The sequence below is a fragment of the Streptococcus mutans genome (genome assembly GCF_006739205.1).
Taxonomy (GTDB): Bacteria; Bacillota; Bacilli; order Lactobacillales; family Streptococcaceae; genus Streptococcus; species Streptococcus mutans.
In genome coordinates this window covers 1,038,087-1,499,459 of sequence record NZ_AP019720.1, presented here as the reverse complement: position 1 = coordinate 1,499,459, position 461,373 = coordinate 1,038,087, and the positions used below count along the sequence as shown (strand labels likewise).

Annotated in this window: 419 protein-coding genes, 11 pseudogenes, 2 riboswitches and 3 other annotated features (2 of these 435 running past the window's edge); of the genes and pseudogenes, 327 read left to right on the top strand and 103 right to left on the bottom strand. The window is 36.6% G+C overall.

What is annotated here, in order from left to right; translation table 11 throughout:
• Together FNL60_RS07585 and FNL60_RS07580 are read left to right on the top strand one after the other, a co-directional pair.
• Nucleotides 1-242 carry the 3' portion of a YpmS family protein gene (locus FNL60_RS07585; protein ID WP_002262100.1) on the top strand. Its footprint begins 358 nt before the window's first position, so only the last 242 of its 600 coding nucleotides appear in the window; the start codon falls outside the window, past its left edge; it ends in the stop codon at nucleotides 240-242.
• Between the two features lie 96 nt (nucleotides 243-338).
• Nucleotides 339-614 carry an HU family DNA-binding protein gene (locus FNL60_RS07580; protein ID WP_002262099.1) on the top strand — a complete coding sequence of 92 codons (276 nt, stop codon included), beginning with the start codon at nucleotides 339-341 and terminating at the stop codon, nucleotides 612-614.
• A gap of 91 nt (nucleotides 615-705) precedes the next feature.
• On the opposite strand, the pseudogene FNL60_RS07575 reads toward FNL60_RS07580, so the two are convergent.
• The 3 genes and pseudogenes from FNL60_RS07575 to FNL60_RS07565 all read right to left on the bottom strand — a co-directional run.
• Nucleotides 706-843 (bottom strand): annotated as a pseudogene (locus FNL60_RS07575) (IS3 family transposase); the annotation flags it as partial.
• Between the two features lie 190 nt (nucleotides 844-1,033).
• Nucleotides 1,034-2,152, bottom strand: a complete 1,119-nt coding sequence (locus FNL60_RS07570; protein ID WP_002280164.1) for an Acg family FMN-binding oxidoreductase — start codon at nucleotides 2,150-2,152, stop codon at nucleotides 1,034-1,036.
• A 6-nt stretch (nucleotides 2,153-2,158) separates the two neighbouring features.
• Complete coding sequence (locus FNL60_RS07565) at nucleotides 2,159-2,800, bottom strand: TetR/AcrR family transcriptional regulator (protein ID WP_002263256.1); 642 nt, start codon at nucleotides 2,798-2,800, stop codon at nucleotides 2,159-2,161.
• Nucleotides 2,801-3,062: 262 nt separating this feature from the next.
• Between FNL60_RS07565 and FNL60_RS07560 the strand changes: the two genes are divergently transcribed.
• Together FNL60_RS07560 and FNL60_RS07555 are read left to right on the top strand one after the other, a co-directional pair.
• Nucleotides 3,063-3,539, top strand: coding sequence for a Fur family transcriptional regulator (locus FNL60_RS07560; protein WP_002263255.1), 477 nt, complete (start codon nucleotides 3,063-3,065; stop codon nucleotides 3,537-3,539).
• 62 nt (nucleotides 3,540-3,601) lie between these two features.
• The gene (locus FNL60_RS07555; RefSeq protein WP_002263254.1) at nucleotides 3,602-3,757 is read left to right on the top strand and encodes a hypothetical protein; all 156 of its coding nucleotides are present in this window, start codon (nucleotides 3,602-3,604) and stop codon (nucleotides 3,755-3,757) included.
• Nucleotides 3,758-3,819: 62 nt separating this feature from the next.
• Here FNL60_RS07555 and FNL60_RS07550 read toward each other — a convergent pair whose 3' ends face one another.
• Nucleotides 3,820-4,755, bottom strand: a complete 936-nt coding sequence (locus FNL60_RS07550) for a dihydroorotate oxidase (protein ID WP_002263253.1) — start codon at nucleotides 4,753-4,755, stop codon at nucleotides 3,820-3,822.
• A 217-nt stretch (nucleotides 4,756-4,972) separates the two neighbouring features.
• Here FNL60_RS07550 and FNL60_RS07545 point away from each other — a divergent pair, with 217 nt between their 5' ends.
• The 4 genes from FNL60_RS07545 (at nucleotide 4,973) to FNL60_RS07530 (ending at nucleotide 9,861) form a co-directional block, all read left to right on the top strand.
• Nucleotides 4,973-5,665, top strand: a complete 693-nt coding sequence (locus FNL60_RS07545; RefSeq protein WP_002263252.1) for a phosphoglycerate mutase — start codon at nucleotides 4,973-4,975, stop codon at nucleotides 5,663-5,665.
• Between the two features lie 246 nt (nucleotides 5,666-5,911).
• Complete coding sequence (gene pbp2b / locus FNL60_RS07540) at nucleotides 5,912-7,990, top strand: penicillin-binding protein PBP2B (protein ID WP_002269004.1); 2,079 nt, start codon at nucleotides 5,912-5,914, stop codon at nucleotides 7,988-7,990.
• 10 nt (nucleotides 7,991-8,000) lie between these two features.
• Nucleotides 8,001-8,600, top strand: a complete 600-nt coding sequence (gene recR, locus FNL60_RS07535) for a recombination mediator RecR (RefSeq protein ID WP_002264648.1) — start codon at nucleotides 8,001-8,003, stop codon at nucleotides 8,598-8,600.
• A 211-nt stretch (nucleotides 8,601-8,811) separates the two neighbouring features.
• Complete coding sequence (locus FNL60_RS07530) at nucleotides 8,812-9,861, top strand: D-alanine--D-alanine ligase (RefSeq protein ID WP_002280163.1); 1,050 nt, start codon at nucleotides 8,812-8,814, stop codon at nucleotides 9,859-9,861.
• A gap of 171 nt (nucleotides 9,862-10,032) precedes the next feature.
• Here FNL60_RS07530 and FNL60_RS07525 read toward each other — a convergent pair whose 3' ends face one another.
• Nucleotides 10,033-10,593, bottom strand: coding sequence for a folate family ECF transporter S component (locus FNL60_RS07525; protein ID WP_002263248.1), 561 nt, complete (start codon nucleotides 10,591-10,593; stop codon nucleotides 10,033-10,035).
• Nucleotides 10,594-10,647: 54 nt separating this feature from the next.
• A riboswitch (THF riboswitch) is annotated at nucleotides 10,648-10,738 on the bottom strand.
• Nucleotides 10,739-10,945: 207 nt separating this feature from the next.
• On the opposite strand from FNL60_RS07525, the gene FNL60_RS07520 reads away from it, so the two are divergent.
• From FNL60_RS07520 to FNL60_RS07450, 13 genes and pseudogenes are all read left to right on the top strand, one after another.
• The gene (locus FNL60_RS07520) at nucleotides 10,946-11,896 is read left to right on the top strand and encodes a bile acid:sodium symporter family protein (protein ID WP_002264646.1); all 951 of its coding nucleotides are present in this window, start codon (nucleotides 10,946-10,948) and stop codon (nucleotides 11,894-11,896) included.
• Nucleotides 11,897-11,972: 76 nt separating this feature from the next.
• The gene (locus FNL60_RS07515) at nucleotides 11,973-13,331 is read left to right on the top strand and encodes a UDP-N-acetylmuramoyl-tripeptide--D-alanyl-D-alanine ligase (RefSeq protein WP_002269002.1); all 1,359 of its coding nucleotides are present in this window, start codon (nucleotides 11,973-11,975) and stop codon (nucleotides 13,329-13,331) included.
• A gap of 106 nt (nucleotides 13,332-13,437) precedes the next feature.
• Entirely contained in the window at nucleotides 13,438-14,274 is an 837-nt protein-coding gene (locus FNL60_RS07510) for a toll/interleukin-1 receptor domain-containing protein (protein WP_002263245.1), read from the top strand.
• Nucleotides 14,275-14,286: 12 nt separating this feature from the next.
• The gene (locus FNL60_RS07505) at nucleotides 14,287-15,534 is read left to right on the top strand and encodes a tetratricopeptide repeat-containing protein (protein ID WP_002280162.1); all 1,248 of its coding nucleotides are present in this window, start codon (nucleotides 14,287-14,289) and stop codon (nucleotides 15,532-15,534) included.
• A gap of 55 nt (nucleotides 15,535-15,589) precedes the next feature.
• Entirely contained in the window at nucleotides 15,590-16,273 is a 684-nt protein-coding gene (locus FNL60_RS07500) for a YwaF family protein (protein ID WP_002263243.1), read from the top strand.
• 183 nt (nucleotides 16,274-16,456) lie between these two features.
• Entirely contained in the window at nucleotides 16,457-18,001 is a 1,545-nt protein-coding gene (locus FNL60_RS07495) for a peptide chain release factor 3 (protein WP_002263242.1), read from the top strand.
• A gap of 252 nt (nucleotides 18,002-18,253) precedes the next feature.
• A complete protein-coding gene (locus FNL60_RS07490; RefSeq protein ID WP_002311892.1) occupies nucleotides 18,254-20,089 on the top strand; it encodes an SH3 domain-containing protein in 1,836 nt (611 codons plus the stop codon).
• Between the two features lie 236 nt (nucleotides 20,090-20,325).
• Complete coding sequence (spaP, locus tag FNL60_RS07485; RefSeq protein ID WP_002311893.1) at nucleotides 20,326-25,014, top strand: cell surface antigen I/II; 4,689 nt, start codon at nucleotides 20,326-20,328, stop codon at nucleotides 25,012-25,014.
• Between the two features lie 289 nt (nucleotides 25,015-25,303).
• Complete coding sequence (locus FNL60_RS07480; protein WP_002265231.1) at nucleotides 25,304-26,857, top strand: DEAD/DEAH box helicase; 1,554 nt, start codon at nucleotides 25,304-25,306, stop codon at nucleotides 26,855-26,857.
• A 512-nt stretch (nucleotides 26,858-27,369) separates the two neighbouring features.
• Complete coding sequence (locus FNL60_RS07475) at nucleotides 27,370-27,624, top strand: hypothetical protein (RefSeq protein ID WP_002272244.1); 255 nt, start codon at nucleotides 27,370-27,372, stop codon at nucleotides 27,622-27,624.
• Between the two features lie 185 nt (nucleotides 27,625-27,809).
• A pseudogene (locus tag FNL60_RS07465) lies at nucleotides 27,810-28,104 on the top strand (hypothetical protein).
• Between the two features lie 840 nt (nucleotides 28,105-28,944).
• Nucleotides 28,945-29,193 carry a hypothetical protein gene (locus FNL60_RS07455; protein WP_002263747.1) on the top strand — a complete coding sequence of 83 codons (249 nt, stop codon included), beginning with the start codon at nucleotides 28,945-28,947 and terminating at the stop codon, nucleotides 29,191-29,193.
• A gap of 43 nt (nucleotides 29,194-29,236) precedes the next feature.
• Entirely contained in the window at nucleotides 29,237-29,596 is a 360-nt protein-coding gene (locus FNL60_RS07450) for a hypothetical protein (RefSeq protein WP_002263746.1), read from the top strand.
• A gap of 1,014 nt (nucleotides 29,597-30,610) precedes the next feature.
• Here the strand turns inward: FNL60_RS07450 and FNL60_RS07440 are convergent.
• The 3 genes from FNL60_RS07440 to FNL60_RS07430 form a co-directional block, all read right to left on the bottom strand.
• Nucleotides 30,611-31,630, bottom strand: a complete 1,020-nt coding sequence (locus tag FNL60_RS07440) for a GIY-YIG nuclease family protein (protein ID WP_002267101.1) — start codon at nucleotides 31,628-31,630, stop codon at nucleotides 30,611-30,613.
• Nucleotides 31,631-31,675: 45 nt separating this feature from the next.
• A complete protein-coding gene (locus FNL60_RS07435) occupies nucleotides 31,676-32,188 on the bottom strand; it encodes an HXXEE domain-containing protein (protein ID WP_002280245.1) in 513 nt (170 codons plus the stop codon).
• A gap of 84 nt (nucleotides 32,189-32,272) precedes the next feature.
• Nucleotides 32,273-33,208: a polysaccharide deacetylase family protein gene (locus FNL60_RS07430; RefSeq protein WP_002267102.1), complete on the bottom strand. Its 936-nt coding sequence runs from the start codon at nucleotides 33,206-33,208 to the stop codon at nucleotides 32,273-32,275.
• Nucleotides 33,209-33,346: 138 nt separating this feature from the next.
• Here FNL60_RS07430 and FNL60_RS07425 point away from each other — a divergent pair, with 138 nt between their 5' ends.
• The 10 genes from FNL60_RS07425 to FNL60_RS07380 all read left to right on the top strand — a co-directional run bounded on the left by FNL60_RS07425 (nucleotide 33,347) and on the right by FNL60_RS07380 (nucleotide 44,270).
• Nucleotides 33,347-34,099, top strand: coding sequence for a lysophospholipid acyltransferase family protein (locus FNL60_RS07425; RefSeq protein WP_002267103.1), 753 nt, complete (start codon nucleotides 33,347-33,349; stop codon nucleotides 34,097-34,099).
• Nucleotides 34,100-34,238: 139 nt separating this feature from the next.
• Nucleotides 34,239-34,919 carry a helix-hairpin-helix domain-containing protein gene (locus FNL60_RS07420; protein ID WP_002267104.1) on the top strand — a complete coding sequence of 227 codons (681 nt, stop codon included), beginning with the start codon at nucleotides 34,239-34,241 and terminating at the stop codon, nucleotides 34,917-34,919.
• Nucleotides 34,909-37,143 (top strand): DNA internalization-related competence protein ComEC/Rec2, encoded by a 2,235-nt coding sequence (locus FNL60_RS07415; protein WP_002267862.1) that lies wholly within the window; start codon nucleotides 34,909-34,911, stop codon nucleotides 37,141-37,143. Before FNL60_RS07420 ends, FNL60_RS07415 begins: the two co-directional genes overlap by 11 nt.
• Nucleotides 37,144-37,328: 185 nt before the next feature.
• Nucleotides 37,329-37,955, top strand: coding sequence for a DUF805 domain-containing protein (locus FNL60_RS07410; protein WP_002264731.1), 627 nt, complete (start codon nucleotides 37,329-37,331; stop codon nucleotides 37,953-37,955).
• A gap of 167 nt (nucleotides 37,956-38,122) precedes the next feature.
• Entirely contained in the window at nucleotides 38,123-39,163 is a 1,041-nt protein-coding gene (holA, locus tag FNL60_RS07405; protein ID WP_002280246.1) for a DNA polymerase III subunit delta, read from the top strand.
• Nucleotides 39,164-39,309: 146 nt separating this feature from the next.
• The gene (gene sodA, locus FNL60_RS07400) at nucleotides 39,310-39,921 is read left to right on the top strand and encodes a superoxide dismutase SodA (RefSeq protein WP_002280247.1); all 612 of its coding nucleotides are present in this window, start codon (nucleotides 39,310-39,312) and stop codon (nucleotides 39,919-39,921) included.
• 552 nt (nucleotides 39,922-40,473) lie between these two features.
• Entirely contained in the window at nucleotides 40,474-41,538 is a 1,065-nt protein-coding gene (locus FNL60_RS07395; RefSeq protein WP_018110162.1) for a serine hydrolase, read from the top strand.
• 164 nt (nucleotides 41,539-41,702) lie between these two features.
• Entirely contained in the window at nucleotides 41,703-42,461 is a 759-nt protein-coding gene (locus tag FNL60_RS07390) for a YhfC family intramembrane metalloprotease (RefSeq protein ID WP_002261910.1), read from the top strand.
• A gap of 68 nt (nucleotides 42,462-42,529) precedes the next feature.
• On the top strand, nucleotides 42,530-42,994 hold the full coding sequence (locus FNL60_RS07385) for a MarR family transcriptional regulator (RefSeq protein ID WP_002261909.1): 465 nt from the start codon (nucleotides 42,530-42,532) through the stop codon (nucleotides 42,992-42,994).
• A gap of 46 nt (nucleotides 42,995-43,040) precedes the next feature.
• Nucleotides 43,041-44,270: an acyl-CoA thioesterase/bile acid-CoA:amino acid N-acyltransferase family protein gene (locus tag FNL60_RS07380; protein ID WP_002267863.1), complete on the top strand. Its 1,230-nt coding sequence runs from the start codon at nucleotides 43,041-43,043 to the stop codon at nucleotides 44,268-44,270.
• A 186-nt stretch (nucleotides 44,271-44,456) separates the two neighbouring features.
• On the opposite strand, the gene queA is transcribed toward FNL60_RS07380, so the two are convergent.
• Nucleotides 44,457-45,485, bottom strand: a complete 1,029-nt coding sequence (gene queA / locus FNL60_RS07375) for a tRNA preQ1(34) S-adenosylmethionine ribosyltransferase-isomerase QueA (RefSeq protein ID WP_002264726.1) — start codon at nucleotides 45,483-45,485, stop codon at nucleotides 44,457-44,459.
• A 137-nt stretch (nucleotides 45,486-45,622) separates the two neighbouring features.
• Here queA and FNL60_RS07370 point away from each other — a divergent pair, with 137 nt between their 5' ends.
• Together FNL60_RS07370 and nagB are read left to right on the top strand one after the other, a co-directional pair.
• Nucleotides 45,623-46,342, top strand: a complete 720-nt coding sequence (locus FNL60_RS07370; RefSeq protein ID WP_002261906.1) for a VIT1/CCC1 transporter family protein — start codon at nucleotides 45,623-45,625, stop codon at nucleotides 46,340-46,342.
• A 129-nt stretch (nucleotides 46,343-46,471) separates the two neighbouring features.
• On the top strand, nucleotides 46,472-47,173 hold the full coding sequence (gene nagB, locus FNL60_RS07365; protein WP_002261905.1) for a glucosamine-6-phosphate deaminase NagB: 702 nt from the start codon (nucleotides 46,472-46,474) through the stop codon (nucleotides 47,171-47,173).
• Nucleotides 47,174-47,403: 230 nt separating this feature from the next.
• On the opposite strand, the pseudogene FNL60_RS10630 reads toward nagB, so the two are convergent.
• A pseudogene (locus FNL60_RS10630) lies at nucleotides 47,404-48,039 on the bottom strand (glutathione binding-like protein); the annotation flags it as partial.
• Between the two features lie 145 nt (nucleotides 48,040-48,184).
• Here FNL60_RS10630 and FNL60_RS07355 point away from each other — a divergent pair.
• The gene (locus FNL60_RS07355; RefSeq protein WP_002280248.1) at nucleotides 48,185-48,901 is read left to right on the top strand and encodes a pseudouridine synthase; all 717 of its coding nucleotides are present in this window, start codon (nucleotides 48,185-48,187) and stop codon (nucleotides 48,899-48,901) included.
• A gap of 14 nt (nucleotides 48,902-48,915) precedes the next feature.
• Nucleotides 48,916-49,416: a GNAT family N-acetyltransferase gene (locus FNL60_RS07350; RefSeq protein WP_002261902.1), complete on the top strand. Its 501-nt coding sequence runs from the start codon at nucleotides 48,916-48,918 to the stop codon at nucleotides 49,414-49,416.
• A gap of 89 nt (nucleotides 49,417-49,505) precedes the next feature.
• On the opposite strand, the gene FNL60_RS07345 is transcribed toward FNL60_RS07350, so the two are convergent.
• Entirely contained in the window at nucleotides 49,506-50,879 is a 1,374-nt protein-coding gene (locus tag FNL60_RS07345) for an aminotransferase-like domain-containing protein (protein ID WP_002261901.1), read from the bottom strand.
• Nucleotides 50,880-51,006: 127 nt separating this feature from the next.
• Between FNL60_RS07345 and FNL60_RS07340 the strand changes: the two genes are divergently transcribed.
• On the top strand, nucleotides 51,007-51,975 hold the full coding sequence (locus FNL60_RS07340; protein WP_002261900.1) for an alcohol dehydrogenase catalytic domain-containing protein: 969 nt from the start codon (nucleotides 51,007-51,009) through the stop codon (nucleotides 51,973-51,975).
• Nucleotides 51,976-52,007: 32 nt separating this feature from the next.
• On the opposite strand, the pseudogene FNL60_RS07335 reads toward FNL60_RS07340, so the two are convergent.
• A pseudogene (locus FNL60_RS07335) lies at nucleotides 52,008-52,135 on the bottom strand (ArsR/SmtB family transcription factor); the annotation flags it as partial.
• 84 nt (nucleotides 52,136-52,219) lie between these two features.
• Here FNL60_RS07335 and FNL60_RS07330 point away from each other — a divergent pair.
• The 9 genes from FNL60_RS07330 to alaS all read left to right on the top strand — a co-directional run bounded on the left by FNL60_RS07330 (nucleotide 52,220) and on the right by alaS (nucleotide 62,789).
• A complete protein-coding gene (locus FNL60_RS07330) occupies nucleotides 52,220-52,501 on the top strand; it encodes a hypothetical protein (RefSeq protein ID WP_002269717.1) in 282 nt (93 codons plus the stop codon).
• A 105-nt stretch (nucleotides 52,502-52,606) separates the two neighbouring features.
• Nucleotides 52,607-53,500 (top strand): alpha/beta hydrolase, encoded by an 894-nt coding sequence (locus tag FNL60_RS07325; RefSeq protein WP_002261898.1) that lies wholly within the window; start codon nucleotides 52,607-52,609, stop codon nucleotides 53,498-53,500.
• A gap of 307 nt (nucleotides 53,501-53,807) precedes the next feature.
• Complete coding sequence (locus FNL60_RS07320) at nucleotides 53,808-54,746, top strand: competence protein CoiA (protein ID WP_002261897.1); 939 nt, start codon at nucleotides 53,808-53,810, stop codon at nucleotides 54,744-54,746.
• A gap of 21 nt (nucleotides 54,747-54,767) precedes the next feature.
• Nucleotides 54,768-56,567: an oligoendopeptidase F gene (pepF, locus tag FNL60_RS07315; protein WP_002261896.1), complete on the top strand. Its 1,800-nt coding sequence runs from the start codon at nucleotides 54,768-54,770 to the stop codon at nucleotides 56,565-56,567.
• A 212-nt stretch (nucleotides 56,568-56,779) separates the two neighbouring features.
• Nucleotides 56,780-57,397: an HAD-IA family hydrolase gene (locus tag FNL60_RS07305; protein ID WP_002261895.1), complete on the top strand. Its 618-nt coding sequence runs from the start codon at nucleotides 56,780-56,782 to the stop codon at nucleotides 57,395-57,397.
• Between the two features lie 49 nt (nucleotides 57,398-57,446).
• Entirely contained in the window at nucleotides 57,447-58,154 is a 708-nt protein-coding gene (locus tag FNL60_RS07300; protein ID WP_002280249.1) for an O-methyltransferase, read from the top strand.
• A 61-nt stretch (nucleotides 58,155-58,215) separates the two neighbouring features.
• On the top strand, nucleotides 58,216-59,217 hold the full coding sequence (gene prsA, locus FNL60_RS07295; RefSeq protein WP_002261893.1) for a peptidylprolyl isomerase PrsA: 1,002 nt from the start codon (nucleotides 58,216-58,218) through the stop codon (nucleotides 59,215-59,217).
• A gap of 238 nt (nucleotides 59,218-59,455) precedes the next feature.
• Entirely contained in the window at nucleotides 59,456-59,956 is a 501-nt protein-coding gene (locus FNL60_RS07290) for an LURP-one-related/scramblase family protein (RefSeq protein ID WP_002265403.1), read from the top strand.
• A 214-nt stretch (nucleotides 59,957-60,170) separates the two neighbouring features.
• On the top strand, nucleotides 60,171-62,789 hold the full coding sequence (gene alaS, locus FNL60_RS07285; protein ID WP_002280250.1) for an alanine--tRNA ligase: 2,619 nt from the start codon (nucleotides 60,171-60,173) through the stop codon (nucleotides 62,787-62,789).
• Nucleotides 62,790-63,000: 211 nt separating this feature from the next.
• On the opposite strand, the gene FNL60_RS07280 is transcribed toward alaS, so the two are convergent.
• Genes FNL60_RS07280 through FNL60_RS07270 form a run of 3 tightly spaced genes read right to left on the bottom strand, consistent with a single transcriptional unit; the run spans nucleotide 63,001 to nucleotide 65,778 of the window.
• Nucleotides 63,001-64,029, bottom strand: coding sequence for an ABC transporter substrate-binding protein (locus tag FNL60_RS07280; RefSeq protein WP_002280251.1), 1,029 nt, complete (start codon nucleotides 64,027-64,029; stop codon nucleotides 63,001-63,003).
• A gap of 19 nt (nucleotides 64,030-64,048) precedes the next feature.
• Nucleotides 64,049-64,798, bottom strand: a complete 750-nt coding sequence (locus FNL60_RS07275; RefSeq protein WP_002264195.1) for an ABC transporter ATP-binding protein — start codon at nucleotides 64,796-64,798, stop codon at nucleotides 64,049-64,051.
• Entirely contained in the window at nucleotides 64,792-65,778 is a 987-nt protein-coding gene (locus tag FNL60_RS07270; protein WP_002264196.1) for an ABC transporter permease, read from the bottom strand. Before FNL60_RS07270 ends, FNL60_RS07275 begins: the two co-directional genes overlap by 7 nt.
• Before the next feature lie 147 nt (nucleotides 65,779-65,925).
• Between FNL60_RS07270 and FNL60_RS07265 the strand changes: the two genes are divergently transcribed.
• The 12 genes from FNL60_RS07265 to FNL60_RS07210 all read left to right on the top strand — a co-directional run bounded on the left by FNL60_RS07265 (nucleotide 65,926) and on the right by FNL60_RS07210 (nucleotide 77,358).
• Nucleotides 65,926-66,627 carry a lantibiotic protection ABC transporter ATP-binding protein gene (locus FNL60_RS07265; RefSeq protein WP_002267872.1) on the top strand — a complete coding sequence of 234 codons (702 nt, stop codon included), beginning with the start codon at nucleotides 65,926-65,928 and terminating at the stop codon, nucleotides 66,625-66,627.
• Nucleotide 66,628: 1 nt separating this feature from the next.
• Nucleotides 66,629-67,378 carry a lantibiotic immunity ABC transporter MutE/EpiE family permease subunit gene (locus FNL60_RS07260; protein ID WP_002280252.1) on the top strand — a complete coding sequence of 250 codons (750 nt, stop codon included), beginning with the start codon at nucleotides 66,629-66,631 and terminating at the stop codon, nucleotides 67,376-67,378.
• Nucleotides 67,378-68,124, top strand: a complete 747-nt coding sequence (locus FNL60_RS07255; RefSeq protein WP_002280253.1) for a lantibiotic immunity ABC transporter MutG family permease subunit — start codon at nucleotides 67,378-67,380, stop codon at nucleotides 68,122-68,124. The genes FNL60_RS07260 and FNL60_RS07255 overlap by 1 nt, the downstream gene beginning before the upstream one ends.
• A 375-nt stretch (nucleotides 68,125-68,499) precedes the next feature.
• Complete coding sequence (locus FNL60_RS07250; protein WP_002264198.1) at nucleotides 68,500-69,339, top strand: TraX family protein; 840 nt, start codon at nucleotides 68,500-68,502, stop codon at nucleotides 69,337-69,339.
• A gap of 51 nt (nucleotides 69,340-69,390) precedes the next feature.
• The gene (locus FNL60_RS07245; RefSeq protein ID WP_002280254.1) at nucleotides 69,391-70,050 is read left to right on the top strand and encodes a response regulator transcription factor; all 660 of its coding nucleotides are present in this window, start codon (nucleotides 69,391-69,393) and stop codon (nucleotides 70,048-70,050) included.
• Nucleotides 70,041-71,423, top strand: a complete 1,383-nt coding sequence (locus FNL60_RS07240; protein ID WP_002268816.1) for a sensor histidine kinase — start codon at nucleotides 70,041-70,043, stop codon at nucleotides 71,421-71,423. The genes FNL60_RS07245 and FNL60_RS07240 overlap by 10 nt, the downstream gene beginning before the upstream one ends.
• Before the next feature lie 305 nt (nucleotides 71,424-71,728).
• Entirely contained in the window at nucleotides 71,729-71,974 is a 246-nt protein-coding gene (locus FNL60_RS07235) for a helix-turn-helix transcriptional regulator (RefSeq protein WP_002268817.1), read from the top strand.
• 144 nt (nucleotides 71,975-72,118) lie between these two features.
• On the top strand, nucleotides 72,119-72,808 hold the full coding sequence (locus FNL60_RS07230) for a CPBP family intramembrane glutamic endopeptidase (RefSeq protein ID WP_002268818.1): 690 nt from the start codon (nucleotides 72,119-72,121) through the stop codon (nucleotides 72,806-72,808).
• A gap of 134 nt (nucleotides 72,809-72,942) precedes the next feature.
• On the top strand, nucleotides 72,943-73,965 hold the full coding sequence (gene argC / locus FNL60_RS07225; RefSeq protein ID WP_002268819.1) for an N-acetyl-gamma-glutamyl-phosphate reductase: 1,023 nt from the start codon (nucleotides 72,943-72,945) through the stop codon (nucleotides 73,963-73,965).
• Between the two features lie 158 nt (nucleotides 73,966-74,123).
• Nucleotides 74,124-75,317 (top strand): bifunctional ornithine acetyltransferase/N-acetylglutamate synthase, encoded by a 1,194-nt coding sequence (gene argJ, locus FNL60_RS07220; protein WP_002280255.1) that lies wholly within the window; start codon nucleotides 74,124-74,126, stop codon nucleotides 75,315-75,317.
• 28 nt (nucleotides 75,318-75,345) lie between these two features.
• Nucleotides 75,346-76,083, top strand: coding sequence for an acetylglutamate kinase (gene argB, locus FNL60_RS07215; protein ID WP_002280256.1), 738 nt, complete (start codon nucleotides 75,346-75,348; stop codon nucleotides 76,081-76,083).
• Between the two features lie 135 nt (nucleotides 76,084-76,218).
• Nucleotides 76,219-77,358, top strand: coding sequence for an acetylornithine transaminase (locus tag FNL60_RS07210; protein ID WP_002273051.1), 1,140 nt, complete (start codon nucleotides 76,219-76,221; stop codon nucleotides 77,356-77,358).
• Nucleotides 77,359-77,481: 123 nt separating this feature from the next.
• Here FNL60_RS07210 and nrdF read toward each other — a convergent pair whose 3' ends face one another.
• The 3 genes from nrdF to FNL60_RS07195 form a co-directional block, all read right to left on the bottom strand.
• Entirely contained in the window at nucleotides 77,482-78,441 is a 960-nt protein-coding gene (nrdF, locus tag FNL60_RS07205) for a class 1b ribonucleoside-diphosphate reductase subunit beta (RefSeq protein WP_002274297.1), read from the bottom strand.
• Nucleotides 78,442-78,994: 553 nt separating this feature from the next.
• Complete coding sequence (gene nrdE, locus FNL60_RS07200; protein WP_002280257.1) at nucleotides 78,995-81,154, bottom strand: class 1b ribonucleoside-diphosphate reductase subunit alpha; 2,160 nt, start codon at nucleotides 81,152-81,154, stop codon at nucleotides 78,995-78,997.
• Nucleotides 81,155-81,353: 199 nt separating this feature from the next.
• Nucleotides 81,354-81,578, bottom strand: a complete 225-nt coding sequence (locus FNL60_RS07195; protein ID WP_002261872.1) for a redoxin NrdH — start codon at nucleotides 81,576-81,578, stop codon at nucleotides 81,354-81,356.
• A gap of 255 nt (nucleotides 81,579-81,833) precedes the next feature.
• Here FNL60_RS07195 and acnA point away from each other — a divergent pair, with 255 nt between their 5' ends.
• The 21 genes and pseudogenes from acnA (at nucleotide 81,834) to FNL60_RS07085 (ending at nucleotide 109,955) form a co-directional block, all read left to right on the top strand.
• Complete coding sequence (gene acnA, locus FNL60_RS07190; RefSeq protein WP_002280258.1) at nucleotides 81,834-84,500, top strand: aconitate hydratase AcnA; 2,667 nt, start codon at nucleotides 81,834-81,836, stop codon at nucleotides 84,498-84,500.
• 4 nt (nucleotides 84,501-84,504) lie between these two features.
• A pseudogene (locus tag FNL60_RS07185) lies at nucleotides 84,505-85,624 on the top strand (citrate synthase).
• Between the two features lies 1 nt (nucleotide 85,625).
• On the top strand, nucleotides 85,626-86,807 hold the full coding sequence (icd, locus tag FNL60_RS07180) for an NADP-dependent isocitrate dehydrogenase (RefSeq protein WP_002280259.1): 1,182 nt from the start codon (nucleotides 85,626-85,628) through the stop codon (nucleotides 86,805-86,807).
• 667 nt (nucleotides 86,808-87,474) lie between these two features.
• A complete protein-coding gene (locus tag FNL60_RS07175; RefSeq protein ID WP_002262983.1) occupies nucleotides 87,475-88,272 on the top strand; it encodes a putative ABC transporter permease in 798 nt (265 codons plus the stop codon).
• 164 nt (nucleotides 88,273-88,436) lie between these two features.
• Entirely contained in the window at nucleotides 88,437-88,700 is a 264-nt protein-coding gene (locus FNL60_RS07170) for a phosphocarrier protein HPr (RefSeq protein ID WP_002262984.1), read from the top strand.
• Nucleotides 88,701-88,704: 4 nt separating this feature from the next.
• Nucleotides 88,705-90,438, top strand: a complete 1,734-nt coding sequence (gene ptsP / locus FNL60_RS07165; RefSeq protein ID WP_002311895.1) for a phosphoenolpyruvate--protein phosphotransferase — start codon at nucleotides 88,705-88,707, stop codon at nucleotides 90,436-90,438.
• 229 nt (nucleotides 90,439-90,667) lie between these two features.
• Nucleotides 90,668-92,095, top strand: a complete 1,428-nt coding sequence (gapN, locus tag FNL60_RS07160; RefSeq protein WP_002262986.1) for an NADP-dependent glyceraldehyde-3-phosphate dehydrogenase — start codon at nucleotides 90,668-90,670, stop codon at nucleotides 92,093-92,095.
• Between the two features lie 669 nt (nucleotides 92,096-92,764).
• On the top strand, nucleotides 92,765-93,157 hold the full coding sequence (gene nmlR / locus FNL60_RS07155) for a stress response transcriptional regulator NmlR (protein WP_002263345.1): 393 nt from the start codon (nucleotides 92,765-92,767) through the stop codon (nucleotides 93,155-93,157).
• Nucleotides 93,157-93,999, top strand: a complete 843-nt coding sequence (locus FNL60_RS07150) for an aldo/keto reductase (RefSeq protein ID WP_002264601.1) — start codon at nucleotides 93,157-93,159, stop codon at nucleotides 93,997-93,999. Before nmlR ends, FNL60_RS07150 begins: the two co-directional genes overlap by 1 nt.
• Nucleotides 94,000-94,008: 9 nt before the next feature.
• Nucleotides 94,009-94,875 carry an aldo/keto reductase gene (locus FNL60_RS07145; protein WP_002280119.1) on the top strand — a complete coding sequence of 289 codons (867 nt, stop codon included), beginning with the start codon at nucleotides 94,009-94,011 and terminating at the stop codon, nucleotides 94,873-94,875.
• Between the two features lie 41 nt (nucleotides 94,876-94,916).
• Complete coding sequence (locus tag FNL60_RS07140) at nucleotides 94,917-95,255, top strand: carboxymuconolactone decarboxylase family protein (RefSeq protein ID WP_002280120.1); 339 nt, start codon at nucleotides 94,917-94,919, stop codon at nucleotides 95,253-95,255.
• Between the two features lie 410 nt (nucleotides 95,256-95,665).
• Entirely contained in the window at nucleotides 95,666-95,851 is a 186-nt protein-coding gene (locus FNL60_RS07135; RefSeq protein ID WP_002263341.1) for a macro domain-containing protein, read from the top strand.
• Nucleotides 95,852-96,158: 307 nt separating this feature from the next.
• Nucleotides 96,159-98,714: pseudogene (locus FNL60_RS10625) on the top strand (dynamin family protein).
• 15 nt (nucleotides 98,715-98,729) lie between these two features.
• Nucleotides 98,730-102,044, top strand: coding sequence for an ATP-binding protein (locus tag FNL60_RS07125; protein ID WP_002280121.1), 3,315 nt, complete (start codon nucleotides 98,730-98,732; stop codon nucleotides 102,042-102,044).
• 3 nt (nucleotides 102,045-102,047) lie between these two features.
• Nucleotides 102,048-102,737 carry an HNH/ENDO VII family nuclease gene (locus FNL60_RS07120; RefSeq protein ID WP_002280122.1) on the top strand — a complete coding sequence of 230 codons (690 nt, stop codon included), beginning with the start codon at nucleotides 102,048-102,050 and terminating at the stop codon, nucleotides 102,735-102,737.
• Nucleotides 102,734-103,135, top strand: coding sequence for an SMI1/KNR4 family protein (locus FNL60_RS07115; RefSeq protein ID WP_002263338.1), 402 nt, complete (start codon nucleotides 102,734-102,736; stop codon nucleotides 103,133-103,135). The genes FNL60_RS07120 and FNL60_RS07115 overlap by 4 nt, the downstream gene beginning before the upstream one ends.
• Nucleotides 103,136-103,809: 674 nt before the next feature.
• Nucleotides 103,810-104,307 (top strand): YkgJ family cysteine cluster protein, encoded by a 498-nt coding sequence (locus tag FNL60_RS07105; protein WP_002275033.1) that lies wholly within the window; start codon nucleotides 103,810-103,812, stop codon nucleotides 104,305-104,307.
• 246 nt (nucleotides 104,308-104,553) lie between these two features.
• The gene (atlA, locus tag FNL60_RS07100) at nucleotides 104,554-107,493 is read left to right on the top strand and encodes an autolysin AtlA (RefSeq protein ID WP_002280123.1); all 2,940 of its coding nucleotides are present in this window, start codon (nucleotides 104,554-104,556) and stop codon (nucleotides 107,491-107,493) included.
• A 20-nt stretch (nucleotides 107,494-107,513) separates the two neighbouring features.
• Complete coding sequence (locus FNL60_RS07095; protein WP_002264595.1) at nucleotides 107,514-108,101, top strand: DUF6287 domain-containing protein; 588 nt, start codon at nucleotides 107,514-107,516, stop codon at nucleotides 108,099-108,101.
• Nucleotides 108,102-108,193: 92 nt separating this feature from the next.
• Complete coding sequence (gene pepT, locus FNL60_RS07090) at nucleotides 108,194-109,414, top strand: peptidase T (protein ID WP_002280124.1); 1,221 nt, start codon at nucleotides 108,194-108,196, stop codon at nucleotides 109,412-109,414.
• A 55-nt stretch (nucleotides 109,415-109,469) separates the two neighbouring features.
• Nucleotides 109,470-109,955 (top strand): EbsA family protein, encoded by a 486-nt coding sequence (locus tag FNL60_RS07085; RefSeq protein ID WP_002263332.1) that lies wholly within the window; start codon nucleotides 109,470-109,472, stop codon nucleotides 109,953-109,955.
• Here FNL60_RS07085 and FNL60_RS07080 read toward each other — a convergent pair.
• Nucleotides 109,947-110,141 (bottom strand): ferredoxin, encoded by a 195-nt coding sequence (locus FNL60_RS07080; protein WP_002263331.1) that lies wholly within the window; start codon nucleotides 110,139-110,141, stop codon nucleotides 109,947-109,949. The two genes, FNL60_RS07085 and FNL60_RS07080, sit on opposite strands and share 9 nt — an antisense overlap.
• A gap of 45 nt (nucleotides 110,142-110,186) precedes the next feature.
• Here FNL60_RS07080 and FNL60_RS07075 point away from each other — a divergent pair, with 45 nt between their 5' ends.
• The 5 genes from FNL60_RS07075 to rplT all read left to right on the top strand — a co-directional run bounded on the left by FNL60_RS07075 (nucleotide 110,187) and on the right by rplT (nucleotide 112,699).
• Nucleotides 110,187-110,669, top strand: a complete 483-nt coding sequence (locus FNL60_RS07075) for an SAG1386/EF1546 family surface-associated protein (protein ID WP_002263330.1) — start codon at nucleotides 110,187-110,189, stop codon at nucleotides 110,667-110,669.
• A 10-nt stretch (nucleotides 110,670-110,679) separates the two neighbouring features.
• Complete coding sequence (gene cmk, locus FNL60_RS07070; protein ID WP_011074539.1) at nucleotides 110,680-111,363, top strand: (d)CMP kinase; 684 nt, start codon at nucleotides 110,680-110,682, stop codon at nucleotides 111,361-111,363.
• A 23-nt stretch (nucleotides 111,364-111,386) separates the two neighbouring features.
• Nucleotides 111,387-111,513, top strand: a sequence feature (ribosomal protein L20 leader region).
• A 16-nt stretch (nucleotides 111,514-111,529) separates the two neighbouring features.
• Nucleotides 111,530-112,060 carry a translation initiation factor IF-3 gene (infC, locus tag FNL60_RS07065; protein WP_002263328.1) on the top strand — a complete coding sequence of 177 codons (531 nt, stop codon included), beginning with the start codon at nucleotides 111,530-111,532 and terminating at the stop codon, nucleotides 112,058-112,060.
• Between the two features lie 34 nt (nucleotides 112,061-112,094).
• Nucleotides 112,095-112,295, top strand: coding sequence for a 50S ribosomal protein L35 (rpmI, locus tag FNL60_RS07060; RefSeq protein WP_002280125.1), 201 nt, complete (start codon nucleotides 112,095-112,097; stop codon nucleotides 112,293-112,295).
• Between the two features lie 44 nt (nucleotides 112,296-112,339).
• A complete protein-coding gene (gene rplT, locus FNL60_RS07055; protein WP_002263326.1) occupies nucleotides 112,340-112,699 on the top strand; it encodes a 50S ribosomal protein L20 in 360 nt (119 codons plus the stop codon).
• Between the two features lie 206 nt (nucleotides 112,700-112,905).
• Here rplT and FNL60_RS07050 read toward each other — a convergent pair whose 3' ends face one another.
• The 7 genes from FNL60_RS07050 to FNL60_RS07020 form a co-directional block, all read right to left on the bottom strand.
• Nucleotides 112,906-113,532, bottom strand: coding sequence for a histidine phosphatase family protein (locus FNL60_RS07050; RefSeq protein ID WP_002263325.1), 627 nt, complete (start codon nucleotides 113,530-113,532; stop codon nucleotides 112,906-112,908).
• A 7-nt stretch (nucleotides 113,533-113,539) separates the two neighbouring features.
• Nucleotides 113,540-113,908, bottom strand: a complete 369-nt coding sequence (locus tag FNL60_RS07045) for a YccF domain-containing protein (RefSeq protein WP_002263324.1) — start codon at nucleotides 113,906-113,908, stop codon at nucleotides 113,540-113,542.
• A gap of 4 nt (nucleotides 113,909-113,912) precedes the next feature.
• Nucleotides 113,913-114,386: an aminoacyl-tRNA deacylase gene (locus tag FNL60_RS07040; RefSeq protein WP_002263323.1), complete on the bottom strand. Its 474-nt coding sequence runs from the start codon at nucleotides 114,384-114,386 to the stop codon at nucleotides 113,913-113,915.
• Nucleotides 114,383-115,225: a DUF368 domain-containing protein gene (locus tag FNL60_RS07035; protein ID WP_002266082.1), complete on the bottom strand. Its 843-nt coding sequence runs from the start codon at nucleotides 115,223-115,225 to the stop codon at nucleotides 114,383-114,385. The genes FNL60_RS07040 and FNL60_RS07035 overlap by 4 nt, the downstream gene beginning before the upstream one ends.
• A 43-nt stretch (nucleotides 115,226-115,268) precedes the next feature.
• Nucleotides 115,269-116,252 carry a peptidoglycan recognition protein family protein gene (locus FNL60_RS07030; protein ID WP_018110157.1) on the bottom strand — a complete coding sequence of 328 codons (984 nt, stop codon included), beginning with the start codon at nucleotides 116,250-116,252 and terminating at the stop codon, nucleotides 115,269-115,271.
• Between the two features lie 89 nt (nucleotides 116,253-116,341).
• Nucleotides 116,342-116,911 carry an energy-coupled thiamine transporter ThiT gene (gene thiT / locus FNL60_RS07025; protein ID WP_002263320.1) on the bottom strand — a complete coding sequence of 190 codons (570 nt, stop codon included), beginning with the start codon at nucleotides 116,909-116,911 and terminating at the stop codon, nucleotides 116,342-116,344.
• Between the two features lie 54 nt (nucleotides 116,912-116,965).
• A riboswitch (TPP riboswitch) is annotated at nucleotides 116,966-117,066 on the bottom strand.
• A gap of 46 nt (nucleotides 117,067-117,112) precedes the next feature.
• Nucleotides 117,113-117,961 (bottom strand): glycoside hydrolase family 25 protein, encoded by an 849-nt coding sequence (locus FNL60_RS07020; RefSeq protein WP_002266079.1) that lies wholly within the window; start codon nucleotides 117,959-117,961, stop codon nucleotides 117,113-117,115.
• A gap of 273 nt (nucleotides 117,962-118,234) precedes the next feature.
• On the opposite strand from FNL60_RS07020, the gene FNL60_RS07015 reads away from it, so the two are divergent.
• The 6 genes from FNL60_RS07015 (at nucleotide 118,235) to tpiA (ending at nucleotide 126,012) form a co-directional block, all read left to right on the top strand.
• Nucleotides 118,235-118,759, top strand: a complete 525-nt coding sequence (locus FNL60_RS07015; protein WP_002266684.1) for an ECF transporter S component — start codon at nucleotides 118,235-118,237, stop codon at nucleotides 118,757-118,759.
• Complete coding sequence (locus tag FNL60_RS07010; RefSeq protein WP_002266683.1) at nucleotides 118,743-119,132, top strand: DUF4430 domain-containing protein; 390 nt, start codon at nucleotides 118,743-118,745, stop codon at nucleotides 119,130-119,132. The genes FNL60_RS07015 and FNL60_RS07010 overlap by 17 nt, the downstream gene beginning before the upstream one ends.
• A gap of 117 nt (nucleotides 119,133-119,249) precedes the next feature.
• A complete protein-coding gene (ppc, locus tag FNL60_RS07005; protein ID WP_002266077.1) occupies nucleotides 119,250-121,973 on the top strand; it encodes a phosphoenolpyruvate carboxylase in 2,724 nt (907 codons plus the stop codon).
• A gap of 292 nt (nucleotides 121,974-122,265) precedes the next feature.
• Nucleotides 122,266-123,543: a cell division peptidoglycan polymerase FtsW gene (gene ftsW, locus FNL60_RS06995; RefSeq protein WP_002263315.1), complete on the top strand. Its 1,278-nt coding sequence runs from the start codon at nucleotides 122,266-122,268 to the stop codon at nucleotides 123,541-123,543.
• A gap of 218 nt (nucleotides 123,544-123,761) precedes the next feature.
• The gene (tuf, locus tag FNL60_RS06990; RefSeq protein WP_002263314.1) at nucleotides 123,762-124,958 is read left to right on the top strand and encodes an elongation factor Tu; all 1,197 of its coding nucleotides are present in this window, start codon (nucleotides 123,762-123,764) and stop codon (nucleotides 124,956-124,958) included.
• A gap of 295 nt (nucleotides 124,959-125,253) precedes the next feature.
• Nucleotides 125,254-126,012, top strand: coding sequence for a triose-phosphate isomerase (tpiA, locus tag FNL60_RS06985; protein WP_002263313.1), 759 nt, complete (start codon nucleotides 125,254-125,256; stop codon nucleotides 126,010-126,012).
• 209 nt (nucleotides 126,013-126,221) lie between these two features.
• Here the strand turns inward: tpiA and FNL60_RS06980 are convergent, their stop codons facing one another.
• The 4 genes from FNL60_RS06980 to FNL60_RS06965 all read right to left on the bottom strand — a co-directional run bounded on the left by FNL60_RS06980 (nucleotide 126,222) and on the right by FNL60_RS06965 (nucleotide 131,032).
• On the bottom strand, nucleotides 126,222-127,454 hold the full coding sequence (locus tag FNL60_RS06980) for an aminoacyltransferase (RefSeq protein ID WP_002280127.1): 1,233 nt from the start codon (nucleotides 127,452-127,454) through the stop codon (nucleotides 126,222-126,224).
• Nucleotides 127,455-127,456: 2 nt separating this feature from the next.
• The gene (locus FNL60_RS06975; protein WP_002266680.1) at nucleotides 127,457-128,671 is read right to left on the bottom strand and encodes an aminoacyltransferase; all 1,215 of its coding nucleotides are present in this window, start codon (nucleotides 128,669-128,671) and stop codon (nucleotides 127,457-127,459) included.
• Nucleotides 128,671-129,480, bottom strand: a complete 810-nt coding sequence (gene yidA, locus FNL60_RS06970) for a sugar-phosphatase (protein ID WP_002264581.1) — start codon at nucleotides 129,478-129,480, stop codon at nucleotides 128,671-128,673. Before yidA ends, FNL60_RS06975 begins: the two co-directional genes overlap by 1 nt.
• A 247-nt stretch (nucleotides 129,481-129,727) precedes the next feature.
• The gene (locus FNL60_RS06965; RefSeq protein WP_002264580.1) at nucleotides 129,728-131,032 is read right to left on the bottom strand and encodes an HD domain-containing protein; all 1,305 of its coding nucleotides are present in this window, start codon (nucleotides 131,030-131,032) and stop codon (nucleotides 129,728-129,730) included.
• A 111-nt stretch (nucleotides 131,033-131,143) separates the two neighbouring features.
• Here FNL60_RS06965 and FNL60_RS06960 point away from each other — a divergent pair, with 111 nt between their 5' ends.
• The 4 genes from FNL60_RS06960 (at nucleotide 131,144) to FNL60_RS06940 (ending at nucleotide 136,409) form a co-directional block, all read left to right on the top strand.
• Nucleotides 131,144-132,022, top strand: coding sequence for a TSUP family transporter (locus FNL60_RS06960; protein ID WP_002264579.1), 879 nt, complete (start codon nucleotides 131,144-131,146; stop codon nucleotides 132,020-132,022).
• Nucleotides 132,023-132,083: 61 nt separating this feature from the next.
• A complete protein-coding gene (locus FNL60_RS06955) occupies nucleotides 132,084-132,476 on the top strand; it encodes a YwiB family protein (protein WP_002264578.1) in 393 nt (130 codons plus the stop codon).
• Between the two features lie 398 nt (nucleotides 132,477-132,874).
• Complete coding sequence (locus FNL60_RS06945; RefSeq protein WP_002280128.1) at nucleotides 132,875-135,556, top strand: cation-translocating P-type ATPase; 2,682 nt, start codon at nucleotides 132,875-132,877, stop codon at nucleotides 135,554-135,556.
• A gap of 112 nt (nucleotides 135,557-135,668) precedes the next feature.
• Nucleotides 135,669-136,409 (top strand): glycerophosphodiester phosphodiesterase, encoded by a 741-nt coding sequence (locus tag FNL60_RS06940; protein WP_002270056.1) that lies wholly within the window; start codon nucleotides 135,669-135,671, stop codon nucleotides 136,407-136,409.
• Between the two features lie 304 nt (nucleotides 136,410-136,713).
• Here FNL60_RS06940 and FNL60_RS06935 read toward each other — a convergent pair whose 3' ends face one another.
• Complete coding sequence (locus tag FNL60_RS06935) at nucleotides 136,714-137,571, bottom strand: metallophosphoesterase (protein ID WP_002271753.1); 858 nt, start codon at nucleotides 137,569-137,571, stop codon at nucleotides 136,714-136,716.
• A gap of 240 nt (nucleotides 137,572-137,811) precedes the next feature.
• Between FNL60_RS06935 and FNL60_RS06930 the strand changes: the two genes are divergently transcribed.
• The 10 genes and pseudogenes from FNL60_RS06930 to FNL60_RS10375 all read left to right on the top strand — a co-directional run.
• A complete protein-coding gene (locus FNL60_RS06930) occupies nucleotides 137,812-138,195 on the top strand; it encodes a MerR family transcriptional regulator (protein ID WP_002275049.1) in 384 nt (127 codons plus the stop codon).
• On the top strand, nucleotides 138,182-139,066 hold the full coding sequence (locus tag FNL60_RS06925) for an NADP-dependent oxidoreductase (protein ID WP_002280129.1): 885 nt from the start codon (nucleotides 138,182-138,184) through the stop codon (nucleotides 139,064-139,066). Before FNL60_RS06930 ends, FNL60_RS06925 begins: the two co-directional genes overlap by 14 nt.
• 267 nt (nucleotides 139,067-139,333) lie before the next feature.
• The gene (locus tag FNL60_RS06920; protein ID WP_002263301.1) at nucleotides 139,334-139,546 is read left to right on the top strand and encodes an AbrB/MazE/SpoVT family DNA-binding domain-containing protein; all 213 of its coding nucleotides are present in this window, start codon (nucleotides 139,334-139,336) and stop codon (nucleotides 139,544-139,546) included.
• A 1-nt stretch (nucleotide 139,547) separates the two neighbouring features.
• On the top strand, nucleotides 139,548-140,282 hold the full coding sequence (locus FNL60_RS06915) for an ABC transporter ATP-binding protein (protein WP_002264573.1): 735 nt from the start codon (nucleotides 139,548-139,550) through the stop codon (nucleotides 140,280-140,282).
• Complete coding sequence (locus FNL60_RS06910; RefSeq protein WP_002263299.1) at nucleotides 140,282-140,932, top strand: ABC-2 transporter permease; 651 nt, start codon at nucleotides 140,282-140,284, stop codon at nucleotides 140,930-140,932. Before FNL60_RS06915 ends, FNL60_RS06910 begins: the two co-directional genes overlap by 1 nt.
• Before the next feature lie 28 nt (nucleotides 140,933-140,960).
• Complete coding sequence (locus FNL60_RS06905; protein ID WP_025985693.1) at nucleotides 140,961-141,149, top strand: AbrB/MazE/SpoVT family DNA-binding domain-containing protein; 189 nt, start codon at nucleotides 140,961-140,963, stop codon at nucleotides 141,147-141,149.
• The gene (locus tag FNL60_RS10380) at nucleotides 141,146-141,571 is read left to right on the top strand and encodes a hypothetical protein (protein ID WP_018110155.1); all 426 of its coding nucleotides are present in this window, start codon (nucleotides 141,146-141,148) and stop codon (nucleotides 141,569-141,571) included. Before FNL60_RS06905 ends, FNL60_RS10380 begins: the two co-directional genes overlap by 4 nt.
• 185 nt (nucleotides 141,572-141,756) lie before the next feature.
• Nucleotides 141,757-142,206 carry a helix-turn-helix domain-containing protein gene (locus FNL60_RS06895; RefSeq protein WP_018110154.1) on the top strand — a complete coding sequence of 150 codons (450 nt, stop codon included), beginning with the start codon at nucleotides 141,757-141,759 and terminating at the stop codon, nucleotides 142,204-142,206.
• A 65-nt stretch (nucleotides 142,207-142,271) separates the two neighbouring features.
• The gene (locus tag FNL60_RS06890; RefSeq protein WP_002280204.1) at nucleotides 142,272-143,480 is read left to right on the top strand and encodes an alpha/beta hydrolase family protein; all 1,209 of its coding nucleotides are present in this window, start codon (nucleotides 142,272-142,274) and stop codon (nucleotides 143,478-143,480) included.
• 147 nt (nucleotides 143,481-143,627) lie between these two features.
• Nucleotides 143,628-143,935: pseudogene (locus tag FNL60_RS10375) on the top strand (hypothetical protein); the annotation flags it as partial.
• 143 nt (nucleotides 143,936-144,078) lie between these two features.
• On the opposite strand, the gene FNL60_RS06875 reads toward FNL60_RS10375, so the two are convergent.
• Entirely contained in the window at nucleotides 144,079-145,635 is a 1,557-nt protein-coding gene (locus FNL60_RS06875) for an autotransporter outer membrane beta-barrel domain-containing protein (protein WP_002280193.1), read from the bottom strand.
• A gap of 309 nt (nucleotides 145,636-145,944) precedes the next feature.
• Here FNL60_RS06875 and FNL60_RS06870 point away from each other — a divergent pair, with 309 nt between their 5' ends.
• The 4 genes from FNL60_RS06870 to ftsY all read left to right on the top strand — a co-directional run bounded on the left by FNL60_RS06870 (nucleotide 145,945) and on the right by ftsY (nucleotide 150,213).
• Entirely contained in the window at nucleotides 145,945-147,003 is a 1,059-nt protein-coding gene (locus FNL60_RS06870) for a DUF3114 domain-containing protein (protein ID WP_002280192.1), read from the top strand.
• An 84-nt stretch (nucleotides 147,004-147,087) separates the two neighbouring features.
• Nucleotides 147,088-147,897 (top strand): Cof-type HAD-IIB family hydrolase, encoded by an 810-nt coding sequence (locus FNL60_RS06865; protein WP_282184655.1) that lies wholly within the window; start codon nucleotides 147,088-147,090, stop codon nucleotides 147,895-147,897.
• Entirely contained in the window at nucleotides 147,894-148,715 is an 822-nt protein-coding gene (locus FNL60_RS06860) for a Cof-type HAD-IIB family hydrolase (protein WP_002269327.1), read from the top strand. The genes FNL60_RS06865 and FNL60_RS06860 overlap by 4 nt, the downstream gene beginning before the upstream one ends.
• A 1-nt stretch (nucleotide 148,716) precedes the next feature.
• On the top strand, nucleotides 148,717-150,213 hold the full coding sequence (gene ftsY, locus FNL60_RS06855; RefSeq protein WP_002280191.1) for a signal recognition particle-docking protein FtsY: 1,497 nt from the start codon (nucleotides 148,717-148,719) through the stop codon (nucleotides 150,211-150,213).
• Between the two features lie 75 nt (nucleotides 150,214-150,288).
• Here the strand turns inward: ftsY and FNL60_RS06850 are convergent, their stop codons facing one another.
• The 4 genes from FNL60_RS06850 to FNL60_RS10575 all read right to left on the bottom strand — a co-directional run bounded on the left by FNL60_RS06850 (nucleotide 150,289) and on the right by FNL60_RS10575 (nucleotide 153,620).
• Complete coding sequence (locus FNL60_RS06850; protein WP_002280190.1) at nucleotides 150,289-151,653, bottom strand: DHA2 family efflux MFS transporter permease subunit; 1,365 nt, start codon at nucleotides 151,651-151,653, stop codon at nucleotides 150,289-150,291.
• A 109-nt stretch (nucleotides 151,654-151,762) separates the two neighbouring features.
• Entirely contained in the window at nucleotides 151,763-152,578 is an 816-nt protein-coding gene (locus FNL60_RS06845; RefSeq protein WP_002263632.1) for a TIGR03943 family putative permease subunit, read from the bottom strand.
• Nucleotides 152,575-153,480, bottom strand: a complete 906-nt coding sequence (locus tag FNL60_RS06840; RefSeq protein ID WP_002266058.1) for a permease — start codon at nucleotides 153,478-153,480, stop codon at nucleotides 152,575-152,577. The genes FNL60_RS06845 and FNL60_RS06840 overlap by 4 nt, the downstream gene beginning before the upstream one ends.
• Before the next feature lie 5 nt (nucleotides 153,481-153,485).
• Nucleotides 153,486-153,620: an SPJ_0845 family protein gene (locus tag FNL60_RS10575; protein ID WP_002280189.1), complete on the bottom strand. Its 135-nt coding sequence runs from the start codon at nucleotides 153,618-153,620 to the stop codon at nucleotides 153,486-153,488.
• A gap of 1,219 nt (nucleotides 153,621-154,839) precedes the next feature.
• Here FNL60_RS10575 and FNL60_RS06825 point away from each other — a divergent pair.
• The 7 genes from FNL60_RS06825 (at nucleotide 154,840) to FNL60_RS06795 (ending at nucleotide 160,561) form a co-directional block, all read left to right on the top strand.
• Nucleotides 154,840-156,966 carry a Tex family protein gene (locus tag FNL60_RS06825; RefSeq protein WP_002280188.1) on the top strand — a complete coding sequence of 709 codons (2,127 nt, stop codon included), beginning with the start codon at nucleotides 154,840-154,842 and terminating at the stop codon, nucleotides 156,964-156,966.
• Complete coding sequence (locus FNL60_RS06820; RefSeq protein WP_002263629.1) at nucleotides 156,953-157,390, top strand: SprT family protein; 438 nt, start codon at nucleotides 156,953-156,955, stop codon at nucleotides 157,388-157,390. The genes FNL60_RS06825 and FNL60_RS06820 overlap by 14 nt, the downstream gene beginning before the upstream one ends.
• Before the next feature lie 87 nt (nucleotides 157,391-157,477).
• Nucleotides 157,478-157,777: a PspC domain-containing protein gene (locus FNL60_RS06815; protein WP_002263628.1), complete on the top strand. Its 300-nt coding sequence runs from the start codon at nucleotides 157,478-157,480 to the stop codon at nucleotides 157,775-157,777.
• Between the two features lie 197 nt (nucleotides 157,778-157,974).
• A complete protein-coding gene (gene hprK / locus FNL60_RS06810) occupies nucleotides 157,975-158,910 on the top strand; it encodes an HPr(Ser) kinase/phosphatase (protein WP_002263627.1) in 936 nt (311 codons plus the stop codon).
• On the top strand, nucleotides 158,903-159,682 hold the full coding sequence (lgt, locus tag FNL60_RS06805; RefSeq protein WP_002267662.1) for a prolipoprotein diacylglyceryl transferase: 780 nt from the start codon (nucleotides 158,903-158,905) through the stop codon (nucleotides 159,680-159,682). The genes hprK and lgt overlap by 8 nt, the downstream gene beginning before the upstream one ends.
• Nucleotides 159,683-159,710: 28 nt before the next feature.
• A complete protein-coding gene (locus tag FNL60_RS06800) occupies nucleotides 159,711-160,106 on the top strand; it encodes a DUF948 domain-containing protein (protein ID WP_002263625.1) in 396 nt (131 codons plus the stop codon).
• Nucleotides 160,106-160,561: a YtxH domain-containing protein gene (locus FNL60_RS06795; RefSeq protein WP_002263624.1), complete on the top strand. Its 456-nt coding sequence runs from the start codon at nucleotides 160,106-160,108 to the stop codon at nucleotides 160,559-160,561. The genes FNL60_RS06800 and FNL60_RS06795 overlap by 1 nt, the downstream gene beginning before the upstream one ends.
• A 97-nt stretch (nucleotides 160,562-160,658) precedes the next feature.
• On the opposite strand, the gene FNL60_RS06790 is transcribed toward FNL60_RS06795, so the two are convergent.
• Nucleotides 160,659-160,946 (bottom strand): DUF3270 domain-containing protein, encoded by a 288-nt coding sequence (locus tag FNL60_RS06790; RefSeq protein ID WP_002263623.1) that lies wholly within the window; start codon nucleotides 160,944-160,946, stop codon nucleotides 160,659-160,661.
• Between the two features lie 239 nt (nucleotides 160,947-161,185).
• On the opposite strand from FNL60_RS06790, the gene FNL60_RS06785 reads away from it, so the two are divergent.
• The 4 genes from FNL60_RS06785 (at nucleotide 161,186) to ahpF (ending at nucleotide 165,902) form a co-directional block, all read left to right on the top strand.
• A complete protein-coding gene (locus FNL60_RS06785; RefSeq protein WP_002267661.1) occupies nucleotides 161,186-162,112 on the top strand; it encodes a peptidase U32 family protein in 927 nt (308 codons plus the stop codon).
• 271 nt (nucleotides 162,113-162,383) lie between these two features.
• A complete protein-coding gene (locus FNL60_RS06780; protein ID WP_002263621.1) occupies nucleotides 162,384-163,670 on the top strand; it encodes a peptidase U32 family protein in 1,287 nt (428 codons plus the stop codon).
• A 129-nt stretch (nucleotides 163,671-163,799) separates the two neighbouring features.
• Nucleotides 163,800-164,360: an alkyl hydroperoxide reductase subunit C gene (ahpC, locus tag FNL60_RS06775; RefSeq protein ID WP_002263620.1), complete on the top strand. Its 561-nt coding sequence runs from the start codon at nucleotides 163,800-163,802 to the stop codon at nucleotides 164,358-164,360.
• A 9-nt stretch (nucleotides 164,361-164,369) separates the two neighbouring features.
• Nucleotides 164,370-165,902, top strand: coding sequence for an alkyl hydroperoxide reductase subunit F (gene ahpF / locus FNL60_RS06770; RefSeq protein WP_002266050.1), 1,533 nt, complete (start codon nucleotides 164,370-164,372; stop codon nucleotides 165,900-165,902).
• Between the two features lie 26 nt (nucleotides 165,903-165,928).
• On the opposite strand, the gene FNL60_RS06765 is transcribed toward ahpF, so the two are convergent.
• Nucleotides 165,929-166,246, bottom strand: a complete 318-nt coding sequence (locus FNL60_RS06765; protein ID WP_002261922.1) for a hypothetical protein — start codon at nucleotides 166,244-166,246, stop codon at nucleotides 165,929-165,931.
• Between the two features lie 133 nt (nucleotides 166,247-166,379).
• On the opposite strand from FNL60_RS06765, the gene FNL60_RS06760 reads away from it, so the two are divergent.
• Nucleotides 166,380-166,592 (top strand): YdbC family protein, encoded by a 213-nt coding sequence (locus FNL60_RS06760; RefSeq protein ID WP_002261923.1) that lies wholly within the window; start codon nucleotides 166,380-166,382, stop codon nucleotides 166,590-166,592.
• Between the two features lie 189 nt (nucleotides 166,593-166,781).
• On the opposite strand, the gene FNL60_RS06755 is transcribed toward FNL60_RS06760, so the two are convergent.
• Together FNL60_RS06755 and FNL60_RS10570 are read right to left on the bottom strand one after the other, a co-directional pair.
• Entirely contained in the window at nucleotides 166,782-168,122 is a 1,341-nt protein-coding gene (locus FNL60_RS06755) for an Nramp family divalent metal transporter (protein ID WP_002261924.1), read from the bottom strand.
• 539 nt (nucleotides 168,123-168,661) lie between these two features.
• On the bottom strand, nucleotides 168,662-168,796 hold the full coding sequence (locus FNL60_RS10570; RefSeq protein WP_002261925.1) for a hypothetical protein: 135 nt from the start codon (nucleotides 168,794-168,796) through the stop codon (nucleotides 168,662-168,664).
• A 440-nt stretch (nucleotides 168,797-169,236) separates the two neighbouring features.
• Here FNL60_RS10570 and FNL60_RS06745 point away from each other — a divergent pair, with 440 nt between their 5' ends.
• The gene (locus FNL60_RS06745) at nucleotides 169,237-171,417 is read left to right on the top strand and encodes a YSIRK-type signal peptide-containing protein (RefSeq protein ID WP_002280187.1); all 2,181 of its coding nucleotides are present in this window, start codon (nucleotides 169,237-169,239) and stop codon (nucleotides 171,415-171,417) included.
• A 384-nt stretch (nucleotides 171,418-171,801) separates the two neighbouring features.
• Here FNL60_RS06745 and lysS read toward each other — a convergent pair whose 3' ends face one another.
• A complete protein-coding gene (gene lysS, locus FNL60_RS06740) occupies nucleotides 171,802-173,292 on the bottom strand; it encodes a lysine--tRNA ligase (protein ID WP_002280186.1) in 1,491 nt (496 codons plus the stop codon).
• A gap of 503 nt (nucleotides 173,293-173,795) precedes the next feature.
• Between lysS and FNL60_RS06735 the strand changes: the two genes are divergently transcribed.
• The 3 genes from FNL60_RS06735 to FNL60_RS06725 all read left to right on the top strand — a co-directional run bounded on the left by FNL60_RS06735 (nucleotide 173,796) and on the right by FNL60_RS06725 (nucleotide 176,589).
• Nucleotides 173,796-174,980: a LysM peptidoglycan-binding domain-containing protein gene (locus FNL60_RS06735; protein WP_002276102.1), complete on the top strand. Its 1,185-nt coding sequence runs from the start codon at nucleotides 173,796-173,798 to the stop codon at nucleotides 174,978-174,980.
• 16 nt (nucleotides 174,981-174,996) lie between these two features.
• Nucleotides 174,997-175,479 carry a hypothetical protein gene (locus FNL60_RS06730; RefSeq protein WP_002267401.1) on the top strand — a complete coding sequence of 161 codons (483 nt, stop codon included), beginning with the start codon at nucleotides 174,997-174,999 and terminating at the stop codon, nucleotides 175,477-175,479.
• A 207-nt stretch (nucleotides 175,480-175,686) separates the two neighbouring features.
• Nucleotides 175,687-176,589 (top strand): HAD family hydrolase, encoded by a 903-nt coding sequence (locus FNL60_RS06725; RefSeq protein WP_002264801.1) that lies wholly within the window; start codon nucleotides 175,687-175,689, stop codon nucleotides 176,587-176,589.
• A 304-nt stretch (nucleotides 176,590-176,893) separates the two neighbouring features.
• On the opposite strand, the gene FNL60_RS06720 is transcribed toward FNL60_RS06725, so the two are convergent.
• Nucleotides 176,894-179,047, bottom strand: a complete 2,154-nt coding sequence (locus FNL60_RS06720; protein WP_002267402.1) for an LTA synthase family protein — start codon at nucleotides 179,045-179,047, stop codon at nucleotides 176,894-176,896.
• Between the two features lie 132 nt (nucleotides 179,048-179,179).
• On the opposite strand from FNL60_RS06720, the gene FNL60_RS06715 reads away from it, so the two are divergent.
• The 21 genes from FNL60_RS06715 (at nucleotide 179,180) to FNL60_RS06615 (ending at nucleotide 196,486) form a co-directional block, all read left to right on the top strand.
• Complete coding sequence (locus FNL60_RS06715; protein ID WP_002263895.1) at nucleotides 179,180-180,337, top strand: class I SAM-dependent rRNA methyltransferase; 1,158 nt, start codon at nucleotides 179,180-179,182, stop codon at nucleotides 180,335-180,337.
• Nucleotides 180,338-180,343: 6 nt separating this feature from the next.
• Complete coding sequence (aroD, locus tag FNL60_RS06710) at nucleotides 180,344-181,021, top strand: type I 3-dehydroquinate dehydratase (RefSeq protein WP_002261931.1); 678 nt, start codon at nucleotides 180,344-180,346, stop codon at nucleotides 181,019-181,021.
• Nucleotides 181,011-181,880, top strand: a complete 870-nt coding sequence (locus FNL60_RS06705; protein WP_002267656.1) for a shikimate dehydrogenase — start codon at nucleotides 181,011-181,013, stop codon at nucleotides 181,878-181,880. The genes aroD and FNL60_RS06705 overlap by 11 nt, the downstream gene beginning before the upstream one ends.
• Nucleotides 181,881-181,893: 13 nt before the next feature.
• Complete coding sequence (aroB, locus tag FNL60_RS06700; RefSeq protein WP_002267405.1) at nucleotides 181,894-182,961, top strand: 3-dehydroquinate synthase; 1,068 nt, start codon at nucleotides 181,894-181,896, stop codon at nucleotides 182,959-182,961.
• 1 nt (nucleotide 182,962) lies between these two features.
• Complete coding sequence (gene aroC, locus FNL60_RS06695; protein ID WP_002267654.1) at nucleotides 182,963-184,129, top strand: chorismate synthase; 1,167 nt, start codon at nucleotides 182,963-182,965, stop codon at nucleotides 184,127-184,129.
• A 63-nt stretch (nucleotides 184,130-184,192) separates the two neighbouring features.
• Nucleotides 184,193-185,299, top strand: coding sequence for a prephenate dehydrogenase (locus FNL60_RS06690; protein WP_002267653.1), 1,107 nt, complete (start codon nucleotides 184,193-184,195; stop codon nucleotides 185,297-185,299).
• Between the two features lie 10 nt (nucleotides 185,300-185,309).
• Nucleotides 185,310-185,651 carry a YlbF/YmcA family competence regulator gene (locus tag FNL60_RS06685; RefSeq protein WP_002280185.1) on the top strand — a complete coding sequence of 114 codons (342 nt, stop codon included), beginning with the start codon at nucleotides 185,310-185,312 and terminating at the stop codon, nucleotides 185,649-185,651.
• Between the two features lie 162 nt (nucleotides 185,652-185,813).
• Nucleotides 185,814-187,097 (top strand): 3-phosphoshikimate 1-carboxyvinyltransferase, encoded by a 1,284-nt coding sequence (gene aroA / locus FNL60_RS06680; protein WP_002267407.1) that lies wholly within the window; start codon nucleotides 185,814-185,816, stop codon nucleotides 187,095-187,097.
• A complete protein-coding gene (locus tag FNL60_RS06675; protein WP_002264792.1) occupies nucleotides 187,090-187,566 on the top strand; it encodes a shikimate kinase in 477 nt (158 codons plus the stop codon). The genes aroA and FNL60_RS06675 overlap by 8 nt, the downstream gene beginning before the upstream one ends.
• A complete protein-coding gene (gene pheA / locus FNL60_RS06670; protein ID WP_002264791.1) occupies nucleotides 187,563-188,387 on the top strand; it encodes a prephenate dehydratase in 825 nt (274 codons plus the stop codon). The genes FNL60_RS06675 and pheA overlap by 4 nt, the downstream gene beginning before the upstream one ends.
• 44 nt (nucleotides 188,388-188,431) lie before the next feature.
• Nucleotides 188,432-189,820 (top strand): LCP family protein, encoded by a 1,389-nt coding sequence (locus FNL60_RS06665; protein WP_002280184.1) that lies wholly within the window; start codon nucleotides 188,432-188,434, stop codon nucleotides 189,818-189,820.
• A 171-nt stretch (nucleotides 189,821-189,991) separates the two neighbouring features.
• Nucleotides 189,992-191,356 carry a 23S rRNA (uracil(1939)-C(5))-methyltransferase RlmD gene (gene rlmD, locus FNL60_RS06660; protein ID WP_002280183.1) on the top strand — a complete coding sequence of 455 codons (1,365 nt, stop codon included), beginning with the start codon at nucleotides 189,992-189,994 and terminating at the stop codon, nucleotides 191,354-191,356.
• 763 nt (nucleotides 191,357-192,119) lie between these two features.
• A complete protein-coding gene (locus tag FNL60_RS06655; RefSeq protein WP_002264789.1) occupies nucleotides 192,120-192,755 on the top strand; it encodes a CPBP family intramembrane glutamic endopeptidase in 636 nt (211 codons plus the stop codon).
• Between the two features lie 212 nt (nucleotides 192,756-192,967).
• Nucleotides 192,968-193,201, top strand: a complete 234-nt coding sequence (locus FNL60_RS06650; RefSeq protein WP_002267648.1) for a hypothetical protein — start codon at nucleotides 192,968-192,970, stop codon at nucleotides 193,199-193,201.
• Nucleotides 193,202-193,388: 187 nt separating this feature from the next.
• On the top strand, nucleotides 193,389-193,574 hold the full coding sequence (locus FNL60_RS06645; protein WP_002267647.1) for a helix-turn-helix domain-containing protein: 186 nt from the start codon (nucleotides 193,389-193,391) through the stop codon (nucleotides 193,572-193,574).
• A gap of 41 nt (nucleotides 193,575-193,615) precedes the next feature.
• Nucleotides 193,616-193,744 (top strand): hypothetical protein, encoded by a 129-nt coding sequence (locus FNL60_RS10565; protein WP_002264785.1) that lies wholly within the window; start codon nucleotides 193,616-193,618, stop codon nucleotides 193,742-193,744.
• 271 nt (nucleotides 193,745-194,015) lie between these two features.
• A complete protein-coding gene (locus tag FNL60_RS06635; RefSeq protein WP_002261947.1) occupies nucleotides 194,016-194,405 on the top strand; it encodes a PaaI family thioesterase in 390 nt (129 codons plus the stop codon).
• Nucleotides 194,406-194,491: 86 nt separating this feature from the next.
• A complete protein-coding gene (locus FNL60_RS06630; protein WP_002261948.1) occupies nucleotides 194,492-194,869 on the top strand; it encodes a hypothetical protein in 378 nt (125 codons plus the stop codon).
• A 33-nt stretch (nucleotides 194,870-194,902) separates the two neighbouring features.
• On the top strand, nucleotides 194,903-195,310 hold the full coding sequence (locus tag FNL60_RS06625; RefSeq protein ID WP_002267646.1) for an acyl-CoA thioesterase: 408 nt from the start codon (nucleotides 194,903-194,905) through the stop codon (nucleotides 195,308-195,310).
• An 89-nt stretch (nucleotides 195,311-195,399) separates the two neighbouring features.
• Nucleotides 195,400-196,233, top strand: a complete 834-nt coding sequence (locus FNL60_RS06620; RefSeq protein WP_002267645.1) for an SDR family oxidoreductase — start codon at nucleotides 195,400-195,402, stop codon at nucleotides 196,231-196,233.
• A 34-nt stretch (nucleotides 196,234-196,267) separates the two neighbouring features.
• Nucleotides 196,268-196,486, top strand: a complete 219-nt coding sequence (locus FNL60_RS06615) for a DUF4649 family protein (protein ID WP_002261951.1) — start codon at nucleotides 196,268-196,270, stop codon at nucleotides 196,484-196,486.
• A gap of 463 nt (nucleotides 196,487-196,949) precedes the next feature.
• Here the strand turns inward: FNL60_RS06615 and FNL60_RS06605 are convergent, their stop codons facing one another.
• Entirely contained in the window at nucleotides 196,950-197,312 is a 363-nt protein-coding gene (locus tag FNL60_RS06605) for a thioesterase family protein (protein ID WP_002261952.1), read from the bottom strand.
• Between the two features lie 324 nt (nucleotides 197,313-197,636).
• Between FNL60_RS06605 and FNL60_RS10370 the strand changes: the two genes are divergently transcribed.
• The 3 genes from FNL60_RS10370 (at nucleotide 197,637) to FNL60_RS06590 (ending at nucleotide 199,612) form a co-directional block, all read left to right on the top strand.
• Nucleotides 197,637-197,765 (top strand): DUF4044 domain-containing protein, encoded by a 129-nt coding sequence (locus FNL60_RS10370; protein ID WP_002261953.1) that lies wholly within the window; start codon nucleotides 197,637-197,639, stop codon nucleotides 197,763-197,765.
• Between the two features lie 53 nt (nucleotides 197,766-197,818).
• A complete protein-coding gene (obgE, locus tag FNL60_RS06595; RefSeq protein ID WP_002280058.1) occupies nucleotides 197,819-199,129 on the top strand; it encodes a GTPase ObgE in 1,311 nt (436 codons plus the stop codon).
• 300 nt (nucleotides 199,130-199,429) lie between these two features.
• Nucleotides 199,430-199,612 (top strand): hypothetical protein, encoded by a 183-nt coding sequence (locus FNL60_RS06590; protein ID WP_002265560.1) that lies wholly within the window; start codon nucleotides 199,430-199,432, stop codon nucleotides 199,610-199,612.
• A 36-nt stretch (nucleotides 199,613-199,648) separates the two neighbouring features.
• Here the strand turns inward: FNL60_RS06590 and FNL60_RS06585 are convergent, their stop codons facing one another.
• From FNL60_RS06585 to FNL60_RS06575, 3 genes are all read right to left on the bottom strand, one after another.
• The gene (locus FNL60_RS06585; protein WP_002280057.1) at nucleotides 199,649-201,154 is read right to left on the bottom strand and encodes an ATP-binding cassette domain-containing protein; all 1,506 of its coding nucleotides are present in this window, start codon (nucleotides 201,152-201,154) and stop codon (nucleotides 199,649-199,651) included.
• A 656-nt stretch (nucleotides 201,155-201,810) separates the two neighbouring features.
• Nucleotides 201,811-202,551 carry an amino acid ABC transporter ATP-binding protein gene (locus FNL60_RS06580; RefSeq protein ID WP_002264169.1) on the bottom strand — a complete coding sequence of 247 codons (741 nt, stop codon included), beginning with the start codon at nucleotides 202,549-202,551 and terminating at the stop codon, nucleotides 201,811-201,813.
• Complete coding sequence (locus FNL60_RS06575; RefSeq protein WP_002280056.1) at nucleotides 202,551-204,737, bottom strand: ABC transporter substrate-binding protein/permease; 2,187 nt, start codon at nucleotides 204,735-204,737, stop codon at nucleotides 202,551-202,553. The genes FNL60_RS06580 and FNL60_RS06575 overlap by 1 nt, the downstream gene beginning before the upstream one ends.
• Nucleotides 204,738-204,927: 190 nt before the next feature.
• Here FNL60_RS06575 and FNL60_RS06570 point away from each other — a divergent pair, with 190 nt between their 5' ends.
• From FNL60_RS06570 to rpsU, 10 genes are all read left to right on the top strand, one after another.
• Nucleotides 204,928-205,845, top strand: coding sequence for a CPBP family intramembrane glutamic endopeptidase (locus FNL60_RS06570; RefSeq protein WP_002280055.1), 918 nt, complete (start codon nucleotides 204,928-204,930; stop codon nucleotides 205,843-205,845).
• 206 nt (nucleotides 205,846-206,051) lie between these two features.
• A complete protein-coding gene (gene uvrB, locus FNL60_RS06565; protein WP_002267621.1) occupies nucleotides 206,052-208,043 on the top strand; it encodes an excinuclease ABC subunit UvrB in 1,992 nt (663 codons plus the stop codon).
• 328 nt (nucleotides 208,044-208,371) lie between these two features.
• Nucleotides 208,372-208,704, top strand: a complete 333-nt coding sequence (locus FNL60_RS06560) for a hypothetical protein (RefSeq protein WP_002261962.1) — start codon at nucleotides 208,372-208,374, stop codon at nucleotides 208,702-208,704.
• A complete protein-coding gene (locus tag FNL60_RS10620; RefSeq protein WP_002264165.1) occupies nucleotides 208,704-208,817 on the top strand; it encodes a hypothetical protein in 114 nt (37 codons plus the stop codon). Before FNL60_RS06560 ends, FNL60_RS10620 begins: the two co-directional genes overlap by 1 nt.
• Nucleotides 208,818-209,007: 190 nt before the next feature.
• Nucleotides 209,008-209,898, top strand: a complete 891-nt coding sequence (locus FNL60_RS06550) for a helix-turn-helix transcriptional regulator (protein WP_002267623.1) — start codon at nucleotides 209,008-209,010, stop codon at nucleotides 209,896-209,898.
• 57 nt (nucleotides 209,899-209,955) lie between these two features.
• A complete protein-coding gene (locus FNL60_RS06545; RefSeq protein ID WP_002261965.1) occupies nucleotides 209,956-210,420 on the top strand; it encodes an 8-oxo-dGTP diphosphatase in 465 nt (154 codons plus the stop codon).
• A 107-nt stretch (nucleotides 210,421-210,527) separates the two neighbouring features.
• On the top strand, nucleotides 210,528-211,343 hold the full coding sequence (locus FNL60_RS06540) for a transporter substrate-binding domain-containing protein (RefSeq protein ID WP_002261966.1): 816 nt from the start codon (nucleotides 210,528-210,530) through the stop codon (nucleotides 211,341-211,343).
• Between the two features lie 215 nt (nucleotides 211,344-211,558).
• Nucleotides 211,559-212,695 (top strand): aminotransferase, encoded by a 1,137-nt coding sequence (locus FNL60_RS06535; RefSeq protein WP_002261967.1) that lies wholly within the window; start codon nucleotides 211,559-211,561, stop codon nucleotides 212,693-212,695.
• 32 nt (nucleotides 212,696-212,727) lie between these two features.
• Nucleotides 212,728-213,543, top strand: a complete 816-nt coding sequence (locus FNL60_RS06530) for a transporter substrate-binding domain-containing protein (RefSeq protein ID WP_002280054.1) — start codon at nucleotides 212,728-212,730, stop codon at nucleotides 213,541-213,543.
• Between the two features lie 235 nt (nucleotides 213,544-213,778).
• Nucleotides 213,779-213,955 carry a 30S ribosomal protein S21 gene (rpsU, locus tag FNL60_RS06525; RefSeq protein ID WP_000048058.1) on the top strand — a complete coding sequence of 59 codons (177 nt, stop codon included), beginning with the start codon at nucleotides 213,779-213,781 and terminating at the stop codon, nucleotides 213,953-213,955.
• A gap of 157 nt (nucleotides 213,956-214,112) precedes the next feature.
• On the opposite strand, the gene mscL is transcribed toward rpsU, so the two are convergent.
• A complete protein-coding gene (gene mscL, locus FNL60_RS06520) occupies nucleotides 214,113-214,496 on the bottom strand; it encodes a large conductance mechanosensitive channel protein MscL (RefSeq protein ID WP_002261969.1) in 384 nt (127 codons plus the stop codon).
• Nucleotides 214,497-214,655: 159 nt separating this feature from the next.
• Here mscL and FNL60_RS06515 point away from each other — a divergent pair, with 159 nt between their 5' ends.
• The 19 genes from FNL60_RS06515 (at nucleotide 214,656) to gorA (ending at nucleotide 240,263) form a co-directional block, all read left to right on the top strand.
• Nucleotides 214,656-216,176, top strand: a complete 1,521-nt coding sequence (locus tag FNL60_RS06515; RefSeq protein WP_002261970.1) for a hypothetical protein — start codon at nucleotides 214,656-214,658, stop codon at nucleotides 216,174-216,176.
• Between the two features lie 152 nt (nucleotides 216,177-216,328).
• Nucleotides 216,329-218,107: a DNA primase gene (gene dnaG, locus FNL60_RS06510; protein ID WP_025985883.1), complete on the top strand. Its 1,779-nt coding sequence runs from the start codon at nucleotides 216,329-216,331 to the stop codon at nucleotides 218,105-218,107.
• 7 nt (nucleotides 218,108-218,114) lie between these two features.
• Nucleotides 218,115-219,230 (top strand): RNA polymerase sigma factor RpoD, encoded by a 1,116-nt coding sequence (gene rpoD / locus FNL60_RS06505; RefSeq protein ID WP_002261972.1) that lies wholly within the window; start codon nucleotides 218,115-218,117, stop codon nucleotides 219,228-219,230.
• A 12-nt stretch (nucleotides 219,231-219,242) separates the two neighbouring features.
• Nucleotides 219,243-219,578, top strand: coding sequence for a metal-sulfur cluster assembly factor (locus FNL60_RS06500; protein WP_002261973.1), 336 nt, complete (start codon nucleotides 219,243-219,245; stop codon nucleotides 219,576-219,578).
• A gap of 313 nt (nucleotides 219,579-219,891) precedes the next feature.
• Nucleotides 219,892-220,749, top strand: coding sequence for a dTDP-4-dehydrorhamnose reductase (gene rfbD / locus FNL60_RS06495; RefSeq protein ID WP_257638951.1), 858 nt, complete (start codon nucleotides 219,892-219,894; stop codon nucleotides 220,747-220,749).
• A gap of 106 nt (nucleotides 220,750-220,855) precedes the next feature.
• Complete coding sequence (gene cps2T / locus FNL60_RS06490) at nucleotides 220,856-222,010, top strand: beta 1-4 rhamnosyltransferase Cps2T (protein WP_002264159.1); 1,155 nt, start codon at nucleotides 220,856-220,858, stop codon at nucleotides 222,008-222,010.
• Nucleotides 222,000-222,935, top strand: a complete 936-nt coding sequence (locus FNL60_RS06485) for a glycosyltransferase family 2 protein (protein WP_002280052.1) — start codon at nucleotides 222,000-222,002, stop codon at nucleotides 222,933-222,935. Before cps2T ends, FNL60_RS06485 begins: the two co-directional genes overlap by 11 nt.
• Nucleotides 222,935-223,744: an ABC transporter permease gene (locus FNL60_RS06480; protein ID WP_002261977.1), complete on the top strand. Its 810-nt coding sequence runs from the start codon at nucleotides 222,935-222,937 to the stop codon at nucleotides 223,742-223,744. Before FNL60_RS06485 ends, FNL60_RS06480 begins: the two co-directional genes overlap by 1 nt.
• A complete protein-coding gene (locus tag FNL60_RS06475) occupies nucleotides 223,744-224,961 on the top strand; it encodes an ABC transporter ATP-binding protein (RefSeq protein ID WP_002261978.1) in 1,218 nt (405 codons plus the stop codon). The genes FNL60_RS06480 and FNL60_RS06475 overlap by 1 nt, the downstream gene beginning before the upstream one ends.
• A 22-nt stretch (nucleotides 224,962-224,983) precedes the next feature.
• Nucleotides 224,984-226,381 carry a glycosyltransferase family 2 protein gene (locus tag FNL60_RS06470; protein ID WP_002267248.1) on the top strand — a complete coding sequence of 466 codons (1,398 nt, stop codon included), beginning with the start codon at nucleotides 224,984-224,986 and terminating at the stop codon, nucleotides 226,379-226,381.
• On the top strand, nucleotides 226,378-228,129 hold the full coding sequence (gene rgpF, locus FNL60_RS06465; protein WP_002280051.1) for a rhamnose-glucose polysaccharide assembly protein RgpF: 1,752 nt from the start codon (nucleotides 226,378-226,380) through the stop codon (nucleotides 228,127-228,129). The genes FNL60_RS06470 and rgpF overlap by 4 nt, the downstream gene beginning before the upstream one ends.
• Entirely contained in the window at nucleotides 228,126-230,666 is a 2,541-nt protein-coding gene (locus tag FNL60_RS06460) for an LTA synthase family protein (RefSeq protein ID WP_002267629.1), read from the top strand. The genes rgpF and FNL60_RS06460 overlap by 4 nt, the downstream gene beginning before the upstream one ends.
• A 36-nt stretch (nucleotides 230,667-230,702) precedes the next feature.
• Complete coding sequence (locus tag FNL60_RS06455; RefSeq protein ID WP_011074554.1) at nucleotides 230,703-232,019, top strand: hypothetical protein; 1,317 nt, start codon at nucleotides 230,703-230,705, stop codon at nucleotides 232,017-232,019.
• A gap of 16 nt (nucleotides 232,020-232,035) precedes the next feature.
• On the top strand, nucleotides 232,036-232,962 hold the full coding sequence (locus tag FNL60_RS06450; protein ID WP_002261983.1) for a glycosyltransferase family 2 protein: 927 nt from the start codon (nucleotides 232,036-232,038) through the stop codon (nucleotides 232,960-232,962).
• Between the two features lie 131 nt (nucleotides 232,963-233,093).
• Complete coding sequence (locus tag FNL60_RS06445; RefSeq protein ID WP_002261984.1) at nucleotides 233,094-234,032, top strand: glycosyltransferase family 2 protein; 939 nt, start codon at nucleotides 233,094-233,096, stop codon at nucleotides 234,030-234,032.
• A gap of 133 nt (nucleotides 234,033-234,165) precedes the next feature.
• Entirely contained in the window at nucleotides 234,166-235,977 is a 1,812-nt protein-coding gene (locus FNL60_RS06440; RefSeq protein ID WP_002278810.1) for a hypothetical protein, read from the top strand.
• Nucleotides 235,978-236,182: 205 nt separating this feature from the next.
• Nucleotides 236,183-237,817, top strand: a complete 1,635-nt coding sequence (locus tag FNL60_RS06435; protein ID WP_002280049.1) for a GBS Bsp-like repeat-containing protein — start codon at nucleotides 236,183-236,185, stop codon at nucleotides 237,815-237,817.
• A 118-nt stretch (nucleotides 237,818-237,935) separates the two neighbouring features.
• Nucleotides 237,936-238,778, top strand: a complete 843-nt coding sequence (locus tag FNL60_RS06430; protein ID WP_002264152.1) for an aldo/keto reductase — start codon at nucleotides 237,936-237,938, stop codon at nucleotides 238,776-238,778.
• Nucleotides 238,779-238,910: 132 nt separating this feature from the next.
• Nucleotides 238,911-240,263, top strand: a complete 1,353-nt coding sequence (gene gorA, locus FNL60_RS06425; protein ID WP_002261988.1) for a glutathione-disulfide reductase — start codon at nucleotides 238,911-238,913, stop codon at nucleotides 240,261-240,263.
• A 19-nt stretch (nucleotides 240,264-240,282) separates the two neighbouring features.
• Here gorA and FNL60_RS06420 read toward each other — a convergent pair whose 3' ends face one another.
• Both FNL60_RS06420 and FNL60_RS06415 read right to left on the bottom strand, forming a co-directional pair.
• Complete coding sequence (locus FNL60_RS06420; protein ID WP_002280048.1) at nucleotides 240,283-241,539, bottom strand: bifunctional folylpolyglutamate synthase/dihydrofolate synthase; 1,257 nt, start codon at nucleotides 241,537-241,539, stop codon at nucleotides 240,283-240,285.
• 339 nt (nucleotides 241,540-241,878) lie between these two features.
• Nucleotides 241,879-242,325 carry a DUF6556 family protein gene (locus tag FNL60_RS06415; protein ID WP_002261990.1) on the bottom strand — a complete coding sequence of 149 codons (447 nt, stop codon included), beginning with the start codon at nucleotides 242,323-242,325 and terminating at the stop codon, nucleotides 241,879-241,881.
• A 123-nt stretch (nucleotides 242,326-242,448) separates the two neighbouring features.
• On the opposite strand from FNL60_RS06415, the gene FNL60_RS06410 reads away from it, so the two are divergent.
• The 32 genes and pseudogenes from FNL60_RS06410 (at nucleotide 242,449) to FNL60_RS06255 (ending at nucleotide 276,603) form a co-directional block, all read left to right on the top strand.
• Nucleotides 242,449-243,591, top strand: coding sequence for a cysteine desulfurase family protein (locus FNL60_RS06410; protein ID WP_002278203.1), 1,143 nt, complete (start codon nucleotides 242,449-242,451; stop codon nucleotides 243,589-243,591).
• Between the two features lie 114 nt (nucleotides 243,592-243,705).
• A complete protein-coding gene (gene thiI / locus FNL60_RS06405; protein WP_002280047.1) occupies nucleotides 243,706-244,923 on the top strand; it encodes a tRNA uracil 4-sulfurtransferase ThiI in 1,218 nt (405 codons plus the stop codon).
• Nucleotides 244,924-245,060: 137 nt separating this feature from the next.
• Entirely contained in the window at nucleotides 245,061-246,242 is a 1,182-nt protein-coding gene (locus FNL60_RS06400) for a CapA family protein (protein ID WP_018110151.1), read from the top strand.
• A gap of 30 nt (nucleotides 246,243-246,272) precedes the next feature.
• Nucleotides 246,273-246,813: pseudogene (locus FNL60_RS06395) on the top strand (GNAT family N-acetyltransferase).
• Between the two features lie 24 nt (nucleotides 246,814-246,837).
• Nucleotides 246,838-247,425, top strand: coding sequence for a TMEM175 family protein (locus FNL60_RS06390; RefSeq protein ID WP_002264144.1), 588 nt, complete (start codon nucleotides 246,838-246,840; stop codon nucleotides 247,423-247,425).
• 63 nt (nucleotides 247,426-247,488) lie between these two features.
• Nucleotides 247,489-247,564: a sequence feature (ribosomal protein L21 leader region), on the top strand.
• Nucleotides 247,565-247,598: 34 nt separating this feature from the next.
• Nucleotides 247,599-247,913: a 50S ribosomal protein L21 gene (rplU, locus tag FNL60_RS06385; protein ID WP_002261996.1), complete on the top strand. Its 315-nt coding sequence runs from the start codon at nucleotides 247,599-247,601 to the stop codon at nucleotides 247,911-247,913.
• Nucleotides 247,914-247,924: 11 nt separating this feature from the next.
• Nucleotides 247,925-248,260: a ribosomal-processing cysteine protease Prp gene (locus tag FNL60_RS06380; protein ID WP_002261997.1), complete on the top strand. Its 336-nt coding sequence runs from the start codon at nucleotides 247,925-247,927 to the stop codon at nucleotides 248,258-248,260.
• A gap of 21 nt (nucleotides 248,261-248,281) precedes the next feature.
• A complete protein-coding gene (rpmA, locus tag FNL60_RS06375; protein WP_002261998.1) occupies nucleotides 248,282-248,575 on the top strand; it encodes a 50S ribosomal protein L27 in 294 nt (97 codons plus the stop codon).
• Nucleotides 248,576-248,888: 313 nt separating this feature from the next.
• Nucleotides 248,889-249,584, top strand: coding sequence for a GNAT family N-acetyltransferase (locus FNL60_RS06370; RefSeq protein WP_002261999.1), 696 nt, complete (start codon nucleotides 248,889-248,891; stop codon nucleotides 249,582-249,584).
• Nucleotides 249,585-250,076: an NAD(+) diphosphatase gene (locus FNL60_RS06365; RefSeq protein WP_002262000.1), complete on the top strand. Its 492-nt coding sequence runs from the start codon at nucleotides 249,585-249,587 to the stop codon at nucleotides 250,074-250,076.
• Between the two features lie 882 nt (nucleotides 250,077-250,958).
• Nucleotides 250,959-251,864 (top strand): LysR family transcriptional regulator, encoded by a 906-nt coding sequence (locus FNL60_RS06360; RefSeq protein ID WP_002270273.1) that lies wholly within the window; start codon nucleotides 250,959-250,961, stop codon nucleotides 251,862-251,864.
• A gap of 8 nt (nucleotides 251,865-251,872) precedes the next feature.
• The gene (gene lspA / locus FNL60_RS06355; RefSeq protein ID WP_002262002.1) at nucleotides 251,873-252,334 is read left to right on the top strand and encodes a signal peptidase II; all 462 of its coding nucleotides are present in this window, start codon (nucleotides 251,873-251,875) and stop codon (nucleotides 252,332-252,334) included.
• Nucleotides 252,324-253,214, top strand: a complete 891-nt coding sequence (locus FNL60_RS06350; protein ID WP_002279952.1) for an RluA family pseudouridine synthase — start codon at nucleotides 252,324-252,326, stop codon at nucleotides 253,212-253,214. Before lspA ends, FNL60_RS06350 begins: the two co-directional genes overlap by 11 nt.
• Before the next feature lie 199 nt (nucleotides 253,215-253,413).
• Nucleotides 253,414-253,986: a TVP38/TMEM64 family protein gene (locus FNL60_RS06345; RefSeq protein WP_002267637.1), complete on the top strand. Its 573-nt coding sequence runs from the start codon at nucleotides 253,414-253,416 to the stop codon at nucleotides 253,984-253,986.
• A 222-nt stretch (nucleotides 253,987-254,208) separates the two neighbouring features.
• Complete coding sequence (gene pyrR, locus FNL60_RS06340) at nucleotides 254,209-254,739, top strand: bifunctional pyr operon transcriptional regulator/uracil phosphoribosyltransferase PyrR (RefSeq protein WP_002262005.1); 531 nt, start codon at nucleotides 254,209-254,211, stop codon at nucleotides 254,737-254,739.
• Complete coding sequence (locus tag FNL60_RS06335; protein WP_002266247.1) at nucleotides 254,736-256,001, top strand: uracil-xanthine permease family protein; 1,266 nt, start codon at nucleotides 254,736-254,738, stop codon at nucleotides 255,999-256,001. Before pyrR ends, FNL60_RS06335 begins: the two co-directional genes overlap by 4 nt.
• A gap of 4 nt (nucleotides 256,002-256,005) precedes the next feature.
• Complete coding sequence (locus FNL60_RS06330) at nucleotides 256,006-256,932, top strand: aspartate carbamoyltransferase catalytic subunit (protein ID WP_002267638.1); 927 nt, start codon at nucleotides 256,006-256,008, stop codon at nucleotides 256,930-256,932.
• A gap of 128 nt (nucleotides 256,933-257,060) precedes the next feature.
• Entirely contained in the window at nucleotides 257,061-258,149 is a 1,089-nt protein-coding gene (locus tag FNL60_RS06325) for a carbamoyl phosphate synthase small subunit (RefSeq protein WP_002262008.1), read from the top strand.
• A gap of 179 nt (nucleotides 258,150-258,328) precedes the next feature.
• The gene (gene carB, locus FNL60_RS06320; protein ID WP_002279953.1) at nucleotides 258,329-261,508 is read left to right on the top strand and encodes a carbamoyl-phosphate synthase large subunit; all 3,180 of its coding nucleotides are present in this window, start codon (nucleotides 258,329-258,331) and stop codon (nucleotides 261,506-261,508) included.
• Nucleotides 261,509-261,807: 299 nt separating this feature from the next.
• A complete protein-coding gene (locus FNL60_RS06315) occupies nucleotides 261,808-263,109 on the top strand; it encodes an efflux RND transporter periplasmic adaptor subunit (RefSeq protein ID WP_002262010.1) in 1,302 nt (433 codons plus the stop codon).
• A gap of 5 nt (nucleotides 263,110-263,114) precedes the next feature.
• Nucleotides 263,115-263,822: an ABC transporter ATP-binding protein gene (locus tag FNL60_RS06310; RefSeq protein ID WP_002262011.1), complete on the top strand. Its 708-nt coding sequence runs from the start codon at nucleotides 263,115-263,117 to the stop codon at nucleotides 263,820-263,822.
• 9 nt (nucleotides 263,823-263,831) lie between these two features.
• On the top strand, nucleotides 263,832-265,076 hold the full coding sequence (locus tag FNL60_RS06305) for an ABC transporter permease (RefSeq protein ID WP_002267231.1): 1,245 nt from the start codon (nucleotides 263,832-263,834) through the stop codon (nucleotides 265,074-265,076).
• Between the two features lie 404 nt (nucleotides 265,077-265,480).
• A complete protein-coding gene (gene rpsP, locus FNL60_RS06300) occupies nucleotides 265,481-265,756 on the top strand; it encodes a 30S ribosomal protein S16 (protein ID WP_002262013.1) in 276 nt (91 codons plus the stop codon).
• Between the two features lie 10 nt (nucleotides 265,757-265,766).
• Complete coding sequence (locus tag FNL60_RS06295) at nucleotides 265,767-266,006, top strand: KH domain-containing protein (protein ID WP_002262014.1); 240 nt, start codon at nucleotides 265,767-265,769, stop codon at nucleotides 266,004-266,006.
• 88 nt (nucleotides 266,007-266,094) lie between these two features.
• Nucleotides 266,095-266,613 carry a ribosome maturation factor RimM gene (rimM, locus tag FNL60_RS06290; RefSeq protein ID WP_002267640.1) on the top strand — a complete coding sequence of 173 codons (519 nt, stop codon included), beginning with the start codon at nucleotides 266,095-266,097 and terminating at the stop codon, nucleotides 266,611-266,613.
• Nucleotides 266,603-267,325: a tRNA (guanosine(37)-N1)-methyltransferase TrmD gene (gene trmD / locus FNL60_RS06285; protein WP_002270301.1), complete on the top strand. Its 723-nt coding sequence runs from the start codon at nucleotides 266,603-266,605 to the stop codon at nucleotides 267,323-267,325. The genes rimM and trmD overlap by 11 nt, the downstream gene beginning before the upstream one ends.
• Nucleotides 267,326-267,408: 83 nt before the next feature.
• Nucleotides 267,409-268,422, top strand: coding sequence for an NAD(P)/FAD-dependent oxidoreductase (locus FNL60_RS06280; protein WP_002279954.1), 1,014 nt, complete (start codon nucleotides 267,409-267,411; stop codon nucleotides 268,420-268,422).
• Between the two features lie 122 nt (nucleotides 268,423-268,544).
• The gene (locus tag FNL60_RS06275) at nucleotides 268,545-269,288 is read left to right on the top strand and encodes a DeoR/GlpR family DNA-binding transcription regulator (protein WP_282705012.1); all 744 of its coding nucleotides are present in this window, start codon (nucleotides 268,545-268,547) and stop codon (nucleotides 269,286-269,288) included.
• The gene (pfkB, locus tag FNL60_RS06270; RefSeq protein ID WP_002262019.1) at nucleotides 269,285-270,196 is read left to right on the top strand and encodes a 1-phosphofructokinase; all 912 of its coding nucleotides are present in this window, start codon (nucleotides 269,285-269,287) and stop codon (nucleotides 270,194-270,196) included. Before FNL60_RS06275 ends, pfkB begins: the two co-directional genes overlap by 4 nt.
• The gene (locus FNL60_RS06265) at nucleotides 270,193-272,160 is read left to right on the top strand and encodes a PTS fructose transporter subunit IIABC (RefSeq protein ID WP_002279956.1); all 1,968 of its coding nucleotides are present in this window, start codon (nucleotides 270,193-270,195) and stop codon (nucleotides 272,158-272,160) included. Before pfkB ends, FNL60_RS06265 begins: the two co-directional genes overlap by 4 nt.
• A gap of 331 nt (nucleotides 272,161-272,491) precedes the next feature.
• Nucleotides 272,492-274,729, top strand: a complete 2,238-nt coding sequence (gene metE, locus FNL60_RS06260; RefSeq protein ID WP_002279957.1) for a 5-methyltetrahydropteroyltriglutamate--homocysteine S-methyltransferase — start codon at nucleotides 272,492-272,494, stop codon at nucleotides 274,727-274,729.
• Nucleotides 274,730-274,746: 17 nt separating this feature from the next.
• Complete coding sequence (locus FNL60_RS06255; RefSeq protein WP_002279958.1) at nucleotides 274,747-276,603, top strand: bifunctional homocysteine S-methyltransferase/methylenetetrahydrofolate reductase; 1,857 nt, start codon at nucleotides 274,747-274,749, stop codon at nucleotides 276,601-276,603.
• A 39-nt stretch (nucleotides 276,604-276,642) separates the two neighbouring features.
• Here FNL60_RS06255 and FNL60_RS06250 read toward each other — a convergent pair whose 3' ends face one another.
• The 3 genes from FNL60_RS06250 to FNL60_RS06240 all read right to left on the bottom strand — a co-directional run bounded on the left by FNL60_RS06250 (nucleotide 276,643) and on the right by FNL60_RS06240 (nucleotide 279,025).
• Nucleotides 276,643-277,434, bottom strand: a complete 792-nt coding sequence (locus FNL60_RS06250) for an IS3 family transposase (RefSeq protein WP_161602999.1) — start codon at nucleotides 277,432-277,434, stop codon at nucleotides 276,643-276,645.
• 72 nt (nucleotides 277,435-277,506) lie between these two features.
• Nucleotides 277,507-277,827, bottom strand: coding sequence for a transposase (locus FNL60_RS06245; protein WP_111694389.1), 321 nt, complete (start codon nucleotides 277,825-277,827; stop codon nucleotides 277,507-277,509).
• Between the two features lie 361 nt (nucleotides 277,828-278,188).
• Nucleotides 278,189-279,025 carry an AraC family transcriptional regulator gene (locus FNL60_RS06240; RefSeq protein WP_002262870.1) on the bottom strand — a complete coding sequence of 279 codons (837 nt, stop codon included), beginning with the start codon at nucleotides 279,023-279,025 and terminating at the stop codon, nucleotides 278,189-278,191.
• Between the two features lie 107 nt (nucleotides 279,026-279,132).
• Here FNL60_RS06240 and FNL60_RS06235 point away from each other — a divergent pair, with 107 nt between their 5' ends.
• The 7 genes from FNL60_RS06235 to dexB all read left to right on the top strand — a co-directional run bounded on the left by FNL60_RS06235 (nucleotide 279,133) and on the right by dexB (nucleotide 288,792).
• Nucleotides 279,133-281,295 carry an alpha-galactosidase gene (locus FNL60_RS06235; protein WP_002280356.1) on the top strand — a complete coding sequence of 721 codons (2,163 nt, stop codon included), beginning with the start codon at nucleotides 279,133-279,135 and terminating at the stop codon, nucleotides 281,293-281,295.
• A 12-nt stretch (nucleotides 281,296-281,307) separates the two neighbouring features.
• Nucleotides 281,308-282,570 (top strand): sugar-binding protein MsmE, encoded by a 1,263-nt coding sequence (msmE, locus tag FNL60_RS06230; protein WP_002262872.1) that lies wholly within the window; start codon nucleotides 281,308-281,310, stop codon nucleotides 282,568-282,570.
• 12 nt (nucleotides 282,571-282,582) lie between these two features.
• A complete protein-coding gene (locus FNL60_RS06225) occupies nucleotides 282,583-283,455 on the top strand; it encodes a carbohydrate ABC transporter permease (RefSeq protein WP_002262873.1) in 873 nt (290 codons plus the stop codon).
• Nucleotides 283,456-283,469: 14 nt separating this feature from the next.
• The gene (locus tag FNL60_RS06220) at nucleotides 283,470-284,303 is read left to right on the top strand and encodes a carbohydrate ABC transporter permease (protein ID WP_002262874.1); all 834 of its coding nucleotides are present in this window, start codon (nucleotides 283,470-283,472) and stop codon (nucleotides 284,301-284,303) included.
• A gap of 194 nt (nucleotides 284,304-284,497) precedes the next feature.
• A complete protein-coding gene (gene gtfA, locus FNL60_RS06215) occupies nucleotides 284,498-285,943 on the top strand; it encodes a sucrose phosphorylase (RefSeq protein ID WP_002280357.1) in 1,446 nt (481 codons plus the stop codon).
• Nucleotides 285,944-285,957: 14 nt separating this feature from the next.
• Entirely contained in the window at nucleotides 285,958-287,091 is a 1,134-nt protein-coding gene (locus FNL60_RS06210; protein ID WP_002280358.1) for an ABC transporter ATP-binding protein, read from the top strand.
• Nucleotides 287,092-287,181: 90 nt separating this feature from the next.
• Entirely contained in the window at nucleotides 287,182-288,792 is a 1,611-nt protein-coding gene (dexB, locus tag FNL60_RS06205; RefSeq protein WP_002280359.1) for a glucan 1,6-alpha-glucosidase DexB, read from the top strand.
• A 160-nt stretch (nucleotides 288,793-288,952) separates the two neighbouring features.
• Here the strand turns inward: dexB and FNL60_RS06200 are convergent, their stop codons facing one another.
• Nucleotides 288,953-289,951: a LacI family DNA-binding transcriptional regulator gene (locus tag FNL60_RS06200; protein ID WP_002280360.1), complete on the bottom strand. Its 999-nt coding sequence runs from the start codon at nucleotides 289,949-289,951 to the stop codon at nucleotides 288,953-288,955.
• 142 nt (nucleotides 289,952-290,093) lie between these two features.
• Here FNL60_RS06200 and FNL60_RS06195 point away from each other — a divergent pair, with 142 nt between their 5' ends.
• From FNL60_RS06195 to gtfD, 17 genes are all read left to right on the top strand, one after another.
• Nucleotides 290,094-291,266, top strand: a complete 1,173-nt coding sequence (locus tag FNL60_RS06195; RefSeq protein WP_002280361.1) for a galactokinase — start codon at nucleotides 290,094-290,096, stop codon at nucleotides 291,264-291,266.
• 4 nt (nucleotides 291,267-291,270) lie between these two features.
• Complete coding sequence (gene galT / locus FNL60_RS06190) at nucleotides 291,271-292,746, top strand: UDP-glucose--hexose-1-phosphate uridylyltransferase (RefSeq protein WP_002280362.1); 1,476 nt, start codon at nucleotides 291,271-291,273, stop codon at nucleotides 292,744-292,746.
• 148 nt (nucleotides 292,747-292,894) lie between these two features.
• Nucleotides 292,895-293,896: a UDP-glucose 4-epimerase GalE gene (galE, locus tag FNL60_RS06185; protein WP_002269393.1), complete on the top strand. Its 1,002-nt coding sequence runs from the start codon at nucleotides 292,895-292,897 to the stop codon at nucleotides 293,894-293,896.
• Nucleotides 293,897-294,161: 265 nt separating this feature from the next.
• A complete protein-coding gene (locus FNL60_RS06180; RefSeq protein WP_002262882.1) occupies nucleotides 294,162-295,241 on the top strand; it encodes a serine hydrolase domain-containing protein in 1,080 nt (359 codons plus the stop codon).
• A gap of 240 nt (nucleotides 295,242-295,481) precedes the next feature.
• Entirely contained in the window at nucleotides 295,482-295,985 is a 504-nt protein-coding gene (locus FNL60_RS06175; RefSeq protein WP_002280363.1) for a phosphatase PAP2 family protein, read from the top strand.
• Nucleotides 295,986-296,147: 162 nt separating this feature from the next.
• On the top strand, nucleotides 296,148-296,753 hold the full coding sequence (locus FNL60_RS06170; protein ID WP_002280364.1) for a TetR/AcrR family transcriptional regulator: 606 nt from the start codon (nucleotides 296,148-296,150) through the stop codon (nucleotides 296,751-296,753).
• 74 nt (nucleotides 296,754-296,827) lie between these two features.
• Nucleotides 296,828-297,544, top strand: a complete 717-nt coding sequence (locus FNL60_RS06165; RefSeq protein WP_002265102.1) for an ABC transporter ATP-binding protein — start codon at nucleotides 296,828-296,830, stop codon at nucleotides 297,542-297,544.
• The gene (locus FNL60_RS06160; RefSeq protein WP_002280365.1) at nucleotides 297,531-299,072 is read left to right on the top strand and encodes a hypothetical protein; all 1,542 of its coding nucleotides are present in this window, start codon (nucleotides 297,531-297,533) and stop codon (nucleotides 299,070-299,072) included. Before FNL60_RS06165 ends, FNL60_RS06160 begins: the two co-directional genes overlap by 14 nt.
• 108 nt (nucleotides 299,073-299,180) lie before the next feature.
• Nucleotides 299,181-299,555 (top strand): DUF1149 family protein, encoded by a 375-nt coding sequence (locus tag FNL60_RS06155; RefSeq protein ID WP_002262891.1) that lies wholly within the window; start codon nucleotides 299,181-299,183, stop codon nucleotides 299,553-299,555.
• 5 nt (nucleotides 299,556-299,560) lie between these two features.
• On the top strand, nucleotides 299,561-300,406 hold the full coding sequence (locus tag FNL60_RS06150) for a DegV family protein (RefSeq protein ID WP_002266545.1): 846 nt from the start codon (nucleotides 299,561-299,563) through the stop codon (nucleotides 300,404-300,406).
• Between the two features lie 11 nt (nucleotides 300,407-300,417).
• Nucleotides 300,418-301,185, top strand: coding sequence for a 4-hydroxy-tetrahydrodipicolinate reductase (gene dapB / locus FNL60_RS06145; protein WP_002262893.1), 768 nt, complete (start codon nucleotides 300,418-300,420; stop codon nucleotides 301,183-301,185).
• The gene (locus tag FNL60_RS06140) at nucleotides 301,182-302,387 is read left to right on the top strand and encodes a CCA tRNA nucleotidyltransferase (RefSeq protein ID WP_002266717.1); all 1,206 of its coding nucleotides are present in this window, start codon (nucleotides 301,182-301,184) and stop codon (nucleotides 302,385-302,387) included. The genes dapB and FNL60_RS06140 overlap by 4 nt, the downstream gene beginning before the upstream one ends.
• Before the next feature lie 2 nt (nucleotides 302,388-302,389).
• Complete coding sequence (locus FNL60_RS06135) at nucleotides 302,390-304,258, top strand: ABC-F family ATP-binding cassette domain-containing protein (RefSeq protein ID WP_002280366.1); 1,869 nt, start codon at nucleotides 302,390-302,392, stop codon at nucleotides 304,256-304,258.
• 456 nt (nucleotides 304,259-304,714) lie between these two features.
• Nucleotides 304,715-306,451, top strand: a complete 1,737-nt coding sequence (locus FNL60_RS06130; protein WP_002280367.1) for an ABC transporter ATP-binding protein — start codon at nucleotides 304,715-304,717, stop codon at nucleotides 306,449-306,451.
• Between the two features lie 10 nt (nucleotides 306,452-306,461).
• A complete protein-coding gene (locus tag FNL60_RS06125) occupies nucleotides 306,462-308,234 on the top strand; it encodes an ABC transporter ATP-binding protein (protein ID WP_002280368.1) in 1,773 nt (590 codons plus the stop codon).
• A 115-nt stretch (nucleotides 308,235-308,349) separates the two neighbouring features.
• A complete protein-coding gene (locus FNL60_RS06120; RefSeq protein WP_002280369.1) occupies nucleotides 308,350-309,270 on the top strand; it encodes an AEC family transporter in 921 nt (306 codons plus the stop codon).
• 220 nt (nucleotides 309,271-309,490) lie between these two features.
• Complete coding sequence (gene gtfD / locus FNL60_RS06115; protein ID WP_002280370.1) at nucleotides 309,491-313,879, top strand: glucosyltransferase-S; 4,389 nt, start codon at nucleotides 309,491-309,493, stop codon at nucleotides 313,877-313,879.
• Between the two features lie 171 nt (nucleotides 313,880-314,050).
• On the opposite strand, the gene FNL60_RS06110 is transcribed toward gtfD, so the two are convergent.
• Nucleotides 314,051-314,560 (bottom strand): DUF308 domain-containing protein, encoded by a 510-nt coding sequence (locus tag FNL60_RS06110; RefSeq protein WP_002262901.1) that lies wholly within the window; start codon nucleotides 314,558-314,560, stop codon nucleotides 314,051-314,053.
• A gap of 646 nt (nucleotides 314,561-315,206) precedes the next feature.
• Between FNL60_RS06110 and gdhA the strand changes: the two genes are divergently transcribed.
• The gene (gene gdhA, locus FNL60_RS06105) at nucleotides 315,207-316,556 is read left to right on the top strand and encodes an NADP-specific glutamate dehydrogenase (RefSeq protein WP_002280033.1); all 1,350 of its coding nucleotides are present in this window, start codon (nucleotides 315,207-315,209) and stop codon (nucleotides 316,554-316,556) included.
• A 111-nt stretch (nucleotides 316,557-316,667) separates the two neighbouring features.
• Here gdhA and FNL60_RS06100 read toward each other — a convergent pair whose 3' ends face one another.
• The 5 genes from FNL60_RS06100 to queC form a co-directional block, all read right to left on the bottom strand.
• The gene (locus FNL60_RS06100; protein WP_002265142.1) at nucleotides 316,668-317,051 is read right to left on the bottom strand and encodes a DUF3021 family protein; all 384 of its coding nucleotides are present in this window, start codon (nucleotides 317,049-317,051) and stop codon (nucleotides 316,668-316,670) included.
• 108 nt (nucleotides 317,052-317,159) lie between these two features.
• Nucleotides 317,160-317,648 (bottom strand): preQ(1) synthase, encoded by a 489-nt coding sequence (queF, locus tag FNL60_RS06095; protein ID WP_002280032.1) that lies wholly within the window; start codon nucleotides 317,646-317,648, stop codon nucleotides 317,160-317,162.
• A gap of 12 nt (nucleotides 317,649-317,660) precedes the next feature.
• The gene (queE, locus tag FNL60_RS06090) at nucleotides 317,661-318,377 is read right to left on the bottom strand and encodes a 7-carboxy-7-deazaguanine synthase QueE (protein WP_002263289.1); all 717 of its coding nucleotides are present in this window, start codon (nucleotides 318,375-318,377) and stop codon (nucleotides 317,661-317,663) included.
• Nucleotides 318,374-318,820 carry a 6-carboxytetrahydropterin synthase QueD gene (queD, locus tag FNL60_RS06085; protein ID WP_002263290.1) on the bottom strand — a complete coding sequence of 149 codons (447 nt, stop codon included), beginning with the start codon at nucleotides 318,818-318,820 and terminating at the stop codon, nucleotides 318,374-318,376. Before queD ends, queE begins: the two co-directional genes overlap by 4 nt.
• Nucleotides 318,820-319,473 (bottom strand): 7-cyano-7-deazaguanine synthase QueC, encoded by a 654-nt coding sequence (gene queC, locus FNL60_RS06080; protein WP_002263291.1) that lies wholly within the window; start codon nucleotides 319,471-319,473, stop codon nucleotides 318,820-318,822. Before queC ends, queD begins: the two co-directional genes overlap by 1 nt.
• A gap of 551 nt (nucleotides 319,474-320,024) precedes the next feature.
• Between queC and FNL60_RS06075 the strand changes: the two genes are divergently transcribed.
• The 8 genes from FNL60_RS06075 (at nucleotide 320,025) to FNL60_RS06040 (ending at nucleotide 328,081) form a co-directional block, all read left to right on the top strand.
• Nucleotides 320,025-320,459, top strand: a complete 435-nt coding sequence (locus FNL60_RS06075) for a MarR family winged helix-turn-helix transcriptional regulator (RefSeq protein WP_002263292.1) — start codon at nucleotides 320,025-320,027, stop codon at nucleotides 320,457-320,459.
• 3 nt (nucleotides 320,460-320,462) lie between these two features.
• On the top strand, nucleotides 320,463-322,265 hold the full coding sequence (locus FNL60_RS06070) for an ABC transporter ATP-binding protein (RefSeq protein ID WP_002280031.1): 1,803 nt from the start codon (nucleotides 320,463-320,465) through the stop codon (nucleotides 322,263-322,265).
• On the top strand, nucleotides 322,255-324,009 hold the full coding sequence (locus FNL60_RS06065) for an ABC transporter ATP-binding protein (RefSeq protein WP_002280030.1): 1,755 nt from the start codon (nucleotides 322,255-322,257) through the stop codon (nucleotides 324,007-324,009). The genes FNL60_RS06070 and FNL60_RS06065 overlap by 11 nt, the downstream gene beginning before the upstream one ends.
• A 196-nt stretch (nucleotides 324,010-324,205) precedes the next feature.
• Nucleotides 324,206-324,691: a thiol peroxidase gene (gene tpx / locus FNL60_RS06060; protein WP_002263295.1), complete on the top strand. Its 486-nt coding sequence runs from the start codon at nucleotides 324,206-324,208 to the stop codon at nucleotides 324,689-324,691.
• 165 nt (nucleotides 324,692-324,856) lie between these two features.
• Entirely contained in the window at nucleotides 324,857-325,303 is a 447-nt protein-coding gene (locus FNL60_RS06055; RefSeq protein WP_025985889.1) for a hypothetical protein, read from the top strand.
• A 229-nt stretch (nucleotides 325,304-325,532) separates the two neighbouring features.
• Entirely contained in the window at nucleotides 325,533-326,156 is a 624-nt protein-coding gene (locus tag FNL60_RS06050) for a GTP pyrophosphokinase (protein ID WP_002264331.1), read from the top strand.
• Entirely contained in the window at nucleotides 326,157-326,843 is a 687-nt protein-coding gene (locus FNL60_RS06045; protein ID WP_002263646.1) for a response regulator transcription factor, read from the top strand.
• A 5-nt stretch (nucleotides 326,844-326,848) separates the two neighbouring features.
• Nucleotides 326,849-328,081 carry a sensor histidine kinase gene (locus tag FNL60_RS06040; protein ID WP_002280028.1) on the top strand — a complete coding sequence of 411 codons (1,233 nt, stop codon included), beginning with the start codon at nucleotides 326,849-326,851 and terminating at the stop codon, nucleotides 328,079-328,081.
• A gap of 56 nt (nucleotides 328,082-328,137) precedes the next feature.
• Here the strand turns inward: FNL60_RS06040 and FNL60_RS06035 are convergent, their stop codons facing one another.
• Nucleotides 328,138-328,488, bottom strand: a complete 351-nt coding sequence (locus tag FNL60_RS06035) for a DUF1304 domain-containing protein (RefSeq protein WP_002263648.1) — start codon at nucleotides 328,486-328,488, stop codon at nucleotides 328,138-328,140.
• A gap of 146 nt (nucleotides 328,489-328,634) precedes the next feature.
• A complete protein-coding gene (locus tag FNL60_RS06030; RefSeq protein WP_002263650.1) occupies nucleotides 328,635-329,546 on the bottom strand; it encodes a LysR family transcriptional regulator in 912 nt (303 codons plus the stop codon).
• Between the two features lie 257 nt (nucleotides 329,547-329,803).
• Between FNL60_RS06030 and FNL60_RS06025 the strand changes: the two genes are divergently transcribed.
• The 8 genes from FNL60_RS06025 (at nucleotide 329,804) to fni (ending at nucleotide 336,992) form a co-directional block, all read left to right on the top strand.
• A complete protein-coding gene (locus FNL60_RS06025) occupies nucleotides 329,804-330,811 on the top strand; it encodes a uroporphyrinogen decarboxylase family protein (protein WP_002266918.1) in 1,008 nt (335 codons plus the stop codon).
• A gap of 23 nt (nucleotides 330,812-330,834) precedes the next feature.
• Nucleotides 330,835-331,689: an amino acid ABC transporter substrate-binding protein gene (locus FNL60_RS06020; RefSeq protein WP_002269554.1), complete on the top strand. Its 855-nt coding sequence runs from the start codon at nucleotides 330,835-330,837 to the stop codon at nucleotides 331,687-331,689.
• A 9-nt stretch (nucleotides 331,690-331,698) separates the two neighbouring features.
• Nucleotides 331,699-332,391: an amino acid ABC transporter permease gene (locus tag FNL60_RS06015; RefSeq protein ID WP_002267993.1), complete on the top strand. Its 693-nt coding sequence runs from the start codon at nucleotides 331,699-331,701 to the stop codon at nucleotides 332,389-332,391.
• Nucleotides 332,392-332,399: 8 nt separating this feature from the next.
• Nucleotides 332,400-333,074 carry an amino acid ABC transporter permease gene (locus FNL60_RS06010; protein WP_002263654.1) on the top strand — a complete coding sequence of 225 codons (675 nt, stop codon included), beginning with the start codon at nucleotides 332,400-332,402 and terminating at the stop codon, nucleotides 333,072-333,074.
• 9 nt (nucleotides 333,075-333,083) lie between these two features.
• Nucleotides 333,084-333,848 carry an amino acid ABC transporter ATP-binding protein gene (locus FNL60_RS06005; protein WP_002263655.1) on the top strand — a complete coding sequence of 255 codons (765 nt, stop codon included), beginning with the start codon at nucleotides 333,084-333,086 and terminating at the stop codon, nucleotides 333,846-333,848.
• Nucleotides 333,849-334,054: 206 nt separating this feature from the next.
• Nucleotides 334,055-334,987 carry a diphosphomevalonate decarboxylase gene (gene mvaD / locus FNL60_RS06000; protein WP_002280027.1) on the top strand — a complete coding sequence of 311 codons (933 nt, stop codon included), beginning with the start codon at nucleotides 334,055-334,057 and terminating at the stop codon, nucleotides 334,985-334,987.
• Nucleotide 334,988: 1 nt separating this feature from the next.
• Complete coding sequence (locus tag FNL60_RS05995; protein WP_002280026.1) at nucleotides 334,989-335,987, top strand: phosphomevalonate kinase; 999 nt, start codon at nucleotides 334,989-334,991, stop codon at nucleotides 335,985-335,987.
• Between the two features lie 9 nt (nucleotides 335,988-335,996).
• Nucleotides 335,997-336,992, top strand: coding sequence for a type 2 isopentenyl-diphosphate Delta-isomerase (gene fni / locus FNL60_RS05990; RefSeq protein ID WP_002280025.1), 996 nt, complete (start codon nucleotides 335,997-335,999; stop codon nucleotides 336,990-336,992).
• Between the two features lie 82 nt (nucleotides 336,993-337,074).
• On the opposite strand, the gene trhA is transcribed toward fni, so the two are convergent.
• The 4 genes from trhA to FNL60_RS05970 form a co-directional block, all read right to left on the bottom strand.
• The gene (gene trhA, locus FNL60_RS05985) at nucleotides 337,075-337,731 is read right to left on the bottom strand and encodes a PAQR family membrane homeostasis protein TrhA (protein WP_002266924.1); all 657 of its coding nucleotides are present in this window, start codon (nucleotides 337,729-337,731) and stop codon (nucleotides 337,075-337,077) included.
• Entirely contained in the window at nucleotides 337,700-338,170 is a 471-nt protein-coding gene (locus tag FNL60_RS05980) for a DUF1836 domain-containing protein (RefSeq protein WP_002264322.1), read from the bottom strand. The genes trhA and FNL60_RS05980 overlap by 32 nt, the downstream gene beginning before the upstream one ends.
• Nucleotides 338,171-338,312: 142 nt before the next feature.
• Nucleotides 338,313-339,596, bottom strand: coding sequence for a hydroxymethylglutaryl-CoA reductase, degradative (locus tag FNL60_RS05975; protein WP_018110225.1), 1,284 nt, complete (start codon nucleotides 339,594-339,596; stop codon nucleotides 338,313-338,315).
• Entirely contained in the window at nucleotides 339,574-340,749 is a 1,176-nt protein-coding gene (locus tag FNL60_RS05970) for a hydroxymethylglutaryl-CoA synthase (protein ID WP_002267988.1), read from the bottom strand. The genes FNL60_RS05975 and FNL60_RS05970 overlap by 23 nt, the downstream gene beginning before the upstream one ends.
• Nucleotides 340,750-340,956: 207 nt before the next feature.
• On the opposite strand from FNL60_RS05970, the gene FNL60_RS05965 reads away from it, so the two are divergent.
• The 8 genes and pseudogenes from FNL60_RS05965 to mmuM all read left to right on the top strand — a co-directional run bounded on the left by FNL60_RS05965 (nucleotide 340,957) and on the right by mmuM (nucleotide 348,009).
• Nucleotides 340,957-341,796, top strand: a complete 840-nt coding sequence (locus FNL60_RS05965; protein ID WP_002264319.1) for a thymidylate synthase — start codon at nucleotides 340,957-340,959, stop codon at nucleotides 341,794-341,796.
• 116 nt (nucleotides 341,797-341,912) lie between these two features.
• A complete protein-coding gene (gene pnuC, locus FNL60_RS05960) occupies nucleotides 341,913-342,692 on the top strand; it encodes a nicotinamide riboside transporter PnuC (protein WP_002266473.1) in 780 nt (259 codons plus the stop codon).
• A gap of 84 nt (nucleotides 342,693-342,776) precedes the next feature.
• Nucleotides 342,777-343,289: a dihydrofolate reductase gene (locus FNL60_RS05955; RefSeq protein ID WP_002262814.1), complete on the top strand. Its 513-nt coding sequence runs from the start codon at nucleotides 342,777-342,779 to the stop codon at nucleotides 343,287-343,289.
• 17 nt (nucleotides 343,290-343,306) lie between these two features.
• Nucleotides 343,307-343,477, top strand: coding sequence for a hypothetical protein (locus FNL60_RS05950; protein WP_002262815.1), 171 nt, complete (start codon nucleotides 343,307-343,309; stop codon nucleotides 343,475-343,477).
• Nucleotides 343,478-343,501: 24 nt separating this feature from the next.
• Nucleotides 343,502-344,734, top strand: a complete 1,233-nt coding sequence (clpX, locus tag FNL60_RS05945) for an ATP-dependent Clp protease ATP-binding subunit ClpX (RefSeq protein WP_002262816.1) — start codon at nucleotides 343,502-343,504, stop codon at nucleotides 344,732-344,734.
• Nucleotides 344,735-344,749: 15 nt separating this feature from the next.
• Complete coding sequence (gene yihA / locus FNL60_RS05940) at nucleotides 344,750-345,343, top strand: ribosome biogenesis GTP-binding protein YihA/YsxC (RefSeq protein ID WP_002262817.1); 594 nt, start codon at nucleotides 344,750-344,752, stop codon at nucleotides 345,341-345,343.
• A gap of 328 nt (nucleotides 345,344-345,671) precedes the next feature.
• Nucleotides 345,672-347,049 (top strand): annotated as a pseudogene (locus FNL60_RS05935) (amino acid permease).
• A gap of 9 nt (nucleotides 347,050-347,058) precedes the next feature.
• Nucleotides 347,059-348,009, top strand: a complete 951-nt coding sequence (gene mmuM, locus FNL60_RS05930) for a homocysteine S-methyltransferase (RefSeq protein WP_002264316.1) — start codon at nucleotides 347,059-347,061, stop codon at nucleotides 348,007-348,009.
• Nucleotides 348,010-348,142: 133 nt separating this feature from the next.
• On the opposite strand, the gene FNL60_RS05925 is transcribed toward mmuM, so the two are convergent.
• Nucleotides 348,143-349,405 carry an aminotransferase-like domain-containing protein gene (locus FNL60_RS05925; RefSeq protein WP_002280024.1) on the bottom strand — a complete coding sequence of 421 codons (1,263 nt, stop codon included), beginning with the start codon at nucleotides 349,403-349,405 and terminating at the stop codon, nucleotides 348,143-348,145.
• A 97-nt stretch (nucleotides 349,406-349,502) separates the two neighbouring features.
• On the opposite strand from FNL60_RS05925, the gene FNL60_RS05920 reads away from it, so the two are divergent.
• Nucleotides 349,503-350,354, top strand: a complete 852-nt coding sequence (locus FNL60_RS05920; RefSeq protein WP_002268767.1) for a pyridoxamine kinase — start codon at nucleotides 349,503-349,505, stop codon at nucleotides 350,352-350,354.
• On the top strand, nucleotides 350,351-350,884 hold the full coding sequence (locus tag FNL60_RS05915) for an ECF transporter S component (RefSeq protein WP_002262822.1): 534 nt from the start codon (nucleotides 350,351-350,353) through the stop codon (nucleotides 350,882-350,884). The genes FNL60_RS05920 and FNL60_RS05915 overlap by 4 nt, the downstream gene beginning before the upstream one ends.
• A 53-nt stretch (nucleotides 350,885-350,937) precedes the next feature.
• On the opposite strand, the gene FNL60_RS05910 is transcribed toward FNL60_RS05915, so the two are convergent.
• On the bottom strand, nucleotides 350,938-353,043 hold the full coding sequence (locus FNL60_RS05910) for an AAA family ATPase (protein WP_002262823.1): 2,106 nt from the start codon (nucleotides 353,041-353,043) through the stop codon (nucleotides 350,938-350,940).
• Nucleotides 353,044-353,274: 231 nt separating this feature from the next.
• Nucleotides 353,275-353,406 (top strand) — a sequence feature (ribosomal protein L10 leader region).
• A gap of 31 nt (nucleotides 353,407-353,437) precedes the next feature.
• Between FNL60_RS05910 and rplJ the strand changes: the two genes are divergently transcribed.
• From rplJ to FNL60_RS05885, 4 genes are all read left to right on the top strand, one after another.
• On the top strand, nucleotides 353,438-353,941 hold the full coding sequence (gene rplJ, locus FNL60_RS05900) for a 50S ribosomal protein L10 (RefSeq protein WP_002262824.1): 504 nt from the start codon (nucleotides 353,438-353,440) through the stop codon (nucleotides 353,939-353,941).
• A gap of 65 nt (nucleotides 353,942-354,006) precedes the next feature.
• Nucleotides 354,007-354,375: a 50S ribosomal protein L7/L12 gene (rplL, locus tag FNL60_RS05895; protein WP_002262825.1), complete on the top strand. Its 369-nt coding sequence runs from the start codon at nucleotides 354,007-354,009 to the stop codon at nucleotides 354,373-354,375.
• Between the two features lie 266 nt (nucleotides 354,376-354,641).
• A complete protein-coding gene (locus tag FNL60_RS05890; protein WP_002262826.1) occupies nucleotides 354,642-355,193 on the top strand; it encodes a carboxymuconolactone decarboxylase family protein in 552 nt (183 codons plus the stop codon).
• 20 nt (nucleotides 355,194-355,213) lie between these two features.
• Entirely contained in the window at nucleotides 355,214-356,281 is a 1,068-nt protein-coding gene (locus FNL60_RS05885) for an acyl-CoA dehydrogenase family protein (RefSeq protein WP_002262827.1), read from the top strand.
• Between the two features lie 362 nt (nucleotides 356,282-356,643).
• Here FNL60_RS05885 and FNL60_RS05880 read toward each other — a convergent pair whose 3' ends face one another.
• Nucleotides 356,644-357,543 (bottom strand): polysaccharide deacetylase family protein, encoded by a 900-nt coding sequence (locus tag FNL60_RS05880; protein WP_002266478.1) that lies wholly within the window; start codon nucleotides 357,541-357,543, stop codon nucleotides 356,644-356,646.
• Between the two features lie 105 nt (nucleotides 357,544-357,648).
• Here FNL60_RS05880 and FNL60_RS05875 point away from each other — a divergent pair, with 105 nt between their 5' ends.
• The 15 genes from FNL60_RS05875 (at nucleotide 357,649) to FNL60_RS05805 (ending at nucleotide 373,242) form a co-directional block, all read left to right on the top strand.
• Nucleotides 357,649-358,935 (top strand): homoserine dehydrogenase, encoded by a 1,287-nt coding sequence (locus tag FNL60_RS05875; protein WP_002269948.1) that lies wholly within the window; start codon nucleotides 357,649-357,651, stop codon nucleotides 358,933-358,935.
• 1 nt (nucleotide 358,936) lies between these two features.
• The gene (gene thrB / locus FNL60_RS05870) at nucleotides 358,937-359,803 is read left to right on the top strand and encodes a homoserine kinase (protein WP_002264309.1); all 867 of its coding nucleotides are present in this window, start codon (nucleotides 358,937-358,939) and stop codon (nucleotides 359,801-359,803) included.
• Between the two features lie 168 nt (nucleotides 359,804-359,971).
• Nucleotides 359,972-361,249: a bifunctional folylpolyglutamate synthase/dihydrofolate synthase gene (locus FNL60_RS05865; RefSeq protein WP_002262831.1), complete on the top strand. Its 1,278-nt coding sequence runs from the start codon at nucleotides 359,972-359,974 to the stop codon at nucleotides 361,247-361,249.
• Nucleotides 361,250-361,269: 20 nt separating this feature from the next.
• A complete protein-coding gene (folE, locus tag FNL60_RS05860) occupies nucleotides 361,270-361,833 on the top strand; it encodes a GTP cyclohydrolase I FolE (RefSeq protein WP_002262832.1) in 564 nt (187 codons plus the stop codon).
• Nucleotides 361,834-361,842: 9 nt separating this feature from the next.
• On the top strand, nucleotides 361,843-362,643 hold the full coding sequence (gene folP / locus FNL60_RS05855; protein WP_002262833.1) for a dihydropteroate synthase: 801 nt from the start codon (nucleotides 361,843-361,845) through the stop codon (nucleotides 362,641-362,643).
• Nucleotides 362,644-362,650: 7 nt separating this feature from the next.
• Nucleotides 362,651-363,013 carry a dihydroneopterin aldolase gene (gene folB, locus FNL60_RS05850; protein WP_002262834.1) on the top strand — a complete coding sequence of 121 codons (363 nt, stop codon included), beginning with the start codon at nucleotides 362,651-362,653 and terminating at the stop codon, nucleotides 363,011-363,013.
• Nucleotides 363,010-363,489 (top strand): 2-amino-4-hydroxy-6-hydroxymethyldihydropteridine diphosphokinase, encoded by a 480-nt coding sequence (folK, locus tag FNL60_RS05845; protein ID WP_002267978.1) that lies wholly within the window; start codon nucleotides 363,010-363,012, stop codon nucleotides 363,487-363,489. The genes folB and folK overlap by 4 nt, the downstream gene beginning before the upstream one ends.
• Nucleotides 363,490-363,623: 134 nt before the next feature.
• Entirely contained in the window at nucleotides 363,624-364,544 is a 921-nt protein-coding gene (gene murB / locus FNL60_RS05840; RefSeq protein WP_002262836.1) for a UDP-N-acetylmuramate dehydrogenase, read from the top strand.
• A gap of 3 nt (nucleotides 364,545-364,547) precedes the next feature.
• Nucleotides 364,548-365,702: an ABC transporter ATP-binding protein gene (locus FNL60_RS05835; RefSeq protein ID WP_002262837.1), complete on the top strand. Its 1,155-nt coding sequence runs from the start codon at nucleotides 364,548-364,550 to the stop codon at nucleotides 365,700-365,702.
• Nucleotides 365,686-366,480, top strand: coding sequence for an ABC transporter permease (locus FNL60_RS05830; RefSeq protein WP_002262838.1), 795 nt, complete (start codon nucleotides 365,686-365,688; stop codon nucleotides 366,478-366,480). The genes FNL60_RS05835 and FNL60_RS05830 overlap by 17 nt, the downstream gene beginning before the upstream one ends.
• Nucleotides 366,477-367,253 (top strand): ABC transporter permease, encoded by a 777-nt coding sequence (locus FNL60_RS05825; RefSeq protein WP_002264305.1) that lies wholly within the window; start codon nucleotides 366,477-366,479, stop codon nucleotides 367,251-367,253. The genes FNL60_RS05830 and FNL60_RS05825 overlap by 4 nt, the downstream gene beginning before the upstream one ends.
• A complete protein-coding gene (locus tag FNL60_RS05820) occupies nucleotides 367,246-368,319 on the top strand; it encodes an ABC transporter substrate-binding protein (RefSeq protein WP_002264304.1) in 1,074 nt (357 codons plus the stop codon). The genes FNL60_RS05825 and FNL60_RS05820 overlap by 8 nt, the downstream gene beginning before the upstream one ends.
• Before the next feature lie 79 nt (nucleotides 368,320-368,398).
• Entirely contained in the window at nucleotides 368,399-369,241 is an 843-nt protein-coding gene (gene licT / locus FNL60_RS05815; protein WP_002264303.1) for a BglG family transcription antiterminator LicT, read from the top strand.
• Between the two features lie 400 nt (nucleotides 369,242-369,641).
• Complete coding sequence (locus FNL60_RS05810; protein ID WP_002267974.1) at nucleotides 369,642-371,576, top strand: beta-glucoside-specific PTS transporter subunit IIABC; 1,935 nt, start codon at nucleotides 369,642-369,644, stop codon at nucleotides 371,574-371,576.
• A gap of 154 nt (nucleotides 371,577-371,730) precedes the next feature.
• Entirely contained in the window at nucleotides 371,731-373,242 is a 1,512-nt protein-coding gene (locus FNL60_RS05805) for a prolyl oligopeptidase family serine peptidase (protein ID WP_002280023.1), read from the top strand.
• Nucleotides 373,243-373,474: 232 nt separating this feature from the next.
• Here FNL60_RS05805 and FNL60_RS05800 read toward each other — a convergent pair whose 3' ends face one another.
• Nucleotides 373,475-374,380 (bottom strand): AraC family transcriptional regulator, encoded by a 906-nt coding sequence (locus FNL60_RS05800; RefSeq protein ID WP_018110224.1) that lies wholly within the window; start codon nucleotides 374,378-374,380, stop codon nucleotides 373,475-373,477.
• A 184-nt stretch (nucleotides 374,381-374,564) separates the two neighbouring features.
• On the opposite strand from FNL60_RS05800, the gene FNL60_RS05795 reads away from it, so the two are divergent.
• Nucleotides 374,565-375,065 (top strand): CHAP domain-containing protein, encoded by a 501-nt coding sequence (locus tag FNL60_RS05795; protein WP_002273859.1) that lies wholly within the window; start codon nucleotides 374,565-374,567, stop codon nucleotides 375,063-375,065.
• 133 nt (nucleotides 375,066-375,198) lie between these two features.
• Nucleotides 375,199-376,635 carry a glycoside hydrolase family 1 protein gene (locus FNL60_RS05790; RefSeq protein ID WP_002262848.1) on the top strand — a complete coding sequence of 479 codons (1,437 nt, stop codon included), beginning with the start codon at nucleotides 375,199-375,201 and terminating at the stop codon, nucleotides 376,633-376,635.
• A gap of 87 nt (nucleotides 376,636-376,722) precedes the next feature.
• On the opposite strand, the gene FNL60_RS05785 is transcribed toward FNL60_RS05790, so the two are convergent.
• Nucleotides 376,723-377,238, bottom strand: a complete 516-nt coding sequence (locus tag FNL60_RS05785) for a helix-turn-helix transcriptional regulator (RefSeq protein WP_002262849.1) — start codon at nucleotides 377,236-377,238, stop codon at nucleotides 376,723-376,725.
• Between the two features lie 348 nt (nucleotides 377,239-377,586).
• Between FNL60_RS05785 and wapA the strand changes: the two genes are divergently transcribed.
• From wapA to FNL60_RS05665, 23 genes and pseudogenes are all read left to right on the top strand, one after another.
• Entirely contained in the window at nucleotides 377,587-378,948 is a 1,362-nt protein-coding gene (gene wapA / locus FNL60_RS05780; protein ID WP_002280022.1) for a wall-associated protein WapA, read from the top strand.
• A 163-nt stretch (nucleotides 378,949-379,111) separates the two neighbouring features.
• Nucleotides 379,112-380,650 carry a cardiolipin synthase gene (cls, locus tag FNL60_RS05775; protein WP_002264296.1) on the top strand — a complete coding sequence of 513 codons (1,539 nt, stop codon included), beginning with the start codon at nucleotides 379,112-379,114 and terminating at the stop codon, nucleotides 380,648-380,650.
• Nucleotides 380,651-380,754: 104 nt separating this feature from the next.
• Nucleotides 380,755-380,883: an aspartate-semialdehyde dehydrogenase leader peptide gene (locus FNL60_RS05770; protein WP_002262852.1), complete on the top strand. Its 129-nt coding sequence runs from the start codon at nucleotides 380,755-380,757 to the stop codon at nucleotides 380,881-380,883.
• 51 nt (nucleotides 380,884-380,934) lie between these two features.
• Entirely contained in the window at nucleotides 380,935-382,011 is a 1,077-nt protein-coding gene (locus FNL60_RS05765; protein ID WP_002263802.1) for an aspartate-semialdehyde dehydrogenase, read from the top strand.
• Between the two features lie 40 nt (nucleotides 382,012-382,051).
• Nucleotides 382,052-382,933, top strand: coding sequence for a 4-hydroxy-tetrahydrodipicolinate synthase (gene dapA, locus FNL60_RS05760; RefSeq protein ID WP_002262854.1), 882 nt, complete (start codon nucleotides 382,052-382,054; stop codon nucleotides 382,931-382,933).
• Between the two features lie 307 nt (nucleotides 382,934-383,240).
• On the top strand, nucleotides 383,241-383,579 hold the full coding sequence (locus tag FNL60_RS05755) for an ATP cone domain-containing protein (protein WP_002262855.1): 339 nt from the start codon (nucleotides 383,241-383,243) through the stop codon (nucleotides 383,577-383,579).
• 284 nt (nucleotides 383,580-383,863) lie between these two features.
• Nucleotides 383,864-384,829, top strand: coding sequence for a hypothetical protein (locus FNL60_RS05750; protein ID WP_002262856.1), 966 nt, complete (start codon nucleotides 383,864-383,866; stop codon nucleotides 384,827-384,829).
• Nucleotides 384,830-385,025: 196 nt separating this feature from the next.
• On the top strand, nucleotides 385,026-385,877 hold the full coding sequence (ylqF, locus tag FNL60_RS05745) for a ribosome biogenesis GTPase YlqF (RefSeq protein ID WP_002262857.1): 852 nt from the start codon (nucleotides 385,026-385,028) through the stop codon (nucleotides 385,875-385,877).
• A complete protein-coding gene (locus FNL60_RS05740; protein ID WP_002262858.1) occupies nucleotides 385,864-386,646 on the top strand; it encodes a ribonuclease HII in 783 nt (260 codons plus the stop codon). The genes ylqF and FNL60_RS05740 overlap by 14 nt, the downstream gene beginning before the upstream one ends.
• 173 nt (nucleotides 386,647-386,819) lie before the next feature.
• A complete protein-coding gene (locus tag FNL60_RS05735; protein WP_002262859.1) occupies nucleotides 386,820-387,782 on the top strand; it encodes an ABC transporter permease in 963 nt (320 codons plus the stop codon).
• Entirely contained in the window at nucleotides 387,779-388,750 is a 972-nt protein-coding gene (locus FNL60_RS05730; RefSeq protein WP_002262860.1) for an iron chelate uptake ABC transporter family permease subunit, read from the top strand. The genes FNL60_RS05735 and FNL60_RS05730 overlap by 4 nt, the downstream gene beginning before the upstream one ends.
• Nucleotides 388,747-389,553: an iron ABC transporter ATP-binding protein gene (locus tag FNL60_RS05725; protein WP_002262861.1), complete on the top strand. Its 807-nt coding sequence runs from the start codon at nucleotides 388,747-388,749 to the stop codon at nucleotides 389,551-389,553. The genes FNL60_RS05730 and FNL60_RS05725 overlap by 4 nt, the downstream gene beginning before the upstream one ends.
• Before the next feature lie 47 nt (nucleotides 389,554-389,600).
• The gene (locus FNL60_RS05720) at nucleotides 389,601-390,617 is read left to right on the top strand and encodes a siderophore ABC transporter substrate-binding protein (protein ID WP_002262862.1); all 1,017 of its coding nucleotides are present in this window, start codon (nucleotides 389,601-389,603) and stop codon (nucleotides 390,615-390,617) included.
• Between the two features lie 71 nt (nucleotides 390,618-390,688).
• Entirely contained in the window at nucleotides 390,689-390,970 is a 282-nt protein-coding gene (locus FNL60_RS05715) for a hypothetical protein (RefSeq protein ID WP_002262863.1), read from the top strand.
• Between the two features lie 166 nt (nucleotides 390,971-391,136).
• Nucleotides 391,137-391,979 carry a DNA-processing protein DprA gene (gene dprA, locus FNL60_RS05705; RefSeq protein WP_002262865.1) on the top strand — a complete coding sequence of 281 codons (843 nt, stop codon included), beginning with the start codon at nucleotides 391,137-391,139 and terminating at the stop codon, nucleotides 391,977-391,979.
• 94 nt (nucleotides 391,980-392,073) lie between these two features.
• Entirely contained in the window at nucleotides 392,074-394,191 is a 2,118-nt protein-coding gene (gene topA, locus FNL60_RS05700) for a type I DNA topoisomerase (RefSeq protein ID WP_002262866.1), read from the top strand.
• A gap of 365 nt (nucleotides 394,192-394,556) precedes the next feature.
• Nucleotides 394,557-395,891: a methylenetetrahydrofolate--tRNA-(uracil(54)-C(5))-methyltransferase (FADH(2)-oxidizing) TrmFO gene (gene trmFO / locus FNL60_RS05695; protein ID WP_002262867.1), complete on the top strand. Its 1,335-nt coding sequence runs from the start codon at nucleotides 394,557-394,559 to the stop codon at nucleotides 395,889-395,891.
• 445 nt (nucleotides 395,892-396,336) lie between these two features.
• Nucleotides 396,337-400,368 (top strand): annotated as a pseudogene (gtfB, locus tag FNL60_RS05690) (glucosyltransferase GtfB); the annotation flags it as partial.
• A gap of 204 nt (nucleotides 400,369-400,572) precedes the next feature.
• A complete protein-coding gene (gtfC, locus tag FNL60_RS05685; RefSeq protein ID WP_002311922.1) occupies nucleotides 400,573-404,940 on the top strand; it encodes a glucosyltransferase GtfC in 4,368 nt (1,455 codons plus the stop codon).
• A 264-nt stretch (nucleotides 404,941-405,204) separates the two neighbouring features.
• A complete protein-coding gene (locus FNL60_RS05680; RefSeq protein ID WP_002263239.1) occupies nucleotides 405,205-405,957 on the top strand; it encodes an ABC transporter ATP-binding protein in 753 nt (250 codons plus the stop codon).
• 1 nt (nucleotide 405,958) lies between these two features.
• Nucleotides 405,959-407,962 carry an ABC transporter permease gene (locus FNL60_RS05675; protein ID WP_002280279.1) on the top strand — a complete coding sequence of 668 codons (2,004 nt, stop codon included), beginning with the start codon at nucleotides 405,959-405,961 and terminating at the stop codon, nucleotides 407,960-407,962.
• Between the two features lie 41 nt (nucleotides 407,963-408,003).
• Nucleotides 408,004-408,675 (top strand): DNA-binding response regulator, encoded by a 672-nt coding sequence (locus tag FNL60_RS05670; RefSeq protein ID WP_002263237.1) that lies wholly within the window; start codon nucleotides 408,004-408,006, stop codon nucleotides 408,673-408,675.
• On the top strand, nucleotides 408,672-409,625 hold the full coding sequence (locus FNL60_RS05665) for a sensor histidine kinase (protein WP_002280280.1): 954 nt from the start codon (nucleotides 408,672-408,674) through the stop codon (nucleotides 409,623-409,625). Before FNL60_RS05670 ends, FNL60_RS05665 begins: the two co-directional genes overlap by 4 nt.
• A gap of 150 nt (nucleotides 409,626-409,775) precedes the next feature.
• Here the strand turns inward: FNL60_RS05665 and citC are convergent, their stop codons facing one another.
• From citC to FNL60_RS05645, 4 genes are all read right to left on the bottom strand, one after another.
• The gene (gene citC / locus FNL60_RS05660; protein ID WP_002280281.1) at nucleotides 409,776-410,825 is read right to left on the bottom strand and encodes a [citrate (pro-3S)-lyase] ligase; all 1,050 of its coding nucleotides are present in this window, start codon (nucleotides 410,823-410,825) and stop codon (nucleotides 409,776-409,778) included.
• 175 nt (nucleotides 410,826-411,000) lie between these two features.
• A complete protein-coding gene (citG, locus tag FNL60_RS05655; protein WP_002265082.1) occupies nucleotides 411,001-411,891 on the bottom strand; it encodes a triphosphoribosyl-dephospho-CoA synthase CitG in 891 nt (296 codons plus the stop codon).
• A 5-nt stretch (nucleotides 411,892-411,896) separates the two neighbouring features.
• Nucleotides 411,897-412,586, bottom strand: a complete 690-nt coding sequence (locus FNL60_RS05650) for a GntR family transcriptional regulator (protein ID WP_002269136.1) — start codon at nucleotides 412,584-412,586, stop codon at nucleotides 411,897-411,899.
• A gap of 229 nt (nucleotides 412,587-412,815) precedes the next feature.
• Entirely contained in the window at nucleotides 412,816-414,219 is a 1,404-nt protein-coding gene (locus FNL60_RS05645) for a CitMHS family transporter (RefSeq protein ID WP_002263232.1), read from the bottom strand.
• A gap of 293 nt (nucleotides 414,220-414,512) precedes the next feature.
• Between FNL60_RS05645 and FNL60_RS05640 the strand changes: the two genes are divergently transcribed.
• The 9 genes from FNL60_RS05640 (at nucleotide 414,513) to FNL60_RS05605 (ending at nucleotide 421,299) form a co-directional block, all read left to right on the top strand.
• On the top strand, nucleotides 414,513-414,842 hold the full coding sequence (locus tag FNL60_RS05640; protein ID WP_002263231.1) for a hypothetical protein: 330 nt from the start codon (nucleotides 414,513-414,515) through the stop codon (nucleotides 414,840-414,842).
• Nucleotides 414,843-414,860: 18 nt separating this feature from the next.
• A complete protein-coding gene (locus tag FNL60_RS05635) occupies nucleotides 414,861-415,253 on the top strand; it encodes an acetyl-CoA carboxylase biotin carboxyl carrier protein subunit (RefSeq protein WP_002265080.1) in 393 nt (130 codons plus the stop codon).
• Nucleotides 415,254-415,275: 22 nt separating this feature from the next.
• Entirely contained in the window at nucleotides 415,276-416,397 is a 1,122-nt protein-coding gene (locus tag FNL60_RS05630; protein WP_002267374.1) for a sodium ion-translocating decarboxylase subunit beta, read from the top strand.
• Nucleotides 416,398-416,431: 34 nt separating this feature from the next.
• On the top strand, nucleotides 416,432-416,560 hold the full coding sequence (locus FNL60_RS10560; protein WP_002263228.1) for an OadG-related small transporter subunit: 129 nt from the start codon (nucleotides 416,432-416,434) through the stop codon (nucleotides 416,558-416,560).
• Nucleotides 416,561-416,645: 85 nt separating this feature from the next.
• On the top strand, nucleotides 416,646-416,954 hold the full coding sequence (gene citD / locus FNL60_RS05625) for a citrate lyase acyl carrier protein (protein WP_002263227.1): 309 nt from the start codon (nucleotides 416,646-416,648) through the stop codon (nucleotides 416,952-416,954).
• On the top strand, nucleotides 416,942-417,844 hold the full coding sequence (gene citE / locus FNL60_RS05620) for a citrate (pro-3S)-lyase subunit beta (RefSeq protein ID WP_002280282.1): 903 nt from the start codon (nucleotides 416,942-416,944) through the stop codon (nucleotides 417,842-417,844). The genes citD and citE overlap by 13 nt, the downstream gene beginning before the upstream one ends.
• The gene (citF, locus tag FNL60_RS05615) at nucleotides 417,831-419,366 is read left to right on the top strand and encodes a citrate lyase subunit alpha (RefSeq protein ID WP_002280283.1); all 1,536 of its coding nucleotides are present in this window, start codon (nucleotides 417,831-417,833) and stop codon (nucleotides 419,364-419,366) included. Before citE ends, citF begins: the two co-directional genes overlap by 14 nt.
• Nucleotides 419,359-419,895, top strand: coding sequence for a citrate lyase holo-[acyl-carrier protein] synthase (gene citX, locus FNL60_RS05610; RefSeq protein WP_002270837.1), 537 nt, complete (start codon nucleotides 419,359-419,361; stop codon nucleotides 419,893-419,895). The genes citF and citX overlap by 8 nt, the downstream gene beginning before the upstream one ends.
• Before the next feature lie 12 nt (nucleotides 419,896-419,907).
• Nucleotides 419,908-421,299, top strand: a complete 1,392-nt coding sequence (locus FNL60_RS05605; RefSeq protein ID WP_002280284.1) for an oxaloacetate decarboxylase subunit alpha — start codon at nucleotides 419,908-419,910, stop codon at nucleotides 421,297-421,299.
• Between the two features lie 67 nt (nucleotides 421,300-421,366).
• Here FNL60_RS05605 and FNL60_RS05600 read toward each other — a convergent pair.
• Nucleotides 421,367-421,503: pseudogene (locus FNL60_RS05600) on the bottom strand (IS3 family transposase); the annotation flags it as partial.
• 291 nt (nucleotides 421,504-421,794) lie between these two features.
• Nucleotides 421,795-422,865 (bottom strand): tyrosine recombinase XerS, encoded by a 1,071-nt coding sequence (gene xerS / locus FNL60_RS05595; protein WP_002279939.1) that lies wholly within the window; start codon nucleotides 422,863-422,865, stop codon nucleotides 421,795-421,797.
• A 224-nt stretch (nucleotides 422,866-423,089) separates the two neighbouring features.
• Here xerS and FNL60_RS05590 point away from each other — a divergent pair, with 224 nt between their 5' ends.
• Nucleotides 423,090-423,998, top strand: coding sequence for an ABC transporter ATP-binding protein (locus FNL60_RS05590; RefSeq protein ID WP_002265017.1), 909 nt, complete (start codon nucleotides 423,090-423,092; stop codon nucleotides 423,996-423,998).
• A 20-nt stretch (nucleotides 423,999-424,018) separates the two neighbouring features.
• Nucleotides 424,019-424,762: an ABC transporter permease gene (locus tag FNL60_RS05585; protein WP_002279940.1), complete on the top strand. Its 744-nt coding sequence runs from the start codon at nucleotides 424,019-424,021 to the stop codon at nucleotides 424,760-424,762.
• 47 nt (nucleotides 424,763-424,809) lie between these two features.
• Here FNL60_RS05585 and FNL60_RS05580 read toward each other — a convergent pair whose 3' ends face one another.
• The 4 genes from FNL60_RS05580 to FNL60_RS05565 all read right to left on the bottom strand — a co-directional run bounded on the left by FNL60_RS05580 (nucleotide 424,810) and on the right by FNL60_RS05565 (nucleotide 428,117).
• Nucleotides 424,810-425,688, bottom strand: a complete 879-nt coding sequence (locus FNL60_RS05580; protein ID WP_002265019.1) for a sensor histidine kinase — start codon at nucleotides 425,686-425,688, stop codon at nucleotides 424,810-424,812.
• On the bottom strand, nucleotides 425,688-426,380 hold the full coding sequence (locus FNL60_RS05575) for a response regulator transcription factor (RefSeq protein ID WP_002262300.1): 693 nt from the start codon (nucleotides 426,378-426,380) through the stop codon (nucleotides 425,688-425,690). Before FNL60_RS05575 ends, FNL60_RS05580 begins: the two co-directional genes overlap by 1 nt.
• Before the next feature lie 132 nt (nucleotides 426,381-426,512).
• A complete protein-coding gene (locus FNL60_RS05570) occupies nucleotides 426,513-427,346 on the bottom strand; it encodes a glycosyltransferase family 8 protein (RefSeq protein WP_002279941.1) in 834 nt (277 codons plus the stop codon).
• Between the two features lie 15 nt (nucleotides 427,347-427,361).
• Nucleotides 427,362-428,117, bottom strand: coding sequence for an SDR family oxidoreductase (locus FNL60_RS05565; protein WP_002262298.1), 756 nt, complete (start codon nucleotides 428,115-428,117; stop codon nucleotides 427,362-427,364).
• Nucleotides 428,118-428,277: 160 nt separating this feature from the next.
• Between FNL60_RS05565 and FNL60_RS05560 the strand changes: the two genes are divergently transcribed.
• Nucleotides 428,278-429,024: an ABC transporter ATP-binding protein gene (locus tag FNL60_RS05560; RefSeq protein ID WP_002262297.1), complete on the top strand. Its 747-nt coding sequence runs from the start codon at nucleotides 428,278-428,280 to the stop codon at nucleotides 429,022-429,024.
• On the top strand, nucleotides 429,021-430,628 hold the full coding sequence (locus tag FNL60_RS05555; RefSeq protein ID WP_002262296.1) for a hypothetical protein: 1,608 nt from the start codon (nucleotides 429,021-429,023) through the stop codon (nucleotides 430,626-430,628). The genes FNL60_RS05560 and FNL60_RS05555 overlap by 4 nt, the downstream gene beginning before the upstream one ends.
• A 100-nt stretch (nucleotides 430,629-430,728) precedes the next feature.
• Here FNL60_RS05555 and pta read toward each other — a convergent pair whose 3' ends face one another.
• The 5 genes from pta to FNL60_RS05530 all read right to left on the bottom strand — a co-directional run bounded on the left by pta (nucleotide 430,729) and on the right by FNL60_RS05530 (nucleotide 434,367).
• Nucleotides 430,729-431,724, bottom strand: a complete 996-nt coding sequence (gene pta / locus FNL60_RS05550; protein ID WP_002267685.1) for a phosphate acetyltransferase — start codon at nucleotides 431,722-431,724, stop codon at nucleotides 430,729-430,731.
• 16 nt (nucleotides 431,725-431,740) lie between these two features.
• A complete protein-coding gene (locus tag FNL60_RS05545) occupies nucleotides 431,741-432,631 on the bottom strand; it encodes an RluA family pseudouridine synthase (protein WP_002262294.1) in 891 nt (296 codons plus the stop codon).
• On the bottom strand, nucleotides 432,628-433,461 hold the full coding sequence (locus tag FNL60_RS05540; RefSeq protein ID WP_002262293.1) for an NAD kinase: 834 nt from the start codon (nucleotides 433,459-433,461) through the stop codon (nucleotides 432,628-432,630). Before FNL60_RS05540 ends, FNL60_RS05545 begins: the two co-directional genes overlap by 4 nt.
• The gene (locus FNL60_RS05535) at nucleotides 433,436-434,101 is read right to left on the bottom strand and encodes a GTP pyrophosphokinase (protein ID WP_002262292.1); all 666 of its coding nucleotides are present in this window, start codon (nucleotides 434,099-434,101) and stop codon (nucleotides 433,436-433,438) included. The genes FNL60_RS05540 and FNL60_RS05535 overlap by 26 nt, the downstream gene beginning before the upstream one ends.
• Nucleotides 434,102-434,187: 86 nt before the next feature.
• Complete coding sequence (locus FNL60_RS05530; protein ID WP_002262291.1) at nucleotides 434,188-434,367, bottom strand: hypothetical protein; 180 nt, start codon at nucleotides 434,365-434,367, stop codon at nucleotides 434,188-434,190.
• A gap of 233 nt (nucleotides 434,368-434,600) precedes the next feature.
• Here FNL60_RS05530 and FNL60_RS05520 point away from each other — a divergent pair, with 233 nt between their 5' ends.
• The 6 genes from FNL60_RS05520 (at nucleotide 434,601) to FNL60_RS05495 (ending at nucleotide 439,377) form a co-directional block, all read left to right on the top strand.
• Nucleotides 434,601-435,167 carry a CYTH domain-containing protein gene (locus FNL60_RS05520; RefSeq protein ID WP_002265026.1) on the top strand — a complete coding sequence of 189 codons (567 nt, stop codon included), beginning with the start codon at nucleotides 434,601-434,603 and terminating at the stop codon, nucleotides 435,165-435,167.
• A gap of 102 nt (nucleotides 435,168-435,269) precedes the next feature.
• The gene (locus FNL60_RS05515; RefSeq protein WP_002263830.1) at nucleotides 435,270-436,250 is read left to right on the top strand and encodes a ribose-phosphate diphosphokinase; all 981 of its coding nucleotides are present in this window, start codon (nucleotides 435,270-435,272) and stop codon (nucleotides 436,248-436,250) included.
• A gap of 3 nt (nucleotides 436,251-436,253) precedes the next feature.
• Entirely contained in the window at nucleotides 436,254-437,372 is a 1,119-nt protein-coding gene (locus FNL60_RS05510; protein WP_002262288.1) for a cysteine desulfurase family protein, read from the top strand.
• Between the two features lies 1 nt (nucleotide 437,373).
• On the top strand, nucleotides 437,374-437,721 hold the full coding sequence (locus FNL60_RS05505; protein ID WP_002262287.1) for a DUF1831 domain-containing protein: 348 nt from the start codon (nucleotides 437,374-437,376) through the stop codon (nucleotides 437,719-437,721).
• A gap of 295 nt (nucleotides 437,722-438,016) precedes the next feature.
• Nucleotides 438,017-438,658, top strand: a complete 642-nt coding sequence (locus FNL60_RS05500; protein WP_002262286.1) for a redox-sensing transcriptional repressor Rex — start codon at nucleotides 438,017-438,019, stop codon at nucleotides 438,656-438,658.
• 23 nt (nucleotides 438,659-438,681) lie between these two features.
• A complete protein-coding gene (locus tag FNL60_RS05495) occupies nucleotides 438,682-439,377 on the top strand; it encodes a gamma-glutamyl-gamma-aminobutyrate hydrolase family protein (protein WP_002262285.1) in 696 nt (231 codons plus the stop codon).
• On the opposite strand, the gene radC is transcribed toward FNL60_RS05495, so the two are convergent.
• The 10 genes from radC to FNL60_RS05440 all read right to left on the bottom strand — a co-directional run bounded on the left by radC (nucleotide 439,374) and on the right by FNL60_RS05440 (nucleotide 448,814).
• Nucleotides 439,374-440,054, bottom strand: coding sequence for a RadC family protein (radC, locus tag FNL60_RS05490; RefSeq protein ID WP_002262284.1), 681 nt, complete (start codon nucleotides 440,052-440,054; stop codon nucleotides 439,374-439,376). The genes FNL60_RS05495 and radC overlap by 4 nt on opposite strands.
• A 97-nt stretch (nucleotides 440,055-440,151) precedes the next feature.
• The gene (locus FNL60_RS05480) at nucleotides 440,152-440,889 is read right to left on the bottom strand and encodes a DUF3307 domain-containing protein (protein WP_002262283.1); all 738 of its coding nucleotides are present in this window, start codon (nucleotides 440,887-440,889) and stop codon (nucleotides 440,152-440,154) included.
• Nucleotides 440,886-441,554, bottom strand: a complete 669-nt coding sequence (locus FNL60_RS05475; RefSeq protein WP_002266743.1) for a SatD family protein — start codon at nucleotides 441,552-441,554, stop codon at nucleotides 440,886-440,888. Before FNL60_RS05475 ends, FNL60_RS05480 begins: the two co-directional genes overlap by 4 nt.
• Nucleotides 441,555-441,650: 96 nt before the next feature.
• Entirely contained in the window at nucleotides 441,651-441,875 is a 225-nt protein-coding gene (locus FNL60_RS05470; RefSeq protein ID WP_002281653.1) for a hypothetical protein, read from the bottom strand.
• Nucleotides 441,876-442,155: 280 nt separating this feature from the next.
• Nucleotides 442,156-443,706 (bottom strand): signal recognition particle protein, encoded by a 1,551-nt coding sequence (gene ffh, locus FNL60_RS05465; protein ID WP_002266745.1) that lies wholly within the window; start codon nucleotides 443,704-443,706, stop codon nucleotides 442,156-442,158.
• Between the two features lie 112 nt (nucleotides 443,707-443,818).
• On the bottom strand, nucleotides 443,819-444,151 hold the full coding sequence (locus FNL60_RS05460; RefSeq protein ID WP_002262279.1) for a putative DNA-binding protein: 333 nt from the start codon (nucleotides 444,149-444,151) through the stop codon (nucleotides 443,819-443,821).
• Nucleotides 444,152-444,265: 114 nt separating this feature from the next.
• Nucleotides 444,266-445,996 (bottom strand): ABC transporter permease/substrate binding protein, encoded by a 1,731-nt coding sequence (locus FNL60_RS05455; protein WP_002262278.1) that lies wholly within the window; start codon nucleotides 445,994-445,996, stop codon nucleotides 444,266-444,268.
• A 2-nt stretch (nucleotides 445,997-445,998) separates the two neighbouring features.
• Nucleotides 445,999-447,207, bottom strand: coding sequence for a quaternary amine ABC transporter ATP-binding protein (locus FNL60_RS05450; RefSeq protein ID WP_002264259.1), 1,209 nt, complete (start codon nucleotides 447,205-447,207; stop codon nucleotides 445,999-446,001).
• 272 nt (nucleotides 447,208-447,479) lie between these two features.
• Nucleotides 447,480-448,112 carry a GntR family transcriptional regulator gene (locus FNL60_RS05445; RefSeq protein ID WP_002262276.1) on the bottom strand — a complete coding sequence of 211 codons (633 nt, stop codon included), beginning with the start codon at nucleotides 448,110-448,112 and terminating at the stop codon, nucleotides 447,480-447,482.
• Between the two features lie 3 nt (nucleotides 448,113-448,115).
• On the bottom strand, nucleotides 448,116-448,814 hold the full coding sequence (locus FNL60_RS05440) for a GntR family transcriptional regulator (protein WP_002262275.1): 699 nt from the start codon (nucleotides 448,812-448,814) through the stop codon (nucleotides 448,116-448,118).
• 203 nt (nucleotides 448,815-449,017) lie between these two features.
• Here FNL60_RS05440 and guaA point away from each other — a divergent pair, with 203 nt between their 5' ends.
• Nucleotides 449,018-450,571, top strand: coding sequence for a glutamine-hydrolyzing GMP synthase (guaA, locus tag FNL60_RS05435; RefSeq protein WP_002279942.1), 1,554 nt, complete (start codon nucleotides 449,018-449,020; stop codon nucleotides 450,569-450,571).
• Between the two features lie 125 nt (nucleotides 450,572-450,696).
• On the opposite strand, the gene FNL60_RS05430 is transcribed toward guaA, so the two are convergent.
• The 7 genes from FNL60_RS05430 to FNL60_RS05400 all read right to left on the bottom strand — a co-directional run bounded on the left by FNL60_RS05430 (nucleotide 450,697) and on the right by FNL60_RS05400 (nucleotide 456,588).
• The gene (locus FNL60_RS05430) at nucleotides 450,697-451,485 is read right to left on the bottom strand and encodes an ABC transporter permease (RefSeq protein ID WP_002262273.1); all 789 of its coding nucleotides are present in this window, start codon (nucleotides 451,483-451,485) and stop codon (nucleotides 450,697-450,699) included.
• Nucleotides 451,466-452,326, bottom strand: coding sequence for an ABC transporter ATP-binding protein (locus FNL60_RS05425; RefSeq protein ID WP_002262272.1), 861 nt, complete (start codon nucleotides 452,324-452,326; stop codon nucleotides 451,466-451,468). The genes FNL60_RS05430 and FNL60_RS05425 overlap by 20 nt, the downstream gene beginning before the upstream one ends.
• Before the next feature lie 9 nt (nucleotides 452,327-452,335).
• Entirely contained in the window at nucleotides 452,336-452,782 is a 447-nt protein-coding gene (locus tag FNL60_RS05420) for a DUF3021 family protein (RefSeq protein ID WP_002262271.1), read from the bottom strand.
• Nucleotides 452,772-453,299 (bottom strand): LytTR family DNA-binding domain-containing protein, encoded by a 528-nt coding sequence (locus tag FNL60_RS05415; RefSeq protein ID WP_002262270.1) that lies wholly within the window; start codon nucleotides 453,297-453,299, stop codon nucleotides 452,772-452,774. Before FNL60_RS05415 ends, FNL60_RS05420 begins: the two co-directional genes overlap by 11 nt.
• 163 nt (nucleotides 453,300-453,462) lie before the next feature.
• Nucleotides 453,463-454,314 carry an alpha/beta hydrolase gene (locus FNL60_RS05410; protein ID WP_002279943.1) on the bottom strand — a complete coding sequence of 284 codons (852 nt, stop codon included), beginning with the start codon at nucleotides 454,312-454,314 and terminating at the stop codon, nucleotides 453,463-453,465.
• Nucleotides 454,315-454,362: 48 nt separating this feature from the next.
• The gene (locus FNL60_RS05405) at nucleotides 454,363-454,854 is read right to left on the bottom strand and encodes a GNAT family N-acetyltransferase (RefSeq protein WP_002262268.1); all 492 of its coding nucleotides are present in this window, start codon (nucleotides 454,852-454,854) and stop codon (nucleotides 454,363-454,365) included.
• 63 nt (nucleotides 454,855-454,917) lie between these two features.
• Nucleotides 454,918-456,588, bottom strand: a complete 1,671-nt coding sequence (locus FNL60_RS05400; protein ID WP_002267678.1) for a formate--tetrahydrofolate ligase — start codon at nucleotides 456,586-456,588, stop codon at nucleotides 454,918-454,920.
• A gap of 166 nt (nucleotides 456,589-456,754) precedes the next feature.
• Between FNL60_RS05400 and FNL60_RS05395 the strand changes: the two genes are divergently transcribed.
• From FNL60_RS05395 to FNL60_RS05380, 4 genes are all read left to right on the top strand, one after another.
• Nucleotides 456,755-457,441, top strand: a complete 687-nt coding sequence (locus FNL60_RS05395) for a phosphopantothenate--cysteine ligase (RefSeq protein ID WP_002267677.1) — start codon at nucleotides 456,755-456,757, stop codon at nucleotides 457,439-457,441.
• Nucleotides 457,434-457,973 carry a phosphopantothenoylcysteine decarboxylase gene (gene coaC / locus FNL60_RS05390; protein WP_002262265.1) on the top strand — a complete coding sequence of 180 codons (540 nt, stop codon included), beginning with the start codon at nucleotides 457,434-457,436 and terminating at the stop codon, nucleotides 457,971-457,973. Before FNL60_RS05395 ends, coaC begins: the two co-directional genes overlap by 8 nt.
• 74 nt (nucleotides 457,974-458,047) lie before the next feature.
• Nucleotides 458,048-458,620 carry an ECF transporter S component gene (locus FNL60_RS05385; RefSeq protein WP_002262264.1) on the top strand — a complete coding sequence of 191 codons (573 nt, stop codon included), beginning with the start codon at nucleotides 458,048-458,050 and terminating at the stop codon, nucleotides 458,618-458,620.
• 94 nt (nucleotides 458,621-458,714) lie between these two features.
• The gene (locus tag FNL60_RS05380; protein ID WP_002264266.1) at nucleotides 458,715-460,430 is read left to right on the top strand and encodes a phospho-sugar mutase; all 1,716 of its coding nucleotides are present in this window, start codon (nucleotides 458,715-458,717) and stop codon (nucleotides 460,428-460,430) included.
• Nucleotides 460,431-460,560: 130 nt separating this feature from the next.
• On the opposite strand, the gene FNL60_RS05375 is transcribed toward FNL60_RS05380, so the two are convergent.
• Nucleotides 460,561-461,373: the 3' end of an ABC transporter ATP-binding protein gene (locus FNL60_RS05375; protein WP_002279944.1), read on the bottom strand. It continues 933 nt past the right edge of the window; 813 of the gene's 1,746 nt are visible here — the last part of the coding sequence; its start codon lies beyond the right edge, outside the window; its stop codon occupies nucleotides 460,561-460,563.

Below are 461,373 nucleotides of genomic sequence, written 5' to 3'. Positions count from 1 at the left end.
CTGTCCAGCTTAAAGTGACTTCCTTTTCAGTAGGCAATCTTCCTCTGCCAGCATCAGAGGTTCTTAGTTATATTAAATCAAGTTACAAACTGCCAAATTTTGTTGATGTTATTCCAGAGAAGTCTGTTGTTAATATCAATTTGCAAAAGATAGACAATGATGCAGGTATTTATTTAAAGTCAACAGCTATAAATTTGGTTAGTGATGAAATAAACTTTGATATTTTAAAGAAAAAACGTTAAAATGGCATTAAATACTTGACCTATCTAAGTTTTTTAGGTAAGATAGAACCTGTTAAAGCCTATAAAGGCTTATAAAAATATTGGAGGATTTGTTAAATGGCTAACAAACAAGATTTGATTGCAAAAGTAGCAGAAGCTACTGAATTGACTAAGAAAGATTCAGCTGCAGCAGTAGACGCTGTCTTCTCAGCAGTATCATCTTACCTTGCAAAGGGTGAAAAAGTACAACTTATTGGTTTTGGTAACTTTGAAGTTCGCGAACGTGCAGCACGCAAAGGTCGCAACCCTCAAACAGGTGAAGAAATCAAAATCAAAGCTTCTAAAGTTCCAGCATTCAAAGCTGGTAAAGCTCTTAAAGACGCTGTAAAATAAGATTTTGGCAAATGTACTTTTCTAAAATTTAATCTTTAGATTTTAGAGTGTACAAACGTTTCTGTACTGACCCAAAAAGTTGGACAAGAAATTATTGAAGGGATTTAGTCCTGTATTGCACAGGGCTGAGTCCTTTTAGTTTTGTCTTGATTCGTTTCTTGTTGTAGTCAAAAATGTAGTTAGTGATGGCTTTTTCAAGTTTGTCGAGCGATTTGAAAGACTTTTCATATACGTTAATTTCATCAAAAAACACCCCAATTGTTAGATTTTCTGCCCAACTTTTAGGGTGCAGGTCAGTTTGCTATGGTCTTTTTAATGTTCTATTAGCATGTTTTCTTTTACAGTGAGTGCTACCATAATACTTGTTTGCTACTTCCCGTTCTAGCTGTGTCATATAGCTAAGTTATAATAATAGCAGATTATTTTTTCACAGTAATATAATCTTTTAAATTTCGACGAGGACCAACATTTTTACCATAACTGTTAACATAACCTACTCGTAAAATTAATTGAACAGGTTGTGATTTACCTAAATTCTGCTGCAACTTTTGATTATAGGAGGGAATTTCAATCATGGCACTAATCGGTTGAACTGCAATGTTATTTCTAACACAATCATACCAGAAAGCTTGCGATTTTTCACCAACAGCAATCCATTTAGAAATATTCTGTTCACCTGTAATTACAAAAAAACCTGCGCAGTTCTCTACTTGATTAATTAAAGTGTTCTTACTCTGTTTGACAAAATTATTACTCGTGGCATTCTTATGATTACTTGTTAGATAATAAAAGGTTTTAATTATAGGATTTAACCCTAACATATCACCAGAGATACCATCTTGTTTTTTCTTAGCTTCCTGATTAGAAAAACGCAACCATTTTCCCTGTTCTTTTAAAAAATCTTGACTTTTATACTGTTTAGCAGCCGCCGCGAGACTCCCTTTTTGTAGATATTTAAATGTTTTACTTCCCTTAGCATAGTAGTAAACATTATCATATTTTTTAATTAAACTTGAAACGACTGTTCTATTAATTGGTTTTTTCTGGAATTTTCTTTTATCAGTATGACGTTTTTGGATGATATCCAATTGTTTATTGTTAATTTTATTATTTTTTAGTTTTTGATAATTTATCAATACAACTTGATATTTGTTTTCTTTAGAAGGAGCAATATTAGAAATGCTAACATTATATCCATAAGCTTCGAATGATTTTTTTAGAGATTGAATATAACAACCAATTGAAATATAAAGTTCTCGATTATTTGGGTCAACGACATTTAAAGAACGCTTATTATTTAGAAAACCCCCTAATCTCTTTTGCTTAGGATCTAAATTAACTTTCCAACTCTGAGTATTATGGGAATTAGCTGCGAAAGAAGCATAGTATAACGCGTGTTCGATGTCTGAAGAAGTTCTTTCTAATTGAATATTAGTTTGGGTATTAGCGGTTTTTCCAATAGTAAAAATAATGGCTCCTACACTAAAAAGAATAAATAAAAAGGCTGCTATTGTTGTAATAATAACTTTTTTCTTCATGTTCCTTTATCCTTTCTTGTAACATGCTAATAAAGTTAGAAATTCTTCTTCTAAAAAGGTTTTGTTATCAAGACCAAGTAAGCGATAATATTCTTTTTTGTTTTCTGCCATACGAATGATACCCGATAGTGCACTCCAGAAAAAAAGAGTTGATTGGTTAAAATCTAATTCTGTCTGAAGATAGTTTAAGTGAACACCATCTTCAATAAGTGTGTTAATTAACTGATTTATATCTAACCCTAATTGGTAAATATCTCTATATACTTGAGGTGTTTCTTTAGAGGTCATATCAACATTGATATGACCAATCATTCCGTCAAAATATATTGGATAGGTTTCACATAGTTTTTGCAATGCAAAACAAATTTTTAAATAATTTTTCTGCCACTCTTCTTGAGTGCTTGGTTGAATCTGAATAATTTTTTCAATAGTCTCGTAAAGCCATTTGGCATGTTTATAAACTAATGAGAAAAAGATTTCTTCTTTATTTTCAAAATAAACATATAAAGTTGCTTTACTATATCCAGCTAATTTAGCAATATTATCCATTGTTGTATCAGTAATACCTTTACTGATAAAGAGTGTGTTAGCAGCATCTGAAATATTTTTACGATGAATACGAGCAGGTTCCTTTTTTCGTCTCGCCATAAGAGATCCTCTTATAATTAATTAAACTAGCGGTTTAATTAATTATAGTATATTTCTTTCTTTTGTCAATTTTAAACATCTTTGTATTAATTATCCTAGAGATTGTTTGAATGATTTTTAGAGATAAAATTGATAGACAGTTTTTTGCATATTTTTTATCATTTAGGAAAAGTAAAGGCTACTTGATGATGCTAGGCACTAATTTTTCTGTATCTTTAAAAATAGTGTATAATAGAAAAAAAGAATAACGAAGGAGTCAAAAATGGGACTGCATTCTCATAATAATGATCCGAATAAGGATGTTTATGATCATGTATTAACGCATTTAAAAGAAAAGCATATTCGTATTACTAAAACACGAGAAGCTGTTATTTCTTATATGATTAACTCCCGCCGTCATCCGAGTGCAGAACAAATTCATAAGGATCTTCTTCCTCAGTATCCAAGTATGAGTTTAGCAACGGTCTATAATAATTTGAAAGTCCTGATTGATGAAGGCTTTGTTGTTGAATTAAAGCTAAGCAATGATAATACAGCTTATTTTGATTTTATGGGGCATCAGCATTTGCATGTTGTTTGTGAGTCTTGTGGTAAGATTACTGATTTTGTAGACACTGATATTTCTCATATCAAGCAAGAAGCATATAAGCAGACAAATTATGTGATTACGAGAGCACAGCTTTTGATTTATGGTATTTGTCCAGACTGTCAAAGCAAGAAAACTAAAAAAGCCGATTAATTTGCTTATTGATTATCTAGAGAGAAAACTTATCATATGGGAAATAGGAGGTGAGTCATTAAATGAAATTTATTATCATTGTTTTAATAGTGTTTTCTATTGTTAAAATCATTAGTATTATTTGGGTAAGTAAAATAATGAAGCCAAAGCCGATGACTCCAAAAGAAATTGAGGAGTATGATCGCAAGGAAGATCAAAAAGATGGTTTTGATTTTTAAAAAGACCTGACTGAGGAGATTCTCAGTCAGGTCTTTTGGTATACAGAAATAAAAAGATTTCTTTAAGCCATAGCATTCAGCTTACCACGAAAGTCTTCCAAGGTTTCATAACCTTTTTCCGTCATGATGGCTTTTAACTCTTTAGTAATACGTTTGAAAATTTGAGGACCTTCTTGATGAAGAGCTGTCCCGATTTGAACCATGCTGGCGCCACAGAGAATATGTTCGAAAGCATCGCGACCTGTTTTGACACCGCCGGTTCCGATAATTTGGATGGAAGGGTTGAGGCGCTTGTAAAAAGCATGAACATTGGCTAGCGCTGTTGGTTTGACGTAATCGCCACCAATGCCTCCAAAGCCATTTTTTGGTTTAATGACGACCGTTTCATCTTCAATAACTAAGCCGTTTCCAATAGAATTAATACAATTAACAAATGTCAGAGGGTATTTATTGAAAATAGCAGCTGCTTGATCAAAGTGTACAATGTCAAAATAAGGTGGTAACTTGATACCTAGTGGTTTAGTGAAGTAAGTGAAAACTTCTGAAAGGATTTGGTCCGTTGTTTCAAAATCATAGGCGATTTGTGGTTTACCGGGAACATTTGGACAGGAAAGATTGAGTTCCACCAAACCTTGATATTTGCTGGCTTCAACCATCTTAAGAATGGTATGGGTTTCTTCTGGCGACATGCCAACTAGGGATAAAAAGTGATTTTTGCTATCGGGCTGTTTTTGCAATTCTGTGACATAGTCTAAATAATAGTTAATACCTAGATTAGGCAGGCCCATTGAATTAATAGAGCCTAATTTTGTGTCAGCATAGCGGGGTTGAGGGTTTCCTGCACGTTCTTCTAGCGTACCAGTCTTGGTAACAAAAGAACCTGCTTCCGAATGATCAATAGCTGCTAATTCTTCACGTGTCATGCAATAAACCCCTGCAGCATTCATGAGACAATTATCAAAGTCAAAAGAGCCAATTGTTGTATGAGTTGAAACCATGGAACCTCCAAAATAATGAATTTTTTCTATTGTAACACTAGATAAGGTCAACCGCAAGCTCAATTGCCTTTCCTTTTCTTGTTGATTTGAATGATTAACTCCTTTATCTAAGAGATTTCAATCTTTTTAGAAAATTTAGTAGATTTTTTCATGATATTTTTGTAAAATAAAACAGTAAACTATTTGACCTGTCGTCAAGAATAAAAGGAGAATTTTAATGGTAAAATTAGTATTTGCTCGTCATGGTGAATCAGAATGGAACAAGGCTAACCTTTTTACTGGCTGGGCTGATGTTGACCTTTCAGAAGAAGGAACGCAACAAGCAATTGATGCCGGCAAACTCATTAAAGAAGCAGACATCAAATTTGACCTTGCTTTCACATCAGTTTTGACACGTGCAATCAAGACAACTAATTTGGCGCTTGAATATTCTGATCAACTTTGGGTACCAGTTGAAAAGTCATGGCGTTTGAATGAACGTCACTATGGTGGCTTGACTGGTAAAAATAAAGCTGAAGCTGCTGAAAAATTTGGAGACGAACAAGTTCACATTTGGCGTCGCTCATATGATGTATTGCCGCCAGCTATGGCCAAAGACGATCCATACTCAGCACACACTGACCGTCGTTATGCAAATCTTGATGATACTGTTATTCCAGATGCAGAAAACTTAAAAGTCACCTTAGAACGTGCTCTTCCATACTGGGAAGATAAAATTGCTCCAGCTCTTAAAGATGGAAAAAATGTATTTGTTGGAGCACATGGTAACTCTATCCGTGCTCTTGTAAAACATATCAAACAATTGTCAGATGATGACATTATGGGTGTTGAAATTCCAAACTTCCCACCATTAGTTTTTGAATTTGACGAAAATTTAAATGTCACTGCTGAATACTATCTTGGTAAATAAGAGAATAATAATTGTTTAAAAGTCTTATTGTTTGATTATAGAAGAAATGGGGAAAATTAAAGATTAAGGGCTGATTTTCTTCTTTGATAATAGTGATTTGAGAGGTTAGGATTTTGTTATCCCGACCTCTTTTTTCTTGTTTTCATAACATTTTGTTAATTTTTGCACAGATTTAACGAAAATATCACAAGTTTTTGTTTAAATTGTGATAAAATAAAAGACGTAGTTTCATAAATAGGAGGAAAAATGGTATCCCAAAAAAATAAATCTAAAAAGGGTCAATCTAAAACGTTTACCTTAATTTCAAATAGAATTAATCTCCTATTTTTTTTGATTGTCGCTTTGTTTACTGTTTTGCTTTTGAGGTTAGCTCAGATGCAGCTTTATGATGCAAAGTTTTACAAATCTAAATTGACAGAGTCAACAACATATACTATAAAAACCTCCAGCCCTCGCGGACAAATTTATGACGCTAAAGGGGTGGCTTTAGTTGAAAACGAGGTTAAAGAGGTTGTTGCCTTTACAAGAAGCAATACCATGACTGCCAAGGATATTAAAGCAAATGCAAAAAAGTTAGCAGATATGGTGACTTTAACTGAATCTAAGGTAACCAAACGTCAGAAAAAAGATTACTATCTGGCAGATCCAAAAAATTATCAAAAAATCGTTAAAAAATTACCAAATAATAAAAAATATGATAACTTTGGAAATAACCTAACGGAATCGAAGATCTATGCAAATGCTGTTAAAGCAGTTCCAAACAGTGCTATTGATTATTCTGAAGATGAGAAAAAAATCATTCATATTTTCAGCCAGATGAATGCAACCTCTGTTTTTAATACAGCTTCGTTAACAACAGGAGATTTAACAGCTGAGCAAATTGCAGTATTGGCTACAAGCAAATCAGATTTAAAGGGAATCTCTGTTAAGACTGACTGGGAACGTAAAACAGATAAAAATTCCATTACTTCTATTATCGGTAAAGTTTCCAGTCAAAAAACCGGTCTGCCTGCTGAAGAAGCCAATAACTATGTTAAAAAAGGTTATTCTCTGAATGACCGCGTTGGAACATCTTATCTTGAAAAGCAATATGAAAACGATTTGCAAGGTAGTCGTACTGTTCAAGCAATCAAGGTTAACAAAGAAGGTAAAATTATCAGTGATAAGACCACTGCCAAAGGGACTAAAGGAAAAAATCTTAAGTTGACCCTTGATCTTGAATTTCAAAAGGGTGTTGAACAAATTCTTAACCAATATTTTAATTCTGAATTAGCATCTGGAAATACCAAGTATTCTGAAGGCGTTTATGCTGTTGTTCTTAACCCGAACACAGGTGCAGTTCTTTCTATGGCTGGTTTGGAACATGACCTTAAAACGGGCGAAGTATCTTCTAATGCTCTTGGAGCGGTTACTGAAGTCTTTACTCCGGGTTCCGTTGTTAAAGGAGCGACTTTGACAGCTGGTTGGGAAAACGGTGTCTTATCAGGCAATCAAGTACTCAATGACCAGCCTATTCAATTTGCGGGTTCAAGCCCTATTAACTCTTGGTTTACCAATGGTTTAACTCCTCTTACAGCAAGTCAATCCTTAGAGTATTCTTCTAATACTTATATGGTTCAATTGGCTTTAAAATTAATGGGACAAGATTATCATAGTGGTATGACCTTATCAACAGATGGCTATAAGGAAGCTATGGAGAAATTAAGAGCTACTTATGCTCAATATGGTTTGGGTGTCTCAACAGGAATTGACCTTCCGGGAGAGTCAAAGGGCTATACGCCAGAACATTATGATCCTTCTAATGTTTTAACAGAATCATTTGGGCAGTTTGATAACTATACGGCTATGCAGCTGGCACAATATGCTGCAGCTGTCGCAAATGGTGGCAAACGTATTGCTCCCCATTTGGTTGAAGGTATCTATGATAATAATAAAACAGGCGGTTTAGGAAATCTTGTTCAATCTATTGACACCAAGGTTTTAAATAATGTTTCTATCTCTAGCGATGACATGGGGATTATCAAGGAAGGTTTCTATAATGTTGTTAACGGTGGTAGTTATGCAACAGGGAAGACTCTTGCAAAAGGTGCAAGTGTTCCTATTTCGGCAAAAACAGGGACAGCCGAAGCTTACGTGACAGGAGATGATGGTAAATCTGTTTATACATCCAATTTAAACGTTGTTGCTTATGCACCAAGCAGCAATCCTCAAATTGCTGTAGCTGTTGTCTTGCCACATGAGACAGACCTTCATGGAACCACTAGTCATGCTATTACGAGAGATATTATCAATCTTTATCAAAAGATGTATCCAATGAATCAGTGAGGAAAAAAGAATGCTCTACCCAACGCCTATTGCCAAACTTATTGAGAGTTTCACAAAATTACCGGGTATTGGTATCAAAACAGCGACTCGCTTAGCTTTTTATACAATTGGTATGAGTGATGAAGACGTTAATAACTTTGCTAAAAATCTTCTAGCTGCTAAACGAGAATTGACCTACTGTTTTGTTTGTGGCAATCTGACAGATGATGATCCTTGCAATATTTGTACAGATGAAAGCAGAGACCGCTCAACTGTTTTAGTAGTTGAAGATAGTAAGGATGTTTCTGCAATGGAAAAAATTCAGGAATATCATGGTCTTTATCATGTTTTACACGGCCTGATTTCTCCTATGAATGGTATTGGTCCTGATGATATTAATTTGAAAAGTCTTCTGACACGCCTACGTGATAATAGTGATATTCATGAAGTCATTATCGCAACTAATGCCACAGCAGATGGAGAAGCAACGGCTATGTATATTTCCAGAGTTCTCAAACCTGCTGGTATTACAGTTACACGTTTAGCACGTGGGCTTGCTGTTGGTTCTGACATTGAGTATGCTGATGAAGTAACTCTGCTTCGAGCAATTGAAAACAGGACAGAGTTATAAAGGAGTGGCATTGCATACCTCTTCTTTTTGGTATTTCTTTTTCTATAAAAAACCAATTGGCCGATATTTCCAATTGGTTTTTTCGTTGAATTGGGAAAGCATGATATTTCTTGTAAACTCTAGTCTGCAGCATATCTTTCCAATATTTTTTGAAAATGCTTCCTATTTGTGATATGATTATTAAGAATTATTAGAATAGAAAAGGAATCTTATGTCTAAAGAAACGCTTGTTTTATTATATGGTGGCCGTTCTGCAGAACGCGATGTTTCTGTGCTCTCAGCTGAGAGTGTCATGCGAGCCATAAATTATGACAACTTTTTAGTCAAAACTTATTTCATTACGCAAGCGGGTGACTTTATTAAGACGCAAGAATTTGATAGTCAACCATCAGAAACTGATAAACTGATGACAAATGACACGATTATTGCTTCTCAAAAAATTAAGCCAAGTGATATTTATGAGGAAGAAGCAGTTGTTTTTCCTGTTCTTCATGGGCCTATGGGAGAGGATGGTTCTATTCAGGGCTTTCTTGAAGTTTTAAAAATGCCTTATGTGGGAACCAATATTCTGTCATCTAGTGTAGCTATGGATAAGATTACAACAAAGCAAGTTTTAGAAAGTGCGACTACTATTCCTCAAGTAGCTTATGTTGCTCTTATTGAAGGCGAGCCTTTAGAAAGCAAGTTGGCAGAAGTTGAAGAGAAATTGATTTATCCTGTATTTGTTAAGCCAGCTAATATGGGTTCTAGTGTTGGTATTTCTAAAGCAGAAAATCGCACTGACTTAAAACAAGCTATTGCACTTGCTTTGAAGTATGACAGTCGTGTTTTAATTGAACAAGGTGTGGATGCGCGTGAGATTGAGGTTGGTATTTTAGGAAATACTGATGTTAAAACAACTTTACCGGGAGAGATTGTCAAAGTTGTGGCTTTTTATGATTACGAAGCCAAGTATATTGATAATAAGATCACCATGGCTATTCCGGCAGAAATAGATCCTGTTATCGTTGAAAAAATGCGGGATTATGCTGCAACAGCTTTCCGAACTTTGGGCTGCTGTGGACTTTCTCGCTGTGATTTCTTCCTAACAGAGGATGGGAAAGTTTATTTGAATGAACTCAACACTATGCCCGGCTTTACTCAGTGGTCTATGTATCCTCTTCTTTGGGAAAATATGGGGCTGTCTTATTCAGTTTTGATTGAAGAATTAGTTAGTCTTGCTAAAGAAATGTTTGACAAACGCGAAAGCCATTTGGTTTAAAGATAATAAAGCTCTTGTTTCATGTCTTGTTCCTTAAGAAGAATAGATATGAGGCTAGGGTCTTTTTTCTTGCTTTTTGCAAAGCGTAAATTTGTCTATATTTGATTTTTATTGCCTGAAAATGTTGCTTATGGGCTACAAAAAATCAGAGAGGGATGTCTCTCTGATTAACTATTTAAAATTTGCAAGTTTTCGTAATTCTGGAATCCGCTGCAACTGAGGCATAATTGCCATAGTGACTAGGATCCGAATAGGGATTTCAAAGATTTTTAACCAACGCCCTGCTGCAAATTGTGCCCAAAATGGGACACCATAGTAAATCTGGACGAGCAAGGGAGTGAAGATAAAGCTTCCGATAAGCATAATGATTGCTGTAGCAATAGTAACGTGTAGCCAGTCTTTTTTATTTGTCCAGCTCAGCGATTTTTGATAAAAGAAAAGTCCATAAAATAATCCTTGAACGGCTTCTAGCAGTGTCCACCAGATAATAAAGTTACCTGCACCACTGGATAGGTTGTCCACTATATCCAAAATAGCCAAACTGATGAAGGCCCAGATTGGTCCACCAATCATACCAATCATCACATTAACAATGAAAGTTGGGCTGATAATCAGTTGTTGGGGAATAATGGGGATGGAAAGTTTTCCAATAGCAAAAGCTAAGGCAATCAACATGGCCAGAGTGACCAAGCGCTGCGGACTAAGCTTAGGTGATTTAAACATAGTATTCATTTTTGGCTCCTTAATGTAAAATGGAGCTGTTTAATCAAGCTGGTAGAGCTTGAGAACAGCGGATGCAATGATTCACCGCGCTTATGGCTTCGTTGTGTGACGACATCCCATTCACACACACTTAACGCGAATCATCTACTCTGTGCAAAGCAGGCTTTGCTCTTTTATTTTACCACAAATTTTAATGATTGCTAGAAAAGTTTTGAAAATTCAGGAAATAGTTTTTGAAAATATATTGAAAATTCAAAAATTAAGCGTATAATGAAGTTTAAAAGATGAAGATCTTATTTTCTCTCTTAGTCTTTTGACTTTGGTTAGTAGATATCTCTTTTTATTATTTTAGGAGGCAATGATGGAAAGTTTAACTCAATTTTCAAAAAAACTTAGTAAATGGTTTACACTTGTTGTCGTTATCTGGGCTGTTTTTAATTACTTTTTGCCCACAACTAGTAGCTGGGTTATTCCCAATACGTCTTACTTGTTAGGTATTATTTTGTTCGGAATGGGGCTGACTTTGACTACTGAAGATTTTGTAAGAATCTCCAAACGTCCAGTGCCCGTTGCTTTGGGGACAGTCGCTCACTATGTTATTATGCCGAGCTTGGCTTGGCTGCTCTGCTTGATTTTTCATTTGAAGGGTGCAACAGCAGCAGGAGTCATTTTAGTTGGTTCTTGTCCTAGTGGTACATCGTCTAGTGTTATGGCTTTTCTGTCTGGTGGTGATGTGGCTTTGGATGTATCTATTGAAATTTTATCAACCTTGTTGGCACCTGTAATGCTGCCTTTGCTCTTATCTGTTTTGGCTGGACAATATATTGCAGTGCCAGCGCTCAGCCTCTTTTTATCTACTTTACGAATTGTTGTTGTTCCCATTATTTTAGGGGTGCTGATTCATACCTTTTTTGGCAAGAAAATCGCTGCTGTCATTAAACTAATGCCCTTGATCTCACAGGTCGCTATTCTTTTGATTATTGGTGCTGTTGTTTCAGCTAATCACGCCAATATTTTCACAGCAGCTACAGCCTTAGTGATTCCGGTTGTTATGCTTCATAACCTGTGCGGCTATAGTCTGGGGTATGCTTTTGCCAAATTATTGCATTTAGAAGAACCACAGCAAAAAGCTATTACTTTTGAGGTTGGTATGCAAGACTCTAGTTTGGGGGCAACACTTGCCATGAAATATTTTGTTCCGCAAGCAGCTATTCCTTCAACTATTTTTTCTATTTGGCATAATATTTCTGGTTCCATTCTATCATCTTGGTGGAAAAATCATTCACAATCTCATTTAACAGAAAGAAAGTAAATCCGCTGAGAATCTCTAATTTGTTTATGTTATAATAAAAGAGCGAAAAGCTCTTTTATTTTTTAGGAGAAGCAAAATGAAGTTAACTTTACAAGAGATAGCCTCGGTTGTAGGTGCTCAAAATGATGTCAGTCTTTTTGAAGATCTTACCATCAATGCTATTGAATTTGACAGCCGCCAGATAAAGACAGGTGATTTATTTTTACCTCTGCAGGGTGCGCGTGATGGCCATGAGTTTATTGATACTGCTTTTGCCAATGGTGCTGTTGCTACTTTTTCCGAAAAAAACATAACCAGTGATTATCCCTATATTTTAGTTGTAGATTGCTTGAAAGCTTTTCAGGATTTGGCGCAATACTATTTGGAGAAAATGCGGGTTGATGTTATTGCTGTAACAGGCTCTAATGGAAAAACAACCACAAAGGACATGATAGCAACTATTTTAGCAACTACTTACAAAACTTACAAGACACAAGGTAATTATAATAATGAAATTGGTCTGCCTTATACAGTTTTACACATGCCTGATGATACTGAAAAAATTGTACTTGAAATGGGTCAGGACCATCTCGGTGATATTGCCCTTCTGTCTAATCTTACCCATCCTCACATAGCTGTTGTCACCTTGATTGGTGAAGCTCATTTAGAGTTCTTTGGCAGCCGTGAGAAAATTGCTGAAGGAAAAATGCAAATTACTCAAGGAATGGATGGTCATGGGATTCTTATTGCACCAGCGGATAAAATCATTAATTCATTTTTACCAGAAAAGCAAAAGGTTATTCGCTTTGGAGCTGATGAAGATATTTTTGTGACCGAATTAGAAGAGCATAAAAACTATTTGAACTTTAAAACGAATTTCCTAGATAATGAGATTAAATTGCCAGTAACTGGTAAATATAATGCTACCAATGCTATGATTGCTAGCTATGTTGGAAAACTGCTTAATATCTCTGAAGAAAAGATTATCTCTGCACTGGCTCAGCTCAATCTAACTCGTAATCGAACGGAATGGAAAAAAGCGGCTAACGGTGCAGATATCTTATCTGATGTTTATAATGCTAATCCAACAGCTATGAAACTGATTTTGGAGACTTTCTCCAGCATTCCAGCAAATAATGGTGGTAAAAAAATTGCGGTGCTGGCAGATATGAAAGAATTAGGAGACAGTGAATTAGCCTTACATGCAGCCATGATTGCTAGTCTAGATCCTGCAGTGATAGATCGTATTTTTCTTTTTGGACCACTAATGCAAGCTCTAGCAGATGAAGTCGCCCAAGTTTATTCAGTAGGGAAATGGTATTATTTTGCCCAAGCTGATCAGGTAGATGAGCTCACTGAGCAAATTCAAAAGGTATTAGGCCCTAATGACCAAATACTTCTAAAGGGATCAAATTCCATGAAATTGGCCCAAGTTGTGGAGTGTTTGGAAGGGTAAAATTTTATAGTTCTGAATTGAATGTTCAGAACTATTTTTTGAAAAAGTAGAAAAATTTTGAAAAATCTGATAACATTTATTTTAAATATTTAGTGGGGGACTAAAAATGAATAAGGTTTTTTGGAGTAAATTGTTTAATCACGAAGAAACTCTGCCATTAATTTTTATAAGTCATAATTCAAAAAATAGTAATTATGGTGACATTATAAAGGCATTGTTAATTGGTGTTGGTTTGCAGAACCATCAATTAATTTATACTTCAAGCTCTACAAATGGCATACCTGTTGGAAACAATATTTATGATTTTTTGCAAAAAGGACTTAGTTCAAAGCCAATTGTTTTATTTTTATTATCTCCAGAATATTTTTCGAGTGTTGTTTGTTTGAATGAGATGGGAGCAACTTGGGTGAAAAAGAATAATTATTTTATATTCTTTCTGCCAGGATTTAATCAAAGACAACAAGAATATTTGGATAGTTGTTTGGATAAAAATGTAAAGGGAATTTATCTGAATGGCGATAGTCGTTGTAAAAATGATTTGAAAAATTTTGTAAGAAAAATCATTAAAGAGTATATTGGAATTTGTGAAGAGGAGAGAATTGAGAGTGAAGTAGAAAGATGCTGTGATAAATTACATAAAATTTCTGTTATTGGTAAGCAATACACTGCTAAAATTACAAAAGTTAATAATAAAGTACATGATAATATTTTTTTAGAATTAGACACTTTGTTACCTACAGGTGAAGAATTTCATAAAGGTGAGAAACATTGGCTGCAACTGTATTTAAGAAATGAAAATTCTAATCTTCCAGATAAAATTGAAGAAGGGATGACAGTTACTTTTGTTCCTAAACAAATTACCTCTTTTGAGCGAAAAAAATACGGGAATCTTAATTTCAGAAATATCTATGCTGAATCTGGGACTGTTGAAATTTTTAGATAGGAGGAGCTAACAGTGAATGGTAAAAAGTATTGTTTTGTTGTTATGGGATTTGGGAAGAAGACAGATCCCTACACTGGAAGAAATATTAATTTAGATGAAACATATGAAAAAGTTATCCAGCCTTTATTTTATGAGGAATTTCCGAATTTTGAATTAATTCGAGCGGATGAGTTAGTTGGCTCTAATGTTATTGACAAAAATATGTACAATTTATTGTTAAAAGCCGAACTTGTTATTGCAGATATTACAACTGATAATGCCAATGCACTTTATGAGCTTGGAGTTCGTCATGCACTCCGACCTTTTTCAACAATTATTATGTGTCAAAAAAGAGAAAAGGAGTTTGGCTTTGATTTAAATCACACGAGAATTCTTACATACAATAATTTTGGTGAAAAATTGGAATCTGATGAAAGTTTTCCAATAAGAAATAAATTGAAGAAATATGTTGAGGAAGCATTGTTAAACAAGCCCGAAGAAGAAAAAATAGACAGTCCATTTTACACCTATCTTCCTAAGGTAACCCCACCTTCCTATGATCAGGAATATCAATATAATGCTGTGAAAGCTACAAAAAATACAAAAATCATTGGAAATTTAATTAAATCTGCAAAGCAAGCAATGCTAGATAATGATTTTAAGCAAGCCAAAAAATATTGGAAACAGTTATCTCAAAAATCTCCAGATGAGATTTATTTCGTTCAGCAATTGGCTTTGGCGACTTATAAGTCTAAAGAACCAACTCAGACAGATGCGTTAATGGAAGCTTTAGAAATCATTAACAAACTTCCACTAGATAAAACCCTAGAGGTTGAAAGTTTAAGTATTGCTGCAGCAATCTATAAAAATTTATATCGTGTTAATAAAAATCCAGATTATTTAAGAAGGGCGATCGCTTTTTCTAAAAAAGCATATATTGTGACAAATGACTACTATCCTGGGGAAAATTATATCAATTGTTTACTTTTGGAAGCTTTTAATTATTCAAAAGATGAAGAGAAAGTTTACTATGCTAAACTTGAAGCTCAGAAGACCTATAAAGAATTATTAAAAATTATTAAAAATAATGACGATGAGGATGATTATTGGAAGTATGCTACTCAAGCCGTTGCTTATAAATTTTTTAATAAAGAAAGTGACTATTTAACAAGTAAAAGCACATTCGAAAGTAAATGTCAAAGTGACTGGGAGAAACTGACTTTTAATAATACTATTTCTGAATTAGAAGAAATTAAGCGAGTTTTATTTTCAAATAATTAGTTTCTTAGTTCTGACCATTGCCATATCACTTATTTAACTATTCTGAAGGAGATTTATGACCGATTTTTTTACAACTGTTCAGACAAGCCCACCATCCATTTCAATACCGCTTTATTTGCTGATGTTTGTAGTTTTGCTAGGTCTCATTTGGTTATCTGTTACTTATTATCGGAAGCAGTGGTTGTGGTGTATTTATCATTTTTTACAGAGCTTTCAGTTACTTTCACTCTATATTTGGTATGGGGCGAAAATGATTCCAATTTCCAATAGTTTGCCGTTTTATCATTGTCGTCTTGCTATGTTTGCCCTTTTATTGCTACCGGATAAAACGAAATTGAAGCAGTATTTTGCACTTATGGGAGTTAGTGGTGCTATTTTTGCTATTGGTTACCCTATTATGGATGCTTATACTTTTCCACATATTACTGCTTTTTCATTTCTCATTGGACACTATGCTCTTTTGGTTGGAAGTATTATTTACCTTATGCGTTATTATAAGTCAAATTTTCTCAGTTGGAAAGCTATTATTCTCTACACGTTTGTTTTAAACCTCTTTTTGGTGATTATTAATTATTTGACCGGCGGCAATTATGGGATCTTGCGTTACACACCTTTTATTACCAATACGCCACTCCTAGTGCGCTATCTAGCTGTAACCTTTATTTTAACTGCCATGTTGCTGCTAATTGATTGGGTATTTATCAGGAGGGAATATGGAAAAGCAAGAGCAGAAAGATAAGGTGACATTTTAAAAAAGCCTAAAGGAAGCAATACGGGCTTTTTCCTTATTTGAATTCCCCCTTATTTTCTATTATAATAAAAGAGCTGTGTATGCAGTTCTTTTTGCATACCAAAAATGAATTTTAGTATGAATAACTTTAGAAGCTCTGCTATTAATCATAAAAAAAGAAAAGGAAATAAGATGAACTTACAAGAAGAAATTAAGAAACGTCGAACCTTTGCCATCATTTCCCACCCGGATGCTGGTAAGACGACGATTACGGAGCAGTTGCTCTATTTTGGAGGTGAAATCCGAGAGGCTGGTACTGTTAAAGGAAAGAAAACCGGTAATTTTGCCAAATCTGACTGGATGGATATTGAAAAACAGCGTGGGATTTCCGTAACTTCATCTGTCATGCAGTTTGACTATGCGGGTAAGCGGGTCAATATCCTTGATACACCTGGGCATGAGGACTTTTCTGAGGATACTTACCGAACACTAATGGCGGTAGATGCTGCTGTTATGGTCGTGGACTCTGCCAAGGGGATCGAAGCACAGACAAAAAAGCTTTTTGAAGTTGTCAAGCATCGTGGTATCCCTATCTTTACTTTTATCAATAAATTGGACCGTGATGGTCGCGAACCGCTGGATTTATTGGAAGAATTAGAAGAGGTATTGGGGATTGCTTCTTATCCTATGAATTGGCCTATTGGTATGGGAAGATCTTTTGAGGGTCTCTATGATTTGTACAATCAGCGTCTTGAACTCTACAAAGGTGATGAGCGTTTTGCTTCTATTGAAGATGGTGACAAGCTCTTTGCTAATAATCCCTTCTATGAACAAGCTAAAGAAGATATTGAACTTTTGACTGAAGCGGGAAATGAATTTTCAGAAGAAGCCATTTTAAAGGGTGAGCTGACGCCTGTCTTCTTTGGCTCAGCCCTAACCAACTTTGGTGTTCAAACTTTCTTGGATTCTTTCTTAGCATTTGCACCAGAACCACACGGTCACAAGACCACTGACGATAAGGTGATTGATCCTTTAGATAAAGACTTTTCAGGCTTTGTTTTTAAAATCCAAGCTAATATGGATCCTCGCCACCGAGATCGTATTGCCTTTGTGCGGATTGTCTCAGGTGAATTTGAACGCGGCATGTCTGTCAACCTTGCCCGCACTGGTAAGAGCGTTAAGCTGTCAAACGTCACTCAGTTTATGGCAGAATCTCGTGAGAATGTAGAAAATGCTGTCGCTGGTGATATTATCGGAGTTTACGATACAGGAACTTATCAGGTTGGTGATACCCTAACTGTTGGTAAAAATAAATTTGAATTTGAGCCACTGCCGACCTTTACACCAGAGCTCTTTATGAAAGTTTCTGCTAAAAATGTTATGAAGCAGAAGTCTTTTCATAAAGGCATTGAGCAATTGGTGCAAGAAGGTGCTATACAGCTTTATACCAACTATCAAACTGGTGAATATATGCTTGGAGCAGTCGGTCAGCTCCAGTTTGAAGTTTTCAAACACCGCATGGAAAATGAATACAATGCGGAGGTTATCATGACACCCATGGGTAAGAAAACGGTGCGTTGGATTAAGGAGGAAGATCTTGATGAACGTATGTCTTCCAGCCGTAATATATTGGCTAAAGACCGCTTTAACAAGCCCGTTTTCCTCTTTGAAAATGACTTTTCTCTTCATTGGTTTGCAGATAAATATCCAGATATAGTTTTGGAAGAGAAGATGTAACAATGATTTGTTTAAATCTTATAAATAAGCATCAACCATTTCTTGGTTTGGTGTTTTTTTATATAGGAAAAATTTTTCAAAAAAATATTACGTAAGTATTGCTAAATATTTCTTTTGTGTTACAATATAGGTGAAAAAAGAAAATGAAGGAAGATTATGAATCAAAAAATAGTCGCCATTTCGTCATTTTACATGTTAGGTGCTCATTGATTTTCAAAGGCAGTATATCATAATGATAGGAGTGTGAAACTTATGAAAAGAATTGATATTAATCATCAAGCACAACGTTTTTCTATTCGTAAATATGCATTTGGAGCTGCATCTGTTTTAATTGGCTGTGTCTTTTTTCTAGGTACCCAAAATGTTTCTGCACAAGAGCAGGGAACTCAATTGCCAGCAAGTGAAAACGCAGTTGTAAACGTGGCTGAAAATTCGGTTGCTATCAGCCAAGCAGTTGCAGATAAGGCAGCAGCTCAAACAACTCTAACAGAAACACCCCAAGTTGAAGTTGAGGAGAAAGAAAATAAGGTAAATGCTCCTGCTTTAAATGTCGATGACAAAGGTGCAAAATCCAAAGAAGATGTGAACCCTACTGTTTCAAAGACAGCAAGTGAAGTGGAAGCTTCTGCAGTAACTGCTACTGATACTAAAAATTCAAATCCACAAGTCAATGCTAAAACTGACTCAAGTGAAAAAGACGAAAATAAAATGGTCACCTCGGCTCCAGCTAAGGAGACTGAGGCAGAACAAAATGAGAAAGCGGTAGCAGAAAATCTTATACAAAGACAAGCTAAGGCTGTCTCAATTCCATCGCAAGGCAATTATGTTTTCCAAGAAACAACTCCTGTAAAAAATGCAGCCAGTATGTCCAGCCCAACCCAATTTAACTTTGATAAAGGAGATAAGGTTTTTTATGATAAGGTTTTAGAAGCGGATGGACATCAATGGATTAGCTATGTGTCTTACAGTGGTATTCGTCGCTATGCTCCTATTGCTGTGACAATTGAAGAATTGAAGCAAAAAGAAATTGTTCAGCAAAATTTACCGGCACAAGGAACTTATCACTTTACTAAACAAGCAGACGTTAAAAATGATGCTAAACTGTCTAGTCCGACCCAATTCTCGTTTTACAACGGAGATCACGTTTTTTATGATAAGGTTTTAGAAGCGGATGGACATCAATGGATTAGCTATGTGTCCTACAGTGGTATCCGTCGTTATGTTGTTATTGGAAAGCTTACGACACAACCCTCTCCAATTGAAACTAAAGTGTCAGGTACTATTGTCATCCAAAATAAAACGGCTCAACAATTCGATGTTATCATTTCTAATGTTTCCAGCACTCAAGGCATAAAAGAGGTATTAGTGCCAGTTTGGTCGGAGCAAAACGGGCAGGATGACATTGTCTGGTATCAAGCAACTAAACAAGGCGAAGGCGTTTATAAGGTGACCATTAAGGTCAGTGACCATAAAAATAATAGCGGTAACTATCATGTCCATCTTTATTATCTTTTGGATAATGGTGAACAAAGAGGAGTCGGGGCAACAATGACTGAGGTGGAAGCACCGAAGCCTGTAGAAACAACAGGTATCATTAGCATTGCCAATAAGAGCAGCCAAGGATTTGATGTTTTGATTACTAATGCTTCCAGCACTCAAGACATAAAAGAGGTTTTAGTGCCGGTTTGGTCAGAACAAAACGGACAGGATGACATTATTTGGTATCAAGCAACTAAACAAGGCGAAGGCGTTTATAAGGTGGCCGTTAAGGTCAGTGACCATAAAAATGACAGTGGTAACTATAACATTCACCTTTATTATCGCCTTTCAACTGGTGAATTAAGAGTTGTTGGAGGAAAGACAACGACAGTAGAAGCCCCTAATAGAGTCAATCTTCCAGCACAAGGAACTTATGTTTTCACTAATAAAGTTGAGGTTAAAAATGAGGCCAGAACATCTAGTCCAACTCAGTTTACCTTTAATAAAGGAGAAAGTATTTACTATGACAGTATCTTGAATGCTGATGGACATCAATGGATTAGCTATCGTTCCTACAGTGGTATTCGTCGTTATATTATCATTGATTGAAGTAAAAAAGGTTAGGATGACAAAATCCTGACTTTTTTTGTGCTTTAGAATTAATGTTGGATAAAGTGTGGAGTTTGTGCTCGAAAATAGCAGCGATTGAATGTGTTTATAATTTGATTCAGACATTAGTTTTTATTTCAAGCAAAAAATTTGACAAATCAAATCAATTATATTACAATTTTTTAACGTATATTACAAAAATATATTTGGAAGATTTATTCAGATTTGGAGGATTTATGAAAGTCAAAAAAACTTACGGTTTTCGTAAAAGTAAAATTAGTAAAACACTGTGTGGTGCTGTTCTAGGAACAGTAGCAGCAGTCTCTGTAGCAGGACAAAAGGTTTTTGCCGATGAAACGACCACTACTAGTGATGTAGATACTAAAGTAGTTGGAACACAAACTGGAAATCCAGCGACCAATTTGCCAGAGGCTCAAGGGAGTGCGAGTAAGGAAGCTGAACAAAGTCAAAACCAAGCTGGAGAGACAAATGGTTCAATACCAGTTGAAGTACCTAAAACTGATCTTGATCAAGCAGCAAAAGATGCTAAGTCTGCTGGTGTCAATGTTGTCCAAGATGCCGATGTTAATAAAGGAACTGTTAAAACAGCTGAAGAAGCAGTCCAAAAAGAAACTGAAATTAAAGAAGATTACACAAAACAAGCTGAGGATATTAAGAAGACAACAGATCAATATAAATCGGATGTAGCTGCTCATGAGGCAGAAGTTGCTAAAATCAAAGCTAAAAATCAGGCAACTAAAGAACAGTATGAAAAAGATATGGCAGCTCATAAAGCCGAGGTTGAACGCATTAATGCTGCAAATGCTGCCAGTAAAACAGCTTATGAAGCTAAATTGGCTCAATATCAAGCAGATTTAGCAGCCGTTCAAAAAACCAATGCTGCCAATCAAGCAGCCTATCAAAAAGCCCTTGCTGCTTATCAGGCTGAACTGAAACGTGTTCAGGAAGCTAATGCAGCCGCCAAAGCCGCTTATGATACTGCTGTAGCAGCAAATAATGCTAAAAATACAGAAATTGCCGCTGCCAATGAAGAAATTAGAAAACGCAATGCAACGGCCAAAGCTGAATATGAGACTAAGTTAGCTCAATATCAAGCTGAACTAAAGCGTGTTCAGGAAGCTAATGCAGCAAACGAAGCAGACTATCAAGCTAAATTGACTGCTTATCAAACAGAGCTCGCTCGCGTTCAAAAGGCCAATGCGGATGCTAAAGCGGCCTATGAAGCAGCTGTAGCAGCAAATAATGCCAAAAATGCGGCACTCACAGCTGAAAATACTGCAATTAAGCAACGCAATGAGAATGCTAAGGCGACTTATGAAGCTGCACTCAAGCAATATGAGGCCGATTTGGCAGCGGTGAAAAAAGCTAATGCCGCAAACGAAGCAGACTATCAAGCTAAATTGACCGCCTATCAAACAGAGCTCGCTCGCGTTCAAAAAGCCAATGCGGATGCTAAAGCGGCCTATGAAGCAGCTGTAGCAGCAAATAATGCCGCAAATGCAGCGCTCACAGCTGAAAATACTGCAATTAAAAAGCGCAATGCGGATGCTAAAGCTGATTACGAAGCAAAACTTGCTAAGTATCAAGCAGATCTTGCCAAATATCAAAAAGATTTAGCAGACTATCCAGTTAAGTTAAAGGCATACGAAGATGAACAAGCTTCTATTAAAGCTGCACTGGCAGAACTTGAAAAACATAAAAATGAAGACGGAAACTTAACAGAACCATCTGCTCAAAATTTGGTCTATGATCTTGAGCCAAATGCGAACTTATCTTTGACAACAGATGGGAAGTTCCTTAAGGCTTCTGCTGTGGATGATGCTTTTAGCAAAAGCACTTCAAAAGCAAAATATGACCAAAAAATTCTTCAATTAGATGATCTAGATATCACTAACTTAGAACAATCTAATGATGTTGCTTCTTCTATGGAGCTTTATGGGAATTTTGGTGATAAAGCTGGCTGGTCAACGACAGTAAGCAATAACTCACAGGTTAAATGGGGATCGGTACTTTTAGAGCGCGGTCAAAGCGCAACAGCTACATACACTAACCTGCAGAATTCTTATTACAATGGTAAAAAGATTTCTAAAATTGTCTACAAGTATACAGTGGACCCTAAGTCCAAGTTTCAAGGTCAAAAGGTTTGGTTAGGTATTTTTACCGATCCAACTTTAGGTGTTTTTGCTTCCGCTTATACAGGTCAAGTTGAAAAAAACACTTCTATTTTTATTAAAAATGAATTTACTTTCTATGACGAAGATGGAAAACCAATTAATTTTGATAATGCCCTTCTCTCAGTAGCTTCTCTTAACCGTGAAAATAATTCTATTGAGATGGCCAAAGATTATACGGGTAAATTTGTCAAAATCTCTGGATCATCTATCGGTGAAAAGAATGGCATGATTTATGCTACAGATACTCTCAACTTTAGGCAGGGTCAAGGTGGTGCTCGTTGGACCATGTATACCAGAGCTAGCGAACCGGGATCTGGCTGGGATAGTTCAGATGCGCCTAACTCTTGGTATGGTGCTGGTGCTATCCGCATGTCTGGTCCTAATAACAGTGTGACTTTGGGTGCTATCTCATCAACACTTGTTGTGCCTGCTGATCCTACAATGGCAATTGAAACCGGCAAAAAACCAAATATTTGGTATTCTTTAAATGGTAAAATCCGTGCGGTTAATGTTCCTAAAGTTACTAAGGAAAAACCCACACCTCCGGTTAAACCAACAGCTCCAACTAAACCAACTTATGAAACAGAAAAGCCATTAAAACCGGCACCAGTAGCTCCAAATTATGAAAAGGAGCCAACACCGCCGACAAGAACACCGAATCAAGCAGAGCCAAACAAACCCACACCGCCGACCTATGAAACAGAAAAGCCGTTGGAGCCAGCACCTGTTGAGCCAAGCTATGAAGCAGAGCCAACACCGCCGACAAGGACACCGGATCAGGCAGAGCCAAATAAACCCACACCGCCGACCTATGAAACAGAAAAGCCGTTGGAGCCAGCACCTGTTGAGCCAAGCTATGAAGCAGAGCCAACGCCACCGACACCAACACCAGATCAACCAGAACCAAACAAACCTGTTGAGCCAACTTATGAGGTTATTCCAACACCGCCGACTGATCCTGTTTATCAAGATCTTCCAACACCTCCATCTGTACCAACTGTTCATTTCCATTACTTTAAACTAGCTGTTCAGCCGCAGGTTAACAAAGAAATTAGAAACAATAACGATGTTAATATTGACAGAACTTTGGTGGCTAAACAATCTGTTGTTAAGTTCCAGCTGAAGACAGCAGATCTCCCTGCTGGACGTGATGAAACAACTTCCTTTGTCTTGGTAGATCCCCTGCCATCTGGTTATCAATTTAATCCTGAAGCTACAAAAGCTGCCAGCCCTGGCTTTGATGTCGCTTATGATAATGCAACTAATACAGTCACCTTCAAGGCAACTGCAGCAACTTTGGCTATGTTTAATGCTGATTTGACTAAGTCAGTGGCAACGATTTATCCAACAGTGGTCGGACAAGTTCTTAACGATGGCGCAACTTATAAGAATAATTTCACACTCACAGTCAATGATGCTTATGGCATTAAATCCAATGTTGTTCGGGTGACAACTCCTGGTAAACCAAATGATCCAGATAACCCAAATAATAATTATATTAAACCAACTAAGATTAATAAAAACGAAAATGGCGTTGTTATTGATGGTAAAACAGTTCTTGCCGGTTCAACGAATTATTATGAGCTAACTTGGGATTTGGATCAATATAAAAACGACCGCTCTTCAGCAGATACCATTCAAAAAGGATTTTACTATGTAGATGATTATCCAGAAGAAGCGCTTGAATTGCGTCAGGATTTAGTGAAGATTACAGATGCTAATGGTAATGAAGTTACTGGTGTTAGTGTGGATAATTATACTAGTCTTGAAGCAGCCCCTCAAGAAATTAGAGATGTTCTTTCTAAGGCAGGAATTAGACCTAAAGGTGCTTTCCAAATTTTCCGTGCTGATAATCCAAGAGAATTTTATGATACTTATGTCAAAACTGGAATTGATTTGAAGATTGTATCACCAATGGTTGTTAAAAAACAAATGGGACAAACAGGCGGCAGTTATGAAAATCAAGCTTACCAAATTGACTTTGGTAATGGTTATGCATCAAATATCGTTATCAATAATGTTCCTAAGATTAACCCTAAGAAAGATGTGACCTTAACACTTGATCCGGCTGATACAAATAATGTTGATGGTCAGACTATTCCACTTAATACAGTCTTTAATTACCGTTTGATTGGTGGCATTATCCCTGCAGATCACTCAGAAGAACTCTTTGAATACAATTTTTATGATGATTATGATCAAACAGGAGATCACTATACTGGTCAGTATAAAGTTTTTGCTAAGGTTGATATCACTTTTAAAGACGGTTCTATTATCAAGTCAGGTGCTGAGTTAACTCAGTATACGACAGCGGAAGTTGATACCGCTAAAGGTGCTATCACAATTAAGTTCAAGGAAGCCTTTCTGCGTTCTGTTTCAATTGATTCAGCCTTCCAAGCTGAAAGTTATATCCAAATGAAACGTATTGCGGTTGGTACTTTTGAAAATACTTATATTAATACTGTCAATGGGGTAACTTACAGTTCAAATACAGTGAAAACAACTACTCCTGAGGATCCTACAGACCCTACTGATCCGCAAGATCCATCATCACCGCGGACTTCAACTGTAATTAACTACAAACCTCAATCAACTGCTTATCAACCAAGCTCTGTTCAAGAAACATTACCAAATACGGGAGTAACAAACAATGCTTATATGCCTTTACTTGGTATTATTGGCTTAGTTACTAGTTTTAGTTTGCTTGGCTTAAAGGCTAAGAAAGATTGACAGCATAGATATTACATTAGAATTAAAAAGTGAGATAGAAGCGATAAATCACAGATTGAGCTTTTATCTCATTTTTTGATTAATTAAAAGAGAAATAACTAGCCTATCTTTGTTCTATTAAAAAAACAGTTATGCTTAAATAGGAATATCATTAACCAATTTTTGAAAACGATCATTTATTGTGAGTTTTTAACTATCTTTCTTAAAGAAAAAATGCTATAATATTTTAGTTGCACATTACTAACGTTTGATAAGGTAGCTTCGCACTGCCTTTTAGAAAGAGAAAACATTGAAATTTACAGAATTACATTTGGCGGAAGACATTCTTTCTGCTGTTGCAAAAGTCGGCTTTGTTGAGCCATCACCTATCCAAGAATTGACTATTCCTCTTGCCCTTGAAGGAAAAGATGTTATTGGTCAAGCACAAACTGGGACAGGAAAAACAGCAGCCTTTGGTCTGCCAACCCTGAATAAGATTGACGTGACCAATAACGTTGTTCAAGCCCTTGTTATTGCGCCAACGCGAGAATTGGCTGTTCAAAGTCAAGAGGAGCTCTTTCGTTTTGGGCGTGAAAAGAAAGTTAAAGTTCGTTCGGTTTATGGTGGTTCAAGCATTGAAAAACAAATTAAGGCTCTTAAATCAGGAGCCCATATTGTTGTTGGGACACCGGGACGTCTGCTTGATTTGATTAAACGCAAGGCGCTTAAATTAAATCATGTGGAAACCCTTATTTTGGATGAAGCAGATGAAATGCTCAACATGGGCTTTTTAGAAGATATTGAAGCCATTATTTCACGTGTACCAGAAACACGCCAAACCTTGCTCTTTTCAGCAACCATGCCAGATGCCATCAAACGTATTGGCGTAAAGTTCATGAAAGAACCAGAACATGTTAAGATTGCTGCCAAAGAATTAACAACAGATTTGGTGGATCAATATTATATCCGTGTCAAGGAAAATGAAAAATTTGATACGATGACCCGTCTTATGGATGTGGAACAGCCAGAACTTTCTATCGTTTTTGGCCGTACTAAGCGCCGTGTTGATGAGTTAACAAGAGGATTAAAACTGCGTGGCTATCGTGCGGAAGGGATCCATGGGGATCTCGATCAAGGGAAACGTCTGCGTGTTCTTCGGGATTTTAAAAATGATAACCTTGACATTTTGGTCGCGACAGATGTGGCGGCTCGTGGTCTCGATATTTCGGGCGTCACTCATGTTTATAACTATGATATTCCGCAAGACCCTGAAAGTTATGTTCATCGCATTGGTCGTACAGGTCGTGCTGGTAAGCACGGTCAGTCAATCACTTTTGTGGCTCCCAATGAAATGGGCTATCTTCAAATTATTGAAAAGCTCACTAAAAAACGCATGAAAGGCATGAAACCCGCTACAGCGCAAGAAGCCTTTCAAGCAAGCAAAAAAGTGGCCCTCAAAAAGATTGAGCGTGACTTTGCTGATGAAAAGATTCGTTCTAATTTTGATAAGTTTACCAAAGATGCTGAAAAATTAGCTGCTGAATTTTCACCAGAAGAATTAGCACAATATATCTTGACTCTAACTGTTCAAGATCCAGAAATGCTGCCTAAGGTTGAAATTGCTCGCGAAAAACCCTTGCCATTTAAATTTGCTGGCAAAGGAAAGGGCGGCAATCGTCGTCGTGAGGATCGTCGGGGAGGTCGCGACAGTCGCCGTAATTATCGTGACGGTGGCCGTCGTGAATTTAAACGGACTTCTAACAAAAATCGCAAAGATTTTGAAAATAAGAGCAATAAACGTCCTCACCGTACTTCCAGCGAAAAGAAAAGCGGCTTTACCATTCGCAATAAAGGTGACAGATAACCATTCAAATTCTCTTGAAACATATGTTTCAAGAGAATTTTTTGAAAAGTTTGAAGAAAAAGCTTATTTTAAGACTTTCCCTTCAACTTTAAAGTGTCCTTTAGACTGTTTGAGTCGTCGCCAATAGATGATTTCAGAAATTTAGGGATCCTATCTTCTTTCGTGTAGCAGAAATATTGAAGTTTCAGATGTATCACAACGGTGAGAAGTCTTAATTAAAGCTCGTTTCGCTCGCAATAAGGAAAATAATTCTGAATTTACAGAGCTAAAAAAGATTTGTCTATAAGCAAGTTAATATTCCAAAAGTATTCAGAAAATTTTCTGATTTTTTACTATTAAATATCTTTTTTATTAAATGAACCAAATTCCTTTGAATAAGAAAAAGTTAAGGATTAAAATGTACTTGTCGTTTTCACAAGGAGGCTTTTAAAAATATTTCATGTTTTATTAGAAAACTTGTAAGCTTATTGTGAATTTTAAGAGGATTTTATGAACACAGTAACATTGATTCAATGGCCTTTGATAGTTTTGAAGTGGCGGACACAGATTGTTTAGCTGCTGTAGAAGGTGAGGGTTTTGTCTCGGCTGTTGCTGAAGGATTTGTGGGAGCTTGTACAGGGGCTACCGCTGCTTATAGACCTGCTACGTGGCTATGGAATATTCCGGCAGTAGGACCCTACTTAGCCTTAGGGACTGAAGCAATCGGTATCGTTTCAGGTGCCTATGCTGGTGCTAAAAATGGTTGGGGAGACGGTGGCTTCTGGTGATATATCGTTTTTTGATTAACTTCGCTCCGCCTTATTGTAATGGTTATACTATTTTATTAAATAAAGCAGACTTAGAAAAGGAAGGATAATGTTATGGAAAGATTTTCTGGATTTCTATTAATGCTGGTGCTCTGTGCTCTAGCAGTTATTTCTTACCGCAGTAAACACATTATTGTCTCATTTATTTGCTTTTTTCTTTTTGTCGGCCTTTGTATTTACGGCATTTTACATTAGAAAAAGCAAAAGCAACAGGTGTTATTAACGGTGGCATTATTAGCGGTATTTATCTACTTACATGTGATACTGCAGAAGGAGCTTGGACAGGTGCAGTAGGTGGTGGTATTGCAGGAGCAGTCGGAGGAGATGTGGTATTGCCCATTTTAGGAACAGTACCTGCCCATTTTAGGAACAGTACCTGGTTATGTAGGTGGCGCAATTTTAGGCGGTATTGGCGCGTTGCAAACGGAAGTTGGTATTTAATAACGGGAGGCGATTGAGATTAATTATGAAGTATATTGTGCTTATAGTCATCGGTGCTATATCAGCAATTGTAGGACGAATTATTTTGAATAAAATAAATAATAAATAAAAACATGGTAACAAAGTGATGAAGTCTTCTCCTATCAGAGGTTTTGTCACTACTTTCTTGATGATTTTGTGGCAGTGGATATCACTTATCTTTCTGAATCAGAAGGAGGCGGTTTGATACTTGGTATTACGAGTGCTATCGTAGCGGTGTAATTTGTGATGTGCTTGCTGGCAGATTTGCAGGACTTGCAATCACAGCCCCTATTTTTGGACTATAATTTTCTGTAAAGAATACTGAGATTAAATAGTATTACTTAAGTATTTGTTGTTCTTGCTTCACTGTTTATAATAAAAGTGACAGATAATCATTCAAACTCTCTTGAAACATATGTTTCAAGAGAGTTTTTTGAAAAGTTTGGAAAAAAGCCTCAAATCTTCCGAGCAGCAGAAGCCTCAACGCTTCTGGTATTTTATCACAGCGAAAATTCTCGTTTAAAGCTCACTTCGCTCGCAATAAGGAAAATAATTCTGAATTTGCAGAGCTAAAAAAGATTTGTCTATAAGCAAGTTAATATTCTAAAAGTATTCAGAAAGATTTCTGAATTTTTACTATTAAATATCTTTTTTATTAAATGAACCAAATTTCCTTGAATAAGAAAAAATTAAGGATTAAAATGTACTTGTAGTTTTCGCAAGGGAGCTTTTAAAATTATTTCATGTTTTATTAGAAAACTTGTGAAAGTAAAAAAACTTGTAAGCTAATAAGCTTATCGTGAATTTTAGGAGGATTTTATGAACACAGTAACATTAGACTCAATGGCCTTTGACAATTTTGAAGTTGCAGATAGTCAACTGCTTTCTACCATGGAAGCTGGAGATGGTGTGGACTCTATCCTTGGCGGTGTCGCTACCTATGGTGCTGCAACAATGGGGCTTTGTGCAGTATCTGGTCCAATTGGATGGGGACTTGGAGGTGCTTATTTACTTACATGTGCCGCTGCAGGAGGGATGATAGGTTATGGTGCAGCAACATTAGATTAAAATGATTTGATTATAATATTTTCAATCATTTGAGGTATTGATAATGACAAAAAAATGGTCGTTTATTTTTTGTTCATCTCTAAATGTTATAGCTAATTTATTAATGATTTGGCCTTTCAATAATGGGGAAGGAGTATTTTCTAATCTATTTTTGATTATTATTACGTTAATGTTACTTCCAGGTTTTTTACGAACCGTTGATAATCAAATGACTTCCCTGATTAGAATTGAATCCTCGTTGTTGATCATACTTACAGTCCTTTCATTTATGCGACTGTTATATAGAGTTGATGCTATATCTGGGACAGTTGCCAGTACAGCAGCACTTATCGCTTGCGGTTTAATAACAGTATTGCTGGTTGCTGGTATTGTCAGGTGGATAAAGACAGATAAAAATCATTGATTGCTAGCTTCTTTTTCTTTACTTCCGAAAAGTAAAACGGCTTCACTGTTCGCAATAAAGGTGACAGAAATCATTCAAACTCTCCTGAAACACATATTTCGGGAGAGTTTTTTTAAAAGTTTGAAGAAAAGTCTTCTTTTGAGATCGAGATCGTCCTTTAACTTCAATAGTCTCCCAGACTGTTTTAGCTTAATACCTTAAATATTCCGAAAAGAAATAATCTTGAATATTATAGAAAATAAAAGAAAAGTTGATGATAGAACAAACAGTTTGTATTGCTTTATTAGTTGTAGAATTTAATGGTCTTACTTGAAGTCATTAAGCGTTTGACTAGAGGTGGAGCTATTGAATATTTAGTATCATGTTGGTAAGGAATAAGTGATGAAGTATTTTTTTATAGGTGTCATCTCATTTATCATTTTGGCGATAATTTTGTACATATTTGGTTTTATTAAATTTAAAAAATAAACATTTTTAAAGATGGGAATGTAGAAAAAGTCTTCTTTTGAGACTTTTATCACGTGGCGGAAAATCTCGTTTAGAGCTCGCTTCGCTTGCAATTAAGGAAAATTAAAATTGAAATTTGCAGAGCTTAAAAATTTTTTACGTTGGGAAATAGGTTTGTCTTCAGTCTGTTTTAAAGATATCTCTGTCTTCCTGTCTCCGTTTAGAGGTCAGGAAGTTTTATTTTGTGGGAAAGCCAAGCACTCTCTTATTTATGTTATCGGCACTTGAACATTACTAGCATATCAATATTATTAAAATCTAGTAAAGATTTGTGAGGATAAGACTTTATGATTTGTGCTAAAGTAATGTCAAAGTAGTGCAGAAGTTTATCTGACCCTACATTTTTAGTGCCAGTAAGTTAATAGCAGCTGTCTAAAGAAATGTTGTAAAGAGACTTTGACACTCTTTAAGAAAAATAAAAGAACAGCCCTATTAATACTGGTTCTTCAGTTGGAATTTTTTTGTCCAACTTGAAGAAAGTAGTAACATTATTTTAAGGCCGTTCCTTTAAAATTGTGAGACTAAATTGATATGCTGGTGTTCTTCAATATAGTGCAATTTTTGAGCGCGTGTCTTTTGTTTCAATTTACCTTCTGCACTCATAGCAGCGTTTTTATGGTTAAACTGTTCAACATAGATTAATTCGACAGGCAGTCTTGCTCTTGTGTACTTAGCGCCCTTACCAGCATTGTGAGTAGCTAAGCGCTTTTTAATATCCGTTGTGTAGCCTGTGTAAAGACTATCATCAGCACATTTCAATACATACATATAGGCTTGATGACCTTTACCAAAATAGATTTCGTGGATGTTATCTGTGTAATCCCCATTGTCCTTATGTACGATTAAAGGTGGTAAAATTTTCATCCCATTAGGCGAGCCATCCTTAATTGCTTCGATGAGCAACATATTAGCATCTTTTCCCAGCTTTGGATAAACAAACTGAAGGCGTTTGGGAGCCAGTTTGTATTTTTTAAAAGTATCAATGATTTCAAGGAAGCGGTCAGGACGATGAACCATAGCCAAACGACCATTGGTTTTTAGCACTTGTTGGCTGATTTTGCAGATTTCCTCCAAATTAGTTGCTATCTCATGGCGAGCAAGCAGATAATGTTCAGAAAGGTTTTTCTTTGAAGTCTCTGCCGCTTTGAAATAAGGAGGATTGCAAAGGATAAGGTCAACTTTTGAACGCGGAACATGGTCCAACAAATTTTTTAAATCGTCCCTAATCATCGAAACTTGATTGGTAAGGTCATTGAGCTGAATGGAACGCTGCGCCATGTCTGCCAGTCGTTCCTGCAATTCAACTTCAATAATTTTAGCTTTCGTTCTGGTTGCAGCAAAAAGACCAACGGCTCCATTACCAGAGCAAAGGTCAACAATCAGACCTCTGCTAGGAATCTTGGGAAAACGAGAAAGTAAAACGCTGTCAATGGAGTAGGAAAAAACTTCCTTATTTTGAATAATTTTGACATCAGTTGAAAAAAGCTGATCGACACGTTCTTTCTTTTTTAAAATTGGTTTTGTCATAGTCTTTATTATAGCAAAAAAGTAAGACTGATGATAGTTGGGAAATTAGCTGTTCAACCATTTAGAAAATTGCTTACCCAGCCTGAGAGCAAGCAAGAGATTGAAGATAACAATTAATAATCCAATCAAACCAAAACAGAATAATTCTATCACATTGACATGAAGAAAATGACAACTATTTAGGATAATGACAGAGCTGATTGGCAGACATAAAAGAGCCGTTCCCACAGCTGGGATATACTGTCTTAGCATAAAGGCTTGTATGATATGAAACAGCAAATGTAAACTAAAGGCTATTAGTCCGCCTAACCAAATCAGATAAAGAAATCGGCTTTGACTGCAAAAAGCTGCTAGGGAGATAAGGAGAATCAAGCAGAATTCCTCAAAAACAGCCAGAGCGAAGCCCTCTGTTGTCAAATCCTTATGCGTCTTTAAAAGAAGAGGGGCTTTTTCCTTAAGAAGATCACTTTTTTTCTCTATCCAAGGTATGAAGCCAATGATTTCTTCTAAGCCATGAAAGATAAAAAGTAAAGGAAATAACCAAACATAAGTAGTCATTAATCAGCTCCTATCGATTAGAATAACAGAAAAATTTTTTCTGCTAATTGAAAAAAAGTGATAAAAAAGCAAAAAGTTACCTTTTTATTTTAAAACAGCAAATGTATAACCGCGATCTTTATAATAACGAATAATTTGCGGTAAACTTGCGAGAGTAACAGTTTTTTCAGAAATATCATGCATGAGAACAACCTGTACGTTAGGGTTGGTAGCAATCTTAGCACTGCCATCAAGAAAAGCTAACATGCTTGCTACTGTTGTAGGTCTTGTAGCCAGAGGTTCAGCATCACCAACAGCAGCATTCCAATCCATCCACTGAATACCTTGAGCTGCTAATTGTTTGTCAGCTGCTTCTAAGCCTGTCCAAGATAAATGTCCGCCGGGGTAACGCCAAACACCTGTCTTAAAATTTTGCCCCAATTGATCCTTGAGAGCATTTTGCGTACGAGTCACTTCGCTGACTATTTGCTGTGTATTACCCACTCGATTAGGATATAAAAGTGAATAGACATGTGAAAAGCTATGGATACCAAGAGCATGCCCTTCTGTAATTTGTCTTTGTAAAATGGGTTTTACTTTATCAGTGATATTACAGCCGACAAGAAAAAAAGTGGCATGAACGTGTTGTTGCGCAAGGACATCTAAAATTTTAGGTGTCATATTAGGGTCAACGCCGTCATCAAAGGTAAGAAAAACTAATTTTTGTTTAGCAGAAGCTTGCTTGTTGTTCATCATTTGTCTGACTGCTTCCGCAGAATAAGCATATCCTTCGGCCTGATTGTTATGGTTGCTGCCTATTTTTAGGGTATTAGGGTTAATATTAGGTTTAGGAGTTGTTTTTTTCTTAGAAATCCTACTAGATCTGATGTGATTTTTATGTTGCTTTTGCATAGATTTTGCTTGTACAAGAACGACTCCAAGAACTAGTCCGATAATTAAAAGACTAAATAATAGATTGGGTCTATTTTTTGCAGAGAAAATTTTTGCCTGCCATTTTTTCCAATGTTGTTGAACTGTCATTTTAACTCCTAAATAAATATCTTCCTTTTATTATATACTATTATACATTAATTATTATCTTTAGCATTGCTTCTATCAAAAATTTTAAATTTTTAGTATAATAAGGTGGTTATATTGTAATTAAAAGGAGATTTTACAGTGTTTTATACCTACCTGCGCTCTTTGTTAGTTTTTTTAATTTGGGCTGCTAATGGTAATATTCATTACCATCATCGAGATACATTGTTGCCTGAAGATGACAATTATATTTTAGTTGCACCTCACCGTACACTATGGGATCCTATCTTTTTAGCTTTTGCAGCTCGGCCTAAGCAATTTATCTTTATGGCTAAGAAGGAATTATTTGGCAATCGTGCTTTCGGCTGGTGGATTCGCATGTGTGGAGCTTTTCCGATTGATCGTGAAAACCCAGGGGCTGAGGCTGTCCGTTATCCTGTTAAAATGCTTAGGAAAAGCGATCGTTCTTTGATTATGTTTCCAAGTGGAAGTCGTCATTCTTCTGATGTTAAAGGTGGCGTTGCAGTTATTGCCAAAACAGCAAAAGTTAAAATTATGCCTGCAGCCTATGCGGGGCCAAGATCCATCAAAGGCTTGCTTAAACATGATCGTATTGATGTTACTTTTGGCAATCCCATTGATATTTCAGATATTAAGCGCATGAATGACGATGGCATTGAAGAAGTGGCTCATCGTATTGAAAAAGAATTTGACCAAATGGATACAGAAGTTGCAACTTTCAAAGATAATGAGCGACCAAGCTGGTGGAGCTTGATTTATCGTTTGCCAGCTATGGTTTTGGTGGCTATTGTTCTTGCTTTCACTTACCTCTTTTCTTGGTTCGCTAGTTTTGTCTGGAACCCAGAAAAGCATCGTGATAAAAAAATAAAATAACAACAGGGAATTGTACAAAGGTAAAGAATATTAAAGTCGTTTTATCCAATTGTCTTGCAAGTTTTTATACCTAAAAAGGAAGTTTAGGATTTTTACTAAACTTCTTTTTTTTTACGAATAAAGAAGTAAGGAGGTTAAAATGGTTGACGAATTTTTAGATAAACTCAAGGAAAAGAAAAATGTTTTTGCCCTAGTTGGTGGTCTTGTAGTCTTACTGGGTCTGGGTGTTTATTTCTTTTTTCCTTCTTCCAATAAGCAGGAAGATAGTCTGGCTCGTTTAAAGGAACAATCCCTTCAGGTAACCACAAAGACTGGCAAAGAAAGTCAAAAGAAGACGCAGGTGACGACTGCCAAATCAACAATAACTGTTGATATTAAAGGAGCTGTTAAGCATGAGGGCGTCTATACTTTACCGATTGACAGTCGTATTAATGATGTAATAGAAAAAGCGGGAGGTTTTTCTGAAAAGGCTGATCGCAAATCTGTTAATCTGGCTCAAAAATTACAAGACGAAGCAGTTATTTATGTGGCAGCTATTGGTGAGAATATTAGTGTCATTAGGGATTCTCAAGAAGGTAAAACCAGTCAGGCAGATAAGGCAAATACTAAAGAAACTTCGGTAAAAGGTAAGGTTAATCTTAATACTGCCACTTTGGCTGATTTACAGACTATTTCTGGAATCGGTGAGAAGAAAGCTCAGGATATTCTTGATTACCGTGAAGCCAATGGAGGTTTTAAGTCAGTGGATGATTTGAAAAATATTTCAGGGATTGGCGATAAAACATTTGAGAAGTTAAAGGATTTAGTCAGTGTTGATTAGGTTTTTTCCTCTCAAACCAATCTATTTAGCCTTTTTAACTGTTTTGCTTTATTTTTGTATTCACTGCTTTTCTTTTTTGCCAGTTGGCTTATTTATTTTAGCTTTAGTCTTTCTTGTTTTTCAATATGATAGGCAAATCTGTATCAAAACACTTTTGTTTTTATTGCCTTTTGCCGCTTTCTTTTTCTATTTTCACCAAAAAAGGCAAAGCGAGTATCAAATAGTACCCAGACAGGTTCAAAAGTTAATTATCATTCCAGATACGCTTAGTGTCAATGGAGATAACTTAAGTTTTCGAGCAAAATCAGGTCATTGGACTTATCAGGTCTTTTATAAATTAAAATCTGAAACAGAGAAACATTATTTTGAACAATTATGGCAGACAGCAGAAATTCAAGTGACAGCGGATGTTGTAGAAGCAGAAGAGCAGCGTAATTTCAAGGGATTCGATTATAGAAACTATTTAAAGATGCAGGGAATTTACCGAATTGTTAATGTTACAGACATTAAAACAATTAAACTGAGTTCTAAACGCTTCTGGTTTGCTCGTTTGCATGAATGGCGACGAAGAGCTTTGGTATCTATTCAGTCAAAATTTCCAGACCCCATGAAACACTATATGACTGGTCTGCTTTTTGGCTATTTAGATAAATCCTTTGATGAAATGAATGCTATTTATTCTAGCTTAGGTATTATTCACCTTTTTGCTTTGTCAGGTATGCAGGTTAGTTTTTTCATTGGGAAATTTCGTTATTTGGGCTTGCGTTTAGGTATTAGACAGGAATACATGAATGCTATTCAGCTGCCCTTTTCTTTGCTTTATGCTGGTTTGACTGGCTTTGCAGTATCCGTTGTGCGTAGTTTGATTCAAAGTAATCTTACTCATTTTGGTTTTAAAAAGCAGGATAACTTTGCTCTAACCTTATTTGTTATGTTTTTCCTGATACCCAATTTCTTATTAACAACAGGAGGTGTGCTTAGTTTTGCCTATGCTTTTATTCTAATCATGATTGATTTTGAGACTTTGTCACTCTTAAAGCGGATTCTATTTCAAACCTTTTCTCTTTCTTTAGGGATTTTACCGTTATTGATGTGGTATTTTAGCAGTTTTCAGCCCTTGTCTATCCTATTAACTATCCTCTTTTCTTTTATTTTTGATAACTTGATGTTGCCTTTTTTGACACTTGCTTATTTTCTGTCACCTTTTGTATCACTTGCCTGCTTCAATCCAGCTTTTAGATTATTAGAAAGAATAATTGTTCAAATTCACCTAATCTTTAGTCGTCCTTTTATTTTGGGCAGTCCGACTTTGCCTATTCTCTTACTTTTATTGTGCCTTTTAGCTTTACTCTATGATTTTCGTCAGAAAAAAAGGGTAGTGTTAGTACTTAGTAGCATTCTCGCCCTGTTATTTTTCATCAGTAAAAATCCTTTGACTAATGAAGTGACTATTGTTGATATTGGTCAGGGGGATAGTATTCTTCTTCGGGATATCAGCAGTAAGACTATTTTAATTGATGTAGGAGGAAAAGTAACCTTTGGACAGACTGATAAATGGCGGCGGCGTATCAGTGATACTAATGCTGAAAAGACTTTGATTCCCTATCTCAAAAGCAGAGGCATTGATAAGATTGACCAATTGGTTTTGACTCATACTGACACGGATCATATGGGAGATATGGAAGTGGTGGCAAAGGCCTTTCATGTTGGGGAAGTTTTAGTTAGTCCAGGCAGTTTAACTAAGGCAAATTTTGTCAGTAAATTGAGAAGAATGAAAGTTAAGGTACACATCACTAAGCCAGGGGAGACATTATCCATTATGGGGAGTCATTTACAGGTACTCTATCCGTTGAAAATAGGTGATGGTGGTAATAATGACTCTATCGTTCTTTATGGACGTTTGCTAGGCTTAAATTTTCTCTTTACAGGAGATTTGGAAAAAGAAGGAGAAGCAGAATTGCTAAAGACTTATCCCAATTTAAAAGTTGATGTCTTAAAAGCTGGACATCATGGTTCAAAAGGTTCTTCTTCACCTGAATTATTAGCTCAAATAGAGCCTAAAATTGCTCTTATCTCGGCAGGAAAGAACAATCGTTATAAACATCCCCATCAGGAGACACTGGACAGATTTGCGCAAATAAAAAGTCGGATTTATCGGACGGATCAAGAGGGTGCCATTCGTTTTAAGGGTCTTAAGCATTGGCAGATTGAGACTGTGCGATAAATGCTTTATTTTTTCTTTCATCGTGTCAAATTTTTTGAGTGATTATGATGTTAACTATTGATTTTTAAGTTTCTCAAATGATAATTTTTCTGTCCGAAATAACCTAGTAAGCCTTTTGGCAAACTTGTTTTCCCTTCAAAATTATGTTATTCTTGTAGAGAAAAAATTATTAGGGAGTTTCTTTTATGTTTACAGCTTATAAAAAATTCTGGACAAACTATGTTAATTTTACAGGTCGTTCAAGTCGTTCAGATTATTGGTGGGCAATCTTGTGCAATTCTTTAATTATGTTGCCATTTGTTTTTACGGCTACCTCAATTTTCTATTCCAATTTAATTGAATTTATTAGGGGTTCTGCTATTTCTACTTTTTCTGGTGAAGAGTCAGTTTTGTCTGTTTACTCAATAGATGTTATTATTCTCTTTGTTATTATTGTCCTTTTTTCATTGGCTATTTTATTACCTAATTTAGCTATTTCTATTCGTCGTTTACGCGATGCCGGTTTTCATTGGTCCTTAATTTTTGTTCCGATAGGAGCAGTTTTATTTTCATTCTTAGGACTGATTCCATTTTTACGTGCAATTGTATCTATCATAGTTTGGTTTGCATTGATCTTTTATTACATCCTGCTTTGCCAACCAAGTAAACCTTATCAGGCGCCTGTACAACCAATTGCTCCTCAGCAGCCTCAGCAAATGGCTCCACAAGGACAGCCAGTTCAGGCTCAGGTACAACCACAGTCACAGACAACTCCTCAACAGCCGCAAACTCCACCAGTGCAACAACCACAAGCACCTACTAATCAACAATAAGATAACTCTATTTATCAAGGGAGTCAGAGATAAACGAATCTCAGGCTCCTTTTTTATATGGTCATTAATAGAAGAAGCGCATAGACTCATAAAAATGAAAAAAGAGTATTGGAGATTTTTCTAACCTTAATATTCATGCTCTTTTTAATTTTTGCTATAATAAAAACATGATTGCTATAGAAATGATTGAAAAGTTAAAAAAAGAGGAACTTGCATCCATTACTGTTTTAAGTGGAGAAGATTTTGGCCAATATGGGCAAATGAAAAAACTCTTTTTTAATAAAATTGGCTTTGAACCGAGTGATTTGAATTTTTCTTATTTTGATATGTCTGAAACGTCTTATCAGGATGCAGAAATGGATTTAGAAAGTTTACCTTTTTTTGCTGATGAGAAGATTGTTATTTTTGATAATTTTGCAGACATCACAACGGATAAAAAAACTTTTTTAAATAATAACGAATTGAAGCGTTTTGAGGCCTATTTAGGAAATCCTCTTTTCAGTACAAAATTAGTTATTTGTGCTTCTGGGAAATTAGATGGTAAACGTCGTTTAGTTAAATTGTTAAAACGAGATGCTCAGCTTTTCGAAGCGAAAGTGCTCAAAGAAACAGAGCTTCGTACTTATTTTCAAAAGCGGGCACACAAGGATGGTCTTGTTTTTGAATCAGGTGTATTTGAAAGTTTGTTGATAAAGTCTAACTTTGATTTTAGTGAAGTTGCTAAAAATCTTACTTTCCTGACTTCCTATAAAAAGGATGGACATATTAGGGCTCAAGACATCAGTGAGGCTATTCCCAAGACTTTACAGGATAATATTTTTGATTTAACACAATTTATTTTGACAGGACAGATTGATGCAGCGCGTGATTTAATCCGTGATTTGCGTCTTCAGGGAGAAGATGAGATTAAGTTAATTGCAGTCATGTTGGGGCAATTCCGCATGTTCACTCAGGTAAAAATTTTAAGTGGCCAAAATAAATCTGAGACTCAAATAGTGACAGCTTTATCAGACTATTTAGGGCGAAAAGTTAATCCCTATCAGGTTAAATTTGCTTTACGTGATTCAAGAACACTCACTTTACCTTTTTTGAAAAAGGCTGTGACGTTGTTAATTGAAACAGATTATGCTATTAAGAGCGGGACTTACGATAAGGACTATCTTTTTGATGTAGCTTTGCTTAAATTAGCTCATGAAAATCGGGGATGATTTCTGTCAAAGCAAGAATGTATATTTAGAATTATTTTACTAAGACCTCTTTGCATGCCGTGTAAAATAAGTAAGCAGAATAGTTGTAAGCTTTGTTTTTTTACGATATGATGAAGATGTATCAAAAAAAGAAAAGAGGAAATGATATGGCTATTCTTTTACCAGATCTTCCATATACTTATGACGCACTTGAACCATATATTGATGCTGAAACGATGACCCTTCATCATGATAAGCATCATGCAACTTATGTCGCAAACGCTAATGCGGCTCTTGAAAAACATCCAGAAATCGGAGAAAATTTGGAAGTGCTTTTGGCTGATGTGGAACAAATTCCAGCGGATATTCGTCAGTCTTTGATTAATAATGGTGGCGGTCATCTTAATCACGCTCTTTTCTGGGAACTCTTGTCACCAGAAAAGACAAAAGTTACTGCGGAAGTAGCCGCAGCAATTAATGAAGCTTTTGGCTCATTTGATGATTTTAAAGCAGCTTTTACAGCTGCCGCAACGACGCGTTTTGGCTCAGGTTGGGCTTGGTTAGTAGTTGATAAAGAAGGAAAACTTGAAGTGACCTCAACAGCTAATCAAGATACTCCAATTTCACAGGGCTTGAAACCAATTCTAGCACTTGATGTCTGGGAACACGCTTATTATCTCAATTATCGTAATGTTCGTCCAAACTATATCAAAGCCTTCTTTGAAGTTATCAATTGGAACACTGTTGCTCGTCTTTATGCCGAAGCTCTCACTAAATAAACCTTAAAACCTGTATTTACAGAAACCTTTTTGGTTATGAGATAAGTGCTACTTAGTAAAAGCAACCGTAAGGTCGCTATACGCTATAAAGGAACAATTTCCGCCGTAGTGCAAAAAATACTGACCATCAGAGGCAAAATTTGAGAAGATTTTCGAGACCTTCAGTTTGATGTTTAAAAGGAAACTGAGGACAATTTCTGCGTTTTGCTTTCTCTTGCGACCTAAGAAAACTGTTAAAAAGGTTATGAATATGAGTTCTAAAAAAGGAGAAACTAGCGTTCTCCCTTTTTAGTTAGTTCTCTGGGAAAGTTTCATCGAATTTTTCGTATGATATCAATGCCTAGCCGATGGAATTGAGGATCGAAGTAAATCTGTATGCGGCTGTGTCATAAAATGATTATTTTCCTCTGTTATTAAGAATGGAATAGCTCATTACAATTATGAGGTTATTCCTTTTTTTGTTTCAAAAAAGTTTCTATTTTACAAAATTTTTCTAATTCTCTTGTTATTCTGCTAAGGGTCCTTTATAATGATAAGGCTAGGAGAAAATTTGTGAATAAAAAACAGTCAGTTATATCAGTTATATTAAGTGTTTGCATTGTTTTAGCTATCATATGTTTAGCATTTGTTTTACAATCGAAACACATTATGAAGCAGTCATTTTTTAATAATCACACAATAGGTCAGAGAAAGAAAAACAGCAGTGCTAAGACTCCCGAATCAAGTGAACCAGCTCCTCAAGTTATTGAAAAAACAGCAGAAGAGAAACAGTCTATCGTAGATGCTGATGCAGCAAGAATGGATGCTCTTGGCTTACATTATGATTATGCCAATCTCACACTTCCGCAAGTTGTTCAAAGTTATATGGATGAAATGGGGATTGATCATGCAAATATCGCTTTCTCTTATAAAAATACAAAGACCAATGAGGTCATTGCGATGAATGAAACACAGCCTATGACAGCAGGTTCAACTTATAAATTACCTTTAAATATGTTAGCCGTTGATGCCGTTGAAAAAGGAAAACTATCAATGGATACTCCCTATGATATTACAGATCTTGATTATGAATATGCTGGGGAATATCAGGCCTATCGTAATCAATTTGGTAATGATATGACAATTTCTGAGATGCAGGAATATTCTTTGGTTTACTCTGAGAATACACCTGCTTATGCTATGGCCAAGGCGCTTGGTGGTTTTGATAAGGTTTATCCAATGTTTAAACGTTATGGCCAATCCAAGGGTGATATCAAAACAATTGACCAAAATGGTAATAAGACAACGACAGATTATTATATCCAAGTACTTGATTATCTTTGGAAACACCAAGATAAATATGCTGATATTCTTAATTATCTTAGTCAATCTTTTCCAAATTTGTATTATAAGACGTATCTGCCAGATATTGATATTCGTCAGAAGCCTGGTTATGTCAGAGAGGCCTTAAATATTGATGCTATTGTTTATGAGCAGACACCATATTTAATTGCAATTTATACAGCTGGCTTAGGGGGTGTGACATCTGATAATGATGAGGTTAATGGTCTCGGTTATTCACAGTTGTGTCAGCTTACCTATGTTATCAATGAATGGCATCGTGTTAATCGAAATTAATCATAAGAGAGGTTAGTCATGTTAATGTAATAAACATGGACAGTTGACTATCTCTTCTTTATTTTTGAAACTATTTAGAAAAGAATCGAAATACTTATTGACAATTTTTTGGAAAAGTAGTACAGTCTATTTAGAAAATAGTCTAAATAAAAAAGGAGTCAAAAATGTTAATTCTTCTGAGCTCTGCCTTGTTTGTTTTACTTGTTGCTTTTCTTGTCGTTTTTATTTTTCTGAAAAGAAAATATCAGTTTCATTTTGCTCTTGTTGGTCTTGGAGCTCTGGGCTTTTTTGTCTCATCACAGCTTTTGGAGAGAATGCTCCATCTGATGATTTTGCATCCTCAGATGGATGGTAGTAACTGGCTGATGACTTCTCATCCCTATCTTTATGCTCTTTATGGCATTTTGACTGCTGGTCTCTTTGAAGAAACTGCCCGTTTTCTGATTTTTAAGTACTTATCAGCTAGGCAAACCTTACAAAATAGAGATGCTATTGGTTATGGTTTGGGTCATGGTGGGATTGAGTTATTACTGTTAGGTGTGTTACAATTACTTAATTTCCTGCTTATCTCACAGATGATAGCGTCGGGTCAAACAGAAGGATTTTCTCAAATAGTCATCAAACAAACGGAGAGTTTGACACCTTTATCAATTTTTTTGCCTGTATTTGAGCGTCTTATAGCCTTAGCTGTACAAATTTTGTTGAGTATTTGGGTCTATTTGGCTGTCAAGAAAAAGCAAGTGAATCTCTATGTTATGGCCATTATTTGGCATGCTCTCATTGATTTACCAGCAATGCTTTATCAAGAAAAGATTTTGTCAAACATGCTTTTGACTGAGTTGATTCTACTAGGGGCTAGTTTTTTGCTTTTGTTCTTAACAAAGAGGCTGATAAAAATGGAGGGAGAAAAGGGACTTATCTGAGATTTTCATCTTCATTCTCTTGACATTCATCTGCTTTATGTTAAGATACTTAACAAAGAGGTTTTTTTATGGATAAACAATTACTCATTGCTTTTAATCAGAAATTTCAAGATTTTCTTGCGACCTATGCTCAATTAGAAAAAAATCAGCATGTGATAAAAGGTGCTATCCCTCTCAATACAGCAGAAGTGCATACCCTTGTTAGTATTGCTCAAAATCAACCTATCAATTTGGTCGGCCTGTCAAAAGTGCGAGGAATCTCTCGTAGTGCTGTGACTCAAATGGTTTCAAGATTAGAAAGCAAAGGGCTTTTAATTAAAGTTCCTAATGAAAGTAATCGTCAGGAAATGTTATTGTCTTTAACAAGGGCTGGCCAGAAAATTTATCAGGTTCATCAAAAGCAGCACGCTTATCTTGAAAAGAAAGTGATGGCTGTTTTACAAGCCTATCCTCAAGATTTCTTAGCCAATTTGGAAGCGATGATGGCTGATCTGGAAAAAATTTGGAAAGGATTGCCTTGGTTATCAAGGTAATTTTAAAAATCATTTTGTTAAGCAGCTTAACATATAAGGAGATAACATGCTGACATTTAAACTAAAAAGTCAAAATAATCATTTAGCAGATAGTCCTTTTGAGCTTATCATTGAACGTTTGCCCCCTTGCTGTCAAGTAAAAGTGAGACTAGATCTTGATCATTATTATAATATTAATGCTCCAATGAATCTATCTTCTCAGGCTCCTTGGCAGGCAGAAGCTTTGTTTTATTCAGATGATAAGGGAATATTAGATTTATCGGAATCTAATCCTTATCATAACTTGTCCATTATGGAGCTCTTTTTTAAAAGTCAACCGATAGTTTGTAAAAAGGCAAAATTAAGTCAGCAGTTAGAAAGCATTCCCTTAAATCCTTTTTATGATTTGAAAATTAGTATTTTTAAAGGTCACTCTTTATTGGGGGAGACAAGCGTTAGGCGTTATTATCAGCTGCCAAGCATCAGTTGTTTAGATTTGAACTTTTCAAGAGCCAAAGGACGGTTTTTTTATGATAAAACGTCTTCTCAACAACCAGCAATCATCGTGTTAAGCGGTAGTGATGGCAGAATTGAAAAGGCACAAAACATTGCGCAGTTATTAGCCAGTCATGGTTTTACCACATTAGCTCTTGCTTATTTTGGTTTGGAAGGTCTTGCCTCTCATTTAGAGAAAATTCCGCTTGAAATTATCCAAGAAGCCATTGATTATTTGAAAAAGTCACCCTATGCGGATAGTATCCGTCTTGGACTTTATGGGCGTTCAAAAGGAGCAGAATTTGCTCTTTTGGCGGCTAGTCATTATGATGATTTTAAGTGTCTAGTGCTTAATGCTCCTTCTTATCTTTGTTTGGAAGGTCTTAAGCAATGGCGCAATTCTAAGACCTCTTCGTGGACTTATCAAGGACAAGAACTCCCTTATCATCCTTTTTTGTGGAAAGACTTTTTCCAACGTCTTATTTTTAAAAAAGATTTAAAGAATATTAATCATCAGGCTGTTATTCCTGTTGAGAAAATTAATGGTTCTTTATTACTCTTAGTTTCCAAGAAGGATGAAGTTTGGGACGCTTACGGTTCTGCTATAACTATTGTTAACCGACTACAGCAGAAAAGATTTAAATATCCCTATCAAGTAGAAAGTTATGAAAATTGCGGTCATATGATGACGGTAGCCTATCAGCCCAATCACCGTTATAAAAAGGTTGCCCTTGAAAAAATTATGGCTGATACGAATGATTCTTGGCAAAAGACACTTGCATTTTTTAGAAATCGTTTATAGCAGGGACTGGGCAGTTTGTAAAACGATATAAGACAGAGAATATCAAAATTTCTGATTTTAAAATAAATGATTATAAAATTTTTATGGACGGAATAAAAAGAAAAATTCCTCCAAGATGATTTGCCTTGCCAAGGTTAGCGATTTGTCCTAACTTTTGGTGAGCTGTTCATTTTGAGGAATTCTTTTTTATTTTACAAACATAGCATCGCCAAAGCTAAAGAAGCGATAATGTTTATCAACCGCATGCTTATAAGCATCAAGGATAAAATCACGTCCTGCAAAAGCTGAGACTAGCATGACTAGAGTTGATTTTGGAAGATGAAAATTAGTTGAAAAAGCATCAACAATTTTAAATTGATAGCCCGGTTTAATAAAAATGTTGGTCCAACCAGAATCTGCTTCAATTTGCCCAGCAAATTTATTACCGATAGTTTCTAAAGTACGAATTGACGTTGTCCCAACTGCCACAATACGACCGCCATTTGCTTTGACATCTTTTAGCGTTTGGGCAGCCTCTGGTGATAGGCTGTAGAATTCGGAATGCATTTGGTGCTCTTCCACATTGTCAACTGAGACTGGACGAAAAGTTCCTAGTCCTACATGCAGAGTCAAATAGACTAGTTTAACGCCTTTGGCTTCGATTTTACTTAAGAGCTCTTCTGTAAAATGGAGGCCAGCTGTTGGGGCAGCAGCAGAGCCATTTTCCTTAGCATAAACGGTCTGATAACGGTCACGGTCTTCTAATTTTTCATGAATATAAGGTGGCAAGGGCATCTCTCCAAGGCTTTCTAAGACTTCCAGAAAAATACCCTCGTAAGAAAATTCCACAATGCGTCCGCCATGATCCAATTCTTCTTTGATGATAGCTTTTAAGCGGCCATCTCCAAAGGAAATGTGACTGCCGATCTTAAGACGTTTAGCCGGTTTTGCTAAAACTTCCCATTGATCTCCCTGAATATTTTTTAGAAGCAGCAATTCTACATGACCGTGTGTCACTGTTTTCTCACCATGAAGACGGGCAGGCAGGACACGTGTATCATTCATAACTAAAGCATCACCTGAATTGAGCTCGTCAATAATATGATCAAAATGGGTATCTTTCATTGTTTTCTTCTGATGATCAACGACTAAAAGTTTGGAACTGTCGCGCTTTTTAAGGGGAGTTTGGGCAATTAATGCTTCAGGCAGGTTAAAATCAAAGTCACTTGTATTCAAGAGATTCTCCTTTATCAGATATATGGCTTATCTATTATAACATGAGAGCCTTAATAAGGCTAAGAAATGTTGCTATTTGTTTTAAAGATAGGTTATTTATTTGTAATCATTCTAAATAAGATGTATAATAATATTATATGACAAAAGGAATTGAAACTATGGGGGAAGAAAAAATAGTACAAAAAGATGATAATTTTTCAGGACGTCTCAATATTTTAAGAGCAGGTGTCTTAGGAGCTAATGATGGTATTATTTCGGTCGCAGGAGTCGTCATTGGGGTTGCCAGTGCAACAACAAATATTTGGTTTATCTTCCTGTCAGGGCTCTCGGCTATTCTTGCAGGGGCTTTTTCTATGGCAGGTGGAGAATATGTCAGTGTTAGTACGCAAAAGGATACTGAAGAGGCCGCTGTTAAGCGAGAAAAGGCTCTTTTATTGACTGATAGTGAAAAGGCAAGACGCTCCCTTCATAATGCCTACCTTAAAAATGGTGAATGTGAAACTTCCGCTGAACTTTTAACCAGAAAGGCTTTTTTAAAATCACCTGTAAAGGCTATGGTTGAAGAAAAATATGGGATTGAGTACGAAGAGTTTGTTAATCCTTGGCATGCTGCTGTTTCAAGCTTTTTTGCTTTTACAATCGGTTCTATATTTCCTGTAATAGCCATTTTGCTGTTTCCAGTTACGATTCGCATTCCGGCAACAGTCATTGTTGTTGGGTTAGCGCTTCTCATGACCGGCTATGTCAGTGCTAGACTTGGCGGTGCGCCAACTAGACCAGCTATGAGACGTAATTTGATAGTGGGACTATTAACCATGCTAGTTACTTATTTAGTGGGACAACTTTTTTCAGTTTAAGTTTTTGAAGAAGTTAGATCAGACAGTCGGGATTATACCATAATCCTGATAGTCTGTTTTTTTATCTAAAGCTTGACAAAAATTGGTCTATACCTTATACTATTTGTATAGACCGATTAGGAGGGCGTTATGAAAACTATTAAAGTAAAAAATAAAACAGAAGGTAGTAAAGTTGCTTTTAGAATGTTAGAAGAAGAAATAACATTCGGTGCTAAGACTCTGGGGCTAGCGACTGGTAGCACCCCTTTAGAGCTCTATAAAGAAATAAGAGAATCTCATTTAGACTTTTCAGATATGGTATCTATTAATCTTGATGAATATGTTGGTTTGTCAGCCGATGATAAGCAGTCTTATGCTTATTTTATGAAGCAAAATCTTTTTGCTGCTAAACCTTTTAAAAAGTCTTATTTGCCAAACGGACTGGCAGCAGATTTAGCAAAAGAGACAGAGTATTATGATCAAATTCTTGCCCAATATCCTATTGATTTACAGATTTTAGGGATTGGCCGCAATGCTCACATTGGTTTTAATGAGCCAGGGACAGCATTTTCAAGTCAAACGCATCTAGTTGATTTAACACCGTCTACAATTGCAGCTAATAGCCGTTTTTTTGAAAAAGCAGAAGATGTTCCAAAACAAGCTATTTCTATGGGACTGGCCTCTATTATGTCTGCCAAGATGATTTTACTAATGGCTTTTGGTGAAGAAAAAGCAGAAGCTGTTGCTGCAATGGTAAAAGGCCCTGTAACAGAAGAAATACCAGCTAGTATACTGCAAACACATCCTAAGGTTATTTTGATTGTTGATGAAAAAGCAGGAGCAGGAATTTAAATCAATAGTCGCAGCACACTGTGAATAAATAAGTAAAATCAGATGGAAGAAAAGGGTCATTTTGATCCTTTTTCTTTTTGATTGGTAACATAAAATTCTTAAAAGAACTGATATAACAGGGTTACTAAGAGTTTATAACTATTATTGTTTTTAGTTTCAAATCCTTTTTAAAGTAGAATAGGATGTGTTTGTCTATGTTTTGAACTTTTCAGTGTCTCTTTTTAAAGATGTCAATACAAATCTGGTCCGACAGAAACGATACTTGTAAGATTGATGGTCTTGTGGCTGCCGTAGTAATGTTTTTAATATGCTTAAAGTTAACCGTAGCAGCAATGCTAGAGATATTGTAAATGCGCTTGGTGTGATTCCAGTGATTGAGATAGTCAACGAGGCAGCGGAGATTGCATTTGAAATGTCTATATGTCTATAATAAACAGAGTCAAAACGCACAAGTGCAGATATCCACTTCGGTGAAACGATTGCCCACCAGCCAATCATTCTGACTAGGGAGATTTTCAAGATTATCCAGCGCAGCAAAGAGAGTTTGCGCCTCTTCTTCATAAACTTCCTGAGAAGTAGCAAAGCCTGCCTTGTAATCCCCATGATATTAGGATAAATAAAATCATTCATGACATCAATGTTAGCCTGTAGTCCGGTTGGGGGAGTAATCCTCAGTATTGTCTGTGATGTCATTAAAGGCAATGTTAAGTATACGCATGATTTCGGTAGATTTCATTGTTGATAATGGTCTTAGTCTGTTTATCCCAAAGGACTGGCACCATTACCTATCCGGAATAATCAGGATACGCAGCCAAGTAGATTTGGTAAAGGTAATCGCTATGCAGTTCAGAGTCAGCAATGACACCGTCCGCTTATTCAAAGATCTCCCCACTTTCCATTCTGTAAAAGTCCCATGAAATCTCCTTCAATTTGATGATTACTAATTAATGATAGTTTGACTTTTATCCTTAAAATATGCAAAAATTTGGTCTGACATGATACAATAAATTTATGCGTTTAGATAAATTACTCGGTCAGGCTGGTTTTGGCTCACGAGGTCAGGTAAAAAAGTTCATTCGCAGCCAACAAGTGCGCGTGGATGACGAACTTGCAAGAACAGGCAATCAAAATGTGGATCCTAGCTTACAGACCATCACCGTGTCAGGTAAGCAGCTGAGCTATTCTCCTCATGTCTATTATATTCTTAATAAGCCTGCTGGTTTGGTATCGGTGGTGCGAGACCAGCACTATCAGACGGTGATTGATCTTATTGCTGTGGTTGATCGTAGAGAAGGACTCTACCCTGTCGGGCGTCTGGATCGCGACACCGAAGGGTTGGTTCTTATCACCAACAACGGTCCGCTGGGTTTTCGCTTGCTCCACCCCAAATACCATGTGGACAAGACCTATTATGTTGAGGTCAATGGTGATCTCGGTATTGATGCGATTGCTTTTTTTGACAATGGCATAGCTTTTTTAGATGGTACCGTTTGTAAGCCAGCTAAGTTACAGATTATCAGTTCTAGTTCAGAAGTCAGTCGTGCCTATATTACGATTACCGAAGGGAAATTTCATCAAGTCAAAAAAATGTTTCTGGCCTATGGTGTTAAAGTTACCTACCTCAAACGTATCTCTTTTGGACCTTTTGAATTGGGTGATTTGCCAGTTGGAGAGTATCGGGAGCTGACGGCCGAAGAGAAGAACAGCCTTAGAAATTATTTGAATTAAGCAAAGGATCCCCTATGACTACCACTATCCGTCAAATGATAGCAGAAGAATATTCACTTTTGGAGGAATTTCTTTATCAAGCCATTTTTGTACCTCAAGGATTATCAGCACCTGATAGAAGTATTATCCAGCTGCCGGAGCTGCAGCTTTATGTGAAGGATTTTGGGCAATCTCTACATGATCAAGCCATGGTGGCAGAAAGAGACGGGCAAATTGTTGGTACTGCTTGGTGTCGTATCATGGATGATTACGGTCATATTGATGAGAAGACACCTTCTCTAGCCATATCTCTGCTGCCTGCTTATCGCGGACAAGGAATTGGTACCGAATTGCTCAAGACTTTCTTAGAACATCTCAGGAAGAAAGGCTATCACAAGGTTTCTTTATCTGTCCAAAAGGAAAATGATGCTGTTAACATGTATCAAAAGGCTGGTTTTCAGACCATTATTGAAAATGAGACAGATTTTATCATGGTTTGTGATTTACAGACAGAGGGAATAGATTATTTTTCCTAAGCGGAATAATATTATGTTTAGTTGATTCTACTTTCTCTGAGTAATGCGTCACTCATTTTAGTTTAATCTTTTCTTAGTGATGACTTGAGTTATTTCTCTAATATAGATTTTAAAATATGGAGTCCTTTGTCAAGCTCATCTAGTGTATTTGGTGAGCAAGTTGCAATGCGCAAAGCAGACTGTGCTGTCAGTCCACCGACAAGAAAGCGTTCCGCGCATAAAACTTCAACACCCTTTTCTTTGGCCAAGGATTCAAATTGATAGCCGCTTCTATTTTTAGGTAATGGTAACCATTGAAATAAATTGTAGGGATTGGAAGAAGTGGATTCTGGGAAATAATGATCATAGAGAGCATTTCGTTCCTGAGATAAATGATTTTTTTGCGCTATTGTACTATCTGCTTGACCGTTTGAAATGAGATCGCTCACAATCTTAGTATTTAATAGAGGTGGACGGGCATTGATAGCATCAGCAGTGAGATTAATCTCTTGAATAAGATAATCAGGCACCACCATATAAGCCATTCGCAGACCAGCAAACAAGGCTTTTGATAAGCCATGAATATAAATCGCTTGTTTAGGAATCATGGTTGTCAACGCGGGTAATTTTTCATAGTTTGTAAAAGCATAAGTGTCATCTTCTATTAGGAGAAGGTGGTTTTTACTTATCAACGAAACAAGTTGTTGTCTTCTTTCTAATGTCATGGTCATCCCAGTTGGATTATTAGACGTTGGAACCAAGTAAATCCCCTTGATCATTTGCTGGCGACATTTCTTTTCCAAGTCTTCTGGAATGATTCCTTTATGATCAGATATTATTGGGACAAGTTCAATCTTGAATTGCTGAGCTAAGGCAATGAAATTGGTGTAAGTAAATGTATCAGTCGCTATTTTATCGCCTGCTTTAAACACTGTTAAAAATAACAAAACTAAGGCATTTTGTGTGCCATAAGTTAGAAAGATATTCTCTTTGAGAGTGTTAATTTGAAACTTTTTCAACCATTGTTGAGCTACAGCTTTATGCTCTTGCGTATTGTTTTTCGTGTCAAATTCAAAAAGCCTATCAACAGATTGACTCTGTAAGATTCGTCTGGAAATATCAGATACAACATAATTAAGTTGGTAATAAGGATGCAAATTGCCAAGAGGAATAAGTGTCTCATTTTTTGGTAAAGTAGCTAAAGGTTTCGCCCTATTAGGTGAAATAAAGGTTCCTTTGCCGATAATAGCGTAAATAAGACCTTTTTGTTCACAGAGTTTAAAAGCTCTTGTCACTGTACTTAGATTGAGATCCAAAAAATCAGCTAATTCACGTTGGGGTGGCAATTTTGTTTCAGCAGTCAAACGTCCTTCTATAATATCTTTCTCTAAGAGTTTAGCTAGGCTGGTATATAGAGGAGCTTTTAACAATTGTTTATCTGGTTTCCAAGTCATAGGATAATTGTCAAATGAATTAACAGGCATGTCTTTCTCCTTAAAATTGTCTTGCCTACAATTTTGGGCATATAAAGTAAACTTTTTCTTTTATAATGAATACATGGATTATTGCTATCATTGTAACATGTTTTAGAAAAAGGAGGGGAGGTAGAATATGAAGGCAGTTTATATTCAAAAAACGGGGGGACCCGCAACGATTATTGTTGGCTCATTACCTGTTCCCAAAGTTAGACCGAAATCTGTTTTAATAAAAGTTATAGCCGCTTCTATTAATTATGTTGATCTCTTTATTCGTTCAGGTATTTATCAGACAGATCTGCCGAATCCTTATATTTTGGGTCGAGATGCTATCGGCCAAGTTGTTGAGATTGGAAAAGATGTGATTCAGTTTAAAGTAGGCGATTGCGTTTGGACTAATAGTATGGGCTATGATGGAAGGCAAGGTATCACTAGCGAGTATGCATTAATTCCAGAAGAGCGCCTTTTTCTTACTCCCAAGAATGCTGACTCTCTAAAATTAATTGGTGCAGTGCACTCGGCAGCAACGGCAACTATCGTATTACAAGATATCATGGAATTGAAGCCAAAACAAAAACTCCTTATTGAAGGAGCAGCTGGCCATGTGGGAAGTAAGTTGGTTTATCTTGCTAATGAAATGGGGGCAGAGGTGGTAACAACCGCTAGTTTAAAGGATTTTTCAAGATTAAAACAATTGAGCGACGCTATCTGTTTTGATTATCGTGATAAGTCACTCTTTAAGAAACTAAAAAGCGCTTATCCTGATGGTTTCGACCACATTATTGACACTTCTGGGGAAATTCCCTTACAGTTTAATTGCGATTTACTTGCCCCAAAAGGTGTCATTAGTTTAATTACAGCACCGAAAGACAGTCAATTTGATAGCAGACAGTTTTATATGAACTGTCAGCAAATGAAAGGGTTTGTGATTAGTCACGCTAGTTTGAAGCAACTGAAAAAAGCAGGAAGAATTTTAAATGATGCTTTTAGGCAAGGACAATTACTGGAGGAAGACATGGTTATCAAAAAATTTGACAAAGCCGCAGAAGCGCATGATTTGATGGAAACTAAAAAAGAAAATAGAAAAATCATCTTAGTTCCTTAAAGCAATCGATTAACTGATTTTATAAATGGCGGTCAGCAAGCCTGAAATTTTTTATCTAACTCTGCTTGTCTAAGTGAGATAAAACGTTGTCTACCTTCTTTCTAACATGAATAATTCCGCTTTCTCTTAAGATTTTAAAGTGATGTGATAAGTTATTTTGTATTGACATTTTAACATGATTAGCGTTATAATTCGATTATTCGATATATATCGAACTATTTTTATTTTTGGAAGATGATGTCTAATGAATATACTTGATCGCTACTTTGTTTTATCTGATTTAGCAGGAAAGGATAAAAGAAAATTGACAGAACTTTGCAATTTATTTTCAGAGAATGCTATCATAGAAGCTAATGATGGTAACACTTATTCTGGTAGAGAAGAAATTAATCCGTTTTTTGAAAAGTTCTTCAACAAAAATTCAGAATTGAAACATTTATGGGATACTAAAGAAATAGCTGATGACTTGCGCAGGCAAATTGGGCGGTTATATGCCGCAGAAAAACTGGAAAGTACCTTGCTTTGACAGGTAGTGACTTAGTAAGGATAAATGGTGATAAGATTATTAATCTTAAAGTTAAAAGTGACTCTTAATACTTAAATATCCTATTTGTGAAAGGAGTTGTTAACAATGAAAATTAATACCTCTATGCTTTGGGAAGATAAAGCAAAATCAGAAGTGACCTATACGACTTACTTAATTGAAAAAACACCAGATATTAAAAATAAAAATCCTCGTCCAGCTGTCATTATTTGTGGCGGTGGTGGCTTTTTCAAGGTAACAGATAGGGAGAAAGAGCCTGTCGCACTTTATTTTCTGAACAAAGGTTTTCAGGCCATCACACTTGATTATACCGTTGGAAAAGGCAGTGGTTATCCTAAACCACTTTATGATTTGGCCAAAATGCTTTTGATCGTTAGAGAAAATGCACAAAATTGGAATATTGATACTGAAAAAGTCATTTTTATTGGTTTTTCAGCGGGAGCCACTCACAGTGCTTCTTTAGCAAATAGTTGGAACGAACCGTTTTTACAGAAATACTTTGATTATCCCGGAGAAACTTTAAAACCAAGTTTAGTTATCTTGTCTTATCCCTTGCTGGACTTTAATTATCAGTACGAGCAAGTATCAGTTGATCCAGATAATCAGATGCCAACAAAACTATCACCAATGCCTAAAATAGATTTTCTAACAGGTGCCTTGAAAACAGTCGTAGGTAAAGAATTAACAACAGAAAATTTAAAAGAATACAGTCCTATAGAGCACATTTCTACAGCCACTGTGCCAACTTTTATTTGGGGAATGCAAGATGATGATTGCATCTACAATAATGCTCTTTTAGAATATGCTAAACGCTTGAAAGATAATGGTATCTTATATGAACTTCATATGTTTGCGTTAGGAGAGCACGGTTTATCCGTGATTAATAGCAATACACAAGCGAAATTTTCGGATTACGAAGAGCTTGGTATTTGGAAAAAACTGTGCATACAATTTATTAATCGAGTTTTGCATTTAAAGTGAGGTTAGGTAAAAAATAATAATACTTTAAAATATAAATTTATTAGAAATTTTCGAGAGTTAGATTCCTTGTCATTCTTCCGCTGTTTAAAGTGCTGACTAATTTTTATTGATAACACTAAAAAATTAAAAAACTTTGAAAAAGACATCAATTTTTGTTGGGATTTACGAATAATATAAGTGAAATCTACTTTAGTCCTTTTTAAACTATTTGTTTGGAAATTTACTATCAGTCATAATTGAAGTTGTAGTTTTTAAAGCCTGCCTTTGCGCGGGTTTTTTTAACTATCTATTTAGAAAGGAATTTTTGATGTTAGTTGCAAGGGATAAAAATGGAAAGTTGATTAATCTTCTGAATGGTATTCCTGACAAAAGTGATTTTTATTGTCCTGCCTGCCAATCACCTGTACGTCTCAAAAACGGCAGGGTTATGCGTCCGCATTTTGCCCATGTTGCTTTGCAAGACTGCAAATTTTACAGTGAAAATGAGTCCGCTGAACACCTAAACTTGAAAGCAGAACTCTATCAGTCATTATCTCAGACGGAAAGTGTTGAGATCGAAAAAGTCATACCAGAACCTGAACAAATCGCAGACTTATTAGTTAATCATAACCTAGCATTAGAAGTTCAGTGTTCTCGCTTGTCCGAAGCTCGTCTGTGTGAGCGAACGCAGGCCTATCAGGCCAATGGTTATCAGGTACTGTGGCTGCTTGGGGAGAAACTCTGGTTGGATAGGCGTTTATCCAACTTGCACAAACAATTTCTTTACTTTTCACAAAATATGGGCTTTCATCTTTGGGAATTAGATATTAATAGGCGTGAGTTGCGACTTAAGTACTTGATTTATGAAGATATTTTTGGCAAAGTCTATTATCAAACGAGGTCTTGTTCTTTTGATGGTAATATCATGACCTTTTTACAATTGCCCTATGCTAAGCAAACCTTGACTTCTTATCCTGTTCACCAGCGCAGGCAGGTTGGTTTAGCCATTCAAAAACAACTGCTAGCACGCAATCCGCGTTGGCTGCGTCAGCAAGAACTTGCTTATTCACAGGGGCGTAATCTGATAGCACAATCAGATGCTGATTTTTTCCCGCAGGTAAGGTTACCGCAATGTTCAAGAGGCTTTTGTCAAATCAATCAGGATGTATCTCATTTTAGCGCAGCTTTTTTTCAATATTATCAAAAGCAAAAAGACAAAGAAATTCAAACACTGTATCCGCCAGCCTTTTATGATAAAATGAAATAAAAAGTTATAAAGGAGAAAGTGATGTCTGATAATCGCAGTCATATTGAAGAAAAATACCAATGGGATTTGACCAGCATTTTTCCAAACGATCAAACTTGGGAAAAAGAGGAGAAATCTTTAGCTAAGGATTTGGAAATAGCCGTTAAAAGAGCGGGTCATCTGCTTGACTCCAGTCAAAGTCTGCTGGAGATCACAGAACTTTATCTGGCTTTGAGCCGTCGTTTGGAAAAACTTTATGTTTATGCTTCTATGAAGAATGACCAAGACACCACGGTCAGTTACTATCAAGAATTACAAGCTAAGGCAACAGCCTTGATCGCTAAATTTAATCAGACTTTTGCCTTCTATGAGCCTGAATTTATGCTGTTATCAACAGAAAAATATCAGGATTTTTTGGCAGATTGTCCGGATTTATTGCCTTATCAACATTTTTTTGAAAAATTATTTAAACAAAAAAAGCATGTTCTTTCTCAAAAGGAAGAGGCACTTTTGGCTGAAGCCAGTGAAATTTTTGGTGCTGCTGGTGAAACCTTTGAAATTCTTGACAATGCCGATATTATCTTTCCTTGGGTAAAAGACGAGACAGGAGAAGAAGTTGAACTATCTCATGGTAATTTCATCAGTTTGATGGAATCCAAAAACCGCAAAGTTCGACAAGAAGCTTATAAGGCCATGTACAGCATTTATGAGCAGTATCAACACACCTATGCTAAAACGCTGCAAACCAATGTTAAAGTTAATAATTTTCAAGCGAAAATCAGAAACTATAAGAGTGCGCGTGAAGCTGCTCTGGCAGCTAATTTTATTCCCGAAACTGTTTATGACACTTTAGTAGAAGCGGTCCATAATCACTTACCTTTGTTACAGCGTTATGTGAAGCTAAGGCAAAACGTTTTAGGCCTTGATGATCTTAAGATGTATGATATTTACGTACCACTCTCAGAAATGGATATGACTTTTACTTATGAAGCAGCCTTGGACAAAGCAGAAGAAGTGTTAGCTATTTTTGGGCGAGACTATGCTGAGCGTGTGCATCGTGCATTTAGGGAGCGTTGGATTGATGTACGAGTCAATAAAGGCAAGCGTTCAGGCGCTTATTCAGGTGGTTCCTATGACACCAATGCTTTTATATTGCTTAACTGGCAGGATACTTTGGATAACCTCTTCACTCTTGTGCATGAAACAGGACATTCTTTGCATTCTACTTTTACACGTGAAAACCAACCCTATGTTTATGGTGATTATTCTATTTTTCTGGCAGAAATTGCTTCGACAACCAATGAAAATATTTTGACAGAGACACTGCTCAAGGAAGCAACAGATGAGAAACAGCGTTTTGCGATTTTGAATCATTATCTTGATGGTTTCAAAGGAACGGTTTTCCGCCAAACACAATTTGCAGAATTTGAAGACTTGATTTATAAGGCTGATCAAGCAGGTGACGTTTTGACCAGTGATTATTTGAATAATCTCTATGCGGATCTCAATGAAAAATACTATGGTTTAAGTAAGGAAAATAATCCGGAAATTCAGTATGAATGGGCTAGAATTCCGCATTTTTACTACAATTTTTATGTCTATCAGTACGCCACAGGCTTTGCTGCAGCTAGTTTTTTGGCTCACAAAATTGTTCATGGCAATCAAGAAGATAAGGACAAATATCTCAATTATCTTAAAGCTGGCAATTCAGACTATCCTCTCAATGTTATTGCTAAAGCAGGTCTTGATATGACTGAGTCGACCTATCTTGACCAAGCCTTCAAAGTCTTTGAAGAACGGTTAATAGAGTTGGAAGAGTTGGTCGAAAAAGGAATTGATTAATAAGATAGCTTAAAAGCTATCTTAGGATGAAAACACTTTTCCCAGTCGTTCTCTGCTTGAAAAAATCGGCGGTCAATTGGAAGGAATTGTTAGGGAAACTTATCGTGGGCAAGACATTCAATTAGCACGTTATTGGATAGATTTAGAATAAATCAAAGCTTATGTTGTTCATTATTTCTGATGGTGGGAAATTTTAATGAAATGGAGAAAATATGCCACAAACAGCTTTTATTTGGGATTTGGATGGAACACTGATTGATTCTTATGAGGCCATTATGGAGGCTCTTGCGGTCACTTATAGGACTTTTGGTTTTGATTTTCAAGCAGAGCCTATTCGACGTTATATTATCAAAGAATCGGTTGGGAAACTCTTAGACATACTGGCGAAACAGCACGGCCTTTCTTCTGAAGAATTAAAAACTTTCTTCATCCAAGAGCAAGTTAAGCGTGATGATAAGATTAAGTTGATGCCCTTTGCCAAAGAAGCGCTGCAGTGGGCCAAAGACAGAGGAATTAAGCAATTTATGTATACCCATAAAGGTGCCTCTACTGGAGCGGTGCTGGCAGAATTAGGAATTGTCTCTTATTTTACTGAAATATTGACAAGTGTGTCGGGATTTGAACGCAAACCACATCCACAGGGAATCTTTTATCTGCTGGAGAAATATCATTTGGATAGAGACAGAACTTACTATATTGGCGATAGACGTCTAGATGTAGAAGTTGCTGAAAATGCAGGCATCAAATCTATTAATCTAGCCCAGCCCCAGTCAGCTGCTAATCAGAAAATTGATAATCTACAAGTCTTGACTCAGCTGAAAGATTTCTAAAAATATCTTCCTTAACCTAAGTTAGGGAATTTTTGTTATAATAAAAATCATGGTTAAATCTTACAGTAAAAATGCAAATCACAACATGCGACGTCCTGTTATTAAGGAAGACATTCTTCACTACATGCGTCATGAGCAAAAGGAAAATATGGGCTTTTTAAAGGAACTGGAAATATTTGCTCATGAGGAGAATATTCCAATCATTCCCCAAGAAACTGTTGTGTATTTTCGTTTTCTCTTGCAGACTTTTCAGCCTAAGAATATCTTAGAAATTGGGACAGCTATTGGTTTTTCAGCACTTTTGATGGCTGAGAATGCTCCGCAAGCAAATATTACGACCATTGACCGTAATCCTGAAATGATTGCTATAGCCAAGGAAAACTTTGCAAAATATGATAGTCGAAAGCAGATTAACTTGCTAGAAGGAGATGCTGCCAATATTTTAACTAAACTGAATGGGAATTACGATTTCGTTTTTATGGATTCAGCAAAGTCAAAATATATTGTTTTTTTACCAACTATTCTAGAGTGTTTAGAGATTGGCGGTATCGTTGTTTTAGATGATGTTTTTCAAGGCGGTGATATTGCTAAGCCAATTGAAGAAGTTCATCGCGGCCAGCGTTCCATTTATCGTGGTTTGCAAAAGCTATTTGACGCAACACTGAAACATCCTGATTTGACTGCCAGTTTGCTGCCGCTTGGTGATGGTCTGCTGCTGATTCGTAAAAACCGCAAAGAGATTGGTTTGATTGATTAAGTCATTTTTAAGAAATTATGATATAATAAAAGGGTTAATGACAAAAAGGAGTTTATCAAGAATGAAAAAACGTACGATTGCTACAGGACTTGTGACTTTGCTTTCTATTGTGACTTTAGCGGCTTGTTCAAAAACAAACCAAAACAGTAAAATTGCTACAATGAAGGGTGATACTATTACTGTTGCAGATTTTTATAATGAAGTAAAGAATTCAACAGCTTCTAAGCAGGCTGTATTATCTCTCTTAGTTTCAAAAGTTTTTGAAAAACAATACGGCGATAAGGTTTCTGATAAGGAAGTGACAAAAGCTTATAATGAAGCTGCTAAGTACTATGGTGATTCTTTCTCAAGTGCTTTGGCTTCACGCGGCTACACAAAAGAAGATTATAAGAAACAAATTCGTTCTGAAAAATTAATAGAATATGCTGTTAAGGAAGAAGCTAAGAAAGAAATAACAGACGCTAGTTATAAGTCAGCTTATAAGGATTATAAACCGGAAGTAACAGCTCAAGTGATTCAATTGGATAGTGAAGATAAGGCAAAATCTGTTTTAGAAGAAGCTAAGGCAGATGGTGCAGACTTTGCTAAAATTGCTAAAGATAATACCAAAGGAGATAAGACCGAATATAGCTTTGATTCAGGCTCAACTAATCTTCCTAGTCAAGTTTTATCGGCTGCTTTGAATCTTGATAAGGATGGCGTTTCAGATGTCATTAAGGCGTCTGATTCAACGACTTATAAGCCTGTTTACTATATTGTCAAAATCACGAAAAAGACTGACAAAAACGCCGATTGGAAAGCTTATAAGAAACGTCTGAAAGAAATTATCGTTTCTCAAAAATTAAATGACAGTAATTTCCGTAATGCTGTTATTGGAAAAGCCTTTAAGAAAGCTAATGTCAAAATTAAAGATAAGGCCTTTAGTGAGATCTTATCACAATATGCGGCAGCAAGCGGAAGTGGCTCTTCAGGGTCAACGACGACTACAACAGCCGCTTCAAGCGCTGCAACAACGGCCGCTGATGATCAAACAACAGCAGCAGAGACAACAGCAGCAGAATAAAGGACTTGTAAAGATTGACGAATGTTGAAAAAGACAGTATAATTGTCCTGTCAAGAATAATTTTTCTCTCATTTGCTTCAGAAAAATAGCGGTTGATGTGAGCTATGCAAATAGAAAAATTTGGCTGCTTGATTGATAAACAGAATAACATAATAAGAATGACAAGTTCATTGAATGAAGGTGGTACCGCGGTTTCTTCGCCCTTCTTACAGTGAACTTGTTTTTTGGAGAAAAAGCTATGAAGAGTTTTCAAATCAAACAAAAAATGTGGTCGCCAGGCGGTAAATTTACCATTACAGATGAGCTAGGAATCCCAACTTATCAAGTAGAGGGCTCCATCTTTAAAATTCCAAAGACATTTATCATTTCGGATATGCAGGGTAAACAGATCAGTCGTATCCAAAGGAAAACTTGGACCTTCCTTCCTAAGTTTTATGTCAATTTACACGATGGTTCTACATTTTTCCTGAAAAGAGATCTGTCATTTTTTAAACCTCACTATACAATTAAAGATTTAGACATGGAAATTCAAGGTGATTTTTGGGATATGAATTTTCGGCTCCTCCAAAATGATCAGGAAGTTGCTAGTATTTCTCAGGAATGGCTGCGCCTGACCTCGACTTATAATATTGAAGTATATGATGATCAATATGCAGACTTAGTGATATCACTGGTCATTGCTATTGACTATGTCAAGGCGATTGAAAAAAGCTCTGCAAGATCATCGGCATCACATTAACTGTAGACTATCTGTGATCTTTAAAGAAAAAACTGAATTCATCCTATTAACAGGTGCTTTTTCTGTTTGTCTCGTTCAATTATTTTTAATGAAAAGAAAGGAAAGGGAATTCGTCCTGTGATTGTCGAAAAATAGATAGTCTGCCTAAGATACAAGTATCTGTCGTCAGATTCCTAATTTTCTGTTCAATTACAGTCGGACTCTATATCTAAATATGAAACAATTAACATCAGCTCAAGTCCGCCAAATGTGGTTAGATTTTTGGAAATCAAAGAATCATGCTATCGAACCGTCGGCTAATCTCGTCCCTGTTAATGATCCCACACTACTGTGGATTAATTCAGGTGTCGCAACGCTGAAAAAATATTTTGATGGTTCTGTTATTCCTGAAAACCCACGCATTACCAATGCGCAAAAGGCCATCCGCACTAATGATATTGAAAATGTTGGAAAAACAGCTCGCCATCATACTATGTTTGAGATGCTGGGGAATTTTTCCGTTGGAGATTACTTCCGTGATGATGCTATCAAATGGGGCTTTGAACTTTTGACTAGTCCTGAATGGTTTGACTTGCCAAAAGACAAGCTCTATATGACCTACTATCCAGATGATAAGGATTCTTACAATCGCTGGATTGAATGCGGTGTTGAGCCAAGTCACCTGATTCCTATTGAAGATAACTTCTGGGAAATTGGTGCTGGGCCTTCAGGACCAGACACAGAGATTTTCTTTGATCGTGGAGAAGATTTTGATCCAGACCATATTGGTGTGCGCCTCTTGGCCGAGGATATTGAAAACGATCGCTACATTGAAATTTGGAATATCGTGCTTTCGCAATTCAATGCTGATCCAGCCGTTCCTCGTTCTGAATACAAGGAATTGCCTCATAAAAACATTGATACGGGTGCTGGCTTAGAGCGCTTGGTTGCGGTTATGCAAGGGGCAAAAACTAATTTTGAAACGGATCTTTTCATGCCAATCATCCGTGAGATTGAAAAATTATCTGGTAAAACGTATGACCAAGATGGCGACAATATGAGCTTCAAGGTCATTGCAGACCATATTCGTTCTCTCTCATTTGCTATTGGTGATGGTGCCTTTCCGGGAAATGAAGGCCGTGGTTATGTCCTTCGCCGTCTCCTTCGTCGTGCAGTTATGCATGGCCGTCGTTTAGGCATCAATGAACCCTTCTTGTATAAATTGGTTCCAACTGTTGGTAAGATTATGGAATCCTACTATCCAGAAGTGCTTGAAAAACAAGATTTTATTGAAAAAATTGTCAAACGTGAAGAAGAGACCTTTGCACGGACCATTGATGCGGGCTCAAACATGTTAGATCAACTTTTGGCTGATTTGAAGGCTGCTAATAAAGATATGCTTGAAGGAAAAGATATTTTCAGACTTTATGACACTTATGGCTTCCCAGTAGAATTGACCGAAGAATTGGCAGAGGATGCAGGCTTCAAGATAGATCATCAAGGCTTCCAAGCTGCTATGAAAGAACAACAAGAACGTGCGCGTGCCAATGTTGTCAAAGGCGGCTCCATGGGTATGCAAAATGAAACTCTGTCAAACATTACCGAAAAATCTACTTTCAATTATGAAAAAGAAGCACTTGACAGCAGTCTTTCTGTTATCATTGCTGACAATGAGCGTATAGAAGCAGTATCAGAAGGCCAAGTTCTGCTTGTTTTTTCGGAGACACCATTCTATGCTGAAATGGGTGGACAAGTAGCTGACCATGGGCTTATCAAGAATGATAAGGGAGACACTGTTGCTCGTGTGACAGATGTGCAAAAAGCGCCAAATGGTCAAGCCCTTCATACAGTTGATGTTTTGGGCACCTTGTCAGTAGGGACAACTTATCATCTAGAAATTGATCATGAACGTCGCAACCGGGTCATGAAAAATCATACGGCTACTCATCTTCTTCATGCGGCGCTGCACAATGTCATTGGCAATCACGCCACTCAGGCAGGTTCTCTAAATGAAGTGGAATTCTTGCGCTTTGACTTCACCCATTTTGAAGCGGTAACGCCAGAAGAGCTCCGTCAAATTGAAGAAGAAGTCAACCAACAAATCTGGAAGGCTATTCCTGTGACAACCATTGAAACAGACCTTGATACCGCCAAGGAAATGGGTGCCATGGCTCTCTTTGGTGAAAAATACGGTAAAAATGTGCGTGTGGTTTCTATCGGTGACTATTCTGTTGAACTTTGTGGTGGGACCCATCTTAAAAATACTTCTGAAATTGGCATCTTCAAGATTGTCAAAGAAGAAGGTATTGGTTCAGGAACTCGCCGTATCCTAGCTGTGACCAGTAAGGAAGCCTTTGAAGCCTACCGCCAAGAAGAAGACATACTTAAAGAAATTGCCACAACGCTTAAAGCGCCTCAAATGAATCAGGTAGCCAACAAGGTAGCTTCGCTGCAAGACCAATTGCATAAATTGCAAAAGGAGAATGCCGAGCTGAAAGAAAAAGCAGCCGCAGTAGCCGCAGGCGATATCTTCAAAGATGTTAAAGAAGTGAATGGTCTTCGCTATATTGCGAGCCAAGTAGAAGTTGCCGATGCGGGTGCCCTTCGCACCTTTGCTGATAAATGGAAACAAAAAGATTACTCCGACGTTCTTGTTTTAGTTGCCAGCATTGGTAAAAAGGTCAATGTTCTTGTTGCTAGCAAGTCTAAGGATATCCATGCTGGTAATCTCATCAAGACTTTGGCACCAATCGTTTCAGGTCGTGGTGGTGGTAAACCAGACATGGCCATGGCTGGTGGCTCAGATGCCTCAGCCATCAAAGATTTGATTGCCGCAGTAGCAGAGAATTTGTAAAACTTATCTTTGCAAAAGAACTATTTTATAACTAATCAAAAGGTTTTGGGATATACCCAAAACCTTTTTTGTAATGGTATAATTTTAGACCGTTTCCTGACTCGTGTGAAACAAACCACATACCATTAAACTGCCCCTCAATTGTTAGGTTTTGTATTTATCTTTTTAGAGGGTGATATATTGACAGGCAGTCCTGATTTTTATAAGTGCTTTATTTAACATTTTTCACTTTTAAGAAGGAATTGATTCTTAAAGCTTTCAGGTCAACATCATTAGATAAAATACCAATTTTTCGCAGGTCGCTGGCTACAGTATCGAAGCTATCATAAGCACCTGAATAGCTAGGTTTAAAAGTATAGCTGTTTAGGCTGGTAAGATTGCTGTCTTTACTGCCAGCAACATAGTTTTGATTTAACTGAATATCAACCGTTTCTTCTTTGTGCTTTTGCACCCAATTGGCTGCTTTTTGCATGGCAAGAGTATATTTAGCAGCAACAGCTGGATGTTTCTTGACTATATCGTTTGATACATAAGCGACACAGCAATATTCGTTTTTAAAACCTTTGTCAGTTGATGAATTAGCTAATGTTTTAAAGCCGTATTGTTTTTTCAGAACTTCAGTATCTGGATCACCGAGGGCAATGGCATCAACTTCGCCTTTGTCTAGAACCTGCCCTAACTGATCACATTGGTAAGTAACAAAACTGACATCACCTTTCTCATCAGAGACTTTTAAACCAGATTTTGCCAGAACACGTTTAGCAAAGATAGCGGGACTGCCCGCAACAGCAGTTACCCCGATCTTCTTCCCTTTTAGTTCGGCAGCAGACTTGATTTTGCCATCTTTTGTTAATATCTGCAGACAGCCAGTATGCAGGCCGGTAGTGATTTTTAGCTTAGCACCATTAGCTAGAGGCTGAATAATACTTGCCATCAAAGAGTTAGAGGCATCAATCTTGCCAGCATTTAAAGCATCAAGATTAGAAGTATCCTGTCCGATTTTAACAACCTTGTATTTCAAGCCAACATCATCAAAAAAGCCTTTTTCAATAGCTATTTGTTGGGGGGCACCGCAAAGATCAGAGTTTTCAGAAATTTTTAGGATATAAGAATCTTTTTCAGAAGCATTATAGTTTTTAGATGTCGAAATAGAGGACTTTGAACAGGCTACCAAGCTCACTGATATGATGAATAAAATAAGTCCAAGTCCGAGACATTTAGGGGTTGAATATTTTGTCATTAGTGCTTTCCTCTTTTCTTTAGAAGTTCAATATGTGTAAGATCTTTTCCTTAATAGCAATAAAGTTCTGAGAGTCTCTTTCTCTTGGCCTTTTCAAGTCAACTGCAATACTTTCCTTAATAACAGCTGGTCTTGGTGTCATGGCAAACACGCGGTCAGAGAGAAAAACAGCTTCTTCGACATCATGAGTTACCATGATCATGGTAATTTGGCGTTTTTGCCAAATATCAATAAGCTCAGCCTGCATCTTGCTTCTGGTAAAGGCGTCTAAGGCGCCAAATGGTTCATCAAGCAGTAGGACATCGGGATTATTAATCAATGCTCTAGCAATATTGACCCGTTGCTGCATACCACCAGATAGATTATGAGGATAGGCTTTTTCAAAACCACTCAGTCCAACTAAATTGATATAATCTTTAACTTCTGCCAGACGTTCTTTTTCTTTATTCAACTTTAGGCCTAGGGCGATATTATCATAAACAGTCAGCCAAGGATAAAGGGTTGCTTCTTGAAAGACAAAGCCGAGCTTTCGCGAGGGCTGGCTAATTATCTGATCATCCAGCCAAACCTCACCTTGACTGGCTTTCTCCAGACCTGCAATGATGCGCAGAAGAGTTGTTTTTCCGCTCCCTGAAGGGCCGACAAGCGAAATAAATTCTCCGGGTTCAATATCTGTATTAATCTGATGCAGAGCCTCAATCTCTGTATGCGCATCATCAGTTGCTTTAAAGATCTTTTGAACGTGATTAATCCTGAGAAATCCTACCATTTAATAAATCCTTTCTGCCATGAGAGCAATCTATCACGAACCTTGAAAAGAAGTGTAATAATCAAGCTAAAAGTAACAGCGATAGTAATCAAACCAGCATAGACATTAGCATAGCCTAAGACTTCCCTCTGCCAGTTGATATACCAGCCAATACCGTATTTAACACCCAGCATTTCTGCTGTCATCAAGGTGATAAAACTGGTACAGGCGCCATTGAAAATACCGACAAAAACATTGGGCAGGCTAGCTGGAAGGGCAACATGAGCAATCTTTTGAAAAGTTGTAGCTCCAAGAGTATCTGCGACTTCAAAATAAGTTTTTTTGACATTTTGAATGCCGGAGTTGGTTAAAATCGTCACAGGAAACCAGACAGAAAGACTGATCAGAAAAATACTGGCTGCAAAGCTTGTAGGAAAAGCTGTCAAGGCCAGAGGGACAAAAGCTGTGGACGGAATCGGTCCCAGAATTTTGACAATCGGATCTAACCAGTAATTAAAGGAGGTAAACCAACCAACTAGAATACCTGTCAGTAAGCCTAAAGCAATTCCGATAGCCCACGAAATAGCTAGTAACCGCAGTGAAAAGAGATCGCATTTTAGAATGAAAGGACCATTTTTGACAAAGACCGCCAGAATTTTATTGGGACTGGGAAAGAAAATCTCAGGTAGTAAGCTCAACTTTTCAGTGACAAAATTATAAACGGCCAATGCCAAGTAGCTGGTACCAATAAAATAGCTTTTGTGATAAAATTTTCCTTTTTTGTGGCGTACAATACTAAAAAAGGCCGCTGCAAGCGAAAGAGCAAAAGAAATCCAGAGAAAATATAAATACCAAGATTGGATTTTAGTAAAACTAACGGCAGATTTAGGAATGAGAAGCTGTGCTAAAATCGTCAACAAAATAGCAGAACTAGCGAAAAATAAACGATAGTAGTCTTTTGCAGTCTCCAAAAAATCATCACCTTTCTTTGTTTTCCTCATTATACTATTAGTCAAATCATTTGCATAATTAATAAAAATTAGACTGGGGCATAAAAAATTTTTATAGAGTTTAAATAAAAAATAACTTTCCTGATAAAGTCCTTAAATTTGTTTTTTATACTAAAAGCAGAAAAGGAGGATATCATAATGGATTATATGCTAGAGACGAAAAATTTAACTAAACAGTTTGGTAAGCAAACAGCGGTTAACCAATTGAATTTGAAAGTTGAACGTCGTTCAATTTATGGTTTGCTGGGGCCTAATGGTTCCGGCAAATCGACAACACTTAAAATGATTACTGGAATGCTAAGAAAGACATCTGGTCACATTCTTATAGACGGACACGATTGGAGCCGCAAGGATTTGGAAAATATCGGGGCTCTGATTGAATCACCGCCACTTTATGAAAACCTGACTGCGCGTGAAAATTTAAAGGTAAGAACCTTGATGCTGGGTTTACCTGATAGTCGCATTGATGAGGTTTTAAAAATAGTGGATCTAACCAATACGGGTAAAAAAAGAGCAGGGCAATTTTCTATGGGCATGAAGCAGCGTCTGGGTATTGCTATCGCACTTTTGAACTCACCTCAACTTTTGATTCTGGATGAACCGACTAATGGACTTGATCCTATTGGTATTCAGGAGTTGCGTAATCTTATTCGTTCCTTCCCTACACAAGGAATTACAGTTATTATTTCCAGTCATATCTTATCTGAGATTCAGATGACAGCGGATCATATTGGTATCATTGCTAATGGCGTACTGGGTTATCAGGATAGAATTCACCAAGATGAAGACTTGGAAAAACTTTTTACTGATGTGGTTATGAGATACCGAGGAGGTGAGTGATATGCTGGGCATGTTTCAGGCAGAAAGATTAAAACTGAAGCGTACGATGGCAAAGAAATTATTATTTCTTGGTCCACTATTGGTAGTAATACATGGTTTTATGGTACCTCAGTATTTGATTACGGATGCCTATAATTGGTGGTATATCATGATTTTTCCAGGACTACTGACCTTATTTGCTGCTTTAATAAATACTTACGAAGAAAAAAAGCTGCATTATCGAGCAATCTTTCCTTTGCCCATTTCTTTAAGAAAATTTTGGATAAATAAAGTGCTGACTTTGGTTTATTATTTGACTCTGAGCAGCTTCTTGCATTGTTTTATTTTAGTCTTGTTGAAATATTTTATTTTTCCACATTATGGAGAAACTTACCTTATTAGTCAAATGCTTCTTGCTTCTATGGTCTTATTGCTCAGTGTACTTTGGCAGCTTCCATTTTGTTTATGGCTAGCAAAGAAATTGGGCCTAGTTATCACCGTGTTAGTCGATTTCACAGCTAATGTTATTTTGGGAATTGCTTTTTCAACGACTGCTTATTGGTTGCTGTGTCCTTATGCTTGGAGCATACGATTGATGATACCTCTTATGAAAATATATCCCAATGGTCTGAAAGCTGGATCAGAAGCCGCAGCACCGCTATTAGCAACCAGCAATTGGTCCATTATGCTCAGTTTAACTTTGGCGCTTATCCTTTTTGCAGGACTGACCTGGCTGACGGCTCTTTGGTTTGAAAAACAGGAGGTCAAGTAATGGTTAAATTGATTTGGGCAGAGTTTTTAAAATATAACCGTACCTTTTTGCCTTGGATACATGTTATTTTACCAGTTGGCATCGCTGTTTTAACGGCTGTCTTTGGTCTGGTGACACCTGCTTATTCTTGGGGGAGTATTACAAGTGGTTATTTACAAGTGCTGGGGATTGCTTTTCCGTTAGTCATTGCTATTGTTTGCAGCAAAGCTGTTGAATTAGAGGCGGAAGCTGGTCATTTTCAAACTGTCCTAGCAAATAGTCAACGAAAAGTTCTTTATTTTATAAAGCTTGTCAATCTTATGCTGATGGAAATTATCGCTGTTTGCCTAGCTCTGTCTGTCTTTGGTCTATTGTATCGTTCAAAAATAGATGTCCCCTATCTTGCCTTTTACGGTTATGCGGGATTACTTTTGATAGTATCAACAGTTATTTTATATTTACTGCATCTGGTTATTGCTTTTTTATTTGATAGCGGGGCAACGATTGGTCTAGGTATTTTTGAAGTTCTGGTTTCGGCCTTGCTTTTAACAGGCTTAGGTGATAGTATCTGGCAATTTGTGCCTGCTGCTTGGCCAGCACGGTTGATGGGAACCTTGTTTGAAATGTTGCAGTATCCTGATCAAAATCCTATTTTTGCCCAGCAGATTCTCCTCTGGCTGGAAGTCGCAGTCCCACTAACTTTAATGGCTTTAATCCTTAGTATAATTTGGTTCGACAGATGGCAAGGACGTAGCAATGAGGAATAGAATTTAGAACTGCATTCACAGCAAATATTCTATCTTATGAAATAGTGTTGGCATAGCAAGAGCGACTATAAGGTAGAAGTAAAAGAACAGTTTCCGCTGTGCTAAAAAGGATATTGACGTCAGGGCAATATTCGAGAGGAGTTTCGAGACTGAGGCTTCGAAAATAAGCAATGGAACTCCTTGAGGAAGTCACTTACATCCTACTATACAAGGAAACGGTTAAAAAAATTATGAGTACAAGATCTTAGGAAAGAATTGGTATAATCTTTTCCAATTAGATGGTGATTTTATTTCATTTGTACACTTTATGATATGTGAGGGTCTGTATGCTTAACATTGAAAACTTATTTTATGAAAAGAAAAGGAGATTGATTTATGACAAATAGAAAAACACTAACGGGATTTCAGCTCAAATACATTGCTTTAGGAGCTATGTTATTGGACCATATTCATTATTTTTTTGAGTACACAGGTAAGGTTCCCCTATGGTTTACTCAAGTGGGGAGAATAGCCGCTCCATTATTTTTATTTGCTATTATTGAGGGTTTTATTCATACTCATGACCGAAAAAAATATTTCCTGAAGATTTACGGCTTAGCTGTTATAATGGGACTTATTCAGTTTGGCTTTTATAATGTGCTTCACCCTTTGGTGCGGGGAGATGGTTTTTTTCCAAAGAATATGATGCTGTCTTCATTTGCTATCTTACTGGTTGCTTTACAAGGTATTGCTTGGATCGAGGAGAAAAAGTATCTTAGAGGGATACCGACACTCCTTTTTCCGATTATTCTTCCCTTTCTCTTTATGCCTTTTTATCGTCTTTTCATGGCTTCAGACAATGATTTAGGTATGTTTGTGGTTAATCTGCTGAATTTCACTGTTCTGCCATTACATTTTTCCATTATGGATGGTGGAACAGCGACTTTGATTGTAGGAATAGCAATGTATCTTTGTCGAAAAACTATAAAAAGGGAAGTTATAGCTTTTGTGATCATTTCTTTAATCATTGATTTAGGCCGTGTATGGTTATCAGGTGTTCCGTTAACATTTCATGGTCTCTTCTTTTCTTATTTTGAGTGGTTAGAAATTTTTGCAGCTCCTCTGATGTTAATGTACAACGGCAAACGAGGTAAAGGCAATAAATATCTCTTTTATGCTTTCTATCCTCTGCATATTTACTTGCTTTATACCTTGTCAGTATTACTTTATAGATGATATGATTATAACAGTATAACAAATAGAAATAGAAATGGAAATGGAAGTAACATGACCCGTATTTTGGTAATTGATGATGATGCAGATATTTTGGCTCTGATAAAAAATACCTTGCAACTGCAAAACTATCTGGTGGAGACTTTTGTCAGTGCCAATCAGGTTGACTGCTCAAAATTAGCAGACTATGATTTGATTTTACTGGACATTATGATGCCTGATGTGGACGGGCTCAGTTTTTGTCGGGACATTCGGAATTTGGTGGACTGTCCCATTCTTTTTTTGACAGCAAAGTCACAGGAAGCAGATGTTGTCACGGGGCTTAGTTATGGAGCAGATGATTATATTTGTAAGCCTTTTGGTGTGCAGGAATTGCTGGCGCGTGTTGATGCCCATCTGCGTCGAGAAAGGCGTGAGCACCATGCTAGTCTGGTTCTTGAGCCTATCCGTTTTGATCTTTCTGCTAAGCGGGTTACTGCTAAGGGAAAGAAACTTGATTTGACCAAGTCTGAGTATGAAATCTGTGAACTGTTAGCCAAGCGTCGCGGTCAAGTTTTTTCTAAAGATCAGCTTTATGATTATTTGTATGCTTATGAAGAACGGGGAACACCTGCGGCTATAGCAGAGCATATCAAAAATATTCGGGCTAAGTTTAGAACTATTGGGCTTGAGCCCATTGAAACGGTCTGGGGGATAGGCTATAAATGGAAATGAAAAAATCAGGTCGTTCTTTAAAAATGATTTTTACCCAGTATTTTGCGACAGTTAGTTTGGCTTTCATTGCTTTACTATGCCTAATTTGGGCTGTTTTTGTCATAAGTCTCAATACCAAGCTTATCATTCCTGCCAATCAGACAGAACAAGAACTCTATCGCTTAGAAGATAAAATTGAAAAAGCTGATACTTTTCAAGCCAAACGTTTGCCCAAAGACACAACTTATCTTTTAATGACCAAAGATGGTAAGATCAAAGCAAGCAATATGCCTAAAAAGCTGCAGAAACAAGCTCTGGTCAGTTATTCTGGACAAACTGTCAATTCTGCTGAATATGGTTATTTTATGACTTTGAAGCCTAAAAATGAAGTTTATATTATTAATTATCGACTGGAAGCTCATTATTCAGTTGCCTGGATGAATAAGTATCTTCCTAATGTGAGTCTATTAGGACTTATTTTGACAGGGCTTGGAGTATTGCTTGTGTTTACTTTAGTGACGATACTCTTTGCCCGCAGGCTTCAGCGACAATTGTCTCCGATTATTGCTGCTACGCAGAAAATAGCCAAGCAGAATTTGGATTTCACAGTACAATCATCTGATATTAAGGAATTTAATCAAGTTTTAAATAGCTTAGATACCATGCGAGCAGTCTTGAGGGATTCCTTGATGCACAGCTGGCAAGTGGAGCAGGAGAAGCAAAATCAAATAGCTGCCTTAACACATGATATTAAAACGCCGCTGACAGTCATTAAAGGGAATACGGAACTGCTTAAGCAAACGGAGCTATCAGAGACTCAGGAGGCATTTGTTGGCTACAGTTTAAAAAATATTGGACAGGTAGAGACCTATCTTCAGCAATTGTCCTATCTAGCTAAAAACAGCCAATTACAAGATTTTCACCCTGAAAAGATAAAGGTCGCAGCCTTTTTGGAAGAATTATCCCAAAACAGCCAAGCCCTTGCTGCAACGAAAGATATAAAGATTCAATTTGTCAATAATTTGTCTGATGCTCAGCTCACTGCTTATTGGGATAAAGGATTGTTGGCGCGTGCACTGATGAACATTATTTCCAATGCAGTAGAGCATAGTCCCCAAGGCAGTCAGCTGCAGTTAGTCTGTCATCTGGAAAATGAGCTTTTTCAATTGACTTGTCTAGATAGCGGTCAGGGCTTTTCAAGAGAGGCTTTAGATAAAGCAAAGATGCAATTTTTCCAAGATGATACCAGCCGTCATGACCGCAAGCATAGCGGTCTTGGTCTAACTATTGCAGACAATATTATTCGTTTGCATGGAGGAAACTTGAGCTTATCCAATGATGCTAAAACAGCCAGCGGCAGAGTTGATGTCGCCTTACCACTGGCTAAAATGTAAACTTTATTTTATTAATATCTTTTATAAACAAAAAACGGAAATAAGATGATTTCCGTTTTTTGCATATTATTTTAGATTTGACTATGATATTTGTCAAATCTAAAAAGAGGTGATACACTGTAATTGTGAAAACCCAAATTGGGGTGAAAAAGTGAGAATAGAAGAAACCGCTGTTATTTTACAATTTTACTTTGTTTTGTTTTTCTGCCAAGAAGTAAGTCATTTTGGTTTAATAAATGTTATGCTTAGCTGTTATTCCTAGACTTTTATCATTATCAGCATGATGAGAAATGAGGATATATTTGATGCCAATACTTAAAAATCAACTTAAAGAACTACGTGCTAGAGATGGCATTAATCAGACCCAACTTGCTAAATTAGCAGGCATTTCCCGACAGACAGTCAGTTTAATAGAGCGTAATGAATACACACCTTCTGTTGTCATCGCCTTTAAGATTGCTAAATCTTTTGGTGAACCTGTGGAGAATGTTTTTAGTTTAATGGAGGAAGAAAACGAAAAAGTTAAGCGAAGCTGTAGTAAGAAGAGTTAAGCCGTTGTTTATCGCTACTGCTGGAGGCAGCTCTGGTTTCTCATTACTCAAAGCGTGACTGTTGCTACTGTCATTCATCCTTGTATTTTAGTTATAAACTTTAAATGATCAGAGAATATTATAAATAAATCAGAGGAGATTAAAATGAAAATTGTTTTAAATAGTATTAAAGTTATTGGATTGATTTTATTATCACTTGTTTGTAATATTATTCCTATGTATCTCTTGCAGTATCAAAACAAACTGTCTTTGCCTGCTAAGTGGGGTCTGGGATTGGTTTATATTGTCTTAATTATTTTGGTCATTTATTTCTTGTGGCAGGCTCACAAAAAGCATGACTCAGCAGAAGTGGCAACTCAAAAAATGACAGCTAAAGACATTGGTATTGCTCTGCTATTTTTCTTAGTCGCTAGGGTAGTTGCGATTACAGGGACTTTAATTAATCAAATACTGTCTGGACAAAGTACAATGACCAATGATGCAGCTTTGCAAAGTTTAACGGCTTTCTTCAAAAACGGCTTCTTTCTCTATACACTTTTGTATGTGATTTTAGTTGGCATAGTCGGACCTATTATTGAAGAGATGGCTTATCGTGCCTTTCCTAATCACCTTTGGTTTAAAAATAGTCACAAGGTTTTAGCAGGTATCATCACAACACTTCTTTTTGCCTTTCCGCACGCAACAACACTTTTTGAATTTGTCCTTTATGCTTGTATCGGAGCTATTTTATATCTAGCCTATGCACGTAGAGGAAATATTAAGGACTCCATGCTTGTTCATATTTTAAATAATTTGCCTACGGCGCTTTATTTCTTATTTATAGCTTTAAAATGAAATAATTTTGTTATCATGAGTTAAAGTATCTAGTTATAAACTAGGTACTTTTTACATTTTATTCATTTTTAGCTTGACTTATGAATAAATATACGATAAAATAAACAACATCTTTATAAAGGAAGTGAATAAGTATGAAAGTTTCGATTGTCGGTATTACGGGATATAGTGGATTAGAATTAGTCCGAATCTTAAATGGCCATCAGAAAGTTGAGCTTGTATCTGTCCATGCTACTAAGGAGATTGGAACAAAATTATCTGATATTTATTCATATTTAAAAGGAATTTGTGATTTAGAAATTCAATCTTTTGATAGTCAAAAAATAATGGCGACAGCTGATTTGGTCTTTTTTGCTACCCCCAGCGGTGTCGCTAAAGAATTAGCTAAAGACTTCATTGCAGCCGATTTTCCAGTCATTGATATCTCTGGAGATCATCGTCTGCCTGCTGCTATTTATGAAAAATGGTATAAGAAAGCAGCAGCTGAACAAGCATCTTTGGATAAATTCACATACGCTCTGGCCGAATTGACAGATGTTAAGGGAAAGAAATTCATTGCTAATCCGGGCTGTTATGCGACAGCAACTGAATTGGCTTTGCTTCCTTTGGTTAAGGAGAAACTTATTGATGTGAACAGTATCATCGTGGACGCTAAGTCTGGACTAACAGGAGCAGGCAAGGTCTTGTCAGAGTCCAGTCATTTTGTCAATGTCCATGATAATTACGTTACTTACAAGTTAAATCGCCATCAACATATTCCTGAAATTGTCCAAGAGTTGAAACGATTTGATAACAACTTGGAACATATCCAATTTTCAACCTCGCTTTTGCCTGTTAATCGTGGCATTATGGCAACCTGTTATGTGACTTTAAAAAAGCCTTTAAGCAATGAAGCCATTAGCAAAATTTATCAGGATCTTTATGCAGATAAGCCTTTTGTCCGCTTACAGCAAGACTTGCCAGAATTGCATAATGTCATTGGTTCAAATTTTTGTGATATTGGCTTTGCCTATAATCCAGTAACCAATGTCCTAACAGTCATTTCGGTTATTGATAATCTGGTTAAAGGAGCAGCTGGTCAGGCTGTTCAAAATCTCAATTTGATGATGGGATGGGATGAGACAGAAGGCTTCCCGATGACACCTAGTTATTTATAAAAATGATAAGAAAGGAATAGGACCTCAGCTCATCAACTGTTAAAAGTGATGAGCAATGAAAACAATTGAGTGCGCTTGTTTTGGTTTTAAAAGAGAGTCATTCTTTTAAGATATTACTTTGCAAGAGTGCTGTTGTTAGAAGGTTGAAAGTTTACGATATGAAAATAATTGATGGAAATATTGCCAGTCCGCTAGGTTTCTCAGCGGATGGCTTACATGCTGGTTTTAAAAAGAGAAAAAAAGATTTTGGCTGGATTGTGTCAGAAGTTCCAGCAAGTGTGGCAGGTGTTTATACAACCAATAAAGTCATTGCCGCACCGCTGATTGTTACCAGAGAGTCTGTGAAAAAGGCTCAAAAAATGCAAGCTCTTGTTGTTAACTCAGGCGTTGCTAATTCATGTACCGGCCTTCAAGGAATGGAAGATGCTTATACCATGCAAAAATGGACAGCAACGAAGCTAAAGATTGCTCCTGAGTTGGTTGGTGTTGCTTCAACAGGCGTCATTGGTGACTTGATGCCCATGGATACTTTGCAAAAAGGTCTTTCTAAATTAGTGGTCAATGGGAATTCAGATGATTTTGCGCAAGCTATCTTGACGACAGACACAAAAGTTAAGACAGTGGCTGTAACAGAGCAATTTGGTCGTGATGAGGTTACTATGGCAGGTGTCGCCAAGGGTTCTGGTATGATTCACCCTAATATGGCAACCATGTTAGCCTTTATTACTTGTGATGCTGTCATTTCAAGCGAAACGCTGCAGTTGGCACTTAGTCAAAATGTTGAAACGACGTTTAATCAAATTACAGTAGATGGTGACACTTCAACTAATGACATAGTCCTTGTCCTCTCTAATGGCTGTACCTTAAATAAGGAAATACTGCCAGATACACCGGAGTTTGATAAGTTTTCAGCTATGCTTCATTTTGTCATGCAAGAGTTGGCTAAGAAAATTGCCAAGGATGGTGAAGGGGCGACTAAGCTCATTGAGGTTGAAGTGATCAATGCTCCTAATAGTTTAGATGCACGTATGATGGCTAAAAGTGTTGTTGGTTCTAGCCTTGTTAAAACGGCAATTTTTGGTGAAGATCCCAATTGGGGACGTATTTTGGCAGCAGTTGGCTATGCTGGTGTTGATGTTCCCGTGGATAATATTGATATTTATCTGGCAGACATTCCAGTCATGCTAGCTTCTAGTCCTGTTGATTTTGATGAGGAAGACATGCAGGATGTCATGCGAGCAGATACTATTAAGATTATTGTGGATTTGCATGCAGGGGACAGTGTTGGTAAGGCTTGGGGTTGTGATTTGTCCTATGATTATGTTAAAATCAATGCCCTCTATCGGACCTAGCAGCTGAGCCATTAGCAAAGGAAAGCAAATGAAAGATATTATTGTTATTAAAATTGGCGGAGTAGCAAGTCAACAGCTGAGTGGAGATTTTCTCAGTCAAATCAAGAACTGGCAGGATGCTGGCAAACAGCTTGTTATCGTCCATGGCGGTGGCTTTGCGATTAATAAGTTAATGGAAGAAAATCAGGTTCCAGTCAAAAAAATCAATGGCTTGCGAGTCACTAGCAAAGATGACATGGTTTTGGTAAGTCACGCTCTTCTTGATTTGGTTGGAAAGAATTTACAGGAAAAATTAAGGCAGGCAGGTGTCAGCTGTCAGCAGTTAAAATCGGACATTAAGCATGTAGTGGCTGCTGATTATCTAGATAAAGACACCTATGGCTATGTCGGCGATGTGACGCATATTAATAAAAGGGTCATTGAAGAATTCCTTGAGAACAGGCAGATTCCTATTCTTGCTTCTTTAGGTTATTCCAAAGAAGGGGACATGCTCAATATCAATGCGGATTATCTAGCGACAGCAATAGCGGTAGCACTTGCGGCTGATAAACTGATTTTGATGACCGACGTTAAAGGTGTTTTAGAAAATGGAGCTGTGCTGGAAAAGATAACAAGTCATCAAGTCCAAGAAAAGATTGATACAGCTGTTATTACTGCTGGTATGATTCCCAAAATTGAGAGCGCTGCTAAAACAGTAGCCGCAGGCGTCGGGCAGGTTTTAATTGGAGATAATTTATTGACAGGAACGCTTATCACAGCAGATTAATAGAAAGGAATTGGAGTCGAATAGAAGGACAGAGATTCATTAAAGCAAAGTGACGTCATAAAAGATGCTCTTTTAATTTTTATAGTATTGTGTTCTAAAAATGTCGTACTTTCTATTCGTTTTCACTATTTAGTTATGAGTAACTTATTTCAAAACTATACAAGAGCAGATCTTGAGTTTATCAAAGCAGAAGGTAATTATCTCTTTGATACACAAGGGAAAAAATACCTTGATTTTTCAACAGGCATTGGCGTGACTAATCTGGGTTTTCATCCGCAAGTTCAAGTTGCCTTGCAAAAACAGGCTGAGCAAATTTGGCACACACCCAATCTTTATCAAAATAGTTTGCAAGAAGAAGTCGCTGCTAAGTTGATGGCTGGTAAGGATTATTTAGCTTTCTTTTGTAATAGCGGTGCAGAGGCCAATGAAGCGGCTATTAAAATTGCCCGTAAAGCAACGGGCAAGCAAGAGATTATTACTTTTCAGAATTCCTTCCATGGCAGGACCTTTGGCTCCATGTCAGCGACAGGACAGGATAAAATCAAAGTCGGTTTTGGTGACGCTGTCCCGCATTTTCACTATGCCGTTTTCAATGACTTGAACAGTGTTAAAGCTTTGGTGACAGAAAACACAGCTGCTGTTATGCTGGAACTCGTTCAAGGAGAGTCTGGTGTGCTGCCTGCTGAGCAGGACTTCGTGACAGCCCTAGCTGATTACTGTCAGAAGAATGGTCTGTTGCTTATCATAGATGAGGTACAGACAGGTATGGGACGGACTGGCAAGCTCTATGCCTTCCAGCACTATGGCATTGAACCGGATATTTTTACATTGGCAAAAGGTCTAGCCAACGGAGTCCCTGTTGGTGCCATGTTGGCAAAAAAGCAGTTTGGCAGTGCCTTTGGTCCCGGTTCGCACGGTTCAACCTTTGGCGGCAATAAATTAGCCATGGCAGCCAGTTCGGCCGTTCTTGATATTATGACTAAGGCAGGTTTTTTAGAGCAGGCTTGGGAAAATGCTCATTATTTACAAGAGCAGCTCACGTCTGCCTTGCAGGTTGCTGATACGGTCACTCAAGTGCGCGGACTGGGTTATATGATAGGTATTGAAACGACGGCTGACCTTGGTCAAATGGTCAAGGCTACTCGCGACCGAGGTTTGATCGTCCTGACAGCAGGAACCAATGTTATCAGGCTCTTACCGCCGCTGACTCTGACCAAGGATGAGATCGATCAAGGCATAATGATTTTACAGGAAGTGTTTGAACAGCATAATTGATAAAAATAATTGCTAACATAATAGTGACCAATACAATTTAAAAGACTTATCAATATACCTAGCTCTAAAGCGAGACATTTGATAAGTGCTTCTTCTTTTTAACTTATTTGAATAATGATTGGCTTATTTTCCCATGAGATAATCGTCATCATGCATGGCTTCAACAGAACCAAGCAGGTAACCATTACCGACTTGTGAGAAGAAATCGTGGTTTGATGTTCCCGTTGAGATACCATTCATGACAATTGGATTGACATCATTGGCGGTATCTGGAAAAAGAGGATCCTGTCCCAAATTCATGAGTGCTTTATTGGCATTATAACGCAGGAAGGTCATGACTTCCTCAGTCCAGCCGACTGGATCATAGAGTGTTTGGGTATAAAGTTCCTCATTCTCATAGAGTTGATAGAGTAAATCATACATCCAATCACGAAATTCGCTTTGCTCTTCCTCAGTCAATTCATTAAAGCCAAGCTGGAATTTGTAGCCAATGTAGGTACCATGGACAGACTCATCACGAATAATGAGCTTAATGATTTCAGCCACATTGGCTAGTTTATTGTTACCGAGGTAGTAGAGTGGCGTAAAGAAACCTGAGTAGAAAAGAAAAGTTTCAAGAAAAGTAGAAGCAACTTTCTTTTGGAGAGCATTTCCATTTTCATAGATCTCATTAATAATCTTAGCCTTTTTTTGCAAGTATTCATTATTATTGGTCCATTCAAAAATCCCTTCAATCTCAGACTTAGTGTTAAGCGTTGAAAAGATTGATGAGTAAGATTTGGCGTGGACAGATTCCATAAATTGGATATTATTTAACACAGCTTCTTCGTGTGGTGTGCGAACATCGCCGCGGATAGCTTCTACACCTGATTGGGATTGCATGGTGTCTAATAATGTTAAACCGCCAAAAACTTTACCAACGAGGTCTTTTTCTGCGGCAGATAACTTACGCCAGTCATCCAAGTCATTTGACAGAGGAATACGGGTATCCAACCAAAATTGCTCGGTTAATTTTTCCCAAGTAGACTTGTCAATGACATCTTCAATTTCGTTCCAATTTATTGCTTCATAGTAAGTTGTCATGTGTTTCTCCTGATTAAGTATGAGCTATTTTTTGTTTATTCTTGATAGTTGCCTAAGGGTTGTAAATGCAAGCGACCGACTACGTGTTTTGTTGCTTATTCTCGAGACCTCAGGCTCGAGAATTTCCCAGATAATTGACTTTTAGATTAATTATCTTCTTATCACAGCAGCAAGTATTTATTTGGGAGACTTCATCATTTTTTTAGAAATTCTATTTTTGGCGCTTGTTTACCAAATATTTACATGCTTTGCATTAGTAGAAATGGCGAATAGCGTGATCCCAAATTCGATACTTTTCGTTGTGGTGTTAAGAGCGGTGTAACCGCTCGAGGAAGTTCAAAGCCTAAAGGCTTTGAACTTAGTCATGGAACGACGTAGTCGATCGCTGATGATCCCACCACTTAAGAAAAGTATCAAAAAGAAATATTTACGACACGTAGAAAATGAAGTCGATGATACTTCATTTTCGAAGTTAGTAAGTGAACTAGGCAATTCGCCATTAGCGATTGCCGTGTAAGGATTAGGAGCTTTAGCTCCAATCCTTACTGTTCAGTTAAATCACACAGCTTTCACATTCATTAGCACCAACTTCATCACCATCATCAGTGAAGGTGCGGATATAGTAGATGGATTTGATACCCTTGTTGAAGGCGTAATTGCGCAGAATAGACAAGTCACGTGTGGTTTGTTTGCTCTCTGTTTTCCATTCATAAATGCCTTGTGGAATATCACTGCGCATAAAGAGTGTCAGTGACATGCCTTGGTCAACGTGTTGTGTAGCTGCGGCATAGACGTCAATCACTTTACGCATATCCATGTCATAAGCAGAAGTATAGTAAGGAATGGTATCTGTTGACAGTCCAGCTGCTGGATAATAGATTTTCCCGATTTTCTTTTCTTGACGCTCTTCAATTCGACGGGTAATAGGGTGAATGGATGCAGAAACATCATTAATGTAAGAAATAGAACCATTTGGGGCAACGGCAAGGCGATTTTGATGATAAAGGCCATCTTTCATAACTGCTTGACGAAGGGCTTCCCAATCTTCAGCTTGTGGAATGAAATGATTTTTGAAAAGTTCTTTAACTTTATCAGATTTTGGTATAAACTGACCAGTTACATATTTATCAAAATAAGAACCATCAGCGTATTTTGATTTTTCAAAACCGACAAACGTTTCTTGGCGTTCGCGGGCGATATTATTGGATTCGACTAGAGTCCAGTAATTCATGAGCATAAAGTAAATATCAGTAAACTCGATGGATTCAGGGCTGCCATATTCAATATGATTTTGTGCCAAATAAGAATGCAGTCCCATAGCACCAAGTCCAAAAGTATGTGCCTGCTTATTGCCGTTTTTGATAGAAGGGACAGCATCAATATGTGATGAATCTGTAACGAAAGTCAGAGCACGTGTCATGGCTTTGATAGAACGACCAAAATCAGGTGAAGTCATCATATTGACAACATTTGTGGAACCAAGATTACATGAAATATCGGTTCCCATTTTAACAAATTCTTGCGCATCGTTAATAAGGCTAGGATTTTGAACCTGAAGAATTTCAGAACACAAGTTGGACATAATAATTTTGCCATCAATTGGATTGGCACGGTTAGCTGTATCAATATTGACAACGTAAGGATAACCAGATTCCTGCTGTAATTTAGAAATTTCAGTTTCCAAATCGCGAGCCTTAATCTTTGTTTTGATAATCTTAGGGTTGGCGACCAATTCATCATACTTTTCAGTAATATCAAGATAGTTATAAGGAACACCATATTCACGTTCAATAGAATAGGGACTAAAGAGGTACATGTCTTCGTTCCTGCGAGCCAATTCATAAAACTTATCAGGAATGGTAACACCCAAAGAAAGTGTCTTAACACGAACCTTTTCGTCAGCATTTTCCTTCTTGGTTGAAAGAAAGGCCATGATATCTGGATGGAAGACATCTAAATAAACAACACCAGCACCTTGACGCTGTCCAAGTTGGTTAGAATAAGAAAAACTATCTTCAAACAGCTTCATAACAGGAACAACACCAGATGCAGCTCCAGCAAATCCTTTGATAGGAGCACCAGCTTCACGCAGGTTGCTTAAGGAAATCCCAACACCTCCCCCAATACGAGACAATTGCAAAGCGGAGTTGATCGAACGTCCGATTGAATTCATATCATCAGTCACTTGAATAAGGAAGCAAGAAACCAATTCACCTCGGCGGCTGCGCCCGGCATTAAGAAAAGAAGGTGTGGCAGGCTGATAACGCTGGGCAATCATTTCCATGGCTAAGTCATGAGCTAAATTCTCATTGCCATCAGCAAAATAAAGGGCATTGAAAAGTACGCGATCTTCAATGCTTTCTAAGTATTCTTCTCCATCATTGGTTTTTAGAGCATATTGTTGATGAAATTTATAAGCCGCCATAAATGATTTAAACTGAAAATCATAAGCATGAAGATCCTGAGACAGCTGTTCAATAAATTCTGACTTATATTTAGCAATAAATTCAGCTTCGATATAGTCATTAGCCACTAAAAACTGAATTTTATCAGTAATGCTGTCAAATGTCTTGGTATTTGGCTTGACATTTTCTTTAAAGAAAGCTTCTAAAGCTTCCTTATCCTTATGAAGTGGAATTTGTCCATTAATAGGACGATTAATTTCATTGTTTAGGCGAAAGTAAGAGATATCGCCAAGATTTTTTAAACTCATCTATCTAATTCCTTATTATTCTTTGACATAAGAAGGGGGTTGGAAATTTCCCAACCTCTTTCTTTAAAATATAGTGATAAAACGCAAGGGTAAGAAATTTTAATTGCCAAAGCAAATTGAGGTATTTCCCCAGTTCATTAGTTGTGGTATAGAAATGCCTCTAGCAATGAACATGTTGCTGATTTTGTTATCGAATTGCTTAAATAATGGTTTTCAATTTAGCAGGCTGAAACCCTGAGAAGACAAGATCGCTTGTTTCAATAACAGGAGCGGCAGTAAATCCTAGACTTTTGACATATTCGATTTTTTCCGGCTGTTCATCAATATTGATTTCTTCGAAATCAGCGTTATGTTGTTCTAGGAACTTCTTAGTCATTTTGCATTGCATGCAGTTATTTTTTGAAAAAACAGTAATTTTAGCCATTTTTTCCTCCTAAATTTTTTAACTTTTATAAGTTGCTTTATTAGCATATCTAAAAATAAGAAAAAAAGCAAGGGAAGTTACTCAAAAAAACACAAAATATAGTACCGAAGTTTTTTAATTCCCACAAGATATAGTGTTAGTCTCAGTTATCTATCTTTATGTTATAAAACATAACATAAAATGCAAGCTTTTCCTTGTTTAATCATTCAGATAATTGTATAATTTTAATTAATATAAGAAAAAAGGAGACTGATTATGATTAATTATACATCAACTTTTACGTTAAATCGGCAAAAATATCACTATATTGATTTGGTAAAAGCTTCTAAAGACTATGATATAGAGCTTGATAGTCTCCCCTATACAATTAAAATTTTACTTGAAAGTTTATTGAGAAAACACGATGACATTTGTGTCACAAAAAATAACATAGAAACTCTTTTTCATTATAATTCAAAAGCTCCTAAAGGAGAAGTACCTTTTAAACCTAGTCGAGTCATTTTGCAGGATTTCACAGGTGTTCCTGTTGTTGTTGACTTAGCTTCTATGCGGGATGCTGTCGTTGAAAATGGCGGCAGCCCAGATTTAATCAATCCTGAAATTCCAGTGGATTTAGTTATTGATCATAGTGTTCAAGTTGATTTTTTTGGAAATCAAGACGCATTTGACGCTAATATTGATTTAGAATTTGAACGAAATAATGAGCGTTATGAATTTCTTAAATGGGCTGAAAAAACTTTTGAAAATTATCGGGCCGTTCCTCCAGCAACAGGTATTATTCATCAGGTCAATCTTGAATTTTTGAGTGATGTGATTATTAATAAGGATGGTTTCTTATATCCAGATTCGATGTTTGGTACAGACAGTCATACAACCATGATCAATGGTATCGGTGTTTTAGGCTGGGGTGTCGGTGGCATTGAAGCCGAAGCAGCTATGTTAGGAGAAGCTTCTTATTTTCCCATCCCAGAAGTCATAGGTGTCCGTCTTTATGGAGAGCTTCCTAAAGTAGCGACAGCTACAGATTTAGCACTTAAGGTGACCCAAAAGCTGCGCTTAGAAAATGTTGTTGGCAAGTTTGTTGAGTTCTTCGGCCCCGGTTTAGCTGGACTTTCTTTGGCAGATCGCGCAACGGTTGCCAATATGGCACCTGAATACGGTGCAACCTGTGGTTATTTTCCGATTGATGATGAAACCTTAAATTATATGAAATTGACCAATCGCTCAGCAGAACACATTGCACTAACAAAAGAATATGCCAAGCGAAATCATCTTTACCATGATATGACAAATCTGCCTTCCTACACTAAAATAGTTGAAATTGATTTATCAGCCATTAAACCTTCTATCTCAGGCCCTAAACGGCCTCAAGATTTGATTGAATTGGGTCAAGCCAAAGAAGAATTTCAGGCGAGTTTGGTACGTCAGTCTGGTGTCCGCGGTTTTGGTCTAGGAGCTGATGAGTTGGCTAAAAAGGCGACTGTTCATTTTGATGATGGTCAGGAATTGGAAGTCAAAACAGGTCATGTTGCCATTGCAGCCATCACTTCTTGTACCAATACTTCTAATCCCTATGTTCTTTTATCAGCTGGACTTTTGGCTAAAAAAGCAGTTGAGCGTGGTTTATCGGTTGCCAAAACGGTGAAAACATCCTTAGCTCCAGGTTCTAAAGTGGTTACTGCTTATTTGCGAAAGAGTGGTCTACAACCCTATCTGGATAAGCTTGGATTCAATTTGGTTGGCTACGGTTGTACAACTTGTATTGGTAATTCAGGTGATTTGGTTCCAGAAGTTGCCAAGGCTGTTCAAGAGAAGGATTTATTAGTTAGTGCAGTTCTGTCAGGAAATCGGAATTTTGAAGGACGGGTCAATCCACTCGTCAAAGCTAATTTCCTAGCTAGCCCGCCTTTAGTTGTTGCTTATGCTTTGGCAGGTACTACCAATATTGACTTAACTTCTGAGCCTTTAGGCTATGATAAAAATGGCCAGGCTGTTTATCTTGAGGATATTATGCCTGCAAAAGAAGAAGTACTGTCTTATATTGAACAGTTTGTAACGGCTGAATTATTTGAAGAAGAATATGGTCATGTTTTTTCTGATAGTCAAAAATGGAATCAGATCGAAACAGAGAATTCCAAAAATTACCAATGGAATCAAGTCTCTACCTATATTCAAAATCCTCCTTATTTTGAGAATCTGACAAATACTGAGAACAAAATAGATTTAAGTGCATTAAAGGTTTTAGCCAAATTTGGAGATTCTGTAACCACAGATCATATTTCCCCAGCAGGTAATATTGCGAGAAATAGCCCTGCAGCTCGTTATTTAGAAGAAAATGGGGTGACTTATGCTGAGTTCAATTCTTACGGTAGCCGTCGTGGTAATCACGAGGTCATGATGCGAGGAACTTTTGCAAATATTCGTATCAAAAATGAATTAGCTGATGGCAAAATCGGTGGTTACACAAAATATGAAGGAGAAATCTTACCGATTTATGAGGCTGCCATGAATTATAAGAAAAACGGTGTTTCTACTATTGTTATTGCAGGAAAAGACTATGGTATGGGCTCTAGCCGTGATTGGGCTGCTAAGGGTGCCAATCTTTTAGGTGTCAAGGTCGTCTTAGCAGAAAGCTTTGAGCGGATTCATCGTTCTAATTTAGTCATGATGGGAATTTTACCTCTACAATTCCTTGATGGTCAAACGGCTGAAAGTATCCAATTAACAGGATACGAAACTTACACTGTGGAACTTCCTGAACAGCCGCAAGTTCATGATATTGTTAAGGTAAAAGCTACTTCTAAGGAAGGGACTAAAGAATTTCAAGTGCTCTTACGTTTTGATGCGGATGCTGATATTCGCTATTATCAAAATGGCGGTATTCTTCCAATGGTTGTGCGTAAAAAATTGAATGGAGGTTAAGTCTATGGCAGAAACAAATGGCTTAAAGGACATGATTGCCTGTGATACAAGAATTAGTGCCATCAAGGATAATAAACTCTCGTATGCAGGTTATGATATTGCTGATTTAATGGACAATAAGGCTCGGTTTGAAGAGGTCATTTACCTCCTTTGGAATCTTCATTTACCAACAGCAATTGAACTGAAGCAATTTGAAGAGAAATTACGCAAAAATTATGCGATAAGTGATGCCATTGAACAATGTATTCTCATTCAATCGCGCCAGCACTTGCATCCCATGAGTGTTTTGCGTTCAACGGTAAGTCTATTAGGCGTTTATAATTTAAAAGCTGAGGAAAGAAGTGTAGAAGCTACTTATGACCAAAGCATTCAGTTGATGGCCAAGATACCGACCATTATTGCAACCTTTGCAAGATTGCGTCAGGGGCTGTCTCCTATCGCTCCTAGAAAGGATCTTGGCTTCGCTGCTAATTTTCTATATATGTTAAATGGTCGCCTTCCAAGTGAATTAGAGATTTTAGCTATGAATCGTGCGCTTGTTCTACATGCTGAACATGAACTCAATGCCTCTACCTTTGCGGCTAGGGTTTGTGCCTCAACTCTATCAGATATTTACTCTTGTGTAACAACAGCTATTGGAACCTTAAAAGGTCCCTTGCACGGTGGTGCCAATGAGCGTGTATTTGATATGCTAAGAGAGATTCGTGAATACGGGGATGTTGACAGTTACTTGCAAGAAAAACTCAACTCTAAAGAAAAAATCATGGGCTTTGGGCATCGCGTTTATCAGACACAAGATCCACGTGAAAAATATTTGCGCGAAATGGCTAGAGAATTGACCAAGGGAACAGAGCATGACATTTGGTATCAATTATCCAAAAAAGTTGAAATTTGTTATGAAGCAAAAGAAAAATCTAATTCCTAATGTTGATTTTTATTCGGCTACTGTTTACCATGTTTTAGGTATTGATAGTTCTATTTTTACCTTAATCTTTGCCATGAGCCGTGTTTCGGGTTGGATTGCCCATATTCAAGAGCAACAAAAAAATAACAAATTAATCCGTCCGCGCTCTCACTATACTGGTATGAGGAAGTTACGCTATATTCCTATTGAAAGGAGATAAGATGGCAGAAAAAGTAAGTTTTGAAGAAGGAAAATTACAGGTGCCTGATAAGCCCATCATTCCTTACATTGAAGGAGATGGTGTTGGTCAGGATATTTGGAAGAATGCGCAAATCGTTTTTGATAAAGCCATTGCTAAAGTTTATGGAGGTCACAAGCAGGTTATTTGGCGGGAGGTCTTAGCTGGTAAAAAAGCTTATAATGAAACAGGCAACTGGCTGCCTAATGAGACTTTAGAAATTATCAAGACGCATTTACTTGCTATTAAAGGTCCATTGGAAACTCCTGTTGGAGGTGGCATTCGTTCCTTAAATGTTGCCCTGCGTCAAGAATTGGATCTCTTTGCTTGCGTGCGGCCAGTGCGTTATTTCAAAGGTGTCCCTAGTCCACTTAAGCATCCTGAAAAAACGGCTATTACTATTTTTCGAGAAAATACTGAAGATATTTACGCAGGTATCGAATGGAATGCGGGTACAGCAGAAGTTCAAAAGGTCATCAACTTTTTACAAGATGATATGCGGGTTAAGAAAATTCGTTTTCCAAAAAGCAGCAGTATAGGGATTAAACCTATTTCAATTGAAGGCAGCCAACGTTTGATTCGTGCAGCTATCGAATATGCTCTGGCCAACAATCTGACCAAGGTAACTTTGGTTCATAAAGGAAATATTCAAAAATTCACTGAAGGTGGCTTTAGAAAATGGGGCTATGAATTAGCAAAACGTGAGTATGCTGCCGAACTTGCCAGTGGTCAATTGGTAGTTGATGATATTATTGCTGACAATTTCTTGCAACAAATTCTGCTCAAGCCTGAGCATTTTGATGTAGTTGCCTTAACGAATCTCAATGGGGACTATGCCAGCGATGCCTTAGCAGCACAAGTTGGCGGTATTGGTATTTCGCCAGGAGCTAATATTAACTATCAAACGGGACATGCTATTTTTGAAGCAACCCATGGAACGGCTCCAGATATTGCAGGTCAAGACTTGGCCAACCCATCTTCTGTTTTATTATCAGGCTGCATGCTTTTTGACTATATTGGTTGGTCAAAAGTCTCAGATTTAATCATGAAAGCTGTTGAAAAAGCTATTGCAAATGGTCAAGTTACCATTGATTTTGCCAAGGAACTAGGGGTTGAAGCATTGACAACCCGTCAGTTTTCTGAAGTTCTATTGACTTATTTATAGAGAATAGACAAAAATTGGTAATTCGTAATGAAATGGCAATTTCGATTAAATTACTGTGTTAGATGGAAACCACTGCACAATAAAAAGTCCGGAATACTTTTATCTCAGTCGCTTTGTTATTTTGAAATATGTAAGAAAAGGGCTATTCAGACTGAAGACAAACCTATTTTCCAACGTAAAAAAATTTTGAGCTCTGCAAATTTCAATTTTAATTTTTCTTATTTGCGAGCGAAGCGAGCTCTAAACGAGATTTTCCGCCGTGATAAAAGTGCCTGAAACTTTAAAGTTTCAGGCACTCGGAAGGTTTGAGACCTTAGGCTCAAATCTTAACTGACCACGGGCTGCGGATTGTGGCAAAAAGATGAGTCCTCCTAGAATCTTAATGATTCCGCGTCGTACTCCCTATTTTGCCTTTATCCGCTTAACACCCTTTGTATCTTGGTTTTAGGTATGGAATTCCGAAGGCTGAAATAGTCATAAAGCTATTTCAGGTTGGGACATAAGGAAACGAAAGTTTTCTCATCGCTACCGTCCGTATCACCTAAGGAAAGTCTCAAAAGAAGACTTTTTCTACATTCTCAGGTCTATTATGATAAAATTATGTTATAGAAGGACACTATTAAAAAATAAGAAAAATTTTTGACATCTTAATAGTGAAGGTAAATTCATGTGGTATTCTATATCGAATCTTGTTTTTCTCTTTTTTATCTATTCTTTTATCGGATGGCTTTGGGAAACAGTCTACTGTTCATTAAAAGATAAACAGTTTGTCTATCGTGGATTTTTAGCAGGGCCTTACTGTCCTGTTTATGGTTTTGCGGTAACAACTGTTTTGTTTTTGACGAAACCCTTTCAGGAAAATTTACCAATCTTATTTTTTGGCGGTCTTATTATTGCGACAGTTTTTGAATATATGGCGGCTTGCTTCTTGGAGAAGGTCTTTCATATGAAATTATGGGATTATAGCCAAGAATCAGGAAATATTAAAGGCCGAATTGCTCCTCGCATTTCTTTGTTTTGGGGAATTGGTGTTGTTTTTCTTGTGAAATTCATCCAGCCCTCAGTTATGCAGTTGTTGGCAAAGGTAAATGCTTGGTGGGCTTTGGGTATAGCCTTGTTTATGACAGCTGATTTTATTTGGACAGTGAGTGACTTGGCTAGCTTTCAGCGGGCAGCTTTATCTTTAGAGCGGAAAATGAGTGCGGAAGGTAAGGATATTCAGGCATATTTAAGAGAAATCTGGGGAAATTTGGAAGAAGAAACAGACTTTTTTTATCTGAGTCTCAGACAGTTTCATTTGCAAATTGAAAAGATGTTTCGAGAAAAAGGTATTCAGCCTTTTCGCTTCCATCAACGCCGCATGTTGCGCAATTACCACAAATTAAAACTCAAGGATGCCCCTTTTGTGACAGCTGTTCATAAGCAGCTAGCTTCTGTAAAAAATAAAGATTTCAAAAAAAGGTAGTTTTCTGATTTAACAATAATAATCTTTACTGTTTTTTCATGGATTATTTTCAGAAAAAGTGGTTTAAAGATTGAAAATAAAAAAGCATTGTGCTATAATCTCTAATTGTAAGGGTTATCATTTGATAATTCAAAAAAACACATACTAAAAAGGAGAACCATACTATGGCTTCAAAAGATTTTCACATTGTTGCAGAAACAGGAATTCATGCACGCCCAGCTACTTTGCTTGTTCAAACAGCAAGTAAGTTTGCCTCAGATATTACACTTGATTACAAAGGAAAAGCAGTAAACCTTAAGTCAATTATGGGTGTTATGAGCCTTGGTGTTGGTCAAGGTGCTGATGTTACAATCACTGCTGAAGGTGCAGATGCAGATGATGCAATTGCAGCTATTAATGAAACGATGACTAAAGAAGGATTGGCTTAAAGATATGACAGAAATGCTTAAAGGAATTGCAGCATCTGATGGTGTTGCTGTTGCTAAGGCATATCTACTTGTTCAACCGGACTTAACATTTGAGACTGTTTCAGTCACAGATACACAAGCAGAAGAGGCTCGTTTGGATGCAGCTCTAGAAGCTTCTCAAAACGAGCTTTCTCTTATCCGCCAAAAAGCAGTAGATACCCTTGGTGAAGAAGCCGCAGCTGTATTTGATGCTCATTTGATGGTTCTTGCTGACCCAGAGATGATTGGGCAGATTAAAGAGACAATTCGTACAAAAGAAGTTAATGCAGAAAGTGCTCTCAAAGAAGTGACAGATATGTTTGTTACTTTGTTTGAAAATATGGAAGACAATCCCTATATGCAAGAGCGCGCTGCAGATATTCGTGACGTTGCCAAGCGTGTTTTGGCACACCTTCTGGGTGTTGAATTGCCAAACCCAGCAACGATTAGTGAAGAATCTATTGTAATTGCTCATGACTTAACGCCATCTGATACGGCTCAATTGGATGCTAACTATGTTAAAGCTTTTGTGACGAATATTGGTGGACGCACAAGTCATTCTGCTATTATGGCACGTACACTTGAAATCGCTGCTGTACTTGGTACAAATGATATTACAGAGCGTGTGAAAAATGGTGATATTGTTGCCGTCAATGGAATTACTGGTCAAGTGATTATTAATCCAACTGAAGATCAAATTGCAGAGTTCAAAGCAGCTGGTGATACTTATGCTAAGCAAAAAGCAGAATGGGCTCTCCTTAAGGATGCTGAAACGGTTACTGCTGATGGTAAGCACTTTGAATTGGCAGCCAATATTGGTACACCTAAAGACGTTGAGGGTGTCAATAACAATGGTGCTGAAGCAGTTGGCCTCTATCGTACAGAATTTCTATACATGGATTCGCAAGATTTTCCAACTGAAGATGAACAATATGAAGCTTATAAAGCTGTTCTTGAAGGTATGAATGGCAAGCCGGTTGTTGTCCGCACGATGGATATTGGTGGTGATAAGGAACTTCCTTACTTTGATCTTCCAAAAGAAATGAACCCATTCCTTGGTTTTCGTGCACTTCGTATTTCAATCTCAGAAACAGGCAATCAGATGTTCCGCACACAGTTGCGTGCCCTTTTGCGTGCTTCTGTTCATGGTCAGTTGCGTATCATGTTCCCAATGGTAGCTTTGCTCAATGAGTTCCGTAAAGCTAAAGGTATTCTGGAAGAAGAAAAGGCTAATCTTAAAGCTGAAGGCGTTGCTGTTTCAGATGATATCCAAGTTGGTATCATGATTGAAATTCCTGCAGCTGCAATGTTGGCTGACCAATTTGCTAAGGAAGTTGATTTCTTCTCAATCGGTACAAATGACCTTATTCAATACACCATGGCTGCTGACCGTATGAATGAACAAGTATCATACCTCTACCAACCTTATAATCCATCCATTCTTCGCTTGGTTGATCATGTGGTTAAGGCTGCTCATGCTGAAGGTAAATGGGCTGGTATGTGCGGTGAGATGGCTGGCGATCAGACAGCAGTTCCTCTTCTTGTTGGTATTGGACTTGATGAGTTCTCTATGTCTGCAACATCGGTTCTCCGTACACGCAGTCTTATGAAGAAATTAGATACTGCTAAAATGCAAGAACTTGCTCAGCGTGCTCTGACAGAATGTGCAACGATGGAAGAAGTTCTTGAGTTAGAAAAAGAATATATTGATTTTGACTAATTCGTTTAAATAAGAAGAGAGTAGGTTGAGGTCTGTGATTGTTGAGCAATCATAGGAAGCCATTTTACTTTCTTCTTTTTTGTTTGCTTTTTTGAAGACAAATCTATTATTTGCTGTTTGACAATAAAATGAAATTTTTTAATTTTCTGAATTTTATCGTATCAAAAGATTGAAAAAAATGAAAAAAATGATAGAATAAAATTATTACAGTAAAAAAGGAGACATTACTTTGACAAAACAATATAAAAATTATGTCAATGGCGAGTGGAAGCTTTCAGAAAATGAAATTAAAATCTACGAACCGGCCAGTGGAGCTGAATTGGGTTCAGTTCCAGCAATGAGTACTGAAGAAGTAGATTATGTTTATGCTTCAGCCAAGAAAGCTCAACCAGCTTGGCGATCACTTTCATACATAGAACGTGCTGCCTACCTTCACAAGGTAGCAGATATTTTGATGCGTGATAAAGAAAAAATAGGTGCTGTTCTTTCCAAAGAGGTTGCTAAAGGTTATAAATCAGCAGTCAGCGAAGTTGTTCGTACTGCAGAAATCATTAATTATGCAGCTGAAGAAGGCCTTCGTATGGAAGGTGAAGTCCTTGAAGGCGGCAGTTTTGAAGCAGCCAGCAAGAAAAAAATTGCCGTTGTTCGTCGTGAACCAGTAGGTCTTGTATTAGCTATTTCACCATTTAACTACCCTGTTAACTTGGCAGGTTCGAAAATTGCACCGGCTCTTATTGCGGGAAATGTTATTGCTTTTAAACCACCGACGCAAGGATCAATCTCAGGGCTCTTACTTGCTGAAGCATTTGCTGAAGCTGGACTTCCTGCAGGTGTCTTTAATACCATTACAGGTCGTGGTTCTGAAATTGGAGACTATATTGTAGAACATCAAGCCGTTAACTTTATCAATTTTACTGGTTCAACAGGAATTGGGGAACGTATTGGCAAAATGGCTGGTATGCGTCCGATTATGCTTGAACTCGGTGGAAAAGATTCAGCCATCGTTCTTGAAGATGCAGACCTTGAATTGACTGCTAAAAATATTATTGCAGGTGCTTTTGGTTATTCAGGTCAACGCTGTACAGCAGTTAAACGTGTTCTTGTGATGGAAAGTGTTGCTGATGAACTGGTCGAAAAAATCCGTGAAAAAGTTCTTGCATTAACAATTGGTAATCCAGAAGACGATGCAGATATTACACCGTTGATTGATACAAAATCAGCTGATTATGTAGAAGGTCTTATTAATGATGCCAATGATAAAGGAGCCGCTGCCCTTACTGAAATCAAACGTGAAGGTAATCTTATCTGTCCAATCCTCTTTGATAAGGTAACGACAGATATGCGTCTTGCTTGGGAAGAACCATTTGGTCCTGTTCTTCCGATCATTCGTGTGACATCTGTAGAAGAAGCCATTGAAATTTCTAACAAATCGGAATATGGACTTCAGGCTTCTATCTTTACAAATGATTTCCCACGCGCTTTTGGTATTGCTGAGCAGCTTGAAGTTGGTACAGTTCATATCAATAATAAGACACAGCGCGGCACGGACAACTTCCCATTCTTAGGGGCTAAAAAATCAGGTGCAGGTATTCAAGGGGTAAAATATTCTATTGAAGCTATGACAACTGTTAAATCCGTCGTATTTGATATCAAATAATAATCTAAAAAACTTGAGCTCATCTGTCAGTTGTAGTAGTTGGATGAGTTCAGTATGTGAGGCTGGAACAAAAGTGCTCCAGCCTTTTTATTGTACAGGGGTTTTAATTAACACAGTGGTTGATTGGAATTTTCGCACCTTGGCTTTTAAACTCAAACTTTTAACAGACCACTGAACTGTTAAAGTATACTTTGCTTTGCAAATGATAGCTCCAATTGTTTGGGAAACAGTTGGAGCTTATCTAAGCTCATGAGGTCAGTTTCTGTCAATATCTAATCCACTTTGCGGAAGGTGAACTGACAAAATCGAATCGTCATTTCATTACGATTTGCTGATTTTTATCCATTCTCTTTTCGATCATTCGTCAAGTATATCAAAGCACTTTAAAAATTAAACTAAGGGATTCAGAGTGTAGATAAAGTCTCGATTAGGGCTCGCTTCGCTTGCAAATCAATGCCATTTAAATTGGTATTTGCAGAGTGTCAAAACATATATGTATAGAAAAAGCAGACTTGTCTTCAAGTTGCTAAGGGGTTATTATATAATTTTCAATCTTTATTTTCCTCTTTTTAAGAGTATAAGTTGGATTTTTCATTGGTTTTAACTTGACTTGAAGTAGACTTTAAGGTTTATAATGAATTTATAAAATCCAAAGAAAGAAGTGATGTTATGAATATTAAAAAAGTAAGTGAAATAACTGACATATCAGCGGATACTATTCGTTATTATGAGCGTATTGGTCTTTTGCCGCGAATTACAAGAACAAATTCCGGCGTTCGTGATTTCACAGAGCGTGAGATTGGTATTTTGGAATTTGTCCGCTGTTTTCGTAAGGCTGGCATGAGTGTTGAAGCCTTGATTGAATACATTTCTCTCTTAGAAGAAGGAGAAGGTACAGAAAGAGAACGGCTGCGTTTACTAACGGAACAGCGTGATGAAATGGATGATCGTATTTACGAACTTAATCAAGCGCGTGAACGTCTCAATTACAAAATTGAAAATTATGAAAATATTATTCAAAAGCATGAACAGAAATTGTTCACAGAAAGTGAGGAAAACTAATGGAAACTGTAGTCTTATCAAATGGTGTGAAAATGCCTATCTTAGGTTTTGGTGTTTTTCAAGTGCCTGATCTGGAAGAATGTGAGCGTGTAGTGACTGAAGCTATTAAGGTGGGCTATCGTCTCCTTGATACAGCACAAGTCTATGGCAATGAGGAGGCCGTTGGAAATGCAGTGCGCAAATCAGGTCTGGCTCGGGAAGAATTCTTCATTACAACCAAGGTCTGGATTTCTAATGCGGGCTATGAAAAAGCTAAAGCTTCTCTAGATGAATCGCTGCGCAAATTGCAGACAGACTATGTCGACTTGGTGCTTATTCATCAACCTTTTGGCGATTACTATGGTACTTGGCGTGCTCTGGAAGCATACTATAAATCCGGCAAAATCAAAGCCATCGGTGTCAGTAATTTTTACCCAGATCGTTTAGTAGATTTGGCAAGCTTTAATGAGATTGTACCTATGGTCAACCAAGTCGAAACCCATGTTTTTAATCAACAGATTGAAGCTAAAAAGGTTAGTGAGGAATACGGTGTTCAGCTGGAATCTTGGGGACCTTTTGCAGAAGGTAAAAATAATTTCTTTATTAATCCAACTTTAACAGCTATTGGTGAAAAGTATGGGAAATCTGCTGCTCAGGTTGGTCTGCGCTATCTTATCCAGCGTGGCGTTGTTGTCATTCCAAAGACGGTCCATCAAGAGCGTATGGTACAAAATTTTGATGTCTTTGACTTCAATTTGTCCGACGATGATATGGCAGACATTTTGAAATTGGACCAAGGTGAAAGTCTCTTTATCAACCATTACGATCCTGAAACTGTTAAGTTCCTGGCAAATTATAAATAGGAGAATGTTATGGAATATATAACCTTAAATACAGGTGTGAAAATGCCCATGGAAGGATTCGGTGTTTTTCAGGTGACTGATCCAGAAATTTGTAAGGAATCTGTGCTTAATGCTATCAAAACAGGTTACCGTCTCTTTGATACAGCGGCTGTCTATGGTAATGAAAAAGCATTGGGAGAAGCAATCCATGAAGCCATTGAGCAAGGTTTGGTGACGCGAAATGAGCTTTTTATCACCTCAAAACTTTGGGTACAGGATATGAATTATGAGGCTGCTAAGAAGGGTATTGAGCGTTCTTTAGAAAAACTTGGTTTGGATTATCTTGACTTGTATCTCTTGCATCAAGCCATGCGCGATTATTTTGGTGCTTATCGTGCTCTGGAAGAAGCCTATCAGGCAGGCAAGCTCAGAGCTATTGGCGTCAGCAATTTTTATCCTAATATTTTGACGAATTTCTGTGAAACGGTGTCGGTTATTCCAGCAGTCAATCAAATTGAATTGCATCCATTCTTTACTCAAGAAGAAGCTTTGGAGATTGCTCGTTATTATGGTGTTGTGCCAGAAGCATGGGCGCCTTTAGGCGGTGGACGTTATGACGCTTTTAATAATGCTATTTTGCAGGAAGTTGCTAGCGCTCATCAAAAAACTGTTGGACAGATCATGTTGCGCTGGAATGTTCAACGCGGTGTCGTTGTTATTCCAAAATCAATCCACAAAGAGCGTATTGAAGAGAATTTCGCTATTTGGGATTTCAGCCTAACAGACGATGAGATGACCAAAATAGCTTCGCTGGATATGGGTTATGGAGATACGCGGACAAAACATTTCGATCCCAATTTTGTCAGAAGTGTTCTCAATGTTAAAATTCATGATTAAAAGTGAATCATACTATTAAAATCAAAAAGAAGGTAAAACTTATGACTATTAAACAAACCGCTGGGCGTGATAGACTTGGTGATTTCGCTCCAGAATTTGCTCATTTCAATGATGATGTGCTTTTTGGTGAAAACTGGAATAATCAGGATATTGATCTCAAAATGCGCTGCATTATTACTGTAGTAGCTCTCATGTCATCAGGTGTTACAGATTCTTCTTTAATTTATCATTTGCAAAATGCCAAAAACAATGGTGTAAGCAAGAAAGAAATTGCTGCTATCATTACACATGCCGCTTTCTATGTCGGCTGGCCAAAAGCTTGGGAAGTTTTCAACTTAGCCAAAGACGTATGGGAGGAAAAATCAAACAAAAGCCACTAGTATTTCGCAGGACATGACGAAGGTGATTGAAATATGAAAACAATTGACAAACTGATAAATTTTATTGCACCAAATGTTGATTTACCCTAAGGAGTAAACAAAAACATGTTTTTTCGTGGCTGGATGAATCAATGTTTGCTAGAAGATGTTAGTCAGGACTTTATCCACCTGCAAGATCAGTATTTACAAAATCAATTAGTCAAAAAAGTGTGATAGATGTAAATGATTTGACGCCTGATCACGGAAATATCTATCTTTGGTGAGGAGATATTACAAAGCTGAAAGTAGATGACATTGTTAATGCAGTTAACAGCAAACTACTGAGATGTTTTGTTCCCAATCATAATTGTATTGATAATGTTATTCATTTGTGGACTGGAGTTCAATTGTGACTGGTCTGTTACCAGTTGATGTTAGAACAAGGGCATGATGAGCCAACTGGGCAAACAAAAATCACATCTGCTTTTAACCTTCCAGCCAAGTATATTTTGCATACGGTTGATCCTATTATTATAGGACAGGTTAGTCAGAAAGCCAAGGACTTGTTGGTTTCCTGCTATCAATCTTGTTTAGATTTGGTCATTAAAAACAGATGAAGTCTTTTTCCAAAAACTTGCTGTTATCATTCCACTTGAAGTTTCCCAAAAAATCAATACTCTTAATTAGAAAATGGAAACTTGGATATCATAAGATAGAAAGAAGTCGTTCAAAAATATGAGCGGCTGTTTTTTAATACTAGGGTAAATAGATTATCTATCGTATTGTATTGTACTGTACTGTGATATTATTTTCAAACTGCTTTTGTTCTTTGGATAGCTGTTTTAATTGAATTCTTCAAGAATAAGTTAGTCTTATAAAGTATATGATATAATATTGTTAAAATAATAAGATGAAGTGGAGAATATGGTTAAAGTCAAGATTAGCAGCAATCCGTATCAAAAGGAAATTTTGTTTGATAAATGGAATAATCAAGCAGGAGTTTGGAAGTCTATCTCTTATCAGAATAATGAAAACAGCAAACTTATATCTGATAAGATGAAGCGATCATTTTTACCTTTTACAGTAAAAGAAATTATTGACATTATTATTGAAGAATATGATGATGGCAGTGATATTGAGTTGCAGTTTGAAGGAACAGATGATGAGTTTCAAGAACTTATTTACTTGATTAAGGCTCCTTATTCGAGAATTAAAGTTTTGAAAGGGGGGAGATCCTTAGAAAATGCAAGAAAAGTGTTACCAAGGATTGCAACAATTTTTGATAAGACTTTAGAGATTATTCCTGAAAGTTTAGATGATGATTCCGATATTAAAAAATTCAAGCAATCATCGGATAGCTCCTTAATTCCAGTAATCATCGTTGGAAATTATAGTTCTGGTAAATCAAGTTTTATTAATTCGCTTATTGGAAGTGATATCTTACCAAATAGTGACCGTCCAATCACAGCGAAAGTATTTGAAATTAGAAAATCTCCTCAACCTAATGTTTCACAAATCAATTTTTGGGTAAAGGATACAGCTGTTCAAATTAATATTTATAATAATGCTTATACTATTGTTCAAGGTCAAGAGTGTATTGTTGATGTTTTACCAAACATTGAGCAGCAATTCGAACAGATTAATGTACGAAATTCAGATACCATTTTGCACATGTTTTTAAAGGTTATCAATCAATATGAAGGTACAGATAATTCATTTACAATTTCTGATTTGATAACTATTAAAGTTCCTTTTAAATAAGGAATTTTAGCAGAGTCAGACAAACAATATGTTATTTTTGACACACCAGGTTCAAATTCATCATCCAATAAAAATCATTTTAAGGTTCTAAAAAAGGCTCTGCAAAATATGAGCAATGGTCTCTCTCTTTTTGTATCAGATTATACTTCTTTGGATACAGTAGATAATGAGAATTTATATGAAGAATTACGAAGTATCAAGGAAATTGATGATCGTTTTACTTTAATTATTGTTAATAAAGCTGATATGGCTGGTCTACCAAAAGAAGGGTTAGATGAAAGACAAATTCAACAAATTTTGAATCAATCTATACCAAGAAATCTTTATTCTGAGGGTATTTTCTTTGTGTCTTCTGTCATAGGACTAGGTTCAAAAAATAACGGTCAATTCATTAATGATAATTATGACCGTATCTTCAAAAAGTCTTTAAATGAATTTAATAATAGCCAGTCAGAATATTATCAAGAACTTTATCAGTATAATATCGTTCCCAAGCAGCTGGTCTCTCGGATGAAAGAGAATGTCAGAAAGGAAAGCAAACAACTTATCTATGTCAATAGCGGACTTTTTAGTATTGAAGATGAGATCGAGATGTTTGCAAACAAATACTCTGCTTATAATAAATGTCAGCAAGCAAAACTCTACCTTGAAAAGATTATTGAGAGAACGGATGCTGAAATTAGTCGTCTGAAAGCTGATTCAAGCAGAGAATTGAAATCTCTGCAAGAGGAGCTTGAAAGAAATAAACAAAAGATAATTGAAGAAGTGGATCTTAAAAAACAAACTAATGACAAAAGTTTTGAAGCTGATTACACTGAGCAAATGCAGAGTAAGTCAATTGATAAGGAGAGGCTGTTCTCTTTGTCACACTTGAAAGATTTGAGTGATCGTTTATATGTTAATGCGAGAATTGCTTTCAGTTTAGATAGCTATGAAGAACGCAATAACCAGACAAATGAAAAATTGAAAACTAACCTAAAAACTAATTTTGAATCTTTTAGGAAAACCATAAATTTTGCAGCGATTAAGCCTGCTTACAATCAATTACAAGATGATTTTAGAGATAAAAATAGAAACAATGAAAAATATGTAAAACAAAAGAACAAAGCTTTTGAACAAGTTTCTCAACAATTGCTTGATCACGCAAAAACAACTTACCAGAAAGAATTAATAGAGCTCAAAAATAAATTATTCAATTTGTCTGTCGCATTCTGGGAGTTACATTCTAATAAACTAAAAGATAACCTTTCAGAAGTTATCGGGGCTGCTGAAGCTCTTTCTTTTGAAAAGCGTGAAGACATTAAGAAATTGATTTTTGACTATGAATATATAACTCTTGAGAATGATGAGTCTAAAATTTTTAATCGCAATAACTTTAAATTAGGAATTCAAATTGGTGATCTAACCTTATTTGGAAATTCGCATAAAATTGACTTAAAAAAATTAACCAATAAATACAATCAATCTTTGAATGAAGAAACAGAGATTCTAGTATCTCAAATTAAAGATTACCATCTCAACAACTATAAAGACTGGGCAGATAATCTGTTGCAAGTCATTAAGCAGAATATTGTTGACTTTAATCCTGATTTAAAGAAAACAAATGATTTAATCGTAAACAAAAATCTTCAAATTGATGATTATGAATTAAGACTGAATCAACTTAAGATCTATTCTCAAGAAATTGTAAATTTATTAGCTTGGAAGAAAAGTAACTAGTTAGAGGATTAAATAATGGGGATTAAGAATGTTATCAGAAAAGTAGCCGGAAAAGGGGCTGATACTGTTGCAAAACTGTCGGCTCTTAGTCCAGATCAGTTAGAACAAGTACAAGCTAAACGTGAAGAGTTTTTATCAGATTTTCCCAATATGACAGGAGCTGAGACAGAAGAATTAACCAATCGTTTGTTAGCTGCTAATGCGGTAGAAATTTACAATGCCTATCTCCCGCAAATTGAAGATCTTTATATTCCAGTAGAGAAAGAAACTGAGTATGGTGAAGATTTTAGATCATCTAATAATATTCGCTACATTAATATCACCAAATGGGTAATTGACAAAAAAGAAAATAGTCTTGAAAAATTGGTTAATGTTTATGAAGTATTATCCAATGATGCTTGTAACATCTCTTTAGTTTTCCATCGCAAAGTTATTAAAACAGATGTTTATCTAGCCATTACTAATATTGACAATGATGATAATAATGTTGATATTGAAAGTTATCGAAGAAGACTTGAATCTGCTATTCAAGGAAATTTTCCAGGTTCTTCTTGGAAAGAAGAAATTGGACGAGGAAAGCTACCTTGCTTTAATAATAATGCACATTATTCTGTGGCAACTGCTTCTAATGTTCCAACTGAAAAATCTGAAAAATTCGTTAGTCAGACCATCGAGAAGTTGTTAGATGGTATCATTCCAGCAACAGCTCAGCAAGAATATATTTTAGTACTTTTAGCCACACCGATTCAGGATATTGCTGAAAGAAAATTGATCTTATCGCAGATTTATTCTGATTTAGCTCCTTATGCTTCTTGGCAGACTAATTATACCTATACAGAAGCTGATGCGCGTGGTTCAGCAGCAACAGTTGGCATTAATGTCGGTGCCAGTGCCGGAACACAGACTGGGACAAATTCATCTGTTACTGTGGAAAACAATGTCGGTGTCGATACTCCTGTAGGTTTAAAATTTGGTATAAATGAAAATGTTAGCAACAGTACTACTCTAGATATTAATATAAGTAGAGCAAGAACAATTGGGAAATCACTTTCTAAAGCATTTTCAAAATCAATGACAAAAGGAACTTCGTTAGCTAAAACTGCAAGTAAAGCCGTATCAAAATCAACTGCTTTAGCTACAGGTGCTTCAAAGGCTCTTAATTTTGGTATGAACTTTGGTGCTAATTTTGCTAGGACTTCCAATGTGACTGCAACTATTGGCAAAAATGAAGGGATTACCCAATCCTTTACCAATCATAATATTAAACATGCGCTGGAATTGTTAGAAGAACAGATGAAGCGCTTAGAAAAAAGTACCGCTCTTGGTATGTGGGACTTCGCGGCCTATATTCTTAGTGAAGATCAAACTGTTGCCAACAATGTAGCCTATTCTTATCTTGCTTTAACACAAGGGGAAGAATCCCATATGTCTCAGACTGTTGTTAATTTATGGCGTGGAGATGTTCAAGAAGAACAAGCTAAGGCTAATGAAATTTTTGGCTACTTAAAAGATTTGCGGCATCCTATGTTTGCACTCAATCCAGAGCTTTTAGAAAATGATGAATCTTTCAGTGTCTATCCGGCCGTTGTGACTGCAACAACCGCTTTGTCTGGAAAGGAGCTGGCTTATTCACTCAATTTTCCACAAAAATCAATTGCTGGACTTCCGGTTTTTGAGTGTGCAGAGTTTGGTCGTAATATTAATTCTTATGAAGAGACAGAAAGGGACTTTGTTAAATTAGGAAAAATTTTTCATATGAACCATACTGAGCAACTAGATGCTAAAATCAGTCTGAATTCTTTGGCTTCTCATACTTTTATCTCTGGGAGTACTGGAACAGGTAAAAGTAATACGGTATACGAGATTTTGGATGAAGTCCGCAAACATGGTGTAAAATTCCTTGTCGTTGAACCAGTAAAAGGTGAGTATAAACATATCTTTGGAAATGATGAGAACGTTTCTGTATATGGAACCAATCCAGAACTCAGCGATCTGTTGCGCATTAATCCATTTGCTTTTCCAAAAGGAATTCATGTTTTGGAACATTTGGACAGACTTATTGAAATTTTCAATGTATGTTGGCCAATGTACGCTGCTATGCCAGCAGTTCTCAAAAATGCTGTTGAAAGGGCTTATGAGGATAGTGGCTGGGATTTATTAAAATCGATAAATTCTTACGGCGATCTTTATCCGACTTTTGCAGATGTCACACGAAATATCAAGGAAATCATTGATTCCAGTGAATATGATAATGAAAATAAAGGCGCTTATAAAGGGTCGTTGCTTACACGTTTAGAGTCATTAACAAATGGGATTAACGGTATGATTTTTACCAATCAAGCTATTACTGACAAAGAATTGTTTGATGAAAATGTGATTATCGATTTAAGTCGTGTTGGTTCAACGGAAACGAAGTCACTCATTATGGGAATGCTAGTTCTAAAGTTGCAAGAATATCGCATGACTCATACAGATAGTTTGAACAATCTTTTGAAACACGTGACCGTTCTTGAAGAAGCTCATAATATTTTAAAACGCACTTCCAATGAACAATCCATGGAAGACAGCAATCTTGTTGGTAAGAGTGTTGAGATGATTGCTAACGGAATTGCTGAAATGCGGACTTATGGTGAAGGATTTATCATTGCCGATCAAGCTTCTGGTTTAATGGATATGGCTGTTATTCGAAATACCAATACTAAAATTATTATGCGTTTGCCAGATTTTTCTGACAGAGAACTAGTTGGGAAATCGGCTAATCTCAATGATGATCAAATTACGGAACTAGCTAAACTTCCCAAGGGTGTTGCAGCACTTTATCAAAATGAATGGATTGAACCAATCTTGTGTAAAATCGATCAGTTCAATGGTTTAGAAAACTGTTTTGAATATCACAATCAAGTTACTAATCCAGAAAGTCATTTTTCCAGAGATATTGTGGTTGAATATCTAAGTAGCAAAAGGGTAGACGAACAGATTTTAAAGGAAATTAATTTTAAACGCTTCCTTTCTCAATTGGGAATAGACAGTTTGACTGTCCGCAGAATTTTAGACTGGGGTCGAGAACCTTTTAGCATGCATAGCTATTCTCAAATTGTGAGTCAACTTTATCCGGAATTGCTTGATTTGCTGCGAAAACAATCACTGAAAGATACAGATGTAGCAACCATGACAGATACTTTACAAAATGAAATTAATAATAGAGTATCTGATTTGCTATCAGAACAAGCAAAACGGGATCTTCTTCAGGCGACAATGACTTATTACTATCTTTATGAGCTTAAAAATAATTCTGCTTTTCAAGATTGGACGAATAATGGGGGATTTTAATTCATGGTATTTGAAACACTAAAACACTCAGGGAGTGAAACCAAAGTAAGCACTGGTGAAATTGGGCAAAAAAATAGTGAAATTGCATCAAATAAGGTAGATTCGGATCAGCGTATCCATCCTGTTGATGTGGTAAATGTGAAAGATAGCGATCAAGGATTAAATATAGCTGAAAGGTTTATAGCAAAAGAAAGGGGGTATTCTGAGCCTGCAATAAATTTAGCTAATAATCTGGATGAGCTAGAATCAGGAAAATACTACTCAAAAGAGATTCAGAAAGCTGCTGAACAACCACCTGAACAATTATCAGTTCTTAAAGATGAGAGATTAAAACAAAGAACTGTAAATGAAAGAGAAGTCTTACAGCACGATACAATTGATTCAAAAGAATTTTTGGATGTAAAATCACAATACAAGTTGGATGGTGAAGTAAGATATTTGACTAATCTTGAGAGGATGGAGAGGGGTTTTGCACCGATAGATGAAAGTGGGAAACCATTTAATCTGCATCATATTGGTCAAAAAATGGATTCGCCACTTGCTGAATTACCTGATCAGGTTCATAAGGATAATTATAGTAAGTTACATGCAAATAAGGGCCCTTCTAATATTGATAGAGTAGCCTTTGCTAAAGAGAAACAAGAGTATTGGAAAGCTAGAGCAGAACAAATTAAAGGAGATACTTCAGCATGATTTTAGATATTTTAAGAGATAATGGATATAAATTAGAAGAAGATTTTTCTAAAGAAGTAGCGAAAGCTGAAACTATATTAGGTATTACATTTGCAAAAGATTATAGAGAGGCTCTAGCTAAGTTTGGAAATTTTGAAGTAAATAATCACGAGTTTACAGGTGTACAGTTTGAAAATTATTTGAATATTGTTGTAGCTACAGTAGATAATAGAGAATATTGCCATGAGGATACGACCAAAATGTATGTGATTGAAGAATTAGGGGTTGATGGTATTGCTATTTGGCAAAATTCAAAAGGAGAAATTTTTCAAACGATTCCTAGAAAAGAGGTTAAACCTGAGAAAATTTATGATACATTCTTAGAATATTTAGAGAATGAAGTGCTTGATTCAAAATAATCAAGATACTACTAAAACAATAGGAAACCTACATGACGAAACATTATAAATTTCTATTTTTCGAAATGTCTAAGAATTATAAAACCGAACAAGAACTCATCAAATAATAAAAAGGCTTAAAATCAGTTATTAGAAACATTGGCTTTAAGCTTTTTTAGATATCACAATATTTTTAACTAGAAAATGAGTTTTACCTTTGCTTAGACTCATGGTTTATCAAAACAGGTCATCTAAATTTCTTTTACTATAAAAATAAGCTGCATTTCTTTGGTAGATTCAACGATAACACAGAAGATATGATTAGGGCAGGATAGATAATATGCATTGTCTATTTTCCATTAGTTCCGTTTCTTACTCTCTTAAAAACATCATCGGTAGAAAATCTCTTAGTTGTAGTGACAGTTCGTTTATCAGTTTCATCAAGTTTGTTTTCAAGCTTATCTGTTAGTAAAAAGTATTATTCTAAACTCATCACTACCATGGAGGGATAACTATTTTTTATCAGAAATACTGATTTTTTATTCTGAATCACCTCAGCTTCCACTTCGCTGAAATGATTTTTCAAGTTTGATACTAGCCTGATATTAAGCATGAGTGTTCCTCCCAAATTTTAGATGAAATGACAGAAAGAAAATGATATAATTTCAAGGACTAGAATTAAAGAAAGTATAATAATGACACAAGAAATTGATATTGGGAAATACCATCAATTAGCACTGCAGAAGCAGAAAGAACACCGCAAATTTCTAGCGACTCTTAAGAAAAAAGCACCTAAAAATCTGGATAAGATTGTTCAAGAAGTTCATACAGAAGTTTTTAGGGAAATTGACTGTACTAAGTGTGCTAACTGCTGTAAAATTCTGGGACCACTTTTTACGGAATCCGATATTAGTCGTATTGCTAAACATTTTCGTATGAGACTCCCAGTCTTTGAAGATATGTATTTGCGTGTGGACGAAGACAATGACAAGGTTTTTAAGTCTATGCCCTGCCCCTTTTTAGGAGAGGATAATCTCTGTTCTATCTATGATATTCGCCCCAAGGCCTGCCGTGAATTTCCTCATACAGATCGTAAAAAAATTTATCAAATTAACCATCTGACTATCCAAAATACTCTTATTTGTCCTGCTGTCTATCTTTTTGTAGAAAAATTACAAGAAAGGCTGGCTTAAGAGTAAAACTCTTGATTTCTATTGAGTAATGAAATGGAAAGGAAGCTCCTTTTGTGAGATAAGATTTCTGTATGTAGTGAGAAAGGGAATCATATACTCTTGTAATGATAAAAAAACAGCCTTATTAAAGTGTGCATTATTTTATGACTCAATTATTGGAATATATAGCACAATGCTTAATCTTGAGACGTCCTGATAAACATGATATAATGAACAAATAATATTTTAAGGAAATTAGGAAAAAGAATGAAAAGCAAAACTTATTTGATGATTCCATTAGCATTGACCCTATTTATGGCTGCTAATAAAATATCTGCAGATGAGCAAAATCAATCCTTAAGTGCATCAGAAGTTATTTCTTCTGATGCGACATCAGTATCTGAATTACCAGCGACAACAGCACAGATAAGTCAGGAAGTCAGAAATAATGGACAAGACAGTACTATCCAATTGCAGCAAACACAGGAACAGTCTGATCCGATAACAGGTACGTCTGAGACAACTGTTTCCTCTATGAAGGTGGCCACAAATGGCTCACCTGCCAAAGCAAATGAGACTGAAACAGTTCCGTCTCAGGCAAGTACTGCTAGTTCTGTGCAGACTCCTGATCAGATTTCGACTGTTCCTTCTGTAAAAGCAGAAACCACTTCTACCGCAGATCAATTACAATCAACATCATCTGCTCCTTTGGATCAACAAACTGATGCTAAACGTCTTTCCAATAAAATGACTCCAGCAAGCAGCGTACAAGCTCGTTCTTCTCTTACACAAGACAAGCAAGTACAGGCACAAGAAGTCACAAGTGCTGTAGTGGAAGAAAAAGGGATTAAGCTACAGTATAACGGTCAGATCGCTCGAAATACTAAGATTCAATTTGCTGTCTGGTCAGCTCGAAATGATCAAGATGATCTTCAATGGTATACGGCAAATAATATGGGAGCGGCCTATGCCGAATTCAAGAATCATCGTGAGTATGGGACCTATTATGTTCATACTTATGCTAATCAAAATGGCAAGATGATAGGACTTAACGCAACAACTCTTACAATTGCTCAACCTCAGGTGCAAACTAATATTCAAAGAAAATCAGCAACGAATTTTGAGTTAACCGTTTCTAATGTTCCTAATACTATTAGCGGCATCATGGTACCTGTCTGGTCAGATCAAAACGGTCAAGATGATATTAAATGGTATAATGCCCGAAAGGCTGATGATGGCAGTTATAAGGTTTTGATTGATACTAAAAATCACAAGAATGATTTGGGACATTATGAAGCTCATATTTACGGCTACAGCACAGTAACCCAGTCTCAAATTGGCTTAGCTGTTAGTTCTGGTTTTGACCGCAATGATACTAGACCCAATGCAAGGATATCTGTTGCTAATTATGACCAAAATAAAACGACCTTTGATGTTGTTGTTGAGGGTTCATCTGATACAAAGACTGTATCTGCTGTTAATATTGCTGTTTGGTCTGAAGATAAAGGTCAAGATGACCTTAAGTGGTATTCACCAAAAATTGTCAACAATAAGGCAACTGTGACGATTAATATCGCTAATCATTCAAATACTTCAGATAAATATAATGTCCATGTTTATACAGACTACACTGATGGGACACATTCTGGTACTATTTTAGGGGCTTATCAGATCAATAAACCGCTTGAGAAAAATACTGTTTCAGCTGATTTAACTAGTGATGGTATTGCTCTCAAATTAGATTCAAACACGGTTACAGATTATACCAAAGTACGATTTGCCGTTTGGTCGGATCAAAATGGTCAAGATGATCTCAAGTGGTATAGTGCAAATAGTGATGGAGCGGCAACTGCAGCTTACAGTAACCACAGTGGTTATGGGCTTTATCATATCCATACTTATATTATTAAAGATGGGAAAATGGTTGGGCTTAATGGCAGAACGATAACTATTAATCAGCCTAGTGCCAAGGTTGATATTGCTAAAGAATCCGATGCTCTTTATAAAGTGACTGTTTCTAACCTGCCAGCTTACATTAGTTCAGTAGTTATTCCTGTCTGGACAGATAAAAACAATCAAGATGATATTCAATGGATTCCCGCGACAAAACAAGGTGATGGAACCTACGCAGCGCAAATTCAGTTAGCTGATCATAATGGGGAAACAGGCCATTATAATGTTCATGTCTATGGACAAAGTAAATTTGACAATAAAACGGTTGGCTTAGCAGCAACTGATGGCTTTAATGTTGCAGAGACAAGGAATGCTGTTATCGCTGCTTCAAATTATAATGCCAGTGCAGGAACGATAGATATGATTGTTAAACAAGAAGCGGGTGGTAAAGCGATCAAAGAAGTTCGGATGGCTGCTTGGTCAGAAGCTGATCAATCTAACCTTCATTGGTATGTTTCATCAACTATTATTGATGGTAAGGTAACAGTCACCATTAATGAAAAAAATCATCAATATATTAAAGGAAATTATAACATTCATGTCTATGTTGATTATACTGATGGCACTAGTAGCGGAACCAATATTGGAAACTATAGCTTGAATGCTGATAAACCTGCTGTTGCTCTACCATCTTACTTTATTGATATTAGTAGCCACAATGGAATCATTTCTGTTGCCGAATTCAATAGCTTGAAACAACAAGGTATTCAAGGAGTGGTTGTTAAGTTAACAGAAGGTACAAACTACATCAATCCATATGCAAGTTCTCAAATTGCCAATGCCAGAGCTGCCGGTATTAAGGTTTCTGCTTACCATTATGCTCACTATACTTCTGCGGCCGGGGCACAAGAAGAAGCCCGTTATTTTGCTAATGCAGCCAGATCCTTTGGTTTGGAGGCATCAACTGTCATGGTCAATGATATGGAAGAATCCTCTATGGTGAACAATATTAATAATAATGTTCAAGCTTGGCAAGATGAGATGAGGCGTCAAGGTTATAGCAACCTGATTCATTATACTATGGCTAGTTGGTTGGATATACGCGGTGGGCAAGTAGACACTGCAAGGTTTGGCATCAATAATTTTTGGGTTGCTCATTATGCCAAAGGGTATACTTATATGACTCAAGAAGAAGCTAAATCCCTTAATTATTATGCTAATGCAGCAGCTTGGCAGTATACTAGTGTATCGTCTAAATTGTCTCATGCTTTGGATGAAAATATTGATTATACTGGTCGATTTACTCAACAGTAAAGAAACGAGGCGTTTGATTTATGAAAAGAAAACGAAATCTTTACTTTCTTATTGGTTTATTTTTGACAGTCTTTCTTTTGATAGGATGCTCAATGCAGAAAAAACCCAAATCAGAAAGCAGCTCGACTTCTCAAAAGACTACTTTACAAACAAAACAGTCAAGTGAAAAATCAACTGATGCTAAGCAAACGACAGAAGCTCATTCAGAAAGCAGTCAGTCTTCTTCTCATTCTAATAACGAGGAAACCCTTGCTCCCATTGATACAGGCGCTGTTTTAAAGGCTGATTACAGTAGTATGGCAGGAACTTGGAAAAATGAAGAAGGACAAACGTTGACATTTGATCAGCGAGGTCTGACAACCCCTGGAATGACAGTCAGTCTGTTGAACATTGATCAAGACGGAAATCTTTTGTTAAATGTTGAGACTGGAACAAAAAAGAATCTAACTCTTTATATTGTGCCAGCCAATAAAACCCTATCTAATCAATATTTTTCTAATGGTCAAAGCGATGAATCTGATAAAACAAAAGATCGTATTGTTTCTTCTGAGAGTTTAAATAGCGGCAAATTTACAAACCGAGTTTATTATCATGTTTCAACTCATTAATCAAAGTAAAAAATTCCAAATAATATTTAAAAAACCACAGATAAACGTGGTTTTTTCTGTTATAATTAAGGAGACAGGGTAAGAGGTAATAAATGACTTATGATAATTTATTGAATCGCTTTTTAACCTATACTAGGGTTAATACAAGAAGTGATGAAAGTAGTGAAACAACACCAACAACACAAAGTCAGGTTGATTTTGCTTTAACCATTTTAAAACCTGAAATGAAAAGTATTGGGCTTCAGAATGTTCATTATTTGGAAAATGGTTATTTGGTAGGAACTTTACCTGCAAATGGCAATTTTTCTTATAAAATCGGTTTTATTGCACACATGGATACAGCCGATTTTAATGCTGAAGGTGTCAATCCTCAGATTATTGATAATTATAATGGTGAAATTATTCAATTAGGACAGACTGATTTTGTCTTGGATCCAAAGGAGTTTCCTAATTTAAATAACTACTTAGGTCAGACTCTGATTACCACAGACGGAACTACTCTTCTTGGCAGTGATGATAAGTCTGGCATTGCTGAGATTATGACAGCTATTGATTATCTAGTCAAACATCCTGAAATTGAACATGACGAAATTCGAGTTGGATTTGGACCTGATGAAGAAATTGGTAGGGGTGCTGATCAGTTTGATGTTGAGGATTTTGATGTTGATTTTGCTTATACCGTTGATGGCGGTCCTTTAGGAGAACTGCAATATGAGACTTTCAGTGCTGCAGCAGCAGAAATTGATTTTATGGGACGCAATGTTCATCCGGGTACAGCTAAGAATCAGATGGTTAATGCATTGCAACTGGCAATGGATTTTCATGGGCAATTGCCACAGGAGGACCGGCCTGAAAAGACTGAAGGATATCAAGGGTTTTACCATCTTTTGAGTCTTAAAGGGACTGTTGATGCGGCACATGCCAGTTATATTATTCGTGATTTTGATGATGAAGCTTTTGTAAGCCGTAAAGATTTTATGCAGAAAATTGCTGACAAGATGAATGCCCATTTAGGAGCAGAGCGCGTGCAATTGCAAATTTATGATCAGTATTATAATATGCGAAAAATTATTAAAAAAGATATGACCTGCGTGAAACTAGCTAAAAAAGTTATGGAAAACCTAGCGATTGAACCTATTATTGAACCAATTCGCGGCGGAACAGATGGTTCTAAAATTTCCTTTATGGGTCTGCCGACCCCCAATCTTTTTGCTGGTGGTGAAAATATGCATGGTCGCTTTGAATTTGTCAGTTTAGAAACAATGCAAAGGGCAGTTGATGTTATCATAGGAATTGTCTGTTTCAAACAATAAATTTTGGTAAAAATGACATAACTGTGATAAAATAATGTGACATGGAGGAAACGAAGTGATTAAGATATTTGGGAAAGTTAGATATCATTGGCAGCCTGAACTGTCATGGCTGATTATTTACTGGTCTATCACTATTATGCCAATTTTTATTGCCTTGTCACTTTTGTATGAACAAACTTCTATTCCGCAGTATTTCTTTATTTTATTCATTACATTTGTTGTTTTAGTTGGTGTTGGTTTTCATCGCTACTTTGTGATTGAAAATAATGGCATTTTACGAGTTGTTTCTTTAAATGTTTTCAAGCCTTCAAAAATTGCTATTGCAGATATAAAAAAAGTAGAGGTAACAAAGTCAACTGTGACTCTGATTGTAAAAGGTAAGAAAAAGTGTCTCTTTTATATGCGTAAGTGGCCTAAAAAATATTTTTTAGATGCTTTGGCACTTCATCCAGATTTCAAGGGAGAAGTGGAGCTCATTGATAATTTTATCAATCTTGATTATTTTGAAGCTTATAAAAAAGAAAAAAAGCCCTTACGGTAATGTAAGAGCTTTTGTTGGACAATTTTTAACAGCCATAAGGATATTTGGATCATCAGCAACTGTTTTAATCTTTTCCTTGCTGTCTGTAAAAATGACAATACCATCATCATTATAATCAAAAACGCCTGAATAGGTTTGACAAAGCCCACAGGCAATACATTTTTCTGGGATAATTGCTACTTTCATAGTAACATTGTAGTACTATTATTAATTTTTAACAAGGGGGAAATCATGTCAAATAAACCATGGGAAGAAAAAGTAACTGATGCAACTACTGATAATGAAGAAATGACAAGAAATTCAAAGGATGCTAGTATTATCAGTACACCTATTTTAACAATCCTATTGAGCCTCTTTTTCTTGATTATTATTGGTATTTTATTTTTTGTACTTTATACTTCAAATGGTGGAAGCAATGAAAAAGCAGCCACTTCGGGTTTCTATAGTTCTTCCAAAACGGTCAAAAAAGCCAAAAATGAGGCAAATAGTCAAACTGATGAACAGACAACAGAAGCAGAAACAAGTTCAAGTGAAACGACAAGTTCCTCTTCAGACAGTGATGGCGAGACAATTACAGTTCAAGGAGGTGAAGGGGCTGCAGCAATTGCTGCGCGTGCGGGTATTTCTGTTGATAAACTCTATGAGCTGAATCCAGAACATATGACGCATGGCTATTGGTATGCTAACCCTGGAGATAACATCAAGATTAAGTAAAGAGGTTGATATGATGGGTATTAGAATTGCTATTGATGGTCCTGCTTCCAGCGGTAAAAGTACAGTAGCTAAAATTATCGCTAAAAAGTTAGGTTATGTTTATTTGGATACAGGTGCCATGTATCGTTCAGCGACCTATTTAGCTTTGCAAAATGATACAGATCTAACGGACGAGCGGGCCATTGTTAAACTTTTGAAGGATTATCCTATTAGTTTTGGGCGTCGTAAGGATGATAGTGAACAACTCGTTTTTGTTGGTAATGTTGAAGTTAGTCATCCTATTCGTGAGAATGAAGTGACCAATAATGTATCAACCGTTGCTGCCTTGCCCTTGGTGCGTAAAACATTGGTTGATTTGCAACAACAATTGGCCAAAAAGGGTGGTATCGTAATGGATGGGCGTGATATTGGGACAGTTGTTTTACCCGATGCTGAGCTCAAGATTTTTTTAATTGCTTCTGTTGAAGAAAGAGCTGAGCGACGTTACAGAGAAAATCTTGAAAAAGGAATTCAAACAGATTTTAATACATTAAAAAAAGAAATTGCTGAGCGTGACTATAAGGATAGTCATAGGAAAATTTCTCCGTTAAAACCTGCAGCTGATGCTATCACTTTTGACACAACGGGCATTGATATTGCAGGTGTCGTTAACTTTATTGAAAAGAAAGCACAAAATATTATTGACAGGTCTTAGAAATTTTGTTATTCTATTTTAAGTGAGAAAAGCAGAAGTGAGAACTTCTCGCCTTGCGACTTAAAGTTGTCTGGCCCAACATGTTAAAGTTCCTGTGGAATATTATGTGTATACGGGCTTGATTTGTCAGGTCCGTTTTTGTTTTTCTCAAAAAAATAATGAAGGGGTGAAGAATATCGCTAAAAAAGATTTGTTCATTAACAATGAAATTCGTGTCCGCGAAGTTCGCCTTATTGGTCTTGATGGTGAGCAATTGGGAATTAAACCATTAGCCCAAGCACAGGCTATTGCAGATGATGCTAATGTCGACTTGGTTTTAATTCAGCCGCAGGCTACACCGCCTGTTGCTCGTATTATGGACTATGGTAAGTTCAAATTTGAGTATCAAAAGAAACAAAAAGAACAACGTAAGAAACAAAGCGTTGTTACCATTAAAGAAGTCCGTTTAAGTCCAGTTATTGATAAAGGTGACTTTGAGACAAAGCTTCGTAATGGGCGTAAGTTCCTTGAAAAGGGAAATAAGGTTAAAGTTTCTATTCGTTTTAAGGGACGTATGATTACTCACAAGGAAATTGGAGCAAAAGTTTTAGCTGATTTTGCTGAGGCAACGCAAGATATTGCTATTATTGAGCAAAGGGCTAAGATGGATGGCCGTCAAATGTTCATGCAGCTTGCACCAATTCCAGATAAAAAATAAGTTAACCAATAATAAAAGTAGGAGAAATATTAAAATGCCAAAACAAAAAACACACCGCGCATCAGCTAAACGTTTTAAACGTACAGGTTCAGGTGGATTGAAACGCTTCCGTGCATATACCTCTCACCGCTTCCACGGTAAGACCAAGAAACAACGTCGTCATCTTCGTAAAGCATCAATGGTGCATTTAGGAGATTTCAAACGTATTAAGTCAATGCTTACTCGCTTAAAATAAGAGTAATTTAAAAGAATAGAAAGAATTATCGGAGGATTGTATAAATGGCTCGTGTTAAAGGTGGCGTTGTTTCACGTAAACGTCGTAAACGTGTTTTAAAATTAGCTAAAGGATACTATGGCGCAAAACATATCTTGTTCCGTACTGCAAAAGAACAAGTGATGAATTCATACTATTATGCTTATCGTGACCGTCGTCAAAGAAAGCGTGATTTCCGTAAATTATGGATTACACGTATCAATGCAGCAGCACGTATGAATGGATTGTCATATTCACAATTAATGCATGGTTTGAAGTTGGCTGAAGTCGAAGTGAATCGCAAAATGCTTGCAGATTTAGCGGTTAACGATGCAGCAGCTTTCACAGTTCTTGCAGATGCAGCTAAAGAAAAACTTGGGAAATAAATTTTTTGCTGTTAACTGTCAAACCTATGGTATCTCTACTTGATAGCTACTTTTGAAGAGAAAAGTATATGAAGTAAAACTTTTCGCAATAAAAAACATCTGAAAACTAGTTAGTCTTCAGATGTTTTTTGATGCTTGAGATTTTATGCTTCATAAATGGACAAAGAAAATGGCTTGTATTGGCCGTTTGATACTTAAGCTTTGTCTTACAATTCTTTTTTATAAGAGGTATCATTCCACTTAAGGAGTTTAAAACGTTCGAAATCTTTTGTTTCTAAAATGGTCACACTAGCATTATCAAGACCGCCGTCACGTCGTAGTTGAGCAGGTTCACAGCCTAATAATGTTTGAATAGAGGCGGTCAAAGTTGCACCATGTCCGACTATTAAGATATTTTGAGCCGTTTCCTTTTGTAGTGATTTAACAAAATTAGAAACACGATGTGTTACACGATAGACGGATTCAGCATCAAACATTGAATTGTTAAATTGTGCTAGATTATGACGGAAAGCTTTCATTTGTTTGGGATAGATAGAAGTAACAAGGCTGATTTTTTGACCTTCCAGACTGCCTAAATTCCATTCTCGTAAGGCCTTGGTGTATTCAATTTTTACAGAATGTTTGTTTTCTTGATTGATAATTTGACTAGTTAATTTAGCTCTTTTCAGGTCACTAGAATAAATGTGATCAAATGTAATATCTTTGAGATAGTGTCCTAATGCTCTTAGTTCTATAATTGATGTACTTAAGAGAGGTGAATCTCCATGAGCTCCTTGGAAACGTCCTTCTAGGTTCCATTCCGTTTTACCATGTCTTACAAAATACAATTTCATGTTTAGTTTATACCTCTTTTATAATCGTTATACCAAAAGGAAAAAGGCTGATGCCAGCCATCTTGATAGACTGTAATGCAAAGGGAATTCCTATAATAGTAATGCAAAGGAGGAAAGCAGATGCTAAGTGTATTACCGCCAATTCCCAACCAATGGCTAAAATCCAGATGATATTGAAAATAAGGCTGGAAACATTGCTAGAAGGGGAAATCGATTTTCCAAAAGGAAAGAGTCCAAAACCTGCAATTTTAAAACATTGAAGCCCAAAAGGAATGAGAATAACAGTCAGACAAAGAATAATTCCCGCTAGAGACCAACCGATAAAAGATAATAACCCAGCACATAAAAACCAAACAATATTTCCTAATAAACGCATGTTATCACTCCTTCAAATCAGCAAATTGAGCTCCAACAAAGTCAGCTAAAACTTGGCTGTTGATACGAATGGAACGTCCTATCTCACCTGCTGATACAATGATTTGCCCTTTTTCTAAAGCTATAGAATCAATAAAAATTGGAAAATGATGCTTTTGTCTAATACCAACAGGATTATTAGCACCATGAACATAGCCTGTTATTTTTTGGAGTTCTTTTTGGGGAATCATGGTAACTTTTTTATTTGCAGATACTTTGGCTAATTTCTTTTCAGAAAGATGTTCTGTTATGGGAATAATCCCAATAAGTGGTCCAGTTTTATCGCCAGTTAGTGCCAGTGTTTTAAAAATATCCTCCTTTTGGATATCTTCTGGCAATTTGCCTTCTAAGGCATTGAGTGCTAAGCTATCATGTTTAATCTTGGCCTTATCTAAAATTTGCTCAACCAAGGTTTTCTTTAATTTCTTTTTCTTGCTCATTTATATTTTTCCTCAAGTTTACTCATCCAAGCTCCTAGGGCAATACCTGCTATAAAGAGCAGAGCAGCCATTAAAAAGGTTGTAAAGCTACTGCCAGCATAAGAGATACTTTCGGTATTTCTAGGATTTGGAATAATGATTAAGAGGGTACTCGAAATAACAAGTCCTAAGATGAAGTGATAAACGCGTGAATGGTAGTGATTGAGAGCATAATCCATGGCCTTTGAAAAAAGCAGCATGGTCGTAGCACCGCCAATAGCAATTGGAAGAAAAACTCCTACTAAATCAAGGTTCTTAAAACCTGTCAGCATAGGGGCGTAGAGTCCCATAATTAAAAGGAGATTAGACGGACTAAGCCCTGGAACTAACACACCTAAGGCAATCAGAGCACCAGCAAGAATAAAGCTAACAAAGTTAGCAGGAATTGTCCCAATTAAATCATTTAAAAAGAACAATAGGAGACCAGAAATGATAAAAGTTCCTAGCAGCCAAATCCAATCCTTGCTGTCACGTCTGGATTTTTGAGTTGATTCAGAAAATAAGCTTGGTAAGGTTCCGACGATTGTTCCTGTAAAGGCCCACAGAACGGGAACTTGATAATGTTCCAGCAGATATTCTAAAGGCGCTGAAAAAAGAGCGATACCTAAAATACCACCAATTCCAACAGGAATAAAAAAGAGAACATTTTTAACAAAATCTTTTGACAAATGTGCTAAAAATGAAATAATACGTTCATATAATCCTAAAATAGATGCTAAAACACCGCCTGATACACCAGGTAAAATAAACCCAAGAGCAATGATAACACCTTTGATCAATCTTGTTAACCAAGAAATCATGTTTTCCTCCAAAATAAATAATAAATCACTTTATTATATCATTTTAAAGTTGATTATAATAGGCCTGAACTAAGTCTACAAAATTTTTAATAGAATAAGAGCTAGCAAAAAAATCTGCAGCAGCCTGTGCCCAATAATCATCAGGATCTTGATGATTAGTTCCGCCAAGATAAGAAGAAACCATTTGATGTGTCCAAACTGTTCCTGATGTATCTTTTTGACCTAAAGTGACAGGCAATTTATATTTTTTAAGCATAAAAGCTGCATAGTAGGCTGCATTAGCAGTTTGTCTAGCGAAATCATCTTTATTGTGCTCATGCGTCATTTCGAATTGTAAATAATAAGGATTTCCTTTGGGACCAGCTCCCTGAGCCATATAACTGTCATCAGCAATTTGTAAAATATTATTTTTATCAAGAAAACTATGAACAAATACCCCAGTTGATTTATAATTTTTTTCCATATAGGCCACTTCACTTTGGATAGAAGAACTGTCATTTCCAGTATCATGAATAATAATGCCCTTTGGTTTACCACTTATTCCAAAATAGGATTTTTGGGCAAACTGATGATAGATATTTTTGGTTATTTCGGTATGAGGATAGCTTAAACTGGCAATATACTGATTGATTGCATTTGTATGTTGAATCTGAAGATGTTTAGCATCAAGGTAGTAAGTGTGTCCCCTTAATTTTACCTTGGCCAAAGTCATTGTTTTTCCTCTTAGATGTGTTAAACGATAGCCTGTCACTTGCACTGTAGTAGTTTGTTTCAATTTATCTGTATTAAAATCGAATAAATGGCAATAGAGTGTTACTGGTGATGTTGGTGTAATTGTAGCTGTTTGCGTTATTTCATAAGAGTTGGAAATATGAAAACGATGTTGGTAAAGAAGACCGCTAAATCCAAGTAGTATAAGCAAAGAAACGATTATCATATGATAGTTAACTTGCTTTTTCTTTTTATAAGGGCGCCTTTGATGACTAGTCAGTTGCTTTTTACATTTTTTCTTTTTGACCATAACCATATAATAGCATGATTAACTTAAAAAACTGAATTATAAATTCTAGTTTAAGCAAGAAATACCAACATTTCTTATTTTTCAAACGCATTAGTTTATATGTTCTTCTTTTCAGCTGGTAAAAAGAGTTGTGGCTGGCTTATAACTAAAAACACAAGGATAAGAATAACAACTAAAAAGGTAAGCAAGCCAGCACTGCCATTAACAGTGAAGGAGTACCAAAAAGGAGACATTCCTTTGGGGGCATAACTTCCCCAAAAAAGGAAACCTGCGATATAATGACAGACATATCTGGTGAAGATAGCTATGAATGCGCCTAGTATGGCAAAGAGCAATGCTTTCAGCTTATTTCCATTTTTCAAGGCCGTTTGAAAGGGCTGTTTAGTTATACCTGCCAATCCCATGCAGAAGAAAGCTAAGATGTATTCAAGAAATACTTGTGAAAGCGTTAGATAATAAACTTTTGCTAAAAGAAAATGCAGCAATCCCCAAAGGAAGCCTGCCAGAACTCCAAATTTACTTCCTCTTCTTAAGGCGAATAAGACAAGGGGAATAGCTCCAAAAGAGGGTGTAAACCAACTTGCAAAGTCAGGTATCATTGAAAGAACCATAGCTAAGGCGGCAATCAGAGCGGTTTCAACCAGAATAACAGCATTTTTAGACATAAAAAAGACCTCCTTGTACAATCCAAGGAGTCCATGTGTGTTCATTTAGTTCATCCATGAAACGAATCACATTCCCACGCTAGTATTAACTAGATCAGGTCCATAGGATTTTGCAAATGCAATCTCAGCTAAGGTTAGCACTCCTTGTGATATTTACTTATTTATTTTTATTATAAAATGAAACTGGCAATTGTGTCAAGTTTATTGGTTGCTTGATCCAAATAATTTTTCATAAGTAGATTTTGTATCTTTGTTGACAGCGATTTGATTAAGATCAAGTGTATTCTTGAAGCCTTCAATATGACCTTGAGAGGTGTATTGATGCAGATCATAATTCAATTTGGTTTTAGGGACTGCTTCAAAGTAGCCCGAGTCAGTACCATAAGTTGGAATCCAAATAGCGTCAAAACCTTTTGCTGAAATACTGTGCTCTTCCATAAAATAAGTCCCAATGTAAATACCAACTTTTTCAGCACCAAGGCGTTTTAATTCATCTCGAAAAGCTTTAACTCCCTTGTCCATGTTAGGCATTGTCTTTTCTTCAACATCGAGCCAATAGAAAGTTGGATTATAGGGAGATGCATTTTTGTAAAAAGTCTTTGCTTCAGCTTTCATTTTTTTGACGCTGGATCCACGGACGTAAGCATAGACGGCCACAGGTACGCCGCGTTTTTGGAACTCTTCAATATGGGTCTTAAACGATTTATCAATTCCGGAACTGTGAGCTGCATTATTTTTTTTGGCGATGCCTGACCCGCCTTGGACGCGAACAATAGCTCCTGAAATGTTTTTTGATAGGGTATCATAGTCAATTTCGCTAGGCAGCTGCCAACCCGAGATATCAACAATCGGATTAAGAGTAAAGGTGTCTCCATCTGAATTTTTTGTTTTAGCTTTCTCTGAATTTTGTTCTGTAGCAGGAATGGCTGCTTGGGCAGCTCTTAATTCTTTTTGTCGGGCATTTTCAGCTTGAATATTCCCTAAGATGATAATCAAGGCGAACAAACTAAAGAAAGCTAGAACAAAGACAGGCTTAATTCTTCTTCTCATCTCATTTATTGTAGCGTAAAGTTTTGAAAAAAGCAAAACATGTCTATCTGAGATGTTGAAATGCAGTTTTAAATTGTTATAGTCTTAGTATTGTTACTATAAGTATGGTGAGGCGAGCTAACAACATTATATAACGTTATATAAAGATAAACAAAAAGATAATAGCGGGTCAGGTGATGGTCATCATTTACAATTACATGAACTTAAAACATTCAATCATTTAGCCTGTTTTATCATCTTGACAGTTTTTGAGCTTTTCGGTAGACTGAAATTATGGAGAAGAAAACCTTAAAGCAAATTAGTCGTATTGCTATTTTGTCAGCTTTAGCCATTGTTTTGCGGCTTGCCTTTTCAGCTTTGCCCAATATTCAACCTATCACTGCTATCTTTCTAGTATGTGCCGTTTTTTATGGTTTTTGGGAAAGTTTTTTAATCATGACTGTAACCATGTTGATTACTAGTTTTTTGCTGGGATTCGGTCCTTGGGTCTTGGGGCAACTTATCAGCTTTGGTCTAGTTATTTGCCTTTGGAAATTTTGCCTTTATCCTATGACAAAACTTTTTCGATTTGGTAATATTAATGGTCTTGGTCTGCAGTCTGTTTTGGCAGGGTTAATGGGAATTGTATATGGTATCTTGATTGATACTTATTCTGCTCTCTTATTTTCTACTCCAATTTTAGCCTATATCATAGCAGGAATGACTTTCAATTTAGCTCATGCTATCTCGACTTTGTTCTTTTACCCAATTATATTATCAATCTTTAGGAGGTTATCGTCTCATGAAAAAAATAATTAATGTTATCGTCTTATCACTATCCGTTTTTTTCCTGGTAGCTTGCAGCAATAGCAGTACCGGGGAAAAAACAAGTCAATCATCTGAAGAGACTAAGGTCCGATTAATTGTTAAAACGGATTCTAATAAAACCGATGAGAAAGTCGCTTTCAAAAAAGGTGCTACTGTTATGGATGTCTTAAAAGACAACTATAAAGTTAAAGAAAGCGGTGGTTTTATCACTACTATTGATGGTGTCACTCAGGATAAAAAAGCAGGTAGGTACTGGATGTTTGATGTTAATGATAAGCTGGCATCAAAAGCTGCTGATAAGATTAAGGTCAAAAATGGGGATAAAATTGAATTTTATTTGAAAGTTTATAAAGGTAAGAACTAGGCTGTCTAGTTCTTTATTTTTTTGTGTTAAATAAGATGCTTACAGTTGAATAAAGATTTACTTTTTTTCTAAAAGTGATATGATATAAAGTATCAAAAAAGAAGGGGAATTTGTTTCGTGACAATCAACAAACTAGAAAGTAGAAATGATAAAGAAGCAATTGCTGAGGAGATTACTATTCTTACCAAACTACTGGACGATGCTACCAAAACAATGGTTGGCAGTGCTAGCTTTGATAAGATTACTCTCTTTAAAAAATTATCAATTGAAGAGAAGCATCAAGAGTTAGAACGTGAAATTGAGCAGTTAACAAATGAAGAAATGGTCGTTGTTTCTCGTTATTTCTCCATTTTACCGCTTCTTATCAATATTTCTGAAGATGTCAATTTAGCTTATGAAATCAACTATCAAAACAATAATGATATTGATTATTTAGGGAAATTATCAGCCACTATTGAACTTGTTTCTAGTCAAAAAAATGCTCAAGAAATTCTGGAAAATGTTAATGTTGTCCCTGTTCTAACAGCGCATCCAACTCAAGTGCAGCGAAAAACGATGCTGGATTTAACTAATCATATTCATGAACTTTTGCGTAAGTACCGTGATGTTAAAGCTGGATCTATTAACAAGCAAAAATGGTATGACGATATGCGCCGTTATGTTGAGCTCATTATGCAAACAGATATTATTCGCGAAAAGAAATTAAAAGTCACTAATGAAATTACTAATGTCATGGAATACTATAATTCCTCTCTGATTAAGGGTGTTACTAAATTAATTACAGAATACAAGCACTTGTCTCAGCAAAAAGGATTTGATTTAGGAAATGCTAAACCAATTACGATGGGAATGTGGATTGGCGGTGACCGTGATGGGAATCCTTTCGTCACTGCTGAAACCCTGAAAATATCAGCTCTGGTGCAAAATGAAGTGATTTTAAATTATTATATTGACAAAGTTTCAGATCTTTATCGAACATTTTCTCTTTCAACCAGCCTTTCTACTATTAGCAATGCAGTTAAAGAGATGGCAGATCGTTCAACGGATGTTTCGATTTACCGAGAAAAAGAACCCTATCGTAAGGCTTTTCATTATATTCAATCAAGATTGCAAGAGACTCTTATTTATTTAAAAAACAACCATTTAGAAGAGTTGGAGTCTGAAGATAGTGCTCAAATCCTTCCTTATCAATCAGCGCAAGAGTTTAGAAATGATTTGCAACTCATCAAAGATTCTCTTTTAGAAAATAACGGTTCTGCTTTTATTACGGGTGATTTAACAGAATTATTGCAAGCAGTTGATGTTTTTGGTTTCTTTTTAGCTTCTATTGATATGCGACAAGATTCCAGTGTTCACGAAACCTGTGTAGCAGAACTGTTAGCTTCAGCCAATATTGTTGCTAACTATAGCGACTTACCTGAAGAAGAAAAGATTGCTATTCTTCTCAAAGAATTGACTGAAGATCCTCGAATACTGTCTGCAACGCATGTTGAAAAATCGGAAATATTGCAAAAGGAATTAGCTATTTTTAAAACAGCTAGGAAATTGAAGGATGCTCTGGGAGAAGATGTGATTAAACAACATATCATTTCACACACAGAAAGCATTTCTGATATGTTTGAATTAGCTATCATGCTCAAAGAAGTCGGCTTGGTTGATACAGATAAGGCGCGTGTGCAAATTGTTCCTTTATTTGAAACTATTGAGGACTTGGATAATTCTCGCGAAATCATGAGACAGTATCTCAATTATGATATTGTTAAAAAATGGATTGCAGCCAATCATAATTATCAGGAAATTATGTTGGGTTACTCAGATTCTAACAAGGATGGTGGTTATTTATCGTCTGGCTGGGCGCTCTACAAAGCACAAAATGAATTGACAGAAATTGGTTCTGATAATGGTGTCAAAATCACCTTTTTCCATGGACGCGGCGGTACTGTTGGACGTGGTGGCGGTCCATCTTATGAGGCTATTACATCACAGCCATTTGGTTCCATCAAGGATCGGATTCGTTTAACAGAACAAGGTGAGGTTATTGGTAATAAATATGGCAATAAGGATGTTGCATACTACAACCTGGAAATGCTGGTTTCAGCAACTCTTGATCGCATGGTGACAAGAAGGATTGTCAATTCAGATAACTTAGTCAATTATCGTTTAATCATGGATGAAATTGTTGCTGACAGTAATCTCATTTATCGTGATTTAGTTTTCGGAAACGAACATTTCTATGATTATTTCTTCGCAGCTAGTCCAATTCGCGAAGTTTCAAGTTTGAATATTGGTTCCCGTCCAGCAGCTCGTAAGACGATTACAGAGATCAGCGGTTTGCGCGCTATTCCTTGGGTATTCTCATGGTCTCAAAATCGCATCATGTTTCCAGGATGGTACGGTGTCGGTTCAGCCTTTAAACATTTTATAGATAAGGATGAAAAGAATTTGGCTAAATTGCAGGAAATGTATCAATCATGGCCTTTCTTCCATTCATTGTTGTCAAATGTTGACATGGTTTTATCCAAATCAAATATGAATATTGCCTTTGAATATGCTAAATTATGTCAGGATGAAGAAACAAAAGAAGTCTTTGCAACTATTTTGGATGAATGGCAATTAACCAAAAATGTTATTCTAGCAATTGAAAGTCACAAACAGCTTTTAGAAGATAATAGTTATTTGAAAGCTAGTCTTGATTATCGTTTACCTTACTTTAATGTTTTAAATTATATTCAAATTGAGTTAATTAAACGTCAGCGCCGTGGTGAATTAGGTGAGAATTTAGAGAACCTGATTCACATTACTATTAATGGTGTCGCAACTGGCTTACGAAATTCAGGTTAAACAGAAAAAAGCTCTATAATATCTGTAATGGATGAAATTTGCTTCGGAGGTTATAGAGCTTTTTAATTGTATAAAAACACTAATTTTTATATCGGAAACAGCAGATTTTCTTAAATTTTCAGATTTTTCATTTCTTTTTTATTTAAGAGAATAAAAAAATTCATCAGATATATGCTAATCAGAAAGTGTTAAAGGCAAAGTTTGATATGATTCATCAGTTATTTTCTTTGTTTTAACTTTAAAAGATGATATAATGCTAATGTTAAACTTGTAAGATATTTGAGGAAATGTAATGAAAATTGATAAGCGGCATTTGCTGAATTATTCGATATTATTGCCCTATTTAATTTTATCAGTGTTAGGTTTGATTGTTGTTTATTCAACAACCAGTGCTAGCTTAATACAAAATGGTTTAAATCCTTTTCGTTCTGTCATAAATCAGGCTGCCTTTTGGGTTATTAGTTTATTGGCTATCCTTTTTATTTACCGCTTAAAATTAAATTTTTTGAAGAACAGTGGTGTTTTAACTGTTATGATGATGATAGAAGTGGTGCTGCTTTTAATTGCGCGTTTTTGGACACAGGAAGTTAATGGTGCTCATGGTTGGATAGTTATTGGTCCCATCAGCTTTCAGCCGGCTGAGTATTTAAAAGTTATTATGGTCTGGTTTTTGGCTTTTACCTTTGCTAGGCGGCAGCAATCTATTGAAATTTATGATTATCAAGCTTTGACCAAACGTAAATGGTGGCCGAAGCAGTTGAGTGATCTAAAGGATTGGCGTTTTTATTCTTTAGTTTTGATTCTTTTGGTTGCAGCACAGCCCGATTTGGGAAATGCGACCATTATTGTTTTAACAGCTATTATTATGTATTCAGTCAGTGGTATTGGCTATCGTTGGTTTTCTGCTTTATTAACTGGGATTATTACGTTATCAGCAATCTTCTTAGGTCTCATCAATATGGTTGGTGTTAAAACGATGAGCAAGGTTCCAGTTTTTGGCTATGTTGCTAAACGCTTTAGTGCTTTTTTCAATCCGTTTAAGGATGTGACAGACTCTGGACATCAGTTGGCTAATTCCTATTATGCTATGAGTAATGGTGGTTGGCTGGGACGTGGTTTGGGCAATTCTATTGAAAAGCGAGGCTATCTTCCAGAGGCACAAACAGATTTTGTCTTTTCAATTATTATTGAAGAATTAGGACTGATTGGAGCAGGACTCATTTTAGCCTTGATTTTCTTTTTGATTTTGCGTATTCTGCTAGTTGGTGTTAAAGCTAAAAATCCTTTTAACTCCATGATTGCTTTGGGTATTGGTTCTATGATGCTGATGCAGGTATTTGTCAATATTGGTGGAATATCCGGCCTTATTCCTTCAACAGGTGTAACTTTTCCCTTTCTATCACAGGGAGGAAACAGTCTTCTTGTTTTGTCGGTAGCTATTGGTTTTGTATTAAATATTGATGCTAATGAGAAACGAGAAGATATTTATCAGGAAGTGGAAGAAGCCGAGCGTGATGATACAGATGTTTTTATAGATCCTCAATCGCAACAGGAGACTTATGGAGAATAAATCAATTGGATACTTTTTCCGATTTTTTAGTTATAATAAAAAAGCTTCTAAATAAATGAAAGTCACTTCTTTAATTAGGAATAATTGTTAATAAGATAAGATAAAAAAGTTATAAAATACTTGCATTTTTAACGTAATTTGTTAAAATAGTAAGGTAAAGTTAGACTGTATGCCTACTGTCTATCTATAAAATATATTTTATTGGAGGCTTTTCCTAAATGGCAAAAGAAAAATACGATCGTAGTAAACCACACGTTAACATTGGTACTATCGGACACGTTGACCATGGTAAAACTACCTTAACTGCAGCTATCACAACTGTACTGGCACGTCGTCTTCCAAGTGCAGTAAACCAACCAAAAGATTATTCATCTATTGATGCTGCTCCTGAAGAACGCGAACGCGGTATCACTATCAATACTGCGCACGTTGAGTATGAAACTGAAAAACGTCACTATGCTCACATTGATGCTCCAGGACACGCGGACTATGTTAAAAACATGATCACTGGTGCTGCCCAAATGGATGGTGCTATCCTTGTAGTAGCTTCAACTGATGGACCAATGCCACAAACTCGTGAACACATTCTTCTTTCACGTCAAGTTGGTGTTAAATACCTCATTGTCTTCATGAATAAAGTTGATTTGGTTGACGATGAAGAATTGCTTGAATTGGTTGAAATGGAAATCCGTGATCTTCTTTCAGAATATGATTTCCCAGGTGATGATATTCCAGTTATTCAAGGTTCAGCTCTTAAAGCTCTTGAAGGCGATACTGCTCAAGAAGATATCATCATGGAATTAATGCATACTGTTGATGACTACATTCCAGATCCAGAACGTGATACTGACAAGCCGCTCCTTCTTCCAGTCGAAGATGTTTTCTCAATCACTGGTCGTGGTACTGTTGCTTCAGGACGTATTGATCGTGGTACTGTTAAAGTTAACGATGAAGTTGAAATCGTTGGTATCCGTGATGACATTCAAAAAGCTGTTGTTACTGGTGTTGAAATGTTCCGTAAACAATTGGATGAAGGTATTGCAGGGGATAATGTTGGTGTTCTCCTTCGTGGTATCCAACGTGATGAAATCGAACGTGGTCAAGTTCTTGCTAAACCAGGTTCAATTCACCCACATACTAAATTCAAAGGTGAAGTTTATATCCTTACTAAAGAGGAAGGTGGACGTCATACACCATTCTTCAATAACTATCGTCCACAATTCTACTTCCGTACAACTGACGTAACTGGTTCAATTGAGTTGCCAGCAGGTACTGAAATGGTTATGCCTGGTGATAACGTTACTATTGACGTTGAATTGATCCATCCAATCGCTGTTGAACAAGGTACTACTTTCTCTATTCGTGAAGGTGGACGTACTGTTGGTTCTGGTATCGTTTCAGAAATCGAAGCTTAAGAAATTAAGTTCCCAATTAGCAATTATTCGTCAGACAATAATTGTAAAAGAGTCTCGAAAGAGGCTTTTTTCTATTTTTATACAGTATGATTGATAAAAGAGATGAGTTCGTGTTTTTAAACTCTTGATATGAGTGATTAGTATAGGTGCTTCCTAAGGATTTATTTAACGAAAAGAGTAAAAAGTGCTGTAAATTTTATTAAAAGGGTTGTAGAGATTTTCCCATTATTATAGAATTCATAGATAAGTTGTGATATAATAGACAGGTAAAAAAATTATAGAAGAGGTAAGTGAAATGTCACGTAAACCAATTATTGCTGGTAACTGGAAAATGAACAAGACTGCTGCTGAAGCGCGTGAGTTCATTGATGCAGTTAAGAACAATATTCCTTCAAATAATCTTGTTGATACTGTTATTGGATCACCTGCATTATTCCTTGAAGGAATGAAAAAAGGCGTGAAAGGTACAGAATTGCAAGTTGCAGCTCAAAACTGTTACTGGGAAGATTTTGGTGCTTTTACTGGTGAAACAAGTCCTGCAGCGCTTGCAGCACTTGGTGTTGACTATGTTATTATTGGGCACTCAGAACGTCGTGATTACTTCCATGAAACAGATCAAGAGATTAACAAAAAAGCACATGCTATTTTTAAGCACAAGATGACGCCAATTCTTTGTTGTGGTGAATCTCTTGAAACTTATGAAGCAGGTAAAACAGCTGAATGGATTGAAGGACAAATCACTGCTGACCTTAAAGGTTTGAGTGCTGAGCAAGTATCAAGTATGGTTATCGCTTATGAACCAATCTGGGCTATTGGTACTGGTAAGTCAGCTGATGCTAATATTGCAGATGATATCTGTGGTGTTGTTCGTGCAACCGTTGAAAAACTTTATGGAAAAGAAGTTGCTCAGGCTGTCCGTATTCAATACGGCGGTTCTGTAAAACCAGAAAATGTTGCAGAATACATGGCTAAAGAAAATGTTGATGGTGCTCTTGTTGGCGGTGCTTCACTGCAAGCAGACAGTTTCCTTGCCCTTCTTGACTTTGTCAAATAAGCTGAGCTGAGCAGCTAATTAGAATTGATGATTTTCTGCTTGTATTTTAACTTTTAAACCTGCAAGAAATTCATTTCATACTTAAAAACACTGCTGATAAAAATCAGCAGTGTTTTTTGGTATAACTGTCTATCATATCAAAAAAACACCTGATTGAAGGTGCTTCTTTTAGACTGAAGATAAAACTTAGACTGTTTAATGAAAACAGGTTAACGTCTTAGAATTTTTTTAATCGTATTTAAAAGTCTGTATTTTAAGGGATTTGGATAATAATGGAATGTTCCCATCTTGCGGACAATGTAACCATTGAAATTTTGTTTGAAACGAAGAACACCATCTGAATTATCAAAGTGCCCTGTAATACCAAGGAGATTATAAAAAGAAATTCCTCTTTTAAGAGCTTCAAGCATCACATGTTCTTGTAGAAGAGCAGGCGCATAGAACTTATTAAATTCTGGATAGGAACCTGAGAAAAGATAGACGGCTTCTTGAGGTGTATAAACAAAGAGACTGCCTGCTAAGATGACATCCTTTTTGCCGTATTTAGTGATAAATTTCTGAGCTTCTTCTTGACGAGTTGTAAAGGTATCGAATTGGCTGGACAGTTCACGCAATTGGTTTTGTTTTTTTTCAGAATGCGGATTTTTTTCCAAATCGGCTTGCAACTTAGCAATTTTATTGCCAAGTTTATTTTGATCCTTTTGTAAATGACTAAGATAATTTTCAAAGTTGAGGCTGGCAATCATAAATTCGGCATTATTTCCAAAACTATCGTAAAAGTCTTGGTAGTAGTCCAGACTTTTATCACTGTATTCTCTGCGATCAGAAGTGGCTGAAGTAATTTCCTTAAAGAGGTTAAGCTCATCACGATTAAGCCGACGAAGTTTAGTGCCGAAAGTTTTGGCTTTTTTTACTAAAGGGCGTCCTTTTTTACTGAAGGATTTTAGCAGTGTTTGTTCGCTAATATCCGATAAATCTTTGACATAGTGCCAATCAGGTTCACCATTAGGATAATCCCTCTGCAAGCCATCAAAATGATAACCGAGATTAGTTAATTGCGAGATAAGTTCTTTTTTTTCAGCACTGGTTGCTTGGCCATCACCATCAAAGGTTTGATAGGTGTCATAAGGTTTTATTACTAATTCTAAAGCACCTTTTTCTTTGACATAGTCTTTTAGTTCTCTGTAAAAATCTGTTAGATGCTTATCTCGTGTGACAACTGGTCCGCAATTAATTTCAAAATAGCGGCCGCCAGTCATGGGCATGCTGTATAAAATAGCAGAAATTTCAATTGTTCCATTTTCTAACCAAGCAATATAATTAAGCGTAAATCCTCTTTTGGAAAGAAGCTTGGCCATTTCTAAGGTCTGCATGAAAGATTTTTGCTCTGCTTTTTGAACATGTAAGGCAAAATCATTTTGAGAGATGTTTTGTAAAGCCATTATTAATGCTTGCTCCTTCGTTTTTTACGTATGGTATAGGCAATATTAGCTAATTTATAGAGCGGGCTGACTGGTAAATTAAATTCACCAATAAATTCTTCAATTTCTGGTTTGAATTTTGATTTGAAGTTGTAAAGTCCGCCAGAGAGGTCATTTTCAATACCTCCCATATTTTGCCAGTGACTGCCTCTTTCAAAGGCATGGTTAGCCGTTGCAAACCAAGTATAGATAGCAGCTTGATAACGGCGAAATTCGTCATCCATACCAGCATAGACATTTTCGGATGTTTTACCGAATTCAAGAGATAATGTTCCTGAAAGAGGAACGGTATCTTTACCTTGGGATAAATGCTCTTGAAGAAAGGCAATCTCGTCACTGAGACGTTCGATTTCTTTTTTTGTATTATCAATTTTGCTCGGTTTAACATTATCACCAAATTTAGCAAGGTTATTTTGAGCTTTTTTCCTTTGACTTTCTAGTTCGGTAAGTCTTTCTTTCAAATTGAGACTAGCCAAAGTAATGAAAGAGTGTTGGGGATAATTGTCTAAGAGTTTGCGGTAGTAATCAATGCCTCTGAGGTGAATGCTTTTGCGATCTTCTGTTTTTTTCATTAAATCGGAGAAGTCTGCCAAAAGTTCATAGCCACCAAAGCGAATGCTAACTCCCTTATTTTTGGCAGTACGGATGGATTGTCGGATTTTTTTGGATAAGTTAGCTTCAGAGAACCCTTCTGCGTAGATATTGGCTTGGAAACGCGGCTGAATAGTTTCTCCCATATCACTTGTTTGTCCCAGCCATTCACAGCCTAAATGCTTTAAAGTGTCAATAATAGTTTGTGCTTGCGGGTTATTGATGGCTTCCTCATCAATTTGATGATGGTTCAGCAAAATAAAAGGATCAAACTTAATAAATAGGGCTCTTTTTCTTTTGGCAAACTTTTTTAAGGAGGTCAATACAAAATTCACCAAATCTTTATCTTGATAGTTCATGACGGGACCTCTTGGAATGTAAAACATTGTCATACCAAGAGGTAAAGGTCTGATTAAAATAGAGGCAGAGGCAACAAGTTTGCTATCTTGATAAAAACCCATTCGCTCATTTCCCCATTCATCTTTAACTTTTGCCCAAGAACTGCTTTGTAGTAGATTGGTTTGACCGCTGTTTTTGATAAAGTTATCATGTTCTTCTTTTGAAATTCCGATTTTATATGTGTACATTAGTTTAATACCCACTTTTTAATTGCATAAGCGACCCCACTGTTGTCGTTTGATTTGGTGATGTACTTAGCCATTTTTTTGAGTTCAGGAATACCATTTTCCATCACAACAGGGCTTCCAACAGCTTCTAGCATAGCACGATCATTTTCCTCATCACCAATAGCCATTGTCTCATCTCTGCTAAGTCCTAACTTTTCTGCTAAATGAACGATAGCAGTGCCTTTGCTGACTTTTTTATTCATGATTTCTAAATAAAAAGGTCTTGATTTGACAACTGTGTAGTGTTCATAAAGGCTGGCTGGCAGTTGAGCAATAGCAGCATCTAACATTTCAGGTTCGTCAATCATCATTATTTTCACAATCTCTTTGCCAACCATTTCTTCAGGAGTACGATAATAGACTGGCATGTTAACCAAACTTGCTTCATGGACAGTGTATTTGCCGATATCACGATTGGCAGTGTAAATACCTTCTTTAGAGATAGCATGCATGTGCACACTTAATTTGCGACTGAGCAATTCAATATCTAAATAATCATCATAAGTTAACGTTTCTTTAATCAAGTCTTCACCAGTTGCGGTATCTTGTACTAAAGCACCGTTAAAAGTAATCACGTAATCTCCTTGATCCTTGAGATTTAATTTTTCTAGTAAATCGGTTACACCAGCAATGGGGCGGCCTGTTGCAATAACGACCTTGACGCCAGCTTTTTTAGCATCTTGGATAGCAGTGTAAACTTCAGGTGTTACTTCACGCTTACTATTAAGTAATGTGCCGTCAATATCGACAGCAACCAATTTAATTGACATACTGGTTCCTAATTTCTAATTACAAATTTCTACAGACTATCTTACTAAAAATTAGCTTATTTGTCATGTTGTGTGGGGATTAATTGATAAAGCAAGCGGAGAAGGAAAGATAGGAAGCAAAATGTTATCAGAAAATTTCCTTCCTATCTTAATTTTATTTCTAAACAATTAGTCCATAAATGATTTTTCTCATATTTATCACTTGCTTGCAATAGTTTTAAAGAAATAAGAGAGAATAGCTTAAACCTCACTCTCTGAGATTGTAAAAATGCTTATTTTTGATATAGTGAGAAAACTTTTCTTTAGCTTCGACAAAAAGATCATCTTTGATAAGCATCTCCTTGGGAAAGTAGAAGCGACGATCGCCATGCGTAGTACCAGATAAGGTATGAACTAGAGGTGATAGTGTAGACAGCTCGGCAATGGAGCCATCTTCTTGCAACATTTCAATTTGAGTGCGGGGATTTTGAACATCTGGCTTGTAGACATCATAAGGAAGGTCAAAATTAAGGTGAAGAGCAGTATAATATGTTGGATCAAAACCAAGGTCTTTAACAATTTCTCTTAGTTTTTCTAAATTTGAGAGATCTTTTTCATCAAAAGTGATTGATTTGAAGACTTTGCGATTGATAAAACGGCTAGCGAGGTCAGATAAGATTTTGTCTGCACTTTGCATCCAAGTTTGAAAATAGGTATTCATGACACCGTCATCCAGACTAAGATAGTCTTCTAGGGTAACCCTATTTTCAAAAAAAGGGATTAAATGAGGTGATGTAACAGTGAAAAATTCTTTTTCTTTGGGATAAAGGTATTTTGCACGTTTGAGTAGATTTTGCAAGAGAACTTCCATAGCACGGCTAGCTGGATGAAAATAAACCTGCATGTACATTTGATAGCGACTGATAATATAATCTTCTACAGCATGCATGCCATCTCTTGAAAAAGCAATACCATTTTCAATTGGACGAATGACGCGTAAGACGCGTGTTAAATCAAATTCACCGTAGCTAGCACCAGTAAAGTAAGAATCTCGCAGGAGATAATCCATGCGATCAACATCAATTTGGCTGGAAATGAGCTGTTCAACCTGTTTGTTAGAATAGGTATGATTGATAACACTAGCGACCTTGTCAGGAAAATCTGGTGAGACACGCCTTAAAATCGTATTGATTTCTGTTTCAGGACTTAAAATAATCTGCTGAGTAATGGTTTCGTGATTAGTGTCAAACAGCCTCTCAAAAGTATGAGAATAGGCCCCATGACCAATATCATGCAAAAGAGCTGCGGTCATGGTTAAGAGAGATTCGTTACTATTCCAAATGTCTGAGTATTTTTTATCAAAAATATTGGTAACACGTCTGGCAAGATAATAAACACCAAGACAGTGTGAAAAACGGCTGTGTTCAGCACCATGAAAGGTAAAACTAGATGAACCTAACTGTTTAATGCGACGCAGTCGCTGGAATTCTTTGCTATTGATAAGATCATAAATGAGCTCATCTTCAACAGGTATATAATTATGAACAGGATCTCGGAATACTTTTTCTTTCATAGCTTTATTATAACAAAATTTCCATGAGATACCGTTTTTTAGAAAGTATGTAAACAGAAAAAAATTTCTTTTTGTATTTACGGATTCCTAAATTTACATTATAATGAACTAATGACAAATCGTTTAATATTAAATACCATTCAGTTACTTTTGATCAGTCTGATTACTTGGATAATGGGAACCATTTTATTACATGCACGACAGCATCAAATTAATTTAAAAGAGAAATTTTTAACAGGGTTTTGGATTGGTTATGTGACAGATCTCTTAGATACTTTGGGAATTGGGACTTTTGCGACGACGACAACACTTTTTAAAGCGACAAAATTAGTTGAAGATGATCGTAAAATACCTGCCACCATGTCAACTGCCCATGTTGTTCCTGTTTTGGTTGAGGCACTTTGTTTTGTGACTATTGTCAAGGTGGACATTACTACTCTGGTTTGTATGGCAGCAGCCTCTTTTACGGGAGCCTTTGTTGGAACACGGATAACCAAAAATTGGAATACTCAACAGGTTCAACGTGTTTTGGGAATTTTGCTCATTATTGCAGCTTTGGTCATGGTTTACCGCATGCTGACCAATCCTGGAGCAGGCATTTCCTCTCAGATTCGTGGTCTAAAAGGCATTTGGCTTTTAGTTGGTATTATTTTTGATTTTATTATTGGCATGTTAATGACTATGGGATTGGGTAATTATGCGCCAGAATTGATTTTCTTTTCTTTGATGGGCATCAATCCTTCCATTGCTTTGCCCGTTATGATGTTGGATGCAGCCATGATTTTAACAGCCAGTTCAATAGCATTTATTAAATCTGACCGTGTTCATTGGCCGGGGACCTTTGGCATCATTATTGGTGGCATCCTTGGCGTTTTAACAGCAGCCTTCTTTCTCAGTAATTTAGACATTAACAATCTCAAGATTTTAGTTGTCTTTATTGCCTTCTTTACGGGTGCAACATTGTTGCGTTCTTCTATTATAAGAAGATAGTGTAAGTTAATGATTGGTATAAGAGCCAGAATCTAAACATAGAATGAATTGAAGGAGAAATATGCAGATTCATTTGAGAAATGAAATTGATCTAGATGGTCAAAGAGAAGTGATAGACCAAACCCATCCGGTTGATGTGACCGAGAAAAATGGCTTTTCTTACTTTATTTTTGTCAATGAAGAAAAAGAAAGAGTTGTGATTAAATGTAATGATCAAGAATTAATTATGACACGCTTTTCAAATCCAAAATCCGTCTTACGTTTTCATAGAGAAGTACAAGCTTTGGTGACTATTCCAACGCCTATGGGTATTCAACATTTCATGACAAAAACCAGTAAATTTATTTTTGATAAAACAAATCACTCTATCAAGCTTGACTATGTTCTTAAACAGCCAGATTCAGAATCACAGAATATTTTCGCAAAATATCAATTAGAATTAACTTGGTTTTAAAGACAGCAAAGAGGTTCTATAGACAATATTTTTTGAGAAAGAGTTCAGCAGCTGGTTATAAAAAACACTTTTATGAGTGGTTTTACCATGACTCTTAGCTATTGTTTTTCTGTCGAATCATTCTATAAGAATGCCATTTATAATCCAATTTCTGGGAAAATCTTAAAAAGCCAAGCATCGCTTTTTGAAAGGGGAACAGGCTTCTTCAAAATGAGGTATTTTATATTGAAAAGGCCTTTATTTATGGTATAATGAAGATTATCAAGGGAGTAGCTAGCGGTTTTGCCGTGATGTTGTCGTCAATCCGAAACTGTTTTCCGGCAACATATTAAATAGCGAGACTTGTTTAATTATTAAACAGGTCTTTTTCTTTTAAAGACCGAAAAGGAGAATTTATTTTGTTCAAAAAACAAAAAAGGGACAGTTTTTACGTCCAAGATGAAAAAACTGTCCTATCTGGCCTAGAATCTTCTAAGAAGGGATTGACCAGTACTCAAGCTAAACAGCGCTTAGCTGATTATGGCTACAATGAATTGGAAGAAGATGAAAAACGTACTATTCTTGCCAAATTCATTGATCAATTTAAGGATTTGATGATTATCATTTTGCTTGTTGCCGCAGCGCTTTCGGTTATCACTGAAGGAATGGGGGGGCTAACGGATGCCATCATTATTCTAGTTGTTGTTGTTTTAAATGCAGCCTTCGGTGTCTATCAGGAAGGACAGGCAGAAGCAGCCATTGAGGCCTTAAAATCTATGTCTAGTCCACATGCACGTGTTCGGCGTGATGGCCATGTTACTGAAATTGATTCCAAAGAATTAGTACCAGGTGATGTCGTTCTTCTTGAAGCTGGTGATGTGGTTCCGGCAGATATGCGTCTTTTGGAAGCAGCTTCGTTGAAAATTGAAGAGGCAGCCTTAACAGGTGAGTCTGTGCCGGTTGAAAAAAGTGTAACTGTTGCAATTGCATCAGATGCTGGTATTGGTGATCGTTTGAATATGGCCTATCAAAATTCAAATGTTACTTATGGTCGTGGTATGGGGGTTGTGACCAATACTGGTATGTACACAGAAGTCGGCCATATTGCTGGCATGTTAGCTAATGCAGATGAAACAGATACGCCATTAAAACAGAGTTTAGATAATCTATCCAAGGTATTGACATATGTTATCATTATTATTGCGATTATTACTTGCCTAGTTGGTATCTTTGTTCGTCATGAAGAGCCTCTTGAAGGTTTGATGGTTGCTGTTGCTTTAGCTGTTGCTGCCATTCCTGAAGGGCTTCCAGCCATTGTAACAGTTGTCCTTTCACTTGGTACGAAAACACTTGCCAAACGTCAGTCCATTGTTCGTAAATTACCAGCTGTAGAAACGCTTGGTTCTACTGAAATCATTGCTTCAGATAAAACCGGTACGCTGACCATGAATCAAATGACTGTTGAGAAAGTCTATTATAATGGTAGATTAGTTGATGCTAATGATGACATTGACGTTAATAATATGGCTCTTCGCGTTATGAACTTTGCTAATGACAGTAAGGTTGATGCCAATGGTAAATTAATTGGTGATCCTACTGAAACAGCTCTTGTTCAATATGGTTTTGATCATAATTTCGATATTCGCGAAGTACTTAAAGCTGAACCACGTGTCGCTGAATTGCCATTTGATTCTGACCGAAAGCTCATGTCAACTATCCATAAACTTGATGGTGAGAAATATCTGATTGCTGTCAAGGGAGCACCGGATCAATTGCTCAAACGTATAACGCAAATTGAGATAGATGGTAGTATTCGTCCAATCACTGAGGACGATAAAAAAGCCATTCTTGATATGAACAAGTCGCTTGCCAAACAGGCGCTTCGTGTTCTCATGATAGCTTACAAATACGAGTCTGAAATTCCAAAATTAGAAACGGCAGTCGTTGAAAATGATTTGATTTTTGCTGGTCTTGTGGGGATGATTGACCCAGAGCGTCCAGAAGCGGCCGAAGCTGTTCATGTGGCTAAAGAAGCCGGCATTCGTCCAATCATGATTACAGGTGATCATCAAGATACTGCTGAAGCCATTGCCAAACGTTTGGGAATTATTGATGATGATGGGATTGATCATGTCTTCACTGGTGCTGAACTCAATGAACTTTCTGATGAAGAATTCCAAAAAGTTTTCAAACAGTATTCGGTTTATGCGCGCGTGTCACCGGAGCATAAGGTTCGGATTGTCAAGGCTTGGCAAAATGATGGCAAGATTGTCGCTATGACAGGTGATGGGGTTAATGATGCGCCATCTCTTAAAACGGCTGATATTGGTATTGGTATGGGAGTCACAGGTACTGAAGTATCTAAGGGTGCTTCTGATATGGTGCTTGCCGATGATAACTTTGCAACCATTATTGTTGCGGTTGAAGAAGGACGTAAGGTCTTCTCCAATATCCAAAAATCAATTCAGTACCTGTTATCTGCCAACATGGCTGAAGTTTTCACCATCTTCTTTGCAACTCTCTTTGGTTGGGATGTGCTTCAACCCGTTCATCTGCTCTGGATTAATTTGGTGACAGATACTCTGCCAGCCATTGCTCTTGGTGTTGAACCGGCTGAGCCTGGTGTGATGACCCATAAACCTCGTGGACGCAAGTCAAGCTTCTTCTCAGGTGGTGTTATGGGAGCCATTATCTATCAAGGTATTCTACAAACTCTTCTTGTACTTGGCGTTTACGGCTGGGCAGTTTTCTTTCCTGAACATGCGACACGTACAGAAATTCATGCAGATGCTCTTACCATGGCCTTTGCAACACTTGGTTTGATTCAATTGGTACATGCTTATAATGTCAAATCGGTTTATCAGTCCATTTTTAAGGTTGGTTTCTTTAAAAACAAAACATTTAACTGGGCTTTGCCGACTGCTTTGATTATTATGCTTGCTACCATTGTCATTCCAGGATTTAATAGATTCTTCCATGTGTCTCACTTGTCAGTAACCCAATGGTGTGTTGTTGTGGGAGGCAGTTTGGCCATGTTTGTTATTGTTGAAATTGTAAAAGCCATTCAACGGGTACTTGGTCAAGATCAAAAAGCGATTTAATATAAAAAATGACTGGTATTGAAACTCCAGTCATTTTTTATAATTTTGATTTATGCTAAGCTTTTCATCTTATGGTAAAATATAATAAATTTTATGCTTAGAAAAGAGAGATATGACTCAGATTTTTGCTCATAGAGGAAGTAAAGTTGATTGTCCGGAAAATACACTTGCTGCTTTTAAAAAGGCGATTCAGGTGGGGTGTGATGGCATTGAGATAGATGTTCACCGAACAAAAGACAATCACCTTGTTGTTATTCATGATGAAGCAGTTGATCGAACCAGCAATGGCTCTGGATTGGTCAGACAACTGACATTAAAGCAAATAAGAATGCTTGATGCTGGTTCTTGGTTTCATCCAGCTTATTTTTGTGAGAAAATTCCAACCTTAGAAGAAGTTTTAAATTTTTTGGAAGAGTATGGTTTTCAGGGAACTCTCAATCTTGAAATCAAAACCAATAGATATCCTTATCCTAAAATTGAAAAGCAAATTGCACAAACTATGCAGGCTAAAAAACGTTCTTTTTCGCATATTTATTCTAGTTTTAATCTTTTTAGTTTATATGTAATGAGAAAACATGATCCTAAGGCTGAGTTAGCTTATTTAATGAAATTTCATCCTTTTCATTTTTGGTTGGCACAACAGTTAAAATTTATTAAGACTGTCCATTCACACAGTTCTTTTTATGAAAATCAAGTGACTAAAAGAAAAAATAAAAAACCATTTCGGCTTTGGACGGTTAATAATGATGATGACATGAAAAAATTCTTTTTGTCTGGGATAGAAGGAATTATAACAGATAAACCAGAAGAAGCTGTTAAACTCAGAAAATCATTACAAACTAAAAAAGAATGAAAGCGGGGCTCAATCGGTATTTCGTAGAAATTGATTTTCCTCACTCTCCTGTTTTAAGAATCGGGTAAAAACATCTACTGGATAAGATTATTCCACTTCCGCATGGTTGATTTATGACTAATTTCAACAGTTTTTCAAACTGTTGAAACTATTATTTGCAGGACAAGAGATACTTTAAAAGCTCAATGGACTGTTAAGGATTTGAACCTAAAAAACAAAATGTGAAGCTTCCAATCACTCACTGCTTCAAACTGTTACGGCTATTTATATAGCGCTCCTAGGACTTCTACCCCAGTCTCGTTTTTTAACAGTCAAAAATCGTCATGGAATGGGAAAATTCTTTGGCTAAATATTTTCTTTTATAAGCTTGATAATCCTCTAAATACCTAACGGCATTATAACGTTTACTGAGATTCCAGCTACCTGAAGGATTGTATTGGGGATGCTGATTAACAAAATTAATGGTCAAATCCCATTCACGGATATAGCCTAGAGGCCTTGAGTGGTAAACAACACCGTCTAGTTTGATATCACCAAAACTTCTATGAGCATGGCCAAAGGTAACATCTTTAATTTGGTGCTGAACAAAAAGCTGATGAAATTTTTGGCTTCCTAAGAAAGCATTAAAAGGTGCAAATCGTGGATGAGTCAACAGGAATTCTTGATGGGGAACAAAATGCATGGCTACAATAAGTCTTTGGCTTGGTAAAGAATGTAGAATTTGATTCAGTTTTATAAGTGACTCCTGAGTAATTGTCAGATCATCTTTGAGGCGTTGCAGGCGTCGATCAAACCAAAAGGTCTTTTTGAGGCTGTTAATCTTTGTTTGTTCTTGATGGGAAAAGGAATAATCGTACCAAGCATGAAAAGCTAATAGAAAAGCCGATCCAATTTGGTGAACTTGAAAATCAGAAGCTTGAATGGCATCTTCATCTAAATCTAACATGTCATGGTTTCCTAAATTATAGGTTACCTTGACGTCTTTTTCAAGTTCTTCAATAAAAGGAAGTGTAACATCGTAAAAATGATTAGAAATATCTCCTGCCAGATGAAGATGGTCAATCTTTTGTTGGTGCAGAACCTGTTTGAGCGTTTCAATTTCTAAAGTCCCAAAGTGATTAAGATCAATATGCAAATCACTCATAATTGCAAGTTTAGTCATAGCTTCATTGTAGCAGAAGTAAGTGAAAATTGCTTTAAAGAAGTTTTTGGCTATTGTCATAAGAGACGATAGCAATATGGGGGTCTGGTCTCGCTTTGATGATACGTTTTATCATTTTACTTAAAATATAAGTGTAAAGAGCGAGATCATCAGGTTTGAGTGAATTAATAAAAAATAGATTTTTTCGTTGACCTTCACATCATGTTAAGCTGTATAATGACAGTACGAGGAGGAAAAGAAATGAGGATTGGAGAGGTTTCTAAATTGACGAATGTCAGTATGAGATCGTTGCGCTATTATGAGGAAAAAGGATTAATCCATCCAGAAAGATTAGAGAACGGTTACCGTGATTATGATAAATTAACGCTAGAGCGAATTAAGACATTAAAATTATATTTTGATTTAGGTTTAACAACAGCAGAAATGCAGCAGGTTATGGGTTGTGATCCCTTTGTTTTTCCGTATAAGAACCTTATGTGTAAAGATGTTATTATGATTTATGAGGATAAGCTTAAAGAAGTTAGCCATCAAATTCAGATTTTACAACAGATTGAATCCCGCTTAAAAGAGCGATTGATGAAAATTTATCATTTAAAGGAGGATAGCATAAATGAAAGGTATTGAAATAGTGAATTATGGCGGACCGGAGGTTGCTAAGGTTCGAACATTTAGCAGTCCCGTTAGACGATCAGGAGAAGTGATGATTCAAGTAGTTGCCTCTTCAATTAGTCCAGTAGACATAAAGTATATGACGCCGGAAACGATTCAGAAAATTCCTTCTTTCCCAGCAATTTTAGGTTGGGATATTGCTGGGATTATAATAGAAGCTGATAAGAATTCAAATTTTTCCGCTGGTGAGCGTGTGGTGGCTTTTCATCCACAAGGGAGCTGGCAGCAACTAGTTACTGCCTCTGAGAATCAGGTTGTAAAATTGCCTGATAATATTGATTTTATCAGTGGAGGCAGTATTCCTTTAGCCGCTTCAACGGCTTTGCAAGCTTTAAGAAGATTACGACTAGAGCCCGGCGAACGTTTACTTGTTACCGGAGCAGCTGGCAGTGTCGGCTATTACGCACTTCAATTTGCTCTGAAAATGAGAGTTAAAGCATCTGGCTTAGTAAGAAATAAAAATCAAAAAATGAGCATAAATTTATTAGACACAGAAATTTATACAAATGATGATCCTATTCCTGAATTTGATGCTGTCTTTGATACGGCAGGTGTACTAAATCGTATTGATGTCATCCACAAGGGTGGAAGACTCGTGACTGTCAGCGATGAACAGATTGATCCACAAGTACTAAAACATACCTCTTTTGCTGAACATAATTACGTTAGAGTAAACAAGGAAGACTTGGAAGAAATTGTCCATCTTGTTTCGGAAGCAAAGATAGAAACCAGAGTTGCAAAGATATATTCTTTTAATAATGTTCAGGAAGCTCTAGCACAGGCTATAAAGTCTGGGAATAATGGAAAAGTCATGCTCATTTTCTAGAAGAAGCCCTTATAGGCTTCTTTTTTGGTATTTTTTTTAAATAAAAATATCATAATAATACTCATCTGAAATCAAAATAGCCACAGTCCATTTTCGGAAAAAATCATCTTTAACTTATCCCAATACAAAAATTTTTGAAATTGTTAAGTATATTGGTGTAACAGTAGTAAGTTTTATAATGTATCATGAGTACTTGTTATTTTGAAATTATATGGTATAATAAGTTATACAAATCATACAAAACATACTATAAGGAGGCCGATCATCGTGAAAACACCAAAAGGTAAATATGCTTGGACAGCTACAGTTGGGGAAAAAGGTCAGATAGTAATACCGAAACAGGCACGGGAAGTATTTAATATCAAGCCTGGTGATACAATTTTGCTTCTTGGCGATGAAAAACGAGGTATTGCTATACCGCCAAAGGGAGCATTCACACACTTGATGGAAGTAGCTTTTGAAGAGAAAGAAGACGAATGACATGAGATATATTCTAGAAGTAAATGGTCTTACGAAAATTTATCCAGCTTTTGAACTAAAAACTACTAGCTTTCATATTGAGGCTGGCGAAGTTATGGGATTCATAGGTAGAAACGGTGCAGGTAAAACAACAGCGCTAAAATCTATTCTAAATCTTGTACATCCTGAAGCGGGCAGTGTTCGTATTCTTGGAATGAACTATCTGGATAATGAGGATAAAATTAAACAGCAGATTGGTTATGCAGTAGGTGGAGTCAGCTATTATAAAAGGAAAAAGATAAAAGAAATTGTGGCAATTACTCGTGTTTTCTATAATAGTTGGGATGACGAGGAGTATCAACATTATCTCACTGCATTTAATCTTGACGAAAATAAAAAGATTATGGAGCTTTCTGAGGGTATGAAGGTGAAGTTTTATCTTACCTTGGCTCTTTCACATCATGCAAAACTTTTAATTTTAGATGAGCCAACAAGTGGACTTGACCCAGTATCTAGAGATGAGATGAATGAAATTTTCCGAAAACTGGCTAAAAAAGGTGTAGCTATTTTATTTTCCACCCATATCACCAGTGATTTAGATAAATGTGCGGATACGATTACCTACATCAAAAATGGAGAATTACTTTTATCGACAAAGAAAGAAGATTTTATCCATTATTACGCAAAAGAAATAGGTGGTACACCGACACTTGAAGATATTATGGTGCATATCGAAAGAGAAGAGGTGAATCTGTGATGAAAAAACTTTTTTATAAGGAATTGAAACTAACAGCAAACCCGTTGAGTTATTGGTTTATTGCTTTTTCAGCCATGACAATGATTCCAAGCTATCCTATACTTATTGGTTCCGTTTTTATCTGTCTTGGAATTTTTTATACTTACCAGCAGTTGAGAGAATATGATGATATAACATACACGGTTATGTTGCCGGTTAAGAAACAAGACGTAGTTACAGCCAAATATCTATTTGTTTTGTTTATTGAATTGATGGCTTTTATCTCATGTACATTGCTAACGATTATTAGAATGAAATTTTTAGGGAATGCCGCTCCTTACGATATAAATCCCTTGATGAATGCAAATGCGGCTTATCTTGGATATGTAATAATTGTATTTGCAGCATTTAACGGCATTTTTCTTGTAGGCTTTTTTAAAACAGCTTACAAGATTGGAAAACCTCTTATCATATTCTTCGTAGTCAGTTTTATTATAGTAATCTTGGGGGAAATATTACATCATATTCCTGCTTTAGAGAGCCTGAATGAGCTTTCAAACGTAAGCATACCACAGGTTGCTATATTCGTAATTGGTGTCGTCTTGTTTATGTTATGTACATGGTTATCATATCAAAAATCTATAAAAAATTTTGAAGAAATTGATTTGTAAAGTAGAGTAGATTAGTTAATCGTCTTTTATTGATGAAAGCGGGGCAAAAAATGTTGGTGAAAAAGGCCAAATCGTTATCCCTGCACGAGCTAGGAAAATTTTTAACATCCAAAAAGGAGATAATCTGATGGTCTTAGGTGATGTTAATCAAGGCTTGACCTTAATGCATAGCGATTTCTTTGTTCAAGCTTTTGAAGAAATGGGATTAATGAAATGAAAAAATTAACTGGTTTTGGGATTGGCTTTGCAGTGTTCATATTCTTCCTGAATCTGATAGGTTGTTATGATTTTGTCATGGTGATGACGCGCAATCAGACTTATTTTGCTGAACACTATACTCCAGCTGTTAAAGTTTATTTTACCAACTATCCGATTTTCTTTGTGATCGTGTGGTTCGGGTCATTGTTAGGTGGCGTCTTGTGTCCAATTTTCTATCTTTTTAGAAGAAAATCAGCGCTGATTTTGGCTGGTCTTGCCTTTTGGGGAGATGCTATGCTGGTTCTATTGACTAGCCTTTTTAGGAATCGCATTCAAGTTTTTGGCTGGCAGTTCACTTTTGACCTAGCTATTCTGGGATTACTTGGCCTTTATTGTCTGTATTTGCTTAAAGGAGAGTCAAAATCGGAAAAGAGAAACTGAATTGTGCTGTCCCTCTAAATTGAATACAGGAAGTCAGATCGAGGGAAGCAGTTCAAGATTAGATTGACTTCAGACTCTCTTTAGGGCAATTTGAATATTGGTATTTTTGGATAAAAGCATATTATTTTCTTGACAAGGCTGGTCTAAAGTGATAAGTTTTATTTGTAATGAACTAAAGGAACTAAATGATGGAAGAGAAAAAACTAAAAGATATTGAAAATATTACCAATGTCTTCATGCAGCTAGATTATGCGCGTACGCCTTCAAGCATTTTAGCCTATCTCATGTTGGAAGAAGAAGATAGTGTGACTTTTAATAAGATTATTGATCAGCTTGGTCTGTCAAAAGCCAGCACTAGCACGGGCTTGCGTTTTCTGGAGAATAAGGGAATGATCAGCTACCAAGGCCGCTTGCATTCGAGAGAACGTTTTATTCATTTAAATCCTATGGGAATGGTTGCTTGGCTGACTTCTAGGATAATAGTGCTTGAAGAGATGAAGAATCTCTTTAATAAAGTAGCTGATTACCATGGCTCTACTTATGGAGAGCAATTTAGAACACTTGCCCATCTCTATGATAAGTTAGATGCTGTTGTTAACCAAGTTTTAGAAGATTTTGATAAAGGAAAGAGTTAAGATTTTCTTTTACTATTTTAGTTCAATTAGTTCGAAACAAAAGCAAACAAAGGAGATCTTAAATAATGAAAGAAAACAATATTATTTTGAAACGGCAAGATTATAAAATTAAGTTTAATAATAAAGATATGGATTTCTGTTTTAATTGGATGCTTGGAATTGGTCAAATTATCGGGATGAGTGCTGGTGAATTATTTTATATTGCCAGCGGTATTCGGGATGGTAATCCTACCGATTGGTGCAAACGCTTCAATGAGCATGCTGATTATCTGGAAGATGAGGTGGAGCGAGTAAAAAAGGTTGGTTACCGAGACTTAATTTCTCATTTGTATTTTTCAGCCTGTTTTTCCATTCGTGCGGCTCTTCAGTTTACAGATCCCAAAGATTCCGAATTTATGGAAAATTTCCGAAGAATGGAAAAACTGTTTATGCTAGCTGTAGACAACAGCAAGATTCCGCTTAAGAGCATTGAGGTGCCTTTTGAAGGGGAACTTTTACCGGGTTATGCTATTATTTCCGAAGATAAAGCGCAAGATACTTTGATTGTAGTCGGAGGCGGAGATACCAGTCGTGAAGATCTCTTTTATATGTTGGGTTATTCTGGCTGGGAACATGACTACAATGTCTTAATGGTTGATCTACCCGGTCAAGGAAAAAATCCAAATCAAGGCCTTCATTTTGAAGTAGACGCTAGGGCGGCCATCTCAGCTATCTTGGATTGGTATCAAGCGCCGACAGAAAAAATCGCTATTGCAGGTTTTAGCGGCGGTGGTTATTTTACAGCTCAGGCAGTAGAAAAAGATAAACGCATTAAAGCCTGGATTGCTTCCACTCCAATTTATGATGTCGCCGAGGTCTTTCGGATTTCATTTTCAACTGCACTAAAAGCTCCCAAAACGATTCTTAAGTGGGGCAGCAAGCTGGTAACAAGTGTCAATAAGGTTGCCGAAGTCAACTTAAACAAATACGCTTGGCAATTTGGACAAGTCGATTTTATAACTTCTGTAAATGAAGTTTTAGAACAAGCTCAAATAGTAGACTATAACAAAATAGACGTTCCTAGCCTTTTCTTAGTAGGAGCTGGGGAAGATTCTGAATTGATGAGACAGAGTCAAGTTCTTTACGACAATTTTAAACAGAGAGGTATTGATGTAACCTTAAGAAAATTTTCAAGCGAAAGTGGTGCGGATGCGCATTGTCAAGTAAATAATTTCCGTCTCATGCATTACCAAGTCTTTGAATGGTTGAACCACATTTTTAAGAAAAAAGACTAATCTAGTCTCGTCAGGGACAAATGAGTCATATCAGTCGGTATAGCTCAAATACTCTTTGAATAGTGGTCTATTTCCCAGTTGTGCCTGCAAATTAAAACCAGTGATGCTGAAGAAATAGTATGAGAAGTCCAAGTCCCAACAGGCTTCTTTTTTGCTGAACACTGTACTTCAGCTGTTAAAGTTTATTTTACCAACTATCCGATTTTCTTTGTGATCGTGTGGTTCGGTCATTGTCAGGTGGCGTCTTGAGTCCAATTTTCTATCTTTTTAGAAGAAAATCAGCGCTGATTTTGGCTGGTCTTGCCTTTTGGGGAGATGCTATGCTGGTTCTATTGACTAGCCTTTTTAGGAATCGCATTCAAGTTTTTGGCTGGCAGTTCACTTTTGACCTAGCTATTCTGGGATTACTTGGCCTTTATTGTCTGTATTTGCTTAAAAGAAGGAAGGAGATTTAGGTATCAGTCAAAACGAGGTTAGGACAAGAAGTGCCAACCTCGTTAGATAAAACAATGATAACAGTTTGATGCAGTAATTTGGGGATGAGATAATAAAATCAATTTTTAGGAAATCACGATTTTGATCTCATTCTCGTTTTTAATTAATTACTTGTATTTTTGGTATTATTTACAAAGGCTGTTGTTGTTTTAAAATAATTATCGAAGCCACTACGGTCAATGTAACTGCTGCTGGGTTTGTTACTTGAGCTGGTTGTTACCTTTTGACTGTAAGTTCCTGTGACTGTTAGGCTATATTTGCTTTTACCTTTAACAAGTTTTTGTCCGCTTGAAGAGATGACGCTGACGGTTTTTCCGTCTTTATCAACAATTTTAGCACCTTTTTCAGCATTGAGATTGGTTACTGTCGAATGACCAGTTAGCACCCATTTGGAATTTTTAGAAATATTCATGGTAATAGGAGACGTGCTTGGGGATATATTGGTACTGTTGGTTGATACAGCAGTTTTGCCAGTGTAGTTGGTTTTATCAAGCAGGTACATATTTAAGGTCGAAATACTATCCACATCAACATCCCCTTTAAGTGTCTGCTTATGGCCAGTAAAGTTAACTGTTGCCCCATTACTACCGGGGGTTCCCCAATTATTGGCACTATTGCCTGCTACAGTCAAAAGTTTAGCCTTATTTGCATCAAAATTCAAGGTGGATTGATTAAGGATAATGTTTGCAGAGGTATTCGTCAGGTAGAACATAGAACCTGAAGCAATGGAAGAAGTTAATTTAGACTTGCTAAGCTCGAAGTGGGCACTTTGCCCCGTTGTTGCTTCGGCATCACCGGATTGTGACTGATAGATGATAACGCCATTGGCAATCGGGTCACTGGCAGTTTTGTTTGTCATGGTACTAGTTAAATTAGAATTATGAATAAGAATGGTATTAAGACCTTCCATACCAGCAATTTGGCTGTTACTAGATGTTCCTGTAACGTGATTAACTTGAATATTGCCTGTTGAATAAAGAAGAGGTGAGCCAGAGCCACTAGTATTTAAACTGGAATTAGTGGTGGAAATATTGCCGCCACCACGGTCAGTTGCAATAGCAGCGCTGTGAGCACCTTTTGTAGAAATGGCCATCTTATTAGCAATAATATTGCCATTGTAAGTGGCATCAAGTCCCCGTGAATTATCAGCTGTAGTCGCAATGCTTGTTTTATTAGCGTAGATGGTTGCCTTATCAATTGCAAAAATCCCATTACTGCCAGAGCTACTAGCTTTTAGTTTGGAATTCGAAACATAAGCTTTTGACCTTTCATTGACTGCTAGTAAAATAGAATTAATACCGTAAAAATTATCATTGTCACCATTATTATCATCACCGGATTTTATTAAATTCGCTTTATGCAGTGTTAAACTACCACCGTTTTGAACAAGAGCTGTATTTTGAGCGGAAGTAGTTGATTTGGTTTTGGAACTGGAAGTGACCTTGCTACCATTAGCAACTAGAACACCACTGTTGATTCCGCTGTAGTCATAAGTTGTGGTGTTAGCACCACCTTCAGCAGGAGCTTGTCCATCTGGCCTAGCAGGTGCTCCAGTACTGTCCTCAGCTAGAATACTTATACTAGGCAAGGTTGAGGTAGTTAAAATCATTCCTGTAGCCAGCAAAGCCAAACTTTTACGACAAATTTGTGAATAGCGCATAATATTTCCTCTTCTATCATTATTTTTTCAGATTGTAACCAGAAGAACTTAATTTTAACTTAAGAAAAAATTTGGCCTTGGACTAAAATCAGATTTTACAATCATTTTGTAAGAAAGTTATGTGAAAATTCTGATCTTAAAAAAGATATTCATTGGGTGCCATTCAATGTATCAGTAATGCCCTATTATTTTAAAGTGACTATGCTCTACTGACAAGGAAATGAAAACAGTGATTTTATTTAATAATCTCGTTTTTTCTGTTGTCTCATCTCTTTTTTGTTATAATAAGGTTTTGAAAGGAGAAAGTCTATGTGGCGCATTTTAGGAAACTCTTCATTTTCCCGAACGGGTCTGCGCAAACGTTATCAAGAAGCAAAGCAACTGCTTTTATGGGAAAGTGTAGGATGGACTAGGGAAGATGTAAAGCAACTAGCTAAAAAGGATTTGCAGCCTTCGGACTTTCGCATTGGCTCACAGGCTTTTAATTTCTTATGGCAAGCTGCTTATGGTAATAAAGAGCCGCAAAAACTGCTGTCTATTGTTCTAGATATGTCTGCTATGCCGGAAGAATTATCTGGTGATTTACAAGAAAATCAAGAGTTAGTTCATCGTTTTTCTGACGATTTAGCACCAGACAATACTTTTTGGCATGAGTTTTCACTTCTGGTTCAAGAGATTTTTCCAAAAGACACACTCAGTGCTAAGACTAATTTTGCCAAACGTATCCATCAATTTCGCTATGTCATTTCCAGTCAGCAGGCGCAGTGGATCCGTGACCATTTGAGAAATGAAAAAATGACTGATGCTCAGGCTTTGGCGCGATTTTTAAGAAAGAAAAAGAGAAAAGTCTGGTATCATTCAACCTATGATTACACACTTTATGATTCTGCCCGTCTGCATAATAAGGTTGCTTTTAAGGATGGGCAGACGATTTATCCAGATGATTCTTATCGCCTTAATTTTAAGGTGTTATTAAATTTTCATACGGAATTTATTCTTGATAATGAAGGACATTTCTTGAATGAAATTGATGCTGAACATATCACGCAAAATGGGATTATTAATGGTGCCAGTTTTAATTATGCTAACAGTGGCAATCAACGTCATTGGGAATTAGATGTTAATCCGACCAAATCACATGATCCTCTCTTTAGAGACGCGGTTATTGCCACTAAGGATTTGCGTTTTACGGCACCTAAATATATCCTGAAAAAAATCGAAGCAGCATCAGAAGAGGATTGGCAAAAAAGTTATTTTAATAAAAAAGGACTCTATGCTAGTGGATGCAAGAGCAATTTTAAAGCAGTTAAGCATTTGATCCGACAATTCAAAAAAGAACTTTTTAAACTGAAGTGGACAAAAAATTGAAAGTAAGCTATTTTAGTCAATAATCCCCCAAAAATTAATAATTTTGATAAAATAGGAAGTAAGATGGTTACTAAAAGAAATTTCATGACAGAAAAAATACGCTTGATTGCAACAGATATGGATGGTACTTTTTTAGATGCTTCCGGTCAGTTTGATCATCAGCGCTTAGATAATTTGTTGAAAAAATTTGAGGCAAAAAATCTTATTTTCACTATTGCCAGTGGCCGTTCGCTATTGACTTTAGAAAAATTGTTCAAGGATTTTACAGATCGTATTGCAATTATAGCTGAAAATGGAAGTTTGATTCAATATAAAAATCAAGTGCTGTTTGAACAGTTAATGACTCCCTCTCAGTATCTGGATTTAACGGCTAAAATTTTGGAAAATCCATATAACCAAGGTGTTGAATTACTCTTATCCGGTAAAAAGGCCGCTTATATTTTGGCGGAGAGTCCTCAGAGTTATATTGATTTCATGAAAGGGTATTACGAAAATATTCAGTTAGTTGAGAATTTTGAACAGTTGGATGATGCTATTTTTAAAATCACAACTCAATTTCCAGCGGAATATGTTCATAAAGGAGCTGCTTGGTTAAATGAAAGACTCCCGCATATTCAAGCTGTAACAACAGGATTCGAGTCTATTGATATTATTTTACGGGGAGCCAATAAGGGATTTGGTCTTAGCCATCTCTGCCAAGTTTTAAAGTTAAAATCTGAACATGTTTTAGCTTTTGGTGATAATTTAAACGACTTTGAAATGATGGATTTTGCAGACGTTGCTATTGCACCTGAAAATGCGCGTGTGGAAATTAAAGAGCTTGCAGATGAAGTCATCCCTCATCATCAGGAACAATCAGTAATAACTTATATGGAAGGTATGATAAAGGAATGACTGAGATTAAATTACTAGCTTTGGATCTAGACGGCACCCTCTTTAATACAAAAAAAGAGGTTAGTTTAGAAAATAAAGAAGCTCTTAAGGCAGTTCGCGAAAAAGGTATTAAAGTAGTTATTACAACAGGCCGCCCTCTTAAAGCTATCGAACATTTACTTGAGGAGCTTGATTTGCTATCAAAAGATAATTACCTGATTACTTTTAATGGCGGACTTGTTCAAAAGACGACAGGTGAAATTTTAGAAAAGAGTGCTCTAAGCAGAAAACAGGTTGAAACGATTCAGACAGAAATGGAACATCTAGCCTTGCCAGTGGATGTTCTCAGTGATGGTATCGTCTATAGTATTAGTAATCAAAATAACCATTCGCTTTATCCTATTGCCAATCCTATGCTGACATTTCGTGAAATTGATGGATTGCCGCAACTGCCTTTGGATATTATTTATAATAAGGTCGTTATTGTTTGTGATGCTGATTTTTTAGATCAGCAGATTGAAAAAATCCCTGCTTATTTTTATGAGAAATTTGAAGTCTTCAAATCACGTGATATTATTTTAGAAATCATGCCTAAAGGGGTTCATAAGGCTGTGGGGCTTAATCTTCTCACCAAACATTTAGCTATTGATCAAAGCGAAGTTATGGCTATGGGAGATGAAGAAAATGACTTAAGTATGTTAGAGTGGGCCGGTTTGGGTGTTGCAATGGCAAATGGTGCACCTATTGCCAAGGAAACAGCTGATGCGGTAACAAAAAAGACTAATGATGAGTCTGGTGTTGCCGAAGCTATTAAAAAATATATATTAAACGAGGATTGAAATGGGTTTATTTAATCGCTTATTTGGTAAGAAAAGACAAGAAGAAAAGCCAACAACGGATTCTATTGAAGAAACCGCTGAACAAGAAGTCGCACAAGAAAAGCCAGCACTGTCGGCAGAAACTGCTGAAACAGCAGAGAGTCAGCAGTCTGTTTATGAAAAAGATGTGACAGAAAGTCAAGCTGAACAAGTATCAGATGCACGAATAATTGAAGACGGACAGAATTCGAAAGAACCAGCAGCTAGTGGGCATTCCGTCCAAGAACATAAGCAACAGTCTGTCCAACACCAACAAGAAGTGTTTCATTCTGAAAGTTCTGTAGCCGCTGTACAAAATAATACTGAGACTATGCCTTCGCAGCAAAAAGAAGACGAAAAGCCAAATCAATCGCCGGATTTCATGGCAGAATACTATGCACGTAAGGCTGAATTAGCTCAAAAAGTGGAAAGCCAAAAACCAGCAGAGACTGCTGAGCAAGAAAGCCAAACGACACTCTCGGACCAAAGGGAGACTGATACAGCTGTCAATCAGTCTGAAGAAGAAGCTTCCAGTCAAATAGCAGAATCTGTTGAAAGCGAGGAAGAAAAGTACAATCGCAGTCTGAAAAAAACCCGTACTGGCTTTGGTGCGAGACTTAATGCTTTCTTGGCTAATTTTCGTAATGTTGATGAAGAATTCTTTGAAGACTTGGAAGAGATGCTCATTCTTTCTGATGTCGGTGTTCAGGTTGCGTCAACCTTGACAGAAGATTTACGCTATGAAGCTAAATTAGAAAAGGCCAAGAAACCTGAAGCTCTTCGCCGTGTCATTATTGAAAAACTAGTTGATATTTATGACAAAGACGGTCAGTTTAATGAAAAAATTAATTTTCAGAACGATCTTACTGTTATGCTCTTTGTAGGAGTTAATGGTGTTGGTAAAACGACTTCCATTGGGAAATTGGCCTATAAATATAAACATCAAGGCAAGAAAGTTATGCTGGTTGCAGCTGATACTTTTCGTGCGGGAGCCGTTGCTCAGTTAGCTGAATGGGGCCGCCGTGTTGATGTTCCAGTTGTTACAGGTCCAAAAGATGCTGATCCAGCTAGTGTTGTCTATGATGGTGTTGAAAGGGCAGTTGCAGCAGATGTTGATATTCTTATGATTGATACAGCAGGTCGCCTGCAAAATAAGGATAATCTCATGGCGGAATTGGAAAAGATTGGCCGTGTTGTGAAACGTGTTATTCCAGATGCTCCTCATGAAACGTTGCTTACTCTTGATGCTTCAACGGGACAAAATGCCCTTGTTCAGGCTAAGGAATTTTCAAAAATCACACCTTTGACCGGTCTGATTTTAACAAAAATTGATGGAACTGCCAAAGGCGGTGTGGTGCTTGCTATTCGGCAAGAACTTGCGATTCCTGTTAAATTTATTGGTTTTGGTGAAAAAATTGATGATATTGGTGAATTTCATTCTGAAGACTTCATGAGAGGACTTTTAGAAGGATTGCTATGATCACAATATAAAAAAAACGCTCTGATATCAGCTTGTATGTCACAAGTATGATATATCAAGGCGTTTTTTTAATGGTTAATACTTTTTCAAGGAAGCAAAGAGCATTTTGAAACAAAAGAAAATAAGGATAACCAAGATAAATAAAGTTGAAAAGATAAATTTCACACTACTGGTCATATTTGGGGCTAATTGGAGGGCAACTGATGATAGAGCTGTTCCTAAGGCACCGGCAAATTGCTGCATCATTTGGAAAATAGCAGTAGCATCCGCTGTTTTATTTTTGGGTAATTGTGAAATAGCAACTGCCATAGTGTTGTTAAAAGCCATATTACGTCCGAAAGTGAAAATGATGTAGACAAGGATCATTAACATAATGGTTAAAGAGTTTATCCATAAAGCGAAGATACCAAGGCTAACAGCAAAAAGAGTATTTCCCCAATAAAGAGATAATTTAGGGCCCTTTAAGTCATAAAGTTTTCCAAAAAATGGTGCTAAGATCCCACCTAAAAGTGTTCCTGGCAGTAACACAAAACCGGCGATTGTAGTTGAGATGTGCTCTGCTTGAACAAGAAAATTAGGAATAACAAAGTTAGAAGCTAAATTTGAAAATTGATAGATGAAAAAAGGGATTAAGCCTAAAAGAACAGGAGCTTGTTTTAAGATTCGAATATCTAAAAAAGGCGTCTGCAATTTGAGACTTCTAAACACAAAGAAAATAAGAGCAAAGCCAAAAATGATTAAAGCCAACCAATTAAGGGAACCTGATTCAAGTCCGGAAATAAGGATTAAAAAGAAGGACAAAGCTATCGCTAATAAAAGAAAACTGATGAAATCAAAGGGACGTTTACTAGTTTTAGGTGAATTTTCCAAAGAAAAATAACTGATAATTAAAGCAATTACAGGAACTGGCAGTGTTAGTAAAAAAATCCATTGCCAAGAAAAATGGGCAATCATGAAACCGCCATAAGTAGGTCCAAAAGCAGGAGCTAAACTCATGATAAGTCCGCCAATTCCCATATAGGTTCCAATTTTGTTGATAGGAATGCGCTCAATAATAAGGTTAAACATCAAAGGCATAGCAATTCCCGTACCAGCCCCTTGCAGAGCTCTGCCAATAATCATCAAGCCAAAATGAGCAGAGATGATACATGTTACTGTACCTAGAAGAAAGAGCAAGACTGCTATTGTGAATTGTAGACGCTCTTTAACATTTTGTTGTAATGTGGCGCTCAGTGTCATAGAAATGGCGACCGCCAAGAGATAAACGGTTGTAATCCATTGCAGACTACTTAAAGGCAAATGGAAAATAGTCATTAATTTGGTGAAAGTCACATTCATGCTTGTTTCTGATAGAATACCAGAAAAACCAACCAAAGCAGTTGCTATGATAGAAAGCTGAATTTTACGAGAGACTTTATCTGTCTGTTGTGTACTAATCATGTTTTCTCCTCTTCTTACTTCTCATTATTGTAACACAAAAAAGAAGTACAACAAAGCTGATTTTTTAGAAATGAACCTTGTTAGACTTCTTTTAATTGAGATATTATTCTTAAAACACACGATAAACATATGGATTTTTGGGTTGCATTGTCTGTGAACTCTGAGAAATATGAAGAACAGGCAGAGTTTGTTTCAGGTTTTGATTGTATTCAATAGCAAGTTTTCCACTAACCGTAACCCAAGTGTTGTTTTGATAATGCGTTTGTCCACCTGTCGTTAACAAACCATAGACACCCGAATCAGCAATACAGTGAATGATGCCAAAGCGAAAGAGAAATTGACTGTTCTTATCTTTGGGATCATTGTAAATAAAGCCGACATATTCAATTTGACGGTTTTTGAATTCATCAGGAAAGAGGTAGATAATCTCCATCACTTCCATGTAATTTTGCGTTGTAATTTGCAGTTTTCCAGATCCTTTATATTTTTTTAAAGTTGCTCGCATCTCTTTTTGATAAGCTGATTTTGTGAAATAAAGACTAGTATCAGGTTTTAAGTATTGAACGCGAGTTCCATCTGAGCTAGTTCCTGAAGTAGTTGATCCTGCAGCCAATGGGAAATGATAGCCTTTGGCAGAGACGGTTGTTGAATCAAGCGGCACTGTTGGGACTAAAAGTCCAATAAAAACGGGGATAGCTAGAATAATAGGACTAAAAAATTTAGCGGCTTTTCCAGATAAGTGAGAGTGCATTTTTAACCTTTTCATCCAAATGGTTAACTGCACAAGGGCCAGAATAAAGGATAAAGCCATGGAAATATAAGCTAAGTAAGAATAGTGACTGTTAATATAGCGATCTAATTTCCCAGATAATTGTAAGTACATGCCCAATTCAAAGTAACCCGCTAAAATGAGAAAACGAATCATTGCATCACCCCCACAATCAAGCAATAAATGATAATGATAAGACTTGATGTGCCAACAAATTGCAGAATAAACTTCGTTTTAAAAGCATTTTTCATCATCATTAGATTTTTGATATCAACCATGGGTCCAATAAGAAGAAATGCAACAACGGGAGCCACACCAAAGGTCGCCAACAAAGAAGTTCCAATGAAAGCATCGGCTTCACTGCACAGCGAAAGGATAAAGGCTAGGAGCATCATGATTAAGATAGCCGTCAGTGGATTGTGACCAATAGAGGTCAAAATACGCGTTGGTACATAAATTTGCATGCTAGCAGCCACAAAACTCCCAAAGATAAGGTAACGTCCTGTGTCAAAAAGTTCGTCTACTGCATGAGCTAATGCATAAAAAATCTTTTGATACGTTTTTTTATGAGAATAATCGTGGAAATGACAAGGTTTGGCGCTTTCCTTGATGATATGTTCATCCACTATAAAGCCAAGTAAAATTCCTAGAGAAATAGCTACAATAACAGCTCCAAACAGCCTCAAAAAAACAAAACGCCAAGAATTACCGAAGGCTGAAAACGTCGCAAAAAGAACGATAGGATTGATAATAGGAGCTGTTGCTAAAAAAGGAATGGCAGTGTAGCTAGGTACCTTTTTTTCCAAAAAACGATTAACAATAGGGACAATCCCACATTCACAAGAAGGAAAGATGAAACCAACAAAAGTTCCAAAAAGAATACGGCCTATTTTATTTTTAGGAAGATATTTTTGAACAATATCAGGTGTCAGATAAACTTCAATAAAACCCGACAAAATAGCACCTAGCAGAATAAATGGCAGAGCTTCGATGATAATAGAAAGGAAGATTGCCAAGCATTGCAGAACACTGCTTGGTAAATGATTAAAAATCGCCATAAAATCTATTTCTTGACTTTCTTGTCAGCTTTCTTTTCTTTATCATTTGGGAATTCAACTTTTTCTAAGCCTTCAGGGAGTTTAGCAAAATTTTCCATCATTTTTTCTAATTCATCATTTTTCTTGAATGTAATCGCCATAAGAATACCTCATTTCTAAATAATAGATAAAATCAGATTGAAAAAAAGTCTTTTTTGAGACTTTTTAACCTTAAACAATCCTCAGACTGTTTGAGTCACCGATAGGTGAAATTATCAGTGGATGATTTTTACCCGATCTTAAAACAAGAGAGCGAGAGAAATCAATTTCTACGAAATCCCGATTTACTCTCATTCTCACTTTTATCATGGTGGAAACCTTGTTTAGAGCTCGCTTAGCTCGCAAATAAAGGAAATAACCTTGAAATTTGCAAGCTAAAATTTTATGTTGAAAATAGAGTAATAGAGTTGTCTACATTCTCAACAATATCATTATACTACCAAATAAGAAAATATGACAGTTTTAAACACAAAGAATCAATCCACATCTTTTCTTTTTTCGATAATTACCTTAGCTGGTATCGCCGTTGAAACTTGGTTACGGTTACTTGTAAGTTTCTCCTTTTGTTATCTATAGGATAACTAAGAAAAACCAGAGTTAATTTAATACTTATTAATCTTCTTATGCTAGAATCTTAAGACTCCTAAAACGTGAAAATACTATCACGGCGGTGCCTATCGTTTGAACTCACTTTGTTTGCAGTCTTTAGCAGTAAAAAGTTTAAAACAGCCAAGGTAATAGTTATATAGTAAAATTGCGATTAGTAAGCTTTTACAACAGCAGTCTTTAATTAGTATAGAGCACAGAAACTTTAACCGTATATGTTGTAATTATTACTAATTAGTGATAATTGGAGATAGAGATTAGAAGAGGAGAAAGAATGACCATTGAATTAGGAATGTCAACATTTGGTGAAACAACAGATCTTGAAAGAACATTAGAAAGCATGTTTTTCTTGGTATAATATTTTCTTATTTCTACTTTATTATATCAAGTTCAAGATCACTAAGGTTATCAAATAGTTTTTAAGGAGACAGATAAAACCAAAATGAAAACATTCTTTGCAATAGTGTAAGATAAAAAGAATGAGAATGTACTTGATGAAATTTCTCACTTTTTCTTTGTTTTTATTAAAAACTTCTCATTTTTTACCATTTACGGTTAAATAACCACCATTTAGGAGGTAAATATTTTTTAAAAGGACTTTGAGTTATAATAAAGATTTACAAAGTATAATTAATCAGATGCTTACATAAGTTCGGTAATTATTTTTACTGATTCGTAAATTAATTTTTTAGTAATTATGTTATAATATTTTTTATGGAAATTATTGAAAAAATTGCTGAAGATTTGCACTTAAAAGAAAGTCAAATACAAAAAGTTTTAGATTTAGCTGCTCAGGGAAATACGATTCCTTTTATTGCTCGTTACCGTAAAGAAATGACTGGCAATCTTGATGAAGTGGAAATTAAGTCTATTATTGATCTTGATAAAAATTTAACAGCATTAGCCGAACGTAAGGCAACTGTTTTAGCGAAAATTGAAGGACAAGGTAAACTAACAGCTGAATTGCAAGAAGCGATTGAAGCGGCTTCAAAGTTAGCTGATGTTGAAGAACTTTATCTTCCATATAAAGAAAAGAGGCGAACAAAAGCCACCATTGCTCGTGAAAATGGACTTTTTCCATTGGCGCGCCTCATTTTACAAAATGTTTCGGATTTGGAAAAACAAGCAGAAACTTTTGTAAATGAAACCTTTCCTACAGCTGAAAAAGCTCTTACTGGAGCCATAGATATTTTGATTGAAGCCTTATCAGATGACACAAAGTTGCGCTCATGGACCTATAATGAAATTTGGACAAATAGTTTTATTTTGTCGAAAGTCAAAGATCAGGAACTTGATGAAAAAAAGGTTTTTCAAATTTATTATGATTTTTCCGAAAAAGTTGCAAAAATTCAAGATTATCGTGTTTTAGCTCTTAATCGTGGTGAAAAACTAGGTGTTTTGAAGGTTTATTTTGAACACAATCTTGACAAGATGGCACGCTTTTTCGAAGCACGTTTTAAGGAAAAAAGCAGCAGGATTGAACAGGTGGTTCAAGCAGCTTTAAAAAAGAAAATTTTACCCGCTATGGAACGACGTATTCGAGCGGAACTCACTGAGGAAGCAGAAGATGGTGCTATTAAGTTGTTTTCTGACAATCTCAGAAATCTGCTTATGATTCCGCCCTTAAAAGGTAAAGTGGTACTTGGCTTTGACCCTGCTTTTCGTACAGGAGCCAAGCTGGCTGTTGTTGATCAGACAGGTAAGCTGATTATGACTCAGGTTATTTATCCTGTGCCTCCAGCTAGTCAGTCCAAGATTAATCAGGCTAAAAGCGAACTTGCAGAACTTATTAAGAGATATGCCATTGAAATAATTGCTATTGGCAATGGTACTGCCAGTCGTGAGAGTGAAGCTTTTGTTGCAGAGATTTTAAAGGATTTCCCACAAGTTTCTTATGTGCTTGTCAATGAAAGCGGAGCCTCTGTCTATTCTGCATCGGAGTTAGCTCGTCACGAATTTCCTGACTTAAGTGTGGAAAAACGTTCTGCTATTTCCATTGCTAGGCGTTTGCAAGACCCTTTGGCAGAATTGGTTAAGATTGATCCTAAATCTATTGGTGTCGGTCAGTATCAACATGATGTTGGTCAGAAAAAGTTAGCTGAAAATCTTGATTTTGTCGTTGAAACAGTTGTTAATCAGGTTGGTGTTAATGTTAATACAGCCAGTCCTGCCCTTCTTTTTCATGTTTCAGGACTGAATAAAACGATCTCAGAAAATATTGTCAAGTACCGTGAAGAAAAAGGCAAAATTCAGTCGCGTCAAGAAATTAAAGAGGTACCTCGTCTAGGGGATAAGGCTTTTGAGCAGGCGGCTGGCTTCTTAAGAATCCCGAATGCAAAGAATATTTTAGATAATACAGGTGTTCACCCAGAGTCTTACACAGCTGTTGAAAAACTCTTTGCTCTTTTGGAAATAACGGAATTGGATGAATCAGCTCGATCAAAATTACGATCAGTAGCAATTGAAAAAGTAGCTACTGAAGTTAACCTTGGACAGGAAACTCTAAAGGATATTATTGCTGATTTGCTAAAACCAGGCCGTGATTTACGAGATGATTTTGCAGCACCCCAATTACGTCAGGATGTTCTTGAATTGTCTGACCTTAAAATTGGACAGCAGTTAGAAGGAACTATTCGTAATGTTGTTGATTTTGGTGCCTTTGTGGATATTGGTCTTCATGAAGATGGTTTGATACATATCTCACAAATGAGCAAAAATTTTGTCAAGCATCCCAGCCAAATTGTAGCCGTTGGGGATGTTGTTACTGTCTGGGTTTCAAAAATTGATATAGAACGGGGGAAAGTTAATCTTTCTTTGGTGGCCTTAAATGAATTTAACTGATTATGTAAAAGAGGTTTCTCGTCAAGATTTCGGTATAGAGTTCCAACATACTGCTTCTTGGAATTCACGTCTACAAACAACAGGCGGACGCTTTTTCCCCGAAGATGGACATTTGGATTTTAATCCTAAATTCTGCAAAAAGGGTGATGCAGGAACTTTTCGAAAAATTGTTCGTCATGAACTTTGTCATTACCATCTCTATTATGCAGGTAAAGGTTATCGACATGGCGATAAGGATTTTAAAGATTTGTTGCTGCAAGTCAATGGAGTGCGTTATGCACCAAGTATACAAAGCAATACTTTTTATCACTATTACCAATGTGAATCGTGTGGTCAAGTTTATCAAAGAAAAAGACGAATGAATACGAAAAAATACGCTTGTGGCAACTGCCATGGAAAATTAAGACATCAAAATCAGTCGTAAGGCTGATTTTATTCTTCTCTAAATAGTTTATACTAATAGCATCATGAGATTTGTGATTCATTTTTTAAAAAAGGGAGAGTTGTTTGTATGTCTAAAGCCACTTTTTATAAGAAAAGAAAAGGTAGTATGATCTGCGGAGTTGTGGCAGGACTGTCGGATAAGTATGGTTGGGAATTGCCTTTAGCTAGAATTTTAGCAGCTCTTTTTATGTATATTTTTCCGGGAGCTATTATTCTCTATATCATCTTAGCAGTCTGTTTACCTTACAAAGAGGATCTCGAAAAAGATAATCAGCAAAGGACTTATTATCGTCATGCTCAAGGGCCGCGTAAACGAAAAGATGCTGAAGTCATTGATGAAGAAGATGATAACAAATGGTTTTGGTAATTGAAAACTGTCTTAAGTGTGAACTTAAAGATAATCAATTATTTTAGAATAGGACTTCTTAGAAACAGGAAAGAAGCCCCCTACAACCTTTGCCTAATAGTTTGAAAGACAAGTTAGTAAATCTTGTCTTTTTCTTTTAAAGCGGAGAACCCCTTTTTATAAGGATTTATGTTATAATATGGTGCTAAGGAGGTAGTATGTCAGTTACAGTACAGATGTTGGTTGACAAGGTAAAATTGGATGTGATTTATGGGACGCAAGAACTCTTACAAAAAGAAATTGCAACAGCAGATATCTCGCGCCCAGGGCTTGAGATGACAGGCTATTTTGATTATTATGCCCCTGAACGTATACAATTGTTGGGAATGAAAGAATGGTCTTATTTAACACAAATGACTTCTCATAACCGTTATTCTGTTTTAAAAGAAATGTTTCAAACTGAAACACCAGCCATTATCGTTGCTAGAGATCTTACTATTCCTGAAGAAATGCTGCTGGCGGCTAAAGAAGAAGGTATTGCGGTTTTGCAAAGTCATGTGCCAACTAGTAGACTTTCAGGAGAAATGTCTTGGTATCTAGATTCTTGTTTGGCTGAAAGGACAAGTGTTCACGGTGTTTTAATGGATATCTATGGCATGGGTGTTCTGATCCAAGGAGATTCTGGTATTGGTAAAAGCGAGACGGGACTCGAGTTGGTTAAACGTGGACATCGACTAGTTGCAGATGATCGTGTAGATGTTTTTGCTAAGGATGAAGAGACCCTATGGGGTGAGCCAGCTGAAATTTTACGGCATCTGTTGGAAATTCGTGGTGTTGGCATTATTAATGTTATGAGCTTGTATGGAGCCAGTGCTGTTAAGGATTCTTCACAGGTTCAATTATCTATTTTCCTTGAAAATTTTGAGAAGGATAAGATGTTTGATCGCTTGGGTAATGGCAATGAAGATATTGAATTATCTGGCGTTAAAATTCCACGTATTCGCATTCCGGTTAAAACTGGACGAAATGTTTCTGTTGTGATTGAAGCAGCGGCTATGAATTACCGTGCTAAGCAAATGGGATATGATGCAACTGAAACCTTTGAGAAACGTTTGACTAATTTAATTGATCAAAATGAGGCGAGCCATGATTAATCCGATTGCGATAAAGTTAGGTCCTCTGGCCATACGCTGGTATTCCATCTGTATTGTAACTGGCTTAATTCTTGCTGTTTACCTAACTATACGTGAGGCACCGAAAAAGAACATTAAGTCAGATGATGTTTTAGATTTCATTTTAATTGCTTTTCCTTTAGCCATTGTCGGTGCACGACTTTATTATGTTATTTTTGACTGGGATTATTATCTTAAAAATCCTAGTGAAATACCTGTCATTTGGCATGGGGGGATCGCTATCTATGGAGGATTGCTCACAGGAGCACTCGTTTTATTCATCTTTTCCTATTATAGGATGATTAAGCCTATTGACTTTTTAGATGTTGCTGCTCCAGGTGTGATGTTAGCTCAATCTATCGGTCGATGGGGAAATTTTGTCAATCAAGAAGCTTATGGTAAAACCGTTACTCAGTTAAATTATCTGCCTGATTTTATCAGAAAACAGATGTATATTGATGGTCACTACCGTACACCAACCTTTCTTTATGAGTCTCTTTGGAATTTACTGGGTTTTATCATCATTATGATTTTACGTCGTAGACCAAATCTTTTAAAAGAAGGAGAGGTGGCTTTCTTTTATCTTATCTGGTACGGTAGTGGTCGCTTTGTTATTGAAGGCATGCGGACAGACAGTCTCATGTTTGCAAGCTTGCGTGTATCTCAGTGGCTTTCCGTTTTACTAGTGGTTGTTGGAGTTATTTTAATTGTTATAAGACGTCGTAATCATGCTATCCCCTATTACCAATGCTAGGTAAGAATGTTTGAGTTAGGAGAAAAATATGTGGGAAATTGCTTTATTAATTGTTGCTATTGCCTTTGCTGTTCTGGTTATTTATTTGATTCTTTTATTAAGGAAAATTTCAGATACTGTTGATGAATCGCGTCAGACTCTTAAAATTTTAACCAGTGATGTTAATGTAACGCTTTACCAAACGAATGAACTCTTGGCTAAGGCTAATGTCTTGGTTGAAGATGTTAACGGCAAGGTAGAAACTATTGATCCTCTTTTTACAGCTATCGCTGATTTATCAGTAAGTGTGTCTGATCTCAATCGGCAGGCTCGTTATTTTGGAAAGAAAACTCGTAAATCTACTGCTAATGTAGGAAAGGCAGGAGCTGCTTATACTTTTGGAAAAGTAGCGTCTAAATTATTTCGTAAGAAAGGAAAACAATAATGAGTAAATTTTTGAAAACAGCTATTATCGGAGCGGTATCAGGAGCTGCTGCAGCTTATTTTCTCTCAACAGATAAGGGAAAACAGTTTAAGAAGAAGATCCATCAAACTTTTACGGATTACAAAGAGAACCCTAAAGAATATCATCAATACGCTGCCGATAAGGTGAATGAATACAAAGATGTAGCCGTTCATTCCTTTAAAGATTATAAGGACAAATTTGAAACAGGTGAGTTAACAAAAGACAATATTATTTCTAGTGTTAAAGAAAAGGCTTCTCAAGCAGGAAAGTTTGCTAATAGCAAATTGTCTCAAGTGAAAGATCATTTAGCACAAACAGTCGAAAAAGCAGAGGCAAGTACTAATGATGCTGTTATTCCTCTTGGAGAAATGAAGGCTCAAGTAGATGATATCGTTATTGATTATCAAGCAGAAGAAAAAACTAAAAAAGATTAATAATTAAAAACAAGACTGCTGCATAGAAGTTAGGAGACTAATAATTGCAGTTATCTTGTTTTTTTGGCAAGAAAAAAACTCCCTTAGGAGTTAATAGTTAATGTTTAAGCCGTTTTAATCCTTTTTGAGCTAAAGCTGTGATTCCCCAGCTAATCAGCATAGCTAGTGGAAAAGCAAAAATTGGAGAAAACTTAGCGACTAATAGAATGAAACACACTAGAATAGTCGTTACGCAGAAAAAAGCTAATTTAGCAAAAAAGATGAGTTCATCTAGCTTTGTTCTATTATCATCAAAATCTTGAAATTCTTGATACTTAGGCATTGATTCTTCTTGAAAATTAAGATCTTCAAAGTCTTCTGTCTGCCTATTCAGATTTGCTGACATAAGTTCCTCCTCTAAATATTCCTTAATATCTTATCACAAATTGAAAAGTTTGTCATTAGTTTTTGAAACTTTTTCTTTGATATTCTAATTTTGTAATATATTCTAGTTAAAAATATTATTATGCAGCAAAATATTCTTAGAAAATTGTTTTATTAAACGAATTTCACTAAGTGCATTGAAATAGATATGATTTTTTAAAAAAAGTAGCTTTTTATCTTAAATTTGATACAATAATAGGTATGGAAAAAATTGTTATCACTGCGACTGCAGAATCTATTGAACAAGTTAAAGAATTACTGACAAGTGGTGTTGACCGTATTTATGTTGGTGAGAAAGATTATGCGCTTCGTTTACCGCATGCGTTTAGCTATGATGACTTAAGAGAAATTGCTAGCTTGGTTCATGAAGCTGGTAAAGAATTAACGGTTGCTGCTAATGCACTAATGCATCAAGAAATGATGGACAATATTAAACCATTTTTAGAATTAATGAAGGAAATTCAGGTAGATTACTTAGTGGTTGGTGATGCAGGTGTTTTTTATGTCAATAAGCGTGATGGTTATCATTTTAAACTCATTTATGATACCTCTGTTTTTGTCACTTCTAGTCGTCAAGTTAATTTTTGGGGCCAACACGGTGCGGTAGAAGCTGTTTTGGCACGTGAAATTCCTTCGGAAGAACTGTTTGAAATGTCCAAAAATCTGGAAATTCCTGCAGAAGTCTTAGTTTACGGTGCTTCTGTCATTCATCATTCCAAGCGACCTTTAATACAGAATTATTATAATTTTACTCACATTGATGATGAGAAGACAAGAGAACGCGGTCTGTTCTTATCAGAACCAAATGATCCTAAATCGCACTATTCTATATATGAAGATAAACACGGCACTCATATTTTTATCAATAATGATATTGATTTGATGACCAAATTGCCTGAATTGATTAATCATCATTACAATCATTGGAAATTAGATGGTATCTATTGTCCAGGACATAATTTTGTTGAGATTGTTCAACTTTTTGTTAAAGCAAGAGATATGATCGAAGCTGGGACTTTTACGCAAGATCAGGCTTTTCTTTTCGATGAACAAATTAGAAAGCTTCATCCAGCTGGTCGTGGTTTAGATACAGGATTTTATGAGCTTGATCCGCAAACAGTTAAGTAATTTTTCACTGTTTAGATTTTGATTGCTGTGATAGAGTTTTCCTTTTTAAGGGCACAGCAATTTATTATAAGTTTTATAATCTTAAATTGTCAATCCCAACGGTAATTACCTGCGTTTATGAGAGTGGGACAAAAGTTCTGCCTTTTTGATTTTGTCCCACTCTCATAAGGTTTTTCTAGGGATTGCACTTGTCAGCCCCATCAACAATATTGTTTTGATGAGTCTGACTTTGGAAATCTTCTTACAATCTTGAAAATTGGAGAATAAAATAATGACAAAACAATTAAAACGCCCAGAAGTGCTATCGCCTGCTGGGACTTTAGAAAAATTAAAAGTTGCTGTTAACTATGGAGCAGATGCTGTTTTTGTTGGCGGACAAGCTTATGGTTTGCGCAGTCGTGCAGGTAACTTTTCGATGGAAGAAATGGCTGAAGGAATTAATTATGCTCATGATCATGGGGTCAAGGTTTATGTGGCTGCTAACATGGTAACTCATGAGGGCAATGAAATAGGAGCCGGTGCATGGTTTCGTGAATTACGCGACTTAGGTCTAGATGCAGTTATTGTATCGGATCCAGCCCTTATTGCGATTTGTGCGACAGATGCACCTGGTTTGGAAATTCATTTGTCAACTCAAGCTTCATCCACTAACTATGAAACCTTTGAATTTTGGAAAGAACTGGGCTTGACACGTGTTGTTTTAGCGCGTGAAGTCACAATGGCAGAACTAGCTGAGATTCGTAAGCGTACGAGTGTTGAAATTGAAGCCTTTGTTCATGGGGCAATGTGTATTTCTTATTCAGGACGCTGTGTGCTTTCCAATCATATGAGTCATCGCGATGCTAATCGTGGTGGTTGTTCACAATCTTGTCGTTGGAAATACAATCTTTATGATATGCCTTTCGGTCAAGAAAGACGGTCATTGAAAGGTGAAGTACCAGAGGAATTTTCAATGTCAGCTGTTGATATGTGCATGATTGAAAATATTCCAGACATGATTGAAAATGGTGTTGATAGCCTTAAAATTGAAGGACGTATGAAGTCTATTCACTATGTTTCAACGGTCACAAATTGTTACAAGGCGGCTGTCAATGCCTATCTGGAAAGCCCTCAAGCATTTGAAGCTATCAAACAAGATTTGATTGACGAATTGTGGAAAGTCGCTCAGCGTGAATTGGCTACCGGTTTCTATTACCAAACACCTACTGAAAATGAACAGCTTTTTGGAGCTCGTCGTAAAATTCCCCAATATAAATTTGTCGGTGAAGTGGTTGATTTTGATGAGCCAAGTATGACAGCAACTATTCGTCAGCGTAATGTCATTAATGAGGGGGATCGGGTTGAATTCTACGGACCTGGTTTCCGTCATTTTGAAACCTTTATTACAGATTTACATGATGCGGATGGTCAAAAAATTGAACGTGCGCCAAAACCGATGGAGTTATTGACAATTACGGTACCACAGGAAGTCAAAGCAGGTGATATGATTCGTGCCTGCAAGGAAGGCTTGGTCAATCTTTACAAAGAAGATGGCAGCAGCCTTACTGTTAGAACTTAAGAGTATGGGAAACCATGCTCTTTTGTTTTATGCTTCAAATTTTATTTTTAGTTTAATTATTGGATTTTTTGAGAGACTTTTCATATAATGAAAATGATAATGAAAACAATTTAGAAGGAGGACAAGTGTATGTCTTTAGTCGGAAAGGAAATGGTTGAATTTTCAGCTCAAGCTTATCATCAAGGAGAATTTGTTACGGTTAACAATGAGGATGTTAAAGGGAAGTGGGCAGTCTTTTGTTTCTATCCAGCGGATTTTTCTTTCGTGTGTCCTACTGAGTTAGGTGATCTTCAAGAACAATATGCAACTTTGCAATCTTTAGGTGTGGAAGTTTACTCTGTTTCAACAGATACTCATTTTGTTCACAAGGCTTGGCATGATGATTCAGATGTTGTTGGAACAATTACTTATACTATGATTGGGGATCCTTCTCATGTTCTCTCACAAGGATTTGAGGTTTTAGGTGAAGATGGTTTAGCACAACGTGGAACCTTTATTGTAGATCCGGATGGTATCATTCAAATGATGGAAGTCAATGCAGATGGTATTGGTCGTGATGCTAGTACCTTGATTGATAAAGTTCGTGCAGCTCAATATATTCGCCAACATCCAGGAGAAGTTTGCCCTGCCAAATGGAAAGAGGGAGCTGAAACTTTAAAACCAAGTTTGGATCTTGTCGGTAAAATTTAAGGAGAAACTATGGCATTAGACGCAGAAATCAAAGAGCAGTTAGGACAGTATCTTCAATTACTTGAGTCTGAGATTGTTTTACAAGCTCAATTAAAAGATGATGCTAATTCTCAAAAAGTTAAGGAATTTCTCCAAGAAATCGTTGCAATGTCTCCTATGATTTCTTTAGAAGAAAAGGAACTTTCGCGAACACCTAGTTTTCGCATAGCTAAAAAGGGGCAAGAATCTGGTGTTGAATTTGCTGGCTTACCCCTTGGTCACGAATTTACTTCGTTTATCTTGGCTCTGTTACAGGTTTCAGGGCGTCCGCCTAAGGTAGAGACTGATACTGTCAAACGCATTCAAGCTGTTGATGAACCTATGCATTTTGAAACCTATGTTAGTTTGACTTGTCATAATTGTCCAGATGTTGTTCAGGCTTTCAATATCATGTCAGTTGTTAATCCCAACATTTCACATACAATGGTGGAAGGTGGCATGTTTAAAGATGAAATTGAAGCTAAGGGAATTATGTCTGTGCCAACTGTCTATAAAGATGGAACAGAATTTACCTCAGGGCGTGCTAGCATAGAGCAATTACTAGACTTGATAGCAGGTCCTCTTAAAGAAGATGCTTTTGATGATAAAGGTGTTTTTGATGTCCTTGTTATTGGTGGGGGTCCTGCTGGTAATAGCGCGGCTATCTATGCTGCAAGAAAGGGAGTTAAAACAGGACTTTTAGCTGAAACCATGGGTGGTCAAGTTATGGAAACCGTGGGTATTGAAAATATGATCGGTACCCCATATGTTGAAGGACCCCAATTAATGGCTCAGGTGGAAGAGCATACCAAGTCTTATTCTGTTGACATCATGAAGGCACCGCGTGCTAAGTCTATTCAAAAGACAGACTTGGTTGAAGTTGAACTTGATAATGGAGCTCATTTGAAAGCAAAGACAGCTGTTTTGGCCTTAGGTGCCAAGTGGCGTAAAATCAATGTACCAGGAGAAAAAGAATTCTTTAATAAAGGTGTTACTTACTGTCCGCACTGTGATGGTCCTCTTTTCACAGACAAAAAAGTCGCTGTCATTGGCGGTGGAAACTCAGGTTTAGAAGCAGCTATTGATTTGGCTGGGTTAGCTAGCCATGTCTATATTTTAGAATTTTTACCTGAGTTAAAAGCTGATAAGATCTTACAAGATCGTGCGGAAGCTCTTGATAATATTACCATTCTAACTAATGTTGCGACTAAAGAAATTATTGGCAATGACCACGTAGAAGGTCTTCGTTACAGTGATCGTACGACCAATGAAGAGTACTTGCTTGATTTAGAAGGTGTTTTTGTTCAAATTGGATTGGTACCTAGTACTGACTGGTTAAAGGATAGTGGACTAGCACTCAATGAAAAAGGTGAAATCATTGTTGCTAAAGATGGCGCAACTAATATTCCTGCTATTTTTGCAGCTGGTGATTGCACAGATAGTGCCTACAAACAAATTATCATTTCCATGGGTTCTGGAGCTACTGCGGCTTTAGGTGCCTTTGATTATTTGATTAGAAATTAAAACAAAGGACTTATTATCCTTTGTTTTTACTTTTCTAATCTTTGTGAATCACGAACGGTCTTAGGGACAAGAGTTAAACGCTTAATATCTGAGATACTAATAATAGCTGACATATTCTTTTGAAAGTTCTTTAAAATGAGTTTATTAGCCTCTTTATCATATTTGACAATATCACCTGTAAAACTTTTGTCTAAATAGATAACATGGACAGCTTCGTGCTCTTTCTGTGCTTGTAAAATAGTGTGTAATAATTGATTCGTTTTTAAAACAATATCAGGAGATTTTTTACTTGGTTCGACAAATTCCCTAATATGCTCAAAAATAGTTCGTAGAAATTTTTTCATGGCATTTTCTCTAAAAAATTGTTAGAATGATTATACCTTATTTTAGATTAAATTGAAATAGCTAATTAAAAATTGTAAGCAAAACGATAAATTCTAAAATTTTTTTACGAATAGATAAATAGGAGGGATTTATATGGCAGAATTTACATTTGAAATTGAAGAAAAACTTTTGGTCTTATCCGAAAACGATAAGGGTTGGACTAAAGAACTTAATCGCGTTAGTTTTAATGGCGCTCCAGCAAAATATGATATTCGCTCTTGGAGCCCCGACCATACCAAAATGGGTAAGGGTATTACACTGACGAATGAAGAATTTGATGTCTTAGTCAATGAATTTAAAAAATAGTTGCAAACATCCATGATTGCTATTGTTATACAATCGTAAGCATACAAAAACAGGCTCTAAATATCTGTAGTGGGAAAGTAAGTTCACTGTAAGGTTGATAGGGCTTTTTTCATCCATTCAATTAAAACTATAATATATCCTTCATAGATGAACTTACTGCAATTGACATTGATTCATCAAAGCATACTATTAAAAAATGGTATTGATGATTAATTGCAAGTTGAGGATTGTTAATACAGTGGCAACTCCATAAGCTAGATAAGTATTCCACTTAGCATTAACAAATTCTCCCATGATTTTCTTTTGTGATGTAAAATAAACCAGTGGAAAGATAGAAAATGGCAAAGCAACTGACAGGAAAACCTGTGAATAGACGATCAGCTGATCCAAAATCTTTTCCTGACTGCCATAAAGAATAGCTGCTATCAAAACAGGTAATAAGGCCAAGAGACGTGTTACTAAGCGAATGAGCCATTGAGGCATTTTGAGATGTAAGAACCCTTCCATAACAATTTGTCCAGTTAATGTACCAGTAATGGTTGAATTTTGTCCACTAGCTAAAAGAGCGATGGCAAAAAGAGTTGAAAGAAAAGAACTGGCAACTGCTCCAGCAATGTGATTATTGGCTAAAGCATTATACATTTGTGAAAAGGCACTGATTTCACTGGCATGTCCATAAAAAAGCGAGGCTCCAAGAATTAAAAGCAGAGAATTAACAATAAAGGCGAGACTTAATTGAAGATTGGAATCCCAAGTCATGAATTTAACGGCCTGAGCAATAGAAGATTTTTGCTTATAATCAACTTGACGTGTCTGAGAGATAGATGAGTGCAGGTATAAATTGTGAGGCATTACAGTTGCGCCAATGATACCAAGTGCTAAGGTCAACCTACTGTTAGTAGCTGCTTGTGCTGAATCAAAAATAGCAAACTGAGGAATATAACCCTTAATAATACCTGAAAAACTCGGGTGAGAAATAACAACTAAGTAAACAAAAATAACTAGAATGGTTAAAATAAGGGTTGAAACGATGGCCTCAATTTTTCTAAATCCAAGTTTCATAATAGATAGAAGTAAGAAAACATCTAAAATGGTAATAAAGATCGAAAAAAGCAAAGGCCAACCAAACAGGAGGTGTAAGGCAATCCCTGAGCCAATAACTTCGGCTAAATCTGTTGCCATAAGAGCCAATTCAATAACAATAAACAAAAGATAACGCAATCTCTTAGGAAGATGGGAGGCGGTTGCCTGCGCTAAATCTTGTCGCGAGACAATGCCCAGTTTACCAGCCATTTGCTGTAGCTGCATGGCAATAAGTGAAGACAGCAAAACAACTGATAACAGCAAGTATTTATAACTTGCTCCGCCAACAACGCTGGTAATCCAATTTCCCGGATCCATATAACCAACGGCAACTAGTGCTCCGGGTCCTAAAAAAGCTCTTAAAGTTGTTAAAAAAGAGGCATTTTTAGGAACACGAACGCTCTGATTGACCTCGCTGAGTGATTGCTTTTTTGGATGAGTTTTCATTTTGAAAATCTCTTTTCTAATATAATTGGGTTAATTGCATTATAGCATAAAAAACAGCATATGTTAAGTATGCTTAAAAATTAAAAAAGGTGTACCTATTATTACTGAATATAAAGAGTTTGTAAGAATTACTGACAGTATAAAACACAATAGAGATTATGGAAAATTAATCAGAGATATCTAAGCAATCAGATTGCGAAAAGAAAAATACTTGAATTTACAGTTAATTCCTCAAGTTCTTGATTTGAGTTTGTATGCTAAAAGGAGCATGTATATTAGCAGAAAACGGTTATCATCTCATTGAATCAAATGAAAATTTTAAAATGATGAAATGACTGTTAGAAGTCTGTGAAGAAATCAAAGCAAGTAAAGGTTATGAATTATTGATAATAATGCTTGAACATATTTTTGTCAAGATGATGAAGTGCTCCATCAAAAATAAGTAAGAAGAAAGTAAAACTGTTGGATTAAAGCTCTTCATCCTCTTTTTGATTTAACCTTACTTTATCAGTAATGATATTAGTTAGGTATCCTTTAAATCATTTGGAACGACTGTCCCTGAGACCGATAAGTAGAAAAACAAGTCCCAGTGCTGCGAAAATTAATTTTGAAGAAAAGAGACCATAGACAATAAAAATAGCAGCTGATAGGTAAGAAATATAGTATCGTTTCATGTTGATTATGCTTTCATTAGCAGTTGATTTTTCTGAACTGTAATTATTGTTATTATAGCATAATGGACTGAAAAATATATTATCAAGATTACTGTATTCAAAAAAATAGATTCAGATTGAAGACAAAGTCCTCTTTTTTATCATGACGGAAAGACTCGTTTGGATCTTGCTCTTCGTTTGCCAATAAAAGAGTTAGTTTTAAAATTTGCAGAACTTAAAAAACTTTATTGAAAAAAGAGATTTATCTATATTCTAATATTGAATTTTTAATAAATTAATAAGTTATCTTATCCATAAATACGTTAATTTTTGTTAACTTAATTTTTAACAATTCTAACATTGCTATTGTTTTTAGATTACAATGCTGGAACTTCCATAGTATTTCATTTTATAAAGTGTTAAACTTGATTAAAATAATGATAATATAGAAAGAGCTCCTTATGATATTTGAAAAGCAAAAACACTTTAGTTTACGTAAACTAAAATTTGGTTTAGTTTCAGTTGCGATCATAGCTTTCTTATTTGCTGTAACAAAGACTGCAGAAGCTGACGAGACAGTGATAACTGAACAAAGGCAAACAAGTAAGATTAACGCTAGTTCCCAAAAAGTGGAGAATCAGACTTCAAATCAGGTGGAAGCAAAAACGGATAGTGCAAACAAGGATCCTCAAGAAAAAACAGGAAGTGTTGCAACTGATGCCCCTTCAATGAATTCAGCTAATAATATGAGTCAGTCTGACAAACAAAATACTGTTAATGAAATATCTTCAGATAGTCAGCAAACAAAAACAGATGAACAAACTGATTTACCGCAAAACAGCTTTAAACAACAATCTGCTCATGTTAAAATGACTACTGAAGCAGAGAAGACCCCATCACATTCGATTAATACCTTTGTTAATGATGGTAATGGTAATTGGTATTACCTTGGTGCTGATGGTAGAAATGTTACAGGCAGTCATACGATTGGTGGCAAGACTATGTATTTTGCTCAAGATGGTAAGCAAGTTAAAGGTGCTTTTGCTCAAGATTCGGATGGAAATAAACATTATTATGATAGAGATAGTGGTGAGATGTGGACCAATCGCTTTGTCAATGATCAAGGCAATTGGTATTATCTTAATAATGATGGTGTCCCTGTCACCGGTAGTATTACTGTCAATGGTCAGTCTCTGTATTTTAATTCGGATGGTAGTCAGGTTAAAGGGAATTTTGTTGAAGAAGATGGATCTTTGCGTTATTATGATAAAAATTCTGGAGATTTACTGAGAAAGACAAGCCGAACCATTAATGGTGTTAACTACCAATTTGATAATGATGGAAATGCAAGGGCGATTGACAAAATTGAGGTTGTTAAGACCAGTCTTGTAGTTGATAGTTATGAATTTGGTCCTTCTGTTTCAAAGATTATTCTTGAGTTCAATCATAAGGTAACTCCTGCTGTTGTTCATGCTGGTGCAATGGTAACAACTGCTGGAGTTCAAAGAAAAATTCTTAATTCTTATGTCTCTAATGCTTCAGGACATGTGGTTTACTTTGATAGTAGCCATTATGTGACACTTGAATTAGATATTCCTTATGATCCAAATGATAGCAGCCGAAATGCATCACCTTTTATTTTTGACTCAGCAGCCTTTCGTAATAACTGGGTCAACAGTTATACTGTCAAAGTAGATAATTTGCAGGTGCAAGCAGATGGTTCTAATAGCAGTCAAATTATCAGTTCAGAGCAAGATGCTATCAATAATCGTTTCTTGCCTACAACGGATCGTTTCTCAGAACGTGGTAGTTATGGTAATTTTAATTATGCCGCCTATCAACCAGAAGCAGCTATTGGCGGTGAGAAGAATCCATTGATTGTCTGGTTGCATGGTATAGGAGAAGTAGGCACTGATATTAATATTCCGCTTCTAGCCAGCAATGTGGCTCGTTTAACGGAAGATCCTATTCAAAGCCATTTCACTTCTACAGGTAGTGGTGGTCAAAAGGGAGCCTATGTGCTAGTTCCTCAAAGTTCAATTCCTTGGTCTCAAAATCAAACAGCTAGCTTAATGGCGCTCATTAAAGCCTATGTAGCAAGCCATCCAGACATCGATAGCCGACGCATTTATTTGGCAGGTGTTTCTAATGGTGGCGGTATGACTCTGGATATGGGAGTCGCTTATCCTAACTATTTTGCAGCCTTAGTTCCTATTGCTGCTTCCTATAGTAATCAATTAACAGATAATCAGATTACCGCTGCTGCTTTGAAAGCTCTGAAAGGTCAACCAATGTGGTTGATTCATACACGAACTGATAAAACAATATCTGCAGATAGTAGTGTTCTACCATTCTATAAAGAGTTACTTCAAGCTGGCGCACAAAATAAATGGCTTTCCTATTATGAAACTAATGTTGGCAAACATCACTCTGGAGTCACTTATAACGGTCACTGGTCTTGGGTTTATTTCTTGAATGATCAAGTAACTGGCACTCAAAATACTGATAATGCTAAAAATTGGTCTGGACTTTCTGGCATGGTTGCGACCAATCCAACCTATGGTGGTGATGCTAAGGCTACTGTCAATGGCAGAACTTATAGTAATGTCTTTGATTGGCTAAACGGTCAGCGAAGAAGGTAATAATAAACGAAAACGCTAGAATAACTTGTTCTAGCGTTTTTTCTTAGATTTAAAATTTGAAGCATATAGACTTTATATTTACTAAAATTCAATATCTGAAAAATAAGTTTGTTTGCATTCCAAAACAGTTGGCGCTGTCATCAGGGGTCGGCGAAACTTTGGCTTGCCAAGAAAGAGTAGAACTCGAAAATGAGATTACTTCTACCTTTTTAACTACATTATAGTAAGAAAGCAAAAGAAATAAAATCAGATTTTGATTTTAACTGAGTATTAAGTTGATAAAAACATAGTTGAAGAACATATTAAAGAATAAAACGACTCCTATTGGATAATTCCAATAGGAGCTAATAACGATCTATAAGTTTGCCATTTTCTATGCTGTTCTTACTTCATCGTTGGGAATAACAATACATCACGAATGGTTGTTGTGTCTGTTAAGAGCATGACTAAGCGGTCAATACCAATACCGAGTCCGCCTGTTGGTGGCATGCCGTATTCAAGGGCTTCAACATAGTCATAGTCAATGCCTGTGGCTTCGTCGTCTCCCAATTCTTTGGCAGCGGCTTGAGCTTTAAAGCGCTCCAATTGATCAATTGGGTCATTTAATTCAGTGAAGGCATTTCCGTATTCCTTAGTCATAATGAAAAGTTCAAAACGGTCTGTGAAACGAGGGTCATCTGCATTTTTCTTAGCTAGTGGTGAAACTTCAACAGGATGGCCATAAACAAAGATTGGTTGAATGAGTGTTTCTTCGACGAATTCTTCAAAGAAGGCATTGATAATGTGTCCAACAGAAGTGTAGTGTTTTTCAAGTGGAACATTTTTTTCTTGAGCAAGAGCCTGTGCTTCCGCCAAGGTCATTTCTTTCCAAAAATCAACACCAGTCACTTCCTTGATTAAATCAACAATGTGAGCACGTTTGAAGGGTTCATTAATCTTAATTTCGGTACCTTGATAAGTAATAGGACCATTACCTTTAACGGCTGTAGCAGCATGTTGCACAATACCTTCTGTTAAATCCATGATATCTTCAAAGTCAGCATAGGCTTGGTAAACTTCAATTGAAGTGAACTCAGGATTATGAGTGGCATCCATTCCTTCATTACGGAAAATACGTCCCATTTCATAAACTCTTTCCATACCACCAACAATCAGTCGTTTTAAATGCAGCTCTGTTGCGATACGAAGAACCATATCCATATCTTGAGCGTTATGATGGGTTGTGAAGGGTTTAGCAGCAGCACCACCAGCTTCATTATGAAGGACAGGCGTTTCTACTTCTAAGAAACCAAGGCCATCCAGATAGCGACGGATTTCTGAGATGATTTTTGAACGAGTGATAAAGCGTTCCAGACTCTCGCGGTTAGAAATCAAATCGAGGTAACGCTTGCGGTAGATGGTTTCAACATCAGTTAAACCATGGAATTTTTCAGGCAGTGGACGCAGTGCCTTGGAAAGATGCGTTATATGCGTAGCTTTGATAGAAAGCTCTCCCATATCTGTACGCATAATTTCACCTTCTACACCTAAAAAGTCTCCAATATCCGCCTTTTTAAAAATTTGATAATTATCATCGCCAACAGTATCTTTACGGACATAAATTTGAATTTGACCCTCGCGGTCTTGAAGGTGGGCAAAGCCAACCTTACCTTTACCTCGTTTGGTCATCAGACGTCCAGCAATGGTAGCTGTTTCATTGATGTCATGTAATTCTTCTTTTGTTTTGTCAGCATATTTTTCTTTTAATTGACCAGAAGTAGCCGTACGTTCAAAACGCTTGCCAAATGGATCTATTCCTTGTTCAGTCAAAGCCTCCATTTTTTCGCGGCGGACAATTTGTTGGTCATTCAATTCTTCTGTATGTTGATGTGACATGTTTTCCTCCAATAAGTTTTCCTATCTATTTTATCATAAAATAAAGACATGTGATATAGGAAAATCTACTAAAAACGCTTTATTACAGATGAAAATTGGTATTAGTTGTCTTCGTCTTCAAAAGAATACTATCTATTCTAATTAAAAGTTATTGTTATAAAAGGTTTTCGCGTCACATGTTTTACTGTTATTTTGTCATGTTAAAAGTCCTTTAATGGATCATGAGAACATGTAACTGTAGTGAACTTGAGCTAAACCATGAATCATGATTAATGATTATTAAAAATATGGTGGTTGACAAACATTTTATTTAAACAAAGAGCGTTAAAATGTATAAAGAATAAAAAATCAGTTGACAATAAGAGCATAGAAATCGTATAATTAAGTAAAAGAATTGTAATATTTACGAAACCTTATATTAATTATTGCCAATTTTTTAATTTTAGTAAAAATATTAATGCTAAGATGAAAAGTAACTGATGGTAATTTTAGGAGGATTATTGATGAAGAAAAAACATCTTTGGACAAGTGTTGTCATGTTGGGTGCTCTTATGGTACCAATAGTAGTGCAAACAAGAGCAGTAGCCAATAACTTTTATGCCGATCAAACTAACGCTCAACGTGCTGATATCACCAATTGGGTAGCTAATACTCCAGAGCAAATCAACCACAACATCTCATCTCAAAACATCAATGTCAATCATTTAAATGGTGAACGTTATATTATACAGTGGGGTGATACTCTTTGGGGAATTTCACAAGCAACAGGTATCTCTATTAAAAAACTGGCCTATGATAATAATATTACCAATGTGGATTTGATCTATGCAGGAGATATTTTAATCCTTAACCGTGATGGTAAAGTTCCTACAAGTTATACTTATAAAGGTACAGGTTATTATTGTGCTCATACTTCAATTAATATTAATTATTTTTATGGAGATGATAATAGCGTTGTGATTATCAATAATACTTCTTATTATGCTGATAATCATATCAAACATAATTATTCTGTTGACAATAATGAAAATAGTGATTCTCAGAAAGATTCAGCAACTTCTAAAGATGATTCATCATTTGCTAAGAAAAAGACTGAAGACAATAGCAAAGCTTCTTCGAATAAAAAATCAGTAAACACTGAAGAAAAAGCATTAGACGAAGATACCTACCAAGATGTTGTTCAAAAAGAGATTAATAAACTTATTCATAAAAAAGTTGAAGAAGGTAAGATTACTTTTCTCTCACATGATCCAGCAGATGCTGAAGCAATCACCGCTAAAACAGAAGATTTAGAAGAAAAAGTCCTGTATGACCAACAGCAACAGGTGCAGTTAGACAATGTCACTTATACTGAAAAATCCGCTAAAGAAGTTGCTAAAAAAATTTACAATCAATTAATAAAAGATGATTATCTAACAGAATTAATAGATGCTCAAGCCGTTCAATTAGATGTTGAAAAAGAAAATAACACAAGCCTCCTCTTTAACTTAAAAGTTTATAACAAATCTGAAACATCAACGACAGAGAGTTCATCAAAAGACAAAAACGGAGTAGCTACAGATAGTCCAGACAGCGATAATGATAAGAACAGTGATTCAACAATATCCAGTGAACAATCAACTGATTCAAATGCTAACCAATCATCAAATGCAACGACACAATCAATTGATGCTGCTTCTGATTATTAAAATAGTGGAGGAAACGATGACAAAACGTAAATTAATAAAGATTATTATTGCAGTCTTTCTTGTCTTAGCCATTGCTGGAGGTAGCTTTTACTACTATGCCAGCCATCATGTTGCTAAAATGATTCCAGGTCATGCTTATCAATATTCTAGTGTTTTTGAGGGCAAAGAAAATAACCGTGTGATGTATGTCGCCTTTTCTAGCACTAGTGATAAAGTCATTGTGACACAGGATAAGACACTTGCCTTGAAGGCTGTTCAAAGTGAGAAACAGTTTGATAAGACCTATAAGTCTCAAAGTAAAAATGCGTCTTGGAAGTATAAAGCAAATGACAATAAAATGACCTTAGGTAAAGTGGAAGGTAAAAAGCTTTCTCAATGGCAATACAATAGTATATTGGCCTATGGAAAGCGATTCATTTCTTATAGTTTTACTTATCAGATTTCTGAAGCTGGTCAAGGACAAGTCAAACAAAAAATGTACTTTAAACAAATTGATTAGAAAAATAAAGGACTTGAAAACTAAGTCCTTTTTGAGTATCTTCAGGTATTAATTAAGATAATTGATTGTGACCGCAGCCAAAAAGTGTTAATAATGTTTTTAATAAAAGGGGAAATTTGATAATATGGTAAGGAAATTAGAAAAACTTTGAAAATTCTCTAAAAAATAGTATAATTTTTGAGGATTAAGATTTAGAAAGATAAACTTATGATTACTGCGATTGTTTTTGATGTTGATGATACGATCTATGATCAACAGGCACCATACAGAATTGCCGTGGGAAAGTGTTTCCCTGATTTTGATATGGCAAATATAAATCAGGCTTATATCCGTTTCCGCCACTACTCTGATACAGGTTTTCCACGTGTTATGGCTAATGAATGGACAACTGAGTATTTTCGTTTCTGGCGCTGCCAAAAAACCTTGTTGGATTTTGATTATCGGCAGATTGGCGAAGAGGAAGGTCAGTATTTTCAAGAAATCTATGAAAAAGAACTTGACCAGATTAGCATGTTGGATGAGATGCGCTTGACTTTGGATTTTCTTAAAGAAAAGAATATTCCCATGGGAGTCATTACAAATGGGCCGACTGAGCATCAATTAAAAAAAGTTAAGAAGTTAGGCCTTTATGATTATGTTGATCCTAAGCGTGTCTTGGTCAGTCAGGCAACAGGTTTTCAAAAACCTCAAAAGGAAATCTTTAATTTAGCTGCTGAGCAGTTTGAAATGAATCCAGATACCACTTTGTATGTGGGAGATTCTTATGATAATGACATCAAGGGAGCCCATGATAGTGGCTGGCATTCTATGTGGTTTAATCACCGTGGCCGTCGTTTAAAAGCTGGAACGAAGCCTGTTTTTGATTTGCAGATTGATTCTTTTGAACAGCTTTACGGTGCAGTCAAAGTTTTGTTTGATCTACCTAGTCATAAATTTATTTTTGACGCTAATGATTATACTAATCCTATTTTACAGTTGGGGATTAACAATGGTTTAATGATGGCGGCAGAACGTTTGCTTGAAAGTAATATGAGTATTGATAAGGTCGTTATTTTACTTCGGCTAGATAAAAATCAAGAAAGAATACTGCGTTTAAAATATGCAAACTAATAAAGAAAGACTATTATTGCAGTAGGTGGACAAGTGCAGCCCTTAGCGATAGAAGAAGACTTTATTGATTTGGGTTGAAGGCTGAAGGTCACATAAATAGTTATTTGTGTTATGAGACAATATATAAGGCAATCGTGTGTGGCTTGGCGGAAGTACATACGATTGCTTTTTCGTTTCTCATAAAATCAGTGATAGGGTAAAAAACGTTTAATTACTATAATTTCAGTATTTTTCCAACCTATATTTATTGTAAACTGGAAAGTTAGATTAGGAATTTCCAGTTTCTTTTATTTGGATAAGCTTGTTATTTTGATGATGTAGTTGTTGAGGATTCTTTTGATGATTCTTCTGGGTGTAGTTCTTTATAACTTGGTGCCTTGTATAAATCTTGAGTTGATTTGTTACCATTTTTGCTATAAAGACTGGTTGAATTCTTATCTAGTTTCTTTTCAATCTTCTTTAGTTTCTTCAGAGAATCCTTTTTATATGAAATAGAACCGATATCAATTGGTTTTAGACCACTATCCTTATCAAAACGCAGTAAATCACCTGTTTGAATGTTATCGCTTGTATTTAACTGTTTGTCTGCTGCATCACGAAGTTCTTTCAGTTTAGCAGTCGTTGCTTCGTCTGGATTTGTGATCTCAACACCTGTTTTAGTGTCGTAAACACGGCCACTGTAACTTGTATAATTAGGTGTAATATAATTACCTTCGGAACGGAAAGCAACAAGCTGCTTGTTGTTAGGAGATAGTAAATCTTGTCCTAGTTCAATATAATTTTTATTATCAATACCCAAAAGGTGAAGCAGTGTTGGCAAAGCATCAACTTCTCCGCCATAGGTGTTACTGATAAATCCTTTATCTGTTCCGGGAACGTGAATCATATAAGGAACACGCTGTAACATAGCATTGTTGTATTCAGTCCAAGTTTGTGAATCCTTGCCTAAAAGTGGTGCAAGATCAGTATTTCTTGAATTAGCAATACCATAGTGGTCACCATACATAACAATAATGGAATTTTTGTATAAACCAGAGGCTTTTAAGTAATCAAAGAAATCTTTGATAGCAGCATCTAGATAGTTAGCTGTAGCAAAGTAGCCATTAATTGTTTTATCTTCTGTTTTGGCAAGAGGAAAGCCAGTATCATCACCATCTAAACTTTGATAAGGGTAGTGATTCGAAACGGTGATAAATTTTGTGTAGAAAGGCTGTTGCATGTGTTCCAAGTATTTAATGGAATCTGCAAACATAACTTTATCATTAAGCCCATATTGGAAAGAGTTGTCCTTAGTCATTTTTGACATATAAGATTGATCAAAGAAATGTTGATAGCCCAATTGTTTGTAGGCATTATTACGGTTCCAGAAAGTACCGATATTACCATGAAAGACGGCACTGCTGTAATTGTTGGTATCCTTTAGAATATGCGGTGCAGCCTGCTGTGTATTATCACCTCCGTATTGAACGAAGAAGGAGCCTTGGTTTAAACCAAAGAGTGATGTCTCCATTAATGTTTCAGCATCAGAAGTCTTTCCGGCCTTAACTTGATGGAAGAAGTTTGAAAAAGCAAATGTTTCCTTAGAATGGTAAAGTGAATTCAAAAAAGGTGTTACTTCATATTGTTTGCCATCAATATTGAGCTTATAATCAATCAGAAATTGCTGAAAACTTTCTAAATGAAGCACAATGACATTTTTACCCTTTGCAAGCCCGTAGTATTTAGGGTTGGGAGCGGCATAATGTTCTTTTACATATTTTTTAACAGTATTGAATTCAGAAGCAGTTGCTTCTGAGCGTACTTTTTGTGTTTGGTAAGTTTGATTAGCACTGTAGGCACTGAATGCTGGCAACCCTAAAGCACGGACAACATAAATATTTGAAAACCCACGTGTTAGTAATTCAGGCCGATCAATTTCAGCCATGAAAAGATTGACAGAAAAAAGGAGACCTGAGAGAGCAGAAATAGCAAAGCTAGCTCTTTTGTTGAAGGGTCTTTGGTCAAAAGAAAGTTTTTTAAGAGAAAAAAGAGTGATTAAAATGACATAATCTAGAATATAGATAGCATCCCAAGGTCTCAATAAATTAAGGGCAGAAGCCCCTAAACCAGCAGAAGTCTTGCTGCTTGCTAGTGCTGCACTAACTGTTAGAAAGTCTGAAAATTCTCGAAAGTAAATAGAATTAGCAATGAGAAGAATATTAAGTAGAGTATAAATAACAATCGCAGTGAAATAAAAGATGCGTGTATTTTTGATATAAAGTGCCAATCCTAACAGCAACAAACTAATGGGAATGGGGTTTATTAGTGTCAAAAAAAATTGGTATGATTTGTCTAAATCTAAACTAAAATCAACATTATAAGCCCAAATTGTTTTTAGCCAATAAATGAATACAAGCGTTAAAATAAACCCTAAACGGGTATTAACAGCGCTTAAGAGAAATTTAGCGATTTTTTTCATTATATGATTTCCTTACCATTTTCAAGAGATAAAATCTTATTATTTGATTATAACATAATTTTATTTTTGGCAGATGACAGAAATGTTTTTTTAAGGGAGAAATTTTCTGAATTTTTTGTTATAATGATTGATATGATTAAACTTATGGTGGGTTCTTTTGCGGAGAAAAAACTTAAACGAGGGGTGCAATTATTAAGTAGCAGAGATTATCCAAATTTAAATTTGGATAATCAAGTTGTTCAGTTATATTCTGACGCAGATATTTTTTTAGGAACAGCCTATTTATCAAAGCAAAATAAAGGCGTTGGTTGGTTGATCTCACCTAAAAAAGTATCACTTAATGTGACTTATTTTATTAAATTATTTCAATGGTCTAAAGATAAGCGAAAAAATTTTGCTCATTCTAAATTAACAACAGCCTACCGTCTTTTTAATCAAGATGGTGATTCTTTTGGTGGTGTGACAATTGATTGCTATGGTGATTTTGTGCTTTTTTCTTGGTACAATTCTTTTGTTTATCAGATTAGAGATGAGATAGTAGCTGCTTTTCGTCAAGTGTATCCGAATTTTTTAGGTGCCTATGAGAAGATTCGATTCAAAGGGATTGATAATGTTTCTGCTCATCTTTATGGTCAAGAAGCACCAGAACAATTTCTTATTTTGGAAAATGGGATATCTTATAATGTCTTCTTAAACGATGGTCTCATGACAGGTATTTTTTTGGACCAGCGCCAAGTAAGAAATGAGTTGATTAATGGATCAGCTGCGGGAAAAACTGTTTTAAATCTCTTTTCATACACAGCAGCTTTTTCTGTTGCTGCTGCTATGGGCGGTGCAATGGCAACGACTTCGGTGGATTTGGCTAAACGCTCAAGAGCTCTGTCCTTGGCTCATTTTGAGGCGAATCATTTGGACATGGCAAATCATCAATTAGTGGTCATGGATGTTTTCGACTATTTTAAATATGCTAGGCGTCATCACTTAACCTATGATATTATTATTATTGATCCTCCTAGTTTTGCCAGAAATAAAAAAGAGGTTTTTTCTGTTTCCAAAGATTATCATAAGTTAATTAGACAGGGGTTGGAGATTTTATCTGAAAACGGTCTTATCATTGCTTCAACGAATGCAGCTAATATGACAGTTTCTCAGTTTAAAAAACAAATCGAAAAAGGTTTCGGAAAACAAAAGCATACTTATCTTGATTTACAGCAATTGCCAAGTGATTTTGCAGTAAATGTTCAAGACGAAAGCAGCAATTATTTAAAAGTATTTACAATAAAGGTTTAGGTGTATATGAAAATAGTAGTTCCTGTTATGCCTCAAAATATTGAAGAGGCTAACCAACTTGATTTAACGAGGATTGATAGTACAGATATTATTGAATGGCGGGCAGATTATTTAGTTAAAGATGATATTTTAACGGTAGCACCGGCTATTTTTGAAAAGTTCTCGGGTCATGAAGTGATTTTTACTTTGCGTACAGAAAAAGAAGGAGGAAATATTTCTCTTTCTAATGAAGACTATCTTGCTATCATCCGTGATATTGCGGCTCTTTATCAGCCTGATTACATTGACTTTGAATATTTTTCCTACCGTGATGTTTTAGAGGAAATGTATGATTTTTCAAATCTTATTTTGTCTTATCACAATTTTGAAGAAACACCAGAAAATTTAATGGAAGTCTTTTCAGAGTTAACAGCTTTAGCTCCGCGTGTTGTCAAGATTGCTGTCATGCCTAAAAATGAACAGGATGTTCTTGATTTGATGAACTATACAAGAGGTTTTAAAACTTTAAATCCCAATCAGGAATATGTGACTATGTCTATGTCGAAACTAGGTCGGATATCACGTTTAGCAGCTGATTTAATAGGCAGTTCGTGGACCTTTGCCAGCTTGGAACAAGAAAGCGCTCCGGGACAGATTTCTTTGGCAGATATGCGTAAAATTAAGGAGGTTCTAGATGCAAATTGATGGTTATACACGTTTAGCAGCTGTTGTCGCGACACCAATTAAACATTCTATCTCACCTTTTATTCACAACTACGCTTTTGAAAAAACTGGTGTCAATGGTGTTTATGTTGCTTGGGATATTCCAGAGTCAGAACTGCAAGTAACTTTAGAAAATATCATGCGTTATGATATGTTTGGCATTAACATCTCCATGCCTTACAAGCAGGCAGTTATTCCTTATCTTGATGAAGTAACGAAAGCAGCAGATTTAATTGGGGCTGTTAATACTATTGTTAATCGTGATGGCAGATTGATCGGTTACAATACAGATGGTTTTGGTTTCTTTAAGAGTTTGGGAACCTTTGCAGATTTCGATGTTGCAGATAAGGTCATAACCATACTTGGTGGCGGAGGAGCTGCAACTGCCATTATTGCACAAGCAGCTATCAATGGTGTTAAGAAAATTAATATTTTTAATCAAACAGCCTTTCTTGAAAAAACAAAAGAAAAAGCTAAACAAATATCAAGTAAAACAGGCGCTGCTATTGAAGTGTTTCCTGTTGAGGACTTAAACATGATTCAAAAAAAGGTATTAGTATCTGATTTATTTGTTAATGCGACCAATGTTGGTATGGATGGCAAATCAATGATTATTAATGATAGTTTTGAATTTCCACCAAACCTTATGGTTGCAGATGTCATTTATCAACCCTTTGAAACACCATTTTTACGCTTAGTACGCAGTCGTGGGTTAAAGGCTGTGAATGGTTTGGGCATGCTTCTTTTTCAGGCGGCTGCAGCTTTTGAACTTTGGACTGGTAAAGAAATGCCGAGTCAGGAAATCTGGCAGGCTCTAGAAAAAAAATACAAGTCTAAATAAAACAGGTGATTTTATGAAATTAAACGTTAATCTTCCTCGTAAACCTTATGATATTATCATTGAAAAAGGTAGTTTGTCAAAAGTGGGACAATGGGTTAAGGAACTTTGGCAACCACAAAAAATTGCTTTAATAACAGATAACCGTGTAGGTAGTCTTTATGCTGAAAAAGTTAAACTTGGTCTTGAAGATGCTGGTTTTGAAATTGTTGTTTTTGACTTTTTGGAAGGTGAAGCCAGTAAAAATTTGACGACTGTCAATAAAGCCTATGAGTTTTTGCTCAAACAAGGTATGACAAGAAGCGATGGTATCATTGCTCTTGGCGGCGGTGTCGTTGGAGATTTGGCTGGATTTGTCGCTTCGACTTATATGCGCGGCATTCATTTTTTGCAAATTCCCACCAGTCTGACAGCGCAGGTAGATTCGTCCATAGGTGGTAAGACAGGTGTTAATACGCCTCTTGCGAAAAACATGGTGGGCACTTTTACTCAGCCAGATGGTGTCTTAATTGATCCAGATACACTCAATACACTTGGTAAGCGTGAACTTATTGAAGGTATGGGGGAAGTTATTAAATATGGTTTGATTGCTGATGTTGAATTATGGGAAATTCTAAAAGACTTAGATGGTTCAACAGACTCTATTTTAGAAAATGCTGAAAAGATTATTTATCATTCTTGCAATGTGAAGCGTCAGATTGTTGTTGAGGACGAATTGGATAATGGTGTTCGTCTTTACCTCAATTTTGGTCATACTATTGGTCATGCTATTGAAGCGACTGCAGGTTATGGCAAAGTGATGCATGGCGAAGCCGTGGCTATTGGGATGGTTCAGATTTCGCGTATTGCTGAGACAAAAGGACTCATGCCGCAAGGAATAACAGAAAAAATAGAGGCCATGTGTTTGAAATTTGGCTTACCTACTGACTATAGTCCGTGGAATGTTGAACCTATGTACCAAGCATTAAAGCATGATAAAAAAACGCGTGGCCAAATGATAAAAATGGTTGTTGTTCCCCAACTAGGACAGGCTGCTATCAATCAAATCAGCCTAGAAGAAATGAAAGAGTATTTGGAGAAGTGAGATGAGATATTTTACAGCTGGGGAATCGCATGGTCCTCGTCTGACAGCTATTATTGAAGGAGTGCCAGCAGGTCTTCCTCTGACAGCCGACTATATTAATGCTGAATTAAAGCGGCGGCAAGGAGGTTATGGTCGTGGCGGCCGTATGAAGATCGAATCTGATCAAGTGGAAATCACTTCAGGTGTTCGCCATGGTTTGACTATGGGAAGTCCAATTACACTCAATGTCACTAATCGTGATTTTAAAAATTGGACTGAAATCATGAGTGCTGCTGATATTGAAGATAAGAAAAAATCAATTCGAAAATTAACCAAACCCCGTCCGGGACATGCAGATTTGGTTGGTGGTATGAAATATCGTTTTTCTGATTTGCGCAACAGTTTGGAGCGCTCAAGTGCGCGTGAAACAACTATGCGTGTGGCAGTGGGATCAGTAGCTAAACGTCTTTTAGAAGAACTTGAGATAGCTATTGCTAGCCACGTTGTTGTTTTGGGCGGCATTGAAGTTGATGTTCCTGAAAATCTGACAGTAGCTGAGATTAAAGAACGAGCAAGTCAATCTGAAATTTCCGTTGTTAACCAAGAACATGAGCAAGAAATCAAGGATTATATTGATCAGATTAAAAAAGAAGGCAACACTATCGGCGGTATTATTGAAACTGTTGTTGGTGGTGTTCCAGTTGGTTTAGGCTCTTATGTTCAATGGGATCGCAAATTAGATGCCCAAATAGCTCAAGGAGTTGTTTCCATCAATGCCTTCAAGGGTGTTGAATTTGGCTTAGGCTTTAAGGATGGTTATCTCAAAGGCAGCGATGTCATGGATGAGATTACTTGGTCTAAAGAAGATGGCTATAGGCGTAAGTCCAACAATCTTGGTGGTTTTGAAGGCGGTATGACTAATGGACAGCCTATTGTTGTTCGTGGGGTTATGAAGCCTATTCCGACACTTTATAAGCCTTTGATGAGTGTTGATATTGAAACACACGAACCATATAAGGCCAGTGTTGAACGTTCGGACCCAACAGCTGTTCCCGCCGCTGCAGTAGTTATGGAAGGAGTCGTTGCGACAGTTTTAGCAACAGAAATTTTGAATAAGTTTTCTTCAGATAATATGGAAGAGCTAAAAGAAGCTGTGAAAAGCCATCAAAAATTTATCAAAGAATTTTAAAGACTTAGGAGTCCATACACAGTAGAAAAGGTCTCTTAAGCATGGGCTTATAGTGGAGAAAATATGGAAGAAAAAACAATTTATATTGCAGGACTAGGACTAATTGGTGCTTCGCTTGCTTTGGGAATAAAACGAGATCATCCTCATTATAAGATCGTTGGTTACAATCGTTCTGATAGGTCACGTGATATTGCACTTGAGCGCGGAATTGTTGATGAGGCGACAGCTGATTTTAAAGTATTTGCTGCTTTGGCAGATGTCATTATCTTGGCAGTACCTATTAAAAAAACAATTGATTTTATCAAAATTTTAGCAGATTTGGATTTAAAAGAAGATGTCATTATTACAGATGCCGGCTCTACTAAATATGAAATTGTTAGAGCTGCAGAATATTATCTTAAAGATAAGCCTGTGCAATTTGTAGGCAGTCATCCTATGGCTGGAAGTCATAAATCAGGAGCTGTTGCGGCAAATGTCAATCTTTTTGAGAATGCATATTATATTTTTTCACCATCATGTCTAACTAAACCTAATACTATTCCTGCCTTGCAGGATCTTTTATCAGGCTTGCATGCTAGGTATGTGGAAATTGATGCGGCAGAACATGACCGCGTTACGAGTCAAATTAGTCATTTTCCGCATATTATCGCCTCGAGTCTTATGAAGCAGGCCGGTGACTTTTCAGAAAGTCATGAAATGACCAAGCATTTTGCTGCGGGTGGTTTTCGTGATATGACCCGAATTGCTGAAAGTGAACCCGGCATGTGGACTAGTATTCTTTTGACCAATCAAGAGGCCGTTTTAGATCGTATTGAAAATTTTAAGCAGCGTCTAGATGAGGTTTCTAATTTGATTAAGGCTAGAGATGAAAATGCTATTTGGGCGTTTTTTAATCAAAGTCGGCAAATCCGTAAAAATATGGAAATTCATAAGCGTGCTGGTGTCGATAGCTTTTATGATATTTATGTTGATGTTCCTGATGAAGAAAATGTTATTTTGGAAATCCTCGAATTACTGAGAGGAACCTCTCTGGTCAATGTTCATATCAATGAAGAGAACCGAGAAGATATTAATGGTATCTTACAGATTTCTTTCAAAAATGAGCGTGATTTAAAACGTGCTCAGGAATTGATTCGTAAAAATACTAATTATCGTGTTTATTTAAATTAAAGGAGAAAATATGACAGTAAATGTATATGATTTAGCAAATGAGTTGGAGCGCGGTATTCGTGCTTTACCAGAATATCAAGCCCTTGTCCAAGCAAAAGCTAAGATTGACGAAGACGAAGAGGCTAAGAAATTGTGGACTGAATTCACAGAATTTCAAATGAAAATTCAAGGCCTCATACAAACAGGACAAGCACCAACTCCTGAGGTTCAAACGGAAATGCAAAGTTTTAATCAAAAAATTGAAGCTAATCCACTTTTAAAAGAATATGCTACAGCTCAACAAACTCTTGGAGTTTATGTCAATGATATCGAACGCATTATTTTTTCACCTTTACAAGATATTGCCAAATGATTGTGAGTGTAGCAAAAGCTTTACGGCGTTTAGGAAAATTTCAGAGCTTAGGGAAACGTTTGTTTCGTTTTTCTAAGCTCTTTTTGTAAGCAATGTTAAAGAATTTTCTAAAATTTCCTGCCAGTTATGGTAAAATAGAGAAAATAAACAATGGAGAGAAAAATGAAATTACGAACAAATGCTTCAGGTCTGAGCGGAACATTGAAAATTCCCGGCGATAAGTCTATCAGTCATCGCTCGATTATGTTTGGCAGTCTGGCAAAGGGGATAACGAAAATCTATGGTATTTTACGCGGTGAGGATGTTTTATCAACAATGCAGGCCTTTCGTGACTTAGGTGTTGAAATTAAAGATAAGGATGATTTCGTTGAGATACACGGTCGTGGTTTTGACGGTCTCAAATCTCCTAAAAAAGCTCTTGATATGGGTAATTCAGGAACGTCTATTCGTTTAATTTCAGGAGTTTTAGCTGGACAAGATTTTACAGTCGAAATGTTTGGGGATGACAGTCTGTCTAAACGTCCTATGGATAGGGTAACGGTTCCTCTTCGTCAAATGGGAGTCCAAATTTTGGGGCGGACAGAGCGCGATTTGCCTCCTTTGACAATGAAAGGTTCAAAAAGATTAAAACCAATCCGTTATCAACTTCCTGTTGCTTCGGCGCAAGTTAAATCGGCTCTTATTTTTGCAGCTCTTCAAGCTTCTGGCGAGAGCGTCATTATTGAAAAAGAGAAAACGCGAAATCATACAGAAGATATGATTAAACAATTTGGAGGTCATCTTGATGTGGATGGCAAAGAAATCCGCATTTCAGGTGGACAGGAATTCACAGCACAGAATGTTATTGTCCCTGGTGATATTTCAAGTGCGGCTTTCTGGCTGGCTGCAGGACTTATTGTTTCAAACAGTAAGCTTACTCTAAAAAATGTCGGCATTAATGAAACACGCACAGGTATTTTAGAAGTTATTGAAGCTATGGGTGGTAAAGTTGAACTGAGCGATAGGGATGACTTAGCAAAAGCAGCGACCCTTACTGTTGAAAGTTCTAATCTTAAAGGAACAGAAATTGGCGGTGACATTATTCCACGGCTGATTGATGAACTGCCTATTATTGCTCTTTTGGCAACACAGGCAAATGGCCGAACTGTTATTTATGATGCCCAAGAGCTCAAGGTTAAAGAGACAGATCGTATTCAAGTAGTAGCAGACGCTTTAAATGCTATGGGGGCTAAGATAACTCCAACAGATGATGGCATGATTATTGAAGGTAAAACCAATCTTCATGGTGCTAAGGTCAATACTTTTGGCGATCATCGGATTGGTATGATGACGGCTATTGCGGCACTTTTGGTTAAAGAGGGAGAAGTTGAATTAGAGCGTGCTGAAGCGATCAATACCAGCTACCCTACTTTCTTTAGTGATTTAGAAAGGATAACGAATGGCTAAAATTTTAATCGGTTTTATGGGGGCAGGAAAATCAACTGTTTCCCGTTTATTAGACCCGGATTTTCAAGATATGGATGATATTATAACTGAGAAAATTGGAATGCCTATTGCAGCATTTTTTGAAAAAGAAGGTGAGGATGCCTTTCGGGAAATTGAGTCTGAAACCTTATCCAATCTTGCTGATTCAGATAGTACTGTATCAACTGGAGGCGGTGTTGTTGAGAGTGCTCGCAATCGTGATATTTTGGCAAAAAATGGTGAAACAATTTATTTAAAAGCAGATTTTGAAACTCTTTGTAAGCGAATTGAAGCAGACAGTAATAACGTTCGGCCACTTTTTATTAATAATAGCCGTCAGGAATTTAAAAAGATTTTCGATCGCAGACAGGCTCTCTATGAGGAAGCCGCTAATATTATTATTGATGTTGCTGGTAAAACACCCCGAGAAATTGTTGAGGAAATAAAATGAAAATTGCTTATTTAGGGCCTAGCGGCTCTTTTACTCATAATGTCGCTTTGCATGCATTTCCTGCGGCAGATTTGCTTCCTTTTGAAAATATTACTGAAGTTATTAAGGCTTATGAGTCCAAACAGGTTTGTTTTGCCGTTGTTCCGGTAGAAAATTCTATTGAAGGCAGTGTTCATGAAACCTTTGATTACCTTTTTCATCAGGCAAAAATAGAAGCAGTCGCTGAAATTATTCTTCCTATTAAGCAACAGCTAATGTCAACTTCTGCTGATAAAACAATTGAGACAATTTTTTCGCATCCTCAAGCCATTGCTCAAGGCAAACAGTATATTCGTTCTCACTATCCAGATGTCAAAATTGAAATGACTGCCAGCACTGCCTATGCCGCTCGTTTTGTGGCAGAACATCCTGAAGAGAATTACGCAGCCATTGCACCGTATGCTGCTGCAGATGAATATCATTTATCCATTATTGCCAAAGATATTCAAGAAATTGATGAAAATTATACCCGATTTTGGGTTTTAGGGGATGAAACCCCCACTATTCATCTAAAAGAGGAGGATCAAAAAATTTCTTTAGCTTTAACGCTTCCTGATAATTTACCCGGAGCGCTTTATAAAGCCCTTTCTACTTTTGCTTGGCGAGGGATTGATTTAACAAAAATTGAAAGCCGTCCCTTAAAAACAATTCTTGGAGAATACTTCTTTATTATTGATTTTGAGAATCATAATGAAAAATTAGTTTCTTTTGCACTAGAAGAGTTGACAAGTATTGGAATTCATTATAAAATTTTGGGTAAGTATGCCGTTTACAGGCTTTAAAAGAATAGATAAGTATCAGAAGAAATAAGTTAGAGAATTAAAACATGAGCAGAAACAATAAGGGGAAAGTAAGCCGTCACGAGCAGTTACGCTATGAGTACCTCTTAAGAAATATAGCCTACCTCAGTCCTCGAGAGCAGGCTGAATTCGACTATCTTAAAAAGAAGGTTGAAATTCAAGAGACGCTTTCTTACTATTACGATGAACCTGGGGATAACTATTATCAAGATTATGAGCAGTCTTATGATAATAACTATGAAGATGATTATCAGGATGCTGACCAGTGGGATGATTATTATGCAAATAGTCATTATACTGATCAAGGATTGCCTGTTTATCCTGAGCAACAATCCACACGTTCTCAAAGGAAAAGCCACCAAGGAAAAAGAAAAGATTCCGTTTCGGCAACTAAGCCTAAAAAGCGCCGCCGCTGGACTGTTAAGCGCACTTTGAAGGCTGTTTGCTTGTTATTGCTAGTTATTTTTGCTGGTATGATTGTTATGTTTATCAAAGGCATGAATGATATTTCTTCCGGCAAAAATAAAAATTATAAACCAGCTGTTGTTGAAAAATTTAATGGAAAGAATACCAAAGATGGAACCAATATTCTAGTGTTAGGAAGCGATCAGCGTATTACACAAGGGTCATCAGAAGCGCGGACGGATACCATTATGGTTTTAAATGTCGGTAATAAAGACAAGAAGATTAAAATGGTTAGTTTTATGCGTGATACATTGGTCAATATTAAAGGAGTCAGCGCAGATAATTACTCATATGACAATAAATTAAATTCAGCATTTAATATTGGTGAACAAGATAACAATCAAGGCGCTGAGCTGATGCGGCAAACCTTGAAGCGTAATTTTGATATAGATATCAAATATTATGTCATGGTTGATTTTCAAACCTTTGCTGAGGCCATTGATACGCTTTTCCCTAATGGTGTTGAAATTAATGCAAAGTTTGCAACGGTCGGTGGTGAAGCCGTTGATTCAGTAGAGGTACCAGATGATCTTAATATGAAAGATGGTGTTGTTCCTAATCAAACGATTTCTGTTGGTAAGCAAAAGATGGATGGACGAACTTTGTTGAATTATGCCCGTTTTCGTAAGGATGATGAAGGCGACTTTGGACGAACGAAACGTCAGCAGCAGGTTATGTCGGCAATCATGTCTCAAATTAAAGATCCAACCAAGCTCTTTACAGGTTCTGCTGCCTTAGGTAAGATTTATGCTTTGACATCAACCAATATTTCTTATGGTTTTCTCTTGAGTCATGGCTTATCCGTTTTGACCAATGGCAAGAAAGTTGAACAGGTCACTGTTCCTGATAATGGGGATTGGATTGATGATTATGATATTTATGGTGGTCAGGCTCTGTCTATTGACTTTGACAAGTATAAAAAGAAATTAGCCCATTTAGGCGTTCGTTAATATGATATAATAAAGGAGTTGAGCATTTCTCAGCTCCTCATTTTTGTGAAATGTCAGCACTAAGGCTAAGGCAATGGGCCTTATCTACTTAAGAATTAGGAAAATGAGAAAGCTAAAGAATGAGGTGCCATTATTTTCGAAGTTCATGTGCACTTTTTATATAGGAGAACAATGTTAAAAAAGAATGATATTGTAGAAGTTGAGATTAGTGATCTCAGTCATGATGGCGCAGGTATTGCCAAGGTTGATGGCTTGGTCTTTTTTGTGGACAATGCTCTGCCGACTGAGAAAATCCGCATGCGCGTGCTCAAGGTCAAAAAGAACATTGCTTTCGGAAAAGTTGAAAGCTATTTAGCTAAGTCAGCCTACCGCAGTGATAATCTGACTGTAGACTACTTACGGACAGGAATTGCTGATTTGGGACATTTGACTTACGGACAGCAGCTTAACTTCAAGCGCAAGCAGGTCATCAATAGTCTCTCTAAAATCGCAGGCATTTCAGACATTGAAGTTGCAGATACACTTGGTATGGACAATCCAACTGCCTATCGCAATAAGGCTCAGGTTCCTGTCCGCCGTGTCAATGGTCAGTTAGAAACAGGATTCTTCCGCAAAAATTCTCATGCTCTCATGCCTATTGAAGATTACTACATTCAAGATAAAGAGATTGATCGGCTGATTAACTTCACACGTGATTTGCTGCGCCGCTTTGATCTTAAACCTTATGACGAAAAGGAGCAGACTGGTCTTATTCGTAATCTTGTCGTCCGCCGTGGACATTATACAGGCCAAATAATGCTGGTTTTGGTGACGACACGGTCAAAAATCTTTCGTATTGAGCAAATGGTTGAAAAGATTGTCTCTGAATTTCCAGCGGTCAAATCCATTATTCAAAACATCAATGATAGAAATACTAATGCTATCTTTGGTTCAGAATTTAGAACGCTTTATGGAGAAGATACCATTGAAGATACCATGCTAGGCAACCGCTATATCATTTCCGCCCAATCTTTTTACCAAGTCAATACCGTCATGGCTGAGAAACTTTATCAGACAGCTATTGATTTTTCAGATCTGACACCAGATGATACCGTCATTGACGCTTACTCAGGAATTGGAACTATTGGCCTGTCCTTTGCTAAAAAAGTCAAGGATGTTTACGGAGTGGAAGTCATTGAAGCTGCGGTGCGTGATGCTGAGAAAAATGCTGCGCTCAATAATATCACAAACGTCCACTATGTGGCAGACTCAGCAGAGAAGGCCATGGCCAGCTGGAGTAAGCGAGGCATCAAACCAGACGTTATTCTGGTTGACCCACCACGAAAAGGCTTGACAGAAAGTTTCATCGAAGCAAGCACTGCTATGCAGCCCCGCAAAATCACCTACATCTCCTGCGCCCCCGCCACCATGGCGCGTGATGTCAAACTTTATGAAGAACTAGGGTACAAACTTGTCAAAGTCCAGCCGGTTGACCTATTTCCTCAAACACACCATGTGGAGTGCGTGAGTTTATTAGAGAAGAATGCAGCAAAATAGTCCGTCTCGCTTTCCTATTTCTAAGCGAGACGCTCCAAAGGTTCACTGAACCTTTGGAGTTCCGCAAACGCATCACGTTGAAGCAGTATCACTGCTTATACGACCTGATTTATCAGCAAAGTAGAAGTAGATGTTCTGCCCGTGTGATAGGACTCGTATAATGAGGAGGTTAACCGACGAAATATTACGCTAAGTCCGAACCGCTGAGTGCGTAGCTTTGCTCGTGAAAGCTTAGAAACCTTTGACAAATCGTAGCAATGAAAAGCCTTGAAACCAAGGCTTTTTGCAGTGTAAAAGTGAGCATTAAAACCGTATAACTATACGCCATACGGTTTTAATATGTTCTCCAAAGTGATTATTTTTGATAGTTTGATAATTGAAATTTAGAAAGGTTGTGATTTCCTTATCTCCTTATCCAGATTGTTAGTCAGTCGGCGCTATCTCACATTCAATTTTCGTTCTGAAAGGTGATTAGAGCTAATTTTAGGAAGTTGCCGTTTAATTTTTATTGTTAATGTCACTCTCAAGTTATGTTGTTAGTATAGGATGCTGCAATATTGCTGAGCTTTGACTTTCGCTGCATTATATAATCCTAACTTCTGCATAATATTTTATGCTATAATATAAGCGGGAGTGATTAGTCTGTTGTTTTGGCAGCTATTCTTTGAAGTGAGAAGTAAAATGTAATAAGGTATGATTGTCTGTAAAATAAGATTATCTGGTTTGCTTTAAATTATTATTGAATGTTAGGGGAGGATATGAAATGGATTTACTTGTTTCAAAATTGATGGTGAGCGGTGCGAATCTTGTCCTTTTTATTACTATTCCGTTTATCACTTGGATGGTAATTGGCAGGAAAACGGCTTCTTTCTTTAATTGGCTCGGCTTAAAAAAGATTCAACATAAACTAAATAGCAGTGATTTGTTAATCATCTTAGGTGTTTTAGCCGTGACTTTATTAGTGGGGCCTTTTGGTTTCAATTTACTGAAAAATATCAATGGTTTAATGCCTGAGGGAGCTTCAATGGGAATGTTTGAATTTTCAGGACGAGGTGTGAGTGCTCTTCCTGCTATATTGGTACAATCCCTCTTTAATACGTCTCTTCTCGAAGAAGTGTTCTTTAGGGGCTTCTTGTTAAAGCGTTTTTCAAACCGCTTGGGATTTGCATTAAGAAATACAACGCAAGCACTGCTCTTTGGACTCATGCATAGCATCTTTCTTTTCTTGGCTGGTAAAGTAATATTGGCAATTATAATCACTCTTTTTACAGGTCTTTTTGGATGGCTTTCAGGATATATTACTGAAAAGAAGTTTGCTGGTTCAATATTGCCAAGCTGGTGCATTCATGGAGTAGGAAATGTTATTTCTAGCTCATTAATAGCATTTTCTTTGCTTTAATATAAGAATGATGCCTAATAGTATTAATCCTAAGTTACAATAAACAGTTAAGGCGCAGATCTATAGCAGAGATGCGCTTTTTGAGTTCAAGGATTTCATAAAAATGAATGTGGAATCTTGATAATGCCTGTGAAGTCAGAATTTGTACTGTATTTTCAATTATAGGTTGATAGGTTAACACGTATCAATTTTGGCTAACAGGAGGAAGGCAGTTGTTTCATCAAGAGATAGAAATAATAGATGGTAAAACATTATCATATGTAAAATTAAACGATTGGTGTGAGAAAGTGGTTTTATTTTTTCATGGTTTTACGAGTTCAAAGGAATATTTCCCGACTACGGGAAATGCTAAACGATGTCTATTATCATTTGACAGATCGGGGTGGGGGAGTCATCTATCATTTCCTATTATACTATGGAACGACATCATCCAAGAAATAAGTTAACCTGACCTGTTTTGTGTGTAAGACAGAAAAACTGTAGATAAACGACAAGTCGAGAAAAGTAAACTGTAAGTTGGTTGAGTGTATGAAAAGATGATGTTACCATATCATTGCTAAAAAGAAGGAGGAGGGAACTGATGAGAAAACAAACGCTTGGTATGATGATTTCATCATTAAGAAAAGAAAAAGGATGACACAATTAGAACTAGCTGAAAAAATGAGGGTGACAGATAAAGCTGTTTCTAAATGGGAAAGAGATTTATCTTTTCCAGATATTAATTCTATTCCCAAATTAGCAGAAATATTTGAAGTGTCAGTAGATGATTTAATGAAAGTTAAGACAAATACAAAAGAAACTATTGGTAAGAATAAATAACTGAAATTATTGATACTGCGCTGAAAGGAATTGGAACAGCTATGGGGATTGCAGTAGTGGTTTTATCCGTTTTGGGAAGATTAGATATAAAGTCTGCATTGATGATGCTTGGTATTGGAGCAGCAAGTGTATCTGTTGTTTTGTTAAAAGGCAAAAAGGAAGAAAAATAAGTATTTTTGTTGACTGGAGTCATAATTTTAATTTTTAAAGTGAAAAATCATAGATAATTGCTAAAGGCGATAGCAAACAAGCAGATCATGTTAGCTAAGAAATTGAGACAGTTTGTAAGAGTAAATCTGATAAAGAGTGTCTGCCCATATTTTTAGCTATTATGTCAGCAAGCAAGAAGAATGCTTTCTCATTTTGATTTGCTGATGCAGCTAGTCCTTTGTCGGAAAGTGGTATAATAGTAACAGATTTAAATAAGAGGGAGGAAAAGGGATGAGTGATAACCATTTACACGAAATTCGCGTGTTTGAAAATTTTGATATGGTTTCGTTTGAAAAGGGTCATGTGATTGTGACTACGGAGGTAGTAGATAAATCCTTGAATTATTATGGTTTTGCACACGGAGGGTATATCTTTACCTTATGTGACCAAATCAGCGGCTTGGTATCAATTTCTACTGGTTTTGATGCGGTAACACTTCAGTCCAGTATTAATTATCTAAAATCTGGCAAGCTAGGTGATACTTTACTAATTGATGGACGCTGTGTTCATGACGGTCGAACAACGAAAGTGGTTGATGTGACAGTAACCAATCAGTTGAAACAAGAAGTGGCAAAGGCAACTTTCACCATGTTTGTGACAGGTAAACGTAAGGATGATTAAGACTTTTATGTGAGAAAGATAATACGGCTGTATCATTTTTACTTTATTCGTATAAAAAAGCATTAAAAACGAAGCAGAGGTAAGTAATGTCTTTATTTAGTTGGTTTAAAAAAACGCAGGCTCCTCAAAATTTCGAATCTGGCTTATCTTTGACGAGTCAAAAGGGTGACCTCTTAAACCCTAATTCAAAAGAAGTTGAGGAAGCTATTGTCTCACTCAGTAATGATCCAGAAGGTTTTGTCACCTTGTCTTGGACCAGTGTCAGTGGAGATTTTTCCTTTATTCAGGCACTTTGTTTTGATGGTTCTTACCTTATTGAATATCGAACGGCTGATTTAAAAAAGGGTTATGTCTATAGAAAGCCCAATGTCCCAATAGAAGAAACGTTACAGTTCTTTCGGTCATTTTTGGAAAATCAGACACTGACTCTTGATGCTGATTGGCTACAAGTCAAAGCATATTAACAGAACACTTGTTATTTATGAAAGGAAGCTAACATGACAGCATATCACCATTTGGTTCAATATTATGAGACTGATCGTATGGGGATTACCCATCATTCTAATTATATTCGTTGGATGGAAGAAGCCCGTGTTCATTTCTTGGCAGAAATTGGCTGGCCTTACGATAAATTAGAGGAAGCAGGCATAATTTCACCAGTAACTGCAGTTCATTGTACTTACTTAGCAACTTCAACCTTTGCTGATACAATTAGCATTAGTGTAGAAGTAGAAAAGGTCAAAGCTGCCCGACTTACTCTTAGTTATCAAATGATTAATCAAAAGGGGAAAACTGTCTGTCAAGCACAATCGGAACATAGCTTTTTGACCCTAGAAAATCGCTTTGTTAATCTGAAAAAGAATTTTCCAGATTTCTATGATAAATTAGCAGCATTAAGTCAGTAAAGGCTGAAATAGCTAGAACTAACTGATATCGTCCATTAAGCATTCTCAGTGTTTTTAAAATTAAGTTAGATAAAAGAGAGGAAATAATAATGATAGGAATCACAGGCGTAACAGGGAAATTAGGTAGTAAAGTTGCTCAATTAATTTCAGAACAAGGCATCTCAGCGAGACATTTGGCTAGAAACCCTCAAAGAGCAGCTTTATATGATAATGCTGAACTTGTGCAGGCTGCTTTTGAAAATTCTCTAGAGGCTGTTGAAGCTTTAAAAGGTATTGATGTTTTACTAATGGTATCCGCATCAGAAAGTCCCAATCGTTTGCAGCAGCATTTTGCTTTTCTTGATGCAGCTCATGAAGCGGGTGTTAAGCATATTGTTTACACATCCTTTTATAATGCTGCTACTGAAGCTACTTTTACTTTAGCGCGTGATCATGCTAAGACAGAAAAATATATCAAGGAAAGAGGTTTTACTTACACCTTCTTGCGTGATAATTTTTATCTGGATTTCTTCTTAGATTTGTGTCTGAACAATGGTGAGATCCGCGGTCCAGCTGGTAATGGTAAAGTTTCTGCTGTAGCTCGTCAGGACGTCTCTGAAGTGGCGACAACTATTCTAGCTAAGCCTGACAAATGGAAAAATCAGCTGTTGAACATGACTGGTCCGGCAGATTTGTCAATGGCTGATATTGTTCATTTTGTCAGTGAGCAAAAGGGTGAAATCATTCCTTATATTGATGAGAGCATTGAAGAAGCTTATGCATCTCGTAAAGCTTGGGCAGCACAAGACTGGGAATATGATGCTTGGGTTAGTACCTATACAGCTATTAAAGAAGGAAAGCAAGCTGGGGTTTCTTCTGATATTGAACGTGTTCTCGGACGTCCAGCAACTTCTTTGGAACAATTAGTTAAAGCAATAAAATAAGATATTTTAATAATTTGTAAGATGGGGGAAATAGATGATGATTGTATTAACTTATTTAGATGCTTATCAAACAAAAAAGAAAGCTTCGTTTAACAGTATTGAAGAATTCATGCTTTCACTGAGTGGCTGTGTCACTTTACCAGATTCTTATCAAGTTTTGTCCTTAACTTATAAAGGAAAAGATATTGGCTACCGCGGTTTATTTGGTGATCTATACCGTAAGGTTTATCAAATGGATTGGTCTTCAGTTTGAAAAGAACGCGAAAAATTTTAATTGGTTTTTTTATAGTTATAGTAGAATAGAGTCAATCCTATTTTTCAACGTAAAATTTTTTTTGGCTCTGCAAATTTTGATTTTAATTTTCTCTATTTGCGAGCAGAGCGAATTCTAAACGAGACTTTTCTCCGTGATAAAAGTAGCAGAAACGTTGATGTTTCTGCTACTTGGAGGATTTGAGACTTTAGGATCAAATTCTAATTGAATACGAGCTACGGACGGCTGCAAAAAGATAAACATACCTTAGACGTAAGCGTCGTTGGTTAGTTTCCTATTTTGCTATTATCCGTTTAACGCTCTTTGTATCTTGATTTAGATATGGAATTCCCTAGATTTCTGAAATCATCCACTGGCTAATTTCACTTACTATCTGAATCATTAATTAAAGGAAAAATTTTTTCTTCAATCTGAGAGGCTAGAATGCTCTAGTTGCATGTCTTTATTCTAATTTATCAAGGAATCTTTTGATGTTGATAGTGACGCGTGTGTGTTCACCCTTACCGATAAGTTTATCTCCTTCGTAAACTTCTATTTGGAAATGGGTGTGATGTCCATCTTTTTCAACAGCTAAAATTTTGACTTCTACTGTTTGACCAATTTTAGTAGCGGCCAAATGCTGGACAGTAATTTGAGCACCGACAGTTGTTTTTGACACATCTAAATCTTCTTCACAGTACAGAAAAGCTGCATTTTCTATAAAAGCAATCATACTGGGAGTTGATAAAACATTAAGACTACCTGAACCCCAATTCATAGCTGAGTGTTGGGGAGTGGTGACATAAGATTTGCTGTAAATTGACATAGTTGCCTCCTTTTATTTTGTAGAGAAAAAACAGTAATGTCTTGCTTATTATTAGCTTAACTTTAACATATTTAATTTGAAATCACAATAATTTTGGAAGCGTTTCCTATAAATTCTATATTCCCATTAAAGGTTACTGTTGAAGCTTTGGAATCACATATTTTATTGCCCTTTAGTATATATATATACAGATGGAGCTAGAACGGATAGTTGAATCGTGATAGCAGTCTCGTGACTTATATTTGTTATTTGCTTATTAGACTAATTCATGATAATATAAATAAGATAAAAATAAGCTATAAATATAAAAAAGAGGTAAGAAAATTGGCTTTTGGAGATAATGGTCCCCGTAAGAAAACACCGTTTGAAAAATTGACTTTGATTGTTGTTATCATCATGGTTTTAGTCACTGTTGGCGCGCTTGTTCTTAGTGCACTCAGTGCTGTTATTTAAAAAGGAACGCTTACGGGCGTTTTTTTAAGCGAGTTTGAATAGGAAAATAGAATATGAGTATGTTTTTAGATACTGCCAAAGTTTCAGTTAAGGCTGGTCGCGGCGGCGATGGAATGGTTACCTTTCGACGTGAGAAATATGTTGCTAATGGCGGTCCTTGGGGCGGTGATGGCGGCCGTGGTGGTGATGTCATTTTTGTTGTTAATGAAGGTCTGCGCACCTTGATGGATTTTCGTTATAACCGTCATTTTAAAGCCAAAGCTGGTGAGAAAGGTATGACAAAAGGTATGCATGGCCGTGGTGCAGAAAATCTTTATGTATCGGTGCCGCAGGGGACCACTGTTCGCGATGCTCAAACAGGTAAGGTTATCGCTGACTTGGTCAAAAATGGACAAGAGTTTATTGTAGCCCATGGTGGTCGCGGCGGCCGCGGTAATATTCGTTTTGCGACACCTCGTAACCCTGCTCCAGAGATTTCCGAAAATGGAGAACCTGGCGAAGAGCGGGAATTGGCTTTAGAATTAAAAATTTTGGCTGATGTTGGTTTAGTTGGTTTTCCTTCAGTTGGAAAATCAACTCTTCTCAGCGTTATTACAGCTGCTAAACCCAAAATCGGAGCCTATCACTTCACAACCATTGTTCCCAATTTAGGTATGGTGCGTACCAAGTCGGGAGATTCTTTTGCCGTAGCTGATTTACCGGGATTGATAGAAGGTGCCAGTCAAGGTGTTGGTTTAGGTACACAATTTCTGCGGCATATTGAGCGGACACGTGTTATCTTACATGTCATTGATATGTCGGCTAGTGAAGGCCGCGATCCTTACGAAGATTATTTGGCTATTAATAAGGAATTGGAGACCTATAATCTACGTTTATTAGAACGTCCGCAAATTATTGTTGCTAATAAGATGGACATGCCCCAAGCGGCAGAGAATCTTGAACAATTTAAAGAAAAATTAGATGCCAACTATGGTGAATTTGATGACAAGCCTCAAATTTTTCCTATTTCAGGTATTGCTCATCAAGGATTAGATGCGCTTTTAGATGCTACGGCTCAGCTTCTGGATCAGACAGATGACTTTTTGCTTTACGATGAATCGGATATGCAAGAAGAAGCTTATTATGGTTTTGAGGAAGAAGAAAAAGCCTTTGATATTTCGCGCGCGGATGATGCTGCTTGGGTGCTGTCTGGTGAAAAACTAGAAAAACTCTTTGTCATGACAAATATGGAACGTGATGAAGCTATTATGAAATTTTCGCGCCAGTTGCGTGGCATGGGAGTTGACCAAGCTCTTCGTGAGCGTGGCGCCAAAGATGGAGATATTGTCCGCATTGGTAAATTTGAATTTGAGTTTGTAGATTAACGTTGGAAGCATATCTAAGTACTAAAGTACTTGATATGCAAACGGCAGCCACTATGATGATCTGCCTGCCAACCTTACTAATTACGTCAAGTCAGTAATATCGACTGACTTGACTGCATGTCGTAACACTTTTACGGTAATTACAGAGTTTAAATGAGTAATGAGTAAATAGCAAGTTCTATGAAACTTGCCTAACGTGCTTACTAGTTCGAAAAATGATTATGATCGAAACTCTTTTCTTATGTCGTGGTATGAAGTACAACAAGAATAGCGTGTCAGTTACTAAAATAGGAGGTTACTATGGGAGATAAACCCATATCTTTTAAAGATAAAGATGGTAATTTTGTTTCGGCTGCCGATGTTTGGAATGCTGAAAAATTGGAGAAACTTTTCAATAAGCTCAATCCTAATCGCAAATTACGCTTGGAACGAGAAAAATTGGCTAAGGAGAAAGAAGAAGTTAAACCATCTGAAACGACTTAGTCAAGAGAATGGTCAATGGTCTGTCCCATTCTCTTTTTAGTCTAGATTCACTAATTCTGTTTGATTTAATTTGTAGTGTTTATTAACGACTTCATCTATAAATTGTCTATCGTGCGATACGCTGACAATGCAACTCGGAAAATTCTTGAAAAGCTGTCGAATAAGAGGCTGACTGGTTGGTGAAAAGTGGCGAGTTGGCTCGTCCAGCAGCAGGACATTGCTGCTTTCCAAGACCATTTGAGCTAAAAAGAGTTTAGCCTTCTGACCACCTGATAAATAGCTGACAGGATACGTGATTTCATCTCGTGTGAATTGGAGACTAGCTAGAAGATTACGGCAAGATTCTTCGCCCGCACTTTCTTTGAGAAATTGCAGAGCAGACAGCTTACCATCCAGCAACTCTTCGTAGTTTTGTGGCATATAACAGATAGATAGATCTGATTTTGTGGTTAACTCGGTAAGAACCTCTTTAAGCAGGCGCGTTTTGCCAATTCCATTTTGTCCTGTGATAACCAGCTTATCCTGACCGCGAATGTCAAAATTAATTACTTGTCCTGTCGGCAAAGAACGATTTTCCCAATGCAGTAGAACTTTGTTGGCAGGCAAAGATTTAACTTTCGTGAAAAAGAGGTTAATAGCATCCATATCCTGCGGAATTTCCGTGAAGTTTTTGACCTCCTTGGCATAGCGTTTTCCCTGAGACAGGACATTTTTCATTTTCTTGGCCAGCAGCCGACCTGCAACATCATTTTTGGTGTTGCGCAGTTGATGTTCCACACTCTGATGAATGTGGTGGTGGCGTGCCATTTTTTTGGTATGTTCCTCACGTTCTTTTTGCGCGACTTGAAGCTGCTTATTAAAGCTATTCTTTCGCCAACTTTTGTAGTTCTTATAGTTTCCTTGGAAATAGCTGGCGCGGGGCTTTTGGCGTTTCTTGAGCAATTCCAAATGAAGGATAGCAGTAGCACATTTCCTAAGTAGTGCTTCATCATGAGAAATGAAAATAATGGTTTTGTCTGTCTGACTGATAAAATGCTCCAACCAAGTCATTGTGTCCAGATCCAAGTCACTAGAAGGCTCATCAAAAAGAAGTAAGTCAGGATTGTAGGCAAGCATTTTCAGCAGCTGCAGTTTTAATTTCTCTCCGCCAGAAAGACTAGAAATGATCTGGACATCGTCGTCAAATCGCTGACTGTCAAACTGAAAACGCTCTGCCATTTGATAAAAAAGATTAAAATCAAAATGGTCAAAATCTATATCATGGTAAATATAGTTTTTAATGGTTAGAGTTAAATCTTTATCTTCCATGTTTTGTGGCAAGTAACCGATTCGGTTAAAACTATTCTGAATAGTACCTGTCACATCAGCGTAGTTGCCAATCAACTCAGGGCTGAGTATAGTCTTGAGGAGAGTAGACTTACCGGTCCCTTCCTCCCCGATAATAGCTAATTTCTCACCAGAATTGACGACTAAGGACAAATCTTTAACGAGTATTTGTAGATCTTTCTGGTGCGTAATGGTAAGATTTTGAATCTGTAACATAGAATCTGCCTTTCTTTTTCAAACAATAAAAACCGCTACTTTATCTAGTAGGGCTTCTTTTATGTCATCAAAAATAGCAGTAGTCTATACCTTTTGAAAATTAAGATAACAGGTCATTGACATCACTTTTAGTACTGCCTGTGGTTTGTCGCCTAGTCTCACTTTGATTTTCGTTAAGTATTAGTTGCAGTTTTTCAGATTTTGGTGCACACAAAAAATTCTTCTAGATAAAGTAATCCAATATGAAGAATTTTAGTTTTTCAATGCACCTTACCTCCAAATGATTTGTTCTTAGTGTACCAATATTTAAAAGAAAGTGCAAGAAAAGAGTGAGTTTTCTGATTGGTATCAGCAAAATTCCATAAAATTTTACATAATATGTAGGAACACGGATTTTAGTTTATAAAAACAGTTCCGACAGTTAAAAAGCAAGACCGATAATGTCTTGCTTTTTAACTTAGTAAGGGTGCAAGTCAGTCCACAATAGTGGCAAACATTGACAGTTAGAGATATAAAAAATTGATTTAAAAAGTTCCGACGTAAAAGCTCTCAGTTCGATATTAAGTGAGAGCTTTTACTAGTAAGGTGTTTAGCAAAGTCTTATAGGACTTTGCGTAGTTTAGCTAGTGACTTTAGTCACAGATAAACTTAACACGTTAGACATTCAACACTTTATCCAGGAAGTCTTTGAGACGTGGGTGCTGTGGGTTATCAAAGATTTCTTCGGGTGAGCCATCCTCAAGAAATTGACCGCCATCAGTGAAAATCACACGGTTGGCCACTTTGCGGGCAAAACCCATTTCGTGTGTTACGATAAGCATAGTCATACCTTGCTCAGCTAGGTCTTTCATAACGTTGAGAACATCGCCAACCATTTCAGGGTCAAGGGCAGAAGTTGGCTCATCGAAAAGCATGATATCTGGGTTCATGGCTAAGCTGCGTGCAATGGCAACACGTTGTTTTTGGCCGCCAGAAAGGCTGTTAGGATAGGCTTGGGCTTTATCCGAAAGTCCAACTTTTTCTAAAAGTTCCATGCCATGCTTTTGTGCTTCTTCCTTGGATTCTCTGCCAAGTTCGATAGGAGCAAAAGTGACATTATCAAGAACAGTCATATGTGGGAAAAGATTAAAGTGTTGGAAGACCATACCGATATTTTCTCGTGCCTTGTCAACATTGGTCGATGGATCTGACAATTCATAACCATCTACAATAACCTTGCCGCTAGTGACTGTTTCAAGGAGATTCAAGGTCCGAAGAAAAGTTGATTTTCCTGATCCTGAAGGACCGATGATGCACACCACATCTCCCTCGTTAAATTGGACGTCAATCCCTTTGAGGACTTCATTTTTACCAAAGGATTTATGTAAATCCTGAACATCAATTTTTAGGTCAGTCATTATTTAATCCTCTTTTCTAAACGTTTTGCTAGGCGGGTTAAGAGCGTGATAATCACAAGATACATGATGGCTAAGATAGCATACATGCGGAAAGATTGGTAATTACGTGCAATAATGATCTTTCCTGCTTGGAAGAGCTCAATCAGTCCAATCGCTGAAATAATGGTTGTATCTTTCAATGAAATAACAAATTGGTTGATAAAGTTAGGCAGCATTAATTTAAAAGCTTGCGGCAAGATAATTCGTTTCATTGTTGTCTTATATGAAATCCCTAAACTGCGGCTGGCTTCCATTTGTCCGCTAGGAACAGCTTCAATACCGCCGCGAACGATTTCGGCAATATAAGCACCACCATTTAAAGTAAGGGCAATTGTACCAGCGACAAAGTCGTTGATTGGGCTTTGATGACCAGTGATAGATTCAATGAGATTAGGAATACCCCAGAAAATGAAAGCTGCAACAATCATTAATGGGATACCGCGAACCACATCAACAAAGATAGAAGCGATGATTCGAAGTGTCTTATAAGGACTGACACTCATCATACCAAAGAGAATGCCAACAATCATGGCCAGAGCAAAAGATAAAATCGCTAAGCTTAGAGTCGTTCCTAACCCTGATAATAATTGCTTGTAGTTGTTTGAAAGCAGTCCAAAGATGGTAGACTCATCAACACTTGATTCTGATTTAGCATCCTTTTTCTTATCAGAAAGGTATTTATTGATAATTTTATCGTACTGACCGGATTTCTTCAGAGCTGCTAAACCATTATTGAACATTTGAATCAATTCAGGACTGCTGCCTTTTTTAACCGCAAAGCCATATTCACCAGATTTTTCTCCAGGAATTGGTGTTTCAAACTTGCGGCCTTGCTGGATAGCATATTTTAGAACTGCTTCATCATCCATGAGTGCATAGATAGAACCTGAATTTAAACTGTCATACATGGTTGATGCTTCGTCAAACGACTTCAGTGTGTAACCATATTTTGCCTTATTTTTTTCGAGGAAGGTATAAGAAGCAGTACCGTTTTTAGCGCCGACTTTTTTGCCTTTCAAATCTTTGTAGGATACAACATTGCTTCCTTTACGGACAGCTAGTAAGGTATTTGATGTGTAGTAAGGATCAGAGAAATCAAAAATTTTCTTTCGATCATCGGTAATAGACATCCCTGCCATAACGGCGTCAGCTTGGCTGGATTGGACAGTATTGAGAGCAGCATCAAATCCAGGATTTTCAGTTTTGATTTTGAAGCCTTGCTGCTTAGCAATAGCTTTGATTAATTCAACATCAATACCAACGTACTGGCCAGCATCGTTTTGGAATTCAAAGGGTGCAAAAGAAGAGTCCATAGCAACCTTATAGCTGCTTTTAACAGGTTTTGCCTTAGCTTTAGCATCACCAGTCTCTTTGGTTTTGCTTTGCTCATCAGTTTTAGATTTAGCAGAAATCCATTTCGTCATGATTTCATCATAGCTGCCATCGGCCTTCATCTTTTTCAGTGCTTTGTTGAAATCTTTGATGAGATATTCGTATTTGCTGCCTTTTTTAACCGCAAAAGCAAAGCTTCCGATAGACTCGCCATCCATTTCAATACGAAGATTTTGTCCTTGATTAATAGCGTATTGAGCGACAGCTTTATCATCCATAACGGCATCTACAGAGGCAGACTCTAAGCTGTTGTACATGGAATCGCCAGTGTCAAAGGATTTTATTTTGTAACCATATTTATCTTGATGTTTTTCAAGAAAACTTTGAGCAGCAGTACCATTCTTAACCCCAACCGTTTTTCCTTTTAATTGACTGTATTTGGTAATCTTGTCTTGTTTACGAGTAGCGATAACGATTTTCGTATCATAGTAAGTGTGGGAAAAGGTAAAGACTTTTTCACGTTCCTTAGTGACAGTTGTCCCTGCCATAAGAGCATCTGCCTGTCCTGATTGAACGGCATTGACAGCTGCATCAAAACCCGGGAAAGTCATTTTGTAGTTCCAACCACTCATTTCAGCGGCCTTTTTAATAATATCCACATCAATTCCTTTATAGACCTGATCACTGTCTTTAAATTCAAATGGAGCATAAGTTGAATCTGATACAATTTTAACTGTGTCAGCGGATACCTTGGCACCAAACATAAAGATTACTGATAAGATTCCCAGCATCAGAGCTTTAAATTTGTTCTTCATGTTAATCCTTTCTACAAACTTCTATATAAATATGATATAAAATTATAGCAGAATTCTATTATTTAAGCAAGAACAATATAGACTGTTATGTAAGGAAATATAACATGTATTATTAATTGTAAAGCGATTGCAGAAATAAAAAAGATTTGGTATAATTGTATTATTTCAATAAAACAACAAGGAGAGACAAATGTCTAAGAAAAGAATGTTAGAAAGTTACACTCACCGTTATGAACATTTCCCAGCTTGGCTGACCATTCTAATTGCCTGTGTCATGGTTGTTCTATTTTTTCTTTTGGGGCAACTAGGAGGCGGATTTTTAGTTGGTTTGCTGAGTGTGCCTTTCATTGTTCTAAAACCGGAGATGGCTAATAGTTTTTTTAATTCTATTTTTTTTCAATTGGGTTTGTTTATTTTTGTGGCGCTGATAAATTTTGCTTGGGTCAAATGGTATGAGAAGCGGTCAATTGCCAGTTTAGGATTTTTCAAGAAGCAATGGTTTCTTGAAATCTTCAAGGGCTGGGGAGTTGGAATGGGAATTTTTTCCTTTGCTTTTTTGTTGACTTATCTGTTTGGTGGTGTGGAGTTGCAGGTTATTGATTTTTCTGGAACAGCTGTTCTTTATATCTTATCAATTATCCCATTTTGGTTTATTCAGGGTGGGACAGAAGAGTTGCTGACACGCGGTTGGCTCTTGCCGATTATCAATAAGCGCAGTAATTTGCCTGTAGCTATTGGAATTTCCAGCAGTCTGTTTGGACTCATGCATTTGGCTAATAGCCATGTCACAGTCTTTTCAATTATGAGCATTATTTTATCTGGAATTTTTATGGCACTGTACATGCTGAAAACAGATAATCTTTGGGGAGTAGCAGGTCTTCACGGAGCCTGGAATTTTACGCAAGGCAATATCTTTGGAGTTGCGGTTAGTGGGATGGATACAGGCAGATCACTGTTTCGTTTTGTGAATAAGGCTAATGCAGCAAAGTGGATCTCAGGCGGCCAGTTTGGGACAGAAGGTAGCCTATTAACCAGTCTTGTTCTTCTTGTAGGAATTATCGTGCTTGTTCTTTTGATCAAGAAAGACCTGACTGTCAAAAGGCCTTAAATTGTAATATGTTTGGCAATAGTAGAACTGTGAAAATAATGGTTTATTTATTATCAGCCTTCAATCATTGTTAGTATAATAGTTGACTGGTATGGGAGAGTTGCACAGAACTCTGTTTTATTTATAAGAGTTCTGTGCAGCTCTCTTTTTTTCTTTTAGCTTTTTCTTGTGATAAAATAGAGAGTAGAAAACGAGGTAAATACATCATGATAGATAGGAAAGATAATAACCAGTTTCATCTGGTTTCAAAATATGAGCCGTCTGGTGATCAGCCTGAGGCCATTGAGGCTTTGGTTGACAATATTGAAGGTGGTGAGAAAGCGCAAATTCTCAAAGGGGCGACTGGGACGGGGAAAACCTATACCATGAGTCAAGTTATTCAAAAAGTCAATAAACCGACTTTAGTCATCGCTCATAATAAAACTCTAGCTGGTCAGCTTTACGGTGAATTTAAGGAATTTTTCCCAGATAATGCAGTTGAGTATTTTGTTTCTTACTATGATTATTATCAGCCTGAAGCCTATGTGCCATCAAGTGATACCTATATTGAAAAAGATAGTTCAGTTAATGATGAGATTGATAAGCTCCGACATTCGGCAACATCTGCCCTTTTGGAACGCAATGATGTCATTGTCGTAGCATCCGTCTCCTGTATTTATGGTTTAGGGTCGCCCAAGGAATATGCAGATAGCGTGGTTAGTCTGCGTCCCAGTCAGGAGATTTCTCGTGACCAATTGTTAAATGATTTGGTAGATATTCAGTTTGAGCGCAACGATATTGATTTCCAGCGGGGACGTTTTCGTGTGCGCGGCGATGTGGTGGAAATTTTTCCAGCATCACGTGATGAACATGCTTTTCGTGTGGAATTTTTCGGTGATGAGATTGATCGTATCAGAGAAATTGAGAGTTTAACAGGTCGTGTTCTTGGTGAAGTAGATCACTTGGCTATTTTTCCGGCGACTCACTTTATGACTAACGATGAGCACATGGAAGTGGCTATTGCCAAGATTCAAAGGGAAATGGAAGAGCAAGTCAGGTTTTTTGAAGCAGAAGGGAAATTGATTGAAGCACAGCGTATTCGCCAAAGAACAGAGTATGATGTGGAAATGCTGCGGGAGATGGGCTATACTAGCGGCGTTGAAAACTATTCGCGTCATATGGATGGCCGCAGTGAGGGAGAACCGCCTTATACACTTCTTGACTTTTTTCCAGAGGATTTCCTCATCGTGATCGATGAAAGCCACATGACTATGGGGCAGATTAAAGGTATGTATAATGGTGACCGATCGCGCAAGGAGATGTTGGTCAACTATGGTTTTCGTCTGCCAAGTGCGCTGGACAATCGACCGCTGCGTCGAGAAGAATTTGAAAGCCATGTCCATCAGATTGTCTATGTTTCAGCAACACCAGGTGACTATGAGATGGAGCAGACGGACACGGTTATTGAGCAAATTATCCGTCCGACTGGTCTCTTGGATCCAGAAGTGGAAGTTCGGCCAACCATGGGACAGATGGATGATCTGCTGGGTGAAATCAATAGCAGAACTGATAAAGGCGAGCGGATCTTTATTACAACCTTAACCAAGAAAATGGCGGAAGATTTGACCGACTACCTCAAGGAAATGGGGGTCAAAGTCAAGTACATGCATTCTGACATCAAGACTCTGGAACGTACTGAAATTATCCGCGACCTTCGTTTAGGTGTTTTTGATGTTCTTATCGGTATCAATTTGCTGCGCGAAGGTATTGATGTGCCAGAGGTTAGTCTGGTTGCCATTCTTGATGCAGACAAAGAAGGTTTTCTCCGCAATGAACGTGGTCTTATCCAGACCATTGGACGGGCTGCGCGCAACAGTCAAGGACATGTTATTATGTATGCTGATACTGTGACGCAGTCCATGCGTCGCGCTATTGATGAGACCCACCGCCGCCGCCAAATCCAAATGGCTTACAATGAAGAGCATGGTATTATTCCACAAACCATCAAAAAAGATATCCGCGATCTTATCGCGATTACAAAAGCAAATGATTCTGAAGTGGCTGAGGAGGCTGTGGATTATAATGCAATGACCAAATCTGAACGTCAAGAAGCCATCAAGAAACTGCAAAAACAAATGCAAGAAGCAGCTGAACTGCTTGATTTTGAACTGGCTGCTCAAATCCGCGATATGGTTTTAGAATTGAAGGCGATGGATTAGATAGGAGCATAGTATATGTTTAGATTAGTAAATGGTAGAGAAGATTATTTGGAATTTTCACATTACACATTATATTGATGGCAATAATTTAGCGGTGAGGTGAGGCAAAGAGTAAGGGATTTGCGAAATGAGCTATTTATTGACGCCATGTAAAAAAGTCAGATGCTATGTTTTCTAAAACAATGACAAAAAGATTGATTAAGGTAATTGGTGTCAGTCTTGTCTGGTTAGTGCTTTTTGGACTGTAGGCTTGTCCCATGATTTATTTAGCAAATACTTGGGTGAAAAGGCATGATTATCGCAGGCAACCGGCAGTCTACTGAATATTGTGGGATTAGTGGTACTCGCTTATACACATCAGGATTTGACTAGGAAAACATTTCAGGTCAAACAAAAACAGCTGTTTTGGCTCTATGTCATCTTAATTTTAGCTGCTATCAGCCTGCCTTGGCATTACCATTGGACTGATTTACCAGTGACCTATTATTTGCTGTTTACAACGGTGTCAGTCATCTGCATCTGGCAGGATTACCTTATTTTCGGTCTTTTTCAGCGCTATTTACAGCAAGAATTATCTTTTAAGTGGCGAATCGTTTTTTATCGTTTTTGTTTATATCGGGACATTTTCTTTATATTTCACATTTTGGAAACAGTCCTTTAATGGCTATCTTGACCTTTTTTATGGCTTTACTTTTTACTTATCTCAAGGAAAAGGCTCAAACCCTGTATTGGCCACTTTTTCTTCACTTAATGTTTTACTTTGTAACAGCTTAGAGAAATATTTGAGCATCAAAAAATATTTTTAGAAATAGGTGAAAAAACACTGTAAAATGAGCTAATATTTAAAAATGCTACGGAAAGTAGCGGTAATTTTGGCAAATGTTATCAGTAGTTGCTTGTTTGCCATGTTTTTTTCGATTAGACTTGGCTTGTTCATTAATGACAAATAATTTTTAGGAGGAAAATGATTATGACATTTGAAACACGTTTACGTGATTATCGGAAACAATTAGGTTTATCGCAAGAAAAATTAGCGGAGGAGCTCCATATTTCCAGACAAGCTATTACCAAATGGGAGTCAGGTGCAGGAACACCAGATGTTGTCAATTTAATGGCTCTTTCTGACTTTTTTCAAGTTTCAATAGATCAATTGCTCTTTGGCAAAGAAGCTAATCGCCAGTCGAAAGACTTTATTTATGAAAGTAGTACTGAATATGATATTGATGGGGAAAAAGATTTTGACATTCAGTTAGGTGGTGCCTATCAAATTAGTATGCAAGCTGTAGAGAGTGAAAAAGTTAAAGTTAAACTTCTCAGTAATACTTTAAATCAATTGGAAGAACACTTTAAAATTAAAATTGACGATGTTAAAAATAAGATTGATATTGATTTAAAGAGGTTAGGAGATATGACAGAAGCCATTGCTAAGGAGAATCTAAGGATTGCAGTTTTTCTGCCTGAAAAATATCTTGGGAAAATTGAACTTGCAGTTAATTGCAGAGAATTAATACTCACTAATATCTGTTGTCATCGTTTTGAATTGAGTGGAAAAGTTTCAACGATTACTGTTGATGGCGGTGTCGGAGAAATGGAATTTGATAGCAATTTAGATATGTTTATCGATATTCTATCTCATCAAGGTGAGATTGCTCTCAATCAGCTTTCAGCGACATCTAAGATTCAAGTGCCTAAAGATTATCTTTTCCAAGCTGTTAAAAAAGGCCTTGCCACAAAAATATCCTATGAAGAAAATGGGAAAGCGAGTGATGATTTTTCTCTCCAAGATTGTGAAAATGTCCTTGAATTAAATGGTTTTAAGAGCGAATTGGTCATTTCAAGAAATTTAAGTGATTAAGTGTTAACTATGTTATAATGGATTCCATTAATTAAAAGAATCATAAAGGAGAACCCCGTGTCCCGTACCTCTCAAGTCATCCTAACTAATATGTGTTTAATTGAAGACGGCAATGGAAATATTGTTATGCAAATTCGTGATCCTAAGCGTTATTCTTGGTCTGGTGCTGCCCTGCCTGGCGGGCACATTGAAGAACATGAAGGTTTAGTGGAATCTGTTATTCGCGAAGTCAAAGAAGAGACAGGATTAACCATTCATCATCCACAGTTGGTTGGGATGAAGCATTGGTATACCAAGGAAGATGTTCGTTATCTGGTTTTTCTTTATCGGACATCTGATTTTGAAGGTGACTTGCAGTCTTCTGCTGAAGGACAAGTGCGTTGGGTAGCAAGAAAAGAGTTGGCAGAGCTTGATTTGGCTTATGATATGCTTAATCTGCTGCGCGTGTTTGAAGAAAAAAACTTATCTGAACTCTTTTATCGTGAACGCCTAGCAGATGATTTTGTCAAAGAGTTTTGGTAAGAAGTACTATTTTTAAGATACAATGGATTTTTATAAAAAAATACTTGACAAATGAATAAATATGAATTAAAATAGTTTTATCTTACAAATAAGAATTGAGGAATATCATGAAAAAGCTAAAAAAAATTTTGCTGGGAATTATTGCTGCCTTAATGCTAGTCACCCTTGCTGCCTGTAGTTCGTCATCTAAGGATGATTCGCTGCAAAAAATTAAGAACAAAGGTAAGATTGTTGTTGCCATGAATCCTGAGTTTGCACCTTTTGAGTTCAAGACCTTGGTCAATGGTAAAGATACGATTGTTGGTGCCGATGTTGAAATCGCTAAGGCTATTGCCAAAGAATTGGGGGTCAAAGTTGAATTTTCTGCTATGTCTTTCAATAATGTGTTGTCCAGTGTTCAATCTGGCAAAGCAGATATTGGTATTTCAGGAATTTCTGCCACAAAAGAACGTCAAAAAGTTTATGACTTTTCAGATACTTATTATGAATCTGTCAATGTTGTTATTGTTAAAAAATCAGAATTAGCTAAATATAAGAAAACCAATTCTCTCAAGGGTTTATCAGTAGCCACTCAAAAAGGAACAATCCAAGAAACCGTTGCTAAGGAGCAATTAACGGGTGCTAAAATCGTTTCTCTTGTCCAAAATGGTGAAATGATTAATGAATTGAAATCAGGTCAAGTCAATGGCGTTGTTTTAGAAAAGCCAATTGCGGAAGGTTATGTTGCTAAAAACGATGATTTGGCTATTGCTCAAATTAAGTTAAAATCAAGTTCATCAGATGCTTATGCTGTAGCTATGCCTAAGGGAAGCAGTGCACTTAAGAAGAAAGTGGATAAAGTTATCAAAAAACTTAAAAAAGCAAATAAGATTGATAAGTTTGTCAAAGATGCCTATAATTTATCTGTATCAGGTGGGAAATAAAATTTAAGTAAAGCCTTCACAATTTATAGTTGGAGTGCGAAATAGTCAATCATTAGAATAATATGCTAATGAGTTGGATGCTGGGATAGACAGGCATGATTGCTGTGCAATTTGCCTATTTGTCCCGCTTTTATTATGTCTGAAACTCTCCTTAAAGATTGACAAGTTCCTGCTTATTAAGTATTATCAATACTAGAAAGAATGAAGGAGTCAAAATGAAGTTACCACGTTTTGGAGTGGAGGAGTGGCTTAATGTCCATGAAAAGAATGCCACCTACGACATTGCTGGTGTGTCAATTGCTGCTTTAAGTTTGGAAGAATTATTTCAATTAACCCAGCAAGATCTAAATGCCTTTTTTCAAGAATTAGGGCAGAAGAAAATGGACTATGGCTGGATAGAAGGCTCGCCTCAATTTAAGGCTGAGGTTTGTAAGCTTTATAAGAATATTCAAGCGGAACAGGTTTTACAAACCAATGGTGCCACCGGAGCAAACATGTTGGCTCTCTATGCCTTGATTGAACCAGAAGATCATGTTATTTCAATGTATCCAACTTATCAGCAGCTCTATGATATTCCTAAATCACTAGGAGCTCAAGTTGACTTGTGGCAGATTAAGGAAGATAGTAAATGGTTGCCAGATTTAGATGAGTTACGGCAGCTCATTCGTCCTAATACTAAGATGATTTGCATCAATAACGCCCACAATCCGACAGGTGCTATTATGGATGAGGCCTATCTGAAAGAATTAGTTGCTATTGTCGAGTCTTGTGGTGCCTATATTTTATCCGATGAAGTTTATAAAACCTTTGCATCTGACAAAAACATTCCGGCAATCGTTGATTTATATGATAAAGGCATTTCAGTAGATAGCTTGTCCAAAGCTTATTCTTTGCCAGGAATCCGCGTTGGTTGGGTGGCTTCTAATAAGAAAGTGACAGCTGTTTTAAGAGATTATCGCGATTATACCATGATTTGTGCTGGTGTTTTTGACGACATGTTGGCAAGTTTTGCTTTAAAACACCGTCAGGCAATTATTCAGAGGAATCAAGAGATTGTGGTCGATAATCTGCAAATTCTGCAAGATTGGCTGGCTAAAGAACCGCGTGCTCAGGCTATTTTACCGGATCATGTTTCGACTTCGCTTATTAAGCTGAATGTTCCGATGCTTATTGAAACCTTTTGCCTAAAGCTTTTATCAGATTATGGTGTGCTTGTCGTTCCTGGTAATCGTTTTGATATCGAGGGGCATGTTCGTCTGGGTTATTGTGGTGATACGGAGATTTTAAAAGCTGGTTTAACCAGATTATCGCAATGCTTGCGGCAATTTGACGAACAGGCAAAGATCACTTAAAATAGATTTGGGTTAATAGAAAAGAGGAAAGAATGACATTTAAAAAGTTAGTTTTAGGTTTGTTGAGTTTTGTGGCTGTATTTACTTTAGTAGCTTGCAGTTCTTCTAATTCAAAAAATTTACAGGATGATATTAAAGAAAAGAAAAAGTTAGTTGTTGCTGTTAGTCCGGACTATGCTCCTTTTGAGTTCAAGGCTCTTGTGAACGGTAAGGATACTGTTGTTGGTGCTGATATTGATTTGGCAAAAGCAATTGCTAAAGAATTGGGAGTGAAACTGGAATTATCTTCCATGAGTTTTGATAATGTCTTGTCCAGTTTAAAAACAGGAAAAGCAGACATAGCTATCTCTGGTTTATCTTATACCAAGGAACGTGCTCAAGCCTATGACTTTTCAGAAGCTTATTATAAAACGGAAAATGCTATTCTTATTAAAAAGTCTGATTTGAACAAATATACAATGATTTCTTCTTTTAGTAATAAGACTAAAGTAGCTGTTCAAAAAGGAACGATTGAAGAAGGATTAGCTAAAAATCAATTAAAACAATCAAACATTACCTCTTTGACTTCGATGGGCGAAGCTGTTAATGAGCTCAAATCTGGTCAGGTTGATGCTATTGATCTTGAAAAACCAGTGGCAGAAGGTTATGTGTCTCAAAATAGTGATTTGGTTCTTGCCAAAGTTGCCTTAAAAACGGGTGAAGGGGATGCCAAAGCAGTTGCTCTGCCTAAAGACAGTGGTCAATTAGTTAAGACGGTGAATAAGGTTATTAAGAAACTCAAAAAAGAAGATAAATACAAGCAGTTTATCAGCGATGCTGTTCAATTAACTGGTCAGCAAGTGGATTGATTAATAAATCGAAAAGCAAGTTTAGATGTTTTGCTTTTTCTCTGCAGTTAAAAGATTAGCGCCATTAATGCCATTTATTTATGAGAGAATAGCAAGCAATAATTTTTAATTATTGCCTTGTTTTTTGAAAATAGTTTTAAAATGGTTTGAAAACGTCTTGACATTTATTATCGTATTTTTGTATAATGTTTAAGAACGTGTAAATGTTACAATGAAATTGAGGGGAGTGAGATACATGTCAAAGACAGTAGTGCGCAAAAATGAATCACTTGACGATGCTCTTCGTCGTTTCAAACGTTCTGTAACTAAAGCTGGTACACTTCAAGAATCACGCAAACGTGAATTCTACGAAAAACCTTCTGTAAAGCGCAAACGTAAATCAGAAGCAGCTCGCAAACGTAAAAAATTCTAAAGTGATTAAATAAAAAAACAGGTCTGACCTGTTTTTTTGTTGGAAAATTCGAATAAACGATTTTCTGCATCAGTTTAATCTCATTGAGAATTCATAAAAAAACAAACCTCAATAAGAAGTTTGTTTTTGTTCTACCAGCCTGTCGAAGCAAGCTATATTAGTTTTGTTTTTCAAGAAGCGTCTTAATATCAGCAAGTAATTCGACTTCAGTTGGGTCAGCTTCAGTTGCAGCTTCTTCCTCTTGTTTCTTGCCAAGCGATACTGCTTTGTTTGCAGCTTTAACAACGAAGAAAAGTGTTGTACCAACGATAAGAAAATTGATAACTGCACTTAAGAAACTGCCATATGCAACACCGTTCCATGAAAGCTGAGCAATATTTTTAACATTGGCAGCTTTTAAAACTGGGTTAAGGAATAGGGGAGTAATAACATCTGAAACTAAGGAAGTGATAATGGCGTTAAAAGCAGCCCCCATAACAACAGCTACTGCAAGATCTAGGACGTTACCCTTAAATAAAAAATCTTTCAATTCTTTGATCATTTTAGATTTCCTTTCTGTTCATCAGATTCTTATTATACAGGAAGACACTAGGTTTTACAATACTTATGCTTCACTTTTTTCAAAATTGTGGTAAAATTGAAATGCTGCTAAAATGAAAGTATGCTATAATATTATCACTAATTTACTGAAAGGAAGAAAATGAAGAGCAGAAAACGTCAGCGAAAAGGGCTGGTTCGAAAAAATGAAATCATTATTTTAACTCTTTTTGTCGCATCAGCCGTTTCACTCTTAGCATTTACCAATTCTTTTGGGGTACTTGCTAAGAGTCTTCATCTTGAAAAAATCAATAAATCGATAACTATTTCGCTTCCTTTTGGTAAAAAAAAGATGGAACAAACAGCACGTTACTATTCAGGTGAACAGGTTCAGATCAGTTCCTCAGCTAAAAAAGACAGTCTTGGAAAAGGGCTGTCTCATTACCAAAATTGGATTGGGACAGTTAAAAAGATAAAATCACAAAAAGACAGTCGTCAAAAGCATCATTATAGTTATGAAGTTACATTTGATAATGGCAAAGCTTTGAAATATGTTCAGGAAAAAGACTTAGTTAAAACAAAAAGATCTAAATACAGCAAAGGTCAAATTGTCAAATTAAAATCCTCTGCGACAGCTGATTTAGATGGCAGCAGTTTAACGGATTATCGTGCATCAGCTGGTAAAATCGATCATATTTCTTATAATCATAGCAATACCACAGGTGGCTATAAGTATGATATCACCTTTGATGAAGGCGGCAAGGTGACTAATATTCAAGAAAAAGATTTGGATAAGGTTTATGAAGTTCAGCTAAAATCAGAAAATACTGCAGCTCAAAATAATGAGATTCTTAAACAAGCTTTTGCATATGCTAAACAACATTCTGGTACTATCTTAAGTTTGCCAAACGGTGAATTTAAGATTGGCAGTCAGACACCAGACAAGGATTATATCACTTTAACATCTGATACTGAAATTCGTGGAGATAATACGACACTTTTGGTTGAAGGATCGGCTTATTGGTTTGCTTTTGCAACTGGGACATCAGCTAGTGATGGTGTAAAGAATTTCACCATGCGCAATATCAATATAAAAGCCAGTGATTTGGAAAAAGGAAATCAGTTTATGATTATGGCTGATCATGGTGATAATTGGAAAATTTGTAACAATAGTTTTACCATGGTGCATAAAAAAGGAAGCCACATTTTTGACTTAGGTTCCTTGCAAAATTCAGCTTTTGAAGGAAATCAATTTACTGGCTATGCCCCTGAATTAACTAATGTCAGTAAGATTGATGATAATGCAGATCTTCATGATTTTTATTCAGAAGTTATCCAGCTGGATGCCGCTGAGTCTAGCGGTGTTTGGGATGGTGGGTTGATAAAGGCTATTGATCCAAATTATGAAAATTATAATAAAGAGAAACAGTTGTGCAATAACATCACGATTGCTAATAACTCTTTTGTTCCTTATATAGACAGTCATGGCAAAATAATAGCATACAGCGGAACTATCGGACAGCACTCTTCTGATGTCGGCCTTGTCAAAATTTATGATAATGTTTTTAGTAACTCTTTGGTCAGCCGTTTCAATCAAAATGGCAAAAGCGAGGCGTGGATTTTTAAAGCTATTCACCTAAAATCAAATTATAATAATGCTGTTTATGCCAATTCTATCAGTTAAGTAGTGAAAGGTTGTTATAAAGCACTTTCAGGTTAAGTTTAGACTTTAACCGAAAGTGCTTTTTTGCCTATCATTTATTTTACAAGGAACTTCTAAAATGTTATAATAAAAGGCAATGCTAAAAAGCAATTTTGAGGTGGAGGTGATGACTTCTGGTTGTTGATAAAGAGAAGATTAAAGAAATCAAAGACAGTATCAACATTGTTGATGTTATTGGTGAAGTTGTTAGTCTTTCACGCTCTGGTCGTAATTATTTAGGACTTTGTCCTTTTCACAAAGAAAAGACCCCTTCTTTTAATGTTATTGAAGATCGTCAATTTTTTCATTGCTTTGGTTGCGGCCGCTCAGGAGATGTTTTTAAATTTGTTGAGGATTATCGTAACATTAGCTTTCTGGAAAGCGTTCAGGTTTTAGCTGAGCGTTCAGGTATTAATGTTACTCTTCAAGATAAGAGTCAAGAAGTTAAAAAGGAACATCCACATCAAAAACTTTTTAATATCAATGGAGATGCGAACAAATTCTATCAAGCTGTTTTGAAGACAACGAAAGTTGGAGAAACTGCACGGCAGTATCTTTATGAGAGAGGTTTGACAGATGAACTTATCACTTATTTTAAGATAGGTTTGGCTCCCAATGAGTATGATTATCTGTATCAGGCCATGCTCAAAAAATATGATGAAGATACAATTATTAATTCAGGTTTGTTTAATCTATCAGATAGCAACTCCATTTATGATGCTTTTCGTAATCGGATCATGTTTCCTTTGACTGATGAATTTGGACACATTATAGGTTTTTCGGGACGGATTTGGACAGAAGAAGATACTTCTAAAAAATTAGCAAAGTATAAGAATACCCGCTCAACAATCATTTTTAATAAATCTTACGAACTTTACCATTTGGATAAGGCTAAGACTGCAGCTAAAAAAGAACATGAACTTTATCTTATGGAAGGCTTTATGGATGTTATTGCAGCCTATCGTGCGGGTATTCCTAATGCTGTTGCTTCTATGGGGACAGCGCTAACACCAGAACATGTTAAGCATTTAAGAAAATTTACTAAAAAAGTTATTTTGACCTATGATGGTGATAAAGCCGGACAAAATGCTATTGCTAAATCATTGGACTTGCTGTCTAATATGGCGGTGGAAATTGTTAGAATTCCCGGACAGATGGATCCAGATGAATTTATCAAGGAGAATTCAGAAGAGGAATTAGAAAAGCTGCTAAAACAAGCAAGGATTAGCAGTGCTGAGTTTTGGATTGAACATCTAAAACCTGAAAATATTGATAATTTGCAAGCGGAAATTGACTATGTCGAAAAGATAGCTAAGGTTATTGCTGCTTCACCGTCTATAACAGCTCAGAATACCTATATTAATAAAGTAGCTGAGTTTCTACCAGATTTTGATTATTTACAGGTTGAACAGGCAGTTAATAATGAGCGACTGCAAACGCGTTCACAAATCAGCGAACAAGAGTCAGCCAATCAGCAGGTTTTAATAGATTTGCCGGTAACTAAACAATTAACCGCTTTAACTAAAGCCGAGAGTCAATTATTCCACCGCTTACTCCACCACGATTACCTCTTGAATGAATTTCGTAATCGTGCTCATTTTAAATTTACAACGCCAGAATTACAAGAACTTTATCAAATTCTCAAAACTAACGGTGAGATTAATGCTTATGATTTGTCTCAACTTTCCAATCAGCTTCAGGAAACTTATTATCGTGTTTTAGAAGAAAATCTTCCTGAAGAAATTGCTGAAGATGAAATTAAGCAGATTGAAGATCAAATTGATAAGTGTTTGCAGCGACAAGAAATGCGCAAACAAAGCAAAGCTATTCGAGAGAGTAGCAATCATGGCGATGTAGATACTGCAGTGGAAGGATTAGCAGCCCTGATCGCTCAAAAAAGAAATATGGAATAGAGGAAAAATGGTAAATAATAAGAAAAAAACATCAAGTACTTTTAATGTTCAAGTTGCAGATTTTATTCGCAACCATAAAAAAGAGGGAGTTGCTGTTGATGATGAAGTTACTGAAAAATTAGTTATCCCTTTTGAACTTGAAGCAGAGCAGATTGATGATTTGCTGGAACGTTTGACAGATGGCGGTATCTCAATTACTGACAGAGAAGGCAATCCTTCTACCAAATATGCTGTTGAAGAAATTAAACCAGAAGAATTAACCGATGAAGAATTATTAGGCAGTAATTCTGCCAAGGTTAATGATCCTGTTCGCATGTATTTAAAAGAGATTGGCGTTGTTCCTCTTTTGACTAATGAAGAAGAAAAAGAACTAGCTATTGCTGTTGAAAATGGCGATCTTGAAGCGAAGCAGCGCTTGGCAGAAGCTAATTTGCGTTTGGTTGTTTCCATTGCAAAACGATACGTAGGACGCGGAATGCAGTTTCTTGATCTCATTCAAGAAGGTAATATGGGTTTGATGAAGGCAGTTGATAAATTTGATTATTCCAAAGGTTTCAAGTTTTCAACCTATGCAACTTGGTGGATTCGTCAAGCAATCACACGTGCCATTGCAGACCAAGCACGTACGATTCGTATTCCAGTACATATGGTGGAAACGATCAATAAGCTGGTGCGTGAGCAGCGCAATCTTCTTCAAGAACTGGGACAAGATCCAACACCGGAGCAAATTGCTGAGCGAATGGATATGACACCAGATAAAGTGCGTGAAATTTTAAAAATTGCTCAAGAACCGGTGTCTCTTGAAACACCAATTGGTGAAGAAGATGACAGCCATCTAGGCGATTTTATTGAAGATGAAGTCATCGAAAATCCCGTTGATTATACAACTCGTGTTGTCTTGCGTGAGCAGTTAGATGAAGTTTTGGATACTCTTACTGATCGTGAAGAAAATGTCCTTCGTCTGCGTTTCGGGCTTGATGATGGAAAAATGCGGACGCTTGAAGATGTTGGTAAAGTCTTTGATGTTACTCGTGAACGTATTCGTCAAATTGAGGCTAAAGCGCTTCGCAAGCTGCGTCACCCTAGTCGCAGCAAGCAGTTGCGTGACTTTGTTGAAGATTAAGAGAGGTGGGCTATGGCAGATAAAAACTATACTCCCGAAGAAATTGCTAAAATTAAAGATAGAATCCTTGAAGCTTTGGAAATGGTTATTGATCCAGAACTGGGTATTGATATCGTTAATCTAGGTCTTATCTATGATATTCGTTTTGAAGATTCAGGCCGTACTGAAATTGATATGACATTAACAACGATGGGCTGCCCATTAGCAGATTTGCTTACAGATCAAATCCACGATGCTCTTAAAGACGTTCCAGAAGTTTTGGACATTGATGTGAAACTTGTTTGGTCACCAGCTTGGACAGTGGATAAAATGAGCCGCTATGCCCGTATTGCGTTAGGGATTCGTTGAAGTTAAATTGTTAAAAAGGGAATAGGCCAGACACACATGATTGTTGCGTAATCACCCACAAAATAGTCTAATCTATAAGTTACATATGAAAATCGTGATTTCGTAGAATTGATTTTGCAGTCCTACCCCCAGCACAGTTGATTAGGTATTGACATGAATAACATTTATGAGGCTATCACTTTGTGAATCAAGGGGTAATGCTTTTCAATCAATAACTTCATCATGCTGTTATAACTATTTTATATAATGAGATTAATACTTTTGTTTTAGTCTTTTTTAGGTAATAGTAATAAAGCTTTTTAAAGGAGAAAAAATAATGATTTTAATCACAGGAAGTAATGGTCAATTAGGTACAGAATTACGTCATTTACTTGATGAACGTAATGAAGACTATGTGGCTGTTGATGTTGCAGAGATGGATATTACAAAAGCTGAAAAAGTGGATGAAGTCTTTTTACAGGTTAAACCGAGTCTTGTCTACCATTGTGCAGCCTATACAGCAGTTGATGCTGCAGAAGATGAAGGTAAAGAGTTGGATTATGCTATCAATGTGACAGGAACTGAAAACATTGCTAAGGCTTGTGAGAAATATAATGCAACTTTGGTTTACATTTCAACTGATTATGTGTTTGATGGTGAAAAGCCAGTTGGTCAAGAATGGGAAGTGGATGATAAGCCAAATCCTAAGACTGAGTATGGTCGGACAAAGCGTTTAGGTGAAGAAGCAGTTGAAAAATACGTTAAGAACTTTTACATCATCCGTACAGCTTGGGTATTTGGTAATTATGGTAAAAATTTTGTTTTTACTATGCAACATCTTGCTAAAAGTCATAACAGTTTAACGGTTGTTAATGATCAGCATGGTCGTCCGACTTGGACACGAACTTTAGCTGAATTTATGACTTATCTGGCTGAAAATCAAAAAGAATATGGTTATTATCATTTATCAAATGATGCAACCGAAGATACGACTTGGTATGATTTTGCACTTGAAATTTTAAAGGATACCGATGTTGTCGTAAAACCTGTTGACTCTAGTCAGTTCCCTGCTAAAGCCAAACGGCCGTTAAATTCAACTATGAGTTTGACAAAGGCTAAGGCGACAGGATTTGTTATTCCGACTTGGCAAGAAGCTTTACAAGAATTTTATAAGCAGGATGTCAAAAAATAGTATTTTAGCAAAGAAGGACAGGTTTAAACCTGTTTTTTCTTTTCGCAAAATTCTTTAAAATATGCTATAATGTAATGTATTGTATTATAAAATGGGGGAATAGAGTTTGCGTCATGTATTCATCATAGGAAGTCGCGGCTTACCAGCAAAATATGGTGGTTTTGAGACTTTCGTGGAAGAATTGGTTAAGCATAAACAGTCGCAGCAGTTAACTTATCATGTGGCCTGTCTTAGTGAGACTGACCAGCATAAGCATTTTACCTATTTAGGTGTTGATTGTTTTACTATTAAGGCTCCTAAGCTGGGTCCTGCCAGAGTCATTGCTTATGATATGATGGCTATTCGCTATGCTTTAAAGTTGATCAAGGATCAAAAAATCAAACACCCTATTTTTTATATTTTAGGAAATACAATCGGTGCTTTTATGGGACCCTTTGCTCGTAAGATTAAGCACATAGGCGGACGATTTTATATTAATCCAGATGGTTTGGAATGGCGACGTTCTAAATGGTCACGTCCAGTGCAAGCCTATCTTAAATATGCTGAAAAATGCATGACCAAAAAAGCTGATTTGGTTATTTCTGATAATACTGGAATTGAAGGCTATATCAAACAAATGTATCCTTGGGCAAAGACGACTTTTATTGCCTATGGCACGGATTTATCACCTTCAGGGCTGTCAAAAAACGATTCCAAGGTTAAAGACTTTTATAAAAAATGGGCTATTAAAGATAGAGGATATTATCTCATTGTTGGACGTTTTGTTCCTGAGAATAACTATGAAACAGCTATCCGTGAATTCATGACTTCGTCAAGTGAACGTGATTTGGTTATTATTTGCAATTATGAAGGCAATGCCTATTTTGAAGATTTGCGACAAAAAACCGAATTTGATAAAGATAAGCGTATTAAATTTGTTGGGACAGTTTATGATCGTCCTCTTTTAACTTATATTCGTGAACAAGCTTTTGCTTATATTCACGGTCACGAGGTTGGAGGGACTAATCCCGGTTTGCTTGAAGCTTTAGCCCATACGGACTTGAATCTTGTCTTGATTACTGAATTTAATTATACAGTAGCATTAGATGCTGCACGGTATTGGACTCAGGATAGTGGAAGTCTTGCTCAGTTAATCAATCAATTTGATAAACAGGAAAATTTTGCAGAGTATGGACAAAGAGCTAAGGAAATTATTGTAAATTACTATACTTGGGAGAAAATTGTAGAAGAGTACGAGGACTTGTTCTTACATGAAAGTTAATATTTTAATGTCCACCTACAATGGTCAGGAATTCATCGCCCAACAAATCCAAAGTATTCAAAAACAAACTTTTGAAAATTGGAACTTACTTATTCGCGACGATGGTTCTAGTGATGAAACTCCTAAAATTATTGCAGACTTTGCTAAGTCTGATGCGCGGATTCGTTTTATCAATGCTGATAAACGAGAAAATTTTGGTGTCATCAAAAATTTCTATACCTTACTAAAATATGAAAAGGCCGATTACTATTTTTTTAGCGATCAAGATGATGTTTGGCAGCCGCAAAAGCTGAAATTAACTCTGGCAAGTGTTGAAAAAGAAAACAATCAAATCCCTTTGATGGTTTATACAGATTTGACAGTAGTAGATAGAGATTTGCAAGTTTTGCATGATAGCATGATCAAAACACAGTCTCATCATGCCAATACTAGTTTACTTGAGGAATTAACAGAAAATACAGTTACTGGCGGGACTATGATGGTTAATCATTGTCTAGCTAAGCAGTGGAAGCAGTGTTATGATGACTTGATTATGCATGATTGGTATTTAGCGCTCCTTGCTGCCAGTCTAGGTAAATTGATTTATCTAGATGAGACCACAGAATTATACCGCCAGCATGAAAGTAATGTTTTGGGAGCTAGAACTTGGTCTAAACGTTTGAAAAATTGGCTGCGTCCCCATCGTTTGGTGAAAAAATACTGGTGGTTAGTAACATCAAGTCAGCAACAAGCCAGTCATTTATTGGAATTGGATTTGCCGGCAGCTAATAAGGCTATTATTCAAGCTTATGTGACTTTGTTGGATCAGTCGTTTTTAAACAGGATTAAATGGCTCAAACAATATGGTTTTGCTAAGAATCGTGCCTTTCATACTTTTGTTTTTAAGACATTGATTATTACTAAATTTGGTTATAGGAGAAAATAATGGACTTTTTTAGTCGTAAAAATCGTATTCTATTAAAAGAACTTATCAAGACTGATTTTAAACTTCGTTATCAAGGAAGCGCCATTGGCTACCTTTGGTCAATTTTGAAGCCTTTGATGCTGTTTGCTATCATGTACATTGTCTTTGTTCGTTTCTTACCTTTAGGGGGCGATGTGCCTCACTGGCCTGTTGCTCTCCTGCTAGGAAATGTTATTTGGACATTTTTCCAAGAAACAACCATGATGGGTATGGTTTCTGTTGTAACGCGTGGCGATTTACTGCGTAAACTTAATTTTTCGAAGCAGACGATTGTTTTTTCAGCAGTCTCTGGAGCTGCTATTAATTTTGGTATTAATGTAATTGTTGTTTTAATCTTTGCCCTTTTAAATGGTGTAACTTTTACTTTTAGATGGAATTTATTCTTGTTGATTCCGCTTTTCCTTGAGCTCTTACTTTTCTCAACAGGGATTGCCTTTATTTTATCAACGCTTTATGTGAGATATCGTGACATTGGTCCTGTTTGGGAAGTTATTCTGCAAGGGGGGTTCTATGGAACGCCAATTATTTATTCTTTGACTTATATTGCTACTCGCAGTGTTGTAGGTGCTAAGCTTCTTTTATTGAGTCCAATTGCTCAAATTATTCAGGATATGCGGCACATTTTGATTGATCCAGCTAATGTTACTATTTGGCAGATGATTAATCATAAATCTATTGCTGTCATTCCATATCTTGTGCCTATTTTTGTGTTTATTATCGGTTTTCTTGTTTTCAATTATAATGCTAAGAAATTTGCGGAGATTATCTAATGACAAAAAATAATATTGCAGTCAAAGTTGACCATGTCAGTAAGTATTTTAAGTTACCTGTTGAAAGTACTCAAAGTTTGAGAACTGCCTTAGTCAATCGTTTTAAAGGGATTAAAGGTTATAAGAAACAGCATGTCCTGCGAGATATTGATTTCGAAGTTGAAAAAGGAGACTTTTTTGGTATTGTAGGCCGAAATGGTTCTGGTAAATCAACACTTTTAAAAATTATTTCTCAAATTTATGTTCCTGAACAAGGCAAAGTTACTGTAGATGGGAAATTAGTTTCTTTTATTGAACTCGGTGTCGGTTTTAATCCAGAACTGACTGGCCGTGAAAATGTTTATATGAATGGGGCTATGCTTGGTTTCACAACTGAAGAGGTAGATACTATGTATCAGGATATTGTAGACTTCGCAGAACTTCAAGATTTCATGAATCAAAAGCTGAAAAACTATTCTAGTGGGATGCAGGTGCGTCTTGCCTTCTCTGTTGCCATAAAAGCGCAAGGGGATGTCCTCATTCTTGATGAAGTTTTGGCGGTTGGTGATGAAGCCTTTCAGCGTAAATGTAATGATTACTTTTTGGAAAGAAAGAATAGCGGCAAGACTACGATCTTGGTAACGCACGATATGGCTGCAGTCAAGAAATATTGTAATAAAGCTGTTTTAATAGATGATGGTTTGATAAAGGCAATTGGTGAGCCATTTGATGTGGCTAACCAATACAGTTTAGATAATACAGACCAGATTGTTGAGGATAAACAAGAAGAGGAAGCAGCCGTTCAGGAAGAAGAGCAAATTGTTGTTGATAATCTTGAAGTAAAACTCCTGTCTGCTAATCGTATGACACCAAGAGACTCCATCCGTTTTGAAATTTCTTATAACGTTCTTGCAGATGTGGGAACATATATTGCTCTTTCTTTGACAGATGTTGATCGTAATATTTGGATTTATAATGACAATTCTTTAGACTATCTATCCAGTGGTTCAGGAAAGAAACGGGTTTTTTATGAATGCCATCTGAAAAGCTTAAATGATATTAAGTTAAAATTGGAAGTGACAGTTAGAGATAAGCAAGGGCAGATGTTGGCTTTTTCTAGTGCGACAAATACACCTATTATTTCTATTAATCGAGATGACCTTGAAGGTGATGACAAATCAGCTATGGATTCTGCCAGTGGACTTATTCAAAGGAATGGGCAGTGGCAATTTTCATAGGATATAGTGTCGGAGAATTAAAATGGTAAAAGTATCCATTATTTGCACCAATTATAATAAAGGAAGCTGGATTGGTGAAGCTATTGATAGTTTCCTGAAACAAGAAACATCATTTCCATATGAAATCATAATTGTTGATGATGCTTCAACAGATCATTCAGTTCATATCATAAAAACCTATCAAAAACAGTATCCAGATTTAATTCGGGCTTTCTTTAATCAAGAAAATCAAGGAATTACAAAAACTTGGTCCGATATTTGTAAGAAAGCTAGAGGACAGTACATTGCCAGATGTGATGGTGATGATTATTGGATAGACCCTTTTAAGCTTCAAAAACAAATTGATCTTTTAGAGACATCTCCTGAATCAAAATGGTCTAATACAGACTTTGACATGGTGGACTCTAAAGGGAATATAATTCATAAAGATGTACTAAAAAATAATATTATCCCTTTTATGGATTCTTATGAAAAGATGCTTGCCTTAAAAGGGATGACGATGGCTTCCACTTGGTTGGTGGAAACTAAATTAATGTTAGAAATTAATGATCGAATTAATAAAGATGCCGTTGATGATACCTTCAATATCCAATTGGAATTATTTAAAAAAACTAAATTAGCGTTTTTAAGGGATTCTACAACCGTCTATCGTATGGATGCTGAGTCAGATTCACGTTCTAAGGATTCAGAAAAACTAGCCCAGCGATTTGATAGACTCTTAGAAACGCAGCTTGAGTATATTGAAAAGTACCCTGATAGTGATTATAAGAAAGTTCTAGAATATCTATTGCCTAAGCATAATGATTTTGAAAAAGTTCTGGCTCAGGATGGAAAAAATGTTTGGGATAATCAGCAGATTACCATTTATTTAGCTAAAGGAGATGATCAAGAATTTTCAGAAGAAAATTGTTTTCAGTTTCCTTTGCAGCATTCGGGCAATATTCAATTGACTTTTCCAGAAAATATACGGAAAATTCGGATTGATTTATCTGAAATCCCAAGTTACTATCGTCAAGTGTCATTGGTAAATACAACAGTTAATACAGAATTATTACCGACTTGGACCAATGCCAAAGTCTTTGGTTATTCTTATTATTTTATAGCTCCCGATCCTCAAATGATCTATGATTTAACCGCACAAGAAGGGCAAGACTTTAAACTGACTTATGAATGGTTTAATGTTGATCAGCCAAGTCAGCCTGATTTTTTAGCGAATCACTTAGTGAAGGAATTGGATCAAAAGAAGGTAGAGCTAAAAATGCTCAGTCCTTATAAGTATCAATATCAAAAAGCTGTTGCTGAGAGAGATTTGTATCTAGAACAGTTAAATGAGATGGTTGTCCGCTACAATTCAGTCACTCATTCCCGCCGTTGGACCATTCCTACAAAAATTATCAACTTATTCAGGAGAAAAAAATGAAGCGCCTGCTTTTATATGTTCATTTTAATAAATACAATCGGGTAAGTTCCCATGTCGTTTATCAGTTGACTCAAATGAGATCCTTGTTTTCAAAAGTTATCTTTATTTCAAATAGCCAAGTGGCAGATGCGGATGTCAAAATGCTAAGAGAAAAGCATCTCATTGATGACTTCATTCAACGGCAGAATTCTGGATTTGACTTTGCAGCTTGGCGAGATGGAATGGTCTTTGTCGGTTTTGATGAACTTGTGACATATGACTCGGTAACAACCATGAATGACACTTGTTTTGGACCTCTTTGGGAAATGTATTCAATTTATCAAGAATTTGAAACCAAGACGACAGTTGATTTTTGGGGATTGACCAACAACCGTGCGACCAAGTCATTTCGTGAGCATATTCAAAGTTACTTTATTTCATTTAAAGCATCTGTTTTAAGAAGCACCGCTTTCAGAGACTTTTGGGAAAATATAAAAGAGTATCAGGATGTTCAAAAGGTGATTGATCAGTATGAAACAAAGGTCACGACAACTCTCTTAGATGCTGGTTTTCAATATGATGTCGTTTTTGATACGACCAAAGAAGATGCTTCGCATATGCTTCATGCAGACTTCTCTTACTATAATCCAACAGCTATTTTGAATCATAGGGTGCCCTTTATCAAGGTTAAAGCGATTGACAATAATCAACATATTACGCCCTATCTTTTAAATGATATTCAAAAGAATTCGACCTATCCTATTGATTTAATCGTTTCGCACATGTCAGAAATCAATTATCCTGATTTTAGTTATTTATTGGGTCACAAATATGTCAAGAAAAGGGAAAGAGTTGATTTAAAGAATCAAAAAGCTGCGGTTCATCTCCATGTGTTTTATGTGGATTTGCTGGAAGAATTTTTAACGGCATTTAAACAATTTCATTTTTCTTATGATTTATTTATAACGACAGATAGTGATGATAAGAAAGCTGAAATTGAAGAGATTCTATCCGCAAACAGTCAAGAGGCTCAGGTTTTTGTCACAGGCAATATTGGACGTGATGTTCTTCCTATGTTAAAATTAAAAAATTATTTATCTACCTATGATTTTGTTGGTCATTTTCATACCAAAAAGTCAAAGGAGGCTGATTTTTGGGCTGGCCAATCTTGGCGGGAAGAATTAATTGACATGTTGGTTAAACCAGCAGACAATATTTTAGCGCAATTACAGCAAAACCCCAAAATTGGTTTGGTGATTGCTGATATGCCAACTTTCTTTCGCTATAATAAAATTGTTGATGCTTGGAATGAACATTTGATTGCACCTGAGATGAATACATTATGGCAAAAGATGGGCATGACCAAAAAGATTGATTTCAATGCTTTTCATACTTTTGTCATGAGTTATGGCACTTTTGTTTGGTTTAAATATGATGCCTTAAAACCGCTCTTTGATTTAAATCTGACAGATGATGATGTGCCTGAGGAACCTTTACCGCAAAATTCTATTTTACATGCTATTGAGCGTTTATTGATCTACATTGCTTGGAATGAGCATTACGATTTTAGAATTTCTAAAAATCCAGTTGATCTGACGCCTTTCATAGATAATAAATTATTAAATAAACGTGGTAACTCAGCACCAAATACCTTTATTGATTTTAACCATATGGGAGGAATAAAGGGAGCTTTTAAGTATATCTTTATTGGTCCAGCTAGGGCTGTCAAATATATCCTTAAACGTTCTCTGCAAAAAATAAAGTCATGAAACAATTGAAAAAAATATGGGATATGCTTGGAAAGCAAAAATTACTTATTTTCATTTTCATTTTTGCTCTTAATGTCACATTAAGAAATTATGATCTTTTAATAGGACGTAGAGCAAATTCATCTTTGTCTTTCAAAGTCATTTCGAGAAACTTTGATATTATGATGGAGCATTGGGAAGCATTGCCTAGTCATTTTAAAATTATCGGGGGAGTTTGTCTTGTTATTTATGTTCTCTCCATTTTAGGACTATCGTTCTATTTATCTAAAAATCTAAAGAAAACTTTTTTTATAGAATTATTGTTAGGATATGGTCTTTATATAGTAATATCCTATTTTCTAGCTGTTACCAGAGAATTAAATAATGAGTCTTTTAAGATTTGGGATTTAGCAAAAAATCACTTCTTTCAGCCTTATTTTTTACCGACTTTAGTTTTAATTATTGTTTGCACACTTGCTTTGAATTATCTTATAAGAGTGAAAATGAAGAGATCACATTTGTCTCGGAAAATGACTCTACTTTTAGAGAACTTTTCTGAAACTGAATTTCTTCTAACTGGATTAATTGTTTCTTTTATTCTTAGCGATACGCTTTATGTTAAACTTTTACAGGAATCATTAAGGGCTTATTACCACAAACCTCTTGCCTATGAAAGTCTTTTATTTCTTTATACTCTGCTAACGTTAATCTTGTTTAGTGTGATTGTAGAAGCTTGTTTTAATGCTTATCGTTCTATCAAATTGAATCGTCCCAATCTCTCCCTAGCCTTTGTTTCCAGTCTTTTATTTGCTACTATCTTTAACTATGCTTTTCAATACGGCTTAAAAAATGATGCTGATTTATTAGGTAAGTATATTGTTCCGGGAGCAACTGCTTACCAGATATTGGTATTGACAGCGGCTGGTTTTTTCTTATACTTGATCATTAATCGCTATCTACTTGTAACTTTTCTAATTGTTATTTTAGGATCAATTATTACTGTCGTTAATGTCCTTAAGGTAGGTATGCGTAATGAACCTCTGCTAGTGACAGATTTTGCATGGGTTACTAATATAAGATTGTTAGCACGTTCTGTTAATGCTAATATTATTTTTAGTACTCTATTAATTTTAGCTGCTCTGATTCTGTTATATTTGTTCCTTAGAAAACGTTTGCTGCAAGGAAAAATTACGGAAAATTATCGGTTAAAAGTAGGGCTTATCTCTTCTATTTGTCTTCTTGGGTTTAGTATTTTTATCATCTTTAGAAATGAGAAAGGCAGCAAAATTGTAAATGGGATTCCTGTAATATCTCAGGTTAATAATTGGGTTGATATAGGCTATCAAGGCTTTTATTCGAATGCTAGTTATAAATCTCTGATGTATGTTTGGACAAAGCAGGTAACCAAGTCTATTATGGATAAACCGTCAGACTACAGTAAAGAGCGTATTCTTAAATTAGCTAAGAAATATAATAATGTAGCTAATAAAATCAATAAGGTTCGAACAGAAAATATTTCAAATCAGACAGTTATCTATATTTTAAGTGAAAGTTTTTCGGATCCTGACCGTGTTCAAGGAGTTAACCTTAGTCGTGATGTTATTCCTAATATTAAACAGATTAAAGAAAAAACAACTAGCGGATTAATGCATTCAGATGGTTATGGCGGTGGTACTGCCAATATGGAATTTCAATCATTAACTGGTTTGCCATACTATAATTTTAACTCTTCGGTTTCAACTCTCTATACCGAGGTTGTTCCTGATATGTCTGTTTTTCCTTCCATCAGCAATCAGTTTAAATCGAAAAATCGAGTTGTTATTCACCCATCTTCGGCTTCAAATTATTCTAGAAAATATGTTTATGATAAATTAAAATTTCCGACTTTTGTTGCTTCCAGTGGAACCAGTGACAAAATTACTCATTCTGAAAAAGTAGGACTTAATGTTAGTGATAAAACAACTTATCAGAATATTTTAGATAAGATTAATCCTTCTCAAAGTCAATTTTTCTCTGTAATGACAATGCAAAATCATGTACCTTGGGCATCGGATGAGCCAAGTGATGTGGTTGCTACTGGCAAGGGCTATACAAAAGATGAAAATGGTTCTTTATCTAGTTATGCGCGATTGCTGACCTATACAGATAAAGAAACGAAAGATTTTTTAGCCCAACTTTCGCAGCTGAAACACAAAGTAACAGTTGTTTTTTATGGAGACCATTTACCTGGTTTGTATCCTGAAAGTGCTTTCAAAAAAGATCCGGACAGTCAATATCAAACAGATTACTTTATCTGGAGTAATTATAATACCAAGACTTTGAATCATTCTTATGTTAATTCTAGTGATTTTACAGCTGAACTTCTAGAACATACCAATTCGAAAGTTTCGCCTTATTACGCTCTATTAACAGAAGTTTTAGATAATACTACTGTTGGTCATGGAAAACTGACTAAAGAACAAAAAGAAATTGCTAACGATTTGAAGCTTATACAATATGATATAACTGTAGGAAAGGGATATATCAGAAACTATAAAGGATTCTTTGACATTCGATAAATCTTTTTTTATGAAAAATACTTATGAGAAATTTCAATGCTAATATATAGAAGGAGAGTATTTATGGAAAAGGTAATAAGTTTTATTAAGAATCATTACCGCCTATTGTTATTTTATTTTATTGTCAGTATTATTTTTACATTAGAGCTGGTAGTATATATTAATGATGCAGGAGATCAAACGATCTTTGCGCATGAATTAAGTAAACATGGTTTCTTTGAGTATGCCATTTATCGCTATCAAACTTGGTCAAGTAGATTGCTTATTGAATCAGTGACGATGTTTATGTCAGGACATCATTATATTATTTTTGATATTTCTTTATTAGGTTTAACCTTTCTCTTCTTATATGCTTTGAAGCAGATTATTCTTCCTGAAAAGGGTTATCTATATGTAAAATATAGTCTTCCAATAGTTTTTATCGTTATTTTTCCCGGAGTGCTTTTTACAAGTGCTGGTTTAATTCCTACAGTAACGAATTACTTATTCCCTATGTTTGCACTAGTAATTGGATGGTGTTTATTAAATCAGAAAAATAACTTCTCTGTATTGTTAGCATTTATTGCTATTAGTTTTGCTTTTATGCAAGAACAGTTCACTGTTTTAGGATTTCTTATTATAGGTTTTCTTCTTATAGCAGAATTTGTTAAAAATCAAAAAATTAATATGAGATATTTAGGAGCATTTGGTGTTTCTTTATTAGGTCTTATATCAGCATTCTTTTCTCCAGGTTCTGACAGTCGTCTCTCGCAAGAGATTGCCACTTGGTATCCCGGTTTTAATAAATTATCTCTAATAACGAAAATTCTAAAAGGTTATTTGGAAACAAACAGAATTATTTTTGTAACCGCAGAATTAAATATTTTCTTTATACTATTGCTTATAATTATTATTCTATCTCTTCTAAAGAAACAATTTTTCTCAACAGTTGCTATAAGTTTTATAGTGTATACACTCATTATAAATAAGTTAGGTATCAGTAATTTATTTACAGCAATACAAAAAATTGTTGATACTCAAAATGTAAGGAAAAATCATCTTTATTTTAGTATTAAAGAGAATTTATACCCGTTGATTATTTATACGGCTTTGCTATTAATAATAACTGTTGTTATCTTTTACTTATTTGAAGAAAAAATAAAGGGTTTGCTGGCCGTGGTTATCTTGGTTGCAGGATATGCTTCAAGAATGCTAGTCTCTTTGTCGCCAACTATTTATGCTTCTCAACTCAGAACTTATATTCCATTACTTTTTGCCGTCTTCATTGTAATTTTACTTCTTTTGAAAGAGGGATATCCCTTACTTAAAGAAAAGGTGAGATGGCAAGAAGGAAAATTTAAATCCAATTATTAATTTTCAAGGGGGAAAAATGAAAAAACTTTCAATAGTTATTCCTTGTTATAATGAGGAAGAAACCATTTACCCATTTTTAAAAGAAACACAAAAAGTGGAAAGACAAATGTCTGATGAGCTGTTTTTTGATTATTATTTTATTAATGATGGTTCAAGTGATAAGACTTTAACAGTTTTACGTGAGGCTGCAGCTCGGTTTGAAAATGTACATTATCTCTCTTTTTCCCGAAATTTTGGAAAAGAAGCTGCTCTTTTAGCAGGGTTGGAAGCAGTAGATGGTGATCTTATTACGGTTATGGACGCTGATTTACAGGATCCGCCAGAATTGTTAATCAAAATGTACTCTAAATTAAAACAAGGTTATGATGTGGTAGGTACTCGACGTGCTGACCGGAAGGGGGAGCCTTTTATTCGCTCTTTATTTGCGAAAACATTTTATTGGCTTATTAATAAAATTTCGAGTACAGAAATGGTAGATGGGGCGCGTGACTTTCGTTTAATGACACGTCAGGTAGTTGATAGTATTTTAAAGTTAGGCGAAGTCAACCGGTTTTCAAAGGGCCTTTTCTCTTGGGTAGGATTTGATGTCACTTACGTAGCTTATGAGAATCGAGAACGTGTTGCAGGAAAAACGTCATGGAGTTTTTGGACTCTTTTACGTTATTCTATGGATGGTTTCATTAACTTTTCTGAAGCACCGCTTAACTTGGCAACATGGACAGGGGCTATTTCGTTTTTACTTTCCATCATTAGTATTTTATTTATTATCATTCGAAAATTAACTGTTGGGGGCAGTGTTACGGGCTGGGCTAGTATGGTGTCTATTATACTTTTAATAGGTGGTTTACAGCTTTTGTCACTTGGTATTATTGGAAAATACATTGCTAAAATCTTTTTGGAAACCAAGAAAAGACCAGTTTATATTGTTAAGGAAAAAGGATAAAGGCTATAGGCATTTATTTAGAATCAATAGCTTTATAAAACCAGAGCTTAGCATTTACTAGTAAGTCATGTTTAATTGTTGTTGATTCTAAATTTTGTTGCTTGATAATATTAATAGTGAGAATTTATACTATGACAGAGAAAATTGCAATATTACTTCCAGCTTACAATGAAGAGATTACTATTCAAAAAGTTATCTCTGATTTTAAGCGAGTCTTACCGGAAGCTGACATTTATGTTTATGATAATAATTCTAAAGACAGAACAAATGAATTAGCTCGTCAAGCTGGTGCGATTGTTCGTTTTGAATCTCGTCAAGGAAAGGGAAATGTTGTTCGTTCAATGTTTCGTGAAATTAATGCAGATTACTATATCATGGTTGATGCAGATGATACCTACCCAGCAGACGAGGTGCAAAAGCTTTTAGATCCTTTACGTTCTGGTAAAGCTGATATGACCATTGGAGATCGTCTATCTAATGGGACTTATGCTGAAGAAAATAAGCGTGGGTTTCATGGCTTCGGCAATAATTTAGTACGACTTTTAGTTAATCACCTTTACCAAGGAAATTATCAGGATATTATGACGGGATATCGTGGCTTTAATCGTCTCTTTGTTAAGAATTTTCCTGTCTTATCATCAGGATTCGAGATTGAGACTGAATTGTCAATCCATTCGCTTGACAAACGTTTTAAACTAGTCGAAGTGCCTATTACATATCATGATCGTCCCGAGGGCAGTGAATCTAAACTGAATACCTTCTCGGATGGTTTTAAAGTACTTTGTATGATTTTTAATCTCTTTAAAGATTATAAGCCACTCATATTCTTTAGTCTTGTGACTTTATTTTTCTTTATTTTAGGTCTTATCGTAGGTGTTCCTGTTGTGACGGAATTTGCAGAAACAGGCTTTATTGCTAAAATGCCATCAGCTATTTTAGCAACAGGTTTTATGATTTTAGCAGCCTTGTCTTTTGCGTTAGGTTTTATTTTAGATACTATTGTTCGTCAGAATCGTATGCAATATGAACTGAAAATTTATGACTATTATGAGCGTAATGGCCGTAAATAGTCTTTAGGGCTGGGGTTGGGTATTATTTGTGGCGATTATAAAAATGTTCAAATTTTTATCTAACTCAGCTTATTAGCCACCATTTTAAATTTTTAGAATTTTATGTAGATAAAAAAGAGGGAGATTGGTCTAATTGAATAAGAATGTGACTATTAAAAAAAGTACTCTATTTTATATTATATTATGTTTCATTGGAATTTTTCGAATAGCCTTATTGAGAAGTGCTCCATGGGAGTTGGATGCTAATACAGGTTATGATGATTTACTGCAGCTTAAAAATGCTATTTCAATTGCTTCAGGAAATTGGTTGGGTAAAACTTATTCTTATATTTCAATGACTAAAAATGTAGGCTACCCTCTTTTTCTTGCTCTAACTCAGCTGTTAAATATCCCTTATAGCGTACTTTATGGCTTGTTAATCAGTCTGTCTAGTTTTAGTTTTATAAAGGCCATTCAGCCTGTAGTAAAAAGTAAAAAATTACTGTTGCTTATCTTTTTTGTTATTATTTTTACGCCTATCAATCATGGTGCTTTTTATCGCATTTATCGTAATGCACTGGTTCCATGGGTTCTGTTACTTATTATATCTAGTTACATTGCTATCTTTATAAGACGTCGCGATAGATTATCTTTGTTTTTACCGTGGACTATTTTAGCTTTCTTTTCTATCATGTATTTTTGGACATTGCGGGAAGATTCTATTTGGATTTTACCTTTTATATTAGTTGCTGCTATAACAATTATTATAACAATTGTTATTCTTTATAAAAGGGATCTACATGAAATTTTATTAAGGAGTGTCCTTGTATTATTACCTTTAATTGGTATAGTTGTTAGTAATGTTTGGGTCTCAGCTATTAACTATAGCTATTATGGCATATGGGGCGTTAATGATCGCTCTGATACAGCTGCAGCAAAAGCTATGAGTCTCATTTATAAAATTGAAGATAATCAAACAACTGACAGTACTGTTTGGGCGTCACGAAAAGCTTTCGAATTAGCTATTAAAGCAAGTCCGAGTTTACGAACAGTAGGAAATACAGTTTTAGCTTCGTATGGTCTATGGGCTGGTAAAAATACTGATATTAAAGGAGATATTGCTCAATGGGCTTTTCGATTTGGTGTAGAAGAAGAGGGTTATTATCATGGTAATGGCAAAAAAACCAATGCTCTTTATAAAGCTATAGCAAATGAACTGGGGGAAGCTTTTCAAAAGGGAAAGTTAAAGAAACGCGATGGTATCTATCTCTCCACACAAACAGGTGCCTTCCATTGGAAAGATATTAGTCAATCTATGACCATGTCACTGGATCTGACGAATAAAATGTTTCATTTCTATAATACAAATTTATCATCAGGTTATATAGATTATCCTAATTTAACAGAGACTGAGCTTATTTCTTACGAAGGCATGCTAAATACTTCCTTGCCTAGAACTAATGATCAGTTAAGTGCAGTAGGGATCACAAAGACCTACAGTGATTATGATGTCAATTTAACTAGTCTTTCAAATCACTATCAGCAATTAAATGCTAGTATTTTTAGAAGAAGAAATTATTATATTAATTTCCAAGAAAAGCTTATCAAATGTTATCAGGTTGTGTCCTATTTTATGTTTCCCTTGTCTTTTCTTGCTTATTTTATCTTAATTATTGATGGTTTTAGACATCAATTCACAGCTAATAATCTTAATAAATTAATTATACTATCTTCTCTATTACTAACAGGGATTCTAAATCTTTTTATTGTTAGTCTGTTTTCAAGATGGATTGACCCAAATACGGATTCTTTCATTTATGGTTTCTATGCTCCATCAGCTTATCTGTTATTTAACCTATTTATGTGCATGGGAGGAATAGTACTTTTTGAAAAATTATGTTCGTCAAGAATGCTAAAAAACTTTTTGTCAACTGTAGGCAATTATATGGGTAGGCACAGAGATTAACTATTATTTTACAACAATAGAGTTTGTTCGATGATTGCATCTTAGCGTCATTGGCAAACTCTATTTTATATTGTGATTAATTTGTAAAAGTCTTACTTAAGTCAGTCTAAAAAACATATATAATAGATAGTTCCTTTTTCAAAATTTCACATCCTATTTCCGAATAATAAGATGTAAAAAAGAATAAAGGAGATTTCGATTGAGAATGAGAAAACTTAAAGTGGCACTTTTTGCAAGCAGTATTTTAGGAATGCTGGCTGTTAGTTCTTATACGGCAGCAGATACAGAGGATAATCAGGTGACGATTAGCCATTATAATGAACAGGCTGGAACTTTTGATGTCAACGCTGTACAGGCAGCCAACGGAAAAACTATTCAATCGATAGATGTTGCGATTTGGTCTGAAGAAAATGGGCAGGATGATTTGAAATGGTATCATGCCAGTAATGATGGGAGCAATCAATTGACAGTTCATTTTAATGCTGAGAATCATGGCAGTAAGGTAGGCTCTTATATTGCGCATGCTTATATTACCTATACAGATGGTAATCGAGTCGGGGTTGATTTGGGGAAACGAAAATTATCCTTATCTGCACCGCAATTATCCTTAAAACAAGGTGGCCTTCAACTATTTTCTAAGCTGAAACCTGGTGCAGCGGATCAACTTTTTTCAGCAGTTTGGTCGGCTGAGAATGGTCAAGATGATCTTCATTGGTACACGGCAGATGCTGACGGGAATACTTTGGCTGGCTATGCTAATCATAAAGGTTATGGAACTTACCATGTTCATACTTACCTTAAGCAAAATGGTAAGATGATACCAATTAGTGCTCAAGATATTGATATTCCTAAACCGAAAGTCAAGATTCAGATTGATAAAATAAATGATACCAGTTATGATGTTGTTGTTAATAATGTCCCCCCTTATATCAGTTCAGTATCCATTCCTGTGTGGAGTGAACAAAATGGCCAAGACGATTTGAAATGGTATCAGGCAACAAAAGTGGCTGATGGTATATTTAAAACAACTGTTTATTTAAAGGCACATCGTTTTGAATTAGGCAGCTATCAAGCTCATATTTATGGCGATAGCCAATTAAGCAAGAAACTGGATGGTCTAGGAGAAACTCATTTTAATGTTCCGTCTATTATTAACTATGAAGATCCTCAGGTAACTATTGATCATTATAATATTAACAAAGGAACGTTTGATGTGACTGTAGCTGAAACAGATAATTCAAAAGCGATACAATCAATCAGTGCTGCTGTTTGGTCTGATGCTAATCAAGCTAATCTTTATTGGTATGAAGCTAAACAGCTAGCAAATGGAAAGGCTGCAATTACTGCCGATGTTCAAAAGCATGGCAATCAAACAGGAAGCTACAATGTCCATGTTTATGTTCATTATAATGATGGCACGACTAGCGGACATGTTTTGGCTAATCAGCAGCTCAATCAGATTGTCCATTATCAACCTTCTGCAGTAAGAATAACAGCCTATATGAATGAAAAAAATACTTATCCAGTTGGTCAGTGTACTTGGGGAGTGAAAGAATTGGCTCCTTGGATACCTAATTGGCTTGGCAATGGCGGGCAGTGGGCAAGTACTGTAGCTGTTAAGGGATTCAAAATAGGAACTGTTCCTAAAGTTGGTGCTATTGCTTGTTGGAGTGATGGTGGTTATGGCCATGTTGCTTACGTTACCCACGTTGAGAGTAATAACCGTATTCAAGTGAAAGAAGCTAATTATAAGAATCAACAATATATTTCCAATTTTCGCGGATGGTTTGATCCCACGACTTCCTATTTGGGAAGATTAACTTATATTTATCCTGACTAAGAGAACAAAACTAAGATGCGCGTTTATATATAGCAATTGTTGTCAGTTATATCTTGCTTTTTAAGATTCGATTTTCTATAATGAAAGTCGTAATAGTAATCTTCGAGGAGGTATCAAAATGGAAGCGTACACTTTAATAAACGGCGTTCATATTCCTAAAATTGGTTTTGGAACTTGGAAATTGGCTGATGGGGATGAAGCTTATAAAAGCGTTAGTTATGCTCTTGAGGTTGGCTATAGACATGTTGATACAGCGCAGTATTATGGTAATGAAGTGAGTGTTGGCCGTGCCATTGCTGATAGTCCTATAAAGAGAGAAGAGCTTTTTATAACAACTAAAATTTGGAATGATAAGCATAGCTACGATGAGGCAAAACAATCTGTTGAAGAATCTCTCGCTAAGTTAAAACTTAATTATCTGGATTTGTTGCTTATTCATTGGCCTAATCCTAAAGCCTTGCGTGAAAATGATGCATGGAAGACAAGAAATGCTAATGTTTGGCGGGCAATGGAAGATTTATATCAGGCAGGGAAAGTCCGTGCTATCGGTGTCTCTAATTTTATGATTCATCATTTGGAGCCTTTGCTGGAAGTGGCTACTGTCAAGCCAATGGTCAATCAGGTTCTCTTGGCTCCCGGTTGTTCACAGGAGGATCTGGTTGCTTTCTGCAGACAAAATGAGATGATCTTGGAAGCTTACAGTCCTCTAGGCACAGGAAGTATTTTCGATAATCAAACAGCTCAAGATTTAGCTAATAAGTATAATAAAACAGTAGCGCAAATTGCTTTACGTTGGTCATTGCAAAAGGGATTCTTACCCCTGCCTAAATCAGCAACACCTAAGAATATCCTATCGAATCTTGCTATTTTTGATTTTGATTTGACTGAAGACGATATCTTAAAGCTTGATAAAATTGAAAATGTCAAATCACAGGGCAATCCTGATGAAACTGCCTTTTAAGAAAACAGAACAGGCTTACCTGCTTGCTGGGCAATAGGTTAGCTTGCTCTGTTTTTTCAGATTAAAAAATTGTCAGTCCAAGTGTTTTGTGATAAAGTAAATTTATGATTAATACAAGGAGTCTTTATTTTTATGACTAAACAATATGATTATATCGTTATTGGTGGTGGTTCAGGCGGGATTGCCTCTGCTAACCGCGCGGCTATGCATGGGGCTAAGGTGATTCTGTTTGAAGGCAAGCAAGTCGGTGGAACCTGTGTTAATGTTGGCTGTGTCCCTAAGAAAGTCATGTGGTATGGAGCTCAAGTAGCAGAAACCATTAATAATTATGCAGCTGACTACGGTTTTGATGTAACAACTCAGGCCTTTCATTTCGATGTCTTGAAGCAAAATCGTCAGGCTTATATTGATCGTATTCATGATTCTTATGAACGTGGTTTTGATAGCAATGGTGTTGAACGTGTTTATGGCTATGCTACTTTTGTAGATGCTCATACAGTAGAAGTAGCTGGGGAACATTATACTGCACCGCATATTTTGATTGCGACGGGTGGTCATGCCTTACTGCCGGATATTCCTGGTAGTGAGTATGGTATTACTTCAGATGGCTTCTTTGAGTTAGATGCCATTCCTAAACGGACAGCAGTTGTTGGTGCTGGTTATATTGCTGTGGAAATTTCAGGTATTCTGCATGCTCTTGGCAGTGAGACACATCTTTTTGTCCGTCGGGATCGTCCCCTTCGCAAATTTGATAAGGAAATTGTTGGAACACTTGTGGACGAAATGAAAAAGGATGGTCCTCATCTTCATACTTTTTCAGTCCCTAAAGAAGTGATTAAAAATACTGATAATAGTCTAACACTTATTTTGGAAAATGGTGAGGAGTACACTGTTGATACATTGATTTGGGCAATTGGCCGTGCTGCCAATACAAAAGGTTTTAATCTGGAAGTGACTGGTGTCACATTAGATAGTAGAGGTTTTATTGCGACTGATGCATTTGAAAATACTAATGTTGAAGGTTTGTATGCTCTTGGAGATGTCAATGGAAAATTAGAATTAACACCAGTTGCTGTAAAGGCTGGCCGTCAACTGTCTGAACGCCTTTTTAACCATAAGCCTCAGGCTAAGATGGATTATAAGGATGTTGCTACCGTTATTTTCAGCCATCCAGTTATTGGTTCAATCGGCCTATCTGAAGAGGCGGCTTTAGATCAGTATGGTGAAGAAAATGTCACCGTTTATCGTTCAACTTTTACTTCAATGTATACGGCAGTAACCAGTCACCGTCAAGCTTGCAAGATGAAGTTGGTAACAGTAGGTGAGGATGAAAAGATTGTTGGTCTACATGGTATTGGTTATGGTGTTGATGAGATGATTCAAGGTTTTGCGGTTGCTATCAAAATGGGAGCAACTAAGGCTGATTTTGACAATACCGTTGCCATTCACCCAACAGGTTCAGAAGAGTTTGTCACTATGCGCTGATATATATAAAAGACAAGGTTCATTGGAGCCTTGTCTTTTCGATTAGGTGATTACGAACTTGGGAAATGAAGTAGAAAGATCCTGTTACAACATAAAGATGGTCTGAATGGGCTGTTGCCTGAGTTATCCAATTTTTCCAATTGTCAACTCTTGGATAGCTAAGTGGGTAATTTTCTAAAGGCAAGGCTTCAAAAAAATCAAAGCTCGTAACACTGAGATCAAATTCAGCTAATTGTGCTAACATTTTTTCGATTGGTTTACGTTTGAGCCCGGCAAAGAGAATATGAATGGTTTTATCTCTAAAGCTGTCTTTTAGCACTTGAATCAGCTTTGTAATAGCATCTATATTGTGGGCGCCATCAAGCAGCAAATTAGTTTGTAATAGTTCACAACGTCCAGGCCAGATGGTAGATTGAAGACCAGTCCTTATTGTTTTGGAATTAATATTTGGAAATACCTTAGCTAGAATTAAACTCGTCATAATGGCAAGACTGGCATTAGCTTTTTGATGTTGTCCTAACATTTTTAGGTGAATAGCTGATATCAAAAAGTCTTGATAAATAAAGTCAAAAGCTTTGCCATTTTCCTTAAAAGAAAAGTCTTTATTGCATTCAAAAGTTGGGCAGCCTAATAATTGGGTTTCTTTATAAAATACTTGTTTAACTGCAGAAGTCATTTGGCCAAAAATAAAGGGGACCTTTTCATCTAAGACTCCTACCTTTTGGCGGGCAATTTGTGCTAAACTATTGCCCAGTTTTTCTTGGTGATCAAAACTTATTGAAGGACAGACAACCGCCAATGCTTTGAAAACGTTTGTTGAATCCTTAAGTCCACCGATTCCTGCTTCAATGATGGCAATGTCTACAGGATTGATTTGTGCAAAATAGGTAAACATAAGAAGTGTGACGAGTTCAAATTCGGTGACTTTTTCATACTGGGTTTCAACGGTTACCGATTCAACAATGGGTTTGACAAGCGAAATGACCTTGTTTAAGTCCTGATCAGAAATTTCCTTCCCGTCAATGGCAATACGTTCATTAAAGCGAGTAATATAAGGAGAAGTAAAGCTTCCCGTTTTATAGCCTGATGCTGTCAGAATATGCTGTAAATAGCTACATGTAGATCCTTTACCATTGGTTCCAACAATGTGAATAGCAGGAAATGTAGTTTGTGGATTGCCTAATTTTTCCAAGAGCCAATTCATGCGTTTTAAATCAGCTTGTCGTCCCTTGGCTTTAAAGGAGTGAATCCAATTGAGCGTTTCTGTTTTATTCATTGTTTGTCCTTTGATACAATAGTGTCATCATTATAGCATATCTGAAAGTACTCAGAAAAGAAAATTTAAAAAGAGAATAAGGCAAAGTCAGTCAATCGGAATGAATTGGTGATTTGATGTCGTCATTTTATTTTTTGCAAAGTGGATTAGATAAGTTTCAACAGTTTCTAAACTATTGGAGCGATCACTTGTAAAGCAAGGGATACTTTAACAATCCAGTGGACTGTTTAGGGGGTGAACTTGAAAAATGAGGGGGACAATTCCAATCAACTCCTGCGCTAAACTAACATTATGCAATAAAAAAGGTCGGGACACTTTTTTGTCCCAACCTTTTTAAAATTATTGACCAGCATTAGCATTGTTTTGATTTTGCTGATTATTTGCTTGTGATTGGCTATTGGCTTGATTTTGATTAGCCGAATTGCTGTTACTGTCATTTGCTGTTGTTGCAGTTTGGTTTTGATTTGATTCTGCAGAATTATTATTGTTATTGCTGTCATTTTCAGCTTGAGAATTAGCAGCATTGTTGTTACTATTTGAGTCATCCACTTCTTTTTCTTTGATGATAGTGGTTTTAGATGTGGAATCTTTTTTATCATTGTGTGAACTATTGCGATAATTATTAATAGTAATCAAAGCGGTAATAATCCCTAAAATACCAGCGATAATAGCAACACTCTTTTGCAGTGCTGAAAAACCTGTTTTGATATGTTCAGTCGGACGTTTCCGACTTGTCCCCTTTGTTTTTTTAGTGGGTTGTTGACGACGAGAATAGTTATTTGCCATGATTCCTCCTTTGATAATATTATACGCTTTTTCCCTAAAAAAGCCATAAAAATGATGCTATTCTCTAAAGAAGTTTTGTGAAATATGGTATAATGTTGCTATTGTATTAAAAAGGTGATAAAGATGATTTATTTTGATAATTCAGCAACAACACTTCCTTATCCGGAAGCAATCAAAACCTATGAAGAAGTGGCAACTAAAATTTTTGGCAATCCTTCTAGCTTGCATCAATTAGGTAGTCAGTCAAGCAGGATTTTGCAGGCATCTCGTCAGCAAATTGCAGAGCTTTTAGGAAAAAGGACAGATGAAGTCTTTTTTACTTCAGGCGGTACAGAAGGAGATAACTGGGTCATTAAAGGTCTGGCCTTTGAAAAGCAGCGTTACGGTAAACATATTATTGTATCTGACATTGAACATCCAGCAGTGAAAGAATCTGCTAAATGGTTGCAAACTCAGGGCTTTGAGGTTGATTTTGCCCCTGTTGACAAAAAGGGTTTTGTCAAAGTTGATGTCTTGGCAAAACTATTGCGACCTGATACTATTTTAGTTTCTATCATGGCTGTTAATAATGAGATTGGTTCTGTTCAACCGATTAAAGCAATTTCAAAGCTTTTAGCTGATAAGGCTAGTATTTCTTTTCATGTAGATGCTGTACAGGCAATTGGCAAGATAGCAACGGATGATTACTTGACTGATCGTGTTGACTTTGCGACTTTTTCTGGTCATAAATTTCATTCTGTTCGTGGTGTTGGCTTTATTTATAAGAAAGCGGGGAAGAAGATTTCTCCTCTTTTGAACGGTGGCGGACAAGAAGCTGGCTTTCGAAGCACCACCGAAAATGTAGCGGGGATTGCGGCAATGGCCAAAGCCTTGAGAATTGTTCTTGATAAAGCCAAAATAGGACAAAAACAACTGTTGGCTATGAAGAGAATTCTTTTTGATAGCCTATCGCATTATGATGATGTTATTCTTTTTTCAGAAATGGAATATTTTGCTCCCAATATTTTAACTTTTGGTATCAAAGGAGTGCGTGGTGAGGTATTGGTTCATGCCTTTGAAGAACATGATATTTACATTTCAACGACATCAGCTTGTTCCTCCAAGGCTGGTAAACCTGCGGGCACCCTCATTTCAATGGGAATTTCCAGCAAGCTTGCTCAAACAGCCGTTCGCCTTAGTCTTGATGAAAATAATGACATGAGTCAGGTGGAGCAATTTTTAACCATTTTCAAACAAATTTATGAAAAAACAAAAAAAGTAAGGTAAGAAGGGAAGGCAAAAAGGTCTGAGAAATTTAGACAAGAGATAAGTCGTTTCTAATTTAGGTGACTTGTTTCGATTTTTTCTATTCTAATGATTCAATGACCTTTTATTTTTACTATGCAGTATTCAGAAATTATGGTGCGTTATGGTGAATTGTCAACGAAAGGTAAAAATCGTATGCGTTTTATCAATCAATTGAAACGCAATATGAAACATGTTTTGTCCATTTATCCTGAAGTCAGTATTCGTGCGGATCGTGATCGTGCCCATATCTATCTTAATGGAGCAAACTATGTTCCTGTAGCAGAATCCCTTAAACAAATTTTTGGGATTCAAGCCTTCTCTCCCTCCTATAAGGTTGAAAAAAGTGTCCCTGCTTTAGAGAAGGCTGTTCAAGCAATTATGATGGAACTTCATCATGAAGGTTTGACATTTAAAATTTCCAGCAAAAGAAGTGATCATCAGTTTGAATTAGACAGTCGTGAACTTAATCAGGTTTTGGGCAGTGCAGTTTTTGCCGTTTTGCCTGATATCAAAGCGCAGATGAATCATCCAAATGTCAATTTGAAAGTAGAGATTCGTGAGGAAGCAGCTTATCTTTCTTATGAAAATATTAAAGGAGCGGGTGGTTTGCCTGTTGGTACAGCAGGTAAGGGTATGCTGATGCTGTCAGGAGGAATTGATTCACCAGTGGCGGGCTATCTTGCTCTAAAAAGAGGCGTTAATATTGAAGCAGTTCATTTTGCCAGTCCGCCTTATACTAGCCCCGGTGCTCTGAAAAAAGCACAGGATTTGACACGTAAATTGACTAAATTTGGCGGCAATATTCAATTTATTGAAGTGCCTTTTACAGAGATTCAGGAAGAAATTAAGGCAAAAGCTCCTGAAGCCTATCTAATGACCTTAACTCGGCGTTTCATGATGCGAATTGCCGATCGGATTCGAGAAGAGCGCAGTGGTTTAGTTATTATCAATGGTGAGAGTCTGGGACAGGTTGCCAGTCAGACATTAGAGTCTATGCAAGCTATCAATGCTGTTACGACAACACCTGTTATTCGACCTGTGGTCACCATGGATAAATTGGAAATTATTGATATTGCTGAGAAGATTGATACTTTTGCTATTTCGATTCAGCCTTTTGAAGATTGTTGTACTATTTTTGCACCGGATCGGCCTAAAACCAATCCTAAAATTAAGAATGTGGAGCAGTATGAAGCGAGGTTAGATGTTGAAGGTTTGGTTGCGCGTGCTGTAGCGGGCATCAACATTACAGAAATAACACCGCAGGAAGAAAGTCAGGATGAAGTTGATGTCTTAATCGAAGATTTATTGTAAAAACAAGAAAAATCATATATTAATCATTTTCTTCATGAATCATAAATAAAAGAAACATTGGAAAAACATCTTTCAATGTTTTTTCTTTCAATGAAACCCTATCTTAAAAATGTTATAATAAGCATAGGGGTGACCATATGATTAAGAAGACGAGAGATACGAAAATCATAGTAATTTGTTTAGCTTTCGTTCTTTTCTGTTTGTTGCTGGCTGGCATTCATGATTTGTTTTTAAGGACAAAGCAAATAGACACATCATCAAACGGAGTCCAAAGAGCAAGAGTTGTGGCTAATGGTGATATTCTTTATCATGATATTCTCTATACCAGTGCCAGAAAAAACGATGGTTCCTATGATTTTGACCCTTATTTTGAATATGTTAAAAGTTGGATTTCTAGCGCTGATTTGGCTATTGGTGATTTTGAAGGAACCATTAGTCCTGATTATCCTTTAGCGGGTTATCCTCTTTTCAATGCCCCGACTGAAGCTGCTCAATCAATGAAAGATACAGGTTATGATGTCGTTGATTTGGCTCATAATCATATTCTTGACTCTCAGCTTTCGGGTGCTTTAAATACGGTTAAGACCTTTAATGACTTAGGATTAGATACGATTGGTATTTACAAAGAAGATCGTGCTAAAGAATCTTTTCTAATTAAGAAAGTCAACGGCATTAAAATTGCTATCTTGGGCTATGCTTATGGTTACAATGGGATGGAAAGCAATTTAACAGAAGAAGAGCAGGCTGCTCACCTTTCTAACCTTGACGAAAAGAAAATAAAAGCAGAACTCAAAAGTGCTGAGAAAAAAGCTGATGTGACCATTGTCATGCCGCAAATGGGGACGGAGTATGCTCTTGAGCCAACAGAGGAACAAAAAACACTCTATCATAAAATGATCAAATGGGGAGCGGATGTCATTTTTGGTGGACATCCTCATGTTGCTGAACCATCAGAGGTTGTCAAGCAAGACGGACAGAAGAAGTTTATCATTTATTCCATGGGCAATTTTATTTCTAACCAGTCCTATGAGAATTTACAAAATTATTGGACGGAACGTGGCTTGCTCATGGATGTCACTTTTGAAAAGAAAGCTGGCAAAACAAATATTAAAACGGTTAAAGCCCATCCAACCATGGTCTGGTCTTGGGGCAAGGGGCAAACAGGTTCAGAAGGTTATGAGTATAAGGATTACCGAGTCTTGATTTTAGAAGATTTTATCGAAGGCGGCAAATATCGTCATAAATTAGATAGTGCCATGAAAGAGAAGGTTGATACAGCCTATAAAGAAATGAAGGAATTGGTGAATTTAAAATGGTAGCAAAGATATGGTTGATAAGAAAGGGAATCGATGACTTTAACTCAACAAAAAGTGAAGTTTTTTAGTAAAGCTTATCATGATGTTAAAAGATTATATCTTTCAGCTTTTCCACCTCGTGAGCGGTGAGCGCTTTCCTTATTTTTGCTTGCTGCTAAATAGCTTGCGCTCTCTGGTGACTTGCTATGCCTATTATGATAAGGAACGCTTTGTTGGTTTTGCTTATATTATTGAATCTAAGGAGCAGGTGTTTATCCTTTTTTTAGCTGTTAATGGGTCAGTTCGCTCCAAAGGATATGGCAGTATGATATTAGCACAGATTCGTGAATATGCTGGAAGAAAACCGCTTATTTTAACGATAGAGCCTGTCGAGAAAGATTCGCCAAATAGTGAACAAAGAAGACAGCGGCTGTCCTTTTATGAGCGCAATGGATACCAACTGACATCTCATTACTATTACGAGGGGCAGGAGCGCTACCAGATATTGACTACGGAACAGAGTATTGATTTAGAACGTTTTCAAAAATTAGTCAAAAGAGCGGTTCTGGGCTTAGTGCTAATAACAGTACAGTAGGAAACATAATGAGAGAGGTTTACAATGACAAAGGAACGTTTAGCTGCGTTTACAGATGCTATACTGGCTATTATCATGACAATCTTAGTTTTAGAATTAAAGAAACCAAACCCTATTTCTTGGGAAAATCTATGGCAGTTACGAATGAATTTCTTTGCCTATACTATTTCCTTCTTTTGGTTAGGAGCCATGTGGGTTTTATTGCATCGTAATTGGCATGATATTAAAAGTATTTCCAATAAAACAGTTTGGCAGTCTTTATTAATGTTGTTTTTCTCTTCTTTTTTTCCTTATGCCACTAATCTGGTTGCAAGTGATTTCAATAATTCAGCTGCTCAGTCCTTTTATGGTATTATTGTGATAGCAATATCTTGTTCAAATTTGTGGATGCAGAGTGATCTTTCGCATATTAAGGAAAACCAAAAGGCAGAAGCCATCCAAACTTTCTCTGTCAAAAAGAGTCGATGGCTAAAACTTGATATGTTTTTGAAAACTTTAGGATTGTTTTTAAGTTTGACCATTTGGCCATCGGCTATGATGTATACTGTTCTATTTGTTTCTTTGGCTATTGTTTTTCCTAATTCGATTACTGAAGAGAAAAAAGCTAAATAAATTAACTGTACTCCTTGAAATACCTAAGTGACTATGCTATACTATAAAAGTTGACTATATGCACATCCTGTGCAACCGCACGAAAATCGCTTTTAAGCAGCTTTCGTAGCTCACGATTTAGGCGAGTCTTCACGGAGGAATTTCCTCAAACAAAAACTTATAGGAGGTGCATCATGAGCACATACGCAATCATCAAAACTGGTGGAAAACAAGTTAAAGTTGAAGTCGATCAAGCAATCTATGTTGAAAAACTTGATGTTGAAGCTGGAGCAGAAGTAACCTTTGATCAAGTTGTTCTTGTCGGTGGTGACAAAACTGTTGTTGGTACTCCAATTGTTCAAGGAGCTACTGTTGTTGGAACTGTTGAAAAACAAGGAAAACAAAAGAAAGTTGTTACTTACAAATACAAACCTAAAAAAGGTAGTCACCGTAAACAAGGTCACCGTCAACCTTATACCAAAGTTGTTATCAAAGCTATCAACGCTTAAGATAAACTGATATGATTCAAGCAACATTTATTCGCCGTAAGGGCATACTGGAAAGCGTTGAGCTGACTGGTCATGCTGGATCTGGTGAGTACGGCTTTGATATCGTATGCGCAGCTGTTTCAACTTTATCAATGAATTTGGTTAATGCTTTGGAAGTTTTAGCAGACTGTACAGTTAGTTTACAAATGGATGAGTTTGATGGCGGTTATATGAAGATTGATTTATCGTATATAACCAATAAATCAGATGAGAAAGTTCAATTGTTATTTGAAGCTTTTCTTCTAGGAATAACTAATCTTGCTGAAAATTCTCCAGAATTTGTAACAGCTAAGATTATGACCCAATAATTTAAGAGAGGACACAACATTATGTTAAAAATGAATCTTGCTAATTTGCAACTTTTCGCCCACAAAAAAGGTGGCGGTTCTACATCTAACGGACGTGATTCAGAAAGCAAACGTCTTGGTGCTAAAGCAGCTGATGGCCAAACTGTTACAGGTGGTTCAATCCTTTACCGTCAACGCGGAACACATATCTACCCAGGTGCTAACGTAGGTCGTGGTGGAGATGATACCCTTTTTGCTAAGGTTGAAGGTGTTGTTCGTTTCGAACGTAAAGGTCGCGATAAAAAACAAGTATCTGTCTACCCAATCGCAAAATAAAAGTTACTACTTTTTGAGTATAGGAAATTTTTTAAAGTTTTTCTTACAGGGAATAAGAACAGTCTGTATTTTACAGGCTTCAGTCTAAAAGGAGTTGAAATCATTTTCACTCCTTTTTCTTTTTTAGTTGTGAAAATCTTCTTGTGATTCCATTTTTTAATCTGGAGATTTGAAGATTATCTGATCATTTTATTTCATTTAATAGGTTTTCTTTTTAAGGTAGATAGATAATGTTCGTCAGTTATCGATCAATCGTAAACGATTATTAATCATTATGCTATAATGATTAATAATCAATAGAAAGAGGTTCTTTATGCCAGTTAATCAGTATCAGCAAGAAGTTGGAGAAACTTTGGAACATTTTGCAGTTGGTCAAATGCCTGATGTGAAGTTTTTAGAAGGTCGCTATTGCAGTGTGGAACATATTGATGCCAGAAAACATCTAAATGACATTATTGATTTCTATTGGAAGAATGCAGTTCCGTCTGATTGGACCTACATGTTTGATCAGCCTTTTGAAACTGCTGAAGCTGTTCAAGAACGTCTCCAAGATTATGAAAAATCCGAAAACCCTTATTTTTTTGCCATTCGTGACAAAGAGACAGATAAGGTTTTAGGTACTTTTTCGCTTATGCGCATTGATCCCAAAAATCGTGTGCTTGAGATGGGGCGCGTGATTTATGCACCTGCCTTGCAGAAAACATCTGCTGCAACAGAAGCACAATACTTGGTTATGAATTATGTTTTTGAGAATCTGGGTTATCGTCGTTATGAATGGAAGTGCGATCATCTAAATCAGTCTTCTGGCAATGCTGCTAAGCGACTTGGTTTTACTTATGAGGGAACTTTCCGTAAGCATGTTGTTTATAAGGGGCGGACACGTGATACGGACTGGTTTTCTGTTATTGATCAAGATTGGCCTAAACTGAAAAAGCGGTTTGAAAACTGGCTATCACCGAAGAATTTTGATAAGACTGGTCAGCAGATAAAAGCATTAAAGGATTGTTAAATGGAATTTTGTCAGCATTGTGGGATGCAATTAGTAGAAAAAATGTTAGAACACGAAGGGCAAGTACCTTACTGTGAAAATTGTCAGGCTTTTCGTTTTCCTCAGCATGATCTTGCAGTATCAATGATTGTCTATGATGAGCAAATGCAAAAGATTCTTCTGATTCAGCAGTACCATATGAGACAGTATATCTTAGTGGCAGGTTATGTTAATAAAGGCGAAAAATTAGAAGAGGCTGTCAAACGCGAGGTGTTAGAAGAGACTTGTTTGACAGTTGAGATAATAGCTTTTAATGCTAGCTCTTTTTATGAAAAAAATCAAGTTTTAATGGTGAACTTTGTCTGCCGTGCCAAGAAAGCCAGCGATTTAAAACTGAACCATGAAGTGGAAGCAGCTAACTGGTTTCATCCTGACCAAGCCAAGGAAGCTATTCTATCTCCTAGCCTAGCAAAGAATTTTCTTCTAAATTGGTTGGATAAAAAAGTTCATTAAACAAGTAAAGAGTTTGTTTTAACTATTCTAACTGGCTCTCTTTTAGGAAATCTTATCGGTCAAAGATTATTGGCTAAGTGCCAGCAAGAAAATGGACAAGGAATTCTAACCACTTATTTTGGCTTGCTGGAAATAATCAAGAATAAATAAGTAATAATCATACGTAATGTGTGATTGGAATGTAGAAAACCTGTTTTTAAGATCTGCAGATTTCAAGAATATTTCCTTTATTGACGAGGCAAAGAGCAAGATTCAAACGAGTCTTTCCGTTGTGATAAAAGTGCTTGAAATACTGAAGTTTTAGGTACTCAGAAGATTTGAGACTTTAGGCTTAAATCTGAAATAAGCATAGGCTGCGGATTGTGTCAAAAAGAGGAATCCTCCTAGAATCTTAATGATTTCACATCCTACTCTCCCTATTTTGCTCTTGTCCGCTTAACGCCCTTTGTATCTTGATTTAATTGAACACGGGCTACGGACGGCTACAAAAAGATAAACATACCCTAGACGCAAGCGTCGTCGGTTAGTTTCCTATTTTGCTCTTGTCCGCTTAACGCCCTTTGTATCTTGATTTAATTGAACACGGGCTACGGACGGCTGCAAAAAGATAAACATACCCTAGACGCAAGCGTCGTCGGTTAGTTTCCTATTTTGCTCTTGTCCGCTTAACGCCCTTTGTATCTTGATTTAGGTATGGAATTCTCTGGATTCCTGAAATCATCCACTTGATAATTTACCACCTATTGGTGGTTCAAACAGTCCCCAGACTGTTTGAAGTTGAAAAGAAAATCTCAAAAGAAGACTTTTTCTTCAATCTGAATCACGCGCAATGTGTGATTTTTTTGTATAATAGAAAGAGCAATTTAAAAAGAAAGTAATCATATGAATATTCAACAATTACGTTATGTAGTGGCCATTGCTAACAGCGGTACCTTTCGTGAAGCCGCTGCTAAGCTTTTTGTCAGTCAGCCCAGTTTGTCAGTCGCTGTCAAGGATCTAGAGCAAGAACTCGGTTTTCAAATTTTTACCCGAACAACAACAGGTGCTGTTTTAACCAGTCAAGGATTAGTTTTTTACGAAAAATCATTAGAAGTTGTGAAAAGTTTTGATTCTTTTGAGAAGCGTTATGCCCAGTCTGATAGTGAAAAGAATCAATTCTCTGTTGCCAGTCAGCACTATGATTTCTTACCGCCTTTGCTGACTGCCTTTTCCAAACAGTATCCTAAATATAAAGATTTTCGTATTTTTGAAACGACAACTGCTCAGATTTTAGATGAAGTTGCCCAAGGACACAGTGAAATCGGCATTATCTATATGAATCAGCAAAACCGTAAGGGTATTTTGCAAAAAATGGATAAATTGGGGCTTGAATTTGTAGAGATGATTTCTTTTCAAACACATATTTATCTGCGTCAGAATCATCCTCTAGCAGAAAAAAAACAGTTGACTATGGATGATTTAAATGGGCTAGAAACAGTACGATTTACCCAAGAAAAGGATGAATACCTTTATTACTCAGAAAATTTGGTAGACACTAGTGAAAGTTCTCTCATTTACAATGTGACCGACCGAGCAACTCTAAATGGCATTTTAGAGCGTACAGACGCCTATGCAACTGGTTCTGGTTTTTTGGATAGTCGCAGTGTCAATGGTATTACGGTCATTCCTTTGGATGATAAATTGGATAATCGCATGGTTTATGTCAGACGCAATAGTACAAACTTATCCACGTGTGCTCTCAAATTTATCAATGTCATGTTCAATTATTTTGAAGCTTATAAGCCTTAGGAGATCTTATGCGAAAAATAGTACTAGCTGTAACAGCACTGCTTTTAGTTGCCTTAGATCAACTAAGCAAGTTTTTTGTTGTCAAATATATTCGTCTAGGAACAATCGTTGAATTTATTCCTAATCTTGTTAGCCTAACTTATTTGCGAAATACAGGAGCAGCCTTCTCTATTTTAGAAAATCAGCAGTGGCTGTTTACGGTGATAACTTTTATTGTTTTAGGAGTGGCTTTTTATTATTTAATCAAACAGATGCAAACGCAGAATTTTTGGCTACTGGCCAGTCTGCTTCTAATCATTTCTGGTGGTTTAGGAAATTTCATTGATCGTTTGCGCTTAGGTTATGTGGTTGACATGATTCATCTTGATTTTGTTGATTTTGCTATCTTTAATGTAGCGGATTCTTATTTAAGTGTTGGTGTAGCACTTCTAATCATTGCCTTATGGAAAGAAGAAAAAAATGGAAATTGAAATAAAAGAAGCAGGAGTGCGTCTGGATAAGGCTTTGGCTGATTTGACAGATTTGTCCCGTTCTCAGGCGAGTGAGCAAATTAAAGCTGGTCTTGTTTTAGTGAATGGCAAAACGCAAAAAGCAAAATATGCTGTTAAAGAGGGAGATATTATTCATTATGAACGTCCTCAAGAAGAAGTCTTAGACTGTGTGGCTCAGAATATTCCCCTTGAAATCGTCTATGAAGATGAGGATGTCGCTGTTATCAATAAACCGCAAGGGATGGTTGTTCATCCCTCAGTGGGGCATCCTTCAGGTACTTTGGTCAATGCTCTGCTTTTTCATATAAAAGATCTTTCGTCTATCAATGGTGTTATCAGACCAGGTATTGTCCATCGGATTGATAAAGATACTTCAGGCCTACTAATGATTGCTAAAAATGATCAAGCACATCAGGCTTTGGCGAAGGAACTGAAGGAAAAAAAGTCACTGCGTCAGTATATAGCCCTTGTACACGGCAACTTGCCAAATGACCGTGGTGTTATTGAGGCACCGATTGGCCGCAGTGAGAAGGATCGTAAGAAACAGACAGTGACTGCCAAAGGAAGACCTGCGGTGACACACTTTAAAGTTTTAGAACGCTTTGGCCAGTATAGTTTGGTGGAGCTCACGTTAGAAACAGGCAGGACACATCAAATTCGGGTTCATATGGCCTATATTGGTCACCCAGTTGCAGGTGATCCTCTCTATGCTCCCAAGAAAACATTGAAAGGTCAAGGACAGTTTTTACATGCTAAAACCTTAGGATTTACGCATCCTAAAACTGGTGAATTGATGCAATTTACTACTGAAGTACCAGTTATTTTTCAGGAGGTATTAGACCATTTGCATCATTTGTAAGTGTTGGATTAAGGTCATTCGGTTTTTGATGTTTAGCAATGTGAAATGATCAGCAGATTCTTATAACTGTGCTGGTGATTTTTTCTAAGCTTTTTTGATTTTACAATTTATTTCAGTATATTTTCTTAGTTTTTGCTACAATAAATTTATGAAGAACTCAAATCTTTTGAAGACAGAAAGAAAATTAAGACATGTCCGCATGTTTTTGCGCATTGTTACTTGGCTGGTAATCCTGGCAACCATTCTTTTAACTGTCTACCTTTATCAAAGAGGCTATTTAACAGATGTTAAAAAATTACGGGCTGCCATGCACCGTTATGGCAATTGGAGCCCTCTAATTTTTGTGTTATTGCAGATTATTCAAGTGGCTATTCCGATTTTACCAGGTGGTGTTTCAACTTTGGCGGGTGTTGTTATTTTTGGACCGTTTTGGGGCTTTATCTGGAATTATATTGGTATTTGTATCGGTTCTGTTTTGGGATTTCATATTGCTAGACGGTTTGGCCGTCCAGCTTTGGAGACATTTTTCAGTCCTAAAGCTCTAGCTAATTATGAACATTGGACAAATTCTGACAGTAAATTTGCTAAGTATTTTGCTTGGGCTATCTTTTTGCCAATTGCTCCAGATGATTTGCTTTGCTATTTAGCAGGAACAACCAGTATGACCTATAAACAATTCTCTCTCATTATTTTGTTGGGCAAGCCAGCTTCAATTCTTGCCTATAGTTTAGGCTTGACGACTGTCCTATCTAAATTATTTGGTATTGGCTGATTGTTTACTTTAGAGTAAGTTTTTAAATTTAGAAAAAACGGTTGGTTCTTGAAAAATATAGGCAGTGTGTTATAATAGTAGAAATGAATATTCCTTTAACACTGTCCCGTGAGGCAGGCAAGGAGCGACAAAGAAAAAAGTGCAGGAAAAACTGTACTTATATTTTGTGAAATCTCCTTGTATGAGGAGATTTTTTCTTATTTTTGTACAGAAAGGCATTCTATGAAAACGAAAGAAATTGTTGACGGTGTCACTATGAAGCGTGCTATCACACGTATGACTTATGAGATTATTGAGAGAAATAAGAATCTTGATAATATTGTTCTGGCTGGTATTAAGACACGTGGTGTCTTCATTGCTCGTCGTATTCAGGAACGTCTCAAACAAATTGAAGGCTTGGATGTTCCGCTTGGAGAACTTGATACCAAATCTTTCCGAGATGATGTCAAGGTCGAAGAAAATACAACTGAGATGCCTGTAGACATTACCAACCGTGATGTGATTTTGGTAGATGATGTTCTTTATACCGGTCGTACCATTCGTGCGGCTATTGATAATATTGTCAACCTTGGTCGTCCAGCTCGTGTAAGTTTAGCAGTTTTGGTTGATAGAGGTCATCGTGAGTTGCCTATTCGCGCTGATTATGTTGGCAAAAATATTCCAACCAGCAGCTCGGAAGAGATTGTTGTCAATATGGTAGAAATTGATGATAAGGACAATGTTTTATTACTTGCTAAAGAGGATAGTCTATGAGTCAAGAATTGAAGCTTGATGTTCAAGAGCGACCTCGTTTTGGTATGTTGTTGGGTTTATCTTTTCAACACCTTTTTGCCATGTTTGGTTCGACTGTTTTAGTCCCAATCTTAGTTGGTATTGATCCAGCTGTTGCTCTCTTATCATGTGGTCTAGGAACACTTGTTCATTTGAGTGTAACCAAGTATAAAATTCCTGCTTATATGGGCTCTAGCTTTGCCTATATTGGTGCCATGCAAACGTTAATGAAGACAGACGGTATTGCAGCAGTAGCTCAAGGAGCCATTACTGGTGGTTTGGTTTACTTCATTGTTGCTTTGGTAATTAAATGGATTGGCAATTCTTGGATTGACAAAATATTGCCGCCCGTGGTAGTCGGCCCCATTGTTATGGTTATCGGTCTTAGCCTAGCAGGCAGTGCTGTTAGTGATGTCATGACCAAAGATGGTCATTATCATCTGACTTATGTGTTCATCGGTTTGATAACGCTGTTTGCTGTCGTCTTATTTAATGTTTATGGCAAAGGAATGTTTGGTTTAATGCCTATTCTCTTTGGCCTCATTTTTGGTTACTTATTTGCTGTAGCTGTTGGAATTTTAACAGGCCAGGAAATTGTCAGTTTTTCAGGTGTTTCTAAGGCTTCTTGGATACAAGTTCCTACCATTCATCTTCCTATTTTGAATGATGGTTTTAAGCTTTATCCATCAGCTATTTTAACCATGGCACCGATTGCTTTTGTAACAATGACAGAACATTTTGGTCATATCATGGTTCTCAATAGTCTAACAGGTCGTGATTTCTTCAAAAAACCGGGACTTGATAAAACTTTGACTGGCGATGGATTGGCACAAGTTGTTGCCGGTATTTTGGGAGCACCTCCTGTAACGTCTTATGGTGAAAATATTGGTGTCATGGCCCTTAATAAAATCTTCTCTGTTTATGTTATTGCTGGAGCAGCTTTTCTTGCTGTCTTGATGAGTTTTATTGGTAAAATATCAGCTTTACTGCAATCCATTCCGACTCCAGTTATCGGTGGCATATCTATTGCTCTTTTTGGTGTGATTGCTTCTAGCGGCTTAAAAATTCTTATTGAGAATAAGACAGATTTTGATAATAAGAAAAATCTGCTGATTGCTAGTATCATCTTAGTTTCTGGTATTGGTGGTTTGACGCTGCAGATTCAGGGTTTACAGATTACAGGTGTCGCTTTTTCAACCTTACTTGGTATAATTCTTTATCAAATTCTCCCAGAAAAGGACTGATAATATGGTAGTTACAGATGGTGTTGTATCACTAAAGCATTTGGTTAGTATGGAAATCTTGTCCAATGAAGAAGTGCTTGGTTTAATTAAAAGAGGACTAGCCTTCAAAGAAAAGAAGGTGACTTTTTCATTGGATAGGCAATATTTTGCAGCAAACTTATTCTTTGAAGCGTCAACAAGAACGCATAAATCTTTTGAGGTTGCAGAGAAAAAATTAGGACTGGACGTCATTGAATTTGATGCTAAAACCAGTTCAGTCAATAAGGGAGAAACACTTTATGATACGATTCTAACAATGAGTGCCTTAGGGGTTGATATTTGTGTTGTGCGTCATTCACAGGATGATTATTATAAAGAATTAATTGATAGTCGTACCATCCAAACGTCGATTGTTAACGGTGGTGATGGTTCTGGCCAGCATCCTAGCCAATGTCTGCTGGATTTAATGACTATTTACGATGAGTTTGCTTCCTTTGAGAATCTTAAGATTGCTATTGCGGGAGATATTACCCATTCTCGGGTAGCTAAATCTAATATGCAAATTCTAAAACGCTTGGGAGCTCAAATTTATTTTGCAGGTCCCAAAGAATGGTATTCTTCAGAATTTGATGTTTATGGCAAATATGTTGCTATTGATGATATTATTGATCAGATAGATGTTATGATGCTTTTACGTGTGCAACATGAACGACACGATGGAAAAGAAAGTTTTTCTAAGAAAGCTTATCATCAGCATTACGGTTTAACCGAAGAACGCTACAAACAATTAAAAAGCTCTGCTATTATCATGCATCCAGCTCCTGTCAATCGTGATGTGGAGATTGCTGATAGTTTGGTTGAAGCTCCTAAATCACGGATTGTTGCTCAAATGCAAAACGGTGTTTTTGTTAGAATGGCCATTCTTGAGGCAATTTTAAGAGGCAAAACCTAGTTTCATAATCATTGTTTAATGACAAATCTAGTAGCTTCATTCAAAAAAGGATTTTCCTTAAAGAGCAATTGGTTACAAACCTTGTTTAGCGAGTGAAAATACTTTGTATCTTACTGAAAGGTAAAATTATGGGAAAAAGACTTTTAATATTAGAAGATGGAACAATTTTTGAAGGACAGGCTTTTGGAGCAGACCTTGATGTAACCGGTGAGATTGTCTTTAATACTGGTATGACAGGTTATCAGGAATCTATCACTGATCAGTCTTATAATGGTCAGATTTTGACATTTACCTATCCGCTTGTTGGCAACTATGGAATTAATCGTGATGATTATGAAAGTATTAAACCCACTTGTAAGGGAGTTGTCGTTTCAGAAAATGCACGTCGGGCTAATAATTGGCGCAAGCAGATGACCTTGGATGAATTTTTGAAATCAAAAAACATTCCAGGTATTTCTGGGATCGATACACGAGCACTGACCAAAATTATTCGTCATCATGGAACAATGAAGGCAACTCTGGCTAATGAGGGTGATTCTATTGAGCATCTACAAGATCAATTACGTGCGACTGTTCTTCCAACAAATAATATTGAACAGGTATCAACTAAAACCGCTTATCCAGCTCCGGGTGTTGGGAAAAATATTGTTTTGGTTGATTTCGGACTGAAACATTCTATCTTACGTGAATTTTCAAAACGTAATTGTAATGTAACTGTTGTTCCTTATAATACGACGGCTCAAGAGATTTTAAATTTAAACCCAGATGGTATCATGCTGTCAAATGGACCGGGAAATCCTCAAGATGTTCCGGAAGCTTTAGAGATGATTCGTGGTGTACAAGGTAAAATTCCAATTTTTGGTATTTGTATGGGGCATCAACTTTTTAGTTTGGCAAATGGTGCCAGTACCTACAAGATGAAATTCGGTCATCGTGGTTTTAATCATGCGGTGCGTGAAATTGCAACAGGACGTATTGATTTTACCAGTCAAAATCATGGTTATGCTGTTTCGCGTGATAATTTACCAGAGGAGCTTATTATTACGCACGAAGAAATTAATGATAAATCAATTGAAGGTGTACGTCATCGATACTACCCCGCTTTCTCTGTTCAGTATCATCCAGATGCTGCGCCAGGGCCACATGACGCTTCTTATCTCTTTGATGAATTTTTAGAATTAATTGATGCTTTTCAATTGGAAAAAGCTAGCAAGTGATATTTAATGTTGTCTAGAGAGACGATTAATGAAAGAAAGGAGAAGGGCAAGTTCTCGTATTTGCTTAACTGAATACGAGCTGTGGACTTTGCAAAAAAGTAAACACATCCTAGACGCGAGCGTCGTCGGACGGTTTCCTATTTTTGCTATGTCTACTTAACGCCCTTAATATCTTATAAATGCCTAAACGTACAGATATTAAAAAAATTATGGTAATTGGTTCTGGTCCAATTATCATTGGACAGGCTGCTGAATTTGATTATGCAGGAACCCAAGCCTGTCTTGCTTTAAAAGAAGAAGGCTATAGTGTTGTTCTGGTCAATTCAAACCCAGCGACAATCATGACAGATAAAGAAATTGCAGATAAGGTCTATATTGAACCTATCACTATTGAATTTGTAACTCGAATTTTAAGAAAAGAACGTCCCGATGCAATACTGCCAACTCTTGGTGGACAGACAGGTCTTAATATGGCGATGGAATTATCAAGAGCTGGGATTCTTGATGAGTTGGGTGTTGAACTTTTAGGAACCAAGCTGTCTGCTATTGATCAGGCTGAAGATCGCGATCTTTTCAAGCAATTGATGGAAGATTTAGAACAGCCTATTCCAGAATCTGATATTGTTAATAGCGTTGACGAAGCTGTTGCATTTGCTGCTAAGATTGGCTATCCAGTCATTGTTCGTCCGGCATTTACTCTTGGCGGCACAGGCGGCGGTATGTGTGCAGATGAGAAAGAACTTCGTGAAATTGCTGAAAATGGTCTCAAACTGTCACCTGTAACGCAATGTCTGATTGAGCGTTCTATTGCTGGCTTTAAGGAAATTGAATATGAAGTTATGAGAGACAGTGCAGATAATGCTCTAGTTGTCTGTAACATGGAAAATTTTGATCCAGTTGGTATTCATACAGGGGATTCTATCGTTTTTGCGCCAACGCAGACACTTTCAGATATCGAAAATCAAATGCTGCGTGATGCTAGTTTAAAAATTATTCGTGCCCTTAAGATTGAAGGTGGTTGTAATGTACAGCTGGCTCTGGATCCGCATAGCTTTAAATACTATGTCATTGAGGTTAATCCACGTGTCTCACGTTCATCAGCTCTAGCTTCTAAAGCAACTGGCTACCCTATCGCTAAATTAGCTGCCAAAATCGCTGTTGGTTTAACTCTGGATGAGATGATTAATCCAGTTACGGGGACAACTTATGCCATGTTTGAACCAGCTTTGGACTATGTAGTGGCTAAGATTCCGCGTTTTCCATTTGATAAATTTGAACATGGTGAACGTCGTCTTGGAACACAGATGAAGGCGACTGGTGAAGTCATGGCTATTGGGCGTAATATTGAAGAAAGTCTTCTCAAAGCTTGCCGTTCCCTTGAAATCGGTGTTTACCATAATGAGATGCCAGAGCTTACCAATGTTAGTGACGACGCTTTGGTAGCCAAAATTGTTAAGGCTCAAGATGATCGTCTTTTCTATCTTTCTGAAGCCATTCGTCGTGGATATTCCATTGAGGAACTGTCGGATTTAACAAAAATTGATCTTTTCTTTCTTGATAAGCTCTTGCATATCTTTGAAATTGAAACAGAATTAGCAGCCAAGGTTGGTGATATTGCTATTCTCAAAGAAGCTAAGCACAATGGTTTTGCTGATCGAAAAATTGCTGATATCTGGCAGATGACAGCAGACGCTGTTCGCAAGCTTCGTCTTGACAACAAGATAATTCCTGTTTATAAGATGGTTGATACTTGTGCGGCTGAATTTGAATCTGCAACACCTTATTTCTACTCGACTTACGAATGGGAAAATGAGTCCATCAAATCAGAAAAAGAATCCGTCATTGTTTTGGGTTCAGGTCCGATTCGTATCGGACAGGGAGTTGAATTTGATTATGCGACAGTTCATTCTGTCAAAGCCATTCAAAACGCAGGTTATGAAGCTATTATTATGAATTCCAATCCTGAGACCGTTTCAACAGATTTTTCAGTTTCTGATAAACTTTATTTTGAACCGCTAACTTTTGAAGATGTTATGAATGTAATTGAGTTGGAGCAACCTAAAGGTGTCATTGTTCAGTTTGGCGGACAAACAGCTATCAACTTGGCAGAACCATTATCGCATGCTGGTGTGACAATTCTGGGTACGCAAGTAGCTGATCTTGACCGTGCAGAAGACCGTGATCTTTTCGAGCAGGCTTTAAAAGATTTAAATATTCCTCAGCCGCCGGGACAAACAGCAACAAATGAAGAAGAGGCGGTCGTTTCGGCTCGTAAAATTGGTTTTCCAGTGCTTGTTCGCCCGTCTTACGTTCTTGGAGGACGTGCTATGGAAATTGTTGAAAATGAAAACGATTTACGCTCTTACATGCGAACAGCTGTAAAGGCCAGTCCTGATCATCCTGTCTTGGTTGATTCTTATTTAGTCGGCAGTGAATGTGAGGTAGATGCCATTTCTGACGGTAAGGACGTTCTTATTCCCGGCATTATGGAACATATTGAGCGTGCCGGTGTCCACTCAGGAGATTCTATGGCTGTCTATCCACCGCAAACTCTTTCAAAAGAAGTTCAGGCAACCATTGCAGATTATACAAAACGCTTGGCTATCGGACTAAACTGTATCGGGATGATGAATATTCAGTTTGTCATCAAAGACGAAACCGTTTATGTTATTGAAGTTAATCCGCGTGCCAGTCGAACAGTACCGTTTTTATCTAAAGTGACAGATATACCAATGGCACAAATTGCTACTAAATTGATTTTAGGAAGCAGTCTGACTGAACTTGGCTATAAGGATGGCCTTTATCCAGAAAGTCAAAATGTTCATGTTAAAGCTCCAGTCTTTTCCTTCACCAAGTTAGCTAAGGTTGACAGTCTTTTAGGACCTGAGATGAAATCTACAGGCGAAGTCATGGGGACTGATTCAACTCTTGAAAAAGCGCTTTATAAAGCTTTTGAAGCATCTTATTTCCACCTTCCTGCTTTTGGTAATGTCATTTTTACCATTGCTGATGATACTAAAGAAGAAGCATTGGCGTTAGCACGTCGCTTCTCAAATATTGGTTACAGTATTTTAGCCACGGAAGGTACCGCTAAATTCTTTGCAGAAAACAATTTAGAAGCAGTCCTTGTTAATAAATTGGGTGAAGATGATAACAATGACATTCCTGCCTATGTTCGATCTGGTAAAGTACAAGCTATTATTAATACAGTTGGCAACAAACGTACCTTTGATGAAGATGGTGCGGCTATTCGCAGCTCTGCCATTGAACATGGTGTACCACTTTTTACTGCGCTTGACACAGCAGATGCCATGGTAAGGGTTCTTGAAAGCCGAGGTTTTATTACACAAGCTATATAATCAGAATAAAAAGATGGAGATATCCATCTTTTTTGATGTAAGTAAGATGACAAACGATCTTGTTTAAATGAGGAGCAGTATAAGCTGATTGCTGATTAATTGACATATAAAAAATACAAGAAAAACTTGACAAAAGAGATAAAAGGCTGTATATTTGTATTATAGCCTTAAGACAATAAGCGTTGTTCTTTATTATTAAAGTTAAAACTTACAATTTTGTAAGTTTTAACTTTAATAATGTAAGGCTCTTGACTTTACTTTGAGGTATGATAAAGAGAAAAATAGGAGGGAGAAGATTTATGCCAAAAAGAAAAGAGAAAATGACCAGAAAGAAGAAAGGCTGGATTATTGGCGGTAGTTTTGCAGCTATTTTGATAGTATTAGGCCTTATTTGGGCTAGATTACAGCAAATAAGCCAAACATCATCAAATAATGTTGGTTATCAAACAGTCAAAGTCAAAGAAGGAACGATTGCCTCTTCAACTTTGCTGTCAGGAACTGTTAAGTCTGAATCGGAACAGTATGTCTATTATGATAGTAACAAGGGAACCAATCCTAAGGTTATGGTGTCTGCAGGAGATCAAGTTACTGCTGGTCAACAATTGGTTCAGTATGATAATAGTACTGCGCAAGCAGCTTATGATCAAGCAGTCAGGAATCTAGATAAGGTTAACCGTCAAATTACAAATTATAAAACTTATGGTACGCTGCCATCACAAGATAGTTCTTATGACAGCGGATCCAACGTAGGAAATTCTAGCAGTAATTCTGGCAGTGGAAATAGCAATTCTTTTAATAGTGGCTATAATATGAATAATACGAATGCGCTGGGAAGTTCAAGTGCCGCTGCTATTACCCCAGTAAACTCTGTATCATCAGATCAGCAGCTGCAAGATTTGTATGATGCACAAGCCAATGCACAAGATGAAGTTAATAAGGCTCAAAAAGCTCTAGATGATACTTCGGTTAATAGTGAGGTGACAGGAACAGTTGCTGAAGTTAATAATGATGTTGATCCCTCTGGTAAAACCAGCAAAGCTCTTGTTCATATTACCAGTGAAGGTAAATTACAAATCCAAGGCACCTTAACTGAATATGACTTGGCTAATATCAAAGTGGGCCAAGAAGTTAGCATTAAATCTAAGGTTTATGGTAATAAGAAATGGTCAGGAAAAATTTCTTATATTTCTAATTATCCTAATCAGGATCAAAGCAGTCAGTCTCAAGCGGCTGATTCATCTGGAAGCGGCTCTTCTTCAAATTCAGCCGCTTATAACTATAAAGTTGATTTGACAAGTGATATAGGAGACTTAAAACAAGGCTTCACGGTATCTGTAGAGGTAGTCAATGGCAATAAGAGTCTAGTTATTCCTAATTCAGCACTGGTTACAAAAGACAATAAAAACTATGTCTGGGTTTATGATAAAACGAATTCTAAAGTTTTGAAAAAAGAGGTTGCTGTTGGAAATGCTGATGCTAAATCGCAAGAAATTTCATCTGGTCTTGATAAAGGACAAACTATTATTTCTAATCCAGATAAGAATTTAAAAGAAGGCAAGAAGATTGAAAAACCTTCTAGTAAGGCTAATGAAAAGAGGTGAGTGCAGTGAGTGATAGAAAAGAACTCATTCATCTTAAAGGGGTAACAAAAAGTTATCATAATGGAAATCAAGAATTGCAGGTCCTCAAAGGAATTGATTTAACAGTTAATGAAGGAGATTTTCTAGCTATTATGGGGCCGTCTGGTTCGGGAAAGTCAACTTTAATGAATATTATTGGCCTTTTAGATCGCCCTAGTTCAGGAACCTATCATTTATCACAACAAAGTGTTGAAAAATTAAATGATAGCAAATTAGCACATGTTCGCAATCAAAAAATTGGTTTCGTCTTTCAACAATTCTTCCTTCTCTCTAAATTAGATGCTCTGCAAAATGTGGAACTGCCACTCATTTATGCAGGTGTCAGTCCTTCTCAGCGCAAAAAAACAGCCAAAGAGTTTTTAGATAAGGTAGAACTATCTGAACGGATGAAGCATTTGCCTTCAGAGTTATCAGGTGGACAAAAGCAAAGAGTTGCTATTGCTCGTGCCCTAGTCAATAATCCATCTATTATTCTTGCTGATGAACCAACGGGTGCTCTTGACACTAAGACCGGTAATCAAATAATGGAATTATTGACTGAGCTTAATAATGAAGGAAAAACGATTATTATGGTAACGCATGAACCTGAGATTGCTGACTATGCTAAAAGAAAAATTGTCATCCGTGATGGTGAGATTACAGAAGACAGCCAGCAAATGGCTGAATTAGAATAGGGGGAATTTATGGAAAATTGGAAATTTGCTCTTTCTTCTATTCTTAGTCATAAAATGCGTTCCTTTCTGACGATGCTAGGGATTATCATAGGGGTAGCTTCGGTTGTCATGATTATGGCTCTAGGTCAAGGTCTTAAAAAAGGGATTAGTGATCAAGTCAATAAAGAACAAAAAAATTTAAATGTTTATTATAAAACAAAGGCTGAACAAGAAGCAGAAAAGAACCCTTATTATCAAGTTGATGCCTCTGACAGCAGTGCGAAAGCTCCAGATATTCAGGAGGCTTGGGTAGAAAAGATCGCTCAAGATACTAAAGGAGTGTCAGGTTATTATATTACGAATAGTAAAACAGCGACCGTTTCTTATCGGGAAAAGAGCTCTAAAAATGTTAATATAACAGGAATTAACAGGACTTATTTATCCATCAAGAAATTTAAAATAATAGCAGGCCGCTCCTTTACTAGTAACGACTATGATAAATTTGGCCGTATTATTATGTTAGACGCCAATCTAGCAAAAAAGCTCTTTGGAGACAATGAAACTGCTCTCAATAAGGTGATTACTTTATCTAATAAGAGTTATCTGGTTGTCGGTGTTTATGAAGATCCTAATGCTGGAACAGCAACTTATGGAACGACTTCGGGTGGGAATGCCATTATGACTAATACTCAAGTTGCCAGCGAATTTGGTGTGAAAGAAAATGATCAAATTTATTTCCATATTAATGATGTTAGTCAGGCCAATAAAATTGGTAAGGAAACAGGTGCAGCTCTCACCAAGATATCTGGAGCTAAAGATGGTTTATATGAAAACTATAATATGGATAATATTGTAAAGCAAGCTAATCAGATGGCTTCCATGTACACTATTGCCTTTGGTGTTATTGCAGGTATCTCCCTTTTAGTTGGTGGTATTGGTGTTATGAATATTATGCTGGTATCTGTTACTGAGCGTACGCGTGAAATAGGTTTACGAAAGGCTTTAGGTGCTACTCGTATTAAAATTTTGAATCAATTTTTGATTGAATCCATTGTTTTAACTATTTTGGGAGGATTAATTGGTCTTGGAATTGCTTATATGGGAGTAACAGCTATCACTCCAGCTTTAAAAGCTCAGCATATTGTTCCAGCAATTTCTCTGCAGGTTATTCTCATTAGTATTGCTTTCTCTGCTTTTGTTGGGATAGTCTTTGGACTTCTGCCAGCTAATAAGGCAAGTAAATTAAATCCAATTGATGCCTTAAGATATGAGTAAAAAAGAATAGGGAGTCATTGAGATTTACAGATTGAAATCTTCATTCTTGCATGTTACATTATAGCTCAAATGGCGTTTAGATTGTTTTTTCAGTCTAGACGTTATTTTTTGAGGTACTGTTAACTAAAATAATTGTCTGTCAGCTCATAGGAATAAAAAAGCAATTATTCTCTTCTTTCTTAGAGTTGCCAAAATTTGAAAGGTTAAAGCTTGTCGTCTAGTACCTTTATAGTGAGCCGTCTAGTGCTTTTGTTAGGTACTGAAAACATGGTAATATTTAGAATTCAACTTATTTTAACTGTCAAGAAAAAAACTTGACAGACTGATTTTTTATGTTACAATATAGGAGTAGTTCATAGTTTGGCTATGTTCAAATAAAAAAAGAGAAAAGAGACTTATAAAAAATGGCAGTAAAAATCCGTTTGACTCGTATGGGTTCTAAAAAGAAACCTTTCTATCGTATCAACGTTGCAGATTCACGTGCACCACGTGATGGTCGTTTCATCGAAACAGTTGGAACATACAATCCGCTTGTAACTGAAAATCAAGTGACTCTCAAAGAAGATCGTATTCTTGAGTGGCTAGGCAATGGTGCTCAACCATCAGATACTGTTCGTAACATCCTTTCAAAAGCTGGAATTATGCAAAAATTCCACGAAGCTAAATACTCAAAGAAGTAAAGTCTTGCCTATGGATACCATTGAAAATCTGATTATCGCTATTGTGAAACCTTTAATTTCACAACCAGATAATTTTACCATTAAAATTGAAGATACACCTGAGTTTTTGGAGTATCATCTTGACTTAGATTCTAGTGATATTGGCCGAATTATCGGTAAAAAAGGTCGCACCATCACAGCGATAAGATCGATTGTCTATTCGGTTCCAACTCAAGGTAAAAAAGTGAGACTTGTGATTGATGAAAAGTAGTAACGGTAGTTGCTGCTTTTTTCTATAGAATTGTGAATTGTAGGACAAGATGGTAAAATAAAAGCAGTAATTTTTTATTGGAGAAGACATGAAGTATTTTAATGTTGGAAAGATTGTCAATACGCAAGGACTTCGAGGAGAAGTTCGTGTCTTATCTGTGACTGATTTTGCAGACGAACGCTTTAAAAAAGGAAGTCAGCTGGCTCTTTTTGATAAAAAAGATCACTTTGCCATGACTGTTGAGATTGCCAGCCACAGAAAACATAAAAATTTTGATATTGTCAAATTTAAAGGACTCTATCATATCAATGATGTTGAAAAATATCGTGATTTCACCCTCAAAGTTACTGAAGATCATCTGGCAGATTTAGAAGATGGTGAATTCTATTATCATGAAATCATTGGACTTGATGTTTATGAGAATGATATCTTGATTGGACAGGTCAAGGAAATTTTACAACCCGGTGCCAATGATGTTTGGGTTGTTAAACGCAAAGGAAAAAAAGATCTGCTTTTGCCTTACATTCCTTCGGTTATTGTAAAGGTTGATGTACCAAATGGTCGTATTGATGTGACTGTTTTAGAAGGATTGGACGATGAAAATTGATATTTTGACTCTCTTTCCAGAGATGTTTGCTCCTTTGGAACATTCGATTGTTGGTAAGGCACAGACAAAGGGGCTTTTAGAAATTAACTATCATAATTTTCGTGAAAATGCAGAGAAGGCTCGCCATGTAGATGATGAACCTTACGGTGGCGGTCAAGGGATGCTTTTGCGCGCTCAGCCTATTTTTGATACTTTTGATAAAATTGCTGCTAAAAAACCGCGTGTCATACTTTTAGATCCAGCGGGCCAGCAATTTAATCAGGCTTATGCAGAAGATCTGGCTCAAGAAGGTGAACTTATTTTTATCTGCGGTCACTATGAAGGATATGATGAGCGTATTAAAACTTTAGTGACTGATGAGATTTCTTTAGGGGATTTTATTTTAACAGGCGGCGAATTGGCTGCTATGACAATTATTGATGCGACAGTCAGGCTGATTCCAGAAGTTATCGGTAAAGAAGCGAGTCATCAAGATGATAGTTTTTCGTCAGGTCTCTTAGAATATCCTCAGTATACACGTCCTTATGAATATAGGGGAATGAAGGTCCCCGATGTTCTCCTGTCTGGACATCATGAAAATATTCGCTTATGGCGTCTAGAGCAAAGCTTACGTAAGACATGGGAACGTAGGCCTGATCTGCTAGAGAATTATCAGTTTACTCAGGAAGAAAAGCAACTTTTGGAAAAAATAAAGAGTGAGGGATCAAGCTAATCTTACTGTGTACTTTCTAGCTTGTTTCCTGCTCTTTTTTGTTTGCTTGCTTTTAATTGTGCTATAATGGAACTAATTTATTTATGGAGGAAGAAAAATTGACATCTGAAAAAGAGATTTATGATATAACCGTTATCGGTGGCGGACCGGTTGGTCTTTTTACAGCTTTTTATGCTGGTTTGCGTGGTATTTCTGTAAAAGTGATTGAAAGTTTATCTGAGCTTGGTGGTCAACCAGTCATTATATATCCAGAAAAGGTGATTTATGATATCCCAGCCTTTCCTGCTATTACTGGAGCAGATTTGGTAGATAATCTGATTGAACAATTGGAGCGCTTTAAGGATAAAACGACTATTTGTTTAAAAGAAGAAGTTAAAACATTTGAAAAAGAAAATGATATTTTTACTATTACAACAAATAAAGGGAATCATTTTTCGAAAGCCATTATTATTGCTTGTGGAAATGGTGCCTTTGCGCCGCGTCGATTGGGCTTGGATGATGAGGAACGTTATGCAGACCATAATCTCTTTTACAATGTTCACAAACTAGACCAATTTGCTGGTAAAAAGGTTGTTATTTGTGGTGGCGGAGACTCTGCTGTTGACTGGGCTAATGCTCTGGATAAGATTGCTGAAAGTGTCACATTGGTACACCGTCGTGATGCCTTTCGCGCTCATGAACATAGTGTAGAAGTTCTGAAAACTTCTCATGTTAATATCATGACACCTTACGTACCGCTTGAGTTAAAAGGAGAAGGTGATGAAGCAACCAGTCTTGTGATTCAAAAGGTCAAATCAGAAGAAACCAAAGAGTTGTCACTTGATTCGCTTATTGTTAGTTTTGGATTTTCAACCTCCAACAAAAACCTCAAAAGTTGGAATATTGATTATAAGCGTTCAAGTATTAATGTATCTCCTCTTTTTGAAACCAGTCAGACAGGGGTTTTTGCTATTGGAGATGCTGCAGAATATGAAGGCAAAATTGATTTAATTGCAACAGGATTTGGAGAGGCACCAACAGCAGTTAACCAAGCCATCAAATACATTTATCCTGAGCGTGATAATCGTGTCGTTCATTCCACATCATTGATAAAATAAAAGAAAAGACTTTCCTTTCTTTTTGTTAATTTTTGGTAGAATTTGGTAGAATTTGCTTGACAGTTATTATGGGGGAGTATATAATAACATGTGTAAACGATTTCAACAAGGAGGTGACTCTTATTTTAAAATCTGAACGTAAGCAGATTATCATGGAAAAGTTAGCGCAAGAGAATTTTGTAACCTTAGAATTTCTTGTTGGTGTCCTTGATACATCTGAGTCAACCGTTCGCAGAGATTTAGATGAGTTAGCAAGTGAGAAAAAACTTCATCGTGTACATGGGGGAGCTGAGAAAAACCATCCTTTGCAAGAAGAGGAAACCAATCTTCAAAAATCTATCAAAAACGTTCAAGCTAAAAAAGTTATTGTTAAAAGAGCAGCAGAGCTGATTGATAATGGTGATGTGATTTTTGTTGATGCTGGGACAACAACTGCTCTTCTATTGGATCAATTACACGCAGAAGGCTTGACTGTAGTGACGAATTCGATTCATCATGCGGCCAAATTAGTTGAAAAAAATATCAATACGATAATTATTGGTGGTTATGTCAAAAACTCAACAGATGCAAGCATAGGTCAGTTGGCCATTATGCAATTGAGTCAGCTGAATTTTGATAAGGCTTTTGTCGGTATGAATGGTATTGATCATCATTTTTTAACAACGCCTGATACTGAAGAGGCTGCTATCAAAAAGACTGTTATTGACAATGCGCAAGTAACTTATGCTTTGGCAGATGCTTCAAAATTAGGGCAAACATCATTTGTTAAAGTTGATCGGCTAGAAACGGTGACCATTATCACCAACCAATCCGATAATCGGCTGTTAAAGGAAGTAAGAAAAAAGACGAAGGTGATTGAAGTATGATTTATACGGTAACCCTTAATCCTTCTATTGATTTTATCGTTCGTATTGATAGTGTAAAAATCGGCAGTGTCAATCGTATGGATAGTGACGATAAATTTGTTGGAGGTAAAGGGATTAATGTTAGTCGTATTCTTAAGCGTTTAGGACAGGATAATACGGCGACAGGTTTTATTGGCGGTTTTACTGGTAGGTTTGTTGAGGAAGGATTGATTGCTGAAGGAATCAAGACTAACTTTGTCCATGTTAATCAAGATACCAGAATTAATGTCAAAATTAAGGCTGATCAAGAAACTGAAATTAATGGTACAGGCCCTGTCATTACAAAAGAACAAGTTTTAGCTTTAGAGAACATCTTACAGCAACTTTCACAAGACGATACGGTTGTTTTTGCAGGCAGTGCACCGTCCAATTTAGGAAACCAAATTTATGAACGCTTGATCCCGTTGGTGAGACAAACAGGAGCGCAAATTGTTTGCGATTTTGAAGGGCAAACTTTATTGGATGCTCTTGACTATCAACCGCTTTTGGTTAAACCAAATAATCATGAACTTGAAGCTATTTTCAAGGTAAACTTAAACGGTATTACTGATGTTGAAAAGTATGCCCGCCAAATTCTTGCTAAAGGCGCACAAAACGTCATTATTTCAATGGCAGGAGATGGCGCTTTATTAGTAACATCAGATGCGACTTATTTTGCTAAACCGATTAAGGGACAGGTCAGAAATTCTGTCGGTGCTGGTGATTCAATGGTTGCTGGTTTTACTGGTGAATTTGTTAAGTCAGCTAATCCTCTTGAAGCTCTCAAATGGGGAGTGGCTTGCGGTACAGCAACCGCTTTTTCAGATGATTTAGCCAGTATTGATTTTATAAAAGAAACATATGAAAAAGTAGAGGTAGAAAAATTATGAAGATTCAGGACTTACTGAACAAGGATGTCATGTTGCTTGACTTGCAGGCAACAACTAAAGAAGCTGCTATTGATGAGATGGTTTCTAAGTTAGTCGAACAAGGTATCGTTACTGATTTTGATACTTTTAAGGCTGGGATCATGAATCGTGAAGCTCAGACTTCAACTGGCCTTGGTGATGGTATTGCTATGCCTCACAGTAAGAATAAGGCTGTAAAGGAAGCAACGGTTCTTTTTGCCAAATCAAATAAAGGTGTTGATTACGAGGCTCTTGATGGTGAACCTGTTGATCTTTTCTTTATGATTGCGGCTCCTGATGGTGCTAATGATACGCATTTAGCAGCTTTGGCTGAATTATCACAATACCTTTTAAAAGATGGCTTTGCTGATAAGCTGCGTCAGGTAACCAGTCCTGATGACGTTATCAATCTTTTTAATGCAACAGAAGAAGAAAAGAAAGAAGCGGCACCTGTCTCTCCAGTAGCTGATAGTCACGATTTTCTTGTTGCTGTTACAGCCTGTACAACTGGTATTGCTCACACTTATATGGCAGAAGAAGCGCTGAAAAAGCAAGCCGCTGAAATGGGAGTTGGCATCAAGGTTGAAACCAACGGTGCCTCAGGTGTTGGCAATAAATTGACTGCTGATGATATTAAGCGTGCTAAAGGTGTTATTATCGCTGCTGACAAGGCAGTTGAAATGGATCGTTTTAATGGTAAACCTTTGATTTCGCGTCCAGTTGCTGAGGGAATTAAAAAACCTGAAGAATTAATCAATATTATTCTTGATGGTAAAGCTGAAGCCTATGTTGCTGACAACTCTGATCTTAGCAGTGAAGCATCATCAAGTGAAAAAGCTGGTCTTGGAAGTGCCTTCTATAAACACTTGATGAGTGGGGTTTCACAAATGCTTCCATTCGTTATCGGTGGCGGTATCATGATTGCTTTGTCATTCTTGATTGACCAATTCATGGGGGTTCCTAAGTCTTCTCTTAGTCACTTGGGGAATTACCATGAAATTGCAGCTATTTTCAATCAAGTCGGTAATGCTGCTTTTGGCTTTATGATTCCAGTCTTTGCTGCTTATATTGCTTATTCAATTGCTGAAAAGCCAGGTTTGGTAGCTGGTTTTGTAGCTGGCAGTATGGCAACAACAGGTCTTGCTTTCAATAAGGTTGCTTTCTTTGAATTTGGTGAAAAGGCTAGTCAAGCTAGTTTAACTGGTATACCTTCTGGCTTCCTTGGCGCTCTTGCAGGTGGTTTCCTTGCAGGCGGTGTCATTCTTGTCCTCAAGAAAGCCCTTGCCTTTGTACCTCGTTCTCTTGAAGGTATAAAATCCATCCTTCTCTATCCTTTGCTTGGTGTTTTGGTAACTGGTTTCCTCATGCTTTTTGTCAACATTCCAATGGCAGCTATCAATACAGCCTTATATAATTTCCTCGGCAACTTATCAGGTGGTTCAGCAGTTCTTTTAGGACTTATTGTTGGTGGTATGATGGCGATTGATATGGGCGGACCTTTTAATAAAGCAGCCTATGTTTTTGGAACAAGTACTTTAACAGCAGCAGCTCTTGCTAAGGGTGGTTCAGTTGTCATGGCCAGTGTCATGGCTGGTGGTATGGTACCGCCGCTTGCAGTTTTTGTTGCGACTCTTCTTTTTAAAAATAAATTCACTCAAGAAGAACATGATGCTGGTTTAACAAATATTGTTATGGGCCTTTCTTTCATTACTGAAGGTGCCATTCCATTTGGTGCAGGAGACCCAGCACGTGCCATTCCAAGTTTCATTGTTGGTTCAGCGGTTACTGGTGCCTTGGTTGGTTTAAGCGGTATTAAATTAATGGCGCCTCATGGGGGTATCTTTGTTATTGCTTTGACAAGCAATCCTTTGCTTTACCTGCTTTATATTGCTGTTGGAGCAGTGATTGCTGGTATTCTTTTTGGAAGTCTTCGTAAAGTAAGATAATTTTCGTTTAATAACAAGTCATATTGTTAGATTAATATTAATAAAAAAAATTACTCCTCTTATTAGTGGACAGTGACAAGCAATAGTCACTTGAAATGATAAGAGGAGTTTTCTTGTATTCAAAAACATTTCAGGTTCTTTTTGTTATAGATGAAAACTATAACAAATACTACATATATAGCTTAAAACTATACATATACATAAAAACACAAAAACCCTTGAAACATTGATTTAATAAGGATTATCTAGTATTATTTTAATTACAATAAAAAAAGAAGTTATAGTTATAAGATGAATACAGTTTTTATCTTAAGGCTAAGAGGAGGACGAAATGACAAAAGTTTCAAGCTTGGGCTATCCACGTTTAGGAGAAAACCGTGAATGGAAAAAATTAATCGAAGCTTATTGGGCAGGAAAAGTTAGCAAGAATGATTTATTTGCTGGTGCTAAGGAACTGCGTTTAGACTTTTTAAAAAAACAATTGAATGCAGGTCTTGATCTGATTCCAGTGGGGGATTTTTCACTTTATGATCATATTTTGGATTTGTCAGTGCAATTTAATATTATTCCTAAACGCTTTGCTAAAGAGCCAATAGATATCGACTTATATTTTGCTATTGCTCGTGGAAATAAAGAAAATGTTGCTTCTTCAATGAAGAAATGGTTTAACACTAATTATCACTATATTGTTCCCGAATGGTCAAAACAACGACCAAAACTCAATAATAATCGTTTATTGGATCTTTATTTGGAAGCTAGAGAAGTTGTTGGAGATAAGGCTAAGCCTGTTATTACTGGTCCCATTACTTATGTGGCTCTGTCAACAGGCGTTGAAGATTTTACAGCTGCTGTTAAGAGTTTGCTGCCGCTCTACAAGCAAGTTTTTACGGAATTAGTAAAAGCAGGGGCAAGCTATATCCAAGTAGATGAACCTATCTTTGTAACAGATGAAGGTAAAGATTATCTCCAAGCAGCTAAAGCAGTTTATGCTTACTTCGCTAAAGAAGTTCCTGATGCTAAATTTATTTTTCAGACCTATTTTGAAGGTTTGATTGATAGTCAGGTTTTGTCTCAACTTCCAGTAGATGCCTTTGGTCTTGATTTTGTTTATGGTTTGGAGGAAAATCTTGAGGCTATTAAGACGGGTGCTTTTAAAGGCAAAGAAATCTTTGCAGGCGTTATTGATGGACGTAATATCTGGAGTTCTGATTTTGTTAAAACGTCAGCATTGTTAGAGACGATTGAGGAACAATCTGCAGCCCTTACTATTCAGCCTTCTTGTTCACTCTTGCATGTGCCTGTAACAACTAAGAATGAAACAGATTTAGATCCTGTCTTGCGCAATGGATTAGCTTTTGCAGATGAAAAATTAACAGAAGTCAAACGATTGGCTGAACATTTAGATGGTAGAGAAGATCCAGCTTATGATTCACATATTGCACATTTTGATGCTCTTCAGGCTGCTGATTTTAGAAACGTTAAACTTGAAGATCTAAGTCGTGTTGCGACAAAACGCCCTAGCGACTTTGCTAAACGTCGTGATATTCAGCAAGAGAAGCTGCATTTGCCTTTGCTGCCAACGACAACGATTGGCTCTTTCCCACAATCAAGAGAAATCAGACGGACACGTCTGGCTTGGAAGCGTGGTGATATCAGTGATGCAGAGTATAAACAATTTATTCAGGCTGAAATTGAACGCTGGATTCGTATTCAGGAAGATTTGGATCTTGACGTTTTGGTACATGGTGAATTTGAGCGGGTTGACATGGTTGAATTTTTTGGACAAAAATTAGCCGGTTTTACAACAACAAAATTTGGCTGGGTCCAATCTTATGGTTCTCGTGCTGTGAAGCCTCCAATTATTTACGGAGATGTTCAGCATCTTGAACCAATCACCGTTGAAGAAACAGTTTACGCTCAAAGTCTGACTGATCGTCCTGTAAAAGGTATGCTGACAGGTCCAATTACTATCACCAATTGGTCTTTTGAACGAACAGATATTCCACGCGATCAGTTATTTAATCAAATTGGCTTGGCTATTAAAGATGAAATTAAACTATTGGAAAATGCTGGTATTGCTATCATTCAAGTCGATGAAGCGGCTCTTCGTGAAGGTTTGCCGCTGAGAAAAAGCAAGCAAAAAGCCTATTTAGATGATGCAGTCCATGCCTTTCACATTGCAACCTCTTCAGTTAGGGATGAAACACAGATTCATACACACATGTGTTATTCTAAATTTGATGAAATTATTGATGCTATTCGCGCCTTAGATGCTGATGTTATTTCAATTGAAACCAGCCGTAGCCATGGTGATATTATTGAGTCCTTCGAAACAGCTGTTTATCCATTGGGTATTGGTCTTGGTGTCTACGATATTCACTCTCCGCGTGTACCAACTAAAGAAGAAGTGGTGGCTAATATTGAAAGGCCTTTGCGTCAATTATCGCCAACACAATTCTGGGTTAATCCTGATTGTGGTTTAAAAACGCGTCAAGAACCAGAAACCATTGCTGCTTTGAAGGTTTTAGTTGCTGCAACTAAGGAAGTTCGTCAAAAGTTAGGAAACTAAAGGAAGGGGGAGTGACCATGTCCAGATTGCTGGATAAACTAAAGACAGATATTTTAGTGGCTGATGGAGCTATGGGGACTCTTCTCTATGCAGATGGTTTAGAATCCTGCCATGAATATTATAATATCAGTCATCCCGAGCGAATTTTGGCTATTCATCAAGCTTATATTGCAGCTGGAGCAGACATCATTCAGACCAATACTTATGGTGCTAAAAGACATCGTTTAAAAAGTTTTGGTCACGATAAAGAAGTTAAGGCAATCAATCAGGCAGCTGTTCATCTGGCCCGTCAGGCAGCTGGTGACAATACCTTTGTTTTAGGAACAATAGGTGCTTCACATGGCCTTAAACATTGTGAACTGTCCTTGGAAGACATTATTTCTCAGACTGTAGAACAGGTTCGGTTTCTTTTGGAAACGAAGCAAATTGATGGTTTGCTCTTAGAGACTTACTATGATATAGAAGAACTTGAGGCTGCTTTAAAGGCCTTGAGGCCTTTAACAGACTTGCCGATCATTACGAATGTTGCCCTTCATGAACCGGGAATTACTGAAAATGGTCGACCTTTAGTGGAAGCTTTTAGTAACTTGGTAATGTTGGGAGCCGATATCGTTGGTTTGAACTGCCATTTGGGACCTTATCATATGATCCAATCTTTCAAGCAAGTACCACTGTTTGCGCAGAGTTATTTATCAGCTTATCCTAATGCCAGTCTGTTATCTTTTTCCAGTGATGATAATGAGACCCCTTACCACTTTAGCCAGAATGCAGACTATTTTGAGTATTGTGCTAAACTTTTTGTTGAAGAAGGGGTCCGCCTCATTGGTGGCTGTTGCGGAACAACTCCTGAACATATCAAAGCTATAAAACGTGGTATTCGAGGACTTAAACCAATTGAGCGAAAAGTGACGACACCTTTGATTAGTCAAGAAGACTTGATTTATGAAGTGGAGAAAAAAGAAAGTCTGGTTGACAAAGTTAAAAAAGGGATCACCATTATTGCTGAAATTGATCCTCCTAAAACCTTGGCTGTTGACAAATTTGTTGATGGTGTCAAAGCCTTAGACGAAAAAGGTATTGCGGCGATTACCTTAGCAGATAATTCTCTTGCTAGAACGCGTATTTGTAATCTCAGCATGGCGTCAATGCTAAAGGATGAGATTGCAACACCTTTCTTACTTCATTTGTCCTGTCGCGATCATAATATGATTGGACTGCAGTCACGCCTTTTGGGCATGGATCTTTTGGGATTTGATCATATTCTTGCCATCACAGGAGATCCCTCAAAAATTGGAGATTTCCCAGGAGCTACCAGTGTTTATGACGCTACCAGTTTCAAATTGCTGTCTTTGATTAAGCAACTCAATCAGGGTCATGGTTACAGTGGTGCTAGTCTTAAAAAAGCGACCCATTTTACCGTTGCTGCAGCTTTTAACCCTAATGTTAAAAACTTAAGCAGAACAGGAAGGTTAATTGAGAAGAAGGTTGCAGCTGGAGCAGATTATTTTATCACACAGCCTGTTTTTAGCGAAACAGTCATACAAGAGTTAAGTGAAGTTACTAAACCTTATGAACAGCCCTTTTTTGTTGGTATTATGCCGATCACTTCTTATAATAATGCTGTTTTCTTACATAATGAAGTTCCGGGAATCAGTTTATCAGAATCTTTTCTGGCAAAATTAGAAGCGGTTAAGGATGATAAAGAAACCTGTCAGAAAGTAGCTTTAGCTGAAAGTAAAAAATTGATAGACGCAGTTCTGGCTCATTTTAATGGCATTTATCTCATTACTCCTTTTTTACGTTATGATTTGACAGTAGAATTAATTGATTATATTCAGGTAAAGACAGCAACTGTTGCTAAAAAGAGAATTTAGTGTCAAGTCCCATCTAAAATAGACAGTATAAAAAGCGTATTATTTAGTAAGGTATGACTTCCTGAATTCCATAGGAGTCGTACCTTTTAATTTCTCTTGTGATCTGTGGTAGTTATACCAGTTAATGTATTCCCTAATTTGACGGATGAGTGTTCCCTTGTCTTTAGGTGGAAATGGTCTTAAGGACTCACTCTTCAAGTGAGAAAAGAAATTCTCACAGGCTGCATTATCGTAACCATTTCCCTTACCAGAATGAGAAATGGTCACTCCATATTGGTCTAGTTTTCGAAGATATTGTTGATTGGTGTATTGAAATCCTTGTTCAGAATGAAGAATGCAGACCTTAGTTGAATCCCAGAAATCATTAAATACAAGATCTATATTATCAAAAACTAACTTGTTATCATTGAAATCGGATAGCGTATAGTCTAAAATGGAATTGTCATAACAATCTTTTATGACACTCAGTAACATCCTCCCATAGTTGTAGTAAACGTAGCTGACATCCGTTGTTAGTTTCTGGAGAGGGCGTTCTGCTTTAAAGTTTCGGGCAAGCACGTTGTAGTGGACGTGTCTTGCCTTTTCAGTTATCTCTCGTTGAGTACAAGAATGATACCTCTTCTTACGAATAGGTGAGTGATGACCAAGAATACGCATATAGCGTAAAATAGTCTTTGGGTTACGGAAGAGTTGATAACAGATGAAGCGATAACCTTTCTGAGTATCATGGAAGAGGTCTGTAACCTTTTGAGCGAGGTTTGAATCAAACTGCTTATATTCAGGTTTCCCATTGCTTAACCAGAGGTAGGTATGATGACCTTGGGAAACCAAAATAGGAACATAAAGAGGAGACAGGGTAACGATTCTTTAACCGATCAACGACTTGATAAAGATGACCTCTTCTCACTTTCTGAGGAGAGTCCTTAAGGTCTTTAAAATGGTATTTTCCATGTGTAGATAAGCATTCTGCTCTTCTAGTGACATCTCATCTAGATTTCTCGTTTTAGGACGACCAGTGGACTTAGTGCCTCGTAAATCTTGTGTGAGTAGGGCTGGGTTTTCGCGGCATTTCCTTGTCCAAGTTAGTCCCTGATTGTCTGATTTTAACCCATATTTTTTGACAATGGAAGGCATCCCTCCACTCTTCCCACTAAGGTAATCTTTTACGACCTGTAATTTGAATTCTGATGAATACTTAGTGAACTTGCTTCCTTTTTTGGCCATATGAAAAGAACCTCCTTATAAGAACAGTATATAACTTTTTTATACTGTCCATTATAAGTGGTTCTTTTCATAGAGTTCTCTTTTTTTGCTGATTAGAGGTTGCGTCATAATGAAAGAAAAGGAGGGGGAAAATGATTTTTATGGCTATCATGTGTGTTTGTCTCAACTTCTGTTTGGTGGGGCAGTTTGTTTACCAAACTTGTGTCTGCCTAGTACTAAAAAGTAAGCGGAATGGCTCTATTAGTCTAGGAAATCACTTTACAAAATTAGAAATAGTGCTACAATAAATTTGTATCGCAAACGTTTGCAAAACTGTTCCTTTCTAATAAAAAAGACCAATAGTTGTGCAAAACTCATTTGCTTAATTATTTTGGATTTCTTTTCTAAATTTACTGGGGCTTTTTCCAAAATAATTTTTAAAGGCTTTACTAAATGCAAGTGAATCGCTAAAACCAACAGAATTGGATATTTCAGCAATACTTAATTTGGGATTTTCAAGCAAATACTGACTTCTTTTCATTCTGACTTGAAGTATGTACTCTTTTATGGAAAGATTTGTACTTTTTCTAAAAATTTTATAGAGATAACTTCGACTAAGATTCAGCTTTTTAGCAATATCATTAACTCGAAGGGAACTGCCATACTGCGAATGTATTATTTTTTTCACTTGGTTAACATAAGCTTTTGTTGAGCTATTGCTCTCTTCTAAGTGAGATAGAGGAAATTCTTCAATGAGGGCAGCTAAAAGCTTATAAAGTTCACCTACCATTAGTAATTCATTGACAGAGGTTAAGGGGGTGTTGGCAAATTGAATAATGGTCATCATTTGTGAGAAGAGCTTGGAGCTGCGGCCAGAATGACAATAAAAACGTTTAAAAAGGCTTGACTGCTTAAGAATATTCTCGGCTTTTGAACCGCTAAAGCCAATCCAGATATAGCTCCAAGGCATTTGGAGATCTGCTTGATAAAAGGTTGAGATATCTTTGGGGAGAAGGAAGATATCACCTGCTGCTAAGTCAAGGGTGTGTTGATTTATGGTAAGTTTTCCTTTACCTTCAAGGATGAAATGAATGACATAATTGTCTCGAATAGTTGGACCAAAGGAATAGCCTCTATCACATTTTTCTGAACCGTAGTGATCAACGCTTAAATCGAAATTATTAATATCAAATTCATTATAGATATTTAGAATATTCATTTTCTTTACCTTTCTTTAGGAAACATTTTACCATATTTTAGCAACAAACACCTATTTTTTAAAACGGTTACAAAATGTATAATAAGGGTAATATGAAGGGAGAACAAATGGGCATTGTTATTAAAGATAACCTTTTTTATATACACACCAAAGACTCATCATTGATTATTGAAGAAAGAGATGGTGATTTGCTTTTAAAACATCTAGGTAAAAAAATTGAAGCCTATCATTTTTCCAATACTGTTTTTGAAAAGGATCATGCTTTTTCAGCTAATCCAGTGGCGGACAATAGAAATTATAGTTATGATACACAAAGACAAATATTTGGTGTTCATGGTTTTGGTGATTTTAGAGTGCCTTCACTAATCCTTCAACATGATAATAATGATTTAACACGGTTTAAATTTAAGAAGGCTAAAATTATTAAGGGGGGGATCAAGGCAAGAGGTTTGCCTAATCCACATAGCAGTGAGAGTGCTCAAAGCTTGGCTCTTATCTTAGAAGATGATTTGGCAAAACTGCGCATGACTCTGTATTATACGGCTTATGATGATAATGCCACCATTTCAACCTTTGTCAAATTTGAAAATTTATCTGATAAGCCTGTTATTCTTCATCGTGCTTTATCAACAATGTTTGATTTACCTGCCAGCCATTATGATGTGATAACTTTTCAAGGAGCTTATGCTCGCGAGAAGACGCTTCGGCGCCACCAGATTGAACAGGGTCTGTTTAAAATAGGCTCTAATCGAGGAGCTTCAGGACATGCTCAAACCCCTTCCTTAATTTTAACAGAGCATGATAGCAATGAGTTTTATGGAGAGGCTTTGGCTTTACAATTAATCTATAGCGGAAATTTTCAAGCTTTTGTTCAAAAAAATCAATTAAACGAGGTTCGCTTAGGCATCGGAATAAATGATGATAATTTTTCATGGGACCTGCAGGCTAATCAGAGTTTTGAGACACCTGTAGCTTTGATAACCTACACTGATAAGGGATTAACGGATCTGACACAAGAAAGTCATAATTTTATTAAACGTCATATTATTCCTAAGAATTTTGCTAATAAGGAACGTCCTATCCTTATCAATAATTGGGAGGCAACATATTTTGATTTTAATCGGAGTCAATTGCTGGGGCTGGCAGATGAAGCCAGAAAACTTGGCATTGAACTCTTTGTGCTTGACGATGGTTGGTTTGGTCATCGTTTTGATGACAATAGCTCACTTGGTGATTGGTTTGTCAATGAAGAAAAACTTAGTGGTTCCCTTGATAGCTTTATCAAGGAAATTCATGATAGAGGATTACAGTTCGGCCTTTGGTTTGAACCAGAAATGGTATCAGTTGACAGCAAACTTTATAGAGCTCATCCTGATTGGGTCATTCAGGCAGATCAGCGAGAGCATACTTATTCTCGCAATCAATTGGTCTTGAATCTAGCTAATCCCGATGTAGTTGCTTATATCAAAACTGTTCTTGATAAGCTGCTGACAGAAAATACGATTGATTATGTTAAATGGGACTACAATCGCAATATAACCAATATTGGCAATGGCAGAACTTACTTGGAAACGCAAATGCAGTCGCATGCTTATATACTGGGGTTGTATGATATTGTTTCTTACTTAACAACAAAACACGATAAGGTCTTGTTTGAATCCTGTTCAGGAGGTGGCGGTCGCAACGATTTGGGGATGATGTGTTATTTTCCTCAAGTGTGGTCAAGTGATAATACAGATGCTATTGCAAGACTGCCTATACAGTATGGTTCCTCTTATCTTTACCCAACTATTTCTATGGGAGCTCATGTTTCAGCGGTTCCTAACCATCAAATGAACCGTCATACCCCTCTTACAACACGAGGTCATGTTGCTATGATGGGAAATTTAGGTTATGAATTGGACTTAGCAATCTTAACCAAAAATGAAAAAAAGGCTGTTGCCAATCAGATTAAACATTATAAAAAGATAAGGTCTGTTGTACAATTTGGCAAGCTTTACCGTCTAATTAATCCCGAAGTTGGAATTAATGAGGTAGCAGTGCAATATACCTATGACAATCAGGTACTGGTTACCTATGTCCGTATTCAATCAACCATAGAGATGATGGAAACAACTGTAAAGTTGAGAGGACTAGATGCAGATGCCATTTATGTTCTTATAGAAACTGGACAAGTCTTTTCAGGTGCGGAGTTAATGTATGCGGGATTGACCATTGATATGCCGCAAGGTGATTATTTGAGTAAACAATACTATTTTATTAAAAAGTAGAAGGAGACACTTATGAAATGGTATAAAAAAATTGGATTACTAGGTATTGTCGGTCTGACGAGCGTCTTACTAGCTGCATGCAACAAAAGTAAGGCTTCGCAGTCAAAGGAGGATAAAGTAACAATTGAGTATTTTAACCAAAAAAAAGAAATGGACGCTACCTTGAAAAAGATAATTAAGGACTTTGAAAGGGAAAATCCTAAAATTCATGTCAAGATGACTAGTGTTCCAGATGCTGGTACAGTCCTCAAAACGCGTGTCTTATCAGGAGATGTGCCCGATGTTATCAATATTTATCCTCAAAATATGGACTTCCAAGAATGGTCCAAAGCAGGTTATTTTTATAATATGACGGGTAAAGCCTATCTTAACCATTTAAAGAATCATTATGCTAACGAATATAAAGTTAATCAAAAGGTTTACAGCGTCCCGTTAACAGCTAATGTTTCAGGAATTTATTATAACAAGACCAAATTTAAAGAATTAGGTTTGAAGGTTCCTGAAACTTGGGATGAGTTTGTTAAATTGGTTGAAGAAATCAAAGCAAAAAAGGAAACACCGTTTGCTTTAGCGGGAACAGAAGGTTGGACCTTGAATGGTTATCATCAGTTATCCTTGATTTCAGTCACTGGCAGTGCTAATGCCGCTAATAAATACCTTCGCTTTTCCCAACCAAATTCGATTAAAACCAGTGATAAAATTTTAAAAGAAGATATGGTTCGGCTCAATCTTTTAGCAGATGATGGCAATCAGCAGAAAAATTGGAAGGGAGCTTCTTATAATGATGCTCTTGTGGCATTTGCTAATGAAAAAGCTCTTATGACACCTAATGGTTCGTGGGCCTTGCCAGCTATTAAACAACAAGATCCCAAATTTGAAATTGGAACCTTTGCTTTTCCGGGCAAAAAAACTGGAAATGGCATAACAGTTGGAGCCGGAGATTTAGCTCTATCAATTTCAGCTAAAACAAAACATCTTAAAGAAGCTGAAAAATTTGTTAAATACATGACGACTGCTAGGGCGATGCAGAAATATTATGATGTTGATGGTTCACCAGTAGCAGTAAAAGGAGTCAGAGAAGATAAGAATTCACCTTTGCAACCTTTAACTAAATTAGCTTTTACTGATAAACACTATGTGTGGTTAGGTCAGCATTGGAATAGTGAAGATGATTTCTTTACAGCCACAACCAATTATCTAATGACAAAAAATGCTAAAGGTTTAGCTGATGGGCTTAACGCTTTCTTTAATCCAATGAAAGCAGACGTTGATTAGGAGGGATAAGGGATGACTATCAGAAAAGTTTTAAATAAATACTGGGGTTGGACATTTTTAATCGTACCGCTCATTTTACAAGTTGTATTCTTTTATTTTCCTATGTTTCAGGGTGCTTTTTATAGCTTTACTAATTGGACAGGTCTGACCTATAATTTTGATTTTGTTGGTATTAATAATTATAAGATTTTGATGACTGATGGGAAATTTATGAAGGCTATTGGTTTTACTTTGGTTTTGACTCTGGCCTTGATTGTCGGTGAAATTGTCCTTGGTATTATCATTGCACGTGCGCTTAATGCTAAGATCAAAGGAAAAACTTTTTTCAGAGCCTGGTTCTTCTTTCCAGCTGTTTTATCTGGTTTGACAGTTTCTTTGATTTTTAAACAGGTTTTCAATTATGGTTTGCCAGCAGTTGGCAGTGCTTTGGGAATTAAATTTTTAGAAACAAGTATGTTGGGAACAGCGAACGGGGCGGTTATTGCTTCAATCTTTGTTCTTTTGTGGCAAGGTGTTGCTATGCCTATTATTCTTTTCCTTTCAGGATTACAGAGTATTCCATCAGAGATTGTCGAAGCAGCAGCTATTGATGGTGCTGACAGTAAACAGACATTTTGGTCAGTCGAGTTGCCCTACTTACTGCCAAGTATTTCCATGGTTTTCATCATGGCTTTAAAAGCTGGTCTTACGGCCTTTGATCAAATCTTTGCCTTAACAGGTGGCGGTCCAAATAATTCAACAACATCATTAGGCCTTTTGGTTTATAACTATGCCTTTAAGAGTAATCAGTATGGTTATGCTAATGCTATTGCTTTGATTTTATTCATTATCATTGGAATTGTTTCTGTGCTGCAAATTAAACTCTCTAAGAAGTTTGAAGTTTAGAGGAGACTGATGCTATGAAAAAAGAAGAAAAAATAAATTATTTTTGGAAATATGTACTTTTGACTGTTGGTGGCATCCTGATTTTGATCCCACTGATGGTTACTGTCTTTAGCTCTTTTAAGAAAACTAAGGATATTATGAATCATTTTTTTGCCTTTCCAAATCCTATCACCTTGGATAATTACAAACGTTTGTTAGCTGATGGTGTTGGCGGCTATTTTTGGAATTCAACGGTGATTACTGTTTTATCCGTTTTGGTGGTCATGCTCTTTATCCCTGCAGCGGCTTATTCCATTGCGCGTAACATGTCTAGAAGAAAAGCTTTCAATATCATGTATAGCCTGTTGATTCTGGGAATTTTCGTTCCTTTCCAGGTTATCATGATTCCTATTACGGTTATGATGAGTAAATTAGGCTTGGCTAATATGTGGGGATTAATTATTCTGTATTTAACTTATGCTATTCCACAGACACTCTTCCTTTACGTGGGTTATATCAAACTAAGTGTACCTGATAGTTTAGATGAAGCAGCTGAAATTGATGGTGCGGATAAATTGACAACTTATCGTAAAATCATTTTCCCTATGTTAAAACCAATGCACGCAACAACTCTGATTATTAATGCACTTTGGTTCTGGAACGACTTTATGTTGCCATTGCTGATTCTTAATAAGGATTCAAGTATGTGGACGCTTCCTCTTTTCCAATACAATTATAGCGGACAATATTTCAATGATTACGGTCCTAGTTTTGCTTCTTACATTGTTGGTATTATTACCATTACAATTGTTTATCTTATTTTCCAAAAACACATTATTGCTGGTATGAGCAATGGAGCTGTGAAGTGAGAGCTATAGATAATGACCGCTTAAGCAGCTCTTCATTAACTAACGCCAGCCGCTATGGCGGTCTGCCTAAGTTCCCACTAGCTCGCCACCTGCAATAAGAACGATTACTTCTGGCTCGCGTCGTAGGAGCTAAAGATGTGGCTGTTATTTTTAGGTTGAACTGGTATAAACCAAAATTAATTAGAGGAGATAAAATGCCAATTACAAATAAAACAATGTTGATTACTTACGCAGACAGTTTGGGTAAAAATTTGAAAGAATTGAATGAAAATATTGAGAATTATTTTGGAGATGCTGTTGGCGGTGTCCATTTGCTGCCATTCTTTCCTTCCACAGGTGATCGTGGCTTTGCACCGATTGATTACCATGAAGTTGACTCTGCTTTTGGCGATTGGGATGATGTCAAACGCTTGGGTGAAAAATATTACCTCATGTTTGATTTCATGATTAATCATATTTCGCGTCAGTCTAAATATTATAAAGATTACCAAGAAAAGCATGAAGCAAGTGCTTATAAAGATCTATTTTTAAATTGGGATAAATTTTGGCCTAAAAATCGCCCGACACAAGAAGATGTAGACCTGATTTATAAGCGTAAGGATCGAGCACCTAAGCAGGAAATCCAATTTGCAGATGGCAGTGTTGAACATCTCTGGAACACTTTTGGGGAGGAACAGATTGATCTTGACGTGACTAAAGAAGTGACTATGGATTTTATTCGCTCTACCATTGAAAATTTAGCAGCCAACGGCTGTGATCTCATTCGTTTGGATGCCTTTGCTTATGCTGTTAAAAAGCTAGATACGAATGATTTCTTTGTTGAACCTGAAATCTGGACTCTGCTAGATAAAGTTCGTGATATAGCTGCTGTATCGGGTGCGGAAATCTTGCCGGAAATTCATGAACACTATACTATTCAATTTAAAATTGCAGACCATGATTACTATGTTTATGATTTTGCCCTGCCTATGGTGACGCTCTACAGCCTATATTCGGGCAAGGTTGACCGTCTTGCCAAATGGCTGAAAATGAGTCCGATGAAACAGTTCACCACCCTTGATACACATGACGGTATTGGTGTGGTTGATGTTAAGGATATCCTGACTGACGAAGAAATTACCTATACTTCTAATGAGCTTTATAAGGTCGGTGCCAATGTCAATCGTAAGTATTCAACTGCCGAATATAATAACTTGGATATCTATCAAATTAATTCAACTTACTATTCAGCACTTGGTGATGATGATCAAAAATACTTTTTGGCCCGCTTGATACAAGCTTTTGCTCCAGGTATTCCACAGGTTTATTACGTTGGCTTTTTAGCTGGCAAGAATGATCTTGAATTACTGGAAAGCACTAAAGAAGGCCGCAATATCAACCGTCATTATTATAGTAGTGAAGAAATTGCTAAGGAAGTGAAGCGACCAGTTGTCAAGGCACTTTTAAATCTCTTTACTTACCGCAATCAGTCAGCAGCTTTTGATTTGGATGGCCGTATTGAAGTGGAAACGCCAAATGAAGCGACCATTGTCATAGAACGTCAAAATAAAGATGGCAGTCATATCGCAAAAGCAGAGATTAATCTCCAAGATATGACATACAGAGTAACAGAAAATGATCAAACAATAAGCTTTGAATAATTAGGAGAGAGACTATGGTTGAACTAAATTTAAATCACATTTATAAAAAATACCCTAACAGCAGTCATTACTCTGTTGAAGATTTTGACTTGGATATCAAGAACAAAGAATTCATCGTTTTTGTTGGTCCTTCAGGCTGCGGAAAATCAACAACCCTTCGGATGGTTGCTGGTTTGGAGGATATTACCAAGGGCGAACTTAAAATTGACGGTGAAGTGGTCAATGATAAGGCCCCCAAAGATCGCGATATTGCTATGGTTTTCCAAAACTATGCGCTTTATCCTCATATGAGCGTTTATGATAATATGGCTTTTGGACTTAAACTACGTCACTATTCCAAAGAAGCTATTGATAAGCGTGTCAAGGAAGCTGCACAAATTCTTGGTCTGACCGAATTTTTAGAACGTAAACCAGCTGATTTATCCGGAGGTCAACGTCAGCGTGTGGCTATGGGTCGGGCAATTGTTCGTGATGCCAAGGTCTTTTTGATGGATGAGCCCCTGTCCAATTTAGATGCCAAGTTGCGGGTATCTATGCGGGCAGAGATTGCGAAAATTCATCGTCGTATCGGTGCAACGACCATTTATGTTACCCATGACCAAACGGAAGCCATGACCTTAGCTGACCGTATTGTTATTATGAGTTCAACAAAAAATGAGGATGGTTCAGGTACAATTGGCCGCGTGGAACAGGTAGGAACGCCTCAGGAACTTTATAACCGGCCTGCTAATAAATTCGTTGCTGGTTTTATCGGCAGTCCGGCCATGAACTTCTTTGATGTTACTATCAAAGATGGGCAGCTGGTCGGTAAGGATGGCTTAACGATTGCTGTTACAGAAGGGCAGCTTAAAATGCTTGAGTCTAAAGGTTTTAAGAATAAGAACTTAATTTTTGGTATTCGTCCGGAGGATATTTCCAGCAGTCTTTTAGTTCAGGAAACTTATCCAGATGCTACAGTTGATGCAGAAGTGGTTGTCTCAGAATTGCTTGGCAGTGAAACCATGCTTTATCTTAAACTTGGGCAAACAGAATTTGCAGCACGTGTCGATGCTAGAGATTTCCATGAACCGGGTGAAAAGGTCTCTCTCACCTTTAATGTTGCCAAGGGTCACTTCTTTGACGCAGAAACGGAAGCAGCCATTCGATAAAAAACGGCTTAAATTGTTTTAGATTTTCTCAGTCTCTTTATTAGAACTAAAGAGACTAACATGTCATAATAAATTAAAGGTGGTGATGAGATGCAAAAACATTGGTGGCACAAGGCAACTGTTTATCAAATTTATCCAAAATCTTTTATGGATACAAATGGTGATGGAATTGGTGATCTCAAAGGCATTACGAGTAAATTGGATTATTTGCAAAAGTTAGGGGTTATGGCTATTTGGCTATCTCCAGTTTATGATAGCCCCATGGATGACAATGGCTATGACATTGCGAACTATGAAGCAATTGCGGATATTTTTGGCAATATGGCTGATATGGATAATTTGCTGACGCAGGCAAAAATGCGCGGCATAAAAATCATTATGGATCTAGTGGTTAATCATACCTCAGATGAACACGCTTGGTTTATTGAAGCACGTGAGCATCCAGACAGTTCTGAACGCGATTATTATATTTGGTGTGACCAGCCAAATGATTTGGAATCTATTTTCGGTGGTTCTGCTTGGCAGTATGATGATAAGTCCGATCAATATTATTTGCATTTTTTTAGTAAGAAGCAGCCAGATCTAAACTGGGAAAACGCAAACTTACGTCAGAAAATTTATGATATGATGAATTTCTGGATTGATAAAGGTATTGGTGGCTTTCGGATGGACGTCATTGATATGATTGGGAAAATTCCTGCTCAGCATATTGTCAGTAACGGACCAAAATTGCATGCTTATCTTAAGGAGATGAATGCCGCTAGTTTTGGTCAACATGATCTGCTGACTGTGGGGGAAACTTGGGGAGCAACGCCTGAGATTGCGAAGCAATATTCAAATCCAGTCAATCACGAACTCTCTATGGTTTTTCAATTTGAACATATTGGTCTTCAGCATAAACCAGAAGCTCCTAAATGGGATTATGTGAAGGAACTTAATGTTCCTGCTTTAAAAACAATCTTTAATAAATGGCAGACTGAGTTGGAATTAGGACAGGGGTGGAATTCGTTATTCTGGAATAACCATGACCTGCCTCGTGTTTTATCAATCTGGGGAAATACGGGCAAATATCGTGAGAAGTCTGCTAAAGCACTGGCTATTCTTCTTCACCTTATGCGTGGGACACCTTATATTTATCAAGGTGAAGAGATTGGGATGACCAACTATCCTTTTAAAGATTTAAATGAACTTGATGATATTGAATCCCTTAATTATGCTAAGGAAGCTTTTACAAATGGTAAGTCTATGGAAACTATCATGGACAGTATTCGTATGATTGGCCGTGATAATGCCAGAACACCTATGCAATGGGATGCTTCTCAAAATGCCGGATTTTCAACAGCGGATAAAACATGGCTGCCAGTTAATCCAAACTATAAAGACATAAATGTTCAAGCAGCTCTGAAAAATTCCAATTCTATCTTTTACACCTATCAACAACTCATTCAGCTTCGAAAAGAAAATGATTGGCTAGTAGATGCCGATTTTGAATTGCTCCCTACAGCGGACAAAGTATTTGCCTATTTACGAAAGGTAAGAGAAGAAAGGTATCTTATAGTGGTCAATGTTTCAGATCAGGAAGAAGTTCTAGAGATTGATGTTGACAAACAAGAAACTCTCATTAGCAATACAAATGAAAGCGCTGCTCTTGCCAATCACAAACTCCAGCCTTGGGATGCTTTTTGTATTAAGATAAACTAGGATAAAATAAGAAAACAACAGACGATACCACTTAAAAAGTGACGGCCTGTTGTTTTTTAATGTTTGTATCAAGTAATAAAGCGATTCTGATTGACTATTTGACAGTTTGACATTGTTGATACTGTCAAATGATTTTATTTGAATCAATGTGTCTTGTTTCCTAAATGCTGCTTTCTCTTAATGTCAGCTGAGTGGCCAATCTGGTCATGCTTGGAATAATATGAGGGTTAAGGATTTGTCTGTTGAGGATATCAACAGCAGTACGGCCCATTTCTTTGGTAAAGACAGTAATGCTGGAGAGTGCTGGGAAGACCTGTTTAGTCAAGGCTGTATCGTTAAAAGAAATCAAACTGACACGATTGGGGACAGGAATGTTTGCTTCTTGCAAAGCACGAAGCGCTCCAATGGCTAAGCTATCATTAGCAATAAAAAATGCTTGTGGTAAGTTTTCCTTGAGTTCTTTGATGGCCTTTTTTATCAAATGATAACCAGTCTGTGCTGAAAAGTCCCCAATGAAGATATAGTTTGGATTGTAGATGTCTTGTTCATAGGCATAATTTCGAAAGGTACGAAACCGTTGATCAATGAGCAGTTCTCTGCCATCTGTCGTTTTTTCTTCGCCAGCAATCATACCAATTTTGGTTAAGCCATGATCTAAAAAATAATCTAAAACTTTAACAACAGCATTGTCAAAGTCAGTCATTACGCAAGGATACCCAGCGTTGAGAGTGTCACTGTCAACAAAAACCAGTTTATCGGATAATTTTTTCAGCTCTGCAATTTGATAAGTACTGAATTTACCGATGGCAATGAGACCGACGACATCTGCAGACACTTTACTGATATCGTTATCAAAATAACGGACAATATCATAATCTAATTCCTGAGCACGCTTTTCAATACCGATACGAATAGAATAGTAATAAAGATCGTTGAGTTCTTCCTGCTGACTGTACCATTGCACGATAGCAATTTTTTGTCTGACCTGAGGAGAATTAGTGGTTTTTAAATGCTTCTGATAACCAAGCTCATCAGCAACCGTTAAAATACGATGCTTAGTCTTTTGACTGACAGATAAGGTTTCATCTTTGTTCAATACTCTGGAAACCGTTGCCTGAGAAACTTTTGCTAATTTTGCAATGTCTTTTAATGTAGCCATTATCATCCTTCCTTCTCATTTCAGTATAACAAAAGTAAAGGAAAAAGAAAATAAATTTAGTAAAATTTTAGTAAAAATATTGACCTCAGATTTCTAAGATTATAAAATAGATTTGTAAAATCAGAAGTTAGAAAGGATTCTTATGAAAAAACAAGAATTAAACCAAGCCTTTACTCACGTTTTTGGAAGAGAAGCAGACGCTACTTTTTTCTCACCGGGACGTATCAATCTTATTGGAGAGCATACCGATTATAATGGCGGTCGTGTCTTTCCCGCAGCAATCACCTTGGGAACATACGGTGCAGCTCGTAAACGTGATGATAAATTACTCCGCTTTTACTCCGCTAACTTTGAAGAACTTGGTATTATTGAAATCAGTCTTGATCATCTTATATTTGATAAGAAGGATAGTTGGACGAATTATCCTAAAGGCGTCATCAAATACTTGCAAGAAGCAGGGCACTCGATTGACAATGGTATGGATGTCTATGTTTTTGGAAATATTCCAAATGGTTCTGGGCTATCTTCATCTTCATCTCTTGAATTGTTGATTGGGATTATGGCTGAAGAGTTGTTTGATCTTAAACTTGATCGTCTTGATTTAGTAAAAATTGGGAAAAGAACTGAAAATGACTTTATCGGTGTTAATTCAGGAATCATGGATCAATTTGCTATTGGTATGGGAGCTGAAAAGAAGGCTATTTATCTTGATACGAAGACTTTGGAATATGATCTTGTACCGCTTGACCTTGGTGACAATGTTATTGTTATTATGAATACCAACAAACGCCGTGAGTTGGCTGACTCGAAATATAATGAGCGCCGTACGGAATGTGAAAAAGCAGTCGAAGAATTGAATGTTCTTCTTGACATCAAGTCTCTTGGTGAATTGGATGAAGAAACTTTTGACGAATATGCTTATCTCATCAAGGATGCTAAGCGTATCAAACGCGCTCGCCATGCAGTTTCTGAAAATCAAAGAACTCTGAAAGCTAAGAAAGCCCTTGCAGCTGGTGATTTGGAGAAATTTGGACGATTGATCAATGCCTCGCATGTTTCTCTGGAACATGACTATGAAGTAACAGGGATTGAACTTGACACGCTGGCTCATACCGCTTGGGAACAAGAAGGTGTTCTGGGCGCTCGTATGACAGGAGCTGGTTTTGGCGGCTGCGGCATTGCTATTGTTGCCAAAGATAAGGTTGCAGCCTTAAAAGAAAATGTCGGTCGCATTTACACTGAAACAGTAGGTTACGCGCCAGCCTTTTATATCGCAGAAATCGCAGGCGGCAGTCGTGTTCTCTCAAGGAAATAAAACGATGACAGCATTACTAGATACTTTTGTTAGTAAAATTATTGAAAATAGTGACTATGCTGAATTGGATGCTACCTACCTTAGCAATCGTATTCTTGCTTTGGTTGGTGAAGATAATGCTCAGCAGGATACAAACCAAAGCAACCTCATTGCTCTTAAGGATGAATTGGTTGATTTGGCTGTTGTGAACAGTAAAGTTGGCGACTTAGCTGAAGAGAAAGATTGCTTGGGAGCGGAGTTAATGAACTTCATCACGCCAATTCCAAGTCAGGTCAATCAAGCTTTCTGGGATACTTATGCAAAATCTCCTCAGAAAGCTATCAAAGATTTCTATGAACTCAGTAAGCGTAACAACTATATTAAAGTGACCGCTATTGCTAAAAATATTGCTTTCACAACGTCATCAGTTTATGGAGATATTGACATTACTATCAATTTGTCAAAACCTGAAAAGGATCCTAAAGCTATTGCAGCGGCTAAGTTAGCTAAGACTTCCAATTATCCCAAGTGCCAACTTTGCATGGAAAATGAAGGCTATCAGGGTAGGATTAATTATCCTGCTCGTGCCAACCATCGCATTATCCGTATGAATTTGGGTAATGAGAAATGGGGTTTCCAGTATTCTCCTTACGCTTATTTCAACGAGCACTGCATTTTTCTCAACACTGAGCATGTACCTATGGTGATTAGCCAGAACACTTTTAGACAGCTCCTTGACATTGTAGACATCTTCCCGGGTTATTTTGCGGGTTCTAACTCAGATTTGCCTATTGTCGGTGGCTCTATCTTAAGTCACAATCATTATCAAGGCGGCCGTCACATTTTTCCTATGGAAATAGCAGAGTTGGATAGCGTGTTTCATTTCAAAGACTTTCCAGATGTGACAGCAGGTATTGTCAAGTGGCCTATGTCAGTTATCAGACTGCGTGGAGCAAACAAGTATAGCTTGGTGGAATTGGCTGAAATCATTCGTCTGGCTTGGCGTAACTATTCTGATGATACGATGAACATTCTTGCATTTACAGGTGATACACCGCATCACACTGTGACACCGATTGCTCGAAAACGCGATGGACAATTTGAGCTGGATATTGTTTTACGTGACAATCATACGACAGCAGAGTATCCTGACGGAGTTTATCATCCTCATGTTGATGTGCAGCATATTAAGAAAGAAAATATCGGGCTGATTGAGGTTATGGGCTTAGCCATTTTACCGCCAAGACTGAAAAAAGAGCTGGCAGAAGTTGAAAAATACGTGTTAAACCAGTATAATGAAATGGCCGATTACCACAAAGACTGGGCTGATGCCATTAAGGCTAGTCATCCAGAAACGAGTTCAGAAACCGTTTCAGAAGTTGTCAAACAAGCTGTTGGGAGAACCTTTGTCCGTGTCTTGGAAGACGCAGGTGTCTACAAACGTAATAGACAGGGGCAAGCAGCTTTCATGCGGTTTGTAGAGAGTATTGGAGTGAAGTAAAAAAGAAAGGAAGGGTTGGTTCTAGCTTTGTTGGTTAGAATTGAACCCGCCCTAGCGACTGTGCAGAAAAGACAACCTTTTTTAGATGCAGGTGTCTGCGTCAAGTTTCCTTTTTTGCTCTGTCGTTTACGGGCTTGGTATCTTAATTATGGCTATTTTAGTTTTAGGTGGAGCTGGTTATATTGGTTCACACATGGTTGACCGTCTTATTGAAAAAGGTGAGGAAGAGGTTGTTGTCGTTGATAGTTTGGTGACGGGTCACCGTGCAGCAGTACACCCAGCTGCTAAGTTTTATCAAGGTGATTTAGCAGATCGAGAGTTTATGAGTATGGTTTTTAGAGAAAATCCTGATGTGGATGCCGTTATTCACTTTGCAGCTTATTCTTTGGTTGCAGAGTCCATGAAAAAGCCCCTCAAGTATTTTGACAACAACACCGCAGGCATGATTAAACTCTTGGAAGTCATGAGTGAATTTGGTGTCAAATATATCGTCTTTTCATCAACAGCAGCAACCTATGGTATTCCTGATGAAATTCCAATCAAGGAAACAACACCGCAGCGTCCGATTAATCCATACGGTGAGAGTAAACTCATGATGGAAACCATTATGAAATGGTCTGACCGGGCCTACGGTATCAAGTTTGTGCCACTTCGCTATTTCAATGTGGCTGGTGCAAAACCAGATGGCTCAATCGGTGAAGATCACAGTCCTGAAACACATCTACTGCCAATCATTTTGCAGGTTGCTCAAGGCGTGCGTGAGAAAATCATGATTTTTGGTGATGATTATAACACGCCAGATGGTACCAATGTGCGCGATTATGTACACCCTTTTGATTTGGCGGATGCTCACCTGCTTGCTCTTAACTATCTGCGCCAAGGCAATCCATCAACGGCCTTTAACTTGGGATCATCAACAGGATTTTCAAATCTTCAAATTTTAGAAGCCGCTCGTAAAGTTACGGGACAGAAAATCCCTGCAGAAAAAGCAGCTCGCCGTTCGGGAGATCCAGATACTTTGATTGCATCTTCAGAAAAAGCACGTGAGGTGCTTGGCTGGAAACCGCAATTTGATGACATTGAAAAAATCATTGCCTCCGCTTGGGCATGGCATTCCAGCCATCCAAAGGGTTATGATGACAGAGACTGAGTTTTAATGACAGAGTTTCATTTGAAAAAGCAGTAGAATAGTTAGAAACAAGCTTATAAATAGTGGATCTTGGAATTTGCAGTTTTTAATTGAAATGGCTAAAACATATATGAACAGCTGTAATTTAAGGAAATCTAATTTCTAAAAACTTTGCCTATGGAAAATCTCTAGCTAGACTTTATTTATTCTGAATACTTATTTTTTATGAAATTAAAGCAAAAATGAGGTATAATAGAGAGTACCTAGAGGAATAGGAGGGTATTTTGTGGGAGAAAGAAAATTTAGCATGCGATTTCTTGTCTTTCTCATCGCATTTTTTGCTGCTTTCTATAAATTTATCGAGACTGAACGGATTGATTCAAATACAGTTGCTGTAAACCCTGATTCGCTCATTTTAAAGCGATTTTTAAAAACAAATCAATTAAATGGGATCATGATTGTGACGGGGCCAGATGGTAAGGCTCAAGTATTTTCAAATCAAAGCAAGGTAGATGGCAGTCCTGTTTCAATTAAGGATTATTTTCCTCTTGCTTCTTTACAAAAATTGATAACAGGGGTGGCTATCCAACAATTAATTGATAAAGGAAAACTGTCTTTAAACACACCTTTAAGCAAATATTATCCTCAAATTGAAAATAGTGAAAATATCACGATACAAAATTTACTTACCCACACAAGCGGTTTGGCAGATCGAAAAGAAGTTCCTCAGCAAGTGCTGACAACTCAAGAGCAGCAATTGGATTTTTCATTGACCAATTATCGCGTAACTTATCGAAAGAAATGGAAGTATGCTAACATTAATTATGCTTTGCTAGCTGGCATTATCAGTCAAATTAGCGGTCAAAATTATGCGACTTATGTTCGTCAACACTTCTTAACAGCTGGTAAGGGTTGGCATTTTAAAAAGTACATTCAAATAAAAGATAAGTCCAAGTTAGCTGCCTTGTCAGTGATGGATCAAAGTACGACTTGGGATAAGCTGTCAAAAGAAGTGACATCTACCTTTGGAGCTGGTGATTATGCTTCTAGGCCAGTGGATTATTGGAAATTTATGATGGCTTTTATTAATGACCAATTTGTTCCTGTCAGCGAATACCAACGTTCTATGAAAATGACTTCTAAGAGCTATTATGGCGGCCTCTATATCAGCCAAAAGATGCTGCATGCAAATGGTGGCGGCTTTGATACTTACTCTTGTTTTGCTTATTCAAATCCTAAAACCAAACAGGTCATGGTTTTGTTTATCACAAACGGTAAGTATAAACGGGTCAAATCCTTAGCAGCTAAAGCCTTTAAACTATATGCAGATTCGTATGCGCTGAGGAAAAATGAAACGTCAAAATAAAAAGACAAGGGACAGTACCATTTAAAAAGCGGTACTGTTTTTATTTGTTTTTCATTGCTATTATTTTCCTATCACTTACCATCAGGAAATCTAAAATGCCCTTTTTTTAATTTAGAGACAGTCACTTTTTCTCTTACAAGCTTAGAAATGCTATAATAACTATAAATGATTCAATCAAAAAACGAATAAGTTCTAAAACCCATGAAAGATTTGTGCTTTAAGAAGGTACATAGAGATAAGATGAAAAATTATGCAGAGTTTTATGAGAAACTGACAAAGCCAATCAAAACAAGAAGTAAATGGCTTTATTTTGTAAAAGCAGTCAATTCTTTAATAACCAGAATAATGCCCTTTATTTATCTGATACTTTTACTTTACCTTTTTTGGACTCGAAAGAATGGGATGGCTTTAATACCTTTTGTTTTCATTCCGGGAACATCCTTTATATTATTGTCATTAATTAGAAAGATATTAAATCAGCCAAGACCTTATGAAAGGTGGACGATCAGTCCGTTAATCATTAAGGACGCTAAGGGACAGTCCATGCCCAGCCGTCATGTCTTTTCGGCAGTGGTGATTAGTGTTTGTGTTCTACGTGTGACCACTTGGGCTGGAATCTTTTTATTAATCTTATCCGCCATACTAGCCTTTTGTCGTGTTCTAGGCGGTGTTCATTACCCCAAAGATGTTGTAGTGGGCTATATCATTGGTCTTATAGCAGGAAGCCTGCTCTTTTTGGTTTAAGTGATTTTAGCAAACTAAATTTTAAAGAATTAGTTGAAAAATGTGGGATTAAAATTTGAAGTAAGGAGCACTTTTTAGAGGTGCTCCTTATTTTAATTTCGTAATTGACAAATTGTCAGTCGCGCTATATAATACTGATAAAAGTAATTAGGAGGCTTGTCTATGCGAGATGTTAAAGCGCCTGAGGTTCGCCGACAAGAAATCATGGAAGCAGCACTGCAGATTTTTATGGAGAAGGGCTACCTTGAGACAAGGACACAGGATATTATTGACAAAGTCAAGATTTCGCGTGGTCTGCTCTATTATCATTTTAAAAATAAAGAAGACATTCTCTACTGTTTAATTGAAAAATATTCTCAACCTGTCATCCAGCGTTTGGCCAAGATTAGTCAAGATAAGAAGCTGACTGCTAAGGACAAACTGCGCACCTTCTTTGAAGCGACACAAATTGGATCAACCGATCATACTAAGGAGAATGCAGGCTTACAAGAGATTGTCGATCTAGAACAAAATCGTTATCTAATGGACCGTCTGGCTCATGAGATTATTGATCTCTCAAGTGACTATTTGGCTCATATCCTAGAGCAAGGCAATGAAGAAGGTCTCTTAGCTCTGTCTCACCCACAGGCTTTGGCTCGTATCCTCATGACTGCCTATACCTTCACCGCTAATGAGCTGACAACCCTCAGGGATAAAAAGAAGGCAGAGGATTATTGGTTTACTTTTGAGCATTTGCTCAATTGTACTTTGCAAGTTAATTTATTTTAATTAGCCGATGATATCATCGGTTTGATTTAGGTTTGTGACTGACATTTTGTCAGTTATCTTTGAAAGGAGATATTATGTTGGAAATCAATCATTTAAGAAAGATTTATAAAGGATCCAATAAAGGCATTCAAGATTTAAATTTGACTTTGGAAGCAGGAGATATCTGTGCTTTTATCGGTTCTAATGGAGCAGGTAAATCCACTTCCCTCAAATCTATTGTGGGTATTTATGCTTTTGATAGCGGACAAATTTTATTGGATGGCATTGATCTTTCGAAAAATCCTCAGTCTTTTAAGCAGAATTTGGGCTATGCGCCGGATAATCCTGATCTTTATGAAAATCTACGAGGCTATGAATTTTTGAATTTCATTGCTTCTATCTATAGCCTACCGCAAGAGTCATTTGTAAAGAGGGTGAAATATTTAGCCAAAGAGTTGGATTTGGAGGAGGATCTATCTCGTTTGATTTCCACTTATTCACATGGTATGAAGCAGCGTCTGGTGCTCATTTCTCTTTTTCTGCATAATCCTGCCTTGATTGTTTTAGATGAGCCTTTTGTTGGCTTGGATCCTAATGCTACTTATTTTTTAGTCAATGAGCTGAGAAAAAGAGCAGCAGCGGGTGCTATTATTATCTATTCAACCCATGTTTTGGAGGTAGCTGAAAAACTTTGCAATAAGCTTGTTCTCATTGATAAGGGACAGGTTAAAATCAGTGACAGCATGAGTTCGGTCACTAAAGAGCAGACACTCAGTGCTATCTTTAGGAGGGTGACACATGCCAAAAACTAATTTAATCTATCTATTAATTCTCAGGTATAAAAATCGCTTGGGGTTATCTAAGTTAAGAGATTCTGATGCTTCTATCCGAGCTCATGCCTTACTAACAATCAGTGGTTATACAATAGCTCTTCTATTGCTTTTGAGCTATTTTCTCTTGTTACCGCTGCAGATGAAAGCGGAGCAGGAACTTACTCAAGTGATGTCTTATGCAACAGGTTTACTCTTTTGGACGCTGAGCTTTTGGTCAGTCTTGACGGGTTTCTCCAATTTGATAAAAAGCAGTGATAGGGACTTTATCTTTAGCCTTCCTCTTTTGTCTTGGCAGGCTAAGTTGGCTAATTTTATCTCTCAATACATCTTAAGGCTTGCTTTGTCCCTTCTCATTTTACTGCCTACTCAGATCGTTTTATATTTCTTATCTCCTTTTCCTTTGATTAATCTAGGGCTCGTCCTTTTAATTTCTCTGATTCTTCCTGCCTTGTCTTTTATTTTCCCGCTGATTTTAGCTATTCTAATTAAAATGCTTTTGAGGTCACTGAGCCTCAAAAGTTCCTTCATAGAATCTCTCTTGCTTTTCTCGCTGACAGCCTTTCCTCTTATTTTTAGTTATGTCCAGACAGGATTGGGGAACGCTAAGTTGGGACTTATCCATGTTTCTATCCTTCCTTTTTCCCTCTTGGAAAATATCAGTCGAGACCAGCTTTTCTTTATCCTTGTTCTAGTCATTGTGACTCTAATGATAACAGCAATAGTCCTTTTCTTTTTGGTAAAACAATACGATTATCTATCTGACTTGCTTGCCAGTAGGAAAAATGAGAAGAAGCACTCTTACAGTCTACAGACAAGATCGAAACTAACCGCTCTTTTTCGCAATGAAGTTAGTCGTTATCTTTCTTCTTTTACCTATGTCAGCAATACCATTCTTGCTCCGTTTTTGTTGATTATTATCGGATTTCTCCCCATGGTAAAAGGACTGAATATAATGAAGGGAGTCTCTTTGCCTAATCTGACGATCATCATCGCAAAACCGCAACTTTATTTGCTGGTCTTTATTGTTTGCTCCAGTCTAACAACAACAACTTCTTGCAGCTTTTCCATAGAAGGAAAGAGAGTCTGGCTAATCAAGTCCCTTCCGATTTCCATCGCTCAGCTCAGTTTTATTAAGTTTTCTCTTAATATGCTCTTGCTTTTGCCGGGCTTGATACTGGCTTCCGTCAGTCTCATCTATTCTTTTCCCTTGCATCTCTGGATAGCAGGACAAGCCATTTTCTTTTTAGTGGTTAATAGTTGCTTTATTTCTCTTGTAGGTTTATATATCAATCTACAGCATCCCAATTATCAATGGGAAAATGAAATGGAAGTTGTTAAACAGGGCTTTGCAACCATTGTGACAGCGCTTATTAGTCTATTTATCATCGGAGTTAGTGCTGCTTTGCTCATTTTTACAGGTTTTTCTTATTTTTGTATTTTATTAATAGTGGAAGTATTCTTTGTTTTTTATATGATTATTACTATTTGCAAGAAAGAAGATTGGTGATTAAGGAGATTGCACAGCTGGTTTTCTAAAGAAATTCTAGCGGGGTCTTCTTTCACTTTACACTTAATTATGCTATAATGAGTGGTAATGTAAAACAAGGAGATAACAATGGAAATTGTACGTCAAAAGGAATTTGTTAACCAATATCATTATGATGCCAGAAATTTAGAATGGGAAAAAGAGAACGGGACACCTGAAACAGATGTTGAAGTGACTTTTCAATTAGTTGAAAAAAATGAAGAGTTAAATGAAACGACTGTTGTGGCCGTTTTGCAATTCATGATTGTCCGTGATGAGTTTGTTCTAAGCGGTGTTCTTTCACAAATGGTTAAGATTAAAGACCGTTTGGTTAATCAGCCAAGTGAATTTTCACAAGAGGAAGTTGCGACTTTAGCGGCGCCTCTGCTTGATATTTTAAAACGCATGACCTATGAAGTGACTGAAATTGCGCTTGATAAAGAAGGCGTTAGCTTGGAGTTCTAAAAAAGATGAAATTAGCTGTAATTACTGATTCATCAGTCTACCTTCCTCAAGACTTTGTTCAAAGAGAAGATCTTTTTATCCTTGATATTGATATTACTATTGATGGAAAGACATATATTGAAGGTAAAAATCTATCTCTTGATGAATTCTATACTAAGATGGCTGCTTCCAAGGAATTACCCAAGACGAGCCAGCCTAATTTGGCTGAGTTAGATGATTTATTGACCAACTTGGAAGAAGAAGCCTATACCCATGTTATCGGTCTTTTTCTGTCTGGTGGCATTTCGGGATTTCACCAAAATATTCAATATCTAATTGCTGAACATGATAAGCTTGAAATTGCCTTTCCTGATACTAAAATTACTTCCAGTCCTATGGGATTAATGGTAATGGAGGCTTTGAAGTGGGGCAGGGAAGAAATAGCTTTTGAGCAGATTTTGGTCAATCTTCAAGTGATGATTGATAAAACCAATGCTTTTATTATGGTTGACGATCTGAATCATCTGGTTAAAGGCGGCCGTTTGTCAAATGGTTCGGCTCTCTTAGGTAATCTTTTGAGTATCAAACCTATCCTTTATTTTACGGATGGCAGGATTGAAGTTTTTGAGAAAGTTAGAACTGAGAAAAAAGCGATTAAGCGTTTAATCTCTATTATAGATGAGGTTACTGCTGATGGGTCTTATATGGTCTATATTATTCATGCCAATGCTAGAGGTAAGGCAGAAGATTTGCAGAAGCGTTTAGTTGATCATGGTTATACAAAGAATCTTGCCATTGTTCCTTTCAATGGTGTTATTGCAACCCATCTGGGTGAGGGAGCTATTGCACTTGGTGCTATACCAATTATTTAAGGAGATAGGAAATGAGTATTAAAGTTATTGTTGCAGGTTTTAAAGGCAGAATGGGGTCAACAGCTGTTGATATGATTAAAAATGATAGCGAGCTTGAATTGGCAGCACTTTTGGATCCTTTTGCAGCTGAAAAAGAAATTGATGGAGTGCCTGTCTTTACGGATAAGAGTGACCTTGTTGGCCTTGATGCTGAGGTTTGGGTTGATTTTACTATCCCTAAAGTCGCTTATGAAAATACACATTTTGCCCTTGAAAATGGTTTTCGTCCAGTTGTGGGAACAACAGGTTTTACGCAAGAGCAGATTGCAGATTTAATGACTTTGTCTGCTGATAAAAAATTGGGCGGTTTGATTGCACCAAATTTTGCTATTGGAGCTGTTTTGCTGATGGAATTTGCTGCTAAGGCTTCTAAGTATTTCCCTGATCTTGAAATCATTGAATTGCATCATGATAAGAAAAAAGATGCTCCAAGCGGAACAGCAGTTAAAACAGCTGAGCTTATTCGAGAAGCACGTGCTTATAAAAAACAGGGGGCAGCAGATGAAGAAGAAACGCTAGTTGGTGCACGCGGTGCTGAATTTGATGGTTTTAGAATTCATAGTGTTCGTTTGCCGGGGCTTGTTGCTCACCAAGAGGTCATCTTTGGTGCCCAAGGAGAAGGTTTGACGCTGCGTCATGATTCTTATGATCGGATTTCTTTTATGAGTGGTGTTAATTTAGGAATCAAAGAAGTGGTACAGCGAGAGCAGCTCGTTTATGGTTTGGAACATTTACTATGAGATTAAAACATTTGCCTTCTGAATTTCAGGAGGCTTTACCAGTATTAGAGAAAATTAAGGCAGCAGGATTTGAAGCTTATTTTGTTGGCGGCAGTGTTCGTGATGTCCTTTTAGGGCATCCTATTCATGATGTTGACATTGCTAGCAGTTCTTATCCTGAAGAGACGAAAAAAATTTTTCCTCGGACGGTTGATATTGGCATTGAACACGGAACTGTTTTGGTTTTAGAGAATGGTCATGACTATGAAGTGACAACTTTTCGTACCGAAGATCTTTATGTTGATTATCGCAGACCCAGTCAGGTCTCTTTTGTACGTTCTTTAGAAGAGGATCTCAAACGGCGTGACTTTACTATCAATGCTTTTGCGCTTGATGAAAAGGCTAATATTATTGATAAATTTAATGGTCTAGTGGACTTGGAGCAAAAGATTTTACGGGCAGTCGGCAATGCTGCTGAACGTTTCAATGAAGATGCCTTGCGTATTATGCGTGGTTTGCGCTTTGCTGCTCAATTAAATTTCGATATTGAGAAAAAAACGTTCATAGCTATGAGAGAACATGCGCCCTTGCTGGAAAAAATTTCTGTAGAGCGCTCTTTTATTGAGTTCGACAAGCTCTTACGGGCTCCTTATTGGCGTAAGGGGATAAATTGTTTAATTGCCAGTCAAGCTTATGATTATCTGCCTATATTGCAAAGTACTGCGGATAAGTGGCAGCAGCTGTTGACGGATTTGCCAGAGGATTTCACTTTTTCAACCTCTGAACAAGCTTGGGCGGCAGTACTGTTGTATTTGAATGTTGAAAATCCTAGATCTTTCTTAAAAAGTTGGAAAACCTCTAATGATTTTCAAAAAACGGTGGAAAAACTTCTAGCTATTTATAGATTGCGCGAGGATAGACAAATCAAAAAAACTGATGTTTACCAATATAGTGCAACTTTGTTAACCCTTGTTGAAGAATTGCGTCAAGCTCAGGGTTTAGCAGTTGATTTTGAGCACATTAAAGAGCTGGATGAAGCTTTAACCATTCATGACAAGCATGAAATTGTTGTTAAGGGTGGCGATTTGATGGCGGCCTTTGATTTGAAACCAGGACCAGACTTAGGAAAAATCTTGAACCAAATTGAAAGTTTTATTGTTGCTGGAAATTTAGCCAATGAACGACAAGCAATTTTGGATTTTGTCAGAAAGGAAATCGACTAAGAATGAGTGATTTTATTGTTGAACGGTTAAGCAAAACAGTTAGCGATAAGACTGTCTTTCAGAATATTTCTTTTATTATCCATGATAAGGATCGTATTGGAATCATTGGTGTCAATGGGACTGGAAAGACCACTCTTCTTGATGTTATCTCTGGTAGATTAGGATTTGATGGCGACAACTCACCTTTTTCTGCTAAAAACGACTATAAGATGGCTTATCTAACGCAAGAACCTGTTTTTAATGAGACGAAGACAATTCTTGATACAGTCTTGTCATCAGATTTGCGGGAAATGCAGCTCATTCACACTTATGAATCGTTCATGGCCAATTATGATGAAGCTAATCAGGAGCAATTGGAAAAGGTTATGGCAGAAATGGATGCTCTAGATGTCTGGTCTATTGAAAGTGAAGTCAAAACTGTTTTGTCTAAATTAGGGATTTCTGATTTATCGCAAAAGGTTGGTAACCTGTCAGGCGGCTTGAAGCGGCGCGTGCAATTAGCTCAGGTTTTACTAAATGATGCAGACTTGCTTTTGCTGGATGAGCCGACCAATCACCTTGATATTGATACCATTGCTTGGCTGGCTAATTTTTTAAAAAACAGCAAAAAAACGGTTCTTTTTATTACGCATGATCGCTATTTCTTGGACAGTATTGCCAGCCGTATTTTTGAATTGGATAGGGCGCATTTGATTGAATATCAGGGCAATTATCAAGATTATGTGCGCCTGCGTGCAGAACAGGATGAACGCGACGCGGCAGCTTTACATAAGAAAAAGCAGCTCTACAAACAAGAACTGGCTTGGATGCGTAGGCAGCCACAGGCGCGTGCGACAAAACAAGAAGCGCGTATCAATCGTTTTAAGAATTTAAAATCAGACTTATCTGGTATGGATACTTCTTCTGATCTTGAAATTAATTTTCAAACCAGTCGTATCGGAAAAAAGGTTATCAATTTTGAACAGGTAGACTTTGCTTATCCCGATAAAACGATTTTGACACATTTTAATTTACTCATTCAAAACAAAGACCGAATTGGCATTGTTGGCGAAAATGGGGTTGGAAAATCAACTCTTTTACATTTAATGAATGGCGACTTGCAGCCAAATTCTGGAAAGCTGGATATTGGTGAGACGGTTCGTATTGGCTATTTCTCCCAGCAAATCAATGATATGGACGAAAACAAGCGTGTGATTAACTATTTGCAGGAAGTGGCAGATGAGGTTACAACAGCTGTTGGGATAAGCAGTGTGACTAGTCTCTTAGAGCAATTTCTCTTCCCGCGCTCGACACACGGAACACTTATTTCTAAGTTGTCAGGCGGTGAGAAGAAACGTCTTTATTTACTCAAAATCCTAATTGAAAAGCCCAATGTCTTGCTCTTAGATGAGCCGACCAACGACCTTGATATTGCAACTTTGACAGTTCTTGAGAGTTTCTTGCAGGATTTTTCTGGTCCTGTCATTACGGTTAGTCATGACCGTTATTTTTTAGACAAAGTAGCCAATAAAATCCTCGCTTTTGAACATAATGCTATCCGTGAATTTTTTGGCAATTATACCGATTATTTAGATGAGAAAGCGTTTGAAAAAGACAGTTCTGCCATGGTAGTCAAAAAAGAAGCAGCAAAGGTTGAGAAAGAAAAGTCAGAGCGTAAACGCATGTCTTATTTTGAAAAGCAAGAATGGGCGACGATTGAAGATGATATAACAGCTTTAGAGGAAAGAATCGAAAACATTGAGGCGACCATGCAGGAACATGCTTCAGATTATGGTCAGCTGGCTGGTTTGCAGCGTGATTTAGATACTGCCAATGAGCAGCTCCTTGAAAAATATGAGCGTTATGAATACTTGAGCGAACTGGAGAAATAATGCAGCAGTAGCTGCGCTTATTTTCCATTCTTTGGAAAAAGAGACTTTAGCTATTCTGGGAACGGCTTGTTTTGATTCCTACTTAGATGGCTAGCTACTATCAATCTATTCCTAGAGTAGTTTATTTTGTCTTGAAAGATTATAGTCAGATTGTTGGAACTGGAGGATTTGCTCCAGTTTTTCTGGCTGTTGCTGAGCTGTAAAAATGGTATTTGGTGTATGATTGACTGTTAAGACCAAGGTCTATCCAGTATGCTCTTAAAGTCTATCTTTGAAGAAGCTAGTAAGAAGATTTTCACATAATTTATCTTAAAAGTTTCGATCAGCTAGCTCAGACTGTTAAGGTTTATAAACATTTTGAGTTTATATTTTTAGAAAAGCCATTTGCAAATGACGCTAACTACATTGCTATGGGATGTGTGAATGATAAAAAATTTATAAAAGAAAGGAAATAAGATGATATATATTTGGTCTTATTTAAAAAAATATCCCAAATGGTTACTATTGGACATTCTTGGTGCCCTTTTATTTGTTGTTGTCAATTTGGGCTTACCGACAGCTCTGGCACGAATGATTGATCAAGGGATCACACCGGCTGATAAACAAGCTCTTTATTTTTGGGCTTTTATTATGTTTATCATTGTTCTTTTAGGAATAGTCGGGCGTATTACCCTAGCCTATGCTTCTGGCAGATTAACCACGACCATGATTCGCGATATGCGCAATGATATGTATGATAAATTGCAAGAGTACTCCCATCACGAATATAAGAAAATTGGTGTCTCTTCCTTGGTTACACGTATGACCAGTGACGCCTTTGTACTTATGCAATTTGCAGAAATGTCCTTGCGGATGGGAATTGTTACCCCCTTGATGATGGTCTCAAGTGTTATTATGGTTTTGGTGACTAGCCCATCTTTGGCTTGGATTGTAGTATTTGCTATTCCTTTTTTGATACTGGTGATTTATTATGTTGCGGCAAAAACACGCCCTTTGTCTGAAAAGCAGCAAAATACGCTTGACAAGATTAATCAGTACGTTCGTGAAAACTTAACGGGTCTACGTGTTATTCGTGCCTTTGCGCGTGAAAATTTTCAAGAAGAACGCTTTGACTTAAAAAACAGAGGTTATGAAAAGACTTCTAACAGACTATTTAAATTAACCGGACTCACAGAAGCCCTATTTGTTCAGATTATTATTATCATGATAGTAGCTATTGTCTGGTTTTCATTAGATCCGCTTAAGCAAGGGACTATCAAGATTGGTGATCTGGTTGCTTTTATTGAGTATAGTTTTCATGCTCTCTTTTCTTTTTTAATATTTGCTAATATTTTCACTATGTATCCGCGAATGGCTGTATCTAGCAAACGTATCCAAGAGGTAATGGCTATGCCTATTTCCATTGATCCCAATATAAATGGCATTAAGGAGACTAAATCCAAAGGCTATTTGGAATTTGACAATGTGACCTTTGCCTATCCCGGTGAGACCGAAAGTCCTGTCTTGCATGATATTTCTTTTAAAGCTAGACCGGGAGAAACGATTGCTTTTATTGGCAGTACAGGTTCAGGAAAGTCGTCGCTTGTTAATTTGATTCCCCGTTTTTATGATGTAACTTTGGGTCGGATTCTGGTTGATGGTGTGGATGTCCGTGACTATAATCTTAAGGCTCTGCGTCAGAAAATTGGTTTTATTCCGCAAAAAGCGCTGCTATTTACTGGAACCATTGGAGAAAATCTTAAGTATGGGAAAAAGGATGCTAGTTTGGCTGAACTGCATTCAGCTGCTGATATTGCACAAGCTAAAGAATTCATCGAAAGTCGAGCTGAGAAATTTGATAGCCACTTAGCAGAAGGCGGCAGCAATCTTTCAGGGGGACAGAAGCAGCGCTTGTCTATTGCGCGTGCAGTTGTTAAGAAACCAGATATCTATATTTTTGATGATTCCTTTTCAGCCTTAGATTATAAGACGGATAGTCTCCTGCGTCAGCGTTTGAAAGAAGTGACAGGCAATTCAACAGTGCTCATTGTAGCCCAACGTGTCGGAACTATTATGAATGCTGACCAGATTATTGTACTGGATGAAGGAGAAATTGTTGGTCGCGGCAGCCATGATGAACTCATGAAGTCCAATGCCATTTATCGTGAAATTGCCAACTCACAGCTCAATCAGCAAAGTTTAACGCAAGAGTAAAGGAGGTCTCATGAAAAAGAAAACTGTTTTTTTACGCTTATGGTATTATTTGAAGACCTATAAAGGTTCACTTTTTTTGGCCATTTTCTTAAAAATACTTAGCAGTGTCATGAATGTCCTTGAACCTTTTATTTTAGGACTGGTAATGACAGAATTAACGGCTAACCTAATTGATATGGCTCGCGGAGTTCAAGGCGCTCATCTTAATATCAGTTATATCACCATGATTTTGTTTCTTTATTTTTTACGCGGATTGCTGTATAGTATTGGCTCTTACGGTTCTAATTACTTTATGACTAATGCAGTGCAAAAAAGTATTTACGATTTGCGTCATGATTTAAGTAAAAAGATTAATAAGATTCCCGTTTCCTATTTTGATAAACATCAATTTGGTGATATGTTAGGACGTTTTACTAATGACGTTGAAACGGTCTCTAACGCTTTGCAGCAGAGCTTTCTGCAAATTATTAATGCCTTTTTAACGATTATCCTTGTTGTGGTTATGGTACTCTGCCTTAATTTGACCTTGGCGGCGATTATTCTTGTTTGTATTCCGCTGACTTATTTCAGTTCTCGTTTTATTTTAAGGAAATCACAGCCTTATTTTAAAAAACAGGCTAATGCTTTAGGGGATATGAACAGTTTCGTTCAGGAAAACTTAACGGGCTTTAATGTCATAAAACTCTATGGGCGTGAAGAAATATCTGCTGAAACCTTTCGAACTATCACAGAAAATTTACGAGATGTCGGCTTTAAAGCCAGTTTTATTTCTGGAATAATGATGCCAGTTCTTAATGCTATCTCAGACTTAGCTTATTTGATTGTTGCATTAGTTGGCGGCCTGCAGGTCTTAGCAGGGAGACTGACTATTGGTAATATGCAGGCCTTTGTTCAATACATTTGGCAAGTCAATCAGCCTATTCAGACCATCACACAATTATCAAGTGTTCTTCAAAGTGCTAAATCTTCTCTAGAACGTATTTTTGAGGTTTTGGATGAAACAGACGAAGTCAATCAAGTCAAGGAAAAGCTGGAACATGATTTGACAGGGCAAGTGACCTTTCATAATGTCGCCTTTCAATATACTGAAGATAAGCCTTTAATTCGACATTTTGATTTAGATGTTAAACCGGGTCAGATGATTGCTGTTGTTGGTCCGACCGGGGCGGGTAAGACAACTCTTATCAATCTTTTGATGCGTTTTTATGATGTTACCCAAGGAGCGATTACAGTAGATAATCATGATATCCGTAACCTTTCCCGTCAGGAATATCGGAAACAATTTGGGATGGTTCTTCAAGATGCTTGGTTATATGAAGGGACGATCAAAGACAATTTGCGCTTTGGAAATTTGCAGGCAAGTGATGAGGAAATTGTCGAAGCGGCCAAGACAGCTAATGTCGATCATTTTATCCGAACCCTTCCAGACGGTTATAATATGGAAGTCAATCAAGAATCTAATAATATTTCTTTGGGGCAAAAGCAATTATTAACCATCGCACGAGCGCTGCTGGCTGATCCCAAAATTCTGATTCTGGATGAAGCGACTTCTTCAGTTGATACTCGTTTGGAACTTCTCATTCAAAAAGCTATGAGTAAGCTTATGGAAGGCCGCACTAGCTTTGTTATTGCTCATCGTCTTTCAACTATCCAAGAAGCGGATAAGATTCTTGTCCTTAAGGATGGTCAAATTATTGAACAGGGGAACCATCAAAGTCTCTTAGCTGACAAGGGCTTCTATTATGATTTGTATATGAGTCAGTTTAGCGCTAAAACCAATTAGTATTTTTCAAGTCTATTGATCTTCATAGACTATGGGCACTAAAAACAAGTAAGAAGCCCTTGCTTGTTTTTTGCTTTCTCGTGTATAATAGCAGAAAGCAGGAAAGGAAATCATTATGGCAATTGCAGGTTTAGTTTTTCAAAAGTTACTCGTTTTATTTTTGCTGATGTTGGCAGGATTATTTTTAGCGCAGCGGCAGATTTTAACCAAGGAGGTTACTTTACAGCTATCTAAACTGCTGACGCGTTTTGTTGCACCCAGTCTTTTTATTTCGTCTTTTATTTATCAAGCATTTACTTGGAAAAAAATGATTTTATTGTTTGGCATGATTGGGGCTGCTTTTTTTCTGCTTATTACTCGGATTGTTATTGTTTCATTTTTGCTTCCTAAAGAAAGGGCAACGGATAAATATGCTGTTCTTTTTGCTAACGTTGGTTTCATGGGAACTCCTTTGGCTTTTGCAGTTGGCGGTAAAGAAGCTGTTTTCTTTATTTCAGGATTCGTTGTAGCCAATCAAATTATGCAATGGACTTATGGCTTATACCTTATTGCTCAAGACAAAACTGTGATCAACTGGCGCTCTATTTTAGTCAATCCTGCTATGATAGCAACAGTCATTGGCCTCTTTCTTTTTATCCAGCCTTTTAAACTGCCTCTAGTAGCAAGAGATGCTATTGATGCTTTTGCTGATTTAAATACGCCTCTATCCACCATTGTCTTGGGTTCTTATTTCTATAAAGTAAAATTTAAAGAAGTTTTTCTTTACTGGCCCGCATATTATACTGCCTTTTTACGCTTGTTTGTTACGGCCTTAATCAGTATTTTAACGATCTGGTTATTGCCTATTCATTCGGATCCTGTAAAATTAGCCTTGTCAATTGCTGTTATTTCACCTGCTGCTTTAAACACAGCTCTCCTCAGTCAGGTTTATGGCGGAGAATATGAATATGGTTCGCGTCTGGTCTTGTTGACAACTGTTTTGTCTCTCCTGACCATTCCTTTAAATATGACTGTTGCTAGCTTATTGTATTTATAAATTGTGTTAAAAGATGTAATTTATAGCCCTTTTAAATTATTTTACGACGGTTGTTGTGATGGTAAAAAAGATAATCAATGCTGCCTTTCTAAAAATAATTCTCCTCATCCTTTAGACTTAATACATTAGAAAAATAAAGAAAAGGGTTTGTAACGTATATGTTATCGCTTTTGTAGCATTATGAGGTTATAATGTTGAACTGATAAAAGGAGGATATTTTATGGAAACCAAACGACGTTACAAAATGCACAAGGTTAAAAAGCACTGGGTAACCGTTGCTGTCGCTTCTGGTTTGATTACCTTGGGCTCCACAACACTGGGAAGCTCAGTTTCAGCAGAAACAGAACAGCAGACCTCAGATAAAGTGGTAACTCAGAAAAGTGAGGATGATAAGGCGGCATCTGAATCCAGCCAAACAGATTCACCTAAAACTAAGCAAGCACAAACAGAACAAACGCAGGCTCAAAGTCAGGCAAACGTTGCTGATACAAGCACTAGCATAACTAAGGAAACTCCATCACAAAATATTACAACACAAGCCAACTCTGATGACAAAATAGTAACAAATACGAAATCAGAAGAAGCACAGACTTCTGAAGAGCGCACAAAGCAAGCAGAAGAAGCACAGACTACTGCTTCCAGTCAGGCTTTAACACAGGCAAAAGCTGAATTAACAAAGCAAAGACAAACAGCAGCTCAAGAAAATAAAAATCCTGTTGACTTAGCGGCCATTCCAAATGTGAAACAAATTGATGGCAAATATTATTATATTGGTTCTGATGGTCAGCCTAAGAAAAATTTTGCTCTAACCGTTAATAACAAAGTACTCTACTTCGATAAAAATACAGGTGCCTTAACGGACACTTCTCAGTATCAATTTAAACAAGGGTTAACAAAATTAAACAACGATTATACTCCCCACAATCAAATTGTCAATTTTGAAAATACCAGTCTTGAAACGATTGATAACTATGTCACAGCTGATTCGTGGTATCGTCCTAAGGATATTTTAAAGAATGGCAAAACGTGGACAGCTTCATCTGAGTCTGATCTTCGTCCGCTTTTAATGTCTTGGTGGCCAGATAAACAAACGCAAATTGCTTATCTTAACTACATGAACCAGCAAGGGCTTGGAACTGGTGAAAATTACACAGCAGACAGCAGCCAAGAAAGTCTCAACCTTGCTGCACAAACCGTTCAAGTTAAGATTGAAACTAAAATTTCTCAAACGCAGCAAACCCAGTGGCTGCGTGATATTATCAATAGTTTTGTTAAAACTCAACCAAATTGGAATAGTCAAACAGAATCGGATACTTCAGCTGGTGAAAAAGATCACTTGCAAGGCGGTGCTCTGCTTTATAGCAACAGCGATAAGACAGCCTATGCTAATTCCGATTACCGTCTTTTGAACCGCACACCAACCAGTCAAACGGGTAAACCAAAATATTTTGAAGACAATTCTTCTGGTGGCTATGACTTCCTCCTAGCTAATGATATTGATAATTCAAATCCAGTGGTTCAAGCTGAACAATTAAACTGGCTTCATTATCTGATGAATTATGGTTCTATTGTCGCTAATGATCCTGAGGCTAATTTTGACGGTGTTCGTGTTGATGCCGTTGATAATGTTAATGCCGACTTGCTGCAGATTGCTTCGGACTATTTGAAAGCCCATTATGGTGTTGATAAGAGTGAGAAAAATGCGATTAATCATCTTTCCATTTTAGAAGCTTGGTCAGATAATGATCCCCAATACAATAAAGATACTAAGGGTGCACAATTACCGATTGATAATAAACTGCGCCTATCGCTTTTATATGCTTTGACGCGTCCTCTTGAAAAAGATGCAAGCAATAAAAATGAAATTCGCAGCGGACTTGAGCCTGTCATAACAAATAGCTTGAATAACCGTTCAGCTGAAGGTAAAAATAGTGAACGTATGGCTAACTATATTTTTATCCGCGCTCACGACAGTGAAGTCCAAACGGTTATTGCTAAAATTATTAAAGCTCAGATTAATCCCAAAACAGATGGTTTGACCTTTACTTTGGATGAATTGAAGCAAGCCTTTAAGATCTACAATGAAGACATGCGTCAGGCTAAGAAAAAGTACACACAATCCAATATTCCGACAGCCTATGCTTTGATGCTGTCCAATAAAGATTCTATTACACGTCTTTATTATGGTGATATGTACAGTGATGACGGTCAATATATGGCGACTAAATCCCCTTATTATGATGCTATTGATACTTTATTAAAGGCACGTATTAAATATGCCGCCGGTGGTCAAGACATGAAGATCACCTATGTTGAAGGTGATAAAAGTCATATGGATTGGGATTATACAGGCGTTTTGACTTCTGTTCGTTATGGTACAGGAGCTAATGAAGCTACAGATCAAGGCAGTGAAGCAACCAAAACACAAGGAATGGCTGTCATTACCAGCAATAACCCTAGCCTTAAATTGAATCAAAATGATAAAGTAATTGTCAATATGGGGGCTGCGCATAAAAATCAAGAGTACCGTCCGCTCCTCTTAACAACTAAAGATGGTTTGACAAGCTACACTTCTGATGCCGCTGCTAAATCCCTTTATCGCAAAACGAATGATAAAGGAGAATTAGTCTTTGATGCTAGTGACATTCAAGGTTACCTGAATCCGCAAGTATCAGGTTATTTAGCCGTTTGGGTTCCAGTAGGAGCTAGTGATAATCAAGATGTTCGTGTAGCAGCAAGCAATAAGGCAAATGCTACTGGTCAAGTCTACGAATCATCAAGTGCTCTTGATTCTCAATTGATTTACGAAGGTTTCTCAAACTTCCAAGATTTTGTAACGAAAGATTCAGACTATACTAATAAGAAGATTGCTCAAAATGTCCAACTCTTCAAATCTTGGGGTGTCACTTCCTTTGAAATGGCACCGCAATATGTCTCTTCTGAAGATGGTTCTTTTCTAGACTCTATTATTCAAAATGGTTATGCCTTTGAGGATCGTTATGATCTTGCTATGAGTAAGAATAACAAATACGGTTCTCAGCAAGACATGATTAATGCAGTTAAAGCTCTGCATAAAAGCGGTATTCAGGTTATTGCGGATTGGGTACCAGATCAAATCTATAATCTTCCGGGCAAAGAAGTCGTAACGGCTACACGTGTCAACGATTATGGTGAGTATCGCAAAGACTCTGAAATCAAAAATACACTCTATGCTGCCAACACTAAGAGTAATGGTAAGGATTATCAAGCGAAGTATGGCGGTGCTTTCCTTAGTGAACTCGCTGCTAAGTACCCTAGTATCTTTAACCGCACGCAAATTTCAAATGGTAAGAAGATTGATCCAAGCGAAAAAATCACAGCATGGAAAGCAAAATACTTCAATGGGACAAATATTCTAGGCCGTGGTGTTGGTTATGTTCTTAAAGATAATGCTAGTGATAAATACTTTGAACTGAAAGGGAATCAAACCTATCTGCCAAAACAGATGACTAACAAAGAAGCTTCGACTGGTTTTGTTAATGATGGCAATGGGATGACTTTCTATTCAACTAGTGGTTATCAAGCCAAGAACAGCTTTGTTCAAGATGCCAAAGGAAACTGGTATTACTTTGATAATAATGGCCATATGGTTTATGGCTTACAGCATCTAAATGGCGAAGTGCAATACTTTTTATCAAATGGTGTTCAATTGCGTGAATCTTTCTTGGAAAACGCTGATGGCAGCAAGAACTATTTTGGTCATCTAGGAAATAGATATAGTAATGGTTATTATTCATTTGATAATGATAGTAAGTGGCGTTATTTTGATGCCAGTGGAGTCATGGCTGTAGGTTTGAAAACAATTAACGGCAATACGCAGTACTTTGATCAAGATGGTTATCAAGTCAAAGGTGCTTGGATAACAGGCAGCGATGGCAAAAAGCGTTATTTTGATGACGGATCTGGAAATATGGCTGTTAATCGTTTTGCAAATGATAAAAACGGCGATTGGTACTATCTCAATTCAGATGGCATTGCCTTGGTTGGTGTCCAAACCATTAATGGTAAGACTTATTACTTTGGCCAAGATGGTAAGCAAATCAAAGGTAAAATTATTACAGACAATGGTAAGCTGAAATATTTCCTTGCCAATTCAGGAGAATTAGCACGCAATATCTTTGCAACAGACAGTCAAAACAATTGGTATTACTTTGGTTCAGACGGTGTTGCGGTTACAGGCAGTCAGACAATTGCTGGTAAAAAGCTCTATTTTGCAAGCGACGGAAAACAAGTCAAAGGCAGCTTTGTCACTTATAATGGTAAAGTTCATTATTATCATGCTGACTCAGGAGAATTACAAGTTAACCGCTTTGAAGCAGATAAGGATGGTAATTGGTATTATCTTGATTCAAATGGTGAAGCTCTGACAGGCAGCCAACGCATTAACGGTCAGCGTGTCTTCTTTACGCGAGAAGGAAAACAAGTTAAAGGTGATGTTGCTTATGATGAGCGAGGGCTTCTTCGTTATTATGATAAGAATAGTGGTAACATGGTTTACAACAAAGTCGTCACTTTAGCCAATGGAAGACGCATTGGCATTGACCGTTGGGGTATCGCTAGATATTACTGACAGTATTTTAAACGTGATCAGCAAGTCTGATCGCGTTTTCTTGTTTTAGACCCTTTATTCACAGAAAACTATTCATCTTGGATAATGTTGTCAATCTTTTTTAAACAAATAAAAAAACTCCTAAAATCATTGCTATATCAGTGATTTTAGGAGCTGTGCTTATGATAATGCTTATTCCAGTAAACGCAGAAAAACAAGGAAGCTGGAAATACCTGTTGCCATTAAAAGAAGAGCCACAAACCGACCGATAATGGCTGAAGAAAGAAGAGGCTGACCTAATAGAATGAGTCCCAATAAAAGCGCAAAACTACCCGTCCAAAAGAACCGATTACTTTGTGGAAAGCCCATCTGACGCAAACGATAGCCGGAAATAAGTCTTAGAATACCGATTAAAATAATCCAGTAAGCAGCAATGGTAACAACCGCCGTGGTTAAAGAAAAGATGGAAGACGTTAGAAGGATGAATCCAAAAATGATAGAAACGATACTTTGTAAAAGATTCCAGATGGTTCTTTCTTCACGCGATTTAGACATATAATCAATAAATCCTGTAATACCAACTAAAAAAATAATTAACGCTAGCAGCCAACCAATTGAAGCAGTGACAACAAGCGGATTAGCAAAAATCCAAATCCCGATTAAAAATGTTAAAACTCCTGAGATAAGTGTAAACCATTTCATATATGAACTCCTTAAACTGTTTTCTTAATTGTATAAAATGATAGATAACTTGTCAAAAGTCAAACCTCTAGAAATTTGACGTTAAGTTTGAAAAAGATTATATCTTAGATTGAAACCAACCTTTTCTTTTGAAACTTTCCTTTCAATCTCAAGCAGTTTTCTAAACTGTTTGAGATTGCCAGTAGATGAAATAATCCAGTGGATGATTTCAGAAAAATAGAATTCTATACCTAAATCAAGATACAAAGGGCGTTAAACGGATAAAGGCAAAATAGGGAGTGTGACGCGGAATCATTAAGATTCTAGGAGGACTCATCTTTTTGCCACAATCCGTAGCCTGTGTTCAATTAAAATCAAGATACAAAGGGCACCCGCTGCTGATAAAGTCAACATAGAGAGTAAGGTGTGAAATCATTAAGAGTCTAGGAAAACTACAATAGGAGAAATTAGAATCAAAATATGCAGAGCTAAAAAAGTTATGTTGAAAATAGATTTGGCTACATTTTAATCTAATGAATGTTATTTTTTATAACATGAAAGAATAAATTGTTTCAAAAAATAAGAAAATGCTTGACAAGAATATTCAGAAAATTTATAATATTCTACGTAATCAAAATTACGAAACTAACTTTCGGAGGAATATATTATGACAACAGGTAAAGAGTATGTTGCTAGTGTTTTTGAAAAAGTTAAAGCACAAAATGCTCATGAACCAGAATTCTTACAAGCTGTAGAGGAAGTATTTGAATCACTTATTCCAGTGTTTGATAACTATCCAAAATATATTGAAGAAAATCTGCTGGAACGATTGGTCGAACCAGAACGTATTGTTTCGTTCCGTGTGCCTTGGGTAGACGATAAGGGTCAAGTCCAAGTTAACCGCGGTTTCCGTGTGCAATTTTCATCAGCTATCGGACCTTACAAAGGCGGCCTTCGTTTCCATCCATCAGTAAACCAATCTATTATCAAATTCCTTGGTTTTGAACAAATCTTTAAGAATTCTCTTACTGGCCAACCAATTGGTGGTGGTAAAGGCGGCTCAAACTTTGATCCTAAAGGGAAGTCAGATAATGAGATCATGCGTTTCTGCCAAAGCTTCATGACTGAACTCAGCAAACATATTGGTGCAGACACAGATGTTCCTGCTGGGGATATTGGTGTTGGCGGACGTGAAATTGGCTATCTCTACGGTCAATATAAACGCCTCCGCAATGAATACACGGGTGTCCTTACTGGTAAAGGTTTGACTTGGGGCGGATCACTTGCCCGTACAGAAGCAACTGGTTACGGTGCAGTTTACTTTGCAGAACAAATGCTGAAAGCGCGTGGTCAAGACTTTGCAGGAAAAACTGCTATTGTTTCAGGTTCAGGTAATGTAGCTATTTATGCTACTGAAAAATTGCAGACACTTGGAGCTAAAGTTGTGGCTGTTTCTGATTCATCTGGTTATGTTTACGATCCAGATGGTATTGATGTTGCTCTTCTTAAAGAGCTTAAAGAAGTACAGCGTGCGCGTATCATCAAATATGCTGATGCACGTCCAAATGCAAGCTTCACACCTGCAGGTGGTGATTCAATCTGGACAATCAAAGCAGATCTTGCTTTCCCATGTGCTACTCAAAATGAATTGAATGAAGCAGATGCTAAAACGCTTGTTGCTAATGGGGTTATCGCTGTTTCTGAAGGAGCTAATATGCCTTCAACTCTTGAAGCAATTGATGTCTTTCTTAAGACCGGCGTCTCGTTTGGTCCTGCCAAAGCAGCCAATGCTGGCGGTGTAGCCGTATCGGCTCTTGAAATGGCACAAAATAGCCAACGTACAGCATGGACATTCGAAGAAGTAGATCGTAAACTTTATGATATTATGAAGGGTATCTATGACAACTCTGCAGCAGCAGCTAAGTCATTTGGCCAAGAAGGCAACCTCGTAGTTGGTGCCAACATTGCTGGTTTCCTTAAGGTTGCAGATGCTATGTCAGCACAAGGAATTGTATAAACACTAGTAACTTAAGAATACAAGCTTACAATGTATTCTTAAGTTACGGTTTTCTTAAATAAGTCCTTCAATAAATATATATATAAGGCCTGGAAGTGAGTTTCCAGACCTTTATTTTTTATTTCGAAAAGCAAGGTATCCGATTGTCCAGCAAAGCAGACCGCTGAACAAAAAGATAGCAATCATTAAAACGATGTCACCGAAAGTTTTTATTGGGAACCAGCCGCTTAATAGAAGTGTGGGTAAAATAGTAATGACCATTAATAAAAAATGAATAAGACTGCGCTTAATGAGAGACAGAGAGTTAAGATCGTAGATATTCCAAGCGCCAGCAATTGCGGTAATGATTATTCCAGTACATAAAACATTTCTGGCATTAAAGCGATCCCTTTGTCCCCAGTATAAGAAAGCCGACAGCAGCAAGGTGATACTTAGGATAACAATCACTCTACGAAGAGTTGGTTTAAGAAAAGTTTTCAATTCATTTTTCATCATAGTGACCTTCTGTCTTTATTATAATATAAAGGAGAAAGGGGGTCTATAGCTTTATATGCCAAATGCAGACAGTAAGGGCATTTATTGCTAATTATTTTAATCAAAAGCTTAACGATTATCAATTGTTTCTGGGTAAAGATCGTGGTTCATCAAACGATAAGCTGCCATTTCTTCATATTTGGTATTTGGGCGTCCGTAATTATAATAAGGATCAATAGAGATACCGCCACGCGGTGTAAATTTGCCCCAGACTTCTAGATAACGAGGCTGTAATAGATCGACGAGATCTTTACCAATCGTATTGATACAATTCTCATGAAAATCACCATGGTTACGGTAACTAAAGAGATAAAGTTTGAGTGATTTGGATTCAACGCATTTTTTATCTGGAATATAAGAGAGATAGATAGTTGCAAAATCAGGCTGCCCCGTTATAGGACACAGAGAGGTAAATTCTGGACAGTTAAACTTGATAAAATAATCGTTATCTTGATGGCGATTATCGAAAGCTTCCAAAATATTGGGATCATAATCAAAGTTGTAATTGGTCTTTTGATTTCCCAAAAGAGTTAAGTCTTTTATTTCTTTTTGTGACATATTTGTTCCTTTCTAGACACCACGTTTATTATCATAAACAAGTGTATGCAATTGCGGTAAGACGCGGACATTTCCCCAAGAATCATCTTGAGCAATGTGTTCCCATAACTCTTTTAAACGTTTCAGCTGATTTTGGACAATATCACCACTGGCTTTGGGCTCTGGATTTCCAACAGACAGATAAAGGACATCTGGCTGATAGCGTCCTTGGATCATTTGGGCGAATTTTAAATCGTCTTCGTCAAAGATAGGGATTTTGTAAGTTACCTTTTGTGGATCTAAATTTGATACGATAAAATCAAGGGTTTGTAAGTTTACTTTCATTTTGCTGGACGGCGGTTTAGGGCTTAAAGTTACTTGATCAATGGCTTTTAGCCATTCTTGCCAGCGAGAACCTTGAGTTTCGACAGCAAGAGTGACTTGTCTTTTTTTGAGTTTCCTAACGAGCTGGGCCATATTAGCAGCCAGAAGGCAAGGATTGCCGCCAGAGAGTGTCACATAATCATAAGTACCAAGTTTATCTAATGCTTCAATAATTTGGTCACTGGTCATCATAGTTGGCTTTTCAGAACCGTCCCAAGTAAAGGCAGAATCGCACCAATCGCAGTGATAATCACAGCCACCTGTACGAACAAACATAGTTTTTTGACCGATGGCCCTGCCTTCTCCTTGAAAAGTTGGACCAAAGATTTCTAAAACGGGTAACTTTAACAGACGTTGTTTTTTCATGCTTGTAAATCCCATTCTCTTCTAAATTCAGCATAAGCTGAGGGTGTTTCATAAAGGCGAACATGTTCCATTTGTAAACCGCGCTCGTCAGTTAAAGCTTTCTCGACTGTTTTGTAAATCCAATAAACCATATTTTCAGCAGTTGTATTCATGTAGGGCAGACTTTCATTAAGGTAGCGGTGGTCTAGTTTTGGTTCTAAATATTCTTGGTAGATCCTTTTCAACTCTCTAAAATCATAAGTCATTCCGCGTTCATCAAGAAAAGCACTGACAGCAACTTGTAAATGATAAGTATGTCCATGTAAGGCTTTGCATTTCCCTTCATAATTGAAGAGATGGTGGGCAGCATTAAAGGTGAATTCTTTAGATACAAGAACGCGTTTGGGACAATAAAGAAGTGATTCTCCTGTCTCGTTTTTAATTTCTTTTGGCGCTAAGAACATTAATTTTTTCCTTTCTGACTAAGATATTTTTCAAGTCCAGCTTGACGTAAATGGCAGGCAGGGCATTGTCTGCAGCCAGTTCCTCGAATTCCATTGTAGCAGGTCAGAGTCTTTTGACGAACATAATCAAATTTACCTAGCTGATCTGCCAATTCCCATGTTTCGGCCTTGTCTAGCCACATCAGAGGCGTTTGAATGACGAATTCATAATCCATAGCAAGATTTAAGGTAACATTGAGAGACTTGACAAAAACATCACGACAGTCAGGATAACCTGAAAAATCTGTTTGACAGACTCCGGTGACAATATCTCTTATCTTGCGCTGTTTGGCAAGGACTGCAGCAAAGGAAAGAAAGAGATGATTTCTGCCATCAACAAAAGTATTGGGGACTTCACCGTCTTTTGTTTCTATAGCTATGTCAGAAGTTAAGGCATTTTCTGTTATTTGTCCCAGTAAAGACATATCAAGGATATGGTGTTTCACGCCTTGTTCTGCAGCAATTTCCTTGGCAACCTCTAATTCTTGACTGTGACGTTGGCCATAGGAAAAGGTAACTGTTTCGACATATTCATAATGCTTCATTGCCCAAAAAAGGCAGGTAGTTGAATCTTGACCACCGCTAAAGACGACAAGAGCTGATTGACGTTTCATAAAAACTCCTTTAAATTTCGTTAAGGATAATTTTGAGCAGTAAAAAAGCTCCTAATATAAAAATAGGAGCTGCCAAATAATAGGCTGGTTTTTTTTATAGATGGCTTCTCCCAAACATCCTTATGTAATTCTTCAATATGGTAACATGAAAATAGGGAAAAAGCAAATTTGTTCAATAAAGCCAGTCTTAGAAAGTAGTCAGAAGGATTAGACTTGTTTGGAAATGAATTATTCTTTTTATGGTTGTGGCTTTTCTTAAGTAATGAAGGCGAAAAGTGAATAGTCCAGCGGACTATTTTAGAAATTCAAGGGAGTTCCATTCTTTTTGGCGCCCCTAGGTCTTACCAACACCTCATGATAGAACTATAAGCGGTTTGAGCACTTTCACTACAGCGAAAAAGCAATCGTTTAAAGTGACTTTATCACCATCAAGCTATAAAAAATTAAATTAGTTCTCATAGAAACTTTTTTCTTGACAATAGTTTAAGGAATCATTATAATAGTTTTCATGAGAACTATTATAATATTCTCATAAAAAGTGAGGTGTTTTTATGAAGGAGCCTTTTAGTGAATTTAAAAACCTCATTACAGCAACAGAAAGATATATTCAAGAATTATCCAAAAGCCATGGTGTTGAACATCTGTCCGGACCTCAGGGATGGACAGTTATGTTTTTAAAGGATAATCAAGGAAAGGAAATTTTTATTAAAGATATTGAAAAAAGGTTAGATATCTCAAAATCTGTGACCAGTAATCTCATTAAACGAATGGAAAAAAATGGTTTTATTTCTGTTATTCCTTCCAGAAAAGACAGACGATACAAGCAAATTGTTTTAACGCCATTAGGTCAGGAAAAAGCTGGAAAAATAACTGTTTTTTTAACAGATCTTAAAAAGTTGCTTCTAAAAGATATTAGTCAGGAAGACTTATCAGTTGCTCGGAAGGTTTTTAAACAAATCAAACAAAATTTAGAAAAGAAGGAGTAATTCATGTTTAAAATTTTTAAACGTCTAAATGCTAAAGAATGGGGCATGGTTCTCCTTAGTACTGCCTTTATCTGTTTGGCTGTCTGGATGGATTTGAAGACGCCCGAATATATGTCCAACATTACAACCTTGCTGCAGACTAAGGGAACGACCGCCTCAGATATTATGGATCCGGGATCTAAGATGCTCATGTTTTCATTTGGGAGCTTTTTTATGGCCGTTCTAGTTGGTTTTTTAGCTTCAAGAACAGCTGCTAGCTTTACGACCCGTCTTCGATCTGATATTTTCAATCGGGTTATGGATTATTCAGAGGCGGAAATCAAGAAATTTTCCATTCCCAGCCTTCTAACGCGTACGACTAATGATTTGACACAGTTGCAAATCATGATCGTTATGGGAATGCAAGTGGTGACACGCGGTCCAATCATGGCTGTTTGGGCCTTGACTAAAATCTGGGGTAAAAGCGATGAATGGACAGGAGCAGTCGGTGTTGCCGTTTTAATTGTCTTTATTATGCTGTCTGTTTTGATGTTTGTCGCTTTTCCAAGACAGCGTCAGGTGCAGAGCTTGACGGATGCTCTAAATTCTACAACCCGTGAATCTCTGACTGGTGTTCGTGTTGTTCGGGCTTACAATGCAGAAGATTATCAGGACACTAAATTTAAGCGGGAAAATAAAAACCTGACGAAATTGAATTTATTGGTCTATCGTCTGATGTCGCTAATGAATCCTGTCATGACAGTTGTTTCCAGTGGTCTAACTTTAGCTATTTATTGGATTGGAGCTTACCTGCTCAATGATATTAAAATTCCTATGACGAGTGTGACAGCTGCTAAAGGAGCTATTGCTGATCGTATCAGTGTTTTTAGTGATATGGTTGTCTTTTCATCTTATGCCATGCAGGTTGTTGTCGGTTTTATGATGATGGTCGCTGTCTTTATCATTTTACCGCGTGCTTTAGTTTCTGCCAAACGAATTAATGAAGTATTGGCGCTTAACTCATCTGTACACTTCAAAGAATATTCTAAAGCAGACAATGCTCGAAAAGGAGAAGTCGAATTTCATGATGTATCGTTTCGTTACAGTAAAAATTCTCGTGCGGTTATTGAGCATGTGTCTTTCAGTGCCAAAGCTGGTGAGACAGTTGCTTTTATTGGTTCCACTGGCTCAGGAAAATCAACTCTTGTTAATCTGATTCCTCGTTTTTATGATGCTACAGAAGGTTGGATTAAGATAGATGGAATCAAAGTGCAAGATTACAGCCATGATGACCTCAACAATAAAGTCGGCTATATTCCGCAAAGGGCAGTGCTTTTTAGTGGGACCATTCGTTCTAATATTGCATTTGGGCAAAGCGATCAAGCGCCGCTTGATGATGCTAAAATTTGGGAGGCTCTTGAACTAGCCCAAGCCAAAAACTTTGTTGAAGAAAAAGAAAAGGGTCTGGATACCGAGGTAGCTCAAGGCGGTACCAACTTCTCTGGCGGTCAAAAGCAGCGCTTAGCTATTGCCCGTGCACTTGCACGCAAACCAGAAATTCTTATTTTTGATGACTCCTTCTCAGCTCTTGATTATAAGACGGATCGCATTCTGCGAAATGATTTGGCAAAGAAAACCAAAGACATGACTAAGCTGATTGTCGCCCAACGTATTTCAACTATTATGGATGCTGATCATATTTTAGTCTTAGATCAAGGAAAGGTTGTTGGTCAAGGAACACACAAGGAATTACTGGCTAATAACGATATTTATCAAGAAATTGCTTATTCACAACTATCTAAGGAGGAGTTAGAAAATGGAAAATAAGAAGAAATCATTATTAAGCCAAATGGCTCCTTACCTTAAAGGCTATAAGGCTTTATTTGGACTTGCTGTCATTTTTACTATCGTTTCAAGTACGATTACTGTTATTGGACCTGACCGGCTGAAAGAGATGACAGATACCATGACCAAAGGGCTGGCAGGAAAAATTGATTTAGATAAAATCGGTGAGATTGCTCTAACCTTGGCTCTCTTATACTTTGCTGGTGCTTTGGTTTCTTATACTGCTAGCTTTATTGTGTCCACTTTGATTCAAAAGTTTTCGCAACGTCTGCGCAATGCCATTGCAGATAAAATCAATAAGGTACCGCTCAAATATTTTGATAGCCATTCACAAGGAGATACCTTGTCTCGAGTGACCAATGATGTGGATTTAATGACACAGTCTTTCAACCAAAGTTTAGTTTCAATGGTAGCAGCTATAATTCTCCTGATTGGCTCTATTTTCATGATGATTAAAACCAATGGAGCTCTTGCAGCGACCGCTATTTTGTCTGTTTTTGCTGGTTTTGTGTTATCCACTGTTATCATGGCCAAGAGCCAGCCGCTTTTTAAAAAGCAACAAGCTAATCTAGCCGATGTCAGCGGTTATGTTGAAGAGGTCTATTCAGGTCATAATGTGGTTTCTAGTTACAATGCGATTCAGCAAAGCAAGAAGCAGTTTGAAAACTTGAATGACCAATTATTTGCAAGTATGTGGAAATCACAATTCTTTTCTGGAATTATGATGCCCCTTATGCAATTCATCGGAAATTTTGGGTATGTCATGGTCTGTATTGTCGGTGCTACCATGGCTATTAACGGCGATATTACTATGGGAACGATTGTTGCCTTTATGACTTACGTCCGTATTTTTACTCAGCCCATTGCGCAGATTGCTCAAGGAATCACTCAATTGCAATCAGCTAATGCTGCTATGGGACGTGTCTTTGAATTTCTTGATGAGGAAGAAATAGAAGACGAAAACCATAAAGTTAAACAACTTGAAAAAGTTGAAGGAAATGTTAATTTTGACAATGTTTTCTTTGGTTATAGTCCTGATAAAACTATTATTCATGATTTCTCGGCTCATGCTAAGGCTGGTCAAAAAATTGCTATTGTGGGACCGACTGGTGCGGGTAAGACAACGATTGTTAACTTACTTATGCGTTTCTATGAGGTTGATAGAGGGATGATTTCTATTGATGGAGTTAATATCCATGATATGACACGAGAAGAAGTGCATGATGCTTTTGCCATGGTACTCCAAGATACTTGGCTCTTTGAAGGTACAGTTAAGGAAAATCTGATTTATAATCAAAAACATATTATTGATGAGCAAGTGATTGCAGCAGCTAAGGCAGTTGGTGTTCATCATTTCATCAAGACTTTACCTAAGGGTTATGATACTGTTTTAGATGATTCGGTCACCTTATCAGTCGGTCAAAAACAACTCTTGACCATTGCACGTGCTCTCCTTAAAGATGCACCGCTTCTGATACTTGATGAAGCAACTTCCTCTGTTGATACTCGTACGGAAGAACTTATTCAAAGGGCTATGGATCATTTGATGGAGGGGCGGACATCATTCGTTATTGCCCATCGTCTGTCAACTATTCGCAATGCTGATCTTATTCTTGTCATGAGAGATGGTAATATTATTGAACAAGGCAGCCATGACCAATTGATGGCAGAAAATGGCTTCTATGCCGATCTCTATAATAGTCAATTTACAGAAGAAGTGGCTTGATGAGTTTAAAGAGTGGTCAAAAAATAAACATATTTTTATTGTTATTTTTGGCTGCTTTTTTATTATTTCTAAATAAAGTGTGAATTTTATTTATCTTGTTCTATTAATATTTAAAATCATTTTTCCAATCAAATCATTAGATTAAAAGGAGAAAATATCCTACAATAAGAGCTAGTAGAGAAAAGGAGATTATTTTATGACAACTTTTAATGGAAATACGGTGACACTTGCTGGTAAGAAATTGCAGGTTGGTGATACAGCACCTGATTTTTCTCTGACAGATACCGATTTGTCTAAAAAAACTTTGGCAGATTTTGCTGGTCAGAAAAAAGTGATTAGCGTTGTGCCATCTATTGATACAGGCGTTTGTGATGCACAAACACGTCGTTTTAATCAGGAGTTATCAGATGCTGATAATACTGTTGTCATCACTGTATCAGTTGATTTGCCATTTGCACAAGCACGCTGGTGCGGTGCAGCTGGTTTGAATGATGCCATAACCTTGTCAGATTACTATGATTATTCGTTTGGAAAGGCTTATGGTTTATTGATTAATGAACTCCATCTGCTTGGACGTGCTGTTTTTGTTCTTGATGAAGATAATAAGATTACCTATCTTGAATATTTGGATGAAATGACTAATCATCCCAACTATGACGCTGCCCTTGCAGCAGTAAAATAAGTTAGTAAAAAGGCACAATTTCTGTGTCTTTTTACCGTTTAGGACAAAATTACTACCATTTAGGATTTTTGACTCCGTTAGAGGATATTTTCTGTTATACTAAGAATATCTTTATGTTATTAATAAGGAAAGCCTAATGCTGTATTGTATTGTACAGCCAACTATATGAATATTATTTTAGGTGAGGAGAAAGATATGTCTAGAAAGAAAAGTCAGAAACTGAAGTTATTGAGACTTTTAACAGCACAGCTTATTGCTATTTGTTTGTTAATTATGGTTTTGACACAAGCTATTTTTAAATCTCCCCTGCTTGTTCAGGTTTGCTTTTTAATTATAACGCTTTGTACAGCTGGTCTGAATTATTATTTCATTAAAGAAGCTAGAGAGGCAAATGCACAAGAAAGTTCTGCTGCTACAGTTACTAGTCAAGTTATCTTTACTGTCGTGTTTTTGCTTTTGATGGTTTTAAGCGGTTATAAGGCCATTCAAGTAAGCGAATTTGCCAGTAAGATCATCTTCTCAGCTGCTGCTGTAATTAGTTTTATTGTCTCTCTTCTTTTATTATGGGGAATAAGATATGTCAAAAAAACCAGCTTTTTTAGAAAACGCTAATGACTGATTAAACCACAAAAAGCCTACCATGCAGATAATGCTAGGCTTTTTGTGGTTATGGCAACCAGTTAATACTCTTCAAAAATCAAAACGATGCCTTGCTGACTTCATCGTTATTTAGTTTGTTTGTGACCTCATTATGGCTTGGAACTTCTCATACCATTTGGCAAAATAAGAATTCTTTAATCTTCTATGTTATAATAGAACAAGCATGTAAGAAGGATGAATTATGTCACAAGAAACGATCTATGGGAAATATCAAGCTTATTTGTCTCAGATTTTAGAGCATTTCAGCCAAAAAATTCAAGACGAAAATCAACGCGTAAAAAAAGATACTGGTTTTAAACTGTTTGAACATTTTCTTGCACGTATAAAGACCAATGAGAGTATGATTGAGAAATGTCAGCGTAAACAGCTGCCTCTAACGGCGCAGTCAGCTCTAAAAGAAATTCGTGATGCGATTGGCATTCGTATTGTCTGTGGTTTTGTTGATGATATTTATAAAATGGTTGCTATCCTTAAAACTTTAGATGGCGTCAATGTCTATAATGAAAAAGATTATATTTACAATGCTAAACCTAATGGTTATCGTTCTTATCATTTGATTTTAGAAATAAAAACGCCATTTGAGGATTGCTTGGGACAGCAACCGGGAAAATATTTTGTCGAAGTTCAGTTGAGAACTATAGCTATGGATTCTTGGGCTAGTTTGGAGCACCAGATGAAATACAAACACGATATCAAGAACCCAGAGCGCATTGCTAAAGAATTAAAGCGCTGTGCGGATGAGTTAGCTTCTTGTGATCTCTCTATGCAGACCATCCGAAATTTGATTGTAGGAAGTGGTGAATAAATGTCTTTAACGATTTTACTAGCAGAAGACGAAGAGCAGTTGTCGCGTGTTTACACAGCAGCTTTAAAGCATCAAGGTTATCAAGTTGATCAAGTTTATAATGGACAAGATGCTATCGAAAAAGCACATGAAAATGCTTATGATGTTTTTATTTTAGATATCATGATGCCAATTAAAACCGGCTTGGAAGCTTTGCGTGAGATTCGTGCCAGTGGGGATCATACGCATGCTATTATGTTGACAGCTATGTCGGAAATTGAAGATAAAGTAACTGGTTTAGAGGCAGGTGCTGATGATTATTTAACCAAGCCTATTTCTTTAAAGGAACTTTTAGCGCGCTTGGCTTCCTTAGAACGGCGTCTGGATCGTTTTACGGATAAAGTTTTAACTTTTGGCAGTGTCAAACTTGATCTTGCCCAGCAAGAAATGGTGTCAGGCAATTCTATTCGTTTAGCAGGAAAAGAATCAAAATTGATGGCTTTTTTTATGCTTAATCCTAATAAATCTTTATCAACCAAAGAAATTTTTCAGCATGTTTGGGCAAAAGATGATGATCCTGAAATTGATGAAGGTTATGTCTTCATCTATATTTCTTATCTTAGACAAAAACTAAAATCTATTAAGGCAAATCTTGCTATCTTAGGAGAAGAGAATGGCGATTTTACCTTAGTTAGAATTGGCGGGTGATGAGCATGTTTCGTAAGATCAGATTCCGTTTTATCCTTGTCGCCTCTTTTGCTATCTTATGTATCCTCATTTCTTTTGTGGGTGTTTTTAATTCTGTTCGTTATGTTCAAAATAACGATGAGATCAATGCTATTTTGACCATTTTATCTAGAAATAAAGGAGAATTTCCTGATCCGATAGAAATTAACAAGGAGGTAGGAAATCGAGGATTGTCAGTAGCTGTTATTAATCAATACCAATATTACAGTTTTATAGTGGATAGGAAAAAAGATACCGTTTCTCTTAATCTAAGTCATATTTCTCATTTGACAGAAGAACAGGCAGAGTCTTATATGAGAAATATTAATCTCCATGAAAGAGACGGACGTTTTAGAAAAAACAATCATTTTTATTCTTACCGTGTGACAAAAATGAATCCATCTGGCCGCTATTTGGTTGTTGTCTTGGATGCTACTCGTTTTTTTGCTGATCGTTCCGAATTAATTAATTTGTCTATTCAAATGTCCTTTTATAGTTTGCTCTTTTTTATTTTAGTTGTTTCTGTTTTTTCAGGCTATGCTATTAAGCCTTACCTTGAAAATTATGAGAAGCAAAAACGCTTTATTACTAATGCTGGACATGAATTAAAAACCCCTTTATCCATTATTTCTGCTAATAATGAATTGCAAGAATTAATGACTGGCGAAACAGAATGGACCAAAAGTACCAAGGATCAAGTTGAACGCTTGACCCATTTAATCAATCAATTAGTTACTTTGGCTAGGTTAGAAGAGCAGCCGAATATTGTTCTTGAAAGAGTTTGTTTTTCGGAAATTGTGCAAGATGCAGCAGAAGACTTTAAAGCTCCCATCATTAAAGATGGTAAAACGTTTGAGATGCAGATTGCTTCTGATATTTATGTCAAAGCAGAAGAAAAATCCCTCTTTGAATTGGTTACTCTTTTAGTAGATAATGCTAATAAATATTGTGATGATAAGGGGACAGTAAGTGTCAAACTTAGCAGAACCGGTGGTCTTAAAAAGGCAAGGCTAGAGGTTTCAAATACCTTTAAAGAAGGTACTGAAATTGATTATAGCCGTTTCTTTGACCGCTTTTATCGCGAAGATGAATCGCATAACAATCAGACATCAGGTTATGGCATCGGATTGTCAATGGCTCAGAGTATTGTTAAAATTTTTAAAGGAAAAATTTCGGTCTCCTATAAGAATGATGCCATTATTTTTAAGGTTATTTTATAATTTTGATATAAAAAATGAGGTTAGGATATTTTTATCCTGACCTCATTTTTAACCTATTAAAAGAGATAAAGTAGTGCAGCGATAATGGCTAACCCTCCCTGTGTCAGCAAAATTTTTGGATTGCTGCTATAAGCACCATACGCAGCAACAAGAATAATGTAAATCAAGATTGGTAAAATGATAGCTGTATTAAAAGCTAAGCCATAAAGCAGACCTAAACCAAGAAGGCCATTATAAATACCTTGATTTTTAAACAGTACATCAATTTCTTTTTCACCTAATGTTTCTTGAGTCATGCCAAAAACTTGAGATGTCTTTGTAGACTGTGTGGCTAACGTTTCCAAATACATAATGTAAAAGAATTCCAAAGCGACCAGAATGATAATAAGCATTTTAATAATTGACATGATTGCCTCCTAATGGTAATGTTTTAGTATTATAGAATTTATTGTCAAACTTTGCAAGAAATTTGTCCTTATTAAGAAGTTTGAGGGATATAAAATTTGGAAGTCTGCTTGGAACAAGTGAACATTTTTATACTTTTTCTGCCAAATCACAATTGTGTTCCCCTTTCGTATGTTCTAAGACTGTTTTTAACAGCAGTAATGAATTGCTGAGTAATATCAGTTTCTTGTTTACGTTTATTGCTAACAAAACCAAGGGTATGCATTTTGCTGTCTTTAAGAGGGATTAGAACAATTTGATCCTTGATAAAACTGTTAACAATACCCAATCCTGAAGCATAAGCATCTGAACCACAGAGGATATTCATGATAGTACCGCGATCATTACTGTAAAAGACAGATTGATTTTCAGGAATATCAAGGGTATCTTCGTCAAAGTTAAGTCCTGAAATTTCTTGTCTGAAACGGACTTGCTTATAATCTTTTAATTGCACTTTTTCAATGACCTTTTGCTGGGCGAGCGGATGATCTTTTCTAAGGAAAATCCGTGTAGGAAAATCCCCGAGAGGTGTAAAAGCAAGATCATGCTGTTTAAAATAACGTTCTAAAATATGACGATTATCGTCGTTAAGATAAAGAATACCCAAGTCACTTTCAAAATTTAAGACGCTTTCTAAGATTTTTTTGGTTGTTGTCTCAATCAGGTGAAAATGTTGAAAGTCTTTTTTGAATTTTTCGGCTATTTCAAGAAGCGGAATGGCTAGAAAATCATAGTGATGCGAACTAATGGTAAAGCTCTTTTTGTAGTTGTCTTGGTAGCGTTTTTTAAGAAGATCAGCTTCTCCCAAAATGCGTTTAGCATACTTAAGAAAATCATAACCATCATCTGTTAGGCGAGCACCCGTATTAGAGCGAATAAAAAGCTGTACTCCTAAGTCATTTTCTAACTCTTTAATTGAAGAGGAAAGATTGGGCTGTGTGACATAAAGTTTTTTAGCAGCTTCACTAAAAGAACCTGTATTGGCAATAGCCTCAACATAACGACATTGTTGAAAATTCATAATAATCTCCTTCTTCTAGAACTTTTCTGACATTATAACAAAAGAAACACAGGAAAATCCGTAAAAAACCGATAGAAAAAAACAAAGGAGTGATAACTTTTTCTTATGGCCTACTATTGTTTTTTCTTTTCCTTTATTTAAGCTCTTTTTTATTGCCATAAATAAAATTTATAGCCAACCATAAAAAAGATAAATTATACAAGGTGTTGAGGAGATGGTAGGATAAAGTCATATTATTTTCAAAGGAGATGGACTTTATGGCAGACAGTAAGAAAGAATGGGTCTTAAAGGCTTTTAAAGGTGAAAGGGTAGACAAAGTTCCTGTTGGTTTTTGGTATCATTTTTTGGCAGAAGAAGAATTTGGACAAGGCCTTGATAATCCAGAACTTTTTAAGAAGAATCTTCAAGGACATCAAAAATTTATTAAAGAAGTAGATCCTGATTTTATCAAATTGATGAGTGATGGTTTTTTCACTTATCCAAATGAATTGATTCATACAAATGTTACATCAATTCAAGAATTAGCCAATATTTCTTCTATTGGTGAAAATCACCCTTGGTTTGATCAACAAGTGCAGTTAGTCAAGGCTATTAAAGAAAGTTTTACTGAAGATATTGTGGCTATTTATAACATTTTTTCTCCAGTCACTTATCTTAAATGGCAGTTATCAGGTCAGGTGGCTCATGGTGATGGCATTATTGCCCGATTTTTGCAAGAAGATGCTCAGACTCTAAAAAAGGTTTTAAATGTGATTGCTGGTGATATTGCTACCTTAACAAGAAAAATTATTGCAGAAGCTGGTCTTGAAGGGATTTATCTCAGTGTACAATCCATTCAAGACAGCAATGTAACGTCTGAGGACTATCGGAACTATATTACACCTAGTGATTTGACCATTATTGAGGCAGCTCAGCAAGCTCAAGGTCTAACTGTTCTTCATATCTGTGGTTATGAAGGAGCAAGCAATGATATCAAACTCTTCAAGGATTATCCGGCTCAGGTTTTTAATTGGGCTGTTGGTCCGGAAGGTATCAGTTTAGCTCAAGGCCGTAAACTTTTTGGCGGTAAAACCGTTTTGGGAGGATTTGTTAACACTAAAGACGGTATTCTCTATAAAGGAAGTAAGGATGATATTCAAACTGAAGTAAAGAAATTGTTACAAGAATCTGGTACGTTAGCCACTGTTATAGGAGCAGATTGTACGATTCCAAGTGATATTGCTGCTGAGCGTATTGCTTGGGTCAAAGAAGCGGTAACTTTATAAGTTGAAAGAAGGAGATTATTCAAATGACTAAGAAAACATGGATTGTTACAGGAGGCGTATTGTTTCTTCTTATTGGTGGGACGATTATTGGACGTCAATTGGCGGGAAATGGTGCTAATGAGAAAGTGACTACTCTAAAGGTGGCTCATACTCAAAATTATGCTCCCTATGATTATGTGAATGATAAGGGAGAAAATACAGGCTATGAAGTAGACGTTTTAAAAGCTATTGATAAAAAACTACCTGATTATAAATTTAAATATACAGGAACAAGTGATGAGGATTTGCTTATCGGACTTGAATCAGGCAAGTATGATATTGGGACTAAAGGGGCTTGGTACACAAAAGAGCGTGCCAAAAAATTTATTATCCCTAAAGATGCTCTTGGTGCCAGTGTCATCGGCTTGACTATTAGGAAAGATGAAGAAAAAACAATTACTGGTATTAATTCTTTTGCGAAATCGGGCGGCAAACTTGTTCCTATCTCTCCGCAAAATGCTCAGTGGAATGTTATTGAAGCTTACAATAAAAAACATAAAGATACTCCAATTGATTTGAAATCAGCAGAAAGTTTTACGGTTGCAGATGCTTATGCCTGGGTTTTAGAGGGACGTTATGATGCTTATTTTGATATAAAACTCTCCTTTAAACAGGCTGTGAAGGATAAGGATGGTGCTTATCATAAGTATGCTGATAAGTTGACTTGGATTCCTTATAAAGGTATCGAAACTTACCCATTGATTCATCGTAATAAAGCCAATCAAAAGTTCGTTAAAGCTTACAATAAGGCTGTGAAAGAATTGAAGAAGGATGGAACTTTAGCCAAACTGTCTAAGAAGTATTTTGGGGAAGATGTCTTTAACTATGTCACAAAATAGGAGGTCAGTATGGTTTCTTATACACCATCTTATGTTTTTAAATTTTTGCCAACTATTTTAAATGCTCTTCCTTTAACGTTGTGGGTCATTTTTTTAACCGTTCTTTTAGGTTCTTTGTTGGGAGCAGGTCTGGCTTGGGCACAAGTGGATTCTAAAAACAGCTGGGCAGCCTTTGCTAAAGGATATGTTTTTATTTTGAGATGTACACCGCCAATTGTTTTGCTCTTTCTTGTTTTTTATGGTCTGCCAGAATTTTTGACTTGGTGGCTTCATTTGGATGTTGACGATTGGTCACGTGCTATTTTTGTCGTTGTAACTATGGTATTACTATTTGCGGCCTCAATTTCTGAAGTTTTCAAATCAGCTTATTTAGCTGTACCTAAGGGACAATTAGAAGCTGGTCTCAGTATTGGTCTAACTGGCTTTCAAACCTTTAGGCGTATTCTTTTGCCGCAGACCTTTCAAATCGCCTTACCCAATATAACAACTGCCATTTTAAATTTGATGAAAGATGCGGCTCTAGCCTATACAATCGGTTTAGTGGATGTCATGGGGGCAGGAAATCTGATTATTAGTCGGAATTTGGGGAATTACTCTCTGGAAACTTATACAGCTGTTGCCCTTATTTATTGGGGAATTGCCTTAGTTTTGTCACTGGTATCACATTTTATGGAACACAGTCTTAATAAAGGAAATACTTAGGAGGTCATATGGATTTTTCTTATATTTTTCATACATTTTTACTTTCCTTAAAGGGTGTTCCTGTGACCTTAGTCATCATGATAGTCTCTATACTGCTGAGCTTTTTACCGGCTTTGTTTTTGGCTTTGGGCAGAATTTACAAGGTAAAAGGTGTGACGACTTTTTCGATTGTTTATCTAGCTTTTATTAGAGCAACACCGCCTATTCTTTTGATTCTCTTTTTTTACAGTCTTTTACCCAGTGTTTTAAATACCATTTTAAAATCAAGCGGATTAGATATTTTTAAACTTAATCCTATTTATTATGCTTTTATTATCTTTAGTCTAATGACAACAGGGAGTCTATCAGAAATTTTACGATCTGCTATTTTAACGGTTGATAAGGGACAGTTGGAAGCAGCTCAGTCTATTGGTTTAACAACGACACAAAGTTATCTCAGAATTATTTTCCCACAGGCTTTGAGGTCTGCTCTTCCCAATCTTTGTAATTTGGTGATTAATATTGTTAAAGGAACTTCGCTTGTTTTTGTCATGACAGTTAAGGATATTACAGCAATAGCTAAGGTTGAAGCGGCTCATGGTTACCAATATTTTGAATCTTATCTTGTGATTTTCATTATTTATATTATTATTTGTGGTTTGATTCAGTGGAGCTTTTCAACTTTAGAAAAGCGTTTTGCTTAAGGAGAATACATGTTAGAAATTAAAAATTTATCAAAACAATTTGGAGATAAACTTGTTCTTGACAATGTTAGCTTGACTGTTAACAAGGGAGATGTTGTCGTTATTTTGGGTCCTAGCGGTTCAGGAAAAACAACTTTTTTGCGCTGTCTTAATCACTTGGAAAAAGCAGATAAAGGACATCTAACTTTAGATGGACAATCTTATGATTTGGCAACACTTAATCGTAAAGAAATTTTGACCATTCGGCAAAAGACGGCCTTTGTTTTTCAACACTATAATCTTTTTGCTAATAAAACCGCTTTGGAGAATATTTTAGAAGGCTTAATGACTGCAAGAAAGATTCCCAAAGAACAAGCGATTCAAATTGCGGAGCAAGCCCTTGAAAAGGTAGGCTTATTGAGTTATAAAGATTATTATCCTAGTCAATTATCTGGTGGTCAGCAGCAAAGAATTGGGATTGCACGTGCCATTGCAGTCAAGCCAGATCTTATCTTTTTTGATGAACCAACATCGGCACTTGACCCTGAATTGATTGGTGATGTTTTGGGTGTCATGAAACAATTGGCTGAGGAGGGCGTTACCATGATTGTGGTCACGCATGAAATGAGTTTTGCCAAAGATGTGGCCAATCATGTCATTTTTATGGATGGTGGGCACATCATCGAAGAAGCTTCGCCAAAAGAATTTTTCTCGAAACCTAAAGAAGACAGAACGCGTCGCTTTTTAGCCCGGATTCTGTCTGATGATAGTTACTCAGTTGATTATATATTATAAAGAAAATTTCCACCGCATTGATAAAAAGAATTACAGTTCTCTAAGTTAGAAATGAACATTCTGACTTAGGGAATTTTTTAGTCAGATAGGCTTCTTTTGTAAATGAGTTAAGAAATTTCTTTTTGCTTAAGGTCGCTTTTTTCTCATTTTTATATTAAAATGATAATGCAATCATAATGAATAAACTTAAGAAGGGAAGTTCCAAAGTGACCGTAAAATCTGTAAAAGTGAAGTCTTATGCAAATATTGCTATCATTAAATATTGGGGTAAGACAAATACTAAAAAAATGATTCCGGCAACCAGTAGTATTTCTTTGACTTTGGAAAATATGTATACGGAAACTAGACTGACTCTTTTAAGAAATGCAGAAGCTGATGAATTTTACATTGATCATATTTTACAAAATGAAGCAGAGCACCGAAAAATCAGTAAGGTTCTGGATTTTTTTAGAAAAGAGACTCCTTTTTTTGTTAAGGTAGAGACTTCCAACAATATGCCAACGGCAGCTGGTTTATCTTCAAGTTCTAGCGGTTTATCAGCTTTGGTTAAGGCTGCCAATATATTCTTTGAAACAAATGCAACTCAGGAAGAACTTGCCCAAATAGCCAAATTTGCTTCAGGTTCTTCTTCGCGTTCTTTTTTTGGACCTTTGACGGCATGGGATAAAGATTCAGGTGAGATTTATCCTGTACCGTCAGATTTAAAGTTAGCTATGATTATGTTGGTTTTGAACGATACCAGAAAACCTATTTCGAGCCGTCAAGGTATGCAGCGTTGTTCAGAGACCTCAACAAATTTTGCTGATTGGATTGCCCAATCTGAAAAGGATTATGTTGCTATGTTGGACTATTTAAAAGCTGCTGACTTTGAAAAAGTCGGCGATTTAATAGAAGCTAATGCTTTAGCTATGCATGCAACAACAAGAACCGCTAATCCTCCTTTTTCTTATTTAACTAAAGCTTCCTACCAAGCTATGGAAAGAGTAAAAGAACTGCGACGGCAAGGTGAAAGGTGTTATTTTACCATGGATGCAGGTCCTAATGTCAAAGTTTTGTGTCTCGAGAAAGATTTGGAGCGTCTATCTCGTATTTTTGCGCAAGACTATCAGATTATTGTGTCTAAAACAAAGGAACTTTAACATGGATAATATCATTCAAGTAAAAACAGGCGGTAAACTATATATTGCTGGTGAATATGCTATCTTAACTCCCAGTCAGTCGGCCATTATTAAAAACATTCCCATTTATATGACAGCTACTATCAAATCTGCCAAAGAAATTTCAATTTGGTCTGATATGTTTGCTTATTGTGTGGGTATGGCGGCTGACTCTAATTATAGCCTGATCCAAGAGACAATTACGGTTTTAGCAAATTTTTTGGGAAAAGAAATTGCTGATTTATCCCCTTTTTCCTTAGAAATTAATGGAGAATTGGGACGCGATGGGAAAAAATTCGGGATTGGTTCTAGTGGTAGTGTTACTATTTTAACCTTAAAAGCACTCTCTCGTTTCTATCAATTGGATTTATCGACAGATACTATCTTTAAGCTGGCTGCCTATACCTTAATTAAGCGTGGTGATAATGGTTCCATGGGAGATTTGGCTTGCATTGCCTATGATAATTTGGTTTATTTTACAGCTTTTGACCGCCAATTAGTAAGGACTTGGATAGTATCTGATGACCTAAGAACTGTTTTAGAGAGGGATTGGGGTTATCGCATTTCAGTCTTATATCCTAAAATCACTTGCGATTTTCTCGTTGGCTGGACCAAACAACCCTCTATTTCAAATAAGATGGTTAATCTTGTTAAATCTTCAATTACGCCATCCTTTTTAAAAGTCAGTCAGGAAAATGTCGAAAAACTTTCCCAAGGCTTGCTAAATGGTCAAAAAGATGTGATAAAAGAAAGTTTAGCAACTAGCAGCCAGCTCTTAGAAAATCTCAATCCAGCTATCTATACAGAACGTTTACGGCAATTAAAAGCAGCTGAGAAAGGTCTAGATGTCATTGCTAAGAGCAGTGGTTCTGGTGGCGGTGATTGTGGAATTGCTCTTTCTTTTAAAGACAGGGATAGTCACCTTTTAGTGGAACGCTGGCAAAAAGCTGGTATTGAATTGCTTTATCAAGAAAAATTATAGGAAAAATCGATGACAAATAGAAAAGATGATCATATAAAATATGCCTTAGACTATTGTTCACCATATAATAGTTTCGATGACATAGAACTCATTCATCATTCTTTACCAGATTATGATTTAGCCGAGATTGATTTGTCTACACATTTTGCTGGTCAGGATTTTGATTTTCCTTTTTATATCAACGCTATGACAGGCGGAAGTCAAAAAGGGAAAGAAGTTAATGAAAAATTAGCTCAGGTAGCGGACACCTGTGGTCTTCTTTTTGTAACAGGTTCTTACAGTACAGCTCTTAAAAATCCAGACGATACTTCTTATCAGGTAAAAAAATCCAGACCTCATTTATTACTAGCAACCAATATCGGCCTTGACAAACCTTATCAGGCTGGCTTACAGGCAGTTAGGGATTTACGGCCTTTATTTCTTCAGGTTCATATTAATCTTATGCAGGAGCTCCTTATGCCAGAGGGGGAACGCGAATTTAGGTCTTGGAAGAAACATTTATCTGACTATGCGAAGAAACTACAACTTCCTTTTATTTTAAAAGAAGTTGGTTTTGGTATGGACGTTAAAACAATCCAAACTGCTATTGACCTAGGGGTTAAAACTGTCGATATTTCTGGCCGAGGCGGAACCAGTTTTGCTTATATCGAAAATAGACGTGGCGGAAATCGTTCTTATCTTAATCAATGGGGACAAACCACAGCGCAAGTTCTATTAAATGCTCAGCCGCTTATGGATAAGGTAGAAATCCTGGCTAGCGGCGGGATTCGTCATCCATTGGACATAATAAAAGCTTTGGTCCTTGGAGCCAAAGCGGTCGGTTTATCTCGAACGATGTTAGAATTAGTTGAACAGCATTCTGTTCATGAAGTCATTGCTATTGTAAATGGTTGGAAAGAAGATTTGCGCCTGATCATGTGCGCCCTTAACTGTCAAACGATTGCAGAACTTCGAAATGTTGACTATCTTTTATATGGGCGCTTAAGAGAAGGACAGAGACAATAATGGCTTGTTTTAAAGGTGTCATTAAGGTGGTTATCAAAATTAAATAATAAGAAAACTCCGTTTTTGAAGCGGAGTTTTAATTTTATAGCATATAGTAGACAATAGCGATATATTGCAAAGCAGAAGCCAGTAAAATAAAGAGATGCCAAATCATGTGAAAATAAGGCCTCTTTTTAGCGTAGAAGAAGGCTCCAACAGTATAAGATAAGCCACCGCCTAACATTAAAAGCCAAAAAGCTAGACCAGTCTTGCTGACAATAGCTGGAATAATAAAGATAACCAGCCATCCCATCAATAAATAAAGAAAAAGACTGAATTTATCATTAATCTTCTTAGCAAAAATTTTATATAAAATACCAAAAATAGTAGTGCCCCACTGAAGAACAATAATAAGGTAGCCTAACCAACCTCCGACCAGTGAAAGTGCAACTGGTGTATAACTTCCTGCAATAGCAATATAAATCATACTGTGATCAATAATACGAAGAACATATTTTTGTGGTGAATCATAAGTCATAGCATGATAAACAGTTGATGACAAAAACATCAAAAAGAGACTAATGACAAAAATGGACATTCCGATTGCAGCGGCTATTCCGTAATGTTGATAACTGTAAATGGCGGAAATAGGCAGCAGAACAAGCATAATAGCTGCACCAACAGCGTGTGTCACACTGTTAGCAACCTCTTCGCCAAAACTCAATTGTTTACTTAGTTTCAGAGTTTGTGTTGGACTCATTGATATCACTTCTTTCTAGTTCTAAGACAAGCTGATGTGTTTGCAGATAAAGTTTTAGAGTTTGACAAGCTGATACTACTACAGGGGCAATATCTTGTCTTTCATCGGTGTTCATACAGGTGACAAAGTCATTATAAAGGTTTTTTGAAGAGTTATTTGCTGTTAAAACGGTCAAAGTCTGGCTAATCTCTTGGATAGAGAAGACATTTTTGAGAGCAGTAATAACAATCAAACGAGCGACCTGTTTTCGATTATATTTTTTCTTGATTGGCTTTTCAATATGACCATGTTTGACATAATTATTAATCATAGAAGCTGTTAGTCCTTTGTCTTTAGAAGCAGCAGCATCTGTGGTCTGATTAACATAGAGCAGGACTTGGTCTAAATATAAATCAAGTTCAGGAAGGTCATCCCATTTTGGATAAAGTATTTTTTCCAAATTCTTATCTCCTTAACATCTAGTCTTAATAACTAGATTATATCTTTATCGAAAATTATTGTCAAGAAAAAAGTGAGGAATAGAAAAAATACCATCTCTGCAATGATATTTTTTAAAGGATTATAATATGAAGTTTTTAAATTTATCTTAAATTTTTTAAAAGTGTTTGCGCGGTTTCTAAATTCATATGCTTAGCTTTAAGAAGCTGAGAAACAAGAGCTGAGACTTCTTTTTCCTTAGCGCCTGCAAGCAAGGCTAAGGACTTTGCCTGAAGTTTCATATGTCCAGCTTGGATACCTGTGCTAGTCAAGGCTTTAAGGGCGGCAAAATTTTGAGCCAGACCTACAGCAGCAATGATAGCAGCTAATTCTTTAGCAGTCGGATTTCCAAGCAAATCATAAGCGCATTGAACAGTTGGATTTAACCCAATAGATCCTCCCTTAGTAGCAATGGGCATAGGTAGGGTTATCTTGCCCTTTAATATCTCATTTTTGTCATCATAGGACCAAGCAGAAAGACCACGATAGTGGCTGTCTCTACTAGCATAAACATGTCCACCAGCCTCAATAGCACGCCAATCGTTACCTGTAGCTAGTACAAGAGCATCGATGCCATTAAAAATACCCTTATTGTGGGTGCTGGCTCGATAAACGTCAATTTGGGCTAGTTGACTGGCTAAGTCCATTTTTCGAGCTAATTTTTTGGCTTCTGTCTTATCACGACTGAGGAAACGAAGATTAACCTGACATTGTGCTGTTACCAAAGCTTCTGTTGCGTAGTTAGAAAGAATAGCCATGAGACTTTGTCCGCCAGATAGTTCTTCTAAAGGAGCAGCTAAGGTTTCCAGCATAGTATTAACTATATTTGCTCCCATGGCCTCTTTGGTGTCAACACTCAGATAAACAATTAGAAAACTCCCTTTAATCTCTGTCATCAAATCGCAAGCGCCGCCGCCACGCTTAACGATAGAAGGGTGTGCCTCATTGGCTAAAGATAGGAGTAAGGCCTTCTTGTCCAAGATATTTTTGTGTGCTTTATCAAAGTCATCCACATCATAAAGAGCCACTTGGCCAAGTATTTGACGATTATGAATTTTAGTAGAAAAACCACCAGAACGTTTGATAATTTTAGCTGCAAAACTAGCTGCCGCAACAACAGAAGGCTCTTCAGTTACAAAAGGAACCTGATATTCCTTCCCATCAATGAGAAAATCTGGTGCTAGGGCGAAAGGCAGCGAAAAAGTTCCTAAGACATTTTCGACCATTTGATTGGCAGTCTCTAAAGGTAATTGTTGATTTTGACAGAGTTTCTTCAACTCTTCTGTGCTTAGCAGCTGATGTTTTTCTAAATGTTTCAGGCGTTCTTGCAATGTCTTTCTAGAAAAACCTGACCAGTTAATTTTTTTAGGATTCATTGACTTTACCATAGATTCTTTGGTGTTCAAGGATTTCTTTTAAGGCAAAAGGTCCTGTCTGATATTCTTTGAAAGAAGCATTTCCTTTGTCATCAAGTTGAGCCTCTTCAAAAAAGATTTTCTCGTAATTCTCAACAGATAAGGGAGTCCGTCTTTTGAGTTTGTCAAGACGATTAGTCTGTAGCTGTTCTTTGAAACCTTTAACCAGTGTTCCTGTGAAAATTTCAGCAACAGCCCCGCTACCATAGCTAAAAAGAGCAATCTTATCACCAGCCACAAGATTTTGACTATTTTCCAAAAGAGAAAGGAGTCCTAAAAAGAGTGAACCTGTATAGATATTTCCGATTTGCTTGCTATAAAGAATGGAAGCTTCAAAATTCACCTTAAGTTTTTCCTGCAAATCAGATGGGACTTGCTTATCCATGATTTTGTTAAAGCCTTTAAGAGCTAGTTTAGGAAAAGGAAGATGAAAGCAAAAAGCTGCAAAATCAGTTAAAGAAACATCAAAACGTTTTTGATATTCTGCCCAAGTCGTTTTCAGCATATCCAAATATTGTTTGGTAGAATACATACCATTAACATAAGGTGTTGTTGTATAATTTGGCCGCCAAAAATCCATAAGATCACGTGTCTGAGCTAAGGTCTCATCATGAAGAATAAGAATACGGGGATCTTTTTTGACCAGCATGGCAATGCTGCCGGCTCCTTGAGTAGATTCTCCGGGAGTTCCAATTCCGTATTTGGCAATATCGCTAGCAAGAACAAGCACACGCGTGTCAGGATGTTTTTCAACATGCAGTTTAGCATAGTTGAGGGCTGCAGTAGCACTGTAGCATGCCTCTTTCATCTCAAAGCTGCGCGCAAAAGGCTGAATACCTAATAAGGAATGTACATAAACAGCTCCAGCCTTACTTTGGTCAACACTGGATTCGGTAGCCAAAATGACCATATCAATTTTTTCTTTATCCTCTGCAGTCAGAATTTCATTGGCTGATCCGGCTGCTAGGGTGACAACGTCGTCGGTAATAGGAGCGATGCTAAGAGCATTCAGCAAAAGTCCTTTACTGAATTTTTGGGGATCTTCGCCACGGGCCTCAGCTAAATCTTTCATATTCAGGACATATTGGCTGCTTGTAAAACCAATTTTATCAATCCCAATTCTCATAAGTCAATCCTTCTTTTCTTTTTTATCTGGTTTCTTTTTTGTAAAATGTCATAGTTATTTTATCACAATTTAAACTAAAGGTAATGAATAAACTTTCAAGGATTCAATTTTTGGGAGAATCTGTCAGATCAGACGAAACCTATTTTTTCTGCTATAATATCTAAAAGAAGTTTAAATTATTTTCTTAAAATCATAGAAGGAGAAGCAATGTCTAAGGCAGATTTTATTTTCAAAAAAAATATAAAAAAAATCTTAACTGATGGTGTCTGGAGCGAACAGGCTCGTCCTAAATATAAAAATGGCAAGACAGCCAATTCTAAATATATTACAGGCGCTTTTGCAGAATATGATCTTGCAAAAGGAGAATTTCCTATCACAACCCTTCGTCCGATTGCTATCAAGTCAGCTATCAAGGAAGTATTCTGGATCTATCAGGATCAGACCAACGAATTAGCCATCTTAAATGATAAGTACGGTGTTAGGTATTGGAATGATTGGGAAGTCAAGCAAACAGGAACCATCGGAGAACGTTATGGTGCCATTGTTAAGAAACATGATATTATGAATAAAATTCTCAAACAATTGGAAGAAAATCCTTGGAATCGACGCAATGTCATCTCTCTTTGGGATTATGAAGCCTTTGAAAAAACAGAAGGTCTCCTACCTTGTGCCTTTCAAACCATGTTCGATGTTCGTCGTGTGAATGGCGAAATTTATTTAGATGCTACCTTAACACAGCGCTCCAACGATATGCTGGTTGCTCACCATATCAACGCCATGCAATATGTCGCTTTGCAGATGATGATCGCCAAACACTTTGGTTGGAAGGTTGGTAAATTCTTCTATTTTGTCAATAATCTTCATATTTATGATAATCAATTTGAACAAGCAGAGGAATTATTGCGGAGAGAGCCAGTGGTTTGTCAACCGCATTTGGTATTGAATGTCCCAAATAAAACTAATTTCTTTGATATTAAACCTGAAGATTTTGAATTATTGGATTATGAACCGGTTAAACCACAATTAAAATTTGATTTAGCTATTTAAAAATGACGAGCCAATAATTATGGCTCTTTTTTATAAAAAACCAATATATGTCTTGACACATGTAAAAAACGTTGTATAATGATTTCAAACATTAATTAAAAAGGTGGAGCAAAACGGTGTCTAGAAAAGCAAGCAATATCTGGGATAATTTTAAATGGCTGTGGCAAGAAGGTAAAAAATTAGGCTTTTGGGGGATATTACAAGCGCTATGGGAGGATTTGGTTAAAAATAGGAGCCTGTCGCAGTGGCTATACCTTTTAGCTCTTAGTTTTCCAACACTGGTTTTAGAATTTATCGGTGGAACACGGCACATTGCTGGTTTTGCGGCAGCACTGACAGGAATTCTATGTGTTATCTTTGTTGCTGAGGGGCGTATCAGTAATTATTTCATCGGTTTTATTCATGAAATGCTCTATCTTTATCTCAGTTTTGAAAATATGTATTATGGTGAAGTTTTAACAACCTTATTTTTCACTGTCATGCAATTTGTCGGTGCTTATTATTGGTTGATTGGACATCGTGAAGGACAGGAAAAGAAAGTTGAAGTAAAGGATGTTAAATCACGAAAACTGACACCCCTAGGCTGGTTGAAATCACTTGGAATTACAATTATTGTCTGGTTAGTTTTTGGCTTTATTTATCGATCAATCGGTTCGCATCGCCCTTTTTGGGATAGTTCAACAGATGGTACCAATTGGAGCGGTCAGTTTCTTCAAACAGGCATGTACAGTGAACAATGGCTCTTTTGGATTGCGACCAATGTTCTCAGCATTTTTCTTTGGTGGGGTGCAGAACCACATGTTATGCTCATGTATATTATTTATATGATTAATAGTATTGTTGGTTGGGTAAAATGGGAACGTGATCTTAGAATAACTCAAGAACAGTTAGCTTAAATAAGGAGTTTAAATACAATAGACAAAATGCATTTGAGTTTTTTCAATGCATTTTTTTTAGAAATTTGATAAAATAAGAAAAGTATGAACAATAAGCGAGAAAAGAAAATTGTTGCCATTTGGGCAGAAGATGACAGACACTTAATTGGAGTTAAAGGCAGTCTTCCTTGGCATTTACCCAAAGAGTTGAACCATTTTAAAGAGATGACCATGGGGCAAGCTCTATTGATGGGACGCGTTACCTTTGATGGTATGAACCGCCGTGTGTTACCTGGACGTGACACCTTGATTTTAACTCATGATCCACAGTTTAAGGCAGAAGGTGTAAGCATTGTCCACAGTGTCCCAGAAGCTCTTTCTTGGTACAGGCAGCAAGACAAAAGTTTATTTATTGTTGGTGGTGCATCTATTTATAAAGCTTTTGAAAGTTATTATGATAAAATAATAAAAACATCAGTTCATGGACAGTTTGAAGGAGATACTTATTTTCCTCTAAGAGATTTTTCTAGTTTTCAGGAAATTTCTCAAGCTTTTTTTGAAAAAGATGAAAATAACAGTCATGACTTTACTGTTACTGTACTTGAGAAAAAGGAATGAGGAGATTGGCTTAAGATATGCAAAGAAGTATTTTTGGTGTATTTACTGCTTTTTTATTTGTGATTTGTATTTTATGTGCTGTTCCTGCATTTAAGAAAAATCGTTATGGTTTAGGGGTGTTTTTCTTGTTAAATGCTCTGACTAATATTGTAAATACCATTCATGCTTTTTATGGAACCCTGTTTTAAGAAAATTAGAAGTTAGAGGAAAAAATGGCTGGAAATAGAACCAATGATGTCACAGTGCATTGTTCATTCTGTGGCAAAAATCAAGATGAAGTTAAAAAAATTATTGCAGGTAATGGCGTTTTTATTTGCAATGAATGTGTTGAATTATCACAAGAAATTATCCGTGAAGAACTAGCAGAAGAGGTATTGGCTGATCTTTCAGAAGTTCCAAAACCAAAAGAATTGTTGGCAATACTAGACAGTTATGTTATCGGTCAGGACCGTGCCAAACGTGCTTTAGCAGTTGCTGTCTATAATCATTATAAGCGTATCAGTTTTACTGAGAGCCAAGACGACCAAGATGTTGACTTACAAAAATCAAATATTCTTATGATTGGACCGACAGGTTCTGGAAAAACTTTCTTAGCACAGACTTTGGCTAAGAGTCTCAATGTGCCCTTTGCTATTGCTGATGCAACAGCCTTGACTGAAGCGGGTTATGTAGGTGAAGATGTTGAAAACATTTTGCTTAAATTGATTCAGGCAGCTGATTATAATGTTGAACGCGCGGAGCGTGGCATCATTTATGTTGATGAAATTGATAAGATTGCTAAAAAAGGCGAAAATGTTTCCATCACACGTGATGTATCTGGTGAAGGTGTCCAACAAGCTCTGCTTAAGATTATTGAAGGAACAGTAGCTAGTGTGCCACCACAAGGTGGTCGGAAACATCCCCAACAGGAAATGATTCAAATTGATACGAAAAACATCCTCTTCATAGTTGGTGGCGCTTTTGATGGTATTGAAGATATCGTTAAACAGCGTTTGGGTGAGAAAATTATTGGCTTTGGTCAAAATAATAAGAAGATTGATGATCAATCTTCTTATATGCAAGAAATTATTTCAGAAGACATTCAAAAATTTGGTCTTATTCCAGAGTTTATTGGTCGTTTGCCAGTTTTAGCTGCGCTTGAGCAATTAACGGTTGATGATTTGGTTAAGATTTTGACAGAACCTAAAAATGCTTTAGTTAAACAATATCAGACGCTTTTATCTTATGATGGTGTTGAGCTTGAGTTTGATCAAGAGGCGCTTCAAGCGATTGCTCAAAAGGCGATTGAACGTAAGACAGGCGCACGCGGTCTTCGCTCTATTATTGAAGAAACGATGCTGGATCTGATGTTTGAAATTCCGAGTCAAGAGGATGTCACTTGCGTTCGCATTACTAAGAAAGCGGTAGAAGGGACCGACAAACCTATTCTTGAGACAGCTTCCTAAGGAGATGGAGATGTGATGAGTGAATTTTTAAATACCCACAATGCTTCTATTCTTCTTAGTGCGGTCAATAAATCGCATTACCCTCAAGATGACTTACCTGAAATTGCCCTAGCTGGCCGCTCAAATGTTGGTAAATCCAGTTTTATCAATACGCTGTTAGGCCGAAAAAATCTGGCTCGTACGTCTAGTAAGCCCGGAAAGACGCAATCGTTGAATTTTTATAATATCGACGATAAGCTTCGCTTTGTGGATGTGCCCGGTTATGGGTATGCCAAGGTTTCAAAGAAAGAACGCGCCAAGTGGGGCAAAATGATTGAAGAGTATTTAACTAGTCGTGAAAATTTACGAGCAGTCGTGAGTTTGGTTGATTTTCGTCATGATCCCAGTTCAGATGATGTACAGATGTATGATTTTTTGAAATACTATGAAATTCCTGTTATTTTAGTTGCGACAAAGGCTGACAAGGTTCCTCGTGGCAAATGGAATAAACAGGAATCTGCTATAAAAAAGAAACTTGATTTTGATTCCAATGATGCTTTTATCATCTTTTCGTCAGTTGATCGGACAGGTTTGGATACATCTTGGGATGCCATTTTAGAGTCTCTTTAAATTTCCCAAGGTGAAATAGTTAAAAAGTTGATTAGATGAAGGGTGTGATTCCTATAAACATAGTGAGTCATACCTTTTTGCTTTTTTAGATAAAATAAATCTGTGAATCTTTGCCTAGAATGGAGAAAAAATGAAGTAGTAGAAATGTTTTGATTACAGCCTTTTTGATAAATTAGTACGTTCCTCTGAATCTAATATTTCCATGTAATTAGGTGCATTCAACGGGGAATCTTGTTATAGTCTCTAACTAACAGCTTGATAGAAAATAGCTATTATCTAAGATGAGTTAATTGTGTTATGATAAAGCTATTAAGCTTTAGGAGGACTTATGGAAAACCACAATTTTGAAAATGAAGGTCAGTTTAAGCGAAAAATGACCAGTCGTCATCTCTTTATGTTGTCCTTAGGCGGTGTTATTGGAACAGGGCTTTTCTTAAGTTCAGGTTATACAATTGCTCAAGCTGGTCCCTTAGGAGCAGTAATTTCTTATTTAGTTGGTGCTATTGTTGTTTACCTTGTGATGCTTTCTTTGGGTGAATTAGCAGTAGCTATGCCTGTTACAGGTTCTTTTCATACCTATGCTACCAAATTCATCAGTCCTGGAACTGGTTTTACCATTGCTTGGCTTTATTGGATTTGTTGGACGGTTGCTTTAGGGACAGAGTTTCTTGGTGCAGGTATGTTGATGGGACGGTGGGTTCCTTATGTTCCCACTTGGGTCTTTGCAGCACTTTTTGCCTTGCTTATTTTTGGTCTTAATGCTCTCAGTGTTCGTTCTTTTGCTGAAGCAGAATCCTTCTTTTCTAGTATAAAGGTTTTAGCTATTCTTGTTTTTATTATTCTTGGTTTTGGAGCCATGCTTGGTTTGGTTTCTTTTACATGGTAAGCACGAAGTATTTCTTTTTAGTCATTTGACAGCTCATGGAGCTCTGCCAAAGGGACTTCCAGCATTAATGTCAGTCATGCTGGCAGTTAATTATGCCTTTTCTGGAACAGAGCTCATCGGGATTGCAGCGGGAGAAACGAACAATCCTAAAGAAGCTGTTCCCAAGGCTATTAAAACAACAATTGGTCGTTTAGTGATTTTCTTTGTATTGACAATTGTTGTCTTAGCATCGCTTTTACCAATGAAAGAAGCAGGTGTATCCAGTGCTCCTTTTGTTGATGTTTTTGATAAGATGGGCATTCCTTTTGCTGCTGATATCATGAATTTCGTTATTTTGACAGCTATTTTGTCTGCTGGTAATTCAGGACTTTATGCTTCCAGCCGCATGCTTTGGTCTTTGGCCAACGAAGGTATGATTAGTCCGAGGGTTGTTAAAATCAATGAACACGGTGTTCCTATGAGAGCTTTGCTCCTATCGATGGCAGGTGCTGTTTTATCCTTGTTTTCAAGTATCTATGCGGCAGATACCGTTTATTTGGCTCTGATGTCAATCGCTGGCTTTGCTGTTGTTGTAGTCTGGTTGTCCATTCCTATGGCACAAATTAATTTTCGTAAGGAATGGCTGAAAAGTCATGCCCAAGAAGACTTGTTTTATAAAACGCCTTTTACTCCAATTCTGCCTTACATTACGATTATGCTATTGTTGATTTCGATTATTGGTATTGCTTGGGATGCATCACAAAGAGCGGGTCTTTATTTCGGTATACCTTTTATTCTACTTTGTTATCTTTATTATTATTGGCGGCATAAGACATTGTAAGGAGATTATATGGGACGTTTCAAAACATTATTAAATCAAGAAGATTATCTTATTTTACATGGTGCTTTGGGAACAGAATTGGAATTTTTGGGTTATGATGTTTCAGGCAAACTATGGTCGGCCAAATACCTTTTGGAAAATCCAAGTATCATTCAAACGATTCATGAAACTTATTTACGTTCAGGTTCTGATATTGTAACTACATCTAGTTACCAAGCTAGTTACCAAGGTTTATGTGACTATGGTTTAAGTCAGGAAGAAGCTGAAAAAATGATAGCCTTGACAGTTAGTTTAGCTAAAAATGCTAGAGAGAAAGTCTGGCAGGAGCTGAGTGAAAAAGAAAAACAAGTTCGCCCCTATCCCTTAATCAGTGGTGATGTTGGCCCTTATGCGGCTTATTTAGCTGATGGTTCTGAATATACAGGGAATTATGGTCAGCTTGATAAGGAAGTTCTTAAAGATTTTCATAGGTCACGTATTAAAATCTTAGTTGATGAGGGTAGTGATTTATTAGCGCTTGAGACTATTCCAAATTTCTTAGAAGCACAGGCCTTGGTTGAACTCTTACAGGAAGAATTTCCGTCTGTAGAAGCTTACATGAGTTTTACAGCTCAAAATGGCACTACGATTTCTGACGGAACAGCCATAGAAGAAGTGGCTGAACTGATTGATAAGGCGTCGCAAATTCTGGCTTTAGGTATTAATTGCAGCTCACCGTCAGTGTACAGCAGTCTTTTGAAAAAGGTTGCCGATATAACAGATAAACCTTTAGTGACTTACCCTAATTCTGGTGAAGTCTATGATGGCCAACACCAAATGTGGACACAATCTGCTGATTTATCGCATACGCTTTTGGAAAATACTAAAATTTGGCATACATTCGGTGCCAAAGTAGTGGGCGGCTGCTGTCGTACGAGACCAAATGATATTGAAAGTTTAAGCAGAGGCCTGAGAGAATGAGCAATTGACAGAGAATTTAAAGGTTAGGGTGGATTGTTTTAAGATAAAGTAAGATTAAATTCTCACCAAAGAGCTATAGTACTTTTAAGCTATCGAAAAATACAGGCTGGAATGGTTGTTCTAGTCTGTATTTTTACTCGAAAATAGTTAGCAAATTCTGCCGGTCTTCTCCTGCTTGCAGTTGAATAAAGTGGTAGGGGCAAGTATTAATATAATTTTTTTCCAAAAAATTAGGTGAATTGAGTCTATACTTTAAAAGAGCAAGGTTGACTTTAGTTGGTAATTGTAATATTAATGAATCTTGGAAAATATGATGAGGAAGCTTGAGAGTAAAAGTTGAAAATTCTTTTGCTAACTCAGATGTTTTTTGATAATACATTTGCTTGAGACGTTTCTTATTTTTAGCAAACATACCATTATCAATATACAAAGAGAGTGCCTTTTGCATGATAAGATTAGTATCGTAATCAATCAGATTTTTATAATCAAGAAATTTTTTCAAGAGTTTCTTAGGAAGGATTAAACTTCCTAAACGTAAAGCAGGAAAAAGCGACATAGAAAATGATTTTAAATAAATAATCCTATCGTTGGTATCTAAGTAATGTAAGGAAACATTGCTGGCTCTGTCAAAATCTGCCATATAGTCATCTTCAATAATGTAGACATCGTATTTATGAGCTAATTCTACCAAAGTTTGTTTTTCTTTGTGACTGTATGACAAACCCAAAGGGTTAGATAGACGCGGAATAGTATAAAAGAACTTAATCTTTTCTTGTTTAAAAATCTCCTCTAGTCGATTAAAATCAAGTCCATCAAATCCTCGCTCAATAGTTAAGTAGGGAAGATTTTGCGATTTAACCAAGGTGTTCATGCGATGGTAGGTCGGCTGTTCCAGTAAAATAATCTCTTTTTGATTGGGAAAGGTCATCTGTGATAGGATGTAAAGGGCTTGTTGGCTGCCAGAAGTGACAACGATATTTTCTTTTTTGCTGTAAATGGCTTCGTCTACGAAAAGCGCCTGTAAAGATTGCGTCAGCTCTTCCAATCCTTCTTCTTGATGATAGTAGTTGAAGAGATAATCTTCTCGCCCAACTAAAGTCTTATTCATGCAGGTTCTAAAATCTTCGTAAGCAATATTGTGGTAATTAGAAGGAGAGATTGGAGGTAGGATTTCTTCTTCATGATTATCCTCAAAAACGTAATAACCGCTTTTGAGAATAGGATAAATATATTTTTGATATTTCAATTCTGACAAAGCTTTTTGAACAGTATCTTTGCTGCAGTGAAAATCTTGGCTCAGTTGACGAATAGAAGGCAGTTTATCGCCGCGTTTTAGTTGACCATCTTCGATTTGCTGTATAATATTTAAAAAAATTTCATGATATTTACTAACCATTTTGTCCCCATACAGTTTAAATTTCTTTCTATTGTACTCTATTTTTAAATTTCTTACAATATTTTTATCGTTTTGAAAAATGCATTAAGGAGTTTATATGTTACCGCGTTTACTTGTCGCTAATGATTTACCGGGACTTGGCAAGGTCGCTTTAGCCAGCAGTTTGCCTCTTATGGCTGCTTGCCAAGTAGAAACAGCCATTTTACCAACGGTGCTCTTATCATCACATACTGGTGGCTTCAAACAGCTTCGTATAGATGATTATACAGTAGGTATGACAGGCTTTTTAGAACAGTGGCAGAATTTAGGAATCGCTTTTGATGGTCTGGTAACTGGCTATCTCAAGAATAGTCAGCAAATAAACCTGATCTTAGAATTTGCAAATGCGAAACAGTTGCCTTTATTTGTAGATCCTATTATGGGAGATAAAGGCTGTTTTTATCAGGGATTTGATCAAGGACATGCTAATCATATGCGACGACTATGCCAAAACGCTGACGTTATTATTCCCAATTTAACTGAAGCTGCTTTTTTAACAAAAACAGCTTATTTAGAGAAGGATTATCAGTCTAGTCAAGTCGAAAGACTGTTAAAAAAATTAGCAGCTTTAGGACCTTCTTATATTGTTTTAACAGGTGTTACTTTTGAAGCAGATAAGATTGGTTTAGCCATTTATGACCGTACAAAAGACAAGGTGGTTTACTTGATGGCTAAACATTATCCACAACATTTTTATGGTACAGGAGATATATTAACAGCAATCCTGTCTTCCGCTTATTTTAGAGGAATTTCTCTTGAGAAATCTGGTCGTCTTGCTTTAGATTTTTTGAATGAAGTCATGATGACGACCCTAGCATTAGAAAGAGATTTAAGATATGGTCTTTGTTATGAACCGCATTTACTTGATTTAATAAAGAATTATCAATTATTATTAAAGGAGAAAAAATGAAAAAAGAAGAGTTACGTCGTTTGATAGAAGTGAGTTTATTTGCAGCCTTGATTTTAGTCAGTGTTCAATTTCTGCGTATTCAGGTGGGACCGCAGTTTGTTCATTTGGGCAATGCCTTAGTGGTTATCGCTGTTCTTGTTTTTGGTTCAGGTTTTGGTGCTTTAGCAGCTGCACTTGGTTTGGGACTTTTTGATATTTTCAACGGTTATGCGGCAGAAGTTTGGATAACTATTTTAGAATCACTGCTTGTTTGCTATGTTTTGCATTTAGTTTATGAGAAAGCGATGAAAGCCAATGATAAACCGGCAACTATTTTTACTGTTGGACTAGTTGCTGCGGTAACGAAGATTATTCTCAATCTTTTTAAATATACTCTGATTAACAGTTTCATTGGTGGCTTAGCTCTACTTCCAGCAATGGTAGGAGCCTTGGCTAAAATTACAGGTACTTTTGGAACTTCGATTGTTACCATTGTAGCTGTTCCTATACTTTATCCCATTTTTAAACGGATTGTCCAAGGTAAAAATTAATTTAAAAAAAGAGAGACTAGAATTAGCATTCTAGCCTCTCAAATTGCATAGGATTAAGCTTCTTCAATAATCAATTTGTCATCTTGCATTTCAGCTTTGAGATGTTTAACATCTGTATGATCAAGATAGAAGTCAGTTACTTTATCACGAATTTCTTGCTCGATAACTCGGCGTAATGGACGAACACCCATTGCTTCGTCATAACCTTCTTCAATCAAATGTGCCTTGGCGCTGTCACTGACAACAAGATCAATTCCTTTCTTAGCAAGCGTGGTATTCACTTCAGATAGCATGAGATTAACGATTTCATCCAAGTCTTCTTTGCTTAAGTGAGAGAATTCAATGACTGCATTGAAACGGTTTAAAAACTCGGGACGGAAGTAAGGGGCAATGCGATCCATGATCTTCATGTCCTTATCTTCCTGACCAGTTAATGCTTCATTACCAAAACCAGCATTAGAAGTTGCAATAATCACGGTATTCTTAAAGTTAATGGTATTACCTTGTCCGTCTGTCAAACGACCATCATCCAATACTTGAAGGAGAAGAGTGATGACTTGAGAGTCAGCCTTTTCAATCTCATCAAGTAAAACGATAGAATAAGGATTGCGGCGAACACGTTCAGTCAATGTATTGCTGTTATCATCATAGCCGACATAACCGGCAGTAGTACCAATCAATTTGGAAACAGCTGTACGATCACTGTACTCTGACATATCAAGACGGATAATAGAGTCTTTAGAACCAAACATATCCAAGGCTAACTGCTTAGCCAATTCTGTTTTACCAACACCAGTAGGTCCGACAAAAAGGAAACTGCCGATTGGACGGTTGCCTTCATCAAAACCAGCACGGTTACGGCGAATAGCGCGTGAAACAGCTTCAACAGCTTCATCTTGACCAATAACTTTGCCTTTGAGACGAGAATTCATTTCTTTTAGACGTTCAATGTCACTGCTTCCCATTTGCGAAACAGGGATACCTGTCAAACGTTCAACTGCCTCAGCCACATCGTTGATAGTAGCAGTGACCTTTTGCCCTTCAGTATGATTGTCAATTTGTGCTTGCAGTTTATCAATTTTAGTTTTTGATTTAAGAGCTTCCTCATAATCTTCTTTTTCAGCAGCAGCTTGTTGTTTATCTTTTTCAGTTTGAATTTCTTTTTCAAGTGTCTTAACATCAGTTGCTGGATGTTGAGCAGCCAGATGAGCAGCTGTCATATCAACAAGGTCAATGGCCTTATCAGGCAGACTGCGTTGCGGGATGTATTGTACGGATAAGTCAACAGCAGCTTTTAAAACTTCCTTAGGCAAAATAACATTATGATGTTGTTCGTAGAGAGCTGAAATACCTTTTAAAATTTCGTAAGTATCCTCAGCAGAAGGTGCATTTACTTTGACTTCGTTGAAACGACGTGCCAATGCAGCGTTTTTCATAATGGTATTGCGGTATTCATCTTGCGTAGTAGCACCGATAACAGTCAATTCACCGCGAGATAAAGCAGGTTTGATAATGTCTGCCAAACCTTTAGAACCACTGTCACCACCAGTTGAACCAGCACCTAAAATTTGATGAATTTCATCAAAGAAGAGGATGATATTGCCAGCTTCTTTGACTTCTTTAACCAAGTTTTGAATATTTTCTTCGAAAGCACCACGGTATTGTGTACCAGCTTCTAATCCTGAAATATCAATAGAAATAACTTCCTTATTTTTAATACTGGCAGGGACATCACCGTTAACAATAGCCTGTGCTAAGCCTTCAACGACAGCTGTTTTACCAACACCGGCATCACCGACCAGAACAGGATTGTTTTTAGTCCGCCGAGCTAAGATCTCAGCAGTTTCTTGAATTTCTTTATTCCGTCCAATAACAGGATCAAGGTTACCTTGTCTGGCTTCTTCGGTTAAATTGTTACCAAGCTTAGTCAAAATACTGTCTTCTTTTGGAGTTCTAGCAGCAGCTTGAGCTTGCTGTATTTCTGGATTGCCAGGAAGCTTACCTGTTTGTCTGTATTGTGCGAATTCTTCGGGACTTACTTCACGACCGTTAATTAAATATCGACGGTTTTCAGAGTTGTATCCCCCCATATTACCCATTAATTGATTAAAAATATCGTCCATATTTCCAAAAGGATCGCGTCCATTAAAATTTGCCATAATTTATTACCTCTTTTTTAATTATTATAAATAGTCGATTATACTATAACAGTTTAGTAAAGAAAACAATTTTCAGACACTGATATAGAAGCTTTATCAACTATTTGCCTATATTATAACACCAATATTATTATATATCAAGCAGAATGTATTATATAATAAAAATAATTTAAAATTCTTCTTAAATTGCCTTAATAACTTGACTTGTTCAAATAATATGTTATGATAGTAAAGGTTTTGAAAAACTGACCTAAGACAGCAGGGGAGCGTGCTCATAATATTCCTGCCGAGGCACAAAACGTAAACTGAAAAAACGTATTGTACTTTCGTGTCTGGGTTTGGGTGCGATTTTTTATTGCATTCAGCCAAAAATAAAAACGGAGGTTAAACACTGATGAGTGAAGCAAGTATTGCTAAAAAAGCAGAATTAGTTGATGCTGTTGCTGAGAAAATGAAAGCAGCTGTAAGTATCGTCGTTGTTGATTCACGTGGTCTTACTGTTGAACAAGATACTGTTCTTCGTCGTAACTTGCGTGAAAGTGCTGTTGAATTCAAAGTTATCAAGAATTCAATCTTACGTCGTGCTGCTGAAAAAGCTGGTCTTGAAGGATTTGATGATATCTTTACTGGACCATCAGCTGTTGCATTTTCAAATGAAGATGTTGTGGCACCAGCTAAAATTATTAACGATTTTGCTAAAGATGCTGAAGCACTTGAAATCAAAGGCGGTGCAATCGAAGGTGCTGTTTCTACAAAAGAAGAAATTCAAGCTCTCGCAGCACTTCCAAACAGAGAAGGACTTCTTTCTATGCTCTTGTCTGTACTTCAAGCGCCAGTCCGCAACGTTGCATATGCTGTCAAAGCTGTTGCAGAAAGCAAAGACGAAGACGCCGCTTAAGTCTTCAAACAGTAGCATAGTGCTACAAATTATTTAAGAAAAACTATTTTTGGAGGAATTTAACAATGGCATTGAACATTGAAAACATTATTGCTGAAATTAAAGAAGCTTCAATCCTTGAGCTTAACGATCTTGTAAAAGCGATTGAAGAAGAATTTGGTGTAACTGCAGCTGCTCCTGTAGCTGCGGCTGGTGCAGCTGGTGGAGAAGAAGCAGCTGCTAAAGATTCATTTGATATCGAATTGACTGCTGGTGGTGACAAGAAAGTTGCTGTTATCAAAGTTGTTCGTGAAATCACAGGCGAAGGTCTTAAAGAAGCTAAAGGTCTTGTTGATAACGCACCATCTGTACTTAAAGAAGGTGTTGCAGCAGCAGAAGCTGAAGAACTTAAAGCTAAACTTGAAGAAGCTGGAGCAACTGTTACTCTTAAATAAGAGAGTCTTGTTTTAAAGCTATTCAAACAATAAAGTCCGCTAAGGTTTTCTTAGTGGGCTTTTTCTTTGGTTATAGTTATTTTTTTGCATAAATAAAATTATGTAAAAATATTTTGGCGTTTCAATTGTACCTTCTCTGAAATTGGAATTTTTTGTTTATCCAAGAGCTCTATAAATTTTTCTTATGCCTAACCATAAAAAATATAGATTATCCTAAAAAGGTAGGGCATGATAAGATAGTAGAAATACTAAAAAAGGAGTTTATTATGTCTAAATTTACTATACATACAATTGAAACTGCACCCGAGAGAGTTAAAGAAACGTTGCGGACAGTTAAAAAGGACAATGGCGGCTATATACCTAATCTTATTGGCCTTTTGGCTAATGCCCCAACGGCTCTTGAGACTTATCGGACAGTAGGAGAAATTAATCGTCGTAATTCATTAACACCAACGGAGCGCGAAGTTGTTCAGATTACAGCTGCTGTAACCAATGGCTGTGCTTTTTGTGTAGCAGGTCATACAGCCTTTTCGATTAAGCAAATTCAAATGGCACCAGATTTATTAGAGGCCTTGCGCAATGCAACTCCGATCGATGATGATCCTAAGTTGGATACCTTGGCAAAATTTACTATTGCTGTTATTAACACCAAGGGACGTGTCGGAGATGAAGCTTTTGCTGATTTCTTGGAAGTTGGTTATACACCTGAGAATGCGCTTGATGTGGTTTTGGGTGTTAGTTTAGCCTCGCTTTGCAATTATGCCAATAATATGGCAGACACACCAATTAACCCAGAGTTACAGCAGTATGTGAAATAGAAAATGAAAAGGGGGCTATTATGGCTTATTTTTCGGGAGAATTTATTGATTGGTTAGATACTCATGCTGATCAGATTGACCAAAAGTCTGGCGGAGCAGCTGACCAACTATTAGAAAAAGTAGCAGCGGAAGGTGTCTTTGGTCTTGCTGTTCCAGAGAAATCTGGGGGTAAGGGTGGTTCTCAAACAGAGGTTATTGGATTTTTGTCAGAATTAGCGCAGCATTCTTTAACGGCTTCCTTTATCTCATGGGGACATCGAACCTTTATCGAAAATATTCTTGCAAGCAGTAACGACTATGCTAGAAAGACTTGGCTGCCTGATTTGTTAACAGGGAAATTAGCAGCCGGGACAGCTCTGTCAAATGCGACAAAATTCTTATCTAAAATTGAAGAATTGAATGTTACTATCATTGAGCAAGAGGGACAGTATTACCTTAAAGGCAGATTACCTTGGGTGACTAATTTGCGTTCTGATAATTTCGTTACTATTTTTGCGGCTTCTTTTGAAGACGAAAATAAAAAACCTTTAATTTTGACAGTGCCATCAACAGCAGCACACCTATCACGCTCTGATGATTTAGAATTTGTTTCTTTGCAGGGTTCTAACACAGCAGCTCTCACATTTAATCGCGTTCCTTTGGATAATAACTGGATTTTATCAGATGATGCTGAAGACTTCTTGGCTCAGACGCGTCCGGAATTTCTAGGTTACCAATTTGGTCTTGCTTTTGGTTTAGCGGAGCGTTCCTTAAAAGAAGTTGCGCAAAATCTTAACAGCAATCGTTCAGTTCTGAGAACAGAATATGATAATGTTTTGAAAGATCTCAATACCATTAAGAGTGACTTGTTTGAAGGTCTAGGTGATCGTACCTACTTCATTAGAAATCCGCGGCAGCTTTTTCAGTTACGCATTGATATCGTAGATATTGTAGCCAATAGTTTGCTGCTGGAATTGCAGGCAAGCGGCGGTCGCGGGTATTTTAAACATTCAACATCAAGTTTTATTCGCCGTTGGAATGAAGGGGCTTTTCTGCCGATAGTTTCCCCAAGTGCAGTTCAGCTTCGACATATTTTGGAAACTGTTTAGCCCCTTGATCTCTCGCTTGTCCTCTTTTGATATGGACTTATTTATTCTTTCAATAAATATGTTTGGAATTTATGGCTTTCCTTAACTAATGGAGGCGAAAACTAAATAATCCAGCGGACTATTTAGAAATCTAAGGACTGTACTCTTTTTGGCGATTCTGGGTCTTGCTAACTCCTCGTGATCAAACTATAAGCAGTTCTATCACTTTAACTACAGTGAAAAGCAATCAGAGACCCATCGTCTAAAAAATAAAGACAATGGGAATACCTACCAGTTGCCGCTGTGGTCACAGTGTCGTTTCCAAAGGTAAGGATAATATATATCAAAAGACTAGGACTGTTTTTAATCCTAGTCTTTTGTCGTTACTGAATGGCAGGAGAGATAGTATTTATTAAAACATCTGCACTTGTATCTGGTAGGATGCGGATACGATTTAAGGAGAGAAGTCCATCGTTAGCACTAGCTAGGCCTTCGTTAGTTGTCACTCCCAACTTATATTGATTAGCTAAATTAAGCGTTGTATCATTGTAACGTCCCGCTGGATAAGCTATTGCTGTTGTGGTTTGATCTAATTCTTTATCGAGATAATCCTTAGATTGCTTTAGCTCCGCAGCCTGCGTTTCTTGATCTGAAGCAGATAAATCAGGATGGGTTAGAGTATGAGATTGGAAAGACATTCCTTCCTTTTTCATTTCTTTCATTTGCTTTAACGTTAGGTTTCCAGCTCTTCCCTCCTGAGTGAAACTGGTGATAACATTATTGGTGGCCTTGGCTTTATATTTTTTTAAGATAGGGAAGGCAATATTATAAAAGTCAATAAGACTGTCATCAAAAGTCAGCCAAATCACTTTTTTAGCAGGCAGACTGTTTTGAGTAAGAGCTTTGTAAGCTTCTTCTGGAGTTAAAAAGTAGTAACCCTCGTCGCTCAAACGTTTAATATGACTTTCAAAAATATCGGGAGCAACAATGAGATTGGCATTTCCTGCTTCCTCTGGAGCCATATTATGGATAGCGTGATACATTAAAATAGGGATTTTAACTGGCTGATCTTGTTTGGTCCATTTGCTGTTTGTTTTTTCTTTTTTCTGATGGCTGCTTTTAGCAATGCTGGTTACAGTAGTAGTTGTAGTTCTATTTTTAGTTGCTGTCTTTTTTTGGTAGGTTACTACAAAAAGGAGAAAACCTAATATTAAAGCACAGGCAAAAATTAAAATGGCATTAAGGCCTGTTAATGATTTCTTTTGATGTTTTTTCTTAGTCATAAAATATCCTCTTAGCTTATTATAGCACAAGAAGCGGATAATTAGCTGTAAATTCTGCCAAAAATTTGATATAATGAAAAAAATTGTGTTTACAAGGAGAAGGAAATGTCTATAAAAATTGGTTTGCTTGGGTTTGGTACAGTAGCGAGCGGAATACCGTTTTTATTGAAGGAAAACAAGGATAAAATTATAGCTGCTTCAGGGACTAAACTTGAAATTGCTAAAGTTTTGGTTAAAGACGACGATGAGAAAAAACGTCTTTTGGCAGCGGGCAATGATTTTAACTTTGTAACGAATGTTGATGATATTTTGTCCGATGACGATATTGCTATTGTTGTGGAATTGATGGGACGCATTGAACCAGCTAAGACTTTTATCACCAAGGCGCTTGAAGCTGGTAAGCATGTTGTTTCAGCTAATAAAGACTTAATTGCAACGCATGGTAAAGAACTCATCAGACTTGCTCAAGATAAAGGTGTAGCTTTTTATTATGAGGCTGCTGTTGCTGGTGGTATTCCGATTTTACGCACTTTAGCCAATTCATTGACTTCTGATAAGGTCACTCGTATTCTTGGAGTATTAAACGGAACCTCTAATTTTATGATGACCAAAATGGTCGATGAAGGCTGGACCTATGAAGCGGCTCTCAAAAAAGCTCAGGAATTAGGTTATGCCGAAAGCGATCCGACCAATGATGTTGAAGGAATTGATGCAGCTTATAAGGCTGTTATTCTCAGCCAATTTGGTTTTGGCATGACAATTGATTTTGATCAAGTAGTGCATCAAGGTATTTCAAGCATTACTCCTGATGATGTCGCTATGGCACAGCAACTAGGTTATGTTATCAAGCTGGTTGGTTCAGTTGAGGAAACACCTTCTGGTATTTTTGCAGAAGTGTCACCTACATTCCTTCCAAAATCTCATCCGCTTGCCAGTGTTAATGATGTGATGAATGCAGTCTTTGTGGAATCAATTGGTATTGGTGAGTCTATGTACTATGGACCGGGTGCCGGTCAAAAGCCAACAGCAACCTCTGTTGTAGCTGATGTGATTCGCATCGCTCGTCGCATCAAAGACGGTAATGTCGGTAAATGCTTCAATGAATTTATCCGTGAAACAAAAATTGCGCATCCTGATGATGTTAAAAGTCATTATTATTTTGCTATTAATACAGCAGATGAAAAAGGTAAAATGCTGCGCTTGGCGGAAATTTTCAATTCAGAAGATATCTCTTTTGAACAAGTTTTACAGCAAAAAGCTAATGGTGAACAAGCGCGTGTGGTGATAATTACGCATTCATTGAGTAAAAGCCAGTTAGTAAATGTCACTGAGAAATTACAAGCTGTGGCAGACTTTAAATTGCTCAACACTTTCAAAGTATTAGGGGAATAAGATGAAAATTACAGTACCTGCAACATCAGCTAATATTGGACCCGGCTTTGACTCTGTCGGCGTTGCTCTTTCCAAATATCTTTCTATTGAAGTTTTAGAAGAAGCTGCTTCTTGGCATATTAGTCATGATTTGGGTGATATTCCAAGTGATGAGCATAATTTGTTGCTTGTAACAGCTTTAAAAGTGGCACCAGATCTCAGACCTCATCGCTTACGTATGGTTAGTGATATTCCTCTGGCAAGAGGATTAGGATCGTCAAGCTCTGTTATTGTTGCAGGTATTGAATTGGCTAATCAATTAGCAGATCTGAATTTGACAGACAGTGAAAAGTTAGACATTGCAACGGAAATTGAAGGACATCCAGACAATGTGGCACCGGCTTTATTTGGAAACCTCGTGATTTCCAGTTATATCAATCAAAAAGTTAATTATGTTGTTGCTGATTTTCCCAAAAGCTCTTTTATTGCTTTTATCCCTAATTATGAGTTAAAGACCAGTGACAGCCGTGATGTTTTACCAACAGATTTAACATATAAGGAAGCGGTGGCTGCTAGCTCAATTGCTAATGTTGCTGTTGCCGGTCTTTTGACTGGTGATTTAAAGACAGCGGGTGAAGCTATTATGAATGACCGCTTTCATGAACGTTTTCGTCAATCCTTGGTAAGGGAATTTGCACAAATTAAGGAGATCGGTAAGCGAAACGGTGCTTATGCCAGCTACCTTTCTGGTGCAGGGCCGACGGTTATTGTCTTAACGGATCAAGATAAGGCTGATCAAATCAAGGCGGACATTGATGCTTTAGAGCTAAGTGGTAGTACTCATTTGCTTCGTATTGATGCTAAGGGTGTAAGGGTTGAGAAAAATTAATAAGAATCTTTACTTAAATGATGAATGATAACTACTGCGTTAGCAATATACTTTGAATATTTTATAGATAATCTTCTAAAAGATATATCCGCTTGTGGTGATTGTATCGGTCATGATGGCTTTGTCTTAAACTCATCTGTGTTTTTGAAATTTAGAGCTGGAGAAAAAATGAATTATCAAGAAGCATTGACTTGGATACAGGATAGTTTAAAGTTTGGGATTAAACCGGGCTTGGAACGTATGACTTGGATGCTAGAAAAATTGGGCAATCCCCAACGGCATATTTGCGGCATCCATGTTGTCGGTACTAATGGTAAAGGATCCACTGTTAATGATTTACAAACTATTTTTAGTGAAGCAGGTTATCGGGTTGGGACTTTTATTTCACCTTATATTATTGATTTTAGAGAGCGAATCTCAATTAATGGTCGAATGATCAGTGAAAGGGATCTTGTTCATTTAGTTCAATTAGCCAAACCTGTGGTTGAACGTCTGCCTCTTGAGACTGATTTGGAAGCAGCGACAGAATTTGAAATTATCACGCTTTTAATGTTTCTTTATTTCGGGAAAGTGCATCCGGTTGATTTGGTTATTATTGAGGCAGGAATGGGCGGACTCTACGACTCAACCAATGTTTTTAAGGCGCAAGCCGTTATTTGTACCTCCATTGGACTGGACCATCAGGCCGTTTTGGGAGAGACTTATTCTGATATTGCTCAGCAAAAGGTCGGTGTTTTAAAAGAAGGAGTCCCTTTTATTTTTGCTGAAAAACGTCCTGATGTTAAAGCTGTTTTTTACCAAAAGGCCAAAGAAACTCAGAGCCCTATTTATGAGTTAGGGCAAACTTTTTATCTTGTAGATAAGGGTGAGAGGTTTGATTTTATTTGCGGTGATAAAAAGATTTCTGATATTAGATTGGCCATGCAAGGAAACCATCAAAGAGCTAATGCTGCTTTGGCTATTATGGCTACCCTTTTATTGCAAGAGCATTTTCCTAAGGTAACTGATACTGTTATTCAAAAAAGTCTGGTTCATAACTACTGGATAGGAAGGACAGAGTTTATCAAAGACAATCTTATGATTGATGGTGCTCATAATAATGAAAGTGTTGCCGCCTTAGTGGAACTTTTAAAAGAGCAGTATGCTGATAAAAAGATTCATATTCTTTTTGCAGCCATTAATACCAAACCAATTGACAGCATGTTAAAGCAATTAAATCAATTCACTGATTTGACTGTGACAACCTTTTCTTATCCTGATGCCCTTCCTTTGAAAGATTATCCACAGATTTACAAACAAGTCAGTAACTTTAAGCTTTGGCTCAAAAGATTAAGCAAGGCTCAAAGAGATGACTTTTATGTCATTACAGGATCGCTCTATTTTATTTCACAAGTCAGAAAAGTTCTTTTGAAAAATGAAGAAATAGGCTATAATAGATTGTATTAAGAAAAATGAATGAGAAAATAATGTCAGACCAAAAAAAGATTGAAGAAGCCGTTTATCAGTTGTTAGAAGCACTTGGTGAAGACCCTAATCGTGAGGGACTGTTGGATACGCCAAAGCGTGTTGCTAAGATGTATCAGGAAATGTTTGCAGGTCTTAATGAGGATCCTAAAGACCAGTTTACAGCTGTTTTTTCTGAAGAACATGAAGACGTTGTTTTAGTCAAGGATATCCCATTTTATTCTATGTGTGAGCATCATTTAGTCCCTTTTCACGGCTTAGCACATGTTGCCTATATTCCGAGTGACGGCTGCGTCACAGGACTTAGTAAATTAGCTCGTGCTGTTGAGGTGGTCAGCAAACGCCCGCAGCTGCAGGAGCGACTGACAGTTCAAATAGCTAATGCTCTTGAGGAAGCCTTAAAGCCTAAAGGTGTTCTTGTTATGATTGAAGCAGAGCACATGTGCATGACTATGAGAGGAATCAAAAAGCCTGGCAGCAAAACTGTAACCAGAGTTGTTAGAGGTATTTGCCAATCTGATAAAGAAACGCGTCAGGAAATTATAGCAATGATACATCATAACTAGGGAGCAAGCATGAAAATTGGTAAATATGATGTAGCTGGTAAAGCAGCTATTATGGGGATTCTCAATGTAACCCCAGATTCATTTTCAGATGGCGGACAATACGAAACAATCGATCAGGCTCTAAAACAGGTTGAAGCCATGTTGGCAGCAGGAGCGGCTATCATTGATATCGGCGGAGAATCCACACGTCCCGGCGCAGCATTTGTTTCTGCTGAGGATGAAATTAAACGGATTGTTCCAATTGTTGAAGCTATTAGCGAAAAGTTTAACTGCCTGATTAGCATTGATACCTATAAGACTGAGACTGCTCGAGTAGCCCTTGCTGCGGGAGCGCACATCTTAAATGATGTGTGGTCTGGTCTTTATGATGGGCAAATGTTTCAATTAGCAGCTGAAACTGGAGCGCCTATTATTTTGATGCACAATCAGTGTGAAGAAGTTTATGGCAATGTGACAGAAGATGTTTGCCAATTCTTGCTGGAACGTGCTGATTTAGCCCAAAAAACAGGAGTTAAAAAAGAAAATATTTGGCTTGATCCTGGTTTTGGTTTCGCTAAAAATGTCGAACAAAACATGGAACTTCTACGAGGCTTAGCGGAGGTGACTAAGCTTGGTTATCCTGTTTTATTTGGTATTTCTAGAAAACGTGTTGTTGATAGTTTGTTAGGCGGTCATACCAAGCCGCAAGAGCGAGACATGGCGACAGCGGCTCTTTCTGGCTATGCCATTAGTAAGGGCTGCAAAATTGTTAGAGTACATAACGTGGCTGCCAACAAAGACATTGTAAAGGTCAGCAGCCAGTTAGCATGAGGGTGTTATGGATAAGATTATTTTAAAGGGTTGTCGTTTTTATGCTTATCATGGTGTTTTTTCTGAAGAAAAGACCTTGGGGCAGATTTTTACGGTTGACTTAGAACTCTCACTTGATTTAAAGGCAGCTTCAAAAACAGATAAATTGGAAGACACGGTGAATTACGGTCAAGTTTTTTCAGTACTTAAGAGTCGTATTGAAAACAGTCAATATACTCTGATCGAAAGATTGGCAGGGGTCATTTGTGAAGATATTTTTGAACAATTTTCACCAGTGAGGGCTATCAAAATTTGTATTACTAAAGAAAATCCGCCCATTGCTGGTCATTATGATAGGGTTGGTATTGAATTGAAACGAGAGCGCTCATGACACTTGTTTATTTAAGTCTAGGCAGTAATATAGGAGAGCGGCAGACTTATTTGCAGAGAGCTTTAGAGGAACTGGCTCATCTCTCTCATATTACTTTACAGGCAGTGTCCCCTATCTATGAAACAGCGGCCTGGGGAAAGACAGATCAAGCTGATTTTTTAAATATTGTTTGTCAACTCGAAACTGATTTATCACCATACGATTTACTAGAGACTTGTCAAAAAATTGAAAAACATTTAAATCGTGTCCGTCATGAACATTGGGGTCCCAGAACAATTGATATTGATATCTTATTTTATGGAAATACTATTATTAAAGAGGATAACCTCAAAATCCCCCATCCCTATTTGCAGAATCGTGCTTTTGTTTTGGTTCCTCTTAATGATATTGCCAGTGAATTAGTTCATCCGGTTTTAAAGGAAACGGTAGCTGTTCTGCTGGAAAAAGTGGACAAATCAGGAGTTAAAATCTGGTAGAAAATCTATCAGTTTGGGAAATTATGAATTAATGGGAAAATAACTTCTCTTGTCGTCAAAGTATGTAAAATTTGATATAATAAAATCGGTTTAATTTACCGATTTTTTAATATGAAAAAGTAGAGAAATAGCTAATGATGTTAAATGAAATGAACAAAAGTTTAGAAGGCGTTGATATCCGTATTAATGAACCCCTAAAAAAATATACCTATACAAAAGTGGGCGGTCCAGCTGATTTTTTAGCCTTTCCACGTAATCGTTATGAACTCGCTCGCATTGTTAAATTTGCTAATCAAAATAACCTACCTTGGATGGTTTTAGGAAATGCCAGTAATTTGATTGTGCGTGATGGTGGGATTCGTGGCTTTGTCATCATGTTTGACAAACTTAATGCTGTGACTGTTGATGGTTATGTGATTGAAGCAGAAGCAGGTTCTAATCTAATTGAAACAACTAAAGTTGCTCAATATCATAGCTTGACTGGCTTTGAATTTGCTTGTGGCATTCCGGGAAGTATTGGTGGTGCTGTTTTTATGAATGCTGGTGCTTACGGTGGTGAAATCTCTCATATTTTGATCTCAGCTCAGGTTTTAACTAGAGATGGTGAGATTAAAACAATTGAAGCGCGAGATATGCGCTTTGGTTATCGTCATTCTGTTTTACAAGATAATCAGGAAGTTGTTGTTTCAGCCAAGTTTTCTTTAAAACCAGGGGATTATACTATTATCAGTCAGGAAATGCAGCGTTTAAATCATTTACGAGCACTTAAACAACCTTTAGAGCATCCTTCTTGTGGTTCAGTCTTCAAGCGTCCCTTAGGACATTTTGCAGGTCAGTTGATTATGGAAGCTCAATTGATGGGACATCGCATTGGTGGTGTTGAAGTCAGCACAAAACATGCCGGTTTTATGGTCAATGTCGCCAACGGTTCAGCTAAAAATTACGAAGATCTAATTGCTGATGTTATTCATAGAGTTAAAGAAAATTCTGGTGTTACTCTTGAACCAGAGGTTCGAATTATTGGTGAAAAAGAAGTACAAATGGAGGACTCATAGGTATTGACTAAGCCAATCATTGCATTTAAAAATGTGTCAAAGGTTTTTGAAGACAATGGTACTGTTGTTTTAAAAAATATTAACTTTGAATTAGAAGAAGGGAAGTTTTACACGCTTCTTGGAGCGTCCGGTTCAGGGAAATCAACCATTCTAAATCTAATCGCGGGTTTACTGGAAGCAAGCAGCGGTGGTATTTTTCTTGATGGAAAACGAATCAATGATATCCCTATCAATAAACGTGATGTACACACGGTCTTTCAGTCTTATGCTCTCTTTCCTCATATGACAGTTTTTGAAAATGTTGCCTTTCCGCTAAAATTACGAAAAGTAGCTAAGAAAGAAATTGAAAAACGTGTCACGGAAGCCTTAAACATGGTGCGTTTGGCTGGTTTTGAAAAGCGTTCGATTGGAAAATTATCAGGCGGTCAGAGACAGCGTGTTGCCATTGCTCGTGCCATTATCAATCAGCCTAAGGTTGTTTTACTGGATGAGCCTCTGTCAGCTTTGGATTTGAAATTGCGAACAGAAATGCAGTATGAATTGCGAGATCTGCAGCAGCGTTTAGGGATTACATTTGTCTTTGTAACGCACGATCAAGAAGAAGCGCTAGCCATGTCTGATTGGATTTTTGTCATGAATGATGGGGAAATTGTTCAATCAGGAACACCTGTTGATATTTATGATGAACCAATCAACCATTTTGTTGCTACTTTTATTGGAGAATCTAATATTCTGCCAGCTGTTATGATTGAGGATTACTTGGTTGAGTTCAATGGTAAGCGTTTCGAAGCTGTTGATGGTGGTATGCGGCCTAATGAAGCTGTTGAAGTGGTTATTCGACCGGAAGATTTGCAGATTACGTTGCCAGAAGAAGGCAAGCTTCAGGTCAAAGTTGAAACACAGCTTTTTCGTGGTGTTCATTATGAAATTATTGCTCATGATGAACTTGGCAATGAATGGATGATTCATTCAACGCATAAAGCTATTGAAGGTGAGATTATCGGACTTGACTTTACACCTGAAGATATTCATATCATGCGGCTCAATGAAACTGAAGCAGAATTTGATGCCCGTATTGAAGAATATGTGGAAACAGAAGAACATGAAGAAGGTCTAATAAATGCCATAGAGGAGGAGCGTCATGAAGAGGAAAGTTAATTTCTTTTTCCTGCCTTATCTTCTTTGGATAGGTCTTTTTGTGTTAGCGCCGGTAGCACTTATTCTTTACAAATCTTTTTTTGATATTGAGGGACATGTCACTTTAAGCAATTATCAAACTTTTTTTGCCAACTGGACTTATTTGAAAATGAGTCTTAATTCTATTTTATATGCTGCTATTATTACGCTGGTGACACTTCTTATTTCTTATCCAACGGCACTTATCTTGACAAATCTTAAGCACAAACAATTGTGGTTAATGTTAGTTATCTTGCCCACTTGGATTAACCTTTTACTTAAAGCTTATGCTTTTATGGGGATTTTTGGTTATCATGGCGGTGTTAATAGTTTTTTACAGTTTATGGGATTGGCACCTAAGCAAATTCTTTTTACTGATTTTTCTTTTATTTTCGTGGCTTCTTATATTGAAATCCCCTTTATGATTTTGCCTATTTTTAATGCTCTTGATGATATTGATTCCAATCTTATCAATGCTAGTCGTGATTTAGGGGCAACTGATTGGCAGACCTTCACCAAGGTCATTTTCCCCTTGTCTTTAAATGGTGTTAGAAGTGGTGTTCAATCTGTTTTCATCCCTAGTCTCAGTCTTTTTATGCTGACACGTCTAATTGGTGGTAATCGCGTCATTACTTTAGGGACTGCTATTGAACAGCACTTTCTGACAACACAAAATTGGGGAATGGGTTCAACTATTGGTGTCATTTTGATTGTTACCATGCTTGTTATTATGTGGGTAACTAAGGAGAGAAAGAAATGAAGAAAATAGGGCATTTATATTTAACGCTTGTATTTTTAATTCTTTATATTCCTATCTTTTATTTGATTTTTTATTCCTTTAATCAAGCAGGAGATATGAATCGTTTTACTGGTTTGACTTTAGAACATTATACAACTATGTTTAACGATCAGCGGTTAATGTTGATTCTTGTCGAAACCTTTCTGCTAGCATTTCTAAGCTCCTTATTGGCAACAGTTATTGGGACTTTTGGAGCGATTTTAATTTACCAAGTAAAAAAGAAGCATCAAAATACAATTTTGTCCATTAATAATGTCCTTATGGTAGCACCTGATGTGATGATTGGGGCCTCTTTCTTGATTCTCTTTACCTTTATTGGCTTTAAATTGGGCATGTTTTCCGTTCTTCTTAGTCACATCGCCTTTTCCATTCCTATTGTCGTTCTAATGGTTCTTCCCAGATTAAAAGAAATGAATGATGATATGGTTCATGCGGCTTATGACTTAGGAGCCAGCTACTTTCAAATGTTAAAAGAAGTGATGTTGCCTTATTTAACACCTAGCATTATTGCTGGGTATTTTATGGCTTTTACTTATTCTTTAGATGATTTTGCAGTAACTTTTTTTGTTACTGGAAATGGCTTTTCGACGCTTTCAGTTGAAATTTATTCCCGTGCTCGTAAGGGAATTTCTTTAGAAATCAATGCCTTGTCAACGGTTGTTTTCTTATTTAGCATTCTGCTTGTCATTGGTTATTATTTTATTTCGCAGGATAGGGAGGAAAAATATGCATAAACTTTATTCCTTTATAGGAAGTATTTTCCTTATTATCCTGCTTTTGATTGGCTTAAACTTCTATATGAATCAACAGATAGAAGGGAAAGGAGCTTCTGATAAGCTGGTTATTTATAACTGGGGGGATTATATTGATCCCGAACTTCTGACAAAATTTACCAAAGAAACAGGCATTCAGGTTCAATATGAAACTTTTGATTCCAATGAAGCTATGTATACCAAAATCAAGCAAGGTGGAACAACTTATGATATTGCTGTTCCTAGCGATTACATGATTAGCAAAATGAAGGCAGAGCATCTTTTGGTTAAGCTTGATAAATCAAAAATTAAGGGTTTAACTAATCTTGATCAGCAATTTCTTGGTAAGAGTTTTGATAAAGACAACACCTATTCTATTCCTTATTTTTGGGGAACAGTAGGCATCGTTTACAATAGCAAAATGCTAACTAAAGTACCTCAGCATTGGAATGACCTTTGGAATAAAGCATATACCAATAAGATTATGCTTGTTGATGGTGCACGTGAGGTACTTGGTTTTAGTCTCAATAGTCTTACTTATAGCCTCAATACTAAAAATAGGGCAGAGTTGGAGCGAGCTGAAAGGAAGCTCAATCAGTTGACACCCAATATTAAAGCTATCGTTGGTGATGAGATGAAGGGTTATCTCATTCGAGGAGATGCTGCTCTTGGTGTGACATTTTCAGGAGAAGCTAGAGAAATGCTGGATACCAATAAAGATCTTCGTTACCTCGTTCCTAGCGAAGGTTCCAATCTTTGGTTTGATAATCTAGTTATTCCTAAAACAGTCAAACACAAAAAGTCTGCCTATACTTTCATTAATTTTATGCTAAAGCCAGAAAACGCGGCTCAAAATGCTGAATATATTGGCTACGCAACGCCAAATGCTAAGGCGAAAGATTTACTACCGGCTGATATAAAAAATAATAAATCTTTTTATCCAAGTAAGGAAACAATAGGTCATTTAGAAGTCTATGATAATCTTGGCAAGAAGTGGCTGGGTATTTATAATGATCTCTATTTGCAATTTAAAATGTATCGTAAATAAAGTTTTCTAAGATATTTTTTAGTTTTTTATTTAATAGGATAGAAAAAAGTACGTCATTTGTTTTACTAAGGAAAGTTCTATGAAAATTGAAAAAGTGTTTAATAACAATGTCGTTCAGATACTTGGTATCAACAACGAAGAGATTATTGTTATGGGGAAGGGGCTAGGTTTTCAAAAAAAGCCCGGTGATGAGGTCAATCAAGATTTAATCGAAAAACGATTTATTTTACAAAATACGGATACAGACATGGTCGGAGAGTTATCGCGTGTTTATGTTGATCTTGATAGCGAAGAAATTGATCTGGTTCTTGAAATTATTCATCAAGGGCAAGAAAAGTTAGGACAAACCTTTGATATTTCCCTTTATATTGCCTTGGCTGACCACCTTCATTATACTATCCAAAGAACCAGAGAAGGTCTTACCTTACAAAATCCTCTTGCTTGGGAAGTCAGAAAGTTTTATCCTGAGGAGTTCCAATTAGGAAAAGATACGATTGAATTGGTCAAAGAAAAAATGACGCTTCAATTGGCAGATGATGAAGCGGCTTCTATTGCCTTGCATTTTATTAATGCGCAAAAAGATGGTGGCCTATTAGAAAAGAATCGCCTTATTTCTAAAATTGTTAGTGATATTTTAGAAATTGTTCGTTTGCATTTTGGGGAGGTTAGAGATGAAGAATCAATCAGTTATAATCGGTTTATCACCCATGTTCAATACTTTGCTCAACGTGTAGCTAATGGTCTTGTTCAAGGAAAAAATGACGCTTTTCTTTATGAACAGGTCAAAGAAAATTATCCTCATGCCTTTGCTTGCACAGAAAAAATTAAATCTTATGTAGAATCTGCTTATAATTTTGCTATGAGTAGAGATGAGCAGGTTTACCTGACCATCCATATTCAACGTCTAGAGACTAGTCAATAAAGATTAGTTTCAGATTGAAGACAAACTTACTTGAGGTTTGTCTTTTTTCTTTTGCCTAAATCATGAAAAATTTTGTCTTCTAAATGTAAGTTTACATTAGGCTGAATTTTAAAAATGATGGTCAACCTAAACTTACATTAGGTTGGATTTTTAAATAATAGTCGAGACTTTTGATTACCCTTTTAATTTTTTATAAAAAAGCGCTTGCAAAAGTTAAATAATCTGCTATAATATCTTTGTAAGGATTGTTACTGGTCATGCAGGCAAAACCTAGATGAATACGAAATAGATTGCAAACGAGTGTTTTGTTGTATTTATTTGGTATTTGTTTAGGTTTTTTCTATTTTAATGCCTCATAGGATAAGATTGTAGAAGATCAGAAAAAAGAAAGGAGCCTAAAATGGCTAAAGATTATACCGAATTAGCGCAAGATATTGTCTCCCATGTTGGTGGCAAAGATAATATCGTTAAGCTTGTTCACTGTGTTACTCGCTTGCGTTTTACTCTCAAAGATGAAAGCAAGGCTGATGATGATTACCTCAAACAACGTGAAGGTATTGTGACTGTTGTCAAAGCAGGTGGACAATATCAAGTTGTTATTGGAAATCATGTTCCTGATGTCTATGATACTGTCCTAAAAGTAAGCGGCATTACTGGAGAAGGCGGTATTGATGTGGATGAAGGAGATATTCCAAAGGGAAATCTTTTTGATCGTTTCATTGCTCTCGTTTCAGGACTGTTCCAACCAATGCTGGGAGCTCTTTCAGCAGCAGGTATGATTAAAGGTCTAGTTGCTATTTTAGCAGCAGTAGGGGTTTCGAAAACAGATGGTGCTTATGTTGTTCTCAATGCAGCAGGTGATGGCTTTTTCCAATTCTTGCCTTTGATTCTTGCACTTACAGCAGCTAAGCGTTTTAAAATGGAGCAATTTACAGCCTTAGCTATTGGTTTTGCTCTGGTTTATCCCAATATTGCAGCTAGTTTTACAGTAAAACACCCACTTTATACTTTGTTCCAAGGAACCTTAATTGAATCTCCTATTTATTCAACATTCTTTGGAATACCAATTATTTTCCCAGCCTCTAGTTATTTGCAGACTGTCTTACCAATCGTTGTAGCGATTTGGGCTGGTTCCAAAATAGAAACTTTCTTTAAAAAGATTATTCCAGATGTGGTTAAGGTATTCGTTGTTCCCTTCTTTACAATTTTAATAACTGTTCCACTTTCCTTCTTAGTTATTGGTCCTGTGATGAGTTGGGCATCTGATCTTGTAGGTGCTATCTTTACAGGTATTTATGGCTTTAATCCAGTTATTTACGGCATCGTTCTTGGTGCTATGTGGCAAGTGCTTGTTATGTTTGGACTTCACTGGGGACTTGTTCCGCTTGCTATTTTGGAACTACAAAAAGGACCTGGTGTCATTCTTGTAGCGACTATCGCCATTTGTTTTGCTCAAGCTGGATCACTGCTTAATATTATGATGCGTACCAAAGAAAATAAGGTTAGACAATTATCTATTCCAGCCTTTATTTCTGCCCTTTTCGGTGTAACAGAACCAGCTATTTATGGTATTACACTTCCAATGCGTGTACCGTTTATCATGACCTGCGTTTCTGGAGCTATTTCAGGTGCTTATCTTGCTCTTTTTAATGTAAAAATGCAGATTATGGGAGGTATGGGGCTCTTTGCTATTCCTTCTTTCATTGATCCTAAAAATTCAATGATCTTAATTCATTTCTTAATCGCTATTGCTATGAACTTTGTTCTTGGTTTTGTTTTAACACAATTTATTAAAATTCCTTATCTTTATGGTGAACCAACAAGTACAGATAGTGATGTTGATGATAAGGAAGAACCTGTAAAAGAACTCAAAGAAATTAAACAAGAAATCATTTCTAGCCCACTCATTGGTAAAGTAGTTAAATTGGAAAATGTTCCTGATGAAGTTTTTGCTTCAGGTGCTATGGGTAAAGGAATTGCTATTGATCCAGATGATGGTATTGTTGTTGCACCGACTAAAGGTGAAGTAACGCTTGTCTTTCCAACTAAACATGCTGTTGGCTTAAGGACTGAAAATGGTGCAGAAATTCTCATTCATATTGGTATGGATACTGTCTCTCTTGCAGGTAAAGGTTTCAAATCTTTTGTTGAAGTTGGTGATCATGTTGAAGCTGGCCAAACTTTACTTGAATTTGATGTTAATGCTATAAAGGCTGCTGGACTTCCGGTCATTACACCAGTTATTGTCACTAATTCAGATCAATTTGAAGATGTCTTGACGACTCAAGAACGGACTGTAGAAGCAGGAGATTACCTTCTTACAGCTGTTAAATAAACAAATAAGGCTAGAACAAAAGTTCTGGTCTTCCTTTGTTTTAGATTATAAAACTTTTGTTGATTACGATAAAGGCAATAGAAAAGGAGGGGTGTTATGATTAAGATTTCAATATCTTAAAAATAATCGTATTTTAATTAAGGAGGTTTTTCTAATGAAAAAAGGAAGAAAAATGCTGTTCTGGAGCACTGTCGGTCTAAGTCTTACTTTTATGGCAACCAGTTCTACATTGGCTTTTGATTCAAGTAATCGTATCGATGATGTTAAAATTGTTATTAAAGGTTATGAATTCGGCCCTGCTGTACCTAAACTTGTTGTTAAATTGAATCAAAAAATTTCCAAGGTGTCTACTAAGGATCTCAAAGTAGAAACAGCAGGAGTAAAACGTCAGATTAAGAAAGTTTATCTATCTGATAAAAATGGTCAAAAATCTACAAAGAAAGAAGGCGATTACCTAACAATTCAAATGCCTGTCACATATAATGTTGATGACAGCAGTAAAAACGCATCCCCTTTTGTTTATAATACAGATGTTTTCCAAAATCAGTGGGTTAAGACTTACCCTGTTTCCATTAAAGGTTTAACAGTATCTTATAAAGGCAAATCAACCAACAATCTGACCTCTAAAAGTGATGCCATTAATAAGCGGGTATCGCCAGATTCAGAAGTCTTTACTAATCGAGGAAGTTTTTCAGGCAATTATACCAATCCTTTGACGAAGAAAAACGAAAAAGTTGACTTGCAATATGCGGCTTATGAACCTAAAAAATTACAATCAGGTAATAAAAACCCATTGATTATTTGGTTGCATGGACAAGGAGAGGGTGGAACAGATCCTGATATTACTCTTCTTGGGAATAAAGTAACCGCTTTGACCAAAGAGGATATTCAAAATCACTTTAAGTCTGGTAATCAAAAAGGTACTTATGTTTTGACTGTTCAAGCTCCAACTTATTGGATGGATGAAGGTGATGGTAGCAATGGTCAGGGAGCAGGAACTTCCCGTTATACAGAGATGCTTATGGATGCTATCAAAAAATATGTGGCCAATAATAAAGATGTTGATCCTAATCGTATCTATTTAGCTGGTTGCTCTAATGGTGGTTACATGACGATTAATATAGCTTTACATTATCCTAATTATTTCGCTGCTCTAGTTCCTCAAGCAACAGCCTATTCTTATTATCAATATGAAAGAAATAATGATGGCACCTATAAAATGATTGAGGATAAGAACAGTATTTCGGGCAAATCAGGTATTAGGACAAATAAAATATGGTTTGATAGTCAAAAAGTTAAAACCTTAAAGAATATTCCAATTTGGTTTATCCATTCGGCAGCAGATAAGGTTGTTAATCCAAAGACTTATTCATTGCCAATTTACAAATCTCTTCTTGATAGTGGTGCTAAGAATAAATGGTTTTCTTATTATGATAATGTTCAAGGAAAAGACCTGAAAGATACCACATATAATGGTCATTGGTCTTGGGTTTATTTCTTCAATAACCAAGTATCAGGTGTTCAAGATGTTAAAACCATTAAGAAATCTTCAAAATTGTCAGGATTTAAACCTAGCAATAAAAGTAAGGGAGGAGCGGCAACTGCCAAAGAAGGCAAGAAAAGTTATAACAATGTTTTTGATTGGTTGAACGATCAAAAAAAGTAATATAATTATTTACAACAAAGAGGCTAGGAACAAAAGTCCTGCCTCTTTTCAAATATATTAGACATAACATTTTAATGCAGCGATTGAAAACAAGTTAAAGATACAAAGAGCGTTCGCGGAAAGGGAACTAAGCGATAACGCTTGCGTCTAGGGTATGTTTATCTTGTTGCAGCCGTCCGTGTCCCGTAGCCCATGTTCAATTAAGATTTAATCCTAGGGTCTCCAAATCTTACTATTTTTGTGTCTTTTTGAACTGTTTACGATATTGACTTGGAGTAATTTGATAATAACGTTTAAATTGGCGATTAAAATTAGAGAGGTTAGTAAAGCCAACTTCGGAAGCAACTTCAAGAATTGGTTTAATGGAATTGACTAATAAATCACAGGCTTTACTCAGTCGGAATTGAATAATAAAATCTGTGCAGGAGGTTCCAGTATGTTGTTTAAAAACTGTCATAAAATGAGTTTTGCTATAACCGATAATATCAGCTAAAGAGATAATAGACAATTTTTCTTGATAATGCTGATGAATATAATCAATCAATTCACGAATTTTCTCATTTTTACGATACATATCATCAGAATGCTTTCGCAGGACGTATTGATGAAAGTAGAGAAGATAGATTAATTCTTGTAATTTTGCCTTGAGTAAGAGTTCAAAATGGCGTCCTTGTCGCTGATAAATATCGAAAATAGCAAAAAGACAATTTTTGATATCCTGGTAACCTAACATGTCTGGCTTGATACAAGGGACAAGTTTAAAAGTAGAGTTTTGCAAAGGTTGCAAATAACGAAGACTAATTTGATCCAAAAGAGAATAGCCAACCAAATCTAAATGGAAAAGTAGTGTCTGAGCTTTTTGCATTTTATTTTTGATAGGGTGAATAGAATGCATACCATTGGGACGGACAAGAATAATATCATCAGTTTGGCTATTAAAATAATCATAATCAATGTGATATTGAGCTGTACCTTCATAAATATAAGAAATTTCTAATTCTGGATGCCAATGGAAAAGGGTATCTGGATAGCCATTAGCAATAGTTGTTTGATAAATTTTATAAGGTAGTAAATCATTATCAAAGTTAATCTCATGCTTAAAATTTTCATCTGTTAAAAATGCTTTCATTCTTTCCATTCTTTCTATCAAAGGATAGTATTATTGTAGCATATCAGACTAATAAAAAGAACACATCAATTCAAGTCAGTGTATCTTTTTAGAAATATTATGTAATAAAAAAGAAATATAATATTGACATTTGTAATAATGATGATTATAATTTTAAGTATAAGACATAAGAAATATGTAGTTATTTGCAAGAATGATTAGCAGACAGCAAAAAATGACATTTAAAGAGATTAAGGATGGGGAAATGGAAGAAAGAGATATTCTTTTAACTGGTTTTTACAATGTTAGATTAAATAGCGTTCAAGAAGCTAGGTTGACTTACAATTTACCAAACGATCAAACCGTGAAATTTGGCTTTGATGGCAATGGTTATAGCTATGGAAGTGATTTTTGGTATATTTATAATAGAACAGCTCAGTTAGGTAAGGAAATTAGTTCTCATTTAGATGAAAACGCTAGTAAATGGATAGAAGAAGCAGGTCAGAAAGGCTATACAACGGGTAATCAGGCAAAAGTTGGAGCTATAGCCTGCTTACCTTCTTATCTATCTGATGCAGAGTCTTCTAGTCATCTTGCTTTTGTAGAATATCTTAATAGCGATGGCAGTTTTATTGTGAGTGAAATGCCCAGCCCCAATATTCTCAATTGGCGTCTTATACAGCCTCAATCAAAAATGACTTTTATTTATCTTTAAATATGATTCTCTTTTTATTAGGGAGAATTTTTTAATATCAAAGGATAGTATCAATTTTTCACAAGATAGTAGCAGTTTTTTTCCTGCAAAAAGTTTTATAATAGTATTATCGATATTGAAAGGAAAAAAGATGATGTCATACACATTTCCAGAAAATTTTTTATGGGGTGGTGCAACAGCTGCCAATCAGTTTGAAGGTGCTTATAATCAAGATGGTAAGGGCTTATCCGTTCAAGATGTTACGCCAAAAGGAGGAGTTGCTCAATCTGGTTCTTCAAGTCCATTGATTACTGAAAAACCAACGGAAGATAACCTTAAATTAGTTGGTATTGATTTTTATAATCGTTATAAAGAAGATATTGCTCTTTTTGCTGAAATGGGTTTTAAGGTATTTCGTCTTTCTATTGCCTGGACTCGTATCTTTCCAAATGGTGATGATCTAGAACCAAACGAAGCCGGACTTGCCTTTTATGATAAAGTTTTTGATGAACTGGCAAAATATGATATTGAACCATTGGTTACCTTATCGCATTATGAAACACCTCTTCATTTGGCTAGAAAATATAATGGGTGGGCAAATCGTGAGTTAATTGCTTTTTATGAACGTTATGCACGCACAGTATTCACACGTTATAAAGATAAGGTGAAATATTGGCTAACTTTTAATGAAGTCAATTCTGTTTTACATGCGCCGTTTATGTCAGGAGGTATCATTACCGATCCCGAACAATTAAGCAAACAAGATCTTTATCAAGCCGTTCATCATGAATTAGTGGCATCTGCTCTTGCAACTAAAGTTGGTCATGAAATCAATCCGGATTTTAAAATTGGCTGTATGGTTCTTGCTATGCCTGCTTATCCAATGCCTGCAGATCCATTAGATCAATTAGCTGTTCGAGAGTTTGAAAATCAAAATTATCTATTTAGTGACTTACATGCACGAGGGAAATACCCTAACTATATTAAACGTTATTTCAAGGACAATAATATTGACATTCAAATGGCTGAAGGTGACAAGGAGCTAATGCTCGAAAATACTGTTGATTTTATTTCTTTCTCTTACTATATGTCAGTAGCAGCAGCTCATAATCCTGAAGACTACAATTCAGGAAGAGGTAATGTCTTGGGAGGTCTTTCAAATCCTTATCTTCAAGCTTCAGAATGGGGTTGGCAAATTGATCCTGTTGGTTTACGTCTAGTTCTTAATGACTTTTATGATCGTTATCAATTACCACTCTTTATTGTAGAAAATGGTCTAGGTGCCAAAGATGTTCTTGTTCAAGGACCAGATGGACCGACCGTTGAAGACGATTACCGTATTGATTATCTTCAAAAACACTTGATGCAAGTAGGAGAAGCCCTGCAAGATGGTGTAGACTTACTTGGTTATACAACTTGGGGGCCAATAGATCTTGTTTCTGCATCAACTGCAGAACTTAGTAAACGCTATGGTTTTATCTATGTTGATCGCAACGATGATGGTTCTGGAAGTTTGGTACGCTATAAGAAAAAATCATTTGCTTGGTATAAAAAGGTTATTGAAACTAATGGTGCCAGCCTCTATGAATGATTATTGATGTTGATTAAAAATTTAAAGAGAGTTTAGGGTGAAATTCACTTTCACTCTAAACTTTTTTGTTGGCAGTAAAATATCTATTTAGCAAGGAGGAATAACGTCATCAAAAAAGGAAAAGGGCTTATAAGTAGAGGTGGTAGAACCCAAAATAGAAGTAGTTAAAGGAAGCAAAGCGAAAACAGCCATTGTTTTTCTCTCTAGATTTGTCTGTTCACTGTTTTTTATCTGAGAAGTATATGCAGCTTTTGATGCGGCTCCAAGTTGTGCGATTTTTATATCTTTAGCCGATTTCAACTTTATGTTTGAATCTATATTGTCTTGTTCTTGGTTGAATAAGTAGTCCATTGTTTTTTTTAAAACAGGGTTATCAGTAATAGTAATTTCATGATCAATGACAGAACGAATGGCAAGATATTGTGTGGAATTTAAATTATTTGTTTGTCCATTAGAATTTTCAAGATTACTAATGGTTTGTTTGGTAACACCAATTTTAGCTCCCAACTCTTTAGCTGTCCAATTAGCTATATTTCGAATAGATGAGAGATTTGCTTGTAATATTTTAAATTTCTGATTTGAATATTGAATTCTTTTTGGCATAAACTCACTCCAATCAATTATTTTATATAATATTATAAATAATTATTTAGGTATAGTCAATTAGTTAAAGATATAAAATAAAATTAATTAGTCAATTATTTTATATCTTTAAGATTTATGGTGTTGCTTGTTGTAGTTGTTGAGTATTGATGTGAAATAATTGTGCATAAAACCTTCAAAACAAAATTTTATGATACAAAGATAAGCGAAAAATTATAGAAATATTAAAATAACAAAATAATAACAATTGAAGACTTCTTGTTAAAAACAGTATTTTTATGTTAAAATGTAGATGTAGATATAACAATTCAAAATATTCTACAGATTAACTAAGGAGAAAATTCTATTATGAAAATGAAACGTAAACTATTAAGCTTGGTTTCAGTCCTTACTATTTTATTGGGAGCTTTTTGGGTAACGAAGATTGTAAAAGCTGACCAAGTCACAAATTATACAAATACGGCTTCTATCACAAAATCAGATGGTACAGCACTTTCTAATGATCCATCTAAGGCTGTTAATTATTGGGAACCACTTTCTTTCAGTAATTCTATTACTTTCCCAGATGAAGTCAGTATTAAGGCTGGGGATACTTTAACCATTAAGTTGCCAGAGCAATTACAATTTACGACTGCTCTAACTTTCGATGTTATGCATACCAATGGGCAATTAGCTGGTAAAGCAACAACTGATCCTAATACAGGAGAAGTAACAGTTACCTTTACTGATATTTTTGAAAAACTGCCTAATGATAAGGCTATGACATTAAATTTTAATGCACAATTGAATCATAACAATATTTCTATTCCTGGTGTTGTAAACTTTAACTATAATAATGTTGCTTATAGCTCTTATGTTAAAGACAAAGATATTACGCCAATAAGTCCAGATGTTAACAAAGTGGGTTATCAGGATAAAAGTAATTCTGGTTTGATTCACTGGAAAGTTCTCATTAACAACAAACAAGGTGCTATTGATAATTTGACTTTGACTGATGTTGTCGGAGAAGATCAAGAAATCGTAAAAGATTCCTTGGTTGCTGCACGCTTGCAGTACATTGCTGGTGATGATGTTAACAGTTTAGATGAAGCTGCTTCGCGACCTTATGCTGAGGATTTTTCAAAAAATGTTACTTATCAAATTAATGATTTAGGATTGACAACAGGATTTACCTATACAATTCCAGGATCCAGTAACAACGCTATCTTTATCTCTTATACTACTCGTTTAACTTCTTCTCAATCTGCTGGTAAAGATGTCAGCAACACTATTGCTATTTCAGGAAATAATATTAATTATTCCAATCAAACAGGCTACGCTCGTATTGAATCCGCATATGGTAGAGCTAGTTCTAGAGTAAAGAGGCAAGCAGAAACAACAACTGTTACTGAAACAACAACTTCGTCATCTTCTGAAACGACAACTAGTGAAGCGACAACAGAAACAAGTAGTACAACAAATAATAATTCAACTACTACAGAAACAGCTACTAGCACAACAGGAGCTTCAACAACACAAACAAAAACGACTGCTTCTCAAACGAATGTTCCGACAACAACAAACATAACAACAACTTCAAAACAAGTAACCAAGCAAAAAGCGAAATTTGTTTTACCATCAACAGGTGAACAAGCAGGGCTTTTGTTAACTACTGTAGGTCTTGTAATTGTTGCTGTGGCAGGTGTCTATTTCTATAGAACACGTCGTTAACATTGATTATGCTAATAAAACCGAGGTTGGAATCGAAGCTGATTTTCCTACCTCGTTTTTTATTGCTTTTTAAAAAACGACTGTTTATTTGTGTTATAATAACCTTTGATATCTGTTTTAGGAGGACAAAATCATTAGTAATAACAATACGGTTAAAAGATTATTGAAGAAAAGTAAAAGAGGTATTTTAAGAGGAATATTTAGTCGTGCCACGATTATTGTTGTTTTACTTCTTGTTCAAGTTTTTCTTTTGTTATCAACCTTTCTCTGGTTTAATCACTATAGACTTCATCTTGAAATTTTAGGAATTGTCTTAATGATAGGAGCTGTTCTTTATCTTGTGAATAGTCAGATGGATACGCTTTCGATTATTACTTGGCTTTTGGTTATTTTGCCTTTTCCTATTTTAGGAACACTTTTTTTAATCTATACAAAGCAAGATTGGGGTTATCGTGAGTTGAAATCGCTTATCAAAAAATCGACACAAGCTATTAAACCTTATTTTCAGTATGATCAACGTATTTTGTATAAACTAAAAGAAAGTCACGCTAGAACTTATAATTTAGCCCAATATCTCCATAGAAGCGGAGGATTTCCTGTTTACAAAAACACCAAAGTCACGTACTTTCCGAATGGGCAATCTAAATTTGAAGAGATGAAAAAACAGTTGCTAAAAGCTGAAAAATTCATCTTTTTAGAATATTTCATTATAGCTGAAGGATTGATGTGGGGTGAAATTCTTTCTATTTTAGAACAAAAAGTTCAAGAAGGAGTAGAAGTTAGGGTGATGTATGATGGCATGTTAGAATTATCAACGCTTTCTTTTGACTATGCTAAAAGACTGGAAAAAATTGGGATAAAAGCCAAGGTTTTTTCACCCATAACTCCATTTGTGTCTACCTATTACAATTACCGAGACCATCGTAAAATTTTAGTTATTGATAATAAGGTCGCTTTTAATGGGGGGATTAATCTTGCGGATGAATATATCAATCAAATTGAACGATTTGGTTATTGGAAAGATACTGCTGTTATGCTGGAAGGTGAAGGTGTCGCTTCTTTTACTTTAATGTTTTTACAAATGTGGTCTACTACCAATAAAGATTATGAATTTGCACCTTATTTAACCCAAAATTTTCATGAGATTGTTGCTAATGGTTATGTCATTCCCTACAGTGATTCACCGCTTGACCATGAAAAAGTAGGTGAAAATGTTTACATTGATATCCTCAATCAAGCGCGGGATTATGTTTACATTATGACGCCTTATTTAATTTTAGATAGTGAAATGGAGCATGCTTTACAATTTGCTGCTGAACGTGGTGTTGATGTTAAAATTATTATGCCAGGTATTCCTGATAAGAAGGTTCCCTTTGCCTTAGCTAAGCGCTATTTTCCTGCTCTTCTTGATGCGGGAGTCAAGATTTATGAATTCACGCCAGGATTTGTACATGCTAAAGTTTTTATAGCTGATGATATAAAAGCAGTAGTAGGGACAATAAACTTAGATTATCGTAGTCTTTATCATCATTTTGAATGTGCGACTTATATGTATCAGACGGATTGTCTTGTTGATATTAAAGCCGATTTTAAAGAAACTTTAAAACAATCAAGACGAGTAACACGATCAACTTTACAAAAAGAAAAAATTTCGACAAAATTAATTGGTTTGGTTGTTAAGTTGGTAGCCCCCCTCTTGTGATGTTCAATTTTTTTGATGGCTTGGCAATTCAGACGATTTGTGTTATACTAAAACTATGCGATGAGTCGATTGTGGTTTATACCACATACGCTAAGGAGATCATAATGCAGGAGCAGATCTTGGCAAGTTGTGTGAACCTGCTTGCCACACTTAATCAAAAGTGCCTTTTCCCTTGTAATAACAAGGGCTTTTTTATTGAATTCAATAGTTTATGGACTTTTTTTTTTGTATAAAAAGTAGTATAATGTCTATTATTAGAATGAATTAGAATAAAGAGGTAAACTATGGGCTACACAGTTGCTATCGTTGGTGCTACAGGCGCCGTTGGAACTCGTATGATTCAACAATTGGAACAATCGACACTTCCAGTTGATAAGGTACGGCTTTTGTCATCTTCACGTTCTGCAGGTAAAGTTTTGCAATATAAAGATCAAGATGTCACGGTTGAATTAACTACGAAAGATTCCTTTGAAGGTGTTGATATTGCGCTTTTTTCAGCTGGCGGTTCTGTTTCGGCAAAATTTGCTCCCTATGCAGTCAAAGCTGGTGCAGTCGTTGTTGATAATACCTCTCATTTTCGTCAAAATCCAGATGTGCCTTTGGTTGTTCCTGAAGTCAATGCTTATGCTATGGATGCTCATAATGGGATTATTGCTTGTCCTAACTGCTCAACGATTCAAATGATGGTAGCCTTGGAACCTATTCGTCAAAAATGGGGATTAAGTCGTGTTATTGTTTCAACCTATCAAGCTGTTTCAGGAGCAGGTCAATCAGCTATTAATGAAACTGTTCGTGAAATTAAAGAAGTTGTTAATGATGGTGTGGATCCTAAAGCTGTTCATGCTGATATTTTGCCATCAGGTGGTGATAAAAAGCATTATCCAATTGCTTTCAATGCTTTGGCACAGATTGATGTCTTCACCGATAATGATTATACTTATGAAGAAATGAAGATGACTAACGAAACCAAGAAAATCATGGAAGAACCTGAACTTCCCGTTTCGGCCACTTGTGTTCGTGTTCCAATCCTTTTTTCACATTCTGAGGCTGTTTATATTGAAACTAAAGACGTTGCTCCAATTGAAGAAGTAAAAGCAGCTATTGCAGCATTTCCAGGTGCTGTTCTTGAAGATGATATTAAACATCAAATTTACCCACAAGCAGCGAATGCTGTTGGCAGTCGTGAAACTTTTGTCGGCCGTATTCGTAAGGATTTAGATATTGAAAATGGTATTCATATGTGGGTCGTTTCAGACAATCTTCTTAAAGGTGCTGCTTGGAATTCAGTTCAAATTGCTGAAAGTCTTCATGAACGTGGTCTTGTTCGTTCGACATCAGAATTGAAGTTTGAACTGAAATAAAATAACTAATAATGGTGTATTAAAGTGAGAGGGAGAGAACATGTCAATTCAAGATTTTAAAGACGTCAACATTATTACAGCTTTCATCACCCCATTTAAAGAAGACGGATCAATCAATTTTGCTGCTCTTCCAAAGCTTATTGAGCATTTACTGGCTCATCATACTCAAGGTTTGCTCTTAGCGGGAACAACTGCTGAGAGTCCTACTCTTACTCATGATGAAGAATTGGAGTTGTTTGCTGCCGTTCAAAAAATTGTTAATGGACGTGTTCCTTTAATTGCTGGTGTGGGGACAAATGATACACGTGATTCTGTCAACTTTGTTAAAGAAGTTGCTGACTTTGGTGGTTTTTCTGCTGGTTTAGCTATTGTTCCTTATTACAACAAACCGACACAAGAAGGGCTCTATCAGCATTTTATGACTCTTGCTGATGCTAGTGATCTGCCTATTATTATTTATAATATTCCGGGACGCGTTGTGACAACATTAGAAACTGATACCATGCTTCGTTTGGCTCAGCATCCTAATATTATTGGTGTTAAAGAGTGTACAAATCTTGATAATATTGCTTATTTAGTTGACAATAAGCCAGATGATTTCTTAATCTTTACGGGTGAAGATGGCGAGGCTTTTCATGCTCTTAGTTTAGGGGCTGATGGCGTTATTAGTGTAGCTTCACATACTAATGGCGATGAGTTATTTGCTATGGTGGAGGCTATTGAAAAGAGTGATATTAAAAAGGCTGCTGGGATTCAGCGTCAATTTCTTCCTAAAGTTCACGCGCTCTTCTCTGTTGCCAGTCCAGCTCCTGTCAAAGCAGTTCTTAATCATCAAGGTTTTGATGCAGGGCCTTTGCGCTTGCCATTAGTTGCTTGTACTGATGAAGAAGCTAGACGCATTATTGAAATTGTTGAGAAATGATTGCAGCACACTGGTTTTTGCTAGTGTGCTTTTTGAATGGGGCTATAATTACTATTACTATTCGAAAGTGAATTTAAATGATATTTTAGTTATTTAGGATATTGAAAATCTCAGCGATAGTGATGAAGTAGAGAATTTTCATTATTGAGGAATCATTTAAAAAAGCCTTTATAATATGATCGATTTTCTATTGTACTTATATCAGTCAAAAAGTAATAGATTAAGATAAAAAACTTGACAATTAATCCGACAATTTAGATAATAATAGTAATGAAAGATGTTAGTAACATTTAGAAAAGAGGTTCTTATGCAAGTTATCAAACGTAGTGGTCAAGTTGTTGATTTTGATCCTGATAAGATATATCAAGCTATTCTTGGTGCAGCACAAACAGTTTATGTATTAGATGATGCCTTGCGTCAAGATTTGGCACAAGTTACCAAAAAGGTTGTTGTTGATTTAGAAGAGGCACAGACTGAACGGCCCACAATTAGCATGATTCAATCACAAGTGGAACATCGTTTGCTTGATGCCGGTTATATCACAATTGCTGAGCATTATATTTCTTACCGCCTTCAACGTGATCTTGAGCGCAATGGTTACGATGATCATATTAATGTACACTTGCATTTTGAACAAGTTAAATAAAATCTGTCAATGATTCTTTCATTTAAGAATACGATGCTGAGTAATTAAATTATTGCTAATTAGTAAATTTTAATGGTACTGACTTGGCTGTCTTTATCAATATCTAAAATTAGGTGAGAGTCACAACAAATCAACTTCTTCTTGAGCTACTGATTTGTTGTGACTCTCATTTTGTATTTACAACGATTATTGAATTCTTTTTAAGATTTAATGACAAAGGCTGTCTTTTAAAAAGCGTATGTTATACTGAAAAAGTAGTGATAAGCAAAAAGTGGAGGTTGTTTATGTTAAAGGAAAACCGTAATAAAGGGTTTGTTTTATATCTTGTTTTTGGAATTTTCTTTATCATTGGAGCCGTAGGGATTTTTCTAGCAGTTTCTTATAAGAACAATAGTCAAGCAGTTTCTTATAACGGCGAGTCTACAAAGGCCTCTTCGGGAGACAAGGTGACGCTTGAAATTCGTGATATTTATTCCAAACCTATAGCAGATATTGATGGTCACAAGACAGTTATTTGGCTTGTGAAATATAAAGACAATGGTTATGTTGGTTTAGAATCTAAAGAAGAGGATAAGGATATTGCTAGATTATTAAAAGCTGGCAGTTCACTAAGACAGCATCCTAAACGCATTGCAGTGAAGTATTATAACACCCATAGAAGTACCAGCCATGTTATTCGAAATTATTCTGGTGCAATGATTGGTATTTTACGATCACAGCCTGAGTTGAACAAATATTTTTCATTTTATACTTATGTTTCTCTCTATGATATAAAATCTGATCAGACTAGCCTACCAATTGTATGTGGCCTCTTAGGTTTGCTTGGCTTGCTTTTTATAGGTATCGCTTTCTATGTTAGATATAAGGTTAATCGAGCTTATGATGAGCTTTATGCTGCTTATCCTGAATTAAATGGTAATTTAGACCCTCTCATCTCTGAATCGCTTTATCATGATGATAAGCTTAAAATTATTATTTATAAAAATCATCTTATAACTTATCATAGAGGATTTGCTCTTGTAGATCTGCATCAAGTTGTGCAACTTTACCATCGCATTGTTAAGACCAGACGTTCTTTTATTGCTGTCAATCAACAATCTTTTCTCGTTGCAGTCAAAATGGATAATAAGAAAGTTAGTCTATTTATTTGCAATCGTGGTAAGAAAACAGATGAAGAACTTCAGCCATTATTTGCTGCTGTTACAAGTTACTTCCCTAATATAAAAATTGGTTATGATAAATTATTTTAAAATGTCTATCTAGGCTAGTACATATTTAATATGGAGTTAGAATAGTGGCTCTAATTCTATATATTTTAATGATTTAGCAAGATATTTTGCCGTAAAATGATAAGAACCTATTCCATGCTTTTTGACTTATGGTATAATTTTAGAAAAGAATTATTCAAGTTATAAGACTAAAATAAAGTTATTGAAAGGTTGTTTCATGTCTAAAATTCAATGGTTTCCTGGGCATATGTCAAAAGCCCGCAGACAAGTGCAGGAAAATCTCAAATTTGTGGATTTTGTGACGATTTTGGTAGATGCTCGTTTACCTCTGTCAAGTCAAAATCCTATGTTAACTAAGATTATTGGTGATAAGCCAAAGCTGATAATCTTAAATAAAGTAGATTTAGCAGATAGTACCTGCACAGCAGAATGGTGTAACTTTTTTGAGAAGCAGGGGATTAAGGCGTTGGCTGTTAATTCTAAAGAGCAGTCAGCAGTCAAAAAGGTGACTGAAGCGGCTAAAGGATTAATGACCGATAAGCTTGTCAAACTCCGTGAACGTGGTATTCAGAAGGAGAACTTACGAACCATGATTGTTGGTATTCCCAATGTTGGTAAATCAACCTTAATGAATCGTTTGGCTGGTAAAAAAATTGCTATTGTGGGAAACAAACCTGGTGTTACTAAGGGACAACAGTGGCTGAAATCTAATAAAAATTTGGAAATTTTAGATACACCGGGTATTCTTTGGCCTAAATTTGAAGAGGAAGCAGTTGGACTCAAATTGGCCATGACCGGAGCTATTAAAGACAATCTACTGCCTATGGATGAGATAACGATTTTTGGTCTTGATTTTTTCAAGCGATACTATCCAGAACGTTTATTAGAACGTTACAAAGGTATTGATTTGGAAGAGGAAGCACCTGAAATCATTATGAGCATGACACAAAAATTAGGCTTTCGTGATGATTATGATCGTTTTTATCAAGTTTTTATCAAGGATGTACGTGATGGTCGTTTGGGATGTTATACATTGGATAGATTGGCAGAATTAGATGGCAACGATTAAGGAAATTAAAGAACAGCTGGCGGCCATTTCTGACCTCTTAGATCCACATTGGACAGAGTTTGAGGCAGATGCCCGTTCAGGCGTTCAGGCAGCTGTTAGGCAGCGTAAAAAAATCATTCAAGCAGATTTAGACGAAGAGGTACGTTTGGAAAACATGCTGCGCTATGAAAAAGATCTGTATTTGCAAGGCTACCAAGCTATTGCAGGTATTGATGAAGTTGGCAGGGGTCCCTTAGCAGGTCCTGTTGTGGCAGCTTGTGTTATTCTGCCTAAAAACTGTAAAATCAGACATCTTAATGATTCTAAAAAAATTCCCAAAAAGAAGCATGAAGAGATTTACAAACAGGTCGTAAAAGTTGCCCTAGCTATTGGTATTGGTCGTATTTCTAGTGAAATGATTGATCAAGTCAACATTTATGAAGCAACTAAAATGGCTATGTTGCAGGCTATTGACGATTTGCAAGGTCTAGTTAGCCGACCGGATTATCTCTTAATTGATGCTATGAATCTTGGTATTTCAATTCCTCAGTCTTCCATTATCAAAGGAGATGCTCATTCGCTTTCGATAGCAGCAGCCTCTATTGTTGCTAAGGTAACGCGAGATAGGATGATGATTGGATATGACGAGATTTATCCTGGTTATGGTTTTGCTCAAAATGTAGGTTATGGTACTAAACAACACTTAGAAGGTTTAGAAACCTTGGGCGTAACTCCTATTCATCGAAGAACTTTTGAACCGATTAAGTCAATGTTAAAAGAAAAGAACTAAAAAGGCTGTATTTGTTTTAGTTCTTTTCTTTTTATGAAAATATTTAATCAATGTTATATTACAGTTTTCTATCGGATTTCAAAAATAACGTGAACTTTTTAAACTTTATGATAAAATGGTTTTGTAAGCTAATTAAGCTTACTTTAATTAATCATTTTTCGAGAGGAATGCCTATGAAAAAAGTACTCACTGTTCCAGTGCTGGGTGCAGCTGCAGTCTTTCTTTCTCTCGTTTCAATATTTATCGGTGTTAAGAGTCTATCGCTTTTTGAACTGGGCTCTTTAGACGATTCACAACTTAACATTTTATTATCTAGTCGCATTCCTAGAACGGTTAGTATTTTAATTGCTGGCTCTAGTTTAGCCGTTTGTGGTTTAATTATGCAGCAATTAACGCAAAATAAATTTGTCTCACCGACAACGGCTGGGACAATGGATTGGGCAAAGCTAGGTGTTGTTGTCACTATTATCTTATTTAGTAAATCTTCTTTACTATTGCAGTTGATTATTTCATCGGTCTTTGTCATTTTTGGTTCTTTGTTTTTTATCTATCTTTTAAAGGTTATTAAATTTAAGGATGATGTTTTCATTCCTCTAGTAGGTCTGATGTTGGGGAAAGTTGTATCTGCAATCAGTACTTTTTTAGGAGTACAGTTTCAGATATTGCAGTCTGTAAACAGTTGGTTAGAAGGTCATTTTTCCATCATGACTTCTCATCGATATGAGATTTTATTTTTGGTGCTGCCTTGCATGGTATTAATTTACCTTTATGCTCATCAGTTTACTATAGCTGGCTTGGGAGAAGATTTTTCTAAAAATCTAGGTTTGAATTATCAATTTATTATTAATTTAGGCTTGGTTCTTGTTTCGGTTATGACAGCTATCATTGTAACAGTTGTTGGCAGTCTTCCTTTTTTAGGTTTGATTGTTCCTAATTCGATTTCTGCTATCAAGGGCGATAATATGAAGAACAACTTAATATTAACCTCTTTTTTAGGTGCTGTTATTGTGCTTATTTGTGATATTTTTGGACGTCTTATTATTTTTCCATATGAAGTTTCTATTGGATTGACTATGGGAATAATAGGAAGTATCTTTTTCCTTTATTTTTTAATGAAGGGAAGAAGGCGTTCATGATATTAACTTTCAAACAAAAATTATGGTTAATCTTAGTTCTAGTTATTACTTTATCAGCTCTTTACCTACTTTATGGCATCGGTCCAGATGTTAATAAATTTTTAATAATCTATATGGTCAATTCACGTTATAAGCGGTTATTAGCAATTTTACTGACGGCTGTATGTGTTGGTGCTTCGACGCTTATTTTTCAAACGATTAGTAACAATCGTATCTTAACACCAAGTATTATTGGTTTAGATAGTGTTTACGTCTTTATTCAGACAATCATGCTGTTTTTCTTGGGAAGTCAGCAGACTCTTAAAATATCAGCATTGTCAAATTATTGCTTATCGTTATTGATTATGGTGGGCTTTGCATTTTTCCTGTTTAAGGTCCTATTTAAACAGCAGGAGTATTCTATTTATTTTGTACTTCTTTGTGGTTTAGTTTTAAATACCCTTTTTAGTTCTTTGTCATCTTTTTTTCAGATGCTCATTGATCCCAATGATTTTTTGATTTTGCAAACCAATTTGTTTGCTAGTTTTAATGCCATTAATACAAAATTATTGTGGGTATCCCTTATTATAGTCGTTTTTGTGCTTTTAATTAGTTGGACTTCCTTGAGGAAATTGGATGTACTTTTGTTGGGAAAAGATGTGGCGATTAGTTTGGGCTTGGATTATGATCTTCTGGTCATGAAATTTTTTATCTTAGTATCTATTTTGATTTCAGTTTCGACAGCACTTGTCGGTCCAATTACCTTTCTTGGCCTTTTAGTGGTTAATCTCGCCTATCATATTTTTCCAACTTATCGGCATAGTATTTTGCTACCAGCTAGCATTCTGATTGGCATGTTAGCACTTGTCGGTGGTCAAATTATTGTTCAATATGTCCTGACTTTAGAAACGCAACTGAGCGTTATTTTAAACTTTATTGGAGGAATTTACTTTATCCTCATTTTACTGAAAGAGAGTAAAGATAAATGATTTCTGTTAAAAATATTATCAAACATTATCAACGAAAGCCCGTTCTTAACGATTTAACTGTGAATATTGAAAAAGGAAAAATCACAGCTATCATCGGATCAAATGGTTCAGGGAAAAGTACATTTTTATCTATTATGAGCCGTTTGATTGAAGGAGATAGTGGACAAGTCCTATTAGACAAAAAAGCATTAAAATCATTTAATAATAATGATTTGGCCAAAAGGCTGGCTATTTTAAGGCAAACAAACTATATTAATCTTAAAATTAGGGTAGCAGAATTGGTTGCTTTTGGAAGGTTCCCTCATCATCAAGGAAGATTGACCCAAAACGATCAAGATAAAATAACACAAGCGCTTGCTTATATGGAACTTGAGGAGATCAAAGATCGCTTTCTTGATGAATTAAGTGGCGGTCAATTACAACGAGCCTTTATTGCTATGATACTAGCTCAGGATACAGACTATATTTTACTAGATGAACCTTTAAATAATCTGGATATGAAACACTCTGTTCAGATTATGCAGATACTAAGGCGTTTGGTAAAAGATTTTAATAAAACGATTATACTTGTGATTCACGATATTAACTTTGCTTCTTGCTATGCTGACAATATTGTTGCTTTAAAAGAAGGAAAAATTATTGCCAATGGAAATGTGGATGAAGTGGTCAAAGAAGAAGTCTTGTCTAAAATCTACGATATGCCAATAAAAATTGAAACTTATCAAGGAAGAAAGATTTGTAACTATTTTGACCCTCAGGAGCAAATACATTGCGAAACAGCACATAAATTATTAAGCAAATAGCTGCTCTTTTTCACGAAGCTTACTTAATCAAAGATTAGGAGATGAAAATGAAACCATTTAAAAACTTATTTGCAGCATTTTTACTTGTTATTTTTGCTTTTACTTTTACATCTAAAGCCTTTGCGGCGGATAAAACTGTAAAAGTGGAAAATAATTATGCCATTAAATCAGAAGATAAAAAATCAAATCCAAAAATGGTCAATGAGACGGTTACTGTCAAAAAGAACCCTCAAAAGGTTGTCGTTTACGACTTAGGAGCCTTGGATACTATCACCGCCTTAGGCAAAGAAAAAAATGTTGTTGCTATCCCAAAATCTCAACATGGCCTTAATATGTTGAATAAAGATATGAAAAAAATTTATTCAGCTAAGAAATATCAAAATGCAGGTTCACTTTTTGAACCTGACTTTGAAACAATTGCAAAACTGCAACCAGACTTAATTATTATCAGCGGGCGTTCCGCGACATCTAAAAACATCGAAGAGCTGAAAAAAGCTGCTCCAAAGGCTGCTATTGTTTACGGTTCAGCATCTATGGATGCTAATCTTATGACTGGTGTTAAAGAAAAAGCAATAACCTTTGGTAAAATTTTCGGTAAGGAAAAGAAGGCTAAAGCATATAATAAAGAGCTTGATCAGTCTCTTAAAAAATTGAAAACAAAAGTGAATCATTTAAAAAATCCGTCAGCATTATTCGTTATCGCTAACAGTGGTGAATTGTTAAGTCAATCGCCTAAAGGACGTTTTGGCTGGATTTTTAAGGAATTGGGATTTAAAGCTGTTAATGAAGGAGATAAAGTAAGCACCCATGGCTCGCCAGTTTCTTACGAGTATATTTCAGAAAAGAACCCTCAGTATCTCTTTGTTTTAGATAGAGGAGCAACAATTGGTCAGGATGCTTCTGCAGATAAGATTTTGCAGAATGATGTGATTAAGGATACGAATGCTATTAAAAACAATCATGTCCTTCAAGTTAATGGTAAAAATTGGTACCTTAATACAGGTGGTATTAGAACAACCAAAGCAATGATTAAAGAAGTTCAATCATTTATTGATAAAAAATAAAGAAAAAGCGTTCGATTAGCGAAAAAATCGAACGCTTTCATGCTATAATGGAGCAAAAAGGAGATAAAACTATGGTTAATATGTTATCGAGAAAAATTGCTAATAAAGCAGTAGAATCTTTGAATAAGACAAAACATCGAGATCTTTATTATATTCTAATCAGTTTTGGTTTAGGTTTACTGTTTACTTTGGTCGGAATTTATAACATTTTTACAGAGGCTACTAAAGACGTTACTACACGAATCATTGGTGTTATTTTATGCTTGGCATTAGGGATATTGTTTTTATTTTTGGGAGTCGCTCTGCTTAGAATTAAATTTAAACAAAATGAATCAGAAGATGGAAATAAATAGTATGACAAGCGAAAAAGAAAAAATGTTAGCTGGACATTTTCATAATGAAGCCAATTTTGCTGTTATTTTCAAATACAGTCTCTTTTATAATTTTTTCTAAATAATGTAATGAAACTCTATCAATTGATAGAGTTTTTTCGAATAGTTTAGATAGTGAGGTATAAAAATGGATAATTTTCAACTATTTAAACTTAAAAAAGCTGGTCTAACAAATCTGAATATCTTAAATATTATTGATTATGAAGAGAGGACACAAAAATCCTTGTCTCTTCGTGATATGGCTGTTGTTTCCAAAAATAAAAAGCCTTTAATTTTTATGGAACATTACAAGAATCTTGATAGCAAAGCATTACGCAAAGAATTTAATCGTTTTCCTTCTTTATCCATTTTGGACAAAGAATATCCCTTGGAACTTAAAAATATTTATAATCCGCCTGTTCTTCTATTTTATCAGGGAGACTTAGACTTGCTAGCTCGGCCTAAATTAGCAGTAGTTGGTTCTCGCAACGCCAGTCAAATGGGAGTAGCTGCTGTTAAAAAGATCATACAAGACTTAAGTAAGCAATTTGTTATTATTAGCGGTTTAGCGCGTGGTATTGATACTGCAGCACATTTAGCAAGTCTTAAAAGCGGTGGAGCAACAATTGCGGTCATCGGTACTGGACTAGATGTTCATTATCCTAAAGAAAATCGAAGACTGCAGGATTATATTGCAAAGAATCATTTGCTCTTATCAGAATATGAAGCACAGAGTCAACCTCTTAAGTATCATTTTCCTGAGCGGAACCGCATTATTGCTGGGTTATCTCAAGGTGTTATGGTAGCAGAAGCAAAAATTCGTTCGGGTAGTCTGATTACTTGTGAACGTGCTATGGAAGAAGGACGCGATGTTTTTGTTGTACCAGGAAATATTTTAGACGGCCAGTCAGAAGGATGCCATCACCTGATTCAAGAAGGAGCAAAATGCATTACATCAGGCTTTGATATTTTAAATGAGTTTAACTTTTAAATAAAGTTTTTCTATAGTAGAAGTTTGTTCTTGACAGTACTCTAAAAATGATATATCATTCTAGAAGTTTATAACTTATAGGAAGTGTAGAATATTGACAAGTAAAACAACGACAACAGTAAAAAAGACGAGTAAAAAGCGAGCGACTCCTAAGAAAAATTTAGTCATTGTCGAGTCACCTGCTAAGGCGAAAACCATTGAGAAATATCTAGGACGTTCATATAAAGTGGTGGCTTCTGTAGGGCATATTCGTGACTTAAAAAAGTCAAGCATGTCCATTGATTTTGATAATAATTATGAGCCGCAATATATTAATATTCGCGGCAAGGGTCCCTTAATCAATTCTCTAAAAAAAGAAGCTAAGAATGCCAAGCAAATCTTTTTAGCAAGTGACCCGGATCGTGAAGGGGAAGCGATTTCTTGGCATTTAGCTCATATTTTGGATTTAGATCTTAAAGGTAAAAACCGTGTTGTCTTTAATGAAATCACTAAAGATGCTGTCAAAAATGCCTTTGTCGAGCCGCGTCAAATTGACATGGATCTTGTTGATGCCCAACAAGCCCGTCGTGTTTTGGATAGAATTGTTGGTTATTCTATTTCTCCTATTCTTTGGAAAAAAGTTAAGAAAGGTCTTTCAGCTGGTCGTGTACAGTCTGTTGCTCTTAAACTTATTATTGACCGCGAAAATGAAATCAAAGCTTTTAAACCAGAGGAGTATTGGAGTATTGATGGTTTCTTTAAAAAAGGAAATAAGAAATTCCAAGCTAATTTTTATGGACTTGATAACAAAAAAACTAAGCTGAAAAGCAATGATGATGTTAAGAAAGTATTGACTCGCATTAAGAATGATGACTTTCTTGTTGACAAAGTAGAAAAGAAAGAACGAAAACGTAATGCACCGCTTCCTTATACGACATCTTCCTTGCAACAAGATGCCGCCAATAAGATTAATTTCAGAACACGAAAAACCATGATGGTTGCTCAGCAGCTTTATGAAGGAATAAGACTTGGCTCTAATGGCCAGCAAGGTCTAATTACCTATATGCGTACAGATTCAACTAGAATCAGCCCTGTGGCTCAAAATGATGCTGCTAATTATATTACTGAACATTTTGGTGCTGAATATTCTAAACACGGAAATCATGTTCGCAATGCCTCCGGTGCTCAAGATGCCCATGAAGCGATTCGTCCATCTAATGTTAATCATACACCTGAATCCATTGCTAAATATCTTGATAAAGATCAATTAAAACTTTATACTCTCATTTGGAATCGTTTTGTTGCTAGTCAGATGACCGCCGCAGTTTTTGATACTGTTAAGGTTAATTTGACGCAAAACGGTGTCTTATTTATCGCTAACGGCAGTCAGATTAAGTTCAAGGGCTATATGGCTGTTTACAACGATTCTGATAAGACCAAAGTACTTCCTGAAATGATCAAGGGAGAAACAGTTAAAAAGATTTCAGCTAATCCTGAGCAGCATTTCACGCAACCACCTGCTCGTTATTCAGAAGCAAGTCTTATTAAGACTTTGGAAGAAAATGGTGTTGGTCGTCCATCAACCTATGCACCGACTCTTGAGACGATCCAAAAGCGTTACTATGTACGTTTAGTATCTAAGCGTTTTGAGCCTACAGAACTTGGTGAAATTGTTAATTCTTTAATTATAGAATTTTTCCCCGACATTGTTGATGTGAAATTCACTGCTGAAATGGAAAGTAAACTGGACGAAGTTGAGATTGGCAAAGAGGAGTGGCAGAAGGTTATTGACCAATTTTATAAACCATTTGAAAAAGAGGTTATTAAAGCAGAGGAACAGATGGAAAAAATCCAAATTAAGGATGAACCTGCCGGTTTTGACTGTGATGTTTGTGGGCATCCAATGGTTATTAAATTAGGTCGCTATGGTAAATTTTACGCTTGCAGTAATTTTCCAGATTGCCATAATACCAAAGCTATTACTAAAGAAATTGGAGTGATATGTCCGATTTGTCAAAAAGGTCAAGTCATTGAGCGAAAAACAAAGCGTAATCGTATTTTCTATGGCTGTGATCGCTATCCTGATTGTGATTTTACTTCATGGAATAAACCTATAGGCCGCGATTGTCCAAAATCTGGAGATTTTCTCGTTGAGAAAAAAATCCGTGGCGGCGGCAAACAAGTTGTTTGTAGCAATGAGGAGTGTGACTATAAGGAAAAAGCTGTTAAATAAAGAAAGTGATGAAGTTGATGTATTGTACTTTTAATTTGGATTAAAAAATTTCTAATTTAAAAAGGATCAACCTGTATTTCTGGTCACTTTTATATTTTAGGATTATTATTGTACATATAAAAAGCTCTAAAAGTAAAATTTTAAGAGGCTTTATAAGTCTGTAATGCTTCAGTTTATTCAAGATATTTATGAAAAAAGGCGATAACAGCTGAAGATAAGATGATTTTTATTTTGCATTAAGAGATATTACTAATATTTTAAAGAGCTTAATTAGAGAATTTGATGAATTAAGATATTATAAACAAATAATAAAAAAGAAAGATTTTAGGGAGCTGTTTTTCCGTCCCAAAAAGAGGTATTGTTTTATGTCTCAATCTTATATTAATGTTGTTGGGGCTGGTCTTGCTGGCTCTGAAGCTGCTTATCAGATCGCTAAACGCGGTATTCCTGTCAAGCTTTATGAAATGCGTGGAGTCAAAAGAACACCCCAGCATAAAACAAGTAATTTTGCGGAATTAGTTTGTTCGAATTCTTTTCGTGGTGACAGTTTAACGAATGCTGTCGGTCTTCTCAAAGAAGAGATGCGCCGCTTGGACTCTATTATCATGCGAACTGGTGAAGCCCATCGTGTACCTGCAGGTGGTGCTATGGCAGTTGACCGTAGCGGCTATGCTCAAGCCGTTACGGCAGAACTTGAAAATAACCCTCTCATTCAGGTTATTCGAAACGAAGTAACTGAAATTCCTGATGATGCTATTACAGTGATTGCGACTGGTCCACTGACAAGTGACAGTCTGGCTAAAAAAATTTATAAACTAAACGGCGGTGAAGGGTTTTATTTTTATGACGCGGCGGCGCCAATTGTCGATCAATCTTCCATTGATATGGATAAGGTTTATCTCAAGTCGCGTTACGATAAGGGAGAGGCTGCCTATCTCAATTGTCCTATGACTAAGGAGGAGTTTATACGTTTTTATGAAGCTTTGATCAATGCTGAAGAAGCTCCGTTCAACTCCTTTGAAAGGGAAAAATACTTTGAAGGTTGCATGCCTATTGAGGTTATGGCCAAGCGGGGCATTAAAACATTGCTTTATGGGCCCATGAAACCAGTTGGTCTGGAATACCCACAAGACTACAAGGGGCCGCGAGATGGTGATTATAAGGCTCCCTATGCTGTTGTGCAGCTTCGACAAGATAATGCAGCTGGCAGCCTTTACAATATTGTTGGTTTTCAGACCCATCTTAAGTGGAGTGAACAAAAACGTGTCTTTTCCATGATTCCAGGTCTGGAGCAAGCACATTTCGTTCGTTATGGCGTCATGCATCGCAACTCTTACATTGACTCCCCTAATCTTCTTGCTCCTACCTTTGCAACGTGTAAAAATCCAAATCTATTCTTTGCTGGACAAATGACAGGTGTAGAGGGTTATGTTGAATCTGCAGCTTCTGGGCTTGTTGCTGGAATCAATGCTGTTCGTCGTTTCAAAGATGAAGAAGCAGTAATCTTTCCGCAAACAACAGCTATTGGTGCTTTACCGTATTATATTACACATACAAAAAGTAAGCATTTTCAACCAATGAATATTAATTTTGGTATCATCAAAGATTTGGGTGGACCACGTATTCGTGATAAGAAGAAACGTTATGAGAAGATTGCTGAGCGATCACTTAAAGATCTACAGCAATTTTTAACTGTTTAAATAAGATTTTTAAAAATATTGGTTTTATTAAATATTGAGATAGAAAATAACTATATTAGATTTGTTTGGAAGCCTATTTCATCTATTGATTGGCTTTTTTGCTAATCAGTTTTAAGAGGACGGCACGCAAGTAACTAACTCTGTCGTTTCATTGCTAAAGTTGGAGTTTGTAATCTCCAACTTTGCCAGATGCTGTAAGCAGCGACAATTGTGGTGGGTACTCCCTGTAGATAATGTAAAAAACGACAGCAATTAGACTGTTGTTTTTTTGTGGGATAGTTTTGTTTTTATCATGTTGTCATAATAAATAAAATAAAAAATTTGAATATTCTTTTTTATTTTTAAAGAAAAAAGAATTTTTGTTGCAAAAAGATTGTTTTATTATTAGAAAGGTGTTACAATTATAACGTTTTGAATAAAACAGTTTAAAATTTGGAGGTTCCTAATGGACAAGAAAGTGCGTTATAAACTGCGCAAAGTTAAAAAAAGATGGGTGACAGTATCTGTTGCATCTGCTGTGATGACTTTAACTACACTTTCGGGTGGCTTGGTTAAAGCAGATTCTAATGAATCGAAATCCCAAATTTCTAATGATTCTAATACCAGTGTTGTTACTGCTAATGAAGAATCTAATGTAACAACCGAAGCGACATCTAAGCAAGAAGCTGCTAGTAGTCAAACTAATCATACAGTAACGACAAGCAGTAGCTCTACTTCGGTAGTTAATCCCAAAGAGGTTGTAAGTAATCCTTATACTGTTGGGGAAACAGCTTCTAATGGTGAAAAGCTTCAAAATCAAACAACTACAGTTGACAAAACTTCTGAAGCTGCTGCTAATAATATTAGTAAACAAACAACCGAAGCTGATACAGATGTTATTGATGATAGCAATGCAGCCAATCTACAAATATTGGAAAAACTTCCCAATGTAAAAGAAATTGATGGTAAGTATTATTATTATGACAATAACGGCAAAGTTCGTACTAATTTTACATTAATTGCTGATGGCAAAATTTTACATTTTGATGAAACTGGCGCTTATACTGATACATCAATTGACACTGTAAATAAAGATATCGTCACAACAAGAAGTAATCTATACAAAAAATATAATCAAGTTTATGATCGCTCTGCACAGAGCTTTGAGCATGTTGATCATTATTTGACAGCTGAGAGTTGGTATCGTCCTAAGTACATCTTGAAGGATGGCAAAACATGGACACAGTCAACAGAAAAAGATTTCCGTCCCTTATTGATGACATGGTGGCCTGACCAAGAAACGCAGCGTCAATATGTTAACTACATGAATGCACAGCTTGGCATTAACAAGACTTATGATGATACAAGTAATCAATTGCAATTAAATATTGCAGCTGCAACTATTCAAGCAAAAATTGAGGCCAAAATTACAACTTTAAAGAATACTGATTGGCTGCGTCAGACTATTTCCGCATTTGTTAAGACACAGTCAGCTTGGAACAGTGACAGCGAAAAACCGTTTGATGATCATTTACAAAATGGAGCAGTGCTTTACGATAATGAAGGAAAATTAACGCCTTATGCTAATTCCAACTACCGTATCTTAAATCGCACCCCGACCAATCAAACCGGAAAGAAAGATCCAAGGTATACAGCTGATAACACTATCGGCGGTTATGAATTCCTTTTGGCCAACGATGTGGATAATTCTAATCCTGTCGTGCAGGCCGAACAATTGAACTGGCTACATTTTCTCATGAACTTTGGTAACATTTATGCCAATGATCCGGATGCTAACTTTGATTCCATTCGTGTTGATGCGGTAGATAATGTGGATGCTGACTTGCTCCAAATTGCTGGGGATTACCTCAAAGCTGCTAAGGGGATCCATAAAAATGATAAGGCTGCTAATGATCATTTGTCTATTTTAGAGGCATGGAGTGACAACGACACTCCTTACCTTCATGATGATGGCGACAATATGATTAATATGGACAATAAGCTGCGTTTGTCTCTATTATTTTCATTAGCTAAACCCTTAAATCAACGTTCAGGCATGAATCCTCTCATCACTAACAGTTTGGTGAATCGAACTGATGATAATGCTGAAACTGCCGCAGTCCCTTCTTATTCCTTCATCCGTGCCCATGACAGTGAAGTGCAGGATTTGATTCGTGATATCATCAAGGCAGAAATCAATCCTAATGTTGTCGGGTATTCTTTCACTATGGAGGAAATCAAGAAGGCTTTCGAGATTTACAACAAAGACTTATTAGCTACAGAGAAGAAATACACACACTATAATACGGCACTTTCTTATGCCCTGCTTTTAACCAACAAATCCAGTGTGCCGCGTGTCTATTATGGGGATATGTTTACAGATGACGGGCAATACATGGCTCATAAGACGATCAATTACGAAGCCATCGAAACCCTGCTTAAAGCTCGTATTAAGTATGTTTCAGGCGGTCAAGCCATGCGCAATCAACAGGTTGGCAATTCTGAAATCATTACGTCTGTCCGCTATGGTAAAGGTGCTTTGAAAGCAACGGATACAGGGGACCGCACCACACGGACTTCAGGAGTGGCCGTGATTGAAGGCAATAACCCTTCTTTACGTTTGAAGGCTTCTGATCGCGTGGTTGTCAATATGGGAGCAGCCCATAAGAACCAAGCTTACCGACCTTTACTCTTGACCACAGATAACGGTATCAAGGCTTATCATTCCGATCAAGAAGCGGCTGGTTTGGTGCGCTACACCAATGACAGAGGGGAATTGATCTTCACAGCGGCTGATATTAAAGGCTATGCCAACCCTCAAGTTTCTGGCTATTTAGGTGTTTGGGTTCCAGTAGGCGCTGCCGCTGATCAAGATGTTCGCGTTGCGGCTAGCACGGCCCCATCAACAGATGGCAAGTCTGTGCATCAAAATGCGGCCCTTGATTCACGCGTCATGTTTGAAGGTTTCTCTAATTTCCAAGCTTTCGCCACTAAAAAAGAGGAATATACCAATGTTGTGATTGCTAAGAATGTGGATAAGTTTGCGGAATGGGGTGTCACAGATTTTGAAATGGCACCGCAGTATGTGTCTTCAACAGATGGTTCTTTCTTGGATTCTGTGATCCAAAACGGCTATGCTTTTACGGACCGTTATGACTTAGGAATTTCCAAACCTAATAAATACGGGACAGCCGATGATTTGGTGAAAGCCATCAAAGCGTTACACAGCAAGGGCATTAAGGTAATGGCTGACTGGGTGCCTGATCAAATGTATGCTTTTCCTGAAAAAGAAGTGGTAACAGCAACCCGTGTTGATAAGTTTGGAAAACCGGTTGAAGGCTCACAAATTAAGAGTGTTCTTTATGTTGCTGACAGTAAGAGTTCTGGTAAAGATCAACAAGCCAAGTATGGGGGAGCTTTCTTAGAGGAGCTGCAAGCTAAATATCCGGAGCTTTTTGCGAGAAAGCAAATTTCCACAGGGGTTCCGATGGATCCTTCTGTTAAGATTAAGCAATGGTCTGCCAAGTACTTTAATGGGACAAATATTTTAGGGCGCGGAGCAGGCTATGTCTTAAAAGATCAGGCAACTAATACTTACTTTAATATTTCAGATAATAAAGAAATAAACTTCCTTCCTAAAACATTGTTAAACCAAGATAGTCAAGTTGGTTTCTCTTATGACGGTAAAGGTTATGTTTATTATTCAACGAGTGGTTACCAAGCCAAAAATACTTTCATCAGCGAAGGTGATAAATGGTATTATTTTGATAATAACGGTTATATGGTCACTGGTGCTCAATCAATTAACGGTGTTAATTATTATTTCTTATCAAATGGTCTACAGCTCAGAGATGCTATTCTTAAGAATGAAGATGGAACTTACGCTTATTATGGAAATGACGGTCGCCGTTATGAAAATGGTTATTATCAATTCATGAGTGGTGTATGGCGTCACTTCAATAATGGTGAAATGAGTGTTGGATTAACTGTAATTGATGGTCAGGTTCAATACTTTGATGAAATGGGCTATCAAGCCAAAGGAAAATTTGTAACAACTGCCGATGGTAAAATAAGATATTTTGATAAGCAATCTGGGAACATGTATCGTAATCGTTTTATTGAAAACGAAGAAGGTAAATGGCTGTATCTCGGTGAAGATGGTGCAGCAGTGACAGGATCTCAAACCATTAACGGTCAACACCTGTACTTTAGAGCAAACGGTGTTCAGGTCAAGGGTGAATTTGTCACTGACCGCTACGGCCGTATCAGCTATTACGACAGCAATTCAGGGGATCAAATCCGCAACCGCTTTGTCCGCAATGCTCAGGGTCAGTGGTTCTACTTTGATAACAATGGCTATGCCGTAACCGGTGCCAGAACCATTAACGGTCAACACCTGTACTTTAGAGCAAACGGTGTTCAGGTCAAAGGTGAATTTGTCACTGACCGCTACGGCCGTATCAGTTATTACGATGCTAACTCTGGAGAACGAGTTCGGATTAACTAATTGAAAAAACGCTCTCTTAAGTTAATTAAGAGGGCGTTTCTAGGGTTAGGAGTTTTAAATATTATTTATTATTTTTCTAAAAAATGAAGAATTTCATTATAAATTAATTACGATACATTGTGCTTTTGTTATAAAAGTGTTACAATACTAGTGTTTTATATCAAAACACTAACTCTAACTATTTTTGGAGGAAATATGGAAAAGAAAGTACGTTTTAAATTACGTAAAGTAAAGAAAAGATGGGTGACAGTATCTGTTGCTTCAGCTGTAGTGACTTTGACCTCTCTTTCAGGAAGTCTAGTAAAAGCAGATTCAACTGACGACCGTCAACAGGCGGTTACAGAATCTCAGGCTAGTCTTGTGACGACAAGTGAAGCAGCAAAAGAAACTCTGACTGCTACTGATACAAGTACAGCAACTTCAGCAACATCTCAACCAACCGCCACTGTTACTGATAATGTTTCTACAACAAACCAGTCTACAAATACTACTGCTAATACAGCTAATTTTGACGTTAAACCAACAACAACTTCGGAACAGTCTAAAACTGATAATAGTGACAAAATAATTGCTACATCAAAAGCGGTAAACCGTTTAACTGCGACTGGTAAATTTGTTCCTGCTAACAATAATACTGCACATTCAAGAACTGTCACTGATAAAATAGTTCCAATAAAACCAAAGATTGGTAAATTAAAACAGCCGTCATCACTTAGTCAAGATGATATTGCAGCCTTAGGTAATGTCAAAAATATCAGAAAAGTGAACGGTAAATATTATTATTATAAAGAAGATGGAACTCTTCAAAAGAATTATGCTTTAAATATTAATGGGAAAACTTTCTTCTTTGATGAAACAGGAGCATTATCAAATAATACTTTACCTAGTAAAAAGGGTAATATCACTAATAATGATAACACTAACAGCTTTGCTCAATATAATCAGGTCTATAGTACAGATGCTGCAAACTTCGAACATGTTGATCATTATTTGACAGCTGAGAGTTGGTATCGTCCTAAGTACATCTTGAAGGATGGTAAAACATGGACACAGTCAACAGAAAAAGATTTCCGTCCCTTATTGATGACATGGTGGCCTGACCAAGAAACGCAGCGTCAATATGTTAACTACATGAATGCACAGCTTGGTATTCATCAAACATACAATACAGCAACCAGTCCGCTTCAATTGAATTTAGCTGCTCAGACAATACAAACTAAGATCGAAGAAAAAATCACTGCAGAAAAGAATACCAATTGGCTGCGTCAGACTATTTCCGCATTTGTTAAGACACAGTCAGCTTGGAACAGTGACAGCGAAAAACCATTTGATGATCACTTACAAAAAGGGGCATTGCTTTACAGTAATAATAGCAAACTAACTTCACAGGCTAATTCCAACTACCGTATCTTAAATCGCACCCCGACCAATCAAACTGGGAAGAAGGATCCAAGGTATACAGCTGATCGCACCATTGGCGGTTACGAATTCCTTTTGGCCAACGATGTGGATAATTCCAATCCTGTCGTGCAGGCCGAACAATTGAACTGGCTCCACTTTCTCATGAACTTTGGCAACATTTATGCCAATGATCCGGATGCTAACTTTGATTCCATTCGTGTTGATGCGGTGGATAATGTGGATGCTGACTTGCTCCAAATTGCTGGGGATTACCTCAAAGCTGCTAAGGGGATCCATAAAAATGATAAGGCTGCTAATGATCATTTGTCTATTTTAGAGGCATGGAGTTATAATGATACTCCTTACCTTCATGATGATGGCGACAATATGATTAACATGGATAACAGGTTACGTCTTTCCTTGCTTTATTCATTAGCTAAACCTTTAAATCAACGTTCAGGCATGAATCCTCTGATCACTAACAGTTTGGTGAATCGAACTGATGATAATGCTGAAACTGCCGCAGTCCCTTCTTATTCCTTCATCCGTGCCCATGACAGTGAAGTGCAGGACTTGATTCGCAATATTATTAGAGCAGAAATCAATCCCAATGTTGTCGGGTATTCTTTCACCATGGAGGAAATTAAGAAGGCTTTCGAGATTTACAACAAAGACTTATTAGCTACAGAGAAGAAATACACACACTATAATACGGCACTTTCTTATGCCCTGCTTTTAACCAACAAATCCAGTGTGCCGCGTGTCTATTATGGGGATATGTTTACAGATGACGGGCAATACATGGCTCATAAGACGATCAATTACGAAGCCATCGAAACCCTGCTTAAAGCTCGTATTAAGTATGTTTCAGGCGGTCAAGCCATGCGCAATCAACAGGTTGGCAATTCTGAAATCATTACGTCTGTCCGCTATGGTAAAGGTGCTTTGAAAGCAACGGATACAGGGGACCGTACCACACGGACTTCAGGAGTGGCCGTGATTGAAGGCAATAACCCTTCTTTACGTTTGAAGGCTTCTGATCGCGTGGTTGTCAATATGGGAGCAGCCCATAAGAACCAAGCTTACCGACCTTTACTCTTGACCACAGATAACGGTATCAAGGCTTATCATTCCGATCAAGAAGCGGCTGGTTTGGTGCGCTACACCAATGACAGAGGGGAATTGATCTTCACAGCGGCTGATATTAAAGGCTATGCCAACCCTCAAGTTTCTGGCTATTTAGGTGTTTGGGTTCCAGTAGGCGCTGCCGCTGATCAAGATGTTCGCGTTGCGGCTAGCACGGCCCCATCAACAGATGGCAAGTCTGTGCATCAAAATGCGGCCCTTGATTCACGCGTCATGTTTGAAGGTTTCTCTAATTTCCAAGCTTTCGCCACTAAAAAAGAGGAATATACCAATGTTGTGATTGCTAAGAATGTGGATAAGTTTGCGGAATGGGGTGTCACAGATTTTGAAATGGCACCGCAGTATGTGTCTTCAACAGATGGTTCTTTCTTGGATTCTGTGATCCAAAACGGCTATGCTTTTACGGACCGTTATGACTTAGGAATTTCCAAACCTAATAAATACGGGACAGCCGATGATTTGGTGAAAGCCATCAAAGCGTTACACAGCAAGGGCATTAAGGTAATGGCTGACTGGGTGCCTGATCAAATGTATGCTTTTCCTGAAAAAGAAGTGGTAACAGCAACCCGTGTTGATAAGTTTGGAAAACCGGTTGAAGGCTCACAAATTAAGAGTGTTCTTTATGTTGCTGACAGTAAGAGTTCTGGTAAAGATCAACAAGCCAAGTATGGGGGAGCTTTCTTAGAGGAGCTGCAAGCTAAATATCCGGAGCTTTTTGCGAGAAAGCAAATTTCCACAGGGGTTCCGATGGATCCTTCTGTTAAGATTAAGCAATGGTCTGCCAAGTACTTTAATGGGACAAATATTTTAGGGCGCGGAGCAGGCTATGTCTTAAAAGATCAGGCAACCAATACTTACTTCAGTCTTGTTTCAGACAACACCTTCCTTCCTAAATCGTTAGTTAACCCAAATCACGGAACAAGCAGTTCTGTAACTGGATTGGTATTTGATGGTAAAGGTTATGTTTATTATTCAACGAGTGGTAACCAAGCTAAAAATGCTTTCATTAGCTTAGGAAATAATTGGTATTATTTCGATAATAACGGTTATATGGTCACTGGTGCTCAATCAATTAACGGTGCTAATTATTATTTCTTATCAAATGGTATTCAATTAAGAAATGCTATTTATGATAATGGTAATAAAGTATTGTCTTATTATGGAAATGATGGCCGTCGTTATGAAAATGGTTACTATCTCTTTGGTCAACAATGGCGTTATTTTCAAAATGGTATTATGGCTGTCGGCTTAACACGTATTCATGGTGCTGTTCAATACTTTGATGCTTCTGGGTTCCAAGCTAAAGGACAGTTTATTACAACTGCTGATGGAAAGCTGCGTTACTTTGATAGAGACTCAGGAAATCAAATTTCAAATCGTTTTGTTAGAAATTCCAAGGGAGAATGGTTCTTATTTGATCACAATGGTGTCGCTGTAACCGGTACTGTAACGTTCAATGGACAACGTCTTTACTTTAAACCTAATGGTGTTCAAGCCAAAGGAGAATTTATCAGAGATGCAGATGGACATCTAAGATATTATGATCCTAATTCCGGAAATGAAGTTCGTAATCGCTTTGTTAGAAATTCCAAGGGAGAATGGTTCTTATTTGATCACAATGGTATCGCTGTAACTGGTACCAGAGTTGTTAATGGACAGCGCCTCTATTTTAAGTCTAATGGTGTTCAGGCTAAGGGAGAGCTCATTACAGAGCGTAAAGGTCGTATCAAATACTATGATCCTAATTCCGGAAATGAAGTTCGTAATCGTTATGTGAGAACGTCATCAGGAAACTGGTACTATTTTGGCAATGATGGCTATGCCTTAATTGGTTGGCATGTTGTTGAAGGAAGACGTGTTTACTTTGATGAAAATGGTGTTTATCGTTATGCCAGTCATGATCAAAGAAACCACTGGGATTATGATTACAGAAGAGACTTTGGTCGTGGCAGCAGCAGTGCTGTTCGTTTTAGACACTCTCGTAATGGATTCTTTGACAATTTCTTTAGATTTTAATACTTATCTTAGAAGAATAGTGTTTTGATTATTTCATCTTCTAATGTTAAAAAGAAGTCTGAGCTGTAAATTTCTCAGGCTTCTTTTTTGGCTGTTATCAAAAAAAACAGAGCCAAACTAAAATATTGTTTGGCTTCTATTAAATTAATGTCAATGCTTACAATTTTGTAAGCTACGATTCTTTAAGTGTAAGATATCTTTTCTTTTTTTATTTTAAGATAGTAGTATAAATAAATTAAGTTATAATGATAAAAAGGAGAAGCTATGTTTTTAGAAATCAATCACTTAGAAAAAGTTTTTCGTACCCGTTTTTCAAAAGAAGAGACGCATGCCTTGCAAGACGTTGACTTCAAAGTGGACAAGGGAGAATTTATCGCTATTATGGGAGAATCAGGTTCTGGCAAGACAACTTTACTTAACATTTTAGCGACTTTAGAAAAGCCGACAAATGGGGCAGTTATTCTAAATGGCCAAGACATCACCAAAATCAGAGAAAACAATTTAGCAAAATTTCGTCTTAAAAACTTAGGCTTTGTCTTTCAAGAGTTTAATTTGTTGGATACACTTTCTGTCAAAGATAATATCTTTTTACCTTTAGTGCTTGCTCGTAAAGACTATAAGGAGATGGAAAAACATTTGTATCGCCTTGCTCCGAAATTACGGATTCAAAATTTATTAGAAAAGCGTCCCTTTGAACTTTCTGGTGGTCAAAAACAACGTGTTGCTATTGCTCGCAGTCTGATTACCAATCCGCAAATCCTTTTGGCAGATGAACCAACAGCAGCACTTGATTATCGTAATTCAGAAGACTTATTGAATTTATTTGAAGCTATTAACAATGATGACCAAACGATTCTGATGGTCACCCACTCAGCTAATGCTGCTAGTCATGCTAAACGTGTTCTTTTTATCAAAGATGGACGGATATTTCACCAACTCTATAGAGGAAATAAAAGCAATCAAGAATTTAGCAAAGAAATTTCTCTAAGTATGGCAGCGCTGTTAGGAGGTGAGTAACATGTTCTATCTTAAACTTGCTCTTAATAATATTAAGCAGTCTTTTAAACATTTCACCCCTTTTTTTCTAGTCAGTGTGACAACTTTTATTTTTAGTACTATTACGGTACTCCTTATGACTAGTCCATCCGCTAAGTCTATGGGGGCAGGAGTTTATGCTCTAGGTTTGGCTACCATAGTACTTGATATCTTAGCAGCTATTCTTTGTTTGTATAGTTACAATTTCCTTCTTAAACAGCGTAATAAAGAGTTTGGTCTGTATAATATTTTAGGAATGAATAAGAAGCATATCATTTGGGTATCAACATTAGAGCTGATAGTTGCTTATTTAGTGACAATTATCCTAGGAACTTTTCTCAGTGCAGTTCTCTCAAATTTTTTCTACTTGATTTTTGTCAATATTATTCAGTATGAAGATCTAAATTTTCAATTAACACTACCAGCTTTTGTGATTAATCTTATTCTTTTTGCTGTCATCTTCTTATTTTTAGAACTAGTTAATATTATAAAGATCAGCAAAACATCAGCTCTTAATCTCTTTAGCAATCAAAGTCAAGGAGAACGTGAGCCAAGAGGAAATATTGTTTTAGCTTTTATTGCTATCTTAGCGATTGATTATGGTTATTATTTATCTGTCACCTCTGGTAATGTTAATGCTATATTTGGTATTACACGCTTTTTCCAGGCTATTTTAGCAGTTATTTTAGGAACTTATCTCTTTTACATTAGTTTTACTACTTGGTATTTGAAACGTCGTCGTAAGAACAAATCTTATTTTTATCAACCAGAGCATTTTGTAACAACTTCGCAGATGATTTTTCGTATGAAGCAAAATGCTGTCGGTTTAGCTAACATTACTCTGCTAGCCATTATGGCTTTTGTAACTATATTTTCAACAGTGGCGCTCTATACAAGTAGTGAAAATATGGTTAAAATGGCTTATCCCAAAAATGCTCAGATTGAGATGAAACATATCAGTAACCGTCAACAGGCTGAGGAAATTTTTCAAAAGCAGGTCTTAGCACCGCTCAAAAGAGCCGGCTATAATAGTAAGGCAAAATTTTCAGCTTACCTTGATATCAGCTATCCTGTTCTTTTTACACAAAAGCAAAATTTAGTTCTTGATAAGTCTATTGCAACTAATAGAACATTCTATAAAAACAATCATGCTGGTACAATGGAAATCATAACGCAAGATGATTTCCGGTCTATAGGTAATAAAGTCCCTCAATTATCAGCAGGAGAAGTGGCCTTTTACAGTTATAGCCAAAATACCACTGTTAAACCCTTTAAAACTTTAACTTGGTTTGGTCAAACTTATAAGAATGTTTATCATATAAAATCTATTAAAAATATGGTGATTAGCAACTCAGCAACACCTGCGGGTATTCTCGTTGTTCCTGACGATGCAACTATGGAAGCTATGCGTAAACCTTATGATGATGCATCAAAATATGATTATACCTATACATTTTTAGCTTTTGCTAATCTAACAAATAAAGAAAAACAGGTTTTAAATAGAATGAGTCAGGCTAAGCATGGACTCCTCTATGGCGATGATGATATAGCTGTTCTTTACTCAACTGCTGCGAATTATCGTACTGAAGGGTTGAGAATGACTGGCGGTTTCCTCTTTACAGGATTTCTATTGGGAATTGCCTTCTTACTTGGTGCTGCTTTAATTATATATTATAAACAGCTTTCAGAAGGAACACAAGATAAGCGATCTTATAAAATTTTACAAGAAGTGGGGATGAGCTTAAAACAAATTAAAAAAACAATCAACTCGCAAATTATCCTAGTTTTCTTCCTGCCTTTACTTATGGCTATCGTACATTTTGTTTTTGCTTTGCCTATTCTTAAAAAGCTGCTCTTCCTGTTTGGTGTACAAGGTGATAAATTCCTTTATACTGTTAGCGCTCTAACTGTAGTTGGAATCTTGATTATTTATTTCATTATTTACAAGTTAACGAGCAGAACTTACTATAAAATTATTGAAAGATAAAAAGTGACGATTTTTCGTCACTTTTTTGGTAGAATAAAGTTATGCTAAAGCAAGAAAAAATTTACTTGGTTGAAGATGATACAACCATTGTCAATCTTTTAAAGAATCATTTGGGACAACACTATCAAGTTAAAAGCGTTGATAACTTTAGGGCTATCTTGCAAGAAGTTAAAGAATTTAAACCCGATTTAATTCTGATGGATATTACTTTGCCCTATTTCAATGGCTTTTATTGGACTACTGAAATCAGAAAGAGCATGACCATGCCCATTATCTTTATTTCCAGTGCTGATGAAGAAATGAATGCAGTAATGGCTATGAATATGGGAGGTGATGATTTTTTGAGCAAGCCTTTCTCGCTGCCTATTTTGGATGCCAAAATCGCTGCTTTCTTGCGCCGTGCTAACGAGTTCACTAAGCAAGGCCATCAAATTGAAGAGTTTGAATTAACGTTAGATGGTGTATTCTCAAATTTAGAAAGACAAGAGACTATCCAATTGACTCCAACAGAAACGAAAATTCTTTCCTTACTTATTGATTATAAAGGAGAGGTTGTCACTAAGGAAGCTCTTCTCAACCGACTATGGGAGGGAGAGGAATTTATTGATCAAAACACGCTTAGTGTTAATATGACACGTCTTCGTAAAAAGGTTCTATCAGTAAGTTTTGATAAGATTCATACAGTAAGAGGAGTAGGGTATTTAATTAAATGATAAGATCTTATTTGAGAGAATATAGTATTTGGTATTTAAATTATGCGATTGTTAGTCTTGCTTTTTTACTGACTTTTTATCTTTATCATCTGCCTCTCGTCTATTTTATCAATAGTTTAATCCTCAGTTTAACAATTTTACTGATAACTAGTCTCATTTTATACTGGCGGTTCCACCAAAAATTAAAAAATTTGCATCATTTTATTTATGTAAAAGAACCAAGGAATTTAACTATGTTAACTGCACCAAGTGATCTTGTTTATAAAGAAATTCTTAAAAAACTGCTGCAGGAACAGTCTGACATTAATTTACAGCATAAAACGCAGGAAGAACAGCTGCAGCAGCTGATTAAATTGTGGTCCCATCAGATGAAAGTTCCTATTTCAGCACTATCTTTAATGGCTCAAACGGGGCATTTAGATAAAGAAGATGTTCAGAGACAATTGTTAAGGTTAGAAAACGATCTTTCTCGTCTTTTGAACTACCTTAAGTTCAGTCAAAATCAAAGCGATTTTCGTTTTGAAAAGTGTCAGATTCGTAATATTCTGATTGATTTGATTAAGAAAAATCAAGTTTTCTTCTTGCAAAAGAACCTTTCTTTGACAATTGATGGCGATTGGGAAATAAAATCCGATAAAAAATGGTTAAGTTTTGTCTTTTCTCAAATTCTTGATAATGCCATTAAATATAATAAAAAGGGTGGGCAGATCACCATTAAGATTAAGGAAAATCAAATACTTATCAAGGATACTGGCATAGGAATTCTAAAGGAAGATATTCCCAGACTTTTTGAAGAAGGCTTTACAGGATATAATGGTCATGAACACCAAAAAGCCACTGGTCTTGGTCTTTATATGGCTAAAAAGGTGCTTAATAATCTTGAGTTAGATATTAATATCGAAAGTCAGATTGATCAAGGAACACAGGTTTATGTTACTAAAAGAAGGTAAGTGGCTGGGACAAACAGCTATGATTGTTGCGTAATCATCCGCTAAAGAATGTAATCTTATTAGATTTACACTATTTTGTGGATAATTGCACAGTAATCATCTATTCTGTTCCGTTCACTTACTTTTTGCTGTTTATTGAGGGGATTCTAATTAATAATGAATGACATTATCTGCTTTTTGAATTTTTTTAATAAGCGGCTGTGCTTCAGGACTTAGGAAATAATTCAAACTTGTTGATGGAAGCAGTTCTCTTAAGATTTGCTCATTTCCTTCTTTAAGCGCCTTGCGGACAGTAGAAGCACTAATAGGACCGTCTTTGTAGGTCTTACGAGGAACAACTATGCAATCAATAGCTTGCTTAGGCAGCTCTTGAAGCATGATTTGATTATAAATACCAGTCACCAGACTTGTTGGTTCCTTACCGACATAACGCCCTTTGATACCAAGGTATTTTGCAATTTGAATGAAAATAGCTAGATCAATGCGTGCCTGACTTTCAATGACTGATGCCTGATCTTTTTGAAAATAGCTAGGAAAGATTGATTTGCTGATGATATAAGGACCCGTTTCATGATAGCAAATATTTGATAGATGCTCTGTTCCAGCTAAAATCAATTGTTTTCTAACTGAAAAAGGGATGAGGCTACTATCGTCGCTGACCATAAAAAGATGCAAGAGTTCATTTTCAGCAGCGGCTTTTTCAACCAAATACTGATGGCCTAAAGTAAAAGGATTGGCGTTGATAACGAGAGCAGCAGTAGTTTGGCACTCGCTATCAGGTTTTTCAAGATTTTTTAAATAATTACTAAAACCATCTTTTTTATTTTCCATAAAAATAATTTGCTTATCGGCTCTGGCAATTTCGTAAAAACCCAAGTCTTTAAAGAATTTTGCAGTATCAGGTTTAGTATAAAGAAAAAGATGTGTATTACCGCGTTCAAATTGAATATTAATTAAATGCGTGACAATTTCATTAAGCAAACCATCACCTTGATAATGATGATCTACACTTAAACAACGAAGAGTATTGCCAAAACAACTTCCTGTCGCAATGATATTTAAGTCATCATCAAACATGGCACAAATATAATCTAAGTTAGTATCACGGCGTATGCCTTCTTGTTCTAATAAAATATCAACTTTTTGAAGGCTTTTTTTATCAGAAAAATAAATTTTTGAAATGGGATGAGAAGTTGACATGGTTTACTCCTTTAAAATAAATTGCAGATATCAGTGATAGATCCTTTACTAGAGAAAGCTTCACACTGTTTAAATAGGCAGGATCTCAGAACTCTTTGTTAGAATAAACCATAACCTCAATTCATTTATAGCATTTGCTTAATAAAATGTAATATTCTAACAGAGATGAAACGGCTTAAATCAGCTGTTCTAAAAAGGCAAAATAAAGTGTTAGTGAGAGTAAATCAGCAGCACCGCCGGGACTTAAATGACGATCAGTTAATATTTGATTGTAAGAATTAAGCTGTTCTTTTAGTTGATAAGGAGGTAAATCTTTTTCTAATAAAGTTTGAGCTTCTTGTTGGACTTTTTTCCAAGACTTAATACCCCCTCGATGAATAATATTGCTGTCTTCAATAAACGTCATCAGATAGAGCAAGAGCTTAAGCTGGCTTATTTGGATATCCTGTTTTTTCAGTAATTCATTTCTAAAAAAAGGAAGGGCTTTTTGAGTAAGGCTTGGATAACCTTGGGATGCCTCACCTCTAAGGCCTTTAAGACCATATTGTAAAAATAATTTCTCACCATATGTAAGGTTTCTTTTAGTCTCCACATGGCTTAAATCATTTTGAATTAAATGCATACTCATTTCCCCTGCCAAATGACAGATAGTCAGACTATCTTGAGGCATAAAGCGTCTTTTTTCTTGGATCAGTTCAATGTGTTTAGCCAAATAACTGCCGGTTGCTCCTAAAAGCAGAGCAAAAGAGAAATTAATGCCTTTATGAGTATTGACTTTCTCAGTTGCAGAAAACATAGCAGCCTCAGCTTCTATGCCAAGTTTTCTGAGTTGATTAAACAGATATTGTGGACTTTCATTATGATAGAGCCACCCTACTTCAATATATTTTTTAAAAAACGGAGATAAGGATAATATACTATCAAGAAAGGTATAAAAATCCATGTCATTGTGAGCGCCGTTATTATGACAATCTACTAAACCAGGTTTAGGTGTTAGATTCAATTCATAAAGCAGTGATTTGACTGCTAAATAGCTCAAAGAAGCAAGCTTTTCTTTAGTCTGCATTGGTCTTACTTACTTTCCATTTGTTGAAGAATAAAGTCAAGAGAAGCATTCAAGTGCTCATGGGTGATAAGAGTAATTTGCTCGACATCCTTATTGCGCATACCACGATAGATAATCCAATGTTCTTTCAAAGCTCGCTTACGCCGTTCTACAGAAGCAATTGATATTTCTCGAAAATATCTCAAATAAGTCTGTAATTCGGTAACGATCTCTCGTAGGCGCAACATTTGACTTTTTCGATAAATCAGATCGTTAAATTGATTGAAATTATCTAAAATAGTTTCGATATCACCATCTTCAATAAAATCTTCACAGTCAGTTAGAATTTTTTTCATATCTGCAAAATCTTTATCAGTCATTAAATACATTGCCTTGGTAGCTGCCAGAGTGTCTAAAGCCTTTCGGATATCAAAAATTTCAATAGCATCTTTTAAAGAAATGCCACGAACAACAATGCCGCGTTTGGGAATATGTTCAACAAGTTTTTCTTCTTCTAAAACCCCCAGTGCATAGCGGATAGGTGTCCGACTAATATTAAGAGCAGAAGCAAGTTCTTTTTCGTTAATGCGACAGCCTGCTGGAATTTCACTAAGAATGATGGTCTTCCTTAAAGCTTCATAAAAAGCAACTTTTAAAGGAACATTTTGTGATAAATCTAAATTATTTTTTACAGCAGTTATAACTGATGCGTTCATGGTTAACTCCTAGTTTTTAATAATAACTTCATTATACCTAAATTAATGACGAAAAGGCTCGTTTCTTGATGATTTAATTTATAAAATAATAATGGATTAATTGGCTGAAACAGACTAGATGGTTACACAGCAATAGTCTAGTCTGCCCCACTCTCTTACTAATATTACAAGTAAAAGAGCTAGGAAATAAACTTGCTCCCTAACCCTCTTTAGGATAAGTGTGATTTTCTTATTGTGGAATATAAAATGGTAGACGTCCCACGATAAGAATTGTCACCACAAAGATGATGAAGACAACCAGTGCATATTTAGCAGACTCTCTTTGCCATTCGCCCATGTCTAAGCCCGTTAAGCGAAGAAGTAGATAAATAAAGGCAACTAATGGACTCAATAAGTGAAAAGCTTGTCCCATCAATGAGGCTAAAGCCATAGCAACATTGTCAAATCCATATTTAGCACCAGCTTCCGCCAAGACTGGCATAATACCATAATAAAAGCCATCATTTGAAAGGAAAAATGTACCAGGAGCAGAGATAAAGGCGATGACTAAGCCCCAGAAGCCAGCCAGTTGTTTAGGAATGATAGTTGTAAAGCTTTGTGCTAGAGCCCCAGCCATACCAGAACCTTGGAAAAGTCCCATGAAGATACCTGCAGCGAAGACAAGGATAACAACTTGAACAGCATCACCAGCATTTTCACTAATTCGTTTTGATTGTTCTTTCAAATTAGGGTAGTTGACCATTAAAGCAATACAAGTTCCTAATGCAAAGAGAAGAAGTGAAGGCATTTCAATAGCCGAAATGAAAGAACCAGCAACTAACCAAGCAATTAAGATAAGTGTCAAAATACCATTAAACCAAAAATTTTGAGGTCGACGAATTTTAAGTGTATCAGGATCGTTAACAGTGATTAATTCTGTTATTTCTTTGTCAGATAATTCAGTAACACCTAAACGTTTGCGTTCTTTTTTACCCATGCTTCTAGCGACGAAGAAGATAACATAAAGTAGGGATAAAATCATACCGGGTGCTAGATAGCCTAATATTTCAGAACCAACGTTTAAAACAGACATAGCCCGAGCAGTTGGTCCGCCCCAAGGAAGTAGGTTCATAATAGTATTTTGAAGAATAATCAAAACACCAAGATTCATAATTTTCATATTGAGTTTTTTATAGATTGGCAGAAAGGCAGAACAGCAAATAAGAGTAGTTGTAGTTCCGTCGCCATTAAGAGAAACAGCAGCGGAAACGATAGCGGTAGCTATCAAAACTTTCATTGGATCGCCCTTAGCAAAGCGAATCATTTTTTCAGTAATCGGATCGAACAGCCCTGCATCCAGCATTAATGAGAAATATAAGATAGCAAATAGAAGCATAATTCCTGTTTGAGCGGTATTATTAATTCCATATAATACCATAGGCCCAATAGCTGTTAAATTATGGGAAATTTTATCGCCTCCCAAAAATTCAACGAAACTTTTATCAGCTGTAAAGTTTGCAGAATTTGTTAAGATAACAATAATGACAGCTACTAAAGGAACTATAATCAGTGCCGTAAAAGGCGACATTTTCTTCTTCATAACAACGTACATGAAGACAATAATCATAGCATAAGCTAGAATTGTTAGCAACATAATGTGTCTCTCCTTTTTTATTAGTCTTTTTAATTAAAACCCAATGAACATCACAGAATCTAAAAAGAAGGTTATTAAATTTGTCTAAGACTAGTATAAATGAAAGCGCTTAAAAATAAAACGATCTTCTTTAAGAAGAACACAAAAAAAACATTTTAAAAAGGCCTTCAAAAAGAACACAAAAAATCCCAAAAAAACTTAGAATCCATTATATAATAGAGTTAGAAAATTTGATTGGGCAGATGACTTTTTATTTGTTATTATTATATTATAAGATAAGAAAGGGGAAGAGTATGGGAATTTTTACGCGATTTTTCAATAAATTACAGGATCCTATTGAAAAAAACAACGATAGTAAAAAGGAAAAGGCTGCAAATTCTTTTCAATCTGAATGGGAGCCTATTTCGGCTTTTATTCCTGCAGATGAAGTCGATTATCAAACAGTCAGTCTTATCGCAACAGCTATTGCAGCTGAAGATCACCCCAATAGGCAATTTGTTGTCAAAAAAATTTTACAGCGCAATCCTGAAAGCTTAAGGGTTTCATTGATTGCTGCCAGTATTGCGGCTGGCGAATCAACGGATTGTCAGTTAACGGTTAAACGTATTTATAAAAAGAAATAAAGAGGAGGTTGTTGATTAATGTTGCGTAAATTTAAAATCTCGATTGATGGTAAAGAATACTTAGTTGAAATGGAGGAAATCAGTGAAAGTTCAGTACCAGCAGCTACCCCCATCACTCCTACAACAGAAAACACGAGGGCAGCATCAGATCAAAAACAACAGTCCCAGACACCATCACCAGCTGCAACAGCCTCTGCTGCTAATACGATGCCAGCTCCAATGCCTGGAACTATTTTAAAGGTTCTTGTTAATGTTGGTGACACTGTTTCTGAAAATCAGCCTTTGATGATTCTAGAAGCGATGAAAATGGAAAATGAAATTGTTGCTGGCATGGCAGGTACTGTTTCTGCTATTCATGTTAGTTCGGGGCAGGCGGTTGATGCTGGTGATAACTTAATTACAATTGCTTAATTAAGTAGAAGGAAGTGAGTTTGTGGAAACTTTAATTTCAGGAATAATATCCATTACTATCCCTCAAATAATTATGATGGTCATCGGGGCTGTTTTAATGTATTTAGGAATTAAAAAAGAATATGAACCAACCTTATTGATACCTATGGGACTTGGTACACTTTTAGTGAATTTTCCCGGTACAGGTGTCCTAACTCAGGTTATTAACGGCGTTAAACAAGAGGGAATCTTTGATATTCTCTTCAAATTCGGAATCAATACAGAACTTTTTCCGCTTTTAATTTTTATCGGAATCGGTGCCATGATTGACTTTGGCCCTCTACTTCAAAATCCTTTTATGCTGCTCTTTGGTGCAGCAGCTCAATTTGGGATTTTCTTTGTCGTCGTCGTAGCTGTTATGGCTGGCTTTGATATCAAAGAAGCCGCTTCAATTGGTATTATCGGTGCAGCAGATGGTCCAACATCAATCTTTGTTGCTAACCAACTAGCACCAAAACTATTGGGTCCCATAACAGTTGCTGCCTATTCTTACATGGCTTTGGTACCAATTATTCAACCATTTGCTATTAAGTTGGTAACAACTAAAAAGGAACGTAAGATTCGTATGACTTATAAGGCAGAAAATGTTTCTAAAATGACGAAAATTCTGTTTCCTATTGTTATTACTATTGTAGCAGGATTTATTGCTCCAATTTCCTTGCCGCTGGTCGGTTTCTTAATGTTTGGTAATCTTTTACGTGAATGTGGTGTTTTGGATCGTCTATCGCAAACAGCACAAAATGAGTTAGTTAATATTGTTAGTATTTTGCTCGGTTTAACTATCTCTGTAAAAATGCGGGCCGACCTTTTTCTTAATGTGCAAACCTTACTTATTATCTTGTTTGGTTTAGTAGCATTCATTATGGACTCTGTTGGCGGTGTTGTTTTTGCTAAAATTGTAAATCTTTTTCGTAAGGAAAAAATCAACCCAATGATTGGTGCAGCTGGGATTTCAGCTTTTCCAATGTCCAGTCGTGTTATCCAAAAGATGGCAACCGATGAAGATCCTCAAAACTTTGTTTTGATGTATGCAGTAGGTGCTAATGTTTCAGGACAGATTGCTTCTGTTATCGCAGGTGGCTTACTTCTGTCATTCTTTAGCTAAGAATACAACAGAAAAAAAGAAGGATAAAAAAGATATGAATACGAATGATCTCCTTCAAGCCTTTGAATTAATGGGCTTGGGTATGGCTGGTGTCTTTATTGTTTTAGGTATTTTATATATTGTTGCTGAACTTTTAATCAAAATTTTTCCAGTCAATAATTAAAACTATGTTAATTTTAGAATAACGCGACACCTGTGGGATTCATTCCTGCCAGCGCCGCCTATCCAAAAAATATGAGGTAAAAAATATGGATATTAAACAAACAGCTGTTGCTGGTTCGTTAGAATCTAGCGATATCATGGTGACAGTAAATCCTAGTGATGTTCAAGGCATTACGGTTCAATTAGAAAGCAGTGTTGAAAAACAATTTGGTCAACAAATCCGTAAAGTCATTGAGGAAACATTGAAACATTTGGGTGTTAAAGCAGCAAGTGTTGAAGCAGTTGACAAAGGCGCTTTAGATTGCACTATTAAAGCACGAACCATTACAGCCGTTCACCGTGCGGCACAAGTAGAAGTCTATGACTGGAAGGAGATTGACTCATGGAACGCTTAAGAAGAACAATGATGTTTGTTCCCGGTGCCAATGCAGCTATGCTGCGAGATGCTCCTTTATATGGTGCGGACTCCATTATGTTTGATTTGGAAGATTCTGTTTCTCTTAAAGAAAAGGATGCTTCTAGAACATTAGTTCATTTTGCCTTAAAAACATTTGATTACAGCAAGGTGGAAACAGTTGTTCGTATCAATAGTTTAGATAGTTGCGGCGCTTTAGACATTGAAGCGGTTATTATAGCCGGTGTTGATGTTATTCGATTGCCAAAAACAGAAACTGCTAAAGATATTAGAGAAGTTGAAGATGTCATTGAAAGAGTAGAGCGTAACAATGACATCGAAATTGGGCGTACGAAAATGATGGCAGCAATTGAATCTGCCCAAGGAGTTTTGAATGCGCTTGCAATTGCTAAAGCATCAGATCGTTTAATTGGGATTGCTCTTGGAGCTGAAGATTATGTTACCAATATGAGAACGCGCCGTTATCCTGATGGTCAAGAACTTTTCTTTGCTCGCAATATGATTTTACATGCTGCTCGTGCCGCCGGTATCGCAGCAGTTGACACTGTTTATTCTGATGTTAATAATCCAGAAGGATTTCAAAATGAAGTACGTTTAATTAGGCAACTTGGATTTGATGGTAAATCTGTTATCAACCCTCGTCAAATTCCATTGGTTAATGCAATTTACGCTCCAAATGAAAAAGAAATTCAAAAGGCAAAAGAAGTTGTTTGGGCCATTCATGAGGCTGAAAGCAAAGGTTCTGGTGTTGTTTCGCTTCAGGGTAAAATGGTTGATAAACCAATTGTTGAGCGTGCTCAACGTGTTATTGCTTTAGCTAAGGCCGCTGGATTACTTACTGGGGAGGATATTTCAAATGGCAGAAAATAAATTAGGACGTGATATTCCTCGAAAATATGCCAATCAATATGGTGCATTTGAAGGAGAACTTGCACATATTAAAAGCTATAAGGAATCCAGCCGACAAGTTAAACCGGTAAAACCTAGTGATGATAAACTTTTATCTTCTATTCATGAAGCAATTGAAAAAACAAGGCTCAAAGATGGTATGACTATTTCTTTCCATCATCATTTTCGTGAAGGGGACTATGTCATGAATATGGTGCTTGATGAAATCGCTAAGATGGGGATTAAGGATATCTCTATCGCTCCAAGTTCAATTGCCAATGTTCATGAACCACTGATTGATCATATTAAAAATGGTGTTGTTACTAATATTACTTCAAGTGGTTTGCGTGATAAAGTTGGTGCCGCTATTTCAGAAGGCATTATGGAAAATCCTGTTATTATTCGTTCTCATGGTGGACGTGCACGTGCTATTGCAACAGATGATATTCATATTGATGTTGCCTTTTTGGGAGCACCAAGTTCAGATGCCTATGGTAACGCTAACGGAACTAGAGGAAAAACAACCTGTGGTTCACTTGGTTATGCTATGATTGATGCCAAATATGCTGATCAGGTCGTCATTGTTACAGATACTTTGGTGCCATATCCTAATACACCTATTAGCATCCCGCAAACAGATGTTGATTATATTGTAGTAGTAGATGCTATTGGTGATCCAGAAGGCATTGCCAAAGGCGCTACACGTTATACTAAGAACCCTAAGGAATTACTTATTGCAGAGTATGCTGCTAAAGTGATTACAAGCTCTCCTTACTATAAGGAAGGTTTCTCTTTCCAGACAGGTACTGGAGGTGCTTCCCTTGCTGTGACACGTTTTATGCGTGAACAAATGATTAAAGATGACATCAAAGCTAATTTTGCACTCGGTGGTATTACCAATGCAATGGTTGAACTATTGGAAGAAGGTTTGGTTGATAAGATCCTCGATGTTCAAGATTTCGACCATCCATCTGCTGTATCTTTGGATCGTAATGCTGAAAAACATTATGAAATCGATGCTAATATGTATGCTTCGCCATTAAGTAAAGGTTCTGTTATCAATCAATTAGACACTTGCGTTCTCTCAGCTTTGGAGGTTGATACAAATTTTAATGTTAATGTTATGACAGGTTCGGATGGGGTTATTCGCGGAGCATCAGGTGGTCACTGCGATACAGCTTTTGCTGCTAAAATGAGTCTGGTTATCTCACCATTGGTTCGTGGACGCATTCCTACTTTTGTTGATAAGGTTAATACTGTTATTACACCAGGTACAAGTGTTGATGTTGTCGTAACAGAAGTTGGTATCGCTATCAATCCTAATCGTCCAGATTTGATTGAATATTTCAAAGATTTGAAAGTACCTCAATTGACCATTGAAGAGTTAAAAGAAAAAGCTTACGCTATTGTTGGTAATCCTCAACCTATTCAATATGGTGATAAGATTGTAGCGCTTATTGAATACCGTGATGGCAGCTTAATTGATGTTGTTCGCAATGTCTGATACAGATGTTTTTAAGGGAGAAGAAGTTACGCTTGAGGAAATGATGGCAGCTCGTGAACAACGTAGCTTTCGACAATTGTCTTTACTTCGAAAATTTGAAGGTCAATCCTTGCTGTGTGCTAGCATGAACATCCCTGGTCCAATTAAAAGCTCAGAAAGTTTAAATAAAACTTTTCAGTCAATTATTAATCTTGTCAAAGAAGATTTAAGGGGTCATATTATTTTTGAAAGGGAAGTTCATCAAAAAACTGGCTGGGAATATTATTGCCTTTCTGACCTTCCTGTATCAGAATTGAAAACGAAGATGATTGCTATTGAGACAAAAATTAGCATTGGCCGTCTGATGGATTTGGATGTTTTACATCTAGTTAATGGTATACCGCAGCCAATCAGTCGTCAGGAACTCGGTTTTCCTGGACGTCAATGTTATATTTGCCAAAACGATGCTAAAGTTTGTAGCCGTTCTCGTAAACACAGTGTTATTGAAATGCAAGAAGCTATCGCAAAATTCATCAAAATCAATCACTAAAGGAGGATAGAAATGACAAAAATCCATATTATGGAGACGGTTTTAAGAGACGGGCAGCAAAGTCAAATTGCAACACGAATGACAACTAAAGAAATGTTACCTGTTCTTAAAACTTTGGATGAAGCTGGATATCGTGCTTTAGAGATGTGGGGTGGAGCGACCTTTGATTCCTGCCTTCGTTTTTTAAACGAGGATCCATGGGAAAGATTGCGTACTATTCGTAAACATGTTAAAAAGACAAAATTGCAGATGTTACTGCGTGGTCAAAATTTATTGGGCTACCGCAATTATGCTGATGATGTTGTTTGCTCTTTCATTCAAAAATCGGTTGAAAATGGTATTGATATCGTCCGTATTTTTGATGCTTTGAATGATCCGCGTAATCTACAAACGGCAGTTAGTGCTACTAAGGAAGCTGGCGGACATGCTCAAGTGGCTATTTCTTATACAACTAGTCCTGTTCATACAGTTGATTATTTTGTTCATTTATCTAAAGAATATGCTGAAATCGGAGCAGACTCCATTTGTATCAAGGATATGGCTGGTGTTTTAACACCTCAAACAGGTTATGACCTTGTAAAGCGTACCAAAGAAACGATTGATTTGCCACTAGAAGTACATACTCATGCGACAAGTGGTATCTCTGAAATGACTTATCTTAAGGTTGCAGAAGCTGGTGCTGATATTATTGATACTGCTGTATCTTCCTTTGCAGGCGGAACTAGTCAACCAGCGACAGAATCTATAGTTATCGCTTTAGAAGAACTTGGTTTTGAAACAGGTGTTGATCTACAGAAAGTTGAGACAGCAGCAGCTCACTTCAATACTATCCGTGATCATTATCGTGCAGAAGGTCTTTTAAATCCTAAGGTTAAGGATGTTGAGCCTAAAACTTTGATTTATCAAGTTCCAGGTGGTATGTTGTCTAATTTGCTTAGTCAATTAACAGAACAGGGATTGGCCAATCGCTATGAAGAAGTGTTGGCCGAAGTTCCTCGTGTTAGAGCCGATTTGGGCTATCCGCCATTGGTTACACCTTTATCGCAAATGGTTGGGACACAATCTCTACTGAACATTATCTCTGATGAACGTTATAAGGTTGTTCCTAACGAAATTAAGGATTATGTCCGTGGACTTTATGGGCGTCCACCTGCAGCCATTGCCGATGATATTAAAGAAAAAATCATTGGGAATGAAGAAGTGATTACTGTTCGTCCAGCAGATTTAATCGAGCCTCAATTACCTAAACTTAGACAGGAAATTGCTGAATATGCAAGAAGTGAAGAAGATGTTTTAAGTTACGCTTCTTTCCCGCAACAAGCAAAAGATTTCTTGGGGCGTCGTGAAGATCCTTTCTACGATGTCCCTGTACAAAATGTTTCTGTTACCATTGATTTTGATTAAAGAAAATTTATCTATATAAAGAGTTCTAGAAGATTAATGTACTGACTCCAAAAAGTTGGACAAGAAATTATTGAAAGGATTTAGTCCTGTAGCACAAGGACTGAGTCCTTTTAGTTTTGTCTTGATTCGTTTATTGTTGTAATAAAAAATGTAATTAGTGATGGCTTTTTCAAGTTTGTCAAGTGATTTGAAAGTCTTTTCATATACGTTAATTTCATCAAAAAACACCCCTATCGTTAGATTTTCTGTCCAACTTTTAGAGTGCAGGTCAGATTAGGAATTAGACTACCTCCTGTCTGTTTAGACACTTACAGTATAGTCTATTTGGGCTTTTTATTGTATTTTGAAATTAACTAGCTAGCACCACGGGTATAGACATATATGTTTTCATGCTCCTGCCTCAAAAGTTCCCCAAACCTTTTTACATAGCTATACTAACTATGAGGTATGGGAAATCAAGTCATTTTAATATATATTTACATAAATATAGTTATGTTATAATTTATCTAAAGCATTTTTTTGTTCATCATTAACGATATGAGTATAAAGGTCTGTTACTTGAGTAGAAGCATGACCTAATTGATGACTGACCAAAACTTGTGATTTGGTAGCATCGTATAATCTAGTTGCAAGCGTGTGTCTTAGTTTGTGGGGAGTGACGCGGATTTTGAAATCTTGCGAATATTTAGCAACCATTTTTTCAATAGAAGAAGCATCCATGCGATTAGGAACACCACGATATTCGGATAAAAAGAAAGCTAGATCAGTCTTTTCAGCCTTGTAGCGCCCCCGTCTGATAGTAATGTAGTTTTCTAAATAAGGTTTAGCGAAACCAGCGACATTGACCGAATCGTGTTTGCCGCCCTTACGGGTAACTTCAATAATCATCATATTGAGATTAACATCCTTAAGATCAAGGTTAACAGCCTCTGAAAGACGAACTCCAGATGCTAGCAGCAAAGCAATAATTGCCAAATCTCTTTCTTTATTTTTTCGAAAAGAGGAAAGAGCGCGTTTAGAAAGTTTGTGTTCATATTCACAATCCACATATTCTAAAAATTCCATTGTTTCATTGCCTAAAAAGAGCTTTTGTTTAATATTCTCAGCTCGTGCGGCCAATGTTTCCTTTTTCTTTTTAGTTGATACCTTTTTCATGACATTTCGATAAAAATAAGGTTCACCATCAGCATTTTCAACTTCCTCAGTCAAGTATTTATAAAGGCTTGATAAGGCTGAAAGTGTGCGGTTTATCGTTGTCTGAGAAACACCTTGACGTTTGTTTTTAGTGTTTAAAAGAGTTCGTTCTCGTAAATAAAGAATAAAGGATTCCATATCTTTTTTACTAAGATGCTCCAAAGTTTCCAGCGGAATATCGGCAAGTTTATTCGCATCAGAAACGCCAGAATTGATTAACCATTCAAAGAAACGCCGATATTCTTTTAAATATTCGTATAAGGTCGTAAAACTATAAGGAATTGTCAATTTAGATTGATAATACTCTAGCACATACCAAGGCATAAGTTCCTTAAGTTCATCAATTTTTTCAAGTAAGAGTTCACGTCTCATTTAAATATAGCTCCATAATTGTGATTATTAAAAGTATAGCACACTTACACATTATTTTCAAGAAAATTATAGTTTTTCGGAAAGATACGATAACCTTTTATTTAAGGCAATTTTTTAGAGATATTTGAGAATTAATTGATATTTATTTGATTTTCAAGTTCTATACTTAAAGTGTAAAAAGAAATACTACAGTTTGATTAATTAAAAAAGGAGGCAAATAAATTATGAAAAAGGTACTTGAAATCAAACACTTGTCCAAACGATATGGACAACAATTAGCGCTTGATAATGTTAATCTTACCATTCAAAAAGGTGAGATTTATGGGCTAATTGGTAAAAATGGTGCAGGTAAGACAACTCTCATCAAAGTCATTACAAAGCTTATTCAACCAAGTCAGGGAAGTGTTTCAGTCTTTGGTTCTAGCACCCAGAGCGAATGGACACACGCTCTTAAGCGTGTCGGTTCTGTGATTGAGACACCTGTTGCACTTAATCATTTGACTGCCCGACAAAATCTGCACTACTACTGCAAGGCACGGCATGTTCCTAATGCTGACAAAGTGATTGACGAAAGTTTAACGCTGGTTGGCCTTACCAATACAGGTAAGAAAAAATTTCGTGGTTTTTCACTTGGTATGAAACAGCGTCTGGGTATAGCTATAGCTTTGATTGTCAAACCAGATTTTCTTATCTTAGACGAACCAATTAATGGCTTGGATCCCGTGGCGATCAAAGAATTTCGGCACATGATTAAGAAACTTAACGAAGAACACGACATGACAGTGATTATTTCCAGTCATATCCTATCTGAGCTTTATCAAGTGGCTACTAAGTTCGGTATTATTGAGAATGGTCGTATTATCAAGGAAATTAGCAAGGCTGATTTTGATACCCAAAGCGAAGACTATATCGTTTTAAAGACCAGTCATATCAATGAAGCCAGCCAAATTCTTCAGGATCAAATGAATTATCGTATTAAGGTCACTAACGCGGACAATGAAATTCATGTGTTCGGACAATCTCATAGTATCAAAGGCATTGTCAAAGAACTAGTTGCAAATGCTGTTGATATTGACGAAATCTACTACAAACGCCAAGATTTAGAAGATTACTTCACACAAATTGTAGAATAATAAAGAAAGGAGAGTTCGTTATGTTACACACAATTCAAGCTGATTTCTATCGTCTATTTCGCTCCAAAGGTTTTTGGATTTCAGAATTTTTTCTAATATTAAATATTATTTCTGGTGTTTTTTTTGGAGATACAGGGCACGTTGGTATCCAGCCTCCACAAAAAGTAAAAACTACTTGGACTGGTTTTAAAGCTCTTGTCAATTGCTCGAATAATATTTCTACTACAGTGTTGTTTATCTTAATTATTATTGCTATCGTTGTTGGTGTGGATTTAAATCAAAAATTATATAAAAATAGTATTACTTGCGGTGTGTCGCGAACCGGTTATTTCTTTGCGAAAGCTTCTGTCATTATTGCTATCTCATTTAGTCAGTTTATCCTCTCATATGCACTAGCTTTCATTTTGGGAACAATCGTTCATGGTCTGGGTACAGCACCCCATAATTTCGCTGCACATTTTGCAGTAACAGTCCTTATCCAACTGCTATGCAGTATTGCATGGGCCAGCATCGCTACCTTTGCTCTTTATATGACTCACTCAATTGTAGCTATCTTTGTAAGTTTTATTCTTGGGACTGCCGTCTTGGGCCTCCCTGCCGTTTTCTTCCCTAAAATAGAACTATTTAAGTACTTTGGCTTAAATTTCAACTTTGTCCTTGCAAGTGATGCAACTGTTGCACAAAATTCGACTTTAGTTGCTCTCGGATTTATCGTCATCTTTGCATTATTTGGTTTAATTCTTTTTAAAAAGCAAGACTTATAAAAAGAATCATTGTGCATAAAATATAATAATGCACAATGATTCTTTTTTTATAGCGTTACAGTTAAAATAAACCAATTCCCTTCAGTTGTTAAAATCAATTCTCCGCCTAAAATGTCCACTAAATGCTGTGTGATATAAAGTCCCAGGCCTGAAGATTTTTCCGTATCTGACATGTTTTCTGTATAAAAACGTGTTGTCAGCTGATCCAAATGCTGGATGGGCTGCCGGACGATATTTTTGGTTTGCAGAACAATTTTTTGATCTGTTTTCTTCAAGATTAACTGTGCTTGATTTTTGCCGTGTTTAAGAATATTACTAATAATATTTTGAAAAAAACGTTCAAAAATCTCAGGATCTGTCTCAAATGGAATCTTTTCCTCAATCTGCAAATCAAGCGTTATACCAACCTGTTGAAACATATCGTAATATGAAAGAATACTCTTGGTAACAAGATGTGACAGCGCAATCTTTTGTACCTGCGGTCGGATAGTTCCTTCTGTAAGGCGACGATATTCCAAAAGAGCTTCAAGACGTTTAGAAACTATAGTCAGATTTTCAGAAATTTTTTCCAAATCGGCTGCATCAACTGTTTCCTTATGCAGACTTTTTTGAGTATAACCGCTAGCAATGGTCAAGGGTGTTCGAATATCATGGGCAATGTTACTAATAGCCATATCTAAGGTTTTCTTTTCCTGAAGAGCTATAAGGCTTGTCTTTTCAATCTTTCCAAATAGGTTTTCGATCTTATTTGTTAATTCAATGAGACTTTTAGGTTGATTTTTCAATGTAAAACGTCTCTGACTAGTATTATTTATTTTTTCTTCAATCTGTTGACTCAGAGATTTCACTGCCAAATGGTAGCGTATAAGATAGATTATGGCTAGAATAAAGGCAAGACTTAAACCAAAAAATAAGATCACAATCATCAATCTTCTCCTTTTAGTCGAACACCTAATCCCCAGATTGTTTCAATGTAGTCTGTGCTATCATCAACCTGTGCGAGTTTCCTGCGAAGATTGCTTAACTGCGCATTTAAAGTATTATCACCGGGTAAGTAAGGCTCTTTCCAAACCGATTCATACAAGTCTTCTTTGGTAAATATTTTCTTAGGGTACTGAAGCAAGGCATGTAAAATCTGAAATTCTTTCTTTCCTAATCGTACAGATTTTTCTAAATAAGAAATTTCAAAAGTATCGGGATTGACAGTGATATTTTTAATTGACAAAGCCGTCTGTTTAGTAGTTGCTGGATTGTGGCTTTTTGTTACACTACGTAGTTGAACTGTCACCCGTGCATAAACTTCTTCGAGATTAAAAGGTTTGACGATATAATCGTTAGCACCTGCAAGCAAATATTGACTGATCATCTGCTTATCACTAAGAGCAGTCAGCATGATAATGGGAACAGAGCTAACTTTGCGAATTTCTTGAAGAACTTGTTCACCGCTTTTTCCAGGCAGCATAATGTCTAAAAGAACTAGGTCAATATTTTCCGATTCAAATAACCGCAAGCCCTCGGTTCCTGAGTATGCTTGGATTACCTCATGCTCTTCTGAAAAAAAGTCTCGTAAAATTTTCTGGATATCATTATTATCTTCAATTTGTAAAATACGTGCCATCAATATCTCCTAATAAGATTCAACTCATCTATAGCCAGCAAGCCCCCCATACCATAGATTTTGTACAAAACAGCCAATAAAGTGGTCCTTTATTCTTTTAAAAATCAATGAGACTTCCACTCCCATTCTTTCTTATTTTTCTAATATTTTAACTCTATGCTGATAATGTTTATACAGAGCTGCATAGCGTCCCTTGTAGTCTTTTCTCCAAGGTTTATCTTTACCACAAAAATGTAAGAAAACCGTATTTTCAATGACCCAATCAAGATCCCATTCTCCAAGACTACGAGTAAAATAGATGATATTATATCTAGCATCATAATTATAAATTTCATCAGGGATAAGATGCGTTTTCGTACCATACAGTGCATTGAGAACGTCTTGATCCGGTAATAATAGGGTATTTCCTTTTCTAGAAATATAATTCATAATATCTTGTGGTTTAATCTTCTGCCGGCATTGTTCTAAATTCATCAAAAGAACACCAGAATTGAAATAACCCTCTGCTTCAAAATTATTCAAGCGTAGTTTGTTGACAATATCAGTAATACTTTTATCTGATACATGACTAGCGGCTGCATAAATATAATTTTTCATATCCATTTGATAGAGAGGGGCTATATCATTAAGACAGAGAATATCGGCATCTAAATAAAGGATTTTATCTAGGCTTTTAGGAAGATAGTCTTGAGCTAAGAGGCGGTAATAAATGGTTTCTGGATAACGATCGCTAACTGGAGCATCTTTGAAGTCCTCCTCACCAATAATAATTGGTTCATAAGACAGTCCTAATTGATAACAAAAACGCTCAATTGCTTTATGATCGGCTAATAACTCCTTTTGTAACATATAAATCTTTAAGTTTTTATTGGAAATATTTTGATACAAAGAATATAAGGTGACTTTGAACTGTTCAACAAAGCGATTATCAATTGAAAACAAAAGATTAATAGATGATTCTGTCATAAAATGTTTAACTTTCTAATAGTCCCTTTCAACTGGCTGAGGACCGAAACTTTGCGATGTTGGCATAATTTCAATACGATTGATATTAACGTGTTTAGGTTGTTGAAAAGTCCAGAGAACAGCATTGGCAATATCTTGCGGCTGAATGCTGTGAGCACCTTCATATAGCTGTTCAGCACGCTTCTTATCTCCTTTGAAACGAATGGTCGAGAATTCTGTGCTACCACAAAGTCCGGGTTCAATGTTGGTCACTCGCACTTTAGTACCAGCCAAATCCGCTCGTAGGTTCAAACTGAATTGCTTAACAAAGGCTTTGCTGGCACCATAAACATTACCGCCCGGATAAGGATAAGTACCTGCAGTCGAGCCGATATTGATAATATGCCCTGATTTTCTTGCAACCATATCAGGCAAAATTTGACGGGTTAAATAAGTCAGACCAATGATATTAGTCGCAATCATGGTTTCCCAATCCTTGAAATTAGCCTCATAAGCCTTATCAAGACCTAAAGCCAGTCCTGCATTGTTAACAAGGAGTTCAATTTTTGACCATTCTTTAGGTAAATTCGCTAAAGCCTTGTTAATAGAGGATGTATCAGTCATATCTAATTGCAAAGGATAAAAATGTTCCCCTAAGGCTTCTCTAAGTTTTCCAAGTTTTTCTAAGCGTCTGGCTGCTCCGATAACACGGTAACCAGAATGAATAAAAGTTTCAGTCATAGCCTTGCCAAAACCCGCCGAAGCACCTGTAATCAATACTGTTTCTGCCATTTTGATTCTCCTTCACTTTTTAAATTAATCATAACACATTATTTCATTTTTGCCCAGAAATACTCCTGTCGTGTCAAAACTTTGTCACAATTTTTTCTTTAAAGAGACTTTTAATTGTATGATTTCAGTAGTATAATAATCTTACAAAGGAGGAGTTTTTATGATTAGATTTGAGCATATTTCTAAAATTTATGGAACAACTGAGGCACTTAGTGACCTTAATTTGACTATAGAAAACGGTGAAATTTTTGGGTTGATTGGCCATAACGGTGCTGGGAAAACGACGACTATCAGTTTGTTGACATCAATTATTGAAGCGAGTTATGGCAATATCTTTATAGATGATTTCAAATTAACAGAACATCGTGATGCGATAAAAAAACGAATCGCTTATGTACCTGATTCTCCCGATATTTTCCTAAATCTAACAGCTTATGAATATTGGCATTTTCTATCAAAGATTTATGGCGTTGAAGAAGAAATTGCCCAAGAGCGAATGACTAAATTAGCTAACCTTTTTGATATTTCCGATAGACAATTTGAAACCATCGAGAGCTTTTCACATGGAATGCGACAAAAAGTTATTGTTATTGGTGCTCTCATTCCAAATCCAGATATTTGGATTTTAGATGAACCATTGACAGGACTTGACCCACAGGCCTCTTATGATTTGAAAGAAATGATGAAAAAGCATGCTCAAGATGGCAATACGGTCCTCTTTTCAACCCATGTTTTATCAGTTGCTGAACAATTGTGCGATCGTATTGGTATTCTTAGACATGGTAAACTTATTTTCGTTGGTACTTTAGAAGAATTAAAGGCCAATTATCCGAATCAAGATTTAGAAAGTATCTACCTTGAGTTAGCTGGACGAAAGGAAGAATCAAAGGTAGGTGATGAGGAATGAGCTATAGAACTATTTGGGAATTGATAAAAATCAATATTCTCTATTCCAATCCTCAAGCTTTAACGACTGTTCAAAAAAAACGAGAGAAAAACCCTGATAAGCAGATTGCAGCCTATAAAACAGTTTTAAAACAGCAACTCTTCTTACTTATACTCTTTTTATTTGTTTACTCTACCATGTTTTTGGTAGTTGATTATTCCAAATCAAGTGGTTATTTTTCTTTCCAAGTCGCCCTTTTTAGTACTATTGCTATTGTTTCAGGTTTCACAACACTCTTTGCTGTATTTTATGATAGTAATGATACTAAACTCTACCTTCCTTTACCAGTTAAAGAAAAAGAAGTTTATTTAGCTAAATTGATTTCGTCTCAAGGAGGAAGTCTTCCTTTTCTTATGCCTATTATTTCACTTTTTGGAATTGCTTACTGGCAGATGACGCATTCTATTTTATTGGCTATTATAGCGACTATTATTAATTTCTTGCTGCTATTACTTGCTATCAATTGTATCAGCATTATTCTCATCTATTTGATTGGACAAGTTTTGGTCAAGAGTGTACACAAAAAACTGATCTCAACAATTCTAATGTTCTTTTCAACAGCTTTGGCTATCGGAGTACTGTTTTATGTTCAGTTTACTAATCAATCAGTAAATGAGAGTGGTCGGGTTAAAATGATGAGTCTACCTTATTTTAGAGGCTTTCATGATATCGTCATTAATCCCTTTTCAACCGCAAGTCTTTTAAATTTTTGGTTAGGAATCACCATAACTATCATTTTGTTAGTTTTTATTCAACGTACGATTATTTCTCACTATTTTGAACAATTTTTATCCATTCAAGAAGGACAGCCTACTAAGAAAAAGGTTAAATTAAGAAGAAAAGATGTTAGTTTAGCACAAACTCTTCGCAAGCATCATTTAGATACTCTCAAAGATGCGACACTTCTTATCCAAAGTTATTTGATGCCTTTGATTTTTATCATTGCATTTATAGGACCGATTCTTTCATCAGGAAGATCTCTTTTTCAACATATTTCATCTGACTTTTTCGGAATAGCTTTTATTATTGGCATTATTTTGGGAAGCTTTATTGCAACTCCTACTAGTTTTATGGGGGTCGGAATTTCTCTAGAAAAAGAAAATTATACCTTTTTAAAAACTTTACCAATTTCTTTTAAAACATTTTTGAAACAGAAATTCTATTATCTTTTAGCAGTACAAGCTGGTTTCTTAGTCTTTATTTATTTGATAATAGGCCTCTTTTTGTTAAATATTCCAATTATTCTATTAATCAGTTTTATCATTGGAATGGTACTTTCAACTTTTATCTTGGGGGAATTAATGTACTGGCGTGATTATCGTCTTTTAACACTTCATTGGCAAAATGTGGCGCAATTATTTTCAAGAGGTTCAGGCCAGTGGTTCCTTATGGCAGTAATTTTTGGAAATTTACTTATTGGTAGCTTTTTATTAGTATTAGCCATTATTGTTTCTCTTAAAACTTCAGTTTTAGGAGTTGGAATCGTTTTGGTTGTTATGGTGCTACTTCTCTTTGGAGGATTACATTGCTTTATCCAACAAAGATTTTGGAAAAAGCTGATTTAATCAGATTTGAATATCTCATATGTAAAAAAGAGACTTAGATTTTTTATTCTAGTCTCTAGTCTAAGACAAATTCCGTTATTTTGGAGTTTGTCTTTTTAGTTTATTTAGTATTATCAAGGGTTTGCGCAGCTGTGATAATAGCAAGTTTGTAAATATCTTCAGCACTTGATCCGCGTGAGAGATCGTTTACTGGCATATTTAAACCTTGCAAGATTGGTCCGATAGCATCAAACATTCCCAGACGTTGAGCGATTTTGTAACCAATGTTTCCTGATTGGAGATCTGGGAAAATAAAGACATTGGCTTGTCCTGCTACGTCACTTTCCGGCGCTTTGATTTTAGCTGTTGTCGGTACAAAAGCAGCATCAAATTGAAGTTCTCCATCTAAGGCAATTTCAGGACGAAGTTCTTTAGCAATGCGGGTTGCTTCTTGAACTTTTTCAACTTGAGAAGCCTTTGCACTGCCTTTAGTAGAAAAACTCAGCATAGCGATTTTAGGATCAATGTCAAAAATTTTTGCTGTATCTGCTGTATTGATGGCAATTTCAGCTAATTCTTGTTCATCTGGTTCAATATTGATAGCGCAGTCTGCAAAAATCAAACGTTGGTCAGTGGTTTCACGATTCATTAAGAAGACACCTGATGTTCGCGAAATTCCTGGTTTCGTTTTGATAATTTGAAGTGCGGGGCGAACAGTATCTGCTGTTGAATGAATAGCACCAGAAACCATACCATCTGCTAAACCGAGTTTTACTAACATCACACCAAAATAGTTGACGTCTTTCAATAGCTGCTCAGCATCTTCAATGGTTGCTTTACCTTTGCGAATTTCTACAAATTCTTGTTTCATATGTTCAAAATCTGTATAGTCTTCGGGATTAATGATCGTATAGTCCTGATCAGCAAAACCGAGCTTTGTCAACAAATTACGGACTTCAGTCGCATCTCCTAAAATAATTGGTTCAATCAAACCTTCAAATTTAAGACGAGCAGCTGCCCGAACAACACGTTCATCATTTCCTTCAGGAAAAACGATCCTCACATTTTTGCTGACAATTTTTTCTCTCAAGCTGCCAAATAAAGAGCGAATACCCATATGTAAATACCCCTATCTAATGTTTTTGTAAATCTATGATAACGCTATCAAGGTCTTCTGTCAAGGAACTATTGTACTGCTTATGTTCTTTGGAAAAAGGATCCACAAAAGACAAAAAATGGCAGTGAAGGGCTTGTCTTTTTAAACCATACCCCATTTCTCCTCCATATAAATCATCTCCTAAAAGGGGAAAACCAATATGAGCAAAGTGTACGCGAATTTGGTGAGTTCGGCCGGTATGAAGTTGAATATCAACCAAGGCGATATCACCGTAACGAGCTAATACTTTATAACTTGTATGTGCATATTTACCAGAAGGGTGAACACAGCGTGTAATGATACTATCTTCCGGTCTTGCAATAGGAGCGATGATCTCTCCTTGATCAGGCAGTTGCCCTTGTCCAGAAACAAGCGCATAATACCGTTTTTTAATGGTCTTCTTTTGCAGCTGCTTATCCAGCCTAGCATGAGCATAACCATGCTTGGCTAAAAGCATAAGACCGCTAGTATCCTTATCAAGCCTTGTTACAATATGGATTTGCTTATTGGGATAATCTTTTTTGAGATAATAATATTTAACAAAATTGGCTATGGTATTGGTATGTAAGATGCTAGGAATACTAGCATAACCAGCAGGTTTATCCAAAATTAAAAAATGTTCATCTTCATAAACAATATTCAAATCATGCTTAATGGGCTGTAAAGTTTCAAGCGCTTCTTCGTCGGGAATTATTATAGTTACCCGATCGCCTATATCAAGAAGATAAATAGCATTTTCTTCTTGATCATTTACTAATATTTGACCGCCTTTAAATTTGATTTTAGCTAACAAAGTCTTAGAAATATCATGGCTTTTTAAGAAAGTTTTAACTTTTACTTTTCGATCAGCAATGAATTCAAACCTCATGAATCGAAATCTCCGATAAAAGCATCCTTGACGCGTTCCCAAAAACTAGTGTGGCTTGGTGTTGATACAAAGCTAATTTTTTTACGATCAATTTCATATTCAATTTTAGCAACATTTCGATGCGTATAAGTTTTATTATCAATAGATAGAACATAAGACCCTAAGCGTTTAGGAACGATTTCAATTTTGTCTTTTTTAGGAACAATAATGGAGCTTCCTAATGTTCTAAAGACACGATTGTTAAGACTTGAAATTTCTGTTAACTGTAAGGCTTCAATGGTCGGGTGCAAAACAGCCCCCCCTAATGATTTGTTATAAGCGGTGCTTCCAGTTGGAGTGGAAACAGAAATGCCGTCTCCTCGAAAACGCTCAAAATGAACCTTATTGATAACGACATCTGCTACCATGGTTTTTTCAATTCTTCTAATAGTAGCTTCGTTAAGAGCTCTGGATGTTAACTGACGACCATCAGCTAGCGTAGCAGTCACTTTTAAGATAGGATAAGATGCCTTTTCGCCTTTATCAGAATGTAAATTCTCTAATAACTTATCGACTTCAAAATCACGATAATCAGTATAAAAACCTAAATGTCCTGTATGAATACCAACAAATCTAACATGATCCAAGCACTTTTCATACATATGAAAGGCAGACAAGAGCATACCATCACCACCAATCGTAATAACAATATCAGGATTTTTTTTGGTTAGATAAAATCTATCATCATTTCTTAATATTGCAAAAAGTTTTGCTGTTAGGCGTTTACTTTGATATTTTCCATTTGCTATAATAGCAACTTTAATTTTATCGGTAAAGTTCATCTGTGTCATCACTATTTCCTACACCATCGTTTAGCTTTCTAGTCTCAGCATCAAATAATAGTTGTGCTTCCTTAATGTCATCGCGAATCTGCCGCATTTCCTCGTCTAATTGAAAAGCAATTTTGGAGGTTAATTCTAAACGTCTTTTAATATCTTCAGGAAATTCACCATGGTATTTGTAATTGAGAGAGTGTTCAATTGTTGCCCAAAAATTCATAGCTAGCGTTCGAATTTGAATTTCAGCCATAATAATTCTTTGTCCACTAATCGTATCAACAGGATATTCAACAATAACGTGATAAGAGCGATAACCGCTGGGTTTTAAATTATTGATATAATCACGTTCTTGTATCACTTTCATGTCTTTGCGTTGACGTAAAAGCTCTAAAACATCGTTGACATCATCAACAAACTGAACCATAATTCTTAATCCCGCAATATCCTGCATATCTTGAGTGAGGTTTTCCTTTTTAATTCCTCGTAAAACCATTTTTTCTTTGATACTTTCGATTGGTTTAACACGTCCTGTCACAAATTCAATTGGTGAATGGCGTTTTTGCTTACGAAATTGCTTACGAATTCCTCTGAACTTAATTTTTAATTCACCTACTGCCTGAATATAAGGGTCCAGAAATTCTTCCCAATTCATAAGTTTTCAGCCCTCCTTTCTTGTCAAAAATAAGACTTTTGTATAGAATTAAACTAATTAGAATGTATACAGATCTATTTTTCAACTTAAAAAATTTTTAGCTCTGCAAATTCGATTCTAATTTCCTTTATTGCGAGCAAAGCAAGCCCCGAACAAGATTTTAGCTGTGTTAAAAATGGCAGGAACATCAATGCTTCTGCTACTTGGAAGATTTGAGACTTTAGACTCAAAAATCTTAATTGAAGACGGGTTGCGGACAGCTGCAAAAAGATGAGTTCTCCTAGAATCTTAATGATTCTGCCTCCTACTCTCTATTTTGCCTTTATCTGCGGATGCCCAATGCCTTTTGTGTCTTGTGTCCTGAACTTAGGTATGGAATACTCTGGATTCTTGAAATCATTCACTGGATAATTTCACCTACGGGCGACTCAAAAAAGACTTTTTCTTCAATTGAATACTTCATTATATCATAATAAATAAGCTTAACAAAGGAAAAAAGATGAACCATATTGAAATTGAATACAAAACACTTTTGACTAAAGAAGAATTTAATCGTATCAAAGACTATCTGCAGCAGGTTGAACCAATTGTACAAACCAACTATTACTTTGATACAATTAATTTTGAGTTAAAGACCCATAAAATGTCTCTGCGCATCAGAACTTTTACTCATAGTGCAGAGTTAACTTTAAAGGTTCCAAAAAAGATTGGAAATTTAGAATACAATCATCAGTTAAGTCTGACAGAGGCTCAAGAGATTATAAAAAGCAAACAATTACCCAATATTGAGATAAAGCAATTCCTTATCCGAGCAGGAATTAACTTAAGCAAGTTAACAGTCTTGGGAAATCTGACAACAACACGTCGTGAAATTAATACGAAAATCGGACTTATGGCTCTTGACTATAATTGCTACGCAGGACGGCAAGATTATGAACTTGAATTAGAGGTTACTGATGCTCAAAAAGGTAAGGCTGATTTTGAAGCTTTTTTAAAGGCGAACCATATTAAATTTAAATATGCTAGAAGTAAGGTAGCGCGTTTTTCTGCTACTTTAACTGAATAAACCCAAGGACAAAGTTTTTGTTTTCTTATTTTATTAAAGAGATGAAAAAAAGGGAAATTTTTGATAAAATGATTTCAGAATACAAAAGGAGCCTATTAAAACATGTCTAACGCTTATCCTGACAAACACTTAAAACTTTTTTCTTTGACTTCTAATACAGCCATTGCTGAAAAAATTGCAAAAGTTGTTGGTGTACCATTAGGAAAATTATCTTCTCGTCAATTCTCTGACGGTGAAATTATGATTAACATTGAAGAAAGTGTTCGCGGTAACGATATCTATGTCATCCAATCAACCAGTTATCCGGTTAATAATCACCTTTGGGAACTTTTAATTATGGTTGATGCTTGCAAACGCGCAAGTGCTAACAGTGTTAATGTTGTCATTCCTTATTTTGGCTATTCGCGTCAAGATCGCATCGCTGCTGCTCGTGAACCTATTACGGCAAAATTAGTTGCTAATATGCTGGTTAAAGCAGGTGTTGACCGTGTGCTAACCTTAGATTTACATGCTGTACAGGTGCAAGGTTTCTTTGATATTCCTGTTGACAATTTATTTACTACACCGCTATTTGCTGATCACTATACCAATCTTGGTTTGTATGGCGAAGATATTGTAGTGGTCAGCCCTAAAAATTCTGGTATTAAACGTGCTCGCAGTCTAGCACAATACCTTGATGCACCTATTGCTATTATTGACTATGCTCAGGATGATGATTCTTCGCGTGAAGAAGGTTATATTATCGGTGAGGTAGCAGGCAAAAAAGCTATTTTAATTGATGATATTCTTAATACAGGAAAAACGTTTGCAGAGTCCGCCAAAATTGTTGAACGCGGGGGCGCTACTGAAATTTACGCTGTTGCTAGTCATGGATTGTTTGCCAGCGGTGCCACTGAAATTTTGCAAGCAGCTCCTATTAAAGATATCTTGATTACAGATTCTGTTTACACGGAACAAGAATTACCTAGCAATTTACATTATTTGTCTGCTAGCGAGTTAATTGGAGAGGCAATCATTCGCATTCATGAAAGACGACCGGTAAGTCCATTGTTTGCTTATAATCGTAAAGGAGATGAAGCTTAAGTTGTGATTTATTTTGATAATGCTGCAACTACTCCTCTCACCTCAACAGTCATAAACGCTATGACAGACACGATGACTTCTGTTTTTGGCAATCCTTCTAGTATTCATACTTATGGTAGAACGGCTAATAAGGTCTTAAGAGAGCGTCGTCAACAAGTTGCTCAGATTTTTGATGTAAAATCGCGAAATATTATTTTTACTTCTGGTGGAACTGAGAGCAATAATACTGCCATTAAAGGTTATGCTCTAGCAAATCAGTTCAAAGGTAAACACATTATCTCAACTAGCATTGAACATCATTCTGTTTTGCATACTCTTGATTACTTAGAACAACGTTTTGGTTTTGAAGTGACTTACCTTAATCCTATCAAAGGTAAAATTCTTATGCAACAAGTTAAAGACGCTTTGCGATCTGATACGATTTTAGTATCTATAATGTTTGCTAATAATGAAACAGGAGATATATTGCCAATTCAAGAAATCGGCAATGTGATTAAAGAACATCAGGCAGTTTTTCACGTTGATGCTGTTCAAACAGTTGGCAAACTGCCTATTCACCCTAAAGAACTAAACATTGATTTTCTTTCCGCTTCTGCTCATAAATTTCATGGTCCAAAAGGGGTAGGGATTCTGTATGTTGCTGATAATCTTCATTTTGATAATCTGCTTCATGGGGGTGAGCAAGAAGAAAAACGGCGTGCCAGTACAGAAAATCTCATCGGAATTGTTGGTCTTACTCAAGCTTTAAAGGATAGTTATCTTCATCAGGAAAATGTTTTAAACTATATTGACGGACTCAAAAAGTTATTCCTAGATGAATTGGAAGGTTTAGATTACTATCTTAATTCTAATGAAGATGCTCTTCCTCATGTTATTAATATTGGTTTCCCTAATTATAATAATAGTATTTTACTGACACAATTAGATCTAGCAGGATTTGCAATTTCAACTGGTTCCGCTTGTACGGCTGGTACTGTTGATCCCAGTCATGTCTTGATAGCAAAATATGGATTAGATTCTGTACGGCTTCAAGAGTCAATACGTATCAGTTTTTCAGACTTGAATACTCCAGATGAGGTTAAGGCATTAGCAGTAAAAATTAAAGAAATTATAGGAAAATAAAATGGCTTTTGAAAAAACAATACAATTACCTGATTGTAAGTACAGTTATACAATCAGCTCTAAAGTAAAAAAATTTACCCTACAAGATACGACTTTTATGCAAAACAAATTAGGTAATTACGAATTAAATCGCCTATTAGAAAAGGTTCCTAATAGTGGGGAGGGTTTCCCATTAAAAATCACCATTAATAAAGACTTAACAGCCTTTAAACTGACCATTACAGATAAATCTGGACTTAGAGTTGTCAATATTTTCAAATCAGAAGAGAATCACATTATTCAGGATAAATTTTATTTTTTAATGGACAGTTTAGTTGAACGTGATATTTTTGAAAAGAAAGTTAGATAAAAGGCAAAGTAAAGTCTAACAGTGTTTAATATACTGGAGCCGTTAGTTTAATACAGAGATTGGAGAGAAATTTTTAACAATCTTATATCAATGGTTTGAAACAAAAGAAAACTTTTACTCCATCAAAATTAACAGTACCCCTTATAATTATGACCACCCGTCTAACGGGTGGTCAAATTTGTTATAAAAAAAACTAAAGACTATATAAGAAATGTCTATCACAAGACCCTTCAAAAGATGTTGCATTTTTCACAAACTTTTTTTACAATAGTATATAGAAAAAGGAGGAAGTACAGTGACTTTCGATAAAACTATCCCTAAGGCGACAATCAAGCGTTTATCACTTTATTACCGTATTTTTAAACGCTTCCATTCAGAAAATATAGAAAAGGCAAGTTCTAAGCAAATAGCGGAAGCCATTGGTATCGATTCAGCGACAGTTAGACGTGATTTTTCTTATTTTGGCGAGTTAGGCCGTCGTGGTTTTGGTTATGATGTTAAAAAACTAATGAACTTTTTTGCTGATATTCTCAATGATACATCGACTACGAATGTCCTTCTTGTGGGAGTTGGCAATATTGGTCGTGCTCTCCTGAATTATCGTTTTCATGAACGTAATAAAATGAAAATTGCTATGGCATTTGATACAGATGATAACGAACAGGTCGGTCAAACGACAAGTGACGGTATTCCTATTTACGGCATTTCTAGTATAAAAGAAAAATTGATTGGTACAGACGTTCAAACAGCTATTTTAACAGTTCCTAGCAGTAAAGCTCAAGAAGTCGCCAATATACTTATTGATGCTGGGATCAAAGGAATCTTGTGTTTTTCACCTGTTCATCTTTCCTTGCCAAAGGGAGTTGTTGCTCAATATGTCGATTTAACTAGCGAATTACAAACTCTATTGTATTTTATGAATCAAGAACAATTCTAAAAAAAGATAAATAAGGAGATTCTATGAATAAACCTATTATTGGTATTTCGGGTAATGAAAGGCCACATGCTAAATTTCCCGATATCACTTGGTCTTATACACCATCTGGTTATGTCAAGGGGGTTCAGGAAGCTGGCGGTCTACCGCTAGTTATCCCTATCAGTGATCCCAGTTTTGCCGAATATTATGTTTCAATGATTGATAAACTTATCTTAACCGGCGGTCAAAATGTTGACCCTGTTTTTTATGGTGAAGACAAAGATACAAGTGATAACGATTTTTATTTGGCGCGTGATTTATTTGAGTTTGCTCTCGTTGAAGAAACGATTAAGCAAGAAAAACCTATTTTTTCTGTTTGCCGCGGAACTCAATTAATGAATATTGCATTGGGTGGCTCACTTAATCAAGATATTGAACACCATTGGCAAGATGCTCCTACTGACTATCTCAGCCAAAATATGCTAATTAAGCCTGATACCGCTCTAGAAAAAATTTACGGCACCTCTACTTCGATTAATTCCTTCCATCATCAGAGCATTAAACGTCTTGCGGATGATTTGGAAATTATTGCTTATGATCCTACTGATGATACTATTGAAGCGGTGACGTCTCGTAATTCTGATATCACTTTTCTAGGTGTTCAATGGCACCCTGAACTGCTGCTTGAATCACGAAAAGAGGATCGAGAACTTTTCAATTATGTTGTTAGAGAACTTTAAACAAGATCTGTTTCCTCACGAAAACTGTAATATTCTTTTTTCCCGACAATAATATGATCTAAAAAGACGATTCCTAAATCATCACAGGATCGTTTTATTTTTTCTGTAAATCGCAGGTCATTCTCGCTTGGATAAGTTGAACCTGAAGGATGATTATGGACAATAATAAGTGATGTTGCCATACTTTTACAAGCATAATGAAGGATTTCTCGGGGTTCAGCAACAGATCGTCTGACGCTGCCAATAAAAATGACTTGTTTTTTTATCACACGATTTTGAGTGTCAAGATATATAGCAATAAGGTGTTCCTGTCTCTTATCGCCTAATTCACTCATCATTATTTTAGCTAAACGTTCGCTGCTTAAAATACGTTCTTTAAAATTGTATTCAGCTTGATTGATTCTTTTGGATAATTCCAGCATAGCTTTAATTTCTACTGATCGTACTTGACCGATTCCTTCAATTTCCTGCAGTTCTTCTAAGGATAAGCTGCGAAAATCGGCCAAGCTATCTAGACCATTTAAAATTTTTATTGAGAGATTGAGAACATGTTCCTTTTTAGTACCAGTTCGCAATAATATAGCCAATAATTCTTGATTACTCAAACTTTCAGGACCATAAGTCATGAGACGTTCTCTAGGCAATAGTGCTTCTTTTGCAGAATGGATTGAATACATAAGATACCTCCACTATATTATTCGTGTTCAATTCATTCATTTCTTTTCAAAAAATAAAAAGATTTAGATTTTTCAGGCAAGAAGTCTAAATCTTTTTTTAGATTAAACAGATAGCATAAATGATTAAAACACAAATAATACTAAATAGAGAACCGATAAGATAGTATTCTGCAAAAGCTTGATTCTTAGCAATTTTATCATAACGAGCAATAGATTTCGCTGTAAACACTAAACCAATGGAAGCGAATTGTCCAAATAAGAGAAAAATTCCCATAATCAATCGCTCTAATAAGCCAATCGTCGCACCAGCCCCTGTAATGGTTTCATCTTCAATATTATCTTTAACTTGATATTTACTAAAGAAAAGCTTAAAAATAATATTTACTGGTTTAGTGATGAGAATAAGAAACAGCATTAACTTTAAAAAATACTGAAAATCACTAAGCCAGTTTATACTTACTTTTGTATAAAATTGATAAAAGATAATCATCATAATGATATGCAGACTTTGATCAATAAGAAAAACAGCTTTAGTTTTGATAAATGACCTATCCTTATAGAACGAGTTTAACAGTAATTTGCCACTATCAATAAGAACATGACTAAGAAAAATCAAAGATAATACCAAAAAAGAATGAGGAATCACAACACTAAGTAGTATTAAAGGTAAAGCAACAATGATAAGATGTCTGATAAGATAAGTCCAGTTGGAAGATTTTAAATCAGCCATTTTCTGGCTTTGCCACTGAAAATCAGCCAAAAAATGAGCTATCAAAAGGAGCGTTAAGACAGGATTACCTGACAAAAACTGTGATATAACATTTAGTTTAGTCATCTCTTCTCCTTCCTAATGGCATTTAACAGTAAGGTCGTAGCTACCTTTTTATTTCTGAGATATATTTTTAATCCGCTGGATTTTAGACGTTTATTGAAACTGCTGGGGCTTAAATCAAGTTTTTCCGCCATTTTTTTGTGAGAGAATTTTTCCTCATAAATCCCTGCTTGTAATAAGCCGTCAATTACTTCGTATTGAGTAACTGTCCACTTTGATTTTATAAATTCACAGGCAGCTAAAATAGCATTGATTTGTTGGCTCGTTTCTGTATCTTCTAAATCAACTGCTAAATGGTTGCTTCCATAATCATTTTTATCATGAATATAATCAATAGCAGCTCTGGCATGCCAGTAAGCAGGCCCATCTGAACCGATACTCTGTTCGGGGTTGATTTCAGTTAAAATACTACCGCTTCCCACTCCAAAACGAATTTGGTAAGGTTTGAAACCAAGTGCAATCTCATCAATAATTTGAAAAATTTGAGGATTAGGAACCAATAAAGCTTGAAATTCATCACCAGTTGTAATGGTAAAAGCTGATTTTAATAGTTCTTTGTATTTTTTATTAATTTGATTTAAGAGATTTTGCAATTGTTTTTGACTTTTAGGGCGATTGGTTATGGTTTTTGAAGAAATGAGATCGCCAATAATAGCGATGTAAATCATAAAACGCCTCCTTTAGTTTCCATTATAACAGAAATTTTTATAAATTTCTGTTATAATGGAAATTTTTATATTTGTCATAAGATACCTCTTTAACTATTAATAATAGATAAATAAACCTTGTCTTATCTTAAAAGCAATCCTATGTTTTTCAATCAAATGATACAAAACAGCATAGATTATAGTTACGATAATGACAATGATGGATGTGACAAATGCTACTCTTGCTACTGCAGTATAATAATAAGTAACCCTAATTTCATGAATACCATTAGGTAAATGAATAGCAGTTGATCCTGATTTGCTTAAAGCAGAAGATACCAACCGATTATCTACTGTTACCACTTGTCCTTTATATCTTTAAAAAGGATAAAAATAATTCACTCCCTGCCCAACTTTGTAAAAAGTCCTAAAATTAATATGAAAATGCAGGTCATCGCCATTTAAGACTCCATTACTAATAGTCAATAAAGGTAAAATATAAATGAGGCTAACTGATAAAGCAATGATTATAATTTGTATTTTATTGGGAAGACCATTATAACGATATTTTATACTATTGTAGATTCTATTGAAATGATTCTTTATGATATAAAGTGATTTGTTATTTTCTGCGTTTTTTGGCTTTTTTCATTTTTTTAGCCATTTTCTTCATAGATTGTTTCATAGCAAATTCGCCGAACTTACCTTTAAGTCCCCCACCAAACATTTGACTCATATCCATATTAGCACCGCTCAACCCTGACATATCTGGCATACCGCCTTGTCCCATCATTCCTTCAAGAGCTGATGAGTCCATGTTATTAGGCATATTATTAGGATTAATCCCCATTTGTTTCATGACCTTATTCATATCACCAGACATGACACCTTGCATCATCTTCTTAGCCTGATTAAAATCTTTGATGAATTTATTGACATTAACAAAAGTATTACCAGAACCAGAAGCAATACGACGTCTGCGGCTCGGAGTTAGGAGGTCAGGATTCTCACGTTCTTCAGGTGTCATTGATGATACGATGGCGCGTTTTCTAGCAATTTCACCTTCATCAACTTTGACATTAGCAAGAGCTGGATTATTAGCCATACCAGGAATCATTTTAAGAATATCTTCCATTGGTCCCATGTTTTGAACTTGATCTAATTGTTCAATGAAATCATTGAAGTCAAAGGAATTCTCGCGCATTTTTTCAGCTAATTCAGCTGACTTTTGTTCATCATAATCCTGACTTGCCTTCTCAATTAAGGTAAGCAAGTCTCCCATTCCCAAAATCCGAGAGGACATGCGATCTGGATGGAAGGTCTCAATATCGGTAATCTTTTCGCCAGTACCAGTGAATTTAATTGGTTTTCCAGTGATTTGACGGACGGAAAGCGCAGCACCGCCGCGAGTATCACCATCAATTTTTGTAAGGATAACCCCAGTGACCTCTAATTGTTGGTTGAATTCGCGTGCAACATTTGCGGCTTCTTGACCGATCATACTATCAACAACCAAGAGAATTTCATTAGGATTGGCTAAAGCTTTGATATCACGCAGCTCAGTCATTAATTTCTCATCAATTTGTAAACGGCCGGCTGTATCAATTAAAACATAGTCGTTACGATTTTCTTTGGCTTGAGCCAGACCTTGACTTACAATCTCAACTGCTGAATGCTCTGTCCCCATGTCAAAAACAGGTACATTAATTTGTTGTCCCAAAGTTTTTAACTGGTCAATAGCAGCCGGTCGGTAAATATCCGCAGCAATCATCAGAGGACGTGCATTTTCTTCTTTAACTAACTTATTAGCAAGTTTGCCAGCAAAAGTGGTTTTACCAGCCCCTTGAAGACCGACCATCATGATAATGGTTGGAATTTTAGACGATTTTTCAATTTCAGCCGTTTCAGAGCCGAGGACTGCTGTCAGTTCTTCGTTAACAATTTTAATGATTTGTTGGGAAGGATCTAAGGTATCAATAACCTCATGTCCAACAGCGCGTTTACGAACACGCTTAATAAATTCTTTAACGACAGGTAAGGCGACATCAGCTTCTAATAAAGCGAGGCGAATTTCTTTGGTGACTTCCTGTACATCTTTTTCAGAGAGTTTGCGTTTGCCGCGTAAATTTTTAAAGACACCTTGTAAACGTTCGGTTAAACTTTCAAAAGCCATAATATTTCTTCTCCTATTAAATCTTAATAAAGGGCTTGCTAACTAAAGACGGGTGATAAAAATCAGTATGTTCTAACTCCTTCTTACGACGTCAAGAAAACATGTCACTCTTTTAGTCTCTATTATCAATAGTCGTCAATATGGAAATCTTGTTCTGCAGATAAGGATCATTAGGATATTTTTTCATTATAGCATCAAAAATTTCACTGCGGACGACGTAGTCAGAATACATATGAAGTTTCATTTCATAGTCTTCTAAAATTTTTTCGGTTCGCTTAATATTATCATAAACAGCTTGGCGACTAACGTCAAATTCTTCAGCAATTTCAGCTAAGCTATAATCATCTGCATAATATAGCTCAATATAATTCATTTGCTTATCTGTCAAAAGCGCCGCATAAAATTCAAAAAGTGCATTCATTCGATTGGTTTTTTCGATCTCCATAGGCTCTATTTTACCATATTTAAGCCTTAAAATCACCTTGTAAGGAAAGGAAAGAAAAGAACAAAAGCTTTTAATTAAATAAGAGGCAGAACTTGTGTTCTAACCTCCTTATTCTTATTTATTACTTGTCCAAGATGCAACCTTCTTAGGATGTTCTTTAATCCATTTTTTAGCTGCTTTTTCTGGAGACATACCATTATTGATGTCAAGCATTACTGCTTCCATGTCTTTTTGCGTCCAATTGAACTTGTCAATAATTTTATTTGCTTTTGGTATATCTTTCTTCAGACCTTTTCGTGTAATAGAATGAATGCTTTCAATACTACCAAAATCTTTTTTCGAATCTTTTAGATATTTCAGTTTATATTTAGCAAACATCCAGTGTGGAGACCAAGCAGTTACAACAATATCTTTTTTATTCTTATATGCTTGATCCAAAGCTGTTGTCATTGCACCTGTCGAAGCAGAAACCAATTTCCAATCTGATAAATTGCTGTAGGATTTCAATGCTTTGTTAGCAGCTTTCATGATGCCTGCACCAGGTTCGATACCAGTAATCTTTTTATCAGCTTGATCAGTCAAATCTTCAATACGATTAACGTTCTTCATGTAAGTTGGTACAGCTAGACCTAATTTAACTCCCTTAAGATTAGGTCCTAAATCAACGATATTATTCTTATATTTTTTATATTGATCACCATGAGTGTTTGGTAGCCAAGCACTGACCATTGCATCAGTTTCACCCTTAGACACTGACTGCCACATAACGGCATTATCAAGGGGAGTCATTTCTACTTTGTATCCTTGATCTTTCAAGACCTGAGCTAAAACATTTGTGGAAGCAACTTCGGAATCCCATTCTACATAGGATAATTTAATTTTTTGACCGCCACCTGCTGATTGTCCTTGAACAAAAAGTCGGGCAATTCCCGCAAAGACAAACAGAACAAGTGCAGCCAAAGCAATAATTGTATTTGTTTTGTTCTTTTTTTGATTAGCATCTTTTGTTCTTTGATTGGCGGTCTGACTAAAACGGTCAATAACAATCGCTAAAATCACCAAGGCAAGTCCATTAACAAAACCTGAACCGATATCAGCATGTTGTAAAGCAGATAAAACACCACGACCTAGCCCTGGGGCTCCGATCATAGATCCTGTTACTACCATTGAGAGAGCCAGCATAATAGTTTGATTGATACCAGCCATAATTGTATTTTTAGCAAGAGGTAGTTCAACTTTAAATAATTTTTGGCGCGAAGTACTACCAAAAGCATCAGCTGCCTCAATCAATTCCGTTGGAATTTCACGAATGGCAAGATTAGTAAAACGAACGGTAGGCGGCAAAGCAAAAATAACAGATGCAAAAACACCAGGTACGATACCGATACCAAAGAAGGCGACAGCAGGAATTAAATAAACAAAGGCTGGCATAGTTTGCATAAAATCCAAAATAGGATTGATAATTTGCTTGACAGTATTGTTTTTTGCCATCCAAATTCCTAAAGGAATACCAATCACAATAGAAATAAAACTAGATACCAATACTAAGGTGAAAGTGTTGACTAAATCATCCCAAAGACTTTGATTATAGATAAAAAGCAAACCCAATAAGGTAAAAGTTGGTAAGGTCCATTTTTTTCTAGCTAGGAAAAAGGCGGCAAGCGTCACTAGAACAATTAACAGTAAAGGATTAACAAATAAGAGTGTATTTGTAATCCCATCCATAATAAAATTTCCGACTGACTGAATAAGATTAAACAAACCAGAAAAGGTATGTGTCAACCAGTTGGTCAAATCCTCAATCCAATCAGCAACAGGTAGTTTTCCTTGTAATATTAAATTCAAAACTATTCTTCCTCTCCTTCTGCTTCTGTATCATCCTTTGTATTAGCGAGAGCTTCAATAACTCGACCTTTAATGATAACACCTAATAGACGATTATTATCATCTGTCACTGCAATCGGTGCAGCAGAATCATAGATTAAAGGCATAATATCCGTAATAACTGTATCTTTAGAAACAGTTCGAACGTTAGGATCAACGGCCTCTTTTAAAGAAAGCCCCTTACGTCTGGCCTCAATAGCAGCTTCGGCTGAAAGTGATCCCATCAATTGACGACGACGATTAGTTGCCATTAACATACTAACTTCCTCATTATGCATTCTTGTGAGAGCGACTTGGGGACCATCTGTTTCAACAGCTGTTGTTAAAGGCTTAATCATAATATTCTGAGCTGTTAGAACTTTAGAACGATCAACATCTTCAACGAATTCGCGAACGAAATCATTGGCCGGTTTCGTTAGGATCTCTTCTCCGGTACCTATTTGCATGATTTGACCATCTTTCATAAGAGCGATACGATCACCAATTCTAAGTGCTTCGTTTAAATCGTGGGTGATGAAAATGATCGTTTTTTGCACTTTTTCTTGTAAGTCTAACAACTCATCTTGCATTTCTTTACGAATCAAAGGATCAAGTGCGGAAAAAGCTTCATCCATCAATAGAATTTCTGGATCATTAGCAAGAGCGCGCGCTAAGCCGACGCGTTGCTGCATTCCTCCAGACAGCTGACTAGGATATTGATCTTTAAAAGCTAAAAGATTAGAATTATCAAGAGCACGTTCAGCTAATTCAATACATTCTTCTTTAGGAACTCCTCTTAATTCTAAACCGAATTCTGTATTTTCCAAGATTGTTTTATGGGGAAAGAGTCCAAAGTTTTGAAAAACCATGTTAAGAGTGTGACGTCTCGCTTCACGAAGTTCTTCTGTATTCATTTTAGCGATGTCTTTACCATTAATATAAACATCTCCTGAAGAAGGTTCAATCAAACGATTCAAAAGACGCACCAGGGTTGATTTCCCAGAGCCAGAGAGCCCCATAATAACAAAGACTTCTCCTTCTTTGACATCAAAACTAACATCATAGACACCAACAGTTGCTCCTGTTTTTTCAAGTATTTCCGTTTTACTTTTTTGTTCTTTAATCATCTCAAGTGCTGCTTTTTGTTTTTTACCAAAAATTTTGGTGAGATGTTTTATTTCAAGTTTATTCAACTTTATTCCTCTTTTCTAATCATAATCAAAAACCAACTGACCATATCATTATATAATAGTGTGGTCAGTTTGTCAAAAAAGAAGGAGAGCAAAAGAGAACCTTAAAAAGCAAAAATCAAGGTTTTCTTTTGCTCCCAGATAGTCTCATTTAAAGTGCATTATTATCTAAAAAGTAGAGACTATCAGTCTTCTTAATCATGTATAAGTAAGCATAACAAATTAAAACTTTGGAACAGCTCTTCCAAAGTTTTAAATCGTATTAAGTTAGTGTTTCATAAGATGTCAAAAAGATTTTTCATCCGTGAAAAAGCAAAGTCATCTCCAACAAAGTAAAGGATATCTCCTTTTCTGACAGTCGCGTATGGGCCGGGGGATAAAAGTAATTCTCCCTTACTTTTAAGAGCCACAACAGTTGCTCCTGTCTGATGCCATAAATTTAAATCTGCCAAACTTTTATTAAGATTAGCACTATCATGATCCAATAAAAGTTCAAAAGGTTCAAAAGGAAACTTTTTACGAATGAGGCTAGCTTGCGATAAAAAAGTATCCATCATTTTATTCATAGCATCAAGCTCTTGTTTTTGTTTTAACAGGCTTCTTTGAATATCCTGCTTCATTTCTTTTAAGCCTGCTGTTGCTTCAAATTTTTCTAAATATTCTATTGCTTTATCTCTCGAGATAACAATAACGCCGCTGCCTTGCCTGACTGAAACAATATCTAAATCTGCTAAAACATTAATGGCTTTTCTGGCTGTTTCAGGCGAGACATTAAAATAGCTGGCTAAAGTTGAACGTGATTTTATTTTTTGTCCTAAGGGAAATTTCCCATCAACAATTCGCTGAGCAATCCCAATAGCCACCTTTTGATAACGAGGACTGCTAATCATTCTTTCTTTTGTTTCCATTACTTACTTATTTTCTAAATAAAACTCAAAACGCTCACCGACATATTGGCTGCGGACATATTCAAAAGGCATACCATTTTCAAAATAGGAAACTTGAGCCAAGGTTAGTACTGCATGTCCACGCGAGATCGCCAAATAATCAGCCGTCATCTCATTAGCATTGCTGGCAGAAATGGTTTGCTGACTTTTTCCGATAACAAAACCATGATCTGTCAACGTTTTAAAGAAATGCTTGGTAATAGCTTCCTTTTTGAAACTCTTAATAATCTTTTCAGGAATAGCTGTCACTTCAAAAACAACAGGAATATCATCTGCATAGCGAACTCGCTCCATTCGGATAATATAAGATTTAGGTTTAATATCTAAAAATTTTATTTCTTGTTCGCTTGGATGAACCCGCCGGTAAGAAATTAATTTGGTCGAAGGTGTTTTGCCTTGTGATTTTACAATTTCTGTAAAACTAGTTGTCCCACGCATTTTTTCTTGAACACGACTGCTAGCGATGTAAGTACCGCTTCCCACTCGACGCTCTAAAATCCCTTCTTCAACAAGGAGTGTTATAGCCTGTCGAAGCGTCATTCGGCTAACTTCAAATCGTTCTGCCAAATCACGTTCGCTAGGAAGACGATCGCCGATTTTCCAAAGACCTTCATCGATTTCTTTTTTGATTTGATCATGAATGCGAATATAAGCCGGTAACATCGTCTCTCCTTAACCACAAAATATTTTTTCGTACTAATGGTATCAAATTTAAAGGCATTTTGTAAAGTTTATTTTGCCACCATCTTTTAGCCTCTAAGAGGATTTTCACAAAACCTACTGTCAAATCTCATAAATTGTGCTAAAATAAAGTGATTATGTCTTTTACTAGTAAGTCTAGTAAAACTGTAGAAGAAAGGGAGATAATGACTGATATTAAAGATATTCAAAAAATTATCGTACTTGACTACGGCAGTCAGTACAATCAGCTAATCGCACGCCGCATTCGTGAATTTGGTATTTTTTCTGAATTGAGAAGCCATAAGGTAACAGCCGACGAAGTCCGTGCTATCAATCCAATTGGTATTGTTCTTTCAGGAGGACCAAGTTCAGTTTATGCTGAAGATGCCTTTGACATTGATAAGGAAATCCTTGATCTTGGAATCCCCGTTTTAGGTATTTGTTATGGTATGCAGCTTCTTACAGAAAAACTTGGCGGTAAAGTTGTTCCTGCTGGACAAACTGGCAATAGTGAATATGGTCAGTCTACCCTTCATTTGACAGAAAATTCAGAGCTTTTTAAGGAAACTCCTGCTGAACAAACTGTTTTGATGAGCCATGGCGATGCTGTTACTGAAATTCCCGAAGGCTTTCAATTGGTTGGCGAATCAAGCGACTGCCCTTATGCTGCCATTGAAAATGTCGAAAAGAAAATCTTTGGCATTCAATTTCACCCAGAAGTTTGTCATACGGAATATGGTAATGCGATTTTACGCAATTTTGCTTTTAATGTTTGTAAAGCCAAAGGTGATTGGTCAATGGACAGTTTCATTGATATGGAAATTGAAAAAATCCGTGAACAAGTTGGTAATCGTAAGGTTCTTCTGGGGCTTTCGGGCGGTGTGGACTCTTCTGTTGTTGGCGTGCTTTTGCAAAAAGCTATAGGTGACCAATTAACCTGTATCTTCGTTGATCATGGCCTTCTTCGTAAGGGTGAAGGCGATCAGGTTATGGAAATGTTGGGTGGTAGATTTGGACTCAATATTATTCGTGTTGATGCTTCCAAACGCTTTTTGGATCTTCTTGCTGGTATTGATGATCCTGAGAAAAAGCGTAAAATCATTGGGAATGAATTTGTCTATGTTTTTGATGATGAAGCCAGCAAACAAAAAGGCGTTGATTTCTTGGCACAAGGAACGCTTTATACAGATGTCATCGAATCCGGCACAGAAACAGCCCAAACCATTAAATCACACCACAATGTCGGTGGTCTTCCAGAAGACATGCAGTTTGAATTAATAGAGCCGTTAAACACACTGTTCAAGGATGAAGTTCGTACTCTGGGGACTGCTTTAGGAATGCCAGATGAAATCGTTTGGCGGCAGCCCTTCCCAGGACCTGGACTTGCTATTCGTGTGATGGGAGAAATTACTGCTGAAAAACTGGAAACGGTTCGTGAATCTGACGCTATTTTACGCGAAGAAATTGCTGCAGCAGGTCTGAATCGTGACATTTGGCAATATTTTACTGTCAATACTGGCGTTCGTTCAGTCGGAGTTATGGGAGATGGTCGTACCTATGACTATACTATCGCTATTCGCGCCATCACTTCTATTGACGGCATGACAGCAGACTTTGCCCGTATTCCTTGGGAGGTTCTCCAAAAGATCTCTGTTCGTATTGTCAACGAAGTGAAACACGTCAACCGCATCGTCTACGACATTACCAGCAAACCACCAGCAACTGTTGAGTGGGAATAATACTTTAAACATTAAATGTTAAATGCCAACAACCTTTTTCTGTTGGCTTTTTATACGTACATTAAAACCCTAGTTTTTTATTGAAAGCTAGGGCATAATTATTTTATTATCTGCAACACTATTACTTAACTACTAATATCACGCGATTGATTGATTAAAAGTGAGATGATAAAAGAGCATATAATAACAAGACAAGCGATTATTATATGGATAGCTGCTGGCTTAGTCTTAACAAAAATATCACTGGCATTGCTATAATAAAAAGGAGTGACATATTTGACAAATTTTATCTTGGGAATAATGCGGCACATCACATCCAATAAGTAAGCCATAATAGCGATTCCTAACGCTAAGCCGATTGGTTTTCGTTTACTTATTGCAGAAATCATAAAGCAAATACTAGCTATCTCAAGTTGCATTAAAAAGGCAAACAGATGATAGATATAGTAAGCATCAAAATCAAATGATTTTCCTAGATAGACAAGAGCTAATAAGTCGAGTCCCATGACAATAACATTAAAAAGGGCAACTAATATAAAGAGACTGAAATATTTCTTTACAACAATAGAGGTCCTGCTAAGTGGCAAGGTGTAGAGAAACTCTGCTGTGTGTCCTTCTTCTTCCTTAGAAAGCATGAGAGCTCCAGTCATACCAGCAAACATAGCACCGCCAATAGCAACAATCATAGCGATTTGTGTTGCATAATAACCATTTAAAGTAGAAATATTGAGTTTATTCATACCAAAAGCTGTCGAAAAACTCCCCATTTTGGAAAAAGAAGTTGCAACATCTTTCATACCATCAGCGACATTATCAAACAGCAGGATACAAGCACAAGAAAAGATGCCGATACTGAGAGACCAGATAAGTAAGGTACGCCAATTTGATTTTATTTCATGATATAGTATGGTCATTGTCTTTCTCCTCATAGTAATGTAAAAATAATGATTCCAGTGATGGTTCTTCTATCAAAAGATCATCAGGATTCATTTCCTCAAGCTGTTTAAGCAAATCTTTCATAGAACCGCTATAATTGAAAGTCTTCAACTTACCGCCTTTCCAAACAGACACTTTCCGCAACATGCTGTGTGTCAAATGATGAATAGCATCAACAGTTACTATTTCACCATTTTTAAGAATAGCAACACGATCACAATAATTCTTAATTTCCGATAAAACATGAGAGGACAAGAAACAAGTAGCTCCTTTGGAACAAGCTTCCTTAATCAATTTAAAAAAGCGCTCTTGCATTAAAGGGTCTAACCCTGATGTTGGTTCGTCTAAAATAATAAGGTCTGGTTGATGCTGCAAGGCACAGACAATACTAACTTTTTTACGATTTCCTAAAGATAGTTCTTCTATTTTTTTATCTGAAGGAACCTCTAAAAGTTCAGACAAGCGTTTGGCCTCTTGGCTACAGTCTTTTTTACGAACTTTAGCTGCAAATGCGATAACATCTTTAACTTTCATGGTTGGATAAAACATGGCTTCCGATGGCATATAACCAATATGATGGAGGCTTTCAGTCAGCGATCCATAACGACCTCCGAAAAGTGTCATCTGACCACCACTTGGCTTAATCAGCCCCAAGAGACAGCGAATAGTCGTTGACTTTCCTGCACCATTTGATCCAAGAAAACCAAAAATCTCTCCTTTTTTGACAGATAAAGAAATATCTTTAACCCCAATATTTTTCTTATAATATTTTTGCAGATGCTCTATTTCAAGAACCGTTGCTTTTGATGAATGTTCCATCTCATATCCTCACTTCTTCTTTTTATAGTCTTCTAACAGTTGATTTAAACGATTAGTATCAATCTTTCGTTTAATTTTATTTGCTATATAAATGCTAAAATAACAGATAAGCAGATAAACACTGAAAAAAATTAAAACCCATGCAACATTGCCTCGTCCAAACCAACCTAATAGATAAGCTAAAAGATCATAAAGAATGATACAAGCCAAAAGCTCTACCCATTCTTTCAAAGAAAAGCGTTTGGCTTCATCAAAATCATTGAAAAGATAGACTTGAACATAAGTCACAATATAGGCACAAGTAATCATTTCAATGAGAAAAAGAATACTAATGTGATACTGATGGTGCCATAATTGAAAACCAGCATCAAAGATCAAAAGGCACAAGGTATAAATGCAGGTTTTATAATCAATAGCAATTTCCCTACTTAAAAAACCTTTCCATCTACTCTTCATCTTGACCTCTTTCCTGTAAAATCGTTCGAATTCTGTTAGCATACTTTCGTGAAATGATAATTTCTTCCTTGTTTTCCATAGTTGCACGAATTCTTCCATAAGGTTCACTATTGAAATAGTGAATTTTATAGATATTGACAATCATTGATTTGGAACAACGAACATAACCTAACCGATAGTAGCTTGCTTCTAAATCTCTTAAACTATGAAAGATTTGATAAACCTTATTTTTTGTATAAGCAAAAACAAGACCATCAACACGTTCACAATACAGAATATCGTCTAGCCATAAAAAAGTATTTCCTTTCTCACCTTTGGCTAGTAGTTTTTCTTTTTGGCGAGAGGTTAAATTGACAATTTCTTCAATGGTGGAATTCATCTTTTTATAACGGATAATAACTTCTTCATCTCCGTTTTTAATCTTTTCCAATTTTAACTTCACGGACACTCTCTCCTTTTGTAAAATAAGTATATCAAAAGCAATTTTCTTGACAACAGTTTTTATGTCAAGTTGCATAAATCCTTTCTAAGTTGCTTAAGAAATTTTTAAAAATTTTCCCTACACATACATGTACATGCTTGATAAAAGGACCTCTCAAATTAGACTCCTATAAGAAAAAGCAAGCCTTGGCTTACTTTTTAAATTTTATCTTTAATTTTGAAAAGTTAGTGATATGTTTCTATTTCCCCCATAAGAAATTAATGAGGAACTTATCAACTTGAGGATTTTCATGTAATTTGCTATGACCAGCAAGTTTACCAGTAAAGCCATGCTCTTGGTAAGATTTGGCTCTTTCACCAATAAGATATTTCAAAGTTCGTGAAGAGTCATTGGTCACAATACCATCCGAACCATCTCCTTTGTCGCCATATAAATTTAGAACATCAACTTGATCTTTAGGATAGCGTTCTTGCAATTTTAAGAGTCGCTTATAGGCTGCTGTCATCGCATTAGGCTGTCCTGTTTTTGCATTTATTGTTAAATTTTGTGGGAGATCATAGTTTTTAATCCCATCAAAATGTCCAGCAATATCAACTTGCTTTTGCAGCTGCGGCAAAGTCTTGTCTTCAGCATTGGCCAACATATAAAAATTAATTGCCATATTTCCCATTGAATGGCCTACCATGTTCATTTTCTTAAAATGATAGGTTTTTTGCAATTTGCTAACAACAGCTTTAGCATATTTAGCATCAGTGTCATAGTCAGCATTGCGATTGTCAGCAAAATTCACTTTAACAATAGGGTTAATCGCATTTTTAGGAATCTTTCCTACCAAGGTAACATGACCATTTTGATCAACATACGCAAGAATAACTGTTTTAGTCACACCAGCTTTTTTAGCTGCATTGGTCATATGCGTCTCTGCATTAGCGCTGCTGCCATAACCATGAAAGAAAATGGTCGGTGTCCTTGATTGTATGTATTTTGCTTTATTGAGCTGTCCAGCAGAGCTTCTATAATAAAACAGTCCTAGTCCTAGGCAGATAATAAAAAGGCTCAGAAAGATAATAAGGAATTTTCTCTTTTTCATTTGCTTTACTTTCTATAATAGCTTGAAAAATTATTCTAACATAATTTTTTAATCAAGCAAACGTTTTTGCATCCAAACAATATCATACCATTTATCAAATTTGTAACCGACTTTTTTGAAATGGGCAACTTGTTCATAGCCGTGCTTTTTATGAAAAGTTAGGCTGGCGTTGTTGGGTAAGGCAATGCAAACCAACAGATTAACAAAACCAGCTTCTTGCAAATTTCTTTCTAAACTAGCATAAAGTTGACTGCCGATATGCTTACCCCGTGCTTCTTCTTTGATATAGATCGATAATTCAACTGTCCAATCATAAGCTGCATGATTATAATAAACTGAAGCATAGGCATAACCTTGCAGAATTCCCTCTTCTTCTGCAACCAGATAAGGAAATTTTTGCTTTGTTTTTTCGATACGTTCTTCAAATTCTTCTAGGCTAGGAACTTGGTATTCAAAGGTAATAGCTGTCTTTTCAACATAGGAGGCATAAATAGCAATTAATTGTTGGGCATCCTCTTTACAAGCATTTCTTATTTTCATTTATACATTCACCTTCACCTTAAACTAATGAAAAAGCAGGATAGTTCACTATCCTGCTTAATTTTAGAACAAGCCAAGGGCTGTTCCATCTGCAGCAACATCCATATTAAGAGCTGCTGGTTTTTTTGGCAATCCAGGCATGGTCATGACATCTCCTGTAAGTGCAACGATAAAACCTGCACCCAACTTGGGAACCAATTCACGAATAGTAATATCAAAGCCAGTTGGGGCACCCAGTAATTTCGGATCGTCTGAAAAACTGTACTGTGTCTTAGCCATACAAATTGGTAAGTTATCCCAACCATTTTTAACAATTTGGGCAATTTGTGTTTTAGCTTTCTTTTCAAAAATAACTTTATCAGCACGGTAGATTTCCTTGGCAATCTCAGTGACTTTTTCTTCAACTGAAAGATTATTATCATAAAGACGTTTATAATGGGATGGATTATTTTCAATGGTATTGATAAGCGTATTTGCCAAGTCTACACCGCCATCAGCCCCGTTAGCCCAGACACTGGCTAATTCAACAGGTACATCGATAGCCGCACACAAGTTACGAAGAACAGCAATTTCATCGTTCGTATCTGTGATAAATTCATTGATAGCTACTACTACAGGAACGCCATATTTACGCATATTTTCAACATGACGTGCTAAATTGGCAAAACCAGCCTTGACCGCTTCAACATTTTCTTGATTAAGAGCATCTTTAGCCACACCACCATTCATCTTCAGGGCACGAATAGTTGCAACGATAACTACCGCATCAGGGCTTGTCGGTAAGTTTGGTGCTTTGATATCAAGGAATTTTTCAGCACCAAGATCAGCTCCGAAACCAGCTTCTGTTATAGTATAATCCGCTAAACGAAGAGCTGTTGAAGTTGCAAGGACGGAATTGCAGCCATGAGCGATATTGGCGAAAGGACCGCCGTGGACAAAAGCAGGTGTTCCATAAATCGTTTGTACTAAGTTAGGCTTGATAGCCTCTTTTAGGATAAGAGCCAGTGCTCCTTGCACTTCTAAATCACGAACGTAAACCGGACTACGATCAAAACGATAACCAATGACGATGTTGGCCAAGCGTTCTTTTAGATCTTCAACATTCGTTGCCAAACAAAGGATAGCCATGATTTCAGATGCTACAGTGATATCAAAACCATCCTCACGTGGAATGCCATTTATAGGGCTGCCTAAACCAACTGTAACATGACGAAGAGCACGGTCATTTAAATCGACAACGCGCTTCCAAATAATCCGACGTTGATCTATGCCCAATTCGTTTCCCTGATGCAGATGGTTGTCAATAAGAGCTGAAAGAGCATTATTAGCTGTCGTAATAGCATGCATATCACCTGTAAAATGCAAATTGATATCTTCCATTGGTAAAACTTGAGCGTAACCACCACCAGCAGCGCCGCCTTTAATGCCCATAACCGGACCAAGGGAAGGTTCACGAATAGCAATCATTGTTTTCTTGCCGATTTTATTAAGGGCATCTGCAAGCCCGATGGTAATTGTTGATTTCCCTTCACCAGCCGGCGTTGGATTAATAGCTGTTACTAAGACAAGTTTTCCGGGTGCATTTTCTTCAACCGCTTTAATCTTATCAAAAGTCAATTTAGCCTTATATTTACCATAAAGTTCAAGATCATCAAAGTCAATTCCTAACTTTTTAACAACATTTGTAATGGGTCGCAAGTCAACACTTTGTGCAATTTCAATATCTGTTTTCATAACAGCTCCTCTTATATTTTTATTTCATTATAACAAAGTTTCATAAAAAACGCACCTTAATTAGACTATTAATTGAAAATGTTCGGATTTTACTTTTATCTCTTTCTTCAACTATTTCTTATATTTTTTAATTTACTAAATCTTAAATTTACAGTAAAATAACACTATGAAAATTTTGATTACATCTGGCGGGACGACTGAAAAGATCGATCAAGTAAGAGGAATCACTAATCATTCGTCAGGTCGCTTAGGAAAAAAAATAGCAGAGAAATTTTTGGCTGTCAATCATCAGGTTACTCTCGTTACCACAGCTTCTGCCATTAAACCAGAAAAACACGCTAATCTTTCAATTATAGAAATTACTGATGTTAACAACCTTATTGAGACTTTAGAGCCGCTGGTTAAATCTCATCATGTGCTGATTCATAGTATGGCAGTGTCCGATTATACACCACTTTACATGACTGATTTGGCAGAAATCGAAGAAACAAACGACCTTTCTCAGCTTCTAACTAAGACCAATAAAGAAAGAAAAATTTCATCACAGGCGGATTACCAAGTACTCTTTCTCAAAAAAACACCAAAGGTTATCAGTTTAGTCAAGCAATGGAACCCTAGCATACAATTAATCGCTTTTAAACTTCTGGTTAATGTCAGTAAAGAGGAGCTTTTTCAAGTCGCACGTAGCAGTTTAAAAAAGAATCAGGCGGATTATATTTTAGCTAATGATTTGACAATGATTTCAGCAGACAAACATCTGGCTTATCTTTTAGATGATACCAACGCCTACATGGCAGAAACAAAAGCTGAAATCGCCGATTTAATTTTTGAAAAGGTAAGAAAAAATGACTAAAAAAATTCTACTTGCTGTTTCTGGTAGCATTGCCGCTTATAAGGCTGCCGACCTAAGCCATCAATTAACCAAATTAGGCTATCATGTTAATGTCTTAATGACTAATGCTGCCAAACAGTTTATTCCCCCTTTAACCTTGCAAGTGCTTTCTAAAAATCCAGTTTATTCGAATGTTATGAAAGAGGATGATCCTCAAGTTATTAATCATATCGCATTGGCAAAACAAGCTGATCTATTTTTACTAGCACCTGCCTCTGCCAATACGCTTGCCCACCTTGCTCATGGTTTTGCAGATAATATAGTAACCAGTGTAGCTCTGGCTTTACCTTTAGAAGTTCCTAAATTTTTTGCCCCTGCTATGAATACTAAAATGTATGAGAATCCTATCACGCAAAGCAATATTGCCTTGCTAAAAAAATTCGGATATAAGGAAATCCAGCCCAAGTCAAGTGTACTAGCTTGCGGTGATGTTGGAAGCGGTGCTTTAGCAGATTTAGATACCATCATTCAAAAAATAGAAGAACAATTATAGTGTTTGCTGAAATGACTTGTCAGATTAATAGTAAACTTGTATAATAAATTTACTTTACTATTAAAGGAGGCTTCATGAAAAATCAAAAAAAGTCATCTAATATTGCTATTATTGCTGTTTTTTTCGCCGTAATGCTAGTTATTCATCTGCTTTCGAGTCTCATTTTTAACCTTTGGCCAGTCCCTATCAAACCAACAATTGTTCACATTCCTGTTATTGTTGCCTCTATTGTCTATGGTCCTCGTATTGGATCTGCCTTAGGAGGATTGATGGGAATCATCAGCCTTATTAATAATACTATTATTTTATTGCCGACAAGCTATCTGTTTTCTCCTTTTGTGCCGCATGGTAATTTCAACTCCTTACTCATAGCGCTTGTCCCTCGAATTTTAATTGGTATTTTTCCTTATTATATTTATAAATTAATGCAAAATCGCTTTGGACTTCTTTTAGCAGGCGCTATCGGTTCAGCGACTAATACTGTTTTTGTCCTCACAGGTATCTTTATTTTCTTTTCATCTGTTTACGGCGGCAATATCCAGACTATGTTGGCAACCATCATTTCTGCTAATTCTATTATTGAATTAATCATTTCAGCACTACTAACTTTCCTTATCGTTCCAAAATTGTTAAAACTTAAAAAATAATCACGTGAAAACGTGATTTTTTTTTTTGAAAGTGATATAATGAAAGCGGTTAAATATTTTAACAGAAATTTTCAAAAAGGAGCTTTGCATTATTATGGTATATCAAGAAAATTATCAAAAATGGTTAGCTTATGCTAAACTTCCCGACTATCTTCATCAAGAATTATTAGCAATGGATGAAAAGACCAAGGAAGATGCTTTCTATACTAATCTTGAGTTTGGTACAGCGGGCATGCGTGGTTATATTGGCGCTGGAACTAATCGGATCAATATTTACGTCGTTCGTCAAGCAACTGAAGGACTTGCCCAATTGATTGAAACCAAAGGAGACGACGTCAAAAAACGCGGTGTTGCTATTGCTTACGATTCCCGTCATTTCTCTCAAGAATTCGCCTTTGAATCTGCTCAGGTTTTAGCAAAACACGGTATTAAAGCTTATGTCTTTGAATCTCTTCGTCCAACTCCAGAGTTATCATTTACTGTACGCCATTTAGGAACTTTTGCGGGTATTATGGTAACAGCCAGTCATAACCCTGCACCATTTAATGGTTACAAAGTTTATGGTGAAGATGGGGGACAAATGCCTCCTTTTGATGCGGATGCTCTAACAGATTTTATTCGTGCCATTAATGATCCATTTTCAATTGAATTAGCTGATTTAGAAGAAAGCAAAGCTTCTGGATTAATTGAAGTTATCGGTGAAGCTGTTGATACTGAGTACCTCAAAGAAGTTAAAGATGTCAATATCAACCAAAAATTGATTGACGAGTACGGTAAAGACATGAAAATTGTCTACACCCCACTTCATGGTACTGGTGAAATGCTGGCTCGTCGTGCTTTGGCACAAGCTGGTTTCGATTCTGTTCAAGTGGTTGAAGCTCAAGCAGTGCCAGACCCTGATTTTTCAACCGTTAAATCACCAAATCCAGAAAATCAAGAGGCTTTTCGTTTGGCTGAAGAATTAGGACGTCAAGTTGATGCTGATGTTCTCGTTGCAACCGATCCAGATGCGGATCGTCTTGGCGTTGAAATTCGCCAAGCTGATGGATCTTATAAGAATCTTTCTGGCAATCAAATTGGTGCTATCATCGCTAAGTACATTCTTGAAGCGCACAAAACGGCTGGAAGTTTACCTACTAATGCTGCTCTTTGTAAATCAATTGTATCAACTGAATTAGTTAGCAAAATTGCTGAAAGTTATGGCGCAACTATGTTTAATGTCTTGACTGGTTTCAAATTCATTGCTGAAAAGATTCAAGAATTCGAAGAAAAACACAACCACACTTACATGTTCGGCTTTGAAGAAAGCTTTGGTTACCTTATTAAACCTTTTGTTCGTGATAAAGACGCTATTCAAGCTGTGTTGATTGTTGCTGAAATCGCAGCCTACTATCGCTCACGCGGTTTAACACTTGCTGATGGCATTGATGAAATTTACAAAGAATACGGCTACTTCGCTGAAAAAACCATTTCAGTTACTCTGTCAGGTGTTGATGGCGCTACAGAGATTAAGAAAATCATGGATAAATTCCGTGGTGATGCTCCGAAACAATTTAACGCAACAGATGTCGTTAAATTAGAAGACTTCCAAGCTCAAACTGCTACAACTGCTGATGGTATTGAAAAATTAACGACTCCTCCAAGCAATGTTCTTAAATATATCCTATCAGATGCGTCTTGGATTGCTGTCCGTCCTTCAGGTACCGAGCCGAAAATCAAATTCTACATCGCAACTGTTGGTAATAATTCAGAAGATGCGCAAGTTAAAATTGCTAATATCGAAAAAGAAATTAATGATTTCGTCGGATAGTGCTTCGTTTCTTGAAAATTAAGTTAAAATTAAAATGCTTGAATGACGCGTTTAAAACGTATTTCAAGCATTTTTTACTTTATATTCAAAGAATATTTACTATCAAAAACTAATCTGATGATAATGATTATTAGCTTTCAAGGCTATCCTGTGCTGTCTGCATTTGATAATAGACACCTTTTTTCTGCATCAAGTCTTTATGATTTCCTTGTTCAACAATATTGCCATCTACCATAACTAAGATAAGGTCTGCGCTTTGAATAGTTGACAATCTATGTGCAATAATAAAGCTGGTCCGTCCTTTCATAAGCTTTTCAAATGCTTCTTGGACCAAGATTTCTGTTCGTGTATCAATGGAGGAAGTTGCTTCATCCAAGATTAATATTTTAGGAATATGAACAAAAATTCGTGCTATCGTTAACAATTGCCTTTGCCCTTGTGATAGGGATTCTCCTGCATCGGCCAAAAAAGTATCGTAACCTTGAGGAAGTTGTTTTATAAAAAAGTCGGCATTAGCTGCTTTTGCCGCTGCAATCACTTGCTCGCGGCTAGCTTCAGGATAACCAAAGGCAATATTTTCCAAAACAGTAGCCGTTTTCAACCAAGTTTCTTGTAAGACCATACCAATCTGCTGACGATAAGAAGCTTTACTATAATCAGTGATTGCTTGCCCATCTAGCAGTATTTGCCCTTCTCGCAAATCATAAAATCGCATCAGCAAATTAATGAGAGTTGATTTTCCAGCCCCTGTAGGACCAACGATAGCCACTTTGGAACCTTGTGGAATATTGACAGACAAATTCTTAATCAGAGTTTGTTTCTCATCATAACCAAAACTAATCTTATCAAAGGCAATAGCACCTTTAACAGATTCACTGACTAATTCTTTCTTGCCATCATCCTTAGCATCCTTTTCATCAAGAATCATATAGAGACGTTCTGC

Excerpts from the sequence above, each read along its gene's own strand:
- FNL60_RS06975 (WP_002266680.1), bottom strand. The coding sequence starts at position 128,671 with ATGTACACATATAAAATCGGAATTTCAAAAGAAGAACATGATAACTTT.
- folK (WP_002267978.1), top strand. The coding sequence starts at position 363,010 with ATGACACTTGTTTATTTAAGTCTAGGCAGTAATATAGGAGAGCGGCAG.
- citG (WP_002265082.1), bottom strand. The coding sequence starts at position 411,891 with ATGCAGACTAAAGAAAAGCTTGCTTCTTTGAGCTATTTAGCAGTCAAA.
- FNL60_RS07015 (WP_002266684.1), top strand. The coding sequence starts at position 118,235 with ATGGAGAAGAAAACCTTAAAGCAAATTAGTCGTATTGCTATTTTGTCA.
- FNL60_RS06075 (WP_002263292.1), top strand. The coding sequence starts at position 320,025 with ATGAAGGAGCCTTTTAGTGAATTTAAAAACCTCATTACAGCAACAGAA.
- FNL60_RS06730 (WP_002267401.1), top strand. The coding sequence starts at position 174,997 with ATGACAAAACGTAAATTAATAAAGATTATTATTGCAGTCTTTCTTGTC.
- FNL60_RS06860 (WP_002269327.1), top strand. The coding sequence starts at position 147,894 with ATGACTGAGATTAAATTACTAGCTTTGGATCTAGACGGCACCCTCTTT.
- FNL60_RS07530 (WP_002280163.1), top strand. The coding sequence starts at position 8,812 with ATGTCTAAAGAAACGCTTGTTTTATTATATGGTGGCCGTTCTGCAGAA.
- FNL60_RS05555 (WP_002262296.1), top strand. The coding sequence starts at position 429,021 with ATGAGCTATAGAACTATTTGGGAATTGATAAAAATCAATATTCTCTAT.
- FNL60_RS06850 (WP_002280190.1), bottom strand. The coding sequence starts at position 151,653 with ATGATTAGTACACAACAGACAGATAAAGTCTCTCGTAAAATTCAGCTT.
- FNL60_RS06415 (WP_002261990.1), bottom strand. The coding sequence starts at position 242,325 with ATGGCAAATAACTATTCTCGTCGTCAACAACCCACTAAAAAAACAAAG.
- yihA (WP_002262817.1), top strand. The coding sequence starts at position 344,750 with ATGAGTGAATTTTTAAATACCCACAATGCTTCTATTCTTCTTAGTGCG.
- FNL60_RS05825 (WP_002264305.1), top strand. The coding sequence starts at position 366,477 with ATGAAGAAAATAGGGCATTTATATTTAACGCTTGTATTTTTAATTCTT.
- FNL60_RS06120 (WP_002280369.1), top strand. The coding sequence starts at position 308,350 with ATGGCAATTGCAGGTTTAGTTTTTCAAAAGTTACTCGTTTTATTTTTG.
- FNL60_RS05965 (WP_002264319.1), top strand. The coding sequence starts at position 340,957 with ATGTCTAAGGCAGATTTTATTTTCAAAAAAAATATAAAAAAAATCTTA.
- FNL60_RS06615 (WP_002261951.1), top strand. The coding sequence starts at position 196,268 with ATGATGATTGTATTAACTTATTTAGATGCTTATCAAACAAAAAAGAAA.
- FNL60_RS07125 (WP_002280121.1), top strand. The coding sequence starts at position 98,730 with ATGGGGATTAAGAATGTTATCAGAAAAGTAGCCGGAAAAGGGGCTGAT.
- FNL60_RS06715 (WP_002263895.1), top strand. The coding sequence starts at position 179,180 with ATGATTAAACTTATGGTGGGTTCTTTTGCGGAGAAAAAACTTAAACGA.
- FNL60_RS05405 (WP_002262268.1), bottom strand. The coding sequence starts at position 454,854 with ATGAAAATAAGAAATGCTTGTAAAGAGGATGCCCAACAATTAATTGCT.
- tpx (WP_002263295.1), top strand. The coding sequence starts at position 324,206 with ATGACAACTTTTAATGGAAATACGGTGACACTTGCTGGTAAGAAATTG.
- FNL60_RS06665 (WP_002280184.1), top strand. The coding sequence starts at position 188,432 with ATGAGCAGAAACAATAAGGGGAAAGTAAGCCGTCACGAGCAGTTACGC.
- FNL60_RS07045 (WP_002263324.1), bottom strand. The coding sequence starts at position 113,908 with ATGCGTTTATTAGGAAATATTGTTTGGTTTTTATGTGCTGGGTTATTA.
- FNL60_RS07075 (WP_002263330.1), top strand. The coding sequence starts at position 110,187 with ATGTCAAATAAACCATGGGAAGAAAAAGTAACTGATGCAACTACTGAT.
- citD (WP_002263227.1), top strand. The coding sequence starts at position 416,646 with ATGGATATTAAACAAACAGCTGTTGCTGGTTCGTTAGAATCTAGCGAT.
- FNL60_RS05480 (WP_002262283.1), bottom strand. The coding sequence starts at position 440,889 with ATGACTAAACTAAATGTTATATCACAGTTTTTGTCAGGTAATCCTGTC.
- rgpF (WP_002280051.1), top strand. The coding sequence starts at position 226,378 with ATGAAGCGCCTGCTTTTATATGTTCATTTTAATAAATACAATCGGGTA.
- FNL60_RS06020 (WP_002269554.1), top strand. The coding sequence starts at position 330,835 with ATGACTAAGAAAACATGGATTGTTACAGGAGGCGTATTGTTTCTTCTT.
- FNL60_RS06935 (WP_002271753.1), bottom strand. The coding sequence starts at position 137,571 with ATGACTAAACTTGCAATTATGAGTGATTTGCATATTGATCTTAATCAC.
- FNL60_RS06685 (WP_002280185.1), top strand. The coding sequence starts at position 185,310 with ATGACAGTAAATGTATATGATTTAGCAAATGAGTTGGAGCGCGGTATT.
- FNL60_RS06305 (WP_002267231.1), top strand. The coding sequence starts at position 263,832 with ATGGAAAATTGGAAATTTGCTCTTTCTTCTATTCTTAGTCATAAAATG.
- FNL60_RS07245 (WP_002280254.1), top strand. The coding sequence starts at position 69,391 with ATGACCCGTATTTTGGTAATTGATGATGATGCAGATATTTTGGCTCTG.
- argB (WP_002280256.1), top strand. The coding sequence starts at position 75,346 with ATGAAAGATATTATTGTTATTAAAATTGGCGGAGTAGCAAGTCAACAG.
- FNL60_RS06570 (WP_002280055.1), top strand. The coding sequence starts at position 204,928 with ATGTCTAAGAAAAGAATGTTAGAAAGTTACACTCACCGTTATGAACAT.
- FNL60_RS06380 (WP_002261997.1), top strand. The coding sequence starts at position 247,925 with ATGATTCAAGCAACATTTATTCGCCGTAAGGGCATACTGGAAAGCGTT.
- FNL60_RS05675 (WP_002280279.1), top strand. The coding sequence starts at position 405,959 with ATGTTCTATCTTAAACTTGCTCTTAATAATATTAAGCAGTCTTTTAAA.
- FNL60_RS06240 (WP_002262870.1), bottom strand. The coding sequence starts at position 279,025 with ATGAATATTCTAAATATCTATAATGAATTTGATATTAATAATTTCGAT.
- FNL60_RS06800 (WP_002263625.1), top strand. The coding sequence starts at position 159,711 with ATGTGGGAAATTGCTTTATTAATTGTTGCTATTGCCTTTGCTGTTCTG.
- FNL60_RS07330 (WP_002269717.1), top strand. The coding sequence starts at position 52,220 with ATGAATATACTTGATCGCTACTTTGTTTTATCTGATTTAGCAGGAAAG.
- wapA (WP_002280022.1), top strand. The coding sequence starts at position 377,587 with ATGAAAATGAAACGTAAACTATTAAGCTTGGTTTCAGTCCTTACTATT.
- FNL60_RS07290 (WP_002265403.1), top strand. The coding sequence starts at position 59,456 with ATGAAGAGTTTTCAAATCAAACAAAAAATGTGGTCGCCAGGCGGTAAA.
- radC (WP_002262284.1), bottom strand. The coding sequence starts at position 440,054 with ATGTATTCAATCCATTCTGCAAAAGAAGCACTATTGCCTAGAGAACGT.
- FNL60_RS07300 (WP_002280249.1), top strand. The coding sequence starts at position 57,447 with ATGGTTAAATCTTACAGTAAAAATGCAAATCACAACATGCGACGTCCT.
- clpX (WP_002262816.1), top strand. The coding sequence starts at position 343,502 with ATGGCTGGAAATAGAACCAATGATGTCACAGTGCATTGTTCATTCTGT.
- FNL60_RS06125 (WP_002280368.1), top strand. The coding sequence starts at position 306,462 with ATGAAAAAGAAAACTGTTTTTTTACGCTTATGGTATTATTTGAAGACC.
- FNL60_RS06955 (WP_002264578.1), top strand. The coding sequence starts at position 132,084 with ATGCAGATTCATTTGAGAAATGAAATTGATCTAGATGGTCAAAGAGAA.
- ffh (WP_002266745.1), bottom strand. The coding sequence starts at position 443,706 with ATGGCTTTTGAAAGTTTAACCGAACGTTTACAAGGTGTCTTTAAAAAT.
- spaP (WP_002311893.1), top strand. The coding sequence starts at position 20,326 with ATGAAAGTCAAAAAAACTTACGGTTTTCGTAAAAGTAAAATTAGTAAA.
- FNL60_RS06010 (WP_002263654.1), top strand. The coding sequence starts at position 332,400 with ATGGATTTTTCTTATATTTTTCATACATTTTTACTTTCCTTAAAGGGT.
- FNL60_RS06155 (WP_002262891.1), top strand. The coding sequence starts at position 299,181 with ATGGAAATTGTACGTCAAAAGGAATTTGTTAACCAATATCATTATGAT.
- atlA (WP_002280123.1), top strand. The coding sequence starts at position 104,554 with ATGAAAAGCAAAACTTATTTGATGATTCCATTAGCATTGACCCTATTT.
- FNL60_RS07565 (WP_002263256.1), bottom strand. The coding sequence starts at position 2,800 with ATGGCGAGACGAAAAAAGGAACCTGCTCGTATTCATCGTAAAAATATT.
- licT (WP_002264303.1), top strand. The coding sequence starts at position 368,399 with ATGAAAATTGAAAAAGTGTTTAATAACAATGTCGTTCAGATACTTGGT.
- msmE (WP_002262872.1), top strand. The coding sequence starts at position 281,308 with ATGAAATGGTATAAAAAAATTGGATTACTAGGTATTGTCGGTCTGACG.
- FNL60_RS06815 (WP_002263628.1), top strand. The coding sequence starts at position 157,478 with ATGTCTAAAGCCACTTTTTATAAGAAAAGAAAAGGTAGTATGATCTGC.
- FNL60_RS06960 (WP_002264579.1), top strand. The coding sequence starts at position 131,144 with ATGACAAATCGTTTAATATTAAATACCATTCAGTTACTTTTGATCAGT.
- FNL60_RS10575 (WP_002280189.1), bottom strand. The coding sequence starts at position 153,620 with ATGGCGATTACATTCAAGAAAAATGATGAATTAGAAAAAATGATGGAA.
- FNL60_RS06980 (WP_002280127.1), bottom strand. The coding sequence starts at position 127,454 with ATGGCTTTACAAAACATCTCTCAAAATGATTTTGCCTTACATGTTCAA.
- FNL60_RS05680 (WP_002263239.1), top strand. The coding sequence starts at position 405,205 with ATGTTTTTAGAAATCAATCACTTAGAAAAAGTTTTTCGTACCCGTTTT.
- FNL60_RS06535 (WP_002261967.1), top strand. The coding sequence starts at position 211,559 with ATGAAGTTACCACGTTTTGGAGTGGAGGAGTGGCTTAATGTCCATGAA.
- FNL60_RS05575 (WP_002262300.1), bottom strand. The coding sequence starts at position 426,380 with ATGGCACGTATTTTACAAATTGAAGATAATAATGATATCCAGAAAATT.
- rplJ (WP_002262824.1), top strand. The coding sequence starts at position 353,438 with ATGAGTGAAGCAAGTATTGCTAAAAAAGCAGAATTAGTTGATGCTGTT.
- FNL60_RS05720 (WP_002262862.1), top strand. The coding sequence starts at position 389,601 with ATGAAACCATTTAAAAACTTATTTGCAGCATTTTTACTTGTTATTTTT.
- FNL60_RS07420 (WP_002267104.1), top strand. The coding sequence starts at position 34,239 with ATGGTTGACGAATTTTTAGATAAACTCAAGGAAAAGAAAAATGTTTTT.
- FNL60_RS06175 (WP_002280363.1), top strand. The coding sequence starts at position 295,482 with ATGAAAAATTATGCAGAGTTTTATGAGAAACTGACAAAGCCAATCAAA.
- nagB (WP_002261905.1), top strand. The coding sequence starts at position 46,472 with ATGAAAACTATTAAAGTAAAAAATAAAACAGAAGGTAGTAAAGTTGCT.
- citE (WP_002280282.1), top strand. The coding sequence starts at position 416,942 with ATGGAACGCTTAAGAAGAACAATGATGTTTGTTCCCGGTGCCAATGCA.
- tpiA (WP_002263313.1), top strand. The coding sequence starts at position 125,254 with ATGTCACGTAAACCAATTATTGCTGGTAACTGGAAAATGAACAAGACT.
- FNL60_RS06160 (WP_002280365.1), top strand. The coding sequence starts at position 297,531 with ATGCCAAAAACTAATTTAATCTATCTATTAATTCTCAGGTATAAAAAT.
- FNL60_RS07580 (WP_002262099.1), top strand. The coding sequence starts at position 339 with ATGGCTAACAAACAAGATTTGATTGCAAAAGTAGCAGAAGCTACTGAA.
- FNL60_RS07345 (WP_002261901.1), bottom strand. The coding sequence starts at position 50,879 with ATGCCTGTTAATTCATTTGACAATTATCCTATGACTTGGAAACCAGAT.
- FNL60_RS06110 (WP_002262901.1), bottom strand. The coding sequence starts at position 314,560 with ATGAAATGGTTTACACTTATCTCAGGAGTTTTAACATTTTTAATCGGG.
- FNL60_RS07435 (WP_002280245.1), bottom strand. The coding sequence starts at position 32,188 with ATGACTACTTATGTTTGGTTATTTCCTTTACTTTTTATCTTTCATGGC.
- FNL60_RS06485 (WP_002280052.1), top strand. The coding sequence starts at position 222,000 with ATGAAAGTTAATATTTTAATGTCCACCTACAATGGTCAGGAATTCATC.
- dexB (WP_002280359.1), top strand. The coding sequence starts at position 287,182 with ATGCAAAAACATTGGTGGCACAAGGCAACTGTTTATCAAATTTATCCA.
- ahpF (WP_002266050.1), top strand. The coding sequence starts at position 164,370 with ATGGCATTAGACGCAGAAATCAAAGAGCAGTTAGGACAGTATCTTCAA.
- pfkB (WP_002262019.1), top strand. The coding sequence starts at position 269,285 with ATGATTTATACGGTAACCCTTAATCCTTCTATTGATTTTATCGTTCGT.
- FNL60_RS06840 (WP_002266058.1), bottom strand. The coding sequence starts at position 153,480 with ATGGCGATTTTTAATCATTTACCAAGCAGTGTTCTGCAATGCTTGGCA.
- fni (WP_002280025.1), top strand. The coding sequence starts at position 335,997 with ATGACAAATAGAAAAGATGATCATATAAAATATGCCTTAGACTATTGT.
- metE (WP_002279957.1), top strand. The coding sequence starts at position 272,492 with ATGACAAAAGTTTCAAGCTTGGGCTATCCACGTTTAGGAGAAAACCGT.
- FNL60_RS06325 (WP_002262008.1), top strand. The coding sequence starts at position 257,061 with ATGGGAAAAAGACTTTTAATATTAGAAGATGGAACAATTTTTGAAGGA.
- argJ (WP_002280255.1), top strand. The coding sequence starts at position 74,124 with ATGAAAATAATTGATGGAAATATTGCCAGTCCGCTAGGTTTCTCAGCG.
- FNL60_RS06265 (WP_002279956.1), top strand. The coding sequence starts at position 270,193 with ATGAAGATTCAGGACTTACTGAACAAGGATGTCATGTTGCTTGACTTG.
- ptsP (WP_002311895.1), top strand. The coding sequence starts at position 88,705 with ATGACAGAAATGCTTAAAGGAATTGCAGCATCTGATGGTGTTGCTGTT.
- FNL60_RS06630 (WP_002261948.1), top strand. The coding sequence starts at position 194,492 with ATGTCTTTATTTAGTTGGTTTAAAAAAACGCAGGCTCCTCAAAATTTC.
- FNL60_RS05820 (WP_002264304.1), top strand. The coding sequence starts at position 367,246 with ATGCATAAACTTTATTCCTTTATAGGAAGTATTTTCCTTATTATCCTG.
- aroD (WP_002261931.1), top strand. The coding sequence starts at position 180,344 with ATGAAAATAGTAGTTCCTGTTATGCCTCAAAATATTGAAGAGGCTAAC.
- FNL60_RS06315 (WP_002262010.1), top strand. The coding sequence starts at position 261,808 with ATGCCAAAAAGAAAAGAGAAAATGACCAGAAAGAAGAAAGGCTGGATT.
- queE (WP_002263289.1), bottom strand. The coding sequence starts at position 318,377 with ATGAAAAAACAACGTCTGTTAAAGTTACCCGTTTTAGAAATCTTTGGT.
- FNL60_RS05670 (WP_002263237.1), top strand. The coding sequence starts at position 408,004 with ATGCTAAAGCAAGAAAAAATTTACTTGGTTGAAGATGATACAACCATT.
- tuf (WP_002263314.1), top strand. The coding sequence starts at position 123,762 with ATGGCAAAAGAAAAATACGATCGTAGTAAACCACACGTTAACATTGGT.
- FNL60_RS06795 (WP_002263624.1), top strand. The coding sequence starts at position 160,106 with ATGAGTAAATTTTTGAAAACAGCTATTATCGGAGCGGTATCAGGAGCT.
- galT (WP_002280362.1), top strand. The coding sequence starts at position 291,271 with ATGACAGCATTACTAGATACTTTTGTTAGTAAAATTATTGAAAATAGT.
- FNL60_RS06470 (WP_002267248.1), top strand. The coding sequence starts at position 224,984 with ATGGTAAAAGTATCCATTATTTGCACCAATTATAATAAAGGAAGCTGG.
- FNL60_RS06635 (WP_002261947.1), top strand. The coding sequence starts at position 194,016 with ATGAGTGATAACCATTTACACGAAATTCGCGTGTTTGAAAATTTTGAT.
- FNL60_RS05665 (WP_002280280.1), top strand. The coding sequence starts at position 408,672 with ATGATAAGATCTTATTTGAGAGAATATAGTATTTGGTATTTAAATTAT.
- prsA (WP_002261893.1), top strand. The coding sequence starts at position 58,216 with ATGAAAAAACGTACGATTGCTACAGGACTTGTGACTTTGCTTTCTATT.
- ftsW (WP_002263315.1), top strand. The coding sequence starts at position 122,266 with ATGAAAATTGATAAGCGGCATTTGCTGAATTATTCGATATTATTGCCC.
- FNL60_RS06655 (WP_002264789.1), top strand. The coding sequence starts at position 192,120 with ATGGATTTACTTGTTTCAAAATTGATGGTGAGCGGTGCGAATCTTGTC.
- FNL60_RS06965 (WP_002264580.1), bottom strand. The coding sequence starts at position 131,032 with ATGAAAGAAAAAGTATTCCGAGATCCTGTTCATAATTATATACCTGTT.
- FNL60_RS05475 (WP_002266743.1), bottom strand. The coding sequence starts at position 441,554 with ATGATTTACATCGCTATTATTGGCGATCTCATTTCTTCAAAAACCATA.
- FNL60_RS05585 (WP_002279940.1), top strand. The coding sequence starts at position 424,019 with ATGTTACACACAATTCAAGCTGATTTCTATCGTCTATTTCGCTCCAAA.
- FNL60_RS06410 (WP_002278203.1), top strand. The coding sequence starts at position 242,449 with ATGATTTATTTTGATAATTCAGCAACAACACTTCCTTATCCGGAAGCA.
- FNL60_RS05810 (WP_002267974.1), top strand. The coding sequence starts at position 369,642 with ATGGCTAAAGATTATACCGAATTAGCGCAAGATATTGTCTCCCATGTT.
- FNL60_RS06295 (WP_002262014.1), top strand. The coding sequence starts at position 265,767 with ATGGATACCATTGAAAATCTGATTATCGCTATTGTGAAACCTTTAATT.
- FNL60_RS06365 (WP_002262000.1), top strand. The coding sequence starts at position 249,585 with ATGGAATTTTGTCAGCATTGTGGGATGCAATTAGTAGAAAAAATGTTA.
- pepT (WP_002280124.1), top strand. The coding sequence starts at position 108,194 with ATGACTTATGATAATTTATTGAATCGCTTTTTAACCTATACTAGGGTT.
- FNL60_RS05770 (WP_002262852.1), top strand. The coding sequence starts at position 380,755 with ATGCAGGAGCAGATCTTGGCAAGTTGTGTGAACCTGCTTGCCACACTT.
- FNL60_RS06135 (WP_002280366.1), top strand. The coding sequence starts at position 302,390 with ATGAGTGATTTTATTGTTGAACGGTTAAGCAAAACAGTTAGCGATAAG.
- FNL60_RS06025 (WP_002266918.1), top strand. The coding sequence starts at position 329,804 with ATGGCAGACAGTAAGAAAGAATGGGTCTTAAAGGCTTTTAAAGGTGAA.
- FNL60_RS06235 (WP_002280356.1), top strand. The coding sequence starts at position 279,133 with ATGGGCATTGTTATTAAAGATAACCTTTTTTATATACACACCAAAGAC.
- FNL60_RS05875 (WP_002269948.1), top strand. The coding sequence starts at position 357,649 with ATGTCTATAAAAATTGGTTTGCTTGGGTTTGGTACAGTAGCGAGCGGA.
- FNL60_RS10560 (WP_002263228.1), top strand. The coding sequence starts at position 416,432 with ATGAATACGAATGATCTCCTTCAAGCCTTTGAATTAATGGGCTTGGGT.
- FNL60_RS07080 (WP_002263331.1), bottom strand. The coding sequence starts at position 110,141 with ATGAAAGTAGCAATTATCCCAGAAAAATGTATTGCCTGTGGGCTTTGT.
- recR (WP_002264648.1), top strand. The coding sequence starts at position 8,001 with ATGCTCTACCCAACGCCTATTGCCAAACTTATTGAGAGTTTCACAAAA.
- FNL60_RS06915 (WP_002264573.1), top strand. The coding sequence starts at position 139,548 with ATGAGATATATTCTAGAAGTAAATGGTCTTACGAAAATTTATCCAGCT.
- FNL60_RS07370 (WP_002261906.1), top strand. The coding sequence starts at position 45,623 with ATGACAAAAGGAATTGAAACTATGGGGGAAGAAAAAATAGTACAAAAA.
- rplL (WP_002262825.1), top strand. The coding sequence starts at position 354,007 with ATGGCATTGAACATTGAAAACATTATTGCTGAAATTAAAGAAGCTTCA.
- FNL60_RS05925 (WP_002280024.1), bottom strand. The coding sequence starts at position 349,405 with ATGGTTAGTAAATATCATGAAATTTTTTTAAATATTATACAGCAAATC.
- sodA (WP_002280247.1), top strand. The coding sequence starts at position 39,310 with ATGGCTATTCTTTTACCAGATCTTCCATATACTTATGACGCACTTGAA.
- FNL60_RS06925 (WP_002280129.1), top strand. The coding sequence starts at position 138,182 with ATGAAAGGTATTGAAATAGTGAATTATGGCGGACCGGAGGTTGCTAAG.
- FNL60_RS05805 (WP_002280023.1), top strand. The coding sequence starts at position 371,731 with ATGAAAAAAGGAAGAAAAATGCTGTTCTGGAGCACTGTCGGTCTAAGT.
- yidA (WP_002264581.1), bottom strand. The coding sequence starts at position 129,480 with ATGTCAATTAAATTGGTTGCTGTCGATATTGACGGCACATTACTTAAT.
- FNL60_RS07455 (WP_002263747.1), top strand. The coding sequence starts at position 28,945 with ATGAACACAGTAACATTAGACTCAATGGCCTTTGACAATTTTGAAGTT.
- FNL60_RS06580 (WP_002264169.1), bottom strand. The coding sequence starts at position 202,551 with ATGACTGACCTAAAAATTGATGTTCAGGATTTACATAAATCCTTTGGT.
- FNL60_RS05605 (WP_002280284.1), top strand. The coding sequence starts at position 419,908 with ATGACAAAAATCCATATTATGGAGACGGTTTTAAGAGACGGGCAGCAA.
- FNL60_RS06735 (WP_002276102.1), top strand. The coding sequence starts at position 173,796 with ATGAAGAAAAAACATCTTTGGACAAGTGTTGTCATGTTGGGTGCTCTT.
- aroC (WP_002267654.1), top strand. The coding sequence starts at position 182,963 with ATGAGATATTTTACAGCTGGGGAATCGCATGGTCCTCGTCTGACAGCT.
- FNL60_RS05640 (WP_002263231.1), top strand. The coding sequence starts at position 414,513 with ATGGGAATTTTTACGCGATTTTTCAATAAATTACAGGATCCTATTGAA.
- rpsU (WP_000048058.1), top strand. The coding sequence starts at position 213,779 with ATGTCAAAGACAGTAGTGCGCAAAAATGAATCACTTGACGATGCTCTT.
- FNL60_RS06675 (WP_002264792.1), top strand. The coding sequence starts at position 187,090 with ATGGCTAAAATTTTAATCGGTTTTATGGGGGCAGGAAAATCAACTGTT.
- FNL60_RS06140 (WP_002266717.1), top strand. The coding sequence starts at position 301,182 with ATGAGATTAAAACATTTGCCTTCTGAATTTCAGGAGGCTTTACCAGTA.
- FNL60_RS06590 (WP_002265560.1), top strand. The coding sequence starts at position 199,430 with ATGGGAGATAAACCCATATCTTTTAAAGATAAAGATGGTAATTTTGTT.
- FNL60_RS05650 (WP_002269136.1), bottom strand. The coding sequence starts at position 412,586 with ATGAACGCATCAGTTATAACTGCTGTAAAAAATAATTTAGATTTATCA.
- pepF (WP_002261896.1), top strand. The coding sequence starts at position 54,768 with ATGTCTGATAATCGCAGTCATATTGAAGAAAAATACCAATGGGATTTG.
- FNL60_RS05955 (WP_002262814.1), top strand. The coding sequence starts at position 342,777 with ATGAACAATAAGCGAGAAAAGAAAATTGTTGCCATTTGGGCAGAAGAT.
- FNL60_RS05545 (WP_002262294.1), bottom strand. The coding sequence starts at position 432,631 with ATGAGGTTTGAATTCATTGCTGATCGAAAAGTAAAAGTTAAAACTTTC.
- FNL60_RS05735 (WP_002262859.1), top strand. The coding sequence starts at position 386,820 with ATGAAAAAAGTACTCACTGTTCCAGTGCTGGGTGCAGCTGCAGTCTTT.
- FNL60_RS10380 (WP_018110155.1), top strand. The coding sequence starts at position 141,146 with ATGAAAAAATTAACTGGTTTTGGGATTGGCTTTGCAGTGTTCATATTC.
- FNL60_RS05505 (WP_002262287.1), top strand. The coding sequence starts at position 437,374 with ATGGCTTTTGAAAAAACAATACAATTACCTGATTGTAAGTACAGTTAT.
- FNL60_RS06015 (WP_002267993.1), top strand. The coding sequence starts at position 331,699 with ATGGTTTCTTATACACCATCTTATGTTTTTAAATTTTTGCCAACTATT.
- FNL60_RS06890 (WP_002280204.1), top strand. The coding sequence starts at position 142,272 with ATGAAAGAAAACAATATTATTTTGAAACGGCAAGATTATAAAATTAAG.
- FNL60_RS05440 (WP_002262275.1), bottom strand. The coding sequence starts at position 448,814 with ATGTTACCGGCTTATATTCGCATTCATGATCAAATCAAAAAAGAAATC.
- FNL60_RS07030 (WP_018110157.1), bottom strand. The coding sequence starts at position 116,252 with ATGGTTATGGTCAAAAAGAAAAAATGTAAAAAGCAACTGACTAGTCAT.
- FNL60_RS07495 (WP_002263242.1), top strand. The coding sequence starts at position 16,457 with ATGAACTTACAAGAAGAAATTAAGAAACGTCGAACCTTTGCCATCATT.
- FNL60_RS07040 (WP_002263323.1), bottom strand. The coding sequence starts at position 114,386 with ATGAGCAAGAAAAAGAAATTAAAGAAAACCTTGGTTGAGCAAATTTTA.
- FNL60_RS06345 (WP_002267637.1), top strand. The coding sequence starts at position 253,414 with ATGTTTTTGCGCATTGTTACTTGGCTGGTAATCCTGGCAACCATTCTT.
- trmD (WP_002270301.1), top strand. The coding sequence starts at position 266,603 with ATGAAAATTGATATTTTGACTCTCTTTCCAGAGATGTTTGCTCCTTTG.
- FNL60_RS05515 (WP_002263830.1), top strand. The coding sequence starts at position 435,270 with ATGTCTAACGCTTATCCTGACAAACACTTAAAACTTTTTTCTTTGACT.
- FNL60_RS07210 (WP_002273051.1), top strand. The coding sequence starts at position 76,219 with ATGAGTAACTTATTTCAAAACTATACAAGAGCAGATCTTGAGTTTATC.
- rlmD (WP_002280183.1), top strand. The coding sequence starts at position 189,992 with ATGTTAAAAAAGAATGATATTGTAGAAGTTGAGATTAGTGATCTCAGT.
- FNL60_RS07095 (WP_002264595.1), top strand. The coding sequence starts at position 107,514 with ATGAAAAGAAAACGAAATCTTTACTTTCTTATTGGTTTATTTTTGACA.
- FNL60_RS07550 (WP_002263253.1), bottom strand. The coding sequence starts at position 4,755 with ATGGTTTCAACTCATACAACAATTGGCTCTTTTGACTTTGATAATTGT.
- folB (WP_002262834.1), top strand. The coding sequence starts at position 362,651 with ATGGATAAGATTATTTTAAAGGGTTGTCGTTTTTATGCTTATCATGGT.
- FNL60_RS06065 (WP_002280030.1), top strand. The coding sequence starts at position 322,255 with ATGGAAAATAAGAAGAAATCATTATTAAGCCAAATGGCTCCTTACCTT.
- obgE (WP_002280058.1), top strand. The coding sequence starts at position 197,819 with ATGAGTATGTTTTTAGATACTGCCAAAGTTTCAGTTAAGGCTGGTCGC.
- FNL60_RS06035 (WP_002263648.1), bottom strand. The coding sequence starts at position 328,488 with ATGTCAATTATTAAAATGCTTATTATCATTCTGGTCGCTTTGGAATTC.
- FNL60_RS07235 (WP_002268817.1), top strand. The coding sequence starts at position 71,729 with ATGCCAATACTTAAAAATCAACTTAAAGAACTACGTGCTAGAGATGGC.
- rpmI (WP_002280125.1), top strand. The coding sequence starts at position 112,095 with ATGCCAAAACAAAAAACACACCGCGCATCAGCTAAACGTTTTAAACGT.
- FNL60_RS06690 (WP_002267653.1), top strand. The coding sequence starts at position 184,193 with ATGGAAGAAAAAACAATTTATATTGCAGGACTAGGACTAATTGGTGCT.
- FNL60_RS06195 (WP_002280361.1), top strand. The coding sequence starts at position 290,094 with ATGAAAAAACAAGAATTAAACCAAGCCTTTACTCACGTTTTTGGAAGA.
- dprA (WP_002262865.1), top strand. The coding sequence starts at position 391,137 with ATGGATAATTTTCAACTATTTAAACTTAAAAAAGCTGGTCTAACAAAT.
- rplT (WP_002263326.1), top strand. The coding sequence starts at position 112,340 with ATGGCTCGTGTTAAAGGTGGCGTTGTTTCACGTAAACGTCGTAAACGT.
- FNL60_RS07255 (WP_002280253.1), top strand. The coding sequence starts at position 67,378 with ATGGTTAAATTGATTTGGGCAGAGTTTTTAAAATATAACCGTACCTTT.
- carB (WP_002279953.1), top strand. The coding sequence starts at position 258,329 with ATGCCTAAACGTACAGATATTAAAAAAATTATGGTAATTGGTTCTGGT.
- FNL60_RS06055 (WP_025985889.1), top strand. The coding sequence starts at position 324,857 with ATGAATATTATTTTAGGTGAGGAGAAAGATATGTCTAGAAAGAAAAGT.
- FNL60_RS06875 (WP_002280193.1), bottom strand. The coding sequence starts at position 145,635 with ATGCGCTATTCACAAATTTGTCGTAAAAGTTTGGCTTTGCTGGCTACA.
- rpoD (WP_002261972.1), top strand. The coding sequence starts at position 218,115 with ATGGTAAATAATAAGAAAAAAACATCAAGTACTTTTAATGTTCAAGTT.
- FNL60_RS05915 (WP_002262822.1), top strand. The coding sequence starts at position 350,351 with ATGAAAAAAGAAGAGTTACGTCGTTTGATAGAAGTGAGTTTATTTGCA.
- FNL60_RS07380 (WP_002267863.1), top strand. The coding sequence starts at position 43,041 with ATGCTGACATTTAAACTAAAAAGTCAAAATAATCATTTAGCAGATAGT.
- FNL60_RS06030 (WP_002263650.1), bottom strand. The coding sequence starts at position 329,546 with ATGAATTTTCAACAATGTCGTTATGTTGAGGCTATTGCCAATACAGGT.
- FNL60_RS06220 (WP_002262874.1), top strand. The coding sequence starts at position 283,470 with ATGAAAAAAGAAGAAAAAATAAATTATTTTTGGAAATATGTACTTTTG.
- mscL (WP_002261969.1), bottom strand. The coding sequence starts at position 214,496 with ATGATCAAAGAATTGAAAGATTTTTTATTTAAGGGTAACGTCCTAGAT.
- FNL60_RS06845 (WP_002263632.1), bottom strand. The coding sequence starts at position 152,578 with ATGATTCGTTTTCTCATTTTAGCGGGTTACTTTGAATTGGGCATGTAC.
- FNL60_RS05565 (WP_002262298.1), bottom strand. The coding sequence starts at position 428,117 with ATGGCAGAAACAGTATTGATTACAGGTGCTTCGGCGGGTTTTGGCAAG.
- folE (WP_002262832.1), top strand. The coding sequence starts at position 361,270 with ATGTCAGACCAAAAAAAGATTGAAGAAGCCGTTTATCAGTTGTTAGAA.
- FNL60_RS06390 (WP_002264144.1), top strand. The coding sequence starts at position 246,838 with ATGACAAAGGAACGTTTAGCTGCGTTTACAGATGCTATACTGGCTATT.
- FNL60_RS07240 (WP_002268816.1), top strand. The coding sequence starts at position 70,041 with ATGGAAATGAAAAAATCAGGTCGTTCTTTAAAAATGATTTTTACCCAG.
- FNL60_RS05400 (WP_002267678.1), bottom strand. The coding sequence starts at position 456,588 with ATGAAAACAGATATTGAAATTGCACAAAGTGTTGACTTGCGACCCATT.
- FNL60_RS06705 (WP_002267656.1), top strand. The coding sequence starts at position 181,011 with ATGCAAATTGATGGTTATACACGTTTAGCAGCTGTTGTCGCGACACCA.
- FNL60_RS07385 (WP_002261909.1), top strand. The coding sequence starts at position 42,530 with ATGGATAAACAATTACTCATTGCTTTTAATCAGAAATTTCAAGATTTT.
- FNL60_RS05765 (WP_002263802.1), top strand. The coding sequence starts at position 380,935 with ATGGGCTACACAGTTGCTATCGTTGGTGCTACAGGCGCCGTTGGAACT.
- FNL60_RS06755 (WP_002261924.1), bottom strand. The coding sequence starts at position 168,122 with ATGAAAACTCATCCAAAAAAGCAATCACTCAGCGAGGTCAATCAGAGC.
- FNL60_RS05785 (WP_002262849.1), bottom strand. The coding sequence starts at position 377,238 with ATGCCAAAAAGAATTCAATATTCAAATCAGAAATTTAAAATATTACAA.
- coaC (WP_002262265.1), top strand. The coding sequence starts at position 457,434 with ATGACTAAAAAAATTCTACTTGCTGTTTCTGGTAGCATTGCCGCTTAT.
- thiI (WP_002280047.1), top strand. The coding sequence starts at position 243,706 with ATGCAGTATTCAGAAATTATGGTGCGTTATGGTGAATTGTCAACGAAA.
- mmuM (WP_002264316.1), top strand. The coding sequence starts at position 347,059 with ATGGGACGTTTCAAAACATTATTAAATCAAGAAGATTATCTTATTTTA.
- FNL60_RS05520 (WP_002265026.1), top strand. The coding sequence starts at position 434,601 with ATGAACCATATTGAAATTGAATACAAAACACTTTTGACTAAAGAAGAA.
- FNL60_RS05540 (WP_002262293.1), bottom strand. The coding sequence starts at position 433,461 with ATGACACAGATGAACTTTACCGATAAAATTAAAGTTGCTATTATAGCA.
- guaA (WP_002279942.1), top strand. The coding sequence starts at position 449,018 with ATGACTGATATTAAAGATATTCAAAAAATTATCGTACTTGACTACGGC.
- acnA (WP_002280258.1), top strand. The coding sequence starts at position 81,834 with ATGATTAATTATACATCAACTTTTACGTTAAATCGGCAAAAATATCAC.
- FNL60_RS07570 (WP_002280164.1), bottom strand. The coding sequence starts at position 2,152 with ATGAAGAAAAAAGTTATTATTACAACAATAGCAGCCTTTTTATTTATT.
- FNL60_RS07140 (WP_002280120.1), top strand. The coding sequence starts at position 94,917 with ATGACTATTAAACAAACCGCTGGGCGTGATAGACTTGGTGATTTCGCT.
- FNL60_RS05385 (WP_002262264.1), top strand. The coding sequence starts at position 458,048 with ATGAAAAATCAAAAAAAGTCATCTAATATTGCTATTATTGCTGTTTTT.
- queC (WP_002263291.1), bottom strand. The coding sequence starts at position 319,473 with ATGAAACGTCAATCAGCTCTTGTCGTCTTTAGCGGTGGTCAAGATTCA.
- FNL60_RS05865 (WP_002262831.1), top strand. The coding sequence starts at position 359,972 with ATGAATTATCAAGAAGCATTGACTTGGATACAGGATAGTTTAAAGTTT.
- FNL60_RS06865 (WP_282184655.1), top strand. The coding sequence starts at position 147,088 with ATGACAGAAAAAATACGCTTGATTGCAACAGATATGGATGGTACTTTT.
- FNL60_RS05885 (WP_002262827.1), top strand. The coding sequence starts at position 355,214 with ATGGCTTATTTTTCGGGAGAATTTATTGATTGGTTAGATACTCATGCT.
- FNL60_RS07555 (WP_002263254.1), top strand. The coding sequence starts at position 3,602 with ATGAAATTTATTATCATTGTTTTAATAGTGTTTTCTATTGTTAAAATC.
- FNL60_RS06050 (WP_002264331.1), top strand. The coding sequence starts at position 325,533 with ATGTCACAAGAAACGATCTATGGGAAATATCAAGCTTATTTGTCTCAG.
- alaS (WP_002280250.1), top strand. The coding sequence starts at position 60,171 with ATGAAACAATTAACATCAGCTCAAGTCCGCCAAATGTGGTTAGATTTT.
- FNL60_RS06255 (WP_002279958.1), top strand. The coding sequence starts at position 274,747 with ATGTCCAGATTGCTGGATAAACTAAAGACAGATATTTTAGTGGCTGAT.
- FNL60_RS07475 (WP_002272244.1), top strand. The coding sequence starts at position 27,370 with ATGGCCTTTGATAGTTTTGAAGTGGCGGACACAGATTGTTTAGCTGCT.
- trmFO (WP_002262867.1), top strand. The coding sequence starts at position 394,557 with ATGTCTCAATCTTATATTAATGTTGTTGGGGCTGGTCTTGCTGGCTCT.
- FNL60_RS06045 (WP_002263646.1), top strand. The coding sequence starts at position 326,157 with ATGTCTTTAACGATTTTACTAGCAGAAGACGAAGAGCAGTTGTCGCGT.
- dapB (WP_002262893.1), top strand. The coding sequence starts at position 300,418 with ATGAGTATTAAAGTTATTGTTGCAGGTTTTAAAGGCAGAATGGGGTCA.
- rplU (WP_002261996.1), top strand. The coding sequence starts at position 247,599 with ATGAGCACATACGCAATCATCAAAACTGGTGGAAAACAAGTTAAAGTT.
- rimM (WP_002267640.1), top strand. The coding sequence starts at position 266,095 with ATGAAGTATTTTAATGTTGGAAAGATTGTCAATACGCAAGGACTTCGA.
- FNL60_RS05970 (WP_002267988.1), bottom strand. The coding sequence starts at position 340,749 with ATGAGAATTGGGATTGATAAAATTGGTTTTACAAGCAGCCAATATGTC.
- FNL60_RS07150 (WP_002264601.1), top strand. The coding sequence starts at position 93,157 with ATGGAAACTGTAGTCTTATCAAATGGTGTGAAAATGCCTATCTTAGGT.
- aroA (WP_002267407.1), top strand. The coding sequence starts at position 185,814 with ATGAAATTACGAACAAATGCTTCAGGTCTGAGCGGAACATTGAAAATT.
- FNL60_RS05460 (WP_002262279.1), bottom strand. The coding sequence starts at position 444,151 with ATGGAGATCGAAAAAACCAATCGAATGAATGCACTTTTTGAATTTTAT.
- FNL60_RS05975 (WP_018110225.1), bottom strand. The coding sequence starts at position 339,596 with ATGGTAAAGTCAATGAATCCTAAAAAAATTAACTGGTCAGGTTTTTCT.
- rpmA (WP_002261998.1), top strand. The coding sequence starts at position 248,282 with ATGTTAAAAATGAATCTTGCTAATTTGCAACTTTTCGCCCACAAAAAA.
- FNL60_RS05790 (WP_002262848.1), top strand. The coding sequence starts at position 375,199 with ATGTCATACACATTTCCAGAAAATTTTTTATGGGGTGGTGCAACAGCT.
- FNL60_RS05725 (WP_002262861.1), top strand. The coding sequence starts at position 388,747 with ATGATTTCTGTTAAAAATATTATCAAACATTATCAACGAAAGCCCGTT.
- FNL60_RS07320 (WP_002261897.1), top strand. The coding sequence starts at position 53,808 with ATGTTAGTTGCAAGGGATAAAAATGGAAAGTTGATTAATCTTCTGAAT.
- FNL60_RS05420 (WP_002262271.1), bottom strand. The coding sequence starts at position 452,782 with ATGAAGAGTAGATGGAAAGGTTTTTTAAGTAGGGAAATTGCTATTGAT.
- FNL60_RS05740 (WP_002262858.1), top strand. The coding sequence starts at position 385,864 with ATGGCAACGATTAAGGAAATTAAAGAACAGCTGGCGGCCATTTCTGAC.
- FNL60_RS07260 (WP_002280252.1), top strand. The coding sequence starts at position 66,629 with ATGCTGGGCATGTTTCAGGCAGAAAGATTAAAACTGAAGCGTACGATG.
- FNL60_RS07510 (WP_002263245.1), top strand. The coding sequence starts at position 13,438 with ATGAATAAGGTTTTTTGGAGTAAATTGTTTAATCACGAAGAAACTCTG.
- FNL60_RS05430 (WP_002262273.1), bottom strand. The coding sequence starts at position 451,485 with ATGACCATACTATATCATGAAATAAAATCAAATTGGCGTACCTTACTT.
- FNL60_RS06785 (WP_002267661.1), top strand. The coding sequence starts at position 161,186 with ATGGAAAAAATTGTTATCACTGCGACTGCAGAATCTATTGAACAAGTT.
- FNL60_RS06370 (WP_002261999.1), top strand. The coding sequence starts at position 248,889 with ATGCCAGTTAATCAGTATCAGCAAGAAGTTGGAGAAACTTTGGAACAT.
- FNL60_RS07325 (WP_002261898.1), top strand. The coding sequence starts at position 52,607 with ATGAAAATTAATACCTCTATGCTTTGGGAAGATAAAGCAAAATCAGAA.
- FNL60_RS05800 (WP_018110224.1), bottom strand. The coding sequence starts at position 374,380 with ATGGAAAGAATGAAAGCATTTTTAACAGATGAAAATTTTAAGCATGAG.
- FNL60_RS06445 (WP_002261984.1), top strand. The coding sequence starts at position 233,094 with ATGACAGAGAAAATTGCAATATTACTTCCAGCTTACAATGAAGAGATT.
- FNL60_RS06910 (WP_002263299.1), top strand. The coding sequence starts at position 140,282 with ATGAAAAAACTTTTTTATAAGGAATTGAAACTAACAGCAAACCCGTTG.
- FNL60_RS06100 (WP_002265142.1), bottom strand. The coding sequence starts at position 317,051 with ATGATGAAAAATGAATTGAAAACTTTTCTTAAACCAACTCTTCGTAGA.
- FNL60_RS07350 (WP_002261902.1), top strand. The coding sequence starts at position 48,916 with ATGACTACCACTATCCGTCAAATGATAGCAGAAGAATATTCACTTTTG.
- FNL60_RS07430 (WP_002267102.1), bottom strand. The coding sequence starts at position 33,208 with ATGACAGTTCAACAACATTGGAAAAAATGGCAGGCAAAAATTTTCTCT.
- FNL60_RS05910 (WP_002262823.1), bottom strand. The coding sequence starts at position 353,043 with ATGGCAAATTTTAATGGACGCGATCCTTTTGGAAATATGGACGATATT.
- FNL60_RS05890 (WP_002262826.1), top strand. The coding sequence starts at position 354,642 with ATGTCTAAATTTACTATACATACAATTGAAACTGCACCCGAGAGAGTT.
- xerS (WP_002279939.1), bottom strand. The coding sequence starts at position 422,865 with ATGAGACGTGAACTCTTACTTGAAAAAATTGATGAACTTAAGGAACTT.
- FNL60_RS06820 (WP_002263629.1), top strand. The coding sequence starts at position 156,953 with ATGAATTTAACTGATTATGTAAAAGAGGTTTCTCGTCAAGATTTCGGT.
- FNL60_RS06780 (WP_002263621.1), top strand. The coding sequence starts at position 162,384 with ATGACAAAACAATTAAAACGCCCAGAAGTGCTATCGCCTGCTGGGACT.
- FNL60_RS07035 (WP_002266082.1), bottom strand. The coding sequence starts at position 115,225 with ATGATTTCTTGGTTAACAAGATTGATCAAAGGTGTTATCATTGCTCTT.
- FNL60_RS05535 (WP_002262292.1), bottom strand. The coding sequence starts at position 434,101 with ATGAATTGGGAAGAATTTCTGGACCCTTATATTCAGGCAGTAGGTGAA.
- FNL60_RS07280 (WP_002280251.1), bottom strand. The coding sequence starts at position 64,029 with ATGACAAAATATTCAACCCCTAAATGTCTCGGACTTGGACTTATTTTA.
- FNL60_RS06435 (WP_002280049.1), top strand. The coding sequence starts at position 236,183 with ATGAGAAAACTTAAAGTGGCACTTTTTGCAAGCAGTATTTTAGGAATG.
- FNL60_RS06765 (WP_002261922.1), bottom strand. The coding sequence starts at position 166,246 with ATGAAAAAATTTCTACGAACTATTTTTGAGCATATTAGGGAATTTGTC.
- FNL60_RS06870 (WP_002280192.1), top strand. The coding sequence starts at position 145,945 with ATGTGGCGCATTTTAGGAAACTCTTCATTTTCCCGAACGGGTCTGCGC.
- FNL60_RS06620 (WP_002267645.1), top strand. The coding sequence starts at position 195,400 with ATGATAGGAATCACAGGCGTAACAGGGAAATTAGGTAGTAAAGTTGCT.
- FNL60_RS05715 (WP_002262863.1), top strand. The coding sequence starts at position 390,689 with ATGGTTAATATGTTATCGAGAAAAATTGCTAATAAAGCAGTAGAATCT.
- icd (WP_002280259.1), top strand. The coding sequence starts at position 85,626 with ATGGCAGAAAAAGTAAGTTTTGAAGAAGGAAAATTACAGGTGCCTGAT.
- rpsP (WP_002262013.1), top strand. The coding sequence starts at position 265,481 with ATGGCAGTAAAAATCCGTTTGACTCGTATGGGTTCTAAAAAGAAACCT.
- murB (WP_002262836.1), top strand. The coding sequence starts at position 363,624 with ATGATGTTAAATGAAATGAACAAAAGTTTAGAAGGCGTTGATATCCGT.
- FNL60_RS07545 (WP_002263252.1), top strand. The coding sequence starts at position 4,973 with ATGGTAAAATTAGTATTTGCTCGTCATGGTGAATCAGAATGGAACAAG.
- FNL60_RS07340 (WP_002261900.1), top strand. The coding sequence starts at position 51,007 with ATGAAGGCAGTTTATATTCAAAAAACGGGGGGACCCGCAACGATTATT.
- FNL60_RS05570 (WP_002279941.1), bottom strand. The coding sequence starts at position 427,346 with ATGACAGAATCATCTATTAATCTTTTGTTTTCAATTGATAATCGCTTT.
- FNL60_RS07230 (WP_002268818.1), top strand. The coding sequence starts at position 72,119 with ATGAAAATTGTTTTAAATAGTATTAAAGTTATTGGATTGATTTTATTA.
- FNL60_RS06500 (WP_002261973.1), top strand. The coding sequence starts at position 219,243 with ATGGCAGATAAAAACTATACTCCCGAAGAAATTGCTAAAATTAAAGAT.
- lspA (WP_002262002.1), top strand. The coding sequence starts at position 251,873 with ATGCGAAAAATAGTACTAGCTGTAACAGCACTGCTTTTAGTTGCCTTA.
- FNL60_RS07115 (WP_002263338.1), top strand. The coding sequence starts at position 102,734 with ATGATTTTAGATATTTTAAGAGATAATGGATATAAATTAGAAGAAGAT.
- FNL60_RS05755 (WP_002262855.1), top strand. The coding sequence starts at position 383,241 with ATGCAAGTTATCAAACGTAGTGGTCAAGTTGTTGATTTTGATCCTGAT.
- citX (WP_002270837.1), top strand. The coding sequence starts at position 419,359 with ATGTCTGATACAGATGTTTTTAAGGGAGAAGAAGTTACGCTTGAGGAA.
- FNL60_RS06420 (WP_002280048.1), bottom strand. The coding sequence starts at position 241,539 with ATGAATAAAACAGAAACGCTCAATTGGATTCACTCCTTTAAAGCCAAG.
- FNL60_RS06940 (WP_002270056.1), top strand. The coding sequence starts at position 135,669 with ATGACTCAGATTTTTGCTCATAGAGGAAGTAAAGTTGATTGTCCGGAA.
- gdhA (WP_002280033.1), top strand. The coding sequence starts at position 315,207 with ATGACAACAGGTAAAGAGTATGTTGCTAGTGTTTTTGAAAAAGTTAAA.
- FNL60_RS07500 (WP_002263243.1), top strand. The coding sequence starts at position 15,590 with ATGACCGATTTTTTTACAACTGTTCAGACAAGCCCACCATCCATTTCA.
- gtfD (WP_002280370.1), top strand. The coding sequence starts at position 309,491 with ATGGAAACCAAACGACGTTACAAAATGCACAAGGTTAAAAAGCACTGG.
- FNL60_RS07490 (WP_002311892.1), top strand. The coding sequence starts at position 18,254 with ATGAAAAGAATTGATATTAATCATCAAGCACAACGTTTTTCTATTCGT.
- ftsY (WP_002280191.1), top strand. The coding sequence starts at position 148,717 with ATGGGTTTATTTAATCGCTTATTTGGTAAGAAAAGACAAGAAGAAAAG.
- FNL60_RS06480 (WP_002261977.1), top strand. The coding sequence starts at position 222,935 with ATGGACTTTTTTAGTCGTAAAAATCGTATTCTATTAAAAGAACTTATC.
- FNL60_RS07560 (WP_002263255.1), top strand. The coding sequence starts at position 3,063 with ATGGGACTGCATTCTCATAATAATGATCCGAATAAGGATGTTTATGAT.
- FNL60_RS07355 (WP_002280248.1), top strand. The coding sequence starts at position 48,185 with ATGCGTTTAGATAAATTACTCGGTCAGGCTGGTTTTGGCTCACGAGGT.
- nrdE (WP_002280257.1), bottom strand. The coding sequence starts at position 81,154 with ATGAGTTTAAAAAATCTTGGCGATATCTCTTACTTTCGCCTAAACAAT.
- FNL60_RS05395 (WP_002267677.1), top strand. The coding sequence starts at position 456,755 with ATGAAAATTTTGATTACATCTGGCGGGACGACTGAAAAGATCGATCAA.
- FNL60_RS06165 (WP_002265102.1), top strand. The coding sequence starts at position 296,828 with ATGTTGGAAATCAATCATTTAAGAAAGATTTATAAAGGATCCAATAAA.
- FNL60_RS06360 (WP_002270273.1), top strand. The coding sequence starts at position 250,959 with ATGAATATTCAACAATTACGTTATGTAGTGGCCATTGCTAACAGCGGT.
- FNL60_RS06515 (WP_002261970.1), top strand. The coding sequence starts at position 214,656 with ATGAAGAGCAGAAAACGTCAGCGAAAAGGGCTGGTTCGAAAAAATGAA.
- gtfA (WP_002280357.1), top strand. The coding sequence starts at position 284,498 with ATGCCAATTACAAATAAAACAATGTTGATTACTTACGCAGACAGTTTG.
- FNL60_RS06530 (WP_002280054.1), top strand. The coding sequence starts at position 212,728 with ATGACATTTAAAAAGTTAGTTTTAGGTTTGTTGAGTTTTGTGGCTGTA.
- FNL60_RS07440 (WP_002267101.1), bottom strand. The coding sequence starts at position 31,630 with ATGACAAAACCAATTTTAAAAAAGAAAGAACGTGTCGATCAGCTTTTT.
- lysS (WP_002280186.1), bottom strand. The coding sequence starts at position 173,292 with ATGTCACATCAACATACAGAAGAATTGAATGACCAACAAATTGTCCGC.
- pheA (WP_002264791.1), top strand. The coding sequence starts at position 187,563 with ATGAAAATTGCTTATTTAGGGCCTAGCGGCTCTTTTACTCATAATGTC.
- FNL60_RS06150 (WP_002266545.1), top strand. The coding sequence starts at position 299,561 with ATGAAATTAGCTGTAATTACTGATTCATCAGTCTACCTTCCTCAAGAC.
- FNL60_RS05580 (WP_002265019.1), bottom strand. The coding sequence starts at position 425,688 with ATGATTGTGATCTTATTTTTTGGTTTAAGTCTTGCCTTTATTCTAGCC.
- FNL60_RS06330 (WP_002267638.1), top strand. The coding sequence starts at position 256,006 with ATGGTAGTTACAGATGGTGTTGTATCACTAAAGCATTTGGTTAGTATG.
- FNL60_RS06550 (WP_002267623.1), top strand. The coding sequence starts at position 209,008 with ATGATTATGACATTTGAAACACGTTTACGTGATTATCGGAAACAATTA.
- nrdF (WP_002274297.1), bottom strand. The coding sequence starts at position 78,441 with ATGACAACTTACTATGAAGCAATAAATTGGAACGAAATTGAAGATGTC.
- FNL60_RS07265 (WP_002267872.1), top strand. The coding sequence starts at position 65,926 with ATGGATTATATGCTAGAGACGAAAAATTTAACTAAACAGTTTGGTAAG.
- citC (WP_002280281.1), bottom strand. The coding sequence starts at position 410,825 with ATGTCAACTTCTCATCCCATTTCAAAAATTTATTTTTCTGATAAAAAA.
- FNL60_RS06645 (WP_002267647.1), top strand. The coding sequence starts at position 193,389 with ATGACACAATTAGAACTAGCTGAAAAAATGAGGGTGACAGATAAAGCT.
- FNL60_RS07135 (WP_002263341.1), top strand. The coding sequence starts at position 95,666 with ATGTTAGAACAAGGGCATGATGAGCCAACTGGGCAAACAAAAATCACA.
- FNL60_RS06790 (WP_002263623.1), bottom strand. The coding sequence starts at position 160,946 with ATGTCAGCAAATCTGAATAGGCAGACAGAAGACTTTGAAGATCTTAAT.
- FNL60_RS07020 (WP_002266079.1), bottom strand. The coding sequence starts at position 117,961 with ATGAGAAGAAGAATTAAGCCTGTCTTTGTTCTAGCTTTCTTTAGTTTG.
- FNL60_RS07410 (WP_002264731.1), top strand. The coding sequence starts at position 37,329 with ATGTTTACAGCTTATAAAAAATTCTGGACAAACTATGTTAATTTTACA.
- FNL60_RS07450 (WP_002263746.1), top strand. The coding sequence starts at position 29,237 with ATGACAAAAAAATGGTCGTTTATTTTTTGTTCATCTCTAAATGTTATA.
- cmk (WP_011074539.1), top strand. The coding sequence starts at position 110,680 with ATGATGGGTATTAGAATTGCTATTGATGGTCCTGCTTCCAGCGGTAAA.
- FNL60_RS10565 (WP_002264785.1), top strand. The coding sequence starts at position 193,616 with ATGGGGATTGCAGTAGTGGTTTTATCCGTTTTGGGAAGATTAGATATA.
- FNL60_RS07175 (WP_002262983.1), top strand. The coding sequence starts at position 87,475 with ATGTGGTATTCTATATCGAATCTTGTTTTTCTCTTTTTTATCTATTCT.
- FNL60_RS06130 (WP_002280367.1), top strand. The coding sequence starts at position 304,715 with ATGATATATATTTGGTCTTATTTAAAAAAATATCCCAAATGGTTACTA.
- FNL60_RS07525 (WP_002263248.1), bottom strand. The coding sequence starts at position 10,593 with ATGAATACTATGTTTAAATCACCTAAGCTTAGTCCGCAGCGCTTGGTC.
- thiT (WP_002263320.1), bottom strand. The coding sequence starts at position 116,911 with ATGTCTAAAAATGCTGTTATTCTGGTTGAAACCGCTCTGATTGCCGCC.
- FNL60_RS07250 (WP_002264198.1), top strand. The coding sequence starts at position 68,500 with ATGACAAATAGAAAAACACTAACGGGATTTCAGCTCAAATACATTGCT.
- nmlR (WP_002263345.1), top strand. The coding sequence starts at position 92,765 with ATGAATATTAAAAAAGTAAGTGAAATAACTGACATATCAGCGGATACT.
- FNL60_RS06725 (WP_002264801.1), top strand. The coding sequence starts at position 175,687 with ATGATTACTGCGATTGTTTTTGATGTTGATGATACGATCTATGATCAA.
- FNL60_RS06760 (WP_002261923.1), top strand. The coding sequence starts at position 166,380 with ATGGCAGAATTTACATTTGAAATTGAAGAAAAACTTTTGGTCTTATCC.
- gtfC (WP_002311922.1), top strand. The coding sequence starts at position 400,573 with ATGGAAAAGAAAGTACGTTTTAAATTACGTAAAGTAAAGAAAAGATGG.
- FNL60_RS06720 (WP_002267402.1), bottom strand. The coding sequence starts at position 179,047 with ATGAAAAAAATCGCTAAATTTCTCTTAAGCGCTGTTAATACCCGTTTA.
- pta (WP_002267685.1), bottom strand. The coding sequence starts at position 431,724 with ATGGGTATTCGCTCTTTATTTGGCAGCTTGAGAGAAAAAATTGTCAGC.
- hprK (WP_002263627.1), top strand. The coding sequence starts at position 157,975 with ATGTCAGTTACAGTACAGATGTTGGTTGACAAGGTAAAATTGGATGTG.
- FNL60_RS05830 (WP_002262838.1), top strand. The coding sequence starts at position 365,686 with ATGAAGAGGAAAGTTAATTTCTTTTTCCTGCCTTATCTTCTTTGGATA.
- pyrR (WP_002262005.1), top strand. The coding sequence starts at position 254,209 with ATGAAAACGAAAGAAATTGTTGACGGTGTCACTATGAAGCGTGCTATC.
- FNL60_RS06225 (WP_002262873.1), top strand. The coding sequence starts at position 282,583 with ATGACTATCAGAAAAGTTTTAAATAAATACTGGGGTTGGACATTTTTA.
- FNL60_RS06005 (WP_002263655.1), top strand. The coding sequence starts at position 333,084 with ATGTTAGAAATTAAAAATTTATCAAAACAATTTGGAGATAAACTTGTT.
- FNL60_RS06625 (WP_002267646.1), top strand. The coding sequence starts at position 194,903 with ATGACAGCATATCACCATTTGGTTCAATATTATGAGACTGATCGTATG.
- aroB (WP_002267405.1), top strand. The coding sequence starts at position 181,894 with ATGAAATTAAACGTTAATCTTCCTCGTAAACCTTATGATATTATCATT.
- FNL60_RS07120 (WP_002280122.1), top strand. The coding sequence starts at position 102,048 with ATGGTATTTGAAACACTAAAACACTCAGGGAGTGAAACCAAAGTAAGC.
- FNL60_RS06070 (WP_002280031.1), top strand. The coding sequence starts at position 320,463 with ATGTTTAAAATTTTTAAACGTCTAAATGCTAAAGAATGGGGCATGGTT.
- FNL60_RS06825 (WP_002280188.1), top strand. The coding sequence starts at position 154,840 with ATGGAAATTATTGAAAAAATTGCTGAAGATTTGCACTTAAAAGAAAGT.
- FNL60_RS06540 (WP_002261966.1), top strand. The coding sequence starts at position 210,528 with ATGAAAAAGCTAAAAAAAATTTTGCTGGGAATTATTGCTGCCTTAATG.
- FNL60_RS07275 (WP_002264195.1), bottom strand. The coding sequence starts at position 64,798 with ATGGTAGGATTTCTCAGGATTAATCACGTTCAAAAGATCTTTAAAGCA.
- FNL60_RS07170 (WP_002262984.1), top strand. The coding sequence starts at position 88,437 with ATGGCTTCAAAAGATTTTCACATTGTTGCAGAAACAGGAATTCATGCA.
- argC (WP_002268819.1), top strand. The coding sequence starts at position 72,943 with ATGAAAGTTTCGATTGTCGGTATTACGGGATATAGTGGATTAGAATTA.
- FNL60_RS06585 (WP_002280057.1), bottom strand. The coding sequence starts at position 201,154 with ATGTTACAGATTCAAAATCTTACCATTACGCACCAGAAAGATCTACAA.
- thrB (WP_002264309.1), top strand. The coding sequence starts at position 358,937 with ATGAAAATTACAGTACCTGCAACATCAGCTAATATTGGACCCGGCTTT.
- FNL60_RS06210 (WP_002280358.1), top strand. The coding sequence starts at position 285,958 with ATGGTTGAACTAAATTTAAATCACATTTATAAAAAATACCCTAACAGC.
- FNL60_RS07305 (WP_002261895.1), top strand. The coding sequence starts at position 56,780 with ATGCCACAAACAGCTTTTATTTGGGATTTGGATGGAACACTGATTGAT.
- FNL60_RS10570 (WP_002261925.1), bottom strand. The coding sequence starts at position 168,796 with ATGAAACGATACTATATTTCTTACCTATCAGCTGCTATTTTTATTGTC.
- galE (WP_002269393.1), top strand. The coding sequence starts at position 292,895 with ATGGCTATTTTAGTTTTAGGTGGAGCTGGTTATATTGGTTCACACATG.
- queD (WP_002263290.1), bottom strand. The coding sequence starts at position 318,820 with ATGTTCTTAGCGCCAAAAGAAATTAAAAACGAGACAGGAGAATCACTT.
- FNL60_RS06040 (WP_002280028.1), top strand. The coding sequence starts at position 326,849 with ATGTTTCGTAAGATCAGATTCCGTTTTATCCTTGTCGCCTCTTTTGCT.
- FNL60_RS07050 (WP_002263325.1), bottom strand. The coding sequence starts at position 113,532 with ATGAAATTGTATTTTGTAAGACATGGTAAAACGGAATGGAACCTAGAA.
- FNL60_RS06200 (WP_002280360.1), bottom strand. The coding sequence starts at position 289,951 with ATGGCTACATTAAAAGACATTGCAAAATTAGCAAAAGTTTCTCAGGCA.
- uvrB (WP_002267621.1), top strand. The coding sequence starts at position 206,052 with ATGATAGATAGGAAAGATAATAACCAGTTTCATCTGGTTTCAAAATAT.
- FNL60_RS06895 (WP_018110154.1), top strand. The coding sequence starts at position 141,757 with ATGATGGAAGAGAAAAAACTAAAAGATATTGAAAATATTACCAATGTC.
- FNL60_RS05560 (WP_002262297.1), top strand. The coding sequence starts at position 428,278 with ATGATTAGATTTGAGCATATTTCTAAAATTTATGGAACAACTGAGGCA.
- FNL60_RS06170 (WP_002280364.1), top strand. The coding sequence starts at position 296,148 with ATGCGAGATGTTAAAGCGCCTGAGGTTCGCCGACAAGAAATCATGGAA.
- FNL60_RS06575 (WP_002280056.1), bottom strand. The coding sequence starts at position 204,737 with ATGAAGAACAAATTTAAAGCTCTGATGCTGGGAATCTTATCAGTAATC.
- FNL60_RS05880 (WP_002266478.1), bottom strand. The coding sequence starts at position 357,543 with ATGACTAAGAAAAAACATCAAAAGAAATCATTAACAGGCCTTAATGCC.
- FNL60_RS06455 (WP_011074554.1), top strand. The coding sequence starts at position 230,703 with ATGCTAATATATAGAAGGAGAGTATTTATGGAAAAGGTAATAAGTTTT.
- FNL60_RS05425 (WP_002262272.1), bottom strand. The coding sequence starts at position 452,326 with ATGGAACATTCATCAAAAGCAACGGTTCTTGAAATAGAGCATCTGCAA.
- FNL60_RS05635 (WP_002265080.1), top strand. The coding sequence starts at position 414,861 with ATGTTGCGTAAATTTAAAATCTCGATTGATGGTAAAGAATACTTAGTT.
- FNL60_RS07105 (WP_002275033.1), top strand. The coding sequence starts at position 103,810 with ATGACACAAGAAATTGATATTGGGAAATACCATCAATTAGCACTGCAG.
- FNL60_RS05380 (WP_002264266.1), top strand. The coding sequence starts at position 458,715 with ATGGTATATCAAGAAAATTATCAAAAATGGTTAGCTTATGCTAAACTT.
- queF (WP_002280032.1), bottom strand. The coding sequence starts at position 317,648 with ATGTCACAAAAAGAAATAAAAGACTTAACTCTTTTGGGAAATCAAAAG.
- FNL60_RS07145 (WP_002280119.1), top strand. The coding sequence starts at position 94,009 with ATGGAATATATAACCTTAAATACAGGTGTGAAAATGCCCATGGAAGGA.
- FNL60_RS07195 (WP_002261872.1), bottom strand. The coding sequence starts at position 81,578 with ATGGCTAAAATTACTGTTTTTTCAAAAAATAACTGCATGCAATGCAAA.
- FNL60_RS07520 (WP_002264646.1), top strand. The coding sequence starts at position 10,946 with ATGGAAAGTTTAACTCAATTTTCAAAAAAACTTAGTAAATGGTTTACA.
- trhA (WP_002266924.1), bottom strand. The coding sequence starts at position 337,731 with ATGAGTCCAACACAAACTCTGAAACTAAGTAAACAATTGAGTTTTGGC.
- FNL60_RS06605 (WP_002261952.1), bottom strand. The coding sequence starts at position 197,312 with ATGTCAATTTACAGCAAATCTTATGTCACCACTCCCCAACACTCAGCT.
- FNL60_RS05645 (WP_002263232.1), bottom strand. The coding sequence starts at position 414,219 with ATGTTGCTAACAATTCTAGCTTATGCTATGATTATTGTCTTCATGTAC.
- FNL60_RS06450 (WP_002261983.1), top strand. The coding sequence starts at position 232,036 with ATGAAAAAACTTTCAATAGTTATTCCTTGTTATAATGAGGAAGAAACC.
- FNL60_RS06280 (WP_002279954.1), top strand. The coding sequence starts at position 267,409 with ATGGAGGAAGAAAAATTGACATCTGAAAAAGAGATTTATGATATAACC.
- FNL60_RS06245 (WP_111694389.1), bottom strand. The coding sequence starts at position 277,827 with ATGGCCAAAAAAGGAAGCAAGTTCACTAAGTATTCATCAGAATTCAAA.
- FNL60_RS07270 (WP_002264196.1), bottom strand. The coding sequence starts at position 65,778 with ATGAGGAAAACAAAGAAAGGTGATGATTTTTTGGAGACTGCAAAAGAC.
- FNL60_RS06335 (WP_002266247.1), top strand. The coding sequence starts at position 254,736 with ATGAGTCAAGAATTGAAGCTTGATGTTCAAGAGCGACCTCGTTTTGGT.
- FNL60_RS05590 (WP_002265017.1), top strand. The coding sequence starts at position 423,090 with ATGAAAAAGGTACTTGAAATCAAACACTTGTCCAAACGATATGGACAA.
- FNL60_RS05950 (WP_002262815.1), top strand. The coding sequence starts at position 343,307 with ATGCAAAGAAGTATTTTTGGTGTATTTACTGCTTTTTTATTTGTGATT.
- FNL60_RS06475 (WP_002261978.1), top strand. The coding sequence starts at position 223,744 with ATGACAAAAAATAATATTGCAGTCAAAGTTGACCATGTCAGTAAGTAT.
- FNL60_RS05795 (WP_002273859.1), top strand. The coding sequence starts at position 374,565 with ATGATTAGCAGACAGCAAAAAATGACATTTAAAGAGATTAAGGATGGG.
- FNL60_RS05410 (WP_002279943.1), bottom strand. The coding sequence starts at position 454,314 with ATGAAAAAGAGAAAATTCCTTATTATCTTTCTGAGCCTTTTTATTATC.
- FNL60_RS05495 (WP_002262285.1), top strand. The coding sequence starts at position 438,682 with ATGAATAAACCTATTATTGGTATTTCGGGTAATGAAAGGCCACATGCT.
- FNL60_RS06930 (WP_002275049.1), top strand. The coding sequence starts at position 137,812 with ATGAGGATTGGAGAGGTTTCTAAATTGACGAATGTCAGTATGAGATCG.
- ylqF (WP_002262857.1), top strand. The coding sequence starts at position 385,026 with ATGTCTAAAATTCAATGGTTTCCTGGGCATATGTCAAAAGCCCGCAGA.
- pbp2b (WP_002269004.1), top strand. The coding sequence starts at position 5,912 with ATGGTATCCCAAAAAAATAAATCTAAAAAGGGTCAATCTAAAACGTTT.
- FNL60_RS05415 (WP_002262270.1), bottom strand. The coding sequence starts at position 453,299 with ATGCAACTTGACATAAAAACTGTTGTCAAGAAAATTGCTTTTGATATA.
- FNL60_RS05920 (WP_002268767.1), top strand. The coding sequence starts at position 349,503 with ATGTTACCGCGTTTACTTGTCGCTAATGATTTACCGGGACTTGGCAAG.
- gorA (WP_002261988.1), top strand. The coding sequence starts at position 238,911 with ATGACTAAACAATATGATTATATCGTTATTGGTGGTGGTTCAGGCGGG.
- FNL60_RS05730 (WP_002262860.1), top strand. The coding sequence starts at position 387,779 with ATGATATTAACTTTCAAACAAAAATTATGGTTAATCTTAGTTCTAGTT.
- FNL60_RS06460 (WP_002267629.1), top strand. The coding sequence starts at position 228,126 with ATGAAACAATTGAAAAAAATATGGGATATGCTTGGAAAGCAAAAATTA.
- FNL60_RS10620 (WP_002264165.1), top strand. The coding sequence starts at position 208,704 with ATGGCTATCTTGACCTTTTTTATGGCTTTACTTTTTACTTATCTCAAG.
- FNL60_RS07390 (WP_002261910.1), top strand. The coding sequence starts at position 41,703 with ATGTTAATTCTTCTGAGCTCTGCCTTGTTTGTTTTACTTGTTGCTTTT.
- FNL60_RS05445 (WP_002262276.1), bottom strand. The coding sequence starts at position 448,112 with ATGGAAACAAAAGAAAGAATGATTAGCAGTCCTCGTTATCAAAAGGTG.
- FNL60_RS06430 (WP_002264152.1), top strand. The coding sequence starts at position 237,936 with ATGGAAGCGTACACTTTAATAAACGGCGTTCATATTCCTAAAATTGGT.
- FNL60_RS06745 (WP_002280187.1), top strand. The coding sequence starts at position 169,237 with ATGATATTTGAAAAGCAAAAACACTTTAGTTTACGTAAACTAAAATTT.
- lgt (WP_002267662.1), top strand. The coding sequence starts at position 158,903 with ATGATTAATCCGATTGCGATAAAGTTAGGTCCTCTGGCCATACGCTGG.
- folP (WP_002262833.1), top strand. The coding sequence starts at position 361,843 with ATGAAAATTGGTAAATATGATGTAGCTGGTAAAGCAGCTATTATGGGG.
- FNL60_RS05995 (WP_002280026.1), top strand. The coding sequence starts at position 334,989 with ATGGATAATATCATTCAAGTAAAAACAGGCGGTAAACTATATATTGCT.
- citF (WP_002280283.1), top strand. The coding sequence starts at position 417,831 with ATGGCAGAAAATAAATTAGGACGTGATATTCCTCGAAAATATGCCAAT.
- dapA (WP_002262854.1), top strand. The coding sequence starts at position 382,052 with ATGTCAATTCAAGATTTTAAAGACGTCAACATTATTACAGCTTTCATC.
- FNL60_RS07010 (WP_002266683.1), top strand. The coding sequence starts at position 118,743 with ATGAAAAAAATAATTAATGTTATCGTCTTATCACTATCCGTTTTTTTC.
- FNL60_RS06400 (WP_018110151.1), top strand. The coding sequence starts at position 245,061 with ATGATTAAGAAGACGAGAGATACGAAAATCATAGTAATTTGTTTAGCT.
- FNL60_RS06350 (WP_002279952.1), top strand. The coding sequence starts at position 252,324 with ATGGAAATTGAAATAAAAGAAGCAGGAGTGCGTCTGGATAAGGCTTTG.
- FNL60_RS07515 (WP_002269002.1), top strand. The coding sequence starts at position 11,973 with ATGAAGTTAACTTTACAAGAGATAGCCTCGGTTGTAGGTGCTCAAAAT.
- holA (WP_002280246.1), top strand. The coding sequence starts at position 38,123 with ATGATTGCTATAGAAATGATTGAAAAGTTAAAAAAAGAGGAACTTGCA.
- ahpC (WP_002263620.1), top strand. The coding sequence starts at position 163,800 with ATGTCTTTAGTCGGAAAGGAAATGGTTGAATTTTCAGCTCAAGCTTAT.
- FNL60_RS05750 (WP_002262856.1), top strand. The coding sequence starts at position 383,864 with ATGTTAAAGGAAAACCGTAATAAAGGGTTTGTTTTATATCTTGTTTTT.